The organism is Legionella rubrilucens (assembly GCF_001468125.1).
Classification (GTDB): domain Bacteria; phylum Pseudomonadota; class Gammaproteobacteria; order Legionellales; family Legionellaceae; genus Legionella_C; species Legionella_C rubrilucens.
The window spans coordinates 49125-510497 of record NZ_LNYT01000007.1 but is presented as its reverse complement, the minus strand read 5'-3'; the positions used below and the strand labels follow the sequence as shown (position 1 = coordinate 510497).

Here is a 461373-nt window from a genome sequence, read left to right as displayed (position 1 = left end):
CTGACAATCTCATTGTAGAGAATCTCAACATTATCCTCCTCATTGTAAACCGGAATAACAACTGACAGGTTGATACGATTATCCATTCTTTACTCCAAACTGCCGCATTGAGCGCTCTAATTTATCATTTTCATCCTGCAGGGCAGGCAATAACCAGGATTTCTTTCGAAAGACATAATACAAAAATCCCACTTCCAGCAAGGTCAAATAGCTGGCCACCAGCACATCACTGATGTAATGATGAACCAGGAGGATGCGTGAAAAAGCCACCATAAGGCCGGTTAAAATGAATGCCAGCCAGTGTCTTGGAAACAGAATACTCAAGGCCAGCGCCACACTCATGATGGTTGTGGTATGACCGGAGGGAAACGACATGAAATGCGCATCTATCTGCCAGCCATAAAACCCATACAGGTTTTCATTCAGCCACATTTTAGGCCGCGCGCGTCCCAGCAGCACTTTCAACACACCGCAGACAGAGCTGGCAAAGAGGGTATTGGCCAGCATAAACCAGGCACGAATCTGCCAGACCGGATTAACCTTCACATAACGGAAAAAAACCCCGGCCATGAAAAAAAGAGTCAAATAAACAGCACCCAGACCCGCATGAGTAAACCACACCAGCGGCGGAAACTGCTTGCTTAAATGAGCGAGCCATAAAAAATGGGCTACGGGCTTATCCACATAAAGATAACAAGTCACAACCAACAGCGCATAAAGCAACATCACCCAGGGTTTGGTCATCACTTTAAATAAACGCTCAAATGGCATATTAACCCTCCACTTCGTCTGAATGCCCAACCAATAACAACTCAACCCAGCGGCCTTTGCTGTAGTTATATCCCCGCACAGTTGCCACTCTTTTTACGGTGCCATCGTCAGGCCAGGTTTGATAAGTCCCTGCTTCAACAAGGGCCAGATGGACCTGGTTCCTTTTTAAACGTCTCTGTGCCGTTAAGCTGTCAGAAAAACGCACAAGCCCAGTATTTAAGTTAAACACCAGGCTCGGTTCATCAAAACCGGCAACAATAAGCGGTTTTTCTGAACTAAGCAATTGCCGGGGTATGCTTTTTGCCACAGCATCCGTAATCCAGAGCGGTTTTAATTGCGGCAGCAACTGGGAAAAAATGAGCGGGTAGCTGGTTGCCGCCACCAGGATCAAGGCCACCAGGGTGCGCTGATAATGGCCGCGCCGGGCAAAATACACAGCCAAAACACAGAGGCTAAAACCCATGCTCACTAACAGCCAACTCACCAGCGGCATTGTCAGATTCAGTAATCGGGGAATCATCGCTAGGGCCATGAGCAGGCATCCTGACATCAGTAACCACCCGCCCTGAAGCCATCTGAACCACTTCCCGGGTGCCTCAAACAGCTCCCCCTGTTCAATGGCGAGTGCGGCTAGCAAGGCAATGGCTGGAAAGGTCGGTAACACGTACTGAGGAAGTTTCGTCGGCATCAATTCAAAAAAAACCCAGGTGGGAATAATCCAGCATAACAAAAACCGCACCATGGACTTATGCCGGTGGCGGAATGCGTAATCACCGGCCTGCCACAAAAAAAGCGAGGCAGGCCAAAAGGTCAGCGGCAACAGCGCGAGATGAAACAGCGGCGGTTGCCCATGCGATTCATGCCCGCCCTGCAACTTGGGCAGCAAATCCTTATTGAGCATCTGCATCAGGTAGTTGCTGTGTTCCGCCTGATTCAACATCCACAGCCAGGCTAGGCTTAAAACGCTAAACAGCACCAATCCAGGAATAATTTTAAGCGCCTTTAGCCAGGCGACACCGCGTTCAGTCACACAAAGGGCCGTGACGGTCAACACCCCAACTAAGGGTGTTACCCCTTTGAGCACTAACCCGTATGCCATGGCCAGCCAGAACAGGGCGGGCCAGACAGGTGAAATCCTGCGATGAGCATGCACCCCCTCATAAATAATCCACAACGCTCCCTGCATCAACAAAACCGAGGATAATAACGACGTATCAATCACGGCCATGTGCGCCTCGACTGTCAGCAGCAGGGAGGAAGCCAACAATGCCGCAGCCATCCAGGCGGTACGACGACTGACAAAGCGACTGGCAAAAGCAAACGTCAGTAAGACCGACAACAAAGCCCCTAAAAATGAGGGGAGACGGTAGGGCCAGATGCCTGCATTGTCGCCATGGCCGGTGAGTTTAACGCTGGCGGCCTGTAACCAGTTTATACCGGGCGGTTTTTGAAAACGGGTACGTTCCTGAAAACGGACTTGAAAATAGTTATTGGTTTGCAGCATCTGCCGAGTCGCCTGAGCAAAGTGGGCTTCATCCCTGTCAATCACTGGCAGTTTGGCAATGCCGGGCAGGAAAACAAGCAGCGATAAACCCAACAATAACCAGTAGTATACACTCCGTGGCCAACTCATTCGATTATGACATCCATCAGGCAAAGCCAACATGATATAGGAGCATGTCAAGAAATACTATACTTAAGCAGCAGGAGAGATAGTACTTGAGTACCCTGGCAAGTGCCCGTAAAATCGAGGCCGAATAATGACTCACCGTGAATAACCCTATGCCTGAATTGACTACCATTCAACAAATCGCCGTCTGGATTATTCCTGTGCTGTTTGCCATCACCCTGCATGAAGCCGCTCACGCCCTGGTCGCCGATAAATTAGGGGACAGCACGGCCAGAATGCTTGGGCGGGTCAGCTTTAACCCGCTGCGCCATATTGATTTAATTGGTACCATCCTTATCCCTATTCTGGTGCTGGTTTTAAGCCAGTTTAATTTTGTTTTCGGTTGGGCCAAGCCCGTTCCTATCAATGCCAGCCATTTTCGCCACCCTCGCCGGGACATGGCTTTGGCAACTGCCGCAGGACCCCTTGCCAACTTGCTGATGGCACTATTTTGGGCAGGGTGTTTTAAATTGTCTGCGCTCTTTCATCCGGAATCCATGGTCGGCCTGTTCTTCCTGCTGGTATCCCGGGCCGGCATATTGATTAATCTCCTGCTTGCCTTTTTTAACCTGTTACCCATTCCGCCGCTGGATGGTGGACGTGTGGCCATCAGCCTGCTGCCCTACAAAGCCGCCATTCAGTTACAAAAAATCGAGCCCTACGGTTTTTTTATTTTATTAGCCTTGATGATGCTTGGCGCACTGGGCTGGATTATTAATCCACTCATTCACGCGGCATTAAGTCTCCTAGCCTATGTGTTTCGCCTATGATCCCTATCCTTGCTGACGCCTCGCTGCCTGATTTGCAGAACGTCTTTCCAGCGCCATTTTGCTTAAGTTTCTACCAGAATGCTGAACAAATTCCATCGCTGCTGCCGGGAAAGGCCATTCTTTTATGCCGTTCGACTTTAAAAGTCGATGCCGCGTTGCTGGGTCAACATACCCTTGACTATGTCGCCACGGCCAGCAGCGGTACTGATCATCTCGATGAGGCCTTTCTAGCCAGCCGCGGCATCACCCTGGTCGATGCCAAAGGGTGTAATGCCCCGGCGGTTGCAGATTACGTCATGGCGTCTTTAGCCTGGCTTGAACTGAATCATTCACTGCCTGGCGGACGACAGGCAGGCCTTATCGGTTGCGGTGAAGTGGGTTTGCGGGTAGCCGATCGCCTACAGGCAGTGCAATGGGAGGTCCGTCATTATGATCCGCCCAGGGCAGAAAGGGATCCGGCATTTCGCAGTTGCAGCCTTGATGAATTGGCTGCCTGTGATTTAATTTGCGTGCATGCCAACCTGCATGACGCCCCTCCCTACCCCAGTCGAAACAGCCTTAATGCCGATTTTTTAAGCCAGCTTAAACCGGGTACAGTGATCATCAATGCGTCACGCGGGGGGATTGTCAATGAAGAAGACCTGCTCACCTTCCCTCATCTTCGCTATTGTACGGATGTCTATCTCAATGAACCGGCTGTGAATGCGGCCATTCTCTCAAAAGCGCTGCTCTGCACGCCGCATATCGCAGGCCACAGCATCGAAGCGAAACAACGTGCGGTCACGTTACTGAGCGATAAACTGCATGAATACTATGGTCTAAAACCGCTTCATCACCCCTCTCCGGCCAGGCAGGCGTTGCCCGTCCCGGCTGACCTTGATTCCTGGCCGTCTCTGTTACTGTCGCTTTATAATCCGGCTGTAGAAACCAACGCAATGAAAGAGGCCGGCGATAAGCAACGCGCCTTCCTTACCTTGCGCCAGGCACACACCTTTCGCCATGATTTCAGTACCTGCGGCGGTGCCTTAAGCAATCGGTTCTTAAAGACGCTACTTGGCGCTAATTAAGTCAATAACCCGCGGATGATTTCCTGATCAGAGAAATGGTGGCAGACCTGACCAATCTGCTGGTAAGTCTCATGGCCTTTGCCGGCAACGAGCACGATGTCATCCTTGTCTGCAAGGCTGACTGCTTTGGCGATCGCTTCCTCCCGGCTGACAATTTTATACAGCGAGGGATGAGAGGAAATGCCTTTTTCAATTTCGTGAATGATGGCTTCCGGATTTTCAGTACGGGGGTTGTCGCTGGTAATGATGGCAATGTCAGCGTACTGGCTGGCAATTCGGCCCATCATCGGCCGTTTGGTTTTATCGCGATCACCGCCGCAGCCAAAAACCACCAGCATTTTGCCTTTTTTAACCTTTTCAAGCGTTGCCAACACATTTTCCAGCGCATCAGGGGTATGGGCATAATCCACAATCACGCAGGGTTTCTGCGCCACCACCTCCATGCGGCCGGGAGCCGGTTGCAATTGGGCCATTACCCCAACTACCGCTTCATGGGGATAACCGGCTGCCAGGAGGCTTGAGAAGACGGCCAAGGCGTTATAAATATTAAAAAAGCCCAGCGCGTTAATCTTAAGTTGATACTCTCCCCAGGGGGATAACACGTCAATGCGGGTTCCTGAAAGACTGACATCCCAATTCAGGGCACGGATATCAGCACTTTCATAGATGCCATAGGTCAACAGACGGCAAGGCGGCTGAATGGCGCCGATCATTTGCTGTGCGTAAGCGTCATCTCCATTGACAATGGCCCATTGTAAATTGGATTTTTTAAACAAAGCGGCTTTGGCGGCGGCATAAGCTTCCATGGTGAGGTGGTAATCCAGATGATCGTGGGTCAGATTGCTAAAAATGGCCTGATTAAAATGGATGCAGTCGACTCGCTGTTGGGCTAAGGCATGAGACGAAACCTCCATGCACACCTGCGTTATTTTTCGCTGCTGGTAATGGGCAAACAAGGATTGCAGGGCCAGTGCATCCGGGGTGGTATTGGCCAACGGCTGTAATTGAGACGCCTCACCCTGCCCCAGGGTGCCAATGTAGGCGGCCTTCGTCCCTAACAGGGAATGGGCCTGAGCCAACTGATAAGCAATGGTGGTTTTTCCGTTGGTGCCGGTAATGCCGGTAACATTCATTTTACTGCTGGGATCCGCATAAAATCGGCTGGCAATCGCCGCCAGATGACGGGCCAGTTTGGGAAGCGGCGCGCCGATAAAAGAGGAAGGAGGACAATCGCTCAAAGGCCAGTCGCCCGGTTCATAAACCACCGCGGCTGCGCCGCCTGCCAACGCCTGAGGAATAAATAAACGGCCATCAACGGTTGTACCGGGATAGGCGATGAACAAATCTCCCGGTTGCACTTTACGGCTGTCATTACAAAGGCCGGTAATGTCGCAGTCGTGGCTGACAGTAGTCCAGTGTTTTAAAAGGTCAGACAATTTCATAATCACCTCACGGTGTGGTTTTATCAGGAGGTATGTCTAAAATCCGCAAAGCGCCCGACATGACCTGGGCAAACAACGGCGCCGCAACGGCTGCCCCGTAATAACCGTTACGGGTCGGTTCATGAATCACAACAACAACAACGAGCCTGGGTGAAGACACGGGAGCGATGCCTGCGAAGCTGGCGATGTGGCGGTTGGACTCATACCCGTTTTTACCGGCTACCCGGGCCGTACCGGTTTTACCGGCAACCCGATAACCTGGAATTCGGGCAGCCCTTCCCGTCCCCTCATTGCCCAATACAGCCTCCATCATCGCCAGAACCTGATCGGCTGTTTTCGTGTCCAGTACCTGTTCACCAATTTCAGTCGTGTCATTGTGCAATAAAGTCACTGGATGAAGTTTACCGTGATTGGCGAAAATTAAATAGGCTTTGGCCAACTGCAGCGCAGTCACCGAGATGTTGTAACCAAATCCAAGGGTAGCCAGCACAAAGGGATTGGCATCCTTGACTTTTACCACGGCACCGTCGCTTTCACCCGGATAACCGCTTTCCGTCCGCTGCCCGAAACCGCTGCGTTGTAACAGACCAATCAGTTGTTCCGGCGGGCTTTGCAAAATCATTTTGGTCACGCCGACATTACTGGAGTGCTGCAGCACACCCGTGACATCGAGCACCCCGTAGTTATGCACATCACGCACCGTATGACCGTGAACAATCATCCAGCTTGGGCGGGTATCAATGATGGTTTCTGGCGTGAACTGGCCGCTGCCCAGCGCACTCGCGATACTGAATGGTTTCATTAATGAACCGGGTTCAAAGACATCGGTAATGGCCTTGTTGCGGTAACTTTCGCGCGTGTAGCGGCCGCGTACGTTAGGATTAAACGAGGGTGCATTGGCCGCCGCCAGAATTTCCCCTGTCTGTGAATCAAGCACCACTACCGAACCTGACTTGGCGGCAAATTTCTCCAGGGTATTCTGCAATTCATGATAAGCCAGATACTGGATGCGGCGATCGATGCTTAACACCAAATCGTGACCCGGTCTCGGTTCCTTGATAACACCCAGCTCCTCAATGATATGGCCGGTACGATCTTTTAATACCCTTTTTTTACCCGGAATCCCCATCAGCCAATCCTGATAAGCCAACTCCAGGCCTTCAATGCCCACATCGTCGATGTTGGTAAACCCCAGCAATTGGGCTGTGCTGTCTGTCTCAGGGTAATAACGCTTGAATTCCTGCTGGAAATTCAGACCCGGGATCTTTAACTGTTCAATGTCCTTAGCCAAGGCCGGTTGCAGTTGCCGCTTCAGGTAGAGAAATTCCCTTGATTTCGCCCGTTGAATTTGAGCGAGCAGCCTGTTAGGCGGCATGTCCAGTAATTTGGCCAAGGCAAGCAACTGCTTTTTATCAGGAGAGAATTCTTTGGGGTTGACCCATAAGGATTTAACCGGCGTACTGACTGCCAGAGGCGTCCCCTGACGATCCACGATCATGCCGCGGTAGGCTAGAATATCCACCGTCCTTAAACTTCGGGCATCCCCCTGCCCTTTAAGAAACTGGCGGTGAAGGATAGTTAAGTCCGTTATCCGCCAAAGCAGGGCCGCGAGCAACGCGATAAAAAAAACCGAGACGACAATTAAACGCGCTTTATGCCCTTTGTTAGTCATTGTTGCTGTAATACATAGGTGTCTTTATCGGACGGTAATCTCATTTGCAATTTATCCGTGGCCAACTGTTCTACACGAGCAGGGGTAGCCAGGCTCGCCTGTTCCAGCAGCAATTGCCCCCATTGCAACTGCAATTGGTGGCTTTGTTGCTCCAATTGCTGCAACTGGCTGAAGCTTAATCGATGTTCATTGGTCGTGTAAATAACTGCCAAGGAACTGACCAGGACTGCAAAGAGTAACGACAAGATCAAACACCATTGTTTTGACAGGCGCATTTCCAGTAATTGTCCACTAAATAAGTTGCTTTGATTAATTGCTCTTGCTGCGGCATTCATGCTGTTTTCTCTCCTATTCTAAGGACCGCACTCCGGGCTCTGGCATTTTGTCTTATCTCCGCTTCACCAGGTTTAATCGCTTTACCGATGCGTTTAAAACAACTGCCCATTTCACTTGCTCGTACAGGTACGCCCGGCGGCGGGCGAATACCTTGTTCTTTATCACGCATAAATTGTTTAACGATTCTGTCTTCCAGCGAATGAAAACTGATAATGACCAAACGGCCGCCTACCGTTAATGTCGCCATGACTTTGTTAAGGCAGGCTGCCAGGTCGGTTAGTTCCTGATTGATGTAAATGCGTATGGCCTGAAATACCCGCGTCGCGGGGTGCTTGTGTTTTTCCCACTTGGGATTCGCCTGTTTGACAATTTCAGCCAGAGTCTGGGTGGTGACAATCGGGCTTTGCTCTCTTGCCGCCACAATCGCGCGGGCAATGCGGCCTGAAAAACGCTCTTCGCCGTATTCACGGAATACCCGCACCAGATCTTTTTCATCCGCTTTATTGATGAACTCCGCGGCACTCAGGGCCTGCGTCGAATCCATACGCATATCGAGCGGCCCCTGTTGCATAAAACTGAAGCCCCGCTCGGGTTCATCCAGTTGTGGGGAAGAAACACCCAAATCCAGCAAAATCCCGTCAATTTTGCCGCTCACCCGGGCTTCTTCTGCAAACCGCGGTAAATCGGCAAACGATCCATGAAAAAGCGTAAACCGCGGATCCTGACTGAAATGTTCCCTGGCATAGGCTATCGCTGCGGGATCTTTATCGATGGCAATTAATCGGCCTGCGGGTGAAAGCTGTTGCAGAATAGCGCGCGCATGACCGCCGCGACCGAAGGTGCCGTCGACATAAATGCCGTCAGCCTTGATCGCCAAGCCTTGGATTGCCTCCTGTAACAACACGGATTGATGGGCCATTTTCTGCTTCCGTTATAAAGAAAAATTCTTCATTTCGTCAGGGAGACCGCCCTCGCCGTCACCTTCCTCTTCCAACCATTGCTCGCGTTTACTCTGCCACAACATCTCATTCCACACTTCAAATTTGTTACCCTGCCCAATCATCACCACCTTTTTATCGAGCTGCGCGTAATCACGCAGTAAAGGCGGTAACAGCACCCGGCCATTGCCATCGAGCTCAACATCCGTTGCATGACCAATCAGCAGCCGTTGAATACGGCGTGCTGCGGCATTAAAACTGGGTAAACTTTGTAATTTATCTTCAATAATTTGCCATTGCGCTGCCGGATAAAGCAGTAAACAGGTTTCTTCGGTATCAATGGTGACGACCAAAGCCGATTTGCCATCCGCACTCAGCGCGTCACGATAACGCGTTGGGATGGCAAGGCGACCTTTTCCGTCAACTGTGATGGCATTGATTCCACGAAACATGATTTTCTCTTAGGAGGGGAGGATTAGCTCCCCCACAAATCTCCACTTTTTTATTATTTTATACCACTTTTATACACTATAGAAACACATTTTCCCAATCGTCAACCTTTTTATGCCACTTAAACGGCAAAAAAAGCCCGCCGCATGCGGATGGGATGCGAAGAGGTTTTTATTTGACACTCTTTGATTTAAAAGAATACAACCGAAAGAGACAATCCCCGAGTCAGGCTAAAACAGTACCCGGGGCATGCGAAACGACTCACTGATTCATTAAGGCAGCCAGTCGAATGCCCTGTAACACCAGGTCGGGTGACAACACATCGTAAATGCCCTGCTTATCAAAAAGGGATGCAAAACCGCCGGTCGCAATCACCAAAACCTCCTGATTGGGGAAGGTTTCTTCTTTAATACGATGAATCAGTTCGCGACAGGCGCCCAGAGCGCCATGGAAAATACCCGATTGAATGCTTTCGATGGTGGAACGCCCGACTACCTGTTCGGTTTTAACAATTTCAACCGCCGGGAGCTTGGCGGTATTGTTAGACAAGGCGTCTACAGACAAACGTACCCCCGGAAGGATGGCACCGCCGAGATAAGCCTTCTGCGAGGTGATAACGCAAAACGTTGTCGCTGTGCCAAAATCAATGACGATGCTGTTTTTACCGGGATAGGCATGGGTTGCAGCAATGGCATTGGCAATGCGGTCGGCACCGACTTCCACGGGATTGCGGTATTTAATATTCAAACCGGTTTTTACTCCCGCCTGCAGGAAAAAGGGATCCACCGAGAAGTATTTAACACAGGCTGCGCGCAAGGAGTAGTCGAGCTGGGGAACCACGGAACAAATGGCAATTGAACTGATGGCTTCGGGCGAACACTGATTCTCCCGCAGCACGCTCTTTAAAAAAATGCCCAATTCATCGGAGGTACTGACTTTCGATGTGTGCCTGAAGCGCAGACGAATGTCATCGCCGGCAAAAACACCGCCATAAATATGGGAATTACCCACATCGATGCATAACATCATAGAGAACGCCCTGTTATAAAAATGTGGCGATAGTAAGGCCAGTGCCGGATAAATACAAGAGGACAGTAGAAAAGTCGGTCGATAAGCCGGGTTCTGTCGTGGACAATCATTCATCTGGGACTTGTGTCACCACAAGCCTCAAGCGACCTACCCGAATCCCATGCGGGCCGCATGTGCCGGCTTACGCCGGATGGATTCCTATTTGGTCTTGCTCCGAGTGGGGTTTTCCCTGCCACGCCTGTTGCCAGACGCGCGGTGCGCTCTTACCGCACCATTTCACCCTTACCTCCTGCACAGGCGGGAGGCGGTATATTTTCTGTGGCACTTTCCGTAGATTTTCATCTCCCAGGCGTTACCTGGCACTCTGCCCTATGGAGCCCGGACTTTCCTCCCCTTGCCTTGCAAGGAGCGATTGCCTGACCGACTCTGATAGTAATGGTAGCAAAGTGCCTACAGAAAGACCAGAATTTATTAGCCGCGGGTGCCAATAAATTCGTCGTCGAAATAACGCTTAAGCTTGGTGCGCAACGTACCACGGCTGACGCCTAAAACTCTCGCTGCTTTGGATTGGTTGTAGCGGGTTAACTCCATGACCGTACGGAACAAGGGAGCCTCAACTTCCTCAACAATTAATTGATAAAGGTTGAGATTCATTTCTTTATTACCGACTGCATTGAGATAACGCTTTACTGCGCCAACGACTTGTTGGGTTAATGCTTCATTAACCTGTTCAACTTGTTGCATTACTGCACTCATTATCCTCTCTCCTGATGATGAAATTGATGCTGTTCAGATCGGAAAATGTGACATAAACAGTACATCATGGGCGATATAGTAACAAATACCACAAAGAATGTAAACATTGTTTCATTCATATTCATTTATTAAGGGAAGCTTAAGGAAATTTTGCATTTTTAGCAAGTATTTTCGCTTATTTAGACAAATTTAAATCAATAAAATTAAATATCGACAAATTGAATTGATTTTTTTCTTGCTCTTACGCACGTGGTAAGGAGGTACCTGAGACAAAGCGGTATTGGTCTATGATGGACGCCCCTCTCCCGCCGGGAAAGGGGTTTTCAGGAATCAGTGGGAACTGGCAAAATACGGCCAGGTTACTCTACTGTGAAGCTTTCACCACACCCGCAGGCACCGGTTTGGTTAGGGTTGTTAAAAACAAATTTGGCATTCAAACCCTGTTTGACATAGTCAATGGCCATGCCTTTCAAGTAGGGATAACTGCCTTTATCAATATAGATTTGGTACTGGTCGGTCAACGGCAGGACGATATCGCCGCTTTGAGGCGTCTCGACATAATCAACCACATAGGCAAGACCGGAGCACCCTGTTTTCTTAACGGAAAAACGGATACCGCAGCAATTGGGCTGGCGGCCAAGGTAAGAAAGCACATGATTTTTCGCCGTTTCACTTAAATTAACGCCAGTCTCACTGCTCGCTTCGTATTGAACAACACCACTCATTACGGGTTCTCCTTTACTAATTGTTTCATTTTTTCACAAATCTGCCGGTATCCCTGTTCCACCAGCAGGGCGGTAGGATAAAGTGTTTTGGGTATTTCCAGTTCATTAATCAGTTGCTGGTAACCCAAACGCGGGTGCTCGCTCACCGATGTGCCCGTCATCTGGCGGCAACACCATTCCAATGCCGCGATAAGGTACGGGTTACCGTAGGCTTTAAAACAGCACCGGGTAATTAAACCCTGAGCGTCGCAGGCCGCATACCATTGCAAAAACGCTTTACCACGGATCCCCACCTCGCTTGATACCGTGAAAGGCCGGGTACAATCCAGCGTGCCCACATGCCGCGGCGTAAAAAAACAGGTTTCTACTAAACTATTATACTTCATCATGGCGCTATTTCATGCAGACGGGTTACTTGTTGGCAAATGGTATGAATGGCTTTTTCAATGTCCGCCTCCGTGGTAAAACGGCCCAGGGACAGGCGAATGGAACTGTAAGCGTCTTCATCACTTAAACCCAGGGCTTTAAGCACATAAGACGGTTGATTACTGGCAGATGAACAGGCTGACGCCGTGGACACGGCCAATTCCCGCAAAGCCAGCAATAAGGTTTCGCCTTCGATTCCCTTAAAAGTCAGATTGAGGTTACCGGCAATCCGCTGGTGTTCGTGGCCGTTTAAACGGATACCGGGAAGATGCTTAATGCCCTGCCAAAGCCTCTGGCGCATTGCCAGGAGGCGCGCCTGCTCGGCCACGCGGGTTTGTTCGCCCAAATAAAATGCTTCGGCCATGCCCACGATCTGATGCGTGGCCAGGGTCCCTGAGCGTAACCCCTGTTCATGCCCGCCGCCATAGGATAAAGGTAAAAGCCGCAGGCGCGGTTTATGACGAATATAGAGGGCGCCTATGCCTTTTGGACCATAATTTTTATGGCTGGACAATGACATTAATCCCACGGGCATGTGGTCAAGATCAACCAGCAGTTTACCGACACTCTGCGCTGCATCGACATGGAAAATAATGCCCTTATCCTTCAACAAATCGCCAATGGCCGTGATGTCCTGAATCACGCCGGTTTCATTATTCACATGCATCACCGATACCAGAATGGTTTCCGGCGTCAGGGCCGCCTTTAATCGTTCAAGGGAAAGCAACCCATCTGGCTCAGGCGGCAGGCAGGTGACAGTAAATCCCTCTTTCTTCAGTTGATGAACGCTGTCAAGGACGGCTTTATGTTCGGTACTCATGGTGATGAGGTGCCTTCCTTTATGCTGATAAAAGCGGGCAGCGCCAAGAATGGCGAGATTATTGGCTTCAGTGGCGCCGGAGGTGAAAACAAGGTCTCGAGGCTCTGCATGAATAACCTCGGCAATCTGCGCCCTGGCCGTTTCAACCGCTTCCGCGGCTTCTTTGCCATAGGGATGAGAAATGGACGAGGGATTACCGAAAATGCCGTCAGGACCGAGATACTGAACCATACGCGCCACAACCCTCGGATCAACCGGGGTGGTAGCCATGTAATCAAAATAAATCGGTAACTGTTTCATGACCTTATCCTCTGTCCTTCACGCCCGCCCATCTCAATGCATTCTGAACGTTCGTTAAAATGCCGCGCAGGATATTGACCTCCATGTGTTCCAGTTTCGCACGGTTAAACAGACGCCGGATGCGTTGCTGTAAACGCCGGGGATTGGACGGTTTTAAAAAATCAATCGCCACCATGACCTCGGTCAGATGGGCATAAAACTGCTCGATTTCATCGGCTGTAGCCGGTTTATCCGCCCTTAACGCCACTGCAGCGGCAGGCGACAATAATTTCATCCGCAACTCGTAAGCAATGATCTGCACTGCCTGCGCCAGGTTCAGCGATCCATACTCCGGATTGCTGGGGATATGAATATGATAGTGGCTTTTTAACAATTCATCGTTGGTCAAGCCGGCGTGTTCACGTCCAAAGAGGATAGCGACCTGCGTGTCATCGGATTTTTTACACACCATTTCCGCCGCTTCCGATGGCGTTAAACCCGGCAATGCAATGCCGCGTGGCCGCGCGCTAGTGGCTAAAATGAGCTGGCAACCGCGTAACGCATCATCCAGACTTTCTGTGACCACGCAGTGTTCAAGCACGTCATCCGCCCCCGCCGCCATTTCCCAGGCTTTGAGATCAGGGAAAGACCTGGGCGTTACCAGGTATAAACGGCTCAACCCCATGGTTTTCATGGCTCTTGCCGCTGAACCAATATTGCCCGGATGCGACGTGGCAATCAGTATAATGCGAACAGACTCTAATTTCATAAAGGTCAATGAATTTTGCGAAGTGCGTAACTATAACAGCAATGACTTCTCTCTGTACAAAAAAAATGTGCTAGAATCGCTGACTTTTGTAGAAAAGAGCGAAGCCATGGAACCATTACTTAATATTGCAGTCACCGCCGCCCGTCAGGCCGGTGATATTATTGTACGTCATATTGAACAAATTGACAGAATTAAAGTCACGGCCAAGGACAATGCCGAGTATTTCAGTGAAGTGGACATCAAAGCCGAGCAAGCCATCATTCAGGCTATCCACAAGGCCTACCCCGACCATGGTATTTTAGCGGAAGAAAGCGGCCTTTATAATGATGAATCCGATGTGCAGTGGATCATTGATCCGCTGGATGGAACCAGTAATTTCCTGCACGGTTTCCCTTTCTACTCGGTCTCCATTGCCTGCAAAATTAAAAATCGAATCGAACATGCCGTGGTTTACGATCCCCTCCGGCATGAATGTTTTTCGGCTACCCGCGGCCGCGGCGCCCAGCTCAATGACCGCCGTATCCGCGTTTCCAAACAAACACAACTGCAGCAGGCCCTGCTCGGTACAGGCGTGTCCTTTCGCAACCCGGCCGCAGCACAACGGTATCTGCCAACGTTTGAAGCATTAATGGGTAAATGCGTCGGCATCCGGCGAACCGGCTCTGCGGCGCTTGATTTAGTGTACGTAGCGGCAGGACGGCTTGATGGTTTCTGGCAATTTGGCCTTCGCCCCTGGGATATTGCAGCCGGCGCTCTGATCGTCAAGGAAGCGGGTGGTTTATTGAGTGATGCTCAAGGCGGCGAAGAGTATCTGAAGCAGGGCGATGTTATCGCGGGAACCCCCAAAGTGTTCAAAGCGCTGTTACAAACGCTGATTCCAGTCATGAAACGCTAACCCCACCAGCACTGCTTCATTGCCGGTACGAATTTTGCACAGAAATCGTACCGGGTCTCTGTCAACCTGAAGCTATGAAGCACTTTGCAAGCCACCAAAAAGGATTCAGTTTAATTGAAGTCTTGGTCAGTTCATTTGTTCTGGCACTGGGCTTACTTGGCATTGCGTCGTTGCAGATGAATGCCATCCGCTACAATCAAACCGCGCAATTGCGCTCAATCGCCATTGCCCAGGCAGGCAATATGGTTGATCGCATGATGGCTAATTCAGCCGGCATTCAGTCCGGCGCCTATAATAATGTATCAGGAACTCCCTCGTTACCCAGTTGCACCACCTGCAGCGCCGGGCAGATTGCCCAACGCGACGTGCATATCTGGAATTCAACCAACAGCACATTATTGCCTCAGGGCCAGGGCACCATTACCCGTAACGGCAACCAGTTCACTGTCATTATGCGTTGGGATAATGAGCGCACGGGCGTTAACGGTACCGGTTGCAGCGGCGATGCCGATGTCGATCTGACCTGCCTGATTATGGAAGTGGAATTATGAAGCGCTTGCCATGCCATGGTTTTTCTGTGATTGAATTCATGGTGGCCATTACGCTGGGCACCTTGCTTATTGCCAGCGCCGGTGCGGTTTACCTGAGTAATAAATCCACCTACGTCATGCAGGAAGGCTTGGCTCGTCTGCAGGAAAACGGGCGGTATGCCAATTTTTTACTGGCCCGGGAATTACGCATGGCGGGATTTCAGGGCTGTGCCAATCAAAAGCAGATTGCAGTGACCAATTTGGTCAGAAATGTATCAGCAATGTTGTCTTATGACAAACCTGTGCAAGGTTACGACGGGCTCGCCGCCTCCTTCAGCCCCCTCCTTCCAGCCAATTTAACGGGGAAACCCCTCGCTGGATCAGACATCATTGAAGTACGAATGGCCTCTAATTTTGGCGTGCAATTGCGCGATGACATGAATCAGCCCAACAACCCCATTCTGGTTTATGATCGCTTAGGCATCGCCGCGGGGGATCCGGTGATGATTACCAATTGCTCAGTGGGCGATATCTTTATTGCCGGCGCCAACACCAACGCCACGGCCATTACCCATACCGTCAGCGACAATACCTCCAATGATTTGACCATGGCGTATCCGGCCAATTCACAGGTCATGCGCTTTCTCTACTATGCGTTTTATGTAAAAAACACCGGCCGCGTCAATTCCGTCGGTCAGCCCATTTTGGCGCTAGTGCGCCTGGATATCAATGGCAACGAAGATGAAATCGCTGAGGGCGTGGAACGCATGCGTGTCTCCTATGGCGTCGACACGGATGGCGATAACACCGTGGATACTTACCAGACCGCCACCCAGGTCAATAATGCCAATAACTGGAATAATGTCATCAGCATCCAGATTAATCTTCTCTTTGCCACAACGGAAAATGTCAATGACAAAGTTCAACCCTATACCTTTAACGGTGTAACCACGACGCCTACCGATCGCAAATTACGCCGCCAGTGGGATACATTCATTACCTTAAGGAATCGAGGTTTGCCATCATGAGGAAACAATCTGGTGCGACGCTCGCCGCAACCCTGCTGTTATTACTGGTGATCACCCTTTTAGGCATCACCTCAGTCCAGGTGACCCACCTGCAGGAAAAAATGTCTGCCAACCTGCAGGATAAGGAGCTATCCTTCGTGGCCGCCGAATCGGCCTTAAAGGCGGGGGAGAACTGGGTTTTAAGCCAGGAAAAGGAACCCACGGTGTATGTCACCTGTCAGGCTTATCCCTGCGCCCAGCAGGTATACGAAAACATTAATCTGTCCACCCAGCCGTCAAGCTGGTGGAACAGCCGTTCAGCGCAATACACCCTGAGCCTGGACAATATCGCAACCAATCCGCGTTTCATTATTGAATTTCTCCAATTTGTTCCTGATTCACCCGTCGTTGGTTCATCGGCGGCTAAAAGCACCGGTGTTTTTTATTATCAGGTCACTGCCCGCGGTACAGGGTCTACGAATGATTCAATCAGTGTCCTGCAAACCACTGTGGCAAGGAGATACTGATGAAACGCATAACCGCAGCAGTGGCGTGCCTGACCGGCACTTTAAGCATTACCCCGCTCTTCTCCGGCACCTTGAATCTGTCACAGACCCCGTTGTTCATCACTGACACTGTCGCGCCCATGACCATGCTGATTTTAAGCCGCGACCACAAGCTTTATTTTGAAGCCTACAACGATTTGACTGATCTGGACGACGATGGCCAGATTGAATTGCACTTTAAACCCAGTATTGACTATTACGGTTATTTTGACAGCGCCAAATGCTATGCCTACGATTCAGGACAGCAGTATTTCTATCCGACCGCCATGGCAGTTGATCGCAAATGCCCGGGGAGCTGGAGTGGTAATTTTTTAAATTATTTAACAACATCCCGTCTGGATGCCATACGCAAGGTCTTGTATGGCGGCTACCGTTCCGTCGACTCAACCACCGCCACGGTGTTGCAACGTTCCTACATTCCTCAGGATGGGCACAGTTGGGGAAAAGAATACAAAAGTTTAGCCATTGACGGCTTTAATATCAGCGACTACACCCCGTTTACCGCTCCATCCGGCACCAATTACCATCTTTTTGCCAACACCACCCTGTTAAACACCTCGTCCCCCCTGTTGCGGGTTGCCCTAAACCAACCCTATCGTATTTGGGAATGGGTCAGTATTGAACGACCCGTGGCCGGTTCCCGAGCATTGCATGGTAGCTCAGGGCCGTTGATTACCGGCCTTACGGATTATGTCGTACGCGTTAAAGTCTGCGACAGCGCCATTGGTCTTGAAGACAATTGCCGCAGTTACCCCAATGGCCAGAAAAAACCGATTGGTCTGCTGCAGGAATTTGGCGAAAACAATTCCATGTTGTTTGGTTTATTGACTGGATCATACAAAAACAACCTGGCAGGCGGCGTGCTGCGCAAAAACATCTCGAGTATTACTGATGAAATTGATTTAAACACCGGGCAATTTACGGCGGTGAACGGCATTATTTCTACCATTAACAAATTAACCGTCACCGGTTTTGGCGGTAACTATGAATATTCCTGCGGATTTATCTCAACCCGCAACATCAACAACGGCGAGTGCGAAATGTGGGGAAATCCACTGGGTGAAATGATGTATGAATCCGTGCGTTACCTGGCCGGTAAATCGTCAGCCACCTCCACCTTCAATTATTCCACTGGCACGGATGTGACGCTCGGCCTGCCGAAGCCCTCCTGGGTCAACCCCTACTCGGTTTACCCCTATTGCGCCAAAGCCAATATGCTGGTATTAAGCGACTTGAATCCAACCTATGACAGTGATCAGGTGCCAGGGAGCTACTTTAACTCCTTCAGCGGCGATTTAACCCCCTCCCTCAATGCCGCCTCCCTCGCACAAAGCATTTTTACCGGGGAAGGCTTTTCAAGCCTGCTGGCTTTCATTGGCCAATCCGGCGCCACAGCCGATGGGTCTCCCAAGCCTAAAACCGTCACCAGTTTCGGTAATATCCGTGGTCTTGCCCCATTGGAAGCCAACTCCGAAGGCAGTTATTATCCAGCCAGCGTGGCCTGGTATGCCTGGATTAATGATATCAACAGCGCTCAGGGGGAACAAAATGCCAAATCCTATTTAATCGCGCTGTCCGCCCCCATGCCTGAACTTAAATTTTTTGTGGGGGGCAACCCGATTACCGTGCTGCCTTTCGGGAAATCCGTCGCCGGCTTCAGTATCAATGCAACCCAGGGCCAATACCAGCCTACCAATGAAATTGTCGATTATTATATTGAGTCCTTAACTCCCACACAGGCCGTGCTGAGGGTAAATTTTGCCGACTTGCAGCAGGGCGCTGATTTTGACATGGATGCGATTGTCAAATACACCATCACCGTCAATGCCGACAACACGCTGACCATTGCCTGCGACTCCATCTACGCCGCTGGCGGGATCACCCAGCACATGGGGTATGTCATTTCCGGTACCACGCAGGACGGGGTGTATCTTGAGGTACGGGATGTCGACACAGCCGCTGGCAGTGACGTCAATTACTTTTTGGACACGCCTCCCGGACAGCCGCCGGGCGGTACCTGGAATGATTGGGTGGCATTACCCTTAACCACCACTCGAACCTTTACCCCGAGCTCCACCCCGTCGGCCACTGTACTGAAATCCCCGCTGTGGTATGCGGCCAAATGGGGCGGATTCATTGATTCCAATAATAACAATACCCCGGATGTGAACACGGAATTCGATACCGACAATGACAACGATCCGGATAACTATTTTCTGGTGACCAATGCCAACAGCCTGCGGGCTCAACTGGCCAAGGCTTTTGCCTTAATCTTGGACAGAACAGGTTCCTTCTCATCCGCCGCCTTAAGCAGCGGTTTCTTAGCTTCTGATACCCTGATTTATCAGGCTATTTTCAGAACCAAAGACTGGAGCGGCCAATTGCTGGCCTTTGACATTGATGAAACGAACGGGAATATTCTCTTTACCGGTTCAGGACCGCAAGGCTCCCTCTGGGATGCCTCCCAGAAGCTGAGCCTTCAAAATTTCAGCACAGGGCGTCACATCATCACCTTTAAGCCCTCCAACAACACAGGCATTAAATTCCGTTGGCCTTCAAACCCGGCCTCCCCCACCAATACAGAACTGGACGTATCCCAGGTGACGGCTTTGAATTTAAATCCGGTGACGGCCGTGAGTGACGGGCAAGGCAGCAACCGCTTGAATTTCCTGCGCGGGGATAAATCGCTGGAACAGAAAAACGGCGGAACTTTCCGTAATCGCACCACGCTGCTGGGCGACATCATTAACTCCACCCCGCTGGTGATTAAAGTGCCCAACCAGCAATACCCGGTCACCTGGGCTGGAGGAGCCCCGGAAAACAGCAGTCCTTACGGCATTTTCCGTGAAAACAATTTAAACCGTCGCGCAATAATCTACGTGGGCGCCAACGACGGGATGCTGCATGCGTTTGATGCAGTCACAGGGGTTGAGGTCTTTGCCTATGTCCCCGCCAGCCTTTTTAAAACCTTAAATCAATTGACCAATCCCAATTACGCCCACCGGTATTACGTGGACGGCTCACCGACGGTCATTGACGTCTACATTAACAGTGAGTGGCGTACGGTGCTTGTGGGCACCTTGAATGGCGGCGGCCAGGGTGTTTATGCCCTGGATGTGACAGATCCGACCCAGTTTACTGAAAATGGCGCCCCGGGCATTGTGAAATGGGAATTCAATGATACGGATGACGCCGATTTGGGATTCACCTACAGCCAGGCATCCATCGTCCGAATGGCCAATGGCCAGTGGGCTGCCATTTTTGGCAACGGCTATAACAACACCGCCACCGATGGCAATGCCAGCACCACCGGCAACGCCGTCCTTTATATTGTCGATATCGCGACGGGAACGTTGATTAAAAAACTGGATACCGGTGTGGGCATGAGCGCGGATCCGCTGTCTCTGGGCCGCCCGAACGGCATGTCCAGCCCCACGGTCGTGGACTTAGACGGCAATGCGATTGCCGATACTGTCTATGTCGGCGATTTGTTTGGTAATTTATGGAAAATCAATGTTTCCGCCAGCAACCCCAATCAGTGGGATTTCGCCTACAAACAGGGCAGCACGCCCAAACCCCTGTTTGTGGCCACCGACAGCGGCGGTAAACGGCAACCCATCACGTCCAAGCCCGCCGTTTCCAGACTGAATTTCTCAGCCTCAGGCCTGCAGATTTACATTGGTACCGGCAAATACATTGAACCCAGTGATAAAACCGATACCAGCGTACAAACCATTTATGCGTTAAGGGATGACAATACCTCTGTCATTACCGGACGCGCCCAATTGCGCCAGCAAACCATCATCTATGAACAAAACGGCCTACGTGTCACCAGCAATAATTTATTGGCCAACAATGATCGCGGCTGGTACATGGATTTAGTCTACAATGGCAATGCACGCGGCGAGCGGGTCGTGTCCAACATGCTGTATCTGAGCGGCAAAATCATCTTCTCAACCATCATACCCACCAGCGATCCCTGCGATTTTGGAGGCGAAAGCTGGCTTATGGAACTGGATGCCTTCACGGGAGCGCGGTTGAATTACAATGTGTTTGATATCAACAACGACAATAATTTTGATGTCAATGACTCCGTGACCTACAGCAACGGTGGACAAAACTACACTGTTCCGGTCAGCGGCATGAAGGCTTCCGTGGGTTTGATTGCCACACCGTCTGTATTGAATGCGGGTGATAAAGAATACAAATACCTGCCAGGCACCAGCGGCGGTATTCAAAAAGTTCATGAAAACCCGGGTAAACAAATTTTTGGCCGGCAATCCTGGCGGCAACTGCAATAGGTCATCAGCCTCCCCTGCGGGTCAGGGGAGGCAGGCCTTTACTCCTGAATCCCGCCTTTTAATCCCAGTGCAGCCGGTAATTGATTGGCTACTGCGGCACCAATGTTTTTTGTCATGCGGTCAAACACGCTTTGCTTGTAAGTGTAATCAATAACCTCCTCGCGTTTGATGATGTCACGCAGGAGTTCACCGCTGCTGGCAAAGCCGTCAATGAGTCCTCTTTCTTTCGATTGAGTCCCCGTCCAGAATAAACCTGAAAACGTATCGCCATCAATTTTAAGGCGGCTGCCGCGTCCCTGTTTCACCTTGTCAATGAATTGCTGATGCACCTCATTGAGCATGGTTTGCAGCATTTGCTGCTGCTCAGGCGTGCTTGGAGAAAAGGGATCGAGGAAAGCTTTATTGGTACCGGCGGTTTGCAGACGGCGGGTGATGCCCAGTTTCTGGATGGCGTCGACAAAACCAAACCCATTATAAAGCACCCCGATGGAGCCTACCATGCTGGAAGGATTGGCATAAATCTCATCAGTACCTGCTGCGACATAGTAGGCCGCGGAAGCACAGATATCGACACAGACCGCATAGGTTTTAATGCTGGGGTATTTTTTACGGTAATACTGCAGGGTATTGTACATGTAGTCCGCCTGCACCGGGCTGCCTCCGGGGCTATTGATGCGGACAAGCAAAGCCCGTAACCCCTTGCTTTTGTAGGCGGCAGCCAGGCTTTTGGCAAAATTATCAGCACTGGCTGTGTCGGTATCCGAAATAGTCCCCTCGATATCAACAAGGCCGACATGCGGTTTGTTTTTAGCGGTTCTGTCATCACTGAGGCTTGATGCAGCAAAATAAAAGTAAACAATGAGCAGGGCAATGACTGCCCGCACAATCCATCGCCAGCGGCGTTTACGTCGTTGTTCGCGCAGGTATTCGATCACCAGTTTATTTAACAGGGTTTGCGATTCGAGATTGTCCTGAGTCGGATTATTGTTCATAGTAGCTACTTGATTTTTTGAATTAGAACCTCATTTTACGGTAGGTATCCGTTAATTTAAATAACTCATTTAAGAGAGACTGCACTATGCGTATGGATAAGCTCACCTCCAAATTTCAAATGGCCCTGGCTGATGCCCAATCACTTGCCTTAGGCCGGGACAATGGATTTATTGAACCGGAACACGTCTTAAAAGCCCTGCTCGATCAACAGGGCGGGAGTTGCCGTCCCCTGCTCAGCAAGGCTGGCGTCAACCTGCCCATGCTGAGAAACCTGCTGGATCAGGCTCTCGATAAATTACCCAAAGTCAGCGGCACCGGCGGCGACATCCATATCTCCAATGCGTTAAACCGTCTCTTGAATCTGACAGACAAGCTGTCGCAGCAGCGCAAGGACAATTACATTTCCAGCGAGCTTTTCGTTTTGGCCGCCGTAAGCGAAGAAGGCAATCTGGCCAAATTGCTTAAACAGACAGGCGCGAGCCAACAGGTCATTGAAAAAGCCATTGAGGAAATCCGCGGTGGCGACAAGGTCACGGATCCCAATGCCGAAGAACAGCGTCAGGCGCTGGAAAAATACACCCTTGATCTCACCGAACGCGCCGAACAGGGGAAACTGGATCCGGTCATCGGCCGTGATGATGAAATCCGCCGCACCATCCAGGTTTTGCAGCGCCGGACTAAAAACAACCCCGTACTCATCGGTGAACCCGGTGTAGGAAAAACCGCCATTGTTGAAGGACTGGCACAACGAATAGTCAACGGCGAAGTGCCAGAAGGATTAAAGGACAAACGCCTGCTCTCGCTGGACATGGGGGCTCTCATCGCTGGCGCCAAGTTCCGCGGCGAATTTGAAGAGCGCCTGAAAGGCGTGTTAAATGATTTGGCCAAGCAGGAAGGTCAAATCATCCTGTTTATCGATGAACTGCACACCATGGTCGGCGCCGGCAAAGCCGAAGGCGCCATGGATGCCGGCAACATGCTGAAACCGGCGCTGGCACGCGGTGAATTGCACTGCATCGGCGCCACCACATTGGATGAATACCGTCAATACATCGAAAAAGACGCAGCCCTTGAACGGCGTTTTCAGAAAATTTTAGTCGATGAGCCCAGTGTTGAAGACACCATTGCCATTTTACGCGGTCTCAAAGAACGCTACGAAGTGCACCACGGCGTTGAGATTACCGACCCGGCGATTGTTGCCGCAGCAACCCTCTCGCATCGCTACATCACTGATCGTCAGCTTCCTGACAAGGCCATCGATCTCATTGATGAAGCCGGCAGCCAGATCCGCATGGAAATTGACTCCAAACCGGAAAGCCTGGACAAACTGGACAGACGCCTCATTCAGTTGAAAATTGAATGCGAAGCCTTAAAAAAGGAACACGACGAAGCCTCCAGGAAGCGTTTGCACGATCTCGAAACCACCATCGGCGAACTGGAAAAAAATTACGCGGATCTTGAGGAAATCTGGAAGTCAGAAAAAGCCGCCCTGCAAGGCGCCAACCAAATCAAGGAAGCACTCGAACAAGCCAAAATAGAACTCGATACCGCCCGCCGTGCCGGGGATTTAACCCGCATGTCCGAACTGCAGTACGGCCGTATTCCAGAACTCGAAAAGCAATTGGCCCAGGCGGGGGAAGGACAAAACAGCGAGGAGGCCAAGTTGTTCCGCGACAAAGTCACGGAGGAAGAAATTGCCGAGGTGGTATCAAAATGGACCGGTATCCCTGTGGCCAAAATGCTTGAAGGGGAAAAAGAGAAACTCCTCCACATGGAAGAAGCCCTACACAAACGCGTGATCGGCCAGAATGAAGCGGTCGATGCGGTGGCCAATGCCATTCGCCGCTCCCGTGCCGGTTTAGCCGATCCCAACCGCCCGATTGGTTCATTCCTGTTCTTAGGACCAACCGGTGTGGGTAAAACCGAACTTTGCAAAGCCCTGGCTGCGTTTCTTTTTGACACGGAAGAAGCGATGATTCGCATTGACATGTCCGAATTCATGGAAAAGCATTCCGTCGCGCGGTTAATTGGCGCTCCTCCGGGGTATGTGGGCTACGAAGAAGGCGGCTACCTGACGGAGGCCGTCAGACGCCGGCCCTATTCCGTGGTGCTGCTGGATGAGGTGGAAAAGGCGCACAGTGATGTCTTTAATATCCTGCTGCAGGTGATGGATGACGGCCGCCTGACGGATGGACAGGGGCGAACGGTTGATTTCCGCAACAGCGTCATTGTCATGACGTCCAACTTAGGATCGCATCTGATTCAGGACATGGCGTCCAAACTCAATTACGAGCAGATGAAAACAGCGGTCATGGAAATCGTCGGGCAGCATTTCAGGCCTGAATTCATTAACCGCATCGATGACAGCGTCGTCTTTCATCCGCTTGACAAGGCGCAAATCGCCAACATCGCCGCGATTCAAATCCGCTACCTGCAACACCGGTTAAGCGCCCAGAATATCGGCCTTGACCTCAGCGAAGACGCGCTGAATTATCTGGCGGAAGCCGGTTTTGATCCCGTCTACGGCGCCCGCCCGCTCAAACGCACAATTCAGCAAAAACTGGAAAATCCCTTAGCCCAGTCCATCCTGACCGGCCAATTTACGCCAGGGCATACCATTAACGTGGTGCTTCAGAATGGAAATCTGGCCTTTGAACAGGTGTCTTGATTCCTGCAGGGCTGCGAAGCAGCCCTAAGCCCTAGACTTTCAACACCATACCTTCATCCACTTCATCCACTTCGTCCAACGCTTTGTGGCTGGTCACCACATAGCCTTTTAAAATATCGGCTCTTCCCCAGGCCTTGGCAGTGATTTGCTCCTCAATACCAGGTGTTTTTAAGAAATGCTCCATGTAATCAAAGCCCCATCTCAGGTCTTGTTTCTCAAGCCGATTTGAGGCATCAATCTTGAGTGCCTTAGAGATCGTTTCAGTCAACGCGGTATTCATTTTTTTTGCCAACGGGTTCAGCTCGGCGACGGATAGTTCATTGACCTTTTGCAAAGTGGTCACATACGCGCCAAACAAAACATATTTTTTGTACGTGTTTAATCGGTCTCCGAGCCTGCATTCGAGAGGAGAAATGCTTGAATCTTTAGAATCAAGCTCTTCTTTTTTAATAGTTGACACCATTATTTTTTCCAGCAACACCGCCTCCTGCGGTTTGAGTTTGACCGCGTATTTTTTCCAAAATTCCTGGATCTCTGCTGCACTGAGTTCCTGCTTTTCAGCCATGGCGGCTTTTAATTCTTTAATTAAAGGGGGGAAGAGCAGACGGGTAGGACCATCCAGGCGGGTTAAGACCTCATCGACATTCTGGATGACGTGGAGATACTCTATGCGCCTTAAGATCATCTCGCTGTCAGTTTGACATTCGGCAATGACGTGGCTTAGTTTGCTAAAAAACTCCTTGTCGCTTTTAATGTATGCAAACGTATCAGCAATTTTATCCTGCTTTAAAAACGTCTGATAGGCACTGCAGCACTCAAACACAGTCAATGCATCCAGTGCGTTATCCGTGTTTAATTTAAGCACCTCGGCCAGGGTTTTTTTTAATGCGCAGTTTTCTGAGTCGGACCCCACGGCTGAAAAACCTTGATAGGCCATTTCCAGCCTTAAATAACGATAAATAATGCTGCCTAATAAAATCCCGAAATAGTTGGCCGTCTTTTTTTCTTCCAGGGTTTCCGGCAGCGTCGTTGCCAGTTGGGTGATGCAGGCAATTTGCTCCAGGCGCAGTTGATCGGGTACGGTATTCGTGAAATAAATAGCGGGGTTCGTGAAATACGTGAATGAGAACAATCCCCTGGATTTTTTTTGTTGTTTCTTTTCAACGTTTTGTTCGTATGTTTCTTTCAGGCCCTTAACCACCTGAAGCAGCGCCTGATAGGAACCCGGCTTATACCGTTTGGCAAGATCATTAAACGAGCCAATCAGTTCCCGCGTGGCCTTTTGCAGACTCTCATAATTTGGTATCTCCATACTACCTCCCTTCAATAATTTATATTCTCAGTCCGGACAGGCAATCAGAGACCAGACCAAGACAACCGTGAGTATTTTTTTCTTCTGCGATAGGACCCTGGATCACGATTTTCATATCGTGAGGAAACGCGGTGTAGAGCGTGTGCGGCTCTTCAAACTCCCTCTGTTCATAAACCCAGTCAGAAAATTTATCCAGTTCCTCGTAACAGGCCTTGATGAAGCCGGCGCTGAATTCAGTGAATGATTTGATTTTCAGATGGTCATGCAGCAATTGCAACAGCGTGTTATCGCCCAGGATGGCCAAACCGCTGTAATTTTTCCTGGCCACGTAAATGTACATCCCTGTCAGGATTAATTTCTTATCCTCCTCACTGGCTTTGTAGTGATTGAGACAAATCGCTGTTTTTTGAATCAGCAGGGCATCCGTGTAGGCCTGGGTGCATAAAACAGAAGTAAAAAACATGGAAACATACGAATAACGTTTATCATGGGCCACAACCAGATTTCCAGGCAGCTTCGTCGCTTTCTCCAATAACTCCTTATAGTCTGGCATGGCAATCCTCCACGCTGGCTGTTAAGCGAGCATCGTCATTAAGGATGATAAAAGTCAGTCCGTTATGTTGCCCATCAATCAACCACGCACATCTTGTAAGCCTGTCGGTATTTATTTGCAACTTTTTTGGTATTAGGGTTAACAAAAATACCAGAGTGCAGAGATCTTGTTAATCAGCACTTTCTTTTTTTATAACAACCTGCCAAAGAATTTGCAATAACCTTTGCTTTAAATCATGGATGAGGCGGATAAGAAGCGTTCATCAATGCGGCGAACCAACTGCTGATGAATGTTATCAAAGCCCCGGTTACTCATAATCAACACGGCATCGCCCGGCTGCACGGTATTGACCAGGCTGGCAATGATGCTGTCGGTATCCGGTAGCAATTGATAGGGACAAGTCCAGGTCCTGGCTAAGTCAGCGAGATTAAACTGCTGGGGATTTAAGACAAAGGCGCCATCAACCGGCGCCAGCGCCTTCGCCATGTCTGCCGCATGCACGCCCGAGCGCATGGTATAGGACGCGAATTCCATGACCGCAAAAATCCGTTGATGCCGCTGGCTTTGCTTTAATGCCTCGATGGTTTTGCCGATGGCCGTGGGGTGATGCGCAAAATCATCATAGACGGTGATGCCGTGGCGATTGGATTTGACTTCAAGACGCCGCTTGACCGGCGTAAAGCGGGTCAGGGCTTCGGCTGCAATGCCAGGCTTGACCCCTGCGTGAGTACTGGCGGCGAGTGCTGCCAGGCCGTTTTCAATGTTAAAGCGACCAATTAAAGGCCATTGTACCTCAGCCACGAGCTTGTCCTGATGCCAGACGCGGAAGTGGCTGCCGCTTTCATCCAAAATCTCCGCCCGCCAGGTGGCTGTGCCGTTTAGCGCTAGTTCTTCGAGATTGGAGTAAATGCCTCGGGCAATGACCTCATTTAATGCCTGATCATCCCGGGGTTTAAGGACAGTCCCGCTGGATGGAATCGTTTTTAAGTAGTAGTGAAACTGCTGCTTGATGGCTGCCAAATCCGTGTAAATGTCCGCATGATCAAATTCCAGGTTGTTTAACACGGCAATGTGTGGACGGTAATGCATCAATTTGGGCCGTTTGTCAAAAAAGGCACTGTCGTACTCATCCGCCTCAATCACAAACCATTCCCCCGCCCCAAGCCGCGCGCTGGTGGCAAAATTGGGCGCGACGCCGCCAATTAAAAAGCCCGGATTCAAGCCGGCTTCCTGAAGAATATGGGCAAGCATGGAAGTGGTGGTGGTTTTACCATGAGTCCCCGCCACCGCTAACACGCGGTAACGGTTTAAAATGTTTTGCGCCAGCCACTCGGGTCCCGAGGTGTACTGTTTGCTGTGATTGAGCACGGCTTCGAGTACCGGTACGCCGCGCTTCATGGCATTACCGACAATCACGCAGTCAGCCTTGAGTGCCCTGGCCGTGTCCTCATAGCCCTCAGACCATTCAATTCCTTTCGCTGCGAGCAAGTCACTGACCGGCGGATAACAGTTTGCGTCACAACCACTCACCTGATGTCCGGCTTCCTTAGCCAAAATAGCGAGCGCGCTCATGAAGGTCCCGCCTATTCCCAAAATGTGTAAATGCATGTTGCTCTCACCGTAAGAAACTCATGGTTAAAATGTTGGCCGCCAGTAAACCGAAACTGGCTAAGATGGCGGTCAGATAATCCGAATCCAGGGCTTGTCGGTAAATGTGAGCGGCCACTGAAAATTGCCATAATGTTAACACCAGAACCTTTAAAAGATAAATCATAACCAACAGCCGCATGCCAACCTGTGTCATGTCGGCGTTGGCCAGCAGGGGCGTTAAAAAAACAATGATAAACCCCACCATCAGAATGATGAGATGGCAGACTAAAAGACAGGTCAAGGTTTGCAGGATGCGGTTACTTTTGCCGGTGGCAGCCAGTAACAACGCGGTATAGGCGTAATAAGAGACGACCAACAGGATGGCTGCAAGCATGGTGTCTGATAAAGGAAACTGATTTTTTAAATCCATCAATTCCCATTGCAGGGTGACGATTAAAAAATAAATCAGAATGGTCAGCAGAAGAATAAACAGCGAGTAAGGCGTATTGGCAGGGGTTTCCCTGAAGGTCGTCACACGCCAGTATTTTTTAAAAATGGCAAGCCACATCGATCAATCCCGGGTTAAGTTTTTCTTTGCTTCCAGGTCACTGGTTTTTTTCCTTTCTGAAAATACTGACTTGCTGCACCACCGGTTGTTTCCACGGTCCTGATATTTTATAAGTATAGGCTCTGATTTTTTGCATGCCCTGATTAATGATCTTGCTGGCAACCCAGGTGGCCACACCCGCCACGGGACCGCCGGCAATGGTCGCGACGATGGGCAGGCTCGCGGTAATGTGCGGCGACACCTGCAAGTCCACATCGTAAAGCTGTCTTGCCAGGTCCAGACTGCCTTTCATGCTGGCATAGGCCACCGGGCCGTCAATGTAACTGTCCTGAGTGCTTATCGCCCCGTTCCTGACCTCAAAACTGCCTTTCAGCACGTCAAAGCTGTAGCCGTCATTTTTCAGATCGCTGAAATCCAGCTTTAAACGTCGGGGGATGGTTTGCAGGCTTAGGATGCTTAATAATTTACCCAGCCCCAGTTTTTCTTCCGTCTCAGGGCTTAAGTTGGTAATGCGGCCATGCTTGAAATAAAGCGCCATTGTCCCTTTGATCTTATTTAAGGCAAAATCCGTATACGAACCGGGCCAGGTGCCTCTCAGTTCAATCTGGCCAAACGACGATTCAACCACCGGGCTGATATGCCATCGGGTCAAACTGCCGGCCAGATCATTAATCTGCATGTCCACCTTGATTTGGGTTTGATTGACCTTTGCGTCCTGCTGCCACTGGCCCGTGGCAGTCACTTGATAGGCGGGGGTTTTGATTTTGCAATAATCAAGCACCCAGGCCTTGTGGGCTCTCGTCATTTTTAAGGCCGCTTGCCCGAGATTGAATGCGTCATAACGAAAATCATTGATGCGCAAATCCAGATTGGGCATGTCGCTGACGTTAAGCCTGGATGGTTTGGGCTGCCTGTCGCTGGTTTTATCCCAATACAGGTGACCCAATACCCCGCTTAACAAACGTTCTTTGATTTTGTAACGCAGATTGGCTTTCAACTGTTGTTGTTCAACTTCGATAGACCATTCATTGGCATTTAACCGGGTGGCCTGCACGGCCAGATTGGTGTAATTGCGCTCGGCAATGCGCGCCTGTTTGAAACGCAGGTCAATGAAACTGACCGCGTCGCTAACGCTTTCCTTGCTGCGGGTGGCAGGTAATTTGGCCAGGGTATCCAGCCATTGGCGCAAATCAAACGAGGCCAGCGAGCCGACAATCTGCAAACCCATCTGCTCCTGCCAGCGTGCCGTCGAACTGCCCAGGCGGATTTCCCCTTTTTGCAGATGAAACTGGCCTTTCGGGCCGCTGAACCACAAATCCGCACTGAGCCTAGAATCGTAATTGATGCGAAAACGCAGGGCTTTGTCGGGATTGAAATGGATGTCCACCGTTAATGGCGCTTGACTGTCAGCGGTTTTGTTTAATGGCGGCGGTAAATCGATTTTAAGACCGCTTAAAGAGGATCTAATCTGAAATTGATCAAGGTCCTGTTTATTCTCGGTAATAACTAAAAGCCCCTCCAGCCAGAAATCCCCCCGCATCAATTCAAAAATGGATAAATTCAATTTGTCGCGCAACAGGGCGATGTTGGTTTTGGCTTTAATCCTGACCTCGGTACGGGGGTTAGAGGAGCGTATGGACTGAATCAGTATCGACACAGGATTATTAAGCAGCGACGCCTGCAAACTGCTGTCGAGCACACCTTCATGATCAAATTGCAGGGAACCATTTAACTCGTGCAGTTCAATGTTTTCAAGCGTGTGATTGACTTTTACCTGATTGTTTTTAAAGGTGATGTCGCCTAAGGCGAGGATGTCATCATTTTCAGGATACAAGGCCGCTTCAAGCTGCATATCGAGACTTAAGGGACCGCTCATCCGCAGGCTGTTTAAGGCCGAGAGTTTTTTGCTCAGCGGTGAGGCCAGAACATAGCCTTGTGCCTTGCCGGCACTGGTATCCACTTTCGTGTGCACCAGCAGGGTTTCGCGGTTTAACCCCAGGTTATTAATAATCACATTGGCTTCATTTAACACAATGCCCTGCAGATTGGCATGGACCACATCGGCATTAAAGGTGCGTTGATGGACCTGAACGTAGGCTTCAATGTCTTTCGTCACCGGCCATTTGGGAGCAAAAACCAAATCGACCCCGCTTAAATGACCATTGATTTCAAATTCACCCTCGGCCTTGTCATAGGGAAAATCGGCGCCACGGCCATTGACAGTGACATTGGCAACAAGTTTATCAATGCGCTTCACCTCGTGTTTAAGCCAGGCATCCAGCTTGGGTTTAAGCGATTGGGAGGGAAGATAAAGCAGCCAGCGCTGGGCGTTGCTTGCCGATAACGCCGCCGTTAACGTGACATGGCCTATCTCGTTGGCTGTCACGTCATCAAGAACGCCATTGCCGCTGAACAGCAAATCCGGATGCCTTAAGACGAGTCTATCCAGGCTGATGCGCAGGCCATGACTAAGCTCCTTCCAGTCCAGCACCGTATTGAAGGATAAAAAGGTCACTGGCGGTTTGTCTTTGGGTTTAATGACCGTGTATTCACCGTCAATCTCCACATGGCCTTCATGCGGTTGCCAGCTTAACACCCCTGACAGGTTTTCTACCCCGGGATAAGGACCGAATGCCTCCCAGCCCAAGGTTTTAAATTGCGTCAGCAGGAAGACAGGCGCTTCGTTTTTAACCTGAATGCGGGTATCTTTAAGCAGGCCCTGGGGTTTAACGGCTAACCAGGGTTTAAACGAGTCAGGCCAGGAGACATCCAATGACAACAGGGACTCGATGATTAATTGTTTAACATAGAGTGTCCAGGTGTTGAGCGGCTTTTGATACTCCACGAGGAATTGATTTTGCGGCCAATGGCGATGATTAATTTCAAGACCCACATGATCGCCGCTTAACTGCCATCCATTTCGCGTGAGTTGCCAGGCTAAATTGGCTTTAAAGCGATCCAGGCGGTTATGGCGCTGCGTTTGATTGTCAGTCAAGGCCAAACGGTAGATATCAACCCGCGCCTGGGCATCCTCGATGTGGCCAGCCTTAATATCCGTCCACACCTGCACATCCCCGCGGCCATCCGTCACCGTGTAGCGTTCTGGATTAAAAAAGCCCTGCCATTGCGCGGGCACCACGTTTTTCAATGAGAGGTACACTTGCCCCTCTGTCTTGTCGAGATGGTAGGGATCAAGCGTCAGGTAAGACACCCATTCCAGCGCGGTCGGCACCTGTTGACGAAGGTGCGCCTTGGCCTTGATGCGATACCCCCAACCACTTCGGCCAATGACCAGGTTAATGCCGCGGGCAGGAATAAAGGTGCCGTCTTTTAAATGCACGTCCAAGGACAGGTGTTTAATGATGATTTTCTGTTGCGCCAGAATCCAGGCTAAAACCGGCTGGTAAGAGTCGTCGGTCCAGTGGATGGGCTGTCTGTCCTGGGTGGTTAAGCCATCAATCTGCCATTGGTCCTGCTGTTGCCTTGCCGTCAGCTTCACGTCATTGATGTACAGCACGCCCGGTTGAATCTGCCAATGCCACAGCGAACTGAACAGATTAATGCCCACCAACAATTGCCTAAGTTTGATGGTGTCTCGATGCGCGTCAGTCACGGTGACCTGATTGAGCTTAATCACCGGCTCAAACCAATACCACCCTGTTTCCATCGACTGAATCATCACCGATTCTCCCAGCAGGGCTGACAAATGCTGCTCCACTTCCGATTTGTACTGCGTAGCCCAGGGCGTCAGCGCACGAAACAGACTGGAAAGTAATGCCGCGACAATGATGAAAGCAGCCAGGAAAATCCTTATTCGCTTAAAAAAGTTAACCACCGCGTTTATCAGGGTTGTTCGTCGAGTTTTTACTATACCATTGCTTTTGCGCGTACTCATCACTTTCCTTTTGCTCAAGCCTGGCAAGCTGCTCGCTTCGTTGTAATTTTACCCGTTCAATCAAGCGAATAACGGCGTCTTTTTCTGCTTTAGCCTGTAAAAATTTTTTTTCACATTGGGTGCGAAATTTGGCAAGCTGACTCAATTGCTGGTTCAACTGGATAAGAATGGCGTCTAACTGATTGATAAAATCAATGCGATTGCGCAATCGCCCGAGCGTACACCCACTATCGCCCATACGATGCAATTGCTCCACGTAATCCTGACGGTAACTGACAATCTGGTCATGCTTGCTTTTCCCGGCGGCAAACTGCTCGCGCGCCTGTTTAAGCATCTCACCGGCCTTCTCCATGGCCTTTTCTTTCATGCCAAGGAGCGTATTCAACCGTTGCAGCCGCTCACGGGACACGGCTTAGCGCTCCAGGCTTGCAGCCAAAGCATCCAGTTGCGCCAGGCTTTCTTCGTAATTGACGGCTTCATTCATCCCCTGGGCAATGTAATTGCTGATGGCTTCGCGATAGGCAATGGCCTTATCCAGCTGCTTGTCGGTGCCTTTGGTGTAAGCGCCCAGCAAGACCAAATCCTTGTTTTTTTCATAGATGGACAAATATTTTTTAAGCACTAAGGTTTGACTCATTTGTTTAGGGTCCGCAATGGCCGGCATCACCCGGCTTATCGAAGCCTCCAAATCAATCGCCGGATATTGTCCCGATTCCGCCAGTTCCCGGCTTAATACGATGTGGCCGTCTAAGATGGCGCGAGCGGCATCGGCAATAGGATCCTGTTGATCATCCCCCTCGGTTAATACGGTATAAAAAGCAGTAATCGAGCCGCCCTCCTGAGTGCCATTTCCTGCTCGCTCAACCAGTTGCGGCAATTTGGCAAACACCGAAGGCGGGTAACCTTTGGTGGCCGGGGGCTCGCCAATGGATAAGGCGATTTCCCGCTGCGCCTGGGCAAACCGGGTCAGTGAATCCATCAGCAGCAACACGTGTTTTCCCTGATCACGAAAATATTCGGCAATGCTGGTTGCAACCATAGCGCCATGCAGGCGCATCAATGGGCTTTCGTCGGCCGGCGCCGCGACGACCACGGCGCGCTTTAACCCTTCTTCACCCAGATTGCATTCGATGAATTCTTTCACCTCGCGTCCCCGTTCGCCGATAAGCCCGACGACGACCAGATCCGCCGCGGTAAAACGGGTCATCATACTGAGCAGCACCGATTTACCCACGCCGCTGCCGGCAAACAAGCCAAGCCGCTGACCGCGGCCGACGGTCAGCAGGCCATTAATGGCGCGAATACCGACATCCATGGCTGTGGTGATCGGCGCTCGCTGCAGGGGATTAAACGGGGCGCTGGTCAAAGGATAACTTTCCGCCGCCACCAAGGGCTCACCGCCGTCAATGGGAACACCGGCGCCATTTAAGATTCGCCCCAGCAATTGACCACCCACCTTCACATGGGCAACACGACCGCTTGGGGTAATGAGCATTCCGGGGCCTATTCCCTGGGTTTGGCCAATGGACATCAGGTAGGCGCACTCGCCGTCAAAACCCACAATTTCGGCTTCTACCCGTTCAGTCTCATTTAGTTTTACCCAGCATCGCGCGCCAACCGGGTAATGAAACCCCTTGGCTTCAAGCGTTAAGCCAACAGCCCGGCTCACATGACCGCAATGCCTTAACCCGGAATCCGGGACCTGGCGGAATTTTTTTAAGGCATCCACCAGACGCGATTCGTAAATAACCATTATTCGTCTTCGATAATATCAAGCGTTAAGGAACCCAAATGAGCGCTGAATAAATTCATCAAACGGGTTTTTAAGGTGCCATCCAACTCACTGTATTCATTTCGCAAATAAAAATCGCCGCGCGACAGGGTGGAGTCGCTGACTAACATGGTGATGATGTCGCGGTATTTATGACTTAACTGGCTTTTCAACCATTCAACATCTTCGGTATTCATCACCAGTTGCTGGTCGCGGCGAAGGCTTGGCAGTTCTTTCTTAATCTCTTCAAGCAAAAGCAGGAGTTTTTCTGGCGAGTTGGAAATTTCAATGCCGATGCAGGCTTCGCAAAGCCAGATGATGGTCTTGATGATTTCTTCACTGACATTTTTGTCCACCAGCTGCACCGGATTCTGGATAAACTCAAGCCACTGCTTTAATTCCTCCCGCAACTGATTCATTTCCTCCTGGGCCTGCTGCAATCCCTCCTGATACCCTTTGGCTTTAGCCTCTTCGCGCAGGCGTTCGCATTCAGCGGCCAGGAGAGCCTGTTCATCCACCGCAGGATCTTTAGCCGGTTTTTCATCCTTCTTATACTCCCAGACGCTGAACTCCTTTTTATTGGATTCGTCATACAGGGGTTGAAAATCCTTGTTCATAACGTCTTATCCCAATGATTAAATCATTTCCTCACCGCCCTTGGTGCCCAAGGAAATCTTGCCTTCTTCTGCGAGGCTTCGGGCTATCGCTAGAATATCACGTTGAGCCTTTTCCACGTCGCTGACTTTAACAGGCCCCTGCATTTCCAGGTCTTCACGAAGCAAATCGGCTGCCCGTTTCGACATGTTGGTGAATATTTTCTCCTTCACAGGCTCGGTTGTTCCCTTTAAAGCAAGCATGAGCTGCTCGGTGGTCACATCGCGAAGCAGGGTTTGCACGCTGCGGTTATCCATGTCGACCAAGTTTTCAAAGACGAACATTTTGTCTTTGATCTTGTCGCATAATTCCTGATCCCATTCATTGATCTTTTCAAGCACTTCCGCTTCAACGGTACCGTCTAAAAAGTTAATCACGTCAGCCACGCTCTTAATACCGCCCACCGAAGCGGTTTTAGCTACTTTTTGTCCGCTTAATTGCTTTTCAATGACATGACCTAACTCTGAAATCGCTTCGGGCTTGACGGTATCGATATTGCACATGCGAAGCAGCACTTCCGCGCGTTTCTCAGCAGCGAAATAACTGACCACTTCGGCTGACTGCTCACTGTCTAAGTGAATCAGGATGGTCGCAATAATCTGCGGGTGTTCGTTACGGATAACGTCGGCAATGAGACGGGCGTCCAACCACTTTAAACGGTTAAGACCGCTGTCTTTGTCAGAAACCAGAATACGATCAATAAAGGGGATGGCTTTTTCCTCGCCCAGGGCATTAATCAATACGTTACGCAGGTAGTTTTCGGTATCCACCGTCAGACTGCTTTGTTCCTCGATGGCATTCAAAAACTCGCTGAGCACGTTCTGCATTTTGGCCTTACTGACGTTATTCATGTTGGAAATGGCCATACCCACTTTTTGAACCTGCCGGGGCTCAAGGTACTTCATGACCTCCGAGGCATTTTTTTCCCCCATCCCCAACAACAAAATGGCTGCTCGTTCTATACCGTCCATCTTACTTACCCCCGATCAACCCAGGTTTTTACTACTTGCGCTACCCGTTTGGGCTCTTTGTCCACGACTTGTCGGAGCAGGTGTAACTGCTGGTCATAATCGCTGAGATTGGTCGGCAATCCCTTTCCTTCATAAGACAAGGCGTTCGGCGTTTCCGATGGGCCACGTTCCTCCTCGCGGCGCGAATGGGCTAAAGTTTTGAATAAAGGCCGCAATACGCCAAACACGATGGCTAAGACAAATAAACCACTCAGTACTTGTTTAATAATTGACCAAAAACTGTCTTTTTGCCAGAAACGGGGCTCCGGAAGGCTTTCAATGGGCTCCGGTTTCACAAAATTACTGTTGACCACATTCAAACTGTCCCCCCGTTCGGGATTTAAGCCGATGGCGTCAGCCACTAGCACTTTCACCTGATCCAGTTCGGCTTTTGATAAGGGTTTGACTTCCATTTTCTTGGTCTTTTCATTCATCACCGAACGGTTATCGACCAAGACCGCGACAGTCAGACGCCGGATTGTTCCGGGTTGATTTTTAGTGTGGCTGATGGTCTTATCCAACTCAAAATTCTTGGTACTTTCCTTATGCACCATGTTGGCTTCAATATCCTGATTCGTCATCGCCTGCGAATTGATGTTACGGTTTCTGACTGGCGTTAAGGTGGAATTGGCAGGCGGAGTATTGGACAAGGCACCAGGAACACCACTGGCCGCATTGGGACCTACGTTACGGTTATCCTGGACCAATTGTTCACTGCGAACGGACGGCATCTCCGGGTTATACATTTCCTGCGTTTGCTCATAGGAGGTAAAGTCAATATCAGCCGACACTTTGGCACTGACCCGTCCGTACCCTAAAAGCGGCGTTAAGATGTCCTGAATTTTCTGCGCGTATTGCTGTTCCAGCGTTTGCCGGTAATCAAGAAACCGCTCGGTTTCAGTGAACAGCGTTTGGCCGCCGCCTTCGCTTAATAACTGCCCGTTCTGATCCACCACCGTCACACGACTGGCCGAAAGGCTCGGAATGCTTGAAGCCACCAGGTTAATGATGGAAGCGATGGTCTGTTTTTTAATTTCTACGCCTGAATAAACATCAATAAACACCGAGGCACTGGGCTGACGTGTATCCCTGACGAAGGCTGATTCCCGGGGAATGGCGAGATGAACCCGTGCGGATTTGATGTCGTGAAACTGGCTGATCGTTCGCGCCAGCTCCGCTTCCAGAGCCTGAATGTAGCGCGCGTTCTCCATGAATTGGCTGGTGCTGAATGAATTGTTGCCTGCAAACAATTCGAAACTTCCGCCGCTGCCTCGAGGCAACCCTTCTGCGGCCAGTTTCATGCGGGCAGTCTGAACCTGATTGGTGGGGACGAGAATCATGCCATTGGTTTCATCCACTTTGAAACTGATGGCATTACGCTGCAGCACATCGACCACATCAGCCGAATCACGGTTGCTGAGCTGGCTGTACAACGGCATGTAGCTTGGCTCACGCGACCACAACACCACTCCGAGGCCAATGGCTACGCTGGCAGCCAGCCCAACCAGCAGGCCCAACTGCCTCATGATTGAGAGACTTGCAAATTTTGCGGCCGCTTTGGATGCGCTGTCAGCCAATGCCATGATTAACTCCTGTCCACCTGAATGACCTTACCGTTAAATCGGCATATTCATAATATCCTGGTAGGCCTGCACGAAACGATTGCGCACGCGTAATGCAGCTTCAAAACCCAGGGTGGCCTTTTGGCCTGCAATCATCACCTCGCCAATACTGACATTGGGATCGCCTAATTCAAACCGCGTTTTCAAACCGTCCGATGCCTGTTGCAGGGCATTCACCTCACCCAGAGTCTTTTGAAAAATATCGTTAAACTGTACCTGATCGTTTGCAAATTCCACGCTTTTTCCTTGTGCCTCACTGGCCATGACTTTCATCTGATTCAACAAGGATACGGTATTGATATCGCTCATCATGCTGTCCTCTTAATGATACTTATAAATAACCCTTACCCCAGCTTCTATAATTACGCGCCTTGGCAACAGCCGTCAAATATGATGCAAATTTAAACAACATACCCCTCTTCCCGCATCCTCGCGAGTTTATAACGCAGGGTGCGTTCACTGACGCCGAGGACAGCCGCGACCTGCTGGCGGTTTCCCTGGTGCTCTTTCAAGATCTGCTCAATCAAATCAAATTCATGATTCTGCAGGTTTTTAACCTCTTTTTTTGTGCCTGACGCCGCCGTATCCGGTAATTGCAAATGCTCTGTTTCAATGACATTCTGCGTTTGCAGGACCAACGCCCTTTGCACCACATTATCCAGTTCGCGGGCATTACCCGGCCAGGCGTAGCGAAGCAGGGCCTGTTTGGCCTTGTCGCTTAGTACCGGGGTAACCGGCAGGTTATTCTGGCAATGACGGCGGATTAAGTAATTGGCCAGGGGAATGATGTCATTGGGACGTTCACGCAGCGGCAGCCAATGCAGGGGGAAGACATTCAGGCGGTAGAATAAGTCCTCGCGGAAACGCCCTGCTTTCACCTCATCCAGTAATTGACGGTTACTGGTGGCCAGTACCCGGACATCCAGGCTAATCATCTTGTTAGCGCCGATCCGCTCGACTTCTTTTTCCTGCAATACCCGTAGCAGCTTAGCCTGCAGGCCAAGACTCATTTCGCTGACCTCATCGAGTAACAGCGTACCGCCCTGGGCCTGTTCAAATTTGCCCGGTGTCGACTTGTAGGCACCGGTAAACGAGCCTTTCTCGTAACCAAAGAGGGTGGCTTCCAGCATTTGTTCTGGAATGGCCGCGCAATTGATGGCGATGAACGGGTGCTCGCGGCGGGGGGAATGATCATGGATAAAATGGGCCAGGACTTCTTTGCCTGTACCGCTTTCACCGGTAATCATGACGCCCACATCCGACTGTGCCACCCTTAACGCCATGGACATGAGGGCCTGGCTTTTGGGATCCTGAGCGATCGGCTCGGAATCATCCATGGACAGCGGTTTAATGTAGTGATTGATTTTTTCAGTCAATGTATGGGCGCTGAAGGGCTTCTGCAGATAATCCACTGCCCCCTGGCGCATGGCATGCACTGCATCATCAATCGAGCCATGAGCAGTCATTAAAATGACAGGAACGCCGGGATTACGACGTTGAATTTCAGACAGCAATTGCTGCCCATCCATTTTATCCATGCGAATGTCGCTCAATACGATGGCCGGGTTATGACGTTCCAGCATGGCTAAGGCCTCTCTGCCATCGCGGGCAGCGAGAAAAGAATGACCGGCCAGACTCATCGTCTCACTCAAGGCTTCGCGTAAAACAGGATCATCTTCAACAATTAATACGTCGCTCATGAACAACCCCTCTCTTATGTCATTCCACTAAATGAATTGTCACACAACACCCCTGACCTGGCGTCGAGGCAAGCATAACCTGCCCGCCATGGGCCTTGACCACAGCCTGCACCACCGCCAGCCCCAATCCTGTTCCCTGAGCTTTGGTGGTGAAAAAGGGCGTAAACGCCTGGCGTTTTGACTCTTCGGATAATCCGAGGCCATTGTCTTCGATTTGAATGGTAACCCCCTCCCCCTCTTGCAGTTGAAGGGTAATTTTAAGGGCATCAGCCTCTGCCTGCAGTGAATTATTAATCAGATTCAGCAGCGCCCCAATCAAGGATTCGCTGTGGAGGCGCCATAGGGCCGGCGGCAATCGGTTATTGATTTCCAGTTTAATTTTTTGATTGTCAAGGAGAGTATAAACACGCTCTAAAAAGCGATAACTCCATTGTCTCAGATCCGTTGGGGCTAACACCAGGGCTTCCCCGCGGGCAAACAGCAGCAGGTCGGCAATCTGCTGTTCAATGCTGGCATGGCAATCCTGCAGGCGGGATAACCATTGCAGGCACCGCTCGTCAGTCACCTGTTGCTGCAGATGATCCGTGTAGAGGCGGGCGGAAGCCAGAGGCGTACGGATTTGATGCGCCAATTGAGCCGTCATGCGCCCTATCATCATCAGCCTGTCCTGATTCGCCTTGGCGTCTTCATAGTCACGCGTCGTCGTTAAATCAATGAGCGTCACCAATTGGCCGGGAACACTCTCCAATGAAGAAATCGCTACATTAACCCGGCGCCCATCCACTAAAGACACTTCATGGCCATCGTCCGCCCGCGGCGAAAAAACCCGATTAATCACATCCAGCCACAGCTCGCCGCGCAAATCACCGCCCAGCAGATGGCTGGCCGCCTGATTAAGCCAAACGATCAATCCCTGGGTATTCAGCACTATTAATCCACAGGGGAGGCAGCCAAGGATTTCCTTCTCTGAGAGGGTAAATGGACGTTGGTTCTGTCGGTCAATGACTGTGCTCATGGCATTTCTTTTTATCCGTTTTAATTCGACTTTAGCAAAGATCAGGCCAAATTAAAAATGCCAATGCAATCAATACATTATTTGTTTACAAATCGGTTTTGCCGAATAATTGACGGTTAAAAACACAGGGAAGTCAAATTATTAACTCAATGCCAGAAGCTGTCCGGCTATTTTTTTGTTTTAGAGTCTTCATCCAGGCTGCGCAGAAAAGCCAGCTTTTCGGCTATCCTGATTTCAAGGCCGCGGGGTACCGGCTGGTACCAGCCCGGAGCTTTCATCCCCTGAGGAAAATAGTTTTCACCAGCCGCATAGGCATGAGGTTCGTTATGGGCATAACGGTAATCATGACCATGCCCTATTTTTTTCATCAGCTTGGTCGGCGCGTTGCGTAAATGCAGCGGCACGTCACGCGACTTGTCATTTTTAACAAATTCACGCGCCTGATTAAAGGCGTTGTAACCCGCATTGCTTTTAGCGGCCACGGCCAGATAAATCACGGCCTGCGCCAGGGCCAACTCCCCTTCCGGTGAACCCAGCCGTTCATACGTTTGGGCCGCCTCATTGGCAATCTGCATGGCTTTGGGATCGGCTAAACCAATGTCTTCCCAGGCCATGCGCACAATACGGCGGGAAAGATAGTAAGGATCAACCCCGCCATCCAGCATGCGGGCAAGCCAGTACAGGGCTGCATCCGGATTGGAGCCTCGTACCGATTTGTGCAGAGCAGAAATCTGATCGTAAAAATAATCCCCACCCTTATCAAACCGCCGCTGCGTGGAGGCCAGCACGTTCTGTAAAAAATCGAGCGTGATTTGAGTCTCCTGTTTCGCTTCAGCGGCAGTCCCCACCTGCTCAACCAGATTCAGTAAACGCCGGGCATCGCCATCAGCCAAGGCAATAAGCTGTTCGATTGCTTTTTCATCAAATTGCAAAGGAGGCAATGTTTCCCGTGCCCGATGGAATAATCGGGTTAATTCTTCCTCGCTCAATGATTGAAGAACATAAACCTGCGCCCGTGATAACAGGGCTGAGTTGACTTCAAACGAGGGGTTTTCCGTTGTCGCACCGATAAATGTGATAAGGCCGGATTCGGTAAACGGCAGAAGCGCATCCTGCTGTGATTTATTAAACCGGTGAATTTCATCAATAAACAGGACTGTCTGACGCCCCTGCATCAGAAACGTTTTGGCCTGCTCAACGGCGGCGCGAATGTCCTTTACACCGGAAAACACGGCTGACAGGGCAATCCATTCGCAATCAAACGCCTTGGCGCTGAGCTTGGCCAGCGTGGTTTTACCAACGCCAGGCGGCCCCCAGAGAATCATGGAATGCGGCTTTCCGGTTTCAAAGGCAAGCCGTAAGGGTTTACCCGGGCCTAACAAATGCGCCTGACCAATGACTTCATCCCAGTGCTCAGGGCGCAAACGCTCCGCTAAAGGGGCATGAGGCGGGTCATCAAACAAACTCATTGCTGCACCACATCCACTCCTTTCGGCGGCTTGAACTGGAACAAACGACCAGCCAGTTTAGGATTGGATTTAATATTGGTTAACTTCACCACCGTGTGCTGACCTAACTGATCAAACAACTGAATGCCGATTAACATGTCTTTATTAAACAGAAGTTTCACCTGCTGGAAATTTTCCTTGGGCGATTTGGCATGCAGATCATAAAGCTGATTTTTTCCCTGATTGGATACAGTGACATTGAAATCACGGGTCACGGTATCATCATAACCGCTTAAAAACAAAGCTGCCGTGCCCCCTAATCCTTTCTCCTGTTTTTTAACCGTGACCTGCTCCAGATCCACATCATACACCCAGAGCTTCTGGCTGTCGGCCACCACCAGTTGCTCCATGGGGCTTTTAGTCTCCCAGCGGAAACGCCCCGGGCGCTCCAGCGCCATGGTACCCTGAGAATTGGATACTTCACGTTTCTTGGCCTTAACCACCTGGCTGAAATTAGCCGTCATGCTGCGGATATTGTTTAATTTGACTTGCAATTCTTCAGCCACAGGCTCGCTGTAAGCCGTGCTGAATGCCACCAATAAGATGGACAGGATCAGTTTTTTCATGGTTTATTCCTCGTTAACCGTTGCAACCAGTACATCCCTGTAGCCCCCTTCCAGAGGCCCGACAATGCCGGTGCGCTCCATTTCTTCTATCAGGCGGGCGGCGCGGTTGTAACCGATTTTTAACCGCCGTTGAACAGAAGAAATGCTCGCCTTGCGGGTCTGCAATACAAATTCCACCGCTTGATCATACAAAGGATCAGAGTCTTCGGTATCCTGGTTCTCTTCACCAAAACCACCGCCTCCGCCTTCACCGTCGCCGCTGAGCTGGGTGATTTCATCGATGTATTCCGGCTCACCACGGGCACGCCAGTCATCCGCCACCCGGTGAACCTCCTTGTCATCAACAAAGGCCCCATGCACGCGCAGGGGAGCGCCGCTGCCAGGCGCCAAATAAAGCATGTCGCCATGACCAAGCAACTGTTCAGCACCCTGTTGATCAAGGATAGTACGCGAATCAATTTTTGACGACACCTGGAATGACATGCGCGTGGGGATATTGGATTTGATTAATCCGGTCAGCACATCCACCGAAGGACGCTGGGTGGCCAGGATCAGATGGATTCCCGCCGCACGGGCTTTCTGGGCGATACGGGCAATGAGTTGCTCCACTTTTTTGCCCACTACCATCATCATGTCGGCGAGTTCGTCAATGATCACAACAATATAAGGTAGGGTTTGTAACTCGGGGGCGCTTTCGTCCATTGAAGAGACCGGTTTCCACAGCGGGTCTTTTAATGGTTCGCCCTTGGCCTGGGCTTCGTTGACTTTGGTATTGAAACCGGCAAGGTTACGCACCCCCATCGCCGCCATCAAACGGTAGCGTCGCTCCATCTCGCCCACACACCAGCGCAGGGCGCTTGCCGCCTCTTTCATGTCCGTCACCACCGGGGCCAGTAAATGCGGGATGCCGTCATAAACCGACAGCTCAAGCATTTTGGGATCCACCATGATGAGACGCACCTGATCGGGTGTTGCCTTAAACAGCAGGCTTAAAATCATGGCATTAATGCCCACTGACTTACCTGAACCTGTGGTTCCAGCGACAAGAAGGTGGGGCATTTTGGCTAAATCAACCACCATGGGATGCCCGGCGATATCCACACCCAGGGCCAGAATGAGCGGCGAATTGGCCTGTTGATAAACCTCGGAAGACAGGACTTCGGATAAACGGACAGTCTGGCGGTGCTGATTGGGTAATTCAATACCCACAACTGTTTTTCCGGGAATAACTTCCACGACACGAACACTGGTCACCGACAGCGAGCGCGCGAGATCCTTGACCAGGGAAGACAAGCGGCTGACCTTAATGCCTGCCGCCAGCTGCAATTCAAAACGGGTCACTACTGGCCCGGGGTGAACCGCAACAACATCCGCCTGAATACCAAAATCAAGCAGATGCTGTTCGACATCGCGCGACAGGGTTTCCAGTTGCTCATGCGTGTAACCGCCCAAAGCCTTGCCGGGTTGACCCTTGTCAAGAAGATTAATCGAAGGCAGATTACCCAATACCGGAACAATCGGTTTATGGGCCCGAGGGACCTCCCGCGGCGGTTCTTTTATTTCCCTTTCCACAACCTTCGCCGGGGGCGGTGCGACTTCCAGTGGGGGAAGTGCGGGGACGATTGCCGCAGCCGGCACCGTCAGGGAAGGTCCTTTGAGAACCGGCAGTTCGGCTTTTTCCTTTTTTATAAGCGGCGGCCTGCGCTCACTGGACGGCGCAGCCGGCTCCTGATGCGTTGCAAACTGTGCAAGCCTTGCCTTCACGAGAGCGGCCAGTTGCTGTCCCCATTTAAACAGTTTCTGCGAGAACTGCAGGGTATAAAAACCAATGAATTCGGTCGCGCGCACCCAGGACAACCCCGTCAACCAGGTCACCCCCACCAATAAAATAGCCAACAGCAGCAGGGCTGCGCCCTGGGGGTTAAGCGCGTAGTCAAAACCACCGGCAACAAAATCGCCAAGCCATCCTCCCGCACGGTGGGCAAGTCCTTTAGTCCCGGAGGACTCCAGGCTTAACAGACTGCAGCCGCCTATCATTAAAAACAGGAAACCGCTGGCACGAAGCAGCAGTGCCGGTTTATTCACTGTACGCAAAGCCCTGTGATCCTGAAGAATCACCCAGGCCACATAAGCCACGCACAAAGGCAACAGGTAGGCAAAATAGCCGAACATCCAGTAAAGGGCATCCGCCACATAAGCGCCCACCTGACCGCCTGCGTTATTGACTACATCACTGCGTTTAGTTACATGAAACCAGCTTGGATCGGAAAAGCTGTAGGTATTCAGTGATAATAAAACGAATAATGCACAGGTTAAAACCAGAATGAAACTGCCTTCACTTAATCGTCGTATCAAAAAATTCGGCAGGATTTTTTTCGAGTTATCGACCTTGGTACTTGCGTCTTGTTTTGCCATAGCTATTTTAAAATCAGTTGTTTTGTCATACTATTTTGCATCTTAACATAATTCATGAGGAAGGCAGAGATGATCAGCAGTAACAATCACCATCGCCTTATAATTCTCGGCTCAGGCCCTGCCGGATACACCGCCGCCGTCTATGCCGCGCGCGCCAATCTAAAACCCGTTCTCATCACAGGCATGCAGCCTGGCGGGCAATTGACCACCACCACGGAAGTCGACAACTGGCCCGGCGACATCGAAGGCCTGATGGGTCCCGCGCTGATGGAACGCATGCAGAAACACGCCGAGCGATTTGACACCCGGATTATTTTTGATCACATCACTAAAGCCGAACTTCAGCAAAAACCCTTCGTGCTGCACGGCGACAGCGAAACCTACACCTGTGATGCCCTGATTATCGCCACCGGCGCCTCCGCACGCTACTTAGGTCTTGAATCCGAAAAAGCCTATCAGGGACGCGGCGTTTCTGCCTGCGCCACCTGCGATGGCTTTTTTTACCGCAATAAAACAGTCTGTGTGATTGGCGGCGGTAATACAGCCGTGGAAGAAGCTCTCTATTTATCCAACATTGCAGCCAGTGTGACGCTGATCCATCGTCGTGATACCCTGCGTGCTGAAAAAATTCTCCAGGATAAATTGTTTGAAAAAGCACAAAACGGCAACATCCGTCTGATGTGGCACCATACCCTTGAAGAAGTCGTGGGAGATGCCATGAAGGTTACGGGCGTGCGTCTGCGTCAGTTGCAGACCAATGAAATCACGGAATTACCCATGGACGGCGTCTTTATCGCCATAGGCCATGACCCCAATACCGCCCTGTTTAAAGGACAGCTCGATATGAAGGATGGTTACCTGACTATCCGTTCGGGACTTGAAGGCATGGCCACCGCAACCAATATTCCCGGTGTCTTTGCCTGCGGCGACGTCGCTGATCACGTGTACCGTCAGGCTGTGACTTCGGCGGGGTTTGGCTGCATGGCGGCTCTTGATGCCGAAAAATACCTGGATGATCTGGGAGAATAATTATTGCGCCATTGACCTTCCTCATCGGTGATGATTTTGTTTTCCCCAATCCAAATCAGAGCGATGAGGAAGGCCTTCTTGCCGTAGGCGGAGACCTTGCGCCCCACCATCTTTTACAGGCATACAGTCAAGGGATTTTCCCCTGGTATCAGGCAGGCTCTCCGATTTTATGGTGGTCGCCTCCAGAGCGGTTGCTGCTGCAACCCGATCAATTTAAAGTCTCCCGCAGCCTCAAAAAAGCCCTGCAACGCCCCCATGTTTTCCGCAGGGATAGTCATTTTAGCGAGGTCATTAAGGCCTGCGCCACGTGTGAAGGGCGGGGGGAAAATCACACCTGGATAACGCCGGAAATGCAGGAGGCGTACATTACGCTTCATCATCTGGGCTATGCGCACTCGTTTGAAATCTGGACAGAAGACAACGAATTGTGCGGCGGACTGTATGGATTGAGCCTCGGACGCGCTTTCTTTGGGGAATCCATGTTTCATTATCAACGCGATGCCTCCAAAATGGCGATGTATTATCTCTGCCGGACTTTAGCCGGCTGGCAATTTGATTTTATTGATTGCCAATTGCCTACCCCTCATCTGATGAGTCTTGGTGCAGTGATTGTCGACCGATCCCATTTTTTAAAGCGTTTAAAGGACAGTTTGACTTACCCTACACGGCAGGGATCGTGGTAGCCGCATTGAGTTTATTGCCATATGGGATAATTTAGTGCATCATTTGTGCCTTATTCTCGTTCCATTTTTGTGAGAGCTTATGGCAAAAGAAGATCATATTGAAATGCTGGGTACTGTTATCGATACCTTACCCAATACCATGTTTCGAGTCGAACTGGAAAATGGCCACATTGTGACGGCCCATATTTCCGGTCGTATGCGTAAAAATTACATTCGTATCCTTACCGGCGACAAAGTAAAAGTCGAATTAACCCCTTATGACCTGAGCAAAGGCCGCATTATCTTCCGCGACAAGAATTAGTCTTAACGGTTGTATTCCCTGCCTGAGCCTCTTCATTTCTATTCATTATGCCTGTCCCAGACAGTATCCGGATACCGCGGACAAGCCGCGGTATGCAGAATTGAACGCCCCCCTAAAGTCCTGCTGTGTATAACCGCATTACTCCCCCGCCACCATCATTTGTGAAATTAAAATCGACCCGCAACGGGTAGCAATATTGGGATTGATGTCCGTTCCTACCGCTGCAATATTGAAGAACATGTCTTTTAAATTGCTGGCAATGGTGATTTCCTCCACGGGATGTTGAATTTCACCATCCTTGACCCAGAAACCCGTCGCCCCTCGGGAATAATCCCCTGTTAAGCCATTGACGCCCTGGCCCATCAGTTCCGTGACCAGCAGGCCTGTGCCCATTTGTTTGAGCAACGACTGCAAATCCCCGGCATTGGCATCCACCGTGAGGTTATGTACCCCATCGCTGTTTGCCGTGGTTTTCAAACCCAACCGACGCGCGGAATAACTGCCAAGCACGTATTGACAGACCCGGCCGTCCTCCACCAGCACATTGTTTCGGGTCGGTACCCCTTCACCATCAAAGGCCGAGCTGCCCAAGGCCCTTAACAATCGCGGTTGTTCATACATTGTAAACCCCTGGGGGAATACCTGTTTGCCGATGGAATCCAGTAAAAACGAATTCTTTCGATATAAATTGGAACCGCTTATTGCACCGACGAAACTTGAAATTAAACCGCTGGAGACCCTGGAAGAAAAAATCACCGGCAGTTTCTGTGTTTTGATTTTACGGGCGCCCAGACGCTTCACGGCACGATCCACGGCACTTTCAGCCAGTTCTTCAGGAGATTTTAATTCACTGGCATGACGGGCCGTGGTGTAATCATAATCACGCTGCATGCTCTCCCCTTCCCTGGAAATCAGGGAACAGCTTAAACTGTGGCGCGATCCTCGCATTAAGCCTTCCCCGCCGTACGTGTTGGCATAACCGTAACTGTAAGTGTAGGTGCCGAAATTGACGCCATCGGAGTTGGCAATGCGCCTGTCAAGTGACAGGGCGTGCGTTTCACAGGCCAACGCGAGCTCAATGGCTTCCACTGGCGTAATGACCCAGGGATGGTAGAGATCAAGGTCGGGGTGTTCGTTGGTCATTAGCTCTCTGTCCGCAAGACCAAAACAGGGATCAGCGGCACTGACTCTGGCAATGTCGCAGGCGGCATTGACCATGGCATCCAGGGCTTTCGGGGACGTGTCGGTACTGCTGGCTGACCCCTTGCGATGCCCGAAATAGACGGTCAGGCTTACCCCCTTGTCTTCATTAAAGGAGACCGTTTCAACATCTTTCATGCGCACGTCAACGGAAAAACCGCTGTCATGATTGACTGAAACTGCCGCATCGCTCGCCCCTTTTGCTTTGGCCAGCGCCAGGACTTCCTGCATTAACGCCTTTAAATTCCCGGTTGACTGTTCCTGTACTCTTTTGTTATTTTGCGTTGATATTTCCATTGGCAGTCCCCTTACTGCTGAAGTTTTGTTTCAAGGATACAAGTTTACTATGCTCAAGAAAACCATTGCACCCTTTAAATGGCTGACGCGAGCTTCGAAAACAGCATTTACCCTGCTGATGGTGGTTCTGGTGCTCAATTTTGCCGTGGCGGCCAGCGACTGGCAGGAATTATCTCCCGGTATTGACTACCAGGACATAGGCAGCGGCTACCTCACTCCCTGGTCGCATATTCATGCTTTCCGTATTCATCTGAAAGACAACCGCCTGTCGCTGGTGATGGCACGGGACTTATCGCAGCAGTATGCATCGGTCGATGAATTTGCAGCCTTCAGCAAAGCACTCCTGGCTATTAATGGCGGTTTTTTTGATGACAATTACAATTCCCTGGGGCTTCGCATCAAGGACAAAAAGCAGCTTAACCCGCTTAAGCCAATCAGTTGGTGGGGTGTTTTCTACATTAAAAACAACCACGCCTACTTAGCGAGCGCCCGCCAGTTCTACCCAAGCACCCAGATTGATTTTGCTGTACAAAGCGGTCCGCGCCTTCTGGTCAATGGCAAGATTCCCCCGCTTAAAGCAGGTCGGGCAGAGCGCACAGCCCTGGGGATTACCCAGGATGGGCATGTCATCATCCTGGTCACCGACCATGCCGCCATGTCCACCACGGAGTTGGCGCAACTCATGAAAGCCCCGCCGCTTAACTGCTTGAACGCGCTCAATCTGGATGGCGGAAACTCCACGCAGCTGTATGCCAAGCTGAAAAATTTTCGCCTGAATGTCCATGGCTTTTCCAACGTCAGCGATGCCATCATCGTCAAAGCTAAAAAGTAGATTCCAAAGCGCTTGTTTTCTTAGGACTCTAAGCATCGCTTACGTCTGGATTTTTGCGAATTAACAACAATTTATCCACAGCTTATTCCCTTGCTTTCCACAAGAAAAACACAATATCTTGAGCTAGAATTATAGAATACACACTAGATATTGGGTTGGTTTTACTTTACTATGAACAAAGCGTCAGAGAAAAATAACAAGAAAAATATCTCGGGAGAAACCATGTCAGAACTTCTTGAGCCGGTAAAAGATGTGCCGCCTATCAGTCAGCTGGAATTGACAGCCAATGCCCCTGGGTTGCTTAAAACCATCAAGCGCAACGGCAAAGTGGTTAGTTATGATGAGAACAAGATTAAAGTAGCGATTACCAAAGCCTTTATTGCTGAGGAAGGGGCCAATGCGGCAGCGTCCAACCGCATTCATGAACTGATTGAAGGCATCGCAAGACAGGTCACACAGGCCTTTAAACGCCGTATGCCAAGCGGTGGAACCATCCACATTGAAGACATCCAGGATCAGGTGGAATTAGCCCTGATGCGCAGCAGCCAGTATAAGGTGGCGCGCGCTTATGTCCTCTACCGCGAAGAACATCGCAAAGCCCGTGAAGCCAAACTGCAACAACAGGCTGCTGAGAGCAAGGTGCCTCTCATTACCATGCCGGACGGCGAATTAAGACCGCTGGACATGGATCGGTTGCGCACGATCGTGGAAGAAGCCTGCCGTGACCTTGAAGCCGTCAGTGCCGAACCCGTGATTAAAGATGCCCTGCGTAACCTCTACAATCAGGCCAAGCTTGATGACGTGCACAAAGCGCTGATCATGGCCGCTCGCACTCTGGTGGAAAAAGAACCCAATTACACCTACGTCAGCGCCCGCCTCCTGCTCGACAGTCTGCGCAGCCAGGCATTGAACAAATTAGCCCTGAAGGCGGAAGCGACCTTTGACGAGATGGCAGAACTCTACCCTGCCTATTTTAAAACCTACCTGAATCAGGGTATTGCTCAAGGCATTCTGGATACCAAACTGGCTGAATTTGATTGGGACAAACTGGCGGCTGCCCTTCTGCCTGAACGCGACATGAAGTTCACCTACCTCAGTCTGCAAACCCTTTATGACCGCTATTTTATTCATGAGAAAGGCGTTCGTTATGAATTGCCGCAGGCCTTCTTCATGCGCGTGGCCATGGGTTTAGCCCTGCGTGAAAAAGATCGCGAAGCCAAGGCCATTGAGTTTTACCAATTGCTGTCCTCCTTTGATTACATGGCTTCCACGCCCACACTGTTTAACTCAGGAACAATCAGACCGCAATTATCCAGCTGCTATTTAACCACCATTCCCGACAACCTGGACGGCATTTACAGCGCCATCAAAGACAATGCCCTGTTGTCCAAATTTGCCGGCGGTCTGGGTAATGACTGGACGCCTGTTCGTGCCATGGGTTCGCATATCAAAGGCACCAATGGCAAGTCACAGGGGGTTGTACCCTTCATGAAGGTGGCGGATGTGACTGCGGTTGCTGTTAATCAGGGCGGAAAACGCAAAGGGGCTGTGTGCGGTTACCTGGAATGCTGGCACCGCGATGTTGAGGAATTCCTCGAGTTGCGCAAAAACACCGGCGACGACCGACGCCGTACCCATGACATGAATACCGCCCTGTGGATTCCTGACTTGTTCATGAAACGGGTGAATGAAGACGGCGAGTGGACTTTATTCTCACCGGATGAAGTGCCTGAATTGCATGATCAATACGGTAAAGCCTTCGATGCCCTGTACATCGACTATGAAGAAAAAGCCCGCCAGGGGAAAATCAAAAACGTCAAAACGCTTTCGGCCCAGAAGCTGTGGCGCAAGATGTTGTCCATGCTGTTTGAAACAGGCCATCCCTGGCTCACCTTTAAAGATCCCTGTAACCTGCGTTCACCGCAGCAGCATGCTGGCGTCATTCACAGCTCCAACCTGTGTACCGAGATCACACTCAACACGTCCCAGGAAGAAATTGCCGTCTGTAACTTAGGCAGTATCAACCTGCCTGCTCACATCAGCAATGGGCAGATCGATCGCGCCAAGTTAAAGCGCACCATTACCACCGCGGTTCGCATGCTGGATAACGTCATTGACATTAATTATTATTCAGTGCCTCAGGCTCGCCATTCCAACCTGCAACACCGACCAGTCGGTTTGGGATTAATGGGCTTCCAGGATGCGCTTTACGAGCTGAAAGTGGACTATGCTTCACAACAGGCCGTTGAATTTGCGGATGAGTCCATGGAGTTGATTAGTTATTATGCCATCGAAGCCTCTTCTGATTTAGCCAAAGAACGCGGCAGCTACTCCACTTATGAGGGGTCTTTGTGGAGCAAAGGCATTCTGCCGATTGATTCCATTAATCTGCTGCAGCAGGCCCGTAACCAATACCTTGATCAAGATCGTTCACAACGGCTTGATTGGGAGCCATTACGTGTTAAAGTACGCACCCAGGGCATGCGCAATTCCAATGTCATGGCGATTGCACCGACAGCCACGATTTCCAATATCTGCGGTGTCGCCCAGTCGATTGAGCCGACTTATCAGAACCTGTACGTGAAATCCAACCTGTCCGGTGAATTCACGGTCATCAACCCTTATCTGGTGGCTGATTTGAAAGCGCTGAATCTCTGGGATGAAGTGATGGTCAATGACTTAAAATACTTCAATGGCAGCGTTCAACCCATTAACCGGATCCCGTCTGAGCTGAAAGCCCGCTATGCGACAGCTTTTGAAATTGATCCCCTGTGGTTGGTTGAAGCCGGTTCCCGCCGTCAGAAATGGATTGATCAGGCGCAGTCATTGAATATTTACATGGCCAAGCCTTCCGGTAAGAAGCTGGATGAGTTATATAAGCATGCCTGGAAACGCGGTTTAAAAACCACCTATTATCTACGCAGCTTAGGCGCCAGTAACGCGGAGAAGTCAACGGTTACTGATGGTGCTCTCAATGCCGTATCGGTCGATGAACCCAAAGTGTGTTCGATTCTCGATCCGGATTGTGAAGCCTGCCAATAAATTGAGGAGAACCCAATGTCAGTACTAGAACAACATGTCAGCGCACCCGGTCATACGGGTGCCACAGGTTTGGAATCCCTGGAGATGGGGGCCGGCCGTATTCAGGTTGATGATAAACAAATCATTAACTGCCGGGCTGATTTAAACCAACTGGTTCCCTTTAAGTACAAATGGGCCTGGGATAAATATTTAACTGCCTGTGCTAACCACTGGATGCCTAACGAAATCAACATGAGCGCGGACGTGGCATTATGGCAGGATCCCAATGGCTTGACCGCGGATGAACGCCTGATTGTTTTACGTAATCTGGGCTTCTTCTCCACAGCGGATTCGTTAGTCGCCAACAACCTGGTTCTGGCTGTCTACCGCCATATCACCAACCCGGAATGCCGTCAGTATCTGCTGCGTCAGGCCTTCGAGGAAGCATTGCATACGCACGCTTATCAGTACATCATTGAAAGCCTGCGTCTCGATGAAGCCGCTGTCTTTAACATGTATCGCGAAATTCCTGCGGTAGCCAATAAAGCGGCCTGGGCCCTGCCCTTCACCCAAAGCCTTGGCGATCCCACCTTCCATACAGGCACCCTTGAAGCGGATCAGCGTTTACTGCGTGATTTAATCGCTTTCTATGTGGTTTTTGAAGGAATCTTCTTCTATGTCGGCTTTACTCAGATTTTGTCCATGGGACGCCGCAACAAGATGGTTGGAACCTCTGAGCAGTTCCAATACATTCTGCGCGATGAATCCATGCACATGAATTTCGGTATCGATGTCATCAACCAGATTAAAATTGAAAATCCTCACTTATGGACACCGGCCTTTAAGGAAGAAATCGTCGCGTTGATTAAAGAAGGGGTAACTCTCGAGTATCAATACGCTAAAGACACCATGCCGCATGGAATTCTGGGTATGAATGCCGAGATGTTTGAAGAATACCTGCATTTCATCGCCAACCGCCGTCTCGCGCAAATTGGCCTACCGGAGCAATATCCAGGCGCTGAAAACCCTTTCCCCTGGATGAGTGAAATGATGGACTTGAAAAAAGAGAAAAACTTCTTTGAAACCCGCGTCATTGAATACCAGGCAGGCGGTACTTTAAGCTGGGATGAAGATTAAACCATACGGGCCGCAAGGCCCGTTTTTATTGCCCGATAAAATGGAATAAAGGGTAAAAATAAGTTCAACACACTAATTCTGCCTGCAGACTCCAACTGAGCAAAGCGAGTATAAAAATTAAAAATTGGCCATCTTTTTTTTCAAAGATGAAGAACACAGTGTCATGCATTTGCAAGAATTTACTTGGCAGTCTATTCAACCCGACAAGGGAGGCAAATCACCAAAGACTTATCAATTTATTATTGAATTCAGCATGCATTGCTTTACCCGTGGCTTTAGCCCCGAAGAGAACATTGATAAAAATCTCCTCTATGAGCATTTTAATGAAAAAAGATTATTTGATTTTAAACGGTATGAACTTTGCAAAGACCGGCCCAATATTATAAAAAATATAGATAAGAAAACGTGTTTTCATACAGGAAAAAGTAATTTTTTACCATTGAGTTATTAAATGATGAAAATAGTAATTATGCGATTTACTTTAAAATGAGTAATCTAAAAAGAGTCTGCTGAGATTATTTATAGAAAGTGCTTATGTACGGGACGAAAAACACTTGTCCTCTCAACCTAAGCGAAAAAAGATTTCCTTTTTTGTTATTGCCAATAACGTTTTAACCAATAAGCCGATAATTATTCAGAATAAAAAACCTGAATACTCAGGGCTTAGAATTAACCAGGCTCGCTTTATAACCGCTCTTTGGCAGGTATCGATGGCTCGATGGAGGAGTGCATAGCAAACGCTATCCCGTTCATACACCCAATATTGATCATTTTGGCAAAAAAACAAGGAAAAAGCATTCCTCTGGATGGGAGCAATGAACTTATTTAAACACTACGAATCAACCACTCGGTATGCTTCATGATTTGCTCATCACCTTGGCTTGGCGGATACCTCGGAAGTATAGGCCGTGTCATTCGCTATCTTTGCCAGTGCTTCTTTAAAATCCATGGTGCTGGAAGGCTTACTGTCAAATTCACTGATGGCTTTATCCAGCGCCCCCTGAAGGTTTTTTAAGACCCGTTCGGTGACACTGTACAGTTTGTGGGTATAGCCCTGCTCTTTTAATGCCTTGATTTTAAAATCGATATTCTCCCTCAACGCAATTAAACTCTCTTTGCTGGGGGAATTTAAATCGTTCAAGGCGATTTCCAATCCTTTAAGTACATTGATTTTCCCTTGTAATTTCTCTATCTGCTCTGGCGACAATTTGCCGCTTTTTTGGCCGGCATCCAATTCTTCTTTTAATTTCAAATGACGGTTTCTGACGGCATCCACGGCCACCGTTATTTCGATTTCTGCCGAGGTTTTAATGTGGGGCCTAAGGATGACTTTTTTACTGTAATCCTCAAGACTCAACTGGCTATCCAGAAGGTTTTTCTTATCCCCCTCACTTAATATGCCCTCCTGCTTGTCATAGAGCCATTGTGAACTATTTGCCTGCAGGAATTTCCATTGTTCATAGACCCGCTGGGAAACCAGTAATGCGCCCTGGTCATGAATGGAGGCCGCACGCCATTGTCTGGGATGTTCCGGATCGGGTCTTAAACGAATCAAATCGTCAGGATCAGATATTTCTTTGCGAAACGTTTTAAAATCAAGGTTCGCATAATATTTATCAGCGATGCTTAGTGACCGTCCATCCTCAGCCTGCTGTAAAAACTGCCAATAGTGAAAGACTCGCTGTGAAACCAATTCGACACCCGGTTCACCGGGCTCTGCTTTCTGCCAATGGTCCGAGTCGGGTGGATGTTCTCTTACCAGCATTAAGTCATTGGTAATGGTCATTGAAAGCTTGTCCTTGCTGTGCCGCTTAAACCATGTTTCAGCCTTTTCAGATCCCTTCACGCCAAAGCTGAAACCACCCGCGCCATACGCTTTGGATTCCGATATGCGCCTCTCATTTAAATCCAGATCCAGCTGTTCTTCAAACCCACTGCGCTTCCAGGCCCGTCTATTACCCATAAAATTCACAATTTTCTGGAACATCGAGGGCTCTTCCCCCACGACCCGGCTAAAAAGTTGTTTGGTTCCCGGCAGGGCATCAATTCTTTTCATCAAGTCATGAATCTTGTGAAAAGGAATGCTCCACGAAGAAAAGGTTTCAGGGATAACAAAGCCCAAATCGGATTTCATCACGGCCTCACGCATACTGTCCTTGGCTTTTTCAAGAATGGCGCTTTGTTTGTGTAAATCCTTAATGCCCGAAAATCCTTTATGGTTAGCCGCCTGAATAACCAGTTTGCGTATTTGCGATACTTCACGTGCTTTGCCCCCGTCGATGGCAACGACATCATTGCCGGAATAATCCAGAGGCTTTTCTTTAGGTAAAAAACGTGCTGCCTGCGCCACAGCAGCCTGCGTGGCGACTGTTTTACCGCTGGCTGAAGGGCCAGAAACAATAATAGCCGGTCTTTCGGCCCATTTCTCGCCCGGGTAATGGTCGGTCGAGGCGTGAAAAAGCGCATTGCGGTATTCCCGGCTGTTTAATTCCTCCTCCAGTGCCAGCCGATAAAGTTTAACCCCTTCCTTGCCTAGAAAATCCTGCATGGAGATGGTTGCTGAAGCCGGATCCACTGCGCGTTTGTGTGCATCGCCCTTGTAAGAGGGTTCCTTACCCGCCTCAATGGCCGCGATATGAGCAATCAGTTTTTTACGAAAATACTGGGGATCATGGTACCCCTCATCATTTGGGGGTGCGAGGGGATGGTGGGAATCCGGGGGAACGCCCCGGTATAATTCAGCCTGAGCTTCCTGATTTAGACGCGAACTCACAAAGTGTTGCGTGTCAATGTCAGTGTAATAACCAATTTGTGAATTTAAACGTTGTTGAATAGCCTCTTTGTCTTCATCCAACGACTCACGCAACTTGTCTTTATCAACGGCCAAAATGAAACTCTCTACAACGGCGCCATTGTATAAATATAGACCAGCATGCAATAAAAAGCGGCCAATGGCCGCTTTTCATCTCCTGAATTACGCTAACGGAATAGCCGAATGGTTGGTAAAATCGTATGGATTAAACCAAAAAATTGTAAGATATAAAGAATTAATATAATCAACACCAATACATTAAGCAGGGTTTTAATCGCGCCTGGCATGGGAATGAAGACATTGACGAGCCACATTAATACACCGGCGATAATAATCAGTGCGATTAAATTAAGTAGTTCAGCCATGATAATTTCCTATCAGTGAACACATTGTAAAGTATAGCAAAGATAAGCCCGGGGAGCGTCAGGGTTGATGAATGGCGGAATCTTTTCCTACATGGAGACATCCGAATGGTCGGGCAATTGCGCATTCAACCAGCCAGTCTGAGCTTGCCTGCAGTTTAAAAATAAAACGCAAGGAGACTGTTAATCCGAGCGAGCTTCCTTTTGACTCAGCAAATCCCGGATCTCGATTAAAATGGCCGCTTCCCGACTCAACTTTTCCGGTGCTTCATCCTGTGTTCTCTGCAATAAATTAATAAGCTTAATGACCAAAAAAATAGCAAAGGCGATGAGAGTAAAATCAATCACCGTTTGCAAAAAAGCCCCCCATTTGACCACCGCATCGCCAATCTGGAAGGATTTATTCGCGACATTAATACCCCCCAACAACAAACCAATAAGCGGCATAATGATGCCATCCACCAGCGAAGAAACGATTTTTCCGAAAGCGGCACCAATAACCACAGCAACGGCCAGATCAACCACATTGCCGCGCATGGCGAATTGTTTAAATTCACTGAAAAAACGCATCATAAACTCCCTTTAGTGCATGCACGGCCATTTTACGCCAAAATGGCCGGACAGGTTAAAGAGTGGCTGATTTCTCAGCATCCCCCACCATGTTTTTAATTTCTGCCAGTTTAGCCGTCAAATCATCCGGAACCAGGCCGCCTCCCTGCGCCATGTCGTCACGACCGCCGCCCTTGCCGCACAGGTGCTTGACCAGTAATCCCGCACTGGGCACCTGGCCTATCAGATTTTTGCTAATCCCTGCCACTACATTCATTTTATCCTGATCAATGGCATAAAGCAGGATGACGGCATTGTCCAATTTGGATTTTAATTGATCTAACGTTGTACGTAAGCCCTGGCTGTCGGCATTGTCCAGTTTTTTAACCAGTAAATTCACTTTGCCGATTTTTACTGCTTCTGACAACAGATCGTCACCGGATTTTGCAGCCAATTTTGTTTGCAGGCGGGCCAATTCCTTCTCCTGCTGCCGCGTCTCATTCAACAATTGCGTGAGTTTTTCAACCGCCTGCGGTGTTGTGGTTTTTAATTTCTTAGCCACTTCATCCAGGCTGCCCAACTGACTGTTAATCCAGTTTAAGGCATAACCGCCGGTCATCATTTCAATGCGGCGTACACCGCTGGCAATCCCGTATTCCGCTACGATCTTAAAAAGACCGATATCCCCTGTTCGGATGGCATGCGTCCCCCCACAAAGCTCTTTGGAAAATTCACCCAGAGACAGCACTCGGACTTCGTCACTGTATTTTTCACCAAACAAGGCCACCGCCCCGCTGTTCTTAGCCTTCTCCACATCCATTAATTCAGTCACTACGGGATGATTGGCACGGATTTGTTCATTCACCAGGCATTCAATGTGATGAATCTGCTCTGCCGTTAACGCTTCGTAATGGGAAAAATCAAACCGCGCCCGCTCCGCGTCAACCAATGAACCTTTCTGCTGCACATGGCCACCAACGACCTGCTTTAATGCGGCATGCAATAAATGGGTGGCGGTGTGATTTAAACGAATGGCACCGCGACGAACCGAATCCACTCTGGCTTCGACAGGTTGTCCTACCACAAACCGCCCCTTGAGAACCTCACCGTAATGGACAATCGCCTGACCGACCCGCTGCGTGTCATCCACTTGAAATAACGCATCGGGACTCAGTAACTGACCTTTATCACCCACCTGGCCGCCGCTTTCGGCATAAAACGGTGTGGCGGCCAGCGCAATAGCGCCTTTCATCCCGGCTACCAGCACGTCGGTTGCTTTGCCTTCGCTTAACAAGGCAGTCACCGTGCTGGCCATTGCCTCCACTTCGTATCCGTGAAAGGTGGATGTTTCCTTCAGTGACGGCGATTGAGAATAATCGGTGGTGAACTGGCTCGCTGATTGGGATTGTTCCCGCTGCTGTTGCATGCAGCGATTAAATCCTTCAATGTCCACCGTCAAATCCTGTTCGCGGGCAATGTCCTGAGTCAAATCCAGAGGGAAGCCGTAAGTATCGTAGAGCTTAAAGGCCACCTCCCCATTGATTTCGCGGCCATCCATGGTTTGAATTTGCTCCTTAAGCAAACGCAGCCCCTGCTCAAGCGTCCGGGCAAACTGATTTTCTTCCTGGGCAAGAACGCGTTCAATGGTTTCGCGTTTGTCAATCAATTCGGGGTATGCATCGCCCATCACATCAATTAATGGCACCACCAGACTTGAGAAAAAGGGCGATTGCAACCCCAGTTTATTCCCATGCCGAACCGCGCGACGGATAATGCGTCTTAACACATAACCCCGTCCTTCATTACCAGGCAAAACGCCATCGGCAATCAGGAATGAACAGGCGCGAATGTGATCGGCAATTACTTTCAGTGACGGGTGAGTGGTTTCAGTAGTCGGCGATAATTTTTGTATGGCGCAGATAATATGCTGGAAACTGTCAATTTCGTAATTGGTGTGAACCCCCTGCACCACAGCGGCAATGCGTTCAAGACCCATGCCGGTATCCACCGAAGGCTTCGGCAGAGGATGCAATTGGCCCTGTTTATCGCGGTTGTATTGCATGAAAACCAGATTCCAGATTTCAATGTAGCGATCGCCGTCCGCATCCGGACTGCCTGGCGGACCGCCAGGAATGGATGGTCCATGATCATAAAAAATTTCAGTGCAGGGGCCGCAGGGTCCTGTATCACCCATGGACCAGAAATTATCCTTTTCACCGCATCGCGAAAAGCGCTCCGGCGACACCCCCATTTCCTTTAACCAGATGTCCGCCGCCTCATCGTCGTCTTCAAACACGGTCACCCAGAGTTTTTCCGCGGGAAGCTTTAGCACCCCGGTAAGAAATTCCCAGGCATAGCGAATGGCTTCGCGCTTGAAATAATCCCCAAAACTGAAATTGCCGAGCATTTCAAAAAAGGTATGGTGTCTGGCCGTGTACCCGACATTTTCGAGGTCATTGTGTTTACCTCCGGCCCGTACACACCGTTGTGAACTCACCGCCCGTGTATAAGGACGCGGCTCGAGGCCTAAAAAGGTGTCTTTGAACTGCACCATGCCGGCATTGGTAAATAACAGGGTGGGATCATTACCGGGTACCAGTGAACTTGACGCCACAGCCTGATGACCTCGTTGAGAAAAATACTCAATAAATGCTTTTCTAATGTCTGAACTTTTCATGCTCTCACAACGTTTAAATTATCTTTAAAAACTCGAGCGATCATATCGCCAGGGAATCCACGGTACAGTAAAAATCGCTGCTGCTTTTTAAGCTCAGCTAACGAGGCAGGCCTCTTGGCCTTAAATTTCTTCAGCCAGACTGCCTGAGCATGGTCTGGCCAATTACCCTCTTCCTCTGCCAACACCGCTGCAATGATGTCCTCATTGACCCGCTGCGCTTCCAGTTCCTGGCGAATGCGCAAAGGACCATACCCTTGATTGATTCGGGTGCGGCATAACTGCTCGGCAAAACGGGCATCGCTTTGCAACTGCTGGTGTTGACACACACGAAGCGCTTCTTCTGCTTCTTCCCGGCTGTACGCCTTCTGAATCAACTTGCCAACCAACTCCTGCGCACTGTGCTCCCGCCTGGCCAGCAGACGCAAAGCACAGTCGAACGCCTTAGTCATCGGCCGTCTCAACCTCTTCTTCCACGGCAGCAACCGGCAGTTTCTTCACCAGCAGTTCAGCGCGGATTTGCTGTTCCAGGGTTTTTGCAATGGCAGGATTTTCTTTCAGATAAACGCGAACGTTGTCTTTGCCCTGCCCAATTTTTTCCTGCTTGTAGCTGTACCAGGCACCTGATTTCTCAATCAGGCCCAATTGCGTGCCGAGATTGATGATTTCACTCTCGCGGGAAATCCCTTCATTATAGAGGATATCAAAATCAGTGGTGCGGAAAGGTGGAGCCACTTTATTTTTAACGACCTTAACGCGTGTTTCGCTGCCAAGTACCTCTTCTCCCTTTTTAATGGAGCCGACGCGGCGAATATCAAGGCGCACGGACGAATAGAACTTCAACGCATTACCGCCGGTGGTGGTTTCAGGATTACCGAACATCACCCCGATCTTCATGCGGATCTGGTTGATGAAAATCACCAGGGTATTGGAGCGTTTAATATTGGCTGTCAGTTTACGCAGCGCCTGCGACATCAAACGCGCCTGCAGACCGACATGGGCATCCCCCATTTCGCCTTCAATTTCTGCCTTGGGCGTTAAAGCGGCCACCGAGTCGATGATGATGACGTCCACAGCCGCCGAACGAACCAGCATGTCCGTGATTTCCAGTGCCTGTTCCCCGGTATCGGGTTGAGAAACCAGAAGCTCATCGACATTGACGCCCAGTTTCGCAGCATAACTGGGATCCAGGGCATGTTCCGCATCGACAAACGCGGCGGTACCGCCCATTTTCTGGCACTCGGCAATCACTTGCAGGGTCAGCGTAGTTTTACCGGATGATTCCGGGCCGTAAATTTCAACAATACGCCCTTTCGGCAGACCCCCAATGCCGAGAGCAATATCCAGGCCCAACGAGCCGGTAGAAATCGCCTCGATGTCCCGCTCTGCACTGCTGTCGCCCATGCGCATGACAGAGCCCTTGCCGAACTGGCGCTCAATTTGAGCCAGTGCAGCGCTCAGCGCTTTTTGTTTATTCTCTTCCATAGTTCATCACCTAGTATTCAAAGGGCAAATTATCACACAGATGGCCCCTTGCAGCAAACGTCGCAATTACGCTTAAGGATAGGCTTGATTCAACAAAAAAATCATGCCATGCAGGGCCTCGACACAGGACAGAAAACGAATCTGACTGCGCGAAGACGGCGAGTAGAGGCATGAGCGGGATTGCATCAGGCCATTGCGCTCAGCAAAGGCAAAGCAAACTGTCCCTACCGGCTTGGCTTCGGTACCGCCATCCGGCCCGGCAATGCCGGTGACCGCAAGGGCGACATGGGCATGACTGTGCGCCAAGGCACCGGCCGCCATGGCTTCTGCGGTTTGCAGGCTGACCGCACCGTATTGGGCCAGCAAACCGGCCTCAACACCCAGCAACTCCTGTTTGGCCTCATTACTGTAAGTGACAAACCCCCGATCAAACCAGGACGAACTCCCCGGCAGTTCCGTCAGCAGCGAGGCAATCAGTCCGCCGGTACAGGACTCCGCCGTAGCAATGATTAATTTTTTTTCATGCAGCAAGGTGGTGAGGGATTTCAGCAAAGGCTCTATGACTTCATTCATGTTCTCTATGCCTTAAAAAAAAACCCCGCATGATTGCGGGGTTCTAATCCTTAAATACCATTACTCAGGCTTGGAGGCATCAGTAGCCGCGTTATTGTCAGTCGGAGTCGTGGTGGTTTGGTTGGTGTTTTGATCAGCAGGCGCTGGTGCAGGCGTGGTTGTGGTGGTTTGTTCAACATTGGCAGCGGCATTGTCTTCCGCTTTCTTCTCAGCATTATCACCGCACGCAGTCAGTAAGACAGCCAGAAATGAGGATACAGCCAAAAGGGCTAAACGTTTCATAGTTATTCTCCGTGTTTTTAACATTATTGTTATTCTAGATCACCAACTATAGTCTAACAAAAATTTATCTTAAGTGAAGAAGTTAGCGTTGATTTACCGCAAATATGTTGATTCTGGATTGATTCCTCAACCCGTTAGCAGGTCAATACGGAATTCTTTGCACAGCACGATTTTAAAATAGCCTGATCATTGCCTTGTCCTCAGCATGTATTCACCGAATCAGTAACCTCTGCATGGTTGACCAAATCTGGATCAGTTTTTTGCAATTTTTCCATCAATTAAGCGTTAGTTAATCCTAAAGAATTAAAATGGCCTAAGATGACAAAATTAAAACCAGTCACGCTGTTGTGGAAGGGTATTCTTCAAAGGTAATCCATGCATCCGGTCACTCATCAAGGCAACATTATTCATCACCTTAACCGCTACCTTGACTGGCATAACAAACCCGTACGTATGAACAGACAAGGGATTTGCAATGGCTTGGCCGCTGTGTACGTCAACTATGCGCTGCAGGGGCAAACGGGAAAATTTCAGGCCCTGTTAAATTCCATCGCCAACCTCTCTGCAACGAGCGAATGGAATGAAGAAATCCATCTTTTCGCCAAAAAAGTGGCTAAAAGCTTCATGCCTGAAGAGTATGATAAAACATTAAATCAATTACAAAGCATTACCACCCTTGAGATAGCCGGCAAGCCACTTACGCCGTCTTTTGAATTGGGCATGACCACCAGCGACACGCACTGGATTCAAATTTTAAAAGACATTGCATTGCAAGACGACGAAGCCATGATTATCCGCAGCGTCAATCATGCCGCGTCCCTCAGTAAAAAAGAAGGCCAATACATCCTTTATGACCCCAATTACAGCAAAGGTTTTAAAGTGTTTCAGAGTGAAAAGGACGTCATTCATGAACTGCACTTTAATGTGTTCCGATACACTGGGATGCTGGGCTTGATCACCGATTCATTTGATTTAAGCGAAATGCTGAGCCCCATTGCCGTACCGCTTGAGCTTTATGGTCCTTTAGGCCTGCATGTTCAGGTGATAAGGCATCCTGAACGGAATAACACGCCAAGGTCCTTTCCTGACCTGGGCGAATTATTTAAAAAATACTTCACTACCGACCAGACGGCATTAAGCAGCGCCGGCGACCATGGGATTACCAACCTGTTTTGGGCCATCCTCCTGGACAATAAAGAGGCAGTCAAGGTCCTGTATGACAAAGGATTCAACAATGACAAGCATGTAGTCACCGCCTGTATTGTGGCCGCCTCGATGAATGCCACTCAGGTATTGCCCCTTTTCCTTGCGCAGATAAAAGAAGAGAAAGACATCCGTCGAATGCCTGATATTTTCAAGGAAGCCCTGCGCGAAGGCCGTAAAGAAGCTCTGGAAACTCTTCTGCAGGATGACAATGGCAGTGCCTGTTTCAGTGACATTATCCTCATGCGCGGCAATGCCGCCACTTTTCTTCACCATGCCGCTGCAGGCGGTAATCCTGACATTCTGAAGTTCATGCTTGACGCTTATCAGAATGAAGGCGCGCCTGAGTTAAGTGAAAAAGACATTGCTCAAACCATTCTTGCAGGCAATGCCATCACGGCGGCTCTGGGCAGTAAATCCCCAGCCTGCGTCAATCTTCTTTATCAACAGTTAAAAAAAGTGCCCGGCGGAGTCGATGAACCGCTGTTGTTGACCCATTTACTGCAGGCCGTTCGTTCCAATCAACTGCCTATGGTTCAATTTTTCATTGAGGAAATTTATAAACTCCCCGAGCATCAGGACCTTGTCTTTGAGGCCATTACGTTAACTCCCAGCCGGGTTGCCCAAACCGACATTTCCATCCTGCGGCTTTTACAGGCAAACCGTGTTCATTTTTCAACTGCAGCCCAAGCCATTATTGACAGAAAGGAAAAAGGGGAAGCTTCCGGCTCTCCATCCATTGGTGATTTTTTATTCCATCTTACTGATTTTATTAAAAAAACCCTGTTAAAGCGCGATGAGATTCAGGAATCTATAAGCCATTTTAAAACCATGAAAAACGGGTTATTTAAGATGAAACCGTCCGAAGACCCTCAGGAAATTGAGCTTATGCCTCTAAACCATGACAGTGGAATAAGCCCTTAAAAAAATTCTTCTTTTTACAGGCCGCTCTGAATTAATACACATGACCTCAGGGCTTTTACTGACTTGCTGTAGCGCATTTGTTAAAATCCCACTATTTACCGCTCGGGATTGCCTATGTCAGCTACCCATACCCCCATGATGCAGCAATATTTACGCATTAAGTCTGACTACCCGGACATGCTGCTTTTCTACCGTATGGGTGATTTTTACGAATTGTTTTTTGACGATGCCAGACGCGCCGCCGAGCTTCTGGATCTGACCCTGACCCATCGCGGCCAGTCGGCTGACAAACCCATCCCCATGGCAGGTGTTCCATATCATGCGGTCGAGAATTACCTCGCCCGTTTATTAAAAAAAGGCGAATCGGTTGCCATTTGTGAGCAGATTGGCGACCCGGCGACCAGCAAAGGACCGGTTGAACGTGAAGTAACCCGTATTGTCACCCCCGGAACCATCACCGACGAAGCCTTGCTTGAAGCTCGCCGCGACACGCTGCTTTTAGCCATTTACCAGCAAAAATCCCACTATGGCCTCGCCTGGGTGGACTTAAGCGGAGGACGCTTTCATTTAATGCAGGCAGCAGATGACTCGGCGCTCGAGGCGGCGTTAGGTCATTTGCAACCCGCGGAAATTTTAATTCCTGAACAAAGTCAGTACGGCGGTTTGGGAGATTACCCGGTCAAAACGCGTCCCGCCTGGGAGTTTGATTTACAACAGGCCTACCGTCTACTATGCGAACAATTCGCCGTCAGTCATCTGGAGGGCATCGCAGGCAGAGAATACCTGATAACCTACCCGGCTGCCGGTTGTCTTTTAACCTACCTCCACACCACCCAGCGGCAGGCCCTGCCCCACCTGAAACAATTGACGCTCGAAAGAAACGACGACTACCTGCAGGTCGATGCCGCCACGCAAAAACACCTGGAATTGTTTGAAAACTACCAGGGCGGCCAGGACAACACGTTGCTTGATGTGCTCGATCACACCAGCAATCCCATGGGCAGCCGTTTATTGAAACGCTGGCTGGGCCGGCCCTTAAGCCAGCATGCGCTTATTCAGGAACGGCAGAATGTGGTGAAGGCGTTACTCGATAACCGGCAGGAGGCCGTCTTAAAGCCTCTCCTGCGCCAGCTCGGTGATATTGAACGCATTGCCTCACGCATCGCCTTAAAATCCGCAAGACCGCGCGACCTGACTCAACTGCGCCAGGCGCTTCGCCTGCTGCCGGATCTTCACAGCGCCCTGGCCAATCATTCCTCGCCGCTTGGCGTTAAAATCCGCGATGATCTGACTCCAAAGCCCGCGTTGCTGGCTTTATTAACTCAGGCGCTGGTCGATAATCCCCCCATGCTGATTCGCGATGGCGGCGTCATTGCCACAGGCTTTGATGACGAACTGGATGAACTCCGCCTGCTCAGCGACAATGCCAACAGCCAATTGGCCGAACTGGAACAGCAGGAGAAAGTGCGCTCAGGCCTCTCCTCGTTAAAATTCGGTTACAATCGCGTGCAGGGGTATTACATTGAATTGTCTCGTCTGCAGGCCGAGAAAGCACCCGATTATTACCAACGCAAACAGACTTTAAAGAATGTCGAGCGTTACATCACGCCGGAACTGAAACGCTTCGAAGAAAAAGTCCTGTCCGCCGGGGTGAAAGCCCTGGCTCGCGAGAAATGGTTGTATGAGAACCTGCTTGATGAAATCCTTCAGTACCTGCCGGAATTGACTACTCTCGCGCAAGCGATTGCGCAATTGGATGTCTTAACCAATTTTGCCGAACGCGCCGCCTGCCTCGCCTGGTGCTGCCCCGAAATGACGACAGAGGATGTTCTTGACATTCAGAATGGCCGCCACCCGGTCATTGAGCAGGTCTTGCAGGAACAATTCATCGCCAATGATCTCTGCCTTAAGCCTGAGCAATCCATGTGGCTCATCACCGGCCCAAACATGGGGGGCAAATCAACGTTTATGCGCCAAAACGCCCTGATCGTACTGCTGGCCCACACCGGCAGTTTTGTCCCTGCCAAAAAAGCACGCCTTGGCCGCATTGATAAACTGTTTACCCGCATCGGGGCCAGTGACGATCTGGCTTCAGGCCGTTCAACGTTCATGGTGGAAATGACCGAAACTGCGCGTATCTTAAGGCAGGCGACCGCGCACAGTCTGGTTCTGATTGATGAAATAGGCCGCGGCACCAGCACTTATGATGGTATTGCTCTGGCGTATGCCGCCTGCTCCTATCTGGCCGGGACCATCAAAGCCTACACGCTGTTTTCCACCCATTATTTTGAATTGACCACGCTGCCTGAACACTATCCCGGCATTTGCAATAAACATTTACAGGCCGCATTAAATGCCAATCGCATTGTCTTTCTGTACCGTGTTGAAGAAGGCCCCACCGACCGCAGTTACGGCCTTGAGGTCGCACGCCTGGCCGGCATGCCGGAGGCCGTATTGGACATTGCCAGGGAGCACCTGCAGCAGGCAACGGATGCCACCGCCGCACCGCCTGCCGCCCTGCCGCTTAAGGCCGCTCCCTCGCCAGCCGCGGCTCTGCTGGCCTCGATTAACCCGGATGATTTGTCCGCGCGGGAAGCCCTGGACTTGATTTACACACTGAAAAACCTGGAGGAATCTTCTTTTTCAGTAAGCACGTTGACAGTACCATGAAGAAACTGGTTTGCCTTTTACTTTTCGCTGGCAGCCTTACCCTGCTTTTCGCTGCCAAAGGGCTTGAGCAGGTTCAGATCACAGGCGTCCGCGGCAAAGTGCTGGATAATATTCAGATGCGCCTGCTCGAATACGCAAAATCCAAACCGCTTTTCAGTGAGACCAATGAAAACCTCGAAAAACAAGTGGCCCAGGCCGTTTACGCTTACGGCTATCTGCGTCCGGCCATTCAGGTCAGCCGCACAGCCCGCGGCAAAAACATAGTCATTAACGTTAACCTGGGACCGCCGCTACTTATTACCCGCCTTTCCATTCAAATGCAGGGCGAAGGCGCTGATAATGCTAAAATTAATCGAAAACGTCATCATTTACCGATTCAACAGGGCAAGCCGCTTAACAGCGTAAAATACGAAGAAAGTAAACAGATACTCATTGATGCCGCCGAGCAGGAAGGTTACCTGCATGCCCATTTTCAAAAAGCTGAAATTTTAATCGACGAGGCCAGCTACACCTCCGTCATCACCCTGGTTTTTGATACCGGCCCGCAGTTTTATTTTGGCCAGGTCCGTTTTGAACCGACCTACATTTCACCGGAGTTGTTGCGTCGTTACATTCCTTTTGACTATGGGCAACCCTATTCCACCGAACAATTGCTTGAACTCAGCAACAGCTTAGCCGGAAGCGGTTATTTCAGTCAGGTCAATGCCAGACCGGACATGAATGACAGCCGCACCATCCCGGTCAACGTCTACCTTAAGGCCGCAGCCCGTATCAATTACTCGCTGGGGTTAGGCTTTGGTACCGACACCGGGATTCGCGGGCGTGTGGGTTACCATGTGGTGCCTGTGAACCGCGCCGGCCATAAATTCAATGCCATTGCCTTAGGCTCTTTTAATCAGAATACTCTGCAGGCTCAGTATGTCATCCCGGGTAAAAACCCGCTGACCGATGAATACGACATCACGGGCAACCTGTCCAATCTCGATTATGGCGCAGGCTACAGTAATTCCCTGCTGCTTTCCATGGGCCAACGCCACAATAAGGACCAGTTTCAGCGGGTTCTCACGGTGAATGGCCTGTATGAACGGTTCAATTATGACAATGCGCCGAAACTTGAAAAACTGACCTTTTTCCCCAAAGCCACGCTGGGATGGAAAAACACCTCCAACCAGCTCTTTTCGCCGACCGGTTATCACATCACCTTCAATGCCCTGGGAGCCAGCCGCGCGGTCCTGTCGGAAGTAAGCTTTGCCCAGGCCTCAGTGGATGCCCGTGCGGCGATCACCCTGCCTTTTATCCGTACCCGATTTTATTTTCATACCCTGCAGGGGATCACCGACATCAATGACGTGAATCAATTACCGCTCTCTCTGGCCCTGTTGCTTGGGGGTTCGGACAATTTGAAAGCCTTCACCTTTAACGCCATTGGCCCGGGAAAAATTCTCACCTATGGCGGTTTTGAAATCCAAAAGGAAACGGTGGAACACTGGTATCTCACCGGTTTTTTTGATAGCGGCGACGTGTATGATCCAAGCCCCCGGGTATTGCAAAATGACCTGGGTATTGGTTTGATGTGGGTTTCACCGGTAGGCCCCATTAAAATCGGCATTGCCCAGGCCGTGGACAGCCACTTTAACCGCATCAAAGACAGAAAACTACGCTTTGTTGTCAATATGGGACCGGATTTATGATGCGTTTTCTAAAGAAAATCAGCAAGTCAATCATTTACAGCCTGCTTCTTGCCTTTGTACTGCTGACCAGCATCCTGGTTTTTTTAGCAACGACAACGCCAGGCCTGTACCTGACGGTCAAACTGGCGCACGCTTTTTTACCGGGCCAGCTTCACATTCGTCAAGCCAGCGGTCATTTAAGCGGCAGGCTGACCATTGGTCAATTAACCTATGAAGGCAAGGGCCTGCTTATCGAGGGTCGGGGTGTACAAATCCGCTGCTCGCTCAGGCAATTGCTTTTTCATCACCGTTTGAGTTTTAAGAACCTTCAGGCGAAACAGGTTCTCATTCAACCCGGACCAGCCACTCAGACCGCGTCAGGCGCTTTCGGGATTCCTGAATTTCCTCTGGCGATCATGGCAAAACAGGCGCACATCGACCGTCTGGTCATTGGTAATCCAGACAGCGACTCGGTACTTCAGCAGATACACCTTGAGGCCTTCCTCTCAAATGACCGCTGGCAATTGCGTCGTTTTGACTTTGATTACCAAGGTCATCAATGGCACGTCACGGCCAAGGCGACACCGCGTTTCCCCTACCCGCTCAATGCTCGTATTGAATTAAGCCCGGTCAAGCCGCGGCAGGGACTTAAGGGCTCTCTTGCAATGACAGGGAATCTCACCGCTTACCGCTGGCACGGGCAGTTTCAGGGTTTAAGCGACCTGCAGCTCACCGGTACGCTGAAAAACGGTCAGCAACTGGATACCCGGCTTCGATGGCAATCGCTGCACTGGCCGTTCCCCGGCTTATCACAGCCGCTCACCAGTGCAAACGGGCAACTGCTCATCCGTGGTACACTCCCCGAACTGAACATGCAGGTCGACACCCAATTCACAGCCCCACTACCGTCCCATCTGACCGTAAAAGCCCACACAACCGGTGGCGAACGGCTTGACGCGAAGGGAGTCTTTACTTTCCCTCATCATCAGCTGCAGTTTACCGCAGGCTATGACAAGCAGCGCAGTCCTAAAATCCAGGGCAAGCTGACGGCTCAGTCACTGGCCGAAAGCGCCAATGACCTGCTGATTCAGCACCTTAAAGCCGAAGCATCCTTTAATGGCGATACCGTCAACACATTGGCGGCAACCGGTTGGCTTAGGGCACAATACAATGCCGAACCGCTGAAACTGACAGCCAATTACCAAAACCAGGAGCTGAAAGCAACGCTCCTTCTGGCTAACAATAGCCTAAGCCTCATTGGTACCCCTGCATCCCACTGGCAGGCCAAAGCCACCCTACCCAATCCCGCCCTGCTGCACCCCGCCCTGAAAGACTTGACATCCACCCTGTCGCTGACGGCGGAACTGAACAAGACAGACAGCGGCCGGCTTGTTGTCACGATGGGAGAAGGGCATTACCAGGATCCTGCACTGCAACCGCTCGCGTTTAAAGGCGGTGAGTTACGGGCGGAATTGACTCCGCATGAACTGAAGGCCAAAGGTCAGTTTAAGATTGATGCCAATAAAAATGCGGCGTTCAAACTCACTTTACCGCAATTTCAGTGGGCGCAGCTCTTGACCGGGCAACAGATACTTGACAGTGAATTGACTATCAGCATCAACTCCCTGGCTTTTTTAAACGAAATCAACAGCGCCCTGAGTGAACCGGCCGGCCAGTTGCAGGCTCATTTGCAGGCCCGCGGCCCGTTACATCGACCGATTGTGAAGGGGAAATTGACGTTAAGTCATGGCCGGGTTGCGTTACCGCAATGGGGCATCCATCTCAATCCCATTGATCTGACGATGGAAACCCATGACCAACAATGGGTTATTGAAGGCGCCTTGTTCAGCAATAATCAACCGCTGCATGTCAAAGGCAAGGGGCAGTTTGCACCGCATTTCACAGGCTCGCTTCATTTTAACGGCGACCATGTCCAGGTCCTTAATCTGGATGAATACCAAATGGAATTATCGCCCAAGCTCACTTTTGATTTTAAACCGTCATCCTATGCCTTAAGCGGCGAACTGCTCGTTCCTAAAGCCAGTATCAAACCGCATACCTTCGATAGCAGTGCCAGTTTATCGAGTGATGTGGTCTTCGCCGGACAAAAACAACCCGAGCCTAACCCATTGCATATCGACAGCAACGTGCGTCTGGACATGGGTGAGGACGTGGCAATCGACATTAAGGGCTTAAAGGGTTACCTTGAAGGCAGCCTGCAATTGCGCCAACTGCCTGAAGGCCCGATGCGCGCGACTGGGGAATTGACTGTTCGCGATGGAAAATACCATGCTTATGGCCAGGACTTACTGATTCAACAGGGGCAGCTCATCTACACCGGCAGCCTGATTGACAATCCCGACATGAAAGTGCGCGCTATTCGACAGTTTAACAATGCCAGTGCTTCCTTTGCAGGCTCTAATCGATTATTTGATTTCAATACAGAAAACCTGCAATCCTATGATTTCGGCAGCAAAACCACGGTCGGCATCGAGGTCAGCGGCCATTTAAACCGGCCGAAAACGCAGCTTTTCTCCATTCCCTCCAACCTCTCCCAGGCCGATATTCTGTCCATGCTCCTCCTTGGCAAGCCGGCAAGTCAGGCCAATAAATCAGGAGGACAGCTGCTGCTTGCCGCCATTTCATCCATGAATCTGGACTCCGGCAGCAAAGGAACACAACTTCTTGAACAATTGAAAAATAACCTTGGCTTTGATGTCAATGTGGAAAATAATACGGAATACAATCGTAAAACGAATGAAACAACGGACACGACGTCCTTTGTCGTTGGAAAATCATTATCTAATCGCCTGTACTTAAGCTATAACATGGGCTTTTCGCAAGGAAGCAATAATTTGTTAACCCTTAAATACCTGTTAAATAAATTTTTCAGTATTCAAGTCAGCGCCAGCTTAAGCGGCAGCAGCGGCGTTGATCTACTTTACACTCATCAAAAGGATTCAGAATGACGACCACAGCTTATCATTTACCCTTAAGGCTTAAACGGTTAAGAAAAACGGCGGCAGCGCGTGACATGCTGCAGGAAACCCGCCTGCATCCCAGCCAATTCATTGCCCCGCTGTTTATCAGTGAAACCCTGCCGCAAAAAAAAGAAATAAAAAGCATGCCCGGCCAATTTCAACTGCCCCTGCATGCCCTGACCGAAGAACTCGACAGTTTAAGCGCGCTTGGTCTGCCCGCCGTTCTTCTGTTTGGTCTTCCGGCCCACAAGGATGCTCGAGGCAGTGACTCGCTGAAGGACGACGGCATTATTCAACGCGCCGTTCAAAGCATTAAACAGAGTCATCCCGACATGCTGGTGATCACGGACGTCTGCTTTTGCGAATACACGGATCATGGCCACTGCGGCGTGCTCCATGGTGAGCAGATTGATAATGACGAGACCCTGTATTTACTCGGCCAACAAGCGGTTAGTCACGCCAGAGCAGGTGCGGATTGGGTGGCGCCAAGCAGTATGACCGACGGCATGGTTTTAGCCATTCGCGAAGCATTGGACAATGAAGGCTGCCAGGATACGGCCATTTTGAGTTACGCTGTCAAATACAGTTCGAGTTTTTACGGGCCTTTTCGTGAAGCCGCCGAAGGCGCTCCAAAATTTGGTGACCGTAAAACCTACCAGATGAACCCGGCCAATTCGGCAGAAGCCCTGCGCGAAGCCGCCCTCGATATTGAAGAAGGCGCCGACATGCTGATGGTTAAACCGGCGATGAATTACCTCGATATCATCCACCAGTTAAAGCAGCATTATCCGGAAATACCGCTGTGTGCCTACCAGGTCAGCGGCGAGTATTCCATGCTGAAAATGGCTGCTAAACAGGGGTTAATCCAGGAAGAAGCCGCCATGCTTGAAAGTTTAATGGCCATTAAACGGGCGGGGGCTGATTTGCTGATTTCCTATTTTGCCAAAGATTTTGCCCGATTATTTAACCGCCTATAAAGCTTGAGTCCCACGCAAGCTTCGCCTATAGTGTCATCGGTTGGTTGGCTTTGGACTACTCAATCAACCGATAACTGGTTGTATATTAACAACTTCATCAATTAAGGAGTGAAATGTGAATGCTTTATTAAAAGGTGTAGCGGCAATGACCTTAGGCTTAACCTCCGCAATCGCCTTTGCTGCCCCAAGCCATTTAACGACCGATAACCAAACGAATTATCAATCCAATGCGTTTATCAATGGCACGGTACAATCCCCCTACCCCACACCTAAAAAGACTAAAAAGAGTCTTTTGTGGTCTTTGGTTCAACTCGCTTGCGCACCGTATGTCGATAGCCAGAAGCAATGCGGCGCTTTAATCAAAATGGGTACCGACACATCAAACCCGGTTGAAGTGGGTTGGCTTAAAATGAACATGAGCACAGGGGATATTACGCCGAAAAAGCTCAGCGCCAACGGCTTTACCATTACCGTGGTTAATGCGGGCGAAGTCATCATTACTGAAGACAAAAACTAAGTTATTTCAATTAAAAAAAAGCCACGCATTGCGTGGCTTTTTTATTTAAGTCGAGTTATTTACCGGCTGGAACAGAAGCAGGTTGATCAATCATCCAGACCAACTGTGCGCCCACCAGGTCGGCACGGGCTTTACCTGTGGCATTGACGTTGAAGGTGCTGCCAGGACCCGCTGTGACTGTTTTGTTAATCAGCACATCATCAGCAAACAGATGGGTATAACCCACGTCTACACCGATGTTTGGACGCCACTGATAATGAGCACCGACAGACAAGGCCCAACGATCCGCATCCGGTAAACGAATGGTACGGAAAGCATCTTGCGTTGGTGTCTCGTCATAACCACCACCCACACGAATCATGAAGACATCATTGACGTGGTAGTTTGCACCGACTGCAAAACGCCAGGCATTGTCGTAATTCTCAGTGGATGTGGAATTAACCAGTACTTGTCTTTCCAGCGCCAGAGAGAAGGCTGCTACGTTATTTAACTGAATGGTTCTTATTGTATGCCATCCGGTGTAAACCACAGACGCCAGTAAATCGACTTTGTCATTCAGGTGGTGGAAACCTGAAAGAGTAACCACTTCGGGCAACTCAATCGGATTACTGAAAAGAATGTCGCTGGTGAAGGAGGCATTATGGTTATCCAGGGCGGGGCCAGAAGCCAGACGTCCGGTCAACGTGCTGTAACCATGGAATTCATGATGCATGACAGATTGGTAGTTCAAACCAATGCGCGTGTTGTTGTCATTGAACATGGCCAACGCACCGACGTGGAAACCGGTACCAAATGAATCGCCTTTGTTATAAGAATAAGAATCAAACAGCATGGGGTTTGCGCCGATAAACTGCAGGAACGCCGGTGCACCGATAATGCTGTTGAATTTCACACGGGCATATTGCAGGTCAACCCCGGCGCCTAAAGCAAAATGCTCAGTGATTCTGCCGCCGATTTGTGGAGAAATGTTGGTGGTGATCAACTCCGTGAATGTGGCCGCATAACGCGTGGGGTAAAACGTGCTCCAGTCGGTAGCCAGACCATAAGGAGACGTGACGCTGACGCCAAAAGTTGCGTTTTCACCTAAAGGCAGTGCATAGTGAAAAGAAGGAACGAAAGCGTCAACTTCCCCTTTGATGTCACTGAATGATTGCCTGTAAGTGGACGTTAATCCGGGGGCAATCACCGTAGCAAACGTTGTATTACCGCTTAACTTGGCCCCTGGGAAAACACCAACACCGCCGAAAACAGCCTGTTGGTTGCGAATCAACACAAGCCCCGCAGGGTTATACCAGCCAATCGATGCATCGTAACCTTCGGCAGCAATACCTGCAGCGAAGTTACCTGTTGCCGCTGCGCTGCCTTCTGTGTACAGCGAAAAGCCCGCAGCATGAGCTCCGGTAGCCATTGCACTGAGAATGGCAGCACTAAGAATCGATTTCATGGGTTTTTGCATACCTTTCACTACACACTCCTTACTTTTTTTAAATGCACCCAAATGTTATAAATCAACATGATGATAAATGAATTAACCGTCTTTTCAAATGAAATTAGAGAAAAATTTATCAATAGAATCAGATAGTAGCCATTCAAAGCCCACTGTGAGCACCTTATATACAGATTGATGGTTTGACATCATCAATCGCTCGCTGTTCCCTTGTATTCAACGTCCAGTCCATGTTAACGTGTTCTTTTTTTGTGCGGGTATTTTATGCAACAGCTCATCACCAAATTTGGCGGTACCAGCGTCTCATCCCGGCAAACCTGGGACAATATCGCAAAAATTACCAGGCATCACATTGACCAGGGTGCTCAGCCGGTTATTGTCTGCTCGGCCATGACGCAAATATCCAATAAGCTGGAACAGGCGACCCAGGCCGCGTTGCTGAATCAGCACCAGACCATCTACAGGGATATCTGTAACAGCCACTATGAGCTGGCAAAAGCGCTGGAGATTTCAGATGAATTGCTGGCCGGCGAACTCACGCAGCTGGAACAATTATTGACAGGCGTGGCCCTTCTCCGGGAAGCGCCGGCCAAAACCAAAGCACAGATCATGAGCCTTGGCGAAATCATGATGACGCGTCTGGGTCATGCCTTTCTTAACAACCGGGGTATTCGATGTCAGTGGTTTGATGTGAAAGAAGCGCTGATCTCAACACCGATTGCCGGGGGAGATTCCATCAATTATCTCGCCGCGCGCTGCGACAGCCTCCCTAACCCCGGGCTTAGCCAGCGGCTGCGTGATACGGGCGCGCAAGCCATCATTACCCAGGGCTTTTTTGCAGCCAATGAGCAGGGCGATACTGTCCTGCTCGGCCGTGGCGGCTCCGATACCTCTGCGGCCCTGCTGGCTGCCATTCTCGAAGCGAGCCTGTGTGAAATCTGGACGGATGTGCCCGGCATTTACACGGCCAATCCCCATCAGTTGCCCCATGCCCGCCTGTTGAAACAGTTAAACTACGACGAGGCGCAGGAAATTGCCTCCATGGGCGCCAAAGTGCTGCATCCCAATTGCCTGCCTCCAGTACGCAAGGCCGGCATTCCCATGGTGGTGAAGTACACCCGCATGCCCGAACATTCCGGCACACGCATTTCCAAGGAAAGCGATGATAATGCGCCGCCCATTAAAGCCATTGAGGTCAAGCACAGCATTATTCTCATCTCCATCGACACCCTGAACATGTGGCAGCAGGTGGGTTTCCTGGCTGATGTGTTTACCGCCTTTAAAAAACACGGCTTTTCGGTGGATTTACTGTCCTCCTCTGAATTCAACGTCACCCTGTCTTTAGACAGCAATGCCAAACTGCAGGATCGCCGCACACTCGACGCCTTGATCAATGATTTGAATTGTTTTGGCCGCGCCCGTCTCATTGAACCCTGCAGCGCGGTAAGTCTCGTGGGTCATCACATCCGTACGGTATTGCCGCAGTTAGGCCCGACGCTTGAAGTCTTTGAAGCCAAACAGATTTACCTCATGTCCTTAGCCTCCAATGATTTGAACCTAACCTTTGTGGTGGACGAGTCGCAGGCTGAAAAACTCCGCCAGAAGCTGCATAATCTGCTGATTGAAAGCAATCCGCAGAGTTTTTATTATTCCAAAAGCTGGCATGAGGAATTCGGCGAACCTTCCCTTCGCCCAACCCCCTGGTGGGAAACGGAGCGCGAGCAATTACTGCAAATTGCCCAGACTGATTCCCCCTGTTACGTGTATCATCGTCCGACCTTAGCTTCCAGGGCGGATGAACTAGCGGGGATGCAATCCATTGACACGCTCTTTTATGCGATGAAGGCCAACCCGCATCCTGATGTGCTGCGGACTTTTTACGACAAAGGTTTAGGCTTTGAATGCGTATCCATTAACGAACTTCAGTGTTTAATGGCCTTGTTCCCTGAAATAGACCCCAGGCGTATTCTTTTCACTCCCAATTTTGCCCCCCGCTTCGAATACGAGTTTGCCTTTAAGCTTCAATGCCATGTGACGATAGACAGCCTCTATCCCCTGCAGAACTGGCCTGAGCTTTTTAAGAAGCAATCCGTTATTCTGCGCATTGACCCGGGCAGCGGCGCCGGTCATCATAAATTCGTGTCCACCGCCGGCAACGAATCCAAATTCGGTATTCCGCAAAGCGATATCTCAGCCGCAGTGGAATTGGTCAAAACGCATCAAATCAAGGTGGTGGGTCTGCATTCCCATTCCGGCAGCGGTATTTTAACCACCGAACTCTGGCAGACCACTGCCCTGATGCTGACTGAATTAATCCATCATTTCCCGGACGTGCAAATCATTAACTTAGGCGGCGGCATCGGCATTGCCGACAAACCGGGACAACAGCCCTTTGATCTTGCCGCACTGGACTCCTCGTTACAGGCCGTTAAATCCCGCTTTAACCATTTGTCTTTCTGGCTTGAGCCGGGACGCTTTTTAGTCGCTGACAGCGGCGCTATTCTCGCTAAAGTGACGCAATGCAAGGAAAAAGGCAAAGTGCGTTTTATCGGCATTGAAACCGGCATGAATTCTCTGGTGCGGCCTGCCCTGTACGGTGCTTACCATGAGATTGTCAACTTAAGCCGTCTTCATGAGGAAAAAACAGGGTTTGCCCATGTGGTGGGTCCTATTTGCGAATCGAGTGATACGCTGGGCTATGATCGTCCTTTTCCGCACACCGAGGAAAACGACATTTTACTTATCGCCAATACCGGTGCCTATGGTCATTGCATGAGTTCCAGTTACAATCTGCGCCCTGCCGCCCGTGAAATCATGGTGGGTTGAGTCCCATGCTTAAAGACAGTCGGCAACGCAGTCTGGCGATTGATCCCACGCAGTCATTTATTGTCCAGGCCCCGGCAGGGTCTGGCAAAACTGAAATTCTGACGCAGCGTTTTCTGCGGCTGCTCAGCACAGTGAATGCACCGGAACAGATTCTCGCACTCACCTTCACCCGCAAGGCCGCCAGCGAAATGCGCGAGCGTATTCTGAGAGCGATCCAACAGGTCGCTGACAACATTCCCCCTCAATCACCCCATCAACAGCAGACGTTTGCACTGGCAGGAGCGGCGTTGCAGCACGATGAGACGCTTGGCTGGGAACTCTTAAAACACCCGCAGCGTTTGCGCATCATGACCATTGATGCCCTGTGCCAGAGTATCACGCAGGCCATCCCGCTGCCCGAAAAGCAATTTCCCTATGCCACGATCACAGACCAGCCGCAGCGTTATTACGAACAAGCCGCACGTGCCTGCACAGAGCATGCCCTGGCGGATGAGTCGCTGAACCCATGCCTTACGATTCTCCTGCAGCACCTCGATAACCGTCAGGATCGCTTGTATGAGCTGTTAAGCAGCCTTCTTGAAAAACGCGACCAATGGCTTGAGATCCTCTTCAGCGCCAAAACGCAGGATCGGGCTGTTTATGAACAGGGGTTAGCCTTGATCGAAGCCCATGCCCTGCAGCGATTAATCCGAAGTATTCCTTCTGAACTGGCAGATGAATTATGCCGTCTCTGTCAACAGTTAGCCCAGGCGGAAAACAATCCGCAATCGCCCCGCTACCCGCTTCACGCATGGTACTCCTTTAAGCAAATCGATAGCCATCAGGCCACGGCGCTGGCGAGGGTTTTGTTAAAATCGGACAATCAGTTACGCCAGGGATTTGATCACCACGTCGGTCTGCAAAAAAGCACGGTCAATGCCGCGCTTTACCGTGAGCTTAAAGAAAGAAGCAAAGCCTTGCTTGAGGCCCTGCAGAATTTTCCTGACTTTCGCGAGGCGCTGGTGCGGGTCGCGAACCTTCCGCCGCCGCATTATGATCCGGAGCAATGGGAGGTTCTTCAGGCCTTAATGACCCTGTTGCCGCTTTTGGCCGCTCACCTGCAGCTGCTTTTTAAAGAAGCCAATGCCTGTGACTTTACCGCCATTACCGAGCAGAGTCTGTTGGCCTTGGGCGATGAAGACAATCCCACGGACTTGACCCTGCATCTCGACAACGCAATCAACCATCTGCTGGTGGATGAATTCCAGGATACCTCCATTCAACAATACAGGTTGCTTGAAAAACTCACGCAGGGATGGCAACCGGATGAGGGTAAAACCCTGTTTTTGGTGGGCGACCCCATGCAATCCATTTACCGTTTCAGGCAGGCGGAGGTCGGATTATTCATTAAAGCCAAACATCAGGGCATTGGAGCAATCAAGCTGACTCCACTGGAATTAAGCTGCAATTTCCGCTCGTCAGCCACCCTTGTCGACTGGGTGAACGCCCGTTTTCAATCCATTTTTCCAGCCCTGGATGACATGGAATCCGGCGCGGTATCGTTTCATCCGTCAACGTCTGTTCATGCCGCAGGCGAAGACAGTGCCATCACCGCCTGGCAATGCGCTAACCGCGAGCAGGAAGCAGACAAACTGCTGCAATTGATTGAACACGAGCGCTCAGTCTATCCCGACGCAGACATTGCCATTCTGGTACGTTCCCGCAGCCAGTTAAAAGAAATCGTAAGCCGGCTCGTGTGCAAAAACATTCCTTTCCAGGGCGTGGAGATTCAACAATTAACAGCCTTACCCCATATTCAGGATATCGCCTCGCTGACCCAGGCCCTGCTCTGCCCCGCCGATCGCATCGCCTGGTTAGCCCTGTTGCGAAGCCCCTGGTGCGGCTTGCCCTTAGCCGATTTGTACCATCTGGCTAACCATGACCGCAAAAAATCAATTTACCATGCATTGCAGCATCTTCATGAGTTACCGCAACTCAGTGAGGAAGGATTGCTTCGCGCCCGCTTTGTTGGTCAGGTACTGACGGACGCCCTGGAAACCCGCCACCAGCAGTCATTGGTCGACTGGATTCGCGCGACTGCAAAACGCCTGCATGCCGGGCACATCCTCAATGATAATCAAAGAAAGGATCTTGAACAGTTCTGGTGTCTGCTGGAGAGCCACAGCGAACAGGGGCAACTTGTGGATATGGGCCGCTTTAAAACAGCGATGAAACAATTGTACTCCGAGCAGGCGAGCCCTTCGCGTCTGCAAATCATGACCATCCATAAATCCAAAGGGTTGGAGTTCGACAGCGTCATTCTTCCCGGTCTTGGCAGTAAAGCGGTCAATTCAGATCACCCATTGCTGCGATGGCTCAAGCTGCCAAGCGAACCCGAGAACCTGCTTCTTCTCTCGCCCTTGCGTGCTGCCTATAAAAAAGAATGCCGCTTGTATAATTACCTGGCTTACCTCGATGCGGAAAAAGACGACTACGAATTGCAACGCTTGTTGTACGTCGCCGCTACCCGCGCTAAAAAACGCCTGCATTTGCTGGACAATCAGGAAAACGACAGCCGTAAATCCACATTCAGAGCATTGCTTAAGGCCCAGGCGTTCAATGTTCAGGAGGAAGAATCTCCCCGTGATACAGGCATTAAACCGCCGCCGGCTCTTATCCGCTTACCCCGCCATTATTACGAACAGGCGGCTCTGGAAGACAAAAAGGAACGAAATGAAATTCAATTTCCTGAAACCAGTTCCCATGCAAGACAACTCGGCATTGCCGCACACGAACTGCTGCAATGGGTCTGTACTGCCCATCCGCAAACCATGGACGAACTGCCCTGGGCGTACATGGAAAACCAACTGCTGCTGTCTGGACTAACAACGGTGCAATGCCAGGACGCCCTGGACCGGCTTCGGCAACAGATTCGTCTGGTGTTTGAACAAGACACCATTGCCCACTGGATTTGCAAAGCCCATACCGGGGAAAAAAACGAGTACGAGCTCCTGGCCAGAGAACAGGGCCGCATCCGAACCTACATTCTCGACCGAACCTTTATCGCGGATGGCTATCGCTGGATTATTGATTTTAAGACAGGCAGCGATGACGATCTGGCCCGTGAGACGCACCGCAAACAGGTTAACACGTATGCATCACTCCTCCTGCAGCAGGAAAAACAACCGATTCGTTGCGGCGTTTATTATCTGGCCAGCAGCCACTGGCTCAGTTGGGATTTTCAACCGCAGCCCCTGCCTGCCTGATCGGCTCCTGAACAGTAAACTGCCACGAGTCTGAAAGACGGCGTTGCGACCATTGGTAGATGAGTCCACCAACAGCCAATCCGCCAACGAGCAGACCCACCAGCCAAAGCTCGTATTGCAGTGTCTGTTGGGCGTTCATCTCCGAGGGCGGGATAAAACCAAAGGCAAAAGCCATCAGGCAGCTCACACTTCCTACCCCGATAACCAGAGGCATCACCCAGGGTTTTCGACCCACCCGAAAAGGCCTGGGACGATGCTTATGGCAGTACCTTAAACGCAAAGCGGTCATGAAAATAACGACATAATACAGTAGAGCACATTGTGCCGCGGCGGCGGAAAACAACCAGAAGGCGCTATTCACTGAGGGAAGAAAAACAAAGGCAAAGGATAACACACTGAACAACACCCCCTGCAGGATCAGTAAACGAATGGGCATGTTTTCGCGGTTTGCTTTTTGTAAAAAAGGCGGAAGCGAACCATCCTGAGCCGCCAGCAGCAAACAGCGCGAGCTGGCTAAAAACCAGGTAAAGAAAATACCAAAACTGCCTACAGCAACCGCCAGAATAACGACCGGCTTAAGCCAGATCAAATCAAACGCATTCAAAAAAGCGGTAAAGGCATCGATGACGCCGGAGATCAAACTAATCTTCTTCGCCGGCACCACCATGGCGATGGCGAGTGATGCCGGAATAACCGTCGCCAGAATAATGCCCGCGGAAATCAGCAGGGCGCGCGGAAAATTGGTTTGCGGATCACGCACATCGCCGGCATGCGCTGCGATAATCTCCATCCCCATCAAGCTGTACAGCAGAGTAATGAACAGACGGAGTTTATCGGACAACGCAAGGGAGCCGCCGCCCAAAGACACCCAGTGGATTTCGGACGGGTGGCCGCTCGCCAGCCAACCAATGGCTAAGACTATAAAAAACAGCATGGGAATAATCACGCCGATGGCCGCGCTTAGGGTACTTAAGCGGCTCGATACCGTTAAGCCCTTACTGACCACCAGAATCGCCCCCCAGTGCAGCAACTGGATGGAGACAAAAATATACACGGGATTAACCGCCAGTTCGGCGGAAACAAGATAAGCCAGTGTCGCGCTGATAAATGACAGAATGGCCGGATACCACGACATGGCCATCAACCATTGCATCCAGACAATGAGAAAGGCAGCGCCTTTCCCGAACGCCTCCCTTACCCAGACATAAATCCCGCCGGTCGCAGGCCAGGCGGTGGCCAATTCAGCAGTGACCAGCGCTGATGGGATAAAAAAAGTAAGGGTGGCGAGCAGGTAGAAAATAATTAATTCAGAACCGTATTGCGCATTGGTCGGCAGGTTTTTTAAACTGTCAATGGCCACCACCGTCATCATGACCAGTTTAAAGAGGCTCAACTTGGCCTTGGACTGACTCATTTCTCATACTCTCTGTAGCGAATGGATAAGCAACGAACCTGTATTTTTCAAAGACAGCCAGCCTGCGCACACCGGGTTTCTCCACTCAATGAAAAGGTATCCATAGTTCACTACAATCCGCTTGCCGTCAAGCCGCTTTTTTACGTCTTGAAGTTTGCGAATACCGAAAGGTAAGCTATTATCACCCGTTTTAATCGGTTATTGCTCATTATGAATATTCACGACACGGTCATCAGCACACTTGCGCCCTTAATTGATCCTTTTTCCGGGCAGAGCCTGGAACAACTCGGCTTTGCAGCGGATATTGTCCCTGAGCAGTCCAAATTAAGCATTGCACTGACTGCCGGCTTTCCAACCCTGCCCCTTCAAGACGCCTTGCTGTTGAAAATCAATCAGGAACTGGCCCGGGTTTTTCCTGATACTGTTATCGACACGCATCTTGATACTTTTATTCGCGCACACCGCACCCAATTACCCGGACGGGGGTTACGCGGCGTCAAAAACACCATCGCCATTGCATCCGGTAAAGGAGGAGTGGGTAAATCCACCGTGGCAGTGAATCTCGCTGCCGCCCTGTCCCGTGCCGGCGCACGTGTGGGTATTCTCGATGCCGACATTTATGGTCCCAGCATCCCCATGATGCTGGGTGGACACCATGACGTGGCCATCAAGGACGAACGCTACGTCCCGGTCAGCGCCCACGGTCTTCAGGCCATGTCCATCGGTTACCTGACGGACAGTGAGGAGGCATTAATCTGGCGAGGCCCTATGCTTGCCAAATCCCTGCTGCAGATGCTGGATATCACCGCCTGGGATGAACTGGATTATCTCTTCATTGATTTACCGCCAGGCACCGGCGATATCCAGTTAAGTCTGGTTCAGAAAATTCCCCTCACCGCGGCCATCGTGGTCACCACACCGCAGACGATTGCCACGCTGGATGCGCAAAAAGCGATAAAAATGTTTGAAAAAACCGCCATTGACGTGTTGGGTCTGGTGGAAAACATGTCCCTGCACCGTTGCAGTGCATGCGGCCATCAGGAAGCCATTTTTGGCGAGGGCGGCGCACAGGAATTAAGCGAAAAATTCAATATCCCCCTGTTAGGTCAACTGCCTTTAAACAGCGAGATTCGACACCTTGCCGATGCCGGCTCGCCTATTGCCCTGCAAGCCAGTGAAACGGGTCAATTATTCACCAAAACCGCCATGCAGGCCGCCATCGCTCTGGCCAAAAAACCGCTCAATTACGCTGACAAATTCCCTCCCATTGTGGTTGAGTAATTTCACCCTTTCCGCGAAGGCGGGAAACCATGGTTCGTGCCACAGAGGAAATGGATCCCCCGCCTGCGCGGGGGATGACAGTTGAGGGATCGGGATGGCAGTTGAGAGATCGGGGATGACAATAAGAGACCGTGATGGCAGTCGAGATTAGGAATGGCCATTGAACGGTTGAGGGGGGCAGTTATGCCGGGATGACCCGTGAGAAACAGAGACGCCACCTTAACAGTCCTCAACCCCTGTCTTTCCCGCGAAGGCGGGAAACCATGGTTCGTGCCACAGAGGAATGGATCCCCCGCCTGCGCGGGGGATGACAGTTGAGGGATCGGGATGGCAGTTGAGAGATCGGGGATGACAATAAGACGCCGTGATGGCAGTCGAGATTAGGAATGGCCATTGAAAGGTTGAGGGCAGTTATGCCGGGATGACCCGTGAGAAACAGAGACGCCACCTTAACAGTCCTCAACCCCTGTCTTTCCCGCGAAGGCGGGAAACCATGGTTCGTGCCACAGAGGAATGGATAAAAGGGCAGTGAGGCTTTGACGGGTTCTTTAAGTGTTGACCCAAAATCACCTTTTTTATGGTAAAATAGCCAGTTAAATGAACCCTGAAGTGATGGACAATGACTGAAAATTACACAGCTGAAGCGATTGAAGTTTTAAGTGGTCTTGAACCGGTACAACGCCGTCCGGGAATGTACACGGATACTTCTCGTCCCAATCATCTGGCTCAGGAAGTCATTGATAACAGTGTCGATGAAGTCATTGCCGGCCATGCCACGTCCATTATCGTTACCCTTTTTGAAGACGGCTCCGTCCAGGTTGAAGACAATGGCCGCGGCATGCCGGTGGATTTACATCCGCAGCTGGGATTAAGCGGGGTGGAGGTCATCATGACCCGCCTGCATGCGGGCGGTAAATTTTCTGACAAAAATTACAGCTTTTCCGGTGGCTTGCACGGGGTCGGCGTTTCCGTGGTCAATGCCCTTTCGGAACGGGTCGAAGTTACCATTAAACGCAATGGCATTGTCTATTACATGACGTTTGCCAATGGCGACAAGCAGCAGGAACTCAATGAAATCGGTACCACTAAAAAACGGGACACCGGCACCATTATTCGTTTCTGGCCCAATGCCAACTATTTTGACACCACCCGCATTTCAGTCAAACAGTTAATGCATGTCCTGCGTGCCAAGGCCGTTCTGTGCTCCGGGCTGTCGATGACCTTTATTAATCAGGCCACCAAAGAAGAAACGCACTGGTGTTATGAAAAAGGCCTTACCGATTATTTAACCCAGGCCCTGCCGGCCGAGTATTTCCCTGAGGAACCCTTTACCGGCGAATTCAGCAGCGACGAAGGCACCGTGGATTGGGCCTTGGCCTGGTGTCTGGATACAACCTCTGCCAGCCTGAGTGAAAGTTACGTCAATTTAATTCCCACAGCCCAGGGGGGTACTCATGTCAATGGCCTTCGTTCCGGCCTCTTTGATGCCATGGCTGCCTTTTGCGAACTGCGCAATCTGTTGCCCCGGGGCGTTAAGCTCACAGCAGATGACTTATGGGAACCCTGCCAGTATGTTTTGTCCATCAAAATGAAAGAACCGCAATTTGCCGGACAAACCAAGGAGCGTTTAAGTTCCCGCCAAACCGCCGCCTTTGTCAGCAACGTGGTCCGCGATGCCTTCGCCCTCTGGCTAAACCAGCATCGCAGCCAGGGCGAGCAAATTGCTGCTTTAGCCATTGAGCGCGCTCATAAACGCTTAAAGCAAGCCAAGCAAGTCGCGCGCAAACGCGTCAGTCAGGGCCCTGCCCTGCCTGGGAAACTGGCGGATTGCCTGCAGCAGGATTTAAGCCAGGCCGAATTGTTTTTAGTTGAAGGGGATTCCGCCGGCGGTTCTGCCAAGCAGGCGCGCAACAAAGATTATCAGGCAATTCTGCCCCTGCGCGGCAAGATTCTCAACTCCTGGGAAGTGGAATCCAGTCAGGTCCTGGCCTCTCAGGAAATTCACGATATTTCCGTCGCCATTGGCGTCGATCCCGGCTCCGATGATTTAACCGGCCTTCGTTATGGCAAAATCTGCATTCTTGCCGATGCCGATTCCGACGGCGCCCACATCGCTACCTTAATCTGCGCCCTTTTCCTGCGTCATTTTAAACCTCTGGTGGAAGCAGGGCATGTCTATGTCGCCATGCCGCCACTCTACCGTATTGATCAGGGAAAAACCGTACACTATGCCCTGGATGATGAAGAAAAAGAGAAAATCCTGGCCCATTTGGGTAAAAACAACAAAGGCAAGCCCAATGTCCAACGTTTTAAAGGCTTAGGCGAAATGAATCCCATGCAGCTTCGCGAAACCACCATGGATCCTGACACACGCCGTCTGGTGCAATTAACCCTGGAAGACGAAGAAGCCACCATGTCCTTGATGGACATGATGCTGGCAAAAAAACGCGCCGCCGACCGCAAAACCTGGCTGGAAACCAAGGGCAATCTGGCAGAGGTTTAAGCCCTCTCTAGGCTGTCAGGGCTTTGACAGCTTCGTTGTACAAGTCCTTGTACAAATCCACCGTGGTTTGATCGCGTCGACCGATGCCAAAAAAGCCCCAGGTGGTCACGCGCTTATGTTCTAATTCATCGCGGATAGTGGCCATGCACTGTTTATAAACCTGGAACGATAAATGTAAATTATCCCCGGTGAGAAAGCTTGCTAAAAATTCTTCAATGGCATAGGCCGATTTCGCATAAACCTTCTCCTTGACCTTGATGCCGCCACCATGGCATTGGAAGGCATGGCGGTTAATTTTATTGACCATCCCCTGCAAAGCCACCGTGTAATGATCTGATTTTTTGGCAGTCACAGGAGCCGGAGCAACATCCACCTCTGTCTTCTGCACATTTTGCGGCTTCTGTTGATTAGCATAGCCCGGCAACTGACGTCGAATGTCATGTAGTTAGGAGAATAAAAACACCTCGATAGCTAAGTTTTTTTGAGCAAAATAATGCTGCAACTGCGCTTGATGAGTCGGTGTATCAGTCGCCACCATGGCAATATCCGGCCCCAGACACAAGGGTTTTGATGCGCGGTATTCGTGAAAATGATGACTGAACGGCGTCATTTTTTCATCATTGGCCGCCACCAGAATTATGGGAAACGGCATGGGATAATCACAAGGGGTAAAATGCCGCAATTATACAATAAAATGGACAGTTTGAAAATTGCTTGCTCACAAGGTCGGGTTCTGCTCCTCAGAGATCAACTAAACTTAACATAACCCCTATCCTGGATAACAAGGAAAAAAATGGACACGCTTTTTGGCTGGGAAGGCCTCCTGGATTATGGACTTTATCTTCGCGCGGTGATTATCACCCTTTATGCCATCCTGCTGTTCCGCACCACGTCTTCACGTCTGTACGGGCAGCACTCTGCGCTGGATTTTATTATTTTTATCATCCTTGGCGCCATTCTCGGGGAAGCCATTGTCAATAATATTCCCATGCTCGCCTCCATGATTGCCTGTGCCTTAATTGTCGTCATCCATCGCTTTTTAGCTTTTCTCACGTACAGAAACCACCGCATCGGCAAATACATCAAGGGTGAAAAAATCTGCCTCATTAAAAACGGCCGCTTTGTCCAAAAAAACTTGCGCTGCTGCCGCATCACGCGTAATGACATCGAGCAGGCCCTGCGGCTTCAGCATGGCACCCAGAAACTCGGCGAAATCAAAGAAGCCATTTTAGAACGCGGCGGGCAAATTTCATTCATTCTGAAACATTCGCCCAAAGCGTGAGTGTCAACGCATGACTCGAGTTAAGCCGTGCTGACGCCCTTTCCTGCTTATAATCCAGGAGCATGTCTCGCGGTCTCCGATACGTCCTTTTCTTCATCCGCTGAAAAAATCACATCAGCGAATTCGTCCGCTTCATTGTCTGTTTCCTTTGAATCGCTGGTATTTTCAAAAGGACGCGGTTTGAATGCATCGCTGTTTAATAATTCCATCATTTTACTCATCAGGGATGTGCATTCATTAAGGGAGTTTTGTATATCCTTGATAAAATTCAAAGACAACGGCTCGTCAAAAACAAACAAGGATTTTGCGAACGGATTTGATTTACTGAGTTCCCTGATTTCATCCGACAACTGCTTGCATCGGGCTTGGTCTTTTCTGGCAGCTTTTGTCGGAATCTGGGTTTTTTTAAGCTGCTCAGTTAAAAGCAAGGCTTCATCCTTTTTCTTGATAATCGATAACGTATTCTTAAGCAGGGAAATGACTTCCGTCCTAAATGCCTCATAATTTAACTGACTTAAATCCACCTCATTAATAAATTGTTTAAACCCCTCTTCCCATTGAGAAGCCTGATGTAGACTGGCAGTTAATTGATTCGGTTTTAAGCGCTGTAGAAGAGGCTGGGCAGCAAAATCCAATTGCGCCAGCAAGGAGGTTATGCCTGGGTCTTTTTGAAGCTTAACGATCATTTCATTCTTATACAACGTTTCAAACGCCGATTCATTCGTACGGAGTTTTTTCAAACTCGGCGTTAATTTCATGCTTTGCAACAGTTGGATGTCCTTGGTAAATTTCTCAATAACACCATGGATTAGCATTTTTTCTGTGCTGTCTGCCTTACCGCCATTCAGATAGTTTTCCAGCAGGCTAACCATGGATTTTAAAAAGACCAGTGAGTCGATGGTCTTGTCCCGGTTAGCAAGCAACGATTGCTTAAGCGGATGCGCGTTGCCAATTAAAACAGGCAGGATAACGGGCTTGCCCTGTTCATCCACCTCGAGCAGCGATTGGCCGTTTTGAATCAGGCGTGAAAAACAACCGCTCATGTTTTTATGACTGCTTAAAGCGATGCAGGCCTGCATCGCGGACGAAAAGGTTTGTTTACCGACAGTGATGGTCTGATGACTGACATCCATATCGGCATGAGACACCACAAAATCCAGAAGCGCTTCTTTTTCCAATTGCAGAGCCAGCGCCAGGTAAACGGGCGTTAAGCGGTGGTAAAAAGAGGGCATGTCTTTGGCTAAATCCAACTGTCCCCCGATGACTAAACGTTTAAAGAGTACGTCGCCTTTTGAAAAGACCTTCATCCTTAACTCTTCAAGCGTCTTCAAGCAGGTCCAGTCGACCTGATCACCATGAATGAGATTGAACTCGGCAATACGCTGCAATAGGGCCTCTATTTTTTTAATCTGTTGGGGTATTGCGTCGTTATCATTCAATGCTCGCCAGTGATCCTGGATTGTTGCAAAATCGTCTAAATGGCTTACAGAAGGGGTTTGTTCAGCCTTGCCTGAGTCGTTGCGGCTGTCTTTTGGCAAAAACATCTCAGGATCTTCTGGCGAATCGATCATTTCGTCCACTTCCACGTCGGGGGCTTCCGATTTCATTGTCTGCGAAGACGGCTTTATCGGTTCCTTCAACGCTTTTTTCATGACTTCAAGGAAACGATGCTCTTTCGACAGGGCTTTGCTTTTGACCAACAACAGCAACTGGGTCGATAATTCAAAGGCCGCATCAACAAGGGATTGCGTTTCTTTTGCCTTCATCTGATCATTAAATAAGACTTTCTCCAGCTCAACCATGTGGCTGTCGTATTTTTCACGTAATGCGTTAATGCGCTCATGCTGTTGCTTTTTTAAACCGTTAATGATCGGATTGGTCCATTGCATGGCCAAGGCTGTGAATGATTTTTCCTGTGAAGCGCAATTGACGGGTTCACCGTCAGTATCTGGTAAATACTTTTCCAGAGTCGGATTCCTTGTTAATTGATTATTGCCATCAAAATGAACATGCAAGCAATACTTCACGCCCTTTTCGTCATCAAAATAAGCCGTGTAATGGTATTGGCTCAGATTGGGGTTGTCCTTGCTTTGATTGGCATACACGCTGACGTGATGATCCGTGAGTAACAGAAATCCCTGATCGCGAGCAACTCTGATTTTCTCTTTCGTGGGCAAGGAAACAAGATAATAATCTGTGCTGTTACTGTTCTTTTTTAATACAAATTCTTTCCCGGCATCAGGATTGCTTTGTTTCAGGTAGGTTATAAAATTAAACAGGGTATTTTTGGGCATTTTGGTTTTAAAATTAGAAAATTTGACCAAATATATCTAAAAAAAACCTCAATGGAAAGCTTTAATTCATCTTGATTGATTTAACGCTAAATAATTTCTCAGGGATGAATCGATGACTCAGGCGACTTATTGTCTTCCTGTAGAGCATGTAAACGCTCTTTCATTGACGCAAAGCGTTCACGGAAAGCCTGACGGCTCTTGCCCAGCTCCACGGGTTTAAAGGCCGAAAAGATGGCTTCTATCCGTCGGACAATGGGATTGGAATGCGACAGTCTTGCCAGTGCCGTTTCCGTGGCTGTAACATGATTGGCCATAAATTGTTGTTGATCCGTTTTCAATTCGTAATTATCAACCAGTTCTTTTTGCGCAATCCGCAGTGTTTCAATGTTTTTCTGATCCCCTTTGGATAATTTTTTCCCGGCTTTTTGCTGAATCCGATCAATTTCTTCGGCATAGTAATTATGCAGAATGTGCACATTATTTTTGAAGTTATTTTCAACCAGGGGCTTCATGTGGATTTGATGAATGGTCGTGTTGACCCGCTCCATCTCCCGGCGGTTAAATGTCTGTAGATATTCAGCCAAAGCCGCTTTTTGCTTTCTTACTTCCTCATAATTGTAGGAAGCGAGAGCTTTTTTAATCGCCATCAATGTGTCAGATAATTGTTTATCACTGACAATTTTTTCCGCACTACTGAGGATTTCCTGCAATTTTTTATCATAAAAGCCCTGATTGAAGGTCCCCTTGTTTTTGGTCACGCGTTCAGGATCCAAATCCTTCAATGCATTCACTACATTATCAAGATAGGTCAGTTCCTTAACGACCGCGACAGGATTGCCTTTGGCGATTTCCTGTTTCAGTTCATGAAGCAAGGTATCTGGCTCCACCTTCCCGGGGTAATGATAGCTTTTATCAGACAGCGCCTCGTCCTTTATATACGCCAGATAGTCATAACCGGCAAATACTTTAGCCGTGCTATCGTTGAGTTGGGCACCCCGTTGAAAATTTTCCCGCTTATCCGCTTCTTCATTGAATAGCTCCCCTTCAAGCCGATAAGCAACTCCTATGCCTCTTTCTTTTAAAGTTTGCAGTATGGGTAACGCTTTCTTTTTATAATCAAAGTCACCTTCGGCGGCATTCAGAACCCAGGAACCATCCGTTTTGGCACTCGCATCGATGAGTAGGTGCGCTCTCAAAACCTGAACTAAAACAGCCTCCTGGTTTTGAAAACGGGAAAATAAATCGTCCACTTTCTCCTTCACCTGGTTGAGTTTTTTTTCATATACCGCTTTCTGACTCTCCCGTTGGGGTAAAGCAAAAAAATCATTTTCTATTTTTTTCTTTTCGAGTTGCAGAGTAAAATATTGCCGCAGCAAAGGATGGGTTGTTGGAGCAGCAAGGAGTTCACGCAAAGCGTGTTCATGTTTGGGTTCAGAAGCCAATTGTTCCAGTAAACTGAATCGCTCCAGATCAGCCTGGGGTGACAATGCCATGACTCTCTCCATTGCTCTCAATAATCTGAGTATAGGTTATTCCATGCTGATCTGAATGTTCTTTTGCAGCGTAACATTGTCCAGGACTTCCCGGGCTCTTTTTTCATCCAATGTTCCCTGCCATTTGGCAATGATTAAGGTGGAAATGCTGTTGCCAATGACATTGGTCAGCGCGCGCCCATCGGACATGAAGCGGTCAATCCCGAGGATCAGCACAATTCCGGCCACCGGCACGTGCCCCACAGCCGCCAATGAGCTGGCTAACACGATAAAGCCGCTGCCAGCCACACCAGCGGCCCCCTTGGAACTGACAATCATCACCGCAAGCAGCGACAGTTGCTGCCAGACGCTTAAATCGGTATTGGTAGCCTGGGCAATAAACAGTGCGGCGAGCGTCAGGTAAATGGCCGTTCCATCAAGATTAAACGAATACCCTAGAGGCAGGACCAGACCCACGGTTGATTTTTTGCAGCCCAGTTTTTCCAGTTTTTCGAGAAGATTGGGTAGCACGGTTTCGGACGACGAAGTGCCAAGAACGATCAGCAATTCGGTTTTGATGTAGGCTAAGAGTTTAAACACACTCATCCGGCAATAGAGCTTTAGAATAAGGCCTAAAACACCCACCACAAACACGAGACAGGTCACGTAAAAACAAAGCAGCAGCCCCATCATGTTCAGCAGGGGTTTCAAACCGTATTTTCCGATGGTAAAGGCCATGGCAGCAAACGCGGCGATGGGAGCCAGGTGCATCACCAGATGAATGATTTTAAAAAAAATTCGCGCAAGCACCTGCACGCCGTCCAACACGATGTTTCCCTCTTTACCCACCATGATTAAACCAATGGCAAACAACATCGCTACCAGCAAAACCTGCAGAATTTCCCCATCGACAAAAGCACTGATGAAAGTTTGAGGAATAATGTTTAACAAAAAATCACTTGGGGTGGCCGCCGTCGTCGCTTTACCAAGGTAGGGTTGCGCCGTTTTGATATCCAGCGTGGCCGGATCAATATTCAACCCGGCGCCGGGTTGCACCAAATCACCGACGAGCAACCCCACCACCAGGGCAAAAGCCGTGGTGACAATGAAATACACCAGGGCGGCCCCCCCGACTTTGCCCACAGTCTCTAAGTTATTCATCGCCGCGATGCCTGAGACCAACGATAAAAAAATGATGGGCGCAATCAGCATCTTGATGAGTTTAATGAAGGCATCGGATAAGGGTTTCAGGGAGGAGGCGGCCTCCGGCAGGCAAAAGCCAAGAAGGATGCCGAGAAGAATACCAAGAAGGACCTGCACATATAATGGTTTTATATAGTTCATCAAACTCTCTCAAGTTGATCAAACTGCGGTCTTATAGTCCACTATAGGCGAAGTTACATCCAAGGTAAACCACCGTTTTTGTCCATGGCATTGATTTGCTGGTATGATGGCAGGCATTGCACTCATCAGGAGACTACGCACAATGAATTTAAGGACCCTTGCTTGCAGTTGTTTGTTTGTTTCGCCGCTTTTTGCCGCCCCCCATTTTGTGGAAGAAGCACCGTCAACCCAAAGTCATTATCAGATCGATGGCAAAGCCCTCTGTGAAACCGCCAAGCAGACGCTGGCCTATTTAAACCACGACCCCAGTTACGATCCGCAGGTACTGCATGAAGGACAGGTTTTACCGATTCCCATGTGGCGAATCAAAGCCACCCTGGTTTTTATCTGCAAACATCAAGCTGAACTCAGTGATCCCGAGTTCGTTAAAAAACAGTTTGAATTTGTCCGCTGGCTGCCTGATGTGAAACATGCCCGCCGTTACCGCAGTAAAGCCAAATTACGCGGCATCCCTGACAATCAGATTGTTATGACGGAATATTATGTGCATCTGGCCAAAGCCTCGGCCAAACCGACGCCATTGACCCCTTATGCCATCCACGGACTTCCTGCGGATGAGCAATACCTGACTCTGGAAGAGGCCAATGCCAAACCTAAACTGACTCGCTTTCAATACGGTAAACAAGCCATTCTTGCCGGGGCCTTAAAGGGTAAAAAAGTACCGGTTCTTGCTTATGTCAGCCGTGCCGATCTCGAAGCCGCCCTGCTGCAGGGCACCCTCGTGGCTGATTTTGGTAATGGCAAACCCCGCTATTTTAATGTGCACCGCAATAACAACATCCCCTACGATACGGTTAAAAAACCCGAAGATCAGGAGCGTTACTGGTATTTTAAAGAAGTAGACGGTGTTAAAGGGTACGGTAAAGACGCTGATCACAAGATCACGGTCAATTACGAAGTTACGTTTGCTGCCGATCTGGCGCAATTTGGCCTTGGAAAATTGCTGCTGATTCAATACCACGATAAACGGGGTAATGACATCACCCGCATGGGCATCATGGCCGACACTGGCGGTGCTTTTGCCGATAATCTCTACCAGATTGATTTTTTAACGGGCGCCTACACCGGAAAAGACACCTTTTATCAAGCCAATCACAACCTTCCTGACTATGTGAATGCCTATTTCATGGTACTTAAAAGCAAGGAAAAAACAGAGAAAAAAACCTTAGCCGGCCTGTTTAAGCGGGATTCGGATCACCATTTCAACAATGACACGATGTTTGAGTAATTGTCTGTCCACAGGATGCTTTCATTCTCGGTGACAAAACGCCAGCCGCCCCGGTTCATCAAGGACCGGGCCAACGGTTCGTTGGCCGTCAGCAAGACCCATTCGGAAGGAAATTTCCCTGCTTTCGCATCCCCGGGATAAAGTGCATGCAGCACAATTAAATCAAGTGCGCGGCCTATGCCGTTTAACACCGGTAACAATCTTAAATGACGATTGCTGATATTAACCAGAATAATCCCCTCTTTATTGAGCTTGCGCTGATACAATAAAAAGGCTTCCCGGGTCAGCAGGTGAGTCGGGATTGCATCGGATGAAAAGGCATCAATAATCACTAAATCAGCCTGATGATCCGCTTTTTGCCCAAGGACTCGCCGCCCGTCCCCTTCGCTCAGGGAAATGCGGGGCGGACAATCCCTTAAGTAAGTGAAATAACGGGTATCGTTGGCAATGCCAATCACCTGTGCATCGATATCAATGATATCCACTGCATCACTGGGTCTGAACTGGCAGGTCAACATGCCCGTCCCAAGACCGACTAAAAGGGTCTGTAATGAAGGCTCCCTGGCCTGCAGGACTTTAAGCACCGGCTGCACCGGGGCATAGTAAGCCATCGAACCACTGCTCACGCTTAAGGCTCCCGGAGACTGGAAACCATGAACGGTACTCTGGCTTAACAGTGCATAGACGCCTGACATGAACGTCACCTGCTTCACGCCATAGAAATTACGCTGCAAATCCAAAGCGGGCAACAGTTTAAACCAGGGGCTGAATAGAAAAAGAAACAACACCGCGAGGCTCGCAAACAAATTGATTTTCTCTTTACCATTGACAATAATGACCACCAAAACCCCCATCTCCACCACCCGATTAGCCCGGATCCAGGCATACCAGGGATAGGCGCTTAAAAAATAATTGGCCGTCAAGACGAAAACCAAGACAAAGGGCATCCAGGTAAAACGCCGGCTGACCGCTAATGGAATACAAAGCGTTGCAAAAACAAACGTGATGGGATACTCATAGGCGCCATTGAACAGTCGCGGCGCTAACAGCCCATTAAACAGGCCCGCCAATACGCCGCCCAATGCCAGACAGAAATAAAAACTGGTCAGGCGGTCAGCCGGCGGCCGCAGCCGCACCAGTTCGCCATGACACAAAAGAGCGAACATCATAAAACAGGCTAAATGAAAAGCAATCAACTGCCAGGCGGATAACAGGTTAGCGCCAAAAATAAACCCGACAACTGGAAAAATAATAAACATCAAACTGTTGCGAACCAGCCAATCCTGCGGAATCAAGGGTTTTTTGGCAAACGTCATGACAAACGAGAGCAGGTACAAGGCGAGTGGAATGACCCAGAACAAGGGCGTGGAGGCAATGTCGGTCGAAATGTAAAAAGTCACACCCAGCATCAGGCTGCAGGGAATAAAACTATAGCCTATCCATAAGCCTTTGGTTTGCCAGCCAACCGGCGCCGATTGATGACGGCCAGTCAAGGCAGGTTGACGGTAAGGCAGGCATAAAATGATTGCCAAGAGAAAGCAGTAGCCCCCAAACAAATAATTCCAATAGGCGAATTGCTGTTTCAGGCCAATCCATCGCTCAATGAGCCAGGGGTAGCTTAAAAGAGCCGACAGACTGCCGATGTTACTGGCCACGTATAAAAAATAAGGATCATGCGCCTGTTTGCCGCGGCTTAAGCTGTAGGCAAACTGCAAAAGAGGCGCAGAAGCCGCGACCATCAGCAGGGGCAGGCCCAGTTGGCCAATCAAATCACGCAGAATACCCAGATCAGGCGCATCAGCGGCCTGGGTGGGAATGAGAGTTAACGGCAGAAAAAGCAGGGCTATCGCCACGACACCAGCATGCACAAACCGCCAGTACCTGCCGCAAAAATAACTGAGTACCCAGGCATACCCATAGGCGATCAACAAGAGAAATTGAAAAAAAAGCATGCAGACTGTCCACACGGCTGGCGTGCCGCCATACACGGGAAGCAGCATTTTTGCCACCATGGGTTGGATAGCAAACAGCAAGACAGCGCTTGCAAACAAGCTTAAAGAAAAAAGAATGTGAATCACAACTCATGGCCTGCCTGCGTTCTGCTGATTGGGAAACCAGCAGAACGTCGATTGGTATTATTCTTATCTGGCCGATTAACGCTCCGCAGAAGCGGCCAGCATCCAGTGCGCTTTTTCATGCGCAGCGATTCGATCCCCAAGCAACGTCGCCGTTCCCTCATCATTCTGCTCCTGGGCAAGGGTCAGCGCACGATTCAAGTCTTTCACCAGCGTGCTGTGATCCTGGGCTAACTCAACCACCATCTGGTTGGCATTCAGGCTTGAATCACCGTCCTTGATGCGTTTTAAACTTTCAAATTCTTTAAAGGTTGCCGGCGCCTTGTTGCCGGTTATTAATAATCGCTCCGCGACCTCATCCACAGCCTCCGCCAATTCAGTGTACTGCATTTCAAACAGGCCATGCAGGGATTTGAATTGCGGGCCGCGTACATGCCAGTGGTAATTTTGCGTTTTTAGATACAGGGCGTAGGTATCCGCTAAAATAATCGATAATTCTTTCGCTATACTCATGTTCACACCTCCTCATCGGTTATGCTTTTACCATAGTCGAAAAATAACGATTTTTAAAATCAATCGTTTATATGGAATTGATTGGTTTAAACTATGATTGCCTGAGTGTCACTTATCCTTTTCAAAATAGCACGAATACTTGGTAGAATCGATGAGTTTTTATTGACAGAGAATACCATGGTAAAACCGCTTTTTACTGTTAAGACGCCAGATTCAGGCCGGTTAGACCCTTCTATCCTGGCCCAGGCCCTGTCGGCTCTGGAATCCGGTCAGGTTGTTTTTCTGCCCGACTTTTTTTACAGTTCCAAAGAAGGCCTTGAACAGGATTTGTTATCCGACACCATCCTTGACAGTAAGCATAAAAACGTCAGCTTTAATTTTAAAACCCAGACTTTGGGTGTTTACAATCAGCAGCATGCTAACCCGGACCTGTCGAACAGGCTGACCGCGTTTATGCGCGGCTATGCTCTGTTCGCAAGGGAGCTGATAGAAACCCTGTTTCCCTCCTACAGTTCGCATCTGCTGTGGGGCAGGACGAGTTACCGGCCTGCGGAAATTGAAGGCCGGGTTTACAGTAAACGCAAAGATGATACACGCTTGCACGTGGATTCCTTTTCTGCTTCACCCGTTTACGGGCAGCGTATTTTGCGGGTCTTCTGCAACATCAATCCATCGGGTCTGCCGCGTGTCTGGCACCTGGGTGAACCCTTCCCTGCGGTCATGGCGCGTTTTTCCCAACGCATACCCAATTACAACTACCTGAAAGCGCTGATCCTGAAAGGGGTAAAAACCACCAAAACCCTGCGTTCTGCTTATGATCATTACCAATTGCAATTGCATGATCGCATGAAACGCGATGATCAATACCAGCAAAGTGTAGAAAAAATACGCTTTGATTTTCCAGCCTTAAGCACCTGGGTTGTGTTTACCGATCAGGTGTCTCATGCCGCATTAAGCGGGCAATACCTGCTGGAGCAGACCTTTTATTTACCCGTAGCGGCCATGGCCAAGCCGGAATTGTCACCGCTCAAACAGTGGGAGGCGGAGAAAAAGAGGCCATTGGTGTAAATAAAAAACCCGCCATTCGGCGGGTTTTTTACGGGAACAGGAGCCGATTACATCATGCCCATGCCGCCCATTCCGCCCATGCCGCCCATGTCGCCGGCACCAGCGCTTTCTTCTTTCTTAGGCAGTTCAGCCACCATGCACTCAGTAGTGAGCATCAGGCTGGCAACAGACGCTGCATTTTGCAGTGCTGTACGGGTTACTTTGGTTGGATCAAGAATACCCATCTCAACCATGTCACCGTATTGACCAGTGGCTGCGTTGAAACCAAAGTTGCCTTTGTTTTCTGCTACTTTGTTGACGATAACAGAAGACTCATAACCGGCGTTGGCAACAATTTGTCGCAGAGGTGATTCGATAGCGCGACGCAGGATGTTGATACCCATTTCCTGATCCGCATTATCGCCTTTGAGAGTATCCAGGGCTTTTTGAGCACGGATTAAGGCAACACCACCACCGGCAACAATGCCTTCTTCAACAGCCGCACGGGTTGCATGCAGCGCATCTTCAACGCGAGCTTTCTTCTCTTTCATCTCAACTTCAGTGGCAGCACCGACTTTGATCACAGCAACCCCGCCGGCCAGTTTGGCTACGCGCTCCTGCAGTTTTTCACGATCGTAGTCAGAAGTTGTTTCTTCCATTTGCGCACGGATTTGAGTAATGCGATCGTTGATGTCTTTTTCTTTGCCTTCGCCATCAATGATTGTAGTGGTTTCTTTCGTGACCACAATGCGTTTCGCAGTACCCAGATCGTCTAAAGAAGCGCCTTCAAGGTTCTTGCCCACTTCTTCAGAAATGACCTGACCATTGGTCAGAATAGCAATATCCTGAAGCATGGCTTTACGTCGGTCGCCAAAACCAGGGGCTTTAACCGCACAGACTTTCACAATGCCGCGCATGTTGTTGACAACCAGAGTAGCCAGGGCTTCGCCTTCAACGTCTTCTGCAATGATCAGCAAAGGACGGCCGGATTTGGCAACGCCTTCCAGAACAGACAGCATGTCGCGAATGCTGGAAATTTTCTTGTCAACCAACAGGATGAATGGGTGCTCAAGCTCAGCACTCATGTTTTGCTGGTTGTTGATGAAGTAAGGCGAAATGTAACCGCGGTCAAATTGCATCCCTTCAACCACAGACAGTTCGTTCTCCAGGCTGTTACCGTCTTCGACAGTGATAACGCCTTCTTTACCCACTTTTTCCATGGCTTCCGCAATGATGGAACCGATTGCTTCATCAGAGTTGGCAGAAATAGTACCAACCTGGGCAATGGCTTTGCCGTCTTTGCAGGGCTTGGACATGGATTGCAGTTCTTTCGTGATCGCAATGACCGCTTTGTCGATACCGCGCTTTAAATCCATGGGGTTCATGCCGGCAGCAACGGCTTTGTGGCCTTCAACCAGAATAGCACGAGCCAGTACAGTCGCTGTCGTTGTACCATCCCCTGCAGTATCAGAGGTTTTAGAAGCGACTTCTTTAACCATCTGGGCGCCCATGTTTCTGAAACGGGATTCCAGTTCGATTTCTTTGGCAACGGAAACACCGTCTTTCGTGACAGTGGGGGCGCCAAATGATTTTTCGAGGACCACATTACGGCCGCGAGGACCCATCGTGACCTGTACGGCGTCTGCCAGAGCATTGACACCAGCGAGCATTTCCTGGCGAGCGCTGTCGCCAAAACGTAATTCTTTAGCCATTCTTACTATCTCCTTCGATTCGTTAGATTACTTCTCAATCACACCCATGATGTCGTCTTCACGCATCACAACCAATTCCTGACCTGCTACTTTTACTTCAGTACCAGAATATTTACCAAACAAAACCGTATCACCGACTTTAACAGCCAGGGCACGAACATCACCGTTGTCTAACACTTTTCCAGCACCGACGGCAATGACTTCACCGCGCATGGGTTTTTCAGTGGCGCTGTCTGGAATTAAAATCCCGCCGGCTGAGGTTTTTTCTTCTTCCATACGACGGACAACAACGCGATCGTGTAACGGACGAATTTTCATACTTGTTTTCTCCTGGTTATTTATTCATCACTATCAATAGTCAGAATTCTCTGATTCGGGCATTCAATGCCTGACAATGAATACCGATGTCAGGCATATGGGGACGGTTAATTAAGTTTCAAGGGGTTTTTAAAAAAAAAATTTTGGTTTTCTCATGCGTGGTTCTACAATGCAACTATAGAGAGTAATTAACAGGTATTGCATGAAAAAGTGGGCTTTGTTTCTGGCTCTGGCCTTGGCCTTTTTAAGCGGCCACGCCACCCCTCCCCCAGCCGCCGAGGTGTTTAAGGTGTCAGTTAAAACCGTCGACCCCAATACATTTGCCATCACCTGGCAGATAGAACCCGGTTATTTTCTCTATGCCGATCGCATCAAACTCGATGAAAGCCCGGACAGCAATGTTCATATTGGCACCCTGCGTTTTCCGCAGGCCTTGAGCAAAACCGACAAACAAGGACGCACCTACCGCGTTTACCGCGACAAAATCACACTGCCCATTGCTATTCTCGGCAAGGAAGCCGGTGAATCGCTGCTGACCCTCCATTACCAGGGCTGTGCCGATGACGGGTTCTGTTATCCACCGGAAACACAGGCCATCAAATTAACCATTGATCAACACCTGGCGCTCGTGAGCACCAACCTTGAATCGGACATTACAACGGAAGAGCCGGCGCCCCTGAAGTCGGATGAGACGCAGGGATTGTTTGACAATGCCCATTGGACCATGATCATTTTAAGCTTTTTCAGCTTTGGCTTATTGCTTTCGTTTACCCCCTGCGTATTACCCATGGTGCCGGTTCTTTCAGGGATCATTGTCGGTCACAGCGGCGCCATGACCACCCGTAAAGCATTTCTGTTGTCCTTAAGTTATGTCTTAAGCATGGCTGTAACCTACGCCGCCGTGGGCGCCGTGGTGGCTGTTTTGGGCAGCAATCTGCAGATTGCCATGCAGGCACCGCCCATTATTGTCCTGTTCAGCCTGGTGTTTGTGCTTTTAGCCCTGTCCATGTTTGGATTTTTTGAATTAAAACTGCCAGTCAGCTGGCAAGCCGCTCTGGCTAAGGTCAGCCGCAATCAGAGCAGCGGCCATTACCTGGGAGCGGCCATCATGGGCTGCCTGTCCACCCTGATCTTGTCACCCTGCGTCACCGCCCCTTTGATTGGCGCACTGGGTTATATCGCCCATACCGGCAATGTCACCTTAGGCAGTCTGGCTTTGTTTTCCTTAGGCCTTGGCATGGGAACCCCGTTACTGGTTATCGGCACATCAGCCGGTAAGTGGCTCCCCAAAGCCGGCAACTGGATGAATGCTGTCAAATCCTTTTTTGGCGTGATGCTGCTCGCTGTCGCGATTTATTTACTAAGCCGCATTATCCCCGGTGCTGTCAGTATGAGCCTTTGGGCGGCTCTGCTGGTATTCTGCGGCGTCTTCATCGGCGCCTTTCTTCCGGCAGAAACCAAAACCGCGCAATTCCATAAAGCCCTGGGAATCCTTCTTTTGGTTTACGGCCTGCTGATTTTAATCGGCGCCAGCATGGGTGAAACCAACCCCCTGCAGCCCCTGGCACGCTTTCAAATGACGACAGCCAGCCATGCCGCCGCACCAGTAACCCTGGTTAAAAACATCAATGACGTCGAGCTGGCTGTGAACAAAGCCCGGGGCAAACCGGTCATGATCGATTTCTATGCGGATTGGTGTGCTTCCTGCAAAATCATGGAAAACACCACGTTCAAAGATCCTGAGGTCACCCGTAAGCTCAAACAGTTCATCATTTTAAAAGCCGATGTGACTGCCAACAACCAGGCGGATCAATTGCTAATGAAAAAATTTGGCGTGGTTGCGCCGCCTACCTTTGTCTTTTTCAATCCTCATGGGAGAGAATTAACGAACCTGCAATTGGTCGGCGAACAATCGCCGCAACGTTTTTTACAGCAACTGCAACAGATCACGACGGGCACCCATTAACATTTAGAATTAGACAAATTACCCTCTACAAGCGTATAATTAGCCCACTTTTTTTACAGTTAGCTAACTGTCTATCAGGTTGCCTTGGGAAAAGGCAACCGCCGCGACAGTATTGAGGAATAAGCATGAATCATCGCGTGGGTTTTGTCAGTCTGGGTTGTCCAAAAGCCTTAGTGGACTCTGAGCGTATCATCACCCAACTGCGGGCCCAGGGCTATGATCTGGTTTCCACTTACGAGGATGCCGGCGTTGTGGTCGTCAATACCTGCGGTTTTATCGATGCCGCCGTGACGGAATCGCTGGATACCATTAAGGAAGCCATGGCTGAAAATGGCCGGGTGATTGTAACGGGCTGTCTTGGCGCCAAAGCGGATTTAATTCGTGAAGCCTGCCCGGATGTGCTTCACATCAGCGGCGCCCATGCTTATGAAGACGTCGTGCGTGCCGTTCACCGCCACTTGCCGCCACCCGCGGATCCCTTTACCCAATTGGTGCCTCCGCAAGGCATTAAACTCACCCCGCGTCATTACGCGTATTTAAAAATTTCAGAAGGCTGCAATCAGAAATGCACCTTCTGCATCATCCCGACCATGCGCGGCAAATTGCAAAGCTACCCCATGGCTCAGGTTTTATCCGAAGCCAAACGCCTCAAAGACGCCGGCGTTCAGGAGTTGCTGGTGATTTCTCAGGATACCAGCGCTTATGGCGTGGATACCCGTTACCAGGAAATCGATTGGCAAGGCCAAACGGTGCAGACCCGTTTTTATGATCTGTGCCAGCAATTGGGTGAGCTGGGGTTGTGGGTACGTCTGCATTATGTTTACCCCTACCCCCATGTCGATGACATTATTCCCCTGATGCGTGACGGGCTGATTCTCCCTTACCTCGATATTCCCTTGCAGCATGCCAGCACCCGGGTGTTAAAAGCCATGAAACGCCCGGCCAGCAGTGAAAACACCCTGGCTCGCATTAAAAAATGGCGGGAAATTTGTCCGGACATTACGTTGCGTTCCACGTTCATTGTCGGCTTCCCGGGTGAAACAGAGGACGAATTCGAGGAACTGCTTGCTTTTCTTAACGAGGCACGGCTGGATCGCGTAGGCTGTTTCCAGTACTCTCCCGTTGAAGGTGCAGAGGCCAATCAGTTGCCTAACCCGATACCCGATGAGATTAAGGAAGAGCGCTATCACCGTTTCATGCAGGTTCAGGCGGAAATCAGCCGTGAAAAGCTGGCCGCTAAAATCGGCACTCGCCAGACCGTCCTTATCGACAACATTGAGGACGATCAAATCATTGCGCGCAGCAAAAGTGATGCGCCTGAAATTGACGGTCTTGTTTACCTGCCCTTTGATGAATCCATGAAAGCCGGAAGCCTTGCCGATGTCACCATTGTTGACAGTGATGATTATGATTTGTATGCGGAGTTTAATTAATCCGGGTACTGCAACTGTCCTGCAACCCGTGGAGCCTCTCGCTCCCCTGGTCGTTGTTGTCGAGCGAACCCATCGTTACTGAGGCATAATCGGTTTCGGCTTTCAGCCCTTCTTCCTTTTTCACTGATTGAGCGAACAAGGTTCCAGGGACGCTGCCGGGTTTTACCACCACGGCCGGTATGCTCGGACTGGGCGCTAAAAATTCGCTTTCAAAGGCGAGTTTATCGATGCCTTCAAGAAAAGGACCGGGACCTAACGTTCTCATAATGGTTTTGATTGAATTGTCATTCATTAAATGCAGTTGCGTGGGTTCACCCTGCTGTAAATTCGTCTGAATAGACAACACGGGCCGCAACAGGTTAACGCAGCGAGCCACGTCTTTTTGGGTTTTTAAATCGTGGATACAATGAATAATATTGGAAGGGTAAGCCACAATATCCATACCCTTATAAACATCCCGGATCCGCTGAAACGTGACTTCATGCCCCCAACTTTGTTTAATAATGACCGCTTCAATGACGATTTGCTTAAAACGCACAAGCCCGTATTGCTCAATCAGGCCAAGCAAAAAATCACATAAATTCTCTGAATTGCCATCCATGGAAAACTCATTGGGTCGATTCCTCTGTAACAGGTCCCAAAACCCTTTTACCGCCAGTTCAGGGTTGGTTTCTGCGCTGGCCATAAAATAGGATTTAATTAAATCCCAGCTTTTAGCGACTTGAGGACTTAAGTCAACAATAACGACTTGTGGAGGCGTACTCAGCTGTTCTCCCAAATGGCAGGCAATGGCAACCGCCCCAAAAATGGACGTGCCAACCAATACAAACGGTTTAGTCGCCTGATAAGCGGTTAAATCGGATTTTTTTATTGGATCATTGCCCATAAAGAACGAGAAACAATCCATCAATTCGTCTAGCGGCAACTGCTTCACTGTTGACAAAAGCTGCTCACGGCGTCTGGCTTTATCGAGACTTAATAAATAAGAAATGTGAGATGCGCTCATAATATTCGCTCTTTATACCAACACAAGAGCCATATTATAATCTATTTGTTTAATACCAAACCATCTGTCGCCCTGCAAATGAGTCATGCGTGCCGGTGTTCGAATTTGATTTCTACAAAATCAGGGACTTAATCCCGGCTCAAGGGATAAATTGCAGCGCTGATATCTCGGACCTGGCGCTGATGGTCTGACAAGCCCTTGCTGTCAGCGTGCAGTCCCAGCAATTGATGGTGCAGCCGTTTGTGGTAGGTTTTGTAAGCCTCTTTCAGCCGGTTAAATCGACTGGGGCTTATTTTTTTAGCAATGGCCAGTTGCTGGAGAAGCTGCAGGGTGTTCGTGTAGCGTGCCAGGGAACTTTCTGCGCTGCATAACACTAAAAACTGCACCAGAAACTCCAAATCAATAAGCCCGCCCCTGGCATGTTTAATGTCCCTGCCTTCCTCTTTCGCCAGATTGCGGCTCATCTTTTCGCGCATGGTCTGAACTTCCTCGGCTGTTTTCTGCCACTTACGCGGTAATAACAGGATGTCTTTCTTCAATTGATTAAACAGGTGTCGACTTTTTCTGTTGCCATAGAGAAGACGGCTTCGAACCAGCGCCTGATGTTCCCAGGTCCAGGCCTGTTTGCGTTGATACTCCAGAAAGGCGGTCAAAGGACTGACCAGCAAACCAGCCGAACCCGAGGGTCTAAGACGGGTATCCACGGCATAAAGAATACCGAACTGTGAACGCGTCGTTAACATGTGAATGATTTTTTGCGACAGACGGTTCACCAGTCCTTCCTGTTCAAAGGGAACATCATGAACAAAAACCAAATCCAGATCGGAATTGTAATTCATCTCCATACTGCCCAGTTTACCGTAGGCAATCACATCAAATCGATTGGTAATACCGGCCATTTCAGGGTAACGAAGACTCAACTCGCGACAAGCGTGATTAATCACCTGAATCACAATCACTTCCGCCACATCCGCTAAAAAGCGGCCAGCCTTAACTGCATCCATGCGGCCATCCATTTCCGCACGGGCTGCCAACAGCCATTGTGTTAATTTAAACTGCCGTAACACATCTTCCTGAAGGTCCATTTCACTGACATGGCTTAATTGATTTTGAAGTTGCTGAGCCAATTGATTGCGGCTGGGAGCACGCCAATTGCGCTCCTTATCCAGCAGCACTTCCATTAAGAAAGGATAATTCACTAGCAGGGAGGTAATAAACGGGCTTTCTGCAAACCAGTGCAGCAATTCCTTCAACGCCTGCGGATTTTCAGCAAGCAGTGCAAGGTAAGCGCTGCGGCCTACAATGTTTTCGAGAAGGTGCATGACCTGCAATAGAACCGACTCGGCATCAGGAACCTGGGTCAATTCCTGCAGAAGCAGCACCATAAAACGGTCAAGCCGCATGCGCGCTGCCTGATTGAGACGCCGGCATCGCGGCGCATGGCGAAAGGCATGAATCATCTGGTAACAGCGTTCTGCATTCCGATAACCTAAACTGGATAACAGATTCACCGCCATCGCACGTTCCACATGCCCCTGCCAAAGGCTGGTCAACTGATGGCTTAACAGGCGTTCCCGATCTTCATAGGCATCGGCCTTGCCCATGGCGGTATGAAAAGTGGTACTGACAATCCGTTGAAATTGATGCAGACGATTCAGCAGTTCATTGAAGCTTTCATACTCCATGGCCAGGGCGATTTGATCCTGTTTAACCGGATGCGTCGGCAAGGCATGGGTTTGTTGATCATTCTCGCTTTGCAAGCAATTTTCCAGTCTGCGCAAAAAAAGATAGGCCTCTCGTAAAATACCGGTTCGCGGCAACAATTTGCAGCGCCGCAACGCGTCCAGAGCATTCAGCGCATTGGGTTGACGCAGAGGCGGCAGGCGTCCGCCGCGAATTAACTGGATATTCTGAATCACAAATTCAATCTCGCGTATTCCCCCAAGGCCTCGTTTAATGTCATTCAGTCTGGGGTTCAGTTGAATTTCCCTCTCAATCAAAGCCTTCATGCTGCGCAAGGATTCAATCACGGAAAAATCGACATAGCGGCGATAAACAAAGGGTACAATCAGCCGTTCAAACCAGGCTGGTGGTGCATCTTCAGGCGCACAGATAACGCGCGCTTTAGCCATGGCATAACGCTCCCAATCCCGTCCCTGCTCCTGATAATAGGTTTCAAGCGCCGTCAAGGAACTGACCAATGCCCCGCTTTCACCGTTAGGTCGCAGGCGTAAATCCACACGAAACACGAATCCCTCAGGCGTTGGCTCCTGAAACAACTGCATGAACATCTGCACGATTTTGGTGAAGTACTGCTGATTAGTGATTGATTGCGGGCCCTGGGTCTGCCCGGCCGCTGAGTAAGCAAAAATCAAATCGATGTCGGAAGAATAATTGAGCTCCTGCCCGCCTAACTTGCCCATGGCAATCGTATAAAGACAGACAGGATTGCCTTCCGCATCACAGGGTATGCCAAACCGTTCCACCAGTTCCTGATGACAAAACCGCAAGGTGGTTAAAATGAGAGCATCTGCGCAATGAGACCAACTGGTCATAGTGTTTGTGGTGGTCGCAAGACCTGCGTACTCGCGAAGCAGGAGACGCAGAAAATGCCGGTGGCGGAACTGGCGAAGCTGACGTGAAAAGGAAGCCAGCGTCGCCTGCGTCAGCAATTCATTGGCCAGCCGATGATAGTCCTCGCAGGAAAGCCCATTCACGCCCTCGTCCGTTTTTAATAACTCAGTCAACGTATCCAGTTGATGACAGGCGTAATCGCTAACGACAAGCAATTTGCATACAGCGGCACGCAGAGGGTGATTGAGCGAGGCAAAATGCCGTTCAAATAAAGCCGTTCTGTGGTGCAGCGATTGGGGAATGGCGCATGAAAGCGCACGGTCTGTCTCCACGCTTAATCAGTCTTTTTCATGGGGTCTGGCATGGCGTTCATGTCCATGTAGAAGGGTTCCCACACATGGCCATCAATGTCCTGAAAGGCACAACCGTACATCCACCCCAGGTCCTGTCTGGGACGGTACTCTTTACCGTCAGCCGCGATCGCCTGTTTCATCATGTTGTCCACTGCTTCACGGCTCTCCAGGGACACCGCCACCAGGACTTCCTTGCTCCGTGCTGCATCAGCTATCTCATGGTGGGGCGTAAATCCCTTGAAAAAAGGTTCCGTCAAAAGCATGGCAAAATTATGTTTGCCAATCACCATGCAGGTTGCATTTTCATCACTGAATTGAGGATTGAATTCAAATCCCAGTTGTTTGAAAAAATCAATGGTTTTGGATAAATCCTTAACCGGCAAATTCACAAACATCTCACGTTCCTGCACGCTTTCCATTGCCTCTGCCTCCCGCTTATTTTCTGCATTCAAAAAGGATTGACGCATCCTTTTGACCCGGTTTTTCATTGCGATCGTAGGCTTTCATTATTTTAATTTTTTTAAAGCCAACCTGCCTTAAAATCTCAATCAAAATGGAAGGATTATCATATAGCCTGAGTTTAAATTCTTCGATTTCAGTATGGGTAATGGAATTCATTTCCACCAATTCATAACGTCCAACGGCATGGCAGATGGAATTGTTCAGATTGACAAGATGACTGGCAATGATTGAGTTGCCATCGGGTCGTTCCCAAATGGAGCCGCGCCAGATGCCTAACGGCGGCAGGGAAAAGGAAGTTTCAACCTCAAACAGTAAAATGCCCTTGTCTTCGAGATGCTCATAGAGTGTTTTTAATGACAGTTCAATTTTATCAATGGGCGTGATCAATCCAAAGGAACCCGCGGGAATAAAAATGAGGTTGTATTGAGTCGGACGCGACAAGGTCTCGACAAAATCCATCCACACAAACGGTTCGAGATTTTTAATCTGTGCCTTGGTATTTAACGCGGTCACCATGTGTTCGCTGGCATCAAAACCATGGACATTGAATCCTTCTTCTATGAGAGGCAGTAAAAAACGTCCCGAACCACACATCGGCTCGAGAATAAGCCCTTTCGCTTCTTTCACATAGGAACGGTAAAATTGATAGGCCTTCTCTGGGGGAGAAGGTCGGCTTAAATCATAAAATTGCGTGCAAAGATTCAGGTAAGCTTCACGGTTTGGTTTTAGCATAAATTCCTTGGTATCAGTTGCAGTTCGCTTTGCATGTCAGCGAAAAATAATTATTGTAAAGCAAACAACAATTTACAAAATCTCCCCGGCAAAAATCAAGCCGTAGGGCAGGAAATTTATTCCACCATCCGGCAAGGTGAATGCCGGTAATGCGATGCGATCAGGCGAGCACCTGACGATTTTTTACTCCGTGCAAGCAGAGCCAGATGTTGCTGCAGCCATTTCCGCGCTGTCTTGCTGCGGCGTTTTTTTACATGCGTTTCACATGGTACAGCCCCCAAGATAACGCTATACTGACTACAGGATAAGTCAAAGGAGTTTGAAACAGATGATAGCCCGACTACTACTTGCTTTATTGCTGCTGCTGGCATTGCCTGTGCACTCGGCAGGTCCCCCTTTGGTTGTCGCGGTGGATAATTTTTCTCCGCCCTTTGTCCTTCGCGGAGCCAATTCGCAATTGTACGGTTTTGATATTGCCATGATGGAAAATATTTGTCAGCGGATCAATCGAACCTGCCAATACAAACCCATGCCCTTTAACCGCTTGTTGGATGCCGTGGAAAGCGGGCAGGCCGAAGCCGCCGTGGGTTCCATTATTATTACTTCCGAGCGTTTGACTAAAGTGAATTTTTCCATCCCCTACCTCATCAGTGAATCGCGCTTTCTTGGCCGCACCGAACTGGCGAAAGAACCCTTTCAAATTGCCTTATTCAAAAATCGTAAAATTGGCGTGGAAGGAGGAACGGTATTCCCGGATGTTCTGGCCAGTCTGATCAGCAATCCGCAAATCACCCTCTATGATAATCTCGACGATGTGATTGTCGCCCTTCATGATGGGGACATTGAATTGGCTTTAATGGACGCGCCCACCGCCCTCTACTGGCAAAGCCAATCCTCCGGCACGTTGACGGCCTTAGGTAAACCGTTTGCTTATGGCTTTGGTTTGGGCGTGGCTGTTAACCGCAACAATTCGGTGTTGTTAAATGAAATTAACCGGGCAATAACGGACTATGCCGAGAGCGCGGCTTTCAAAAGTGATTATCAGAAATACATGGCCTTTTTTTAACATGGTTTGAATGTTCGATCGAGGCAGGCAACCATTCCGCTAACAGGATGCCAGAATCAGCATCCTGTTGAAATTAATGCACAGTCTGACCTTGAGTCAAACAGCGCGTAATGACCTGACGGGTTACAAAATCCCCCTGCGTGTCGCCATAAAGGGACTTGAAGTGTTCAGCTAAGGTTAACACCCAGGCAGATAAGCGAAAATTCATTCGTTTCTCTTCCTGATTAACCACCAACTCAAACAATCCTAAGGAATCACTGTTTTGCTCACTGGCATACTGTTCCATGATTTGTTGCGCAATGTGCATGTCCCGGTCGCGTGTGGGCCAATCTTTATTCATATTTACCTCTTGAAACCATTGAACGCAGAAGCATTCGCCCCCTTTCTACACCCTACATGGGGGTTGGCGTGTAAATTACAAGGGCTTGTCCTTTAATTCCGGTCATGGATTACGCGCGAGCAAAGCCTGGGGTTCCTGCCACAGGGTAATGAACAGCACCATGATCATCGGCCCGATAAACAATCCCAGCAAGCCCAAGGTTTCAACCCCGCCAAGGATGCCAAAGAGAACAGCCAGAAAGGGAAGTTCTATCGCACCGCCGATGAGTACCGGTTTAACAAAATGGTCTGCAACAAACATGACAATGGTGCCCCAAACCAGCACAATGATTGCACTGACCATGCTGCCGCTGGCAATCAGGACCAGAGCAACCACGACAAAAACCACAGGGGCTACAAAAGGGATCATCGCCGCCAGTGCGGTAACAAATCCGATGAGCGTGGGCGCCGGGAAATCAACCAGTTCATAACAGATGCCCATTAAAACACCAACCCCCAAACCCACAACGATGGTTCCGTTGACTGTTCCCCTGAGCGCTGACGGCAGGCGGGCTGAAAAACGAAACCAGCGCTCCCCCAGACAGTATTCTCCGATATGGCTAATCTGTTTGTACAATTTGTCCCCGTCACGAAAAAAGAAAAACAGAGTCAGCAGAGTAAAACCCACCTGAAAACCACGATGCGCCAGATTGATACCGATCTGTTTGATGTAATAGCTCGCGGGAGTCAACGACAGGTGCATGTTGGACAACAGGTTTCGGACACTCCCCGGTTTACCGATGTTGTCATTCCAGTAAGCGGTCAATTCACTGCCAATGATGGGAATTTGCTTTAGCATGCCCGGTGCCGCTCCGCCTTCTTTGTTCAGCGTCTGGAGGTAATTGATGAACAATTGCGACTCCTTCACCAGCAGGCTGACTAACCAGCTTAAAGGCAGGATAAACAGCAAGGCCAACAGGGTGGTAAACAACAGGGCAGCCCAGGTATCCTGGGAAGCAAAGAAATGGCGCCATCGCTTGTAAAGCGGGTAGGTGGCAATGGCAATAATCGCTGCCCAGACAATCGACGGGATAAAGCGGTGAATAATAAAGAGCGCCAACAGCACAATACTGATGGTCAAACCAATACTGATTAATTCTTTATGATTATCATTCATGCTTTAAATACCCAAACGAAGGCCTGCATCACCAGCCAGGCTGGAATGGCCGCCAGCGCATCATCGAGCATGACGCCAAACCCGCCTTTAACCCGTTCATCAAAAAACCGGATAGGCCAGGGCTTGATAATATCAAACAGGCGAAATAATAAAAAACCGGCAATAATCCAGTAAGTTCCCACAGGAACCGCGATCATGGTGAGTAAAAATCCAACGACCTCATCCCAGACTATACCGCCAAAGTCCTCAACCCCCAGTTCGTTGGAGACGATGTCGCTGACCCAGACGCCAAGAATAAAAGCCAGGACGGTAAATACCAAATAAAACCCCAGCGACGATGCGGCGATAAGCAGGTAAACGGGGATGGCCGCCAACGTTCCCCAGGTTCCCGGCGCGACGGGCATAAGACCGCTGCCGAAACCAAAGGCGATAAAATAGGCAGGATCCTGCCAGACTTTATTGCCAAGTTCGATTCTATCCATGCGCTTTTCCTTAAAAGTGGCTATAGCCGCGGGGCTGTAATGCCCTGAATTGACCATCCTGTTGCGTGTAGAGCCCCTCACCTTCCTCAATCACGCCAATGGGAAAACAGGTAAGACCCGCCTGCTCAAGTGCCTGGCTGAAATCTGTTTCATTCTCCCTGGGAATGGTGAAACATAATTCATAATCGTCGCCGCCGCCGACAGCAAAATCAATGGCCTTGTCCTGTTGATACTTTACTACCAAAGGATGCACGGGTATAGCATCCAGGTTAAGTAAAGCACGGACACCGCTTTGGACACAGATGTGATTTAAATCCGCACTTAAACCATCGGAAATATCAATGGCCGATGACGCATAGGCTCGTAATAAGGGTGCCAGATCGACGCGGGGTCTGGGGTGCATCAGGAGGCGCATCATCGCCTGCTTATCCTGGCTATCGATGCCGTCATGATGTAAAAAAGCCACTGCCTGCGCGGCAGCGCCAAGCGGGCCGCTGACAAAAATCCGATCGCCAGGCTTAGCCCCCGAGCGTTTTACTGCCTTGCCTTTTTCGACTAACCCATGGATGGTTAAGGTCATGCTGAGCGGCCCGTGCGTGGTATCCCCGCCAATCAGCATGATGTTGTATTGTTTTAATGAGTCATGAAACCCCTGGGAAAAACGCGTCAACCACCGCTCGTCCAGCGACGGCATCGTTAAGGCGAGGCTCATCCAGCAGGGTTCCGCTCCCATGGCCGCCATGTCGCTGACGTTGACCATCACCGCCTTGCAGGCGATATCATAAGCATCCCATTCGCTTAAAAAATGGACCTCTGCAACCAGGGTATCGGTACTGACCAACAACTGGAAATGGTGAGGAATCTCCATGCAGGCCGCATCGTCGCCAATGCCGATTATCACCTCTGGCCGCTGAATGGCTGGCTGTTTAAAATAGACATCAATGAGGGAAAATTCATTCATTGCCAGCGTTAATTTCAATGGCTCTGGCTTGCCGTGCCAGATTATTCAACACACCGTTGACATAACGGTGGCCATCCTGGGAACCAAATTCCCTGGCTAAGGAAATGGCTTCGTCCAGCACAACCTTGTAAGGGATTTCGAGGCAATAAAGCAACTCAAAGGCGCCCAGACGCAAAACCGCCAGTTCAACCGGGTTTAATGTGGTAATTGGCCTGTCTAACAAAGGCTCAATTACGGATTCTATCGCGGTGATTTTTTCAGGAACGCCGTATAAAAGACGACAGAAATAATCGCCGTCCACTTTGTCCATGTTATTCGCCACACGGAATTGTGTTTCTATTTCCGAGAGTTCATGGCCTGACATGGACCATTGATACAACGCCTGCACAGCTAATTTACGGGCACGCCGTTTACCGCTTATTGATTGTTTTTCCACAGCTACCTCATGACGAGTGATCGTCTTTCATTTCATCAATGGTTTGTCTGAAATCACTGACATCTTTAAAACGTTTGTACACGGAAGCAAATCGGACATAAGCAACATGATCAAGACGATACAGTTGTTTCATGACCCATTCACCGACCTGACGGGAGTCGATTTCCCGCTCCCCGCTGCGGCGGATATCCTGCATAATGCTTTCGACCGCCTCGTCCAGCGCATCGACACTGACTGGTCTTTTTTCCAGTGCCCTGAGCATTCCTGAGCGCAGATTATTAATATTGAAGGGTTCACGCCGCCCATCGCGCTTGACAATCAGCGGCATGATTAATTCCGCCGTCTCAAAAGTTGTGAACCGTTCGTGACACTCGAGACACTGACGCCGTCTTCGCACCTGAGCGCCCTCGGCGATCAGGCGCGAATCGATCACTTTGGTTTCTTCTGCCTGGCAAAATGGACAATACATGATTAACGATACACCGGGAATTCATGGCATAAATGAATCACTTTGGATTTCACCAGCGAAATTAAGCTTTCATTTTGAATGTCGTCGAGAATATCACAAATCCATTCCGACAATACTTTGATTTCCCTTTCTTTAAATCCTCGGGTTGTCACCGCCGGTGTGCCCAAACGCAGGCCGCTGGTCACAAACGGCGAACGCGGATCATTGGGGACGGCGTTTTTGTTGACGGTGATGTTGGCATGACCCAATGCGGCATCGGCCTCTTTACCCGTGATGCCTTTGTCAATCAGATTAACAAGCAACAGGTGGTTTTCCGTACCGCCGGACACAATCGGATAACCTCGGCTGGTGAGCACTTCCGCCATGGTTCTGGCATTGACTAAAACCTGTTCCTGATACGCTTTGAATTCAGGCTGCAAGGCTTCGGCGAAGGCAACCGCCTTGGCCGCAATCACATGCATCAGGGGGCCGCCCTGCATACCGGGGAAAACAGACGAATTCAGTTTCTTTTCAATGTCTTCATTGGCGCGGGCCAAAATCATCCCTCCTCGGGGGCCGCGCAGGGTTTTGTGGGTTGTCGTAGTCACCACATCGGCAAAAGGAACAGGCGAGGGGTAAAGACCTGCCGCAATGAGTCCCGCCACGTGGGCAACGTCGGCCATCAGGTAAGCACCCACCTTATCGGCAATGGCTCTGAAACGCGCCCAATCAAGAATCCGTGAATAAGCCGAAAAACCGGCAATGATCATTTTGGGTTTATGGGTCAGCGCGAGCTGTTCCAGCGTATCATAATCAATTAAACCGGTATTGGCATCCAGACCGTAACCGATCGCTTCATAAAGCTTGCCGGAAAAATTGACTTTGGAACCGTGCGTCAGGTGACCGCCATGAGGTAGGGACATGCCTAAAATCACATCACCGGGGTTAAGCAACGCCATCATTACCGCCGCATTGGCTTGAGAACCGGAATGAGGCTGCACGTTAACGTAATCCGCGCCGAACAACTGCCTGGCTCGGGCAATGGCTAAACTTTCCGCCACATCCACCCATTCGCACCCACCATAATAGCGTTTGCCAGGATATCCTTCAGCGTATTTGTTAGTCAGCACAGAGCCTTGCGCTTCAAGGACACGCGGGCTGGCATAATTTTCCGAGGCAATCAGCTCTATGTGATCTTCCTGACGCTGTTTTTCCGCCTGGATGGCCTGCCACAGTTCTTCATCAAATCCTGCGATAGTAAACTGGTTATCAAACATTCGTTGTCCTCAATATTAATGATTAGACTATTATAGCCGGTGTTTTTTAAAGCACCTATGCCTCATTCACTGCATGAGTAATTTCACTCATTTGAGACTGAATTTACGACAAACCCACCACCCTTATTTGACGATGATATCGTTTCGTACATGCCTGACCCCATTCAAGCTGTCAGCAATCTGGCCAGCGCGCAGTTTGGTGCGTTGACTGTCAACAAACCCGCTCAACTGCACTTCATCCTTAAAGGTTTTCACCTGAATGGAAAAGCCTTTGGTTCCCAATTCATCGATCAGGCTGGCCTTGACCTTGGCCGTCAATGCCGAGCTGTCTAAATATTCGCCGGTGCTTTCACTGCCAGGTGTCGAAGAACAGGCGACAATCATTGCTGCAGAGAAAACCAGGATTAGTTGCTTTGCTGTCTTAAACATCCATTCCTCCATTGCTTACAATTACAAAAGAGTACCATACGGCAATGAACTAGTCATGGCCGTAAATAGTATTTACCCGATTGTCATTGGCCGGGGTAACAACGGCCTGATTAGCCTGCCCCTGAGCCGTGTTTGCGGCTTGCGGCTGGTAGCTTCCATACGGATTCCAGGCTCTGCCGCGGGAACTGCGCACACCCCCCTGACTGGGGTGGCCGTGGGTATTGTCCGCCTGATTCTGACTTGGGTGACCGTGCGTATTGCCCCCTTGATTTTCATCCGGGTGGCCATGGGTATTGCCGGCCTGATTCTGGCTGGGATGGCCATGGGTGTTACCGCCTGGCTGTGCCTGACTGGAATGACCATGCACATTGGCAGGTCCTCTCGGACGGTAATTACGCGGCGCTTGTACAATGACGGGATTATTATTGCCATAGTGTCCATGATAACGGCGATAACTGCTTTGATGACCGTGGTAATGGCCAGGGCCCGACTCATACGGAGCCGAATAATACGGTGTCTCCACACGGGCCTGCGGCGGCGGATAGCGATAATCATTCATGTAATAATCATCTTCGATGCCGCATGAGCTCAGCACGGGCAACGCCAGTAACAACCAAAATGAACGCTTCATAAAACCCCCTGCTTTTAAAAAAAAGAAAGGCACGATTGGGTTAATCATGCCTTTCCGATACAACATAAGAACCTCAGCTTACTTGGTACTGACTTCAGCCTTGATTTGGTTCTTGAGATATGGAACTACGCGGATTGTGCTGTTAACTGGTGTGTACCCAGCATAAACAGAATAGCCGCTGAATGTCTTGATATACAGGTTCATCCAGGCATGGCAGTAACCATAATAATACAGACTCACATAGTGAGGCGCATCAAAACGGTAAACGTTGAAACTGTTCATGTAACTGCCATCATCGAACTGACCAAACACGGAAAGATTGTCGTAACTGTCATTGATGATCTCAATTTCACAATAACCGGGAACCATCGCGTTTTTCGCGCCGGCAACGGTTTTTACATCAGCAGGTTTGGCTTGCGGATGGATATGGCGATTTTGAGCAAAGGCAGAAGACAACAAGCCCAAACAACAAACGAACAGCAATGATTTTAACTTCATGGTAACTCCATTCATGGATTGGAGAGCAAATGGTAACAAAGGATTGTATTTAGTCAACAGGTTTTTTAAATGTTCACGACTTATGCCGCACAGTCAGGAATTAACGCATGATAACGGCTTCTGTCTATTGCCATTTTTTTCTGACGGGGGGAGAATTGATCGTTTCCACAGGTAATGCCATGACTTCAATCACAGGCTTAATCAATATCGAGCTTCAGGGGACGCCGCATGAAAAAACGCATGACCATAATGATCACTGCCCTCGTCATTGTTTTCGGAGGCATCGTTGCGTTTAATCTGTTTAAAAATTTCATGATTAAACGCTTTTTCGCCACCTATGAACCCCCTGCAGTCAGTGTATCTTCCGTCACGGCTGTTAAACGCGAATGGCGTCCGACGCTTCCCGCCGTCGGCAATTTCGTGGCGACGAATGGGGTGGAAGTCAACTCGGAAGCCTCAGGCAATGTGGTTAAAATCCATTTTGAATCCGGGCAATACGTCTCGGAAGGCAGCAAGCTCATCGACATTGATGACAGCGTCGACCAGGCAACCCTGAAATTCAACAAGGCGCAGCTGGCTCTGAGACAGCTCAGTTATCAGCGTCAGGTGGATTTAAATAAAAAGGGCGCCGCCCCCGTTTCCAATGTGGATGAAGCGAAGGCCAATCTCGAGCAAAGTGAAGCTGACGTTGAAAAAACCGAGGCGCAAATCCGGCAGAAACACATCACCGCTCCCTTTGCCGGTAAGCTGGGTATCCGCCAGGTGAACTTAGGCCAGTACATTACGCCGGGACAGACCTCGATTGTCACCCTGCAATCCTTAGATCCCCTTTATCTGCAATTCTACCTGCCTGAGCAATACTATAAACGTTTGCACATCAATCAGGGCATTGAGTTTAATGTGGAGGAATTTGAAGGACTGGCGTTCCAGGCCAAAATTACAGCCATCAACGCCAAGGTCGACCCCAACACCCACAACGTGCTGGTTCAGGCGACGTTGCCCAACTGCCCCTCCGAAGCATTAAGCGATTTAAAAAAGACCACGCTGGTAAAAACCTCAAAAGACATTGATACCGGCAAAACCATTGTCACCTGCAGCACAAAAGACAATTTAAAAAACCATATTTCGCATTTTGTCTTCATCCCCGGAATGTTCGCGTCCATTGCGGTTGAACAACCGGCGATCTCGGAGGTTATTGTTCTACCCTCCACCGCCATTTCTTACAGCCTGTATGGCCATTCTGTTTACCTCATTGAGAAAGGCAGCAAAGGCGAGAAGGATGAAAACGGCAAGGATAAACTTTATGTCAAACGGGTGTTCGTCAAGACAGGAGAACAATCCGGTAATTTCACTGTCATTAATTCCGGTGTCAAAGCAGGCGACATCGTCGTCAGTTCCGGTGAGCTTAAGCTGCAGAACGGGACACGCGTGGTCATTAATAACAGCGTCAAGCTCAATGCCGTCAGCAATCCTGACACCATGGGACAATAATACTGGTTTTGTGTGAAGCGGCCTTTGCGCTGGCTTCACACGCATTGCAATCGTCAGCAGGTATATTATGAAATTTACTGATATTTTCATTAAGCGGCCCGTTTTAGCCACTGTCGTAAGTTTGTTAATTTTTCTCTTTGGTCTTAATTCCATCATGACCATGCAAATCCGTCAGTACCCTAAAATGGACAATACGGTGATTACCATCACCACCGCCTACCCCGGCGCGGATGCCAACCTGATTGCCGGATTTATCACCACACCGCTTGAAGCCGCGGTGGCCAGTGCGGAAGGGATTGACTACATGACGTCATCCAGTACGCAAAGCGTGAGTACCATTACCCTGACTATTAAACTCAATTTTGATCCGCAGGTGGCTTTTACCGACGTGATGAGCAAGGTTCAACAAACATTAAACCAGTTGCCGCCTGAGTCACAACAGCCCGTGATTGTCAAAAGCTCAGACACCTCTACCCCGCTGATGTACATCAGCCTTGACAGTACCGCCATGACGCCGCAGCAGATCACTGACTACGCTGTCCGGGTCGTTCAGCCCCAGCTTGAAATCGTGGACGGCGTGGCTAAAGCCGAACTGCTGGGCGGGGCGACTTATTCCATGCGTATATTCCTTGATCCCATCAAAATGGCGGCGTTGAAAATCACACCCGCCGATGTCTCTGCCGTGCTTGCCCGTAACAATTTCTTAACGGCAGCCGGCAGCACCAAGAGCGAGTACGTGGCCATCAACATGACTGCGAAAACGGATTTGAATAACGCCGAGGAATTCAGCCGCCTGATTGTCCGCAACAGCAACAACTCCATTATCCGCCTGCGCGACATCGGCAAAGTCATTTTAGGCTCGCAGGATTACAACACGACCGTAACCTTTAACGGCAAAAAGGCCGTTTTTCTTGCCATCACGCCAACGCCGACCGCTAACCCGTTGACGGTGATCACCGACGTCAGAAAGCTGTTTCCTTCAGTCCAGCGCGAATTCCCGCCGTCCCTGACCGGCACCATTGTGTATGATGCCACCGACTTTATCCGCGCGTCCATTAATGAGGTGATCACCACCATCATTGAAGCGGCATTAATCGTTATTGTGGTTATTTTCCTTTTCTTAGGCTCTGTGCGGTCGGTCATTATTCCTGTGGTGACCATCCCTCTGTCGCTGATTGGGGTCTGTACCCTGATGATGGCGCTGGGCTATTCGATCAATCTGCTGACTCTGCTCGCCTTTGTGCTTGCCATTGGCCTTGTGGTGGATGATGCCATTGTCGTGGTGGAAAATGTCCACCGGCATCTGGAGGAAGGCAAAACACCGTTTCAGGCGGCCCTTATCGGCGCGCGCGAAATTGCCCTGCCGGTTATCGCCATGACCATTACACTGGCGGCAGTGTATGCCCCTATTGGTTTCATGGGCGGACTCACGGGCGCCCTGTTTAAGGAATTCGCCTTTACTTTAGCGTCTGCCGTGATTATTTCGGGAGTTATCGCGCTGACGTTAAGCCCCATGATGTGCTCCAAGATTCTAAGCGCAGAAGCCAACAGCAGCCGCTTTGTCAAATTTCTCGATGACAAATTTGCCAGGCTTAAGGATCGGTATAAGCGAAGTCTTCACAGTTTGCTGAATACCCGGAGCATCATGCTTGTCTTTTCTGCGGTGGTCTTGTTAATGCTTCCTTACCTCTACAGCACGACCCCCACAGAAACAGCGCCGGAAGAAGATCAGGGCTTTTTCTTTGTCATTGCAACAGCGCCCCAGTATGCCACCATCAACTACATCGAAGCCTTTACCGATGAATTTAACAAAATTTATCAAAGTTTCCCGGAAACTGAATACTATTTTGCCATCAATGCCAGCACGCCGATGTCGGGCATGGTGTTAAAACCCTGGGATGAGCGCGAGGGGACCCAGTTTAAAATGAAAGAGCCCTTGCAGAAAAAACTCGACATGGTCACAGGCCTTTCCGCTTTTGCAGTGATACCGCCGCCTTTGCCCGGCGGGGGTTCGGGTACGCCGATTCAATTCGTGATCAAAACAACCAATGATTTCCAGACCCTCTTTGACATTTCTAACCAGCTCATCGAAAAAGCCAGGCAAAGCGGGCTGTTTATTTTCCTCGACAACAGCCTTAAATTTAACCAGCCGGAAGTGGAATTTCAAATTAACCGCTCCAAGGCATCGGATTTAGGCCTCGACATGCAGGCCATCGGAAGCAGCCTCACCAGTGCCTTGTCGGGCAACTACGTCAATTACTTTAACCTGCAGGGCCGAAGCTACGAAGTCATTCCGCAACTTGAGCGCCGTTACCGCCTCACCCCGGAGCAACTCGGCGAGATTTATGTGAGAACCGCCAGTAACGACATGGTACCCCTGTCCACCGTGGTCACTGCCAAAGAGGTCACGCAACCGAATGCGGTCTCCCACTTCCAACAGCTTAATTCTGCCACCATTCAAGGGGTAATGATGCCCGGCGTAACCTTGGGTCAAGGGATTGCCTACCTTCAGCAGCAGGCGGATGAATTATTGCCTCGTGGCTTTACTTATGACTATGGCGGCCAGTCGCGTCAGTTTATTCAGGAAGGGAATGCGCTGATTTTTGCCTTCTTCCTGGCTGTTATCGTGATTTTCTTGGTGCTTGCTGCGCAATACGAGAGTTTCAGGGATCCGCTCATCGTGTTAATCAGCGTGCCCATGTCGATTTGCGGCGCCTTGATTCCTTTAAATCTGGGAGCTGCCTCCATCAACATTTATACCCAGGTAGGGTTAATTACCTTGATTGGCTTAATCAGTAAGCACGGTATTCTTATTGTTGACTTTGCCAATCAACTGCAACGCGAAAAAGGGCTTGATCGAAGGGCCGCGGTGGAAGAAGCCGCCTCCATTCGTCTGCGTCCCATCCTCATGACCACGGCCGCCATGGTGTTTGGGGTCTTTCCTCTCCTTATTGCCACCGGTGCAGGAGCTGTCAGCCGCTTTGATATCGGTTTGGTGATTTCAGCCGGTCTGCTTGTAGGAACCTGCTTTACCTTGTTCGTGGTACCGACCATGTACACCTACATTGCCGCGGATCATCGGCATGACCGGGACAATGAAATGGCCGAAGCAAACGAAGAGGAGCAGGCATCCAGACCGCATTAAAAACCGTTTGCCTGATGAACGCAAAGCGTTCGGGTTAACGTGCTGATGCAGCCAGGTGGAATCAAGGGGGTTCTTTAAGGCGGCCAATGCCGCCTTAAAATCAAAGCAGACTCGCCAGGGCCTTGTCCAGGGTATCTACCAGGTTATCCGCATGTGCGCTGCCAAATACCAACGGCGGTTTTATTTTTAATACATTGTGATGAGGGCCATCACGGCTTAATAACACGCCGAGATCTTTCATTCGGTTTACAAGCTTGCCGGTGAAGTCCCCATCAGGTTCAACCCCGCCCTTTTTTGTCAGTTCCACACCTAAAAAAAGACCCAGGCCACGCACATCGGCAATGCAGTCATACCGGTTTTTAAGACCCAGCAATCGCTGTTTTAAGTAATGGCCGGTTGACCAGGCCTTAGCCTGCAGGCATTCCTCCTCAAGGACATCAAGCACTGAAAGACCAATAGCGCAGGAGACTGGATTACCTCCGAATGTACTGAAATACTCCATCCCTTGACTGAACGAGGCGGCAATCGCTCGCGTGGTGACCACAGCCCCTATCGGATGACCATTGCCCAGGGGTTTGCCCATGGTCACAATATCAGGAACAACGCCCTGTGTTTCAAAGCCCCAGACGTGGGAACCAACCCGCCCTAACCCCACCTGAACTTCATCGGCGATGCACACGCCGCCTGTCGAGCGAATGGCTGTGTAAATGGCGTCGAGATAGCCGGGCGGTAACTCAATCTGTCCGCCGCAACTGAGCAGGGATTCGGCAATGAATACCGTCGGTTCGGTGGGTAGGGAAAACAGAGGATTCACAGGACCGCGTAACGGATCAGGCATCGGCAGAACCGTGACCCAATCCGGTTTCCCCTGCCCTCCTTTCTGCTTGAATTTATAAGGGCTGATGTTGATTAAAGTGGTGGTATTGCCATGATAAGCATGATCAATCACCCAGGTTTTTCGGCTTCGCGTATGGGTATAGGCCAGCCTTAACGCCAGTTCATTGGCCTCACTCCCGGAAGAGACAAAAAAGCAAACGTCAAGCGGCAAAGGCAAGGTGGCCAGCAGGCGTTGTGCGTAGTCCAGCAGATAACGGTGCAGATAGCGCGTATTGGTATTCAATAAAGCCATTTGCTGCTGGCCAGCCTGCACCACCCGGGGATGACAATGGCCCACATGGCATACGTTATTCACACAGTCGAGATAGGGCCGTCCCGTCTCATCATAAAGGTAAGCCCCTTCACCGCGAACAATTTCCAGAGGCTGCTGGTAAGACAGGCCGACATTGTCGGCGATCACTTTCTTACGAAGCGATAAAAGCGATTCTTTATTGGACAAGTGCTTATCCATAAAGCCGCAGGCCTGTCTGAAACACAGCAAGGCCCATTGCGGATCGATGCTCCGCCATTGTTTTAACAGGTGCCAGGCCGGTTGTTCTGAAACAGTCAGGTAGGCGTTGCCGGGGTTTTCTTTTTTGCGCAAAGCTGAATTCACCACGCTGACACAAAGCCGCATGGCAACAAGAGAGTAAAGAACATCCACTTCCCGCTCTTCTAAAGGAAAAACACGGTGATAGCTGCGAATCATCTCCATGGCCGCCGCTAACGCATCCGAGCGATGCATGAGGGTATAAGCCAGGGCAATCGCCAATTCACAGATGGTCGCGGTTTGCAGTAAATCACCAAAGTCAATAAAACCGATCTGATGAGCCTGAACGACGATGTTGTAATCATTTAAATCGCCATGAATGATGCTCTGGCGCAAATCCGGTAAAAGAGGCGCTGTATCCCGCTTAAACTCGGCCAGAAAATCCGAGACAAGGCGGCGGTCATCGGGATGCTCAATCGCCTGCACCTCGTTTTCAATCCACTCAGCCTGCCTTAAATCCCATTTCAATTGCCGGGCGGCCGCCGCATGCCTGAACCCGGCGAGTGCCTGGGTCAAATGCCCGGCCGCCCGCCCCAGCTGATGCACCAGCGCCGTCGAACAGGGTACATTGACCAGCAATTGGCCTTGAACAAACGTGAAGAGTCGAACGTGGCAGGGTTCACCCTGAGACGAAAGCACACGGCCCGTTGCTTCACCCGTTGCCAAAGGCAATAATTGCGGAAACCCAAAGGGCCGGGGAAAACGCTGCAACCACGCCAATGCACTGTTCTGCAATTGAATGATCGCTTCCTGATCTTCCGCTTTGGACACTTTTAGCAGGTACTCGTCCCCTGCCGTGGTCTTGATATGAAAATTACAATCACTCTCACCGGGCAAAGGGATGGCGACGGCATTTAAGCGGTAGTGATCGAGGAGCAGTTGTTGAGCATCAGGGGAAGTAAACATCCTTTTCCTTTTTATCCTTAAAAGGGGGTTACGATACCACTGCCTCCTGAGCATGGGTAGCCTTAAGTCTTCATTTCCCGATGGACTATGTTAAAATCCATGATTTTATCAGTAACAGGCAAAAGCAATGGATAAGACGTATTCCCCCCAGGCGATCGAGCAGGCTTGCTATGAGAAATGGGAAAGCCAGCATTATTTCAAACCCCAGGGAGACGGGAAAAGTTATTGCATCATGTTGCCTCCGCCCAATGTCACCGGCAGTTTGCACATGGGCCATGGCTTTCAACACACGTTGATGGATACCCTGACCCGCTATCAACGCATGCGGGGAGCTAAAACCCTGTGGCAGCCGGGTACGGATCACGCCGGCATTTCCACGCAGTTGGTGGTTGAGCGGCAATTGGAAAGCCAGGGCCTTTCCCGCAAAGACATGACCCGGGAACAGTTTCTTGAAAAAGTCTGGCAATGGAAGGAAGAATCAGGCAGCCAGATTACCCGCCAAATGCGCCGCATCGGCTCCTCCGTGGATTGGACACGCGAACGTTTTACCATGGATGAAGGCTTGTCTGCCGCTGTGCAAAAAGTGTTTATTCAATTGTATGACGAGGGATTGATTTATCGCGGTACCCGCTTGGTCAACTGGGATCCCAAACTGGGCACTGCCGTGTCTGATCTCGAAGTGCTTTCCGAAGAAGAAGATGGATTTTTGTGGCATATCCGCTACCCTGTGGTCAACTCCAACGAATCCTTAGTCGTGGCCACAACACGCCCGGAAACCCTGTTGGGAGATGCTGCCGTGGCCGTTCATCCTGACGATGAACGCTACCGTCACCTCATCGGTCAATCCGTGCATTTACCCCTGTGCGATCGCGAAATTCCTGTCATCGCCGATGACTACGTGGAAAAGGACTTTGGCAGCGGCTGTGTAAAAATCACCCCTGCTCATGATTTTAACGATCATGAAGTCGGCAAGCGCCACGACCTGCCCTTAATTAATATTTTTACCCGCAAAGCCACCATGAATAAAAATGCGCCGGTGGCCTATCAGGGCATGGACCGTTTTGTCGCCCGCGAGCAAATCATCAAGGACTTGCAGGAAGCCGGTTTATTAGTAAAAACAGAACCGCATAAGCTCAAAGTTCCACGCGGTGAAAAATCAGGCGTTATTATTGAACCCCTGCTTACCGATCAATGGTATGTCAAAACCAAACCCCTGGCGGAGCCCGCCATCGATGTCGTGAAACGCGGTGAAATCCGTTTTGTACCTGAGGCCTGGAATAAAACGTACTTCCAGTGGATGGAAAACATTGAAGACTGGTGCATCAGCCGCCAGCTTTGGTGGGGACACCGTATTCCAGCCTGGTATGACAGCCATGGTCATGTGTATGTGGGTTACAGTGAGAATGATGTCCGCTTTAAATACAAAATCGATGAGTCCATGCCCTTGAAACAGGATGAAGATGTCCTTGATACCTGGTTCTCTTCCGCCCTGTGGCCTTTTTCAACCCTGGGCTGGCCGGAACGCACGCCTGAGTTTGAACAATTTTACCCCACTTCGGTCTTAGTCACCGGATTTGACATCATTTTCTTCTGGGTAGCGCGCATGATCATGATGGGCTTAAAGTTCACCGGCAAAGTTCCCTTTAAGGATGTCATCATCACCGGCTTAATTCGCGATAGCGAAGGCAAGAAAATGTCCAAATCCAAGGGTAACGTCCTCGATCCGATTGACATCATCGATGGCATCGATTTGGAAAGTTTAGTCGCCAAGCGCACCTCCAACATGATGCTCCCTTCCCTCTGCGATAAAATCGCCAGGGCAACCCGCAAGGAATTTCCGGAGGGTATCAGCGCTTACGGCACGGATGCGCTGCGCTTCACTTTCTGTTCGCTGGCGTCCACAGGACGTAATGTCCGATTTGATATGGGCCGTGTGGAAGGGTATCGTAATTTCTGCAATAAATTATGGAATGCCGCGCGCTACGTGCTGCTGAATACCGACGAAGATCAGATTGATCTCGGTGACGGCGCGTTTCAGTACAGCCCGGCGGATTTATGGATTTTGTCACGCCTGCAGCGCACCATTGCAGAGACGAATCACTATTATGAAACCTTCCGTTTCGATTTGCTGGCGAATACCCTGTATGAATTTGTCTGGCACGAATACTGCGACTGGTACCTGGAATTATCCAAACCCGTGCTGTATGCAGAACAGGCTTTGGCAGCCATGAAACGCGGCACCCGCCGTACGTTAATTCATGTTCTGGATCAAATCCTTCGTTTGCTGCATCCGATTATGCCTTTTATTACCGAAGAAATATGGCAGCGTACCAGCAAATTAATCAGTCAAAACGGTGAAAATGGCGAAAGCCTGATGCTGAGCGCTTACCCGCAGGTGGTGGAAAGCTACATCAACGACGAACTGGAAGCAGAACTGGACTGGCTTAAAGAAGTCATACAATCGATTCGTACCATCCGCAGTGAAATGTCCATATCACCGGCTAAATTAATTTCACTGCATTTAAAAAATGCCGATGAAAAGGTCAAGAGTCGAATTGAAAAATACACGTCCATTCTTCTGTCTTTAGGCAAACTGACGAACATTCACTTCTTAAGTGATAAGGAACCTGTTCCTGCCTCTGCCTCCGCAGTCGTCGGTAACCTGGAATTACTAATCCCCATGGCTGGGTTAATTGATAAAAACGCGGAATTGTCGCGTCTGCAAAAGGAAATCACCAAGCTGGATAAGGACATTCATCTTGCTGAGAGCAAGCTTAATAATCCTAATTTTGCAGACAAGGCGCCTGCTGACATCATTGCCAGGGAAAAGGAAAAGCTCACCCAGGCAAAAATGGCGAAAGACAAGCTGCTCGCTCATCAAAAGACAATAGAAACCTTATAACAGGATTTTTCGGGTTCACGCCTTGAGAGACATAACCCGGTCAAGGCGTGGCCCCTTAAAAGCGAACAAAGGTAATTCGGCCTCCTCCTTCAAGATAGGCCCGTTTGACCTGGTTAAGGTCATCGGAATGGAGCTGGCTTCGCAATTCACTTAAGAGATCTTCTCTGGTGATGTGCATGCGCTGCAATTCCTTTTCACACAATTGGCCCTGATCAATTAATAAACGCGGTCTTCCCTTAAAGAAACGTTCCAGGTTGGTGGAGTAGCAGGTCACCACTGCAATGAAGCGATGTAAAAAAATGAGCGTGAATAACGCGGTCAATGTGGATAATAAGGGAGGGGAACCATTAATGCCCCGGCTGATAATCCCTCCCAGGATAATGATGAGCAGGTAATCAAACGTGGTGCGCAGACTATACCGCCTATTACCATAACGGATAATGAGAATGCCCGACAGGAATAAAAGGATGGCTCGGCCTATCACATAAATAAACGCAGGATTGGTATTGAGGTTATCCATCAACTGTGCAACTGTCATCCTTAATTCCTTTTCATGAAAAATCATCTTATTTTATAGTGAGAATAGCGAATAATAAAAGCAACCAGTTAACTCATTTTCACCGTCTATTAACCTTTTTGGTAAAATAATTTGCACATTTTTTGGACAAAATTAGCCCTGTGATCTATACTAAAAGTGAAGAATACGCGAGACTTCATGTCTTGGCGAGCTTCACAAAAGCCACCTTGTGTGGCTTTTGTCTTATAAAGAAAGGCTATTTATTCAATCGCTTACCTGAAAGGTTGGCTGTTATTTCGCTAAAAAAATCATCAAAAGAAATAACAGAGAATACAGGAGATAATCATGGATAATTTTTTGGTGCTTATTGCCAATGCCTCGAAAGCAAATTTTTATGCACTGAAATTGCAGAATTCCAACACGACTTTTACATTAAGGGACGTGTTTGTTCACCCGGAAAGTCAGGAAAAACGAAGCGAATTGATTGCTGATCGCTCCGGGCAATATCAAAGCGAGCATGGGGTGGGAGGCGCGTATGAATCCAGAAGCGATCCCAAAAAGGTAGAAAAAAATAAATTTGCTCAGGAATTGGGCCATTACATTAATGAAACCGTTCACCATGGTATCAAACTAATCATTATCGTCCCATCCACGTTTTGGGGAATGCTGGATAAAGTGTTAAATAAAACTGCTTTAAACGCACTCTTTCGCTTGATACAAAAGGATTATACCCAATACAGCGAACAGGAACTTAAAGAGCTTGTCCTTCATTCTGTCAAAACGCCAGCATTATAACAACAAGGAGAAACACATGGATCAGTGTATCGTTTGCGGTAACCATTATCACAATTGCTTTGAGGTTCGCCAAAAAGGCGCCAGTTACCTGTTTGATTCCTTTGAATGTGCCATTCAAAAATTAGCCCCGGTGTGTTCGCATTGTTCCTGTCGCATCATCGGCCATGGCGTGGAAGCAGAAGGTGAGTATTATTGTTGCGCCCACTGTGCGCATGAGAGCGGCGTGACGGAGGCACAGGATCACGTGGTGGAGCACGAAGAATAAGCGTTAATGGTCATTGGTATTGCAAAAGCGTTGCGGGCTGAATGGCGCGGGGTCGAGCAGTAATTCTTCGCCTGTCAGCATCTCTGCCAGCAATCGACCCGTCACAGGGCCTAAGGTCAGGCCATGGTGCCCATGGCCAAACGCGAGCCACAACCCGGCATGACGGGGTGCGGGACCAATGATCGGCAACATATCCGGTGTGCAGGGCCTGCTTCCCATCCAGGGCGATGCTTCCAGCCTGTCTTTAATGGGAAACAGCTGGCGGGCAATGGGTTCTACCGCATTCAGTTGCCGAGGCGTTCTTTGCGCATCAAGGCGGGCAAACTCAGCCCCGGTGGTCAAGCGGATGCCCTGGGTCATGGGAGCGAGCAAATACCCTCGCTCCACATCCAGTACCGGGTGATGAAGAAAGGCCCCCTCTTCCTTACCGTAATGCATGTGGTAGCCTCGTTTGACCGCCAGTGGAAAACGATAGCCTAAACGTGCACAAAGTGTTTGAGACCAGGGACCTAAACAAATGACCACGGAATCAGCCCGGATAATGCCCGCTTCTGCCTGCATCTGCCAACCCTCCGACAGCGAAAACGCATCCCCCAGAAAAAAACGCCCGCCCAATTGTTTAAAATAGGCGGCATAGCCTGACACCAGCGCGCCGGGATCACTGACGGTTTCTGCACCGCCATAGCGCAAGGCACCCTGTAATGACAGGTTGAGGTGCGGTTCAAGACGTTGCAGGGCGGCAGCATCCAGGGCATCGAATTGAACGCCAAATTCGGCCCTGAGGTGTTCACTGAAACGGACTTCATTGTCTTGTCGTTTGGCCGTTCTGAACAGTTTAAGCCAACCGCCGCTTTTTAACGCGTCACGGCAGCCGGCACTGTCAGCCAGGGCGTGATGCTCTCTCACGCTATGCTCAATGAGAGTCGCATAATTCCGGGCAATATCGGCATGGCGGGAAGGCTTGGAATAAAACCAGTACTTCCATAGAAAGGGAGCGAGTTTGACAAGATCCTGCCAATGATAATGCACTTCTGGCGAGCGATTAAAAGCGTATTTGGCAAGCAGCGTCCAATCGCGGGGAAAAGCATAGGGATACACCCCCTCCCGCTGAATTAATCCCGCATTGCCAAACGAGGTTTCACTGCCGGGGCATTTGACATCCACCAGCGCCACCGCGCGTCCCCGCTTTTGCAGATGTGCCGCTACAGAAACCCCAATTATGCCAGCACCAAGAACCAAACAATCAAACTTCATCCGCGTATTGACCACCAAGTCTCCATCTTCAAATTATATACCTGCCTCTGCATCGATTAAACCGCTAGGATTTCTTGCCGCATTTGTTGTTTTCTTAGTGAATTTTGCGGGCAAATTGTTTAAAATACCATCTTTTTAAACCGAGGCCCTTATGCAGAACAAGCAAGAAGAAACAACGGATGGTCTGTCACCCTTCGTTTATGCGCCGGCTGCCTTTTTGACCTTTTCCTTGGCCGCCTACGGTTCCATGCGAAAAGGTAATTACCGTTTTGCGCTTGAATTTTACAAACGCGGTGGCGGCGGCTTCAATCTTTATCAGGGCAAGAAACGCCTGGCGGGAGTGGATTACCATCCGTTCTGGGATAAAAAATCAGGCGAGCTGGTGACCCGTTTACATTATCATCGCGGTGAAGGGGACGAGATTAAAAAACACCGTCCCTTCGATGGCTGGTAAAAGATTACCTGTCCCTGCCAGCGATGTACCTCTGATTTAACTTAATCACTAACGAACTGATGAGGATAAGAATCACGCCAATGAGGATTAAGGTGATAGGCCAGCCCAGGGTATCGGGAAAATGCTTGCCGGTAAAATAACCAATGTATAATAAAGTCGCCAGGGTCGAAATGACCAACAGCGTACGGTTTTTAGCGGCTATGGCCAGAAATATCATGGCGCAGGTCAGCCCCAAATAGAAAATTTCGTAGGGCTGATTTCTGACAATATCGAATGTCACCGTAAAAAAAGCCAGCGAAGCAATAAAAAACAGCAACGATGCAATGGCCTGATACGGCGAGTGATTAATAACCCAGGTAACACAAAGCAGTGAGACACTGAGCAGTAGCCAGGCTGTTCGGTAAGGGACTTCCAGCAAGTCAAAAGCGGCTACGAAAAAGCTCAGGCTGAATAGCACGGTAGTGAATAACAGCACGGTTTTTCTCGTGGCTAAAAAAACCAACCCCTGTTGCAGCATGAAAATCAGGCTGACAATCAACACCCCTTTGGATGGGTTATCAACTTTAGCGTATTCGCTTAGAAAAACGGCCATGCCGATGGGTTGAAGTAAGGCTGCAATCAGGAACAGGGGGGTAGCTGCCCGCTCATAATGGACATAACGCGTGCAGGTTATACCCATGATAAAAAGACATAAACCAACCCCTAAGGTCAGCATGATACGGCTGGGGATACTAATGTCCGCCCACTTCATGGCGATGAAAATACAAATCCCGGCAAAAATTAATATCCCGCCTAAATAACCGAGCATGTTTTTAAGAAGTTGGCTGGATGCTTCTTCCCTTTGCTGAGTGGGGGACGCGTTAAACGCGGCGGCGATCTCATCAGGCGTTAAGTGATGGCGTTTGGCCATCGTTACAATTTCGACCAAGGCCTCATCACGGTTCATGGTATGACCCACCCAATAAATTGCACATAACCTGGGTAATAATACCCGCGGTTATCATTCCCCAGGAGTTTAATGCACTGGCTGCCCTTACGAAGACACGCCTGGTTATTGTAACTGCCTCCCCACAGTAACTGCCCAAATAGACCGCCAGAATTGGAATAGCCGCGATAGGACAATTGATAACCATCCGGTGATTCCAGAGTCGTATCCAGTTTCATCCCTTTTGTTGCTTCAACAGGTTGTTCCACCATGCCCTGCAGGGTTCCTGTGTTGCTGGGGAAAGGAAACGGTAATTCACGCACTTTCTGAGTTTTTGCCTCATACAGGTACAGTTTTTTCCAGCCATAGGCATTGACGTTAGGGCTTTTGGTGTATTGCGCCGTCAGAACCCCCTGTTTAACCACCAGGTTAACGTTGACGGGTGCCGCAACACTGGAGGAATAATCCTGAATGGCGAAAACCATGTCATAACGGGGCGGATTGCTGACAACCACTGGAATCAGGGTTGACAGCATGAAGACAATCATCAGTAAGACTGGCAAGACCAGGCCAATGATTAATAGAAGATTGTGTTTAACCCATTCGCCGCGGTTTGCCATGTCATTATCCTGGCTGTCCTTACCCAAGTTAATATCAGTATACGATCAAATCCCTTATTCTGCTTTTGAATGGTTTTTTCTGACAACCCGATGCTGTATCCACCAGGCTAACAGCAAGCTTGACACCATCCCGAGCACAATGCCATAGCTTTGCCAACCATCACTGACGACACTTAAGGCATCGGGGGTATGGAGTATGGAGAATGGAACTGCTAAAAGCACATCGACTAAAGCAGAACCGGCCACCAACCCACAGGCAATCAGGACGCCCGTTTGTTTGCGCTGACTTCTTTCTTCTCCGACAAAGGCCTTTCTGGTTAATTGCCAGCGTACAAAAAGAGCAATCATTCCGCCCAAGAACAGGGGAAACGACGAAGCAATGGGTAAATACATGCCAATTGCTACGCCCAGAATGGAAATCCGGATAAACCGTTCCAAACGAAACACCCGGTTAATGACAATGAGGGACAAAATAATGGCAGCGCCGACAAACATCATCGTCCAGGGCAGCGTGTTACGAAACACTGCCTCGGTGATCGCGGCCATCAGTGCAGCCGTGGGTGCCGGCAAGGATTGACTGGGATCCATGCCTTCATGAGGCATCACACCGGCAATGCCATACACGTCAAAGAGAATCTGCATCACCGGCGGGATGACCAATGACGAAATCACCACCCCCAATAACAGCATCACCTGTTGCCGCCAGGGCGTCGCGCCAACCAGTTGGCCCACTTTTAAATCCTGGGTATTGTCATTGGCAATGGCTGCAATGCCTGTCACGACCGAACCGATAATGATGGTGATGGCCTCCGCCGCCCGAATTTGTCCATTGGTGAGCGGTAAAGGCAGTGCATGGTTGACAATGGTTAACAGCAACCAGGCTGCAAAAAGCATCCCCGCGATCACCACCGAACTTCCGGGACTCGCCGTCACACCGACCATGCCGGAAAAATAACCGGTAATCACTGAAAACAAAAACCCGATGACCAGGACATAGATGACGGCTGCAAAAACCAGCGTCGGAGCAAAATCACTGTCAAGACCCGCTTCTCCCAGAGGAAAAATAAACTGGAAAAATAAAAACAGCACGGCGGCCATGATGAGGATGCCGATTAAAATATAAGGCATGGGGATATCGCGATCCGTCCGCGGCAACTGCGATTCCGCGTGATTTTTAGCCATGAAGGCACGAAAAGAAATGCGCATGCTTTTCGCCAAAGGCTTAATCAACTTGAGGAAAGTCCAGGTGCCTGCAAACAACATGGCGCCAATACCCATGTAGCGCATCTCGCTGTTCCACAACATGACAGCGGCCTTCTGCGCAGGGTAATGCGCCACGAATTGAGGATAAAACTGACTGGCAATGGGTAAAGCCACCAGCCAGGAGATAATGGCGCCGAGGAAAATACAAATGGCCATTTCATGCCCTACCAGGTAGCCGGCACCAATCATCGTCGCTGAAAAACCGGCGCCGAACCCAAACAGCGACCGCTTGGCGACAAACCAGAAACTCCAGCTGCTGGCAATGATTTTGAACCCGATTTGTAAAAGTTCCAGCAAGCCGCCAATGGCCCCGCCGATAAAAATGTCTTTGATGCCTGAGCGCTCGGCAGATGATTTTAAGACTTCCGCAATGGCGCGGCCTTCAGGAAATCGCAAGACCGGCTCATTGACCAATACCCGGCGAAGAGGAATTGAAAACAGCACACCGAGTATGCCGCCGCAGACGGCAATAAAAAAATTAGTCAGGTAATCAAAACCTTGCCAATACTGGATAATAATCAACGCCGGGATTGTATAAACAATGCCCCCAGCCACGGCCTCGCCGGCCGAAGCAGCCGTTTGTACGGCATTGTTTTCCAGAATAGTGGCATTTTTAAACAGACGTAAAATGCCCATGGAAATAATGGCCGCAGGAATGGATGCCGAGGTTAAAATGCCCAATTTTAATGCAAGATACGCATTCGACATCGCCAGAAGCACCGTTAAGACGATAGCCAGAATGACGCTGCGTAAAGTCAATTCAGCAATTTTTTCATCAGCACGGATATACGGACCATTTGTTGTCATTCATTACCCCACACCGCTTTAATTACATCCGAACGCAGGGCGTCTTGAATGACCGCCCGGGGAATGGTAACTGTTTGTGGTCCATACACATAGGCAGCCACCTGATAGGGATCGAACGCGATTGAAATACCCTTTGAACTGAAATACCAGTTTTTGTAATTCTCTGCTGTCGCTTTGGTGCCTTCTCTTAGCCACTGCTCGTCGTCATTGATGGCCTTCTTTTTAATCGCTTCATAAGAAAAATCAGCCATTTTTTGCAGGGCATTGGTATTGTCTTTAAACAATTCACCGAGGGCCACAGGGTTGCCGTTAATGAAATTGAGGGTTTGCACAGTATTGTTGGGGTGGGCGGCACCACGACGATACGCGGAGACATTGAACAGGACGCTGACAGCCTGTTGGTTTTCAAACATCACTTTATAAGTGATGGTTAATCCATCTTTACCGGGGACATCCGCGGGCAGATTTTGTGCCTCCGGATCTGGTTTGTCGAACGATTGCCTGATGGATTGAATCCGATGTTCAATGGTTTGATTAATCTGGGGATTGGCAAACCCCTGAGGATACTGGATATCAATGACCTGTTTGGCATTTTCATTTTTTATGGTCACTGCTTTCAGTGTCACTGCATGCAGGTGCGGGGAAGCAGCTCCGGCCGTGCCTGCGGCTAACAACGCAATAAGAATATATTTTTTCATGCCTGAAGCTCCTGTGTCGTTGTTGAATGGGTTAGCCACTTTCCCGCAATCATGGTTCGTTGCGGTACAGGGAAACCAAAATGATAACACAAAACGGCGCTGTCATTGACGGACCATTGCACCAGATCCGCCTGCAAGCCGATTTGAATACTGCCAAGCTCATCGGCCAGGCCCAGGGCTCGGGCGGCCTGATACGTCACCCCGGCCAGAGCCTCCTGCACCGTCAGTGAAAAAAACCGGCAGGCCATGCTTAACATGAGCAGCAGCGACGTCGTCGGTGACGAGCCCGGGTTGCAGTCCGTGGCCACTGCCATGCCCACGCCGGCCTGCCGCAGAAGATCCACTGGCGGTGCTTTTTTTTCGGCGAGAAAATAGTAGGCCCCCGGCAGCAAGACCGCCACGGTACCCTGACGCCCCAGAGCCGCCGCACCGTCCTCATCCAGGTATTCCAGATGATCACAGGACAAAGCGCCCATGCTGGCCGCCAGTTGGCTGGCGCCTAGCCGGGACAATTGTTCGGCATGGCATTTAATGGGCAATGACAACTGCTGGGCTTTTAAGTAAATCTGTTCGGTCTGTTGAACCGTAAAGCCGATGGTTTCACAAAACACATCGACGGCGTCCACCAGACCCGACTCCACCGCCGCAGGCAATACCCGATTGATGAGGAAATCCACATACCCCTGAGCATTCCCCTTGTATTCCGCAGGAACAGCATGGGCGCCCAGGAACGTTGTCTTTACCCGCACGCCGGTCAATTCCCCGAGGCGGCGGGCCACCCGTAACATTTTCAGTTCATTGTCCAAATCAAGTCCATAACCGGACTTGATTTCCACCGTGGTTACTCCCTGCTGACGCATGGCCAAAAGACGTGGGAGGGATTGCTCAAGCAATTCCATTTCCGAGACAGCGCGGGTTTGCCTTACCGTTGACACAATCCCGCCGCCGGCCGCCGCAATGTCGGCATAGGTTGCACCCTGCAGACGCTTTTTAAATTCATCGGCACGATTTCCGGCGTAAACCAGATGAGTATGGCAATCGATTAACCCCGGCGTGATCAGTTGCCCGTGGCAATCCTCGACTTGCCTTGCCTTAAGGTAGTGAGCAGGCAACGTGTCTGCCGCACCGCACCAGACGATGCGCCCTTCGGCGATGGCAATGGCCTGGTCCCCCTGCTCGTCACCGGCAGAGTTAATCGTTGTGGCATTCATTAACAGGAGATCGCAGGTCATGGTTATTCCCACTCGGGCACATGGTGCGGCGCAAACAGCCAGGACGGATGATGGGATTTATCATAAATATCCCACTCCTGTGACGCATACGTGGGGGGATTGACTTCAAGCAACAGCCAGGCGAGAAACGCGGCGACTGTTTCCACAGAAACCAGCCGGTTTTGCTGATGCAGGTTTTTAAAGAAGGCCACTTTGTCGCTTTCCATGAATTGCGATTCGCGGATGAGCCGCTGCATGTCGGTGTCAATGATGCCCGGCATAACGCTCGCAAAAGCCGTTTTTTCACACTCAAGCTGCCAGCAGCGCGTTAACATGGAAAGCCCGGCTTTGGAAACGCAGTACGCTGCCCAGCCGCTCACCGGAAAATAAGCCACGCCTGAGCCAATGTGCAAAACCCGTCCGCCCTGAAGTTTATGCAACAAAGCCTGGCTTAGGAAAAGCGGCGCATTGAGGTTAGTCGCCATGGTCTGCTCCCAGGCGGCTTCATCAATGACCGACATCGGCATAATGGGCTCAATGATGCCGGCATTATGGACAAGACCCTCAATCAGCGGCACCTGATTTAAAGCCGCCACGATACGGGCCCGGCCCTCGCGGGTCGACACATCTGCCGTGCAGCCAATGATCAGAGAGGAAAATTGCGCCGTTTCGGAGAGCTGCTGCTCTCGCCGTCCTATCGCCAAAACCGATTTGCCACGACTGGCCAATTCCCAGGCCAGAGCACGACCAATGCCGCTGCTGGCCCCTGTAATGACAAACATGGTCCTCTCCGGGTGTGAGTAAATTGCAGATGATACCAGACCTGGTGTGGCTAAGCACGAACTCCATCGTCTTTAAGGCCGCAATTTAAAAAAAAAACCATACCCGTTATGATGGAAGAAATACGGCGTTTAAGGAGAAAGGATGTTAGCCGGCATTTCCCATTATGTACCTCCCAATCCGTCCCTCTGGCGGGGACGTGACGACAGTTTACCCAACGAACGCTTTTTTCAGCGCGTGACTTGCATTGACCTTCAGTCGCAACCGCTTCCCAGCGGGGGCTCCGGCACGGTAATTGCCGGTTTTGCCAGTGACGAAGGCATCCGCAGGAATCTCGGACGCACGGGAGCCGCCGCCGGTCCACAATCCCTCCGTCAGGAACTGGCTAAACTGGCCTGCCACTTTTCCGCCTCACTCATTGACATCGGCGACATTGCCCCCAACGATGCACTGGAACAGGGACAACAGGAATTGGCGACACTGCTTGATCATTGCCATCAACAGGGTTTCAAAACCTTGGTCTTTGGTGGCGGCCATGAAATAGCCTGGGGACATTACCTTGGATTGAGCCGGCACTATCCCCGACTCGGCATCATTAATTTTGACGCCCATTTTGATTTGCGTTTCCCCCACCAGGGCAGCACCTCAGGCACACCCTTTCAGCAAATGGCCGAATTTTGTCAGCAAAAACAACGTTCATTTGATTATTGCTGTCTTGGTATTCAGTCATCCTCGAATACAGAAAGCTTGTTTAGCCTGGCCAATAAGTATAAAGTTTCCTATCTGACGGCGGCACAGATGAATCAAAACAGTTTCGCCTGGCAAACGGCTTTTCTGGATGATTTTATGCTGAATCACGAAGCGATTTATTTGACCGTTTGTCTTGATGTGTTTGCCGAAAGTTTTGCTCCCGGGGTCAGCGCGCCTCAGGCTCTGGGTTTAACCCCATGGCAGGTTTTACCCCTGTTGAAATACATTACGCAAACTGGCAAAGTGGTAAGTATCGATATAGCCGAATTATCGCCCCCGCTTGATCAGGGACAAAAAACGGCCCGATTGGCCGCAGCACTTGCGGCTCAGCTTCTCGAATTTAATTAATGCAAGGAGTGTTACGAATGAAAAAATCCATGCTGTGTGCAGGATTACTGACTATTTTAGGCGCCTCAGATTACGTGAATGCGGCCGAACCCGCCACCGTAACCACGACTCCGCCCCCGGTTCAGGGTTCCAATACCCCCACGGAAGGGACGACTCAACCCAATACCAACATAACACAACCCACGAGCTCCGGCGTCCCGCAGCCAACCACTCCGGGTGCTACCCAGCCCACCACCTCAGGAACTCAACAGCCGCTGCCCACTCAGGCCACGCAGCCGACTACGTCAGGCACGCCACAACCTACAACTCCTGGTGCTACGCAACCGACCACATCGGGTTACCCGCAATCCACGACTCAGCCGGCGGTCCAGCCTGAGAATCAGAACACGACAACTCAGCCTGTGACAGTGACGCAACCGTCTGCCGCCGTAGCGCCGACTAATCTGGACTGCAATTATAAAATTCCAGCGACGACAACCACCATCGAAGAAGCGCTGGTATCCAAGTGGGCTGAAAACGCGGCTGAACAGGCGTTTGATTTCGATTTCAATACCATTGACACACAGTTGTCAGCACTCAAAAACTGTTTCACTGACCAGGGATGGCAAAGCTTCAATGATGCCCTGCAAAAATCCGGCAACCTCAATGCCATCAGAACAGAAAAACTGACAGTCAGCAGCATGGTGGACGGTACCCCCACAGTCACCGCGATTAAAGACAATCAATGGAAAGTCACACTGCCTTTGCAGGTCGTTTATCAAAATGAGAAAGAGAAGCTCAATCAGCCTCTGACCTTGAGCCTCATCGTGGGCCGTAAAATCACCGGCGACCTTGGCATTATGCAAATGATTGCCATGCCGCGCCAGCCCATGACCAATGCGCCCACCGATACCACGGCAACGGATGCCGCCACCCCGGCGCCTCAGCCTGCTCAAACCACCACCAATCCAAGCCCTAATCAATAAGAGTAATCTCGAAGCGCATTCCGGATGAATGCGCTTCCCTTTTTATGAGATCATTATGCGCTATCCAATCATTACCGTTTGTTGTTTAGCCAGTTTCAGTGCTCATGCCAACGTGTTGCAGTATTTTGCCGGCATCAGCTACAGCAATCCAGCCGAGTTGTTCAAAGTCAAAAAAAATGAGGTCATCTTAGGTGGCAGCGGCTTTTATATCGATGCCCGATTTTCAGGAAGTGTGTTAAATTTTAATACTTTTCAATACGGTAATGGCAGCAGCGACTCCAAACGGGTCAGCCTGCTTCCCTATGGCCGCATTGCCAAGCGTGTGGACAGTAAAATGGTTTTCGCGGTGGATATCACCGAACCTTTCCACTCCAACCTGGTTTGGGGAGCCCGCGACTTTACCCGCTACGCGTCCACAGAAACCTTAATGACCGATGTCGACGTCAGCCCACGCTTCTCCTACAGCATCACGCCCAAACTGTATGCAGGCGGCGGTTTGAATTTCAATTTCCTGAAAAACAATGAAACCAACTGGGCACTGCCCATTAGCCCCACCCAATCAAGCACGCTGATTAACCGCACCGCCGGCTTTGGGGTAGGTTATAACACCGGCCTGTATTACATGATTAACCAGACCAATTTCCTTGGTCTTGCCTATTACGCCTCGATCAAACAAAAAACCAAAGGCGAAAGTCTGCTTAATGGCATGGTCAATCCCAACCTGCAATTTAATTTCCGCATGCCGGCGACGACCATTATTAATTACGTGCACATTTTCAATCCTAAGTGGCTGGTGAGTTTGCAGGCTTTTCGTACGGAATGGAATGCGAATCAGTTTGCGAAGATACGCAATACCGCTGCACCGCCGCCGGTAGGCCCTGACTTCACTTTTGTCATGAAATACGATCCGTCCTGGGCATTTGCTGGCGCTCTGCGTCGTCAGATGTCTGAAAAACTGGGTTTAACGTTCATTGCCATTCAGGATAACGGACCCGAGCAGGATCGCCTGCGGACTATTAACTTTCCGTCCGATACCATTTACTTTGGCGGATTAGCCGCGGATTACCGAATCGGTAAAAATGCGACGGTGGAATTGTTGTATGCCAGGGTCTTTTCCAAAACCCTGTTCAATAATACGGTCAATGTGAACAGCCAACCCATCCCATTTACTACCGGACGGGTCCGCATCCACGCTGACGTGGTGGATTTAAGACTGAAAATTCAGGCTTAATTTACTTTTTTCTCATCTTCATCGGTATACGGCAGAATAGTAACCTGTGTGCCGATAGTCATAAATTGCTCATTTAACCACTTAGCCGCACTGGGGAAGACGCGAACGCAGCCGTGGCTGGAGTTGCCATAGGGAACTTCATACGCCGCATGGACAGTGTAACCCTGGTAGAAGTACATGCAGTAAGGCATTTTTGCCCCGCCCTTGGTGTCCACAGGGTATTCACCGGAACGGCATTCCAGACCGCGCTTGTTGTAAACCCGGAAAGTGCCTGTCACTGTACGGCAAGGCTCACCGACATCTTCACAGAAATCCTGACCACCCGAAGCGGCGCCGGTCATCACACGGTTGCCCTCTTCATCATAAGCAGCCCAGGCATACGCTTTGGGGTCAAAAATAAATTGTTTTTTGCCGGTAGCCGGGGCTTTTAGAGGAAAATAATCACGGCCGCGCTTATCCCTCAAATAATGAATGGTGCGATGCACGTAGCCATTATCATCAGTGATCAAAGTGGACTCATCCATTTCCACGCACCCGGTGAGTGCCACAGAGGCGACAGACAAGCCTGCCCAAAACAACTTATTCATGGTAAACGATTCTCCCGCTTGGAATCAGGCCTGTTTTTTCAGGCCCGGTTAGACTAATTTTTCTTATTACACCTGTCAGGCACTTAAGCGACGGTACTTGATACGGGTGGGTCTGGCAGCCTCATCACCCAGACGTCGTTTTCTGTCCGCTTCGTAGTCGCTGTAATTCCCTTCGAAAAAGACAACCTGGGAATCCCCTTCGAATGCCATCAGGTGAGTGCAGATCCTGTCCAGGAACCAGCGATCGTGAGACACAACGATTGCACAGCCCGGGAAATTTAAAATGGCTTCTTCCAGTGAACGCAGGGTTTCCACATCCAAATCGTTACTGGGTTCGTCAAGCAGGAGCACATTGCCGCCGCTCTTAAGCAGTTTGGCCAAATGCACCCGATTTCGTTCCCCTCCGGAAAGCTGGAACATTTTTTTCTGCTGATCAGAGCCTTTGAAATTAAAACGCCCCACGTAGGCACGCGACGGCATCTGGAAGCTGCCAATCTGCATGATGTCGTGACCATTGGAGATCTCTTCCCAGACTGTCTTGTTATCATCGAGGTGATCACGCATCTGATCGACGTAAGCGAGATTCACCGTCTCACCCACGATGATTTCACCGCTATCGGGGTTTTCTCTACCGGTTAACATTTTTAGGAAGGTGGATTTTCCAGCACCATTGGGACCGATGATGCCTAAAATACCGCCTTTGGGCAGTTTGAAATTCAAATCGTCAATCAACAACCGATCGCCAAACGCTTTACGGACGTGGTTGGCTTCGATAACCAGTTCGCCCAAGCGTTCGCCCGGCGGAATGTACAATTCGTTGGTTTCGTTGCGCTTCTGGAATTCTTTGGAATTCATTTCCTCAAAGCGGGCCAGGCGCGCTTTGTTTTTAGCATGACGGCCTTTGGGTGAGGTACGAACCCATTCCAGCTCGGCTTTGATGGCGCGCTCATGAGCAGCCTGTTGTTTTTCTTCCATAGCCAGACGGGCTTCTTTCTGCTCAAGCCAGGCCGTGTAATTGCCTTTGTAAGGAATGCCTTCGCCTCGGTCGAGCTCAAGAATCCATTCCGCTGCATTATCGAGGAAATAGCGATCGTGGGTGATGGCCACGACTGTGCCTGGGAATTCTTCAAGGTAACGCTCAAGCCAGGCCACGCTTTCCGCGTCGAGGTGGTTGGTCGGCTCATCGAGAAGCAGCATGTCGGGGTTGGATAGCAACAATCGGCAAAGGGCCACGCGGCGGCGCTCTCCTCCCGACAGTTTATCGATGACTGCGTTCCAGTCTGGCAGGCGTAACGCGTCGGCCGCTACATCAAGACGTCGGTCTAAATCCCAGCCGCCGTGCGTTTCAATGTAATTCTGCAAATCGCCTTGTTTAGCCAGCAGATCATTCATTTCGTCATCGCTCATGGGCTCAGCAAAGCGCATGCTGATTTCATCAAACTGACGCAATTTTTCTTTGATCTCGCCCACACCCTCTTCCACGATTTCACGCACGGTTTTGGTTAAATCAAGTTCTGGTTCCTGGGCTAAGTAACCAATTTTGGTGCCGGGTTTTGGCCGTGCCTCGCCATTAAACTGGGTATCCACCCCGGCCATGATGCGCAACAAGGTGGATTTACCAGAGCCGTTTAAGCCAAGGACGCCAATCTTAGCGCCCGGGAAAAAGCTCAAGGAAATGTCCTTGAGAATAATCCGCTGGTTATCAACGACTTTGGTGACCCGATTCATTGTAAAAATATAATCCGACATTCATTCCCCGCTTATTATCAAACGCTGGCCCGCACGTTAAACCAAAAACCTCAATTACTCAAGCCATACACCTGTGAATGGCTTAATTCCAGTCCAGGATGACTTTGCCCGATTGGCCTGACGCCATAATCTGGAACGCATCCTGGTATTGATCCACATGAAAGTGGTGGGTAATCACCGGCGCAATGTTCAAACCGCTTTGCAGCATGGCAATCATTTTGTACCAGGTTTCAAACATTTCACGACCATAAATACCCTTCATCACCAGGCCTTTAAAAATCACCTGATTCCAGTCAATGGGGGTTTCCTGCGGCGGTATACCCAGGATCGCCACGTGCCCGCCATGGTTCATGGCGCGGACCATGTCATTTAAAGCCATGGGATTGCCTGACATTTCAAGGCCGACATCAAACCCTTCCGTCATGCCAAGCTCCTCCATCACATCCTTGATATTCTGGTATTTGACATTGACGGCTCGCGTGGCGCCCATTTTGCGGGCTAACTCCAGACGATGATCATTCACGTCGGTTATTACCACGTGGCGTGCACCAATGTGCCGGGCGATGGCGACAGCCATAATGCCGATGGGGCCCGCCCCCGTGATCAACACGTCTTCGCCCACCATGTCAAACGCCAGGGCGCAATGGGTGGCATTGCCGAACGGATCGAGAATGGCCGCCTGATCCGCCGTGATATTATCCGGTAGAACCAGCACGTTACTGGCAGGCAGGGAAAGGTATTCGGCAAAGCACCCGGGACGATTGACGCCGACGCCCAGAGTATTGCGGCAAAGGTGGCGCTTGCCCGCGCGGCAATTACGGCACATGCCGCAGGTAATGTGGCCTTCACCCGAAACACGCTGCCCCGCTTTCAAGCCCTTCACTTCTGAACCGACTTCAGCAATTACCCCATAAAATTCATGGCCTACAGTCATGGGGACAGGGATGGTGGCCTGTGCCCATTCATCCCAGGAATAAATATGAATATCGGTACCGCAAATGGCTGTTTTTTCAATTTTGATTAACACGTCATTGACGCCGTAGTCCGGCACGGGTACATCTTCCATCCAGATACCGGGTTCTCTTTTTGCCTTTACTAATGATTTCATCGACTTCCACCTAATGCGTTAACAACACTAACTGATTAAATAACCCCTAATTCCTTCCCCACCTTTCCAAACGCTTCGATGGCTTTATCCAGATGGGCGATGTCATGGGCTGCGGACATTTGGGTACGGATTCTTGCTTTGCCTTTCGGCACTACTGGGTAAGAAAAGCCCACGACATAAATGCCTTCCTTAAGCAGGCGTGCAGCCATCTCACCCGCCAAGGCGGCATCGCCCAGCATGACCGGGATAATGGGGTGTTCGCCAGGTACCAGAGTAAAGCCAAGCTGACTCATTCCGTCACGGAAATAGCGGGCGTTACGTTTTAGCTTGTTGGCTAAATCCTGATTGGCCGAGAGCAGTTCCAGTACCTTGATGGACGTATCGGCAATGACTGGCGCCAGGGTATTGGAAAACAGGTACGGTCGTGAGCGCTGGCGCAGCCAGTCAACAATGACCGCATTCGCGCTGGTGTACCCGCCGGACGCGCCGCCCAAGGCTTTTCCGAGCGTACCGGTGACAATGTCGATTCGATCAGCCACACCGCAATATTCCGGCGTGCCGCGCCCAGTGTCGCCCATGAAACCGACGGCATGGGAATCGTCGACCATCACCATGGCATCGTAACGATCCGCCAGCTCACAGATGGCTTGCAGATTGGCAATAATGCCATCCATTGAAAAGACCCCGTCCGTCGCAATCAGGCGGAAACGTGCATTTTTGGCTTCAATCAGTTTGGCTTCCAGATCGCGCATGTCGTTGTTTTCATAGCGGTAGCGCGCAGCCTTGCATAAACGAATGCCATCGATGATGCTGGCATGATTCAAGGCGTCGCTGATGATGGCATCTTCCGGGCCAAGCAGGGTTTCAAACAAGCCGGTATTGGCATCAAAACAGGAAAAATAAAGAATAGTGTCTTCCTTGCCAAGAAAATGGCTGATGGCGTGCTCCAGTTGTTTATGCGGGGTTTGAGTGCCGCAGATAAAACGAACAGAGGCCATGCCGTAGCCGTATTTTTCCAGAGCCTTTTGACCTTCGGCTATCAAGTGCGGATGATTGGCCAACCCCAGGTAATTGTTGGCACATAAATTAATGACTTCTCTGTCTTGTACTTCAACGGCTGCCTGCTGTTGACTGCTGATCACACGTTCTGATTTGTACAAACCTTCTTTTTTAAGCGTATCAAGCTCGGATTGCAGGTATTCAGTAAATTGTTCAAGCACAACACTCTCCCAGGTTTAAAAAATTGAGAAATGATAGCAAATTTTAGACAAATTCACCATGAAATCATGCGGAATTCAGTCTTAAACAACACGGATTCCTGTTAAAACGGTTACCTTAAACCGTCTAACCCAGGCCGTTTAACCGCCTTGTCCAGACATGCCGCATTCTCCAGTCAATTAAAAGGATGTAGCCTTAAGTCTGTAATCTGCCTGTTTCATTTTTATTTTTAATAGTATCAATGAGGATACATTCTGGTCTAATGCTAAAAACTACTTAATAATTCAAATAGACACTTGAACCATCGCACCTTGCCGCAATTCTTGCTAAAATGTCCGCAACGCTTTAACCTAAACAGCTAAGGTAATGGTAAGTACTGATGAGCAGCCAAAACGCACAAATTAATATGGTCAAACAGCAGCTTCGCACGGGCGACGTCCTTGAAGAAGCCATTCTCGATCTTTTTGACATGTTTCCGCGACACGAATTTGTGCCGCCAGCGATGAAAGAATTCGCCTATTCCGATATGCAGATACCACTGGCTCACGGGCAAAAAATGATGACCCCGCTGGAAGAAGGTACCCTGCTGCAGGCACTGGCCCTGGATGGCCACGAAACTGTCCTGGAAGTGGGAACAGGTTCCGGATACTTTACAGCGCTGTTAAGCCGACTTTGCCAGAAGGTTATCAGTGTGGATTATTATGCCGATTTCACTAACGACGCCCGCGCAAAACTCGAAAAATACCATTGCCCTAATGTTGAACTCATCACCGGCGATGGCTGCCGCGGCTGGCTGGATAAAGCCCCATACGACGTTGTCCTGCTGACCGGTGCCGTGGACGCGGTAACCGAAACGCATCGCCTCCAGGTGTTACCCGGCGGGAAACTCTTTGCCATTGTTGGCCGGGCTCCGGTTATGCAGGGTCGCCTGTACACGCTGGATCATCAGGGCAACTGGTCGGATCGGTTATTGTTTGAAACCAATCTTCCGCCATTAATTGACAAATTAAAACCTAAAGAATTTGTTTTCTAGGACGCTGAACGCATGAAGAAAAAATTACTTTTATGCTTTACGTTGGTTACCGGTATCGCTCAATCCGTTCACGCCACGGATTTGATGGATATCTACCAACAAGCTCTGGAGAATGATCCAACCTTTAAAGAAGCATACAGTACATACATGTCCAGCAGCGAGGCCATTCCGCAGGCACGCGCCGCGTTGTATCCTCAGGTCACTGTTGGCGGTACGACGGGCAGAAACGTACAGGATGTGGCCACAGTGACCCGCATTCAGGAAACCTTTAACAGCAATCAATGGACGGTAACGGCCTCCCAGGCGGTATTCAATTATCAGGCCTGGTCTCGTGTGCAACAGGCCAAAGCGTCTGTTAAAGCGGCGCAGGCCACCTTTAATGATGCAGCACAGGACCTGATTGTACGTACGGCCAAAGCCTATTTTGATGTCCTGTTTGCCAAGGACACGCTGAATTTTGCTGAAGCCAAAAAGCGCGCCAACAAACGCCAGCTTGAGCAGGCGGAGCAACGGTTTAAAGTGGGTCTTGATGCCATTACCTCCGTCTATGAAGCCAAAGCCGCTTACGACCAGTCCGTTGCCGAAGTCATTTCGGCACGCAACAACCAGATTAACCAGAACGAGAACCTGCGGAAATTAACCAACCACGTGTATGAATTTTTAGCTCCTCTGCGCGACAGCCGCATTCCCTTGATAAGACCGGAACCTGACAATGTCGATGAATGGGTAGATACCGGCCTCAAACAGAATTACCGGCTCTTTTCTGCCAAATTCGGCCTACAGGCTGCCCATGAAAACATCCGGGTGAATGCAGCAGGCGCCTGGCCTACCCTCGCGATTCAAAGCAATGCAGCCCAAACCCATAATACCGGCGGCTCGACTTCTTTCTTCGTACCGCAACGCCAAACGTCAGCCAATGTCGCCCTGGCATTGAATTTTCCTGTTTTTCAAGGCGGTCTGGTTCAATCGCAAACCCGTCAGGCTCAGTACGATTATCAAACCTCCAGTGAACAACTGGAGCAGACTTACCGTGATGTCGTGGTCAACAGCCGCATTGCCTTTAACACCATTGTCGATGGCATCAGCAAGGTAAAGGCTGACCGCCAGACTGTGATATCTCAACAGAATTCTCTGGAAAGTACCGAAGCCCAATTCCAGGTAGGAACAAGGACCATGGTGGACGTCGTTAACGCCCAACAACGCCTGTTCGAAGCCCAGGAACAATTAGCCCGCGATCAATACAATCTGATCAATGCCATGCTGCAGCTTAAGTACCTGGCCGGAACACTGAATGTGAATGATCTGGAGGAAATCAATTCCTGGCTTTCCACGCCACGGGTTGCCGGTTTCCCGCCGTCGCAATCGGTTCCGGATACCCGCCATTAGTTTATTATTAGGTTGTTAAATGATGTCCACCACCCCTTCTCAAGTTGAAAAAAAATTATTGCATTACACCGGCAAGGCTATTGCTGATTTTAATATGATTCAACGCGGCGATCGCGTGATGGTTTGCCTCTCGGGCGGTAAAGATTCCTTCACCCTGCTGACGTTGCTGCATGCCCTGCGCAAACGCTCGAACAATAAATTCGATGTCTTCGCGTTTACGCTTGATCAGGCCCAGCCCGGCTGGGATGACAGCCGCCTTCGCCAATGGCTCGCTGACAGAAACATTCCGCATGAAATCCTTACCCGCGACACTTACAGCATCGTCAAGGAAAAAATACCTGAAGGAAAAACCTATTGTTCACTGTGTTCGCGTTTAAGACGAGGAATTATCTACCGTTACGCCGAAGAGCATGGTTATACCAAAATTGCTCTCGGCCATCATCGTGATGATTTAATCCGCACCTTGCTGATGTCCATTCTTTACAATGGCGATACACGCTCCATGCCGCCCAAATTATTGAGCGACAATAAAAAACACATCGTTATCCGTCCCCTCTGTTATGTTCAGGAACGCGACATCATTACCTTTGCCAGAGAACAGGCTTACCCCATTATCCCCTGCAACCTGTGCGGCTCCCAGGAAAATTTAATGCGCAAACGGGTAGGCAGACTTATTGATGAGCTGGCTGAAGAGAACCCCAAAGTACCCAGTAATATTCTGCATGCCCTGCAAAGCATCAAGCCCAGCCAGCTGATGGATCAGGATTTATGGCAGTTTAAAACCCTGGAGAAAGAATTAGTCACTGACATCGTCAGGGAAGCAGAGGCTGTTTTTTCGCATGATGAACTCGCGCACGAAGAACAGGTTGAAACAATGCTTTAAGCATGACAATCGTTGCTTTTCCCTGTAACCTGTTGATTGAAGTATTATTCTTTTGTAAAGAAATTTTTCTTTACTGTAAAGTTCTTTAATTATACACTTCGAATTATTTTGGGTTAATTTGACGAGGTTCAAGCATATGACTGAAGCAATGACAAACGGCCTGCGCAAGTTACGCGTGTATAAAAGCAGACATCTCAAGTTTGATTTTGTTGCTGCGATTGTTGTCTTTCTGGTAGCGGTTCCCTTATGTCTGGGGATTGCATTGGCTTCAGGAGCCCCTCTTTTTTCCGGTATTTTAAGCGGCATCATCGGCGGTATTGTCGTCGGCTCTTTAAGCGGCTCGCAGGTGAGCGTCAGCGGACCGGCTGCCGGTATGGCCGCTGTCGTCTTGACGGCTATTTCGCAACTGGGCGATTTTAATACCTTTCTTCTGGCCTTGACCTTAGCCGGGATTTTACAAATCATCGTTGGCGGTCTGCGCGCCGGTCTCGTCGCGGATTATGTGCCCTCCAATGTCGTGCAGGGCTTGTTGTGTGCCATTGGTATTCTGCTCATCATCAAGCAACTGCCCTTAACCTTTACCCACTCCACGGACTTGACTGAGTTGAAGGCACACCTGCTTGAAACCACCGAAGGCTTTAATTTAAATCCGTTTTACGACTTGTCCTATCACATTAATTACGGGGCCTGTCTTATTTCCTTAATTTCCTTTGCCATTCTGATTTTTTTCGATAAGACAAAACTTAAGTTACTGCAAAATGTACCCGCACCGATTATTGTCGTGGCCGCCGGTATTCTCATTAATGAATTGTTCAATCTCACCCAGTCATCCTTGGTGCAGGATAACCCGCACCTGGTTAACATCCCTCATACTAACGGCTACACGAACCTCTTCAGCCAGTTTACTTTTCCTGACTGGACGGCATGGAAAAACCCCAAAGTCTATCTGTATGCCTTTGTCATCGCCACCGTCGCGTCTCTGGAAAGTCTTTTGAACGTCAAAGCCGGGGAAAGGCTGGATAAAAAACACCGTTATTGTTCCAAGGATCAGGAATTGATTGCCCAGGGCGCCGGAAATTTAGTCGCAGGCCTTGTGGGCGGCATCCCGGTGACTTCCGTTATTGTCCGAACATCGGTTAACATTCAAGCGGGCGCCCGCTCGAAATTGTCCACCATTTTTCACGGCTTTTTCCTTCTTTTTGCTGTCGTGTTAATCCCGGAATTACTCAACAAAATACCCTTGTCGTCGCTGGCCGTAATTCTGATTTTTACCGGTTATAAATTAACCAAACCAGCCATCTATCGTCAGATATATGCTCAGGGAATGGACCGATTCATACCGTTTATTGCCACCGTGTTCAGTATTGTGGTGTTCAACCTGCTGGCCGGTATCATGATCGGGCTGGCAGTGAGTCTTTATTACATTCTCAAATCCAACAGCCAGGCACGCCTTGACATCGTTAAGGAATTTTACCCCAATGGCGTCACCAGCCGTCTTATACTGCCCCAGCAGATAAGCTTCCTGAACAAAGCCTCGCTGATTGCCGAATTAGGCTCCATTCCACGCAATTCACAATTGATTATTGATGCCCGTCATTCCACCTACATCGACAAGGAAATCATCGAGCTCATCAAGGAATTTCAACAGGAACAGGCTCCTTTAAAGCAAATCTCCCTGAATTTGACCGGCTTTAAAGATCATTACGACATTCATAATTACATTGATTTTATTAATGTCACCACCTATGACGTGCAAAGCAACCTTTCTCCGGCCGAAGTTCTGGTGGTGTTGCGGGAAGGAAATCAGCGTTTCTTAAGCGATACCCGCATTCATCGGACCACTAAGATTGATATCCAATACACAGCCAAGACCCAGCATCCCATTGCCGTCGTTCTTGGGTGCATTGATTCACGCGTTCCGGTGGAAACCATTTTTGACATGAGCTTTGGCGACTTGTTCTGTATTCGCATTGCCGGCAATGTCATTAATAATGATATTTTAGCCAGCATGGAATACGCCTGTAATGTTGTGGGTGCAAAACTCATTGTCGTACTGGGCCATACCCGCTGCGGCGCAATTCAGTCCGCCTGCGATGGTGTTAAAAAAGGCCATATCACTGAATTACTCGATAAAATCAAACCCGCTGTGGAGGCAGAATCGGTTACCCGCGAACAGCGAAATGGACAGAACGGTGAATTTGTGAGGCACGTGACGGCGTTAAACATTGCCAATACCCTGCAACAGGTCTACACCCGCAGCGACATCCTGCACAGCATGATTGATGAAAACAGCATCGCTCTGATTGGCGCTGTGTATGATGTGGAAAGCGGTCGGGTACAATTTGACGATTTTGGTACTGAATTATTGCAGCTCAGCCACAAGTCAGGTCCCGTTCTTGGCGAAAAAATCAAAAAACTGCTTGACGATGCGGAGACGGTCCATGCTAGAGAAACGCAGGAACATCACGAGTCATCGCCTCAACCCACGACTTAATCTTGGGATTAAGAAAGCGTCCGGGATGATAAAAAAGAAAAACCGGGATAACGGGCAGCCTCTGCTCAGGCAATACCTCAAGCAACTGCCCGTCTGCCAACTGTTGAGCCACCTGATAATGATGCAAAAACGCAAGACCCATCCCGCTCACTGCTAAAGCCGCCATGGTGGCCGCGTCATTCACGTACACGGCCGGTTCAAAAACCACGGTTTCGCCGCCCGGAAAAGTCCAACTGCCATTCGGCGTCCTCATTTTATGGGTAATAAAACGATGTGGCTTTAAATCCTCAATCCGCTTCGGATAGCCGTATCGCTGTAAGTAATCCGGTGAAGCGCACAACACATAACGTGTGGTGGTGATTTTTTTCTGCACCGCATTGGAGGCGACCGCGGTTGACATGCCAAACACCACGTCCAGGCCTTCCTGAAGCAAATGCGGTACTTCTTCCGCAATCTGCAGATCAAGACGCACGTTGGGGTATTGCTGACTGAACGACGGCATACGGGGTAAAATAATGCGCTCGGCAAAATAGCGCGAACTCATGACCCGCAGTAATCCCTCTGGCTGTGATTTGAATCCGGCAATCAGGCTATTGGATTGCTCAAACGCCAGAAGAACAGCCTGCACCTCAGCATAATACGCTTCCCCGATGACTGTTAAGGCCACTTTACGCGTGGTGCGCTCAAACAGGGTCACACCCAGGGTGTCTTCGAGCGAGGTAATCTGTTTACTGACTGCCGCAGGCGAAATACCCAGCGCCTTGGCCGCCGCATGAAAGCTTCGGTAATCGGCCACCTTGCAAAAAGTCTGCATTAGCAGTAGGGTGTTCATTCATTTTCTCCGTGGCTAGGGTTATTGCCTGTGGGAGTATATAATGACCGTTTTTAAATTAATCGTCATCAGGAGTTGCTATGCGTGTGTCGCAATGGTTTTTAAACACCCTAAGGGAAACCCCGAACGATGCAGAAATTGTCTCTCATCAATTAATGCTTAGAGCCGGCCTCATCCGCAAACTGGGATCAGGACTCTATACCTGGATGCCGCTTGGTTTAAAAGTCATGCGCAAGGTTGAACAGATTGTGCGCGAAGAAATGAATCGCAGCAAGGCCATGGAAGTATTGATGCCAGCCGTTCAACCGGCTGAGCTCTGGCAGGAAACCGGTCGATGGGATACTTTTGGCGGCCTGCTGTTAACCATGACAGACAGCAATGGCCGGGATTATTGCTATGGCCCGACACACGAAGAGGTCATCACGGACATCATGCGTAACGAGTTGCGCTCTTACAAGCAGTTACCGGTTAACTTTTACCAGATTCAAACCAAATTCCGCGATGAAATCAGGCCGCGATTCGGGGTGATGCGCGCGCGTGAATTCATCATGAAGGATGCCTATTCATTCCACCTGACGCAGGAATCCTTGCAACAGACTTATGATGACATGTATTTTGCCTATTGCCGAATTTTTGACCGGCTTGGTTTGAAATACCGTGCTGTAGAAGCCGACACCGGCGCCATTGGCGGCTCCGCGTCGCATGAATTCCAGGTGCTTGCGGATTCCGGTGAAGATTTAATTTTCTACAGTGATCAAAGCGACTATGCAGCCAATGTCGAACAAGCGACCAGTTTAACACCCGAACCTGTACGCCATACGCACACAGAAGCCCTACGCCTGGTGGATACCGTGGGCAAAAAGACCATCGAAGACGTGGCAGCCCTGCTTGCCATTCAACCGGAGGAAATGGTAAAAACCTTAATTGTTGAAGGCCATGACCATCCCCTGGTGGCTCTGGTGTTACGGGGCGATGATGAGTTGAATGAAATCAAGGCGGCCAAGCACCCCCTGGTTAAATCGCCGCTTCGCTTTGCTGATGATGAAACCATTAAAAAACAATTAAAAGCCCCGGTTGGATCCTTAGGACCGGTTAATCTTGCCATCCCAGTCATTGTCGATCATCACGCGTTTGCACTCCCCTCGTTTGCCTGTGGTGCGAATCATGCGGACAAGCATTACCTCAATGCCTCCTGGGCGCGTGATGCGGCGTCAGTCGAAACGTTTGATTTGCGCAACGTCAAGGAAGGTGATTTAAGCCCCGATGGTAAAGGCCGCCTGCGTGCCTGCCGCGGCATTGAAGTGGGTCATGTGTTCCAGTTGGGTGACAAATACGCGAAAGCGATGAAAGCGGCCGTATTGAATGAAGAAGGGCAATTACAGACCATGATCATGGGCTGTTACGGGCTTGGCGTATCCCGTGTGGTCGCCGCTGCCATCGAACAACACCATGATGAACGCGGCATCATTTGGCCGCCCTCCATGGCTCCTTTCCAACTGGTCCTTATCCCAGTCAATGCCAACCGCTCCGAACTGGTTCGTGAAACCACAGAAAAATTATACGAGGATCTTAAGGCAAAAGGCGTTGATGTCTTACTGGATGACCGCAACGAGCGGCCCGGCGTTTTGTTCGCCGACAGCGACTTAATTGGCATTCCGCACCGTTTGGTCATCAGTGAACGCCACCTGCAGGACGAATCGGTAGAATACAAGGCCCGTAACAGCGAGACCATTTCCACCATTAAATTGCAGGATTTGCCCGCCTTCATTTCTCAACTAATCAATCACTGATTGCCTGCCGTACCGGTTTATCCGGTACGGCCTGATGTGTTATTTTCATTTTTTGGGGCTTATTTTACACTATCGATTCATCCTGCGGTTTAAATTTCATATACTTAACTCATGGTGTTAATCGCTTAAGAGCAATCATGCCTCCCCGCCTACATCCGCTTTTCCCAACGCTTGATGAAGTACAGAACCATCCGGACCTGGCTTACTCTGATCATTTACCCATTGTGACCCAGGTTCCATTGGGTAAGAACAAAAAACCGTTGGTCATGATATCACTTAATATTCTTGGGACTTCAGCGTGTTCGGGTATTCATGCAACAAACTCTAACGAAGATACAGCCAAACGTCATCAGCGGATTATTACCGGTTTAGCAAACGGGATAAAAAAACACCAGGCGGAGGTGCTATTCCTGCAGGAGGCCGGTGAGTCAGTGATCGAGGATTTACGCGCAGCACTTGGAGACGACTGGGAGATCAAAGCCGAGTTTAACACCGGGCTGGTTACCTGCTACTCCAAAAAACGTTTTGAAGAACAGTCAACCCGATTGGATCGCAAAGCAAGAATACGCTCAGTGACGGTTAAAGATAAGGATAACAAAGGGTTAACCATTGATTTCCACAATACCTGGGGCATTTACAGTGCTTTTCCTGACGGGCACGAAAAACTTTATGGAGCGCTGTTAACCAATACAGCCAGTGAGGTATCCATTATTCTCGGCGACACCAACTCCCGTCTGGCCCCTCTTGATGATACCCCCCGTAATATCATGACCGGTGTCATACCCAACGAACTGAATCAACATTATGGTCTGCCGCCCGATGCTCAGAGTGGGGACCATCCAGACGGCGGATTCTATCGCGATGCCACCGGTATTCATCAATTAGAAACCCAGGGACTTGATTTTAAATCAGGCAATGCTGTTGTCGATTCCCGCTCGGTAAAAGAAATCAACCCCCATCTTGAATTCCGCATGATCATGTGCCTGGACGATAGCTACAAAGTAAGCAGGGAAATTAATGATGAAACGATCTTTGACTATGAACAGGGTTTACGCAAGCAATTAAAAAAACCAGACATTTTAGTCCGCATGGCCGCTGACACCTTCAATCACAAAGCCATTGCCATTCGTTTTCCTCAATACACTGTCGGTCAGCAATCCTTGCCTTCGAAAGATTTTACCTTTATTAAGACCCAGTTGCCGGACTGTCAATTCCAAACCATCGACGAGCAAGGGAGGCGTTTTGATTGCGTCTTTGTACCACTCGCTGAGGCCAATACACTGCACGCAGCAATAGAGGCCATTCCTCCCCAGACACAAATCCAAAAAGTGGAGGTGCTTCAAGCCATAAGCCGACGGATTGCTGAACTGGGTCAGTGGCATCAGCACATCCTGCTCGATCCCTCGGCCAAGATTGAAAGCTTAAACGCCCTGCATGCCAAAATTAAAGAGGCAGACCTCACTTCTCTGGATGACATTCGAGGCATTATTGAGCAATGGGAAAAAGAAGAGTCCACGTTGGAAATCAATGGAAAAAAAGTAAACAATGGTGCATTGATGAGCATGCATCGCAATCGTTTTTTCAAGATTCATCACACGGATACCAGCACCAAAAGCGCCGATTTATTGCAACGCATTAAGAAATAACAAATTGTGAACGAGTATCGATAATGCGATCAAGCGTTCAACAGTCAGCAACACTTAAATCTGCAATACACTGGCTAACAGTTGCCGGGTATACGCCTGCTGCGGGTGCTTAAAGATCGCGTCGCAGGATCCTTCTTCCACGCATCGCCCCTTGCGCATGACCATGACGTCATCGGCCATATAGGACACCACGGCCATGTTATGGGTAATAAACAAATAGGCCATGCCCAACTCCTGCTGCAACTCCTTGAGCAGATTTAAAATCTGAGCCTGGACTGAAACATCCAGCGCACTGGTGGGCTCATCACAGATCACAATGTCAGGTTCAGTGGCTAACGCACGGGCGATGCAGATGCGTTGCCGCTGGCCGCCTGAAAACTGATGAGGGTAACGATCCAGACTCTTTTGCGGCAAATTAACCCGCTCCAGTAGCCAACGCTGCCTCTCTGCAATTCGTTTAGCCGCCATTCCCTGAGCCTGCATGCCCTCCGCAATGATTTCCCCAACCGTCATGCGCGGGTTCATGGATGAAAACGGATCCTGAAAGACTATCTGCACTTTTTTACGGTAATCGCGTAATGCCTTGCCCCGCAGCGCGCGGATATCCTGATCACGGTATACTATTTCGCCTGAGGTAATCGGCAACAGCCGCAGCAAAGCACGGCTCGCCGTTGTTTTACCGCAACCGGATTCGCCGACCAGGGCCAGGGTTTTACCGCGGCGCAAGGTCAGCGACAGATTATCCACGGCATGAAGCACCTGACCTTTATGAAAAAGGCGCTTGCCCAGAATGAAGTCCACACGCAGGTTTTCAGCACGAAGAATGACCTCGTCCGCCACCGCCTGTTTTTCCCAGCGTTGCTGCACTTCCTGAAGCGGCGGCGGCTCACGGTGCTCAGGATACAGATGGCAACGCACCAATCGCTGATCCACGTCCTGCAGGGCAGGCTCAATAACATCACAAGGGGCAAAACGATGGGCGCAACGCGGGTGGAAACGGCAGCCGGGCGGCATGGCATCAAGGCTCGGTACGCTTCCCGCTATCGTCTGCAAACGATGACCGCGCTTATTAAATTCGGGTAAAGAAGCAAACAACTGCTGCGAATAAGGGTGTTTAATCTGGCTAAAAAACTCATCCACCGTGGCTTGCTCAACCAATTGACCCGCATACATCACACTCACACGATCCGCCACGGCCTTCACCACGCTTAAATCATGCGTGATGAGCAGCATGCTCATCTGATGTTCCTGTTGAAGTTTTTTAAGCAACTGCAGGATCTGTGCCTGGATAGTGACATCCAGCGCGGTAGTCGGTTCGTCAGCAATCAGGATTTCAGGATGATTAGCCAGCGCCATGGCAATGACAACCCTTTGCTTTTGGCCGCCTGACAATTGATGAGGGTATTGGTTTAGGCGTAACTCGGGTTCTGGAATTTCGACTTCTTTCAACAGGGACACCATGCGCTTTTGCAAGGACGCGTGGTTAAATTTTTTATCGCTTTGCCGCAGGGCTTCAGCCAACTGCTCCCCTATTTTCAGTACGGGATTTAATGCCGTCATCGGTTCCTGAAAAATAATCGCCAATCGCCGTCCCCGTAACTGCCGCATCATGGATTCCGGAAGCCTTAGCAAATCCTCTCCCTGCACCTGCACCTCACTGTCCTGACCATACACCCCATAAGGCGGCAACAGGCGCATAAGCGCCAGGGACGTTAAGGATTTACCGCAACCTGACTCGCCAAGCAGAGCCATGGTCTCGCCGGGAATTAAATTAAAACTGATGTCATCGACAGCGGTAATGGTCGTTTCAGCCGTCTCAAAGCCAACACGAAGATGTTTAATTTCAGCAGGTTGCGACATAGAAAATCAGCAAAGAAAGGAAGCTTCCACTCTAGCAAGAGAATGCGTCAGACAGCAACAAGTCTTTTGAAAAATCACGAACGTTCCGACGGCAGGATAACGGCCATCCTGTCATGAATCACCTCAGCCATCGCCTTAAGGCAACGCCGTTTGGCGCTACTGCCGCGCCAGAATAACGCAACGCGGCGAGAAGCATTGGGATTGGCGAAAGGCAGAATTTTTAATTCACTCTCGGCAATACCCCGCACCGCCAACGCGGGCATGAGGGTGACGCCTCGACCTGCCTGAACCATGAGCCGCAGGGTTTCAAGGCTTGTTGCGGTAAAATCAACCGTGGTTTCTGCTTTAACGGTCTGGCAAATCGACATGGCCTGGTCACGCAGGCAATGCCCTTCTTCGAGAAGCATGATAGGCTGCCCGGCCAACTGCTCAAGTTGGACAGGCTGTCCGGCGGGTAAGGGATAATCGGGGGAACAGGCAAAATAAAAAGGCTCTTCGTAAAGCAATTGATGCTCGAAATCCCCCGCCACTGGCAAAGCCATGATTGCGGCATCGAGCGTCCCTTCCTGCAGGCGTTGCACTAAATGATGCGTTTTATCCTCAATCAACCAGATTTTTAATTGCGGGAAACGGTCTTGAATACCCGGCATAACAAGCGGCAAGAGGTAAGGCGCCACCGTAGGAATAGCCCCCAGATGCAATTCACCGGCGAAGGGATCGCGCGCTGCATTAGCCATCTCTTTCATTTCGACAACCTGCGAAAGAATAGCCTTAGCCCGTCCGAGCAGCAAACGGCCAGAATCGGTGAGCATCACACGCTTGTTATCGCGCTCAAACAACTGCACGCCCAGCTCTTCCTCCAGTTTTTTAATCTGCATGCTTAACGTCGGCTGACTGACGAAACATTGCCTTGCGGCTTCGCCGAAATGCTCTGTTTTGGCTAAAACCACAAAATACTGCAGATCACGTAAATTCATATTTCCTCGTAAACATTGCTCGATGCCAGGTTAGGGGGTATATTCAGCACTTTTTAATCTGAATTGAGATTAATGTCTTCTCTTAGTATACCGCTTTCCCTGTCGACCCGGCGCATTTTAATCTGGCTGGTAGGGGTTTCCTTTGTATTGTTTCAATTTTTTCTGCAATTGTCATCGGGCGTCATCATCGGTGCCATCATGGTGGAAATGAAGCTCTCAGCACTGATGGCCGGTGTCTTAAGCAGTTCGTTTTACTATGTTTACACCAGCCTGCAGATCCCGGTCGGTATTCTTTTTGACAGGGCTAACCCTCGTTTCCTTTTAACGGTCAATGCCCTGCTCTGCAGCGCCGGCTGCTTTCTTTTTGCTCATAGCGAACAAATAGGGGCACTGGTTTTGAGCCGCCTGATGATTGGCGCCGGTTCTTCTTTTGCTTTTGTCGGGCTTTCCCATTTACTGCGCGAGCATTTTCCAATCCGGCAATTTGCCTTCATGATTGGCCTTTCAGAAACCTTAGGCTTTCTAATAACCATGCTCGGTATGATATGTCTTGGGGGACTCATTGCGCATTGGGGCTGGCGTTTTTTTGTTAACTGCGCAGGTATTGGCGGGGTATTCATTGCATTCTGCTGCTGGCAGCTTATTCCTGCGAAACCCCAACAAGCCCTCAGATTATCGCAACTGAAACCGCTGCTTTTCATTCTTAAATCACCCAAAGCCTGGTTTAATGGCTTGTTTGTAGGGTTAAGCTTCACTGTCATCACTGTTTTTGGGGCGTTGTGGGCGATTCCGTTTTTACAAATCAAATTGAATTTAACCCTTAAGGAAGCCAGTCTCATCGATGCCTTTGTGTTTCTTGGCGCCGCGGTGAGTTGCCCGCTTTTCGGCTACCTGGCCAGTTATTTTCATCGCCGAACCCCACTCATGTTATTTTCCTGTCTGTCAACCGCCGTCTTTTTACTCATGGCCCTGTTCATGCCCATTCAGTCTTCAGTGAGCATGGCATGGCTGATGTTTTTGATTGGCGTCTGCTGCGGCGCCTACATGTTGTCCTATTCCATTGCCAATGAGCTGGCTCCACAGGACACGCTATCCACCTGCACGGGCTTCACCAATACCCTGGCCATGTTAACCGCGCCATTACTGCAACCGCTGGTAGGCTACTTTCTTGATTATCTCCGCGGCAGCCGCGAGGCATACACCCTGGCTGATTATCAATGGGCCTTGGTCATTGTACCCTGCGGCTTAATCATTGCCGCAGGACTTGCCTTGTTATTACCGGATAAAAACGAAGTCTAAGTCGTTTTTTGAGAAGGCGAGGCAGGCGTTTGCCCGATGTCCTGCAGGCTGATAGCACAAAAACCAGGTTTTACCCCTTTCACCAGACCGGCGACCAATTGGTGACGGGTATTGAGTTGCTCCAGCATGTCCTTAAGCGTTAAAGTCAGCTTCGGTGAGGGAATATGAATAACCCATAAACCGCTTTTGTCTTTTTTGACCGTCACAAATTGCGACACCGGCACGGCAGTGCCTTCTTCATTTCGAAAACCAGCCACGGCACCGCGCAGGGCATCGGCTTCTTTAAGATTTACCGCGTAAAACCCACCGCCGTCATTGAATTCACACAGTACGGCGGTCATGGGATGGCCAAGTGTTTGCGGTTTGCTGACCCACACCTGCCTGAACCAGGCTTTTTTCGCTGTGACGAACTGCTCCTGATTGTTTTCCCCGGTTTGTAAATGACCGTTTAAACGACCTGTCTGATTAATCAGCAATTCGATGCCATTGCGGATATCCTGTTGTCTGGAATAATTAGTGCCGGAAAGCCCCAGCATGTCCACTTTGAAATTAAACCCTCTGTCTTTTCCCTTGACCCCGAAAATCCAGCTGTTATTGATGGCGTTAAAGCGCAGAAAAGCCTTGCCCACCCGCCATTGGCTGCTCTCAGGATCATCAATTAAGCTGTCGCTTTGCTCATGGAGGACCAGTTCACCGGTTTGCGCATCGACTAAAATCGCCTGGGCCTGGAATTGCAGGTCGTTACGTTGCAACTCAAAATAGTAATTGTAGCGCTCGCCGCTTTCATTGGTCACGGCGCCGGAGAATACCCAGTCAGCCTGCTTGGCGCTTAAGGAAAGAATATTGGCTACCGGCGTTTCCGACTCCACGGCCTCCCCCGGCCTGGGTGCGGCTGTCTTGTCGCTTGGGAACGCAGCGGTCATGAATAACCCAAGAAGCAGGAATCCATAAAATTTAACGTGTCTCATGAGGAAATTAACCCTTTTAATTGTTCTTGTGACCACAAGGCTTGCCAGAATAAATCAGGTAAGGTGGCTTCAACCGGCAAGACATACCAGCCTTCCTTTGCGAAGGAATGGCATTTCACCGCATCCTTTTCAGTCATAATGACCGATGATTCGGGGAATTGTAGCTCATTTGCTGTAAAAAAGTGATGATCGGGGAAAGAATATTGCTGAAAAATCAAGCCCATTTGTTGCAGAGTCGAAAAGAAGCGCTGCGGGTTGCCAATGGCGGCCATGGCGGCAATGGGTGGAGTGAGATCCTCTTTTTTAACAGGCCGCCTGGAAATCAGATGAGTTAATGAGCCAGGCGTCAGCGTCATAGGGTAGGCGTCGGGCCAACGTCCCTGATTAACGACCACAAGCTGGGTTTTCTTGAGTCGGCCTGGCGGCTCACGCAAAGGCCCTGCCGGCAGACACCAGCCGTTGCCCAGACCGCGCTGGCCATCGATGACCGCAATTTCAACGGCGCGCCCCATGGCATAATGCTGCAACCCGTCATCGCTGACAATCACCTGCGGGTGATGGTGTTGCAGCAGGTAACGAACGGCTTCAATCCGTTTCGGGGCAATCACAACAGGACACCCGGTTTTTTGTCGGATGAGCAGGGGCTCATCCCCTACCTCTGCCGCCGTGCTGTCGAGTGTCACCTCATGAGGAAAAACAGTCAGGCGGGCACCGTAACCGCGGCTGACAATGCCGACTTTGATGCCTTTGTCCTGCAATTGCCGGGCTATGGCAATCACTAATGGGGTTTTACCTACGCCCCCGATGGAAAGATTACCCACGACGATGACAGGAACCTGAAATCGCTGCTGACGGAACCGTTGCAAAAAAAAGCGGCGACAGGCACACACAGCCTGATAGAGCCAGGCGAAAGGAATCAGTAACCAGTAGGCTCTGTGGCCTCCATACCACAGTTTTTCAAGCATTGCCGGCATTAAGTCACCCTGTCTTCATGCGCATGGTGCAATGTCTGCGCACGATAGAGTTGCGCATAATGGCCATTGCGTTCAAGCAGTTCCTGATGGGTCCCCTGCTCCACAATACGGCCTTTATCCAATACCACAATTTTGTGCGCACGCTGAATGGTGGACAGACGATGGGCAATGACCAGCGTGGTGCGGTTTTTCATGACATGCTCCAGTGCGGACTGAATCGCCTGCTCCGACTGGCTGTCGAGCGCGGAGGTGGCCTCATCAAGAATGAGAATGGGCGCGTTTTTTAAAATGGCCCGGGCAATGGCCAGACGCTGACGCTGTCCACCTGAAAGCAGGAAGCCATTTTCGCCCACCCGCGTATCATATCCCTCCGGCAGACGCTGGATGAATTCATCGGCAAAAGCCAGTCTGGCAGCCGCCACAATGTCATCACGACTCACATCAAAACGGCCGTAGGCAATGTTATTGGCCAGGGTGTCGTTGAATAAGGTCACATGCTGGCTGACCAAGGCCATCTGCTCGCGCAGGCTGCTCAGCTTCAACTGATGGATGGGTTCGCCATCCAGGCAGATCTGCCCCTCAGTTACTTCGTAAAAACGAGGCAGGAGGCTCGCCAACGTGGTTTTACCGCTGCCGGAATGACCCACCAGCGCCACAGTCTGGCCGGCTGGGATAAGGAGATTGATGTTATTGAGAATCACCTGCCCCTGGCGATAGGCAAAACCCACCTTCTCAAACCGTATTTCACCCTGTGCCCTTGCCGTCAATACCCTGCCTTGCTCCGTCTCAACCGGACTGTCTAACATGGCAAAGACACTTTCAGCACCGGCGAGTCCCTTTTGAATGGTGGCATTGAGCGTGGTCAGGGTTTTCATCGGCTTGATTAACTGCAGCATGGCCGCGATGATCGCCACAAACGAGCCCGCTGAAATAGGAATCACCGTCGCCAGATGAATGGCTGTGTACAGGATGGCAGTAATACCAATCGCCAGCACAAACTGCACGCCGGACACATTGATGGCCTTGCTGACGGCCACTTTCATGTCATTAACCCGCGAGGCTTCGGTGGCACGGTTGAATTTGGTCGTTTCATACTCTTCACCGCCAAAAATACGCACCACCCGATACCCCTCAATCGCCTCACTGGCAATTTCAGTCACTTCCCCCATGGATTTCTGCACTTTGTGGCTGATACGCCTGACCCGCTTGTTGGTGTAATTGACAATCAGTCCCACGAAAGGCACGGTGAGCAGGAACATCAGGGAAAACTGCCAGCAGATAACCATCATCACCGTTAAAAGCCCGACGACTAAAAAAGCGTTTTGAATAAAATCAGTGAGCGCATCGGCACTGACCTGCGCCACCTGCTCCACGTTGTAGAGGATTTTGGATAGAAGCTGACCGGACGTGGCTTCGTCGTAATAATCAGCCGGCAAACGGATAATATGAGCAAACACCCGCTGCCTTAAGACCTGCACAACGGATCGGGATACCCAGGTCATGCAATAGCTGCCAAGCGAACTGACCACGGCCCGTGATAAAACCCCCAGCAGAACGAGTAAAGGGATTTGCCGAACAAAAGCCATATCCACATTGATGAAACTTTTGTCAAGAAAAGGGCGCATGAGGTAGGTGAAGGTGGCATCGATACCTGAGTATAAAATATTGGCAATAATCCCCAGCGCCAACACCATCCAGTAAGGTTTAACATAAGTCAGGAGGCGGCGGTACAAGGCTTTGGAGCTGACAGGCGCTTGATTATTCATGAAGATGAGTTGTTTTTGACCTTAAAAAAGCCAAATTGTACCCTTAAACCCGAGCCTGCGCCAAGTATTCCACGGTTTTATCGCCATTAACGTCTTTTTTTCAAGCGGTTATGGATATCCGTTGCCGCAATGGCTCCTTGTCCCTCCGCCACCACCAGTTGATTTAAACCGGCCGTAATATCCCCCGCTGCATACAAGCCCGGGACGGAGGTTTGCTGGTGCCGATTGACCAGCAGATCCCCCTTGTCTTCCCGCGCACCGAGATCAATGGCCAGTTTATTCTGCTGAATGGTACCCAAGGCCGCATAGAGGGTGTCGATATGGAGGGTTTGTTCCGCTTGAATCTCAATGAAACGATGCTTGAAATCAAAATGAATGTCAGGTTGAAACAGCAGGCGAATACCCGCCTGCTTCATGCGCCGTTTGTCGTAGTCTGTCAACACCACGTTCCTTTGCGCCAACACCAGGACATCGGCCGAGTAATGCCTCACAAACAAGGCTTCATTTAACCCTTTTCTATCCTGAACAATCACACCAATGCGCTTGTTTTTGACTTCATAAGCATCACAAACCGGGCAATAGCGCAATAATCCTTGCGCAATGGCTTTTTCCGCATGCGGTAAATCAGGGCTGATATCGATAACGCCCGTCGCTAAAAGGATCATCCTGGCGGAATAACAGGCACTGTCTGTCAAGACCTCAAATAGGCCTCCCTTCTTTTTTAGTTGCCTCACTTTCTCGGCTGTGATCGTGGTTTCATAGCAAGCCAGTTGCGCTTTTAATAACTCGAGTAACCTGACGCCCGCGACCCCCTCTACAAACGCCGGGTAATTATGGGAAACCGGAATCAGGGCCGCCCGGCTTTCGCCGCTGTCAAAAATTTTAAAATGACGACGAAAGCGGGCTAAATAGAGTGCTGCCGTTAAACCGGCTGGCCCGCCGCCAATGATTACGCAATCATAACAATCCCTGTTTTGTTTCAAGATGGCTATCCTTGTTCCTGTGTATGAGTATAGCCCAGAAGGCTCCATCGCCCGTCCTGAGGCTACACAGAAACAAGCCTCACGGGTGTATTGCCTGGTCCCTGCCGATGGTCAGCGTGTCCAGGTCAAAGTAGCATCCGGCAACCAGAAGATGGACTTTGAGATTGGTGATATAGCCCAAGTCCCTTTCCCGGCAGGCCTGACTATCATCAAGATCACGGGCATCAATCAACACCACCGTCCCTTCGCCATGACAGTAAGCTTTGCCGTCATCTAAAAGCAGCGCGGTGTTTTCTTCAAGCCCTATCCCGAGGTCATCGGCATGGCCGCTCACTGCATGCGCCAGGCGTGCAAAACGTCCCCGCTGAATGAAATGGGTATCAATGATGCACCCATTGATGAGCGCCAGGCCGTCGGTTATTTTCAGGTATTAATCCACCTGGGCCTCGGAATTACTGCCCTCGTTAATCATTTTTTTGGGCAGCATCATCGCGCCGGCACTGGTCCCCATGACGAGGAATTCGCTCCTGTTTTCATAACTGTTTTTAACTTCATCCATCAAGGATGAATCCTGCAAAGTTTCAATGATTTCCGCTTGATTTCCACCCGAAAAAAACACAGTATCTGCCGCTTTTATCCGTTCAATATTTTCATGATTTCCAGTATCATCCCTGTTTTCAATAATCATAAAATCAGCTTTTAAATCAGGGACATTTTTAAAAATAGCCTGGTATTTTTCTATGGTTTCATCAAAATCCTTTCCGCCCGTAATAATAAATTCAAGATGATTGGGTCTGTTCCGACAAACAACCTCTGTCAGTAGATAGTAATTATCAGACTCGAGAATCCCAGGCTTTTTTTCTTCCTTTGCCTCTGCCCCACCCAGAATTAAAATTCGTCCATTTTCCTTCATGATCATCCTTAATATTTTTTATAACAAGTTAAAAATAATAATAAAAAAAATTAAATATAAAAATAATTTTTATTTTTAAATAATAACGTTGCTATATTTAATTTAATGAATTAAATTTTTCTATAATAAATTAGTCAAACAAGGAGCGTTTATGACTATTAATTTCATTGATTTTCTTGCTGAGCCGGGATGCCCCCTCGACAAACAATCGTTTACCTGGAAAGAGTTAGCCGGGAGAACCATCAGCAAACTGGATGATGATGCCTTTACCCGTGTGCGTGTCATTTTAATGAATGGCATTGAGAGCGACACATTAAGGCTTAAGCATTTTCTGGCCCGTTGCAAAAAAGAGTTGCAGTTGCCCCTGGCCAAAATTCGCCGTGTCGAACAACATCAGGCCACCCAAATCAACTGGCTGCTGTCCGCCGACCATTCCCCGCTGGAAACCACTATTGCCTATGAGCAGGTGGCGATTGAAGTCACCGCTGCTGTAGCTCAGAACGAGCCGGATCCCTATCAGGCCCAGACTTATCGCTTTGGATTGCTCGAAGATTTCGATCACCTCTATCGCTATGCAGCCATGCTTGATCGTCTGGAAGGCAAGGACGCCAATAATATTCTGCAAGGATATACCGACATTGTTCCCGGCCGACCAACCTCGGTTCATCATCGCGCCCCCCGCAGCGATTTGCGCAATCACTATGACAAAAACCAGGCGGAACTCATCACCAAAATTCATGCGGCGATGATTACCGGAGCGGAATACCAGACGCATGATTATTACATGAACATAGGTCCTTTGTTTGCCGATCCTCTGGCCCGGCAACTCTATGCTGAAATTGCCTCCGTGGAAGAGCAGCACGTGACCCAATATGAGTCATTGATGGACCCATCCGAAAGCCTGATTGAACGCTGGATAGTCCATGAAGCGGTGGAAATCTACAATTACTTAAGCTGTGTTCAGCAGGAAACCAATCCCTTTGTCAAAGCCATCTGGCAACGCTTTCTTGATTATGAAATTGGCCATCTGCAGATGGCCTGCGAATGCTTTAAAAAATATGAGAACCGCGATCCTGAGGAAATTCTGCAAGGCAAAATCCCTGAAATGATTCCGTTTAAGAGCCAGCGCCCCTTTGTTCGCAAAGTGCTTGAAGAAGAAATCGATCCTCGCACGGATGGGGTCAATTATGTTCCCAAAGACAAGGAAGACGACGAGTCCTTACTCTACCGCGACCAGATGAATTCAGAAGGGATTCCGGCTGAAATTGTTTCTGCTGGATACCAATGGCAACCGGGTACCGAACTCAACCGCATTTAAAAGGATTTCATCATGAATAAAAACGAACCCATGCACAACGTCACCGGCGGGCAATTGATACCGCAGGACATTGAGGCGATGCTTGAAGCCACCGAACGTTTTCCTGCTGACGTTCCCGGAGATGAGCAAAAACTTGCCTTTGAGCGCAGTAAAATGGTTAAGGAAGTGGACCCCATCGGTACCATACCGCCTATGACGGAAGCGCAAAAGGATGAATTAAAAACAGCCTCCGCCACCAAAGACATGACGTTATTGATTGACAAGCTCGGGGAGCGCCTTGCCTTTGAACGATCCGGCGTCCGCCTGTATGAAGCCGCCATTGCCAAGGCCAAAGGGTTTAATCTGCCGTCGGCATTTCTCAATCGTCTGGAACACATTCGCGAAGAAGAAGCTGAGCACATGGCCATCGTCAAAACGGTGATGGATCAATTAGGCGCCGATGCAACCGCAATCACCCCCTGTGCCGATGTTACGAGCGTCGCGGGCATGGGTCTCATTCAGGTGATGACTGATCCGCGCACCGATGCCGCACAATTGCTGAATACCTTGCTCATTGCCGAATTAACGGATAATGCTGGATGGGAACTGCTGATTGAATTGGCCATGAAGCAAGGACAGGACGTGGTTGCTGAATGTTTTCGAATACCGCTCAAACAGGAGCAGGAACACCTGCTGATGATTAAAAACCTGTTAAAAGAAACCCTTAAGCTCGATACGGAACAGGCGAGCTGTTATTACCTCGGCGAAGACGAACGCGGCTGGGTTATTAAAAAGGACGGCGCGAGTCGTGCAATACGGCACTTTGATAGCAAGGAAGAAGCCGTTACCGTTGCCTTGAAAATGAGTGAAAATGCCAAAGCCAGGCTGGTTATCCGTCATTAGAGTCAGGAGTGTATTAACAAACCATCGGGGCTGATTCAGCCCCGTTTGGTTTTAATGTTGCGCTTTTCTTCAGCCGCTTTGTCACGTTTCGGATCCTCCATTTCACTGCCGGCGAGCCGGCTTTTTGGTTTGTCATCGGTTTTGCCCTTGCGATCGACGGCATAAGGCTGAGGACTGATGGTATGGCGGGTCATGGAAACCTCCTTTTGCTTTTTTTTGCTTCTTCTTTAAGTGTAGCAGTCCCCTCTAGGCATTCAGGGCGGACACCAGACGGCTGACTAAACCTGGCCCCTGATAAATCAAACCGGTGTAGACCTGCAGCAACGAAGCGCCCGCTGCCAGCTTTTCCCGGGCGATTTCACCGCTGTCGATGCCGCCAACACCAATCAGACAAACGTCTTTGCCAGCCACTTCGTTTAAAAGGCGTAAACAGGCCGTCGCACGCGAAGCCAGGGGGCGCCCGCTTAAGCCGCCGGCTTCCTGGCCATGGGGTAAGGAAGCCACTGCCTCCCGCTCCGATGTCGTATTGGTCGCGATGATGCCATTAATTCCCTGACTGACCACCACATCAGCCATCTGTTTCAAAGCGTCGTCGCTTTCATCCGGGGACACTTTAACCAACAGCGGAACAGTACGCTGGTATTGATCTTCCAGACGCTTGCGTTCGTCGGTCAACTGCATCAGTAAATCAATAAAAAAATCGCCGTGCTGCAGCAAGCGCAAATCGGGGGTATTGGGGGATGAGATATTAATCGTCACATAGGAGGCCTGCTTAAACACTTTTTGCAGACAGTAGCGGTAATCCTGCGCGGCGTGCGTTAGCGGAGTGTCCTTATTTTTACCAATATTAATGCCGAGAATGCCCTTGTAACGTGCCCGGGCCACATGCTCGACCAAGGCATCCACCCCCTGGTTATTAAACCCCATGCGGTTAATGATGGCATTGGCCTCGGGCAGGCGAAAAAGACGGGGCTTCGGGTTACCCGGTTGCGGCTTGGGCGTTACCGTCCCCAACTCAATAAAGGAAAAACCCAGTTTAGCCAGTGCATCGAGGTGTTCGCCATTTTTATCAAACCCCGCCGCCAGGCCAATGGGGTGAGGAAAATCAAGACCCAAGGCCTTTACGGGCCTGAGTTTTGGCTTTTCAAAACAGGCCGAAGGCAGCCAGCGCAGGGCATGCAGGGCCAGCGCATGCGCACGCTCGGTGTCCAGTTTAAACAACAGTGGACGAAGCAGAGAATACATTTAATCAAACTCCAGACATTCAATCGAAGGCAAAACGAGGTAATATAATACCCCCTTTAAGACCACGCCAGAAACCCTGGCTTAAAAACAGGATACCCATGATTACGATTGATCCCACCCAACTCAATGCTGCTGGTAAAAAATTGCTTTTTGATTTAATGACTCAGGCTGAGGATACTGAAATCGCCGCAGGCAAACACGTGTTGTCTTATGGGGAAAACACCGAGGAGATTTTTTTGGTGCACCCGCTGCTCATTACTGAAAAAACCGCCACCTGCATTCATGCGGAAGTTTTGGATGCACCGTTTGAAAAAGGCAGTTATGGGTTAGTCATGTTAAGTCTCGGCAAGATTAAGAGCGAAAATGACATGTCGTTTAAGGAACGGGCGCATGAAAAGCAACAAGTCATTAAACGCATCGCCTTAAACCAGATGCCCGAAAAGCGAATTCATAAAGAAGCGCTGCGCACGCAGCTTGGGGATGAGTCTTTACGGTGTAAAGAACCGGTATTCAGTAAGGCATTTGGATTCCTGCGCATGCGAAAGGCAGGTGACATGGACTTGTTTAAACTGCAACGGCATCTTATAAAGAGAAAAATTGAATTAAGCCTGCTTCAATACCTGGAAATTTCACTCGCGATTGTCAAGGCTGTGGATGAACTCCACGAGAAGGGCCGTATTCATCGCGATCTGAAACCAGAAAATGTCATGATTTCTCTCTCGCCCCTGACCGTCAAATTAATTGATTTTGCCTTCTCCTGTCCCAACAGTAAAACCAAGGGTAAAACCATAAAAGGCACCCTTCCCTTTCTACCGCCAGAGGCGTTCTTTAAGATAAAAATCAGTGTGGCAGGCGATATTTTTTCACTGGGCATGACCCTGGCCGATTTTTGGGGCGACAGTTCCATGGACCACATCAATGAAAGAGAGGCCGACAGTTTTGAAGAATACTACAGACACCGCAAGCAACAAAGGCTTGAACTGTTTACCGGAATGACCATGCCGTCAGAGATTGCTGAACCATTAAACCAACTGCTGCATGGCATGATCCGCTTTAATCCAGACGAGAGGACACCCCTTAAATCCGTCATGAGCACCCTGACGAATCTCATTGAACTGGAAAAACAATACCAGGCGCAATTGTCAGACAGTGAGGGCGATGTGCAGGAGGAGGGCGATGAAGACAAAACCCCGGGGCCTGAATTATCTGCGCGAGTCGGTTAAACAGGGCATTCCTGTGCCCAGACGCGAAGCATGGCATTGCCGCTGGGTTGCAGGTGATAATTGACGCTGCGGACCTCCACGCCAAAGTTGTGCTGCTGCAGTTCAAGCAGCACCGGACCGAGCAGCGTCGAGGGCTGGCCGTGGCGATCAATTAAGGGAAAAATACGCACTTCTTTGGCGACTCGCGCCAGTTCCTGAATGGCCTGGACATGAAACGCAACATCCTGATTGTCCAGTTCGGCAAAAAGATAATGCGAACTTAAGGCATAGTCAAAGGTGAAATCGTCAAAAGGGAGCCGGATTTCTGTGATGCCGATGTAGCGTTTTTCTTCTTTGCCTCGCAAGTAATCCGCAAAAAACGCAGACAGGCCGCTTCGTCTTTTTTCAACCAGTTCTTCGAGATTGTTTTCATAACGGCTGAAATCAAATTTTTCTTTTTCCTCTGTCACCTTGTTAAGCATGTCGGCAAAAATCAACGTCACTTTGGAATTAAGCGTATCCATGTCCAGGCTGAAAAGGGGATCGCAGCTGACGCATTGTTTGGCTTTCCCTGTCAATTCGGCGTTGATGGCGCTGGGACCACAGCCAAATTCAAGGATTTTCCCTGAAAGATCCGTGTCAGTTAAATCAAACATTTCCTTGTATTCATCGACATGATGGCCCCAGATTACCAGCTTGTTCATAACTCCTGCCCCTTAATGCACAATGCCTGCTAAAAATGAAGTTGCAACTTGAATTTGATTGGGTATAGTCTAGCCTATTTGTTTAAGTAACAGGAAGTCAACTATGCATACTGGATTACACCACGCCCTTGGCGAGACTTATGATCTGTTACGCGACAGCGTTTATCAGTTCGCGCAACATGAAATCGCCCCCATTGCCGCGCAGATTGACGCGGAAAACACCTTCCCCAATCACCTCTGGCGAAAACTGGGCGAGATGGGCCTGTTAGGCATCACGGTCAGTGAGGAATACGGCGGAGCCAACATGGGTTATCTGGCCCACGCCATTGCCATGGAAGAAATTTCCCGCGCCTCAGCCTCCGTCGGCTTAAGTTACGGCGCGCATTCCAACCTCTGCGTCAACCAGATTTATCTGAACGGCAACCGCGAGCAAAAACGCCACTATTTGCCTAAACTTATAAGTGGAGAGTTTATCGGTGCGTTGGCCATGAGTGAGTCCAACTCCGGTTCTGATGTCGTCAGCATGCAGTTGCACGCCCAGCCCCAAGGTGATCATTTTATTCTCAATGGCACTAAGATGTGGATTACCAATGGCCCGGATGCCGATGTTCTGGTGGTTTATGCCAAAACAGACAGGCAGGCCGGCAGCAAAGGCATTACCGCCTTTCTGATTGAGAAAGGCATGAAGGGATTCAAAACGGCGCAAAAACTCGATAAATTGGGAATGCGGGGTTCCAACACCTGCGAACTGGTTTTTGAAGATTGCCGGGTACCGGCTGAGAATATTCTTGGCGAACTGAACAAGGGCGCCAAAGTGCTGATGAGCGGTCTTGACTATGAGCGTACCATTCTGGCGGCCGGACCCGTAGGCATCATGCAGGCCTGTCTGGATGTGGTCATCCCCTACGTTCATGAACGTAAACAATTTGGCCAGCCGATTGGCGAATTCCAGTTTATTCAGGGTAAACTGGCTGATATGTATACCGAATTAAGCGCCTCGCGATCCTACCTTTATGCCGTAGCAAAGGCTTGTGATCAGGGGTTAGTCAACCGCATCGATGCCGCCGGCGTGATTCTTTATACTGCCGAGAAGGCCACACAAATGGCACTGCAGGCTATTCAAACTCTGGGCGGGAATGGCTATATTAATGAATACCCCACGGGGCGTTTGTTGCGGGATGCCAAATTGTACGAAATTGGCGCAGGTACCTCCGAGATACGGCGCATGCTAATTGGCCGTGAACTATTTAAAGAAACTTCATAAGGAAAAGGAAAATGAGTATGGATCAGAATGATATCGTCATCGTTGCTGCCAAACGCACCCCCATGGGTAACATGCTGGGCGCTCTGTCAGCATTGACAGCACCGGAATTAGGGGCCATTGCTCATCGTGCAGCACTCGAACAGGCTGGCATTTCTCCCTCTGACATCGATGAAGTCATTACCGGCTGCGTATTACAGGCAGGCATCGGGCAAGCGCCTGGACGCCAGGCCGCCATTGGCGCCGGCATTCCTGATTCCACAGGGGCAACCACCATTAATAAAATGTGCGGCTCTGGCATGAAAGCCGTGATGCTGGGTCATGATTTAATCAAAGCCGGCTCGGCCAATATTGTGCTGGCCAGCGGCATGGAAAGCATGAGCAATGCGCCCTACCTGCTTGAAAAAGCCCGCTCCGGCTACCGTCTTGGCCATGGTCAGCTTAAAGATCACATGTTCCTCGATGGTCTGGAAGATGCCTATCAGCGCGGCCAGTTAATGGGTTGTTTTGCCGAGCAGACGGCTGAACATTTTGGTTTTACCCGGGCTCAGCAGGATGACTACGCGTCCCGTTCATTGACGCGTGCCCTGCAGGCGCAACAGGACAATGGTTTTGCTGACGAAATCGCACCCGTCACCATCACTGATCGTAAAGGGGAAATCACCGTATCCAAAGATGAAAGCCCCGACGCCGGCAAATTGAACAAGATTGCCACGCTGCGCCCTGCATTTAAAGCCGACGGCACAGTGACTGCGGCCAACTCCAGTTCCATCTCCGATGGCGCAGCAAGCCTTATTCTCATGACCGCTGAACAGGCCAAAAAGCGCGGCGTGAAGCCCCTGGCCAGAATCGTTGCCCACGCAACCCATGCCCAGGCGCCAGAGTGGTTTACAACGGCTCCTGTGGATGCGATTCGTAAAGTCATGAACAAAGCCGGCTGGACTAAAAATGAAGTTGACCTTTTTGAAATCAACGAAGCCTTTGCGATAGTTGCCATGGCGGCCATTACCCAGCTTGAACTGGATGACAATAAAGTCAATATCCATGGCGGCGCCTGTGCTTTAGGCCACCCCATCGGCGCATCCGGCACACGCATTTTAGTCACGCTCATCCATGCGCTGAAACAACGCCAGAAGACCCGCGGCATTGCCGCTCTCTGCATTGGCGGCGGGGAAGCAACGGCCATGGCCATTGAACTGGTTTAGCCGCTGTCCTAATCCACTGGACGATGCCCGCATCGGTTGACGGTTGCGGGCATCGTCAACATAAAAATAACAAAGGATGTACATGCTTCGTCAAAGTCTTATTTATCTTGCTTTAAGCATTCTGGTCATTGTCTTTGCCAAATACGCCCATCTGCTGATTGTGTATATCGACATGTTTTATGCCTACGTGAATTTCAAGCTCGCCGCGGTGTTTAGTCACACCGGCATCGGTTTATTGATTCGCAAGGTGATTCTGCTGACCTTAATCCCTATCCTTTTAGCCTCAGTCCCTGCGCTCATCTATCGTCCGATTCGAGGCAAACCCATGCCTTATCTGCTTGAGTTGACCTGGTGTCTCTGGTTAATTATTGTACTTAGCAACATACTGATTCATTAAGGATTATCATGGCAAAAATTGTCAGTCAGCTTAATACGGCAAGTACTGAATTTAAACAAAACGCGGCCGCTATGGAGGCCCTGGTTTTACAGTTACGCGGCCTTGTTGAACAAATCGCCCGGGGCGGCGATGACAATGCGCGGGCAAGGCATTTAAAACACGGCAAGCTGTTACCGCGTGAGAGACTGCAGCAATTGCTGGACCCCGGCAGCCCATTCCTGGAGTTATCGCAGCTTGCAGCCTATCAGGTTTATGACGACGTAGTCCCCGCGGCCGGCATCATTACCGGCATTGGACGAATCAATGGCATAGAATGCATCATTGTGGTCAATGATGCCACCGTGAAAGGCGGCACCTATTATCCGCTGACGGTTAAAAAACATCTAAGGGCCCAGGACATCGCGCGCACCAACCACCTGCCCTGTGTTTATCTGGTGGATTCCGGCGGTGCCTTTTTACCGCGGCAGGATGAAGTATTTCCTGATCGCGATCATTTTGGCCGCATTTTTTATAATCAGGCCACGTTGTCTGCCGAAAACATCCCGCAGATTGCCGTGGTCATGGGCTCCTGTACCGCAGGCGGCGCTTACGTCCCGGCCATGGCCGATGAATCCATCATGGTCCGCAATCAGGCCACCATTTTTTTAGGCGGTCCGCCGCTGGTCAAAGCGGCGACCGGTGAAGTGATCAGCGCCGAAGAATTGGGCGGTGCCGATGTCCATTGCCGTCAATCCGGTGTGGCTGATCATTACGCTGAAAACGATGCTCATGCCCTGTTTCTGGCGCGTCAGGCCATTGCCTTTCTGAATCGCAAAAAGCCTGATCAGTTAACCCGCATTGACAGCCGCGAACCCCTGTATGCTGCCCACGAACTCAATGGCATCGTCCCTGTGGACCCTCGCAAACCTTTTGATATCCGCGAAATCATTGCCCGTCTCGTTGATGCCTCAGAATTCGATGAATTCAAGGCTTTGTACGGCACCACCCTGATTTGCGGTTTTGCTCATCTGTTTGGTTACCCTATCGGCATTGTGGCCAACAATGGCATCTTATTCGGTGAAAGCGCTTTAAAAGGCGCCCACTTTATCGAACTTTGTACTCAGCGCGGCATTCCCCTGCTGTTTTTACAGAACATCACCGGCTTTATGGTCGGCAGCAAATACGAAGCCGGCGGCATCGCCAAACACGGCGCCAAAATGGTGACTGCCGTTGCCAATGCCAATGTGCCTAAATTCACTGTCATTGTCGGCGGCAGTTTTGGCGCGGGCAACTACGCCATGTGCGGACGCGCCTACGAGCCGCGGTTTTTATGGAGCTGGCCCAATGCCCGCATTTCAGTCATGGGCGGCGAGCAGGCCGCCAATGTGCTGGCGCAGGTGAATCGCGACAAGTACACCAAACAAGGCACCCACTGGTCAGAGGAGGCTGAAGAGGCCTTTAAAGCCGAACTTCGCGCCCAGTATGAAACGCAGGGTAATCCCTATTATGCCAGCGCCCGTTTATGGGATGATGGGGTCATCGCGCCTGAAGACACTCGGACGGTGTTGGGCTTAAGTCTGTCTGCGGCCTTGAATGCCCCCATTTCACCGACGCGCTTTGGCGTATTTCGTATGTAAGGATAAAACCATGAGCCACCTGTTGCATGAATGGCACGACCGCGTGTCGGTAATCACGTTAAACCGGGTCGAGAAATACAATGCGTTTGATGACACGCTGCTTCACGATTTGCAAAAAACATTGGATGAGGCCATTGCCAACCCTGACGTCAGGGCCATTATTTTAAAGGCCAACGGCAAGCATTTTTCAGCCGGCGCCGATGCTCACTGGATGCAGAAAATGGCCCATTACACCGAAGAGGAAAACGTCAAGGATGCCCTGGTGCTTGCCCGGGTGATGAATACCCTCTACACAAGCAGCAAACCCACCATCGCCATGGTCCAGGGATCTGCTTTTGGCGGCGGTGCCGGGTTAGTGGCTGCCTGTGATATTGCTATCGCCGCCCAATCCGCGCGCTTTTGCTTTTCCGAGGTTAAGCTTGGTCTGATACCCGCCGTCATCAGCCCTTACGTCGTCAACGCCGTGGGCGCACGCGTCGCCAAATGGTTGTTCATGAGTGCTGAAATGATTGATGCCGAGCGCGCCAAACAGCTTAATCTGGTCCATCATTGTATTAATGAGGATCAATTATGGGATTATACCCTGACTTATGCCCAAAAGATGACAACGCTGGCCCCGCAGGCTGTCTCGGAATGCAAAACACTGATTGACTGCGTTGACGGCAAACCCATCGATGAGGCATTAATCGAAAAAACAGCCGCGATCATTGCAAAAAAACGGGTCTCTGCGGAAGGCCAGCGTGGACTTCACGCTTTCCTTAACAAAGAAACCCCCAACTGGAATTAAGGATTTTCATGTTTAACAGAATTCTTATCGCTAACCGCGGCGAAATTGCCTGCCGGGTAATTCGAACCGCTAAAAAAATGGGCATTGAAACCATTGCCGTTTATTCGCTTGCCGATCAAAACAGCCCGTTTGTGCACCTCGCCGATAAGGCCTATTGTGTAGGTGAAGCCAGCGCCAAAAGCAGTTATTTAAATATCGACGCCATAATGGAAGCGGCCAAAGCCTCAGGCGCCGAAGCCATTCATCCCGGTTACGGTTTTCTGTCAGAAAATCCCCACTTTGCCCGTGCCTGTGAACAGGCCGGTATTGTGTTCATTGGCCCGAGTGTTTCAGCCATGGAAGCCATGGCATCGAAACAGGTGGCCAAACAGTTATTGGAAAAAACATCCGTGCCGCTGACGCCGGGCTATCACGGCAGCGAGCAAAGTGATGCGCATCTGCTGAACGAGGCCCGACGCATTGGCTTTCCGGTATTGCTCAAAGCCGCAAGCGGCGGCGGCGGCAAAGGCATGCGTGCCGTGCATCAGGACACTGATTTTCTTCAGGCGCTGGCCGGCGCCCGCCGCGAAGCCATGGCCAGTTTTGCCGACGACACCATGATCATTGAAAAACTGGTATTAAACCCGCGTCACGTGGAAGTGCAGGTGATGGCCGACAATCATGGAGGGGTCGTCCATCTTTTTGAGCGCGATTGTTCCATTCAAAGGCGTCATCAAAAAATCATTGAAGAAGCCCCGGCTCCTCGTTTAAATGACGATTTGCGTCAACGGCTGGCTGCAGCAGCCTGTGAGGTAGCGCGCTCCATTGATTATCGCGGCGCAGGCACCGTTGAATTCCTGGTGGATGGCGACAGTGATTTTTATTTTATGGAAATGAATACCCGCCTGCAGGTGGAACATCCGGTGACCGAGAAGATCACCGGCTTTGATCTGGTGGAATGGCAGATTAAAATAGCCGCCAATGCACCGCTTCCAGCGACTCAGGACACCATCCGTTACTCGGGTCATGCGGTGGAATGCCGCATTTATGCAGAAGATCCGCACCAGGGTTTTATTCCCTCCATCGGCGAGATTCATTTTCTAAAAGAGCCTGAGGGGGACAACATCCGTATCGACAGCGGCGTGACCTGCGGGTCGAGCATTACCATGTATTATGACCCCATGATTGCCAAATTAATTACCTGGGGGAACACGCGGGACGAAGCCATTCAACACATGCAGCGGGCATTGAGCCATTATGCCATTGGCGGCGTTAAAACCAACATTCCCTTTCTGCAGGCCATTGTTGCCAACGAAGCGTTCCTTGCTGCCCACTTAAGTACGGACTTTCTGCAGCAGCAGACCCTTGATCTGACGGCGCCGGATAAAAAACAGGCTTTGTTCATGGCTGCCGCCTATGACTATCTGCAACTGCACCGCCATCAGGATCCCTTACTGCGGCAGAGTTTTGCCTGGCAGCCGCATTTACGCAGCCACTGGTACTGCCGCTACGTCACAGGAGGGCAGTCCTATTGTCTTAAAATCGAAGCCGTTAATGAAATGCAGTTTCAGGTGACCCTGGAAAACGAACCGACCCTGACGTTAACCGCACGCCTTGAGGGTGATTGGTTAACTCTGGATGACGGCAAACAACAGCAATCAGCCTGGATTAATCACGTTCAGGGTAAATTGCATTGCTACATCAGCGGCGGCCCGGTGATTGTCAGTCCCTACCATTGGGACGATTTAGGCCAACAGGCGGGACCTAAGGGGCAACTGACGGCACCCATGCCCGCAACGGTAGTTGCCATTCTTAAAAACAAGGGTGACAAGGTGAAAGAAGGCGAGCGCCTGATTGTGCTTGAAGCCATGAAAATGGAGCACACCATTCATGCACCCAAAAATGGTACCCTGGCGGAATTGTACTATGAAGTCGGTTCCCAGGTGCAGGAAGGCGCACAGTTACTGGCACTACAGGATTAATCAGGCATTTACAGGCCGGTTCGCTTCACTCAAAATGAAATGAACCGAGTTCATCATGTCTACAAACCGGAATCAGCATGAACTACCCGAAAGAAGTGACCCTCGTTGAGGTAGGTCCACGCGATGGACTGCAGAATGAAATCACCTTTGTGTCGACACGAAAAAAAATTGAATTGATTAACCAGCTCAGTCAAAGCGGCTTAAAACGGATTGAAGCCACCAGTTTTGTCTCGCCCAAAGCCATTCCCCAACTGTCTGACAATCTTGAAGTTTATGCCGGCATCGATAAACCTGCGGGCGTGCAATTTTCCGCGCTGGTTCCCAATACCCGGGGGCTGCAGCGTGCGATCGAGGCGGGAGTAACCGAAATTGCTGTCTTTACCGCCGCCAGCGAGGAATTTAACCGCCGAAACATCAACTGCTCCATTGCAGAAAGCCTCGCGCGCATTGCCGAGATAATCCCCTTAGCCCAGGCCCATCAAATCAAAATCCGCGGCTATGTGTCCTGCGTTGTGGGCTGCCCTTATGAAGGAGCCATTGCTCCTGAAAAGGTACTGGAGGTCACAAGGGAGTTGGCGCATCTCGGCATTTATGAAATCAGTTTGGGCGATACCATTGGTGTGGCAACCCCCAGACAAACCACTCGGCTGCTTGAGGAAATTCTAAAACACCTGCCGACGAATCAAATCGCCATGCATTTCCATGATACCTACGGTCAGGCCATTGCCAACATCCATGCCTCTCTGCAATGCGGCATTACCTGTTTTGACAGTTCCGTCGCAGGCCTCGGCGGCTGCCCTTATGCCCGTGGCGCCAGCGGCAATGTGGCGACAGAAGATGTGCTTTACCTGATGCACGGACTTGGCATTGATACCGGCGTGGACATTTACAAAATCGTCCATGCCGGCGACATGATTTGCAAAGCCATGTCAAGAAAAAATCAGTCCAAGGTTGCCAATGCCCTTTTAGCCAATCCCTGTTAAAAACTACACAAACGACAAAACAGCGTCTATAGTCAGGCTTATCGTCAAAGTGAACGACCTGAAGGCAAAAAACGCCGACTGGTTATTCAATAAACTTTTTTTTTATTCTAATATACCCCGCTTGGACGATGAAACACGACACAACGAAAACGACCGGCGCCCGCTTGACACTCCACGCCGCCCTTCTTTGACCTATCTATCGGTGAGACATGATGACGAGTAACACATTGACAATTGGTTTGGTACAGGAAAAATGGTATAAAAATCCAGATGAACACCGCGACCGTCTTGCTTCGGGGATAGTCACTGCCGCCAAAAAAGGCGCCGAACTGGTTTGTCTGCAGGAATTAACCCTGTCGCCCTATTTCTGTACCCGCAGCGACGTGGATGGCAAGCCGTACATGGAAGACATTCACACAGGCCCCACGGCGCAGTTTGTCAGCGAGATGGCCAAAACAGCCGGGGTTTGCATTACCGCCTCACTGTTTGAACAAGCCGGTTATAACACCGCGGTGGCCTATAATGAGCAGGGCAAGCTAATCGCGGTCACCCGCAAACAACACATCCCCAGTGGTGAAAAATACCATGAAGATTATTATTTCAAACCGGGTGATTCCGACTACCCGGTTCATACCATTGCCGGACATCGTTTCGGTTTGCCTACCTGCTACGATCAATGGTTTCCAGAATTATCAAGAATTTACGGCTTAAAAGGGGCAGAGGTCCTGGTTTACCCTACTGCCATCGGCGGCGAACCCACAGCCCCGGGATTTGACAGCCAGCCGATGTGGCAAAAAGTCATGGTGGCTCAAGGAATCATGGCCAATACCTTCATGGTGGCTGTGAACCGCATCGGCTGTGAAGATGATTTGGAATTTTATGGCAGTAGTTTCATCAGTAATCCGATGGGCGACATTTTGGTTCAGGCCCCTCGCAATGAACCCGCCGTACTGGTTGCCGAACTCGATTTCAGTCAGCGCGACCTGTGGGGCCGTCTGTTTCCTTTCCCCAATCAACGTGAACCGAACACTTACCATGCGCTGGCTAAACCCCGCGGCTTTTTCAAAGGAGAATTAACCTGATGACACACCAAACCTCAACGGACAGCAATTTTTATAATATTTCACATTGGGGTGAAGGTTATTTCACAGTCAATCAGCAGGGTAACATCGAAATCAGCAAACACCCGGAGGAAACCGGCGTTGAACTGAAAGCGATTGTGAATGCAGCTAACCGAGCCGGGCTGCAGTTGCCGCTGCTGATTCGCTTTACAGACATTCTCCACGATCGCGTGGCAAAAATTTATGAAGCATTCACACAGGCCATTGACGAAATTGATTACCAGGGACGCTACACCCTGGTTTATCCCATTAAGGTCAATCAGGAATGTTGTGTCGTCAAGGAACTGCTTAAAGCCCCCGATCATCAGGTCGGGCTTGAGGCTGGCAGCAAGCCTGAGCTGGTGGCTGTCATCGGCCTGCTAGGCGAAACGCCGTCCACGATCATCTGCAACGGCTACAAAGACGCCTGCTACATCCGTACCGCCTTAATTGCCCAACAGATGGGCCATCAGGTTTTTATCGTCATTGAAAAACAATCTGAACTGGAAACCATTCTGAAAGAATCCGCCAAAATGGGCATTCGCCCAAGGATCGGCCTCCGCATCCGCCTGGTGACCAAAGGCGCCGGCAAATGGGAAAACACAGGTGGAGCAAAATCGAAGTTCGGTTTGAATGCGGAACAGGTCTTAACCATTGTCAATCAATTAAAAGACCGCGGTTACCTCGATTGCCTGCAATTAATGCATTGCCATCTCGGCTCACAGATTGCCAACATCCTCGATATCCGTCAGTGCATGCTGGAGGTGGCGCGTTATTATGTTGAATTGCGGCGAATGGGCGCCTCCATCGAAACCGTCGACGTGGGCGGCGGACTGAGTGTGGATTACGAAGGCACGCGCTCAAGCACCGGCTGCTCAATGAATTACAGTCTCAAGGAATACGCAACTAACATCCTCTTAGCCATGCGTCATCTTTGCGAAGAGAGCGGCATGCCGGAACCTCACATCATTTCGGAATCAGGACGCGCGCTGACCGCACACCATGCCACGCTGGTCACCAACATCACCGACGTGGAACAGATTAAGCGGAAACCGACGCTGCCGCGCATTGCTCCCGATGACTCTCATGTCATCCACGACATCTGGAATACTTACCTCTCCATTGCCGACAGCACGCCAAGCGAAGTGTTTAACTACGCCTCCCATTCGCTGGATGAGGCACACTCGATGTTCAAACACGGGGTCATGACGCTTGAGGAAAAGGCGAAAATCGAAGAACTGTTCACTGCCATCTGTCTTGAAATTCAACAACAACCGCTCGATGAGAATACCCCGGCCGACAGCGAATTGCTGGAAATGATTAATGAACGATTGGCGGCAAAAATCTTCTGCAACCTGTCCTTCTTTCAATCGATGCCGGATGCCTGGGCCATAGGACAGATCTTCCCGGTGACGCCGATCTCGCATCTGAATGAAGAACCGAGCATGCACAGCATTCTGCAGGATTTAACCTGTGACTCTGACGGCACCTTAAAGCAATACACCGGGCGCGACTGGATTTATACTACCCTGATGCTTCCGCCTTATGATCCCAATAATCCCTACGCCATTGCCTTTTTTTTAGTGGGTGCCTATCAGGAAATTTTAGGAAATCTTCATAATCTTTTCGGCGATACCAATTCACTGGACGTTAAACTAAACGGCAATGGTCAATTTGAAATCAAAGATTTAGTCAGCGGCGACACCGTGACCAACGTGCTTAATTACGCGCATTTTGACACCAAAAAACTGCTGTTGTCTTATGAAAAACAATTACTGAATACCGATCTGCCTGATGAGACAATTCAATTGTATTTGAATGAATTACGCAGTATTTTTACCCAGCAAACGTATCTCGATGGCAATAAAAACAAAGGATAATTATGTCGACTCCAAAACATGATGGTTTCATGATGCCGCCTGAATGGTATCCTCATGCCGGTTGCTGGATGGCCTGGCCCTGTCACCTTCAAACCTGGGAAACGATAGGCCTTGAACGCGCCCGTCACGCCTATGCCAGAGTCGCCAATGCCATTGCCGCCTTTGAACCCCTGACGATGATTGTCAACCCTGGTGATGAAGCCGGGGCAAAGGCCCTTTGCGATAAAAAAATAAGATTGATGTCCTTACCCATCAATGACTCCTGGACCCGGGATACCGGACCGACCTTCCTGCTGGATGGCAATAAGCAATTGGCCGGTGTGGACTGGATTCACAATGCCTGGGGCGGCAATTACGACGAGTATGCCCTGGATAACCGCATTGCCGGCGCCATCATCAACGCAACAACGGCCCGTTCATTTAAAGCCCCCTTCGTCATGGAAGGCGGCTCGTTTCATGTCGATGGCGAAGGGACCGTGCTGACCACCCGTGAGTGCCTGCTCAACACCAACCGCAATCCGCATCTGACTGAACAGGAAATCGAATCGTACCTCCATGAATACCTCGGTACCCAAAAAGCCATTTGGCTCAACAAGGGCCTTGTGGGTGATGAGACCGATGGTCATGTGGATGAGATCGCCTGTTTTATTGCGCCTGGAAAAGTACTGTGTCTGATTACTCACGACCGCAATGATGAAAATTACCACATCCTGCATGACAATCTGGAAACGCTAAAAACAGCGGTTGACGCACAAGGACGCCGCCTGGATGTCTACACCGTGGAACAACCCCCGGCCACCTGGATGAACGGTGAGCGCCTGACCTTGTCCTACATCAATTTTTATTTAGCGAATGGCGGCATTGTCATGCCGGCGTTTGGCCATGAAAAGCAGGATAAGGCAGCCTTTCGACTTTTTAGCGAACTTTTCCCCAACCATCGTATCAGCCAGATTGACGCACTCGATGTTTTTGCCGGCGGCGGTGGAATCCATTGCATTACCCAGCAACAACCACGCAGCCAATAATTTGGTTGAGAGGCCGGGAGTATCGTACCATGTTACTTCTGGCCTTGAGGACTTTACGAAAGGAAATCGAACATGAGCAGCATCGTCTGGCAGCCTAAACACCCTGAATCAAGCCGCCTGTGGCATTTCATGCGCTATGCCGAAAAAAAGCATCAACAGCCCTTTAGCGATTACCAGGCGCTTCACCACTGGTCCATCACTGAACCGGCCTTGTTCTGGCCAACGCTGTGTGATTTTTTGGGGCTTGCGTTTGATACGCCGGCCACAGAAACAGTGAATGACTACGACCAATTCCTCGATGCCCGCTGGTTTGAAGGCGCAACCTTTAATTTTGCGCAAAAATTGCTGCAACGCCGCGACGATCATCCTGCCTTAGTCAGCCTGAATGAACAGGGGGAACGGCAAGTCATCAGTTATCGGCAGCTTGATGAAGCCGTCGCCCAATGTGCCGCCGGCTTACGACAAGCCGGCATCAAAACCGGGGACCGGGTCGCTGCCATCATGCCCAATGTGCCCATGACAATCATAGCCATGCTGGCTTCGGCCTCTTTAGGGGCCATCTGGTCGTCCTGCTCGCCTGATTTTGGCGCCCAGGCAGCCATCGATCGCTTAGGTCAGGTGGAGCCCCGTGTGTTATTCATCAGCGACGGCCATCAGTACATGGGCAAACAACATGACGCCTCTGATAAAATCAAAGCCGTCTGTGACGCCATCCCTTCGCTGCAACAGGTTATCCTCTGCCCTGTTATCGGCAACCAGCCTGTCATTGAAACAACGGTTCCGATGGTGAACTGGGATGATTTTTTAGTGGAAAGCCAAGGCTGTGATTTTGTTTCCCTGCCCTTTGCCCATCCCTTGTATATTCTTTTTTCATCCGGCACAACCGGCAAACCCAAATGCATCGTCCATGGCGCAGGCGGAACGTTGTTGCAACACATGAAAGAATTGGCCCTGCATTGCAATCTCGATGAAAGCAGCAACCTGTGTTTTTACACCACCTGCGGCTGGATGATGTGGAACTGGATGGTGTCGGTACTGGCGCTTGGCGCTACCCTGACTTTGTATGAAGGCGCGCCTTCCTACCCCAGCCCCTACCGTCTGTTTGAACTGATTTCGCAGGAAAAGATCACCGCCTTTGGTACCAGCGCCAAGTTTTTATCCGCGGTGGAAAAAGCAGATGCCCGGCCCAATCAACACCTGCAATTTCCCTCCCTGCAAATGATTTTGTCGACCGGCTCTCCCCTGCTGCCAAAAAATTATGATTTCGTGTATGAGTACATCAAAGCAGACGTACAACTTTGCTCCATTTCCGGCGGCACTGACATTGTCTCCTGCTTTGCTCTGGGCAATCCGCTGTTACCCGTTCATCGTGGGGAATTGCAATGCATTGGCTTAGGCATGGCGGTCGAAGTATTCAACGAAGACGGGAAAGCCGTGACGAGCGAGCGCGGTGAATTGGTCTGCACCAGACCATTCCCCTCCATGCCGATTTATTTTTGGAATGACGAAGACAAAAAAGCCTATCGGCATGCCTATTTTGAGCGTTTTGACAACGTCTGGGCGCACGGTGACTTCGCTGAAATAACCCTGCACCGCGGGTTGATCATTTATGGACGCTCCGATGCCGTATTAAATCCCGGCGGTGTTCGCATTGGTACCGCAGAAATTTACCGTCAGGTCGAGCGCATCCCCGAAGTTGTCGACAGCATTGTCATTGGCCAGAACTGGGAAGATGATGTGCGCGTCGTCCTCTTCGTCAAATTAAGGGAAGGTCTGACGCTGGATGAAGCACTGCAGGCTAAAATCAGACAAACCATTCGCCACCATGCTTCTCCTCGCCATGTGCCGGCGGTGATTCTTCAAGTCCCTGATATACCGAGAACCATGAGCGGTAAAATTGTCGAAGTGGCGGTCAGGCAAGTGGTGCATGGTCAGACCATTAATAACCTGCAGTCATTGGCCAATCCCGAAGCCTTAAGCTATTTTAAAAACCGGCCTGAGCTGAGTTAATCAGCTCAGGGGTCTTCCAATGCCTGCACTTCAATACAAAGGAAAAACCGTGGTTAGCCAGTGAGAAAATCACTGACGCCATCTGTTAACACGTATTAAATCCAGCGGTGATGGAGAATTTTTTAAATCCGACTTTTTGTATTTAATATTTCCTTAATGTCTTTTCTTTATCATCTGAATACCTTAGGTAACCTGGTATTTCTTTATGGCTAACGTTTATAACGCCCCAAAACCTCGATACAGTGGTTGGACATGGGCTAAGTTTATTGCTGCCCGTTTTCTGTTTCCTCCTGTTCTTTTGTGGGACGCATTAAAATATGGAATGAACAAGGCTCTGGGTGAACGGGTTAGTGAAATAGTACTGCCGGCTCAAACAGAGGATTTTAAGCATTTAGCGGTTACGGATGAGAATGTTAGTAAACATAACTACAGTAATAATGACATTAAGCTAACCTGTGAAAAGCATACAGTCATTACGCATGATTACGCCCAGTTAGATACGTTTGAAATAAAGCATAGTGCCCAGAAAGACACTGCTCCTCAATACCAGAAGTACATTGTCAATCTCGTAGGAAATGGGATGTGCTATGAAGAAATCATTGGCGAAATGCAGGAAGATGCCCAGGCGCTTCAAGCGAATGTCGTCGGCTTTAATCTTCGAGGTGTGGGACAAAGCCAAGGCAAGCCCAAGTCAAAAGACGATTTGATCACCGATGGCATTGCCCAGGTCCAACGGCTGTTGGACCTAGGTGTCTCACCCCAAAACATTACCCTGAAAGGCCATTCACTGGGTGCAGGAATAGCCTCTTTGGTCGCACAACATTTTCATCAACTGGGGCAACCCATCAACGTGTTCAATAGCCGTTCTTTCTCTTCCATCACTAATTTTGTCGTAGGGAAACTCCGTTTAAAGCGGGATGCAAGCGGGCGCGAAGAAAATGGTCATACCGAGACCACGGGTATGAAGGTAGCGGGATGGCTTGCTAAACCTTTCATTAAATTTGGCGTTGCTTTGGTTAAATGGGAAATGGATGCGGGGAGTGCGTTCAAAAGCATCCCTGAAGCGTACAAAGACTATATCGTTGTGAGAACGCGAAAAGGACAACGGGATAAAAGTATCGATGACAAGGTGATTCCTCATTACGCATCCATCCATAAAGAGTTGAGTGCTGAACGGCGCAAGAAAAAAGCCGAGATTGATAAAGAAATTGAAAACCTCGATAACCTTATTGAGACAAGTGATCCACTCGCCAAGGGTAAGTTAATGCGTGCACGAGAAGCCTTGGTTGAAGCCAGAGAACGAATAAAAAGCGATAGGAAAATGGAGACTGCCCCACATAGAAATGGTCATAATGTAGAATGGGATGCTTTGACAAATCGCTCAGGTAAAACGGCAGAGACTTTCTTTAGAGAGTTTGTTGAACGCACGACAAAAGATCATGCTGTAAAGAGTATATCACTTCAACATTAAGCGATGGCCAGCATCCCCACCGTACGAGCGGGGATGCTGTTTGATAAGCTCGGCTGGCCGCTGGCTTACTTTGCAAACACTTTAAATCCCTTGCCCAGCTCACAGCGCATTTGAAATTCCCGGATTTTGCTGTAGTCGGCAGCACGCAGCAGCGTGATTTTGACCGTGGCAGTACCGCTGGCTTGGAGTTCAAATTTACTGTAACCAAACACAGCTTCGCCCGGTAAAGAGGGATCATTTAAAGTAAAATGCCGATCCGAGGCGGTCACTTTGCTGCCATTCACCAGCATGACGGCATTCGGCGTGATGGCCGTAGTGATGTCGGCTGAAGGAATATCCGATTCGCAGGCATTTAATGCTGTCACAAAGCTCAAGGCTTTACCCTCCTTCACCGCCTCGGCCACTTCCGCAAAGGAAGACAAATCCGAAGCCTCGGCTGATAAGGCCAATAAGGCGGCGGCTAATCCTGTTGCTGTTCTCATTCAGTCATTCTCCCTATCACTTGAAAGGGTCCTAGACTGCCAAAAAGCCGTAGTACTGTCAAACATTGAAAGACGAATGATGCTCCAGACCATGGGCGTCCCCGTCAAAGGGTTCAGGCGGCACAGGCTGGGTATTCATTTCGGAAGAGGCGCGTCGTTCAGATACTTTTAATTCGTTTAACAAATCCCTGATCATGGCTTTTTCAATCGTTGGCAATTCATTTAACAACGGAATGACCTCCGCTATTCCCAGCCTGTTTTCAGGGTAGGGATTTAACAGGCCTGCAATGATTTTACGCATCTGCAACGGGACATTGTTATTCACAAAGAGATTTTGCAGTTCCTGTCTGATGCGCTGATGAAGCACGTCAAGAAAGGATGATAAATCATTTGGAAAATGCAGTTCCCCACCCCAATAAATGACATTGCCCGGGTAAGCGGACCTAAGCACATAATCCAGCGTTTGAGAGCCCTCCAGGAAAGCGGACAACAGCATTCCCAAACGCCAGGCGTCGATGGAGCGGCTGGCATTTAAATGGCCGAGATCGGTGTCCTTCTGGAATAGTTCCGGTGCAAGTGGTTTCGATAATACCGAACTTTTATAACAATCCTGAAATCCATAATGGATAGCACAACCAAAATCCGTTAATAGTACCTCTGCCTCGCGGGTCAACAACACATTTTTAAGCTGGACGTCACGATGATAAATACCGCGTTTGTGCAGAGCCGATAAGGTGCTTGTTAACTCCCTGGCAATGTAAATCAGCAGCAGGTTACTCATTTTCAAATGGAGATTCTGATGAGGTGTCAAGCGGATTTCTGACTGACATCCTCGCTCTATCCAGGCATCTTCAGCATGGGGATTAACAGGTAGCGACGTTGGGCGCGACTCACTGAGTAATTTGATCAGATTCTCAGGCAATTCATATTCTGTGATTAAATCAACGTCAGGCGATGTTCTATTAAAGCCGACGACGGCGGTCTTTGACGATGTTACCGGATTGGCCTGGTAATCGCAGTTTAGCAGTTCAATCTGCAGGCTATGGGGTAAAGGACAACCCGCGCGTCCTGGCTTGTAGAGGCATTCCGTGAGCTCTTCAGCATCACCCAAATCGGCAAGCGGCATGATGCTGACAATCACCTCGTGCCCAGCCTTGTCATTCACGAGAAAAGTCTCCACGGGAAAAATAATTCCATCAATCCCCTGCAGCTGTTCAATTAAATGACTCTCAAGCTCGGCAATTTCCCTGATATTGAATTTGGACTGAGGACCGCCATAGCCCTTTTTCATTTTTTTAATGACAAGATACGTACCGTCTTCGGCCCGAACCAAACGAACCCGGCCAAATGATCCGCGCCCCAACTCCACCTTTCCCGTTTTTTCCAACCCCGTTTGCTGATGGAGCTGCCGTGCTTCTTCTGCATCCAGGGTACCCATGAACTCATAACGTCTGCCGGCTGGCGAAATAAAGCAGGTGTGACGTAGATCTTCATGCTTCCTTTTATCCAGACGCTCACCCCGCTTAAGCGCGGGGCAGGGCGTAAAAAATGTTCCTTTTTTCATTAAGCTTAACCATAAAGACTGCCTCGATGGATCACCACTTGGCAAGTTAGAAACCATTGTGATCAAGTTGTATCACTGTATTGGATGGATTTAAAGAGCCGCAGGGAATAAAATTCCTGAGTGGGTTTAAGTTTGCTTGCTTTCTTAAGAAGCATTTCTGCCTCCGTAGCCATACTGCCTTTAAAAAGGATGAGTTTACTTTTTTGAAAATGTTCAGCGGGGCTCTGAACATTTTTAATTAATTGGATAAAATTTTATCCTATTTTCTACATGACTATACTTGCTTTCCTGCATCGCACGTCAAGATTACTGTTTTATTAAGCATCGTGGGTTAAGAGAGGATTATTTAGAGTGACTTGTGAGGATAAATTTCCCAATTTATTTTCAGCAACTGTGGAATCATTCCTGCAGGATTTTTCTGCGTGCATTTGAATTTCTTCCGTTGCTTTACACTGGTTGCAGTAATCAATGCGTTTTCAAGTCTATAAAAGATGATTTTGAATCACAAGCATTACTGGGCGAGAATCATTGTCTCTGCCCATTATACAATGCTCCCATTAACAAATCTGAGCCTGCTGGAGTATTTGAATAATCTGATTTTTTGACAATGTTCTTTTGAGTGACTCTTCCATCTTATTTTTCATCTTAAGAAAATAACCTTCTACTGTTCGATGAGAAATATTCACTTCTTTCGCGATTTGTTTGGAGGTGTAGCCTTTAACCAACAACGAGGCGCATAAACCTTGCTTTCGGGTTAGATAAAGATCCTGAGATTCATTGAATAGAAAATAACGCTCCACTTTGGTTTCTTCAAGAAATTGTCCCCGCGCTTTGTCGGAAAGACTGAGGTAATTGATTTTATTGGGACTGATGGATTGCTGCTCAGGTAGTATTATTCGATTTTTAGACGCTTCGTCGATCAGTGGTTTGGCCTTATCATTAAAGTAATGAATGAATCGTTGTAACAGGTCAATGTTGGCAATATAAAAATTATTCATTCCATACTGAGCAGGTGTAGAAGCAAAGATATAGATGTAAGTGGCCTTGGCGGTTTTAGACACAAAACTTATGCCGTTATCAATATTAAAATCTCTACCCTGGAAATAAGCAGGATCTTTCTTGTCCAACTCCGTCCACAAATAAAAACCTTTAGGTAAAAGATGCTCTATGTCAACAATGCAGGCGGATTGAAATAAGGCATTTTCATAGAAATGCTTAATCCAGGGTGCATGACTCGCCAGCAATTCACGAGAACAATCGTCATTGTAAACCTTAATGTAATTAAAATACGATACACCTAACAATTTAAGGGCTGGACTACAAATCTCCTGTACATTATGTGCACTCTGCAATGCATGATGCCGCTCTAAATTGATCCCCTTCATATATCTTCCTATTTTACAGATTAAGTCATTTGGCAAGCACTATAAGATCTAACGTCTATACAGGATGTGCCACTATAGAAGCTTTACCTTACTTTTATTATCCCTCACGTACTCCTGCAGTCTTAGTAACTTGTTAAGACATCTGACCCGCGGAGTAGGGTATTGGCCATTTCCAATAAGGTTCTGAAATTGAACGTGTACTGAATTCTATATAACTAATGTCTCCATATTCTGGAGAATAAAATTCAAAGTTCGCTCAATTACATAAAAGTAAATCAATATTAAATTTTTTTTACTTTGAAGTAAACTTTTAATTAATATTTTGTCTTTTACGGAGTAAAAAGTTAGACTAAAAGTATTTGATTGTGCTATTTTTGCTCTAATGGATGATAAAATAGTAAATAAATATTACGTTAAGTCGATAATACTTTTCAGATTGAGTCTCTTATGCAAGAATAAGTAGTTTAAAAGCCTTAACTACTTATATGACTAATACCCTAAAGGATAAAACTAAATCCTCACAGTCAAATTTTTTATCTAAAAATTTATCTAAACTCTTAGATTCACACCAAGTCTCAGAATATGACTTAGCAAAAAATTTAAATATCCCTTATAACACTATCAATAGAATCATTAATGGAACCACAACTGATCCAAGGCTTTCTACACTTCAACAAATTGCTGATTTTTTTGGGGTGAACCTCGATTTTCTAGTTGGTACAAACGAACAAAGCAAGAATATCTCTATCCCACTTATGTCTTGGGATTTTGTTTCGAAACCAAATTTCACTGCAGCTTTCGATAAAATCACATGGGAAAAATGGGTTCCGATAGGTAACTTGCTTGAGAATATTCATCCAGGTGATCTCATATTCGCTCTTGAAAGTACCAAGTCAATGCATGCAAGATTCCCAGTAGGTACTTTATTTGTTCTACAAACGCACTTACTACCTATTGATGGAGACTTGGTTTTAATTAAATTCAAGACAGATAATTCAATCTCGTTACGAGAACTAACGATAGACTCGCCCAATTGGTTACTTAATCCAATCGTAGCTGGTTCTCAAGTTCTTACATTTAATCACATGGAACACGAAATTATTGCTATAGTCATTCTAACACTCACTCAAACAAGAACAATTTAATTAAATTTACAAATGGTTTCTTGTTTGGATTCAAAGAACTTTTGCAGGCTTGTTTCGGTCATAAATGTGCTTTTCCTCGGGCCTAAAAAGTGAATGATTCCACCTATAGTCATATCCTCTACAGCTTCAATTTGTTGATATAAAAGATTTATTTGATCATCAGCAGGCTCCAGGGGATTAAAAGAAAACCCGCCGGTTGGCATAAACCATATTGTGTGACCTAAACTCATGTATTTTTCAATGCGTTTCTTAATAGAGCTGATCCTTGAGGGCTCCAAATTATAATCCCATTCAATAATTATTACATCTTTAGGAATTAATTGACCAACAATATCAAATGAATTTTCATACAACCATGGTATCGTGAAAGTTGCTTGCTGGCATTGAGGAAGTTCTTTTGAGATTAGTGAATGAAGTTCGCTTTGAAACTCTAGATAACTTTTGATAAAAAACTCTCTATGATTTTCTATATTATTGGGATTTAACGACTCTTTGTATCTAATAAAGTATTTATCCTTACACTGAGTACAACCACAAGGATATGCAGATTCAGGTGGGTGCAATGCAATTCCGTCAATAATATCTCCAAAGGTATGGATTACTTCTGCTAATATATCCTTGGCATAAGCACGGGAAATTTCTTTATTATGACATAAAACACCATACCCAACTTGAGCTGCTCCTTCCTTTTTTGTCATTTTCCCTTTTCGTATATGAGCAGGAAAAGGAACCAGGGTATCTTCAATCGATAAATCATTTAGCAATACTTCAATTTTTGATGACTCATTTAATTCAGCAAATTTTCCTGCATGTCCTGTTGTAGTTAATACAGCAATTATTTTTAAACCTTTCCCTTTAGCATATAGCAGTAATTCACTTAAAAACTCGCTGTTGCAGTTTAAATGGGAAGTATCAACTAATTCCGGGTGAGATTTGCTTCTATAAGGTAAAGTATGGCCGTTGAGATAAATCAGTAAGGTATTAGAGTCTAATTCTATGATTTCATCTATAAATTTTTTCCAATCATCTAAATTCCATTCCGATACCCATTCTTTTGTTTTATAGGTAGAAGGATGGTAATCACCATTCCCAAAGAAAATATAATAACCCGTTCTCATTATAAGACCTATTTTACTAACTTAAGATAACAAATTTGTTTGGGTTTAAAATTTTTCAAATTTAATTCGGGGGTACCGGATAAATAACCAATGTAAAGGGCTTGTGAGCTTGAAAATTTCCCCAGCATCAATTTATTTCTATAGATTTCCATTGGAAACTTCAAAAACTCAATAGCGTTTTTTGTATCTTCAATTATTATTTTTTTATCTCTAGTAATTCCCAAAATATTCAACTCACCCGACTTAAACATTAAGACAAAATTCTTTTTTTCTTTGTTCTCACTTAACAAGAAAACATTGTCACCTCCGTGAATTTGAGCATAATAATATCCGATGCTAGCAGCATCATCCGGATTTAATTTATCAATAATTTCTTTATTATAAAATGCATGAAAAAGAGATATTTCTATAATCCCTCTGGTACCTTTATAATATAAGATCGCCTTGTTTCTATCCATATCAATTTCTTCAAGTACATACATAAAGCCTTTGGCATTCCAAGCCAATAAAAGGAGATTTTTTAATAGCCTAATTGGCCTTTTAAATTCTAATATTGTTTTATACGAGCTTCTTTTATGTGTTAAATTATAAACTATTACTGATGCCGGCCAAATTGCTACAAATGAAATTATTGTTTTTATAATAAAGCAACAGCCAATCATATATATAAGATTATCCAGACTTAGTTTGCTATAATTCGCTATAACCATAGAAATGCTGGTGACTAAAAATTCTCCTGCTGTCGAAGCAAGAAAACTTCTCACTGCAAAATATTTCCCCCCTGAAAATTCACTGAATTTACTTAATAAAACAATGTTTATTTTTGAGCCAATCCAAATACTTATAGAGCTAGCAAGAGCAAAATTTAAATAGGGACTAAAGACCGAAGCATATAATTCTTTGTTTTGGAGAAAATAAGGTGCGGGAGTATGGATAACAAGATATGCATAGACAGCAAAAATAAATTGGCAAACTATGCCATAACGAACTAGTTTTCTTGCCAAATCACTACCATAAATTTCAGTGATTATGTCACTGATAATGAATGAAACAGGGAAAATAAATATTCCCCCAGACTGGGTAAAAGAACCCAAACTTATATACCTGTACCCTACTGCTAAATTGGCCAAAAGAGAAGTAACGTAGAGCACTGATAATAAACTGATGGCTGTATCTGGTCTTTCCTTAAATTTTATTTTTTTCATCAACAGTCTCAAGGGTGAATTAAATAATCTCATTAGATATCAATTAGTTATCTAATTGAATATTAAATTTTAACTCACTTCACTAATAATTAATCATTTTTCTTAATACAGAAATGAAAAGCAGGGCTCTGAAGAAGTCTTCAAAACAATTTACCCACTGCCACTCCTGATATTGAGAGTTGTTATCACATGTTACTGGTATCCACCATAAGCCAAGAACTCCAATATCGAGTTTGTTAAATCCGGAATAACAATAAACAACCAATGTGACAAATATGTTTGCTGTAAACTCAGCCAACAGCACTAAATTAATGGTAAATCATTACAAGACCTTATTTAGGGGAGCTAATGATTGACCTAATTATTCCACTCACCAACAAAATCGCCTGCACGTTATAATGTATTAGCCAAGAGAAATAAAGTGGGTTCTTTTAATATTTTGCCTCCTCCCCCAACTCATGGTATCATCGCGAATCGCGCCGATTTGAATAACTCAGCTTGCGGGCGCTCAAAAGTTAAGGTAGAACTTCAATTTTTGTAAACACGGCTAAAGCGGGCTTCAGTATACCCTCCTTAGCATCCCCCGCTGCGCTACTTCGTTAGGTTATGTACATGATTGAATTAGTTGGATTAAATAAATCCTATGCGGACACCATCGCGCTCCGTGATATTAATCTTTTTATCCAGGAAGGCGAAATTTTTGGCATTATTGGCCGAAGCGGGGCTGGGAAATCGACCCTGTTGCGAACCATTAATTTACTGGAGCGGCCCGATCAGGGTGAAGTCATCATCGACAATCAAACGCTGACTAACCTCAACAATGCCCAGTTACGTCAGGCGCGCCATAAAATGGCGATGATTTTTCAGCATTTCAATCTTCTGCAGTCCAAAAACGTCTATGACAATATTGCCCTGCCCATGCGTGTTCAAGGCATGGATGAAGAGCAAATCCGAAATAAAATAGATGAATTGCTGCCTTTAGTGGAATTGCAGGACAAAAAAGAGGCTTATCCCTCTCAATTAAGCGGCGGACAAAAGCAGCGGGTGGCCATTGCCAGAGCCTTAAGCTGCTCCCCCAAAATCCTGTTATGCGATGAAGCCACCTCTGCGCTGGATCCGGAAACCACCGACGCCATTCTCGAATTATTAAAAAAAATCAACAAACTTTATGGCATCACCATCGTCCTTATCACCCATGAAATGGAGGTAGTTAAACGCATCTGTCATCGCCTTGCGGTCATGGAAGGAGGCCAAATCATTGAGATGACGGCCTTGAATGAGGTTTTCAATAATCCCTTAAGCCAGGCGAGAAAAATGCTTTACGCCCAGTTAAGCCCGCCATTGCCTGCCTGCTTAACCAGCCATTTAAGCGCAGTAGAAAGCGACAAGCCGGTTATCCGTTTATTCTTTCATGGTGAGAGCGCCACGGTGCCTTTCATCAGTAAAACCAGCCGCGAGCTGCACATCGACATTAATATTCTGCTGGCCAATATTGATCGCTTCGACGCCGTCACCTGCGGCGTTCTGATTGTTGAATTGCATGCCAATCAAACCCTGCTTCAGCAGTTTATCCAGCGATGCAATGATGCCAATTTAACCGTGGAGATTCTAGGTTATGTCACTGACACTATTTTATGATTTACTGCAAGCCAGTCTGGAAACCCTCTATATGGTGACCATCAGCACCCTGCTGGCTTTTGCCTTGGGCCTTCCCCTGGGGACCCTGCTGTTCAGCAGCAGCAAAATCAAACCGCACCCCCTGCTTCATAAAAGCATCAGTGGTTTGATTAATATGAGCCGTTCCATTCCATTTATTATTTTACTCGTGGCCTTAATTCCGTTCACCCGGTTACTGGTAGGCACCTCCATCGGCATTAACGCCGCCATCGTGCCCCTGACACTGGGTGCGACGCCTTTTTTTGCCAGACTGGTTGAAAACGTGTATCAGAATCTGCCTGCTGGCCTTATCGAAACCGGTTTTTCCATGGGGGCAACAACCTGGCAAATGATTCGTCACATTCTGATTCCCGAAGCCTTGCCTGCCTTAATTCAGGCCATTACGGTGACTGCCATTGCCCTGGTCAATTATTCCGCCATGGCCGGCACGGTCGGCGGCGGCGGTTTGGGTGATTTGGCCATACGTTATGGTTATCAACGATTTAATGTGGGAATTATGTTGGCGACTGTCGTCATTCTGATTATGATTGTGCAACTGTTGCAAATGGGCGGTGATAAACTGGCCCGCCATCTCTCGCATCGATAGGTTTTAAAGTATTTTAGGGAGTTAACGTCATGCGTTTATTGAGTATTCTGATTCTGGCCGTGGGTTTAGCCGCCTGCAACAAACCCTCGCCCAATACATTAACCATCGGCACCATTGCCGGGCCGGAAACCGATCTGGTCGACGTGGCCAAAGAGCAGGCGCTTAAGGATTATGGTCTGACCATTAAAATTGTAGAATTTAATGATTATAACCTGCCTAATGAGGCGCTTCAGGATGGCAGTCTCGATGCCAATGTGTACCAGCATTTACCTTACCTGCAGGCCGCCATCAAAGCGCATGGTTATAACCTGGAAGCAATAGGCAAAACCTTTGTTTATCCTACGGGCATTTATTCGTCCAAATACAAATCATTGAAAAAGCTGCCCGAGAATGCCATTATCGCCATTCCCAACGACCCCAGCAACGAAGCCCGTGCGTTAATTCTCCTGCAAAAAGCCAAGCTGATTACACTGAAACATACCTCCACGGCAACCACCGATGACATCGCTTCAAATCCAAAGCACCTGCAAATCAAAGAACTGGATGCCGCGCAGTTGCCTCGCGTCCTGAGTGATGTTGATGCGGCCGTCATCAATACCAATTTTGCAGTACCCGCCGGCTTAAGCCCGTCCCGTGATGCCCTCTTTCTGGAAAGCAAGGATTCTCCCTACGCCAACCTGATTGTCATCCGCCGTGACAGCGATAAACGAAGCCAGCTGGAGCAATTTGTTAAAGCCATGAACTCCAATGCAGTCAAGGAAAAAGCCAAAGAATTGTTTGGCGATGCGGCGATTCCAGCCTGGGATGAAAAAAATTAATCATCAGTTAAGCTTTAACTGATATAATTTTCATATGGATTAAAATGCGGAAGAGATTATGCCATTGCCGACCTTTGTTCCTTTTGGAAAATTACGTAATTACCTGAATGCTGAAAAAGAGCTTGTTAAGCATTTTGGGCCGCGCGCCGAAGAAGTCTATTTTGAAATGTACAGCGACAGCGTCAACTTCAATGCCGGATTAACCGGCGTTGGCGCTTTTGATGAATTCTCCCAATCCAGAATGCAAAAAGTCACGGATTTTGGCAAACTCAAGCTACCCAACGGTTCCACGCTGGATGAAAAACTAAATACCGCAACACCCGAAGTGACTGCGGTTAAAACTCAACTCGAAGACGCACTGAAAGCCGACCAGAACCTGTCCGATGCCATCAAGGCATTTAACCGCAGGGCCAAAGCACTGAATGCCATTGTCACGGATAATCTTCCAAAGAATCTGGCAAAAAACAATGCCCAGTCCGACAGTTTTAACCCCGAGGCAGTGGGTTCTGAATTACATAAGCTGCAAAGTGAAGCGACCAAGGCCATTAAAGCGCAGCATCAATTGGAATTGAACAAGCTTGAAGCCCTTTTTAAGGACCCTACCTTTGTCAATAACTTAAAAACAAGCCTGGGCGTAACCGATGTCGACCTTCCTCAAGTTCAGAAAGAGATGACTGACGCCCTTAAAAAACGCCAGGGCGAGGATCTCGATAAATTTGAAAAAGCGGTCAAGGGGGATATGGACAAGCTCTATAAAGCCTCTCAGGACGAGTATTTCCGTATTTCTTTTTTAGCCGATCTGTACCGCAACAAGCAAAACAAGGCCGCCATTGACGCCTTGGCAGAAAAAAACCGCAAAACCCAGGAAAACACCGCCATTCACGTTGGTATTGATGCCAATAAGGGCCTGGCAACGTTTAAAAACGTCCGTGTGGAAGACTTAAAAGGCTTTTTAAGTTATACCGGCCGTCAAGTTAACATTGAAGAACAAAAAGGCAAAGACAACAAGTCGGAAACCGTCCTGACAATGACCTTACCCAAGTGGGGATTGACTTATTACTACGGTTCCGAGGACAAAGTGTTGGGCGACATGACTACCATTGCCGCGGCCGTACGAGCCTGCGGTCACGATTCCATTGTCATGGATGTCAATTATAAATCCTATCAAACCAACAGCAAGGGCGAACCGGACACTAAACATGTGATGGATCTCGCCCGCAAAGCTTACGAAGGCGCGCTCAAAGCCGGTTTTCCGCCGGATAAAATCACCATCAATGTCAATGGCGAAGCCAAAAAAGCGGAGGAATTGTTCGCTGATTATCCTAACCGCTTGAAGATGATGCAGGATAAAGCCGTGACTGACAATCAACGCCGTGAAGAGTACGTTAAACGCGCATCCGGTCCGGAAGCAACACGGGATTTCAAAGATAGAATCAATAAAATTGCCGAAGCGCAGGAAAGAGCAGAAGCCCAGCAGCAACAACAGCAACAACAACAGCAGCAGCAACTCCCCGCGCCCTGATCCGACGGGTATTGACTAAAAAATTCCACTGTTCCTCGCAGTGGAATTCTGTTACTTTGTTCCTGATGCCTTACTCGTCATAAATGGATTTAGGTTGTCTTCTGTATCCAGTCTCTGGATTACCTCCCATAGACAATCACACTCAGCAATGGAGAATGCAATGAGTTCACAAACTTTTGATGATTTTGAGACCGAGGTTGATGATTTCAGCGACAATCCTGATGCCATTCTTATTGAAAGCAGTCCCAGTACCAAATTGGAAAGACGCCGCCGCATTGAAGAATTGGCCGAGGAAAAACGCCTGCGTGAAGAATTAGCCGAGTACAATTACGTTTGACAGTACGGCCTCCTCTCCGGGAGAGGGAGTATTCCACTGCGAATACCTCGCCCGGCAACTGACTACCACGCACCAGCTTATCCCAAGCTTGGGTTATGGCAAATAAATATCAAACCGTACCGTTTTACCTTCAATGCTCCGAGAAGGCTTAACTAACGGCTCCGCATGCTGCGGCCACTTGACTACCACCCGCTGCCTGACTCTGCGTTTTGCCAGAGTTAGTAGAGCCAACGCGTCTTTATCTTCGCCAATGAGTTGCTGCAAAATCTGCATGTCTTTTTTAACCAGCGCCGATTTATCTCGCGGCGGATGCATGGGATCCATGTAGATCAGGTCAGGGTATTCAGCTTCCGTCAATTCATTCAGGTACTCCAGCGCATCCTGATGCTGAACCTGCAAATGCAACACCGCTTTAGAACGCGGATCACGACGCTGCAGGGCATCTGCCAGCAACGCGGCCATCACGGCATTACGCTCCAGCATGTGCACATCGGCGCCAAAGCTGGCCAATATGGCCGCGTCACGCCCCCATCCTGCGGTCACATCAAGCAGGCGCATGCCCGCAACCGGTTTACAGGCTTTCACCAATCCCTGCTGCTTACCGGCATCCCGCCGTCTCTGCCAAAACCTGCTGCTGAAATCCGCATACTGGGGTTTAAAGCCCTGAATGTGCAACTCCAATCGCTCAGGAGTGAGCACCAACCGGTTGGGGGATTGATTATCAAGGGGTAAATGCAAGGACGCCGCCAACGCCTGCGCCTGCGCAAACAGGGCATCTTCCGCATAGCCTATGGCGATGTCATGCATGGGATTGAGCAAGGAATTCATCGACAAAAGCCGCCAGCGAAAGGTAAACAGGAACCTCCGGGTATTGCATTAACAAGGCCCGGTCTGTCATGGGTGACAGGACCATGATGGGTGTGGCACCCACCGCTTGCGCTGCCTGAATATCCGACACCCGATCACCGACAAACAACAAATTTTCTGGCGTGCATTGGAAATGATCGGCCAGTTTCAGCAGCATACCCGGTTGGGGCTTGCGGCAGTCACAGCCGGAATCAGGCAGGTGGATGCAGTATTCAATCGCCATAATATCCCCGCCGGCTTCACGAACTGCCGCCAGCATTTTAGCGTGGATAGCCAGTAACTCCTCTTCGCTGTAGTAGCCGCGTGACACACCCGATTGATTGGTAGCTACACCAATCTGGTACCCTGCCCGTGTTAAACGGGCAATGGCCTTGAGGCTTTCAGGGATAGGAATAAACTCATTCACCGACTTGATGTAGTGCAGGGAATCCTGATTAATGATGCCATCCCTGTCCAAAATGATGCATTTCTTCATCCGTTACTACTGCCAGGCAATTGCAACAGTGAAATATCGGCAACGCCTTGCAACGCCGTTTGCAGTTGTTTTAACAGAAGAAGGCGATTCATGCGGATTTGCTCATCATCAACCATCACCATAACCTGATCAAAAAAAGCATCCACCGGTTCCCGCAAGCGAGCGAGCTGATTAAGGATAGCACGGTAATCACCCTGCTGATACAGGGGTTGAATGTGGTCTTCAATGTGACTTAAATGAGTATAAAGCGCCTGCTCAGCGCCCTCTTCCAATAATGAGACAACCAGCGCCGTGCCAACTGTCATGGGTTCGGCCTGTTGCAGAATGTTATTCACCCGCTTGCAGGCGGCACTCAACACGGACGCTTCCGGTCGGGTGACAAAATCGGCCAGGGCCGACACGCGGCGATCAAAATCATACAACCAGTCATCCTGACGTGCTCTCACCGCCTGCACCAAATCGACAGAAATACCCTTGCCTTGATAGAACGATTGCAGACGCTCAAGGATAAAGCCTTTGATTTCATTGAGGCTTTCTTCCTGCTGGTTAATCACGTCCCTGTACGCAGCCTTGCTTTGGCTGATTAATGCCTGCAAAGAAACGCGTGCCTCAGTGGACAGCAACAGGCGAACGACAGCCAGTGCATGGCGGCGTAATTTAAATGGATCCTTGACGCCAGACGGCTTCTGCCCGATGGCAAAAATACCCACCAGCGTGTCCAGACGATCAGCAAGCGATAAGGCCAGCCCCAGGGGTGTAACCGGCAAGGCATCCCCAGAAAAACGCGGCAGGTATTGTTCGTTTAAAGCCACAGCCACGTCACGATCTTCGCCATCATGCAAAGCGTAATAATACCCCATCAATCCCTGCAATTCCGGAAATTCACCGACCATGCCCGTCATTAAATCACATTTACTGAGTTCGGCCGCTCGATTCGCCTGGGCTTCTTTTAACTCCAATGGAGTAATGAGATTTTTTAGCAGCGACTGGATACGGTCAGCTTTGTCAGCCAGCGTACCCAGGCGCGCCTGGAAAACGACCTTCTCCGTGGCCGCCCTGTGCTGACTTAAGGCCTGCTTTTTATCCTGTTCGAAAAAGAATGCCGCATCGCTTAAACGGGCACGCATGACTTTTTCGTTACCGGCTATCACTTGCGAAGGGTTACTGCTGTTGATATTGGCTACCGCAATGAAGTGCGGCAACAGTTTCCCCTGATTGTCTGCCAGAGCAAAACATTTCTGATGCGATTGCATGGATGCAATCAATGCTTCCGGCGGCACCTGTAAAAATTCAGGAGCAAAGCTCGCCAACAGGGGGGTTGGCCATTCGACAATGGCGGCCACCTCATCCAGCAGTGAATCCGACATGATGGCCTTAGCCTGGTGTTTAGTCGCCAGCGCCTCGACGTCGTCCCTGATCTGCTGACGCCGTTTGTCAGGGTCGACAATGACCCGCGCTTTAGTCAGTGCGTCTTCGTAGTCTTCTGGCTTCGTTAAATGAATGGCTTCAGGGTGATGAAAACGGTGACCGTAAGTCGTTTTTCCCGCCGCCACGCCCAAGATGGTGCAAGGAATCACCTCTTCACCCCAAAGCATGACTATCCAATGGACTGGCCGTGCAAATTCCACCTCGCCATCCCCCCAGCGCATGGGTTTGGCGATGGGCAGTGCGGCAACGGCCTGGTTTATCAATTCAGGCAACAGGTCCTTGGTTTTAGCCCCTTTGGCTACTGTGTCATGCACCAACCATTCACCCTTGTCGGTTTTAAGGACAGTCAATGCACTGACGTCCACCCCACAGGACTTAGCGAAGCCCAACAAGGCTTTGGTCGGTTGTCCCTGATTGTCGTAGGCCGCATTGAGCGCCGGCCCGCGGCGTGATAACTGTTGTTCAGGCTGCTCTTCAGGCAATTGGGTAATGAGCAGGGCCAGACGTCTGGGGCTTGCAAAGGGACGGATCACTCGATACGTCAGCTGCGCTTTATCAAAAGCAGCCTTCACGTTGTCAGCCAGCGCAGAGGCCAGATTTTTAACCGCAGCAAAGGGTAATTCTTCACACCCTATTTCAAATAAAAAATCATTCAACTTCATGTGACACCTTCAGCATGGGGAAACCCAGGGTTTCGCGCGCCTGATAATAAGCCTGGGCTACCGCTCTCGAAAGTTGCCTCACCCGTAAAATATAACGTTGCCTTTCCGTCACCGAAATGGCACGCCGCGCATCGAGAAGATTGAAGGCGTGCGACGCTTTCATTACCATTTCATAGGCTGGCAGCGGTAAATTCAAGGCAATCAGTTTTTCGGCTTCCTGTTCATAATAATCAAATTGTTGAAACAGCGCGTCCACGTTGGCATGCTCAAAATTGAACGCCGACATTTCCACTTCATTCTGATGAAACACGTCACCGTAGGTAATGAGCCCCTGTGCCGTATGCGCCCAGGGCAAATCAAAGAGATTATCGACTCCCAACACGTACATGGCCAAACGCTCAAGGCCATAAGTCAACTCACCGGTCACAGGTTTGCAGGGCAGACCTCCTACCTGCTGAAAATAGGTAAACTGCGACACTTCCATGCCGTTTTGCCAGACTTCCCAACCGAGACCCCAGGCCCCAAGCGTTGGCGATTCCCAGTTGTCTTCGACAAAGCGGATATCATCAGCCAGAGGATCAACCCCGAGCGCCCGCAGGGAATCAAGGTATTTGTCCTGAATATCCAGCGGCGATGGTTTTAAAATCACTTGAAACTGGTAGTAATGCTGTACTCGATTTGGATTTTCGCCATAGCGCCCATCCGCAGGCCGCCGCGACGGTTGCACATAGGCCGCAAACCAGGGTTCAGGTCCAATCGCCCGAAGAAAGGTCGCGGGATGAAAGGTTCCGGCACCGACTTCCATGTCCAGGGGTTGCAAAATTACGCAGCCTCTTGCTGCCCAGAATTGCTGCAACGTCAGAATAATATCCTGGAAAGTACTGGGTTTTGTCATAGTGTTCTCAACTAACTGATTGGCATCCTGAAATTCCGATGACACTGAGTGGACTAAGGAATTTCCGGCAGACTGTCAGGCAATCTGCCGGTAAAAAGCATTAACTGGAAGAGGCCTTTTTAATCAGATCCTTAAGCGCCTGTTCGCTGGCAGCACCCGGGATAAACGCCGGCGTGGTTCCGGTTTTGAATTGACCTGCAGGGGTTGAAGCAATGATAAACGCAGGCGTACCCATGAGTCGCAGTTTTTCAGCCAGCTCACGGTTTGCACTCAAGGCGTCCTTGACAGCCTGGCTGTCCATGTCCGCTTTAAATTTGGTCATGTTCAAACCGACGGATTTCGCAGTGTCCATAATGATTTTCTCATTCAGACGGCCTTCCTGCTTGAGCAGCGCTTCATGCATGGGTTGGTATTTGCCCTGCAAAGCGGCGGCCAGTGCTGCGCGTGAAGCCATGTCCGAACTGCTACCGAAAATGGGGAATTCCTTGAACACCACGCGCAGGTTGCTGTCTTTCTTAATCAGGTCGGCAACAATGGGCGCCATTTTTTTACAGTGAATGCACTGGTAATCAAAAAACTCAACCAGAGTCACATTCCCTTTTGGATTACCTAAAACCGTCATTTTATCGCTGAATAACTGCGAGGCATTTTCAAGGATAGCGGCCTGAGCCTGTTGCTGCATGCTGGCCTGTTGTTTTTCCTGTAAGGCTTTAGACGCTTCCAGCAACACTTCGGGATTATTGACCAAATAATCATGCACCACTTTTTCGATGGCTTTTTTCTGGTCATCTGACATGGTGTTATCAGCGGCCATTACAACGGGTGATGCGACTGCAGCCAGGAGTGCACCGGCAGTCATTAGACTTTTAAGCTTCACGTAATTCCCCTTAATTGATGTAATAAACTCAAAACCCAAGCGACGTCATTTATTTTTCGCCACACGAACCGTAGCACCGGATGGCCTGAAATTCAAGCCCAGAGATGCCATCCGTGTATCATTCTTCTTTACAGGACCTTTTAAAAAGAACAATTTTCAGCAATGGTTAAATTGGCATAGGCTAATACCAGCCATTTCACGCCATGATCGGCAAATTTAATCTGCACGCGTGTGTGCGCGCCGCTGCCCTCCACAGAGACCACAACCCCTTGACCGAATTTCGCATGCGAGACATTCTGTCCGAGCTTCAATCCCGCATCACTGGCCGCCACCGCCGCAACCGAAGACGACCTTGGCGATGCCGAGGGCGCAGACTGATAATGAGCCTTCACCCTGACTTCATCCAGCAATTCAGCGGGCAGTTCGCGTAGAAAGCGGGATGGGCGGTGGTATTCTTCCCGTCCATACTGACGCCTGACTTCCGCATAGGAAAGCAGGAGTTTCTCCATCGCGCGTGTCATCCCGACATAACACAGGCGGCGCTCCTCTTCCAGACGGTCGGGCTCTTCGATGGATTGTTTGCCGGGAAATACACCCTCTTCCATGCCCGCTAAAAACACCATGGGAAATTCCAGTCCCTTGGCAGCATGCAGGGTCATTAAGTGCACATAACGCTCATGTTCTGCCGCCTGCATTTCGCCGGCCTCCAGTGAGGCATGGGCCAGGAAAGCAACCAGCAAAGGGAATTCCTCATCGACATCCTGTTCATAACGGAACTGTTTGGCGGCGTTGATCAATTCCTGCAGGTTATCGAGACGCGATTCTGATTTATCGCCTTTGATCTTGGAGAAGTGGGCGTATAGACCGCTGCCGTTAATCACTTCGGAAATCTGCTCATCCAGTTCCAGGTATTGCGTTTTAGTCTGCAATCCACGGATGAGATGCGTGAATTTTTCCAGGGCGGAGGCGGCCCGCTGCGGCAATGCGCCCTGAGCCAGCAATTCGCCCGCTGCCTGCCAGAGAGATCCCTGACGGTTCCTGGCCAACTGGCGCAACTCATCCAGCGTCTTTTCACCAATACCCCGCGTGGGGAAATTCACCACGCGTTCAAAGGCGGTATCGTCATCCGGATTTGCCAGTAAACGCAGGTAAGCCAGGGTGTCTTTAATCTCTGCCCGCTCAAAAAAGCGCACGCCGCCATAAATGCGGTAAGCAATTCCGGCTCTTAATAAGGCTTCCTCAATGACTCGCGACTGGGCATTGGAGCGATAGAGAATGGCAATCTCGTCCGCACTGCGCCCATCGTGAATGGCCATCTGAATGCGCTCGCTGATAAACCGGGCTTCATCCAGTTCGTTAAATGCTGCATAGACGATGATTTTTTCGCCGGCACTGCCGTCCGTCCATAATTCCTTGCCCATACGAGACTGGTTATTGCTAATCAGCGCATTGGCAGCATCGAGAATAGTGGCGGTTGAGCGGTAATTCTGTTCCAGACGTACAACCAGCGTGTTATTAAAGTCCCGTGGAAATTGCTGAATATTTCCAACTTTGGCGCCCCGCCAGCCGTAAATCGATTGATCATCATCCCCCACGGCCATGACGGACGCGCCCTGCCCGGCCAGCAGGCGGATCCAGGCGTATTGAATGGTGTTGGTATCCTGAAATTCATCCACCAGAATGGCGCCGAAACGGTGTTGGTAGTGTTGCAGAATGTCCGGGTTGTCGCGCAGAAGCTCATGCGTGCGCAGCAGTAACTCGGCAAAATCCACCACGCCGGCCGTCTGACAGGCCTGCTCATAGGCCTGATAAATCTGGATTAAGGTACGTGTAGGTCCAAAGGATTGCGCATGGATGTGCTGCGGGCGCAGCCCCTCATCTTTTTTGCCGTTGATGAATGCCTGGGCCTGCTTGACAGGCCATTGATCGTCATCGAGATTCAGCGCCGCGATGACTCGCTTAATCACACGCGCCTGGTCTTCACTGTCAAGAATATGAAACTCAGCCGGCAAATGGGCATCCTGATGATGACGACGCAAAATCCGATGACACAGACCATGGAAAGTTCCCACCCAGAATCCGGCCAGAGACACCGGCAGCAGATGGCTTAAACGTGCCTTCATTTCGCCAGCCGCTTTGTTGGTAAAGGTAACTGCCAGGATGGAATGAGGGGAGAAATGATGTTCCTGAATAAGCCAGGCGATGCGGCTGACCAGAACCCGCGTTTTACCGCTCCCGGCACCGGCGAGTACCAGAGTATTACCCAAAGGCGCAACAACCGCCTGTCGTTGTCTGTCATTCAGCCCTTTCAGTAAAGCATCCACGGTCATTGATTTCACTTCCAACAAAAGAAAGGCGTTATTATGTTAAATTTAGCAGTCAAACACCAGCTTGGGTGGCGAACGGGCCAATGACAAATAAATTCCCGGCCAATCTTTGCCAAGTGGCGCAGGTGAGGTATAAGATTAATAAAAATAGCCGAGTCGTCTATGCATACTTTATATCCAGCAATACAACCCTACAAACGGCATGAACTGGCCGTCAATCCCCGTCATACCCTGTACCTTGAGGAAACCGGCAATCCCGAAGGGTTGCCCGTGATTGTACTTCATCCCGGTCCAGGAGCAGGAGGAAGCGCTTACCTGCGCCGTTTTTTTGATCCGCAGGTTTATCGGATCATCCTTTTTGACCAGCGCGGTTGCGGCCGTTCCGCGCCGCATTCCGAGATCAGGGAGAACACCACTCAGGATCTGCTGGATGACATCGATACAATCCGCACCCATTTAGGCATTAACCGGTTTATGCTTTTCGGCGGCGGCTGGGGCTCTCTGTTGGCACTGCTTTATGCCGAGCTCTATCCTCAACAAATCGGCGGTTTACTGCTTCACCGTATTTTTTTAGGCCGCCCCCAGGACGTGGCCTGGTTTTATCAACAGGGGGCCAGTCTGGTTTACCCGGATTACTGGCAGGAATTCATAAGCATAGTGCCCGCGGACAGGCGCTTAGAAATTCCCCAGTATTATGCGGAATGCCTCCAGGGCAATAATGAACTGGCCCGCATGAGCGCGGCTAAAAACTGGGCCCTGTGGCAAGCGCGCTGCAGCAGTCTGCAGCCGCATTTAAGCGTCATTGATCAATACAGCGAACCGCATTTTGCCCTCGCCCTGGCTACACTGGAGTCACACTACATCGTCAACCACTATTTTATTGAAGAAAATCAGGTGCTAAACAATGCCCATAAAATCCGCCATGTCCCCACCTATCTCGTTCATGGCCGTTACGACATGGTTTGCCCATTGGCCGGTGCCTGGGATTTACATCGGGCGTTGCCCACGTCCAATTTGAGCATCGTCAGGGATGCGGGGCATTCCGATCGCGAGGCGGGCATCATTGACGCGCTGGTTTGTGCCACCAAAGAAATGGCCCGTCAGGGGTCTGATGCATGCTGACTGTCATTCAACGCGTGAAGGAAGCCCGGGTGGATGTCAACAACGCCACCATCGGCGCCATCAATCACGGCCTGTTAATCCTGTGTGGTTTTGAAGTCACCGACAGTCTGGCCACCTTATCGGCGATGCTTGAGAAATGCCTTAACTACCGCCTGTTCAGCGACGAACAGGGCAAAATGAATTTAAACCTTCGCCAGGTGGAAGGCGGCCTGCTGCTGGTACCGCAATTCACGCTGGTCGCCGACACCCGTAAGGGATTGCGGCCCAGTTTTTCCAAAGCCGCGCCCCCCTCGCAGGGGCAAATGCTCTTTGAAGAGCTGCTCATTCTTGCCAGACAACATTATTCCCTGATCGCCAGCGGCCAGTTTGGAGCAGACATGCAGGTTCATCTGTGCAACGACGGGCCTGTTACCTTTGTGATGCAATTTTAATTTTGAGGTAGTCTGCACCCCGATTCTGGTGTAACATCAGATTTACTCCCTCAAAAAAACCGTTAAATTATGCGTTTAATTGCGAGTCTAACCACACTGGCAAGTGCTTTACTGCTGTCAGGCTGCTTTTATAAAGGTCCCAATCCAGATGACCCTTATGAATCGCTCAACCGCAAAATTTATCGTTTTAATAATGCCTTTGATGCCACCATTTTAAAACCGCCGGCCCGACTTTATAAGGCCGTCCTGCCCGATCCGGTCAGAGCCAGCATCAATAATGCCTACAATAACATCAATATGATTCCTACGGTGGCCAATGACGTGCTGCAATGGGAGTGGCGTTATGCGATTAAAGACACCTGGCGTTTTGTCATCAACTCCACGTTTGGTATTGGCGGGTTATTTGATGTGGCTGACAAACGCTTTGGTCTGCCACCCCGCAGTAATGATCTGGGGTTAACTTTCGCGAAGTGGGGCGATAAAAAATCACCATTCATCATGATTCCGTTGATGGGGCCAAGCACGATTCGCGATGGCATGGGCATGTTGTTTGAATACACCGTAATAACCCCCTACCCCTACATCGGCAATGACGCGGTGATTTATGGTTTAATTGGTCTGCGTTATGTTGATTTACGCTCCCAACTCTTTGAAACCGAACGTCTGATGAGCGAAGCGCTTGATCCTTACGCTTTCCTGCGCGATGCCTACCTGCAGCATCGTCATTACCGCATTACCGGCCAACAGGGAGCAGCTCTGGCTGCAAACGGCGATGACAGCAATGACGGCAGTGATTACGTGGATGATGACGAAGGCGGCGACGACAATCTGGGTGCTGATTACGTGGATGAAGACGAGGCTTAAGGCATTATGGCGTTGCATGTTGTTCTGTACCAACCGGAAATTCCCCCCAATACTGGGAACATTATCCGGCTTTGCGCCAATTCCGGCGCCCAATTGCATTTGATTCACCCCTTAGGCTTTACTCTGGATGACAAGCGCATGCGGCGTGCCGGCCTTGACTATCACGAGTGGGCTCAGGTGATTCATTATGCCAATGACACTGAATTCATGGAAAAAAATCAGCATCGACGTATTTTTGCCTGCTCCACCAAAGGCACAGCCGGTTATCACGAGATTCACTATCAGCACGACGACATGCTGCTTTTTGGTCCTGAAACCCGGGGACTTCCCGAGCAGGTACGTGAACGATATACCGTTATCCGCATTCCCATGCAACCGAACAGCCGCAGTTTGAATTTGTCCAATTCGGTCGCCATTATCCTCTTTGAAGCCTTAAGACAACTCAACTTCAGCTAAGTTTAGAAAACACCAATTGTTTTATTTTTGTACAATTATTCTTGACACACTTCTGACGCCATCTACACTTTAATAGCCTGAAACAGGTTCTAGTTGAAGGGGTATAGCGCATGAATACAGTCATTCACCCTACTGCGATTGTCGATGAAAAAGCCATCCTGGGTCAGCATGTCACGATTGGACCCTACTGCATCATTGGTCCGGAGGTGACCTTAGGCGATTATGTTCACATTGATTCCCACGTGGTCATTAAAGGCCATACGCAAATTGGCAGCCACACCTGCGTGCATCCCTTCGCCTGCTTAGGCGATGTGCCACAAGTAAACAATTATACAGAGGAAAATTCCTTGTTGATTATCGGTGAGCATAATTACATCGGCCAGTATGTCTCCATGAATGGCGGTACCTCCAAAGACCAGGGCGTGACACGCATTGGTGATCACAACATGTTCATGGCTTCTTCGCATGTCGCCCATGATTGCCAGATAGGCAATCATGTCACGCTGGTCAATGCCGCCTTGCTGGCAGGACACGTCCATGTCGATGATTACGCGGTCCTTGGTGGCGGCTCCGTGGTTTCACAGCATGTTCACATCGGTAAGGCCGCCATGATTTCCGGTGCCTCGTCCATTGCCAATGATCTCATTCCTTATGGGTATGCGGAAGGTTTTCGCGCCGCGCTCGACTCCATTAACATCATCGGCATGAAACGTTTGGGAATCGACAAAAGCGAAATTCACGCGATGCTGTATTTTTTCAAAACCGTGTTTTTCCGAAAACACGACAACCATGAGTCATTCCTTGATCGTCTGGAACGATACAAAACAGAGGACGCGATGCATTGGGACAGCATCATGGACGTTCTCCGTTTCATCGAGCATCGTTCTAAAAAATCACTGTGCATGCCTTCCGGTTCCGCGCATTAGTCTAAGAACCTTTGTTAAGAACAAGGCCTGTCTCAAGCAGGCCTTGCGTTAATTCAGTTTCTGTTTGATCTCAGCTAAACAACGCAGGTAATCGCCGGTGATGTCTTCTGATGTTTCCGCCATGATTTCGCGGGCGCAGGTGGGACTGGTCACATTGATTTCGGTTAAATAATCACCAATCACATCAATACCCACAAAATAAAGTCCCTTGGCTTTAAGCATGGGGGAAATCTGTTCACATAACCAGCGATCCCTCGCCGTAATCGGCACCACTTCACCGCGGGCGCCGGCCGCAAGATTACCCCGCAGCTCGCCCTTGGCAGGAATACGGGCCAACGCATAAGCCGCCGGTTCCCCATTAATCAACAAAATGCGTTTATCGCCGCTGGTGACAATGTCAGGAATGTATTGTTGTGCCATGATCATGGTGCTTTGCGAATGGGTTAACACTTCAAGGATAACCGATAGATTTTTCCCTTGTTTATCGACATGAAAGATGGAATTGCCTCCCATGCCTTCCAGGGGTTTGTAGATGACATCCTGGTGTTGCTCCCAAAACTGGCGAAGCGTGGCTATGTCGCGGCTAACCAAGGTCGGCGGACAACATTGCGGAAAATGGAGGGTGAAAAATTTCTCATTGGCGTCACGCAGGCTTTGAGGTTTATTCGCCACAAGGACACCGGTTTTTTCGGCCAGTTCCAGAGCATACGTGGCATAGATGTACTCCATGTCAAACGGGGGATCCTTTCGCATCAGAATCACATCAAACTCAGCAAGCGGCTTTTCTCCGAGCGGGGTAACTATGGCCCAATCCGGTTTGGTGTCGTCATCGGCCACTTGAATGGATGAGACCCGCGCAAAGGCCTGCCCTTCACGGCAAATCAAATCCTTAAGCGTAAAATAAACACAAGACCAGCCCAATTGCTGGGCACTGCGTATCATGCCGACTGTTGTGTCTTTATAGGGCTTTAATAAATGGGGCGCATCCATGACAACAGCCAGCTTCATTATTCACCTCCCACGGCAGCGATTTCCCGGGCTGCAGCCAGTGCCGCCAGACGGGCAATGACGCCGTAGGCATAAAAACGGTTGGGGCACTCCACGGGATCCAGATCATCCCTTGGCATATTACAGGCCTGCGCGAAGGCCAGAGGTTCAAAATGCATGCCGGGCGCATTTAAATTTTCATCACTGCCCCGCCCCTGATGCACGCGATAAAATCCACCGACCACAAAGGGGCCAATCATGTACACTACCGGTTCAGCGACTGCCCCATCCGGCATGACTTCAAAACTGTAAACTCCCTCCTGAATGATGACTCGCTCGACTTTCTGGCTGCCTTTGCTCGCAGCCATTTTTGTGCGTTGCTTGCGATTTAATTGCCGCAATTGTTCCGCATCATGCACCATCATCACGCTCATGCCGTAAGTGCCATTATCCGCTTTGACTGCCACGAATGGTTTTTCTTCAATCCCATAGGTGGTGTATTTATCCTGAATAACTTTCAGCAATTGCTCCGTCTCATTGGCCAGATTATCAACCCCTTCCTGCGCCATAAAATCAATGCGGTCCACCGCTTTGAAATAGGGATTAATAAACCAGGGATCAAGATTCACCAGGTGTGAAAACTCCTGCGCGACTTCTTCAAAAAACATGAAATGGCTTGATTTAAGGCGACTGGACCAGCCTAATTTGGCCGTAGGAACGATGCGCTGCTCCAGGCCCTTTAAACTGTCCGGCACACCGGTGGACAAATCATTATTCAACACCAGCAAGCAGGGATTGAAATCACGCAGTCCAAGACGATTGTTATCGCGGATAATCGGTTCGATTAACAACTTAACTCCATTGTCCGTTACAATTTCCTGCGGGGCAGTCACTTCCGGATCCAGGCTGCCGATACGGACAACAAAGCCGGATTTCACCAGAATATCGCGCAACACGCTTAAGCTTTGCATGTAAAAACGATTGCGCGTGTGGTTTTCAGGCAGCAATAAAATTTGCCGGCATCCGGGCTGATAATCCACCAGGGTGGCCTGAGCAGCCTGAATACAAAGCGGCAGAAAATCGCGGTTTAAATTATTAAATCCAGCCGGGAATAAATTGGTATCCACCGGAGCCAGTTTAAAACCGGCATGGCGCAAATCCACCGAGGAAGTAAGCGATGGCGGCGTGAGTTGCCACTGCTGGCGAAACCAGGATTCGATGGTCGCCACCTGGTTTAAAATGACTTTCTCAACATGGTACAGGGGGCCGCAATGGGCGGTGGTTAAATGAGGCACTGGGACATCGTGTGGGTGCATACTTTCTTCCTCAATCATGATGTGGGGGTAGACGATAGTAACGTATGTAGGCGGCAGAATGAAGAATGGTCAGCCCCCGCCAAAAATGGCATAATGGTACTCTTTGGCCATTGGCAGGCTTGTCAAAACACCTGAACAAGGCTTGTTGACTATAGCTTTTTACGCCTGGCAACGCAAATGACTGCCGCCAACCGGCTTGACAGACTCATTAGAATAAAGGATTCAATGAAATCATTTAATTCGCTGAAAGCCCTGATGCTGCTCATTTTACTGGGATTCATCTGGGGCTCAGGCTACAGCCTCGCGCGCTATGCCATGACCCATGATGTCCCGCCCTTAGGCTATTCATTCTGGCAGGCGCTGGGACCCGCGATCATTCTGACGTTAAGCGGCCTGTTCACCAAAAACAACCCGTTGTGGCAAGGACAGCATTGGCCCTATTTTTTTGTCTGCGGTCTTTCAGGCATTGCCATTCCCAATACCAACATGTATTTTATCGCCAGCCATCTGCCGGCAGGGCTGCTCGCCGTCTTAGTCAACACGGTTCCGCTGCTGGTCTATCCCCTGGCGCTGATCACCCGACAGGAGCGTTTTGACACCTGGCGGATTCTTGCCCTGCTGATGGGTGTGGCCGGCATTGTGATGATCATCGCGCCTGGCAGCCATGGCCTGATGTCCGGCTGGACACTGCTGGCTTTAATCAGTCCTTTAGGCTTTGCCCTCTGCTCCATTTACATCGGGGTTAAACAACCCGCCGAGCTTAATGCCATCCAGGCAGCCAGCGGCATGTTGCTGGCTGCCTCCCTGCTGTTGACGCCTTTAGTTATTCAACAGCAGGCGTTTTATTCTCTGACTCCACCGTTTACGACGACGAAGCAAGTGATTATTCTTGAAATTCTGCTTTCCAGCGCCGGCTATTTTATTTTCTTTAAACTCATTCGCCTCGCGGGCCCCGTCTTTTATAGTTTAACCGGCGGCGTCGTAGCCCTGACCGGGCTCTTCTGGGGCTTCGTCATCTTCGCGGAGGTACCGAATGACGTGCAGCAACTGGCCTTGCTCTGTGTCATCGCGGCTATTTTTCTGCTGTCGTGGCGGCAATCAAAACAAACCCGGGAGGTGCGGCATGTTGAATGAATGGGTACAGCAATACAGCAATCAGATAGAGACCCTTCAATACCTGTTGTTGATTATTAATGCCTTGCTGCATCTATTCTTTGCCGGAGCCGTGGCACGTGATGCAGGCAATCTTTATAAGCTCGGGCAGCGCACGGCGCTGGTTTCAGCCGGAACCTGGGCTTTTGCGACGTTATTGGGCGGGGTAGTGACTGCCGCCATCTACTGGTTCATTCACCACTCCACCTTGACAAGACCAACACTCAACTACAACAGGGAAATGCCATGACCGACAATCCGATTAAAACCATCAGCAGCCATGAATTGAAAAAGCGCTGGGACAATAACTCTTCGCTGTGCGTCATCGATGTCCGGGAACTGGATGAATGGCAGGAAGTCCACATTCCTGGCGCGCACCACATTCCAAAAGACGAGATTGCCAGCCGCATCAAAGACGTAGCGCCCGATCTTGGTTCCCCGGTTTATCTGCATTGCAAAGGCGGCGTGCGTTCATTAACGGCGGCCCAAACGCTCAAAGATTTAGGCTACAAGGAGCTTTATTCGCTGGATGGCGGGATCATGGATTGGATGAAAGCGGGATACCCGGTTGACAGATAAAAAAACACCCCTCTGCGGAGGGGTGTCCTGGGGGCATCAGCCGTTGCTTGGTTGTGGAGACACAACCTCTGTTTCTTCAGCCTTACCGTCTTTTTTCTCTGCTTTGGTGTTTGCCCCCCAAATTAAAGAAGACAGACCAGTTCTTACTGATTGCATCATACTCGGGTGTTTTTCTCTCTCAGCTCTTTTCAGTTCGTCAGCCTCTGCCTGGAGTTCTTTTTCTGTTTTTGTATGGGCTGAGCTAAATACAGTCTGACTATAACGCTCTTTCAATGAGACCATGTGAGTATGGTATTTATTCACGTCAAGGCCATCTACTTTAAAAGCATGCTCTTTGCGCACCTTCTCACCAACTTTTTCATAAACGACGCTATTAAAGAACTGCCACGCAGCTAAAACCATGGAATCCGCAGCGGCTACATCCAGCAGGTTTTCAGTCTGGCCTTTTTCAAGTGTATCGCCTTTCTCTGTTTCACCAATCATGCTTTTTAAAAGACGGCTTAAATAACCTGATTGTTCCCTGGCCTCTTTAATTTCTTCTCGGAGGATATGTACAAAGCCAGTTATCACTTTGGCTCGACGCGCTACGTCCATCTTTTCATTTTTATCAATTTCGGAAAAGACATTTTCGATCACTTCCAATTGAATTTGGCGATGCTTACGGGCCGAGGGCAAATGATGTATATCGGTGGCTTCATGGCGAGCACAGTAAAGACGTTTCGTTTCTGTCCAGGCCTCTTTCAATTCCGAGTATGATTTGTATTGAAAACCCATCTTCTTTCTCCTTAAACTCCATTAATAGGTTCCGGTGTCAAGATCGCACCGAAAAGTTAGTGTATACGAATTAAACCAATTCGTCATGGCTTTTCTTTAAACGGCTTAATCAATTTACAACCTGCTGATATAATGGAAAATCCTCCTTTAGTTTATATTTTTTAAAATCACAATGAGCAAATATTGGACTAAATTTACATCCAGGAAAAGCCCATTCAATTGGTCTCCTTTCTTTCGTTTGAAGTAATAAAACCTCTTTACCCCTCAGCCAATCTCCTTTAGGATGCTGCAAGCTTTATTGCAGAAAGGATTGACCATGAAGAAACTCATTGCCGCCCTGTTGTTGCTTCCCCTGCCCCTGATTGCGGCCCCCAAACCGCCCCGGCTGATTGTTCAGTTGGTTGTTGATCAATTACGGGGTGATTTATTGCACCAGTACAGCAAGGATTTTGGCGACGGCGGTTTTCATTATTTACTGACGCACAGCCTAGACTACCAGAACGCCCACCACCCGCACGCCCACACCGTCACCTGCGTGGGGCATGCGACCATTGCCACCGGGGCTTACCCTACTCTGCACGGTGTGGTGGCCAATGACTGGTTTGATCCGGCACTTAAAAAAAGCGTTTACTGCATGGAAGACCCGGAAAGCCGCATTTTACCAACGCCGCATACCACCAAAACCGTTGACGGGCGCTCGCCCCGCAACCTGTTGGCGTCAACCTTAAGCGACGAGCTGGTTTTATCACAAAAGGGGCGTGCCTTCGGCGTCTCGTTCAAAGATCGCGCCGCCATCACCCTGGCGGGACACGCGGGTAAAGCCTTTTGGTTTGACAAGGAAAACGGCGGCTTTGTCACCAGTCAGCATTATTATTCAGCCTATCCGGGCTGGGTGGCCGATTGGAACAGCCGTTATCAACCCAAACAACAGATATGGACCTTAAGCAAACGCATTGAGCAATACCATTATGCCAAGGCCCCCGGGCTGACTCACCGTTTCCCTGCGTATGGTTACCACTTTCCGCATGACTTGGGCCAACCGGACTCTGAAACCTACTACAAATTCCTGTCCATGAGTCCGTATGCGGATGAGTTGACCGCCGATTTCGCCATGCAACTCTTAAAAAAGGAAAAACTGGGAACCCGCCGTGATCAAGTCGATTATCTAGGCATCAGCTTTTCCGCAGTCGACGCAGTAGGCCATCAATTCGGCCCCAACAGCCTCGAATCGGAAGACAATTTACTGCGCTTGAATCAAACGCTGGGCCATTTGCTTAAGGCCATTGATGAGCAGGTCGGTCTTGAAAACACGCTGATTGTTTTAACTGCCGATCATGGCGTCAGCGACTCCCCCGCTTTCTTAGCCAGTCACCAGATGAAGGAAAACCAGCGTCTTGACGTGCCAGCCGTCAAGCAACAGATAACCCAGGCACTGATTAAACACTTCCAATTACCGGCTGCCACGCTGCTTCAAGTCGATGGACCCTATGTGTACCTTGATCATCAACTCATCCATGATCATGAGCTCAGCGTCAATACCGTCAGCACCTACCTCGCTGAATTGCTGCGTCAGCGTCGGGATATTTTCCAGGCTTACCCTCTGCCTCTGCGCGGTACGGAATACGACTGGTTAAGCGCTAAAGTGGATAAAATGGCTTTCCCCGGACGGGCAGGGGATTTGTATCTGGTTCCGCCGCCCTATCAGGCCATGGAAAATAATGCGGAAGCCCGCGTGGATCATGGTTCGCCCTGGAATTATGACAGTTATGTGCCCCTGCTGTTTGTCAATCCGGGATTTAAGCCCCAGCGTCTGACCCGTCCGGTAGAAACCATTGACATAGCGCCCACGCTGGCTGCCTTGCTGCTCATCAAAGCACCTTCGGCCACCATTGGACACCGCCTGGAAGAAGTGACCAAAGCCTATGAAAATGATGCTTGAAAGCGGTGAAAACTGAACTAACCTGAAAGATAAATGCTGTTGGGGAGAATACAATGAATAACGTTAAAACATTTATTTTACTGGCAGCCTTAACCGCTCTGTTAATGATCATTGGGCGATTGCTTGGGGGGCAGGTTGGCATGATGATAGCCCTGGTTCTGGCGATTGTCATGAATATGGGTGCCTACTGGTATTCCGATAAAATTGTGCTGCGCATGTACAATGCACAGCCCCTCGATCCATCCCATCCGGTGTACACCATCGTGTCGCAACTGGCAAAAAAAGCGCAGATACCCATGCCCCGGGTCTATCTCATCAATAATCCAACGCCCAACGCCTTCGCCACAGGCCGTAATCCTGAACATGCCAGCATTGCCGTCACCAGCGGCATTTTAATGCGAATGACCCCGGAGGAATTAACCGGCGTTCTCGCCCATGAGATGGCTCACGTGGTACATCGGGATACGCTCATCAGCGCCATTGCCGCAACACTGGCCGGTGCCATTGGCAGTATTGCCAACATGTTCATGTGGACTTCCGTTGCCAACCACAGCAGTGACAATGAAAACACACACCCCGTGGTCGGATTGCTGATGATGATTCTGGCCCCATTGGCGGCCGGATTGATTCAAATGGCCGTGTCACGTTCGCGGGAGTACGAAGCCGATGCGTTTGGCGCACAACTTACTGGCCATCCTTTATGGCTTGCCAGCGCCTTAGCCAAATTAGAAACTGCCAGCCAACAGGAAGAGTTTACTGAAGCCGATGCGCATCCCAACACAGCGCACCTGTTTATTGTCAACCCGCTAAGTGGTCAGAAAATAGCCGAATTATTTTCTACCCACCCCATTACAGCCGAGCGAATCAAACGTTTACAGGCCATGGCGGCAGGTAATTAACAAGATGCCTTGCGTTATGCCGGCATTCTAAGGATAATTTGCTATTTTTAGATGAGACGGGTAAAGCATGGGACAGTTCAAAACCTTTATTATTCATCATTGGGCCATGGTGACAGCCTTGATTGTCGTCCTGATTATGATCTTTGTTAATGAACTGAAGGCACAGCGTAGCCGCGGCAAAGAACTGACTCCGCAGGCAGCCATTAAATTAATTAACGATGACAATGCCGTAGTCATCGATCTGCGCGATGCCGAAAATTACCGTAAAGGCCACATCATTGACTCCATTCGCGCCAGCCAGGACGATTTTGAGCAGAATAAAATGGACAAGTACAAAGACAAACCCGTTATCCTGGTTTGTGGACGCGGTTTGCAATCGGCGGCCCTGGCTGCTAAATTGCGTACACAAGGATTTGTCAATCCGGTAGTGCTGGCTGGCGGCATCAGTGCCTGGCAGGCTGCCGACTTACCTCTGGTAAAAGGAAAATAACCGATGACCTCCATTGTCATTTACAGCACGGGCTATTGCCCCTACTGTTCCCGCGCCAAGCAGCTGCTGGACAGCAAAGGCGTACGCTATGACGAAATTCGCGTTGACGAGAATCCTGCGCTTCGCGACGAAATGATTCACAAAAGCGGACGTCGCACCGTGCCGCAGATTTTTATCAATGGCCAGCATGTCGGTGGCTGTGATGATTTGTATGCCCTTGAACAACAGGGGCGTTTGGATAAACTTTTAAAAGGCTGACAACTATGACTGAACAGGCAAATCAACCGCAACACGCTGAAGCGCAATTTATGATTCAGCGCATCTACATGAAAGATTCGTCTTTCGAGACTCCCAACACGCCGGCTGTTTTTCAACAAAAATGGGAACCTGAGCTGACGCTCGATTTAAATACAGCAAGCAGCCAGCTTGAAAGCAACATTTATGAAGTGGTTTTGACCGTCACCGCGACAGTCAAAAATCAAAATGCCGTGGCTTTTCTGGCTGAAGTCAAGCAAGCCGGTATTTTTACTATTGAAGGCGCGCCCAAAGAGCAACTGGATCATCTGCTTGGCAGCTTCTGCCCCAACATCCTGTTCCCTTATGCACGCGAAACCATTACTGCTCAAGTGATTCGCGGCAGTTTTCCGCAGCTCGTGTTGGCGCCCATCAATTTTGATGCACTGTACATGCAGCAATTACAGGAAAAACAAAACGCAGGCCAATCTCAGACCGAGTCTGCACACTAATCATGACTGAAAAAACGATTGCCATTCTGGGAGCCGGCTCCTGGGGAACTGCAGTAGCCATCCATTTAGCCCGGCATGGCAATCGTGTTCTGCTTTGGGGACAAAACAGTCAATACATGGCCCAAATGCAGAGCGACCGCTGCAATTCGCGCTACCTTCCTGATATCGTATTTCCCACTGCATTAGAAGCCACCTCCGATTTAGCGGCTTGTCAACAGCGCGCGGATGAAGTGATTATTGCCGTTCCTTCGCATGCGTTTGCCACGTTGCTGGCTAAATTGCAGGCCCCCACTCAGGGCATTACCTGGTTAACGAAAGGCATTGATCCGGCGAGTAATCGCTTGCTCTCTGAGTTAGTCGCAGAACACTGGGGGGAAAACTACCCTCTTGCCATCCTTTCAGGCCCTTCGTTTGCCAGGGAACTGGCTCAGGGATTACCCACTGCGGTGACGCTCGCAGGCAACCATGGCGAGTATCAAAAAAGCTTGCAACAAGCCCTGCACCATGACAATCTGCGCGTTTATCTCGGCAATGACATCGTTGGCGTGCAGCTTTGTGGTGCGGTAAAAAATGTTCTGGCCATCGCCTGCGGCATCAGTGATGGTTTGGGGTTTGGTGCCAATGCTAAAGCGGCATTGATTACCCGTGGTTTAGCGGAAATGCGGCGTTTGGGATTAGCGCTTGGTGCGCGTGAAGAGACTTTTATGGGGCTTGCCGGCGTGGGTGATCTGGTATTGACCTGTACAGACAATCAATCCCGTAACCGACGCTTTGGTCTGTATCTTGGCGAGGGCATGGATCTTGCCACAGCCGAGGCCACGATTGGCCAGGTGGTGGAAGGCAGGCACAATGCGGCTCAGGTCTGCAAATTAGCTAACGATCATCAAGTCGATATGCCCATTTGCATTCAGATTAATGCCCTTCTGCAATCGAAAATACCCCCTCACCAGGCGGTTACCAACCTCATGAGCCGACGCGTGGGAGAGGAGTGACAATCAAGTCTTGGAGCGGGTGATGGGAATCGAACCCACGCCGTCAGCTTGGGAAGCTGAAGTTCTACCATTGAACTACACCCGCATAAGGTAGGCCTCTAATGTATAGCAATCCAACTTTATTTTAAATGCTTTCTTTTTATTTTTAATCAATTGCTTGATGGCAATTGGATGGCTAATCCCATAACAATAATTTATATCTATCTTTATTATAAATTTAATCGATTTTAATTATCGAATTGTTGTTTTTATAATCACTCTGTTCTTATTTGAATTTGGGTTGATTATGCAAACGAAAGCTGAAGTAATACAAAGCGAATTTAACAAGCGAGGAATCTTGCTGAAAGAGTCAGTGACTGAGGCGAAATCCCACGTCTTTCAAGAAGGCATAACCAATCAGTTTTTAACGGTGAACGATTTAAGCGGCAAGCGTTATTTAATTCGTATTAACGGTAAACTATGGCCTCCCTTTACTCGCGAAGGTGAACACCATAACCTTGAGCAATTACACAAAAAAGGATTTGATACCGCGTTGGTAGCCAACAAACCTCAGGAGGGATTTCAAATCTGCGATTTACAGGATGAGGCGACGAGTTTTACCCAAATCCATGCAAAAGGCCATCGATTAAGCGCAATCCAGGCTGTAGCAAAAACAATACAGCAGTATCATCAACTGGCGCATTTTGAAAGCCATTATTCTTTTCAACAAACCTTAGGCAGCGCCAGCCGGCGCTTAAGAAACAGTGGAAACATTGAAATGATCGCAATCTATCGGGTCGTTGTCAGTATTTTTTCGTTGATAACTCAAGATAACAATGAGTTTGTCGCCTCCCATAACGATCTGCTGCCCTCCAGCATTTATTTCAATGGTAAGAAGATAGTCATCGTTGATTGGGAATATTCCGGCAAAAATCATCGCAGCTACGATCTGGCTTTGTTTTCCCTAAAATCCTTTCTCTCCCCTTTTGAAGAAGCCCAATTGATAAAAAGTTATGATCCTGAGAACGATAACCGCATGGAATACTGGTTACCTCTCATGAAAGCGGGAGTTAATTTCCTGTTGCTTCTCTGGCAGCTCAATTCCAGTCGCGATGAAGGGGTTCACAATGCCTTGCTCTTGTTTAAAAGCCTGCAAAGCAACCTGCAGGAGGCTTTGATGCAGCAATCCGCCAAATCATTGTTTACCGAAAAACGCTGTCTTTTTTTTAAGCCGGAACGTAAAGAAGCAAAAAAACACGCGTTAACAAACGGCAATCAGGAAAATACCGGCTTGGACAATGACGGATTGGTTTCTTTGGCCAGTTCGTTATAAAATTCCTTGGGGAGGAGGTTTTCTAACGATGCAGCATCCCATGGCTCTTTACGATAAGGATTAACATGCCATTTTATTTTCCCAAGACGGTTAACATAAAATGCACCGAGAATTTCTTCCGAGTAAACAGTGCCGACGATGTTGACCTCTTTCTTATTGCCTGACAATTCAGCCGAGCTGTGTTTCTCTCTTAATTTAAATGTGGCTTCCAGATCAATGGCTGTCTTTCCTTTAAAATCGATGACGTAAATAAACGATTCAGCCCAAACGGGCTTGGTAGCCAGGATCACTTCATTACGGGTAACAATGGTTGGCAACGCATAATTTTTTGCGACCTGAAAGGATTTGGTAGTGGATACACCAATGGACCCATTCATATCCTGAATGTAATCCTCGAGATACTCCGATTGAGTGCTTTCTGTTATTCCGTATTGAAAGCAATGGGCGGTAGACTCTGCCGAACCCCTGAATAAAATTCCCTGATAATAGACAATTGGATTTGGATCAAAGGATTTCCATTCTTTTTCCCAATCCTCCGGAGACTCTACTTTATAGAGTTCATCCAGCAGGTAATGATTGAATGAATAGTTATTACATTTATTCTTCTTATCCATAAAGTGAAGCTTGATAATGCCTTTGGCTGCCTCATCATCCGCTTCGGCTAATTTTTTTTGTAATTCCTGCACTGCCGGATAAACGGTTTGACTGTGTCGAAAGAATCCCAAAAAATCGCTTTGATAAATACGCTTTTCATTTGATTGAAACGAATAATGGGTACGTTTGGTTTGGTTGAGGTAATTGGATAATGCGCTTTTAAAAGGAATTAAGTACTTATTTGGCATGAGATCGACTGGTAATAAACTTTAATGGATGACAAAAGCCAGAATCGAATTCAATCCATAATTTCTGCTGGACCTGCGTTATAATATCAAATTTTGAGTGTAAGAAACAGACGTGATAAACACGCTTAACATGAGCAACTAATTTTTAATCGATTGGTGCCCAGGGCCGGAGTCGAACCGGCACGGGATTTAACTCCCGAGGGATTTTAAGTCCCTTGCGTCTACCTGTTTCGCCACCTGGGCATTTTTGGAGGCTGAGGCCGGAATCGAACCGGCGTACACGGCTTTGCAGGCCGCTGCATAACCACTCTGCCACACAGCCAGTGTTTCGCAGAAAAAAAAAGCGACGTTGGGTCGCTTTAATTTGGAGCGGGAAACGAGACTCGAACTCGCGACCCCAACCTTGGCAAGGTTGTGCTCTACCAACTGAGCTATTCCCGCATCTCTTGAGGTGGCATTCTACCTCAAATTCACTTCCTGTCAACTCATTCAATTAACTTTTTTTGTGAGTTCAGGCCAGGCAATGGACAAATAAATTACCATTGACCAAATCGTTAAAATTGCAGCCACATACAGGAGTACAAAACCTAAAACCCCCCACCAGGATTGGGCAGGATAAAAAGCGATCAGCAACACCAGGGCGACCATTTGCACGGTGGTTTTTATCTTGCCGATGTAGCTGACGGTCACACTGGCACGGCGTCCAATTTCAGCCATCCATTCGCGCAGGGCAGAAATGACGATTTCGCGCCCCACAATGACGATGGCAGGCAAGGTAATGTAATCAATGTCCCTGGCCCCGACCAACAGCAATAACGAACTGGCCACCAGTAATTTATCCGCAACGGGATCCAAAAAAGCCCCGAAAGGCGACATTTGTTTTAATCGTCTTGCCAGATAACCATCCAGCCAGTCGGTAAAACTGGCTAAAGCGAAGATAGCCGCTGCTAAGCCGTGAGCCACTGGGGATGGCAGGTAAAACGTCACAATAAAAACCGGGATTAATACGATTCGGGCCAGGGTAAGAAGATTAGGCAGGCTGGTTAACGTGGTCATAACTCGCTTTTCCTTGGAAACTCCGGTAAGTGGATAAAATCGGCGAATAATTGAAAGTCGTCGAAAACACAAAGCGCTCCCGCACCTTCCAGCACCTCGCGTTGCTGGTGATAAAAATCAACCCCCACCGCATCCATGCCAATGCTTTTCGCCATTTCTATATCCGTGACTGAATCCCCAACCATGATCGCGTCTTTCGGCGTCAGGGCGAATTCATCTAAAATTTCTTCAAGCATCTGCGGGCAGGGTTTGGGCGGCACCTGACCCGCTGAGCGAGTCACTTTAATCAGGGCATCAAGCCCGGAAAGCTGTAAAGCCCGCTGCAGGGACTGTTGGCCTTTATTGGTGGCAATCGCCACGTCCAAACCCGCCGCTGTGAGCCGCTCAACGATTGATTTCGCCCCGGGAATTAAATAAACATCCGCATGCCGCGAGACTAAGGATTGCTGAACCGCCTGCAGCAATTGTTGATGCTGCTGCAGCGTCAGATGAGGAAAAACAATTTTCATGGCCTTCACCAAACCCAATTCCACGGATTGGCGAGCCAGTTGTTCATCCAGTTCCCCAAAATTTAAACGGCGCGCTTCAACGGCCACATTGTTTAAAATTTGTCCGAGTGTATCACCTAAGGTTCCTTCCCAATCGAAAACTACCAAGCGGTATCGCTTACTCATGAGATAAAAAGCTCCTTGAGCGTAAATTTTTCAACGTGTTGGCAAAGCGTTCATCAAGAGTGGCTTCAAACACGTGCTTAATGCCATTTAGGTTAAATTGAATTGCCCGCGCATGCAAATAGAGCCGGCCTTGATCCAATTCTACATCGCCTGGACTGATGACTTCACCATATTTTTCATCCCCGACGATGGGATGGCCAAGATGCGCGCTATGGACACGGATTTGATGGGTTCGTCCCGTTTTTGGCGACGCCTCCACCCAACAGGCGCAGGTGTAATTTTCAAGGAGTCTGAACTGCGTTTCGGAGGCTTTGCCTTCTTCATTGACCGTCACCATCCGCTCGCCGGATTTAAGCCTGTTCTTTTCAAGCGAGGCTTCGACAACCTGAATTTTTTTACCCGACCAGGGATGCGCCAGCAAAGCCCAATAGGTTTTGGTCACCTCCCTGGCTTCGAGCAAGGCCTGGATTGCACGTAAAACACTGCGTTTTTTAGCCAGCAGCAGGCAGCCGGAGGTTTCGCGATCCAGACGGTGAACCAGTTCCAGATAGGCTAAATCAGGGCGCATTTTGCGCAAAGCCTCAATCACACCCAGGCTTAAGCCGCTGCCGCCATGCACGGCAATCCCTGCTGGTTTATTAATAACCAACAGGCGCTCGTCTTCAAAAATCACGCTGTCTTTCAGGCGTTGTTCCAGCTTTAACCCGACAAAAACCGGTTTATCCTGCGCCGTACGAACTGGCGGAATGCGCACCACGTCACCCGCGGCGAGACGGGTTGACACCTGCGCTCTTTTTTTATTGACCCGGACCTCCCCGCCGCGGATAATGCGGTAGATATGGCTTTTTGGCACGCCTTTGAGCACACGCATCAGGTAGTTATCAAGACGCTGCCCTGCTTCCTCAGCCTGGATTTCGGTGTATTTTACATCACTCATTCTGCTTAAACCTATTTGCTGTAGCCGATTTTTTTGCTATCATTAAAGACTGCGGGGAATAATTTTTCCGCGACCGAATTATAACGCATAAACGAATAAAAATATTCAGCAGCCGATGGTATCAACGCGGCTGTTTTAGGATTCACGAGTTTTTGTTGTTGAATTCTATAATTAAAACGCGCTTCCCTCAGGCTAAGACAGAAGGAAGTAACCCAATACAGAGCCAAATTGAAGACAAACTCACTCAGATACCCGCGCATGCCAGACATGCCTGACATTAGACATTACTTACCATGCAATCAAACCGCTAGGGCTCACGACTGTACAGAACAGCACGTGATGCCTCTGTTTTTTGCAGAATCAGTCCTGTCTGATGATACCCATCAGCTTGCACCGTACTACCGAGTCGGTCGTATGCACGCGGTCTGTCCTTCGTATTGGGATGCTTAAAGAACTGGTTTGTGATGTAAGTAAGGCGACAGAGCAGTAAGGTTTTCACTTGAACATTACTGTATTATTTGTTCCATGACCCTGTTATGGGCAAGCCTGTCATGTGACGTCGTCGACTGTCGCACAAACCTGAGGCCTTTGAACTGTCTTAACGTGTTTGGGTTGCGCCCTGATTGGGGTAACCGATGGAAAAAATGTTAATCAATGCAACTCAGGCCGAAGAGGTACGGGTTGCTCTGGTGAAAGACAATCATCTCTATGATCTGGATATTGATTGTCCTTCGGAAATTAAGAAAAAAGGCAATATTTACAAAGCCGTGGTCACGCGGCGCGAACCCAGCCTTGATGCGGTATTTGTTGAATACGGCGCCAAGCGTCAGGGTTTCCTTCCCTTAAAAGAAATTGCGCCGGAATACTTAAGCAAAAATTTAAACGACTACAACGACGACAACAAACCGCCGATTACTTCGCTGATTCGCGAAGGGCAGGAGCTTCTCATTCAGGTGGACAAGGAAGAACGCGGTAATAAAGGCGCCGCCCTGACAACGTTCATTACCTTGGCCGGTTGCTATTTAGTCCTGATGCCGAACAACCCCAATTCCGGCGGTATTTCACGCCGCATTGAAGGGGATGATCGCGATGAGTTGAAAGAAACCTTAAACGCCCTGCAGCTTCCCGATGACATGGGACTCATCATTCGCACGGCCGGCGTCGGTAAAAATCTCGATGAGCTTCAAAGCGACCTGGACATGCTGTGCAATCAGTGGCAGGCGATTCGTCAGGCGTACACGACGCAACTCGCCCCCTGCCTGATTCATCAGGAGGGCGATGTCATTATCCGCTCCATTCGCGATAATCTGCGCAAGTCCATTGGCGAAATCATCATTGATGATCAAATTTCATACGTCAAGGCCAAGCAATACATTGAGCAGGTAAAGCCTGATTTTCTGCCTAACCTGAAACTGTACAACAGCACCGTACCGCTGTTTAATTTTTATCAGATTGAAAGTCAAATCGAAACCGCTTACCAACGCGAAGTGATGCTGCCTTCCGGTGGTGCCCTGGTTATCGACAGAACCGAAGCGCTTGTGTCCATTGACGTGAACTCAGCCAAAGCCACCAGTGGTTCCGATATTGAGACCACGGCGTTGAATACCAACCTCGAAGCCGCGGATGAGATTGCAAGACAACTTCGTCTGCGCGATTTGGGCGGCCTGGTCGTCATTGATTTTATTGACATGAGTTCCAGTAAAAATCAGCGCGACGTTGAAAACCGTTTAAAAGAAGCCTTAAAGGCGGATCGAGCCCGCATTCAGGTGGGACGCATTTCCCGCTTCGGCCTTCTGGAAATGTCACGTCAACGTTTAAGATTGTCATTAGGTGAAACAGCACAGGAAGTTTGTCCACGCTGTGAAGGCCGCGGCACCGTCCGTAACATTCAGTCTCATGGGTTGTCCCTTGTCCGTCTTATTGAAGAAGAAGCCTTAAAAGAAAAAACTGCTGAAGTTCAGGTGCAACTGCCTGTCGAAATGGCCACCTTCATCATTAACGAGAAACGCGATTTTTTACTGAACATTGAAAAACGTCATGGTGTTCAGGTTTTAATCATCGCCAACCCCTACATGCAGACGCCGCAATATGAAATTACACGACTGAAAGAAGACAATGTCGGTAAAAACAAAAAGCCAAGCTATAGCTTGATTCAACCGCCGGAACTGACATTAGTCCGCACTGATCAGGACAATGTTAAAGTGGATGAACCGGCCGTGAAATCATTCACCTCACACAAAGTCACCAAGGCGAATCAAAACGGGTTCATCAAACGTTTGTGGAAGAGTTTGTTTGGTGGAGAAGAAGTCGCTCCAGCCACCACCAGTCATCGTACTGAAAAACAACCTCATAGCGGTCAGCCCCGCCATCAACACACCCTGCATAGCGGAGAACGCCGAAGCCACAATCAAAGCAATCGCCGTCGACGCCCTGCGGGCAACACGCAACGAAATGCGCAGCCGCAACAGCAGCAGCAACGCAAAAAAAACCCAAGCGGCGGTCATCAAAATCAAAACGGACGGGTCCTGCCCATCAAGCAGGAATCTGCAAAAAAAAAAGAAGCAGTTAACCGAGAGTCAACAGACAATTGATTAAGGCTTCTGGCCATGGCGACCGCCATGGCCAGTTCTTCCTGCCGCGGCTAAACCGCGGCAGTTCAGTCAACGTGCCCTGCAAGGGGACTATTTCACGCGTCCTGTTAATCCGTACAATTTTATTCTCGTGGACTTGAGGCTTTTAGCCGTTTCAACCCGCTACGCTCAAGCTGTCCCGTGCCCACAACCTGAATGCCCGCCTGCGTGAACTTTCTCTTGTCTTACCCGCGAAGGCCGGTAACCATTCGGATCACGGATGGTGGATACCTGCAACTGCAAGCCAGGTTGCAAAAGACCCTGCCACTGAATGGATGCCCGCCTGCGCGGGCAGAACAGGGAGTGGATGAGATTCATTTTTCGGGCAGGACCCCTTACCTAAAGCCTGTAAGGCAGATTAAGGGCTTCCCTGCTTAACCCAAGACACATCCTCGTCTCAACATCTATTCATCAAACGGCCTGCTCTTTTAATGTTCCCTTAAGACTCAAGGAGTACTCTAGGCTAACCCTAATTGGAGATTAATAATCATGGTTAAACCTGTTGCATTTCTTGATGTGGATCATACCCTTAGTTTTACTGATCCAAACAGTGATGACGGCGGCACAATTTATAATGAGGGCCTTATCAAGGCGTTATTGAAAAAAGGCATTAAAGACGTCTATTTATTCACTGACATGACGTTCAGCCCTCATTCTATCCGTGATCGGAGAGAATTAGTTCAACTCCTTCAAAAGAAAGGCTTTACTGTCCATGGTGTATTAACTCCTTGCGATATCATGTGGTCGCAATTAACCGGCGATCAAGCAGTACAGATCAATAAAGCCCTGCTGCAAAGAAAACTGTCAAAATATTCTGGTGCGCCTTTTGAGAAGGTCATCACGGATGAACCATTCACTATTGAATATCCTTTCGTAACCGAATTGAGGCACTATTCTCCTCAAAAGAATCAACCCGGATGCAGCTACGACGAGGCCAACAAGGTGTTTGATCCCAATGCTCCCTCACTCCCTGCTCATCTCGAAACCAGAAGCACCATGACCAAGGTTTTTAGCGATTTTCTGGCCGAAAAGACGGGTTATGTTGATTTGAGCAAGGAGCCCGGACATCAGCAAGGCCACACCAAATCACTGATGCTCGATTTCTTTCTGCATCACAAGCCGGACTGGATCAGCAGCATTTTAGTTGTCGATGATAACATCAATGTCATCCAGGGGATCGGCACGTACAAGGAAACAAGAAATCCTAAGCTGCCCATTGGCACATTACAGATTGAACAGATGGAATCAGAAGAGGTTTATGGAGCGGCTATCGATGAGCATCTAAAAACAGATCCTCATTTTGGCGTTTACTACAAACTGCAACAATTAATCGATGACCACATCAAACACTTGAATTCAAGCTGGTTTAACCCTTTCTTAAGCAGTCCACAAGCTAAAATTGAAGCATTGGAGCTATTAAAAGAGGAGCTCCTCAACGCGTTCAGCACAACAGAGGAAGTGGCTATTCCAACGCTGATCGACAACTGGCAAAATGCAATAAAATTTAAAAGCGTGTCGACCAACGCCTCTGTGCCGATCTCCACAGTCATTAGCCAGCACCGCAATCTTTTCTTCACTGAGCACCGCGACAAACTCACGTCAACCCAGTTGTTTATTGAACAGCTAAAAGTACAATTCAAACCTCAAAACGGCAAAGAAGAAGTTTTGATAGTTAATCCTTTGCATTCGATTAATTAATCTTGTTACCTGTCCCGGGCATCAATAAGCCCAGGGCAGGTTTCTTAATTTGAATCCTCCAATCCCGTTGCAATCGGCGTGACGCCAATATTGGGATTAATACCGCAGTCATCCAGAAGTTTCAGCAGGTTATTGCCGCGACGGGTTAAGCGTTTGATGCAATAGGTTTCGAGATAACTTTGCAATATATAATAATACTCCGGTAGATTGAGGATGGTTAATATTTTTTCAGCGCGGACAATGTGATGGGCCTGGCTGTGATCACAGGACTGAAAAAGCACGGCGCCCAACATCGCGGCAAAGCTGGCTTTGCGAACAGGATCGGCAAGGTAAAAGCGATGAACGCATTCATCAAGCGCTCGGTCTTTGTCCCACTCGACCCAGGTATCATAAAGACTCATGGCTTCTTCGTCATCCAGGCGCCCGTTTAGAGCCATTTTCTGCAGGGCGTAACCAACAGCAACGACGGATTGAACATTGGCCCACGAGCAGTTGCCGCTGATTTGTGAGCTAATGGGCATTTGTGCCACCGGCACCAATCCCAGTTGCTGATTGATGGTCTGATGAAAATACCTGCGACTCTGTTTGCGGTAGAGAAATTCCCTAAGGAATGCCAGATTAAAGGCGTCTGGCCGGGTGATGCGGTAAATATTGACACTGCCCTCTTTCAGGCTGTTCTCACCCCGATCAATTTTAGCCCACCATTGGTCATAACGAATAAAGGCCATGGCATGCCCCCGGCTTGCAGCGGGTAGAATTAGCAGGGGGACCTGCCTTAAGCGGTCAATCTGACGAAGCTGCTCTTCCTGCAGGTGAGGATGATGCTGAAATTTAAGCAATTCTGCCGCAGTGCCCAAAGCATCCATGATTTCATGTAAAAAAGGAAAATGTTCCCGTAAATGGCGGGTAGAATAGCTGCTGGTAAAACGACGCAACGAATCTTTAATGACTGCAACAGTAAACTCAAGGATAAAGCCTTCGTAATCAAGTTCAATAAACTCGCCTTTGGCATTGACAATGTCGACATCGCCCTTTAATTCATAACGATGGCCAAGCAGCTTGCCGTGAATGAAATCGAGGGCAAAATCCAGTTTGGCGCCGTATTGGTACAGTAAATGTTTTAACGTGTCCTGACCACGAAGAACAGGATAAACCAGCACCGAAAGCCCGGAGTGGGTATAGGCATTGGGATCAGCCTGATGTTCAAGCAGCAGCCGGGCCAGTTCGATATCCTGGTTATCAACAGCCCAGTGAAGGGGTGTCCGGCCAGTCACATCCGATTTATTGACATTCACACCCCGGTTGATTAACTGCTCGGCAATAGCAGGCTGACGAGTAATGGCGCATTCAATCAAGGGCGTGAAACCGTACTCATCGATGTCATCGAGTGATTCGCCCAATCGCAGGTAATGCTCAAAATCAGGCATACGGCAACTGATAATGTCATTGGCGATGGTCATGGATTAAGGTCCCTGTGGTTTGGGTGCGGTCGTGAATTTGGGCATATTCCCCAAGCGCAACTGTTTCTCCATTTCCTGCTCTCGCCGTTCATTGTCAAATTCGCGGCGGGCTTCAGTATTGAGCGGCGGTTCCGGATTCAAATTCGGATCAATCCCATCAAAACGCTGGGCATCCAGCCAGGGATGTTGTTGTATGGAATTTTGCAATTCCCCTTCCGGCGCGTTGGAGGGCTGTTCATCCGGATGCTCACGCGCATGGACTCTGGCCAGTTGGCGATGCCCTTCCTGCTCCATCAAACGGCGTTTACGTTCCATGCTGCCGGTTTCATCGGCAAGATAGGACCCTGAACGCTTGACCTCCGGTAACTCACTGTACGTAAACGCATCATGATGAACGATATTGCCATGGCGGGTCACCACCACCACATCAACAATACCGCGTCCAGAGGGAGTGAGGGCCGTTACCGTGGTTGGATTGACCAATTTAAAACGCATGGCGGCCTTGCCGCCAAAGGTTACCCCGATGGCAGCGCTTAAATTGGGACCGGTAATCGTGACTTCCGTACCGCCAGCCAACGTACCCAGGTCAGGAGATACGGTAATCCCGGCCGCCATACGGCCAGTGAAGGCGTTAGGGATTTTGGGTTTAGTACTCATACTACACAGTATAAATTATAAATACTCACGTTGCAGTATTTCAGCAATCTGTACAGCATTGGTAGCCGCTCCTTTGCGGATGTTGTCAGCGACGACCCATAAATTCAAGCCGCAGGGATCCGTAATGTCTTCCCGTATGCGTCCCACAAACACCTCATCCTTTCCGATAGCATGGGTAAAGGGCGTCGGGTAAAGCAACTTGGCGGGATCATCCACCACTTTGACCCCAGGCGCTTTGGCCAACAGTTTGCGTGCTTCGGTTGCGCTCAGCGGTTTTTTTAATTCAAGATGAATGGCTTCGGAATGCCCATAGAGAACCGGAACCCTGACCGTGGTGGGGTTCACCAGAATGCTGTCATCTTCCATGATTTTTTTGGTTTCCCAAACCATTTTCATTTCTTCACGGGTGTAGCCGTTTTCGAGAAATTCATCAATGTGCGGCAGGACATTAAAGGCAATCTGGTGTGGATAAACCAGGGCATCCACCGGACGGCCATTCAATAACTCGCCGGTTTGGCGGATTAGCTCACTGATTGCTTTTTTGCCTGTACCGGAAACCGCCTGATACGTGACGACATTGATGCGCTTGATTCCCACGGCATCCTGTAGCGGTTTCAATGCCACAACCATCTGAATGGTTGAACAATTGGGATTGGCGATAATGCCGCGCTGGGTGTATTCGCTGATGCGATGAGCATTGACTTCCGGAACCACCAGCGGGATATCCTGGTCGTAACGGAAACAGGAGGTGTTGTCGACGACAACGCAGCCTGCAGCGGCAGCGATGGGCGCATACTGTTTAGACACCGAACCGCCAGCTGAGAATAAACCAATGTCCACCCCTGAAAAATCAAAATCAGCGAGATTCAGCACCTCCAGTTCACGGTTATTAAATTGCACCGTTTTTCCTGCTGAACGCTCACTGGCAAGGGGATACAACTTATCCACGGGAAAATCACGTTCCTGAAGCACCGTCAGGAATGTTTCACCCACAGCGCCTGTTGCCCCCACGATTGCCACATTCAGCCGTCTGCTCATAATAACCTCTTTCATTGTTTTGTTGTCTTCAAATCTTGGGGAAAGTTCATCGCCGCGTCAAGGTTTCATAAAATGCCTTGATTAGCGATTCTGCGCTTTATGACGCAAATAATGATCCATGATAACTAATGCCATCATCGCTTCTGCAATTGGAACGGCACGAATGCCCACACAGGGATCATGGCGGCCTTTAGTAACGACAGTGACTTCTTCCCCCGCTGTAGTTAATGTTTTACCCGGTTTAATAATGCTCGAGGTTGGTTTCAGGGCCAGGCTGACCTCGAGGTTCTGCCCGGTGGAGATACCGCCTAAAATCCCGCCGGCATGGTTGCTCAAAAAACCGGTTTTATCCATTTCATCGCGATGCTCACTACCCTTTTGAGTAACCACGGCAAATCCCGAACCAATTTCAACCCCTTTCACTGCATTAATCGACATCATGGCGGCGGCGAGCGTCGCATCGAGTTTATCAAAAACCGGATCACCCAGACCCACCGGCATGTTTCTAGCCATGACATGCACACGGGCGCCAATGGAATCCCCTTCCCGCCGTAATTGATCAATGGTATGGGCCAGCGCATCAAGCTGATGCGCGTTCGGGCAAAAAAAAGCATTGCGATCGATTTCTTTTTCATCGACAAAATCGAGGATCAACTCACCCATCTGCTGCAGGTAACCGATGATTTCAATCCCCGCCTCCTGCTTTAAATACAAACGGGCAATAGCGCCTGCCGCCACGCGCGCCGCGGTTTCCCGCGCGGAAGAACGCCCGCCGCCACGGTGGTCGCGATGGCCGTACTTGTGGTGGTAAGTGTAATCAGCATGACCCGGACGAAAGACATGCTTTATTTCTTCATAGTCACTGCTGCGCTGATCCTGGTTGCGAATCAGCAAGGCAATGGGCGTGCCGGTGGTCACTCCTTCAAATACACCGGACAGAATCTCCACGGCATCAGCCTCGCGCCGTTGCGTAGTGTATCTGGATTGGCCGGGTTTTCGTTTATCCAGAAAAGGCTGCAGGGCCTCTTCACTTAAGGCAAGACCGGGAGGGCAGCCATCGACGATACAACCTAACGCCTTACCGTGGCTTTCGCCAAACGTCGTCACTCGAAACAGGCGGCCAAAGGTATTTCCGCTCATGATTGCTTTCCTTTATTTGCCAAAATAGCGCTTAAGCTGGGTCTGAGTCAGCAGGAAAACCCCCTGGCCGCCATTCTCAAATTCAAGCCAGGTGAATTCCAGATCAGGAAAGGCGTCACAGAGCGCTTCCTCGCTGTTACCCACTTCAACGACCAAAATGCCATGGTCGGTCAGGTAATGATGGGCATTGGCCAGTATTTTTTCAACCAGAGCCAGGCCATTGTTAGCCGCTTCGAGCGCCATCACGGGTTCATGGCGGTATTCCTGCGGCAAGGTCTGCATTTCCTCCTCACCCACATAGGGAGGATTGGACACAATGATGTCGTAGCGGACGGCGGGCACGTTTTCCCAACAATCGGATTGAATGAGGCAGAGCGATTCATGAAGCGCATGACTATCCTGATTGATGGCAGCCACTGCCAGTGCGTCTTCGGACAAGTCCACTGCATCGACTTCCGCTTCGGGAAAAGCATAGCAACAGGCAATCGCAATGCAGCCGCTGCCGGTGCATAAATCGAGGATGCGATGTACCTTGGAACTGTCAATCCAGGGAGAAAATTGGTGATTGATTAATTCAGCAATGGGCGAACGCGGAATAAGCACCCGCTCGTCCACATAAAAAGGCAAATCGCAAAACGTCATGTGCTGAATTAAATAAGGCACCGGGACGCGATCGATAATTCGGCGTGTCAATAGCTCGGTCAACTGCGTTTTTTCTGATTGAGTTAATCGTGCCAGCCAGAATTGGCTATCGAAATCAGGCGGCAGTTGCAAGCCGCCAAGCACCAGGGCAACCATTTCATCCCAGGCGTTGTCGGTGCCATGGCCATAATACAGATCGTGCGCATTCGCCTGGGTGACGCCAAAGCGAATGAAATCAAGAATCGTCACCAACTCGGAAGTGTCTGGTAAAGTCAGAGCAGTCATAGGTACCTTATGGTTAATTAATTGCGCAGAATTATCCTAAATTGTGCGTCAATTAAACCATATTCTGTTAGTGCCCGTCGAGAAAAAGCACACGCCACGGCCTGTGGCAGTATAACCAGCGACTAAGGCCAGCTGTTTACCTGAAACCGTTTAACGAACGCTCTCTTACAATGAGGGGGTTATGCTCACTTCTTCCAATTCCATGGTATCCGGCAAGCGTCGTTTTGTTGGATCCTGATGCCATAAGGATTGAATGACCGTGGCTACTTTGACAGGACAGGATTCGGGAATACCATAACGCGCAGCCTTATTCACTCTGTTTTCAACCAATTCAGTCAAGTCGTTTTCCGGGGCTTCCTTGCGGGCGGCCAATTCCCAAAAGGTAATACCGAATGCAAAATAATCGCCGGCCCGCGTCACTTTCAACGAATGAGTGAGGGGCTTCTCCTGCCCTTCGACCCGGTTTTCCTTTAAGGATTCTTTTTGTAAAAACTCCAACAATTCAGGGGCACAGTAACTCGGCGATCCCACCTGTTCGACCTGACTGCCAATGGCTTTCGTTAAGCCAAAGTCACAGAACTTCGGTTCAAACGTTGACATTAACAGAATGTTTTGAGGTTTAATATCCCAATGGGCATACCCGGCGTTATGTAGGAATTGCATGCCTTTAATGCATTGCACAACGATGGGATAGCTTATTTTCCAATAGGCTTCCCATGACGTCACAGGAATCTGTTTATGATTTTTAAAAAACGCGTCGAGATTACCTTTCGGAGCATATTCCATAGCCAGGTAGACCTGTTTTTTCAGGGTTAGTTTTCCCACTAAATCAATGATGTAATTTCCTGCCAGCGGGGTTTTATTTTTCTGTCGGGTGAGTTCTTTTAAAACCTGCACCTCATTGACGACGCTTTCATCATCGATTTTCTTAATGGCTATCCAACGATTAGCCTCGGTGTGTTGTATTTTGTAGACAACAGAAAAGGCGCCCATACCAATTTTGGTCTTGGTTTCCGGTTTATACTCTGTACTGCAGTCAATCAGCTCATCTTCACCGTCTGTTTTTTCTGACTTGTCAGCCGGCATTTGATTGGTCTCTTTCCCTTTATTGCCGCCTGACACTTCGATGGGAGCGCTGGCCTCGTTCTCCTTTGAAAAAGCATGAATTGCTTCATTTAAGTTCTGTTGAGTATTGGGCATAAAGACTCCAAAATAAGACAGACCTGGTATGGCCAAGGGATCGTATTTGATCGAAATTACAACTTATGAATTTTATAATAAACACATTAACGAATTATTAAACACAGATGATGCTCTCTCGGTAGCGGACTCGCATCGATGTTTAAGTCCAGCCTCATCGGCTGATTTTGAATGGGCTGCCGCGGGCAAAGCCGCGGCGTATCGAGATTGAAACAATAGCGTCGGTTAAGTTATTTGGGAGACAAGTCTTTTTGTTCATCAAGACCAGTTGGTATATGCCGCTTGGCAGGATCCTGATACCATAAAGACTGGATGATGGTGGAAACCTTCACCGGGCAATTTTCGGGCAAGTCATAACGCTCACCCTTAACCACTCGATTTTGGTATAATTGTTCCATGTCGCCTTCATACACTTCGTCGCGAGCGGCCAATTCCCAGAAAGTCAGGCTCAAGGCAAAGTAATCGGCACTGGCTTCCACTTTCAAGTCACCGACGACTGACGCTTTTGCCCCTCTGCTTTGCTGACTTCGTCTGTGCAATTCGACAATTTCGGGGGCACAGTAAAGTGGCGACCCAACGGCCTCTGCTGGATTGCCCAATTTTCCCGCCAGACCAAAGTCACAGAATTTCGGTTCGTACGTTGCTGTTAACAGGATATTCGGCGGTTTGATGTCCCGATGAGCTATGCCCATACTGTGAATAAAATCCAGCCCTTTGAGGCAATGAAGCATGATTGGATAAGCGATTTTCCAATAAGCACCCCAGTTTTTCTTGGGAATCGCTTTAAAATTACTAAGAAACCCTTCCAGATCACCTTGCGGCATGTATTCCATTACCAGGTAAAATTTACCCTCAAGCCCAATACGGTCCAGAAAATCGACGGTATACTTTCCTTCAAGCGCTGTTGCTTTCTTTTTATGAGTGAGCGTCTTTAAGATTTTTGCATCATTTTCGACGGTTTTATCCTCATCAAATTCTTTGATGGCTGCCCACTTGCTGGTTTTGGCGTTCTGTATTTTATACACTAAAGAATAGGCACCGGAGCCAATTTTTACCTTGGTTTTTGGGTCATACCCCTCATCAGTTACTATCAGCTCAATGTCGACTTCTTTTTTTTCAGGTTTGCCATACGATAATGCGGTGGCTTGGTCATCTTCAGGCGATTCAAAATAAGGGGGCAGGCTTTCTGACTCAGTCCTTACACTCCCATGGGTTTGACTCCTGTTAATGAGTTCAAAATAGGGCAGGTCTTGCGATACATCGCTCTTTTTTGAAGAGGATAGGTTTAGCTCAACCACAGTAAAGGGATTAGTATTAGGCATAAAGACTCCAAAGAGATCGGATGGAGCAATTATACAACGCCATGTTTAAATTTAAAACAGGTCTTGCCTTTCCCATCCCCTGCGTGATGTTGTGAGTCTGATTGAGTATAATTAAAATAGATTTTTATGGGGGTTTTAGTAATGGCGGATGATGGGGTATCTGATCAAGACAAAGCATTGTTTCGTCAGGCTATGCAGTCGGTTAAGCCGCTAAAAAAGGGTAAGGCCAAGTCTGTGAGTGAAGTCATTGTACCCCAACATCATACCGCACCACCCAAACGGACGCGGCGTGAAATGCCGCCTCCCTCAGCGATTAGCCTGTCCAGCTATTATACCAACGAAGTATTGGCACACACGACCTTGTCATACACAAGCCATGGCATTCCGGCCAAACGATTCAGGGAATTAAAAACAGGTGCCATCCATTGGCAAGCCAAACTGGATTTACATGGCTTAACTACGGAAGATGCCCGCGAAACACTCCTTGCCTTTATCTTAAGACAGTATGAAGCAGGGCATCGTTCCATTCTGATTATTCATGGCAAAGGCGGTGTGCATGGTGAAGCACCCGTGTTAAAAAAACTGGTTAATCATTGGCTCAAACAGATTCCCACCGTGCTGGCTTTCCATAGTGCCAGACCTAAAGATGGCGGCACGGGAGCCTTGTATGTTTTATTAAAGAGGCAACGTCATGATTAATGCATAAAATGAATACAATTTCCGGTTTTTGCATACGTTTTCGATTGAATTTATCGTCATAAACGCTTACCATTTGCACAAATTTAAGTATGAAACGATCATGAGTAAAAAAGCGATTATCATCGGGATTTCAGGTCCATCCGCCTCAGGCAAAAGTCTTTTGGCCAATACTATTGTGAATGAACTCGGTTCTGAACAAGTGGTTGTGATTTCAGAAGATGCCTACTACAAAGACAACAGCCATCTTCCTTTAGCCGAAAGGGAAAAAATCAACTACGACCACCCGAATGCCTTTGATCATGCGCTGCTGTGCCAGCATTTAAAGAGCCTGCAGGATGGCGCGTCGGTAGAGATTCCCATTTACTCCCATTCCAAACACATCCGCTTGCCTGAAACCCGCAAGGTAGGCCAGCATGCCATCATTGTACTGGAAGGGATTTTATTGTTCAGCGACAAGGCCCTGCGTGAAATCATGGACATCCGGATTTTCATGTCAACGCCCCTGGATGTCTGTTTGACCCGCCGTTTAAAACGGGATGTGGTTGAACGGCATCGTTCATTTGAATCCGTGGTCCATCAGTATGAGACCACCGTGAGGCCCATGTACCTGCAATTTATCGAGCCTTCAAGCCGTTATGCAGATATTATTGTTCCTCGCGGCGGTGAAAACCGTATTGCTATCGACATGATTCAAGCCAAGATGCGCGAACTGCTTGCGACTCATAAAAAAGATTAGAGGAGTGTATGATGGGATTTTTAAATGGAAAAAAGGCTCTGATTGTTGGCCTTGCCAGTAACCGTTCGATTGCTTACGGCATTGCCAAAGCCTTCCATGAGCAAGGCGCACAATTGGCCTTTACCTATCAAAATGAAAAATTACGGGAGCGGGTCGAAACCATGGCGGCCGAATTCGGTTCCAGCCTGACATTCCCCTGCGATGTGGCCAGCGATCAGGACATCCAGGCGGTTTTTGAGCAATTGGGGAACCAATGGGATAAGCTCGACATCGTGATTCATTCCGTGGCCTTTGCCCCAGCTGATCAAATCAGCGGCGATTTTGTCGAATCCGTAAACCGTGAGGGGTTCCGCATTGCCCATGACATCAGCGCTTACAGCCTGGTGGCCCTGGCCAAAGCCGCTCTTCCCATCATGACTGACACCGGCTCGATTTTAACACTCAGTTATTACGGCGCAGAAAAAGCCGTGCCCAACTACAATGTCATGGGCATTGCCAAAGCCAGTCTTGAAGCGTCCGTGCGCTATCTCGCAGCAAGCCTTGGCCCCAAAGGCATCCGTGTCAATGCTATCTCAGCAGGCCCCATTAAAACACTGGCGGCCGCAGGCATTAAGGATTTCCGAAAAATGCAGGCCGCCTATGCCAATACTACGCCGATGCGCCGCAATGTCACTGCGGAAGAAGTGGGTAATACCGCCGCTTTCCTCTGCTCTGATTTAGCCTCAGGCATTACCGCCGAAGTCATCCATGTGGATGCAGGGTATCATGCCGTTTCCATGTCGGATTTAACCGAGTAACCCGCTTTAATTGATGCGATGCTGGGTCTTAACCCAGCACGCGCTGCTTGTTTCACTTCATTGCTCCCATTTCTGTCAATCCATTTCATTTTTACTGGCTTTATATGTAGGGCATTGATTGAAAGAATGAGGCGCAGCCAGATGCTAAACCGATTGGGATAAACACGGAAATTGGTTGCCGTATGGGTGCTGTGAGGGCTGGTCCACACGCAATGGACAGCCCCAGAGATTTGATGACTAGCCGAAATTAGGCGCAGTAGGCGCATAGACCGGTTGAGTTGGCTCGTAAGGTGGCGGTGAATCAGAATAGGATGCCATGTTGGATGGATGGCCATGATGATGTTGCACGTAAGCATCAGGCTGTGACGGAGGCACCACGTTCAGTTGCGGGTAAAGATTGCCCGTCTGATAAACATAATCCTGCGTCTGTGCATTGTAATAATAGGCAGGTATAAACACCTGGGGACGGCGTAAATTGAACGTCATGTCATCGACTTTGATTTCCTCTAGTTCGCCTCGTCTTAACTGACGAACCTGGGCTAAAATCGCTTGCTTTTCCCCGCCGCGGGTCGTAAACCAGCGAGTTAATAACGCAGGAACCCCTTCCTCACCCATTTTTCCGCGAAGGGCTGTAATGGCACATTTGACCGCAATAGGGTCAAGTCCTACGTCCAGCAAGTCGTTCATTTCTGAATCCGTTAATTGAAAACGGCAGGCATCCATGGGATCAATTGCATCGTTGTTTTTCAAAAGGTACTTTTGTAATTTGTTTGTCGCAAAACAACCCAGGGCACCTAAAGCCAGTGACAGGCAGACGGTAGTAAAAACAACCAGCCCCACGGGATTACTGATTCCAGCCGCCAGAACCAACGCCGACAAAGGCGATGCAACCACCATGGTACCCAACAAGGCGCCAGCGGTAGTGAAAGCAGCCATGCTTGACAAGGTGATAAACGCCTGTAACCAACCTTCATTCCAGACAAAGCGCTCTAAGCTATTCAGGGTCTGACTTAACATGTAATAAAGCGCGATACAGGCCAACACTGCAGCAATAAGCACAAGAACCAGCAGAATCAAAAAGGCTAAGCCTTCGCCATTGATGCTATCATTGCTGCCATGACCATGATGATGAGAGCCCCACCATCCGCCATGGTGATGGTGTGCGTGAAGGCTACTGAAATAAAGGTTAAGCATGGCCCAATCAAAAAGGGCATCGTGTCGGCAATAGGGATCGGTATTGATGAAAATGAGCTGTTGTCTCTTTTTAAGCTTGTTTTTAATATTTTCTTCACGCCGAAATTGCTGTAACTGGGCAAAATTATTTCTGTACAATGGCGTGGAAGCGATAAAAGCGTTAAACACAGCCCAGGCCCTGCCTTGCCCTTCAACATCAAGACCATAGAATGCAGAACCATCATTAGCCAATTCGCCATAAACTTTAAAATAAAGAGTCCAGTAAATTTGTTCAGGTGCTAATGCCGGGATTTGCTCAAAGAGCTTCTTATAATCCGCCGCCAAACCTAAATACATCTGGGACAGCATGTTATCAGAAAAATTTTTTGCCATACGCCTACTCCCTAAACAACCTTATACCATTTACTGATGTCTCTCGATTTTGGCTTTAGCGATAATGCTATTGACGTACAGATCGTAATCCATAACGCCATAGCTCGATTCAATCTGCTGAGCCAGGCTTGCCTGTTGCTCTTTATCCAGCGAAGAATAACGGCCATCATTAATTTTTTTAAGCTGAACAATCACGTAATCGCCATTGACCAGACTACGACCTTCGCGGCTGTTGACACGCGGCAGGCTGAAGGCAAGATCATTGATCATGGCATCGGCTTTATCGGTATCGCGTGTGGCCTGTTCTACTTCATGCCAGGTCAATTTTTTCTCGTCGATGATTTTTTCCTGCTTGCCCTTGTCCGACTTGGTAGAGAGCAAATCAAGACCTAACTGTTTTGCTTCTTTGCGCGCCTGCAGCAGAGTTAGTTTTTTAACAATGGTTTCTTTCACCTGTTCCAGGGTTTTTTTGGAAGCCGGGATGTGTTTATTTACCCGAAGAACAATGACGCTGTCATTGTCCAATTGTACCGGTTCGCTGTTATTACCCAACTCCAGTACATCGTGGCTGAATGCCGTATTGACAATCTGCTTGTTGCGAGTAATGTCACTTTGACCACCCTGGCGGGTAAACGGTTCCGTTTGCTCAATTTTCAGTTTCAATTCATCGGCTGCCGGCGACAGGGAATCGGGGGTCTGATAGCTTAGATCCGTCAACTGCTCCAACACCTGAGCATAATTAGCCTGTGCAAGTTCAGCGGAAAGCTGTTCAGAAATTTCTTTCTTCACGTCAGTCAATGGCTTAAGCTTGGCCGGTTTATAGGCGATGAGTTTAAAGAGTTCATAACCATGAGCTGTTTTAAACGGTGCAGAAATCTGCCCGGGCTGGGTCAGGCCGGACAGCGCCTTATCAAATTCCGTGCTTCCAGCCACAATCCAGGGCAAGACGCCGTCGTTTGCCGCAGACAATTTATCCGCTGACATGGTTTTTACCCATTGAGAAAATTGCATGGGATTGTTTTCAAGCGCCTGATAGGCCTCATCCGCCTTTTGTTTAATCTGCTTCTCAGTTTCCACACTGGCATCATCCGGTATCGCGAACAGGATGTGAGCTACCTGCCATTGAGCGGGTGTCAGGAAATTGCTTTGATTGTCCTCATAGTAACGCTGAATGTCACTGTCAGTGACTTGAATGTTTTTACGGATGTCCTGCATGGACAGGCGAATGTAATCGAGGCTGACTTTTTCCGGTTCAATGAATTGCTGCTGATGTTTTTTATAGTAGGCAGCCACCTGCGAATCATCAATTTTAATATGATCAGTGAATAACGAGGTGGGAATTTCAAGGTAATTGTAATCGCGAGTCTGCATGTACAGTTTGACAAAGCGTTTAATTTCTTCCGGTAAAGCAAAGGCACTGCCCATAAAGGCAAACCGTTGCTGATTCAGCAGCATGCCCTGTCGCACTTCCTTCTGAAAAGACTCTGGCGTAAACATGGCACCACTTAGAGCCTGCTGATAACGCTCAGTAGAAAAATGGCCATCCTGTTGAAACTGGGGAATGCTGACGATGGCGGCATTAGCCTGCTCGGGACTCACCTCAAAGCCTGCCCCTTTTGCCGCTTGCACGGTAATCTGATTGACAATCATGTTTTCCAGTACTTCCTTACGCAAAGCCACTTCACTGGCGGTTGTCATTTGCGAAGGATCGCGCTGCTGGCGGGCGCGTCGATAACTGATTTCAAAGGATTGCTTGCTGATGGGTTCACCATTAACGGTCACTTCAGAATCTGAGGCCTGATGAGACTGCATATAATAGTCGACTCCGAATAAAGTGAAGGTTACCGCAATCAGAATAATCACTACCCAGGCTACCACGCCCTGTATGCGTTCATTTAACTTTTGCAACATATTCGAAGTTCCATATTTTAATGTAAATACGCAAGAAATTCAGATTAACTTGGTTGATAAAAAAAACGCGCCATACGGCGCGTTAATCTGGCGGAGTGGACGGGGCTCGAACCCGCGACCCCCGGCGTGACAGGCCGGTATTCTGACCAACTGAACTACCACTCCAATTCTTGGTGGGTGCTGCAGGGATCGAACCTGCGACCCTCGCCTTGTAAGGGCGATGCTCTCCCAGCTGAGCTAAGCACCCAAAAAACTTACGCTTCCTGTACTGCTTCCTTCAGATTCTTTCCAGACTTGAATCTTGCAACTCGTGAAGCAGGGATCTGAATGGTTTTGCCAGTTTGTGGATTTCTTCCTGTACGAGCAGAACGATTACCAACTGTAAATGAACCGAATCCTGGTAACACAACATCGTGGCCGTTTCTTAAAGCATCAGTCACAGTCGCAATAAAAGTATCGATTACACGACTGGTATCTGCTTTAGTAACACCAGCACTACTAGCAATTGCTTCTACCAATTCACTCTTCTTCATCTTTTCCCCTATCCAGTTATTCATCCATAAGTTGAGTCGATTAACTGCATCTTCTCGGTTTAAGCGTCCACATCCTTGAACTGCCCGCCAGTGGCGGGCAACGGAATGAAATATACCCCTTATTAGTGTGCGTGTAAATCCTTATTTTTATTTTTTTTTGAACTTTTTGTTGTCACAACCGGATTTACCTCTGAAATGGGGGCATCAACCCTGGGGCTGCGCTGTAAAGCGATGTCTAAAACTTGCTCGATGGTCTTCACCGGGTGGATAGTCAGCTTTCGCAGCACATTGTCAGGGATCTCTTCCAGATCCTTGGAGTTCTCCTCAGGAATAATGACATGCTTGATACCACCGCGATGAGCAGCCAGGAGCTTTTCCTTTAGCCCGCCAATGGGCAAAACCTGCCCTCGCAGGGTAATTTCACCGGTCATCGCCACATCAGCCCTTACAGGAATCTGCGTGAGCGTCGATACCAGTGCCGTACACATGCCAATGCCCGCACTGGGGCCGTCTTTAGGCGTTGCCCCCTCCGGCACGTGCACGTGGAAATCATTCTTGTCATAGAAATCGTCTGCCAGACCAAAAGTTTTGGCACGGCTTCTAACCACCGTCATGGCGGCGTGGATGGATTCCTGCATGACCTCGCCCAATTGGCCGGTATGAATGGTTTTGCCCTTACCCGGTATCATGGAGGCTTCGATGGTTAATAGTTCACCGCCGACACTCGTCCAGGCAAGTCCTGTCACCTGACCAATCTGATCAAACTGTTCAGCCAGTCCGTAACGGAATTTTTTAACACCCAGGTATTTTTCAATGTTGGCCCGGGAAATGGTGATTTTTCTGGTTTTCTTGCTTGATAAAATTTCCTTCACTACCTTACGGCAGATGCTGGCAATATCACGCTCCAGATTCCGCACCCCAGCCTCACGGGTATAATGGCGGATAATTTCCCTGACGGCGCTCTCGCCGATATTGATCTCATCGGATTTAAGACCATTGAGCGTAACCTGCTTGGGAATTAAATAAGTCAGCGCAATATTGACCTTTTCATCCTCGGTGTAACCCGCCAGGCGGATGACTTCCATCCGGTCAAGCAGCGGTGCGGGAATTTCCAGAGAGTTGGCTGTGGCGATGAACATGACATCGCTTAAGTCATAATCCACTTCAAGGTAGTGATCGCTGAAAGTATGGTTTTGCTCAGGATCAAGCACCTCCAGCAGAGCGGAAGCCGGATCACCTCGGAAATCCATGGCCATTTTATCGACCTCATCCAGCATGATCAGCGGGTTTTTCACCCCGGCTTTACACAATTTCTGAATGATTTTACCGGGCATGGAGCCAATGTAAGTACGGCGATGACCGCGTATTTCGGCCTCATCGCGCACACCGCCCAAGGCAATACGGATAAACGTACGCCCCGTGGCATTGGCAATGGACTGTCCGAGAGAGGTTTTACCTACCCCCGGTGGTCCAACCAGGCACAAAATGGGACCTTTGAGGCGTTTTACACGCTTCTGGACCGCCAGGTATTCGATAATCCGTTCTTTGACTTTCTCAAGTCCATAGTGTTCTTTATCCAGCAGTTTCTCGGCTTTCTTCAAATCAAATTGAATTTTATTCTTGCGCTTCCAGGGTACGCTAAGCATCCAGTCTAAATAATTACGAATGACGGTGGCTTCAGCCGACATGGGCGACATCATTTTGAGTTTCTGCAACTCAGCCATTGCTTTGGTTTTGGCTTCCTTAGGCATACCGGCTTTATTGATTGAGTTTTCAAGCTGCTCAATCTCATTGCCTTCTTCACCCAGTTCCCCAAGTTCTTTTTGGATGGCTTTGATTTGCTCGTTTAAGTAATATTCGCGCTGGCTTTTTTCCATTTGCCGTTTCACGCGCCCGCGCACGCGTTTTTCGACATGCAGTAAATCAATTTCACCTTCAATGGCAGCCATTAAGCGCTCAAGGCGAGTACCGACATCGACAATTTCCAGCAATTCCTGTTTATCATCGACTTTGATGCTCAAATGCGCGGCAATGGTATCCGCGAGTCGGCCTGGCTCTTCAATGCCGACTAAGGAGCTTAAAACTTCGGGGGGAATTTTTTTGTTAAGCTTGATGTATTGCTCAAACTGAGACATCAGCGAACGCATGATGATTTCAATTTCCTGCTCTTTGTGACTCTCATTGACTTCGTGCATGGGCTCAAGACTGGCTTCAAGGTAACCATGTTCCTGATTGTAAGACACCACTTTGGCGCGTACTTCGCCTTCAACCAGCACTTTGACTGTGCCATCAGGCAATTTTAATAATTGCAGAACGCTCGATACGGTGCCGACGCTAAACACATCCTCCGGCGTTGGATCGTCATTGGATGATTTGCGTTGCGCGACTAAAAAAATCTGTTTATTGTCCACCATTGCCGCTTCAAGGGCCTTGATGGATTTTTCCCTTCCCACAAAAAGCGGAATAACCATATGAGGGTATACCACGACATCACGAAGCGGCAGTACAGGTAATGGCGACACCAATTCGCTTTCATTCGATATGAATTTATTTTCACTAGACATAATAAGCCCTTCTTCAGACGATTATCCCAAGTATCATTACCAATTTATATCAAAACAGCTTAGACGCATATAAGATTGGGACACTTGCCATTGATTTTTAACAAATCAATGGCAATCTAACGACAAGGTGTAAAAAATCAGCTCTTAACCGCCAGCGGCAGATTGCTTGCTCTCGTCACCTTCGAAGATGAGGATAGGTTTACCAGTATTGTTGACAACATTCTCATCAATCACCACTTTCTTAATCCCATCCAGGGAAGGTAGATCATACATGGTATCTAAAAGAATATTTTCAAGGATGGCGCGCAGACCGCGAGCGCCTATTTTTCGCTCCAGTGCCTTTTTGGCAATTTGATGCAACGCTTCATCGCGGAACTCCAGTTCCACGTCTTCCATTTTGAATAAAGCATGGAATTGTTTTGTCAGCGCATTTTTCGGCCGGGTCAGGATGTCAATCAAGGCTTCTTCATCCAGCTCGTGCAGGGTGGTGACCACCGGAAGACGGCCTACAAACTCAGGAATCAAGCCGTATTTTACCAAATCCTCGGACTCTAAGGATTCCAGAATTTTTTCATTGATTTTGCTGTCTTTCTGGTTTTTAAGCTGGGCGGCAAAACCAATGCCGGATTTGTCACTGCGCTCACGGATCACTTTTTCAAGGCCGGCGAAAGCGCCGCCGCAAATGAACAGAATATTGGAGGTGTCGACCTGCAAAAACTCCTGCTGCGGGTGTTTACGACCGCCTTGAGGGGGAACAGAAGCCACCGTGCCTTCGATTAGTTTCAACAACGCCTGCTGTACCCCTTCGCCGGAGACATCGCGCGTAATCGACGGGTTGTCGGATTTTCGTGAAATTTTATCGATTTCATCGATGTAGACAATGCCCTGCTGGGCCTTTTCCACATCGTAGTCGCATTTTTGCAGCAGTTTCTGAATGATATTTTCGACGTCTTCCCCCACATAACCGGCTTCGGTCAGGGTCGTGGCGTCCGCCATGGTAAATGGCACATTCAGCAAACGGGCCAGTGTTTGAGCCAGGAGGGTTTTCCCGCTTCCTGTCGGGCCAATCAGCAGAATATTACTCTTGCCAAGCTCGATACCGTCCTCGGTTTTATGCTGCAGGCGCTTGTAATGATTGTACACGGCGACTGACAGGACTTTCTTGGCATGAGGTTGACCAATAACATACTCATCCAGGAATTGTGAAATCTCACGGGGCGTCGGTAAATGGGATTCTGATTCTTCCGCCACATCCTGTGTTTCTTCACGAATAATATCGTTACATAATTCCACGCACTCGTCACAAACGAATACGGAAGGGCCAGCGATTAACTTCTTGACTTCATGCTGACTTTTTCCGCAGAATGAACAATAAAGAATTTTATCCCCATCGCTGTTACCAGTTTTACTCATTGATAAACCCCTTTCTTACTTTATGCCATTATCTTTGGCAATCTAGTAAAATTTTAGACAATTGAAAAAATAAAGGCAATGCGGCTACGAAAACTTAACAGTTGCCTGTCTTTTTCGCAGCCGTCTGATTACACTTCGCTCGCAAGCGCATTACGATCGTAGAGGACCTTGTCAATTAACCCGTATTCCATCGCCTGGGTCGCACTCATAAAGTTATCCCTTTCGGTATCCCGCATGATTTGGTCAGGCGTCTTTTTGGTGTGTTTACCCATGATATTGTTCAATCGCTCTCTGACAGCCAGCGTTTCACGTGCGTGAATTTCAATGTCTGTGGCCTGGCCGCGGTAACCGCCTAAAGGCTGGTGAATCATCACGCGGGCATTGGGCAGGCAGAACCGCTTGCCGTCGGCACCGGCGCAAAGCAGCAGAGCGGCGGCAGAGGCAGCCTGGCCGATGCACAGGGTGCTGACATCGGGTTTAATGAACTGCATGGTGTCATAAATGGCCAAACCAGCAGTCACCACCCCGCCAGGGGAGTTAATGTACAAGGAAATGTCCTTATCCGGATTTTCTGATTCAAGGAACAGAAGCTGAGCTACAACCAGATTGGCCATGTGGTCTTCGACTTCACCCAGCAAAAAGATAATGCGCTCTTTTAATAATCTGGAGTAAATGTCATAGGAACGCTCCCCTCGCGAGGTTTGCTCAATCACCATCGGCACTAAGCCGCTGGCATTCCTGATTACATCGTCTGAATAGCCCGGCATCCTTACTCTCCTTTCTTCTCAGTATCCTTTTTGGGATTCATGACGTCGTCGTAAGACAGCTGTTTCTTAACCATTTTTGCATTTTCACTGATCTTTTCGGCAACGACTTCTTCCATGACCAGGGCTTCGACTTCGCCCAGACGTTCTTTGCTGGCTTTGTACCAGTTACGCAATTCGTCCGGATTTTCATAAGCACTGGCGAACTTATCAATCATAGCATCCACACGCTCTTTTTCAGTAGTGAGTTCATGCTTTTTGACGTATTCCGAGAATAAAAGTCCCAGATGAACACGGCGCTTGGCCTGCTCTTCGAACAGCGCACGCGGAAAATCAGGGATTTTCTCATTGTCATGGTGTTCGTGGCCGAATAAGCGATGATACATTTCATGCTTTAAGTGCGCAATTTCATTGTCAATTAACGCCACAGGCAAATCAAACGGATTGGCAGACAATAATTTATCGAAGATTTTTTCACGGTTCATGGCGCTGACACGACGCTCGAGTTCACGGGTCATGTTGTCCTTAATGTCTTTTTTGAGCGCGTCAATGCCGCCTTCCTTAATATTGAATTTCTCCGCGAAGGCATCATTCAGCTCAGGTAATTGACCTTCAAAGACCTTGTGCAGCGTGATTTTGAAGGTGGCTTCTTTTCCGGCCAACTCGTTGTGACCGTAATCGGCAGGGAAAGACACCTTGATGTCGGCAGGCTTACCTGGTTTCATCCCCACAATGCCGTCTTCAAATCCGGGGATCATGGAGCCGGATCCAAGAACTAATTCATAGTCTTTTGCACTGCCGCCTTCAAAGGGCTCATCACCCAGAAAACCTTCGAAATCAATAACCACTTTGTCGCCTTTTGCCGCCGCGCGCGACACTTCCTGCCATTCTTTATTCTGTTCGCGCAGTTTTTCCAGCATGTTGTCAACATCGGCGTCTTTAACTTGCGCTTCGATGGCTTCGATTTCATCCTGGTTCAATTCAGTGATGTCAATGACCGGGAATACTTCAAACGTCGCGGTATAGCGAAAATCCTTGCCCGCTTCGAGCTGCTCGGGTTCGACCATGGGCTGGCCTGCCGGCACCAATTCATTCTTTTGCAGGGCTTCATACAGGGTGGATTGAACCATTTCGCGGGCGACTTCTTCACGGACACTGTCAGAGAAGCGATTCTTCACCACATTCATGGGCACTTTACCGGGGCGAAAGCCAGCGACTTTGGCTTTACGGGCAAGCTCGCGCAGACGTTGGCCTACCTCTTCTTCAACTCGTTCGGTAGGTACCGAAACCGTTACTTTGCGTTCCAAACCGTTTAAGGTTTCAACAGAAACTTGCATCTAGTCACCTCTTGATGAATTTACATGAATATGGTGCGAAAGGAGAGACTCGAACTCTCACGGGTTACCCCACTGGAACCTAAATCCAGCGCGTCTACCAGTTCCGCCACTTTCGCAAAACAGGGTGGAATTATCGAACAGTACGTGAGTCTTGTAAAGACTCTCTGTGAATCTCGACATGAATTGTATTTGGCTTGATTTAAATGGGGTGAACGATGGGACTCGAACCCACGACAACCGGGATCACAACCCGGGGCTCTACCAACTGAGCTACGCTCACCATAACGACATATTCTTGAATCTGCACTAGGCTGGCACGCCCGGCAGGATTCGAACCTGCTACCCTCGGCTTAGAAGGCCGATGCTCTATCCAGATGAGCTACGGGCGCATTAAATGGTCGGGGTGGAGGGATTCGAACCCCCGACATCCTGCTCCCAAAGCAGGCGCGCTACCAGACTGCGCTACACCCCGTAACCCGTCCTAGGACAGAGCGCAGATAATACTAGCAGCCAGACGCAAAATCAATAACCTGGGCATTTATTTTATCATGCCTGGTCGAATAAAGCCCTTTCTATTTTAAATGCCTGATTCTACCGTTTGCGAAGCCCCTGATTTCTCAGTAGCATAAGCTTAAAAACGACGTGTGATGACTATGAAAACCCCGCTGCTGCCACTGTTTGACAATCTGGATCACCTGCATAAAAACCATGAGCATGTCGTGCTTCCCAATGCCGAGGTTCAACCTGATTTTTATTACACGCTGCAGTTTTTAAAAAGCTACACCGGCAGTCAGGGCACCTTTAACAGTTATCGACGTGAAGCGGAGCGTTTGCTGCAATGGACCTGGCATGTCCGTAAAACGACGCTTAAACAATTGAAACGCGAGGACATCGACCAGTTCATCCGTTTCTGCCAGAATCCGCCCGAGAGCTGGATTAGCCTCAAAAAAGTCCCCCGTTACCTCGAAAAAGAAGGCTTAAGGCAGCCTAATCCTGAATGGCGTCCGTTTGTGGTTACCGTCAGTAAGGCCGCGTTTAAACAGGGTCATCGCCCCACCCTTGCACAGTTTACCCTCTCCCAGGGCGCTATTCAGGAAATTTTTGCCATTTTAAGTACTCTGTTTAATTTTTTGATTGCGGAAGAGTATTTAATCGCAAATCCCGTGGCGCTCATCCGCCAGAAGAGCAAGTACATCCGCAAACGCCAGCAAAACGCCCCTATCCGCCGTTTAAGCTTAATCCAGTGGGAAGCCGTGCTTCGAGCCGCCGAAAAACTAGCCAATGAGCATCCAGAAAAGCATGAGCGGACTTTTTTTATCTTAAGCCTGCTTTTTGGTCTGTACCTGCGTATTTCGGAGTTGGCTGCCAGCGATCGCTGGATTCCCACCATGAATGATTTTGCCAGGGATAACCACGGCAACTGGTGGTTTACAACCGTCGGTAAAGGCAATAAAGAGCGCCAGATTGCCGTCAGCGATGCCATGCTGCAAAGCCTGTCGCGATGGCGTCGTTTTTTAGGTTTATCGGCCCTGCCCTCCCCGGCCGACAATTCGCCGCTGATTCCCAAATTGCGCGGCAATGGCCCAATGAGCGACACCGCCCCCTTACGCCGTCTGGTGCAGCACTGCTTTGATTTGGCCGCCCTGGATTTACAGGCCCGCAATCAAATGGAAGAGGCAGAACATCTGGCTTCAGCGACTGTCCACTGGTTAAGGCACACCGGGATTTCAGAAGACGTGAAGATTCGCCCGCGTGAACACGTGCGGGACGATGCCGGACACAGTTCCAGCGCCACGACCGATCGCTACATTGATGTTGAAAAACTGGCGCGCCACCGCTCAGCGCGAGGCAAACAGATTGAACCCACTGAAAACGGTTAAGGGCAGGCGTCGACGAGTTCGATGGATTCTGTTTGAAGCGCTTCGCCTAAAAAAATCTCCCCGACCTGTTGGAATCGGGCCACCGAATCGGTAACTAAGTAACGGATGTGACGGCCATTGCCCTGAGTCTGCAAGCCCGCCTCGCTGAGCACCTGCTTTAAACGCTTAGCCGTGGCTTCCGCCGAGTCAACAATGGTAACTGTTTCCGGTAGGAGACGGCACAGCAGCGGTTTAAACACGGGAAAATGCGTACAGCCTAACAGCAGGGTATCCTGCACATTAAAATCAGCAAGGTAATGGCGCAGGGCTTCTTTGGCCACCGCATTATCGACCATGCCTTCTTCAGCCAAGGCCACTAAGACACTGCAGGCTCTTGCGGTAATGACGGCTTCAGGCAACTGCTCGTTGATTAAACGTTGATAGGCTTTGGAAGCGATGGTGGTTTCAGTGGCTAAAACCGCCACCTGCTGATTTTTAGTCGCGGCAATCACCGCACTGGCGCCGGGCTGCACCACGCCAAGCACCGGAATATCCGGTAGCATGACTTGCAGATGAGGCAACGCCGCGGTGGTCGCGGTGTTACAGGCAATCACCAAGGCCTTAATGCGCCGTTCAACCAGCACCTTGGCCATCTGCGATGCGTACTGCTGCACCGTATCAGGACTTTTCGTCCCATAGGGCAGCCTCGCCGTATCCCCGAGATAAATGAACGATTCCTGCGGCAGCGTGCTTTTTAGGGCACGCAAAACCGTGAGACCGCCCATCCCTGAATCAAACACCCCGATTGGTAGGTTATTATTCTTCATGGTGTCCTGTGTTTAGGTTTACCCGAGCGTAGGACCTCGGTTGGCATTCAAATCACGCTCGAGATTGTCCAACGCCTCTTTCCCTTCCGTTTTAAATTGCTGCAGCATGCTGGCAATTTTTTTGGTGACGTCTTTGGTCGTGCTCTTTTCCGCTTCTTTGGATTCGGTGAAGGTTTTTATCAAGCCCACCATTTGTTTAATGGCTGGATGCGCCATGTACGTATTGTAGAGCGCATCGCTTTTAAGTCCAAACACTTTACCCAGTTCACTGTCAGGATCAAACGCGGTGGAGGCCACTTTAATCGCATCCTGGCTGAACTTCATCTTGGGGTTGTTTTTACCCAACACCATCAGGGCCGTCCATAAATGCCTTAATTCCTCGGGATTGGAGCCGGTAATGACGAGAGGTCTGTCTTTGGTTGGCGCATGATCCACGTGAGCCAGGATTTGCGAGGCCATGCCCATGGCGCATTTAATTTGATTCTCGGGGTCTTTAGGGAATTTAGACACCGTAATGGTCGCCTTGGGATTAACCTCGGTTTTCTTCTTAACCGTTTTGGGCTCCAGATGGCCGGCATGGACTTCTTCAATAAAGGTCCCGGTATCGGCCACTGTCCGGGTTTGCCCTCTGCCGTAGGCTTCTTGTCTGGTGCCGGAAAGAACGTATTCACGGCACATGCCCGGTTCAAGTTTTTTAACGGTGTAGGTTCTTGGCGCCTCGGTGGAGACCGCTGTACGGTCTGGCGCTGCCTGCTGTCCGGGACCGGGTTGATAGCCCTGAGCAAAATGCTGCTCTTTCTCATCCACCGGAAAGTCATTGTATCTCATGTCGGAGGTGGCGAAGATCACATTGGTGCCGTGCTTGCAATCCTCCAGATGCTGAATTAATCCCTTGCGGGCTAATTCATTCGTAGCCGAAGGATCACCGTTCAACGCCAGACTGGCCTTTTCATAAAGGTTGATGCCCGCTTTAATCAACGCCAATTCCTCTTTTAATTGCGCACGGAACTTTTCAATATCCCTTTTTTGCTGGCGTTCAGCCGGCTGATTCAGGGTTGAGGTATCCGGCAGGGAATTGAGCTTGTCTTCATAAATCTTTTGCTGTCTTCGGAACTCTTCAAGAATAATGTCACAATCGCGGGCAAAGGTTTTAAACTTGGGATGTAACTCATTATACGCCTGACGTGCCGCCACTTCGAATTCGGGGCTTAACCATTGCATTTCAGTTAAACTACCCAGGTGCTTAATCTCCTGCAGGTAATCGTCGTCAATGTCGGTTATCGATTTCAGTTTGGTTTTTAATGCCTGGATCTCGGTCTGCTCAGTCTCCTTGGTGCCGCCTGGGGCGCTGTAGTTCCCCCTATCCAACCAGGCCTGCTGTTTCTTAACCTGTTTGTAGGCGTCAAACATCTCAGGGGTGATTTGTTGTTGCCAGCCTGTATTTCCCAAATTGTTATTTATCGTGTTATTTCCGGGTATACCGGTAATGACATTATTAAGCGAGGCTGCATTTTCAAAAAAATCCCTAAAATTTTGAATCTCATTTTGGTCGAAAGGCTGCGCCTTACTTAAACGCAGGGCAATTTCAATCGCGGCTTTTTCTTTAATGTCCGCTGCAGTCGCGTTAAGCATATGGGATATAACGCCATGCCTTGCCACCAGGTGACCATTACGCGTATGCTGAGTTGCCATGGCTTGCCGGATGGCATCATCCGCGATATTAAGCCCCTGTGCATTCAGCCCAAACGCCTCATTAAACGCCGCTTTATCCTGAGGGTTAAACGTCATTCTTAGTGTGCCGACCAAGTTCCTATAGACATTATTATTCGCATCAAAGATGTTATTTTGAGTCAACAACGTTCGATTGAGCGCATTAATCTGCGCGTCATCGACAGCCAGAGGCGGTTTAATGCTGGCTAAAATCTTTGCCAATTCGGGGTTAAACAATTTACTTAATTTGGATAAGCGCTGATTTTCGGCAATCAAATCACCGGCGCTGCTGTTCGTCGTCCCCACTACCCGGCGAATTTCATCGATGCTTTGCGCTTTCATCAAGGCGCCGAGCACCTCCGGTTTGGCTAAAATGGCCTTTTGCTTATCCAGGCTTAACTGAGAAATGAATGCCTGCAGGTGAGGATGTGCTTCGGCAGGGAAAGCGGAATGAGCATTGATATGCCCAGTGGCTGCACGTGCGGCGGCTTTTTTCTGTAAATCGGCAGCGAGGCTGTCATCCATCCAATCCAGATTGGCGGTAATCCCCATGTTAGCGAGTTTGATTTTAACATCATTGGTGTCTCTGGCTTGAATTAGATCATTTAAATGAGCTATTGGGGCGTGCCCTGGACTAGCAAGAGGGTATTTATCAAGCACTATCTCAATAAGTTGTTTGCGGAAATTATTTTGATCGGACGGAGACAAGGATTGTAGCCAAGTTTGTATATTGCCCGGATTACCATCGTGACTGAGGGTATTAATATAGGAAATAACTGCATTAAAATGAACCTGGTTACCCATATCCGCTTCTTTAGCGGCTCTGGCCAGTGACTCCGCTTTGGCAAGACCTCGCAAGCCATTGATAAAAGCAGGGCTAGCATTTCCGTGTATTAAATCGTCTGCCTCCGCATTACCAACACCCATTAATTGATTGATTTTTAATGCATCTTGTAATTCATTTACTTGCCGCTGTGCTATACCAATGGCATTCAGTTCTCTGTTACTTAATTTTTTAACATTTGCTCTCAGCAGGCTAATCAACGCCTCTTCACGACTTTTTGTCACATTATCCGGGTTATTGAAATAGTCATCAAGGGCCTGCCCCATCAGAGGAGGTTCTGTGGCAGACATTAAATATTGTTTGTACTGAGTGGCAAAATTGGCCCGAGCAACCAGCCTTTTTAAATGCTCCGTTGAGGCCGAAGGGAGATGGGCGCGGACATGGGCGGCCCCCAGGATAGAGCGCAGCAGGGCAGGCTCAACCAGGGCTTCTCGAGCGTTAAGATTACCAGGACCAGAAAAACCCAAGGCCGGGTATCTGTCAAGGACGGAACGCAGGCTTCCGATGTCGCGTACATCGGCCAAGGCCTTTAAAGCCTTGACATCGCCACACGCCGCAATATTCAATTTTAAAGCCTGAAGCGCGGCAATCTGACGTAATTCTTTGGCATTGGCCTCCGTTACGGCATGAGTCACATAACGTCCATTTGCATCAAACAGAGGGGTGATGGCACCCTGTAATGTCCCAACCGGTGGGTTTGCTGCGGCAGCGGCTATGCGGATAAGATCATTTGCATCGTCATGAACAGCCAAGGCTTCCTTAAGGTATCTCGCCCCTAAAACCCCTTTTGCCCAGTTGGCATCCTCATCCTGCTGGTTAAATTTATCGTGGTATACACCGTTAAATACACCTTGAGGAAATGGGTTAAAAGTCGCTGTCTGCTGATCCAGCGCATTAAACGCGTTAGCGATAGGATTAAAGTCAGCCCTGAAGTGATGCTGAACTCTGAGTTCAAAGGCTTTTCTTAAAGCCACTTTTTCAAATGGACCATTCGCCAGAAGATTACCCGTCAAGGCATTCCTAACATTCGCATCCGCTATGCCCAAATGTTGGGCAGCGGTACGGAAATTACCATCGTGATTACGGGCAGCCAATAAATTTTCAAGCTGTGCCAAGGTTTGCACAGTACCCGGTGCCGCTTTAATTTTCTGAATTAACAACGCCCGTTTCGCCGCCGCCTTAATAGCATCAGCGGCATTGTCAGTGATGTGGTTGGGGTTATTGGGTTGAAACCCGCCATGCCATTGGGTAGTATCCCCCACGAGTGCATTCAATGGCGCAGTAGCTAACTGTTGCCGCACAGCTTGTTGATTATTGGCCGTAATAATGGCATTGAGTGCCGCCTCATTTGCCTCCATCAATGCCAGTTGGGCCCGCTTTTGGGCGGCGAGTTGATAAAGATCGATGAATCGCTGACCTGCAGTATTGTCAGTTGCATCAAAGTTAACATTCCCAACATCATTTGCAGGAAAGTCACCATTTACCAATGCACCATTGCTAATCGCAATCCATACATTCTTATGTGCAAAAAGAGCGGCCCTCAAGGCATTGGCATCCGTATGATCGGTCCTCAATATCGCATCAAGGGCGGCTTTATACCCAGGATTATTCGCTAAATGAGGATTATCGTTAAGATCAGTGAGAAGCGCTGCAAGCTGTTGATTCTTTGCCATGAAAAATACTCCGGGTATCCAATCACTTTATTGTAAACCTAATTCCTTAAGTTTACCTTAACCAAATCGGGCGAACTCATTAAATCATTTGGAATTGCCGCCAATTTATTCTATGTTAATTAGTATAGCAAGCGAATGGATAACATCGGATGTTAAGACCGCTCGTCTGTCTCTTTCTCTTAGTTCCGGCCTTAGGCTTTGCCTGCGGCGCGACCAAAACCGTGGTGGATGTCAAACCGGCGGGCCTGCCGCAATACATTTGCTTTGACGGCCGCACGCTCACCTGCGCCCGCACGGGCTACATCTGGCAGGCTAAACGCGGTTGCTTCTTCAGTCACGTGCCCTGCGAAGACTATCAGGCCAATTTTTATGGCTTTTACCCGCGCGGCAAGCAGATCGCTCGAGCCTATTACAAATGCCGCAAGGGCTATCCCTGGCGTTTGGGTGAGATGCAAACGCATTGAGGTAGCTGAAGGGGGTTAAACAGCCGGCAGCTCCATCACCAAGGCGAAAGCTGCGACTATCCATATGACTGTGCTCAACAGGTAGGGGCGCTTGAAACGTTCATAGGTTTTTTTCACTGACCACAAATCAATCAATACCACCGGAATGATCGTCAGGGCAAACAGTAAAAGAATCTGTGCAACCAGCCAATCCGCGGTATCAAAAGGCAGAATAGCCTGAATTCCCTCAGTCAACACATAGAGAACCGCTTTTAATTTCAACAGCGCCCACAAAACCCAGAGTTCGTAATAAGCTGCCAAAAAAGAAGCGAGCGCAATCGGAAGGAACAGCTTCATGCCCGGGATTTTGAAAAATTTTTTAATGGCCTCGCTGAATTCCTGGGAAAAAAACACGACGATGGCCGAACACAGTACAACCAATGCTATGGTTAATAACATGCCGTTATCCTTTTTCTTCCAGTGCTTCCCAACGCGCATAAAGCGTAGCCAACTCGGCTTCGTCTTTGGCGAGTTCCTGTGTGAACTGACTGATGGCCTGCGCATCCCGTTGATAAAAATCAGGATTAGCCATAACCAATTGCAATTCGTTTATCTTTTCTTCCAACTGTTCGATTTTTTGCGGCAATTGTGCCAACTCCCTTTGCTCATTAAAACTCAGTTTAACCGAACTGGCCGTGCGTTTAATAGTCTTTGCCGGGGTGCTGGTTTCGCGCTGCTGCTTTTTCTGACGGCGATAATCCTCATACCCACCCACGTACTCGTTAAATACCCCTTCGCCTTCATGGACCAGCACACTGGTCACCACCTGATTGATGAATGCCCTGTCATGGCTGATTAATAGCAAGGTACCCGGGTAATCCACCAGCAGGGTTTCGATGAGTTCCAGCGTTTCAATGTCCAAATCGTTGGTCGGCTCGTCCATGACCAGTAGATTCACCGGTTTGGCGAACAATTTAGCCAGCAGCAGGCGGTTGCGTTCGCCCCCAGACAACGTGGAAACCTGTTGATTGAACCGCTCCGGCGGAAATAAAAATTCACGCAGGTAGGTGGCCACGTGTTTTTGCTTGCCGTTGATGGTGACGTAATCCGCCCCGTCGCCGACGTTGGCCATCACGGTTTCATTTTCATTGAGCTGGCGGCGCAATTGGTCAAAATAGGCGACCTCCAGGAATGTACCCTGCCGAACCGTGCCGCTGTCAGGCTGCAATTCGCCGAGCAACGTGCGGATCAGCGTGGTTTTACCGCAGCCGTTAGGGCCGATAATGCCCACCTTGTCGCCACGGGTCAGCAGCAGAGAAAAATTCTTAAGCAGTGTTTTATCGCCCAGAGTTAAGTTGACCTGGTTTGCCTCGATCACTAAAAAACCCGAACGGGCGACATCAAGCGCCACGGATTGCACTTTACCCAGTTGGGCACGCCTGGCCTTGTACTCCTCGCGCATGGCCTTGAGCGCCCTCACCCGCCCTTCATTACGCGTCCGTCGGGCCTTAATGCCGGTGCGAATCCAGGCTTCTTCTTCGCTGAGACGCTTGTCGAAAAGTTCATTGTGTTTTTCTTCCGTCAGGCGCATGGCTTCGCGTCGATCAAGGTAAGTTTCGTAATCGCAGTCATGGGTATACAGGTTGCCGCGGTCGACTTCGACAATGCGGCTCGCCACCTGGCCTAAAAATTCACGGTCGTGGGTTACCACCAGTAAACTGCCCTGATACGATTTAAGGTAAGATTCCAGCCATTCAATGGCGTTGACGTCAAGGTGGTTGGTCGGTTCATCGAGCAGGAGCAAATCCGGTGCGGCAATCAGCGCGGCAGCGAGCAGGGCGCGGCGTTTCATTCCGCCAGAGAGCTTGTCCATGCGTGCATTGGCATCAATGCCGATGCGGGTGGCCATCATTTCAACCCGGGGCAGAATATCCCAGGCATGCAGGTTGTCCATGCGCAACTGACATTGGGCGAGACGCGTCAGATCATTGCCTTGCGACAGGCGATGAAATTCATCAAGGACCTCGCCGACTTCGCCAAGCCCCTTCACTAGAAAATGATAAACGGATTCGTTTTCATGAACAGGGACCTCCTGCGTCAATCCCGCCACACGCAGCCCACTCAAGCGGTTAACCTGGCCTTTGTCCGGTTGCAACTGGCCCTGCAGCAAGCGAAGCAGGGTGGATTTGCCGGCGCCATTGCGGCCCACCAGCGCGATGCGATCCTGGGCCTGAATCTGCCAGTCCACCTCGTTAAGCAATGAATTGCCGGCGACGTTTAAACTGACCCCGTGAAGCGAGAGTATACTCATAAAAAACCTGTTGACCTGAGTGTGTAAAACCTATTTTTCGATGATCAATTGCCTGTCTTTCTGCGATAAATTAAAAAGCGACAGCACATTCATTCCCAACAGCACCATCTCGTCCTGTTCATCGGGTAAAATGACCGCTTTGATGTCTTTTAATTCAAAAGGACCAAAAGATAACCGATCCAGCCGCGTTAACAGGCCCGTGACTTCGCCGCTGGCGGTATTGAGCGTAATGGGATAACGCCCTTGAAGGTGAAGCTCGTCGGCCACCGTTTTAGGAATGGCCACGAGACTGGCACCCGTATCCACCATAAACTCGACGGCCTTGTCATTAATGAACCCTTTGACGCGGTAATGACCCTGCCGGTCGCTTTTAATGGTCAATGTACCCCGGTCAATCTCATAGCGGGCAGGATCATGCTGGTCGTGAACATAAAAAAAAGTAAACAGCAGGCCGAATAAAATCAGCCAGGCAATAATGAACATCTTACGCCCCGTGCGGGCGTATGAATCGTCTTCCACGCCAGTGACTCACTTATTTCCGGGGTAAAACCAAAATGCCGTCCATTTCGACCTGAGCACCCCGCGGCAGCGCAGCCACACCAATGGCCGCCCGGGCCGGGAACGGTTCGGCGAAATAACGGGTCATTGCTTCGTTGACCAATGGAAAATGGTTCAAATCCGTCAGGTACACGTTCAGTTTGACCACATTGGCCAAGGTGCCGCCGGCGGCTTCGCACACGGCGGTTAAATTGTCAAGAACCTGATTAATCTGCAGCCTGATTTCGTCACTGCAAAGCTGCATGGTTTTAGGATCGAGCGGAATTTGCCCGGATAAATACACGGTATCGCCGCAACGAACCGCCTGACTGTACGTTCCAATCGCTGCTGGAGCTACTTCGCTGTGAATCGCTTGCATGAATTATTCCCCCTGTTTCTTACGGTAAAGGCGCATGACCACTTTATTGGCCCGCAGGCGCCGCATGACTCTGGCTAAATGGGTTCGGTCGCGGACACTGATGGAAAACGTGACCGCATTATGCCGGCCATCCCGTGGGTCGACATTAATATTGCCAATATTGGATTCCGCTTCTGCAATGGCCGTGGCCAAGGCCGCGAGTACACCGCGCTGGTTAGCTACATCCACCGTGATATCTACCCAGTACTCGCCCTGCACCTGCTCATCCCAGCGCAAGGAAATGAATTGCTCAGGATGGCTTCGGACATGATTGACCTGCGGACAATCACTGGCATGAACAATGATACCCCGACCCTGCTGGAAACGTCCAACAATACTGTCGCCGGGAATGGGTTGGCAGCAATCGGCAAAATGAATTACCATCCCCTCGGTGCCCTTAATGGCTAAAGGCCCGCCCTGGGTTGTTTTTTCAAGGTCCGGGCTTTCCTGGGTGATAACCAAGCGTTTGGCAATGACCATGGGCATTTGATTGCCGATCCCCACCGCGTAATACAGCTCATCGGCTGATTTGTAATTGAGATCCTGCAATAAAGCCTGAATGGATTCAGGCGGTACCTTGGATAATTCACTGCCCAGTTCGTTTAATGCCTGATCGAGCAATCGTTTACCCAGAACAATGGATTCTGCATGCTGCTGGCTTTTCAGAAAATGGCGGATATTGCTGCGCGCCTTGCCGGTCACGACAAAGTTTAACCAGGCCGGGTTGGGATGGGCGCCCGGGGCGGTGATGATTTCCACCGTTTGTCCATTGGACAGCGGAATGCTCAACGGCACCAGGCGGCGGTTAACTTTGGCAGCCACGCAACTGTTACCCACACCGGAATGAACGGTATAGGCAAAATCAACCGGTGTTGCCCCTTTGGGTAATTCCATGATATGGCCTTTAGGCGTAAAGACGTAAATTTCATCAGGAAACAGGTCAATTTTGACGTTTTCAATGAATTCAAGGGAATTACCCGTGCTGCGCTGCATCTCCAGCAAACGCTGTACCCATTCCCGAGCCCTTAACTGGGCTTCGTTGATTTCAAGTCCTGAGGATTTGTAAATCCAGTGTGCCGCAACCCCGTTTTCAGCCACTTTGTCCATGTCGCGTGTACGAATCTGCACTTCCAGGGGAACGCCATAGGGGCCAAAAAGAGTCGTATGCAGGGATTGGTAACCGTTGGCCTTGGGAATGCCGATGTAATCTTTAAACCGTTGGGGCACGGGTTTGTAAGTGCGGTGCAAGGCGCCGAGCACCCGATAGCAGGAGTCAATGTCTTCGGTAATCACCCGGAAAGCAAATACATCCGTGATTTCAGTAAACGACGCTTTTTTCTGTTTCATCTTACGGTAAATGCTGTACAAGTGCTTCTGCCGGCCAAACACATGCTCATAAGGAATATTCAAATCCTGCAGGGCTTTCTGCAAATCGTTTTCAATGCGCTGGGTCAATTCGCGGCGGTTACCGCGTGATTTTTCCACCGCAGACTTGATGGCACGGTAGCGCATGGGATACAACGCCTGAAAACCCAGATCTTCAAGGCCGGTATACAGCGCATGCATCCCCAGACGGTTGGCAATCGGGGCATAGATTTCCAGGGTTTCAATGGCGATGCGGCGGCGTTTCAAGCGCGGCATGGCGCCCAAGGTGTGCATGTTATGGAAACGGTCGGCCAGTTTGACGATGATGACACGGATATCCTTCACCATGGCAAGCACCATTTTACGGAAGTTTTCCGCCTGAGCCTCCGCCCGGGATTCAAATTTGATCTTGGTTAATTTGGTCACGCCATCCACCAGGGCAGTGACGTCTTCCCCGAATTGCTGGGTTAAATCGTCTTTGCTGATGGATGTGTCTTCAACGACGTCATGCAGCAGCGTGGCCATGATGGTCTGGTAATCAAGACGCATTCGGGCAAGAATAAGGGCTGCAGCAACCGGGTGGGTAATGTAAGGCTCGCCAGAACGACGCATTTGGCCCTGGTGTGCTTTTTCAGCCACCAGATAGGCTTGATGGCATTTTTCTATGTAGGGTTGCTCAAGATAGCATTTAAGCTCTTCATCCAGCTCCTTAAAGTAGCTCACGCCTCACTCCCCTCGCTTTGATGACGGCTATTATTAGGCGAGCCGCAGCTCCCTGGTTATAATTCAAGCGATATTGCCAACACATCGAAAGCCTTAAACCAATTTTATTATTAAAAATTGTACTCTATTTATAAGTATCGACATCAATGCCCGAATCATCAAGACAATAAGCCATCTTGATGATAATTCCTGACTTGGGATGATTAAGTAAGTCCCAGGGTTCGCGAAGACACGAAACCGGATACAGGGCAGAAATCAGCTTATTAATCTTTTTCTAAAATCTCAGGCGTGATTAATCCGGCAGCGATTTCTCTTAAGGCAACCACCGTGGGTTTGTCATTTTCCCAATCCACCATTGGCTGCTCGCCGCGGACTGCGATTTGGCGTGCACGTTTTGTAGCCACCATGACCAATTCAAAACGATTTGCTACGTGCTCTAAACAATCTTCTACCGTTACACGTGCCATACAAACTCCCCTCCAGAATTGAAACGGCAATCCCTTGATTCAGGGTATTGCCTACTTTTTAGCTAAAACATTCTATTTTACTGCTATGAGAGCAGGAAAGAAAGTAATTTTCCTACTTTAGCCGACTGACGTTGTAACGTCAGACGATTGGCTTTAACAATGGCCTTGAGATCCGAGGCCGCCTTTTCGAATTCATCATTGACAATCAGGTAGTCAAACTCTGAGAAATGACTTAATTCATCCTGAGCTCTGTGCATGCGATCCGCAATGACGTCTTCCTTGTCCTGTTTTCTTTCCTGCAGACGCTGTTTTAACACATCTAAGGACGGCGGAACCACGAAAATGCTGATGGCCTGCGGGAAAATGCGGCGGATTTGCTGCGCCCCCTGCCAGTCGATATCAAGGACCACATCGATGCCGGCGCTCAAACGAGCATTGATTTGCGCCACCGATGTCCCGTAATAATGGTTAAAAACCTGTGCGTGCTCAACGAAATCATTGTCATTGACCATCTCGAGGAAACGTTTTTCATCCACAAAGAAATAATCCACGCCTTCTTTTTCACCCGGGCGTATGGCACGTGTCGTATGAGAGATGGATACTTCGATGTCATCCAGGGCGCCAATCAGGTGTTTGACTAGACTGGTTTTGCCGCCACCGGAAGGAGCAGCGACGATGAAAATATTTCCAAGCAATAAATTGGCCATTTTATTTACTCTATGTTTTGAATTTGCTCTCGCATTTGTTCGATCAACACTTTCATTTCAATCGCACACTGGGTTAAAGCAATGGAATCCGATTTCGAACCCAGCGTATTGGCTTCACGATTTAATTCCTGCATTAGAAAATCAAGCCGTCGACCCGAAGCTTCAGTATTACTCAATACGCGCACAACTTCCAGCAGATGCGTCGTCAAGCGGTCAAGTTCTTCGCTGACATCCATGCGCGTCAGCATAAGGGCAATTTCCTGCTCGACACGGGCGTGATCAACATCAAGCTGCAAGGCATGCAACCGGGTTAATAATTTGTCGCGTGCATCATCCAGCGACACGCTGACAGCCATCCGGGCCTTATTGACTTCATCCTGCATTTTTTTAACCCGCAACTGCAGGTAATGCTCTAAGGCGTCTCCCTCAGTCATTCGGGCGCTGGTGAGCGCCGTGACCGCCTGCTGAAATAATTGTTTGACCTGACTGGCCAGATTCTCTGCATCCGGTTGAGCCACTTGCACGACGCCAGGCCAATTCAACAGCGATGACAGGGTTAAATCATTGGCTAAGTGCTTTTCAGCCGCCAGTTTACCGCCCACGGCCAGCAGCGAGTCCAGCAAGGACTGATTTATGGTTATGGACTGGGCCTGCCTGTCACTTTCCGTCAATTTCAGTTGGCATTCGAATTTACCGCGGCTGCACTGCTCGCGCAGCAGATGGCGCAGGTCATTTTCCAGGAAACGAAAAATCTCAGGCAGCCTGAACGAAATTTCCTGGTAACGATGATTCACCGAACGAATTTCCCAACACAGGGTTGTCGCCTCGACCTGAGCCTGAGCTCGTGCAAAGGCAGTCATGCTTTGAGTCATAAAGAACCCGGATTGACTAAGGTGGGGCGACTATAAACGAAATTTGTACAAATGCAAGCCCAGGTGCATGATTGCCTGGAAAAGAGTATACTTGCACATTTTTAGCGAGGATCAACCATGCGCCCCAGTAATCGCGAAGTCAATCAGTTACGCCCCATCAAAATTACCCGCCACTACACTCAGCATGCCGAAGGCTCTGTGCTGGTGGAATTTGGCCAAACCCGCGTACTGTGCACCGCATCCGTCGTCGAGGGCGTGCCCCGTTTTTTAAAAGGTAAAAATCAGGGCTGGATTACTGCCGAATACGGCATGCTGCCCCGCGCAACCCACAGCCGTACCGAACGTGAAGCCAGCAAAGGCCGTCAGGGCGGACGCACCCTGGAAATTCAACGCCTGATTGGCCGCTCATTAAGGGCCTGTATGGATTTAAAGGTACTTGGCGAAAATACCCTGACCATCGACTGTGACGTGATCCAGGCCGACGGCGGCACGCGCACAGCCGCGATTACGGGGGCCTGTGTTGCCATGAAAGACGCTGTCGACTGGATGGTTGCCCGTGAGAAACTGCGCAAAATGCCCGCCTTCCATTACATCGCGGCCGTCTCCGTGGGTGTCTACCGCGGCCAGGCCGTGCTCGATCTGGATTACGCTGAAGACGTGCTGGCAGAAACCGACATGAACGTGGTCATGAATGAAGCCGGTGAATTCATTGAAGTGCAAGGCACCGCCGAAGATAAAAGTTTCTCCCGCCAACAACTCAACGACATGCTGTCTCTGGCCGAAGGCGGGATTTCGCAATTAATTCAGCTTCAAAAGGAAGCCGGTCTTAAAGCCTGACAATCAGGCGCATCCCGAGCCCGGGGTCTTTATTTAATAACAGCCCTCTCTCCATCCCTCTCCCGCCTGCGAGAGAGGGGACACTATTGCGGGCCAGCAAAACTAGAATAAGGTTTTATTAATCGCCACGTCCCGCGCGGTGTGTTTGGCAATCAGGTTATCATGGACAAGCTGAGTCAAATGCTGATCGAGCGTCTGCATGCCCTTGGCCTGCCCTGTCTGGATGGAAGAATACATCTGCGCCACCTTGTCTTCGCGAATCAGGTTGCGGATGGCTGAATTGCAAATCATGATTTCCAGCGCCGCCACCCGGCCTCCCCCCACTTTTTTCAACAGGCTTTGCGCCACCACGGCCATTAGCGACTCAGATAACATCGAGCGAATCATGGATTTTTCTTCGCCAGGGAAGACGTCAATGATCCGGTTGATGGTTTTGGTGGCCGAGTTGGTGTGCAGGGTGCCAAAAACCAGATGTCCGGTTTCTGCCGCAGTCATGGCCAGACGAATGGTTTCCAAATCCCGCAACTCCCCCACCAGGATGATGTCGGGGTCTTCACGCAGGGCTGAACGCAGGGCCGCATTGAAACTGTGGGTATCGCGGTGCACTTCCCGCTGGTTGACCAGGCATTTCTTGCTGTTGTGAACGAATTCAATGGGATCCTCAACCGTCAGGATGTGCTCGTAGCGGCTGGAATTGATGTAATCGATGACCGCCGCGAGCGTGGTACTCTTCCCCGAGCCAGTCGGTCCTGTAACCAACACCAGCCCTTTGGGGTAACTGGCCATTTCGGCAAAGACCGGCGGCAACCCCAAATCTTCCATGCTTAAAATTTTGGAAGGAATGGTCCTGAATACCGCACCGGCACCGCGTGACTGGGTAAACGCGTTCACCCTGAAACGAGCAAGGTTGAGAATTTCAAATGAAAAGTCGGTTTCAAGGTGCTCCTCGAATTCCTTGCGCTGCTTGTCATTCATGATGTCATAAATGATTTTAATGACATCTTTATGCTCCAGAGCCGGCACGTTAATCCGTCGCAAATCGCCGTCGACGCGAATCATCGGGGGCAATCCTGCTGATAAATGCAGATCCGAGGAATTATTTTTAACTGAAAACGCTAACAACTCGGCAATGTCCATATCAATCCCTGTCATCACGTTGCTGAATCCTACTATTTCATAGAGTAGCTCACTAACCGCCGTCGGGCAATGATTGTAGGGATAAAGCCTCTTTGATATCGTTAGCATTTTAAATGAATGCAGCTCTTGACGACACCATGACGATTGCCGAACGCCTACACCTTATTCAGCAGCAGGTCGCTGACACAGCCAGGGTCTATCAACGCGACCCGCGGGAGATTTGTATACTGGCGGTCAGCAAGGGACAGCCCGCCAGTGCAATCCAGGAAGCCTTTGCAGCCGGCGTGAGCGACATCGGCGAAAATTACTGGCAGGAAGCCCGCGAGAAACTCAATGCCCTTAAGCATCTGCCGCTGACCTGGCATTACATTGGCCCCCTGCAAAGCAATAAAGCGAAGGACATCGCCAGCCATTTTGACTGGGTTCACAGCGTTGAGAGAGAAAAAATCGCCTGCCTTCTGTCGCAGGCGCGGCCACTCGATAGGCCGCCGCTCAATGTCTGCATCCAGATTAATCTCGACAGAGAAGACAGCAAATCCGGCATTGAGCCTGCGAAAGCTGCTGGCTTGATTGAACGCATACATCACTTGCCGAGCCTGCGTGTCCGTGGATTTATGGCCATTCCCCGACCACTGGCCGCTGAAGAGGAACAGTATGCCAGCTTCCAGCGGCTCGCCACCTTGCTTCAGGAAACCAATCAACGCCTGCACTTGCAGATGGATACCTTATCGATGGGCATGAGTGATGATTTAAAAGCCGCCATACGTGCCGGCAGTACTTTAGTCCGCATTGGCCGGGCCATTTTTGGCGAACGCCCCAAAACAGGAAAGAATGAATGAACATTGCTTTTATTGGCTACGGGAACATGGCACGGGCTTTAATTCAGGGTTTTGAAAAAGACAAAACCCTGATGATCCGGGCCGCCTCTCCCTCGCTTGAACCCGGTCAAATCGGTTCACTGTCATGCTACCGCGACAACAAGGCTGCAATAGCCGGCACAGATATCCTGTTTCTGACGGTGAAACCGGCCAAAATGGCCGACGTGCTCCGCGAAATTGGCCCTTCCATTCCGCCAAAGGCGGTCGTTATTTCCGTGGCAGCGGGCGTCAGTCTTTCGTTTATCCAATCGTTTTGCAACAAAGAACAGGCCATCATCCGCTGCATGCCCAATTTACCGCATGCCGTGAGGCTTGGGGCGACACCGCTGGCAGCGAATGAAGCCTTAACCGACGAACAAAAACAGCAGGTCGCTACGCTTTTTCAGAGTGCAGGAATTTATACCTGGGTTAATGAAACGCAGCTTAATGCCTTTACGGCAGTCTCAGGCAGCGGACCGGCCTATGTCTTTTTATTGATTGAAGCCCTGGTTGCTGCGGCCACCAAACTTGGGATAGAGGAGGCGCAGGCGACTGATTTTGTCTCTCAAACCGTTCAGGGCGCCGCCGTCCTGCTTAAAGAAAGCGGGCTGTCGGCAAAGGCGCTGCGAGAAAAAGTCACCTCGCCTGCCGGCACCACGGCGGCTGCCCTTGATGTCCTGCAGGCAAAAGGATTTGTCCCGTTGATTGATTCAGCCGTCACTGCGGCATTTAATCGCGCAAACGCATTGGGTTCTATTGACACTGCCTGAAAAAAGCCAAAAAATGAACGCCATTTTCAAGCAGGGCTTTTTTAGGCATTCGCCCTGCCTTAACGTTATCCCCTTTGAGGAGATTGTATGACAGGCCTTGTAACCGTAGGGTATTACCTTGTCAGTCTGTTTTTTTCATTAATCCTGTTACTGTTATGGGCACGTATTTTTTTACGCTATTTCCGCATCAGCGCCCTGCATCCCATAAGCCAGGGAATCAACGGATTGCTCAATCCAATCATCGGCCCGGTGGAGCGTCTGGTCTACAGAAAGCAGCCAGCCCCCAAACGCTATGACTGGATTACACTGCTGTTTGTCATTGCCGTGGAATTGATTAAATTCTTTTTGATTGGCCTCATTGTGTACGGCGCCATCATGCCCTTTTCTTACCTGCTTCTTTTCACCGCAGCCGATCTTATCGTTCAGCCGCTTAATCTTTTGTTCTTTATGGTTCTTATCCGGGCGCTCATGAGCTGGATCAACCCGCAATGGCATCATCCGGCAGGGGAAGTGCTGGCCGTGATGACCAATCCTTTACTGGCATTGGGACGGAAAATTATCCCGGATATTTCCGGTTTTGATTTCTCACCCATCATCATCATGATTATGATTAAGGTCATTACCCTGTTTATCAGCGCATCCATGCCTTTACCGATTCTTTAGGAAAAGGCAGCCTCCTTTTTTAATGGGGAGCAGCTATACTTGAAGCAAAGAATACGCTTTCTGAGGGCTGCCATGAAACCTGCACTAACGACCATTGGATTGCTGCTCTTTTCATTCCAGGGATTTGCCGCTCAATCCATTTATTGCCCTCAGAAAGCCGGCTACATCAATGTCGGCATGACCGAGGATCAAGTGAGGGCTGCCTGTGGCGAACCGTTAAGCAAACAGGAATCCAATAATCCCATCATGCAGAAAGTGCAGGTTCAGCAATTGTTTTTTAACAATCAGGGTTCCAGCACCGCCTTTTATGGCGTCTGGTCATTGCCCGTCGGAACAAACAGCGGCGCCCAATTGCAGGTCGATGTGGTCGACAATAAAGTGTACAGTGTGAAATTAAACGGCTCCGACACCAATGCGTTTTCCATCTGCGGCGGGACCAGTATTCAGGTCGGCGATCCCGTGGGAAGGGTCTATGGTTCCTGCGGCAATCCCTCGTTAGTCAACAATACCTACATCAATCAACCCGTTGCCACAGCCCAAAAACCGCAGATATGGATTTATCAGCCCGGCCAATATCAACCGCCCATTACCTTGACATTTGTCGACGGCAAATTACAATCCATCGATTAAATTTTATCGGGATAGTATGAATGGCTGAAAGTATTGATGAAATAACCATTGCCTTTGCTGATGACGGCATGGAAACCACGAAAGAACTGGGCAAGGAGATTCTTTCCAAAGGAGCGTGGACCACCATTTTGTTTCGTTACCAGGATTGGGACAATACCCAAAAGGCTTATGGTCCGGTAAAATATTCCATTCGCCGCTATCAGAAACGCAACAATCAGTATTGGATGAAGTCCAAATTCAATATTTCAAGCAATGAACAGGCGCGAAAAATCATTGACACACTCAATCAATGGCTTGCCGAAGACGACAGCACCAAAGCCTAAGTCTCACCGGGTTGCGGCAGAGGCCGCAACCGACTCAAAATAACCTCTTATCCAGACACAAGGCCAGCAGCCGTCCAATTTTGAATAATAATGCAAATTGCTTTATAATTTTTCTCCATCTAATCCTCGGTGCCTGGCATGAAATTTCGTTTCACACTTCTCTTCTTCTGCTTCATGGCCCTGGCAGGTGCCGGTTATTTCTATTTTCACCCGATAAAAGCCAAACAGCCGGCGGTCACACGGGCTAAACCCATTACCGTGGAAGTCTCCCGCGTTAAAGAAAAGGTGTTTGCTGAAGAGTTTGAAACCCTGGGTTCCCTAGCCAGTGTCGACAACATCGACATCAGTTCTGAACTGGCCGGACAGATTACCGCCATTCACTTCAAACCGGGCACGGAGGTTAAAAAGGGGACGCTGCTCATCCAGCTCGATGACACTGTTCTTAAAAGCGAACTGGCGACTGCAAAAGCCAATCTTGAACTGAGCGAAACCAATTACAAACGGACAACGGAGCTCGCTAAACGCGGCCTGACCTCCGAACAGGCTCAGGATCAGGTTCTCGCTGACTTGAAAGACAAGCAAAACCGCGTCAAGGTGAAAGAGGCGCAATTGGCAAAACTCCGTTTGAAAGCACCCTTTTCAGGTACCCTGGGCTCCAGAAAAGTCAGCGTCGGCCAGTATGTGAATGTAGGACAACCCCTCGTTCGCCTCATTGCCAATCAACAGCTGCGTATTGAATACAGCCTCCCCGAACGGTTTTTAACCCGTTTGAAACTGGGACAACAGGTGCGGGTTTTTTCTGAAGCCTTCCCTAAACACAGCTTTAAGGGAGTCGTTAACTACATTGCACCGGCCATTGACAAAGAAACCCGTACGATTGCCGTTGAAGCTTTAATTGACAACGACAGGCAGCTCCTGTCAGCCGGCCTCTTTGTCCGCGTCAGCCATCAGTTAGGTCAGGAGAAAAAACGGCTTTTTGTACCGGAAGAAAGCCTTATCCCCACCATCAACGGTCAACGCGTTTTTGTCCTGCGTGAAGGCCGTGCAGTCGCCCTACGCGTGCAAACGGGCGCTCACTATAAAGCGCTCACCGAAATTAACAGCGGTTTAAACCCTGATGATGTCGTCATTATTCGCGGACAACACAAGCTTAAAGAAGGGAGCCGCGTGGTCGCTGTTGCCCATGGTGCCCCGTGACTTTTCCCGAGCGCTGCATCAGGCGCCCTGTCTTCACCATCGTCCTGACTTTGTTGCTGGTCATCACCGGTTTATTGCATTTTAATCAATTGCCGGTACGCCATTTGCCCAACATTGATAAACCCGTGGTAACGATCATGACCACGTTTGATGGAGCGAGTCCGGATCTGATTGAAAAGGAAATCACCATTCCTGTCGAGAATATTCTCACCAGTGTGCCTGGGGTGGATCTGATTCGCTCAACCAGCCTGCTCAGCAAAAGCCGCGTCAATGTTGAATTTCAATTGGGTGTCGATATTAATGAAGCAGTGAATGAAATACGAAATAAAATGTCAGCACTTCAGCCCCGCCTTCCCCTGGGCAGTGAAGCGCCAACAGTCAGCAAAAACGATGATGATGCCAACCCGGTGGTGGTCATTGCTTTTCACGATCCCAATAAAAACGCACTGGAATTGACCGATTACATCACCCGCAATATTAAACCGCAATTGCAGGAAATTCAGGGAGTCGGTGAGGTGATTTATCACGGCGCGCGTGATTACGCGGTAAAAATCGCGCTGGATCCAGTCAAAATGGCCGCCCGGGGCATTACCGTGGCGGACATTAAAAAAACGCTGACCCAGCAGAACATCGATGTGCCAAGCGGACAAATCAAAAGCAAAAATCGCTATTACACGGTGGTCACCCATGCTCGAATTCAAAACGTTAAACATTTTGCTGATCTGGTGATTGCCAAACGCAACAACCAACTGATTCGTCTGGGCGAAGTGGCTATCGTTAAGGTAGGCAGTGAAAATGAAGATAACCTGCTGCGAGTTAATGGTAAACCCGCCGTGGGCTTAGCCATTCTCGCTCAGTCCACCGCCAACCCGGTCGACGTGGCGAAAGCCATTAATCAGGAGCTTAAGCGCCTGCGTCCAACCTTACCGGTCGGATTTCAAGCCGAGGTTATTTTTGATTCCACCCATTTCATTAAGGAATCAATCCGTCAGGTGTATAAAACCTTCATCGAGGCCGCTCTTTTTGTCGGCTTTGTCGTGTTTTTATTTCTAGGCTCCCTAAGGGCTTCGCTCATTCCCATCATTACCATTCCCATCTGCCTCATCTGCACCTTCTGGCCCATGTATTGGCTGGGGTTTGAATTAAATTCACTGACCTTGCTGGCAATGGTTCTGGCCATTGGCCTGGTCGTCGATGATGCCATTGTCATTCTCGAAAACTGCCACCGCCACATGGAGGCTGGGCTGACGGTGATGCAGGCCGCCATTCAGGGCAGCAATGAAATCCGGTTTGCCGTCATCGCCATGACCCTGACCCTTGGCGCTGTTTATGCCCCCATGGGGTTTGTTTCCGGTTTCACCGGGAAATTATTTTTACAATTCGGCTTCACCCTGGCCTTGACCGTGATTTATTCAGGCATCATTGCCTTAAGTCTCTCTCCCATGATGTGCTCAAGGTTAATGAAGAAAGAGGATTCCGCCTACCAGAAGTGGCTGGATAAACAATTCACCCGCCTCGGCAATGCTTATCGGCGCAACCTGAAAAACACCTTGCAAAAACCCGTTATTCTGGTTTTATCATTGCTGGTTTTGGCAGGCGCAGGGACTTTGTCTTATCAAACGCTTGGCGCTGAAATTGCTCCGGTTGAAGATCAGGCTTATATTATCGGGCCCGTCAGTTCGCCAACCAATTCCAGCACCTCGTATACCGATTATTACACCCGCGAGCTGGAAGCCGTTTACGAATCCATTCCCGAAAAAGTGGCTTACATGGTCTCCATTAAACCCGCTTCAGCCTTTACCCTTCTGAAATTGGCCCCCTGGAGTCAACGTTCACGCTCGCAAAAGGAAATCAGTCAGGATTTAAGCGACAAAATGCAGAAAATTCCCGGCATTAATGTCTTTCCTGTCAGCCCTAATCCCTTAGGCCATCGCAGCGGCGGCAACAGTCAGTTCAGTCTGGCTTTAGTCAGCAACACCTCGTATTTACGACTCAATGAAGTCAGTGCGGGTTTGGTCAAGCGCTTGTCCCATGATCCCCTGTTGCGCCATGTCAAAAATAATCTGGCTTTGGACAGCGAACAGGTGGACATCACCATTAATCGCCAGTTGGCCGCTGACCTGGAAGTGAATCTTGCTGACATCGCCGAATTGCTTTCGACCATGCTTGGCGGTAACAACCCGGTTAATTTTAATTACGATGGTCAGGCTTATAAAGTGATTCTGCAATTGCAGCAGGCACAGCGCAGTGACATTGCCATCCTGAATAAACTCTATGTGCAGAGCGGGCGTGGCCGCATGATTCCTTTGTCGACCCTGGTTGAGGTCAACAACAGCATCGGTCCTGACAGCCTGCCGCATTTAAACCGACAGCGCTCTGCCATCATCACCGCCGAACTGGCGCCCAATGCCCGTGTAAGCACGGTTGTCTCAACGGTGGAACATCTGCTTAAAGAGTACCTCCCTGAGGATATTCAATACCACTTTACCGGAGCCATTAAAGATTATCTTGAATCATCAGGAAGCAGTTTGTCGGCCTTTTTGCTGGCGCTTTTATTCATTTACCTGGTGTTGGCTGCCCAATTTGAAAGTTTTACCGATCCTTTAATCGTTTTATTGAGCGTTCCACTGTCACTGGCGGGTGCGGCACTGGTTCTTTTCCTTTGCGGTGAAAGTCTGTCGATTTACACCAACATCGGCATGGTGACCTTGATAGGCCTTGTCACCAAACATGGCATCATGATCACTGAATTTGCCAATCAACAACTGCAACAGGGCCGGGATAAATTAACCGCCGTATTAACCAGTTCCGAGGCCCGTTTACGTCCTATTCTGATGACCACCATGGCCATGCTGCTCGGCGCATTGCCTCTGGCGTTAGCTTTTGGCGCTGGCGCTGAAAGCCGACGTCAACTGGGTATTGTCATTCTGGGCGGCATGAGCGTGGGTACGTTTTTCTCGCTGTATGTCGTTCCCTTTGCCTACTGTCTGCTGTCACAACGCCAACCGGCGGAGACTGCAGGCGCGGTGAAAGTACATCATCAACCGATTATTAAAGAAACTGAAGCCGCAAAATATAAAGCCTAGTGCACACCCATGGATGCCCGCCTTACGCGGGCATGACAGGGTATCGGATAGCTCAGGCGATTAGAAAAGTTCAGTGCCCTGCTCATGGATGCCCGCCTTACGCGGGCATGACAGGGTATTTGGATAGCTCAGGTGGTAAGAAAAGTTCAGTGCCTGCTCATGGATGCCCGCCATACGCGGGCATGACAGGGTATTTGGATAGCTCAGGTGGTAAGAAAAGTTCAGTGCCTTGGCTCATGGATGCCCGCCTTACGCGGGCATGACAGGGTGTTCGGATGGCTCAGGTGGTAAGAAAAGTTCAGTGCCTTGGCTCATGGATGCCCGCCTTGCGCGGGCATGACAGGGTATTTGGATAGCTCAGGTGGTAAGAAAGGTTCAGTGCCTTGGCTCATGGATGCCCGCCTTGCGCGGGCATGACAGGGTATTCGGGATGAGCATCTGTATTTAGAAATAGCAACCCACACCGTCGAAACCAATGACCTCGCAGCGTTTGAAGGATGATTTATCCAACTGATAACGGGTTTTACCATACACAGCCACAATCTGTTCGCCATTCTGCTCTACTCTGGGCAATTGGTAATTACCTTCGTCCTGGCAGGAAGCTTCCAGTTGTTGCCAGTGAGCTTTTGCGGTGGTTAACGTTTTTTGTTGAGCCTGCAAAGCACCTCCGGCACAGGAAACCAATCCGAGGTTTTGTCCAGCGGGGGCTGTAAAGACCACATCGTAATTGGCTAATGCGGCTTTTATGGCCTGATGAGCATCCAGGATACCGTGGCCGCAAGGCTTTTTGCCGATGCAGGATTTGTTGGCATCGCGGCTTTCGCCAAAGGCATGGGTGGTGGTAAAGAGAAGCTGTTCGACCTGCTCGGGAGTAATGTCGCTGTTTTTAACTGCGTAAATCAACGCAGCAATACCCGCTGCATGCGGAGAAGCCATGCTGGTGCCTTGATAGAAATCAAATCCCGAACCCTGATAGCCGCCGCCAGGATTCACCGTTGACAGAATGGAGCCCGTCTTGCCGTAACGTGCGTCCCCGCCCGGCGCTGCATAAGTGATGCTCGGTCCGTAATTGGAATAATAGGCACGCAAGCCTTCAGGTCCTGTTGAGGCAACCTTCATGGTGTGATTACACACCGCCGGCGCACTGTAATGCTCCCAACGGTTGTTATTGCCTGCGGCTGCCGCAACTACAGCCCCTTGTTTGCGGGCGAAAGCCAGGGCTTCCTGTAGGGCTTCATCGCAGTGATCGATCTCTTTGCCAGGTTCCTCATCCACACCAAAGCTCATATTCAATACTTTGGCAGGGTAAGGATTATGCGGTACGCCAGGCACATCGCCGCCAACTGACCAATAGATGGCATTCACCACCTGGCTTTCATAATACATGCCGCTGGCATCCGGTATTTTCACCGGTAGTACTTTGAGATGAACGCCTATGCCGTTCATCACCTCACCGTAACCGGCTATTGTCCCTGCGACATGCGTACCATGGTAAGAATTCCTTTCATCACGTACATCACGGTTGTTGCCGGCAAAATTCCATCCCCACACCTCACCATCCTCGTCTTTGGTGAGGTTATCCACCAGGCTGGGATTTAAAGCCACCCCGGTATCTAAAACAGCAACGACCACGGGGAAGTGCGCCTCGCCCGTTGTATAGGCCCAGGCACCGTCGCGTTTACCGGCGGCAGATTCCAGCATGACCCCGGCGGGCGCTGAAAACTCATCCCATTGCAACTCATGGGATAATAGGATGTCGTCGCTGTCAGCCGGTTGGTTCATCGGTTTAAAATGGCCCACCCGGTCTTTGACGGCATATTGGATCTCGGGATTGTGGCGAAGCGTTGCCAATACCCAATCCGTTGCATCACCCTGGGAGTTGGCCTGTTTTAGTTCGGTTGCCGGGATGGACAGTACATAAGCGCCATTCGCCATGGGCGTTAAGGTTTTTACAGGCGCATGCAATTGCTGGGTTAACTGCTTTTGCAGGCTACTTAACACCATGGGGTGCTTGTATTTAATAATGACCCGCACATCATGGGCTTCGGGTGAAGCACATGCCCCGTGAGCCAAAGCCAGCAGGGTGCATCCAATAAGTCTTGTTTGATATCGCATTTGTCCATCTCCTTGCGTCAATAAGCCGCTGAGTGTACAGAAGTTTGTTTTTGACAACAAGAGCATTAATTACGTGGTATTCGGTTAAGCAACAGGTCTTTCTTCAGGCAGGAAGCACTCCCTTTGGCATCGCCAAAGGGAGTAAGAAACGAATTAATAACGATAATGATCCGGCTTATACGGCCCATTCACAGCGACACCAATATAATCGGCCTGCTCACGGGTCAATTGCGTTAATTTAGCGCCAATGCGGTCCAAATGCAGACGAGCGACCTTTTCATCCAGGTGTTTGGGTAACACGTACACCTGATGCTCGTAGTGGTCACTGTGCTGAAATAATTCAATTTGAGCTAAAACCTGATTGGTGAAGGACGTGGACATGACAAAACTGGGGTGTCCGGTCGCACAACCCAGGTTAACCAAACGACCTTCCGCCAGAATAATCAGACGCTTGCCGTCTGGAAATATAACATGGTCCACCTGCGGTTTTATATTCTCCCAGCGGTATTGGCGCAGGCTTTGTATGTCAATTTCTGAATCAAAATGGCCAATATTACAAACAATGGCCTGATTGCGCATCCGTAACAGATGGTCATGGGTCACCACATGGTAATTGCCTGTGGCACTGACAACAATATCGACTTCGTGAGCCACATCATCCAGGGTAACCACTCGATAGCCTTCCATGGCTGCCTGCAGTGCGCAGATCGGATCAATTTCACTGATATAGACGGTTGCCCCCTGGCCTCTCAAGGCTTGCGCACACCCCTTGCCCACATCGCCATAACCCAGGACAATCGCCACTTTACCGGCAATCATGACATCCGTGGCGCGCTTTAATCCATCCAGCAGGGATTCTCGGCACCCGTAAAGATTATCGAATTTTGACTTGGTTACTGCATTATTGACATTGATGGCCGGGATTTTGAGCTGATGTTGTTTAGCCATTTCATACAGACGGGCCACGCCAGTTGTGGTTTCCTCAGAAACGCCTCGCACGTTCTTTAACAGTTCGGGGTATTTTTCGTGCATCACCTGAGTCAAATCGCCGCCGTCATCCAGCAGGAGGTTCGGTTCCCAGCCATCAGGCCCGCGGATGGTTTGCTCCACGCACCACCAGTATTCTTCTTCCGTTTCTCCCTTCCAGGCAAATACCTGAACGCCGCTCGCCGCAATTGCCGCAGCCGCCTGATCCTGGGTGGAAAAGATATTACAGGAAGACCAACGCACCTCTGCGCCCAGGGCAATCAGGGTTTCGATTAACACGGCGGTCTGAATAGTCATGTGCAGGCAGCCGGCAATCCTTGCCCCCTTCAGGGGTTGAGTTTTGGCAAATTCCTGACGTAAGGCCATCAAGCCTGGCATTTCAGTTTCAGCAATGGCTATTTCTTTGCGGCCCCAGGCGGCTAAGGAAATATCAGCCACTTTAAAATCCTGACCGACACGAGGCGTACTCAATGCATCGATGTGTTTCATGTGATTATCCTTTCTCACGACTAAAAAGCCTGTTGCCAAGGCAACAGGCCGTTGCTTAATTACAGTGCTCTTTTAAGGGCATCGACTTTGTCCAGACGCTCCCAGGGAAGATCATTGCGGCCATAGTGACCATACGCGGCTGTCTGCCGATAAATGGGGCGCAGCAAATCGTGATGATCAATAATCCCCTGCGGCGTTAAATCGAAGTGCGTATTGATCAAATCAATGATGGTGTCATTGGATAAACGTCCGGTATTGTAGGTGTCGATGCTGATGGACGTGGGCTCCGCCACGCCGATTGCATAAGAAACCTGAATTTCGCATTTGTCAGCAATGCCGGCAGCCACCAGGTTTTTAGCCACGTGACGAGCAGCATAAGCAGCAGAACGATCTACTTTGGACGGGTCCTTACCAGAGAAACATCCGCCGCCATGGCGTGCCATGCCGCCATAGGTATCCACAATAATTTTTCGTCCGGTCAAACCACAATCCCCTAATGGTCCGCCGATTACAAAACGGCCTGTGGGATTAATAAAATAGCGGGTTGACGGCGTTAACCATTCAGCCGGTAAAATCGGCTTGATGATTTCTTCACGGACGGCTTCGCATAATTCCTTGTGACTGATATCGGGAGCATGCTGGGTAGAGAACACGATGGTATCGATGGCCACCGGTTTGCCCTGCTCATAGCGCATGGTCAACTGGCATTTGGCATCAGGACGCAACCAGGGTAATTTCCTTTCTTTCCGCATCTGCGCCTGCTTTGCCATCAGGCGATGGGAGTAGGCGATAGGAGCCGGCATAAACACATCGGTTTCACGGCTGGCATAACCGAACATCAGCCCCTGATCACCGGCGCCGAGTATTTTGGTTTCCTGATTGTCCACACCCTGAGCGATGTCGGGAGACTGTTTACCGATCGCGCACAACACGGCACAGGACGCCCAATCAAAACCCATCTCCGAACTGTTGTAACCGATGTCGCGAATAACGCCTCGGGTGATTTCTTCCACATCGACCCAGGCGGTGGTAGTAATTTCCCCGCCGACTAACACCATACCGGTCTTTACCAGGGTTTCGCACGCCACACGGGCTTTGGGATCTTTGGCTAAAATGGCATCTAAAATCGCATCGGAAATCTGATCCGCAATCTTATCCGGATGGCCTTCTGAAACGGATTCCGAAGTAAAAACGTGAAAATTACTCACTACCTGTTCTCCCTAAATTGGTTTTATGATTTGAATCCATCATAGTGACAAATTCATCGAAAATGATTTCAATTTCATGCGGGCCTGGACTTGCTTCCGGATGCCCCTGAAAAGCCAGAGCGGGTTTGGTCTTGTGTCGGATACCCTGTAAGCTGTTATCAAACAGTGAGCGGTGCGTGATTTCAAGGCAATCCGGTAAACTGGCTTCCTCCACTGCAAAGCCATGGTTCTGACTGGTGATGAATACCCGGCGGGGTGACCGTGTTTCAATCACGGGATGATTGGCGCCATGGTGACCAAATTTCATTTTTACTGTTTTAGCCCCAGCGGCTAAGGCCAGGATTTGAAAACCCAGGCAAATGCCGAAGAGGGGAATGTCTCTTTCTAAAAATTCACGCGTGGCAGCAATGGCATAATCACAGGCAAACGGATCGCCTGGACCGTTGGATAAAAAGATACCGTCAGGATTTAAAGCCAGGGCCTCTTTGGCCGAGGTAGTCGCGGGCACGAGGGTGATATGGCAGCCTTTCTCATGCAGAATACGCAGAATATTGTATTTCACGCCAAAATCATAAGCGACAACATGAAAATGCGAAGGCCTGGATTTTTGTCCCCATTCGCCGCGGCCGTCATGCCAGCGTTCGATGGTCTGGCGTGAGACTTCACAGGCGAGATCCAGACCGTCCAGACCGCCGAACTGCTGCGCCTTGTGAATAGCCGCTTCTTCATCATCCTGCGTACTGATACAGGCCCCGATTGCCCCTTTTTCCCGCAGCAGGATAGTCAATTGACGGGTATCTATTCCGGCGATGGCCACAACCCCTTGTTTTTTGAGCCACTCCGGCAGGGATTGGGATGCACGGTAATTGCTCGGAATCAGGGAACAATGGCGCATGACAAGACCTGCCGCCCAGATTCTTGAAGACTCCATGTCCTCTTCATTACAACCGGTATTCCCCACATGCGCCGTCGTCAGCGTGATAATCTGCCTGGCATAGGAGGGATCGGTTAGCATTTCCTGATAGCCAGTCATCGACGTATTGAAAACCAGTTCACCGACGCAATCCCCGTGTGCACCCACGGAAACCCCTCGGAATACTGTTCCATCGGCTAGCGCTAAAATTGCTGGTTTATTAAACATGGAGATACTCTTCACTAAAGGCTCTTTGGCTCTGTGCCCTTTCGGGTTGAAACGGCTCAGAGCAGACAGTCGCTGGCAGTAAAATTAACGGATTGTAACGTACTCGTGTTAAAATTTCATGTCTTCGAAGAATTTTTTTACACCGTCGAACCACGAGCTTAAACGCGGCGAATGGGTTTTTTTACTGCTGTCTAAAGATTCCTGCAATTGAGTTAACAACTCCTTCTGTTCGCGGGATAAGTTCACCGGCGTTTCCACCACCACCCGGCAAAGCAAATCGCCAACGCCCTGACCTCTTACGGATTTAATTCCCTTACCCCTTAAACGAAATACTTTGCCGGTTTGTGTCTCGGCAGGGATCTTAAGGGTAACCCGTCCTTCCAGGGTAGGCACTTCGATAGAGCCGCCCAGTGCCGCTGTGACAAAGCTTATCGGTACTTCACAATGCAGATCGCTGTCGCTGCGTTCAAAAATGGGATGCGCCTTGACGCCGATTTGCACATACAAGTCTCCGCTGCCGCCGCCATGAATACCGGCTTCCCCTTCGCCGCTCAAACGGACTCTGTCGCCATTGTCAACGCCGGCCGGGATTTTCACCGTGAGTTTTTTACTTTCGCGTACGCGGCCCTGACCATGGCAGTTGCCGCAGGGATCCGTAATCACCCGACCTTCGCCATGACAACCGGGGCAGGTTTGTTGAATGGAAAAGAAACCCTGCTGGATACGCACCTGCCCCACCCCGCCGCAGGTTTCGCAATTTTTAGGGCTGGAGCCGGGCTTTGCTCCCGAACCATGACAGACCCCACAGGCCGCATGACGGGGTACGGTAATTTCGACCTGCTTGCCTGCTGCTGCTTCTTCCAGGGTCAGTTGCAGATTGTATTGCAGATCTGCACCTCGCTGACCGCGTGATTGGCGCCCCGGCCCGCGTCCGCCAGAGAAGATGTTTTCGAAAATGTCTTCAAACACATCGCCAAACCCGCCAAAACCTCCAAATCCGCCGCGCATGGATGGATCAACGCCGGCATGACCAAACTGATCATAGGCCGCTCGTTTCTGCGGATCAGACAGTACTGCGTAGGCTTTTTGAATTTCCTTGAATTTTTCTTCAGACTCTTTGTCATTGGAATTACGATCAGGGTGGTATTTCATGGCCAGCTTGCGATAGGCCTTTTTGATTTCGTTTTCATCGGCATGACGGCCCACGCCGAGAAGTTCGTAGTAATCCTGTTGTTCCATGACTGCTCACATCAATAATAACGCTATACCTTTAAACCTATAGCACAATAATAGTAAAAGAGTGCTCAGGCACTCTCCCCTTAATCATTACTTATGCAGCGCCTTGCAGGCTTTAGCAGACATCTCTCAATGTTCCGCTAAAGCCGCCGGTACGCTGTCTGTTACTTCTTGTCGTCCTGAACCTCTTCAAATTCAGCATCGACAACCCCTTCATCGGCTTTGGCAGAAGACGCTTCTTCCGTGTGAGTCTCAGCACCGGCTGGCGCGCCTTGCGCCTGACCTTCCGCGGCTTTCTTGGCATAAATGCGCTCGGCCATTTTCGCAGAAGCATCGGTCAGCACTTTCAATTTGTCTTCGATGTGAGCCTTGTCATTGCCTTTGACCGCCTCTTTCAATTCGGAAATGGCTGTTTCAATACCTCGTTTCTCGTCATCAGACAGCTCTGTGGCCAGATCTTTTAAGGATTTTTCACTGCTGTGAATCAAGCTGTCCGCATGGTTTCGGACGTCGGCCAGTTCTTTGAATTTTTTGTCTTCGTCGGCATGCGCCTGAGCATCTTTCACCATCGCTTCGACTTCGGCTTCACTTAAACCGCTTGAAGCTTTAATAACGATGGATTGTGCCTTACCGGTGGCCTTGTCTTTAGCCGACACATTAAGAATACCGTTCGCGTCAATATCGAAGGTCACTTCAATTTGCGGCACACCACGTGGTGCAGGCGGAATGTCATTTAAGTCAAAGCGGCCCAATGATTTGTTCGCTGAAGCCTGTTCACGCTCCCCTTGCAGGACATGAACCGTCACCGCCGTCTGATTATCATCTGCGGTGGAGAAGACCTGGTTAGCCTTGGTGGGAATGGTTGTATTCTTTTCAATCAGCTTGGTCATGACGCCGCCCAAGGTTTCAATACCCAGCGACAGCGGCGTAACGTCAAGCAGCAGAATGTCCTTGACATCACCGGACAGAACGGCAGCCTGAATCGCGGCACCGACGGCCACCGCTTCATCAGGGTTAACGTCTTTGCGCGGCTCTTTGCCGAAAAAGTCCTGCACTGTTTTTTGCACCAGCGGCATACGGGTTTGACCGCCGACGAGAATGACTTCGTTGATTTGGGAAACCGACAGCCCGGCATCTTTCAATGCAGTTTTGCAGGGTTCAATTGTACGCTCCACCAGTTTCTCAACCAGAGATTCCAGTTTGGCGCGGGTTAATTTAATGTTGAGGTGCTTGGGTCCTGATGCATCGGCCGTAATGTAGGGCAGGTTAACATCAGTCTGCTGTGCGGAAGACAATTCGATTTTTGCTTTTTCAGCCGCTTCTTTAAGGCGTTGCAGAGCCAGCGGATCATTATGCAGGTCAATGCCGGTGTCCTTTTTGAACTCAGCCGCCAGGTATTCGATTAAGGCAAGGTCAAAGTCCTCACCACCGAGGAAGGTATCCCCATTCGTGGACAAGACTTCAAACTGGTGCTCGCCATCGACTTCAGCAATTTCAATGATGGAAATATCAAACGTACCGCCGCCTAAGTCATAAACCGCAATGACGGAGTCACCGCGTTTCTTGTCCATCCCATAAGCCAATGCAGCCGCGGTGGGTTCGTTGATAATACGTTTCACTTCAAGGCCGGCGATACGGCCAGCATCTTTCGTGGCCTGACGCTGGGAATCATTGAAATAAGCCGGAACAGTAATAACCGCTTCCCTGACTTCTTCGCCGAGGTAATCTTCTGCGGTTTTCTTCATTTTGCGCAACACTTCCGCAGAAATCTGCGGCGGCGCCTTGTCCTGGTTTTTAACACGTACCCAGGCATCGCCATTGTCGGCTTTGATGATTTGGTAGGGAACCATTTTAATGTCTTTCTGAACCACTGGATCATCAAAACGGCGTCCAATCAAACGTTTGACGGCAAACAGGGTATTTTTAGGATTGGTAACTGCCTGGCGTTTAGCGGCCTGACCAACCAGCGTTTCATTGTCATCCGTGTAAGCAACAATAGAAGGGGTGGTGCGGTGACCTTCGCTGTTTTCGATCACACGGGTATTGTTGCCTTCCATGATCGCCACACAGGAGTTGGTCGTACCTAAGTCAATTCCGATAATTTTTGCCATTTTATTCTTGCTCCACTAGTAATGTATTCGTCTTGTCTCTGATATGGGGTGAAATTTAACAATTTCAAGCGTCTTTATACATTTTCATCAATCGGCCTCGGTTTTGCGACAATGACCCGGGCCGGGCGAATGATGCGATCGTTGAGTTTGTAACCCTTCTGGAATACCGCAACAATTGAATTGGGGGCGACTCCCGGCACATCCTGCATGGACATGGCTTCATGTTCCTGCGGATTAAAGGGTTCACCCTGTGGGTCCAGTTGCCTGACATCATGTTTATCCAGCACATCCAGAAAGAGCTTCATTGTTAATTGGAGGCCTTCGTACATGGCGGCATTGGCGTCTTTGTCCGCCAGTTGCAAGGCCTGCTCCAGGCTGTCCAATATGGGCAGCAGGGAAGCAATCAGTTTTTCCTGGCCATACCGATGGGCATTTGCAACATCGCGCTCCGCCCGGCGGCGGACATTATCCAGCTCAGCTATCGCCCGGACTGATTTTTCCCAATTTTCATGGGCCTGCTTTTCTGCCAACAGCAATTTTTCTTCAAGACCGCCAATGCTGGGTTGTTCCAGAGCCCCTTCAACATGCTCTCCGGAATCCTCATCGTCTTTCAGATCCTCATCGTCTTCAAACAGGTCGTCATTGTTTAATGCGTCACTTTCTTCTTTAATTTTTTGCCAGTTTTTTGTTTTATTTTCGCTCATCAGCCACTCCTCGCGTCAATCAGACGCTATAAATTGGGGGCGACGATAGAAAATTCAAGTGTTCCTGTGCAATAATAATTAAAAAGAAGCTGCGGTTTAAAACAGAGAATTATTTACCGTATCTTGCACAATCTGTTCATTCACCGCATACTTGGATTTTTGCCTAGTCATAAGGTTTACTATGAGTTCTTGGTCTCCTGTTTCCTGGCAGCAGTTTTCATACCAGCAGGCCGCCACTTACCCGGATGAAATTCAGTTGTCACGGGTGGTGGAGCAGTTAAGTCAAATGCCGCCTTTAGTTACCAGCGGCGAAATAAAAAGGTTGAAACTGGCCATTGCACGCGCCGGCCGGGGTCAGGCGTTTATTTTGCAGGGCGGTGACTGTGCTGAATCGTTTAACGATTGCCGATCGCAGGTCATCAGCAATAAATTAAAAATTTTATTGCAGATGAGCCTTGTGCTGCTCCATGGTATGCGTAAACCCATTATCCGTGTCGGCCGTATTGCCGGACAATACGCAAAGCCCCGTTCGTCCGATTTTGAAACCGTCGACGGCGTGACGCTACCCAGTTACCGCGGCGATCTGGTCAACTCCCCCGAGTTCAACGCCCATTCCCGCATCCCCAACCCCAAGCTGTTGCTTAAGGGTTACAGCTGTGCTGCCATGACTCTGAATTACATCCGCGCCCTGCTCAATGGCGGCTTTGCCGATTTGCATCATCCGCAGCGCTGGGATTTAAGTTTTGTCGAGCATTCGCCTCAGGCGGAAGAATACAATGCCATCGTCCGCTCGATTGCGGATTCACTTGATTTTCTAGAAAGCATTGATGGATTACGCAACAGCAGCCTCAGTAAGGTTGATTTTTATACTTCGCATGAAGCCCTGCACCTTCATTATGAGCAGGCGCTGACACGCAAACCGCAGGATGGCCTGTGGTATAACCTGTCCACGCACCTGCCCTGGATTGGGATGCGAACGGCACAACTGGACAGCGCTCATGTCGAATTCATTCGCGGCATTCAAAACCCGATTGGCATTAAAATCGGACCATCTGCCACCAAAGACTGGCTTCAGGAGTTGTTGCAAAAACTCAACCCTGAACGTGAAGAAGGCCGTTTGCTGCTGATTACCCGCTTGGGCGCCAATCAAATTGAACAGCGGCTCCCTTCCCTGATTGCTGCTGTGCAGGAAAGCGGCTCCCCTGTAACCTGGTCCTGCGATCCCATGCATGGCAACACAGAAACCACTACCGACGGCATTAAAACGCGCCGATTCGACAATATTCTTTCTGAATTGCAGCAGGCGGTCACTATTCATCAGAAAATGAACAGCTATCTGGGCGGCGTTCATTTTGAATTAACCGGCGACAATGTCACCGAATGCATCGGCGGTGCACGGGGTTTAAGCGAGGACGACTTGAAACATGCTTACCGCAGTCTGGTGGATCCACGTCTGAATTATGAACAATCTCTTGAGATGGCTATTCAATTGAGTCGTCAGTTCCAATCTTACTGAACTGCTGGTGAAGGTGGGCAGGGATGCGCTCCTCCAGCCAGTAAACAGGCCGACCAAAGCTACCGCTGATAAAGCCGACATGGCCGCCACGCTTGCTGAGTTCCAGGGTAATCTGGTCTGACAAATCGTTTTCCTCAGGAATTACGTCTGGCGTCATAAAGGGATCGTCCAAGGCATGAATAATCAGGGTAGGCGTGGCTATTTTACACAGGTAAGCATGGCAGCTGGCTTGACGATAATAGGCATGCACATGAGCGAAACCATGCAAAGGCGCCGTCACTTTTTCATCAAAAGTCCAGAAACAACGCCACTGATTGACATTGACCAGGGCATCAGGAAGATCCGGACTCAGCACCTCCCTCTTGCGCATGAACACGTTTCTTAAGCTACGCAGTAAATACGATTGATAGATACGGGAAAAACCCTGTCCAATTTTGTCAGCCACCAGGCGCAACTGAAAGGGAACGGAAACGGCCACTGCCGCATGAATCCATGTCTGCGAACCGCGCTCACCCAGCCATTTCAATAACACATTACCGCCTAATGAAACTCCGACAACCGCCTTTAATGTGTCGGGTTCACGTTGGGCCAGTAAACGCAGTAAATAATCCAAATCACCGGTATCGCCGGAATGATAAGCACGCGGCAAGCGATTGGGTTCGTGACTGGCGCCGCGAAAATGCATGAGCATCGCCCGCCAGCCATTCTCGTTAAACACCCGCATCAACCCTGCCGCATAGATGGATTGCACACTGCCCCCGAGACCATGCAGCAAAATCACCAGAGGGGCATCATCGGCAAGGCCATTGACGGCCCAGGCGAGATCAATGAAATCACCGTCAGGCAACTCAATCCGCTCCATGCAATCCACCGGTGCGGTCAGATGACGCATGATCGTGGGATAAAGCGTTTGACCATGCGCATTCATTAACCACCAGGCCGGTTTAAATTCGCTTTCGATTATCATACATCCTCCTGATGATACGGGGGACTGTATTCATGGACCGCATCAATCATGGCCGCAACGCTTTCAGGCGTTACATCCGGAGTGATGCCATGTCCGAGATTAAAGACATGACCGTTACCCTTACCGAATGAAGCCAGTACTTTTCCGACCTCTTCACGGATAACGGTTTCATTGGCCAGTAAAACGGCCGGGTCAAGGTTGCCCTGCAAAGCCACCTGATGGCCCACCCGCACTCTGGCGCGCTGCAAATCACAGGTCCAATCCAGACCTAAGGCATCGCATCCTGTCATGGCCATGTCCTCCAACCATTGCCCCCCCCCTTTGGTAAAGAGAATGATGGGAATGTGTGGGAAAGCCTGCTTAATTTCCCTGACAATTTTTTCCATGGGGTGAAGGGAAAATTGCTTGTAATTGGCTGTGCTCAAAAGACCGCCCCAGGTATCAAACAGCATGACGGCATCAACGCCCGCACGAATCTGTTCTTGAAGATAAGCCGTTACCGCAAGTGCCAGCTTATCCAGTAAGGACTCGGCCGCTAAAGGCTGATTGTAAAGTAATTTCAGCATTTGTCGGTAATCCCGGCTTCCTTTCCCTTCAACCATGTAACAGGCCAATGTCCAGGGACTTCCGGAAAAACCAATCAGCGGTAAATGCGCAGGCATTGCCCCACGAATCAAACGCACGGCCTCCATTACATAGTTTAGCTCATCGACAATGGAGAGATGGGGTAAAGCCTCTATGTCGCTGGTGGTCCGCAACGGCTCATGGAAGCCCGGGCCCTCCCCCTCGGCAAAATAAAGCCCTAAACCCATGGCATCCGGGATAGTCAGGATATCGGAAAACAAAATGGCCGCATCCAGCGCATAACGGCGCAGGGGCTGCAACGTGACCTCACAGGCCAGTTGCGGGTTTTTACACAAACTTAAAAAATTACCCGCTTCCTCACGCACCTTGCGGTATTCAGGAAGATAGCGTCCCGCCTGACGCATTAACCACACGGGTGTTCGCGGAACAGCCTCACGTTTTAGAGCGCGTAAAAACAGGGATTGGCGGCGATCAGTCATGGTATTCTCAGTCGGATAAAAAAGTCATCTTATCATTTTATCCTTTTTCAGACATAGAATCTGCCAAAAGGAGGCCGCAATGATTTCAAATTTGAATAGAAACAACTCATTAATCAGCTTCTTAAGATAGAAGCCTGGAATACCTTCGTGGTCAAACAGACGGGTGTGGATGGCAAAAGGAGCTGGGCTGCCGATTGATGTCTCGCCCGCGCAGGCGGGCATCATCAGGTACGCTTACGCCCCCTCTAAGCCTCATGCCGAGACCCGATCGCCCAGTGTAACTGCCGTTCGGGCATGGGCTTCTTTTGCGAAACACGATAACGCGGTCCCGTGTTTAAGGATATCTTAATTTTTATCAGGTACTCTATAACAAGCAGTAATCTCATGAGTGATTGATGGAAACGAACGAGCATAAATCAGCAGGCGATCAGATTCGCATACAAACATTTAATAATCCCTATCTTCAAGGCAGTAAAAATTTATCGACTGACGAAGAACATATCCTTAAAGTACAAATGATGCGCAAGGTGGATGGGATTCCCATGCCCCTTGATTTGCAATTAAGCGCGGGGGATATTGTGGCTTTGGCCGGAGATTATTACACCAAAGCCGGGTGGGGTTTACAGTTAAAAACCCCGGAGGGGACTGATAATCACGCAGTTATCACCGATCCGGTTTCCAATCAGGAATACCAGGCTTTCCGTGCCGCCTATGAAGATTTGGCCTCTCCAGAGGTTAAGAAATCGAATGTGGAGCGCATTTATGCCATTGAAAAGAGCTTTCTGCCCAGTGTCCTGCAACAGGCTGTTTATGCCCTGGTTATACCGGGGTATGGCAACAAATTAGAGAATAACGAAGCGCACTTCTCCCCCTGGTCTCTCAGGGCCTACATTGTCGGCCATCGCTCCGCTTTGCGCATGGCGCAACTGGCCTACCAATGCCGGCAATTAGCGGAGGGACAGATTACTGAAGAGCAACTGCACAGCAAGTTAGCAGAAAATCTTCGTAACATACGCAAAAATAAAAGCAAATACGGTTTTGCAGAAAAATCAGATCTAGAAATTGTTGTGGAACTGGGTCAGCGTTACCACGCCATGGCCGTTGCCCGTGATCTCTTTGCCATGCATTTTTATTCCGATCACTTTGCCGCAGGCCATTTAAGCCGCATGGGCAAGTTGCGTACGCTGCTCCCTGAGCGATTCAAAACGCTATCGCTGGGCAGTATCCTGGTTAATAACATGCACAATGAAGACAATGCGGACAGTATTACCGCCACCAACCCCTTTACGCCGGTGCTTGAAGGGAAGGATAAACAGGGCGAAGAGCCGTTTGCCATGCTGCACGAAGACAATAAAGTGTATGGCGATGGCACCTATTTTGAACGCAGTAACGACGAAAACAGTAACATGCTGATCAATGGCATGGATAATTCCCTGGGTGATATTGCCAGACTGCTTCACGATGGTACGATGCGGGAGCAGGATAATTATGGCGGCTTAACCTTTTTACCCGAAATCGATTCAGGCAAACCTCAACCCCAACCGTTATTCATCGCCAAAGGGGATGACATTTATTACCGCAAAAATCCCTGGATCATTAAGCAATTAAATCCCGCTGATTATGAAAAAACACTCAATGATCCAGCGTCTCAGGAGGATTATGCCAAATTAACGCCCCTCAAAGCCTTCTTTTTGGTTTTACGCCTTCGCGTGGGCGGGCTGATTTACTCCACTCAAACCATCGCAGCCAACACAGAGGTCCCTAAACCTGTTTCTCTTCAGGCAACCCAGCCAGACACCCAGGCAGCAGAAAAAGAAAAACGCTCCCCCCCTGTTCGATCCGATAAAGTATCCTGGCAGAAGTACGCCGGCGGTGAAGTAAACAATCTTCTTGCGACCCATGGCTTTTTAAGGTCCAAAGACAAGCCAGCCGCTAGGTTACAGGAATTCGAGCCGGAAAATACACTCGGTGCTGATCAATCAGTGCAGCACCTGATTTTAAACAGTTAATGTGATTTCTTCCTTCGGCTCCTTTTTACAAGGGGCCGCTCCATTCCCGATGTGCATCGTGATAAATCGCAAACGCCGCATCAACGACCCTTCTTCATTGAAAAAGGGGTGCTTTCTTGCCTCCGTTTCAAGCGTCATCATGACGCTATGGATATTCTCACCCTGAACCAGGGCATCAACCGCTACTTTAACCAGGGGATGATGGTGGCGTTGCGTATGGGCGGTAAAAAACCGCACCAAGGCGGGGTAGGTCGAATCCATTTTACTGTAATCAATCAGTATCTTGAGCGCATTTTGTTTGGGCGTCGTTTCCTGTAATGACCAAAGGTGGGTGTAATCGCCTTTAAAGGTCAGTTTAATTTTCGCAACCCCCATCTCAAGAAGGAGTTGCCTGATTGCGGAAGTAAATCCAAAAAGGCGAGGATTTTGTAAATACCGGTATAGCTTTTGTTCACTCAATCGCAGGTAATCCAATTCCTGTTTTTCCAGAAAAGCCTGTATTTCGTCGGTTTCAACGCGCGCCATGCTGGCAAGAACCATGTAGATGGCGATGAAGCTGTCCGCTGCCTCTCGGGTGAGAAGTGATTTTTTGCCATCGATTACCTCCCGCGTAACCGGGCAACAGATTTCATTGTACTTGCGACTACCCATTGATTTTTTGTAGTCCTTGCACTTTTTAAAATAGCTCACTTGCTGAAAATGCAGGTTTTCAACATAGGAAGTGATGGGAATAAAATCAGACAAAGAGTCTTGGGTAAAACAGGCGGCGAACTTATCAAAATAAGCCTGTTCTTTCGCGGAAAAAGTTTCGCGAATGGAACCAAATAAAGTCTTGTCTTTTAATTGCGGATCAATCTCACGATAAAAGTTCCATTTTTTCACAAACGATTTGCAAAGGGTAAAAATCGCCTGATAATCTAATTTTTCCTCAATTAACAAAGCCAAAAAAAGGTTGTATTGATGCTCAAGCGGGATCAATCCAGTGGCCCGGTTCAAGGACAATGCGATACCGCTAGGGTCTTTCGCGTACTGTTGAACATAGTCCAGATGCTGTTGCTGGTAGTCGAGCATGCTTTTTAAGGATTGGGCGGACATGATTCTCAACCAGTCCTTAGCCACATAATGAACGATGACCGGATCATCAGGAATTTCGAATGTATCAATCGTGTCGATCAGGCGGCTGACCATATTCCGGATTTTTTCAATCCATAGGGTTTCTGATAAATTAACTGTTTTAAAATAAGTAAGCTTAAACGTCATGCTGCTCTCCCTGCTTCACAAAATCGCCAATTTTAATCCAAACTGACTTGAAAATCCACACTCACAACATCTTGCTGCCACCCTGCCCGACTGCTATGCTAGTTCATTTAAAGGATACGGCATGGACAGTCTGCAAATTAAGGGCTTAAGCATTGCAACCCGCATTGGCATTCATGAATGGGAACAACGCATCGCCCAGCGTATATTGATTGATATCCACATTCCGGCAGATTTCAGCCATTGCGAGGAGGATATTAACAAAACCATTGACTACGATAAATTATGTCAACGGGTCACACGTCATGTGGAGTCACAATCCTTTAAACTCATCGAAACCGTAGCCGACTCCGTGGCTAACCTGCTGAAAACGGAGTTTCCTGTCCAACAGGTGACTGTCAGCGTCAGTAAACCCCATGCAGTCAAAAATGCCGCCGATATCCTTGTTAATGTAAGCCGGTAAAGGCCAACTGGTTTTGATTTTCAACACTCAGATCATGATTTTCCACCACCGGCAAAGGCTCTGTATCATAATCAACACCCTGATAATTTAAATTAGCTTCCGGTTTAAACGGTAAACTCGACTGGCATTGCGTGTATGAACAGGGACCAAAATCCGCCTTGTTCATGTCCTTTGGCGTAGCATCGGATTGTTGCAGCTTGAAGCGGTAGGCATTGCCCAGAATCAACAACGTCTGAACAATCATCAAAGCGACACCCACAGCCGGGTTGAGGGTAATGCCCAAAGCCACCAAAAGGCCGCCGGTTAAAATCACTGCACTGCCGCCATATTATACGCTAAGCTGAAACCCAGGTTCTGCTTGATATTACTGACCGCCTGGCGGGCAATCGCCAGACCATGGGCTATGGGAAGCAAGGCGCCTTTCTGGATGATGGCGCCCGCATTCTGGGAGGCCATTCGATGGCCGGAGCGTGACTGCACTGCAAAACCCACATCACTGCAAGCCAGCGGCAAACCGTCATTCCCGCCATCACCGACCATAGCCACCCTGTATTTTTTCTTTTTCAGGAATTGAATAAAGGCGGCTTTTTCCTCACCGCCCACACAACCGGCCTGAATATTCTGTTCAGGGATACCCAGGCGCTCCGCATAACGACGCGCCGTCTCAAAGGAAGCACCGGTGTTAATAAAGAGGGTCTTTCCAGCTGCCTTTAACGTATCGATGGTTAACCTGGCATCGGAGCGCAGGGGATCGGTAAGCACAAAATACCCCAATACTTTTTTCCTGTTGGCTAAAAACACCAGGCTGTCGCCTGCCTGCAACGGAATCTTCTGCAACCAATCCGGCGCGAATTTAACCCCTTCCTGCTCCATCAATTCCTGATTGCCAATCAGGTATTCCGTGCCAGCGATTTCCCCCGTGAGCCCGGCATGGTAAGAATCATCCACCTGCTTAACGAGATGATGTTGGATCTTTTCACCGTATTTTTCCTGGGCGTCATCACAGATTGCTCTGGCAAACGCATGGGGGGAATGCTTTTCCAATGCCGCAGAAAGTGAATACAAGTCAGCAGTCGTGATCTCGTCATCCAGCAACCCCGTGCGCGTCACTTTAGGTTCCCCCAGCGTCAAGGTGCCATTTAAATCAAGGACTACCGCATCAATCTCTGCAGCCGCCTGCAGGGCTTTACCGCTTTTAAACTGCACGCCATGATCCGCCGCCTTGCGATTGCCGATCATCAACGCCAAAGGGACAACCAACCCCAACGTACAAGGGCAGGCCGACACAAGCACAGTTACCGCACATTGAATAGCGAGCGCTGGGGGGAAAAAAAGGGCAATGATAAAGCCCGATAAAAGGGCAAGACCAATCACGGCAGGGATAAAATACTGCAAAATCTTAGTCGCCATCTCTTCAATGGGTGCTTTTTCCATGTAGGCTTTAGCAATCCGCTCATCCAGACAGGCCAGATAAGACTCCCTTTTTACCGCTTTTACCTGCAGAACCAGTGGCGACGCATTCAAGGGCAGCCGCATGCCCGATAACAAATGCTCCCCTTTCCTCAGACGGCGCGGCATAATCGCACCACTGATGATGTTGTCATCAATCCAATTGTCATCGGATAAACAAAGACCATCCAGTGGAATGATCTCGCCGGGTTGAATCCTGATGATGTCACCCACCGCAACCTGTGACAGTTCGACGCTCTCGTCATTGCCTTCTCTTAAAACATGGACACGTTGCGGCAAATCCGATTGATACGTGCGATCAAGGCCTAATTTGTCTTTGATGGATTCCTCAATGGCAAGGCCAATGTGACGAAAGCCGAAAATCAGCAGCCCGGCTTCGAACATCATGGGCAGCCAGGGTACAAAAAAAGAAGCGATGGATACACCGATAATGGTCAGTGTACTGATGGCAAAGAGGGTGTCCATGGTTAACGTGCGAGCCTTAACCAATTTCATCCCGGCCTGGTAGTAAGACGAGGCGCCAAGAATCAGGGTCAATAACACGGAGGAAGCGCCCAAAGCAATCATTACCGCCAGAGGCAGTCCGCCAGTCACCATGCAGGCAATCATTAAGGCGATGCCGCCAACAGTGCCTATGCCGCCCCATAACCAGTGCGATTTCAACAGACGCTTGTAGAGGGGTAAGGAAGGCGGCGGCAACAGGTCAGGGGTTTCTTCGGCTTGAGAAACCGGATCGGGTTTAGCTGGTTTCGACAGGATGTCTTGCGGGGTCTTTTCGCTAATCAGGGGTTGTGGCTCGCGCTCGCGCTCTACTGAAATGCCGGTGATGTCATACACCTCGAGCACGTTAATTAACTCTTTTTGAGTGGTGCTGTCTTCCTGCTCCTGCAGAGCCGTCACAAATCCTCGTTTTGTTCCTAAATCCACTCCCCAGGAAAGGAGTTTTAATCGTTCTTTCTCGCCTTCCAATAACCCATTGACAGAACTCACACAAGCGCCGCAGGTAATACCAGGCAACGAAAAATGATAGGTTACAATCATGTTAACCTCGGAATATTGTTATTGTTATCTTCAATCCAGACCTTTCATGGCCTAGACGTTGAATTTCCGAATGATTCCCTTGATGCGTTCCGTGCGCGCGACATCGGTCTGGGCTTTTTCAGCTTCTGAACGGGAATGAAAAGGACCGATAATCACCCTGAACCAATTGGTTCTATTTTGAACAATCGTAGTAATGGAAACATCGAATCCTTTCAATACCAATAACGCTTTGAGGCGTTCAGCATCCTGACGTCGATTAAACGCCGCCACCTGCACCAGATAGGATTCATGAGCCTGCGGCGTTGGCGCAGCAGGTCTGGCATCCAGTATGGGTTTGCTTTCCACAACAGCGACGGCTGGCTGACCGGCATGAACGGCAGCCTGACCAACGGATTGACCGGCAACCGCCGGGGGTGTTGCAGGGGTTGGCATGGGTTTTGGCGGGGCAGAAGCAGTCGTGGCGGCGTGATTAGTAACCGGTGCGCTGTTGTCCTTGGACAACAAGGTATAAAATTCAAATTTGGGCTTGGGTCGCTCGTCGTGTTTAACAACCGCTGGCGCTGGAGCAGCCGCCTTTTCCTGTTCTGCCAGGACATTTTTGTTGATCCAGTTGGATAAACTGGTCACGTCAAACACCGTAGCCGCCAGATAACCGCTTAAAAAAGAAGCAATAATCCACAGGAATTGACGGGGAGCACTGCTTTTGTGTCTCGAATTGTTTCCTTTTCTACCATAATCCCTTGCCATCACATGCTCTCAGGGCTTGAGACACCCAACAAATGTAAACCATTACGCAACACCTGACGGACCGCCTTTAATAAACAAAGCCGTGCAGCGCGTTGCACCTCGTCTTCGCATAATAATTGCACCGCATTGTAATAACTGTGCAGGTTATTGGCAAGTTCGCGCAGGTAGTAAGCCACCTGATGCGGCTCACAACTGCCGGCAGCGGTCCTGATGACCTCGGGATAACGGCTAATCATCGTCATCAACGCCTGCTCATGCGTTTCCTTCAGGCGATTGACATGACTTAAGCCCATGGCTTCATCCCAACTTAAACCGCGTTCACGCAACTGCCGTAACACGCTGCTGATGCGGGCATGCGCGTATTGAATGTAATACACCGGATTGTCGCTGGATTGCGACTTGGCTAAATCCAAATCAAAATCCATGTGTTGTTCCGGTTTGCGCATGACATAGAAAAAGCGCGCCGCGTCATTGCCCACTTCCTCACGCAATTCACGCAGGGTAACAAAGGAACCGCTGCGGGTCGACATCTGCACCCGTTCACCGCCGCGATAAAGAATGGCAAACTGCACCAGCAGGACATTCAGGGCGTCCTCATCATGGCCTAAGGCATTCACAGCCGCCCGGACGCGGGTCACGTAGCCGTGATGATCCGCACCAAAGATATCAATAACACGATCAAAACCACGATCGTATTTATTCCAATGGTATGCCACGTCGGAAGCAAAATAGGTGGTTTGACCATTGGCCCGGATGAGCACTCTGTCCTTTTCATCACCAAAAGCCGTGGCCTTAAACCACAGAGCCCCATCCTGCAGGTAGGTGTGACCGCCTGCTTTCAATGCCTCAATGCCCTTACTGATGGCGCCGTCATCGAGCAGGGATTGCTCGGAGAACCAGCAGTCAAAACGAACCCCGAATTCAGCCAGATCACTTTTAATGTCGCACAAGACCGAATTTAAGGCCAATTGATGGAAATGCTTAAACCCTTCCTCACCGATTAATTCACGTGCGCGTTCGATGATGGCATCAATGTAAATTTCTTTGTCGCCGCCCTCGGGCTCATCCGGAGGGAGCCCCTGGCTCACCTGAGGCCACGCCTGGCGATAGGTCATACCATAATCACCCAGCGCCTGCTCGGCAATTTCATTGACATACTCCCCGCGGTAACCATTCGCAGGAAAGACAATGGTTTCGCCGGCAAGACTTAAATAACGCAACCACACACTGACCGCAAGAATATTCATCTGGCGCCCGGCGTCATTGACATAGTATTCACGGCTGACGTCGTATCCGGCGACAGTCAGAAGGTTAGCCAGTGTGGCGCCAAACGCTGCACCCCGGCCATGGCCCACATGCAAAGGTCCCGTGGGATTGGCTGACACAAATTCAATCAGGACTTTTTTACCCTGCCCTAAATCACTGGAGCCGTACGCTTCACCCTGCTTAAGAATCTCGCCAATCACCTGAGATAAAGCATCGCTTTTCAGGAAGAAGTTGATAAAGCCGGGACCTGCAATGTCAACCCGCTCAAGGGCAGGGTCTTTGGGCAGGTGAGCAATGATTAACTCGGCCAGTTGCCGGGGTGATTGGCGGCAGGGTTTCGCCAGCATCATTGCCAGATTGGTCGCAAAATCACCATGAGCGGCGTCTTTGGTGCGCTCAATCCTGATTTCCACGTCCACGTCAGCCGGAATAACCGCTGCGTTTTTCAATGTTGCGATGGCCGATGCCAGCCAATTTTCCACGGTCTCTTTCATTGCACTCAATTCTTTCGTCAAAAAGCAGCTATTATGCGCTTTTTCCTAACAGTTGCAAAGCCCAATCCACAGAAACGCAAGGGCTTCAGACTGTACAAACTGTGATAGGATAAGCAATTCGGAATTTGGAGAAAACGGATGGTTAAAACCACAGCCTATGAATACCACCACATGGGTATTCCCACCACCCTCCCTCGCCCGGGGGAACGGTACAGCGAGCGTTTTAAAATGTACACAAGCGGCGGCGAAGACAGTGAATACCGTATCCAATACTATCGCTTTGAACCGGGCTGCCCCCTGCATCCTCTCATTCAGACGAAGCCCCATGTGGCGTTTAAAGTCCCTGATTTAAACAAGGCGATTAAAGGACGATACGTGATTCTGGAGCCCTATGAACCCATTCCGGGATTTAAAGTGGCCATGATCGACGAATGCGGCGTCCCCATTGAATTCATTGAAACCACATTAAGCGAGGAACAGATTTGGTATGGGGATCACAGCGAGGCTTTTATTTATACCCGCGAAAGCACTTAATCTACTGAAATGCAATAACCCGGCTGTCTGAAGGCAGCAGCTCCTGAAACGGTTTTTCCTGCTCATTGATTGCGTCAATGACGTCATCCATTTCAGCAAGCAGTGTTTCTTTATTGCGTTGCTTTTCCCGAGCGATTAATTTATCAGAGTCTTCCTGCGCTTTGGTACTGAAGAAACCGATGGCCGCTGCAGCCGCACCCAGCTCGACCCCCGCTGCAAGACCAATGCCTCCTATCACCAGGCCTTCCGCCAGAGTCATGCCGGCAATCGCTGCAGGTATTGCGCCAAATCCACCGCCCCACCATGTGAGCGCCGCCCCGACAGCAAAGCCTATCACCAGTCCAAGCAGGGCGCCAATGCAACCCGCGATGCACACGCGCAGACCGATACTCAGACGCTTAGCCGACAAATCCTCATCCAGTCGACAGGCAAATAGACTTATTTCCTCACGAGACAGTCCCGGTTTTGAATGAAGGCAGCGGGCTAAGTCTGTAAAATGATCCAAGACAATCGGAAAAGCCGTATCCGCGAGGTTACAGGATGGATGGGCAAATAACTCCCCTTCTATTTTCGCATGCAGCGCTGAAAAACGCTCGATAACCGAAGGGTTCACTTCGCCGTCACGCCTCAATTGCTGAATGGCTTCAGCCAATTGTGATAGCTGCCTGTAGGGCGCGGAACTGGAATAATGACGCTTAAGCCATTGTTTTTTAAACTGCTCGTGACTTTGTCTTTCCCGCTCCAGCCAGACAGCCCGCCGATACAGACTTTGCATGGCCGCAGGGAAATGCTCAATCAATTGGGTTATTTCGTCATCGCCGCCATCAGGAAAATAAAAAGACCAGTCGATCGCCATCGCACGCGCGCTTCTCTTATTACCCTTGGTGTGTTGGCGATAATCCGCCTGAATGGCCGCAAGTTCAGCCGGGTAGTTGTCCTTTAATCGCTTAAGACAATCCCCTATTTGCTCAGCAGACAACCTTTTCGTTCGCAACTCAAGGATAGCGGGGTGAAGGGAAAAATCATTATCGGCCGCGTGAGGGTACTCTATCAGCAGGCGTTTGACATCAGGATAGAGGGTTAACAACTCTTGTTCGGAACCCAGTTGCTTGTGTATATCCTTTTGAAAAAACTGGATACAGGCAGCCAGACGTTCGCTTTGAAGAATAGTCTGAAAGGGTTTTGGCCTTGGCCAGAGGGTTTGTTTTAATGTTTTAAAATCATTGGCCAATTGACGTCTGGCCTTTGAGTACTCACTCACGAATGATGCGTGCTCACTTTGTGCCACGGACTGGGTATTTACGTTCAGGTGGTAAATCGCGAGGGCAGATGGCGTTAGTTTTAAAGTGGTCAGAGGGTAGGGTGGCAGCACCGGAATTGCTTCTTGAAAGAGTTCGCCATGCCGCTCATTTAAATCCCCTGCGGCACTCCTGCTCACTGAAAACGGGGTGGGTAGTTCGTCAGGGCCTGAAATAGGATACGTGCCGGGAATGAAACGAGCCTGCAAAGGGACGCCGGCTTGATGGAGCGCAGACCAGAGTTCCAGTACCAGACGCTCATAGGTCAGATTAGAAAACGCTTTATCCTGGTTCGGCAGGCTTAAGACAATTTCTTTACCACGATGAAGCCCTTCCAGCGCGCGGCCATGCAGCGCCTCGCCATTCGGCCCCCCGGGTTTTTCCTCAAACACAAAGACACGGGCGTCAACGCGGTATTTTCTGGTTATTTTTTCAAGAATGGCAGAAATCACTTCGCGCTTGTCGTTATCACTACCGGGAGTTAACGCCAGGGGAGCCACCGCAACATTTAATTGCCAACCTTCCGTTTTTTGCGTCTCATCCATGAGCATACTGAGTGAGATGTAAGGCATGGGATGTCTTTTAAAAAAAAATGATTTTAGCGTGGCTTTATTAAGGATTTATTAAGAATTAACTTTTCCTTTCGCGGCAAAAGGTGCAAAAAAATCTGGCTATCCGCCGCGACAGTGCAATTGATAGCGGTTGACATTTCCTCCTGAACATTATCCTATTAGTCAATACCTCTGGTGTAATGCCCATCGACGTAAGGAATACTCATGGCCTTGAAACGAACATTATCGCTGACCCTGGTTTCTTTTTATGGTTTGGGAACGATTCTTGGTGCCGGGATTTATGCCTTAATTGGCGAAGTCGCCAAAGAGGCAGGGAATTTTACTCAGTTTCCTTTATTATCGCCTCCATTCTCGCGTTGTTCACCGCTTTTTCTTACGCTGAATTAAGCGCCCGTTTTCCCCAAAGCGCGGGATCGGCGCTTTATGTGCGGCAGGCATTTAAAAAAGCCTGGTTGTCCGGTTTGGTCGGATGGCTGGTTGTATTAACCGGCGTCACTTCTGCGGCCACCATCGCCCTGGGATTCGCCAGTTATTTTGTTCTGTTGCTGCCGGCGCCTCCCCTCCTCAGCGTCACCGTGCTGGTGCTGTTGCTGGGGGCACTGACCCTGTGGGGCATTCGCGAGTCAGCCACGGTGATCATGGTGATGACCCTGATTGAAATTGGCGGCTTGCTGCTGATTATTTTTTACGGCCGTCACGCCTTTGCAGCACTGGGAAACAGCCATTGGACATGGCCGTCCTCCATGCAGGGTATTCTCATTGGCGCGTTCATTGCGTTTTATGCCTACATTGGCTTTGAAGACATGGTCAATACCTCTGAGGAAACCATTAACCCTGAAAAAAACTTACCCAGGGGTATTTTTATTGCTTTGGGCGGGGCTATGCTTTTGTATCTGCTGGTGGCAATTGTGGTCATCATTACGTTACCAACCGAGCTGTTGACGAGAAGTAATATGCCGCTGATTGAGATTATTACTTATCAGGGCCATTCTCCCCTGCTTTTTACCTTAATTGCCCTCATTGCCATTATGAATGGGATTCTTGTACAAATCATCATGGCATCACGGCTTATTTATGGTATGGCCAAACAGGATAATGCACCGGCTGTTTTCGCACACGTGTATGAAAAAACGCATACCCCGGTCTATGCGACGGTTTTAGTCGTGGCGATGATTCTGTTGTTTGCCTATGTCTTGCCCATCGCCACGCTCGCTAAATTAACCAGCACCATTATCCTGTGCGTCTTCATGCTGGTTCATGCCTCCCTGATTAGGATTAAGCTCGGCAACCGGCAAAAACCGTCTTCTTTTTCAGTCCCGATAGGGATACCAATCCTGGCTATCCTGTTAACGTTGGGTTTTCTGGGCATGCAATGGTGGATAGCCCGTTAACTCTGAAGAATAGTACGGCTTACCGAAAAAAAAGATAATCACCTAACAGATTGCATTTAACTTTTGCTTAATGTTCATTATTTATAATGAATGAAACAGGCAAATTTGGATGTATGATGACTGCTTCATTTAAAAGGAAGATTCAAACGCTACTTGCCACCGCATTATTCCCCAGTACTCACAAAGATTGGTACAAAGAGAAAGGGTATGGCAAGGGCAAGTTGACTCCGTTTGAGGATTTCCTTACTAACCAACGTGAGAATTCCAAGGCCCCTTATCATGACGTGTTTCAGGGCTTGACGATTCAAAGAAATTGGGTTGACTGTATTGATTACAGAAAAAACCATTGCAAGCTGGACTCAATCCGCTTTGTACCGGAAAACCCCAAGGTAAAATCCGGTGAGGGACGGCATATTGTCAATTTTTTCGGCCGCCTGGAATATTACGAGTGTAATTTCAGAGACATGGCCCTACAGGCTCATGCCACAGGTGCCAGCATCCATGCCTTTAATCCCCCCGGAATGAATTCAAGTACAGGCCATGTGGTGGAGTTCAAGGATTTGGTTAATGCCGGCATCGCCCAGGTCAATGCGCTTTTAAGAGAAGGAATTCATCCAGACAACATTATACTGCAGGGCAACTGCATGGGTGCGGCTGTTGCTGAGGAAGTGAATGCTCATTTCGAAAAACACCTGCACATCCAATTACGACGAATTAACAGCAACTCCTTTAAATCGATGAGCGCGCTGGTTACATACCTGTACCCTCCGTTATCCCTGCTAAAGGACACGGTTAAAAAATTACTGGAATACACCGGCTGGCAAACCAAACCGGATAAATTATTTCTTACCACTAGCCCCTATAAAGTCTACATGAGCCGCGTGAACGATCAGACTATCCGGCCCAAGGCCAGAATGGGTACCAAGGTTCATAAACTCGCGAAGCAGAAGGAAGAAAGCGCCGCTCCTGAGTATGGTGATTATGAACCGCACCGACAATGGCTTGATGAACATGCCATCATGGCCCTGGATACCGAAAAATTCGGCAATGATGGGCATGTCAATCCACATGAACTGGATTTATATAAATTAAAATCAGTCATCGCATCAGACAATGTGACGGCTTATGATTTTGTTAATCGGTACATTGAATCTTCAAATCAATACATCGAAAGCCATCCTCAAACGGTTGAGAGCAGCCGGTTAACAACCGGGGCCCCTTATTTGCACGAAGCGGCTACTGCCGTATTTCCGGAGCATAATAAACTTCAACAAAACATCATGAGTGCTTTAGATGAATTTTTAGCGGTGGCCACGTTGCCTGAATACCGTCAGCATTTAATAGAAGAACAGCCCAATGAGAGGATTGAAGTCATCAGTGAACCGCATTGAGGTTTGACCGACTCAACCTGCTTCCATCCCCCCCTTCCCAGAGGGAGGGGAAGCACCTCAAGATACCGTTAAGCCAGTTTGGCGTAGGCTTTCTGAATATACCCATCCTGGGACAGCATGACAGCCAGAGGCCTTGTGGTTTCAAAATGAGCAAAAATAATCATCATCATCACCGTAATGGGCACGGAGAGAAACATGCCGAGAATGCCCCAGATGGCGCCCCAGAGCGCTAAGGCAAAGAGGATAACCAAAGGACTTAAGTTCAGCGATTTACTCAAAAACCGGGGTTCAACAAGATTACCGATGATGAATTGAATGGTGACTATTCCTGATGTAATGATAACGAACGGCAGCCAGCTGTCGAATTGAATGAGGGCCAGGAGTGCCGGAAAGGCTGTCGCGATGATGGCGCCAATGTTGGGGATGAAATTAAGGAAAAAAATAAGCAAAGCCCAGAACTCAGCAAAATCAAGCCCCACCAGCTTCATAATAACCCAACTGGCAACGGCGGTGATAATACTGAGCAGGGTTTTTAATCCCAGATAAGTTTGCGTGTCTTTCACAATGTGGGAAATAATATTATTTACCAGCTCGCGATGGTTATTCTGCGACAGGATAGCAGCCAGTTTTTGATTAAAATAATGCTGTTCGACAAATAAAAACGCGATATAAAGGGCAATCAGTACGGCTGAGCCCATCAGGGTACTGAAAACACCGTAAACATTCACTAAAAAACCCTGCACACTGATCCCTTTAATGAACGCATCCAGATTGGCCATCATTTTGACATTGAACTGCTGATCAATTCTTCTAAAGATATTCTGCAGGTTGTCCTGGTAGCGCGACGAGGCTTCGATCACATCGTTAACATTATTGGTAATAATATCGATGAGGATCTTGCCGAGCAGCACCACCACCAGAATGGATAAAATCCGGCTTAGCCAGCCCGGGCAGCGGCCGCGCCAGGGGCGTGCATTCTGAATAAAATTATTGACCGTATTCAGCAGATGCCAGATAAAAATGGCAATCACCAACGGAATAAGGAGACTGCGCCCGACAATAAGCAGGTAGCCAACAATCCAGACTGAAACAAGTATGGCAGCAAACGTAATTGCGCGGTTCATCGCTTGAGCTCCTCACCAAAAAAGCTACACTCCCTGGGTCCATTCCTGTTATGATTTGTCCTTATGATGACGAATCAAAGTTTGCTCGCACAATCCTGCCAAACCCTAGCCGGCATAGGGCCTGCCCTGGCCGCCAAACTGGCGCGCTGCGGTATCCATACCGTCGCCGATTTGCTTTTTCATTTGCCTTTTCGTTATCAGGATAGAACGCGTATTACGCCAATTCAGGATGTGCGCGTCAATGATTACTGTGTCATAGCCGGGCGAGTTTGTAAAACAGAAATCAAATACGGCAAAAAAATGATGCTGTATTGTTATGTTGAAGATAAAACCGGCTTGTTGCGTCTGCGTTTTTTTCATTTCAATAAACAACAGGTGAAAGCCTTGAATGAAAGCCCATGGCTTCGCGCCTTTGGTGAGATTCGCGTGTTTGGCAATCAATATGAAATGATTCACCCGGAGTACCAACTGCTTAAAAGCGAGGATGACTTTACTGTTGAGGAGCATTTAACGCCCATTTATCCTGCCACCCAGGGTTTAAGTCAATCGCGTCTGCGTCAATTGGCCGAGACCGCACTGCTGGCCTGTGAGGACGAATTAAAAGCGCTGGAGTGGATGTCGGATGACGAGTTAGCCCGCTATCAGCTTCCCCCTTTTGATAAGGCCATGCCCCTGCTGCACTGCCCCCCGCCGGACATTTCGCTTGAAACGCTGCAGGACGGGTCGCATCCCGCATTGAAGCGTCTGATTTTTGATGAACTCCTGGCCCAACGCGTCAGCATGCAGTTTGCGAGACTTCATCGCAGCACCCTGACCGCTCCGGTCATTACCGCAGGCGAGGGACGGGTGCAGCAGTTCCTCAACACATTACCGTTTACCCTGACCCAGGCGCAATGGCGGGTCATGGGCGAAATTCAAACCGATTTAAGACAACCGCGCCCCATGCTTCGTTTGGTTCAGGGCGATGTCGGCTCGGGTAAGACCATTGTCGCGGCCCTGGCAGCGCTTGCTGCCATCGATGCCGGTTATCAAGTGGCTTTTATGGCACCGACGGAGCTTTTAAGTGAACAGCACGCCAATACGCTGCGCACCTGGTTTGCGCCCCTGGACATTGCCTGCGTGCAGTTAACCGGAAGTATGAAAAGCAGCCAGCGCCGCGAGGCCCTGGCCCAACTGGCGCAGCATCAATGCGGTATTGTCATTGGCACTCACGCGCTCTTTCAAGAGGAAGTGGCCTTTGCCCGCTTAGGCTTGGTGATCATTGACGAGCAGCATCGCTTTGGGGTGGAGCAACGGTTGTTATTGCAGCAAAAAGGGCAACAGCAAAACCTTATTCCTCATCAACTGTTGATGACAGCCACGCCCATACCAAGAACATTGGCCATGACTCAGTTCGCTCACCTTGATTTGTCGGTCATTGATGAACTGCCCCCGGGACGTACTCCGGTGACGACGGCAGTCATTAGTCAGGATAAGCGCGAGGCTGTGATTGCTCGGCTGGCGTCCGCTATTGCCGAAGGCCGTCAGGCTTACTGGGTATGCACGCTGATTGAAGAATCGGAAAAATTACAATGCATGGCTGCCACAGAAACCGCGAAGATTCTTCAGGAACAATTACCTGGCGTGCGCGTGGGTCTGGTCCATGGCCGCATGAAACCGGTTGAAAAAGAAGCCACCATGGCGGCATTTAAACAGGGCGAACTTGACCTGCTGGTTGCCACCACCGTCATTGAAGTGGGGGTTGATGTCCCGAATGCCAGCTTGATGATCATTGAAAATGCAGAGCGTCTCGGATTGTCGCAACTGCATCAATTACGCGGCCGCGTGGGACGCGGCAGCACCCAGTCGCATTGTCTGCTGCTTTATCAATCACCGCTTTCAACAACGGGTTCGGAACGTTTACGGATTATGCGGGCATCCACGGATGGCTTTCTCATCGCGGAAAAAGATCTGGAATTGCGTGGCGGCGGCGAGATATTAGGCGCTCGCCAAGCCGGTTATCAGGTGTTTAAACTGGCTAATCTCTGCCGCGATAAAATCATGTTGCCCCTGATCGCTGAGGCCGCTAAAGAATTGGTCGCTCAATCTCCCCAAACAGCACGAACCGTGGCTCGCCGCTGGTTGGGTGAGTTTGAACAGTTTTTGCAGGGATAAGTCTCAGGGTGCAAAGCGTTGTGCTTCAACGTGTTCTTCCACATAAGGCGGATGCGTGCTTTTAGGTGTTTTTTCCTTGCCATAAATACGCTTTAAGTTTCGGTTATCGTTTTTCTCGCCATCCATAGTGATCTTGTACGCCGGCATTTCATAAATATGCAAGGTACAACTAATGCCTTCGCCCAATGCTTTTCGACGTTTCAGTTGATGGACAAAGCGGTCACTTAATTCATCGTGATTGGTATGAAAACGAAAGCGATCACTGCGCCCTGTCAGCCTGGCTGTTTTCTTACCGCTCGGCTCATAATATTTTTCAGACACCTCGTTGAGAACTGTCACCGTGCCCCGATAACGATGATCATGGATGGTCGTTTTCTGGCGCGGCGCAAGCGCAAACAGCCAGATGGAAAAAGGATTATCACGATCTGGATGATCGTAAAGCATGTACCGGCCAATGCCATGTGCATCCAGGACCTCGGGTTGAGCGGGCATATAAATAGAATGCTCAAATTTCAATTCTCCCTCCTGCAACAGCTTGGGAAGGTGTTCGGAAACGGCCTCATAAGTCACCGTTTCAAGGGTTGTGATTGCCTTCTTAAGGGCATCGACGTTCAGTTGATGAATCATATCAATATCCGATTTCATGTCTCTCCTTGGTATTTATTAACAGGCGTTGGCCTGAGCGGTGCAAATCATACCGTAATTCCAGTCTTCTAAAAAATTTTAAAAAAAAGCGAGTCAAGACTGTTTTTTCATTTTTTCTTTGTTTAATATAGCTGATGCTATGCCCCACCTGAATACAAATCCCTGTGGATAACTCTACTGCCTCTTTTTACAACGTTCTAGGTTACTCTTTGACTATTGCCCCCGTGGTTCAGACTGGGCAAGGCGTTCAGGCTTTTTTTGACTCCAGACACCCATTATTTTTATCCACAAAATCTGTGGATAATCCTGTGTACAGGATGTCGAAGACCTTGATAATCAACTGCATTGAGCGAATGCTTAAGATAGTATCAATCAGAATCTCCGTTTGCAGCAGAAGGAAGCATGATGCTCAACTATGACCGTTACTGGCAGGCTAAACGGGTAACGCTGATTGGCGCATTAATCAATGCCCTGCTTGGCATAATCAAGCTGGTTGGCGGCGCACTTTTTCACTCGCATGCCTTAACGGCGGACGGGATTCATTCCCTGTCCGATTTAATCACCGACATAATGGTGCTTTTTGCCTCCAAATACGGCAGTCTTGGGGCTGATACGACCCATCCCTATGGCCATCAACGAATTGAGACAGCGGCAACACTCTTATTAGCCCTGCTTCTGGTTCTTGCTGGCGCCGGCATTGCCTGGGACGCTTTCAATGAGTTGATGTATCCCGATAAAGCCATTCCGGGAAAGATTGCCTTAGTCATCGCGCTGTTCTCCATTGTTGCCAATGAATTACTTTTTCACTACACCCGTCATATTGGCAAATTGATTGAATCGCCCCTGATTATCGCCAATGCCTGGCATCATCGTTCCGATGCGGCCTCATCGGTTGTCGTGGCGCTGGGCTTAATTGGCAGTCTCTGGGGATTGACCTACCTCGATGCTGTGGCGGCGATTATCGTAGGCCTTATGATCATTAAAATGGGCATCGCCTATGGCTGGAACAGCGTCAAGGAGCTGGTTGACACTGCAGTCGATACGGAAATGCTCGCTAAAATTGAAAAGAATATTCAGCAGGTGAATGGGGTTAAAAAAATCCACCAGCTACGCAGCCGCCTGATGGGGGGTGACATATTCATTGACGTACATGTACTGGTTGACCCTTTTATTTCCGTATCCGAAGGCCATTATATTGCCCAGCACGTGCATCATGCCTTAATGAAACAATTACCCCGCGTAAAGGATGTCACCGTGCACATTGATCCGGAGGACGATGAAGTCTCCTGCCCCTCCTTGCATCTGCGTAACCGCCGGCAACTGGAAAACGAACTCCTTAAACCCTGGCAAAAAGCGTATCCGGGCATTAAAGAATGGACGCTTCATTATTTGGACGGCCGCCTGATCATTGACTTGATGGCCGATAAACCGGCTATTGACCAATCCGCGCTTTCAGACACCCTGCGAGCCGCATTGACCAGCCATCCCGAAATAAAAGAAATCAGAGTATTGCGCTATCACGAGGTCATTGCCTATGAATCGGCCTGAAATTGTCATTCTTGACGCGAAACCTTTAATTAACGATGGGTTGAATTTTAACCAGTTACTCCCGCTTGGCAATCTGACTGTGTATGACACAACCGCAGAGGATGAAATGATTGAACGCGCCCGGGATGCAACGATGATCATCACCAACAAAGTCAGGCTGAATGACTGGCATTTCGAACGCCTGCCGCACCTGCGTTATATCGGTGAAACCGCAACCGGAGTCGATAACATTGATGTGGCCGCGGCCAAAAAACGCGGCATTGTCGTCACCAATGTTCCCGATTACAGTACTGACAGCGTGGCACAACATGTCATGGCGCTACTGCTCGCCTATACCAATCGCGTCGAAATGCACGCGCAATCCGTCGCCCGTGGGGAATGGCAGCAACAACCTTATTTTGCCTACTGGCTTCAACCGGTTACCGAATTGGCGGGAATGACACTGGGTACCCTGGGCTTTGGCAAGGTAGCTCAACGCCTTGCCCAGATGGCTCAGGCCTTTGGTATGCAGGTTATCGCCCATAAACCCTCCCCCTTTACTGATGACACCGTCCGTTGGGTAAGTTTTGACGACCTGCTTCATCAAAGCGACGTCTTAAGCCTGCATTGCCCCTTAACGGCGACAACACGCCATGTCATTAACCACGAGTCCTTGCGCAAAATGAAAACCGGCAGCCTGCTTATCAATACCGGCCGCGGCGGCTTAATCGATGAACAGGCTCTGGCGTTTGCCCTGAAGCAGAATCATTTAGCAGCGGCCTGCCTTGATGTGTTGACCCGGGAGCCACCGGAAGCCAACAATCCACTGACGGAACTTCCCAATTGCCTGATTACGCCCCACATCGCCTGGGCGAGCCTTGCAGCAAGAAAACGCTTGCTAAATACTGTCTGTGAAAATATTATTCATTTCCTTAATCAAAAACCCGTCAATGTGGTTTAAGTCCAGTAGAGGAATGGTATTACAATGGATGCAGGCACTACGTTAAAGCTGATTTTTGCTCTGATAATCTTTGTCGTTATTCTGCTGGCCGGATGGCTTCCCTTCAAACGGAAAAGTCAGGAGGATCACATTGATTTTCCCATTGGCGAGACCCTGGCCACCGGTATTTTTCTGGGAGCCGCGTTAATGCACATGCTGCCGGAAGCCAATTTACTGTTCCATACCATGGGTTATGATTACCCCTTCGCCTACATCATTGCCGGCCTTGTGTTTCTGTTTTTTCTGTGGTTTGAACATCTGGGCAAAGAATTGTATCAACACCATCACAGCAATCACCCCGCGTTTGCTATTCTGGCCTGGGCCATGTTATCCATTCATTCCCTCATGCTGGGTGCCGCTTTAGGATTAAATCACAATAATTCTTTCGTGATTATGCTGTTTTTGGCTATCATTACCCATAAATGGGCAGAGAGTTTCGCCATTGCCGTGCAATTGAATAAAAGCTCGCTGGCATTTAACAAAAGTCTGTTATTCTTTTTAAGTTTTAGTTTAATGACGCCTGTGGGTATTTTTTTTGGCTGGTACTTTGGCCATGGGGTTGAAACCAACTCCCTGATTGATCCCATACTGATTGCCGCCTCGGCCGGCACGTTTCTCTATCTGGGTACTCTGCATGGCCTTGAAAAATGCGTTATGGTGGAGCGATGCTGCAATTTACGCGATTTCAGCTTCGTAATTATTGGATTTTTACTCATGGCTTCGGTGGCTGCCTATGTCTGAATTGCTGACACAACAACCTTTAATCCTGGCATCGTCTTCAATGTCCCGGCAACAATTGCTTCAATCGCTTGGATTGCAATTTGCTGTTATTCCATCGCATTGCAACGAAGAGCAAATCAAAAAGTTATCCTCGCAGTCGTCGCATAGCGAACTGGCAGCGACGCTGGCTGCCAGCAAAGCCCTCATGGTCAGCGAAGATCATCCAGAACATTTTGTCATTGGCGCCGATCAGCTTTGCGTCCTTAAGGACAAATCGTTTGACAAGCCGGAGAATCATGAGACGGCTGTCACGCAATTGCGCCGGTTAAGAGGCAAAACGCACCAACAAATTTCTGCCTGTTGCCTTGCCAAAGAAGGACAAATTGTCTGGGCGGCTCAGGATATTGCCTTTTTGACCATGCGCAACTTAAGTGATCGTACCATCGAAGCGTACCTGCTTTCAGACCAACCCTATCAAAGCTGCGGAGCGTATCATTACGAAGGCCTGGGTAAATGGTTATTCAGTGACGTCAGAGGCAGCGACAGCACCATCATGGGTTTGCCTCTTCAACCCTTGATAGAGGCCTTGCTGCAGCACCGCATTATTACTTTCTAAGCCTTAAGCGTTAAACGGTACACTTCTTGCAGTCTGAAGCTATACTTTACAATCATGGACGTTGGGAGCAGCTCAATGGCGCAAAAGCATAGCAAAAAAAATCACTCACCCCATCATAAAAGTGCGCTTTGCCTGATTAACCAACCTGAAAAAACCACAGGCAGCAAGCAGACCTATGAACGAATCGCCTGTGTATTTCAGGGAGGCGGTGCCTTGGGCGCTTATCAGGTCGGCGCCTTCAAAGCAATTCATGAGCGAGGTTACTGCCCCAATTTCCTTGCCGGTGTTTCCATTGGCGCCATTAACAGTGCCATCATTGCCGGAAATGCCAAAGAACAGCAGGTGGGCAAATTAATGGAATTCTGGGAAACCATCGTACCGCAATTATGGTTTGACGGGCTGGTTAATTTTCAGGATGTGGAATACATCCATCACATGTACAATCAAATGGGAGCCTGGCATTCCGTTTTCCATGGCTTGGAAGGATTTTTTACACCCCGCTTATTTCCGCCCCATTTTCTCTCCAAAGACACACCCGACTATCTCAGCTACTACGACACCACCCCGTTGCAGACCACTCTGGAAAAGGTCATTGATTTTGATCGCATCAATGATAAGAAAGTGACCCTCTGTCTTGGCGCGGTCAACATCACCTCGGGTGAAATGGAATTTTTCAACAACCAGAAGATGGAAATCACTCCAGCGCACGTCATGGCCAGCGGCGCTCTGCCGCCGGGTTTTCCTGCCATTAAAATTGGCGAAGATTATTTTTGGGACGGCGGTATTTATGCCAACACGCCGTTAGTTACGGTCCTTGATGCGTTGCCCGAACAGGATACCCTCTGCTTTGTCGTGGATTGTTTCAGTCTCAAAGGGCGTCTGCCGCAAACCATGGATCAGCTTGAAGAACGGCAGAAAGACATCCGTTACGCCAGCCACTCACGCCGTTTAACCAACGTGTACACCAGCCGGCAGAATTTACAGGCGGCCATTGAATACCTGGGCCGTAAACTGCCCGAATCGGTCAAACAGGATCCTGAAGTGAAAAAAATTTTAGACTTGGGGCACAGCAAACGCTTCAGTGTGGTGCATATCATTTACAGCGGCACCCCTTATTCACACTCATTTAAGGATTATAATTTCTCGCGCGCGGCCATTGATTTCCGTTTAAGGACCGGTTATCACAATGCCATCGATGTTCTGAATAATCCAGAATGGGAAAACAAATCGAACAAGACCTTAGCCTGTTCGATCTATGGGGTAACACCCGACTATTTCGATCAACATTAACCGGACACGTTTGAGCGATTACAACTGCGCCAGGACTTCCTGAAGGTGTTTCACAGCAATGACCTCCATGGACAGGGGCTGTTTTGGCGCGTTAGCCAACGGAATGATGGCGCGCTTAAACCCATGCTTCGACGCTTCACGCAAACGTTCCTGCCCGCTTTGTACCGGCCTTATCTCACCGGCTAAACCCACTTCGCCGAAAACGATGGTTTCACGGTCAACCGCTCTGTTGCGTAAACTGGAGACCACAGCCGCCAGTAAGGCCAAATCACTGCCGGTTTCGGTCACTTTTACTCCGCCGACGACATTAATAAACACGTCCTGATCAAAAGTCGCCACACCGCCATGACGGTGCAGCACGGCCAGCAGAATGGCCAGACGGTTGTGTTCAAGGCCGGCGGTGATGCGTTTGGCCTGTTGGCCATGCGCCTCATCCACCAGCGCCTGAACCTCCACCAGCATGGGACGCGATCCCTCCCAGGTAACCATCACCGCACTGCCCGGCGTTGTTTCCGGTTGACGGGATAAGAAAATGGCTGAGGGGTTGGCTACTTCTTTCAATCCGCGATCAGTCATGGCAAAAATACCCAGCTCATTGACGGCGCCAAAGCGGTTTTTAATGGCGCGTATCACACGGAAACGGCTATCGCTCTGCCCTTCAAAATAAAGCACGGTATCGACCATGTGCTCCAGAACCCGAGGCCCGGCCAAGGCCCCCTCTTTCGTCACATGCCCAACCAGAAAAACAGCGGTATTCGTCATTTTGGCAAAACGCACCAATTGCGCGGCTGATTCGCGCACCTGACTTACCCCCCCGGGTGCGGAAGTAATGGAGTCAGTGAAGATGGTCTGCACGGAATCCACCACCAGAATGCGAGGCGTTTCCTTTCTTGCATGGTCGATGATGGTTTCCACCTGGGTCTCCGCCAGAAGTCGTAAACCGGCCAGCGGCAATTGCAGACGCCGTGCCCGCATGGCGACCTGCTGCAGGGATTCCTCGCCGGTAACATAAAGGACCTTGTGCTCCTGCGACAAATTGGCCAACGTCTGAATAAGCAGGGTGGATTTGCCAATTCCCGGATCGCCGCCGATTAACACCACTGAACCATCCACCAATCCACCGCCTAACACGCGATTCAATTCCGACAGACCGCAATCCATACGGACTTCGGTATGCAGCACCACCTCCTCCACTGCCGTGACAGCGGAACGCTGATTGGCATAATGACCCAGCCTGCTGGTGCGCCCGCCTGAGGCAAGGCTTTCTTCCGTGACCCCATTCCAGACACCGCACTGGGCGCATTGTCCGGCCCATTGCGAGAACACCGCTCCGCAGTGATTGCATACATATCGGGTTTTTGTTTTCATTGCGTTTAAAGAAACCTGAACGTGTTAAATTTTTTGTATTCTTTCTCAAGTGGTGTAAATTAGCAAATCAGGTCATCGGGAAAAATAACCATGAGCAAGACAAGTTTTGAATGGGCTGTCGTTGGCGCCGGGCCTGCCGGCATTGCCGCAGTGGGCAAATTGCTGGATCACGGCATTAAGCCGGCCAGTATTTTATGGTTGGACCCCCAGTTTAACGTGGGTGATCTTGGGCAATTGTGGTCCAATGTGTCCAGCAATACCAGCGTTAAACGGTTTATTGATTTTTTAAACGATGCCGCCTCCTTTCGCTACAATGATGCGCCTGACTTTCGCTTGAATCAATTGCCTCCGGAGTCGACCTGTACCCTGAAATACATTGTTGAGCCTCTGCAATGGATTAGCGATCACCTGCGCCGCGATGTGCACAGCGTCAAAACCACCATCCATACCATGGCCTTAACCCGACGAACCTGGTCCCTGGACAACGGCAAGGATTCCTTTAAAGCAAACAATGTGATTCTCGCCACGGGCGCTGTGCCCTCAAGTCTTAACCATGCGGGCGTCGATGTCATGCCCTTTGAGACAGCCATTGACAAACCCAAACTCTCCGACGCGGTGAACAGGGAACACACTTATGGCGTCTTCGGCTCATCGCACTCAGCCATTATTGTCGTGCGCCATCTGGTGGAACTGGGGGTTAAAAAAATCATTAACTTTTACCGATCCCCCTGCCGCTATGCCGTGGAAATGGGTGACTGGATTCTTTTTGATAACACCGGTCTTAAAGGCGAAACTGCGGCCTGGGCCCGGGAAAACATTGACGGCACCCTGCCTGCCAACTTAGTCCGCTACAACACCAGCGAACCCAACATTGCCCGCTACCTGCCCGAATGCCATCAGGTGATTTATGCCGTTGGCTTTTCACGGCGAAAAAATTTAGTCATCGGCGATTACGAGCAGGCGCCTTACAATCCCCATGTCGGCATCATTGGTCCCGGCCTGTTCGGTTTGGGCATCGCGTTTCCCGAGCACAAGGCGGATCCTTACGGCAGCGTGGAATCACAGGTTGGCCTATGGAAATTCATGGTGTATTTAAACAAGGTATTGCCCGCCTGGTTTAAGTACCCGGCTTAATCGCAACGCGTCTACAGTTCAATGCCCTGTTATAAAAAAGTTTCCTTGCGACCTGCTTCGGGAACGGGGCTGTGAGTCCAGGGATTCTCACAGAACCCGTTGAAACTTTAAACTAAAAAGCTATACTCCCTCTTTTATCGAGAAGGTTTGCCCATGACCCAACCAGTTCAGTTTGAACAATCAATCAGCGAGCTGGAAGCCATCGTCCAGCAGCTTGAAAAAGGGGAATTGTCCCTGGAAGACTCGCTTAAGCAATTTGAAAAAGGCATTGCTTTGGCCCGTCAATGCCAGGAAGTATTGACTCAGGCTGAGCAGAAAATTGAAATGCTGACCAGCCACCATTTAATTTCTGTCGATGATCCTTCCGATGATCAATAAAATCCTGGAACGCCACGCCCATCGGCATGATGACTACTTAAAACAGTTACTGGCCGGCTATGATATCGCGGCCCCGCGCCTGAAAGAAGCCATTACCTATGCTCTGTTTCCCGGCGGAAAACGTTTACGGCCGGTATTGGTTTATCTCATTGGTCAACTGTTGAAAATCGACCTCGACTGCCTGGACATCCTGGCCGCCGCGATTGAGTTGACGCACGCCTATTCCCTGATTCATGATGATTTACCGGCCATGGATGACGACGACATGCGCCGCGGCAAACCCAGTTGCCACAAAGCCTTTGACGAGGCGACCGCGATATTGGCAGGCGATGGCCTGCAGGGCATGGCGGTTGAAATTCTTTTGAATAAACTGCCGGCTTACCTGACCGCCGCGCAAGTGATTGCCGTGGCAAATGCACTGACGAAAGCCAGTGGCGTCTCAGGCATGGTCAGCGGCCAATGCCTCGATTTAAGCGAGTTAAGCCAGCGTGGGATCGATGAGGAACGCCTGCGTTTTATCCATTCACTCAAAACCGGCCAACTGATTCTTGCCTGCGCCACCATGCCTCTTGCCGCTGCAAAAGATGTCAAACCGGACGCTGCTCAAGCCATTCGTGAGTTCGCAACCCATCTGGGTCTCGTTTTTCAAATGCAGGATGATTACCTGGACCAGTACGCGGAAAAAACCCACGGTAAGGGACGGGCTTCCGATTTGGAAAACGAGAAAATGACCTTTGCTGCGCTGCACAGCCAAGCCGAATTGCAATCGTTGATTAAACACCATTATTCCCTGGCATTCGCCTCCCTTGAGCCATTTGGCGACCAGGCGGATGAATTGAGGCGGCTAACCGAATCGCTTGAGCAACGTCGGTAGCCCTGGTTCTATACCCAGACATCCTGATAACAGGTATACTCTTTTCTTTACCCGAATAAGGAACTTTCATGCTGCATCAACCCGGGATCACCTTCTCTGCCGCTGCTGATAATGCTCAACAGGATGGCCGGTTGCGGCAGGCACAATTAAAAATGCTCGAGATGCTTAAAATCGTCGATAGCATTTGCCGGCAGCATGAACTGGATTACTGGCTGGAGGGGGGAACGCTGCTGGGTGCGGTGCGTCATCAGGGTTTTATTCCCTGGGATGACGACATGGACATTTCCATGCCCCGCCAAAGCTATGAAAAATTCCTTCGCTTGGCGCCCGCCCTGCTTCCTGAGCACCTGTGGCTGCAAACAGCACAAACAGATCCGGGTTATTATAATCTTGCCGTTCCTTTAAAGATTCGCGATAAAGACAGCCGTTTCATTGAATGGCATGAACAAGGGAATGAACCCTACCAACAGGGGATCTTCATCGATGTGTTTGTCTATGATCACATGCCCGCCAATCCGGTTAAAAGAAAACTTTACAAATGGCTTGCCAAAAAAACAGTGCGCCTAAGCCGCCATAAATACTGTCCCTTGCCCCTGGGAGGGCATGCACGCCTTTATGAACTGCTCGGCCAGTTTATCCCCAAACACTGGCTCGATTCGCTGCTTGAAGGAATTATCCGCCGAGCCAATGCCAGCAGGAGCCCTTATTCAGGCTATGGCTTTGATTGCGTGAACAGCAATCTGCTGCCGCTAACGGCCATCTACCCCTTAAAACGGGCACGCTTTGAATCCGCCGAGTTCAACATTATTAATCAGGCGGAAGCCATACTGACTCAACTCTACGGCGACTACCTGACGCTGCCGCCAATACATGAGCAAATAATGAAGCATTGTCGGGAACTGATTCCCTACCTTGATCGCCAAAAAGACGTAATGGAGTAATAAGAATGAATATCAAACTGGTGATTTTTGATTTGGATGGCGTGCTGGTTGATTCCCGCGAGCATCACTTTGTCGCCTTAAATCGCGCTTTGGCTGAAGTGGATGAGCGTTATGTCATCAGTAAAAAAGATCACCTGCAATTGTTTGACGGCTTAAGTACGCAGCGCAAATTGGAATTATTGAGCGAGCAACGCGGGCTTGATGTCAGCTTTCATCAATCCATCTGGCATAAAAAACAAGCCCTCACGTTTCAGGTCATTGATGAAATGCTTGAACCTGATCCGCAAATCACAGCCTTGTTCCAGCGGCTTAAGGCGGATGGCTTAAAAATTTATGTCTGCTCCAATTCCATCCGTGAAACCATCAAACTGGTCCTGCTGAAAATGGGGCTTATGCAATACGTTGATTATTTCATTTCCAATCAGGATGTGCTGTCCGCCAAACCCCATCCGGAAATGTATTGGCTTGCGATGATGAAGGAAAAAGTACTGCCCAAGGAAACGTTGATTGTTGAAGATTCCTACGTGGGCCGTACCGCCGCTTTGTCGTCCGGCGCTAACCTTTGCGCGGTGAAAAGTCCAGCGGAAGTGTGCATCACTAAAATTTATCAGGACATGCAACGCCGCGTGCAATCCGCCAAATGGCATGACGACAGCCTGAATGTGGTCATTCCCATGTCCGGTGCCGGCAGCCGTTTTGTCAATGCCGGCTTTACGTTTCCAAAGCCGCTTATCAGCATTGGCGATAAACCGATGATTCAGTTGGCTGTCGAAAATCTCAATGTTCAGGCGAATTTTATCTTTATTGTCAGGCGCGACCATTATGAGACCTATCATCTGGAGTCATTGCTTAAAATCATTGCGCCTGGCTGCCGCATCCTTATCACCGACGGCATTACGGAGGGGGCCTGCTGCAGTACTCTACTGGCTGCCGACTGCATTGACAATGACGCGCCGTTGTTGATTGCCAATTCGGATCAATACGTGGAATGGGAAAGCGGCGCCTTCTTCCATGCCATGAACGCACCGCATGTCGATGGGGGTATACTCACGTTTGAAAGCACCCACCCGAAGTGGAGCTATATCCGAGTGGATGAATTGGGCAATGTCACCCAGCTGCGGGAAAAGGAAGTCATTTCCAATCAGGCCACGGTCGGCATTTATTATTGGACCCGCGGCAAAGACTATGTTCGCCATGCCCGTCAGATGATCGCGAAGAACATCCGCGTCAATAATGAATTTTATGTGGCGCCGGTGTATAACGAAGGCATCACAGAAGGCATGAAATTTAAAGCCTATGCAGTGGACGCCATGTGGGGATTAGGGACGCCGGAAGATTTACAACACTTCCTGCTCCATCATCCCGGTATCGGCAAGGATTCCCGTTCGATTTCATCATTGCCTGCCCCTGCGGCGGCAATACCCGTTTAGAGAGAGATATGACGTTTATCCATTCCGCTAAATTAATCAGCCTCGCCTATTCGCTGGGGCTTTTCGTATTTGGTTATTTCCTGGCAAAAAAGGTGAGTCATTTTGTTGCCATTCCCATTGCTCAACGCTTTTCGCGCCATCACGCGCAACTGGTTCGACGCGCTACATTTTACCTCATCTTTATTATGTTCTTTGTCACTGGCCTGCAGCACCTTGGCTTTAATCTCAGTGTCCTGCTGGGTGCAGCCGGTGTTTTCACGGTGGCCGTGAGTTTTGCTTCGCAAACTGCCGCATCCAATTTAATCAGTGGTATTTTTCTGCTGTTTGAAAGACCCTTTAAAGTCGGCGACACCATCGAAGTGAAAACCATTCGCGGAACGGTGGAGTCCATTGACCTGCTTTCATCCAAATTACGCACGTCTGACAATACGCTGGTTCGTATTCCTAACGAATCGATGATGAAATCGGAAATCTTTAACCTCAGTTATTTTATGACTCGTCGTATCGACGTGCTGTTGGGTGTAAGCTATCAGTGCAACATTGAACAGGTCAAGCAACTGCTTAAAGGCGTAGCTGAAACCTGCGAAAGTGTGCTGAAAGAGCCTGAACCCATGGTCATTATTGACAATTTTGCCGATTACGCCGTGCAGTTAAAATTGATGGTCTGGGCTCAAAACGGCGATTTGCAAACCATAAAAAACAGCCTGCAGGAAAAAATCAAACGCGTTTTTGATGAACAGGGCATTGAAATGCCTGTGCAACAGGTTACCATCCACCAGGTTGAAGTCGAAAAGGAGTAAGCTCAATGACCGCAGCACTGCTAGCCACTGGCGATGAAATTGTCATCGGGGATACGCTCAACACCAATGGTCAGCAAATTGCTCATGCCCTGCATGCGGAAGGCCTGGCATTGGGTCTGCACATGACCTGCGGCGACGATGAAACGCAGATTTATCAATCCTTAAGTTACCTCGCCAGTCAACATGATATTATTTTAATCACGGGCGGCCTTGGCCCTACATCAGACGATCGTACCCGCTATGCCCTTGCCCGCCTGATGGGAGTCGGTTTAGAAAAATTCCCTGAAGCGCTGGAACACATTCAGAAACGGCTGCGCCACAGTGCCTTAAGTTTAAGCACCGGCAATCAGCAACAGGCCCTTTTTCCTCCCGGGGCTACCTTGCTGCCTAACCCCAATGGCACAGCCATGGGCTGCTATTGTTATTGGCAAAACAAATTACTGATTCTGCTTCCTGGCCCGCCCCGGGAATGCCTGCCCATGTTCAACCAGCATGTGCTGCCTCTTTTGCAAACCTCAGCCCATACGGATAAAACCCTGTTAAAATGGCGCGTTTTTGGTGTGGCAGAGAGTCAAATTGCCCAACAGATTGATGAGGCTGTCCAGGCGCTTGATTGTGAAACAGGCTACCGCCTTGAAACCCCTTATGTGGAATGCAAAGTCCGATGCCGCGAATCACTGGTTGAAAAGGTCAGGGACATCATTGAACCCATTGTCGCACCGCACACCATTGCCACCACCGAAAAAAAAGCATCAGAAGCCTTATGCGATCTTATCATTGCCAGGAACGTACACCTTTCCATTCAGGATGACGCGACCGGTGGTGTTTTGCAACGCCTGTTGCAGCAGCCTGAGAATTACCCGTTGCTGGCATTCAACAGCCAGACACCGCAACCGCTGCACTTTCACATCACCGGCTTAGAGGAATACTGGCACCAGCAGGACACAGGTACCACCACAGAAGTCAGAATTGCCTACACCTCAGCAAAAAGGCAGGGACAGGAATGCCGGGAATTGCCCTATCGCAGTCCGCTAGTCGTCCACATCGCCGCGGAGTGGTTGAGTTTCCGCCTCTTTCATCTCATCAATGAGTTGCATGAGGTCGTAACATAGCTGCCTGGTGCCGTCGCCTTTAATGGCTGAAACAGTGTACACCTTGCCCTTCCAATTCAGGCCTTTAACCACGTGGTCTATGGCCTGCTGCCTTGTTTCATCATCAGGGAGCATGTCCATTTTATTTAAAACCAGCCAACGGGGTTTATGCACCAGTTCTGGATCGTATTCTGCCAGTTCATTAATAATCGCTTTAGCAGAAACGACTGGATCACTGCCATCCAGCGGCGCAATATCCACCATATGAAGTAAAATGCAGGTGCGGGATAAATGCTTTAAGAAGCGATGCCCAAGGCCCGCCCCTTCCGCCGCGCCTTCAATCAGGCCTGGAATATCCGCCATGACAAAACTTTTGTGGGAAGAAACATCCACCACGCCAAGGCCCGGATGCAGGGTGGTAAAGGGATAATCCGCCACCTTGGGCTTGGCGCTGGATACGGCGCGAATCAAGGTGGATTTGCCGGCATTGGGAAGACCCAGGAGACCCACATCGGCGAGAACCCGTAACTCCAGACGTAAGTGACGTGCTTCACCCGGTGTGCCCTGGGTTGTTTGTCTTGGCGCACGATTCACACTGCTTTTAAAGCGGGTATTCCCCAAGCCATGGAAACCGCCCTGGGCTATCAACAAACGATCGCCCGCCTGTTTAATATCGCCGATTAATTCCTGCGTATCGATATCAAAGACCATGGTGCCGACCGGAACCTTAATGATCAAATCATCCCCTTTTTTACCGGTACAGTTACCTCCCATACCCGGTTGGCCATTCTGAGCCTTGTAGTGACGCTGATAGCGAAAATCCACCAGGGTATTTAAATCAGAGGTCGCTTCAAGAAACACACTGCCGCCGTCACCGCCGTCACCGCCGTCAGGACCGCCTTTGGGAACGAATTTTTCGCGCCTGAAACTTAAGCAACCATGGCCGCCATTTCCTGCTTCTACTTTAATGATTGCCTCGTCGACAAATTTCATGGTGACATCATCTCTTAAACGAAAAAAGCCCCTTACAGCGGGGCTTAAAACACGACTTCAGTAATCAGACCAACCGAGTGGTCTGGAATACCGAGCTGTGCAGGATTAATTTTCTACCGCAATAATTTTAACAAATTTGCGGTTTTTGGCGCCACGAACAATGAATTCAACGCGTCCACCAACTAGAGCGTACAAGGTATGGTCACGACCACAACCTACGCCTTCACCGGCGTGGAAACGAGTACCGCGTTGACGTACCAGAATTTCACCCGCATTGACGAGCTGCCCGCCATAACGCTTGACACCAAGGTACTTAGGATTCGAGTCGCGGCCGTTGCGTGTACTACCGCCTGCTTTTTTATGAGCCATTAGTTTCCCCTCTTACTTGCTAATCGCAGTAATTTTGACCTGCGTATAATATTGTCGATGACCCATTTGTTTCATGTGGTGCTTACGACGACGAAACTTGATAATCTTAACTTTCTTGTGACGACCGTGATCGAGCACTTCCGCTTTAACAACGGCCTTTTTCACCAGTGGCGCGCCATAAGTAAACTTATCGCCGTCTGCAAGCATTAACACGTCAGCGAAGCTTATCTCACTGCCTACATCACCAGGCAGCATTTCCAGCTTAAGAATGTCACCCTCTTTGACGCGGTATTGCTTACCGCCGGTCTTGATTACCGCATACATAACTATATCTCCACTGGCCTCTTTGGCTTTCACAAGTTCAACAAAGTTGCATATTCTATGAAATTAACGCTGCGACTTCAAGTTGATTTTAAATTATTGTATACTACGCCACCCCATCCTGTACTTTCAGGATTTACCCTGGTCGCGGGTTAAACGGGGAATTTACTTTAATTTGGAGTTTTATATGTCATCTATCGTTCTGGAAGCACAAGCAAGAGTCGACATGGGGAAAGGTGCGAGCCGCCGCCTGCGTCGACTGGAAAATAAAGTGCCGGGTATTCTGTATGGCGGCGATAAAAAGCCTCAAGCCATTCATTTATTGCACAATAAAGTCGTTAAAGCCCTGGAAAGCGAAAGCATTTATTCCAGCGTGTTTGATCTCGTTGTCGATGGCAAGGTTGAGCATGTCATTTTAAAAGACCTGCAGCGCCACCCCTATAAGCCTGTTATCATGCACATGGACCTGCAACGCGTTTCGGCAAAAGACGTGCTGGTTAAAAACGTTCCCCTCCACTTCATTCATGAAGACACCTGCAGAGGCGTAAAAGCCGGCGGTATCATCAACCACAGCATGACTCAGCTTGAAATCCGCTGCAAAGTGAAAGATCTGCCTGAGTTCATCGAAGTGGACATGACCGATGTCGGTCTGGATGATGTGGTGCATCTGGCTGATTTAAAGCTGCCCAAAGGGGTTCAGCTGACGGTCGATTTAAAAGACGGCAGCCATAACCTGCCTGTTGTCAGCGTTCATGCCCCCCGAGGCGGCGCGACTGAAGAAACTTCCGCTGAAGGCGAGGAAGGCGCGGAATAATCGTACGAAACCTTTTTCCGGGGACGCTTGTCCCCGGAGACTTGAATGATTTTTGCGACACGTTTGACAATCTCAACGCATGGCCGTTGATGCGGTTTGCAGACATGACGGTTTATCAATCTCTTAAAGACTTCCATGACCATAAAATTAATTATTGGTTTGCGTAATCCAGGCTCCGCCTATGAATATACCCGGCACAATGCCGGTGCCTGGTTTGTCGACGCGCTGGCTCATCGCCATAATGCGTCGTTTAAATCAGAAAAAAAACTTCATTGCGAACTGGCACAGGTGGAAATCGGTGAGCATCCCTGTAAGCTGGCCTTGCCTTTGACATTTATGAATCACAGCGGTTTGCCTGCGCGTGAAATCAGCCAGTTTTACCGCATTGCACCCCAGGAAATTCTGGTGGTGCACGATGAATTGGACCTGCCTGCGGGGCGCAGCAAGTTAAAAACCGGCGGAGGGCCAGGGGGCCATAATGGCTTGCGCGATATGATTGCTCAGCTCGGCACCGGTGATTTTCATCGTTTGCGCATTGGCATAGGGCATCCCGGTCATAAGGACATGGTTCTTAACTACGTGTTAGGTAAACCAAGCCCTAAAGACAGGCAATTGATTTTTGATGCAATTGAACAGGCCGTGGCCGTCATCCCTGCTATTATGCAGGGCCATTTTGGCGCCGCCATGAATTTATTACACCGCTAGTAATGCTGTTTTTTTTTTGAATTTGACAGGTTAGGAGTTGTCCCATGGGATTTAAATGTGGAATTGTTGGTTTACCGAATGTCGGCAAATCAACCTTGTTTAATGCGCTGACCAAAGCGGGCATCGAAGCGGCCAATTACCCTTTCTGTACCATTGAGCCGAATGTGGGTATCGTTACCGTTCCTGATCCCCGCCTTGACGCCTTAAGCGACATTGTTAAGCCGCAACAGACAGTTCCTGCCACCATGCAGTTTGTTGACATCGCCGGACTGGTCAAGGGGGCTTCCAGCGGTGAAGGCTTAGGCAACCAGTTTCTAGCCAACATCCGCGAAACCGATGCCATTGCCCATGTCGTACGCTGTTTCGAAAACACAGATGTGGTTCATGTGGAAGGCCGGGTTGACCCTTTAAGTGATATCGAAGTCATTAATACCGAGTTGGCGCTGGCCGACATGGATACCGTTGACAAGGCATTAATTAAAGTTGTGAAGAACAGTAAAAGCGGCAATAAGGAAGCCCTGTTTGAAAAGCAGGTTCTCGAAAAGGCCAAAGCGCAACTGGATGCCGGTTTACCGGTAAGAACCCTGTCCCTGACAGAAGAAGAATGGCCGGTGCTTCGCCGTTTTTTCCTGCTGACGGCCAAACCGGTACTCTACATTGCCAACGTCAATGACGACGGTTATGAAAACAATCCCCTGCTGGACAAGGTCAAACAACTGGCTGCCGAAGAAAAAGCCAGTGTTGTTGCCCTGTGTGCGGCGACGGAAGCCGAACTGGTGGAACTGGACGATGCGGATCGTGAGGAATTCATGGCGGACTTAGGTCTAAACGAGCCGGGACTTCATCGCGTCATTCGCGCCGGTTATGATTTACTGGGTCTGCAAACCTATTTTACCGCTGGCGTGAAGGAAGTCCGAGCCTGGACTGTTCGTAAAGGCGCCACGGCTCCTCAGGCGGCCGGCGTGATTCATACGGACTTTGAGAAAGGCTTTATCCGTGCGGAAGTCATTGCCTATGACGCCTTCATTGCCCATCGCGGCGAACAGGGCGCAAAAGAGGCAGGCAAACTGCGGTTGGAAGGCAAGGATTACATTGTCGCTGACGGCGACGTCATGCATTTTCGTTTCAATGTATAAACACGTTAACCCCTGGCGTCAGGGGTTAATAGCCATAGGACGTCAGATTGCAGTTGTTTTGCGAATCCAGTGCAACCTTGAGCGACAGTCCCTTGTCGATGTAGAGAAAGGCATGGGCGAAATCATGCAGTTCCATTTCAAATGTGCAATGCTCTGTGCTGCTTATCCTAAACTCGACAGTACCGGTTTCTGAGTTTTTCCATTCCCGCGCGGCCCGCCCGCCGGCTGCAAATAATTTAAAAAACCAGGAGCGGTTTTCAGCGTATGGATTTCTTAAAATAACGAATTTTCGATGGCTTAACTCGCTTTCGCGTACACCAACAACAGAATAGGTGTGCTCGATGATAATGCCGCAAGGGGGATTGGCTCCAGGACTGGCCACCACCGGGCTCTCATTGTCCAAAGCCTGCTTTAATTCATCATACAGTCTCAACTCATCCTGACTGTAGCCCATTTTACGGGGTAAAATGCACCAGTCGGCCAGCCAGCTTTCTACGGCTCTGATGGCTTCCATCGGCGAGTCAATGGACCGTCGTTTTTCTTTTTCAATAAAATCAAGCAGCGTTTCGTGATAAAGAATACTTTCTTTTGCAAGCAACTGCCGCCATTTATCCTGATTGCGGGCGACCCAAGCCCACCAAGCCTTCAGGAGGGTTTTATCCTTATGAAATACCTGATTGACCACATTGCCGACGCTGGTTTGGGCATCGTAGGGGCGCAACAGAAACATCAGGGTGTAAATGTCACAGCCTGAGCATCCGTCTATCGAGGACTGGTACAGTTCAGCAAGCGGCTTTCGTGACTGAACGGTGGTCGCTATCGCCATCGACGTATCCCCCAGAAGCGCCCTCAGCACCTGGCGGCTGTCGCCGCTGCTTAATACCTTGTAATTTCCACCGTTAAAGGCCACATAGGCTTTTTCCCAAAACCTGACCCAGGCGGGCCCGCTGCTCAATAAGCCCGGAGAATGGGGTAAGGATTTTTCAATCACCACCCATTCCGGTTTTTCATTTCGAAAAAAGAGCACATGGATTTGTCCGTCCCTCTCAATCATTCGCTGCCGTATCCATTCCTCGCCGTGAGGCAGCGCCAGAATAGCATTCAGAACCGACAGAAAATAACAATCGCCGGTGCGTCCTCCCTGCGCGACATCAGACAGCTTTAATTTTTCAGGGTAAAGGGAGCCTTCATAAGGGGTATGGGTGATGGAAAAAAACGTGGATTCGCTAACTGGATTATTCACAGGGGAAGCCTGACCGTACAGTTTACTGTCGAGAGGCATTTGCTTGCACCGATATTGACCATTAGCTCAGTATAAAAGGTTTTCAATCCGTTTTACAACCAATCAAACACACGTTGCTTTCAATAATTCGGGCATGCAACTCGCTAATAACCAGTTCCCCTTCCAACTGGGCGTTAATCATCTCTGTGGACGTGATGTAGCTGAGTCCAACAGCCAGGCCGCGATTATTATTGTTCTTTGCCAGTTGATTCACAAACAGCTTGATGCGATCGACTAAGATGGTACAGCCTTCGTCATCCGCCATGGGCAGAAAGAACAGCATCGTCCCTTCAATTCGGGAGGACAGATCGCTTTCACGGAATATTTTTCTTAAGTTGGTGAACAATTCGCCCAACAGTTTTTCGGTATTCACTACCCCCTGCTCCTCGAGCAACTGATCGGCATTGGTAATCTGCATGGTCATGACGCTGAAATACAGGGAGGGGTAACGTTCAGCCAGCTTCGCCTGCCAGGCTACAATGGCCATGAATGCCGCATAGTCAATGACTTTAAAGAAATGATTAAAATTACGGTAAATGCCTTTCTCAATGCCGCGTATCAGGTACTCTCCACGCCGCGTGAGGGTGTATTCATACAGACGTCGGGAAGCCAGTTCACGGCTTGAGGAGGTGCGATGGCAAACCAGGCACACCAGATTGACCTCCGGTTCGGCAAAATAGTGTCCGCAATCATTGCACAACTTGTCTTCAAGCGGTTTGTCGTAATCGACACCCAGGGTGCGCAGGCGGGTGTTGCAGCGGCTGCAGACCAGGCGCTCCTGCCTTAAAAATTCAGGCACAGGCCCTATTTTGCCGCAGGTGTAGCAATGCACAAATTTCTGAGGCTTGATATTAATGGAATGGCAGCTTGGGCAGGTATGCTTGATGTTGAGTAAGCCTGAATCGCAGGCATTGCAGGTCTGAATTTCATCCAGTAATGCACCCGGTGCCAGCAGATCCGGCATCACCAGATCCTGCAAAAAACGCCAGGCATCAAAATCCGCGCCTTTATTAAACAACAGAGTCAACAGGGGGTAATCAAAGATATGCGTCGATTGATGATTGACATACCCTTTAAGCTTAAAATCCGGGCGAGAAAACAAATACACCAGCAAAATAATCTCATCGCTTTCCGTGTCTAAATTGGCTTCGGTGATGAGGGCCAGACGCTGGTATATGCCCTCCGCCTTCTGAATCACCTGTTCATCAAAGGGGCCATCGAAGAGTTCACTAAGCTCCTGCCCGGGAATGCCATTATAAAAAATGGGTAAAAAGCGGTATTGCGGCATGGCGCGCAACTGTGCCAACTCAGGTAAAAAGGGTTGTCCCGCCGATTTGGAAATCACGAGGGCATAAACGTCCTGTTTAGGTAGTTCGTGAATGGAATCAACGCGTTTAAAGTCAACTGGAAGCGAGAAATCAGGGATATTCTGGCCAATGACCCAAATGATTTTTTGTGGTTTCATTAACGAAATACTCCAAACATCGGAAGGTGTGTCGTTACATCAATTGTAGACTAATTATCCATATTGTGTTATTTATAATCTATAATTGATTATAAAATGCCGCAATCATGCGTACGTGAAAAGGAAAGGCATGGGGTTATTCGATCTATTGCATACCTGGTTGAAGAAGGATGTTGATGGACTTATCAATCATCGCAGACAATTCCGCCTTATCCGCACGGTTGAGATGGAACTCATTATTCTGGGTTCGCTGATCATTTACGTTTACGCCGTCTGCAAACTCTGGATGATTGTGATTTTAATCAGCATCATCGATGTGATTGGTATTCTTAACCTTTGGCTTTTGTACCGCACCCAGAATATTCTGCTTTGCGGACACATTTTGACAGCCAATGTGCTGGTGGCTTCGGCGGTAGCCAATTATCTCATCGGCGGCGTGGGCAGCTCCTATCTCATCTGGCTTAATATTGTCCCTATTCTGGCTGCCATTACCCTAAGCTGGTCGGGACTGGTGGTTTATTCCACCCTGACGCTGGCAGTGGTGGTCTTCTTTTTCTTTATCGAGCCTGTGCCTCTTTACATTGTGCCAGCCACCGAAGTCTTTGTTTTAAATTCAATTAATTATCTTTTTTCATTGTTGATTGTCATCACCGTGTTATTCAACATGCTTAAGGAAAATGCTTACTACGAACAGCTCCTTTATGAAAAAAACTTTATGCTGCAGGCTGACAAGGAAAAATTCCATTACCTTGCCCGTTATGACACGCTGACTAACCTGCCCAACCGGTCCTACTTTCAATCAACGCTGCAAAATTACATTGAAACCATGCCGCCGCATCACTATTTAACGGTTTTTTTCATGGATTTGGATGGGTTTAAAGGAGTCAATGACCGTAACGGCCATGAGACGGGCGATGCGCTGCTGCTTTTGACCGCCAAACGCCTGCAAGCTTGTTTCCGTGAAAACGATTTTATTGCCCGTCTGGGTGGTGACGAATTCATCGCCATCGTCATTCATCACATGGAAGATAAAACGCCCAAAACGATTGCCCAGAGGATTTTACAGGAGTTCAGCACCCCTTTTCAGATCAATGGCCACGATGTTCGATGCACCATCAGCATTGGTCTTGCAACCTTCCCGATGGATTCCCACAATTCGGATCAATTAGTCGCCAGAGCCGACTCGGCCATGTATGAAGCAAAGAAAGCAGGCGGCAATGCTTTTCGTATCACCCATTCCATAAAAAAGTCGGCCTGTAAAGACGCTTAACTCCTGTCTATTCCCCGTTCTGTGATTTTTTATAGCGGTGAATGTCCCATTTACCTTGACAATGATCCTGACGCGCCTTAGCATTCTCGCAGCACATGCTTGAGGACACAGAATGACGGTAAACCGTTTACGAGCCCTGGTTAATGACGATTTTAATGCGGTCAATGATCTGATTATTGATAAAATCCAATCCCAGATTGGGTTAATCGATGATTTGTCGACGCACATCGTTCAAAGCGGCGGCAAACGTTTACGTCCTCTGCTGGTACTGTTAGCAAGCCATGCCTGCGGTTATCAGGGGCGGGAGCACATTACCCTGGCGGCCATGATTGAGTTTTTCCATACGGCAACCCTGTTGCATGACGATGTGGTGGATGAATCGACCCTTCGCCGCGGACGGGAAACAGCCAATGAAATCTGGGGCAGTAAAGCCAGTATTCTAGTCGGTGATTATCTGTTTACCCAATCCGTGCAACTCATGGTGAGCGTGAACAGTTGGCCGGTTATCCGGCTTTTAGCCGACACCTCGCACAAGATCAGCTGCGGTGAGGTCAAACAATTGGTTAACCGTCACAATGCTGCCATTTCCATTGAGGATTACCTCGATGTGATTCGCGGCAAAACCGCCCTGCTGTTCGCGGCAGCCGCCGCCATTGGCGCGCTGTTGAGCGGTGCTGGTGATACCATTGAAAAAAGTCTGTATGCCTATGGTCTTCATCTTGGCAATGCCTTTCAACTCATTGATGACGCCCTGGATTACTGTTCAGACGCCAACACGATTGGCAAGAACATTGGCGATGATTTGGCGGATGGCAAAGCCACCATGCCTTTGATTCACGCTTTAAAGCAAGGGACGCCAGCACAAAAGCAGCTCATCGAAAAGAGCCTGCGCGAGGGCAGCCTCAGTAATCTCGACGGTATTCTAGAGGCCATTAAAGCCACCAAGGCCATCGAATACACTCAGCAATACGCCGCGCAGGAAATCGATCAGGCACTGAGTGCACTGCATATTCTGCCTAATTCAATTTATAAAGAGGCTTTAACGGATTTGGCGCTGTTTGCCATTCAACGTCAACATTAATCGGAGTGTAGCTCAGACTGGTAGAGCACTGCCTTCGGGAGGCAGGGGTCGCAGGTTCAATTCCTGTCACTCCGACCATTCACTCAATCGGGTTCGGGTTATTGATAACCTCCCTGAACTCTATTCTTCATTCACTCAAAAGAACTTTTGTATCGTATTGCCGATGAGCAAATCAATTTCACTTTGTTCCTGCTTACCCTCATGAACCGAGTCAACACCAAGGCAGCGCAGGCAATCTTTGAAGAGCAAGGACGGGTTTTTAATGAGAATCTGCTGCTGCTCCTCTATTTTGTCCAGCGAGGTAAGGATGCTTTTTATGCCCTCTTCCAGCAATTTGAAATGGGCGCCAATGGAGGGATTGGCTTTCAATAAATGCAGTATATTATTGGCGGCCTGCCTCATGTCAGCTGCACTGATATCCGGCCGCAGCAACACGTCCAGATCCTTGTTTAACGGCTCCAGCCGTTTTTTGTCTTCATCGTTGGTCAGACCGGCAAGCCATAACCGCTTACCCTGTCTATTTTTATCGAGTTTCTTCTGCTCATTCGCAATAATGGCTTTCACATCAGTCAATTGATGAACAACGCTTAAATCGGCAACGGCGGCGCTGTAATCCTGGAGAAGTGCATTGATGGCGTCAAACCCTTTTTTCTGATAATCAGTTGGATTGGTTTCATACAGTTTTTTAAGCAGTTTAATCGTCGTTTCTAAAAATTCATTCTGTTTTGCAAGATCAAGAAGCGGATTTCTTTCAACGTCTTCAATTGCCGCCATCAATTGGCCCAACAGGACTTTCTGCTGCTGGGTATAGGCCCTTGAATACAGATAGGAAGCAAAAAAACCGTAGGGTTCGTGCAGTTCTTTAGCCAGGTAGTCTTTAAGCGCATTTTTAATGTCATTAAGACGCGTGGAATGATTCAACTGCGTGCTTTGCGAATGAATGCACATGACGTAAATATGGGTGGTTTTATGCACAGAATCCACCTCAATATCAATGGGGATCATGGCAATGTCATCCGGCATTCTTGATAAAAACTCCGCTTCGTTAGGGTGGGCTGACACATTGGCCACCGCATAAAAATCAGCCAGCTGTTCGGGATTTTGAACATGCAAAACGATCCCTTCATCGGTCGCAAAACCCACCGCGCTGTTTAATTGAGACGACATGCTGACGTTCTTTTTGGAGACAATGTCGGCAATATTAATGTCAATCAGTTGAGCGGGGGGTAAAGAAGCCAACTCCCCCCGGGCCTGCAATTCCTTCACCCGTAAGAATTTGTTAATAAAATTCGGCAACCCAAAGCTTTGTCCACGGTAAAGTACCTCTGGTGTTTTCTGAACCTCGAATTGCCGTTTCATCACCCCGGCCTTGTGAATAGCCATATTCAGTAAAAAAGCCATTTTCCTTTCGTCGTCTGTCGTCGACTTCGGGTTATTGTAACCAGAGACAATGGCATTCAGCTTCTTATAGAAAGGGCTCTCGACAGAATACATCCTAAGCAATACGTCTTCAAAATTGGGCTCTTTTCCTTGTTTAGTGAGCGCTTTTTTACACCCGTTGTACAAGTCAGACAGAACAATCGTCTCGCCGCCGTATTCCATTTTAAAATCGGACTTTTTGAGTATCTCTTCAATAGCGACGAGAAAATGATCATCCAGCTTCTGAACCACGACGGTCAGATGCCCGCGTCTGGTCATGTTTTCAATTGAATCAATGGGGATGGCCGGGAGCAGCGATTTTTGTTTGGCCGGTTGACTAAGGACAACAATCAGTTTTTCTACCGTCTGTTTGATAGCCAGTTCTTCTTCAGCAAATTGTTGGGGGGGCAAGGTGTATTGGGTGGCAATTAATGTCTCTAATGCCTGGCGTATCGCGTTTTTGGATGCAGACATTTTAAGTCCCGGCCACCAAGTGGCGGCAAATAATGATCATTGAGTTAAATTATAACACAATGAGTTTCTACTTTTCTCAAATTAACCATTTATTTACTATTGACTTACAATCACTGGCAAAAAAATGACCACCATGGCATCTCTGATGGTCTAAGTGGATTTTGATTCACTCGCCACGTGTAAATACCCATGCACCAGGCTGGTTTAACCTGCCTGGTGCAACCCATGGAACACACGCTCAATCATCCCCGCTGCAGTGACAGCGCTCCCCTACCCATCTCGGCCCAATCTGATTGAGCCTTTACTGGCATGGGTAGCTGGATTAAGCATTCCAGGTTGTCGGTTAAATATTTTAGCGGCTTGGGTACGCTGGCTGCGTGGCGTTCCAATAACCCCTTAAGCTTAAGTAACTCGATAGAACCTGGCGCCCAGGAGGCGGTCAGATCGCCTGCGTTACGGTTAATCAACGGCACCATGGCCTTTTTCAGCGCATGGTTTTCTGGTAACCGATCAAAGAGGATTTCTGCATGACGACGGGTTTGTTCATTCAGAATGTCATTTAAGAAAATCTTCGATTCCATTGCCACGTCCGTGTCAGCGATCATATCCCCTGCAACCTTCAAAAACATTTGTACGGTAATATCATAAAGGCGGCTGTATCCTTTTTTGTTATGCTTCGTTCCCTTATCGCTCTTCAGAATCTCCCGCTGTGTTTTCCAGATTGTTTTAAGGCTTTCCTCATAAAATGCTTCCTTGGTATGAACATCATCCGAGTTTAAGTTTAGAAACAAGTCACGGGCCTGGTTTTGGCGGATGGTGTTGGTCCACCAGAAACCGGCATATTTGGCCTGTTGACTCGCAAAATAAGCTTTCTGCCGTTGGATAAAGGCATCCGCCTGATGGGGAGGCAGTGCCTTATCTCCTGAAGCGAATGGCGCTTTAGAGACCTGAACCAATTCTCGGGTAAAATGAATTAACTGACTAAAGCATGCCGTTAATTGCCCCCGACCTTGTTTGTCATTCCCCAGTTTCTCAGGAACATGAGACACCACCTGTTGAGATAAATAGGCATACTCTTTATGGCACTGCTTTGAAAACTTCTCGCCCAAGTCCAAAAGGCCATGGTGAAGATACTGCATGATCTGCCGGCGTTCCTGCCGCTTTTCACAATCGATGCTGCCAAAATAAAAGTGCCATTGTTGATTCTGATTAAGACGTTTTGCTTCACAAACCACGTTCAGCGCTTCACTGAGCTGACTCTTGTTGCGGATTGTTTTGGTTTTGAAATAGGCATTCGTCAGGGCCTTCATAATAGGCAAGTCTTTTTTTCCATCCGCATCGAGGCCTTTGTTTTTATTGGCATTGACCACGTCAAGAAAATCCCTGTAGAACTCATTGACCTGTTTATCCATTGTGGAATGCAGGTAACCCTCCATTAACTTCATTGCAGGGTAATGCTGGTCAAAAAGCTTAAGCTGATTCATCAGTATTAGCGACTCGTCCATTAATGCACGATCGTGGTTTTTTTGCCAAAGTCCCCATAAAGCGGTCATTTCTTCCGTGGTCAATTCGCTGGAGGCGTCAACCATGCATTCCGCAAACTCACCAAACGCTTTGGTTTGTTTCAAGTCGAGAGAAAAGAATTGATGCTCATACTGCTTCTGCAGAAAAGCAAATTTTTCCTTATGGGTTTTTACTTTTTCGAGATTGCCAAGAATAGTCAAATAACAGTTAAACAGAACCAATGACATGCCCTCATCCTGGGTAAAGCGTCCTGCCAACTGCAAGAGCTCCTTAAGAGGCACATCGGATTCTTTAATGGCATTGAATAAATCCTTCGCTCTGGCAGCCGGTATCTGGTTAAAACAATTCATCCATTGCAGAAAGGCTCCAGCATCACGTGGAGTGGCTGAGAGAGTAGACGATTCAATGATGTTTCGTCTGCGTAAGAATTCATGGAATTGTTCCCCGGCCTCATGCATTTCCTTGAGTACGGCCTGACAATCATCGGATTGATAACGACCCGGTCTGAACTTAAGCCGCTTGTTGATGTATTCAAGCGACAGATAGGAAGGCAAAGTGACCAACGGCTCAAGGATTTCTTTATTAAAAGCCTTCGTTTCTTCAAAACCAGCGAGATACCCAAGGAATTCCTCACAGTCTTTTTCACGAAGCGGGAGCCGCTGCGACAGGAAGTACCATAACCTGCCTTGCGATTTCTCGCTGAAGTGGCTCAAAACATCCGCTTTGGGCAAATAACCGTAATCCGTCTCGGATAGCAGGATGGATACAAGGGGTCTTAACAACGTCGGATTTTTCATCAGCGCGTTGGCATTGTCATCCAGATACGACAGAAGCGCTTTGATCCTGATTTTGGATTTTTCAGCCTCGTCCTCACCCCTGAGTCCTCGCTCGTGATTAGCCTTAATCAAATCAAGCAGATACCCTAAATCATTCTGATTGGTATGAACGCTCAGCAAACGAGTCACGTTGGGTTTGGACGCAAAGACATCGGCTATTTCAGGAAGCCCCGTAAAGGTCTTCCAGAAATCATTTCGGATCGCTTTACAGAAGTGGCGAATGAACGTCCTGGAAGCCTCATTCTCACTCACGTAAGCGGTGGCGGCAATTTTCATCACCAGTGTCAGCAAGGCACTGTTATTTGTAATGTCGTCACCGTCCACATAGACAGGATATCTCTTATTAATAAAGTCTTGAGAGAAAAAGGTTGTTAGGGCATCAAAAAGCGACGCATCCTGCTTATCATCAGGCTGTTGCCTCAGCAGTTTAATGACATTGGACCAAGCGTCACAGGACACACTGAAAGCCGCTTTATGCTGCTTGACACAGGCCGTTAACTGGGTGAACAGCGAGATTCGTCTTGCCTCACTCGCCTCCGATGTGCTTAAGGCGTTTAATTCCTGATAGAACCGGTCCATTCGTTCATGTTGTGGACCATACACCGCCTGAGTGACGTTGTTTCTTGCAACGGAGGAAAAAATGGATTGAAAATAATAGTGTTCGGTCTGTTGTATCCAGGCCTGGTAAAAGGTTACCACGCTGGCCATGTCACTTTTTTGCTTTTTAGGAACATGGCGGTAGCCCGGTTTAAAAGGAATCAAAGCGCCCTGTACACCGTCAAGAACCGGGACAGGAGCACGGCTGACCCCGCTCTGACTGCTTTCTGGACTGGCCTTTTCTTCAAGTTTTTGCAGCGTTCGCTCACATTCCGACCGTAACTCAGCCAGCGAGTTAAGAACACGAATGATGTCTTCGCCGATCGCTTTATCTTCTACTGATTTAGTCGACCCTGACAGCCTGTCCGGATGCCATTCAAGAGCTAACTGCTGCAACTGTTTCTTTAACTTCAGCAAGTTGGGCTTATCTTCCAGACGAAGCGTTCCCGTTTCAAATTTTTTCTGCCATAAGCCTGACTGTTTTTCAAGGTATTTAAGTACCCCACGGCTGCCTTCCGCCATGTCGGCTGTCTTTCCAGCCAAGGGCAGCAGACTCATGGTATTTAACTGCGGGCAAAACACGCAGAGTTTTTGCCATAGAGCATCGGCCTGTTTAAAAAATTCCGAATAGATTTCTTCATTATCCCCCTGTTTACCAGCCAGCCGGCTATTCCAGGCGTCTTCAATCTGTTTGCGATGCTCAAGCCAGGCCTTCATTAAACGTGCATGAAGCGCGTTGTCCTTATTTCGAATGGCCTCATGCATAACATCCATCACCTCACCGGATAAGGTGGCGATGAGGTATTCTTTACGACGCAGGAATTTTTCCCGCTCCCGCTTAAGCTCGAGGTTTAACTGCACAACCGAGCGGGTAATGATGTATTTTTCCTGTAAGTCTGCTTGCTTAAGCCAATCCCATTTGGTCGAGCCGTTATGCTTATGCTTTTCTAATCGATTGTCGACATGCTCTTTCTGTTCTTTGATTAGGACACCCAAACGGTTTCTATGAGGCGAATCAAGATAGGCTTCGTATTCACGCTGGATTTTCGAGTAATCAATCACATCAATACAGAGTCCCTTAGCACCGTTTCGGCCCTGACGTCCACGCTCCTGCTTCTCAATATCGGGATCGGCAGGATAGCTTCGGATAACCACTAGCCCTTTTTCCGATTGCGGCTTAATGTCCGTCCCGCGTCCAAGACGGGAACTGTTGGTTATCGCGCCGTTTAAGCCGGCACCGGGCAGGATGTCGCTTTCCTGTTTGCCGCTGTCGTTGGTGTCTACCAGGAATTGACTCAGATTAAGGCCCTTTTTTCCCAACGAACGGTGAATGTTTTTACTTAAGTGTTTAACCGCCGGGTCATCCTGGCAGGCATGCAGGATGGGCTGATCTTTGTAATCCACCATAAGCCCAGCAATGGTCTCGACCTGTTCATTCTCAGAGGAGCAGAAGATCATCGGCGCATAAGTCGTGCGTATTTCCTCATGCGTCGGCAATTTGGTCACGTGTTCAATACCGTATTCTTCACGGTAATAATGAAGCGCAGCTTTATTGCCCGCAGTCCCGGTACAACCTTCCAGTTTGCTGTAATATTTCTTCAGGAGATAAGGGGCATTTTGTGACAAAGCAATTTTTGTTTCCGGTTCAACAAAGAAATCAGGCATTTCACCGCGGCGAATGGCTTCTTTATTTAAGCGGATATGTAAAAACTGGTGAACCAGATCACTGTAGGTAGAACCTTGTCGGACTTGATTACTGATAACCACTTTAGCCGTTGTGGTGTTAATCACCACCCCATCGGCTACCGTTCGGCTATCCGGTCTTATGCAGAATTCAGTCCCTTCCTTCAGATTGGCGGCAATGTGCGCGGCGGTTAGTAACTGCTTAAGCTGTCTGTCGCGTTTGTTTAACGCCACAGGGTCTTTGCTCAGGGCGGGGACCAGGTAAGTTTCAAAAAAATGGGATTGTTTTGGACTCCAGGTTGCTTTTCTTTCCTTGATGTAATTGCACAACGATTCCAAATGTTTTTTACGAGAAACAGCGACAATACCGCTTTCTCCCAATGAATCAAAGTTTTTCCGATTGTCGAGATACCAGTCATAGGTGGCGCGATACACCCACTCATCCATGTTGTAAATGGGATCGCTTTCAGCCTTATCGGAATAGTTAAATTGCGTCTGTTCGAATCGTAAAATGTAATCCGCCTCATCCAGCCAGGCCGCGCGGCGCTCGGGGTTCAGATCGATGGCGTGCTGGCCTTTCCAGATATGGCCTGACTGGAACAGGCTGAAATTGCCAATGGTGGCGTAATTGATAGCGCCTATGCCTGGTCCAGAGCGGGTTTGATAGACCCCGGCATCCGAATTTTCGGTGATGTAAGCATGTCGAATCCCCATGGCATCCAGTACGGGAGCAAATTCATCATGATCGCGTTTTGACAGACTGTCTTTTGAACTGAACACATCAACGACATAACCATTAAGCGCCAGGTAGGCGGACCGCATGACGGTAATGATGCTTTTACCTTGACCGGTACGTACCTGATGAAGCAGGCTCTCATCATTGTAGAGGGCGGCGTACAAAAGGGACAGCATCTGGGTATGATTGGCCCACTTGCCCGACTTGCGAAGAAGAATTTCCCGCATGCAGGCCAGCACCCGCGCAGAAGCCTGGTGCTTTTCAATGGGCGTAGTGGCGCCTTGAAGCTGAGCTAAAGCCCGATAAAGGGTATCGGTTAATTGATTAGCCTTCAACTCATGCAGTGAAGCCACCTGGCTGAAGTTATTGGTGTAATACAACAGATTAATTAATTCTTTCTGTTGCGCGTCTTCAAAATAAGCTTGCCCTTTTCGCTTGAATCCAGCCAAAACCCGCATTAAGCCCTTTCTGTCCTCGTCACTGAGGCTGTAATGGCGCTTAGACTGCCCCTTGTCGTCCAAACCCTGCTCGACCGTTTCAAAACGGTGGATGAGTTTTTCAGCAGAATTGAATTGCGGTTCCGCCAGAAGCTTTGCTAGCATGGCCAGAGACGGACGAGGATCAGAACCGTAATACTGGGCAAGCTGACTTAATTGCTGTTCCGATAAATGATCCAGCTTGTCTTTCACCTCAGCGACCAATGATTTCTCTTTGTCCCAATCATTTAATGCCTGAAGCAGTATGAGCTTGACGTACATCTGTTTGGGTGTGTAGGCACCGAAGAATGTTCGAACACTTTCTGGCTTCATGCCTTTATGAACAACCAAATCAATCAGTTTAACCTGCGTCTCCTGCCATAAACCCTTGAGTTCTCCCTCCAGTTGGTCAGCCGAATGCGTAACATTCTGGAATAATTCGGAACGGTAATCGATTAAATGGGATTTCTGGCATTGGTTTAGAAAACCCGTTATTGCCGTTAACCACTCGTGGCTGGCTTTGGCTTTATGCAGCGCGCCCAGGGTCTGCTGAGCATACTCAACGAATTTTTTATCAGCATTGTCGAGAAGCAATCGCACAAGAACGGGTTTATATTGATTGGGCAAAGGCTCACGCACCATGACTCGGGTGCGGTTTTGCAGAATACTTCTGGTTTCGTCTGCGACCTTTAATTTATGGAAATCATTATTGATTAAACTTAAGTCCTTAGCCAGTGCATCATCCAGAATGACGGATAATAAATTAACCGGATAGTGGTGCTCCAGGGCTGTGTCATCCACCAGGCTCTCAAGCCAACCAGTGAGTTGTGGAAGAGAATAATGCTTCTTCTCCTTGCCCGGTTTTGCAATTAAGGTACCCAAGACCTGCCCTATCTCGTTAAAGTAGGTTTTGTTATCCAGCCGGATGATTAATTTAAGGAAACTTTCTATTTGTTTCTCTACCTCAGTCCCTGCTTTTACTGCCGCATAATCCTGAAGGAAACGCCTGGCCAATGTCAGGTTCTGACTTTTAAAACCGGGTTTTAAATAGCTGTCAAGGTAGACCAGGGCATCCTCGATTTCTTTGGCTTCCAATACTCTGAACGGAGCATCCTGGAACGTAATGGCGCACTGCTTTTTCAACAGGGAAGACACCACCTTGAGTCGCGTTTCTGCCGGGTTTAACGACTCGGCGATAGCCTCAAAGCATTGCTGCAACTCATCCCGGTCTGGCCAATACGTATTTTGATCGAAATCAATGGACTGAAGCTGCTTTTCAAACAGTCCAAGTTCCCTGACCGCCTCTTTGGATTTCACTGAGGCGATTTTGTAAGCCCCTTGTGCAGGATCCTGCCAGGAAGACAATTTGAGCTTTTCAGTAACCAGCCAGGGATAGGTCGTGAACAGCGGGCAAAGGGGTTTATCGAGACCTTCTGTGCAAATAACATCAACCAATTGTTTAAAGAGAGGTTTTTGACCGTCAAATTGGGCCAGACAATGCAACGCACGCCCCGAAGCATTAATCAAATCCAGACGGTTGCCTTTAAAATCGCGATGCAGAGGACCAATTATGGAGGAAAACACCAGGATATCCTGATAACGCATCCGCCAGGTTCCAGGCAACAATTCCTTATCAAGGGATACTGCTTCGTTCATCCATTCCAGCAAATCGGGAGGGGTAGACAGCAACTCCGTGAGTATCGCTCTAAGCTTCACCGCATCCATCGCCTCAAGATGATCCACACCCACACTAAGGCCGGCCATGAAAAGCCGTACTGCCGGGCCGTACTCCCCTGTCAGTTTCGCATCGAGAAGTCCCTTCAGCACCGACAATTGCTTTTGGCTTAACTGCATTTTTTTACTGGCAAAACGCAGGGCCTGCAGGGTGGGGTATTGCAGTTGGAATTTGGGATCCCACTCCACCGGATACCCTTTCTCCCTGTCTTCCCTTGCTGAATAAAATTCGCTAAAGGCCATTCCATCATCCCAGTAAGGAAAATGCTGATAGCGGGAGGCATAGTAAAAACCATTATGACGCCAGTCGATTTGATCAAGGTGGGTTAACGTCAGTTGCTGGATATGAGCGCTGTCAAATTGCTTGCGCTGCTCTCTTAACACGCTATACAAGCGATCAAGAAAGACATTGGCATTAAAATTTTCTGTGGTTTCAAGCAAGCGACTAAGGCTTTGTTCATCAAAAGCGAGGTTTCTCTCTTCCACGTATTTCAGCACTTTATGGAAGGCATACCATAAATCGGCGTAACGCAGATGACCGACCGCCTGGCCATGGGCATCCACCAGTTTCCACCAGAGTGCCTGATGGCGGGGAAACGTTTTAAGTGTGGCGATGCTTAAGGCAATCGCGTCCACTTCAGATTGTTCAAGGTATTCAGACCAGTTTTCTGACATATCCAGAAAACGCTTTTTCCATATTCTGAAACCCTCGTCCCCAAAATTCTGAAGAATCTGATCAGCGATAAAGAGAAAATGTTCGCTTCCGTTGCTCGCATGGGCATTAACAACATCGTAATGTTCAAAAACCTGTCCGAATGCACGTAGATTTTTCTCTGTTAAAACCGTTGCGCTTTTTGCGTCAAACAAAGCTTTTTTAAGTGCTTTTGACAACTTCACTTTGGAAGAGTTCGCCCACTGACCAAGGTAAGCCAGGCAAAGGTCATAGTCTTCAGGCTTTGAAAATTCGCCAGTAATATCAAAATGTTGCAGTATCACTGTGGCGGCTTTTAAATTGGAGTTATCGACCAATTTCGCCGCATTGTTACGGCGAACCGCGTCATTATCTTCCGAGGCCAGGTATTGCCAGAACGTTTGCTTTGCGGTTTTCTCCTGACTAAACGGAGTAAACTGGCGGTAATCGCCTTTAGATACCTCGGCGGGTCTTGGCGTATACAGTGACACAGTAAACGGATTACGTGATTCGCGTTTTTTAAGTTGTGCTGCCCTCAATTCTCTTCTTTCACGTAATTCGTCAAAACAGAGAATAAGCCCTTTATTTTTAGAGTATTGCAGGAAAAATCCGGCCGGCAAATTCTCTTTGGCAATCCCCATGCGGAATTGCGGCGCGTGAGCCATGATTTTTTTCATGGCGTCGGGATGAATTTTTTCAATCACCTGCGGCGCGTCGACTTGACTCCCCACCCACAGAGAAAACAACTGGCTTAAGTCAGCTCGTTTCCAGCCTGAACGGTCCTTAATCTGGCCAGTCAAATTATGCCATGAATCCCGGCCTTTTTCGTCAATGTTGTCACGGGTAATTAATTGGCTTTCATCACCGTGAAACTGCATGATCTGCTGTTCTTGTTCCTGCTCCTGCTCGACTGTCTGCTGCAGTTTATCTTCTTGCGCCAGTTTGAATTCCTGTCCCAATTCCTGCTGTAACTGCTGCTGAATGCCAGGCGTTTGCGCCGTCAACGGGTAAATCACGTCGTCGCCATCAAAAGGCTGGTGTTCCTGTTCCAGTTTCCTGTTAAGAATCAGTTCGGGAGTCAGCTTGTTGGCAGCACTGAGGTAAATACTTTGGGTATTTTGCTCAAGTTTCGCATGCCGTACCCGGCGCTGATTATTCAAAATGGTGTTTTGTAACTCACGGTAGCTGGCTTTTAATTTTTGTTGCCGAGGTTGGGAGTAAGCTTCCTGATCCCAGACAGGGATAGTCAATTGCACTCTTAGATCGGTGGAATGAGCCTTATCTGCCAACTCATTAATCAATGAAGCGCTTGCATCTGAAAAATTGCGCAGGTTGTAAAGTTTCACCTCGGACAATTCCTGCGGGAAGCGTTTTTTACGCTCATTCAAAACCGTAATTAACCCGATCAAGGCCTGTTCGGTTCTTTTATCCAGCTTATCAGGCAAAATAAACGACAAACGTTTAAACAGGGGGGTATGTCCCGCGCTGTTGGGATGGTAATTTTGAATCTTTTCAGCTAAATAAGCGATGTACTCGTGCGGCTCATCGGTGAGACTGCCATTTAAATCGAAGGTACAGGACAAGTTGGGGGAAGGATACAGCTCGTCCTGATTACCAGAATAGGCTTTGAGCACGTTAAATAATTCATTCAATCCTTCTTTGCCCATTTGAGCTATCTGGGCAAAAGACCAAAGCATGGAAGAAGCCGCCTTACGGCCATCATGATCACAATGCCCCAGAAGCCAGCCTTTGTTAAATTGTACGGCTGAATCGATAAAATCCAAATCCATGGCATCGCCGTGCTGTTGGAAGAAAGCTACCATTGCGTTCCCAGCCTCTTTCCAGAGCCTTTTACGGGCAGGGATGGACATTTCTTCAGCCTTCATGACGCGCGGCTTCTCCTCGGCGAGAAAACGATTACGCGCTGCACAGTGCATGGGGAAACTGAAATGGGCTTTATTTAACGGGTCGATGTTCTCAGGCTTTACCGTGCGAAGATGGCAATCAAAATCAAAGAGGTTTTGGTTCGTTTCATCTAATTTGATGGACGGCATAATGAGTCGGGAAGGGGCATAATGATACACCGCATTCAAAGCTTCAGTTAGCCGTCTTTGAGGCAGGTAGAATGAACCCGGTTTAACCGTCAGGGTAGTCAGATCCTCTGAAAAGCGCAATTCCTCTTTATCAAAACCATCCAGCATGGCAGCCGCTTCAATCGTGTCCAGGGCGTTTTCCTGGCCGAGAAGATAAACCGGTGTCTTTTTTGAGTTCATCGGATTGAGTTCAGGCCAGGATAACTCACTGAAGGGTTTTCGATTTCTGGCCGCTCGTTTCAACGACTCCGTCACGTTGCTTTGGTTTCCGCCAACACCGTTCATGCAGTGTTCCAACATGCTTTGATGCAATAACGGCAACGGGACTTTATCCCTGAAAGCAGCTAAAGGTTGCTGGCTGTTCTGCACGCTCCAGGGAACAATTCGTCCAAATAACACCGCATGCCATTGGGTGATTTCAGCGATGTTGTCAACATCATTGAGCAGGCGATTGTGCTGATAGTCTATCTCTTCAAAGCTGAGGCCTTTTAAGCCAGCAATGGCTGCCAGTGATTTTTTTTGAGCCTCTTTGCAATGCGGAGGCAGGTAAGCCACCCACCCGCTATTGGTTTTCTTTATCAAAACCCAGATTGGAGACTTCTCGTGATTGATATTGACCAGAATGTTATTCAGCAGTGCCCATTGGGCGGGCTTTAACAGCTCCAGTTCATCCTGGTGCAAAGGGGCGTTGGGGGTAATCGCAAGGTCATTGTCGTGCATAGCCTGCATGGACAACGGCTGCAGGTTATATAAAAGTCGAAAGACATCAATTCGACTTGGCGGAGTATTGAGCCGCTCCATGCCAAAGCTGTGGTATTTATTAAGATTAAAATGAGAGGGATACTCGTCTCTGAAATGGATGACATACAGGGAGCGCACGTCAGAATAGGGGTAATTTTCAACGTAGTTATCCAGCCACTCCTCCGAAAAGGGCGACCATTCGAAATCCTTGCTTTCAATGCGACTCACGTCGGCCGAAAACCAGCGGGACAGCTTGCCGGATGCCAGGGTGTCTAAAAGACGCTTCTCAAGGTAGCTGTATAAAAATTGATAAGGGATAGTCCTTGTATCGGTTCCATGGGTATTAAGCCAGGCGTGCCGTCTGAAAAGTTTTTTTTCTGCCTCTTCAGGATGCAACGCGTCGATGGCCTCGGTGAAAAGCTGGTGTAATCCATCCTCCCAGATTGAGCGGGTAAACTCTTTTTCATAATCGCTTTTTATTTCCTCCTTAACCGTGTACTCGCTTACTCTGAAGTCATTGTAATAACGGAGATAAATAAAGTATCCATGCTTCTCAATGACGCCTGTATCAGCCTTTGCTGCCAGCTTCAGGCTGTTCCCCGAACTGGCCTCACGACTTAACAGGTCTTTTTCACGTCGAATAACTTCGTTTCGCGCCTTTTGTGTGATTTCATCGTCCTTTCCATTCAGCCATTTCAATGACAATTGTTTTTGAATTTCAATGAGAAGACTTTTTTTGACAAGATTCACCAGCATAAACACCCCTTGCGCGCCCTGGCCATAAAAGACCTAAGAGATCAAATAAAAACACTCGGAGCATTATAAAGAGGATTTATTAAGGTTTACTTAGCGAGAAGAAACTGAAAATTGAATTTCCACGACCTTGGAGGTTCTTATTCTATAACGAATGTTCCTGCAGCCAAGCCGACGCTCTCTTACACCGGTAGGCGCTGGATACCCATTTACTGGATAGAACAAACCGTGGCAGCGTCTTTCGATTTTTCCTCATTCCAGGCGTGAGACGGTTTAAATACGGTATTGGCAAGCAGCGGCGATTTGTTGTCTGAAGTGGAAGTATGGGTATTCATCGGTGGAGGACTGGAACCATACGATGCAGCAGAGGCCATGATGCCGCCGTCAATCAAGAAAGGGGCACCTGTAACATAGGATGATTCGTCAGACGCGAGGAACACCGCCATGTGGGCTACTTCTTCTGCCTTTCCCATGCGCCGCAGGGGGATAGACTGGCTGTATTCGCTAATGCGTTGTTGACGATGCTCGTCGTGACCGAATTCCAAATCCCACATATCCGTTAAAATCGCAGCCGGTACAATTTCATTGCAACGAATTTTGTATCCCTTTTTTGCACAGTGCAGAGCCAGGGTTTTGGTGAAATTATCGCTGGCCCCTTTGCTGGCACCATAGGCAATATTGGAAGGAACCCCTACCCGGCCGGAACGTGAACCGAGATTAATAATCGAGGCATTGTCACTTTGTTTAAGCAAAGGCAGCATGGCCTTACACCCTAAAAACAGGGCATCCAGATTCACCGCCAGAACGGCGTGCCAGTCCTTGAGCGAAATGCTTTCGATGTCTTGCGGGGTTTTACTGCCAGGCGCTGTATCAATGCCGGCATTATTCACCAGAATGTCTAGCGTCTGGTAGTGCTTTTTAATGTAAGCCTGGGCCTGTTGCCAATCGTCTTCCAGAGTGACATCAAGGCAGAGATAGTCTGCAGCGCCAATGGTTTTCGCTTTCTCAAGACCCTGTTCCCGTGGAAGCCTGCCTGTGATAATCACCTGAGCGCCCTCCCTGCTGAACGCTTCCGCGATGGCTAAGCCAATGGATTTGGTCGCGCCGGTCACCAAGGCCGTTTTACCCTGCAATCGTCCCATGATTTAAGTGCTCCTATCTCCACCGCGTCGGGCTGTGGGTTCGTTAATTCAGAGTAATCAGCGATACATCGCCCATGTAAGGCTTTAAAGCGTCTGGAATGCGGATATTACCGTCTTTGTCCTGATAGTTTTCCATGATGGCAACCAGCGTGCGCCCGACGGCAAGTCCTGAACCATTGAGCGTATGAACCCATTCGGTTTCCTGAGTATCCGGGTGGCGATAGCGTGCTTTCATGCGGCGCGCCTGAAAAGAGGTCATGTTTGAGCAGGAAGAAATTTCCCGGTAGGTGTTTTGACTCGGCAACCAGACCTCCAAATCGTAAGTCTTGGCGGAACCTGCACCCATATCCCCCGTACACAAAGCCATGACACGATAAGGCAGGCGCAAACGTTGCAGGATGGTTTCAGCATGGCGCGTCAGTGTTTCCAGGGCCTCAAACGAATGCTCCGGCTGGGTAATCCAGACCAGTTCCACTTTCTCAAACTGATGCTGACGTATCATTCCCTTGGTGTCCTTGCCATAAGATCCGGCTTCGCTGCGAAAACAGGGCGAGTGGCAAACATGACGCAGAGGCAGGGCCTCATGGGCAATGATGGTATCCCGAACCGTATTGGTTACCGGGATCTCCGCCGTGGAGGTGAGGTAATAATTGCCTTCGCCTTCTAATTTAAACAAATCATTTTCAAATTTCGGCAATTGACCGGTTCCGAGCAAACTGTCGGCATTGACAATGTAGGGAACGTAAATTTCTTCGTAGCCATGCTCAAGGGTATGGATATCAAGCATGAATTGGATTAAGGCACGATGCAGTTTGGCAATCTGGTTTTTCATCACAACAAAACGGCTGCCCGTTATCTTAACCGCGAGCGCAAAATCCATTTGTCCCAGGGTCTCGCCCAATTCATCATGGGATTTCACAGTAAAATCAAACGCAGGAATCTCACCCCAGCGGCGGATTTCCACATTCCCGGTCTCATCCTGACCAATGGGGGCGGAGTCGTGCGGTAAATTAGGCAAGGATAAAGCAATCTGTTCAATCTGTCGGAGAATGGTTTCCAGTTCCTGCTTTTTTTGCTCCAGTTCGCTGCCTAACTGATTGACTTCGGCACGCATGGCCTCAATGTTTTCCCCACGTGCGACTGCAGCGCCTATCTCTTTCGAACGTTTGTTACGCTCATTCTGCAATGACTGGGTTGCCACCTGCAAGGCTTTGCGCTGTTCTTCCAGTTGCCTATACGCTTCAGCGTCGAATTTGAAACCGCGTCTCGCCAGTTGTTCAGCTACGGCAAACGGATCGTCACGTAACAGTTGGGGATCTAACATAATTTTTTTCCATTACCTATTGTCTAGCTCACACCCATTTCCGCAGTCCAGGACAAAATACGATTGCCTTCCACCAGCGTACTGAAGTGGTTAAGAATATCATCGGCTTTTGCCGGCTCCTCCACAAACTCAATCACGATGGGCAGATCGAAATGAATATCCAGCAATCTTGCTTCACGCAGCTTGCCTGAACTGCCAAAGCCCTTCACGCCGCGAAACATGGTCGCACCCATGACTTTTTGATCATGAAGGTAATCGTAAATCTGCTTAAGATGAGGTGAATCTTCACTTAAATAAAAACGCACTACTTTGACTTGCATCAGACCATCCCTCCTATCCATCGACCGACCATTATCCCTACAAAAGCCATCCCCAGAGCGCAGAGGTTATTCAGCGCAATGTTAAGCAAGGCGGCCACGTGTTCCCCTCCTTCAAACAATACCCAGGTTTCCCAGGAATAACTTGAAAACGTAGTGAAACCACCTAAGAAACCAACCACCAGAAACAAACGCCAGTAATCAGTGACGGCAAAACGTTCCAAAAGCAGGATCATAATTAATCCCGCCAGAAAGGATCCAAGCCAGTTAACGAACCAGGTTCCTACCGGGTAATGACTGCCAAAAAATTTTGCCATCAGTGCCGCAGAGCCAAAGCGAGAAACAGCGCCCAAGGCCCCGCCGCAAGCCACAGTTCCAATTGCAGCCCACATAATTCGTTCCTTATCTAACAATGCCTCGAGTGGATTGATTCAACGCATCAATCATGGGAATGACTTCCGGACAATCCTGTTGCATCATTTCCAGTTCGGCGACGGCCTGCTGTACAGTCAGTCCCTTACGGAAAATTATTTTATAGGCACGGCGTAAATGATCAATAGCCGAAGACGAAAAACCACGACGCCTTAACCCCACGGTATTGATGCCGCAGGCGGATGTGGTATGCCCCGCAATCATGACGTAAGGCAGCACGTCTTTGGTTACATACGTAGCCCTGGCTATAAAGGCATAGGCGCCAATCAGACAGAATTGATGAACGGCGGCGTAAGGGCCAATAATCGCATAATCATTGACAATCACGTGCCCTGAAAGCGCCGCATGATTCACCATGATGGTGTGATTACCTACCATGCAATCATGACCGATATGCGAATACGCCATCAGAAAATTATTATTGCCGATGCGGGTTACCCCGCCGCCTTTTACTGTGCCGCGGCTTATCATGCAGTATTCACGGATGACATTGTTATCGCCAATCTCAAGACGAGTTGCCTCCCCTTGATAAGTGACATCCTGAGGTTCGTCGCCAACTGAAGCGAATTGAAAAATTTTATTGTTCTTTCCTATCCGGGTTGGGCCCTCAATCACGACATAAGGTCCGATCCAGGTTCCTTCACCAATTTCTACGTCAGCACCAATCACGCTGCCAGGCCCTATCGATACCCCTTCTGCTATTTTGGCCGAGGGGTGAATCATTGCGCGTTCATCTATCACTTTTTAACTTCCTTCGATGCACTCATTAAATCGGCGGAGCAGGCCAATGTGTCGCCAACAAAGGCTTCGCCATGCATACGCCAAAAATCACGTTTTTGCCCTACTAATTTCACTTCAAGCCTAAGCTGATCGCCCGGTGTCACAACATGCTTGAATTTCGCATTGTCAATTCCGGCAAAATAATACAGAAACTCATGTCCCTCTTTGGGGGTTCTTGATAAATTGGATAAAATAGCGCTGGCTTGAGCTAAAGCCTCCAGCATCAGGACGCCAGGCATGATCGGATTGCCAGGAAAATGCCCCATAAAGAACGGTTCGTTAATGGTGACATTTTTTGTCGCAACCAGGTAATCCAGTGTTTTGTAGTCAAGCACTCTGTCCACCAGAATAAACGGATACCGGTGAGGCAAAAGCTCCAGAATTCTTATAATGTCAATTGGTTCATTCATGCATCATCTCACTCAATTCTATTCCTAACGACGATCATTAATTAGCCGAATCAATCAATGATCGCAGGATTCCTTTTCTTAGCCAACTCAACTCATGGAGTCGTCCTGCCCCTTTTTTTCCAATTTCGCCAATCGCGCCACGTAATCGTCCAGGCGTCGAAAACGAGCCGCATTGCGTCGCCAGCGTTGATGTTCGCTGACCAGGGTACCGGAAGAATACACACCGGCCCTTTGCAGGCTTTTGCTGACGGTGGACATTCCGGTAATAACCACTTCGTTGGCAAGATGAACATTTGCCGCAATGCAGCTTGCCCCGCCAATCACACAATGGCCGCCGATGCGTACAAACGCCCCGATAACCGCGCAGCCAGCAATGGCTGTGTGAGCGCCAATAGTAACATCATGCGCAATATGTACCAAATTATCGATACAAACATTTTCACCAATGCAGGTGTCACTCAAGGAGCCGCGGGCGATGACGGTGTTCGCGCCAATCAGGACTCGATCGCCGATTACTGTGCCGCCGAGGGCATGGCTTGTGTGCCAATACCCTTTATCCTTGAGATTGTTAAAGGGGTTAGCGCCAATCACCACACCGCTGCCGACATAGGTTTGCGCACCGATGACCGTTCCGGCTCCGATGACTGCACCGGGTTCAATGATTGTCTGCGCCCCAATAAACACATCCTTTTCGATCACACAATGGGCACCGACACAAACACCGGGGGCTATCACCACACGCTCACCAATCATGGCGTGCGCATCAATGAAAACGTGCTGAGGCAGCTCCGCCGTGGGTGAAATAATAGCAGATTGATGAATGCCTTGTCTTTTAATTGGCGCAATTTTAAACAAATTGGCCACTAAATGTATTGATTCCCAGGGATTAGGTACGGAAATGCAACTGAAAGGAAAGTCTCTAACCTGCTGTGGTGCGAGAAGCACAGCCCCCGCCCGGGTTTTTGATAATAAATCGAACTGAGCGGTATTGTCGAAACAGGCTATTTGATTTTTTTGAGCCCTCACTAATGAAGAAACCCCTTGAATCAGCAACGCTGCATCACCGTGCAGATTGCCGCTCAAGAGGTCAGCCAATTCCCTGAGGGTATATGCTGTAGTCACGAAATCAATCGATGTTTTTCATGACACTGGCAGTAATATCCAACTTGTTGTCGCTGAAGGGTGCAGCATCTTTCTGAAGAATCAGATCGTATTTTTCAGTTTCAGCCACTTTGGTGATGGCTTTACGGATTTTACCGTACAACTCTTCCATGGCTTCATTATGAGCGGTGCTCAATTCCTGCTGGTACTGTTGGCCTTGACGTTCGAAATTCTGTTGTGCAGCAACAATTTTTTTCTCAAGCTCTTTCTTCTGAGCCTGGCTCATCACGGTGCTTTCACGCTTGAATTTTTCCATGTCTTTTTTAAGGCTTTCTTCCATGGCCACTAATTTATCACGGCGAGGTTTGAATTCCTTCTCCAGTTTTTGCTGGATCGCTTTCATCTGGGATGAGGTTTGCATGATTTTCTGCAAATCAACAACACCAATTTTTGACCAATCGGCAAAGGCATTAGCAGCACCCAAGCTGAAAACCAACGCCATTAAAAACCCGCTAACACACTTCATGATTTATCTCCTGGTTGAAAGGCTATGATGCTAGCATAATTCAAAGGCGGTTGCGACAATTGTGCAACGCAAATGGCAAGAATTATCGGGGTTTTATATCCGTCTTGCCATCAACCCCTCAATGAGGCCAGCATTCGTTTTTAGAAACCGGAGGATAATGTAAACTGGAAGACCTGTTCATCATCACCCGGTTGTTTATTCAAGGGTTTCGCCACACTGAAGGCCAGAGGGCCAAACGGTGAGCGCCATTCCAGTGAAACACCCGCCGAATAACGCAGAGGGCCAGCATCGGAACCCGCCAGGTTTGCAGGCGTTCCGCGGACAAACACATTACCCGCATCAACAAAGACGGAAGTACGTACATTGTCCCGGCTTAACGGGTACGGGAAAATCAAGGAGGCAGTGCCATTGACCAGGAAGTTGGCACCAATGGCATTTCCGGTATTGTCCTGGGGACCGAGTGAGTAACTGCTGTAACCCCGGACCTGCCCAGGCTGCGCGATACCCCCGGCATAATAGTTTTCAAAGAAGGGCAAACCTTGATTATCGAACTGGTTACCGTAGCCCACATTACCCAGTACTGAAAAGATAAACCCTTTAAACAGCGGCTGGTACAAGTGCGCCATGTAACTGGTTTTGTAATAAGACAGTGACGATGATGTCGCCGGTAAGGCCACCATGGCCGTCGCCTGTTGGTTCATACCACTGGTTGGGAATGGCAGCTGATCGTAACTGTTTCTGTTCCACCCTGCCGATAAACGGATTTCCTGGAAGTGACGCCCATGAATGTCGACGAAATTCTGAATCTGCTGGACGAAACCGACGGATTTAATATTCAGATCCTGATAACCATAACCAAACTGCAGGCTGCTTTTCTCGCTGAGCAGCACGTTGTAATTAATATCCCCGCCCCAACGATCAGACGAGTAGGCACTGACATCGAGTTTTTGCGGATCAACCACCTGATAATACAAATTAAAGCCGCGTCCTATACCGGTTTTGGTATAAAACGGGTTGTAATAATTAAGCGAATAATCCTGACCCCAGTAGCTCGCATTAAAACCAATGCCCATGGAACGGCCAGTCCCCATGAAGTTATGCTGATTAAAGGCTGTATTGAACGTGGGTCCGTTGGTGCCATAACCGATCGAGGCTGTGGCTTCGGCAGAGGGGGCCTCTTCGACGTTCACATCCAGATCAACCTGATTATTGGCACCCGGCACAGGGGTAGTCTTGACGTTAATGTCTTTTAAATACCCCAATAAACGCAACTGGCGTTCGGATTCTTTAATGTTATGCAGCGAGAGCAGCGATCCCTCATCCTGACGGATGACGTTGCGTAACACATAATCGGCCGTCTTGGTATTGCCATGGAAATTAATGCGGCGCACATACACATGCCGGCCGGGTTCGACCACAAAGGTAATGAACACGGTTTTGTTTTCTTCATCCAGGCGCGGCTCGGCATTGATCGCCGGGAAGCCGTACCCCACATCCCCTAAAGCAAGACCAATGGCGGAAATGCTTTCCGTCACTTTCTTACGGGAAAACACATCCCCTTTCTTCACCTGAATCAATGAATCGATTTTTTCTTTGGGCAATACGGTTTTACCCATTACAGCATAGCCCGCAAAGCGGTACTGCGGCCCTTCTTCAATATGGATATTGATAAAAACATCTTTTTTATCCGGCGACAACATCACCTGCGAGGACACCACATTGAATTTCAAATACCCGCGATCCAGGTAAAAGGAGCGCAGGGACTCAAGCGAGGCATCCATTGCTGTTTTGGAATACTGATCTTTTTTAGTGAAATAGGTGAAGATGCCGCTGGTGGACAACGACAATTCCGGCATGAGTTCATTGCTTGAAAAATCATGGTTGCCGATGAACTTAATCTCTTTAATACGCGCCACACGGCCTTCTGACACATTAATGGCGATGGCCACCCGGTTTTCGGTGAGCGCTGTCACCTTGGTCTCAATGCGGGCGTTGTATTTCCCGCGTGCGTTGTAAGCCTGCTTCAGCTCTTTTTCAAGGCGCTCAAGGGCGGAACGCTGGAAAACGCGCCCCTTGGCCAGTCCCATTTGTTTCAGTAATTCTTTTAATTTGTCGGAAGGGATTTCCTTGTTGCCTGTCAGGTTGATGGAGCCAATGGTTGCCCGTTCAATGACGTTGACAATCAAGGTGTTTCCCTGGCGCTCAAGCGAAACCGACTGAAAAAAACCGGTATCATACAGAGCACGGATAATTTGCCCGGTGCTCGCGGCGCTGACTTCTTCACCCACCTGCACAGGTAAATAATTAAGCACTGTTCCCACACTGACGCGCTGAAGGCCGGTGACTTTGATGTCGCGAACAATAAACCCATTCGCGGCGTTAACGGCTGCTGTCCAGGTAAGAAGCGATGAACAGCATACACCCAGGAAAATTTTTTTACTGACTTTATTCATTATTATTTTACGTCCAGCACTACAACTAAAACGAATGCCGGGTTTCAAACCGGCGGGAATAATTCAAAATTTGCAATCCTTTTATAGGAACTGACAAGCGCTGTCAAGCAAACAATGGATCAAGTTAAATCCTGTTTCTGTTCCTTTCCTGAGACACAAAAAACCGGCTGATGGAAGAGTAAGCCAGAATCAAGGGCTTATCTCCGTCAACTGGTTAATCGCGAAATATCATTGGTTAATGCCAGAACCGTCAATGCAATGAGGAAGGCCAATCCAACATACAATCCGGCGGCTCGTATCCCTTCAGATAATGGGCGGCGGATAATGATTTCGATGAAATAATACAGCAGATGACCGCCATCCAACATAGGAATCGGTAATAAATTAAGTACCCCAAGGCTGATGCTGACCAAAGCCAGGAAAGACAAATAATAGGCAATACCGCTACGCGCCGATTCACCTGCACCCTGGGCGATTCCTACAGGGCCGCTGATGGTTTTTAAAGCCAGCTTGCCTGTGACAAATCGGCCAATCAGGGAAAACGTCGTAGCCGTTAAATCCACCGTCTGACGCAAAGCCGTGCCAAGGGCCGCAATTGGACCTTCCCGCTGCACACGCAGCCATTCTTTGGGCCAATCCACTTTTTTCGAACGAATACCGATGTAGCCTTCCTGACTGCCGTTAACGTCTTTACTGCCCGTACGAAGCACCACGGTGTCACTTTTGCCGTCACGGAGAATGCCAAGCCTCAGCACCCGATCCGGGTTCTTTTTGACAATCTCCACCAGATCAAGCCAATCAGACAGCGGTTTGCCGTCGACGGTCTGAATGGTATCGTTTAAGGTCAGACCTGCTTTTTCGGCTGGTGAGTCCTCCATCACCTCCCCCACAACCGGCGGAATGGTGGGGATGAAAGGGGTAATACCCAGACTGGCAAGCGGATCCGGTTTTTGCGCATCGAGTTGCCATTCGCTCAAGGGTAGCAGTACGGTCTTAGGTTTGCCGCCAGCCATAGGCTTCACGGTCATGGACACAGTTTCATCGCTGCCCACCAGAGGCAGGAGCAGGTACTGGAAATCACGCCAGCTCCGAACAGGCTCATCATTCAGCCGAATGATTTCCTGTTGGGCGCTGAGTCCCGCCTTGTGGGCGAGGCTACCCGGCTTGACGGCTTCGATCATGGGGGCCAGTGAATAAATACCGATAACCAGGACAAGCCAGAGGGCGAGAAAGGCAAAAATCAGATTAAACAGAGGGCCGGCGGCGACAATGGCAATCCTTGCCCAGACTGGTTTATTATTAAAGGCGAGGTGACGTTCTTCTGCCGGCACCTCCCCCTCGCCTTCATCCAGCATCTTGACATAACCACCCAAAGGCAGCAAAGACCAGGCGTACTCCGTCCCTTGCCTGTCGTGCCAGCGAAACAGCACTTTACCGAAACCAAATGAGAAACGAAGCACTTTAACGCCGCATAAACGGGCGACTATAAAATGCCCGAACTCATGCACTGTCACTAAAAGCAACAGCGCTAAAACAAAAAAAACTAATGTATAAGCCATTTGAGTGTCCCCGAAACCAGGTATTCAAGCCCAAAATAAAAAGCAGGAGCAGCAGCGATAAGACTATCCAGACGATCGAGTACCCCGCCATGGCCCGGGATTAGGTGCCCTGTGTCTTTAACATGCTGGCGTCGCTTCAGGATGCTGATGAACAAATCGCCTAAAAGCGCGATAAAAAACACCAGGACGTTAATGAGAACCCACATTAACGGCGCATGGGGTTGAAAATACCAATAGCCTGAAACGGCAACCACGGAGGCCAACACAGCGCCGCCGGCTAACCCTTCCAGGGTTTTCCCCGGACTGACCACCGGAATAAGCTTGTGTTTTCCCCACTGTTTCCCTGCAAGATAAGCGCCGATATCGGCAGCCCATACAAAAAACAATAGATAAAAAATCAGTTCTTTGCCACCCTCAAGCTCATAAATACTCAGCAGACTTTGACCAAAAAGAGGCAACAGGGCAAAACACAGGCTGGTGACCACCGGTCGATTTCCCCAGACACGTTGCGATGAAGGAAACAACAGGACGGCAAAAATCAATAAAAACCAAAGGGCTAATCCAGCGATAAGCCAATACCCGATAACCAGGTGAATTAATAAGGCGCAAACCAATAACCCTGCAAGAATCAACAACCTGACAGGAATATGCACAACAGGGATAAGCGGCAACCACTCCAGACCGCAGGCCATGACCAGCAGAAAAACCGCTGCAGCAAACACCCAGAAGTTGGAATAATGAATAGCGGCCAGTACGGCGGGAACTAAAATCAGGGTGGTTATTAATCGCTGCTTAAACATACTCTTTCTCGCTTACCTGTTGTGACGTTTTTCCGTAACGGCGCTCACGCTGTTTAAAACTGAGCAAGGCCTCTTCAAATTCCACCGCAGTAAAATCAGGCCAAAGGGTGTCAGTAAAATACAATTCCGTGTAGGCTAACTGCCATAGAAAGAAGTTGCTGATACGCCGCTCCCCGCTGGTTCGGATAAAAAAATCAGGCTCCGGCAAATCGTGGGTACACAACTGCTGATTGAGCGTGGTTTCATTGATTTCATCGAGGCGAAGCCTGCCGGTACTCACCTGCTCAGCTATTTTTTTAGCCGCCTGGGTTATCTCCCATTTGCCCCCGTAATTTAAGACCAGATTTAAAATCAGACCCTGGTTATCTTTGGTTAAGTGTTCAGCAATCTCCATTTCAGCACAAATGGCCGGCGGCAGGCCTTGCCGGTTACCGGTAAAACGCAGGCAGATGGCTTTTTGGTGTAACTCCTGGACTTCATGGCGAAGTGTGGTCAGGAAGAGCTGCATTAGAAACTCCACCTCGCGCTCGGGACGCGACCAGTTTTCACTGCTGAAGGCAAACAGGCTCAAAACAGGGATTTGATGCTCCAGGCAGGATCGGATGACTGTTTTAACTGTAGCAATTCCTGCTTTATGACCTTCAAAACGAAGCATGCCTCGACTTTCAGCCCAGCGCCCATTACCGTCCATCACAATGGCGATATGCTGCGGTAATTTACTCTTCAAACCATTTCTTCCTACGACTTCGATGAGGCGATAGTCTAACCGCTTTGAACAAAAATTTTAAGTACTGTCTGAAGGAAGTCGCGGATTGACCCGCCTCGGTGCCATGAACTAAGGTAAAGCATTATCCCAAAGCCAAACGGACACCATGAATTCATTGCATTGCGACACCGCCATCCTTGGCGCCGGTGCGGCCGGTTTAAGTCTTGCCGCGGGCTTAAGCCAGTTGGGCTTGAATGTCATTCTCATTGAAAAAGGCCTCATGGGCGGCGACTGTCTGAATTATGGCTGCGTTCCCTCCAAAGCCTTAATCGCCTGCGCCAAAAATTTCTGGCATGCGCGCCATAGCCAGGCACTGGGGCTTATTCATTTTTCAAGTCCACGTGAGCAACTGGACTTTCATCAGGTGATGCAGCATGTCCGTGACACCATTGACACCTTAGCCGTGCATGATTCCGTGGAACGTTTTGAATCCTTGGGCGTAAAAGTCATTCAGGCTGAGGCTCGCTTTATGGATAAAAACACCATTCAAGCGGGTGATTATGCAATTAAAGCCCGACACATCGTCATCGCCACGGGCTCTTCGCCAGCCATACCGCCCATACCCGGCCTCAGCGATGTTCCCTATTTAACCAATGAAACGATTTTCAGCCTAACTCAACTCCCCAGGCATCTATTGGTTATCGGCGGCGGCCCCATTGGTTGTGAATTGGCACAAGCTTTTGCCATGCTGGGCAGCCACGTGTCATTGCTGGAAAGCGATGTCCTGTTAAATCGCGAGGATCAGGATTGCACTGCCATTGTCCGTATGTCCATGCAAGGAACCGGCGTACACCTGTATGAGGGAGTTGAGATCAACCACATTAAGGGTGATCCAGACGGCATCCGTCTTGTGGCGAAACATCATGAAAAAAGCCTTGAGCTTTCAGGCAGCCACTTGTTGGTGGCTGCGGGCAGACAAGTCAGGGTGGATGATTTGGGGCTTGACGCCGCGGGGATCCGCTGCCACAGCCAACGCATTGAAGTCGATAAAAAACTTCGTACCAGCAACCGGCGTGTTTTTGCAATCGGCGACGCGGCCGGCGGCCTTCAGTTTACCCATGTGGCCAATGATCATGCAGGCATTGTTTTAAAACAGATTGCTTTTAAATTGCCAGCCAAACGACAGGAAAAAGCAATTCCCCGCGTCACTTACACCCACCCTGAACTCGCCCAGGTCGGTATGAGTGAACGGGAGGCGTTGCAACACCCCAAACAATACCACATCCTTCAATTGGATTTTAAAGCCAATGACCGCGCGCATACCGAGGGAAATACCCTGGGCCTGCTTAAAGTCATTGTTACCAGGAAAGGCAGGATTTTAGGGGCCAGCCTGTGCGCTGATAATGCAGGCGAGCTGATTTTCCCCTGGATAGTCGCTGTCCGGGAAGGCCGATCTTTACGCCTGTTTACCGACACCATCACTCCCTACCCTACCCGCAATGAACTCAGTAAGCGCTTAGCCAGCCAATTCTACGCGCCTAAACTGTTTTCACCCTGGGTTAAGAAAATTGTCCGGTTTTTGTCGTGGTTTTAGACCCATCGCCCTAAAACCGGGCAAAACAGGATTGCCGCCTGACCAGCAAACCATTGCACTGTTCAAAATTAAATCGATTAGAATTTAACCCAATGCCAGCAGCCAATCCCGCCATTGACTCTCTGAAGCAATTAATCAGGGAAAACCTGGCGAAGCATTGGCCGCTTTAAAAATAAACCCCATTTAAAAAAAGAGACTTATCCACCCTGCTCACTGACGGCGATATTCTAACCGGACAGTCTCGTCAATCGCTCAGGTAAATGTAATAATAGGAATCGGTGTTTCAAACCCAATCAACTGCCTTACGGAGCTACAATGCAACCTCGGAAACCAATCGTCCTGATGATTCTTGACGGCTGGGGCTATCAAAACGACAAGGCCCACAATGCTATCGCTGCAGCCAACACGCCGCAATGGGATGAATGGTGGCATACCCGCCCCCATGTTCTGCTTGAGGCCTCCGGGCATGAGGTAGGGCTTCCTGACCAGCAAATGGGCAATTCCGAAGTGGGGCATATGCACATCGGCGCGGGACGAGTCATTTATCAGGATTACACCCGCATCAACGAAGCCATTGCCAGCGGGGAATTTGCCAATAACCCCCTTTTTATTGACGTCATTAACGACATGAAAGCACAAAACAAGGCGCTGCATGTCATGGGATTGTTATCGCCCGGCGGCGTGCACAGTCATGAGCAACATCTGTTTGCCTTCCTGCGCCTGTGTCACGAGCAGCAGTTCAATCGGGTTTACCTGCATCTGTTCCTGGACGGCCGCGACACGCCGCCGCAAAGCGCGCTGCAAAGCCTGGCCGCCTTAAATGCCGAGCTTGAACAGGCCCCGTCAGCCACCATCGCCTCGCTCTGCGGGCGCTACTTTGCTATGGACCGGGATAAACGCTGGGAACGCGTTGCCCCGGTGTACCGTATGCTTACGGAGGGCAAAAGCAGTTACCGTTTCTCCACTGCCGAAAGTGCGATCCGGAGCTTTTATGATGAAAAGAAAACCGATGAGTTCATACCGCCTACCGTCATTGGTGAAGGCCGTGCCATTGAATCGGGCGATTCCATTTTCTTTTTTAATTTCCGGGCTGACCGGGCCCGGCAATTGACGCAGGCGTTTATTGATGAGGATTTTGATGGTTTTATTCGTCAGGAACAGCCGGTTTTAACGCATTTTGTCACCATGACCCGTTACGCCAAGCATTTTTTAACGGAGACGGCCTTCCCTCCCCTCAGCTTGCGTAACACCCTTGGGGAAGTGTTATCCCGTCAGGGATTGACTCAGCTTCGCATTGCCGAAACGGAAAAATACGCCCATGTGACTTTCTTTTTTAATGGCGGCAATGAGCAGGTGTTTGCCAACGAGGATCGCATTCTCATCCCCTCCCCGCCTGTCGCCACGTACGATTTGGTGCCGGAGATGAGCGCACCGGAATTAACCCGCACGCTCATCGATGCCATTAAAAGCGATGCCTACGATGTCATCATCTGCAATTATGCCAATGCCGACATGGTCGGCCATACCGGCGACTTCCAGGCCACCGTTCGCGCCATTGAATGCCTGGATCAATGCATGCACAATGTGTGGCAGATTCTTGCCGAGGTGGGCGGCGCCCTGTTAATCACCGCCGATCATGGCAACGCAGAATGCATGTTTGACAAGACAACCAATCAGGCTCACACGGCGCATACCAGTGAGCCAGTGCCCTTTTTATACGTGGGCGCGGATTGGCATTTTAAACAAACCAAGGGCAGTCTGATTGACGTGGCGCCCACAATCCTGGCCCTTCTCGGCATTGACAAACCAGCCGACATGACAGGCCACGCACTTCTGGTGGAAGATGATGTCAATTCGCATTAACTCAACAGGCAGCCGCCTTGCCATTGCCTTACTGGCTTTATTGCCTGTCTTTACAAGCACGGCGGAAAATGCGCGCGTAACCCAAACCAAAACCCGGCTGAAGCAGCTTGACAATCAAATCAATAAGCTTAAACAAACCTTAGCCACTGCCCACGATAAACGAGGGACATTAACCCGGGAACTGGAAGGCACCGAAAAACAAATCGGTGAAAACGTCAGGCACCTTCGCAGCATCCAGAATAACATGGCCAGTAAACAACAGCGCATCCATGCCCTGCAAACGCATGTCAATGAACTGAATAAGCAGTTGGCCGCCCAACAACAGCTTCTGGCTCAACATGTTCGCACACGATACAAAATGGGAGAATATCAGCCTCTTAAATGGCTTTTAAACCAGGATGATCCTTACACCGTCAGCCGCTTGTTGACCTTTTATCAGTACCTGGTTCATTCGCGTCAAACCATGATTGATGAAATCGCCTCCACCAAGAAAAACCTGACCATCAATCAGGATAATTTAAAAACTGAACTGGCTGAACAAGAATCGCTTCAACATAAACTGCATGCTCATCAGCAACAACTTGAGCAGAATAAACGCTATCATACGGAAGTAATCCGCACCATCAACCAGGACATTCAAAGCAAACAACACACGCTCACTGAATACCAGCGCAACAAGGACAATCTCTCACGCCTGCTGAAAACCTTAGCCACAGAAAGCATTGCCCGTCCCAAACAACCGTTTACGGTCATGCGGCATAAATTGCCGAGGCCGGTACAGGTTGCCCGCAATGCGGTGCAGCGTCTCAATCAGGGAGTGACATTTTTTGCCGGCGAAGGGACACCGGTCCATGCCGTCTATCCCGGCAAAATCGTTTTCAGCGATTGGCTCAACGGCTATGGCCTGCTCATGATTATTGACCACGGCCAGGGCTTTATGACCCTTTACGCGCATAACCAATCCCTGTTTAAACACAAGGGTACTTACGTCATGCAGGGAGAGACCATTGCCGCCGTTGGCCATAGCGGCGGACTAAAGCAAAACGGACTATACTTCGAGGTAAGGCAACGTGGTAAAGCTGTTCCTCCGCTTGATTGGCTCTCTTAACTTGCCCTCTGGCATCTATATTGCTTGCTTCATACAAAGCGGGAAGAGGTGGGCGCCCGCCGCGCCTCACAACTGTCCAAGGAGAATACAATGCGTGGCAACCTGTTATCTGGTGCATTACTTACATTAGTCACAACAGCTTTTCTGCCTTTACCTGGATTCGCCGCTACGGAGGAAGAACCGAACAAGCGAATTCCACTGGAAGATGTGCAACGTTTTTCCAATGCCATTGGCCAAATCAAAAAATATTATGTGAAACCGGTCGATGACAAAGAATTATTTGATAATGCCATCCGCGGGATGTTGAGCGGTCTTGATCCCCATTCCACTTACCTGGATGAAGATTCCTTCAAGGAATTGCAGACATCAACCAGCGGGGAATTTGGCGGTCTTGGAATTGAAGTCACCATGGAAGACGGCATTGTCAAAGTGGTTACCCCCCTGGTGGACACCCCGGCATTTAAAGCCGGCATCAAGGCAGGAGACTACATCATTAAACTGGGCGCCAAATCCGTGCAGGGCATCAGCCTTCAGGATGCGGTGAACATGATGCGCGGCAAGGAAGGAACGACCATTGATTTGACCATTCTCCGCAAAGGCGTGAACAAACCGCTCACTTTCTCCTTGATTCGTGAAAAAATTCTCATCAAGAGCGTGAAAAGCAAATTGCTGGATGACAGTTATGGCTATGTGCGTTTAACCCAATTTCAGGCCATGACTGCTCAGGACATGGAAAAAGCCATTGCCCAGTTAAAACAGCAATCCGGCGGTAAACTCAAAGGCTTGATCCTTGACTTGCGCAACAACCCTGGCGGTTTACTGGATTCAGCGATTCAGGTCTCCGATGCGTTCATTGATAATGACAAGAAAGGCAGCGAAGAAATGATTGTCTACACGCAAGGCAGGCTGCCCGGCTCCAAATTCACGGCCCTCGCCAATCCCGGCGATATTCTGCAAAATGCGCCGCTGATTGTACTCATCAATAATGGTTCAGCCTCTGCTTCAGAAATTGTGGCCGGAGCATTAAAGGACAACAAGCGCGCCATCATTGTCGGAACAAGAAGCTTTGGTAAGGGATCCGTGCAAACGGTGTTGCCTCTGGACGAAAAGCGGGCCATTAAATTAACCACCGCCCTCTATTACACGCCATCCGGGGTGTCTATCCAGGCGAAAGGCATTACCCCCGACATTATCATTGAAGAAATTGCTGTGCCCAAATCCAGTAAAGCCAAGGATTTAACCAGCTTTAGCGAAGCGGAACTGAATGGGCATCTGCTGAATCAAAATAATAATTCCAGTGAAAAAGTCGATAATTCCCACAAGGATGATCAAACCCTGTTGTATGAAGATTATCAACTGTACGCGGCATTAACGATTCTTAAAGGGTTGGCTGTCGCTAAAAATTAATCCTTAAAACAGGTCCACTCGTCGAACTGCTGGGACTCTTATCAAGAGCATGCACTGCGGGACGACGAGGAAACCTAATTAAATCGAAACAAGATGCAGGTTTTGTTGTTCTTCTTCTTTCAAATCAGCCTGGCATTGCGCATCAACATGCCGACAGACAATCAAATCAATACGTCTTGACAGTGACCCTTTGGGGTTAACCAGTTCAATGCTCTTTAATCGATTGATTAAGGAATCCATATCCTGAATCACCCCATTGTCGATGTCTTCAACAACCTGATTGATTTCGGCCGTATGATGCCGGGCCCAATGAAAAGTAAACGCTCGACCAAGCCCTGAATTGCTCTTGGTGTAATCGTTCAGCAGATTTCTGGCGGCAGCCAGTGTATCGTCTTTATCCAGCTCATAATAAGAAGCCGGGTAACTTTGAGGGATTAAATGTTTAAGATGCTGGTATTCCTGTGCAATCGTCTGTTTTTCCTGGGCCAGGAATGCGAAGCGTGCCAAAAAGGCTGAGCGCCTTTATCGTCATCAAAATCATCGGCTACATTCCCCATAATATCAAACCAATTATTACGCGTGTTGTTAATTTGCTGTGCTGATTCTTTTGTAAAAGGCATGATAAAACCCTGGCTATCTAGACAACAAAATTACAACCCAAAGCACCATTTTTAAACAAACCCGATCTTGGCTCTCCTCTTCCGCCAACAATCCTCATGCCCTTACGCAAGAACTGCGGTAAACTACCCTTACCATCACGCCACAGGAAAACCATGGGCAATTTCATTCAGGGCATGCTGTATTTCATTGCGGGCTTCAAACGGCTATCGACCCCAGGTTTGCGGCGCTTTGTTATCCTGCCGATTCTGTTTAACGTCCTCTTGTTTGCGGGTTTGTTTTATCTTCTTTATCATTATCTTCTTCCCTATGCCGACTACTACCTGGACAAACTGCCTTCCTGGTTGAGTTTTTTAAGCACTGTGTTTTTTATCCTGGTCGTGGTGAGCTATTTTTTGCTGTTTTTGATGCTGTTTACCGCCCTTTGCAACGTGATTGCAGCACCCTTTAATGGCTTATTGGCCGAAAAAGCACAAACGCATTTTCTCCAAAGCGAGCTCCCTTCTCAGCCTTTTATGGTTATGGCCTGGCGCAGCATCAAACGGCAGGGGCAGTTTCTACGTTATTTCCTGCCCCGCTTTCTGTTAACCGCGGCGCTTTTTTTCGTGCCTTTTATCCAGCCTGTTTATCCGTTCATCTGGTTTACCTTCAATGCGTGGATGCTCAGCATGCAGTATCAGGATTTTGTCATGGATAATAATCTATTCACCTTTAACGCCATGAAGCAGCGTTTACAGCACAATCGCATGAAATCGCTGGGCTTTGGCTTGATGATCAATGTCTTTAATTTCATTCCTTTATTGAATGTACTGACCATGCCCTCGGCCGTGATAGGGGGTGTGTTACTGTATGGTGAAGAGCAGGCGAATCTGCACAAACGCTTAAATAAAAAACCCGCTTGACGCGGGTTTTAGCGGATTATTTACTTTGTGGTTTCGAAACCTGCTCCTCTGATTCTTCTTCCGTCGGTGAAGGAGAACCTGATCGCTTCCTGTCAACAAAGAAAGGCGGAGTGGATTTTGAACGATAAAGCCCCTTGGGGTTTTCAGACGATTCAATTGTGCCAGGCTCTGAACCCGTGGACACCAAAGGCGCGCCATCGGCCCAGGCCCCCGTGGTGATTCTTGACTCCTGAGATTCTGAGGATTGCAGAGCAACCGATTCAGTCTCCTCTTCCATTTTACCCAGGTTCACGACAGCATAATTTAAAAACACTTCGTCGTTTTGAGCGTTCTGGTAACCCAGTGATTCTTTGCCCACCAGACGGGTGAATTGGCATTGATTCTCATCCAGACCTAATCGGGCGGCGATTAAGGAACGTGCAATCGCCCCAAGCCCCTCTTTATTTTGGATAGTTGACTCGATCGTGTCTTCTTTTCCTTCCAGTGTAAATCGGATGATTAATTTCATTTAAGTCTCTTCACAAGTAAATTTTACAATTATACTATCAGATTAATTTTTTATCAATCAGGATATTTTTGAAACCAAATACACCCTTATTTGCTTTTAAATTACACACAATGTCGCCGTTGTGTTAATATTTAAGTAAGGTTTTTATGCTATTTTGTAACTAACTTATATTAATTCAGTTGGTCAAGCCATGTTTTTTGATACGCCTGATACAGAAATTCGCACGCACCGTTTAATTTCACGAATCGTGCAATTGCAACAGGCCATTGCTCAGGGTGAAATATCGCCCGAGGAACTGGCAAAAATTGCCCGCTTGTCTCCAGCAAAGCTGGAAGAAAAAACTCGCGATTTAAAAAATCTGGATTTATCCAACCCCATCGATAATGCAATTAAAAAATTATTCGATATTTTGAGGAAAGCCAATCCGGGTGTTGTAAACCCTGACGCGAAACTGATTGAGGGTTTAAAACGCTTTGACGCCGAACATGCCGATTATTTGCCTTTAATCCCCCTGGCCGTCGACAATGATCAAACCTTAGCCATTCATCTGTCGGATTTTGCCATTTTTTATGATGTGTTCATCCGGCACGTGAACAGCAACAAAATATCAGGCGATTTAGAAGACACTTACAATCTGACCCTCGATACGCTGGCTGCGAGAACCGATTGGCTTCGATGGAAAAGCGAGCGTCCGCTTCGCATGAACTTCAATCCGGAACGCGCCGATTACCCCGGTCTTTTTGAAAAATTCCTTGCCGGCAGGTTAAGAAAGGATGAATGGCTGACGGATGTTGATATTCAGCGTCAGTTAAAGATTTTAGGTATTCCCAATTGCCATATTATCCCCTTTACCGAAGACGATCTCGGCTTGGCGCTTCATTTTGCCAGAGAACAGCATCAGCACGATGATCCTCCAACCCCTTATGCCATTCCTTTGATTGTTAACCTCGGAGAAGACGGTCATAGCCGCATCGATTCCCGCGGCAACCATTGGGCTCGCATCCTCGTGCAGGTCGACCCTACCGACAAGCCTGTCAAAATCAGTGTGAAATACACCGATGAACTGCAATTGCATGAGGCCTCCAAGAAAAAAATCGCCGCCACCTTAAAAAATGCCCTGAAATACCATAACCAGATTGGCAGCTATACCAGCAAAGACGCGGTAAAATTTTATACCGCCTTCCCTGACTGCACAGACCCTGAGATTACCGTGACCGGCACCCAGGAGCAACGTGACGGATTTACCTGTGGTTACCGCGCATTAAGAGGAATCACTCAGGATCTCATCGATGCAGGCGTCATTCAAAATGATGGGATCTATCAGGAATTCACCCAGTGCAAGGATGCCTCAAGCCTTCGTGACTTCGTCTACCGCTCCTTGCTGGGCCAACAGGTCATCAGTCAGGAAATCAGAACTGCATTAAGCTCTCTGGTTTCGGAAAGTGATTTCGAGAAACAGTATCCTGAACAGGTTGACAGTGATGAATACAAGGTCAAACCGGCTTTGGTGGAAGGCCAGTTGCTGGCCTTTAGCCTGGCCAGGGACAGAAGTCCGGGCGCCAAAGGAAAATTAAACAGCGGACAGCTTGAAGCCTTAGTGGCTTTGAATGCGGCTAAAGTCAAACTTGAAGAGTTGCCCGCAATGAAAGCCATTGCCCAGGCGAGCGACGCCCTTACGCTTAATTTAGAAGAAATCTTAAACGATCAGGAGAATACTGAGCTAGCCCTTGAAGTCCTTTTTAATGCCATTGGCAAAAACACAGCGCTTAAACAAATCACATTGACCGGTACTGCGAAACTGAACCAGCAGTTGATTAAGGACAATATTGATCAGTTAGCGTTGGGCATTGAACTGATTGCAGAGGATCCGGCGTTAAGCGATTATTTAAGGCTGATAAACACCCGCAATGCCTTATTGTCTCATTTTAAAATAAAACCCAACGCACAAACGCCTCCCTGGGATGCCTTGTTTGAAGCGATGTTATTTCAAATTCCGGATAAACCCACCCAGGGACGGTTTGAATGGTTTGTGGGGTCGCTGTCTTCAGCCGATAAAAATGCTCTTCAACTCGGTGCCACCGGGTTTGCGAAGCTGCTGCAGTACATTGCCAACAATCAAAACCGTTTTGAAGACGGGGTTTTCGATTACCACACCTTCAGCATGCGGGACGCCCAGGCGTTAGGGTATGTGATTACTGATCTCGACATGCTGACAACCTTGCGGGATTATTTACAATCGGCAAATCCTTTTCTCCCGTTCAGGCAATTCAGTTTCGCCATTACGGATCTGGGCAAAATTGACCAAAAGACGCTGATTGATGTCGTGCGCGATATCCTCAGCCACATGCCGCCTGAAGGCATTAAACGATTAGAAATCGTCAGTTCCTCACTGGCCCCATTAAAAGAAGAAACCATTCAGGCCTTAATTGATGTAATCAGTGCAGGCCCTTATGCCACCGTCGTTACTTTTTCTGCACCGGACAGGGCGTCATTAAAAATCGCAGGCCCATTGGAAGCACTTGAAAATGCCGGCTTGAAAAACCAGAAAAAAGGCCTGTCTGCCAGAGAACATGAAAAAACGACTGCTCGAGCAGCAGTAATACCCAAGGTCACCTTAGGCAAAATCGGTAAAGCCATTTTTCAGGGTGATTTAGGCTCGCTCGCGACTGAAATTCAGGTGCAACAGCAGCAGCAACAGCAGGTTCAGCAACAGGTGCAAACGTCCTTGGATGACAGCGGTCTGCCAGAAGAAGACGAAGTGGAAGAGGAATTATTCAACCTCTACACCGGGACTGACGAGTTACTGACCCGTGACACCATCAATAAACTGGACGCGTTCATCAAAGCCCGTCATCCCAAACTCAGTCCCGAACAATGCTGGGACATGATTACCGGCGAAGAGGCAGGACTGTTTAAATACGGCATTAAAAAAATCAGTGTATCGGCCGCGAGAATGCTGATTGAACACCTGCAGGATGTGCAATACGGTTTACACCCTGATAATCTGCCGCGCGGGTTTGAACTGCAAAGCGATGCAGATGGTAACGTCGTGCTGGCGTATTCCGCCTTTGATGCCGCAATCAATCCCAATGAATCGCCATTAACCATCCAGTTTTCAAAACCGCTTTTGCCCGGTGACCTGGCAGGAAATGCCTTGCAATTCATTACCCATGAGCAGGCCAAAAATGTATACGATGCGGTGATTGCCAAACTGAAAGCGCCGCGCCCTTCGCTCGAAGACTGCATTAGCCATTTTTTCTATCTCAAAGACGACGCGGTTAAACTGTCCGTTCAACAGCGTATGACCATTCTGCAGGCTTTTATTTCCGCACAGGACCCTGAGGCCGCCGGTAAGATGCAGGCGCTCATGCAAAGCGTGTTCGGCAACACACTCACCGAAAACAACATCAAGGCGCTCAGTGAAGTGTTTTTTGACAAGGGTTCTGCCGGCGTTCTTCAGTTACTGATCACCTTTCAGGAACTTAAAGCCATCAAGGGTGATGCATTTTTTACCAGTTTCAAGGCCTGCTTTATTGATTCATCGCAAAACCTCAATGAGCTGCTTCAGGAAAACAGTTTAGCCGCCATCCAGAAATTAATGGCCTTTTCCACAGCTCAGGCTACCTGGTGGCTCGCCTTAACGGAACAGCATACCAGCAATATTGGTTATTCTCCCGACCCAAAACAGACAGACGAAGACGATGGGTTTACCCACGTGAAGCAGGAACGCCATCCCGGCACCCGCTGGGCCAATCTGGCAGAGTTGGCTGAGGGATTTTCCTACTTTTGCGGCCAGTTGGAAGAGGTCAGCCCCGGCCTTCATTTAACCGAATACTGCCCGTTCTTAACCGGTGTGGCCGACATGCGGGTCGCATTGGACAGATTACTGACGGTGATTCTCACCAACGCCCATGATATCAATGAGCAGTTTTATGAGTCATTACCCGGTCTATCCCTGGATGGCCTCGGGCCTTTTTATGCCTCACGCTACGAAGGTTATAAACTGGTCACTCCGTCCATGATGTTAAACCTGGGCAGTTTTTCCGGGAGCGCGAAATCAGACGTTCGTTTTTCGGAAAACGGTTTTGTTTATCGCTGTGATAAAGCCAATATTGGCGGCAATTTCGTCGATAGGGCTGTGGGTGAGGATAGCAATAAACAACTCGCTATTTTTTTACGTTACATCGCGACCTTTAACCACCGTGCCCCAGTCAAACAGTATCGCGAAGCTTTTGCGTTGATTGATGACAATATTCAAAACAATAATTATTTCAATGGTAAAGAATCGCTTTTATTACTCATTGCCGTATTTGGCACGGGTAAACGCGGTAAACACTTTCAAATCGCCGATATTGAAGGCTTGGTCGATTGGATAAACCTGTACAAAGACACCTCCAAAGATAAAAACCAAACCCAGTTGATGAACATTCGCGTGATGGTGAATGCCTGGCGTGCGATGCGCAGGTCTCCGATAAGGCCAACCCTTGCAGAGATCGTGACCATTTCCAAACAAGCCCAAAAGATGGAGCAACCGGCTCAGGTCATCACCATGATCCAGGAATTGGTAGAAGCGTATGACGAGGATGCGCAGGAATACCTTGAAACACTGACCCTCCTGTGTCTAAACCCGCAGGCAATAAAGCTCTCTGTTTTTCAAGAGGTCATGCGCGAACTGGAAGGCCTTAGCATCACGGGATTGAGAAAAATTGCCGACGCAAAGGCTCAGGCTCTCACCGATCATCGTAAACTGCGTATAGGTACGACTCGACTGATTGCTGTCTGTACAAGAGAAGGCATCAATGGAGAAAACGCCGGGGAGAAAATCAGAGAACTTTATGAAGCGGTTACCCAATGCCTGAATACACACGGTGAGCAGACAACCCATAACCTTCTGGAACTGTTGGGCCATATTGATGTGAAATCGAAAGCGCTGCCGAGCCTCGATCAACTCATTACCATTGTCAGGGATGTCGCGGCGAAGGAAAAACCGGAATACAGCGCGCTTGAACAAACCATCAAGGACGCTTTGCCCAAAGACTGCACCATTCAATTGGAGCAAGTGATTGCTTCGCCCGTGGAAAGCGGCGGAAATTTACAAACGATCATCACCAAATACATGAGCGAGATCATTAAAGAGCTCGCGAGTTTCAAGGGGCCTATCGAGGCTGAACTGGGTGATGGTTTCTTTAAAATGCTGGCCACCCCCGAAGGCCCTCACGCCTTAATCAAAGGCCTTAAAAAAATTGGTCAATTTTCAGGTTTTTTAGGCGATGTTGTCAAAGGAAAAATCACCGGCGTCATGACCAATGTCTACAACACCGTCATCAATGACGGCATAGCCAATGTCGGTATTCGAGACGAGGCAACGCGTGCGCGCCTTGCCAAAATCATCAATAACAAAATGAATCATCCGATTAAAAAGGCGGCATTTGACGACTTTGTCGGCATTTACGCCAACGAATTGGATGGTTTAAGCAATTTGCTCGGCGATTTTCAGCGTATTCAAAAAACCTGGCCTTCAGACTTGAGAGCCGTCATTGCCGCTTTCGATGAAAGCCCATCGCTAAAAGAGTACCCGCTTAAGCACCTTGCCAAAATTACGGGTGCGCTGGTCTCGGGTTTTAATCCCAATGATCCCTTCCCAACTCCTTTACTGAGTCAATTCCTGGCGTTTAAGTCTCCTTCGGAGACCATACTGACTGGGTTAAATACTATCCTTGACACCGTGTTTGATCCTGAAAAGCAGGACTGGAGCGACCGGGAGAGACGTGCAGTCTGCGAACTGGCGATTGCTTATTGCCATAGCAAACCAGAAAACGTCCATAATTATTTGAATAAAGTTCTTGCTCTTCGTGGCGACAACAGCGAGTTATTCATCCAGAAGCTGCATATTCTCGGCACTAACCAGGATACCGAGTTATGGAAAATTATCCAGGGTTTTAGCCTCGTTGAAAACATGAAGAATCCGGCTTTGATACAGGCCGTTTTCTCCTTTTTTACCGGGAACAATGCCGCTGACTTCTCAGCCTTTATCGAAGCAGCCAACGAGCCGGATCAGGCTAAAATGGCCCTTATCATGACTATTGCTTTGCGGGCTGCACAAAAAGAGCTGGACGGACAAGGTTCAAAATATAATCAGAAACTCCTTGTGGATGCGGTAAACCAGTTAAAACAGGTCGACCCAGAAACCCTCAAGCAATTGGCTGCTCTTTACAGTACCCCCACTTACCCCAAACTCTCCGAACTGGCTCAGATTACCTTAGCCGAAACGGTGGATTTAGATGCACTTAAGAAAAAATATGACCTGGATCCGTTTGGTAAGCGCGACGATAAAAAAACCCTGGATGAACACTTTGATGCCAGTGAACTGACCAATTACCTCAACAACCTGCAGGACATGAATTATGGCCGCCCGATGTTGTTGACCCAGCGTCAGGAGTTGCAGAGCTGGTTTTTGTACATCAACGGCATTGGCAAAGACTTCGGTATCCCAATCATTGAAAATGGCAAAACCACCAATAATCTTAAAGCCGTCAAGGACATGTCTCATAAAGAGATTCATGACCTTCTGGATTATTATAAAAATCGCTTAAAAGAAGGCAGCGGGGCGACTGAGAATCAGCGTCTTAAAGCCAGACTGGAAATCATCGCCCTGTTGCGTGAAGTGATGTATCGCGCCACAGGCAACATGCCAAGACCAACCCAAATCATGTATCTGCTGCTCTCCATGCAGACCGGTGAGAATCTGGTTGGGGAAATTAAAACCGGTGAAGGGAAATCAATGACCGCTGCCTTAGCGGCTGCATTGGCTAACCTTGAAGGCAAAACCGTTGATATCTGTACAGCGAACAGCTTCCTGGCCTCCGAGGGGTTGGAGGAAAACCACGCCTTCTTTGATTACCTGGAGATGCGGGTAAAACTGATCACGGCTAAATCCGGATTTGATGATTACCAACCCAATGCTATCCATTACTCCAGCATGTCCGATGTGGCGCTCTATCGCTCCAAAATGCAGCTGGAAGGTAAAGTCTTCCCCGACAATTGCACTTTGATTGCCGATGAAGTGGATTTTTCAACTTTAGACGACAGTACCCGCTATCGTTACGCCACGTCGCTCGATGCCAGCAGCGATCCCTATAAAAGCCCCTATACCTGGATTTATGAGGCTTTAATTAATTTTACCGACGCACAGACCATACCCAGAAGTGATGCGGACCTTCAAGCACTGGCCAGAGTCTGGCTCAGAAATGCGGCCAAATCCAAAGAAGAAAAGCAGCAGTTGAAAAAACTTGAAGAGCAACCTGAACTCTACCAGAAACGCTTGGAAGGCTGGTTGGTTGCTGCTGGAAAAACAAAACACCTAATCGATGAGGAAGAAACCAAATTCCGGGTCGTTACCTTAGCGCATCCGAAATTCGGTCAGGTATCCAAAGCCTGTATTCTGACTGGTGGACGGCCTAATATCGATGCGGAATTCAGCAATGGCATTCAGCAGTTTCTGCATGTCCGCCTGCAGCAAAAATACCGTAACGAAATCGACAATGGTAAGCCCAATTTTCTGGTTGAGCCTGAAAAAACCTACGTGACTTCGCTAAACAGCCGATTGTTAATGAACACCTATCAACGGATCCTGGGCATGACAGGAACGGCGGGGTCGAAGAAAGAAATTATTGAACAACACGCCAAATACGGCTTTCGCTTTGCCGGGATTCCGAAATTTACCAAATCCAACCTGCGGTATTTAGATCCCCTGCTAACCCAGGCTAAATACCTTGATAATCCAGAAGCGGAAGACAACGAGCACATTCAACTCATCGTCAAAGACGTTTTGCGGTATATTCGCAGTCAGCCCGATGGGTTATGCGGTCCTATATTAATACAGTGCCCTGATAAAACGCAGGGCGAGAAAATTTATAAGGCGCTGCATGACGCCATTGAAGCCGCTCCTCATAAATACAAACATAAACTAAACCCAGATTTCCTGCAGCGTTTTTACAGCAGTGAAAAACCCACGCCCAAGGAACGGAACGACGAAGAAAAGCAATTTAAAGATAAAGCAGGGCTGGATGGCGTCATTACCATTTCCTCGGTTTTTGATCGCGGCACAGACATTAAACCGACTCACGCCAATGGCCTCTATGCCATCCAAACCTATGTTGACACTGCTCCGCATTCTACCGAGGATTTAGAACGATCGTTACAGCAAAAATCAGGACGGCCCGCACGTAAAGGGCAACCGGGTTTTACTCGCATGATTCTTCGCCGCAGTGAATTTAAAGAGGCTTATGCTGATGCGCCGAAAAAACTGCGTAACCTTAAAGCAACAATCCAGGAAGTGGAGAAAGCGATTGCGCTGTTAAATACTATCCGCAATAAGCCGCGTTCAGAAGACCGGGATTTGCGGGAATCGTTTGATGGCATTAAGGATCTCATTTATCAGGAGTTCTTTGATTTCATCACCCAGATTCATGCCACCAAAGCGTCAAAAGCCAGCAAAAAGGCGATTATCAACCAATTACTGGGTCAATGGAATCTGCTCCTTGGTAACATCGATAACTATTGGGAAGAGTTGGAACACGACCCGGCTCTGCAAGGGAAAAATACCGCGAAAATTACCCGCCTTGCCGAATTTGCTGTTAAAGAATGGAATGAGTATGCTAAAAAAGACGGCATGATTAGAGCTCATTTGCTCAAATGGGCAGCACATAACAAAATGACTATCGATCTGCCCGAAGAAAGAACGCTTGATGACATCGACCTGATCGATCACATCACAACTCGAAATGCACCTCTGGGCACGCATTACGTGAAGCGAAGCCAGCTTTACAGACCCGTGGTTTCCGTTTCACCAGCAGCAGTCTATGCCGATATGATGGACATAGAGGCGGAATCCAGCATGGAATTGCAGGCTGTGGCTGATGATGCAAGACAGCAGGCAGTCCGTGCCGTCATTGCAGGACAAATGGAATGGCTCCGTACCCCGGCGCATCAACAGCAATTGGCCAGCAAATTCGCTCTTGATCCGTCGACTCCCTTAGAAGCACAAGTTCAGACGATCATGGCGGCGATGCTTTATCTCCGGTATAAAGCCTATCGTTCAGGCAACGCGGTAGCTTATGCCAAGTTCAATCAGGCATGCGAGGCTTTTATTGATCAGATAAACTGGAGCAGGGCAGACAAATACATTAATGCCGTCGCCTATGCCCAGCAGGAACATTTTACCATTTTGACCTCCCATCGCGGCAAACATGAAAAACAGAAATCCCTGTATCTGCCCATGATGATGGCAGAAAACCGCCGCCTGCTATCCAAATCCACGGCGACATGGAAAAAAGACTCCTTCGCGTCCTGGTGGGCTGAGTCTCCTTCCAATATGCGCAGTCAAGCCATAGAATGGATGACCTCTTACCGTGATCATTGGTGGAAACGCGGCTGGGTAAGCGATGATCGCAAAGACATTGTCTCAGCGCTTCTCATCCAGTTGAATAACAAGTCGTTAAGCGCTGCCGAGATTTTGCAGGCTATTCACGCAGCAAAATCACAATTGCTCAGCGATGACATTAAGCACAAACGCCATTTAGGCAGCGGTTCAAACGGGCGTTTGTATAACTATTTAAATGAGCTTGAAGTCAGGATTCACGCTGCCATGCCGCCTGAAGAAATTGACGCCAATAGGAAAACCGAGTTTGACGAAATTGTTGATGTATTTAAAGCCTACGTTCACGATGAGCGTCTCCCAGCTCAAAGCAAAGAAAAAGTTAGAAAATTAAACGAATTTATAGAAGTCTACAAGAACGCTGACCTGTCCGATAAACAGAACAGCATCATCATCTATAAGACGCTTCTTGATTTATTCGAATACATTGCATCGCTCCCTGATGAGAATGAGGATTTACAGGCTTTGCAGGAGTATTGCCGCTATGCCAGAAATCGGCTGGTTTATTATTTTTCCCAGGGGGAAGAATCCAGCACATTAAACAAGCCGCGATCGATTGAGGTTTATCAGGCCTTGACTCAGGCTGGTACCGTCTTTTTCTATAATCAAACGGATAGTGAAAAGCCGCCAAAACTCAATCTGCCGCCTAAGCACTTTAAGTACTCGAATCAGACGATCGAGTTTGTTTCGAAGGATCCCGATGTAATCAATACAGGAATGCATTACTCGTTCTTCACTCAGGTAAACCAGGCTTCAACGTACAGGGAGTTACTGGCTTACCTTGAGCGATTCATCGTGGAAAAATCAGTGCAGGACACGCGTATTCAATTTAAAAAAATAGAACTCGGCGAGAGCAACCTTTTTAATCCCGGATTTAAATTGACGGTCCATGCGCTGATTGGCGATAAGCCAGTTGAGGTCGACTTCAATCTGGATATGAAAACCGGCGCCATGTATGCGCCCATTGAAACACTTTATGAACTGGATGAATCACAGGACGCTGAAAAGGAATTGCAGGAATTGACGAGGCAAACGGAAGCCATCCAGTCGCGATGGACACAGCAAAAGTCAGAAGGCGTCGTGCTGCTTACTGAAATCCAGGAAGCTCTGGATAAACTAAAACCTTCTGTGAAAGAGAGAGTCGAACAAGAGTATAAGGTCGCTCGTGCTGAAGCGAATTTGCAGAGTGAACAGCGCCCCGATCCGAATACGTATTTTAGCGAAAAACTGCGCGAAATTAAAAAAGACGAGCAGCATTCACCGCATAAAATAGAACATAAGTCCTAATTATTGTAAAATTTTTAAATTTGGAGTCATCAATGGAGAACGGAACACTTACAGAAAAACGGCTTTTGCTTGACGCATTGATAAAAAACGTTAACTCAACGCGCGAAAAAGCCATTGCTCAATCTATCCTCATCAGGAAGGCCATTGCCAATTCGGAAAAAGAAAAAGTAAAAAACCCGGAGAAAAAAACAGAGATTGAAAATCAGTTGAGAAAATACGATGAGTTGCTTAAACAGCTTCTGACTGTCATTGATGAAATTAATACCTACTCCCCCGAATACCAACTCTCCCTGAACCAGCTTCAAGAAGCTGAACAGGCAAACCCTGAGGTGCCAGCGGTTCGATGAGTCCTGCGGCCCCTCCTCCAGCTCAATTGCCATGGAGCGCATTTGACGAAAGAGGGGCTCAATCACAGGCACATAGCTATCCTGCCTTTCCTATGAGATAATGGCCCTTTTTAGCCCTTTTTAACCTGTTATGTTCTCTGTACGCCATGTATTACTGTCTTTTCTGGTTTATCAATCCGCCTGTTTTGCTCATGTCAATCAGTATGTTGATACGATAAAAAATGATCCCAATGCCCTGTATGCCTTTTTCAAAGCCATGCCCAAGGGCGGCGAGTTGCATTACCACCTCGCTGGCGGCGCTTACCCTGAAGCGATGCTGGCCGTGGCCGCTAAACACGAGTATTGTCTTGATACCACGACCTTTGCCATCAGTAAAACCACGGAAGCCTGCCGGGGGATTCCTGCCAGGGAATTAAGACAGCATCCAGAAATCTATGCCAACACGGTGCGTGCCTGGTCGATGAAGGATTTTATTCCAGGCACTGAATCCGGCCATGATCATTTTTTTGCCTCGTTCATGAAATTTATTCCGCTCGTGGCCAATCACGATGCCGAATTATTGAGCGAAGTGATGTTGCGGGCAGCCGATCAGCATGAACACTACATGGAGATCATGATTTTACCCGACAATGGGGCCTCCATCGCGTTCGCCGATCCGTCGTTTACCTTAACCCGGATGGAGGCGATGAAAAAGAAGCTCCTGGGTAACCCGGGGTTTATCGACACCATCAATAAAACAGTCAACAAATCCGATCATCTGCTTAACGAGGCGCAATCCTTTCTTAACTGCGGGCAGAAGCTTAAACAGCCGGTTTGCGGTTTAACCGTCCGGTTTCAATATTATGTGTTAAGAGAACAAACCCTGGATAAAGTATTTGCCCAGGCCCTGCATGGGTTTGAGGCCGCATCGCGTTCCAAATCACTGGTTGCTGTTAATCTGGTGCAACCGGAAGACGGTTATTTGTCGTTAAGGGATTACCGTGAGCAGATGAAAATTTTTGAATTTCTGCATCAGAACTACCCCGAAGTACCCATTGCCCTCCATGCCGGCGAATTAGCGCCGCAAGACGTCGTCCCGGCCGATACCCGTTTTCACATTCGCGACGCCATGTTAGTCGGCAATGCCAGCCGTATCGGCCATGGCGTCGACATCGCCCATGAGGACAATCCTGAAGAGATCATGCGCCTTTTAAAAGAAAAAAACATGGCCGTGGAAATTAATTTAATCAGTAATAAAGCCATTCTTGCCATTGCCGGCAAACAACACCCGCTTAATTACTACTTAAAACACCAGGTGCCTGTCGTCCTCTCCACTGACGATGAAGGCATTTTACGTACGGATTTAACCGCGCAGTACGTGGAAGCCGTATTACACCATCAACTGGATTACCCCGCGCTTAAACAGATTAACCGCAATGCCCTGACCTTCAGTTTCCTACCGGGAGAAAGCCTGTGGAGCAAGAGTCAGCCCGGTGTCAGCGTGCCGCAATGCAAGGATTTAAACAGCGCGTCATGCCTGAAATTCATTCAAGGCAGCAAGAAGGCACAATTGCAGCGTCAACTGGAGTTGCAACTGGCAGCATTTGAAAAGCGGTATGATCAGTAAAAAAGCAGGATTGGGCAACCCAAGGGAAGCCCAACCCTCCGTCTGTCAGGCAGAAAAGGGATCTTCAAAAATAATCGTGGAATCACGCTCCGGTCCAGTGGACAACATGGCAATGGGTATACCCAATAATGATTCAATACGTCTCATGTAAGCAATGGCATTAGCCGGTAATTGCTCAATGGAGGTGGCGTCCGCAGTCGATTCCTGCCAGCCCGGGAACTCTTCATAGACGGGCTCTAAACCCGCAAAATCATCGGCGGACTGCGGGGGACGAGTCAAGAGCTTGCCTTCACGATCACGATAAGCCACCGCAATCTTTAAGACATCAAGGCCATCAAGCACATCCAGCTTGGTTAAGCATAACCCGGTGATGCTGTTCAGTTCGATGGAACGGCGAAGCAAAACCGCATCAAACCAGCCGCAGCGGCGAGGACGGCCGGTAACCGCACCAAATTCATTGCCGCGCGAGGCCAACTGTTTGCCCACATCGTCATGCAGTTCCGTCGGAAAAGGCCCGCCCCCTACACGGGTGGTGTAGGCTTTGGTGATTCCCAGAACATAATCCAGGTAGCGGGGGCCGAAACCCGCGCCATTGACCACGCTGCCCACGCAGGTATTGGACGAGGTCACGAAAGGGTAGGTACCGTGGTCAATATCGAGATAAACCCCTTGCGCACCTTCAAACAAAATCGAGTCACCCTGCTCACGGTGCTCGTGCAGACAGGTGGTGACATCACACACCATGTCTTTTAATTCTTGAGCCCAACGCGCCGCCTCATCCAACAACGGCTGCAGCGCCACTTCCGGCTGGTTATAATAATTTTTCAACACAAAATTATGGTATTGCAGCAATTCGTTCAGTTTGGCTTCAAACCGTTGCGGATGAAACAAATCACTGACTTTAATGGCACGGCGGGCTATCTTGTCTTCGTAAGCCGGACCAATCCCGCGGCCTGTCGTACCAATGGCCGTGCTTCCCTTGTGCATTTCACGCGCTTTATCCAGAGCAATATGGCAAGGCAGAATCAGAGGACAGGCCTGACTGATGTGCAGACGCGTTCTGACATCAATGCCCTTGCCTTCCAGTTCTCTAATCTCAGTCAGCAACGCATCAGGTGCCAGCACGACACCATTACCAATGTAACATTGCACATGCGGACGCAGCATGCCTGAGGGAATGAGGCGCAAAACCGTTTTTTCACCTTTAATTTTTAGTGTATGACCCGCATTGTGGCCGCCCTGGTAGCGGACGACAACATTCACATCATGAGTCAACAGGTCAACGATCTTCCCTTTTCCTTCATCACCCCATTGCGTTCCTACGACTACAACATTCTTACCCATAATAGACTCTTACTCTGCAAATTGATGAACAACAGTGAGAAGCGTGACTCCCACCAACATGCTGATAAACCCGGCAATACGCAACACGACATCCTCTTTCTCGACAATTTTACATAATAACCGCTTCCACCGCTCAGGGGAGCTAAATGGCATTATACCTTCCAGCACAAACATCAAGGCCAATGCGGAGAGAAAACTGACGATCACAACCACCGACTCCAATAAAAAAGGGTTAAGCATGCTTAACCCGATTTCAGCAAAATTTAACATTATATCAGTTTTTCTTAATTTCTCCATTACCTTTTAACATGGGATGTTTAAAGTAAGTGAAAAAAGCACTGCTTTGATCAAGAACCAGCAGATCGCGTTTGGTATTGAAACTGTTCTCATAGGCTTTCAAACTGCGGTAAAAGGCAAAAAAGTCGCTGTTTTGCTGAAATGCTTTCGCATAGATGGCAGCTGCCTCTGCCTGACCTTTCGCCCGGATTTCCTGGCCCTCGCTTTGGGCTGTAGCCAGCAGTACGGTAACCTCTGCATCCGCATTGGCTTTAATGGCCTCGGCTGCCGCATTACCATCCGCACGATGACGATTGGCTATTTTCTGCATGTCGGCCCGCATGGACTGATACACCGAATTACTGGTGGTGGGCGGCAGTTCAATGCCTTTAATCCGCACGTCAACCACAACGACCCCTAACTGGGAAGCCTGTTGCTGAGCTTTGGTGCGCAATACTTCCATGACATCATCGCGGCTGCCCGAAACGACATCGGCAATAAAACGCTTGCCAAATTCCGCACGGATAAAGGTATTGAGCTGTTGTTCAAGCAGGGTCTCCGCCTTGAACTCGTTGCCGCCGGTGGCCTTGTAATAGCGCGCCAGATTATCAATACGCCATTTGACAAAATAATCGACAATAACGTCTTTCTTTTCTTTGGTCACAATCCGGGACGATTTAATATCGAGCGTCTGCAAACGCGTATCAAAAATCCGCACACTTTCGATAAACGGTGTTTTCACATGCAGCCCCGGTCCCAATATTTTGACCTGACCGCTTTTCCCTTCCTCAACTAACCGCCCCAATCGCAGCAGCAGGCCGTGCTCGCCCTGAGTAATGGTAAATACACTGGCGAGAAACAGGATGAGTACAAAAAAGCCTAAAATTCCTACCGTCGTTTTCATTGCATTCATTATCCTTTTCTCCCCTGGCGATAAAGCTGGCGTTTGGTCTGACGGCCGGCAACCAGGCTGTCTTCCTCACTGTCGCCTGCATTGGCGGCCATGGATTTGCCTTTTATGGGGATGGGCTGAGAACCAATACTGGTACCCAGTTTATCCAGAGGCAGGTACAAAAGATTGCCCGCTTTGCTGTCCACAATCACTTTGGTGCTTTGACTTAAAACACGCTGCATGGTTTCGAGATACATGCGCTCCGACGTCACAATCGGTGCCTGGGTATATTGCGGCAGCAGTGCTAAAAATTCAGCGACTTCGCCCTTGGCCCGCAATACAGCCTGTTCTGCATCGGCCTTTGCCTCTGCAAGAATTCGCTTGGCATTTCCTTCCGCAATGGGTACAACACGTGCCTGATAAGCCAAGGCCTGTCCCTGGAAGCGTTTCTCGTCCTCCCTCGCCTTAATGGCATCATCAAACGCATCCTGTACGCTTTCCGGAGCACGGGCAGGCTGAGGCGATACGTTGACAATCACAATGCCCGTGTTGTATTTCTTCAGGGTTTTAACCAGAACGTCCTGAACATCCGTACCCCAGGCTTCCCGCCCTTCCGTAATGATCTGATTCAAGGTTGTCTTACCCACCACCTGACGCAGTGCACTTGACGTGGTTTGCTGCAGGCTTTCCTGAGGGTCAGCCACATTAAACAGATAATCCTCCAGGTCGCCAATGCGGTATTGCACGACCAATGACACGGACACCAGGTTTTCATCCTTAGTCAGCATCTGAGCGGAATAGGAATAGTGCGAGATCCTTTCCACGTTGTGGACGATTTTTGTGGAGATAATGCGCGGTATCCAGTGCGGCCCCGGCCCCACGGTTTCGACGTATTTACCGAAGCGAAGAATCACAGCCTGTTCTGCCGGATCCACAATAAAGATTCCTGACAAGGCCCAGAGAATAAACAGAATGAGTGCGACCATGCCAACCAGAAGACCGCCATTGCCCTGTTTAGGCGCCGCACCACCCCCTTCCTGACCCGAGCCGCCAAACAATGCTTTTTTAAGGCGTTCCTGAAAACGCTTCAATGCCTCATCCAAGTCAGGGGGCTGGTCTTTTCCACCCCATGGATCCTTGCCTTTTTCCGGCTCATTCCACCCCATTGGTTACTCTCCGCCTTGTATAAAAATAGAATTCTAGGGTTTATAGACTATGAAGGCAAGCAATGAAATGGGAATGAAAAGATTAAGTTACTTTATGGGATGAATTCACCAGTGGTGAACGGCTGGTTCTGAAGGCGTCTTAAAATTATAGCGATTGCACCATGCCGCGGGTAAGCGGCGGCATGGCATGCAGGGCTTCTGGCTAAACCACCAGAGTATCGTGGTCTACATGAACCGGGTTGACCGCACTGTCCATCTGTTTAATGATGAGGGCAGTCCGGCTATTGGGATTGGCGTATGCGTAATCGCACAATTGCTGCCAGGACGTCACTTCACCCTGGGAAATTTTGGTCAACATGCCGCTCCAGCGGTTGAAAAAAGTGGCCTCTTTAATGTTCTTTAAATAGAGCTGGACGAATTCAGCAAACCGCTTCTCGTCGGGCCGCAATTGAAGTTCCCCTTTTTCAGGAATATCCTGAGCCAGGCTTTCGACCTGCCCTGCCAAATCATCATAGCCGCCAGTTAAATTTTTAACCGAACGTCCCAGGGAATGGGTATCGTAAATAACCCGATGCAGCGCATGATTCTTGTTATGAATGGTTCGCAGAATCGACGGCTTCAGTTCCGGATTTTTTCCGGCGTAATCCAAAATGTCATTCAGCAATTGGCGACGGTGTGTATGCAGCAACTGGCAGTATGTTTCCGTACGCGGCATGTCGGCCCCACGGCACAATAACATGGCAATACCACGAATCGCTTCGTGTGTTTTTTCATTTTTTGCCAGGGAATCGCATAATAAATCGATTGGCCTGAATCTCATCGTGTCTTCATAATTCAGTTGCGCGGGCTTATTGGCTACCTCAAGAACCGCTTCCAGAGCACTGACGTTGACTTCCCGGGCAGCAATGGAAAGGGTCGGTCTTTTTCGGCTGCCAAAAGGATTGTCCACGCTGGCACCCGCACGAAGCAATTCCTTAACGCCCTCGCCAAAATCCCGAAAAGCCGCGAGATGAAGTGGTTGCATTTCGCGCGCCGTGGCTTCATCCAGCTGAATGTTATCCGCCTGATCGATTAAGGGTTTGTACTTCAGAACCTGGCGAACGCACTCAATCGAGCCGGTTTCAATCGCCCTTGACAGAATGGTTCGCCCGTCTCTGTCCCGACCATTAATAAAATGCGAATCAGGCTGTTCATCCTTCTCAATCAATAACTCGATTTCTTTTTCCTTTTGCGAAACCTTAGGTTGTTTTTGCAGTTTGCTCTTAGCTTCGAGCAGAATTGGCAGCAAATCGAGTTTTTTTTCTTTAAGAACCAGGTGAACCGGTTGGTTCAACGTGGTGTTAGCCCCGTGTTGAAGGAGGAATTGCACGTGTTCCGTTAAATCATTGTCTTCACGATCATGCTGCTGGATGACATAACTCAGAAAATCAACCATTTTTCCATGATGCCAGAATGTCTTCTGTAAAAGAGCCTCGTCTTCGCCCAGCTGCTCTTCAATGTATCGAGTGAATGCGCCGAAACCCTGTGCCAGCGCATTGTCTAAAGCTGAAAAATCCATACCACATCCTTATAAACGTCCAAAGGGATGGGCCTCATCCACCGATGGACGATTAAATCCCTTTAGAATCTTGTCACATGACTTTGCTACTGACCTTAATGCGCCAATAGCAACTCCGCGGGCAGAAAGTCTAACTTCCTGCCATAGTGTTAACCATTTTTAATTTGCTTGGCAATATCCTGATTAAAATTTTCAACCAGCAAGGTTAAAAGACGCACAGCCTGGTGGTAATCGCGTTTATCAAACACGCCGGCATGCTGATGAGCATAGCGGACAGGAATACCAATATTAATCGCCGGAACCCCTTTTCCGGACATCTGTAATTTTGAACCGTCCTCTCCATAACCCATTTCCACTTCCAATTGCACTGGAATATGGTTTTTTGCAGCAATGTCCCTCACCCAGTTGACCAGCGCCTGGTTGGGAATCATGGAGCGGTCATAGACAAAAACCGAGGGGCCTTTGCCAAGAAAAATGGTGTTTTTTCTTTCGGCGATTAATGAAGGGTAGTCATCCGCAATACCCACCTCCACATTAATCACAACATCCGGTTTAGTCGCCTGATAGACGGTTGAGGCGCCGCGCATGCCCACCTCTTCCTGCACGGTAGCAGCGGCAAACAACTGGTAGGCCGGTTTGCTGTTTTTGACGGTTTGAAGCACTTCGCTGATGGCTGCAAGGCCGATGCGATCATCCAGGGCCTTGGCCAGAAAGCGGGTATCGCTCAGCGCCGTGAATTCACTGACTGGCGTGACCGCCAGACCGGGACGAATACCCAGACGCTTCATTGCATCTTCTTTATTTTCAGCCCCCACATCCAGGAACAGGAAAGTCATGTCCGGCGAGCCCAGCATTTTTTTATCCCCCAGAAGATGCGGAGAATCCATACCCGAATAGCCGGTAATGGGGTGTTTGTCGCCTGCTATATGCCAGCGCTGGGCATAAATAACGGCAGTGGCAATGCCGCCTACCGGGACTATTTTTACAAAACCATCGTCAGTGATCGACTCGACCATGAAGCCGGTTTCATCCATGTGCGACATTAACAACAGCCGGGGGGCCGATGGACTGGCCGTATGACCAATGAGATTGCCCATGCCATCGATTTCAAGCTGGGGCAAGGCCGTGCCCCATTGCGCCTTCAGCAGTTCGCGGATGGGTTTTTCGTAGCCGGACACGGCGGGGGTATTGGTTAGTTTTGCCAGTAAAGGCAGTGGGGTGGCAGCATGAAGCGCAGTCAAACCTGAAACCAGCAACAGGCCAAGCAGGCCGGATTTTAACAGTCCCTTGTTCATGGTATTCTCCTTATTTTTTTAGATAGATTAAGTCCCAGACGCCATGGCCGAGGCGTTGTCCGCGCTGTTCAAACTTGGTGAGCGGGCGTGTCTCAGGCCGCGGCGAAAAGCCTCCTTCTGCCTGCTGATTTGCCAGTGCCGGTTCGTTATCAAGAACCGCCAGCATGTGGTCAGCATAATCCTGCCAGTCGGTGGCGCAATGCAGAAAACCGCCTTTTTTCAGCTTGCCGGCTAACAGGCTGACTAACTCCGGCTGAATCAGACGGCGTTTGTGATGTCTTTTTTTAGGCCAGGGATCAGGAAAGAATACCTGGATTCCAGCCAGGGAGGCGTCCGCGATCCGTGTTTTAAAGATTTCGACGGCATCCAGAGCCACCAGACGGACATTAGTTAACCCCTGCTCATGCAAATCCGCTGCAAGGCTGCCGAGACCTGCGCGATGCACTTCAATGCCTACAAAATTAATTTCCGGATGGCGAAGCGCCATGGTCAGCAGAGAAGCCCCCATGCCAAAACCAATTTCAACCACCGTCTCAGCCTCGCGGTTGAAGAGGGTCTGCCAATCCCACATTCCGCCGTCAAAAGGTAATTCGTAGGCAGGCAGCCATTGTTCAAGCCCCTGTTGTTGACGGTTGCTGGTGCGTCCTGCCCGAAGAACGAAACTTTTGATGGTTCTTTTCATTTATATAGCCGCATCAATAACAATGGCGGTGATTATACCTGTAACTTGCCAATTTGCGATCGATCATTAAAATGTCCGTTTAATTTTGGCTGAAATTAATAGAAATCTTGCAAGAAGCTTCATTTTTTGGTATAAAACCGCTCTTGTATTTCGCACCCGGTAATTTTAAATGAATGCCAGGAATTAATGGCTTACCCCTGTTAATTCTGCTGCACCGAAATTTTGGAGTAACAACATGTCTAGAGTATGTCAGGTCACTGGCAAGCGGCCGACCACGGGCAACAATGTGTCGCATGCTAACAATAAAACCAAAAGACGCTTTCTGCCCAACATTCAGGAACACCGCTTCTGGGTTGAAGGCGAAAACCGTTTCGTTACATTAAAGGTAAGCACCAAAGGTATCCGTATTATTGACAAGCTGGGTATCCGTGCCGTTCTGGACAAATTACGCGCCAAAGGCGAGAAAGTGTAAGAGGATTAAATCATGGCCGCTGTGACCATCAAAATTAAATTAAAATCGACTGAGAGCAGTCATTACTACACCACGACCAAAAATCCTCGTAATCATCCTGAAAAATTGGAGTTACGGAAATACGATCCCGTATTGCGTAAGTACGCCCTCTATAAAGAAACCAAAGTGAAATAAAGAACTGGCCTCTGTGAGGCCTTTTTTTTTGCGCTGTAAATCCAGGGATTAAGGAACAGGAGATTTGCAATGGAGGCATACCTTCACAGTGCACAGGCTTTAAAATCCACACTTCAGCTCCAATACAACCAACTTTTGACAAGCAATCATGCCAATAACCATGAGCGCATGAAAAAATTGCGCGCTGTTCAGGCAGGCTGGATTCTTCTTGCTGCTGTCGAGGAGCTGCATTACTTTTATGAAGGCGGCGAGACCGAGCCTCATTTGACAAGAATCCTCACTGCCACGGAAACTGTCTTGCAAAACCCTTGTGTCACCACCCTTTCGATCTTATCCCAACACCTGGAACAATTGAAACAGTGCATGGAAGGGACTAAAAAGGCTTACACTTTTTTTGCTCGAATCGACATTGCGGCCGATGCCGTGTCGGCTACAGTTTCCCTCGTGGGGATAAGTTACGGTATTGCCATCCTGTTGGGATTTTCAGGGCTGGCCTTAGGACCCTTTGGCGCCCTGGCTTTGGGAATAGGCGTCTTCTTTCTCAGCGGCCTGCTGGCTTCCTGTGCCATGGAGGACATGACCGTCAATACCCGGTTTTGCAAGAATGCGCAATTGCGTGAAATGAACGCCAGCCTCGAGACTCTGGAGAAGGAATTTTTACCTTCTCTGCCCGCTTCCAATTCACCGTCTGTCGCTGAACCTGTTGGTTACCCGCTGCTTCAGCTTCAATGACTCAAGCCTTAAGCCGGGGCGGAAGAAACGCGCCCCGAAACCTTACTGCGACTTACCCCTTAAATCGATGTCCCACACGTCCACGACGCGGCCATTGTCAACAAGGTAAAATTGATCAAACAGATTGATGGTTGGATCACAATGCGGTATAACCAGTTCGAGTACCTCGCCATTCACAGGCAATGGCGTGCTGCCAAGTGCAGTAATTTTCCCCTGCTCATCGCCAAACCCTCCCCAATCGTACTCCAATCCTTCATGGCTTATTATTTTAGGTTTGTGGTACGCATTCGTGTAAATGGCTTTGGTGCCCGCGTCGACGGTGACGTGCTCCTGGCGGTTGGAACTGATCACGGTTGTCAACAAGGTCATTGCCGGTTGAAAAACAGGGGGCAGCGCATTACCCTGTGACTCAATCAGGCTGTATTCAACATCCATCACAACATAGGAACCAGGCTGAATTTCGGTAATTTCTGTGGCCTCCACATCGATATCATAGGTTCCTGTGCCTGAGCCCGTTAAAATGCGGCAGGGTAAATCCTGGCTTCTGAATGCCTTTCGAATATCGCTGGCCTTTTGCATCACCTGCAGGGATTTGGTTTTACGCTCCTCGTAGGATGAAATGTGCTGCAAATGCCCCGCGTAGCATTGAATACCCATCAGATTGAGCCAGGGGTATTGGCTGAGTTTCAATGCAAAATTAACGGCGTAATCCGGCCTTACACCCGTTCGGCCAAGCCCTGAATCGACATCCACCAGCACATTGATTGGGGTGTTAATCCCCTCGCCTGCTGCATTTAAATCAGCCAGATTCTGTTCATTGTCAACCACCACCAGAATATCCGGGTTTTTTTGCAGGCAAGCCGCCAGGCGCGCTATTTTACCTGCGGTAACGACAGGCGAGGTAATTAAAATATTCTTAAGTCCCTGATTCACCAGAACTTCTGCCTCTGAAACTTTCGCCACACTCAAGCCAATGGCACCATACTCGACCTGCAATTTAGCCAGACGAGAACACTTATGCGTTTTAACATGAGGGCGTACATGGATGGCGTGCCGTAGAGCATGTTGCTGCATTTCCTCAAGATTATGAAGCAGCGTGCTTTTTTCAATAACGAGACATGGCGTGTCCAATTCCTGTTTTAACATGAGTACTATCCTGAACTGACAAATCAGAAAGGATAACAAGAATGCAGGCGAGATGCATGCTTTCGTCGCTAAAATGAATTATAAATCAGGCTCTTGAATACGATGCCTGGAAGGCTCTGTTTCGGGGGAATGCCAGGGATCCCTGTCGGGGAGTGTACCAGGATCGGGTTGTTGCGGTTTTCTTGGTTTTTTATCGTTTGGCCTATGATCCGGGTATTCTTCCGAAGCCGGCGGATCTTCAATTTCAGGCTTTATCGCATCCAGACTCCTGGGGGATAATCCATGGACGTTGTTTTTTGAATTGGTTGACATGGCGACCTCCTTGTATCCATACCGAAGATAAACGTAAAAAATGAGTATAAAAAAGCGGGGTTTTTGCTTTAAAACCCCGCAAATTTTAATCTATTTGTCATCATTTCTGCGGGAGTTTTTCCCTCCTTTTCTCCCCGCTTCGCTCAGGCTTTCATGGCCTCTTGTTTCAGCTGCTTTTTTATGATCAGCGGCTTGACCGCCTTTACGACCCGCCTCACTCAAGCTTTCGTGACCTCTTGTTTCAGCTGCCTTTTTTCCGCCTTCACTTGTTCCAGCCATAACAATCTCCTTTTTTATAGTTAGAATTGAATGTCGATTTTTATAAATAAATTAAATAAACACTCCTATTTATTTTTAAGGAAAAAATTAAAAAATGTCAAAGCAAAAACCGTATTATTTTAACTAACGTTTTATATGTTTTATTTGGTTTTTTTTATTTAAAGACAGAATAAAAAATAACAAGATGTGTACAACTTAAGGCCACTTCCTTTAAAAAGAAAGCATTAATCAATGCCTTGCGCCAAAGCAGCCGCAATTTACTCTATTGCCCTACTGGATAATCCTTCTGAATCAGTTAAACTTATACTAAAAGCGATGTTACAAAGAGGATTTGCATGAAACCATCGTTGCAGCTCAGTATTTCGCAACAATTAACCCTTACGCCCCAGCTTCAGCAGGCAATCCGTTTGCTTCAATTGTCTACCGTTGACTTGCAACAGGAAATCCAGCAAATCGTAGAATCTAACCCCATGCTTGAAGCCACGCCCCATGAGGAAAAAGAAGAACCGAGTCCTGAACAAAGCAAATCCCAGGATGAATTCATGGATTTTCAATGGTCGCAGCTTTATTCAAACACCAATAAACGAGCGAGCTTCGACGAACCTGATTTTAATTATGACAATTTGTACTGCACCACAACCAACCTGCAGGATCACCTGCGCTGGCAGCTTGACTTAACCCCCATGAGTGATGTGGACAGGGTTATTGCCACAGCCATCATTGACGCAGTCGATGATGATGGTTTCCTGACCGTACCGGTTGATGAACTTCATGCCAGCCTTAACAGTGAGCATTGCCCTATCGAAATTGAGGAAGTCATTGCGGTCAAACACCGTATTCAACAATTCGATCCAGTCGGCTGTGCAGCCAATAGCCTGGCGGAGACGCTGCTGGTTCAGCTTCAGCAATTGGAAGAAGACGCGGAGGTGGCTTTAGCCAAGCGCATTCTGCGCAATGACATTGAATTATTGGGCCAGCATAATTATCGACAATTGATGAAGAATTATCAGGTGAATGAATCAACCCTGGATAAGGTCCTGCAGATTATCCAAGGCTTGAATCCCAAACCCGGCAGTCTCATTAATCAGGCCACAACCGAATACATTATTCCCGATATCACCGTCAAGAAAATCGACGGTGTCTGGCAGGCCTTTTTAAATAACAACACCCTGCCCCGCTTAAGCATCAACAACCATTATGCTGCATTAATTCAGCGTGCGGACAACAGCGCCGACAACCAGTTTTTGAAAAACAATCTCCAGGAAGCCCGCTGGTTCTTAAAAAGCGTGCAAAGCCGTCAGGAAACACTGCTGAAAGTTGCCAGTTGCATCGTCAAATACCAGCAGGATTTTCTTGAACATGGCGATGAAGCCATGAAACCGCTCATTTTAAATGATGTGGCTCAGGCACTGGACATGCACGAATCAACGATTTCAAGGGTCACCACCCAAAAATTCATGCACACACCCCGCGGTGTTTTTGAATTAAAATATTTCTTTTCAAGCCATGTGGCCACGGCCAATGGGGGTGAATGCTCGTCCACCGCCATTCGCGCCGTCATTAAAAAACTCATTGCGGCAGAAAACCGTAAAAAACCATTGAGCGACAGTAAAATTGCCCAACTAATAGGCGAGCAGGGCATTCACGTGGCACGCCGTACTGTGGCAAAATACCGGGAGGCTATGGGTATTGCTCCCTCAAACGAGCGCAAAACCATTCGTAGTTAAGTGTTAATCAATTGAAGGAGAATGTTATGCAAATCAACTTCACTGGCCACCATGTTGAAGTGACGCCTGCCTTGAGGGCTTTTACGCAGGATAAATTTGATAAACTGGAGCGTCATTTCGATAAAATCACCGCCATCAATGTGATTTTTGATGTAGAAAAACTCCGTCAAATTGCTGAGGCCTCTGTTCTGATTGCCAAAGGCAAGCTGCATGCCCGGGCAGAATCCGAAGACATGTATACTGCCATCGATGAATTGGTCGATAAGCTCGACAGACAATTAATTGATCACAAAGAAAGAATCCGCGATCACCGCGAGTAACTCTGACTGCAAGCCATGCCAGGTGCATGGCTTGTTCCGCCATCCTTTTCTCGATGTTTATCATTACTCAGCCGGTCTAATTCAACGGCTGCATTGTCAACCATGGCCCAAAAGGGGTAAAATAGTGCAACTTTTACCCACAATCAGCATTTATGCAGCTTTTTCAATTGCTTAATGAACACCGTGTCCTAATCGATACCTGTTCACACAGTAAAACAGCGGTATTGGCTAAAATCAGCCAGCTATTCAGCGACGATTTCCCTCAATTGAATGCCAAGGATTTATTTGAAGCCTATTGGCATCGAGAGAGTCTGGGCAGCACCACCCTGGGCCATGGTCTTTTGATTCCCCATGTTCGATCCTCTTTCATCGACGCTCCTGCCGCCTGCTTTATCCGCCTGCAACGGCCTGTGGATTTCGGCGCCGAAGACAAACAGCCAGTGGATCTGGTGATTGGCCTCCTCGGACCCGAACAACACCCAGAGAAGCATTTGAAAGTGCTTGCAGCCATCGTCAAACAGGTCAGCTCCGAGGCATTTCGCGACCAATGCCGCAGCGCATCCTCGTCGGATGAACTGATCCAGGTTCTGAAGCAATTGCACGCCGGAAGTTAATTTTAAAGATTATGCGCTGCGGCATTGAGACAAACCCCCGTGCATGTTACATTGATGGCGCTATGATTAAAACGACCGTGACTATCATCAATAAGTTGGGCCTTCACGCCAGAGCCTCTGCAAAATTCGTGTCGACTGCATCGAAATTTCAGAGTCACATTGACGTAACCAAAGGTTCACAAACCATCAACGGCAAAAGCATTATGGGTGTCATGATGCTTGCCGCCAGTAAAGGCACGGAGCTTACCCTTCAAATGGAAGGCCCCGACGAAGAGCACATGGAGCAGGCTCTGGTGGAATTGATTAATAACCGTTTTGGCGAACCGGAATAATCCTAATCTCCGCGCTGGCGAATGCGGTAAAGGGTGACTAAGGTTTTCAGCGGTCCTGACAAGGCATACAGGACAAACCCGGTAAATAATACCACTGACGGATTAGCCGCAATGGCGACAAATAAAATGATCATTAATAACAGGTAAAGAAAAGGAACCTTGCCTTTAAAATCCACCTCTTTAAAGCTGTAATAACGAATATTACTCACCATCAGCACCGCTGTGGACACAGCAATCAATGCCGTGACAATGGCAATGAACAGATTGTGTAATTGATTCTGATAGCAAAACCATGTCAACGAAGACACAATGGCAGCGGCCGGCGGGCAGGCTAAACCCTGGAAATAACGCTTGTCAGCAACCCCAACCTGGGTATTAAAACGGGCTAAGCGCAAGGCCACAGCCGCGGTATAAAGAAACGCCACCAGCCAGCCTATTTTCCCCAGGGCATGCAGGCTGAAACTGTAAAGCAGCAGCGACGGGGCCACGCCAAACGTAACCATGTCCGACAAACTGTCGTATTGCGCGCCAAATTCGCTTTGAGTATTGGTCAGTCGGGCAATGCGGCCATCCAGGCCATCCGCCAGCATACCGATAAAGATAGCAATGACGGCCGGCTCATAGTGTGCTTTTAAAGACGCAACGATGGAATAAAAGGCGGCAAACAGGCTTGCGGTAGTAAATAAATTGGGCAACAAATAAATGCCAGAATGACTTTCTTTCTGCTTCACAACGCGAACTCTCAGCAAATAAAAACCCTACCATGCTAGCATAATACAAGGCCTTAGAGCTATGGCTTCGTTGTTTGTAATTGATGATGCTATACTAGGCATACTGTTCTTTAATTGCCTGAGACATGACTGACAAATCCACCGATAAAAAAATCGTTATCGAAGGAATAACCGACCAGGGGAAGCCTTTCAGACCCAGCGACTGGGCGGAACGCATGAGCGGTGCGATGGCCAGCTTCAAAAACAGCCGCATTCAGTATTCCCCGCTGCTGCAGCCCAGTGTCAATACCGAAGGCTATAAATGCGTGCTTCTTGATCCTAAACTCAAAGAGACCAGTCCCCAGATTTATCATGCCATTTTGGAATTTGCCCGAGAGAATAACCTTAAAATCTGCAATGAAGAAGAAACCGACCGCTAATAGCCCTGCGACGCTTTAAAGCTCAAAGTGACATTAATCATTTTTTCAAGCAAGGTGTTGGCTGTGGCCAGCGTCATCTGGAAATTCATCGCCAGAATGCCCGCAAACAGAAAAGCCAGACCCTTGGGCCCATGCTGAACACCGGGTTCACTGGCACTGACTAACAGGGTACAGCCGCGAACGAACCAGATGAGTCCGGCCGTCTGGATGACGACCGTCATGGAGCTGGTGATGTCATAAGGATTGTAGTTGGCATAACTGAAGCTCCCGCCCATGCCAAACGTGGTGTTGGATAAGGTCTGGACCGCTGAGGGCAAAAACAGCAACGCCGCGCCGCCTAAAAAATAAGCCAGGGGAATAAACATTTTTTCATGACTGCCGCCACTGGCGCGCGCATCGCCGATGCGGCGAAGTTTGGCAATGGCCACGAAAAAAAAAGTGAGGCCGATAAGGTACGCCAACCCGGATATTAAATGCTGGACTGGAAAAAGTGAACGGCTGACATTGCCGATCATTACGATTAAATCATTCTGATCCATAGGTTAATTATATACCTAAATAATTAAGGGACACTTGCAATGCGTAATTTTTCCCCTATATTAGTGTCTTTCTTATCGAACTGTTGAACACCATGCAAGCGAATACCTTTCCGGTTACATTGGAAGAAGCGTTTATGATTTCCCCCAATGTAAAGCATTTTATTTTCCGCGCCAACCTGTCCCCCGCATTTGATTATCTAGCTGGACAATTTATAACCATACACTTTGAGCATGAAGGAAAAATGCTGAAGCGAAGTTACAGTATCGCCAATGTTCCCACGCAAAACAACCGTATCGAATTTGCCGCCGGTTATGTCGAAGGCGGTCCAGGCACACAGCTTCTCTTTAACTTAGCCCCCGGTGATACGATTAATATCAACGGCCCCTTTGGCCGCCTTATCCTCAAAGAGGATACTCCCAAACGGCTCATTCTGGCAGCCACCAGTACCGGGATTACCCCTTACCGGGCGATGATTGACGAGTTAAAGAACCGCCTGCGTAAACTGCCTGAATTAAAAGTCGTCATTCTGCAGGGAGTACAGCGGCGGGAAGATCTTTTGTATACTGACGAGTTCCTCATGCTCGCCCAGGAATTTCCCCAGGTGACATTCAGGGCTCATTTAAGCCGGGAAAACCAGGAAAACCTCCTGCCCCACGAACATAAAGGCTATGTACAGCTTGCTTTCCCTGAGTTAAATCTCAACCCTGAGGAGGATCTGGTGTATCTGTGCGGGAATCCCGGCATGATCGATGACGCCTTCAATGACCTCAAGGAAAGAGGATTCGCCATGCAACAAATTATTCGTGAGAAATACATTTCCCGCTAAAATCACGATCAGAGTAATCCACGCTGCTCGCATAAAAGCAGCAATGACAATAAAATAAAACCGTTTTAATGACGAGGAGAGGCTACAATGTTTTACGATGAATTATCCGCCATCATGGACCACCTTCTTCAGGATGGAAAAGGTATTTTAGCCGCTGATGAAAGCAATGGCACCATAGGCAAACGCTTTGAAAGTATCGGCGTTGAAAACACCGAAGACAACCGCCGTGATTACCGCCTGTTACTGGCCAATACCGCAGGCCTTGAGCAATACATCAATGGCGTTATCCTTTTTGAGGAAACCTTCCAGCATAAAGACGAGCATGGCACCCCCATTGCCCAACTGTTTGCCAACAACGGCATTATGCCCGGCATTAAAGTGGACAAAGGCCTGGTTGATTTAGCCAATACTGACAATGAAAAAATTACTCAGGGTTTAGACGGCCTGAAAGACCGCCTGGTCTATTACAAAGAACTGGGTGCAAAATTTGCCAAATGGCGCAATGTGTACTCCATCAGCGAATACACACCCAGCCTGACTGCGATTAAAGCCGGCGCTGAAGTGTTGGCCCGTTATGCGGCCGTTTGCCAGTCGGTAGGCATTGTGCCAATTGTTGAGCCGGAATTGTTAATGGATGGCAACCACGACATCGACCACTGTGCTGAAGCCTATGAAATGGTGCTGCATGAACTGTTCCATTCGCTGTTTGTTCATCAGGTTGATCTGGAGCAAATCGTATTAAAGCCCAGCATGGTCACCTCTGGAAAAGAAGCAGTTCCCTTCAGTTCGCCGGAAGAAGTCGCCGATTACACCATCAATGTATTCCGCAGCAACGTTCCCGCGGCTGTTCCAACCATCAATTTCCTTTCTGGCGGCCAGACACCGCAACAGGCCACGGTTAATTTAAATGCCATTAACAGCACCGGTTACCAACCCTGGACGCTGAGTTTTTCTTACGGCCGTGCGCTGCAGGAAGATTGCCTTAAAATCTGGGGCGGCAAGGCAGAAAATGTCGAAGCAGCCCAGGCAGCCCTGCTGAAACGCGCCCGCTTAAACAGCGCCGCCTGTTTCGGTGAATACCGCCCGGATATGGAATAAGGATTTGTCGGGCCTTTTGGCCCGACTTCTTGACTACTTCGCTTTAAATAATCTCAAATCGGGCAAACAAGGGCACATGATCGGAGAGCATGCGCCAGGGCTTCCCCTGCAAACACTGCACTTCCATCACTTCCATACCACGAAAATAAATTCTGTCGATGCACAAAGCGGGCTTAATCGCCGGAAATGAACGGGCATGCCGCCCTTCAGTACGATAAAAGGCTTCATGGATGCCTAGTTCCTCGGCCAGCGGTTTGGATAGATGCCGGCGCCAGTCATTGAAATCCCCCGCCATCAGCAAGGGTTCATTTTCTGGAATGACATCCGCAATCCGTTGCATCAAGGCTTCGCATTGCGATGCCCGCTCGGCTTTAAATAAGCCAAGATGCACACAGAGCAAATGCACCGTCTTCAACGGTGCGCCTTCAAGCTGGATTTGTCCGTGCAGGATGCTGCGCGAGGCGCGGTTCATTGTGGACAGATTGATGTTTTCAAAAGCCGTAAAGGGGTATTTACTGATGATGGCATTGCCATGATGACCGGACTGATAAACCGCATTTTTTGCATAGAGGTAGTGGGGCCAGATTTTCTCGGCCATGTATTCAAACTGGGGTGCCTCCGGCCATTCATTAATGCGTTTTTCCCGGCGCCGATGCAAGCCTTGAACTTCCTGAAGAAAAACAAAATCCGGATTAAGCTCCGCCAAAGCGTCCCGCATTTCGGGTAACAAAAAGCGCAGACGGCCCACACCAAATCCTTTATGGATATTGTAGGTAATAATGGACAGAGTCGATTTTGTCTCCTGCATCGGAATACACCTCCAGAGGGCCTACTTAGAGCATATCACCAAAAAAACGCCTTGTATGCTCAACCAATGATCAATCTTCATGGTTTGCCTTCGCTTGTTGTGTGTTTAATTTTAATATAAATCTTGCGGTTAAACGAATAACCATGATGAACTAGGGGTTTAACCTGCTACCTGACCTGATATGAAAGCAACCCATGGCAAAATCAAGATTCCGGGCTTCACCCTCGCCTATAAACAGTGGGGAAGCCCTGACAGTCCAGCCATTCTGGCACTGCATGGCTGGTTGGATAATGCCGGGAGTTTTAATTTGCTGGCCCCAATCCTAGCCCACGATTTTCGTTTAATCGCCGTTGATTTACCCGGTCACGGCTTGTCGTCGCATCTACCCGCCGGGTGCCATTATCATTTTTTTGATGGTATTTTTACTCTGGTCAATCTGATAAACGCCCTTCATCTCGATACCGTTCACTTACTCGGACACTCCATGGGGGCCTGCCTTGCAAGCCTTGTGGCCGGGGTAATACCAGAGCGGATCCGTTCCATGGCCCTGATTGAAGCGATTGGGCCTTTTTCCAGCCCAGAAGCCCGTTGTTGTGAACAATTGACCCATTATGCCCATCATTTAAACGATAAAAGCAAAGAGGAACGGCCATACCCTTCATTAGAAGCGGCCGCCCATGCTCGGGCGAAACGCGGCTATTTATCCTTGGAACATGCAGCCATTCTTTGTGAGCGCGGTGTACGCAAACAGGGCGACTCTTATTACTGGCGACATGATCGGCGCCTGATTGCACCCACCCCCCTGCGCCTGACCGAAGGACAGATTCTTTCCTGTCTTAAAAAAATAACGGCCAGGAGCTGTCTCATTCTGGCTGAACAGGGATTCAATTTTGACGAAAAGGATATCGAGGGACGTGTCAAAGCGGTGAATACCCTCGAAGTCATCCGTATGGGTGGAGGGCATCATTTGCACATGGAAAAACCAGATACTGTCGGACAGTATCTGGTTGAGTTCTTCACAACAGCTTAATTTTTGGGATGAGTGTTCAGCAGGCAGGAGTCGGCATGGATAGCGACATCAGCCAATGATTTCTTGACATCATCAACGGAATAGCCAAGATCGATGGCTGCATTCAATACACCGCATCCGCCTTCTTCAAAATTGACATACGGTGTCCAGTAATCCATGTTGGCTTTCACCATGACGTCAAAGGCTTTGCGTGCATCCCAGCCTGGCATGTTGGCCAGCAGGTAATACAGGTGGTTGTATACGCCGCTGGAGTAATGCACGTCCAGACCACTGCGGTATTCATCCGCTGTGTCAATGGACATGCCGTCACGGCTTGGTTTGTCCATGTAACGAAGGGCATCCCAACCGCTGTCTTCTTTCATGATTTCAGGACCAATCTGCCAGCTGTTGTGGCCAGTAGAATAGTATTCTGCTGCCTGGGCCGCCATGTCGGAGAAGGCTTCGTTCATGCCGCCGGATTGACCGTAATATTCCAGATCAGAATGTTGCTCGGTGAAGCCGTGGCTGATTTCATGACCGCCAACGCCTAAGGAGACCAAAGGATACATCATGGACTCACCGTCACCGAAGGTCATTTGCTTACCATCCCAGTAAGCGTTTTCATAGCCGCTGCCATAGTGGACTCGCATGACGAGCTGCATGGGCGTACCGTCTTTTTTCACCAAGGCTTCAACACCATACCAATCATGGTACATGTGCTTGATGACGTAACCGGCATACAGCGCATCGTTGGTGGGAGAGTAAGCGCCATTATCGCGATCATAGCCATCGGCCTTGTAACCCGTCCAGAACGTATCCTGAGTGTCATCCCCTGTACAACTGAAGCGCATGGGCTTGTTATTGGAATAGTACTGATGGTCCATGTCAACGACTTTAACATCGGTGTTTTCCATGTAGCACATTTCAACATCCGCATCACGGGTCAGCTCCAGATAAGGGTAACTGCCGGCGCCAAACTCGTACTCGCCGATTTTATGGTTGCCGCCGAAACCCCGTCCCTTGGCCGCGGTACGAGCGGTCTTGACATCGTTCCACTGGACAAACGGTTTGAAGGTTTTCGCATCCACGATGGCAGTGGGACGCTCGGGGATTTTGTCGTCATGACGAACGAAAACGCTGACTTTGTAAGCCCAGTGCGCGTTGTGTTGATTGTCAACGTACACCATGGGAATGACTTGCTGTTCGCTGACGTCTTTGCCCTGGTAGGCTTCAGCAAAGTGTTGCAGAGCCGCTTGACCGCCGCTGACGAAATCAGCCGCGGGTTGGCCCAACTCGCTTTGCAGGTTGGTGTAAACCACGCCATTCATGTTGACATCAGCCTGACTGGCCAGCAACCCTTTGGCCGTTTTGCCGCTGTGCAGGATGGCATAACCGCCATGCACCATGAAACCGGCATAGTGCTGTTGCATTCTGATGTGAGAAACATGATTTCTATCAGTATGTTCTTTTAAGAATTGCAGAGAATCCTTAGAAACCGCTGAAGCTTGTTTTGCGCCAGGCAGAGCCAGGTGAAATTGTTGTTGCAAGCTTTTCAGTGAGGTTTGATTAAGATTGACAGCTTGAGAAGCCTGGACTGATCCACTCATAACGAGCGCAGCCGCAAGCGGTGTTAAGTATAATTTATGCATTAATCATAACTCCTTTAAGATTAATAAATATGAGGCAATCCAGTTGCAGCATGCGCCCATGTCGATCATCCCGCCGTACAACGAACATCCCCTGTTGTCCGGCATGGTCCTTTTAAAATTTAATATTCGCTTTTCGAGCAGCCTGTTTTTTTGAATTCGACTATTACTAAAAATTCGACATTAAACCTTAATTGGTATCGGTCAAGCTAACATAAATTTTTTATTTTTAAAATCTTCAATTTTTAATCAGGTATTTCCTACTTACTCCCGCCTGGCCGCCCGGCAAGACCACAGCCAGGTTTTTTTTTATGCTAACGGTAAAAACTTTTTCCATGTTTTTTTGTAGTCCCTGCCCGGGTTGTGCTACTATGCCGCCACCAGAGAGGAAACTGGGCCTAGGCCAATTGAAGTGAGATATGAGCACGATTACACGCGATATTGAGGCAGCCGTTACACGCCTTCGTCAGGGCGACATTGTGGCGGTTCCAACCGAAACCGTTTACGGACTGGCAGGCCGTGCTGAAAACGAACAGGCCATACGCCGGATATTTGCCTTGAAAAACCGTCCGCTCAATCATCCGTTGATCATGCATGTGGCAGAGCATTGGGATTTGTCCACCTGGGTTACCCATCTGCCTGACTATGCCAAAAAGCTGATTGACCATTTCTGGCCCGGTCCCTTAACGCTGGTCTTACCCAGTCACCCGGACAACGTTCACCCGCTGGTGAATGGCGGCCAGACTACGCTCGCCATCCGTTGCCCCAGACATCCGGTTATTCAGGAGGTACTCACCCGGCTCGGTGCACCGTTAGTCGCCCCTTCCGCCAATCCATTCGGCAAAATCAGTCCTACAACCGCACAGCATGTGCAGCAAAGCTTTCCTGATGCGCCATTACTCATTTTAGACGGCGGCCGCTGCGAGGTGGGGATTGAATCCACCATCGTGGCAGCAACTGATCCTCACGGTTACCAGATTTTACGCCACGGCATGGTGGATGAAGCCATGCTGGCGGCTTTGCTGCCTGGACAGGAATTGAAAGAACTCAGCACGCTTCGCGCTCCGGGACGGCTTGAACACCATTATCAACCGCAAAAACCCTTGTATTGCTTTGAGGATTTGAACGCCATGGAAACGTTCCTGAGGGAGCATAATGGACAGGTGTATGTGCTTTCATTTCAGAAAAACACCCGCTTTGCAGGGGAAGCCGGCTATCAGCTTCCTGCCGATCCGGCGATTCTGGCCTACGAACTGTATTTCCAGCTTCGTCAAGCCGATGAGGCGCGGGAACCCCTTCTTGCCATGGAACTTCCACCGAACACGCCAGCCTGGCAAGGAGTGCGCGAACGGGTTCTTAAAGCAGGAAGAAAAGATGCCCTTTAAGTGTGCTGTTGGAGTTCCATTAAGGTATCCGCCGGCGTAACCCTGTCGCCTTTGGCACACCAGACAGCCGCCACCGTACCGGCAAACGGCGCCTGAATTTCGGTTTCCATTTTCATGGCTTCCAGGACAAACAGGGCTTGGCCGGCTTTCACCTTGTCGCCTACGGCCACCTGAATACTGACAATGGTGCCCGGCATTGCCACTTTGATGTCGCCGGGTCCGGTTGTCTTTTTAGTGGCGGCCGGCTCTTTTTTTTCCCTGTCGTCGTGTTGAATAATCACTTCCTCCGGTACGCCGTCGACCCAGAGAAAGCAGGATTGCTGCCCGCGTGCCGGGGTACCGTAACCAGCCACTTTCACATGGTAGTTTTCGCCATGAAGAATGATGTCAAATTCGGACAATTCGTTGTTGTGAGAGGCATCGGCACTGAGCAGGGGCTCTGGCGTCAAGGCATTGTCCTGCCTCTCCTTAAGGAATTGGCGGCCAATTTCCGGAAACATGGCAAAGGATAAAACATCTTCTTCAGACAGGGCCAACTCGCCAATTTCCCTGCGCAATCTACCGAGTTCATTCGGTATCAAATCCGCCGGGCGCACATCAATGATTTCTGTCTGGCCAATGGCCTTTTTCAATACGCGGGGATTGATTTTACCGGGGGCGGCCCCGTACTTGCCCTGGCAATACAACTTCACCTCATTGGTGATGGTCTTGTACCGTTCGCCGGTCAACACATTCATAACCGCCTGAGTGCCGACGATCTGGGAAGTGGGCGTCACCAGCGGCGGGTAACCCAGATCTTTGCGTACCCGGGGGATTTCCTGATGAACTTCGGCCATCTTGTCCAATGCCTGTTGCTCTTTCAACTGACTGTAGAGGTTGGAAATCATGCCACCCGGCACCTGATAAAGCTGGACCCGGGGATCAATATCACGCGCCTCACTCTCAAATTGCTGGTATTTTTTGCGAACGTCGTGGAAATAGTCGCCAATTTCCAATAATAAGTTTAAATCAAGGCCTGTATCAAATTCCGTACCCGCCAAAGCGGCCACCAGGGGTTCTGCGGCTGGATGCGAGGCACCTCCGGAAAAGGAAGAAATCGCAGTGTCAATGTGCTGACAGCCTGCTAAAACAGCCTGATAATGGCAGATCGCGGCCAAGCCCGAGGTGGCGTGGGTGTGCAGGTGCACAGGCAATCCGGTCGCTTCAGCCAGGGCCGTGAATAATTCAACGGTAGCGTCCGGGGTTAATAACCCGGCCATGTCCTTGATGGCCAGACTGTCACAGCCCAAATCGGCCAGGGCCATGCCCATATCCACAAAATTGGCCAGCGTATGCACCGGACTTGTGGTATAACAAATGGCTCCCTGGGCATGCTTTTTATGCATTTTGACACAGGCGATGGGCACACGCAGGTTGCGGACATCATTCAACGCATCGAAAACGCGGAAGACGTCCACGCCATTATTGGCTGCAAGGCCAATAAATGCTTCCACCACGTCATCGGCATAATGGCGATAGCCCAGCAGATTCTGGCCGCGCAGCAACATGGACAGACGGGTATTCGGTAATGCCTTGCGCAGCAGGCGCAGACGCTGCCAGGGATCTTCTTTTAAAAAACGCAGACAGGCATCAAACGTCGCGCCGCCCCAGACTTCCATCGCCCAGAAGCCGACCTCATCCATTTTTCTGCAAACAGGCAGCATGTCTTCAGTACGCAGGCGCGTGGCAATTAGGCACTGGTGAGCGTCACGCAGCGTCACATCGGTAATATGGGTGGTGGCCATACAACATTCCCTCGTTAATCACATCGCTTTATCAACCATAGCATAGAGAAAACCTGGACAGAAGTTTGGCCTGGAAATTCACCGGCTTCTCTGTTCATGGACTAAAAAACTGGAAGAGAACATGCCGACATCGTGCCGATATTATCTTAAATATAGACATTATTGCAAAGATCAGGCAGAATCCCTGATCTTTTTATCCATCCGGGTGTATATGAAAAAAATTCTTGTGCTGCACGGACCCAATTTAAATCGTCTCGGTTCACGCGAGCCCTCCATCTATGGAGTCGCTACCTTGTCCGAACTGGATGAGTCATTGGAAAACCAGGCTCAGGCAGCCAATATTCATTTAACCTGCAGGCAAACCAATGCGGAAGGTCAGTTTATCGACCTCATTCACAAAGCCGCCGAGGATGGAATTGATTACCTGATTGTCAATGCGGCAGCCTTTACCCACACAAGCATTGCCATTCGCGATGCCTTGAGTTCCGTGCCTATCCCATTCATAGAAGTGCACATCAGCAATATCTATGCGAGGGAATCGTTCAGACACCATTCCTATCTGTCGGACATTGCCCGGGGTGTCATCAGCGGGCTGGGGACAAAGGGGTATAATCTGGCGCTTGAAGCAATCATTGAAGAATGGTCTTAATTAATTAGAGAGTTATCCATGGATATCCGTAAAATCAAAAAATTAATTGAATTACTCGACGAAACCGGTATTTCAGAAATTGAGATTAAAGAAGGCGAAGAATCCGTTCGCTTAAGCCGCCACAGCCATGTGGTCGAAGCCGCTCAACCGGTGCGTTACGCACCGCAGCCAGCCCCTGTGCAGGCTCCTGCCGCGACGGCAGCGCCACAGGCTCAGGCACCAGCGGAATCGGAATCTGCCGCAGTGAACGGCCACAAGGTTCGTTCACCCATGGTCGGTACCCTGTACACCTCCCCTTCACCCGATGCCCAGCCTTTTGTCAAAGTCGGTCAAAAAGTCAAAGCCGGTGATACCCTGTGCATCATCGAAGCCATGAAAATGTTTAATGAAATTGAAGCGGACAAGGCGGGTACCATTGCAGCGATTCTCGCCGGCAACGGCGATCCGATTGAATACGATCAACCCCTGTTTGTTATTGAATAAGGGGTGAGTGATGCTCAGTAAAATTGTAATCGCCAACCGCGGTGAAATTGCGCTTCGTATTCTGCGGGCCTGTAAGGAATTGGGGATTCAGACCGTCGCCGTGCATTCCGATGTCGACAAGGATTTACTGCACGTGCGCCTGGCCGACGAGACCGTTTGCATCGGTCCTGCCAGTTCGCAGAAAAGCTATCTGAATATTCCAGCCATTATTTCCGCAGCGGAAATCACCGATGCTGTCGCCATTCATCCCGGCTATGGCTTTCTTTCTGAAAATGCCGATTTTGCCGACATTGTTGAGCAAAGCGGCTTTCGCTTCATCGGCCCGCGCGGCGATACCATCCGCTTAATGGGCGATAAAGTATCCGCCATTGCCGCCATGAAAAAAGCCGGGGTTCCCTGCGTTCCCGGTTCCGATGGCCCGTTGGGGGATAATGATGAACACAATCTGGAACTGGGCCGTAAAATTGGCTATCCGGTTATCATTAAGGCGGCCGGAGGCGGCGGTGGCCGCGGCATGCGTGTGGTTCACAGCGAATCCAATCTGCTGAATGCCATTGCCTTAACCCGCAGTGAAGCAAAAGCGGCCTTTAATAACCCCGTGGTTTACATGGAAAAATTCCTGGAAAACCCACGCCACGTTGAATTTCAGGTACTGGGCGACGGCAAGGGCAACGCCGTTTATCTGGGTGAACGCGACTGCTCCATGCAACGACGCCACCAAAAAGTCGTGGAAGAAGCGCCAGCGCCCGGCATTACGCCGGAATTACGCCGCGAAATCGGCGAATGCGTGGTCAAGGCCTGCCGTGATCTGGAATACCGCGGTGCGGGCACCTTTGAATTTTTATACCAGGACGGCTGTTTCTATTTCATCGAAATGAATACCCGTATCCAGGTCGAGCATCCGGTAACGGAAATGATCACTGGCATTGATTTGATTAAAGAACAGATCAAAATTGCAAGCGATCTGCCTTTTACCCTGAGGCAGGAAGACATCCAGTTGCGCGGCCATGCCGTGGAATGCCGCATTAATGCGGAAGATCCAAAAAACTTCATGCCCAGTCCCGGCACCATTCGCCTGCTGCATCAACCCGGCGGACCCGGCATACGCTTTGACTCGCACCTTTACAGCAGTTACACCGTACCGCCCAATTACGATTCCATGATTGGTAAATTAATCAGCTACGGTGAGACGCGGGAAGTCGCCTTTGCCAGAATGCGCAATGCCCTGGATGAAATCATCATTGAAGGAATTAAAACCAACATTGAGTTGCACCAGAGGATCATGCGCGACAAGGCCTTCATTGAAGGCGGAACCAATATCCATTACCTTGAAAAAATGCTGAAGGAATAAGGTTGTGTGGTATCAATTGCACATTGAAGTCTGTCGGCCTGACGAAGCCGAAACCCTAAGCGATGCGCTGGAGGGTTTCGGCGCGCTGTCCGTTACCTTGACTGACAGGCATGACAGCCCTGTACTCGAGCCCGAACCAGGCACCACACCGCTCTGGCCGGACATCGTTATCCAGGCGCTGTATACGGAAGAAGAGTCTGCTGGGCAGGCAATCCGAACCCTGTCCCCCAACTACCCGCACCTGCGCTTCACCCTTGACACCCTGCCTGAAAAGGACTGGGAACGGGTATGGATGGATGATTTCAAGCCGCAGCGGTTTGGCGAGCGTCTCTGGATTTGCCCTTCGTGGATTGAACCGCCGCAACCGGATGCGGTTAATCTGATTCTGGATCCCGGCCTTGCCTTCGGCACCGGGACCCATCCGACCACCTCGCTTTGCTTAAGCTGGCTCGATGCAGCTGATTTAACCCGGAAATCGGTGATTGATTACGGCTGCGGCTCAGGCATTCTGGCCTTGGCGGCCCTGAAACTGGGTGCCGCATCCGTTCAAGCCGTCGACATTGATGAACAGGCACTCATCGCGACCCGAAACAATGCCGACACCAATCAAATGGCCTCCTCGTCCCTGGTTATCGGTTTTCCGGACTCCTTAAAGCCCGGGGCGGATCTGCTCATTGCCAATATTCTGCTTGCGCCATTGATGACCTTACGCGATCGCTTTAAAGCGCTGCTCACGCCGGGAGGGCAATTGGTCGTTTCAGGTCTTCTTTCAGACCAGACGCCGCAATTGCTCCAACACTATGACGATGACTTTGTCCACGAAGGCAGTCATACGCTGGATGGATGGTCTTTATTGATTTTTAAACGCCGTTGATTTTCTGGAGGATGCCGTGACTGAATTGCCTTTTACTCCCCGTCGGGCGTTGTTAAGCGTGTCTGACAAACGAGGCCTCGTTGAACTGGGGCAGCATTTAATCCAGCATGGCATCGAAATCATCGCGACAGGTAATACCGCCGCCTCCTTAAGGGCTGCAGGCATTGCTGTCACGGAGGTCAGTGAACGCACCGGTTTCCCGGAAATCATGGACGGCCGTGTCAAAACCCTGCACCCCGCCATTCACGCCGCTATACTGGCGCGGGGCGGACAGGATCGCGCCGTTCTGGAGGCGCAGGGCATTACCCCCATTGATCTGGTGATCGTTAATCTGTACCCCTTTGAACAGACCGTCAGTCAAGCGTATTGCACTTTTGATGATGCCATCGCCAACATCGACATTGGCGGCCCAACCATGATTCGTGCCGCGGCCAAAAATCATGAACATGTCGCCGTTATCGTGTCGCCTGAAGAGTATCCCGCGCTTGAACAGTATCTCCGCCTTAAAAAAATGCCTGCCGAGTGGCGCCTGACACTGGCTAAAAAGGCCTTTGCCCATACTGCCGCCTATGACGCAGCCATCAGTAATTATCTGAACAGTCTGGATGATGCGAAAAAAACAGCGCCCTTCCCTGCGGTTTTCAGTACCCAGTTTCAGTCATGTTACGATTTGCGCTACGGTGAAAACCCGCATCAGCAGGCCGCGTTTTATGCCAGCAGGCAATCTGCCGGCGATTCGTTGGCAAACGCGAGGCTCCTGCAGGGCAAACCCCTGTCTTACAACAATCTTCTTGATGCGGATGCGGCCTTGGATTGCGTCAAGGCCCTGGATAGAAAGACCCCCGCCTGCGTGATTGTCAAGCACGGCAACCCCTGTGGCATCGCGGCCCGAGACACGCTCATCAAGGCCTATCAGCGCGCGTTTGAAACCGATCCGACCTCAAGTTTTGGCGGCATTCTGGCCTTTAATCACCCGGTGGATGAAGAAACGGCCCAGCGGATTCTTGACAACCAATTCGCCGAGGTTCTCATCGCTCCGGCATTCAGTGAACAGGCAGCGAATGTTCTGTTGGCCAAACCCAATGTCAGGGTACTCGCGACCGGCCAATTCAGCGATCATCCTGAACCTGAATTCAGCCTGCGTTCGATCAGTGGGGGCCTGCTCGTGCAAGACAGTGACCAACGCCTTATCAATCCGGACGACTTGAAGGTCGTAACCCATCGACAACCGACGCCTGAGGAGCTGAAGGATTTACTGTTTGCCTGGCAAGCAGTGAAATACGTGAAATCCAATGCCATTGTTTTTGCCAAAGAGCAGGCCACCATCGGCATTGGCGCCGGTCAAACCAGCCGGGTGATGAGTACGCGCATTGCTGCCTGGCAAGCGGAACAGGCGGGTTTTTCCGTTCAGGGAGCGGTTATGGCGTCAGATGCCTTCATTCCTTTTGCCGACAACATCGAGATTGCGGCCAAAGCCGGCATTTCCGCTATTATTCAGCCCGGTGGTTCGCTGCGTGATCCACAGGTGATCGAGGCCGCCAACGCGGCCAATCTGGTGATGATTTTCACCGGCATCCGCCATTTCAGGCATTAATCTCTTATTCAATGCGTTAAATTCAATCTCGACGCGGCAATTAAAAAATTGCTGCGTCTTTCTTTTTTTTTTGTTATTAATGGATAGGACAAAACCCTAATTAAATGGAGATTAAGATGGGCTTTACACTACCTAAACACCTGAAAGACTTACTGAAGCAACTCAATAACCTGGCTGACAATTACAAAGAAAACCGCAAACGAAAAGACGAAGAACGCTACTTTAGCCTGTTTCGGGCGTCTACCAAAAACCCGGAAAGAGAGCAGGATGCGGTCTTTATCGAGAATCTGGCCAGCTGGGTAGAAGCCAATAAACTGTCTTATGACACACTCGATCTCCGCTATGAGAATGCGGATTATGCTCAATTTGTTGTTCCTTTCTTAAAAAGAGCCTTGTCCGGTATGTTGATGATCGAATTGATTAAAATTTATGGCCCTCATGGTGAAAAATCAACAAACAGTGCTTTGGGCGAACTTTTATTGGAGCAATTCGGTATCAAAAAATTCAAGGAAGCCCCCCAGGACAAAATCATCGAGTGCATCGAAGAGTTAGAGAGGCTTATTGATGTGATTAATGAAACGACAACAGCCGATTGGATTAACACCAATTACCGCGACATCAAACTGTCCATTGCTACGGCACTTAAGGGCTATGAAGCCGAAAGAAAGCTTGAGCTCAGCTAAATAACCCTTCGCTCTCTTCGTTGACCACGAGGAGAGCGCCATTTGTTCTAATTATTGCTTAATTGCTTTATTTTTTACTATTGTTATACTTTGCTGCTTTTATTAGGGGCAATTTGTATGACAAATAATGAATTTGAGCAATTAATTTTGCAATTTGACACGTTTTGGAACGATAACATCGTCACGGCATACGTTCAGATCAAAACCCACCTGCTGCAGGGGCGGCTGAATGATACCTCCAATCGTTTATTCAATTGCATTCAGCATTATTCCAACGTGATTACCCTGTTTGTCGAGGAAGTGGAAGCCACGTTTGCCAAACACACACTGACAAAGAAGCAGCAAATCGACCTTCAGGACTACCTCAACGAATGCCGCCAAACACGCACCACAGACACTCTGGAGCTTAAACAGATTGAATCAGCTCTGCGAAAAGGACAATTGCTGCCGCTTCCAACGTTTGAGGAGCAAAGCCTGAGTGGGCAGATTTTTCCTGACAAGCCTTTTTACCTCGAGGTGAATTTCGACGAAAACGACAACAAAACCCCCAGCTTTTCAGCTTAACGAACCCCTGCTCAGGGATGAGTAGTCTGCGGCTTTTGTTCATCACGATCCCTGCCCAAACAATGCAAAATTTTTTTACAATTTCATTGCGGTTTAGGCATTCATCAACTAAACATTAACATAAGTGCATCAAGAGCAGATCAATGGATAACATTAAGTTCAGCCTCGAAAACAATGCTCGTCTATTGAAAAGCAAAGTTAGCGGGTACGCCATTCTGGGACTTTGCATTTCTGTTCTTGCGATTTTATCAGCCACTCTCGCGGTTTCCTACCAGATGACAGGGGCGATTTCCCTCGAAGGCATTATCCTTGCACAAAAAAGCAACGTTGCGTTAATTATCCTGGACTTAACCCCCCTGGTGTTTATGTTCTGGGGGCAATCCCTCAGTTCGGTGATGTCCTATACCGCCGGTGCAATGGTGGTGGATCAAACCAACGAGTTGCGTATGCAGACTTCTGAACTCGCCTTAAGGGCACAGCACGAATCAAGCCACGACTCCCTGACCGATTTGCCAAACCGCGTGCTTTTTGTCGACAGACTGAATCAGGCCTTAAGCGCCATGCGTGGCCGCGAAGGCAAACTGGCAGTTATCCTGATTAATATCAATAATTTTAAAGAATTGAATGCCGGCTTCGGCAGTTACAATGCCGACAGGCTGCTTAAACAATTTTCTCAACGGCTCAAATGCACCACGGATGAACCCATGACCTTAGCCCGTCTGGGCGGCGATGAATTTGCCATACTTCACCCTCACATCGAAACCGAAAAACACATTTATGCCATCGTTAAGAAACTACAGAAAGCCCTGGCGATTAACTTTGTATTGGACAGTGTGGCCATCGATGTCACCGCCACAGTCGGCGTGACGTTTTATCCTGATCATGGCAAGGACGAAGACACCCTGATGCAACGCGCCAATATTGCCATTTATCACGCAAAACAAAACAACAAGGAATTTGTGGTTTACGAATCGTTCATGGAACGGGAATGCCCCAACAAGCTGATTCTGATGAGCGAGTTGAAAAAAGCCATCGAAAGCGAACAATTATTGATCTATTTTCAACCCAAGGTCGAACTCGCCACCGGCAAAATTAAAGGCTGCGAAGCCCTGCTGCGTTGGCTGCATCCCACGTTCGGGATGATGAATGCCGAAAAGTTTATTCCGGTGGCAGAGCGCACTGGTCTGATTAAATCGTTAAGCCACTATGTTTTAAAGCAGGCTATCGACAGCGCCAGCAAATGGCGGAAGAATGGCGTGGACATCGAGTTATCGATTAATCTGTCCGCCATTGACGTCATCGATATCGAACTGCCTTACACACTGGAGAGCCTGCTCAGTATTTATGAATTCCCTGCCAACCTCCTGAAAGTGGAGTTGATTGAAAGCTTTTATTTAACCGACAGAAACCGTGCCATCGAAGTCATTAACCGCCTGGCATCCCTGGGTATTAAAATATCCATTGATGATTTCGGCACTGGGTATTCGTCCTTCATTTACCTGACGGAACTGCCCATCAACGAAGTAAAAATCGACAAATCGTTCATTTTAAGCCTCAATGAAGACAATAAAAAACGCAGTATCGTCGATGCCATGATTAAGCTTGCCGGCGCCTTGAACCTCAACGTGGTCGCGGAAGGCATTGAAACGCTGCAGCACTATACCATCCTTAAAACCATGGGTTGCAAGTACGGCCAGGGGTTTTACTTCAGTGAAGCCGTGGATGCCGACACGCTGCAATCCATTGTCAAATCAGAAGCATTCCTGCCGCAGAAACCGGGAGAGGTGTTAGGTGCGGCTAAAATCCATGCGCTTTCCAATTAATCCCCCCATTAACCCTGATTGATTTCATTCGCAAATCCTCGCTAAAATTCAGGCACTTTTAACCCAAGGATGCCTATGAACCGCCTGATTCGCTTTTTCACTCTCTTGTTGACCCTGTTAACCCCCTTTGCCGCATCGGCCACTCCGGATGTTCTACCTGACCCAATCCAACTCGCCATTGTAAAAAAGGAGACAGCGGGTGACCATCAAAACGTATTTTTTAAGCTCGTCAACGAAAAAACGGGAAAACCCGTGTTATTAAGCGACTTAAAAACGGTCCACACACGCCGCATCCATTTACTCATCATTGACCAAAGCCTTGACGATTACAGTCATGTACACAGCCGCCCGACTAAAGAACCAGGCATTTATCAGTTCCGTTGGCAACCTCAAAACAACAAGGGCAATTACAATGTCTGGGCCGACATTACCCTAAAGCAAGGCAATCAGCATGCCTACCTGCTCGCTCCTCTCATGAGAAACAGCACTAAACCGGCAGTTATTAACCGAAAGCCTGTTGCAGAGTCCACGGTGGAGGGTTTCCACTTCGCCCTGTCGTTTGATCCGCCGCAAGTGCGTGCCGGTCAGGCTGCCATGGGAAAAATGGTGGTCACCGACAACCAGGGCAAGCCCGTGACCTCGCTTGAACCCGTGATGGGCGCATTTGCCCATCTGGTGGGCTTTGATGATGATTTCAAAACTGTGATTCATATTCACCCTATGGGCAAAGAACCTGCCAACCCGGGCGATCGCGGCGGGCCTGCGCTTGAGTTTCATCTTGAAGCGGAGAAAGCGGGATTTATCAAATTGTTCGCCCAGGTGAAAATTAACGGGCGCGAATTGTATGTGCCTTTTGGCATCAGGGTAGACTAAGGGCGGGCTGGATTAGCCCCGCCCCGGATGAACAGCCGTTAATCCAGTAATCCCAACTCGATGACGGCATCACGTTCCTGACGCAGCTCGTCCAGTGTGGCATTGAATTTACCCTGGCTGAATTCATTCATCGGCAAGCCTTCGATGACTTCCAGACGGCCGTTGGTGCGGCGGCAGGGGTAGGAGAAGATCAAGCCTTTATCGACACCGTACTCGCCGTTGGAGCTTAAGCACATGGAGAATGATTCGTTGGCCGGCGTGTCATTCAGCAGGTTGTTCACCCCGTGAATGACGGCATTGGCTGCCGAAGCGGCAGAAGACAGGCCGCGTGCTTTTAAAATGGCCGCGCCGCGTTGCTGAACCGTGCTCACAAAGGTTTCTTTTAACCAGGTTTCATCATTGATGACGCTGGCTGCCGACTTGCCATTGATTTTGGCATTGTAAAAATCAGGGTACTGGGTGGAGGAATGATTGCCCCAGATGGTCATTTCAGTTATCGCGGTAATGTCGACACCTGCTTTTTTAGCCAATTGCGTGCGGGCGCGGAGCTCATCCAGCGTGGTCATGGCAAAGAATCGTTCCGCTGGAACGTCTTTCGCGCTGTTTTTGGCAATCAGGCAATTGGTGTTACAGGGATTACCTACAACAAAAACACGGACATCATCGGCCGCATTGTTATTAATGGCCAGCCCCTGCTGAGTAAAAATACCGCCGTTAATTTTCAATAAATCAGAGCGCTCCATTCCTTGTTTGCGCGGTACGGAACCCACTAACAGAGCCCAGTTCACCCCGTTCATGGCCTTATTCAGATCCGATGTGCAGACAATGCCGTCCAGCAGAGGAAATGCACAGTCGTCCAGTTCCATGGCGACCCCTTCCAGCGCGGGTAACGCCTGCTCCAGTTCCAGTAACTGCAGTTTGACTTTGGTATTGGGGCCAAACATTTGCCCGGAAGCAATGCGAAACAGTAACGCATAACCAATCTGGCCGGCAGCGCCTGTGACAGCAACGGTAACTTTATTCATTATTTTTTTTCCTCATTTAACCATTTTTTAACCAATAAAAGCGCGGCAATGCTCCGTGCTTCAGAAAAATCGGGCCTCAATAACAAGTCATCGCTGGCGCTTAACGGCCACTCGATGACATCCAGCGGTTCCGGCTCGTCTCCTTTCAGTCGGGAAGGATACAAGCCTCTGGCTAAAATCAAATCAATGCGGGCGCCAAAATAGCCGGGTGCCAGCGTCATTGATCGGATCCAATCCACTTGCCTGGCTGCAAAGCCTGCCTCTTCCTGCAGTTCGCGGTTTGCAGCGTCGGTTACTGATTCGCCCTGCTCAATCAATCCCTTGGGAAAAGCCAGTTCGTAGCCATCGATACCGGCGGCGTATTCACGAACGAGAAGTATAGACTCACTGGCCGTCAATGCAACCACCAGCACCGCCCCATGTCCGTGGCTGCGGATACGCTCATAGATGCGTTGGGCGCCATTGGAAAAATGCAAATGCAATTGCTCAACCGTGAACAGATTGGATTTCGCAATGACCGTTTTTTTCTTACAAACCGGTTTTTCCCGCATTTCCTCTACCTTAAGGGCCGTTCCAATGAGCATCACGTTTTGTGACAAAACCGTAATCATGATACTATTGCCCATTCCAACAAGCCAGCCTGATTTTGTTTCATGTTACCCACGTCGCTGTATATTCACGTTCCATGGTGTATCCGCAAATGCCCGTATTGTGATTTTAATTCACATAAAAGCCCGGACAGCCTGCCCGAAGAGGACTACGTTCGTGCCTTGATCGACGATTTAAAGGCCGACATCGCAAGGCATCAACGCACCCTGCTGCAAAGCATTTTCATCGGCGGCGGTACCCCCAGCCTGTTGTCCGGCCAGGCCTACGATCGCCTGCTCACAGAAGTCAATCAATTACTCGACTTCAGCCCGGACATTGAGATTACCCTGGAAGCCAATCCGGGCACGGTGGAACAGCAGCGTTTCAAGGCGTATCGACAGGCTGGGATTAACCGGCTGTCGCTCGGCATCCAAAGTTTCAATCCCACCCACCTCAAACGATTAGGGCGTATTCACGATGACGCTCAGGCTCACCGTGCCATTGACAGCGCAAGGGCGGCGGGTTTTGACAACATGAATCTGGACATCATGCACAGCCTGCCTGAGCAAACCCTTCAGGAAGGGCTTGACGATTTACGCACGGCCATAAGTCATCAGCCGCAGCACATTTCCTGGTATCAACTGACGCTGGAACCCAACACGGTCTTTTACAAGCAACAGCCGCCTCTTCCCAGCGATGAATTCACGGCCGATCTGGAAGACCAGGGCTTTGCGATGTTGGCTGAGCACGGGTTTAAACGTTATGAAATTTCCGCATTCAGCCAGCCCGGGAAGGCATCGCGCCATAATTTGAATTACTGGCTTTTCGGCGACTATTTTGGCATCGGCGCCGGCGCGCATGGCAAGCTCACCTCGGCGGATCATCAGGTGCTTCGCACGCGAAAATACCGTCAGCCCAAAGACTACCTGAACCCAGACCATGCCTTTTTGGCGGCTGGCGAACGAATCGATGAAGCCTCGTTGCTGTTTGAATTCATGCTCAATGCCACCCGCCTTGAGCAAAAAATACCGAGGAGCTTATTTAAAGAAAGAACCGGCCTGTCTGACGAAGGCCTGACGGCCAGATTACAGCAGGCCGCGGAGAAGGGGTTAATCGACCTGCAGAAGAACGATTGGCAGGTGACTGAACGAGGACGGCGTTATACCAATAATCTGCAGGCGTTGTTTCTTCCAGAAGACTAAGCTGCTGTTTTTTCAACCCTTCACAATTGCCTGGCTTTCGCTGATAATGAGTCTTTCCTCAGCCAGGAGGTTACATGCTCAGTTTCTTTTTATTCCTGTTTGTCGTTATTGTTGCCTATTTGTGCGGCTCGCTCTGCTCGGCAGTGATTGTGAGCCGCCTGTTTTCGCTGCCTGATCCCCGCGTGGAAGGCTCCAAAAACCCGGGCGCCACCAATGTGTTGCGATTATCAGGTAAAAAATACGCCATCATCGTGTTAATTGGCGACATGTTAAAAGGCGTACTCCCCGTGTTACTCGCCCGTCTGCTCGATGCAGGCCCCGTGACCATGGGATTTGCTGCCTTTGCAGCTGTCATGGGCCACATGTACCCTGTGTTTTTCCAGTTTCGCGGCGGCAAGGGCGTAGCGACTGCCTTGGGCGCTCTGCTGAGCTTAAACCTCATCCTTGGGGCATTGGTGATTGTAACCTGGCTTGCCATCGCCCATTACACCCGCTACTCCTCGCTGGCATCCATCGTTGCCATCATCTTAGCCCCCTTGTATGCCGCCATGACCATGGGCAACATTGAAATCATCCCGCCACTTTTCTTTATTACTATTTTTGTTCTTTACCAGCATCGCGATAACATCACCCGCCTCATTGACGGGGAAGAACCCAAAATACGTTTCAAGGACAAGGAGCATCCCACCGTCACCGAAGAGATTTTATCGCCGCCCCAGGGCCGCGTGATTACTGAGGAAGACATTGAAGGGGAAGTCACCGCGGTTGAACTCATCGATGAGCAGGAGAAGCCCGCGTCAAACGTCAGTCAGGAAGCGGCAGAGAAACGCGCCGCCAGTCCTAAAAAAACGACCCGCGTCAGCAAGGCGAAAAAGCCGGCCAAAGCGGCAACAACGGAAACCAAAAGTGCTAACCCGCGACGCAAGAGCCCAGCCAGGGACACCAAAAAATCCTAAATTGACTCGCTTGTCAGCGGCCAGCGTGCTTTGACTTCAATCGCCTGGCTGCTGTCTTGCTGATTGTTCCCGGCATGCAGAAAACCGGCAAAAGCCACCATCGCCCCGTTGTCGGTACAGTATTCAGGCCTCGGAAAATACACCGTCCCCTCAACAGCCTGCATTAAAACCTGAAGGGCAGCGCGCAGCGCCCGGTTTGCTCCGACACCACCTGCCACCACCAGACGGCTGGCTGCGGTTTTTTCGACCGCCCGTCGGCATTTGATGACCAGTGTGTCAATCACCGCGTTTTGAAAGGCATAGGTAATCCCGCGTCGGGCGGAATCGTCTTTGGCACTGTTCTGCCAGCAGGTGAGGGCATGGGTTTTAAGGCCGCTGAAACTGAAATCGAGCCCGGGCCTGTCCGTCATGGGCCGCGGAAAAGGTGCGAAAAGCGTTTGTTCGGCGGCAGAGGCCTGATCGGCCAAAGCGGCCAATTGCGCCCCGCCCGGATAAGGCAGGCCCATGAGCTTGGCGGTTTTGTCGAAGGCTTCGCCGACGGCATCATCCAGCGTATCGCCCAGAAGGCAATAGTCTCCCAATGCCCGCGCCTCAATCAATTGGGTATGGCCGCCTGAAACCAGCAGCGCTAAAAAAGGAAACTGCAAGTCGGGGCTGTCGAGCATGGCCGCTAAAAGATGGGCTTCGAGATGATGGATGGCCAAGGCCGGGCGATTTAAACTGAAGGCTAAACTTTTAGCAAAACAGGCGCCGGTTAACAGAGCCCCGATTAAACCGGGTCCGGCGGTGTAAGCCACGACATCAATGGCAGCCGCATCGACCTGTGCCTGACGCAACACGCTCTCCGTCAATGGAATTAAATGATTCACATGATCGCGGGAAGCCAGTTCCGGCACGACCCCGCCGTATTGCTGGTGAAGCGCAATCTGGGAGTGCAGGGCCTGGGCAATCAGTCCGCGCTCGCCATCGTACAGGGCGACGCCTGTTTCATCACAGGATGATTCTATTCCCAGAACTAGCATTGACACCTCGACCAATCAACCAATAAAGCGTGCAGTATAGCCAAAAGCCTTGCTGCCTGCCAAAAAACAACTATTATACCCAAACTTTGACAAAATAAGTTCAATAAACTTGACGAACACCACAACTGGCACTAGAATTGCCAACCTATTGTTTTTAATTATACCAGAGGACTAATTAATGCCTACCGTTCGTGTGAAAGAAGGCGAAAATCCTGAATACGCACTGCGTCGTTTCAAGCGCTCCTGTGAAAAAGCAGGAATTTTAACCGAATTACGTCGTCGTGAATTTTACGAAAAGCCCACGGCTGAGCGTAAACGCAAACAAGCAGCTGCTGTCAAACGTCACCTGAAAAAAATTTCGCGTGATACCAGTTCTCGTCGTAGTCTCAAACACAGACGTAAGTAATGATGAGCATTAAAGACCGCATAAGTAATGATTTAAAAGACGCGATGCGTGCCAGGGATAAAATGAAACTGGATGCGCTTCGCCTGATTACTGCTGCTGTCAAGCAAGTGGAAGTTGACGAACGCATTACTGTCGATGATGAACGCATGCTGGTTATTCTTGATAAAATGGCCAAGCAGCGCAAAGAATCCATCGCCCAGTTCAACACCGCCGGACGTCATGATTTGGTCGCCCAGGAGCAGTTCGAACTGGATCTCATCAGTCAGTATTTACCGGAACCCCTCTCGGAAGACGAAGTCAATCAGCTGATTTCACAGGCCATTGTCGAAGTGAATGCTGAAAAGATGAGTGACATGGGCAAGGTAATGGCCCATTTGAAGCCCCAATTGCAGGGCCGTGCCGACATGAGTAAAGTCAGCGCCTTAATCAAGACCAAATTAAGCTAACCCTTTGACATGACTGGCTTAATACCACAGCCATTCATTGATGAACTGCTAAGCCGCACGGATCTGGTCGAGCTTATTGATGGCTATGTGCCTCTGAAAAAACGAGGCAATAGCTACCTTGCCTGTTGCCCGTTTCATAACGAAAAAACCCCCTCCTTCAATGTCGTCGCCAAGAAGCAGTTTTATCATTGCTTTGGCTGCGGGGCCAGCGGCAATTCCATCAGTTTCGTCATGAATTACTTAAACCAGAACTTCATTGAAGCAGTTGAAACCCTGGCGGCACGGGTGGGCATGCAGGTTCCACGTGACAATCACGGCGAAAAAACAAAGCAATCGCTGAGTCTTTACCAACTGTTAGCCAAAGTCAGCCAGCATTATCAGCATCACCTGAAAAACACCCCGGAAGCGATCAGTTACCTGCGGCAACGGGGGCTGACGGGTGAAATTGCCAAAAAATACCAGCTTGGGTTTGCTCAGGCCGGCTGGCATGCTCTTGAACAGCAATTCAAGGCCCAGCGCAGCGATCTCATCACAACCGGGATGTTAATCAAAAAAGACGACGGCAGTACCTATGATCGTTACCGCCAGCGCATCATGTTCCCCATCCATGATCGCAACGGCCGCATCATCGGCTTCGGCGGGAGGGCCATTGAGGCGGAACAGAAGCCAAAATACTTGAATTCGCCTGAAACCATTATTTTTCAAAAAAACCGTGAATTGTATGGTTTGCATCAGGTTCTGCAAAACAATCCGCCCCCTGACACCATTCTCATCGTCGAAGGGTACATGGATGTGATTGTTCTGGCCCAGCATGGCATTGACAATGCCGTCGCTGCTCTGGGTACTGCCACCAGCACCTACCATATCCAATTGTTGAGCAAGCATGCCCGCCAGCTTATTTTCTGCTTTGACGGCGATGAAGCCGGCCGCCAGGCCGCCTGGCGGGCCCTGGAAAATACGCTGTCGCAACTCAATTCAGGGCTTGATGCCAGCTTTATCTTTCTTCCGGAGGGGCATGATCCGGATAGTCTGGTGCGCGAGGAAGGCAGCGACCAATTTAAAGCCCGGCTTAAGCAGGCTTTGCCCTTAAGCCAGTTTTTCTTTGATACCTTAATCAAAGGCATTGATTTACGGCGCAGTGCAGGCAAAAGCCAGTTGATTCAGAAAGTGAAACCGTACCTGCAGACCATGACGGATGGGCCTTACAAGCAAATCCTCATTGATGAGCTGGCTCGTTTGACCCACATTGAAAATCATCGCCTGATGCACATGCTTGAAGACAAGAAGGAGCAGGCGCCGCTGAGTCAAAAAACCATCACCCGCTCCCCTATTCGCTTGGCCATTGCCCTGCTGGTGCAAAATCCCGAGATTTACCAACAGGCCAAAGCCCACATGCCGTCGATGGTACTGGATGGGGAAGGACAGGGCATTCTGCAGCAGTTGCTGAACCAGGTGGCCGCATCGCCGTCGATGAATACCGCTTCATTGATTGAGCTCTGGCGGGGGACTGATTTTTTTGATTCGTTAAACCGGCTGGCGGGATGGGATCATCAGGTACCGCAGGAAGCCCTCTCACGCGAATTTATTGATATACTACAATTTTTACATAAGCAAAATTTCGAAAATAAAATTGCCCAATACATTGCAAAATCACGAAAAGAGGGCTTAACTGTTTCTGAAAAGCTAGTGTTGCAAACCATGTTAAAAGAACGCCATCAGCCAGTGCGTGATAAAAAATAACACATGATTGACTAGCCTAATTATGATGGCGGGTTTATAATCTTAAACCTTTTTTGCAGATCTTAAATCAAGCATATAAGTAGACCTATGAACGATCAAGAACAACAGCGCTCGCAAATTACCAGAGTGATCAGCTTGGGTAAGGAGCAGAATTACCTGACCTATGCCCAGATTAACGACTTGTTACCCAACATTGTCGATACCGAACACTTTGATGTCATCATCAGCATGCTGGAAGGGATGAATATCAAGGTCTTTGAACTGCCTCCCAGTGAGGACGAGCTTGCGCTGCTTGGTAATACCGAAGAAGCACCGGAAGACGTGGAAGAAGCCGCTGCCGTTCTTGCCTCGGTCGATCAGGAAACGGGACGCACAACCGACCCTGTCCGCATGTACATGCGCGAAATGGGAACGGTCGAACTGTTGACCCGTGAAGGTGAAATCCGCATTGCCAAGCGCATTGAAGAAGGCATTTATCAGGTTCTTAAATCCTTAGCTCATTACCCAGAAACCGTGCAACTGGTTCTTGAAGATTATGATCGTGTCCAGGTTGAAGAAATGCGCTTGAGCGAAATCATCAGCGGTTTCGCCGATCTGGAAGAAGAAGCGCCGGCCTCAAGCATTGGCTCGATGCTCGATGAATCGCAACAGGATGCCCTGCTTGAAGAAGCCGTGGATGTGGATCTTGACGAAGAGAGCGAAGACGGCGAAAGCGGTCTTGGCGAAGCCGATGACGGCCCCAATCCGGAACAGGCGAAGATCTATTTTGATGATTTACGCGTCTGCTATGACGCCGCCATGGACAGCCTGCGTTCCAAGGGCCGCACCAATGCCAAAACCCTTGAGCGTCTGGAAGCCATGTCCGATTCCTTCCTGAAGCTGAAATTGACTTCGCGTCAGGTGGATAAGTTAACACGCCATTTCCGTCAATTGCGCAATCACATCCGTGAATTTGAACGCACGATCATGCGCCTTTGCATCGAGAAAGCACGCATTCCCCGCAAACTGTTTATTGATACCTTCCCGGGTCAGGAAACGGACATGAACTGGCTGGATGATTTAATCAGCAAGCAGGGCAAAAAACTCGATATGAGCCGTATCGATGAAAATGCGGAAGAAATTAAGCGTCTGCAAGCAAAACTGGCCTCGTTTGAAGAAGAATACGGTCTTAGTATCAGTGAAATCAAAGACATTAATAAAAAGATGTCCATCGGCGAAGCCAAAGCCCGCCGCGCCAAGAAGGAAATGGTCGAAGCCAACCTGCGTCTGGTGATTTCCATTGCCAAGAAGTACACCAACCGCGGTTTGCAATTCCTGGATTTAATTCAGGAAGGGAACATCGGTTTGATGAAAGCCGTGGATAAGTTTGAATACCGCCGCGGTTACAAGTTCTCGACGTATGCCACCTGGTGGATTCGTCAGGCCATTACCCGCTCGATTGCCGACCAGGCGCGCACCATCCGTATTCCGGTGCACATGATTGAGACCATCAACAAATTAAACCGCATTTCCCGTCAGATTTTGCAGGAAACCGGCCGCGAAGCCACGCCGGAGGAATTGGCGGTCAAAATGGACTTGAGCGAAGACAAGGTGAGAAAGGTTCTCAAAATTGCCAAAGAACCCATCTCCATGGAAACGCCGGTGGGCGACGATGAAGATTCGCATTTAGGCGATTTCATCGAAGACAACAACATTGTCTCCCCGCTCGAAAAAGCCACCGCCGACGGGTTACGCGAAGCCACACTGGAAATTTTGGAAACCTTGACCCCGCGTGAAGCCAAGGTTTTGCGCATGCGTTTCGGCATTGAGATGAACACGGACCACACGCTGGAAGAAGTCGGCAAACAATTCGACGTCACCCGCGAGCGCATCCGCCAGATCGAAGCAAAAGCCCTACGCAAGCTCCGCCACCCTTCCCGCTCGGAAAAACTCCGAAGCTTCTTAGAGGGCGACGACGCTTAACCCTCCCGCCCCCCCCCCAAACGCGCGGGGGCAACCGCGTTAAAGTGAAATTGTTCTAGCGTATTTTCAACGAAGCGTTTACAATTTCCACTCCCCCGCGGGCCCATAGCTCAGTTGGTTAGAGCAGCGGACTCATAATCCGTTGGTCCTAGGTTCAAGTCCTAGTGGGCCCACCAATTTAAGCCAGTAAAATCAATAAGTTACACTTGATACCTTAGTCACCTCAAAAGTCCTTGCGTGACTTTTGCGTGACCTACATTTAAAACCCTATAAAGCAACTACCTTTGAAGCCTGTTTATTTGCAGGCATTCTCAAATTTGGATTACGCAACAAAGTCAGCACTACCCCGCTTTTTTGTTTCTCACACACTTTATTCGCAGCACCATACAGATTTTGTAATTCTGCTGATGAATAATGCGTCGTAATCCGCCCTGAGCGATGACCAAGCAAATCCTGCCTGTCTTCAAAACTTACACCAGCTGCACGTAATCTCCGACCAAAAGTATGCTTGAGATCGTGAACACGCACCTGTTGAAGATTGGCTTTAATTCTTGCTTGACGCCATCCGGTTGATAAAATCCGAGCTAAAGGCTTCCCTCTAAAACTAAACACATGAGTAGGATGCTTGCCTCTCTCTTCTTCTACAACTGAACGAGCTGTATCATTACAAACAACTAATCGCTCTTCACCATTTTTTACCAACTCAGCAGGGATGATGAACACCATAATATGGGATAACTCTGGAATCTTTATTTCCCAATCCCAACGCAACTCACATATTTCCTGATCTCTACACCCAGTATTCACAGCAAATAATGCCATTTTTTCCAGATGAGAAGGTAGCTCATTAAAAAGCCGGTGTTGCTCATCCCAATTCAATGGATAAGGTTTACGCAGATCATGCTCCGGTAACAATTTAATTTTTGGAGCATTAATGATCCACGTTAAGCCATATTCATCCATCCATTCACTGGCAGCAAGATTGAGTATTCGCCTTACCACTTGTAAACCATGGTTTATAGTTCGAGTACTCACACCATCTTTCCTCCTACCTTCTACAAAAGGCTGAAGAGCTCCCATATGAATCGATTCGAGCGGCATATCTCCAATGTATTTCACTAACTCACGTAATCTTCCTGCATCATCATGAAGACTACGTTTGTGCTGATTCTCCATCAGAAATTTTGTTGCTGCTTCCATAAAACTTCTTTTAGGCCTGACACCATAAACAGTCGCCTGCCTTATTTCTTCAAGACGCCTTGCAAGATATTTTTCGGCCTCTTCGAGGTCGCTAGTACCAGTGCTTTCGCAAAGTCGGCGTCCGAAGACCTTCTTGTCAATGACCCAGAACTCCCCACGCTTTTGAAGCCCTGGCGTTCGTTTTCGTCCCATCTATCCATACTCCTGTTGATTGCTGCGGGACGACCACTACATTGCTTATAATCGTCTACCCAGGCGTCTAAATCAAGTCGATCGAATGCTACCCCTTGAGTACCAATAGGGATTTCAATTAAATTAGGTCTCACTGCCTCATTAAAACGATGACGATCCATACCTAGATAGGATGGAGCATCTCGCAGTCGAATGAGTCTAGGCAATACGTTTGAAATACTCATTTCACTCACCAAAAACACAAAAAGAAATTACCAACAAATCATATAACACGATTTGTTTTATTTATTACATCAAATTGTGTTTAAAAGATCAATAGCTATAGTAGAATTGAATAATCCCAATGAAGATTATAAAAAGTTGACAGGATGATGATAGGTTCATTTGTTAGATTTTTTGAGACAAACCCTTCTATCTAGGAAAGGAGGGTTTGATATCTGATAATAGATTACATTAGATTATTAAATAATATGGTTATAATTGATTTATATTGTCATGCTCAATACATCTGTGGGATGAGAGTACAATTTACCCTCACAAACCACTTTTGCACCATGCTTTTCATATAAGCGATTTAAACTAGGTTTTAGTGTATCTAGCAAAATCAAATCCGAGCCTGCCATAGCTGTTAACCGTTTTGCTTCTTCAATAATTTGCTTACCAAATCCTAAGCCACGGTATTCTTTATCAACATAAACGTACATAAGCTCACGTGAACTAGGAAGCTCATGCTCTAGTAAAGCAAACATCGCAACAGGCTGCCCTGCGTAAGTTCCAATATACACATCGTGGCTCAATGCATGCATCACGCCTTCCCGATATTCAACGCCTTTATTACGTATATATCCCCATTCATCTTCAGCCCATTTGGCTGCAAGGGGAAGATATTCCATGCAATCACTTAATCGTATAAAAGTAAGCTTGTGTTTTGCTAAAGCAGAACTAAATAACAACATCTTAAGTACCTCATTTTTAATAGGCTAAAGTAGATTCCAAACATATCAATCTTCTTCGACCTCGTTCACAAACCATTATGGAGGCTAACCCTATGATTGCTCCAAACATGTAATACCAAGCAGGTGAAATAAAATTACTTGTTGTATTCACTAGCCACATCATCACTATAGGAGTTGTACCACCAAACACTGAAATGCCTATATTGAAAGCGACTCCAAACCCACTATAACGATATTGATGAGGAAATAGAGTAACCATGTATGCGTTGAGTGGCGCATAAGTAATGGCAATCAAAATAGACATGAAAACCAATCCCATTGCAACCAAAACAACATTCCCAGTGGCAAGTAGGAAAAAAATGGGAATACTTAAAAGTAACATAGCAACCATACCCAATCGAATTACTTTTAACAACCCTACTCTGTCTGCTAACAAAGCAATAAATGGTTCAAGTGTGGCATCAACTGCTAAAGCTATGGTGATAATTAATGTAGCTAAACCAAGTGAAATATGAAAATAGCTATGTAGGTATGTGGCTGTATATACATAGGTTCCAAAAGTCATGATACTGACTAACCATGCTATCCCTATAATACCAACTACTGCCAAAGGTGTCTCTTTTAGCGCAGCTAGAAATGGCAGGTGTCGTTTATCATGTTGAACAATATTTTCATATTCAGGTGTTTCAGCAACATGGGTTCGTAAATAAAAAATCAAAATGCCAGCAATCAAAGCCAATCCAAAACCAATTCGCCATCCCCAGTCTGGCATAAATGAGGCCGTAAAGAATGAAGCAGCTAAGCCTGCTAGTATCAAACCAGTGCTGTAAGCCGAACTGGTTAAACAACCATACAATGCTTTTTTCTCAGTCTTAGCATGCTCAACAAGAAAAATAGCGGATCCAGTAAATTCGCTACTTGCGACAAAACCTTGAATTATCCTCAACAATGTAATAAGAAGAGGCGCTGTAATTCCAATATATTGGTAAGAAGGAACAATACTGATCATAGCTGTAGGGATCGCCATTGCTAAAATACTAAGAGTTAAAGCACGCTTCCTGCCGAACTGATCACCAATATAGCCAAAAAAAAGTGAACCTATTGGCGCTAATAAATAACCAACAGCGAATACACCAAAAGCACTTAAAAGCGAAGCAAATTGATTGTCGTTAGGAAAATAAGTCGCTGCAATAATTGGCGCGAAATACCCAAACAGCGCAAAATCATACCATTGTAATGTGGTGCCAGAAACTCCAGCAAATAATGCTTTACTCGAAGAGGATATGTTCATCAGCAACTCCTATGCTAATCAAGTTATTAATACCCATTTGGTCACATTTAAAAATTTGCCAGTCTAATAAAGCGACCCCACCAATTTTTTTATAAAAATGCCTGGCTTCTCGATTATTTCGAGATACCCACCACTCTATTCTTGAACAGTTATGCGCGGCTGCTTTACATGCAACATACTTGAATAAAGCACCCCCAATTCCTTGACGCCGATATGGAGGAGAAACATATAGATTCTCAATATAAATCCCCTGCGTTACATTGACACAAATGTTATTTTGAGTGTAATTGAACATCACCAAACCACAAATTTTTTCTTCCACCAAAGCTACACCAATGAAATGGTTAGGCTCATTACAGAAAAGAAGCTTACCAAGTTGTGATTCAGTTATTTTAATTTTATCCAGAATGTTCTCATATTTTGCCAGCTCCAGAATTATTGTATAAATTTGACTCAAATACTCAGATTTTGCTTGAATTATTGCCACCATAGGATATCTTAATAACGGTTGTAAATAATGTGATCATAACTATGAAGGATATAGTACTCATTCCCGGAGCATTGGCAACCCCTAAGCTTTGGTATCAGCAAGAGATATTTTTTCAGAGAAGCAGGCGACTTCATTATGTTGATGTGCTCAATAGCGATTCTATTGTGGAAATGGCTCATCGCTTTACCTCAATCGCCCCTAAAAAATTTACTTTAATTGGTTTTTCGATGGGGGGCTATGTTGCCCTCGAGTTATATCGTCATATTCCCAATAAAATTGAAAAACTCATCCTAATTAATTCCGCTGCAAAATTAGTGTCAGAAAAGGGACAATTAGAACGCGAGCGTTCTCTTGATTTAATGAACAAAGGGAAGTTTGATTTCTTAATCAAGCTTATCTTTAAAAACTCAATTTATGATAAAGAAAAGCACAACGTTCTATTACCCTTGGCCCAAGAAATGGCTAAGGAAGTGGGAGTTGAAAATTATAAAAATCAATTGAATGCGATTCTCAATAAGCCAGATCATTCATCATTATTATCATCAATTGAATGCCCAACACTATTGATTGCGAGCAAGCAAGATAACGTTATGCCTATTGAACGATCGGAGCATATGGCAAAAAACATCAAGCGTTCGGAATTAATTTATATTGAGGAATGTGGTCATATGGCCATGTTAGAACAACCAGACAAAATTAACCAAATATTGACTGATTGGTTGTAAGTAGTATCGATGTTAGGGATGTATCAATGCATAGCGTCAATGAAGATGGAACTATTTGTGTTAACTTAAATGACTACAATGAACTGTCAGACTCCATTCGATTCCGTGCAAAAATTGATTACCTAATTGAAAAGCTTCACTGCCCAAAAGAAATTCCTAATTTTTCTATTTCAATGTTTTTTCATGGTGGTCAACGATATTATATTTCTAATCTTTACCTATGGGCGATCCCTTATCGAACCGAAGGTTTGTATCGTGGAGACGTTGATCATGATCGCATTCTTTATAATGGGAAAGAATTTTTTATTCAGCGAGATATAAAATATGATGCGATGCAAATTCCTATTATTCAAATACTGGAATCACGTTATAGTCTAAGTACCACTTTTGCTATGGTGAGGCAATGTGAAGAATGTGATTTTATTATCGAGGCCTACCACTCTGAAAAAGTAGAGGATCCGAAAAAACTCTACTATCAAGTACGCGATAATTTTGAACAGTTTATATGCCTTTTTTTTGATGCAATGCTACCAGAAATAGTAACAGCCATACCCAACCAAAAATGGTTAGCTATATTCAACGATAGTGAGTTCAGAAAAAATGTCATCACGCGCAAAGCAGTCAAAAAACCACTGGCACAGCTCACTCCAAGAGAGTTACAATGCTTAAGCTTAATTTCCAAAGGAATGACGATTAAAAAAATATCCGAATACCTTCATCTATCAAGCGAAACAGTGAATACCCATGCCAAATCTATCCGAACTAAAATGAGCTGCGTTAATATTACCGAAGCGGTATCAAAAGCATTTCGTTTAGGGCTATTATCTTAAAATACCCAAATTTGGGGATAGGATATTTTGCCGAACATTTTATACTCCACCATGTTGTCATAATATTTACACGGAGTTGTAACATGGGATGTATTATAGAATTTAACCACGGCCTTCGATTTGATTTTATTCAAAATAAATGTCAACAAAAACTATGGATTGACGTTTTATTGCGATCTAGTAAAGCTAATATTGAGCATTTAGCACATATCCTTGATTTACCAATTGAAACGGTAATCAAGGTACATCAAGGAAACCTTTATCTTGAGGAAGAATCCGCCGAACGTTTGGGACAATTATTCCTGGTAACATTTGGGACTTAAGAAGCATATTGGGGCTATTATAACAGCTCTTTAAGAACGTGCAGGTGCTCAGCTTTGTCGTGAGTCCCAAAAATGAATAATAATGAATTATGCTATTAAAGATTGGGCATGTAAAAATTTTATGACAAAATAGTAAAAGTACATGAGCAAGAATAAGGATAGGAATCCCATGAACGATAACATGCCATTTAAAATAAAAAAAATAGTCCTTCTTAAAATTATTTTTGCGGCAATTTTTTCCTGCACAACACTCAATGCCTATGCTGGCATGCAATCCTATCACCTCCAATACCATAAGAATTCCAAAATAAACAATGTTTCCTTATCCAATACTGAAGTATTAATAGAGTTCCACCGTGGTGGCAATTCACTGGGAAGACTCCTGACAAAAACGAATGAGACTCAAGACATCACCATCGACAACACTTATGGGAAAAATTTGGTTATTCACGTGCTATTCATCGAGAAAGAGGGAAAAAGAATACGATGTTGGGGAGTATCTGCTGCTAAAACAAATACCATTGAGATTCAATGTGATAAAGTGATTTCATTGAAAAAAACAAAGGGAAACACTGGAGAGTCCACTGATTCAATCCATTAAATCACTAAGATCTCTCTGGTTAACAAATATTGACAAAAAGAACAGCGTGGCATGACACTATGTAACCCACTTGATTATAAGGAAATAAACAAAAATGACTAATAAAATTCGTGGTAAAGTCAAATGGTTTAATAAAGACAAGGGTTTTGGTTTTATTGAAAGCAGTGGCAAAGACTACTTTGTCCACTTTAGTTCAATTCAAAGTGACGGCTTTAAAACACTTCCTGATGGGGCAACTGTTCTTTTTAAAATGGGAAAAGGACAGAAAGGACCTCAGGCCGAGGAAGTAGAAGTTATCTAATAAATGACCACTATTAGATCTAGGCAAAACCGTTCTGATGACAATAACACTTATTTTTTTACTGTATGAAACCATCAAGGAGGAAAGAAGTGAATCAACGAGTTGCTTTAGTCACAGGGGGCACTGGTGGTATTGGTACTGCCATATGCCAGGAAATGCAAAAGTTAGATTATCAAGTCATTGCCTGTTATTTTAAACAGGGCAATCATGATTTGGCGAAAGAATGGCAGAAAAAACAGGCCATGCAAGGCTTTGATATCGACATTGTCTACGCCGATATTTCTTCCTTCAATGATTGTGAGAAAGTGACCGAATTGGTCATCGAAAAATACGGCAAAATCGATATTCTAGTGAATAATGCCGGTGTTACAAACGATGCCACTTTGAAAAAGATGACTCAAGAACAATGGCAGAATGTCATCCATGCCAATTTAAATAGTGTCTTTAATATGACGAAAACCGTGTTATCCAACATGTTGGACAATAGTTATGGACGTATCATCACCATTTCTTCTGTCAATGGACGCAAAGGTCAATTCGGCCAGTGTAATTACGCCGCCACAAAATCTGCATTATACGGTTTTACTAAAAGTCTGGCACAAGAAGTCGCAAAGAAAGGCATTACAGTGAATACCGTCTCCCCTGGCTATATTAATACCGAGATGCTCGCTTCTCTGAAGGATGACATTTTAGAAGCGATTGTTGCTCAAATTCCTGTGGGACGATTAGGCAAACCCCAGGAAATTGCTCGTGTTGTTGCTTTCCTTGCAGAAGAGCAAAGTGGTTTTATTACCGGCGCCAATTTTGATATTAATGGTGGACAATACATGTAATTCACGCAAAAGTCCATTGAGCACTTTTATTTTAAGCCTTGATATTGATAGCCGCCATCCACCTAGAGGATTTGCTAAGTAAATGGATGCGGCTTTATCTGTTTCCTTGTTTAAGAAGAGCGTTCTATTTCTGCAGCACATAAGTTCCTGGTGCCTTTGGCAGTAACGGATTCAGGACAGGTGATGCAATGCGTTTTTTAGTGTTTTTCTGGACCAACCACTCATGCCATTCCTGCCACCAGGAGCCCTCCCGCTTCTCTGCCATCGCAAGCCAGCTCTCAGGATTTAAGTAAGCCTCGCCTTGTTTATGCTCATGAACACGATAAGAACGTCCTGAGTGGCCAGGCTCACTGATGATGCCCGCATTATGCCCACCGCCAGTGAGAACAAAGGTCACATCCCCTTCTGTCATAAGATGGATTTTATAGACGGATTGCCAAGGGGCTACATGGTCTTTTTCAGTGCTCACAGCAAAAACAGGCAATTCGATGTTCTCAGCGGCCACCGGCTTTCCTTCCACGGTATAACGCCCTTCGGCAAAATCATTCCTTAAGAAGAGTTTTTCAAGGTATTCACTGTGCATTTTGTAAGGCATCCGTGTGGCATCCGCATTCCAAGCGGTTAAATCAATCATCCCACGCCGCATTCCATGCATGTAATCTTGAACCATTTTGGACCAAATTAAGTCATAAGCACGTAACATCTGAAAAGAACCGGCCATTTGCTTGGTATCCAGATACCCTTGCTCCCTCATCATACTTTTAAGAAAATCCACTTGACTTTCTGTCACAAAGAGCATTAATTCCCCAGCCTCAGTAAAATCCCCTTGAGCTGCTAAGAGTGTCAAGCTGTTTAAACGTTCGTCCTTGTCTCTTACCATCGCGGATGCGGTAATCATGGCCAAGGTGCCCCCTAAACAATACCCCATCAAATTGATTTTAGTTTCTGGCAAAAGGGTCGACACCGCATCAAATGCAGCCATAGCTCCTTGCCGATAATAATCATCCATCCCCAAATCCTGGTCCTCTTTGTCAGGATTGCGCCAAGAAATGATAAATACGGTGTGCCCCTGACTTACGAACCACTTCACCAAGGAGTTATGTGGTGATAAATCGAGAATATAATATTTCATAATCCAGGCTGGTAAGATGAGTATCGGCTCTTTATAGACTGTTTTCGTTTGGGCCTCATACTGAATGAGCTCAATTAAATGATTTTGAAAGACCACCCGCCCTGGGGTAATAGCCACTTGTTTCCCTGGGATAAAATGTTCAGAACCTGTAGGTGGTGCACCGGTTAGCTTTTCTAGCCAATCTTCGAATGCGATTTGGCTGCCTTGGATGAGATTAAGTCCCCCAGTGCGCCTGGCTTCATGGAATAAATCAGGATTAGACCAAACAAAATTGGAAGGGGATAGGGCATCAAGGGATTGGCGTGCCCAGAATGAAACAGTACGTTCCACCTGGTTGGGCAATCCTGGTACGTCCGTTGTGGCGCGTCGCCACCAATCCTCCATCTGCAAAAATCCTTCAGCGAATAAACGCCAAGGCATGGGCTGCCAACTGTCTTTTTTAAAACGTACGTCTTTACCATCCGCAGCACGTTCAACACAAACGATATTATTAATGCAATCCTTGGCATGAAAAACCGGATAAAAAGCAAGTTCCCACAAAACCCCAGGGGATTGGGCCAATTGCCAAAGCCAGGTGGAATAAGAAGAGCCGATGGCAGCAGGACTTATTCCTGCCGTCCATTTAGCCAGGTTGGCTTGCACTAATCGAGTGAAAAACGGAAAGAAGCTATCGGAAGTACTCATATCAGCCGGTGCACAACAAGAGAAATCCACCCCTTCTTGCAATTCTTGGTCCTGAGTGAGTATCCTTTCCTTAGGACAACATTGTTTTTCTGATCTCTTCATGGCCACGACATCCCTGGCATTATGCCCTATAATCAACAAGATATAATACAGCATAGCACAAGAATGAACCCATCAGTTCCGATTAAAGAGTCTCTCTTCAGAAATAGACAGGCTAAATAGTCACCCCTTACTATCTTTTGGCCGAACAGCACTTCTGTGTTTTTCAAGAAATGTTATCTCATTGATTTTGGCCAATAAAGTGGGCTTGTTAACTTACTTTATCCATTTTGGCTAAATTGCTTTTTTGTAGCCCAATTGGATTATTACTTGATAGTAATGAAACAACGCAAAACTACAGTGTGGTAATGGTTAACACTCAGTATTTCTAAACGGTGCTATATTATATAAATGATTTATAAAATGAGGGGTTTGTTTTTATATTGATTCAGCTACCACTTTATTCCATTGCAAGGAGCATTGATATGCCAAAGCAGAGACTTATTAAAGCAGTTATTGGGATAATGAGCGCGATACTTTTATTGGTCTCTTGTGCCCCATCAACAACGACGAATAATTCACACCGTGTTTCTCATACTTATGAAGGACACAACGTGGGAGGAATAGGTTGGCATTAACATGAGCAAGTATGTTTTTTTGCTTTTTATACCCTGTTCATGTAGTGCTATAGTAGGATGCTCAGCCCAAACAATTCATTGAAAAAATAATAAGGAGATTTCATTATGTTAAAACGGAATGTATTCATTTTATTGGCCGCTTGCAGTTTGGTTGCCATGCCACTCTTTGCAGAAGACATGTCTTCTGGTTCTCAAATGAATAATATGGGAATGCAAAGCTCTAATCAGCAGTCAACCCAACTGCAAGACGAAATGAAACAAATGCAAGAAGCACTAAAACAAATGCAACAGATGCATGATAAGCTTATGAATGCAAAAACAACGGAAGAAAAGAAATCGTTGATGCAAACACAAATGCCCATGATGGAAGAAGGCATGCACACCATGCAAAAAGGCATGAAGATGATGCAAAGTATGCACGATGATACAGCAAAACAACCCGAGATGATGGATCAACGTATGAAAATGATGCAAATGATGACGCAAATGATGCAGATGATGATGGATAGGCAAATGATGGGATGTCCCATGATGAAAAACCAATAACTCCTCTATAAGAGAGGCCTATCCTAGGGTAATTGACTCAAATCACCTGGGCTCTTATGAGATGTCTAAGAGCCCTATTATGCCAGTAGCCCATTAAGATTGGCCTATTCAGAGCCTACCTATTTCATTGAACTCTATAAAGGGATGGTTTGGTGTATCATCATATAACCCAGTGACATGGGTGTGCAGATTGATGAGACCTCCTACATAGCTTTTGTTTTTTAGATTTGAGGCGAGCTTTTATTAATTAGCATTTTGCTCTCTGTTTTCAAACTCTGTTATATTAAAATTCCATAAAGTGATGTAAAAATAGAGAGAATAGGACGACACCTAATTCATGGGTCATGAATACAATTGGAAAATGATGGACATAAACACGGCTGTTGCTCAAAGTCATGGAACTCCCATCGGCAGGATAATCGAAATCAATGGCCCTGTTGTCAGGATACATTGTGATGTTCTACCTCCTTTGCATCAATCTCTTAAAACTCACACGGACAGTGATGAATACATTTTGGAAGTGTGTCAGCATCTTGATGAGCATCATGTGAGAGCCATCACGCTTCACCGCGCCTCAGGATTGCAAAGAGGATTAGTAGTCTATGATCAAGGCACTTCATTACAAATTCCCGTTTCAAAAAAGTGCTTGGGCCGCCTTCTAAATATTTTTGGTGAGCCTTTAGACGGTGCCCCGCCATTAGAAACCCATGAATATCGTGATGTTCTAGCCAACTCCGCGCCACTTGAAATGACGAGCACTCAAGAAACCATTCTTGAGACTGGAATTAAAGTCATTGATTTACTTTGTCCTTTCGTCAGAGGGTGTAAAACAGGATTGTTTGGTGGTGCAGGCGTTGGAAAAACCGTACTGCTGATGGAATTGATGCATTCCATTATTCAATTACATCAAGGAACTTCCGTCTTTGCTGGCGTTGGGGAGCGCATTCGGGAAGGACATGAATTATGGCATGAGATGCAATCGGCTGGAGTCATGGATAAAACCCTCATGGTATTTGGTCAAATGGATGAATCGCCTGGAGTGCGCTTTCGCACCGGGTTATCGGCATTAACTTATGCGGAATATTTGCGTGATACGCTGGGCCATGAGGTTCTTTTTCTTGTGGATAATATTTATCGTTTTGTGCAAGCCGGCAGTGAAATTTCGGGGTTACTCGGCAGAATGCCGGCCAGTGTCGGTTATCAACCCACCTTAATGACTGAGATAGCGGAACTTGAAGAGCGCATGACGTCGACTGCCAAAGGCGCAGTGACTTCGGTGCAAGCGGTTTATGTTCCGGCGGATGATATGAGCGATCCGGCTGTAACTGGGATTATTACACATTTGGATTCCATCATCGTACTCTCTCGCTCACAAGCAGGCAAAGGCATTTATCCTGCCGTGGATCCCTTAGCTTCCAAGAGTCAATTTATGGATAAAATCCTATTGGGCGAGCGACACTATTCCATTGCACAAGGCGTACGAGAACACCTGGAACGTTATCAAGAATTAGAAGACATGATTTCCATGATGGGGATTGAAGAGCTTTCTCCTAAAGACCGTGCTATTGTGTTAAGAGCACGCAAACTGCAACGCTATCTTAGCCAACCCTTTCATGTCACCAAGCTTCAAACAGGAATGGAAGGGAAATCGGTTTCATTAGAACACACATTAACCGATTGCGAATCGTTCCTAAGAGGCGATTACGATGAGTTTTCAGAAGAAGAGTGTTACATGATAGGTGCCATGAATAAAGGGAGATAACGACGGACATGGAGCTTTTTACTATCCATCTTAAGAGTGCCACACAATATGAAAAAATCGATAAGATCATCAGTTTTGTGGGTGAAGATGCTTCTGGACAATTTGGGATTTTAGCACATCATGACCGAATGATGACGTGCTTAAAATTCGGCTTGGCCTGGTTTCGTTATGAGAATCAAGAGACGGAATACTTAGCCTTACCGGGTGCCGTGGTTTATTTCATTGACAATCAATTGCATATCGCGACAAGACATTATGTGCGCCATAAAGAGTACCAAGCCATACAAATGCTCCTAGAGGAAGAATTGCATTGGGAAGAAGACAATCTATCGCGTACTAAAGAAAGCGTGCATCGTTTGGATGAAGGCATGTTAAAGCGTTTATGGGAGTTAAACCGGCAGAACAGCTATGGAATTTAAAAATTCGAAAAAGGAACTGAAACAACAAGTGAAACGAAATGTTCGCAAAATCAATGAAGCCAAAAAGGGAAAATCGACTTTATTAGCCCAAACGGTGTACTTGGGTACTTTAGGCTTTGTTTTTGTTTTACCCATCATTGCTGGAGCCTATCTCGGGCTTTGGCTCGATGAAAAAATAAAAGGGTATTCCATGAGTTGGACCATCAATTTAATCCTCCTCGGTGTGATTATTGGTGCCATTAACGTGTATCTTTTAATTAAGGATTAACCGTGGAAGAAGGATTTTTAGCGTATTTTGCCTTTTCAATCGGTGGATTACCCATCACACAAAGCGTCTTGACGACGTGGTTCATTATGATGGCTTTATTCCTTTTGGCATGGAGTTCCACGCGCAAGTGCACTCTCCTACAACCAAGCACGTACCAAGTCATTTGGGAGGGTGTTTTGAGCACCATGCACGATGCGATGAACGAAGTATTGCCCGAGCACGTTGAGCTGATATTTCCTTTTGTAGCCACCTTGTGGATTTTTATCCTTGTTTCCAATTTAATCGGTGTTATTCCAGGATTTTATTCACCAACGGCGGATTTATCAGTGACGGCATCCCTTGCGATGATGACTTTTTTATCGGTACACTGGTTTGGAATTCGTGCCGAGGGGTGGCGGAACTATTTGAAACATTATCTTAAGCCAACTCCTTTTTTATTGCCTTTTCATTTAATCAGCGAAATATCTCGAACCTTAGCATTAGCCGTTCGATTGTTTGGTAATATCATGAGCTTGCAATTAACCGCCCTGATTGTCCTTATGATTGCCGGATTTTTAGTCCCTATTCCAATACTCATTTTACATATTATTGAAGCCATCATCCAGGCGTATATTTTTGGCATGCTGGCTTTAATTTACATTGCTGGGGGCATTCAAGCCCATGAGCTTAAAAGCCAAGGAGAATCGTTATGAATGACATGAGTTGGTTTAGTTTAGCATCAACCGTTATTGCAGCTATAGCCATTGCCATAGGAACCATAGGGCCGGCTCTGGCCATGGGGCGTGCTATTAGTCACGCCTTAGATGCTTTGGCAAGACAACCTGAAGCCGAAAAGTCCATCACCAGAACCTTATTTATTGGTTTAGCCATGATCGAATCGTTAGCCATTTATTGTCTGGTGATTGTTTTGATTATCCTCTTTAGAAATCCATTATTGTCTTATTTTGTAACGCAACAGGGATAAAGCCAATGGAACTCTCTTGGACCACCTTTTCATTAGAACTCATTAATTTTCTTATTCTCATTTGGATTTTGAAACGCTTTCTTTATGCGCCCATACAAAAAACCCTATTAGAACGAAAAAAAAGAGTGCAGGAACAATTAGAGGCTGCGGAAACACGGCACAAAGAAGCAACGCAATTGCAAACAACCTACGAACATCGTCTTAGCGATTGGCAACAAAAGAAAGCGACCCTGCAAAACGAGTGGCATGAAGCGATGGAACAATGGAAATCGGAAGAAAAGCTCCATTTTGAACAACAATTACATCAAGAAAAAGAACAGATTTTTTCCCATGAAAAGCAAAAAGCCTCAGCCATCATTGAAAACAATGCCAAGGAAGCGTTTCTATTGGCTGGGAAATTTGCTGAAAAAGTGTTAATCCCTTTTGCGGATGCCCATCTTGAAGAGAAAATCATTGAAAAAACCATCGTGGATCTGAATTATGTTCCGACAGAACAATGGCAATGGCTCAATACTGTGCCTGAAAAAGAGACCGTTGCGATACAAACGGCCTACCCCATCAAAGAACATCAGAAACAAGGGCTCTTGCAAGTCATTGAACAGTTGGTGCCTAAAAAACGTACCGTCTCTTTTACGGAAAATCCAAAGCTTCTCGCGGGATTAACCCTGCAAATTGGCCCCATGTGCTTGCAAGCCAACCTTCGTGATGAATTAAAATTCTTTACAGAGACAAAAAATGAACTGGCCTAACCTCCCTTCTTTTCTTGAGAAACAACGACAACGCCTTGAGCGCTATCAATTTCAAATCAAGCTATCCGAACAGGGGCAGGTGGTTTCTGTTGGAGATGGTATTATTTGGATTAAGGGCTTACCACGGGCGGCTATCGATGAAATTCTTATTTCAGAGGATGAGTGCTGTATCGCGATGGTGTTCCACCTCACCGAAGAGCTGGTTGGCGCTGTGATGCTGGTACAAACCCAAAAGTTAAAGGCAGGCACCCCTATTTTCCCTCTGAAACGCGTATTGAGTATTCCTGTAGGCGATAAACTGCTTGGGCGGGTGATTGATCCTTTAGGCCATCCATTAGATGGCGGTGAGATTCCTTCCTATGAGGAGCAAGGATTACTGGATAGGTTGTCCCCACCTATTCTTCACCGCGACTTTGTGAATCGGCCATTGTACACAGGAAATAAGATGATTGATAATTTAATTCCCATTGGAAAAGGACAAAGGGAGTTACTTATCGGGGATAATGGGCTTGGTAAAAGTGCTTTGGCCATTGACATTGTGATGAATCAAAAAGATAAAAAAGTCTATTGTGTCTATGTGTTGATTGGCCAAAAGCGTTCCACAGTGAGCTCTACCATACAATTATTAAAAGAAGCCAAGGCATTGGACTATACGACGGTTGTGGTAGCCCAAGCGACGGCCTTACCAGGATTACTTTATCTGGCCCCTTTTGCAGGGTGCGCCATTGCAGAGCACTGGATGAAAAAGGGCTTAGATACCCTGGTAGTCTATGATGATTTGAGTGCTCATGCCAATAGTTATCGTGAACTGTCCCTTTTACTGCGTAGACCTCCTGGACGAGAAGCGTTTCCCGCTGACATTTTTTATCTGCATTCCCGTTTATTAGAGCGCTCCACCTGTCTTTCCCCGGCCATGGGCGGCGGCAGTATGACGGCGTTGCCTATTATCGAAACCAAAGAAGGGGAAATGGCCACTTATATTCCTACGAATCTCATCTCAATCACCGATGGGCAAATCTTTTTTGATGAATCCTTATTCTCTTCTGGATTTCTTCCAGCCATTGATATCACCAAATCGGTCTCCCGAGTCGGTGGTAAAGCACAGCATCCGCAAATTAAAAAAGAAGCCGGTCGAATGAAACTCGATTACCTGCAATTTCTTGATTTGGAACTGTTCACTCGCTTTGGGGCGAAACTGGATGCCAAAATGCAACAGCAGATTCAAAAAGGGCGAATTTTAAGAGAAATTCTGAAACAAGAACGGTTTTCACCACTACCCATTGAATTTCAACTCGCATGGCTTATTGCTTACAATGAGGGTTTCTTTGACGAATTGAATTTAGAAGACATCCCCAAAATCCTCAAAAAAATAGAGGAAGAAATAAAACAGAGCAATTGGTCATTGGGAAGACCACGAGAACAATGGGAAAAAGCGATAAAAGAATGGCTAATGGCATAAACTGACCCATTATCCATTCCAAAGTAATGAGTCTCATTGATCACTTGGAAGGTTTTATGACGAAGCGAATGAAACTAAAAGAACATCTTCATACTTTAGACGAAATTAGCCACATCATGACGGCCATGAAAAATCTCTCTTTAATTGAACTAGGCAAAATCACCCAATGTCTTGTCCTACAGGACCACGTCATTAAAACCATTCGTGAAGTGAGCCATGATTTTTTAAGTTTCTATCCCCTGCCCCCAATGAATCAACAAGGAAATCACCCCTTAGTTTCTATTCTTATTGGCTCAGAGCGAGGCTTTTGTGGCTCTTTTAATGATCATGTGCTTCATCAGTTAGAAGCGCACAAAGAGCACCATTCTGAATTGGAACCTGCACTCATTCTTGTAGGGCATAAACTGACATTAAAAATGGCTAATGATTCTCGTGTCATGGCAACAATCGATGGACCCAATGCCATTGAAGAAATCCCAGCCGTGATTTCAAACGTGTTAACCACGTTAGAAAAAGCCTTATTGCAAAGAAATAAGACATGGCATTCTTGGCAATGGGCTATTCTCTTCAATGAGGAAGAGCACAATCAAATTCAAGTAAAAACCTGGCAGCCCTTTAAAGAATTGGATACAAATCCTGTGCCTCCTTTTTCGGTGCCACCCGTTTTAAATGTACCCAAAAACCAGTTTTTTGCTGATCTGGTGGAGCATTATTTACTGGCCATGTGTTATGCGATTTTTTATCAATCGTTTTTTGCGGAGAATCATCAACGACTTGTTCATTTAAACCAGGCATTAGATCGCTTAGAAAATAAAAAAAATTCATTAACGAATCGCCTTAATTTCCTGCGCCAAGAAGAAATTACTGAAGAAATTCAGAATATTTTACTTAGCGTAGAAGCGATTGTTGGTCATTCTCTCACTTAAAAATACCAGGTAACCCCTCACATCGCCTCTTTATGAGGTCGTTTTCTTATGGAGGCTACAGACGACTATTAGTTTCAACTGCCCTGGTTTCGATTCCCCACGGCATAAGGCCTTGTATTTTTCCTGTCCCGAAATGGCGATGAGTTCAAGAGCGATTTGATCTTTATCATCATAACCTAAGATAAACTGTTGTTTTTCATCCGTGACCACTGAGAAATGTCCTCTGGGATATCCATAATAGTAGATTTTGATGATTAATGTGGCTTTTTTAAGCGGGATATTTTTTATAGGAGAGATCTTTGAGTACTCCACCGAAAAAACACCATTTCGATATTGGGCTAACGAAACCATCGTCAATAAACTCAAGACCACACTCCCTAATAGAACCATCCACTTCCTCGCCATTGGGAGTTCCTCCATTCTGGCGTCATCCTGTTCACTGCTGTGTCTGAATTGGCGCTTAACCAATTGCTCCCAATAAGGTTATCAAAGCGAGCTTTCCCTTCACTTTTTTAAGATTCACATAGGACATCTCTTAAAAAAGCTTCTATTATAGAATAGACGGAAACCGCAAAAAAGAGCAAATAACGTACTGATTTGGCTCAGTTTCTAATCCATGGAATGAATTATTCCATGAATTCATAATCATACCCTTTTGAGTTATTGGAAATTTGTTACAGAATATGGGATAAACTATTATGAGACGCGAAAGCAAATCATCTCAGCTTAAAATACAGGAGGGTCTTTTAGTGAATAAGAAAGACTTTCGTGCGGACTGCTCCACTTAAAACCATGTCATGAATCGACAGTTTAAGTGCGCTTTGGAGGGAAAGGATGCGGTTTCAATACATTAAAAAATTTATCCACCTTCGATGGGTTCAAACCTTCTCCATTTCGTTCCTGTTGACGGTGGCTTCTGTCTCCTTTACACAAACCACAACGGAAGAACATGCCGCACATCACCAAGGAGGCGAAAAAGAGAAAGAAGGCGAGGGAATGAGTGGCATGATGAAAAACATAGGGACTCCCTCTAAGGACCTTTACCCCTCTTTAATGAATTTACCCACATTATCCACCGAAAAACGCCTTGCAATTCAACAAATGGCCCATCAACGCATCACATCCGGCATTGCGCTCATGAAAGGTGGGCTTAACGAGCTTTTGTTGGCATCCAGCAAGAACGACTACGTTAAAATGCAGGAAGCCTTAGAGAAATTACGGGAAGGGATTGCTCAATATGAGAGTGCACTGGCCGCACTTCGCGCCCTTTCTGAAGGAAAAAATCCTCGCGACATCGCATTGCAGTGGTTTAAACGTGAAATGAATCTTCTTCCAAGTAGTCCACAAGCCAGGAATGTCTTAGGGGGGCCTTTTTTTCATTTAACGATTATCGCCCTATTTGGTCTGTTTTTTTTGGTCATGATTTGGATGTATTTTTTCAAAATGAGAAGAGCTGCTGCTTTGCTCGATCGCTTAACGAAACAAAATGCGGCTGCTCCTTTGGATGACTCACCCCAATCTTCAAAAGCAGCTGAACCAACCCCTTCCTTGTCCGTAGAGCCCATTAAGCCCTCTCAAGTTTCTAAGTTGCCATCAGAGACTGCTCCAACTACCCCTCCTACCTGTCCCGCCCATAAATGTCCCGTTCCCCAATTTCCAGTCATGCGATCGCTCACCGAACCGGAAGAGAAATGGGAAGGAACACTTCGTGTTTGCCGTATCTTTCAAGAAGCACCAGAAATCAAAACGTATCATTTGGCCTCACTCCATGAGGTGGCGTTGCCATTTACCTATTATCCTGGCCAGTTCATTACGCTCACCGCAGTGATCAATGGTAAAACGGTAAGACGCAGTTACACCATGGCGTCCACCCCAACCCAATTGCATTATTGTGCCATTACGGTTAAGCGCGAAGAGCACGGTTTGTTTTCCCGTTATTTGCATGACGAAATTAAGGAAGGGGATGTACTGGATGTGATGGGACCTAATGGTAAATTTACTTTTACTGGGGAAGAGGCAAAGAGCATCGTATTGATTTGTGGCGGGGTTGGTATTACCCCGATGATGAGCATCATCCGCTATCTCACCGACATTGGATGGCACAATGACATTTATTTGCTGTACTGTTGTCGCACGACGAGTGAGTTTCTCTTTCGTGAAGAATTAGAGCAACTTCAAGAAAGATACTTAAATCTCCATGTGTATGCGTCGATGCTGCGCTCAGAGGGAGCCGTTTGGATGGGGTTACAAGGCCTATTCACCAAGAATATCATCAGCCATCTTGTCCCTGATATTGCCTCTCATCGTATCCATGTTTGTGGTCCTCCTGCGATGATGGATGCCATCCTTGCTATCTTAAAAGAACTTAACGTGCCCACAGATTTGATTCTAACGGAAGCGTTTGGACCAGAAAAGAAACCAGAAATAGCCCAAGAAGACTTCGTCAAAGCCGATACCCGTGCGATGGTTTCTTTTCGGAAATCTGAAAAAATGGTTCCGATTTTGCCAGACCGCACCCTTCTTGAAATCGCTGAAGCCAATGGGATTGCTATTGATTATGCGTGTCGAACCGGGCAATGTGGGTTATGTAAAGTGACATTGCTGTCAGGAGAGGTGACCATGGCCTGTGAAGATGCTCTTTCCAAGGAAGACAAACAACAGGGGCTTATCTTAGCCTGTCAGGCCAAAGCGACAAAAAATATTGAGGTGGATGCTTAATGAATGCGCAAGGACGTCTGATGGTTTTGGGCTTAGTGCTGTTACTGCTTATCACGTGGCTGGGCTTTGCAGTCCATACCTCTTATCGTTTTGCCGGGAGTTTTTGGGGTGGTTTTTTTGGCGTGAGTGGCTCAATATTGATGCTCATTCCACTACTCTACCTCTTTATTAAGCGCATTTCTTTTTTGAAAAATTGGGTAACACGGTACGTGTCCATGAATACCCTGTTGTCGTGGCATATTTACACCGGCATTATCGGCTCTATTTTAGTCTTGATTCATACAGGACATAAATTTAATAGCGCTTTAGGTATTGCTTTGACTGCTATGACGATCATTGTCACGCTCAGTGGTTTTATTGGCCGTTATCTCATGGGCTTTATGACTCAGGAAATCGATGAAAAAAAGACCATCTTGACGGGATTACAAAAGCAATACCAAATTGTGGCTCAAGAATTACAAGCAAGCGCACCCTCCAAGCAAAACATCGGGAAATTACACCTAATGACCGCTCGCTTTCTTTCCTGGTTGCTTGAAGACACCGCATTGGATGGTCAGTTAATCAAGTCGGCAGAGGTACGCGCTTTGTGCTTGGCGGATGCCATCTCTGAGCTGGAATACGCCATTCGTTTTCACGAGCACTTCAAGCGCCTGTTTCAAAAATGGTTAACGTGTCACATTATTACCGCACTGGTATTGTATGTTCTGCTGGGTTTGCACGTGTGGTCTGGAATTTATTTTGGATTAAGGTGGTTTCAATGAAGCTTCGCTGGGCTACACTCGCCGCCCTTACCGTGATAGCGGCACTATCTTTTGTGGCCTATTACCTATCTTATCATGGAGATGAGGTGAGCAGTTTGACGAACGTGGCCGAGTGGCAAAGAATGGCAAGCCCTGGAGAACTTTCCAAGGCCCACTCGTTTTTAAGCCACAACTGCACTGCGTGTCATACCCCAGTCAAAGGAGTTGAGGCCGTGAACTGTATCGCCTGCCATGCCAACAACGAATCTCTGTTAAAACGCCAGCCGACCTCATTTCATGCCAACGTAGGCAATTGTGTCGCGTGCCATAGAGAGCACCAGGGCAGAACAGCACGCATCACTCAGATGGATCACAATGCTTTGGTTTCATTAGGATTGCAGCAACTTAAAGCCTTTTCAAATGCAAATGATGAGGAAGAGCAGTTGATTATTAATCAGGTTACGCTCTTTTTAGAGCAGAATGAATCCAATAGGTCCACATTACGAGTCAACCCCCAGTTATCACCTCAAGAACAGACTTTACGCTGTGCCTCGTGTCATCAAAACAAGGACAAGCACTTTAAGTTATTTGGCGACGATTGTTCTGCTTGTCATGAAACGGCTCATTGGAGCCTCTCTGAATTTAGGCACCCATCCCCGAGCTCCATGGATTGTGCTCAATGCCACCAAGCGCCACCCAGTCATTATATGGAGCATTTTAATATGATTTCAAAAAAAGTGGCTCATGAGCATGAAGCCCGTGTAGATCAATGTTTCCTTTGTCACCAAACCACTTTGTGGACTGATATTAAAGGAGTTGGGTTTTATAAGCATCATTGAGGGAGGGTTTAGCCCTATTAGTGCCTTTATTCTATTTTTGTTCTTAAGCTCACCTCTACTCTATGGCATTGTTTATTCAAAATTCACTACTCTTTTTGTATCCAGTTTTGTGCCATAAATTTGTTATGCACTGACTGGGCTATTGATTGGATGGCTGATTCTGACTCGACGTTTGATGTGGCATCGTCATGTGCATACTCGCAGGCGTTTGAATATATCCCTTATACCAGTATACAGTGGCATAATAACCACTACAAATCATTCCTAAAATCGCAAAGAGAATGATGAGCCAACCAAAAACTTTTGCCAGCGAAATACCGAGACCCTCGTTGCGTGAAGCCCAGACGACCAAAATAATACCAAGCGCTATAGCAACCAAAGATAACATCTGAGCGGTATGGAATATAAAGGCTTCACCTTGTATCATTGGCATCTGGAAATAACCGGCATACCAGTACTTAATACTGTAATAAGTACTGCATAATTCCCCTAAAACCCCAATAATGACGATGAGCCAACCAAATACTTTGCTTAATCCCGTACTGTTCCCTTCATTACGTAATGCCCAAACTACCAACATGATCCCAAGTGCTATTGCGATAAGGCCGAGCATTTCGGCACTGTGAAACATAAACATCATGGCGCATCTCCTTTAATCTTATTTTGCTTACTCAAATGAGGTATAAATCCAGGAGTCCTTGCGGCGTAGCGTTGATACTCCTCACCAAATTCGGCCAAGACTTCTTTTTCTTCTCTACGCGCGAGACGAACATACATATAAACCAGTATAGGAAACATGATTAAGGTCAGAATGGTTGGCCATTGCAATAAAAAACCAATCATCACCAGAATAAATCCATCGTATTGCGGATGACGAATTTTGGCATACAGCCCACTGGTTGCAAGTTGATGCTTCTTTTGAGCGCGATAAAGAGTACCCCAGGCGGATGCAATCATCCAAAGACCGCCGATAATGAAGACAAAACTTAAAATATGAAAGACATCAAAATGAGGATCACCTTTCAAGCCAAGCAGGGTATGGAGTAAATGGCCACTGTCATGACCGTATAAATCCATTCCAGGATAATATTTAGAAAGCCATCCTGACAATAAATAAATAGTTAAAGGAAAACCATACATTTCAGTAAAATAGGCAACCACAAAAGCAGAGAAAGCCCCAAAGGCACGCCAGTCTCGTTTTGTCTTAAACGTGGTAGTACAACTGTAAGCAAACAAAATGAAAATCGCCGAATTGACAATGACCAATAACCACAAACCATAAGCATACGAAGTATGTTCCATGTCGATTAATCCTTATTCTCAGAAGAATCATTGTCCTTACTATCCGATTTATGGTGATGCTCCTCTCCATGCCCTCCATGTCCTCTATGCATAAACAGATGCATTAGTGGACAGAGTAAGACTAACAGTAAAAAAGGCGAAGCCCCAAGAAAACTCGCAATGTGAGCACCATGCTCTACAATCAAGAAATAGCCAATAATCCCAATAATGAGGATGGCCACCATGCCAGAAGGAGAACTCCAAAAGCGCATCTCTTTTTGTTGTTTTGGTGGCTGTGGGTGATGCTTAGGTTCAGGCGACATGATGTGCCCTCCTTTGCTCATTAATTCTTATTAGTATAGTCCATCCTGATAAAAGATTGCGCCAGTAAAGTATCACCTCATAAATTGTTCAAATATTGAACCAAGGTGCTCTCTTGTCTATACTGAAAATGATAAGTATTGGATTTATAGTAGTTTAGAATAGCGCAATCACATTCTTTACAAGGAGCGGCAATATGTGGACTTTAAAGACGTTGAAGCGGTTTGTTGCTGTAGCCGCTTTGATAGGCTCAACTGCTGTAGCTGCTGCCTTTGATACCTCAGTCAAAAATGATTCCCAATTAGGTTCTATGATATTGGCTGCCAGTGTCCATCATCCACCTCATTGGACACCTCATGGTGGACATGGTAAGTGGCATTGGGATGGACATAGATGGCATTGGATTCAATACCACTACAAGTGGCATCATAACTGGCATCAAAATTGGCACCAACAAAACTGGCATCACGGTGGACAAGGTGGACACGGCTGGCAAGGTGGACATGGCAGCGGACATTAAGAGGATGGGAACTCATTCTCTTGATGCGTGAGTAATATATTTGTGCCAAATATACTCAGTCAGGTAAATCAGTAACCGTCATAAAGACGTGAGGAAGGACCTTCTATTCTTTGGGGAGAGTAAGCCTAATATCCCAATCAACACTAATAATAGGAGAATGAGTCCCAGTAAGAAGAGACATGAAATTCAAGCAGGACAACTCTCTTTATAGGCTTAGGCCTAAATTTGAAAAATATCCGCGAGTTCCTTGGGCCGTAACCGCTTTATCGTATCGACTCAAGGCATGAATGTAAGCCGCTTGCCGCATATCTGTTTGATATTGTTCCATCATCTGCCAAATATTCTTGAATTCACGGGATATGATAGTCTGTAATTCTTCTTGAACTTTTTCCATAGTCCAATAATAACCTGATTTATTTTGCACCCACTCAAAATAGCTTACGATTACCCCACCCGTATTGGCTAATATATCGGGTACAATTAATAGTCCCTTTTTCTGCAATAGTGCATCGGCCTCTAAGGTTATTGGACCATTTGCAATTTCAACGATTATGGGAGCCTTAATTCTTGCTGCATTTTCTTGGGTAATTTGATTTTGTGCAGCAGCTGGGATCAGTAAGTCGACATCGAGTTCCAATAATTCTTCATTCGTGATTCTGGCTTCCTTCGCAAGGTCACAAACAGACTTTTTGCAATAGATAGACTGCACTTCTTTAGAGTTATTTTTTATTTCAATCATGCGAGGTATATCGATGCCTTTGGTATTATAAATTCCTCCTTTCGAATCACTTATCGCAACAATTTTATAGCCATTGTCATAAAGCAGCTTAGCGATACTTTGTCCCGCATTACCAAATCCTTGAACAGCAACTCGTAGCTCAGAAGACTGCCATTTTTTCTTTTTTTCAAGAATTTTAATGCAATAGTAGGCACCTAGACCGGTCGCACCCTCACGTCCAAAGCTCCCTCCTAAAGGAATAGGCTTACCTGTGATTACCGCTGGACTATTTTGCCGAACAATGGTGGCATACTCATCCATCATCCAGCCCATGATCATCTCATTGGTATACATATCAGGAGCAGGAATGTCTTTGTCTGGCCCAATAAAATCCGCGATTAACTCAATATAGCTTCGGCTTAATCGCTCCAATTCCATGCGGGATAACTGTTTTGGATCAACAATTACCCCACCTTTTGCGCCACCAAAGGGGATGTCAACGACAGCGCATTTTATTGTCATCCATAATGCAAGAGTTTTCATCTCGTCTAAATCCAATTTTGGATGAAACCGTATGCCCCCTTTCATAGGACCACGGTTGTCATTATGATGGACTCGATAAGCTGGAAAAATTTTTAATTCACCATTATCCATCCGAACCGGGAGAGATACTTCCAGACAGGATTTAGGGTGTTTCAGTTTCTCTAAAGCTTCAGGATCAATACGACAAAATGAAGCAGCCTTATCAAGCCGTGAAAGAGCATCTAAGTACATACATTCCTCCAATTAGTGCATTCACGAGGTTTCTTCTGAACAAACCACGAGTACTAACTATTTGTTATTTGGCCTACTCTGAACTCAAAATAATTTCAAACCCATGAACAAGAACGTGGGCTTAAACAGATGCTTTTATCTAGTGCACTAGGGCTCCAGTATCTAGGTATCAGCAACTCACGTGACTGTTTAAAAAAGAACAGCAACTCCTAACGTGATTGTATCTTGAGTGGTAGCCTCTCCCTGACTTCGAAGAATCCTCTTAAGAGCACCGTATTCTTCATCATGTTCGTACTCTGTAAAAATATTAAGCCCTGGCTTAATACGATAATAAGGCCTAAGGATATAACGCATTTGGTTTAAGCCATTGCCAATCTCATTTTTGACTACAGTATGAGTAGCCAAAATGCTGCGAATTCCTGTGAGGAAGAAGAAGTTATTGGTCAGCTGGTTAGCCCGAGCCAACTGAATGTCAAACTTCACGCTGCCATCACGGTAATAGGTTCTAATGTTGGTATCAATGTAATAAGGCATCACCCCTTCAATACCAATACCAGGTTGCCAATAAGGGCCTCCTGGGCGATAAAAATAATTGACCCCACCTTTAACAGCCCAAAACTGACTAATCAAATGCCAATAAAACACATCGATGTCCGCATTTTCAACAGATCCTTTATAAATTTCCGCATCCTCAGTATACAACTGGAGCTTATTGTAATCTGGGCCGTAGAGGCCTCTAAAAGACATTTCCTGAGCATTATGAAAAGGATCTTCACCCAGCTCGATATAGCTTGAGCGGTAGAAGCCTTGATGATGCCCTGCGGGGTGTTTGATGAGAGAAGCATCCAGTGGCATGACTTCGTCTTCTCTTACAATGGGTCGATTGATGTAGGCTTGCTGAACAGCGTAATGCTCTGGCTTTCGAGTGCCGTTGGCAATCTCGATGATGGTGGTGTATTGAAATACGCGCGCCATTCCCGCCGTCATGTGCAGAAGATGGTGGCAATGGAAAAACCACTGACCGCTGGCTTCAGTATCAAAATCGGCAACGGCAGTAGCCCCTGGAGGGACTTCAATGGTATGCAATAACGGATCGTAAGATCCATGACCATTGCGTAAAATAAACCAATGTCCATGAATATGCATGGGGTGACGCATCATCGAATTGTTGGTAAAAATAATCCGATAACGCTTTCCTGGCTCAATCAGAATCGGCTTGGCCTTGTATTCCGGTAAGCCATTAATAAACCAGATATAACGGTCCATGTAACCAAACAATTCCATTTTAATAATCCCATCGACTGGTATATTCGGGTTGTTGGTTTTCACTGCTCCTTTTAACTCTTGATATTTGGTTCCTAGGGTGCTGGCTTTTGCTGAATCAGCCGGCTCTATCTTATCGCCTATGATGGTCGGCTCAATGGGCATCTTCATGTTCATGGAATCATTCATCGACATGCCCTGTTCCATAGGCCCATCAGACTTCATGTTCTTATTCATAGACATATCATTAGCAGAGTTAGACGTCTTACTCTGGCTCATTGCGCTATGATTCATGTCCGGCATAGCCATGCTCTTGTTCATTGCGGTCGATGAGGAGTCAGATTTCATTTGAGCAGAGTTAGACGTCTTATTCTGGTCCATTGCGCTATGATTCATGCCCAGCATGTCCATGCTCTTATTCATTGAGGTCGAAGAGGAGTCAGATTTCATTTGAGCAGGGTTAGACGTCTTACTCTGACTCATTGCGCCATGATTCATGCCCGACATGTCCATGCTCTTGTTCATCGAGGCCGATGAGGATTTGGACTTCATTGATGAGGTGTGAGCGGAATGATTGGATGCATTGTCCATTTTCTTTTGGGCAGTCATAGAGGACATGGAGTGATTGGCGCTTTGCGAACTCATTGCCTTGGAGTGCGAAGGCATGGTCATGGAGGGTTTCATTGCCGTTGATGATGTTTTTTTGTTCATCAAAGCGTGTGGTTGATTTCCACCCATTCCCCCGCCATTCATAGACTGCATCATATTGGCCATCATTTCTCTTGTCACAGGAAGTGGTTCAGGGAAAGGAGTCACTTGCTGATAGTTGACGACTTGATTAGGATGGGTCACTAAGGCCCCATAGGCTTTACCCAGCGTGTCAATCGACTCGGCATAAATAATGTAAGGCTTGTTTTTTTGAATTTTCACCAGGATATCATAGGTTTCACCCGGTGCAATCCAAAAATCCTCAATGGGATAAGGGTCCACATCATTTCCCTGAATGTGCACCATGTCCACTTTAGCATCAGGGATTTTGACCCGATAAATGGTGCTTGCACCTGCGCCAATGAAGCGTAGCCGCACCGTATCCCCTACCTTCACAGGCGCGGTCCAAGGATGTGATTTAGGATGACCATTTAATAAATACGCATCATACGCCACATCACTTAAGTCATAGATGCTCATACGCATTTGTTGCATCATTTTATAATCGGCGATTAATTTTTTACGCTCTTCGGGTGACGCTTTACGGTAATCATGAAGAAATTTCATGAGTGAGGGTTGTAGGGGAAATCGAGGACCGTAATAGTCGCCGTCTTTTTTTAAATTCGCAAGCACTTGTTCCGCAGGGGTGTTGCTCCAATCGGATAACACCACCACATAATCTTTGGTGTAGTGATAGCTTGGAGGATTGGGTGGATCAATAATAAAAGTCCCATACAAACCTTCTTGTTCTTGAACCTTGGCATGGGCGTGGTACCAATAGGTCCCCCTTTGGTACAGTTTAAAGCGATAATGGAACACCCCTCCAGGAGGAATTGGTTTTTGACTCACCTCATCCACCCCGTCCATTTGCCAAGGGACTAAAAGACCATGCCAATGAATGGACGTTCCCTCATCCAAATGGTTGTACACGTTGATGGTGACATCATCCCCTTCTTTAAAATGCAAAGTCGGTGCTGGAATTTGCCCATTAACAGCAATGGCGCGTCTTAGTTTGCCTGCAAAATTCACCGTTTTATAAGCGACTACCAAATTAACCGTACGCTTTGCTCCACCTGTCATAGTGAGCGGTTTCACTGTTCTGACAGATTGTTTTTTAGCGATAGGTTGTTCCATTTTGTATTGTGCAGGTTTCGATTGAGACGGTGTAGTCTTGGGAGAAGGTAACGGTTGTGTTGAAGCACCATGTTGCTCATGCTGGGCAAACAAAGCAGAAGAACTGAGCAGTAAAAAGGAAAAAATAAAGCAATAGTTCCTTATTGAACGACGCAAGTCCTTTTGTACCATGTTTGTATCCTTCCATAAAAATCGTATTAATGCGGCGATACCGTCTGTTCTGCTTTGACAGGTAGAACACCATACCCATACCGATAGACTAATTCCGCCCCATACCAAGCCGTCGTGAGCAACAGCACTTGCACAAGGAACAACGCCATTAAGAAAATCAGCGTCGTTTTTTGGTGTTTAATATAACGCCAAACCACCCAGAAAGCCATAAGTAAAATAGTGCTCATCGTAATTAATGCCCAGTTGCGGTGAATCACTTTTACGGCATGCACCATAGCCCCATGTTTCACCGTATAAAAGGCATAAAACCCAGCGGACACAGTGGTCACCGTGCTTAATGCGGCTAACCATAAACACCAACGAGCTACTATGTCCAATTCGACAATCAAGGGCCTGGTGTTCCAATGAGTGTAAGAAGCTAGGTAGATTAGGGCATAAAGAATCACCGAAACAGTAAATAAGGCCACGGTAAAATGGACAAAAATGGGGTGCCAATTGGGGATAATTTCTATCATGGTCGATGCGTTCCTTATTCCAGTTTAGGGAACCAACATCCCATTCCCTCGTTTCTTCTTATAAATAAATAGCCAAATGGCTATTCGATTAATCCCTTTTAATTTCTATTTTTGTCAATTGAATCGTTATCCATTATGCTAAATTTCAGAGATGGAAATAGCAACAATACACCCTGTTGTTTTTTAGTCGTTGGCAAGGACAAGAACAATCATTTTAAAGGAATGGTTATGAACGCTAAGGATTGTTTTGCAGAGAATGAATACGAAGATAAAACTAGAGAAACCACCCCTCTTTTTGATGAGAAAGAGGGTCATGAAGCCAGGGATTTAGAAAATGAAACGGACCTTGACGAGTAGTTTGATGCCATACGTTCCATGAATTAACTTCCTCGCCTGTTAATCGGGATCCTTATAGAGCGCTTCAAACCAATTTGCCATGACATCATTACGCATGATTCGGGAAGATTCCAACGAATCCCTCATCATCTGCGCAAAATCATGCTCTATTTTTTTAAAACAATTGTTCTCTGTGACCATGCGACGATTGGCTTGAACGGGTGGGCCTAATCGTTCGATTGCTTTCATCAGCGGATTTACTTTTTCAGAAAACACATAGCGACTTAAGCGCATGGGATGAGTTTTCTCAAGCCACCAGGATAAGAACGGATTACTTAAGCCTTGTACCAAAGATTGCGTTGTTTTTTGGTAAATCGAATCATTGGCTTCGGAGGTTTGGCGAACCTTGTCAAACGGCTCTGTGGAGCTCGTTGTGCAAAGCTCTGTGAGTTCACGCTCTTCAAAACGCACATGATATTGTTCTTTACTGCAATCGGGATCGCCCGTTGGATTAATAATCATCATTTCATAAAGCCCCGGCGGCAATTGCTCAATGGCGTCACTATGCTCTAAAATGGCGCGATGGTGCAAACGAATGACTTTGGCTGAAACAAAAATCCCTAAATGCCCAACGGAGGGGTGAAGAAGATAAACCACTCGCTGTTTGGCTTTCTTCAATGCGTGTGTCGTAGGATAAATCGTCCTTATCCAATGCAAAGCCTGCCTCGGTGGGGTAATTTGATCGCCTTGGGATGCAAAAAGAACCATGGGACTTCGAATGCGTTTCAAATCGTAAACGCAACCTTTATGAATTGGCATTTCACCACGCTCCAATTGATTGCCAATAAAAAGTTGAGTCACTGTCGCCATTATCTCTTCTTGGCTAAATTGGTAAAAACCATTCCACCAGCGTTCAAACTCTAAAAATCGCTCACGTTCTGCATCGATTTCATCAAATAAACCGTAATACTTATCCCAAATGGCCGTGGTGGGATTGAGTAACTCAAAATTAGAGACCAACCAGGCCCCATCCAATATCCCTTCTTTTAAATCCGATAGAAAGCGGGCACTCCAGGCACCACCCAAGAGCCCACCCAATAATTGCATGGGATTGGCTTCTTCTTCACTGTTAGACCAATAAGAAACCGGAGAACCATTCATGACCGTCAAACCAACCGATCCCACACAATCAGAAGCCAATAAGGCCAGCATCCAACCGGCTTGGCAATTGCCATAAAGAATGGGGGCTTTGCCTTCATGCCAGGCTTGGACTTGTTCAACAAAATGGCGCAAAGTCATCAATACATCGGCGAGCGTTTGGTGAGGCACAGGATTAGGATAAAAAATAACAAAATACACCGGATGACCACTATGCAGGGCAATGCCCACTTCAGAGTCCCGTTTAAACCCACCAATCCCTGGCCCATGGCCAGATCTGGGATCCACAATAATAACTGGATGAGCATGAGGATCAAAACATTCCTCAAAACACACATCGCCGACTTCAAGAATCTTAGCCAACGCATAATTCGTTTTGGGTTCCAATGAGTTCCCATCCAAAACGAATTCGTATTTAAAATGAAGCAGTGGTGGCAACCCTTGTTGTTCGTGCTCCATCATGTTATTGGCACGTTCACGTAACGTATCGCAAAACAAAATAGAACGCTGCCAAAAATCCAGTTGATAAGAAAAAAAATCATGCCCCATTTGATAAGGCGAGTCGATGTCTTGCTTGTCCATGTGTCACCACCATCCTGAATCATCCACATCTTATCTATTGTGGACTAGGAATAAGATTTTTACAAAAAATGTTTTCTCCATCGGATGACCGATATTATCAAGATACCTTGGAGACAACGACTGCTCAAGGAAGTAATTAAAGGGAATTAACTAATACAAAAATCAAGTCTTAACCGTTTGTTGTTGGGCAGTAGATAATCTATTATGGTACTCAATCATTTGATAAAGAAGAATCTCATGAATAAGATAAATTTTCTATTGTATTTATTAACCATGCTCGCCATATCCTTTGTCACCATGGGTTATGGAACCACTGAAGCCACAGACACTACAAACCAAACGAAACACATGTATCGCGGCTCCTCGATTACTCGTGAAGAGTTAGCCCAAGTTGCGGATTTATCCTCGGCACGGGATCAAAAAGGAAACCCCGTGACCTTAGAAGAAGAAAGCTACTCGATTGGCTCTTTTACAAAAGGCACGGTGACTATCGTTCCCAAAAGCGGGAAAGCAGACGAAGTCATCACCTTGGATTTAAAACCTAATTAATGCATAAAAATCTGACCTTGCTCAAATAAGAGCTGAAAATCCACTAGTCGCTTTGTACGTCATGATGTCAGTGCCTCTGATATTTACGTCTGCAGCCTCCTTACTTAAGGCGACAGTAATCGACAATAAACCACAAATAACACCCTACACCATGACTCATTCCTTGATTAATTAGGGGCATCTGAAGGATACAAAGCACGCAGCTGCGTCAACACTTTTTGTAATTTTTGCCAGTTGACTTCAGTCCCTTTTTTATCATTGGCATCGCCTGATTTATCAAGACGAGTGGCCAATTGACTGACGTAGCTTAGATTTTGCTGCAGTGTTTTTTTCTGTTCTGCTGACAAATTCGTGCTTAACGCAGGTAATGCATTGACTAAATCACGAATGGCAAACGCATGTTGGTGTATGGACGTTAAATCATCACCACGGAGCACTTGATTCATCGATGCCGCATGCTTATCTATTGCCTCCCAAAGGGCTGGAATCGTTTTGGGAATGGATTTCGTTGGCTCTTCAGTAGAATCAGCCATTGCTTGAGAATACCCAAACACCAGCAAAACACTGGCGATAAGCCCCAACCAAAAATGGCTTTGTTGTTTCAAAGTCGTGTGTTTCATTTTTTTTCTCCTTGCTCTGTTTTATCCTTTTGTCTTCGCTTTTCTCGCCATGCTTCCATGGCATTATAGACTGTAGGTACCACTAACATATTGAGTACCGTAGAAGTCAATAATCCACCCAAAAGCACCTGTGCCAACGGGCGCTCCAATTCCTTACCTGCAGGCGAACCCCACAACAAGGGAATTAAGCCCAGGGCCGCTGTGGCAGCAGTCATTAATACCGGCACCAAGCGATCCATAGTGCCATTAATAACCACTTGTTCCCGAGTTTTTCCCTGCAATCGCAGTTGGTTGTAATGACTCACTAAGATGATTCCATTTCTCGCAGCAATTCCAAACAGCGTAATAAACCCAATCATGGCCGCTACACTCATCTCACCACTTACCACAAACAGAGAAATGACCCCGCCAATGAGTGCCAGAGGCAAATTAAACATCACCAATAACGCTTCTCTAAACGTGCCAAAGGCTTTATGCAGCAAAATCAACATAATAAAAATCACCAAGCCACCAAAGACCAAAATCACTCGAGAGGCTTGTTGCTGACTTTCAAATTGGCCGCCGTATTGAATAAAATAACCGGTAGGGAGTTTGATTTTTTCCTGTACTTCGTGTTGCACTTCGGCAATCACGCTGCCTAAATCGCGTCCCTGCACATTGAAAGAAATCACTAACAACCGCTGCACGTTCTCACGATTAATGGCAAAAGGTTGCGGTTCCAATGCAATCTCTGCCACAGCTCGCAATGGGATTTGTGCATTGCTGTCTTCTCCTATGCCATGAGCATCGATCAACATGTTTTGAATGTCCTTGACGCTGTCACGTCCTGGTTTATCCATGCGCAGATACAAATCAAACGTGCGTTGCCCCTCTAAAACACTGGAGACACTCACTCCATTCAAAAGCACCTGTATGTCTTCCGAAATCTGTCCCACATTGACCCCATAGCGCGCGGCTTTTTCACGATCAAGTTGAATCACCAATTGGGGTACTTTAATCTGCTGCTCCTTATTCACATCCACCACCCCGGGTACTGATTGTAACAAAGCCTCCATCGATTGCCCTAATTCATTGAGGGTGGATAAATTATCCCCAAAAATCTTAACGGCCACTTGAGCTCTTACCCCAGAAAGCACTTCATCCATACGATGAGCAATAAACTGTCCCACATTAAACACAGCACCTGGAATATTGGCCAAATCGGATCGAATTCGACGCAGCAATTCATCAGGCCTCATGGACTTGTCTTTATCAAAGTTAAGACGCACATCAAATTCACTGATGTTGGGGGGCAGGGCGTCTTCATCCAATTCACTGCGACCTGCCCGCTGTGCAATAGAAATCACTTGCGGATAGCGAAGTAATGCTTTTTGCACTTGTTGTCCTAAACGCATGGATTCATCCAGTGAGGTTCCCGGCAAGGTACTCATCACGACAATAAAGTTGCCCTCATGAAACTCCGGTAAAAAGGAAGTACCAAAAAAAGGAAGTAAGGCCAGGGCAAAGACAAAAGCCGATAAAGCAAACGCAAGAACCGTTTTGCAGTGTGAGATAGACCATTGAAGTGCCGTTAAAAAATGTTTCTTAAGCCACAGGACAAAGCGAGTTTCGCGCTCTGCCTCATGGTTACTTTCCTGTTCTACCGCATAATGCCGTTCCTTTTGCGACAAAGCATGCAAGCTCACTTCGGCATCGTGTTGTTTTTCTTGACGACGTACTAACAACAGATAGCATAAGGCGGGTACCATGGTGATGGAGACCACTAGAGAACCTAATACCGAGGCAATATAAGCAATCGCTAAAGGACTAAAAATGTTCTTGGCAATACCTGACAAAAAGAAAATAGGTAAAAAGACCAGACTAATGATGATTGTGGCATAAACCACGGAACTTCGAATTTCCAAAACCGCATCAAAAACCACTTGCATGGTGGGTAAAGGATGGGCTTCCTGACGATTAATGCGTAAACGATGCACGACGTTTTCAACGGTAATGATGCCGTCATCGACCACCTCACCAATGGCAATCGCCATACCGCCTAAAGTCATGGAATTAATACCAATACCAAAATAATGAAGAACTAAAATACCGACCACGAACGAAACCGGCATGGACAAAAAGGTAATCAATGAAGCACGCCAGTTCATCAAAAACACAAAAAGAATGGCGATAACAATCACAGCGCCTTCAAGAAGTGCGCGAGTTAAATTGTGAATGGCGGATTCAATAAAATTGGCTTGGCGAAAGACATTAGTCCTTAAGGTCACATCGTGAGGTAAGGACTTTTTAATTTCAAAAAGTGCTTTTTCGACGTTCTCTGTGGTCGTGACCGTATCGGCTCCATAGGCTTTAGAAATAGTCCCAATCACCGCATGTTCTGCATTATAAGACGCATCACCCCGCTTAATTTCACCGCCAAAAGCAACGTTTGCCACATTATTAATGGTAATAGGCACGCCATTACGAACCACAATCAGTGTTTTTTTGATGTCATCCAGTGTCTTAATCCGTCCAACAGTACTCACTACGAACTCGGTTCCTGCCTGATGGACAAAAGCACCAGGCACATTTTGATTCGCAGAAGTCAGTGCTTGTCGCACATCTTCCACTGTAATTCGGTAGGCTAACATGCGCTCAGGAATGAGGCGTACCTGGTATTGCTTGACTTCCCCACCAAGGGATACCACAGAAGCCACACCACCTAATGCTAAAATCCGGGGACGAATCGTCCAATCCGAAATGGTGCGCAGCGTTTCAGGGCTTGCCGTGCGACTCATCAACGCATATTTCACGAGCCACCCCACAGCCGACGTAACCGGTAACATGATGGGTGACTCAACACCAGGAGGAAGGCGATTCACTACTTGTTGAATGCGTTCATTCACCAACTGGCGATTACGATAAATGTCGCTCTGGTCGTCAAACACCACCGTAATGGTGGAAAGCCCCACGGACGTTTTAGAGCGCACACTGACAACGCCTGGCGTGCCATTAATCGCACTTTCCAAAGGATAGGTAATTAAGGTTTCCACATCTTGGGTCGCCATGCCAGGCGCTTGGGTTTGTACCACCACTTGGGGTGGTGCAAATTCAGGAAACACATCCACCGGCATTTGTTTTAGGGTATAACCACCCAGCAAGCAAAAAATAATCGTTAACGCCAAAATCAAAGGGCGATTATGTAAAGACCAGGCGATGAGGTGAGTAAACATTTAATGAGACTCCTCTTGGCCTGATTTCGGCTTACTGCCTCCACTGAGCCACAGAGTATAAATCTCGCGATTGCCTTGAGTGACAACGAGGTCGCCAGGGACTAGGCCGTCTGTAATTTCGGTGTAGTCATCATCCACAGCACCTACTTTAACAGCGACGCGATCATAAATATCCCCATTTTGCACAAAAATAAATTGCTCGCCATCCGCCTGCAACACGGCCGCATTGGGTACGGTAAGCGCTGCCTCATTACGCGCTAAAATCACATTGGCGCGTACAAACATCCCGGGCTTAAGGAGCCCATCCTCATTGTCCAAAGTAATTCTCACATTGACGGTACGAGTTAATGCGTCGAGATTGGGCTCAATTAAAGTCACTTGTCCTGCAAATACCTTCTTGGGGTAACTTAAGGCATGAATATTCACTTCTTGCCCTACTTTAACGTTACCTAAATCTTCTTCATACACTTGGGCTATGACTAATAATTTATCGCGATTGCTGATGTGAAAAAGAACGGTGTTCGGCTCAACGGCTTGGCCTAAATTAATGTTACGCGCATCAATGATGCCTGCAATTGGGGCCGTGACCGCAACACTCGGCGGGGGATTACCCACTAATCTTGATTGCACTGTGGCTAAGCGTTGTCCTGCCTTGACGCTATCCCCTAAATTCACATCAATGGCGGTCACACTCCCACTAATCCGAATGCTGACATCCGCTTGCGCATCAGGTAACAATTGAACTTGGCCATTCAAACCCAGCAATTGCGCCATAGGACGATTGGTTGCTTCCACCACCTTGATGTCCAGCATTTTAGTTTGTGCTGGTGTTAAATGAACTGGGCCTTTGGCTCCTCCCTCGCTCACTTCAATTTCTTCTCCATGGGCAAAGCACCCTTGAATAGGAACGAGTAGACTAAGAAACAGACTAATTAATGCCATCCTTCTCATTCGCTGCCGCACCATCATTTGCTATCCTCATTCCTTTGATACGCTAAATAAGGGCAAAACCCATTGGTTTTACCAGGACCAATAGCCGTACATAAAGCCACATACACTTGCAAATACTTTTCTAAAGTATTGAGATAGGTCGTTTGCAAATCATTTTGTTGTTTTTGTACTTGCAATACATTCAAAAAAGAAATTTGTCCACTCTCATAAGAATCACGCGCCAGTTTGACGTTCTCAACCGCTAATTTAAGGGAGACCTGTTGCGTTTCTTTAAGACTCTTTTGCAGAGCTTTTAATTGCCCATAGTTACTGGTTACTTCCGTCTCAATACTTAAATTCAAAGCACGTAATGCCAGCAGGGCCTGAGTCCCGGTGTGACTGGCTTCTAAAATTCGCCCCTGATTACGGTTTAAAAGAGGAAGAGGCACAGAAAGCGTGACACCCAAAGTGCGATCGGCGGGTTGAGGAGGGCCTTCTTCCACCACAATTTTATCTTGTTGCACACCAAGCCCTACCGTCCAATCAGCAAAACGCTCCGCTTTGGCCAAACGGCGATCGGCATTGGCGCGGTGAATCGATAACACAATAGAGTGGCGGTCCGGGCGATTTTTAAGCGCCAACGCTTTTAAGAAGGGTAATTTCAGGAGCGTTCTCTCAGCGATGAAATCCATCTTTAGCGATAAGGGTGAATTGGCTTCCCGCCCCATCAATTGATTCAGTAGGGCATATTGACTGATACTAAAACTATGCAAAAGATGTTTTTCTTGCCCAATCCGCAGATACTCAATGCGTGCTGCATTCTCATCCAGCTTTGAAATTTCAGCCGCGTGATAACGGTTGTGGATAACATCGACCAGCTCGTGGTTTATCCGTACTAAGTAATTCACCTGGTGCATGCGACGCTCGGTAATCACAGCAGCATAAAACGCATTCGCCACTTTGCTACTTAATTGACGCTCTGCTTCCCTAATTTCTGCCATGGCTTTCAACACATCCAAGTGCGCCACGGTCTTTTGTTTCGCAATACGCCCAGAAATAGGAAATGCTTGGCTAAAACCAGCACTGCGTGAATATTCCCCTTCATCATTAAATAAGCGATCGTCGTTATTGGAGAGGTTAAGGCTTGGGTTAGGCCAAAGGCCTGCTTGGAGCAAACGAGCCTTGGCAATAGTCACATTATAACGCGCCGCTTTTAAATCCTTGTTGTTCGCTAAAGCAATTTGGGTTATTTCTTGAAGAGTCAATGCCTTCCCTGCTGTGGCCAAAGAGGCATACAACAACAGAAGGATTATCCCATAAAAAAAGCGCCAGGCAGGATGATGTTCCATAAACAATCGCTCAAGAAGTCACTCTATTGCCTTATCTTACAGCGATAAGCCCGGCCGACCATCCAATGGTCCGCTACGAAATCATTTTTGGGCTTGCCTTCATAAGTTTGCTGGTGTTGAGTCACCAAAACCGTATTGGCACCTAGGAGAGCCGCTTTGTTTTTTAGTATATTAAGCTCATCCTGAATCAAATGCTCATGCGATTGATACGATTGGCTCATGCCATTGCGATCATAAGCTTTGACTTCCCCTAAAAAAGTACAGCCTTTTGAGGGCCTGCCGGATTGGAGAAGGGTCACTTTTTCTCCTTCAGGGGTTAGTTTGGCATTATAAGAACAGCCAACAAGAAGTGCAGGCACCAAAAGTAGGTGAGCGTGTTTCATTAGAAAATGGGTCATGAATCAATACCTTCTTTTTATTATTTTATTTCTTAGTATCTCCCACCCAATGCCATTAAACAAGAGTTGTGAATTATTTGATGAGGTAGCGCAAAAACAGAAAGGTAACCTATTAGAACTTAATGCACTGCTGCAGTAAGACGACAGTTTTGTGCGTTTTCATTTTTTATTCGGTAACTTGATGAATACCCAAATCAATCGTATTGTTCGTTGTCGCAAGCATCGGACTATAGACGCAAACGGAACCATTGATTTTTCTTTGCTTGGCCGCATAACACGCCAAATCCGCTTCTTTAATCACGGCATTCACTGAAGCCGAGTGAGAATTCATCTGAGTAATGCCAATGGAGCAGCCTAGATTAAGCTTCGATAAAATCCCTTTTTTGAACGATTGTTTGGTCACGGTGATAAGATTCTCAGCAATCTTTTTCGCCTCATCCACGGAGATGTGTTCCATCACGGCAATAAACTCATCCCCGCCATATCGAGCCACTACATCATCCTTTCGCAATCGCTGCCTTAAGAGTTGTCCAAATGCGGTCAACGTGTTATCTCCCACATCATGGCCATAACGATCGTTAACCGCCTTAAATTTATCCATATCAATAAAAAGGACAATAACCCATCCATCATTGCTCTTAATGTGTTGAAACCGTGTGTTCAAAATATCAAAAAGAGTCTCTCTGTTATGGCAACCAGTCAACGAATCGTATTTGGTATGATGCCTTAATGTTTCATAGCGGTTTTTAAAATCATCCATCACTTCCATCTTTTGAATGGTCTTCGTCATAAGGCGACAAGACAAATAAACATAGGTGGCCCCTAATAAAAACACACTGCCATAAAAATAATTAAGGCAGTGGGGATCAACCAAGAGACCGTAAAAAATACTGGCCGAATAACTTAGAATAAAAGCGCCAATAAAAGCAAGATAAGCAAGCCACTGCCCACGATAATGGTTCGTTTGTTGCAATACGCGTTTAATTAAATAGGCACCACTGATGAGAAAGACAATACCAACCACGATCATAACCACTGGGAACACCATGATTTTGCCTTAAAAACAACTGACTGCTTCTTATCAGTATAGATCGATTTTGTTTTTTTTCTATGCGCAACAATTTTTTTTCATCTTTTTTCATAGTGTTATCCGTCGCAACTTAAGCGCATTAACAATGACGGAAACAGAAGACAGTGCCATCGCTGCTGCTGCAATAATAGGACTTAAGAGTAAGCCAGTGAGTGGGTACAAGACTCCAGCCGCCAAGGGCACACCCAGTACATTATAAATAAAGGCGAAGAACAGATTTTGACGGATGTTGCTCATGGTATGTTCTGACAAACGACGCGCTTTAGCGATACCACGCAAATCCCCATGCAACAAGGTAATACCAGCACTTTCGATTGCCACATCAGTACCCGTTCCCATGGCAATACCAATGTCTGCTTTTGCCAACGCCGGGGCATCATTCACGCCATCTCCTGCCATGGCAACAGTAAGGCCTTTGTCTTTTAATTCACCCACGATGCGGCTTTTGTCTTCAGGCATGATTTCAGCCACTACCTTTTTAATGCCTAAGGTACTCGCTACCGCTTCAGCAGTTTTCTTGCTATCTCCGGTGAGCATAACAATTTCGATACCGCGTTGTTGCAACTCGCGTAGTGTTTCAGGAGTAGTCGACTTAATGGGATCTTCCACCACCAAAAGAGCGACCATTTTACCATCCACTGCCATGAACATGACTGATGCACCCTTGCTACGAAGTACATCCGCTTGTTCAAGAAGAGAAGCATTGTCACTTCCATGCTCCTGCATTAATTTCACGTTACCAATGGCAATACGATGACCATTGACCTTTCCTATTACTCCCTTTCCAGTAGGTGCTTCAAAATCTTCAACTGAGCCCAAGGACAACTGTTTTTCTTTCGCAGCCGTTACAATGGCATTGGCAAGAGGATGCTCGCTTTGGTGCTCAAGAGTAGCTGCAAACCCTAAAATAAGCGCTTCATCAAACGCATCATCAGTCACAATGCGAGTCAATTTAGGACGCCCCTCCGTTAGGGTACCCGTTTTATCAACCACTAAGGTATTGACCTGTTCCATGCGCTCCAAGCTTTCGGCATTTTTAATTAAAACTCCATTTTGGGCTCCTTTTCCAACCCCTACCATGATGGACATGGGTGTTGCCAAACCAAGAGCACAAGGACAAGCAATAATAAGTACGGATACGGCGGCAATTAAACCATAACTCAATGACGGTTGTGGACCTAGAACAGCCCATAGAATAAAAGACACTACGGCAACCAAAATCACTGCAGGAACAAACCATCCAGAAACGGTATCTGCTAATCGCTGAATAGGAGCACGGCTTCTTTGGGCAACACTCACCATTTGGACAATACGAGCAAGCATGGTATCACTGCCCACATGCAACGCGCTCATCACAAAACTACCCCTCTGGTTTATAGTGGCTCCAATGACTTTGGCCCCTGCTTCTTTAGTAACCGGAATGGGTTCGCCTGTCACCATAGACTCATCGACAAAACTGCGCCCTTCCAATACTTCACCGTCCACGGGTATTTTTTCACCAGGACGAACACGCAATGTATCCCCAACATGAACCTTGTCAAGCGATACTTCTTCTTCACTGCCATCCTCTTTAATACGATGAGCACGTTCAGGAGCCAATTTCAACAAAGCACGGATGGCACTACCCGTTTGCTCTCGTGCTTTGAGTTCCAGCACTTGTCCTAATAAGACTAAAGTCGTAATCACTGCTGCCGCTTCAAAATAAACAGCAACCACCCCTTCTTGATTTCGAAACGCATGGGGAAATACACCTGGCCAAAGAACAGCCACAACACTGTAAATCCACGCCACACTAATACCCATAGCAATCAAGGTAAACATGTTTAATTGACGTGTTTTTAGAGAGTGCCAACCGCGCTTAAAAAATGGCCAACCGCCCCATAACACCACGGGTGTTGCAAGCAGCAATTGCATCCAACTGGACACATCGCCAGAAATAAAATGCTTCAACCCATGTCCACCCATCTCCAAGATCACGACAGGACCAGTCAAAATCAATGCAACCCAAAATCGACGTCTCATATCAAGATACTCAGGGCTCGCCGCTTCTGCTGTTATTGTTTCGGGTTCTAATGCCATACCACAAAGGGGGCAATGACCAGGGGCAGATTGGCGAATTTCTGGATGCATAGGACACGTATAAACGATTAGACCTTCCGTTTTGGAGGAATCCTGCTGAGGCTTGTGTGCCTTATGTTCTTGATGACAACCAGTATGCTCTTCACCAGAATGTATCTGTTTTTGATGAGGGTCTTGCTTCATCGGTCACCTCTTTATATTGTTTTCACTGATTACCCTGTCTACCCAGCACTAAAGCCTCTGGAGACCCACTAAAAACCAATGGTCTTAATGCCCAGCTCCGCCGCCATGACCACCATGTCCGCCTGCGCTGTGTCCTCCATAGCCGTCAGCCTCTTGTGAACTATGTTTCACCGCACCATCACAAGAGCTCAAAAAGGAAGTCGCAAAAACCAGCCCAATAAACACCATCATGATCCTGATTACTTTAAAAAATGACATGTGATACTCCTTCTCTATTAAAACTGTTCCAACTTATTTTTTATAAGTCTTTACCAACTTATATTGTGCTAAATCCGTCGCAATCAAATCACTGACATCAATCGCATTGGTGATATGACGGATGGTATTACACGTAATGACTTGCACCCCTGCCATTCCTGATAATAGGGAGTATGCGTCTTGTGCAAACAGCGCATGCACCCCAATACAAACAATGGACTTAACTCCTGCTTGGTGTAAATGCTTCACCGTCTCTATCATAGTTCTGGCGGTGGAGATGATGTCATCCACCAATACGGGGGTTGACGATTCAAGCTTAAGTAGATTGGGTACCGAAATAGCCACCTCTTTATCGCCATGACGAACTTTCTCCAAAATCACATAAGGAAAAGGACCTTGTTCTGCAATACTAGAAACCCACTGCTCGCTTTCCACATCAGGGCCAATAATCAAGGGCTTTGGAACATGCTGTTTAATCCATGCGGCAATAGGGGTTGTGGCATGTAAGACAAAGGTAGGAATGGAGTAGATTTCATCTAAAGAATGGTAGCGATGCAAGTGAGGATCAATTGTCATCAACCAATCCAATGAGGTGGATAACATCTCGGCAAAATAACGCGAGGTAATTCCCTCACCTGGATGAAAACGCTTGTCTTGGCGTAGATAGGGAAGATAAGGAGCAATCAAGCCGATTTTTTTAGCGCCCAATTCTTTAGCTGTTTTGGCAAAAAACAGCAAAGGCAGTATTTTTTCATCAGGCTGGTTTAAACTATCCACTATCATGAGATTGCGATGTTTAACCTCCGAATTAATTTTTAAGTACCACTCCGTGTCTGGAAAACGATGGAACGTCACATCACCCATGTCCACGTGCAGTGTCTCTTGTAATCGTCTCGCTATGTCTGAGGAGTCAAATAATGAAAATAATAATGGCTTCAAGAGTGTTCTCCTAAAACAATGACATCGTGTTTGTCGCGCAAAACATCACAGGCGTAGTTTAGCGCCCCTGAAGACTCCGCATGAATGGTAAACAAAGGCTCGCCTTGTTCAACTTGTGCACCCATATGAACATGCAAATCCACTCCTGCTGATTGAGACTTAGGCGCACCAGCAAGCTTGGCTATTTTGGCAAGCTTTCGATTATCGATAAGAGCTATCTGCCCTCTTTTGGGAGCCACAACAGGATGAGTAAAGCGTGCCGTTTTCAATTCCTTCATCCCCCCTTGCGCCTCGCAAATGGCCTGAAATTTCTTAAACGCTTGCCCACTGTCCAGTACTTGTTGCGCTACGGATTGGCCTAAGCCCTCTGGAACTTTGGATGACAATTCAAGAAGAGCACCCGCTACCCTCAAGGCTCTTTCACGTAAATCATTTGGGGCATCAGGCAACCCTTGCAACACGGCAAGAACATCACGCGCTTCCAACGACGGACCAATGCCGTTTCCCACCGGTTGCGACCCATCAGTCAATATCGTATGGACCACAAGCCCTAACTGTTGTCCTACGTCCTCAAGCAAGTGTTTCAGAAGTAACGCCATAGGCTTATCCCTGACTTTGGCAGTAGGTCCTACCGGGATATCAATGAGCGCATGCGTGGCGCCCGTTGCAATTTTTTTAGAAAGAATCGAGGCGACTAATTGTCCTTCGCTATCCAAATCCAAGGCTCGTTCCACACGAATCAGCACATCATCGGCTGGGCTTAAACTCACAGCACCACCCCACACAATGCAGCCGTTTTCTTTTTCAACTACGTGACGCATGGCCTTTGGGCTTAAATGGACTGGCGCTAAAGTTTCCATCGTATCGGCGGTTCCTGCAGGAGAGGTAATCGCGCGGGAGGACGTTTTGGGGATGATTAACCCAAAAGCCGCGACGATAGGCACCACAATCAGGGTCGTGCGATTTCCAGGCAATCCGCCCACGCAATGCTTGTCCATCACAAGCGGCGAAGACCAGGATAAGCGATCACCACTGTCTATCATGACTTGCGTGAGTCTCATGATTTCATTTTTTGTGAGATGTCCTGCGCTACTTGCCGCTAAAAAAGCAGCAATTTGCACATCAGACAGTCGACCACTTAACACATCATCCACAATCCCTTTGAGTTGCTCATAAGACAGTTCATTGCCATAAATCTTGGTATGCACGAAGCTTAATGATTCCAACGGTTTAGGATGAGAGAGTTGAATTTCATCGCCTTCTTTAGCCTTTAAAGAATCCCAAGCATAATTGGACAAACTGGCCTCACCTGGCTTTAAAAGCTCTGAAGTCACGACATTGAGGGTGGCCATAATAGAGCGGCTACCTAAGCTCACTTGAATACGTGTTTGTACTTCAAACCCTTCCGAATGACAAACATGACAATCCTCTCGCATGTAAATAATGGCTTCATGATAGGTTTTAATCCCTAAATACTTTAAACAAAGCACATGACCCGTCTCATGACTCACGACAAATCCTCCGTTTGCAGATAAGAAGGAATGGTGCATGAAAAACCAAATTGTTGCTCAATCTTTTCTTTTAATGCTTGAGCAGAGTGGTGCTCACCATGAGTGATAAAGATTTTTTTAGGCGGTCGAATAAAGTGCTTCAGCCAGCCTAACAGTTCTTGATAATCCGCATGAGCCGACGTACTGCTCATGACCACGACCTTGGCGCGTATAGGAACAAAACCTCCATGAATTTTGACTTCCTTCTCCCCATTGACAATCCTGGCTCCACGCGTACCCCCCGCCTGAAAACCAGTAAACAACAAGGTGCTTTTAGAGTCCGGGGCAAACGCTTTCAAATGATGCACAATGCGACCTCCTTGAGCCATGCCACTGGCAGAGAGGATGATTTGCGGCATTTTATGGCGGTCAATCTCCTTGGATTCCTCAGGCGTATGAACATAGGTGGCCGCCTGACATAACCCGCGACATTGTTCCTCAGTTAAATGATGATCGTCTTTATAAGTACACAACAAATGAGTAGCATCAATCGCCATAGGACTGTCTAAAACCACTGGAATGTCTTTGGGAATTTCCCCTGTTCGTTTCAGTTCATAAATAAAATAAAGAATACTTTGCGCACGTCCCACTGCAAAAGCAGGAATCACAACTGAGCCGCCTCGGTTGATGGTTTCATTAATCACTTGGCCAAGTTGGGGTAAGGGATCGGTGACCCCATGCAATCGGTCTCCGTATGTGGATTCCATCACCAGATAATCCACTTCTTGAATGATGGTGGGGGCTTTCATGACGGGATCGTAAGGACGGCCTAGGTCTCCGGTAAATAAAATCGAGCCCTTCTTGGTTTTTATTTTTACCATGGCGGCACCTACGATGTGACCGGCACGATGAAACTCAAAATTCAATTCACTGAATAATTGGTGTGGTGTATCAAAATCAATCGTCTCAAAATAATTTAAGGCCTCTCTTGCCTCTTTTTCAGTATAAAGAGGAAGAGCTGGCTTATGCTTGGAAAACCCATATTGATTGGCCAGTCGGGCTTCTTCCTCCTGCAAATGTCCACTATCTGGCAATAAAATAGCGCATAATGCCTTGGTGCCCGGTGTAGCATAAATTTTGCCTTGAAATCCCTTTTTGATGAGCAAGGGCAGATAGCCCGTGTGGTCAATGTGTGCATGAGTGAGAATGACCGCATCAATATCACGTGGGTTAATAGGCAAGGGATCCCAATTGCGTAAGCGCAATTCTTTATAACCTTGAAAAAGACCGCAATCAATAAGGATTTTTTTAGAATCCACCGTCAAAAGATATTTTGAACCAGTCACCGTCTGGGTTGCCCCTAAAAAAGTTAATTTCATTGTGCCTCCGTTAGACTTCCTTGGTTTTCAAATCCACCTGATTCCGCCACATCACATACACCACGGGAATCACAATTAAGGTCAGCAAGAGCGCTGAAAAAACGCCACCCACCATAGGTTTCATGACGTCAGCCCCAATCCCTGTAGCCCACATCACAGAGAGCAGCCCCAAGATATTGGCAAGACCCGCCATGACCATAGGTCGAATACGCGATACCGCACATTCTCGCACCATTTGAATCAAATCCGGCAACGTATTGAGTAATCCCTTTTCTTTTTGCGCAGTGTAATCGGAATCGAGGTAGGCAAACATCACGGCACTGGTTTCGGCCGCAACGCCTGCGAGCGCAATCATCCCTGCCCAGACCGCAATGCTCATGTTATAACCTAATACATAAAGCAACAGAAAGCCGCGGTAGGGATTCTCCCGTGAGTGGTGCCTCATTGATCTTAAGTGCGGACAATTCAAAAAGACGAGCGTCTGCGACAATTAAATCGCCGCTTTCAAAAAGAATAATATCACCGGGGACGGCATCAGATGCAACAATTATTTTAGCATGACCATCGCGCAATACGGTGGCTTTGGGTGCTGCCATTTGTTGTAGGGCAAGCATGGCACGATCAGCGCGGTATTCTAATACGAATCCAATGATGGCATTTAAAATGACAATAGCCAAAATGGCAATGGCATCCGCTTTTTCATCCAACAAAAAAGACACAACAACAGCACCTAAAAGCACCCAGGTGACCACACTTCCAAATTGCTGCAAAAAAATGAGGAAAGGAAACGTTTTTTTCTGTTGACTCAGCAGGTTGGATCCTACTTCTTTTAACCGCTGCTCCGCTTCTTTCTCAGATAGTCCTAAAGATAAGTCAGTTTCAAACAACAATGCCATATCTGCAGGTGATTTTTCGTGCCATTGTTCTGCCATGACAGCCATCCTTTGCATTCACCATCCATTATGATTTGGTGCGCATCATTTTATCTCAATTTTTAGTGCCCAAATAGTTCTTATTTAATAGAGTGAGCGCTCATGCACCCCTTTAGGATTGAGTAAAAGATTTTAGTGTTAGCGACCACCACCGCCACCATGACCAACATGGCCTTGAGCAACATGCTCTTCCAAACTTTTAGTGTACTTACTGCTAGTGCCGCTGCTCATGCACGCAGTAAGGATTAAACAACATGCCAAAACCATCCAATGACTTTGTTTCATGATGATTTCCATCCTTGATTTTAAAGGGAAATAATTACAATATAGACTCTTTGGTATGGATAAGTCAAAACAAAGTGTTCTATGCTTTGACAGACAGTTAGCTAGGAATAACCTTTGAGAAACTCAATTAAAATACCTTGAGATATCCTCAATCAAAACTCTTAAAAACATTTAGTGTACAAAAGAAAAATTTTTCCCTTTTATTGAATTAATTGAATGATAGCTAGAGTATGACCTCGAATTAATGTACTGTTTGCTTCTTATAAATAACTAGCAAATTTCTGCCAGACCGATTAAACTTGCTTGATTAATATGCTCCCAAAATTGTTCCCACCGACCTTTGGTTGATATCAACGCTCTTAAATGCAGAACCATCGAAATACCCTGATTTTTCCACTTCATTCCTGATTGGCAGAGGCGCTGTTTAATAAGAGTCTTGCAAGCTGCTTCGGTAGCCCCCGAGCCAATGGGCAAATTGTTCATTTGATAAAAGTTATAATCCATTCGTTGCCTTTGATTTTTAAAATAGGTAATTGCACTTTTTAGTTTGTCAACAAGCCTCTGTTTTTGTCTATTGGGTAGCATATTGCTCATTTCACTAAGCAATTGGGAGGCTGCATTAAGCTCATGTTTTAATCGGTGACAGGCTAACTCGAGCCAAAGTTTCCGCAGTGAAGTATCGATTGGGTGCATGGCATGAGAAGCTGCTGCAAGATATTCGGTTGCATGAAAAAAATCGAGAACCTGGTATTGGGTATGGCGCTCTAAAAAATCCCAATTCACTCGTGCACCATCAGCAATACCCACATAGGTTGCATTAGGGTATTGTAATTTAATGCGGTACACCTCTCGCTCAAGACGTTCCAAAAAGTTCGCCTTGCCATATTCTGGAGCTGCCCCTAAATAAATAGTATGCAACCGTTCTCCAGTCTTATTGTATAAGGTAATTGTTCCTGTCATGGCTTCTCGCCAACCTTCATTGACCATGAGCACACAAGTGCCATCAAGACTCACAGATACCGTGGTAACCTCATCTAGTTTGGGCGTTTCATACATCCAGTCTGCTTCCATAGCTTGAGCGATTGAGCCCACCACATTCACAATATTTTGTAGAAAAGAACGGGCTACTGGACGACCATGATTGGTTTTAAAATCGTCCATGACTTCTTGTGCACTGAGTTGTGCGTATTTGCTAGAAACTTGCTTGGCAAATCGTGGCGTTGAACTGATAATAGTTCGTGCTCGTTCATCTAAAGGACAGTAGGTTTTTCCTCCAGATGAGGTTTGATAAACGTAACGCTCCAAATGGACAGCACCATAAGGTGTTTCATAACATTTTCGGACTTTCCCTTTGCTTGTCATCCGAACATTACCTATTTGAACAGGTGCCCCAGTTGTATCAAACCGCTTTAATGCCTCTGCTGTTGCAAGACGTCCCATTTCATTGACTGCGGATTGAATGGCCTCCTCCATATTCAGCATGGAACCATCAAGTTTAACCCGTACTTGCAACACTAATTCATCACCATTTACAGCAATCACTTCAGCTATATCAATTACTACAAATCCGTTTTAAAATGGCGATGATATAACACTTGGTTTGGCAGTCAAGTGAGAGTGCTCGTTATTGGCTGTTTCATGTAATAAAAACAGATGAATGGATTCCTGGATTAAGCAAGGATAGAAAGTATGAAACGCTGGGATTTGACTTCAATGCTGGATATAGGCCGGAAACTGTTTGCCAAGATCCATAAACAAAAACATCAAGCCCACCATAACCATGACATTCATTTTTTAGCGCGAGAATTAGATGATTGGTTAGTTGAGTTCATGCCCTTATCGATGGTAGTCATACACCACGATTTCTTAAGCGTTGTTATTTTCCAGACGAAATGATTGACCAACTCCATCTTTCTGACCGTATTCTGCAACATGTTTTGCTGCACCAGTTAAAGCCCACATTTCCTTTTGTCATGAACCCTAATTGTTATCACCTTCATGGTCCAAGCGGGGTAAAGTATGCAACAGAGCAAGTGAAAAAAGTTCTGGAAGAGAAGAAGCCAAAGTACCTTATTCGCGCGGATATTAAGTCGCATTACCATGATCCTAAACTGAATTTGATGTTGGAACGCATTATAGTCAATCCAATTGAAACACCAAGAGGTTATAAGAATCCAGTACAGGCATTGCGTTACGCGGCCCTTTATCCCAATTTTTTAGTGCACTTTATCTCAAGCCGTTAGATGACGCATTCAATGAAATGGATGTGGCTTACTTTCGGTATCAGGATGATATCCTATCCTATGCCAAACCCAGCGCAGTCTCAATCGATGTAAGCAGCGTCTCATGCAGGTGTTGCAGGAAAGGCGTCTGCGCTTGTCCGGTAAAAAAACGCGTATCGGCTCCATCGATAGGGGCTTTCATTTTTTAGGCATCCAATATCCAAAGACGCAGCCTTT

Annotated in this window: 399 protein-coding genes, 12 tRNA genes, 1 other RNA gene and 2 pseudogenes (1 of these 414 cut by a window edge); 183 read left to right on the top strand and 231 right to left on the bottom strand. The window is 48.6% G+C overall.

The features are described from left to right. The 3 genes in view from Lrub_RS05905 to Lrub_RS05895 are tightly spaced (at most 1 nt apart) and all read right to left on the bottom strand, a layout consistent with a single transcriptional unit that may run on beyond the window. Nucleotides 1–86, bottom strand: the start of a protein-coding gene (locus Lrub_RS05905) for a glycosyltransferase family 2 protein (RefSeq protein WP_058531244.1). Its footprint begins 634 nt before the window's first position; 86 of the gene's 720 nt are visible here — the first part of the coding sequence; the start codon lies at nucleotides 84–86; its stop codon lies beyond the left edge, outside the window. Next, the gene (locus tag Lrub_RS05900) at nucleotides 79–771 is read right to left on the bottom strand and encodes a phosphatase PAP2 family protein (RefSeq protein WP_058531243.1); all 693 of its coding nucleotides are present in this window, start codon (nucleotides 769–771) and stop codon (nucleotides 79–81) included. Before Lrub_RS05900 ends, Lrub_RS05905 begins: the two co-directional genes overlap by 8 nt. A 1-nt stretch (nucleotide 772) precedes the next feature. Beyond that, nucleotides 773–2404 carry an ArnT family glycosyltransferase gene (locus Lrub_RS05895; RefSeq protein ID WP_162263125.1) on the bottom strand — a complete coding sequence of 544 codons (1632 nt, stop codon included), beginning with the start codon at nucleotides 2402–2404 and terminating at the stop codon, nucleotides 773–775. Between the two features lie 149 nt (nucleotides 2405–2553). On the opposite strand from Lrub_RS05895, the gene Lrub_RS05890 reads away from it, so the two are divergent. After that, nucleotides 2554–3210, top strand: coding sequence for a site-2 protease family protein (locus tag Lrub_RS05890; RefSeq protein WP_058531241.1), 657 nt, complete (start codon nucleotides 2554–2556; stop codon nucleotides 3208–3210). Beyond that, entirely contained in the window at nucleotides 3210–4277 is a 1068-nt protein-coding gene (locus Lrub_RS05885) for a 4-phosphoerythronate dehydrogenase (RefSeq protein WP_058531563.1), read from the top strand. Before Lrub_RS05890 ends, Lrub_RS05885 begins: the two co-directional genes overlap by 1 nt. Here the strand turns inward: Lrub_RS05885 and Lrub_RS05880 are convergent. From Lrub_RS05880 to Lrub_RS05830, 12 genes are all read right to left on the bottom strand, one after another. Continuing rightward, on the bottom strand, nucleotides 4274–5719 hold the full coding sequence (locus Lrub_RS05880) for a UDP-N-acetylmuramoyl-L-alanyl-D-glutamate--2,6-diaminopimelate ligase (protein WP_058531240.1): 1446 nt from the start codon (nucleotides 5717–5719) through the stop codon (nucleotides 4274–4276). The genes Lrub_RS05885 and Lrub_RS05880 overlap by 4 nt on opposite strands. A gap of 7 nt (nucleotides 5720–5726) precedes the next feature. Continuing rightward, the gene (locus Lrub_RS05875; protein ID WP_058531239.1) at nucleotides 5727–7391 is read right to left on the bottom strand and encodes a peptidoglycan D,D-transpeptidase FtsI family protein; all 1665 of its coding nucleotides are present in this window, start codon (nucleotides 7389–7391) and stop codon (nucleotides 5727–5729) included. Then, complete coding sequence (gene ftsL / locus Lrub_RS05870; RefSeq protein ID WP_058531238.1) at nucleotides 7388–7726, bottom strand: cell division protein FtsL; 339 nt, start codon at nucleotides 7724–7726, stop codon at nucleotides 7388–7390. The genes Lrub_RS05875 and ftsL overlap by 4 nt, the downstream gene beginning before the upstream one ends. Continuing rightward, nucleotides 7723–8646, bottom strand: coding sequence for a 16S rRNA (cytosine(1402)-N(4))-methyltransferase RsmH (rsmH, locus tag Lrub_RS05865; RefSeq protein WP_058531237.1), 924 nt, complete (start codon nucleotides 8644–8646; stop codon nucleotides 7723–7725). Before rsmH ends, ftsL begins: the two co-directional genes overlap by 4 nt. Nucleotides 8647–8658: 12 nt before the next feature. Continuing rightward, on the bottom strand, nucleotides 8659–9117 hold the full coding sequence (gene mraZ / locus Lrub_RS05860) for a division/cell wall cluster transcriptional repressor MraZ (protein ID WP_058531236.1): 459 nt from the start codon (nucleotides 9115–9117) through the stop codon (nucleotides 8659–8661). Between the two features lie 259 nt (nucleotides 9118–9376). Then, on the bottom strand, nucleotides 9377–10144 hold the full coding sequence (locus tag Lrub_RS05855) for a type III pantothenate kinase (RefSeq protein ID WP_058531235.1): 768 nt from the start codon (nucleotides 10142–10144) through the stop codon (nucleotides 9377–9379). A gap of 66 nt (nucleotides 10145–10210) precedes the next feature. Then, nucleotides 10211–10572, bottom strand: an RNA gene (rnpB, locus tag Lrub_RS07475) — RNase P RNA component class A. A 43-nt stretch (nucleotides 10573–10615) separates the two neighbouring features. Beyond that, nucleotides 10616–10900 (bottom strand): helix-turn-helix domain-containing protein, encoded by a 285-nt coding sequence (locus Lrub_RS05850; RefSeq protein ID WP_058531234.1) that lies wholly within the window; start codon nucleotides 10898–10900, stop codon nucleotides 10616–10618. Nucleotides 10901–11259: 359 nt separating this feature from the next. Continuing rightward, on the bottom strand, nucleotides 11260–11625 hold the full coding sequence (locus Lrub_RS05845) for a HesB/IscA family protein (RefSeq protein ID WP_058531233.1): 366 nt from the start codon (nucleotides 11623–11625) through the stop codon (nucleotides 11260–11262). Beyond that, on the bottom strand, nucleotides 11625–12014 hold the full coding sequence (locus Lrub_RS05840; protein ID WP_058531232.1) for a hypothetical protein: 390 nt from the start codon (nucleotides 12012–12014) through the stop codon (nucleotides 11625–11627). Before Lrub_RS05840 ends, Lrub_RS05845 begins: the two co-directional genes overlap by 1 nt. After that, complete coding sequence (locus Lrub_RS05835; protein WP_058531231.1) at nucleotides 12011–13171, bottom strand: IscS subfamily cysteine desulfurase; 1161 nt, start codon at nucleotides 13169–13171, stop codon at nucleotides 12011–12013. Before Lrub_RS05835 ends, Lrub_RS05840 begins: the two co-directional genes overlap by 4 nt. A gap of 4 nt (nucleotides 13172–13175) precedes the next feature. Next, nucleotides 13176–13919 (bottom strand): RNA methyltransferase, encoded by a 744-nt coding sequence (locus Lrub_RS05830; RefSeq protein ID WP_058531230.1) that lies wholly within the window; start codon nucleotides 13917–13919, stop codon nucleotides 13176–13178. Between the two features lie 106 nt (nucleotides 13920–14025). Between Lrub_RS05830 and Lrub_RS05825 the strand changes: the two genes are divergently transcribed. The 5 genes from Lrub_RS05825 (at nucleotide 14026) to Lrub_RS05805 (ending at nucleotide 21218) form a co-directional block, all read left to right on the top strand. After that, nucleotides 14026–14814, top strand: coding sequence for an inositol monophosphatase family protein (locus Lrub_RS05825; protein ID WP_058531562.1), 789 nt, complete (start codon nucleotides 14026–14028; stop codon nucleotides 14812–14814). Nucleotides 14815–14888: 74 nt separating this feature from the next. Beyond that, nucleotides 14889–15365 carry a type IV pilus modification protein PilV gene (gene pilV, locus Lrub_RS05820; protein ID WP_058531229.1) on the top strand — a complete coding sequence of 159 codons (477 nt, stop codon included), beginning with the start codon at nucleotides 14889–14891 and terminating at the stop codon, nucleotides 15363–15365. Then, nucleotides 15362–16372: a PilW family protein gene (locus Lrub_RS05815; RefSeq protein WP_058531228.1), complete on the top strand. Its 1011-nt coding sequence runs from the start codon at nucleotides 15362–15364 to the stop codon at nucleotides 16370–16372. The genes pilV and Lrub_RS05815 overlap by 4 nt, the downstream gene beginning before the upstream one ends. Then, entirely contained in the window at nucleotides 16369–16878 is a 510-nt protein-coding gene (locus Lrub_RS05810; RefSeq protein WP_058531227.1) for a pilus assembly PilX family protein, read from the top strand. Before Lrub_RS05815 ends, Lrub_RS05810 begins: the two co-directional genes overlap by 4 nt. Further along, on the top strand, nucleotides 16878–21218 hold the full coding sequence (locus Lrub_RS05805; RefSeq protein ID WP_058531226.1) for a pilus assembly protein: 4341 nt from the start codon (nucleotides 16878–16880) through the stop codon (nucleotides 21216–21218). Before Lrub_RS05810 ends, Lrub_RS05805 begins: the two co-directional genes overlap by 1 nt. 38 nt (nucleotides 21219–21256) lie before the next feature. Here Lrub_RS05805 and Lrub_RS05800 read toward each other — a convergent pair whose 3' ends face one another. After that, a complete protein-coding gene (locus tag Lrub_RS05800; RefSeq protein WP_058531225.1) occupies nucleotides 21257–22210 on the bottom strand; it encodes a S49 family peptidase in 954 nt (317 codons plus the stop codon). Between the two features lie 86 nt (nucleotides 22211–22296). On the opposite strand from Lrub_RS05800, the gene clpB reads away from it, so the two are divergent. Then, on the top strand, nucleotides 22297–24879 hold the full coding sequence (gene clpB / locus Lrub_RS05795) for an ATP-dependent chaperone ClpB (protein WP_058531224.1): 2583 nt from the start codon (nucleotides 22297–22299) through the stop codon (nucleotides 24877–24879). Between the two features lie 31 nt (nucleotides 24880–24910). Here clpB and Lrub_RS05790 read toward each other — a convergent pair whose 3' ends face one another. The 16 genes from Lrub_RS05790 to Lrub_RS05715 form a co-directional block, all read right to left on the bottom strand. After that, on the bottom strand, nucleotides 24911–26191 hold the full coding sequence (locus Lrub_RS05790) for a hypothetical protein (RefSeq protein WP_058531223.1): 1281 nt from the start codon (nucleotides 26189–26191) through the stop codon (nucleotides 24911–24913). A gap of 19 nt (nucleotides 26192–26210) precedes the next feature. After that, the gene (locus tag Lrub_RS05785) at nucleotides 26211–26744 is read right to left on the bottom strand and encodes a hypothetical protein (RefSeq protein ID WP_058531222.1); all 534 of its coding nucleotides are present in this window, start codon (nucleotides 26742–26744) and stop codon (nucleotides 26211–26213) included. A 228-nt stretch (nucleotides 26745–26972) separates the two neighbouring features. Then, nucleotides 26973–28352, bottom strand: a complete 1380-nt coding sequence (gene mpl, locus Lrub_RS05780) for a UDP-N-acetylmuramate:L-alanyl-gamma-D-glutamyl-meso-diaminopimelate ligase (RefSeq protein ID WP_058531221.1) — start codon at nucleotides 28350–28352, stop codon at nucleotides 26973–26975. Nucleotides 28353–28359: 7 nt separating this feature from the next. After that, nucleotides 28360–28902: a hypothetical protein gene (locus Lrub_RS05775; RefSeq protein ID WP_058531220.1), complete on the bottom strand. Its 543-nt coding sequence runs from the start codon at nucleotides 28900–28902 to the stop codon at nucleotides 28360–28362. Nucleotides 28903–28939: 37 nt separating this feature from the next. Further along, on the bottom strand, nucleotides 28940–32797 hold the full coding sequence (locus tag Lrub_RS05770; protein ID WP_065235719.1) for a YhdP family protein: 3858 nt from the start codon (nucleotides 32795–32797) through the stop codon (nucleotides 28940–28942). Next, nucleotides 32730–33206 (bottom strand): flagellar export protein FliJ, encoded by a 477-nt coding sequence (gene fliJ, locus Lrub_RS05765; protein WP_237760757.1) that lies wholly within the window; start codon nucleotides 33204–33206, stop codon nucleotides 32730–32732. The genes Lrub_RS05770 and fliJ overlap by 68 nt, the downstream gene beginning before the upstream one ends. A gap of 3 nt (nucleotides 33207–33209) precedes the next feature. Next, a complete protein-coding gene (gene fliI, locus Lrub_RS05760; protein ID WP_058531218.1) occupies nucleotides 33210–34550 on the bottom strand; it encodes a flagellar protein export ATPase FliI in 1341 nt (446 codons plus the stop codon). Then, nucleotides 34550–35185: a FliH/SctL family protein gene (locus Lrub_RS05755; protein ID WP_058531217.1), complete on the bottom strand. Its 636-nt coding sequence runs from the start codon at nucleotides 35183–35185 to the stop codon at nucleotides 34550–34552. Before Lrub_RS05755 ends, fliI begins: the two co-directional genes overlap by 1 nt. Before the next feature lie 18 nt (nucleotides 35186–35203). Beyond that, nucleotides 35204–36193, bottom strand: a complete 990-nt coding sequence (gene fliG / locus Lrub_RS05750) for a flagellar motor switch protein FliG (protein WP_058531216.1) — start codon at nucleotides 36191–36193, stop codon at nucleotides 35204–35206. A gap of 5 nt (nucleotides 36194–36198) precedes the next feature. After that, nucleotides 36199–37815, bottom strand: a complete 1617-nt coding sequence (fliF, locus tag Lrub_RS05745) for a flagellar basal-body MS-ring/collar protein FliF (protein ID WP_058531215.1) — start codon at nucleotides 37813–37815, stop codon at nucleotides 36199–36201. Nucleotides 37816–37848: 33 nt separating this feature from the next. Then, complete coding sequence (gene fliE / locus Lrub_RS05740) at nucleotides 37849–38163, bottom strand: flagellar hook-basal body complex protein FliE (protein WP_058531214.1); 315 nt, start codon at nucleotides 38161–38163, stop codon at nucleotides 37849–37851. A 92-nt stretch (nucleotides 38164–38255) separates the two neighbouring features. Continuing rightward, nucleotides 38256–39554 carry a sigma-54-dependent transcriptional regulator gene (locus Lrub_RS05735; protein WP_058531213.1) on the bottom strand — a complete coding sequence of 433 codons (1299 nt, stop codon included), beginning with the start codon at nucleotides 39552–39554 and terminating at the stop codon, nucleotides 38256–38258. Nucleotides 39555–39573: 19 nt separating this feature from the next. Next, nucleotides 39574–40569 carry a sensor histidine kinase gene (locus tag Lrub_RS05730; protein ID WP_058531212.1) on the bottom strand — a complete coding sequence of 332 codons (996 nt, stop codon included), beginning with the start codon at nucleotides 40567–40569 and terminating at the stop codon, nucleotides 39574–39576. A gap of 167 nt (nucleotides 40570–40736) precedes the next feature. After that, a complete protein-coding gene (locus Lrub_RS05725; RefSeq protein WP_058531211.1) occupies nucleotides 40737–42038 on the bottom strand; it encodes a replication-associated recombination protein A in 1302 nt (433 codons plus the stop codon). Next, nucleotides 42035–42643 carry an outer membrane lipoprotein periplasmic chaperone LolA gene (lolA, locus tag Lrub_RS05720; RefSeq protein ID WP_058531210.1) on the bottom strand — a complete coding sequence of 203 codons (609 nt, stop codon included), beginning with the start codon at nucleotides 42641–42643 and terminating at the stop codon, nucleotides 42035–42037. The genes Lrub_RS05725 and lolA overlap by 4 nt, the downstream gene beginning before the upstream one ends. 3 nt (nucleotides 42644–42646) lie before the next feature. Continuing rightward, nucleotides 42647–45058: a DNA translocase FtsK gene (locus Lrub_RS05715; protein ID WP_058531209.1), complete on the bottom strand. Its 2412-nt coding sequence runs from the start codon at nucleotides 45056–45058 to the stop codon at nucleotides 42647–42649. A gap of 72 nt (nucleotides 45059–45130) precedes the next feature. Between Lrub_RS05715 and trxB the strand changes: the two genes are divergently transcribed. The 3 genes from trxB (at nucleotide 45131) to infA (ending at nucleotide 47071) form a co-directional block, all read left to right on the top strand. Next, nucleotides 45131–46087 (top strand): thioredoxin-disulfide reductase, encoded by a 957-nt coding sequence (gene trxB / locus Lrub_RS05710; protein WP_058531560.1) that lies wholly within the window; start codon nucleotides 45131–45133, stop codon nucleotides 46085–46087. Nucleotides 46088–46098: 11 nt separating this feature from the next. Beyond that, the gene (aat, locus tag Lrub_RS05705) at nucleotides 46099–46770 is read left to right on the top strand and encodes a leucyl/phenylalanyl-tRNA--protein transferase (protein WP_058531208.1); all 672 of its coding nucleotides are present in this window, start codon (nucleotides 46099–46101) and stop codon (nucleotides 46768–46770) included. Nucleotides 46771–46849: 79 nt separating this feature from the next. After that, nucleotides 46850–47071, top strand: a complete 222-nt coding sequence (infA, locus tag Lrub_RS05700; protein ID WP_058527262.1) for a translation initiation factor IF-1 — start codon at nucleotides 46850–46852, stop codon at nucleotides 47069–47071. A gap of 138 nt (nucleotides 47072–47209) precedes the next feature. On the opposite strand, the gene pmbA is transcribed toward infA, so the two are convergent. Beyond that, nucleotides 47210–48568 carry a metalloprotease PmbA gene (gene pmbA / locus Lrub_RS05695; protein WP_058531207.1) on the bottom strand — a complete coding sequence of 453 codons (1359 nt, stop codon included), beginning with the start codon at nucleotides 48566–48568 and terminating at the stop codon, nucleotides 47210–47212. A gap of 118 nt (nucleotides 48569–48686) precedes the next feature. Between pmbA and Lrub_RS05690 the strand changes: the two genes are divergently transcribed. From Lrub_RS05690 to Lrub_RS05675, 4 genes are all read left to right on the top strand, one after another. Further along, entirely contained in the window at nucleotides 48687–49400 is a 714-nt protein-coding gene (locus Lrub_RS05690) for a phosphodiester glycosidase family protein (protein WP_065235731.1), read from the top strand. Between the two features lie 222 nt (nucleotides 49401–49622). Next, on the top strand, nucleotides 49623–52442 hold the full coding sequence (locus tag Lrub_RS05685) for a ribonucleoside-diphosphate reductase subunit alpha (RefSeq protein ID WP_058531559.1): 2820 nt from the start codon (nucleotides 49623–49625) through the stop codon (nucleotides 52440–52442). Between the two features lie 15 nt (nucleotides 52443–52457). Further along, nucleotides 52458–53558, top strand: coding sequence for a ribonucleotide-diphosphate reductase subunit beta (locus tag Lrub_RS05680; protein ID WP_058531205.1), 1101 nt, complete (start codon nucleotides 52458–52460; stop codon nucleotides 53556–53558). A 124-nt stretch (nucleotides 53559–53682) separates the two neighbouring features. Then, nucleotides 53683–54009: a hypothetical protein gene (locus Lrub_RS05675; protein WP_058531204.1), complete on the top strand. Its 327-nt coding sequence runs from the start codon at nucleotides 53683–53685 to the stop codon at nucleotides 54007–54009. Nucleotides 54010–54429: 420 nt separating this feature from the next. Here the strand turns inward: Lrub_RS05675 and Lrub_RS05670 are convergent, their stop codons facing one another. The 8 genes from Lrub_RS05670 to Lrub_RS05635 all read right to left on the bottom strand — a co-directional run bounded on the left by Lrub_RS05670 (nucleotide 54430) and on the right by Lrub_RS05635 (nucleotide 62295). Then, a complete protein-coding gene (locus tag Lrub_RS05670) occupies nucleotides 54430–56445 on the bottom strand; it encodes a hypothetical protein (RefSeq protein WP_133134012.1) in 2016 nt (671 codons plus the stop codon). 92 nt (nucleotides 56446–56537) lie between these two features. After that, on the bottom strand, nucleotides 56538–56735 hold the full coding sequence (locus Lrub_RS05665) for a Thivi_2564 family membrane protein (protein ID WP_058531202.1): 198 nt from the start codon (nucleotides 56733–56735) through the stop codon (nucleotides 56538–56540). Between the two features lie 180 nt (nucleotides 56736–56915). Next, nucleotides 56916–57302 (bottom strand): large-conductance mechanosensitive channel protein MscL, encoded by a 387-nt coding sequence (mscL, locus tag Lrub_RS05660; RefSeq protein ID WP_058531201.1) that lies wholly within the window; start codon nucleotides 57300–57302, stop codon nucleotides 56916–56918. 55 nt (nucleotides 57303–57357) lie between these two features. Next, complete coding sequence (gene alaS / locus Lrub_RS05655) at nucleotides 57358–59958, bottom strand: alanine--tRNA ligase (RefSeq protein WP_058531200.1); 2601 nt, start codon at nucleotides 59956–59958, stop codon at nucleotides 57358–57360. Further along, nucleotides 59955–60407, bottom strand: a complete 453-nt coding sequence (recX, locus tag Lrub_RS05650; RefSeq protein WP_058531199.1) for a recombination regulator RecX — start codon at nucleotides 60405–60407, stop codon at nucleotides 59955–59957. The genes alaS and recX overlap by 4 nt, the downstream gene beginning before the upstream one ends. Then, complete coding sequence (recA, locus tag Lrub_RS05645) at nucleotides 60400–61440, bottom strand: recombinase RecA (protein ID WP_058531198.1); 1041 nt, start codon at nucleotides 61438–61440, stop codon at nucleotides 60400–60402. Before recA ends, recX begins: the two co-directional genes overlap by 8 nt. Nucleotides 61441–61512: 72 nt before the next feature. Beyond that, nucleotides 61513–62013, bottom strand: coding sequence for a CinA family protein (locus Lrub_RS05640; protein ID WP_058531197.1), 501 nt, complete (start codon nucleotides 62011–62013; stop codon nucleotides 61513–61515). A 60-nt stretch (nucleotides 62014–62073) separates the two neighbouring features. Beyond that, on the bottom strand, nucleotides 62074–62295 hold the full coding sequence (locus Lrub_RS05635) for a hypothetical protein (protein ID WP_058531196.1): 222 nt from the start codon (nucleotides 62293–62295) through the stop codon (nucleotides 62074–62076). A gap of 375 nt (nucleotides 62296–62670) precedes the next feature. Here Lrub_RS05635 and Lrub_RS05630 point away from each other — a divergent pair, with 375 nt between their 5' ends. The 6 genes from Lrub_RS05630 to Lrub_RS05605 all read left to right on the top strand — a co-directional run bounded on the left by Lrub_RS05630 (nucleotide 62671) and on the right by Lrub_RS05605 (nucleotide 73237). Further along, nucleotides 62671–64422 (top strand): YopT-type cysteine protease domain-containing protein, encoded by a 1752-nt coding sequence (locus tag Lrub_RS05630; RefSeq protein ID WP_058531195.1) that lies wholly within the window; start codon nucleotides 62671–62673, stop codon nucleotides 64420–64422. A gap of 114 nt (nucleotides 64423–64536) precedes the next feature. Next, nucleotides 64537–67092: a DNA mismatch repair protein MutS gene (gene mutS, locus Lrub_RS05625; protein ID WP_058531194.1), complete on the top strand. Its 2556-nt coding sequence runs from the start codon at nucleotides 64537–64539 to the stop codon at nucleotides 67090–67092. After that, complete coding sequence (locus Lrub_RS05620) at nucleotides 67089–68783, top strand: autotransporter assembly complex protein TamA (protein ID WP_058531193.1); 1695 nt, start codon at nucleotides 67089–67091, stop codon at nucleotides 68781–68783. The genes mutS and Lrub_RS05620 overlap by 4 nt, the downstream gene beginning before the upstream one ends. Next, nucleotides 68780–71731, top strand: a complete 2952-nt coding sequence (locus Lrub_RS05615; RefSeq protein ID WP_082651451.1) for a translocation/assembly module TamB domain-containing protein — start codon at nucleotides 68780–68782, stop codon at nucleotides 71729–71731. Before Lrub_RS05620 ends, Lrub_RS05615 begins: the two co-directional genes overlap by 4 nt. Next, entirely contained in the window at nucleotides 71728–72720 is a 993-nt protein-coding gene (gene hemB / locus Lrub_RS05610) for a porphobilinogen synthase (RefSeq protein ID WP_058531191.1), read from the top strand. Before Lrub_RS05615 ends, hemB begins: the two co-directional genes overlap by 4 nt. 115 nt (nucleotides 72721–72835) lie before the next feature. Further along, nucleotides 72836–73237, top strand: a complete 402-nt coding sequence (locus Lrub_RS05605; RefSeq protein WP_058531190.1) for a hypothetical protein — start codon at nucleotides 72836–72838, stop codon at nucleotides 73235–73237. Between the two features lie 55 nt (nucleotides 73238–73292). On the opposite strand, the gene Lrub_RS05600 is transcribed toward Lrub_RS05605, so the two are convergent. Beyond that, nucleotides 73293–74702, bottom strand: coding sequence for an OmpP1/FadL family transporter (locus tag Lrub_RS05600; RefSeq protein WP_058531189.1), 1410 nt, complete (start codon nucleotides 74700–74702; stop codon nucleotides 73293–73295). Nucleotides 74703–74948: 246 nt separating this feature from the next. On the opposite strand from Lrub_RS05600, the gene Lrub_RS05595 reads away from it, so the two are divergent. Continuing rightward, nucleotides 74949–77510, top strand: a complete 2562-nt coding sequence (locus tag Lrub_RS05595; protein ID WP_058531188.1) for a bifunctional aspartate kinase/diaminopimelate decarboxylase — start codon at nucleotides 74949–74951, stop codon at nucleotides 77508–77510. Nucleotides 77511–77515: 5 nt separating this feature from the next. Then, nucleotides 77516–80755: a UvrD-helicase domain-containing protein gene (locus Lrub_RS05590; protein WP_058531187.1), complete on the top strand. Its 3240-nt coding sequence runs from the start codon at nucleotides 77516–77518 to the stop codon at nucleotides 80753–80755. Here the strand turns inward: Lrub_RS05590 and Lrub_RS05585 are convergent. Beyond that, nucleotides 80718–82169 (bottom strand): amino acid permease, encoded by a 1452-nt coding sequence (locus tag Lrub_RS05585; RefSeq protein ID WP_058531186.1) that lies wholly within the window; start codon nucleotides 82167–82169, stop codon nucleotides 80718–80720. The genes Lrub_RS05590 and Lrub_RS05585 overlap by 38 nt on opposite strands. Nucleotides 82170–82379: 210 nt before the next feature. Here Lrub_RS05585 and apbC point away from each other — a divergent pair, with 210 nt between their 5' ends. Together apbC and parE are read left to right on the top strand one after the other, a co-directional pair. Beyond that, complete coding sequence (gene apbC / locus Lrub_RS05580; RefSeq protein WP_058531185.1) at nucleotides 82380–83450, top strand: iron-sulfur cluster carrier protein ApbC; 1071 nt, start codon at nucleotides 82380–82382, stop codon at nucleotides 83448–83450. Between the two features lie 619 nt (nucleotides 83451–84069). After that, entirely contained in the window at nucleotides 84070–85953 is a 1884-nt protein-coding gene (parE, locus tag Lrub_RS05575) for a DNA topoisomerase IV subunit B (protein ID WP_058531184.1), read from the top strand. 7 nt (nucleotides 85954–85960) lie between these two features. On the opposite strand, the gene Lrub_RS05570 is transcribed toward parE, so the two are convergent. Together Lrub_RS05570 and Lrub_RS05565 are read right to left on the bottom strand one after the other, a co-directional pair. Continuing rightward, a complete protein-coding gene (locus Lrub_RS05570) occupies nucleotides 85961–86377 on the bottom strand; it encodes a hypothetical protein (protein WP_058531183.1) in 417 nt (138 codons plus the stop codon). Between the two features lie 21 nt (nucleotides 86378–86398). Then, complete coding sequence (locus Lrub_RS05565) at nucleotides 86399–86605, bottom strand: hypothetical protein (RefSeq protein ID WP_058531182.1); 207 nt, start codon at nucleotides 86603–86605, stop codon at nucleotides 86399–86401. A 141-nt stretch (nucleotides 86606–86746) separates the two neighbouring features. Here Lrub_RS05565 and Lrub_RS05560 point away from each other — a divergent pair, with 141 nt between their 5' ends. Then, on the top strand, nucleotides 86747–87235 hold the full coding sequence (locus Lrub_RS05560; protein WP_058531181.1) for a DUF421 domain-containing protein: 489 nt from the start codon (nucleotides 86747–86749) through the stop codon (nucleotides 87233–87235). Between the two features lie 47 nt (nucleotides 87236–87282). Here Lrub_RS05560 and Lrub_RS05555 read toward each other — a convergent pair whose 3' ends face one another. The 3 genes from Lrub_RS05555 to dctA all read right to left on the bottom strand — a co-directional run bounded on the left by Lrub_RS05555 (nucleotide 87283) and on the right by dctA (nucleotide 92345). After that, entirely contained in the window at nucleotides 87283–89529 is a 2247-nt protein-coding gene (locus Lrub_RS05555) for a hypothetical protein (protein WP_133134011.1), read from the bottom strand. Nucleotides 89530–89627: 98 nt separating this feature from the next. Continuing rightward, nucleotides 89628–91022, bottom strand: a complete 1395-nt coding sequence (locus Lrub_RS05550) for a hypothetical protein (protein WP_058531179.1) — start codon at nucleotides 91020–91022, stop codon at nucleotides 89628–89630. 36 nt (nucleotides 91023–91058) lie between these two features. Next, nucleotides 91059–92345: a C4-dicarboxylate transporter DctA gene (dctA, locus tag Lrub_RS05545; RefSeq protein ID WP_058531178.1), complete on the bottom strand. Its 1287-nt coding sequence runs from the start codon at nucleotides 92343–92345 to the stop codon at nucleotides 91059–91061. A gap of 142 nt (nucleotides 92346–92487) precedes the next feature. Here dctA and Lrub_RS05540 point away from each other — a divergent pair, with 142 nt between their 5' ends. After that, nucleotides 92488–93633 carry a hypothetical protein gene (locus Lrub_RS05540; protein ID WP_065235718.1) on the top strand — a complete coding sequence of 382 codons (1146 nt, stop codon included), beginning with the start codon at nucleotides 92488–92490 and terminating at the stop codon, nucleotides 93631–93633. On the opposite strand, the gene Lrub_RS05535 is transcribed toward Lrub_RS05540, so the two are convergent. Both Lrub_RS05535 and Lrub_RS05530 read right to left on the bottom strand, forming a co-directional pair. After that, entirely contained in the window at nucleotides 93600–95711 is a 2112-nt protein-coding gene (locus tag Lrub_RS05535) for a spermidine synthase (RefSeq protein ID WP_058531177.1), read from the bottom strand. The two genes, Lrub_RS05540 and Lrub_RS05535, sit on opposite strands and share 34 nt — an antisense overlap. A 75-nt stretch (nucleotides 95712–95786) precedes the next feature. Further along, nucleotides 95787–96221 carry a Dps family protein gene (locus Lrub_RS05530; protein ID WP_058531176.1) on the bottom strand — a complete coding sequence of 145 codons (435 nt, stop codon included), beginning with the start codon at nucleotides 96219–96221 and terminating at the stop codon, nucleotides 95787–95789. A 177-nt stretch (nucleotides 96222–96398) separates the two neighbouring features. Here Lrub_RS05530 and Lrub_RS05525 point away from each other — a divergent pair, with 177 nt between their 5' ends. Then, nucleotides 96399–97289 carry a Kdo hydroxylase KdoO gene (locus Lrub_RS05525; protein ID WP_082651450.1) on the top strand — a complete coding sequence of 297 codons (891 nt, stop codon included), beginning with the start codon at nucleotides 96399–96401 and terminating at the stop codon, nucleotides 97287–97289. 47 nt (nucleotides 97290–97336) lie between these two features. Here Lrub_RS05525 and groL read toward each other — a convergent pair whose 3' ends face one another. Together groL and groES are read right to left on the bottom strand one after the other, a co-directional pair. Beyond that, the gene (gene groL, locus Lrub_RS05520) at nucleotides 97337–98980 is read right to left on the bottom strand and encodes a chaperonin GroEL (protein WP_058531175.1); all 1644 of its coding nucleotides are present in this window, start codon (nucleotides 98978–98980) and stop codon (nucleotides 97337–97339) included. Between the two features lie 27 nt (nucleotides 98981–99007). Continuing rightward, the gene (gene groES / locus Lrub_RS05515; protein WP_058525296.1) at nucleotides 99008–99298 is read right to left on the bottom strand and encodes a co-chaperone GroES; all 291 of its coding nucleotides are present in this window, start codon (nucleotides 99296–99298) and stop codon (nucleotides 99008–99010) included. A gap of 202 nt (nucleotides 99299–99500) precedes the next feature. Here groES and dsbD point away from each other — a divergent pair, with 202 nt between their 5' ends. Next, a complete protein-coding gene (gene dsbD, locus Lrub_RS05510; RefSeq protein ID WP_058531174.1) occupies nucleotides 99501–101264 on the top strand; it encodes a protein-disulfide reductase DsbD in 1764 nt (587 codons plus the stop codon). Between the two features lie 125 nt (nucleotides 101265–101389). Beyond that, nucleotides 101390–102697, top strand: coding sequence for a 30S ribosomal protein S12 methylthiotransferase RimO (rimO, locus tag Lrub_RS05505; protein WP_058531173.1), 1308 nt, complete (start codon nucleotides 101390–101392; stop codon nucleotides 102695–102697). On the opposite strand, the gene Lrub_RS05500 is transcribed toward rimO, so the two are convergent. From Lrub_RS05500 to Lrub_RS05485, 4 genes are all read right to left on the bottom strand, one after another. Next, on the bottom strand, nucleotides 102690–103703 hold the full coding sequence (locus Lrub_RS05500; protein ID WP_058531172.1) for a hypothetical protein: 1014 nt from the start codon (nucleotides 103701–103703) through the stop codon (nucleotides 102690–102692). The genes rimO and Lrub_RS05500 overlap by 8 nt on opposite strands. A gap of 128 nt (nucleotides 103704–103831) precedes the next feature. After that, nucleotides 103832–106609: a bifunctional [glutamate--ammonia ligase]-adenylyl-L-tyrosine phosphorylase/[glutamate--ammonia-ligase] adenylyltransferase gene (gene glnE / locus Lrub_RS05495; RefSeq protein WP_082651449.1), complete on the bottom strand. Its 2778-nt coding sequence runs from the start codon at nucleotides 106607–106609 to the stop codon at nucleotides 103832–103834. 2 nt (nucleotides 106610–106611) lie between these two features. Continuing rightward, nucleotides 106612–107049 (bottom strand): VOC family protein, encoded by a 438-nt coding sequence (locus Lrub_RS05490; protein WP_058531556.1) that lies wholly within the window; start codon nucleotides 107047–107049, stop codon nucleotides 106612–106614. A 16-nt stretch (nucleotides 107050–107065) separates the two neighbouring features. After that, nucleotides 107066–107824, bottom strand: a complete 759-nt coding sequence (locus Lrub_RS05485) for a class I SAM-dependent methyltransferase (RefSeq protein WP_058531171.1) — start codon at nucleotides 107822–107824, stop codon at nucleotides 107066–107068. Nucleotides 107825–108152: 328 nt separating this feature from the next. Here Lrub_RS05485 and Lrub_RS05480 point away from each other — a divergent pair, with 328 nt between their 5' ends. Beyond that, complete coding sequence (locus Lrub_RS05480; protein ID WP_058531170.1) at nucleotides 108153–108890, top strand: transporter substrate-binding domain-containing protein; 738 nt, start codon at nucleotides 108153–108155, stop codon at nucleotides 108888–108890. Nucleotides 108891–108963: 73 nt separating this feature from the next. Here the strand turns inward: Lrub_RS05480 and Lrub_RS05475 are convergent, their stop codons facing one another. The 10 genes from Lrub_RS05475 to Lrub_RS05430 all read right to left on the bottom strand — a co-directional run bounded on the left by Lrub_RS05475 (nucleotide 108964) and on the right by Lrub_RS05430 (nucleotide 115547). Continuing rightward, complete coding sequence (locus Lrub_RS05475; RefSeq protein WP_058531169.1) at nucleotides 108964–109230, bottom strand: hypothetical protein; 267 nt, start codon at nucleotides 109228–109230, stop codon at nucleotides 108964–108966. A 102-nt stretch (nucleotides 109231–109332) separates the two neighbouring features. Continuing rightward, the gene (locus Lrub_RS05470) at nucleotides 109333–110385 is read right to left on the bottom strand and encodes an AI-2E family transporter (RefSeq protein WP_058531168.1); all 1053 of its coding nucleotides are present in this window, start codon (nucleotides 110383–110385) and stop codon (nucleotides 109333–109335) included. After that, a complete protein-coding gene (locus Lrub_RS05465) occupies nucleotides 110382–110867 on the bottom strand; it encodes a phosphatidylglycerophosphatase A family protein (protein WP_058531167.1) in 486 nt (161 codons plus the stop codon). The genes Lrub_RS05470 and Lrub_RS05465 overlap by 4 nt, the downstream gene beginning before the upstream one ends. Nucleotides 110868–110877: 10 nt before the next feature. Next, nucleotides 110878–111828 carry a thiamine-phosphate kinase gene (gene thiL, locus Lrub_RS05460; protein ID WP_058531166.1) on the bottom strand — a complete coding sequence of 317 codons (951 nt, stop codon included), beginning with the start codon at nucleotides 111826–111828 and terminating at the stop codon, nucleotides 110878–110880. Beyond that, entirely contained in the window at nucleotides 111821–112264 is a 444-nt protein-coding gene (gene nusB / locus Lrub_RS05455) for a transcription antitermination factor NusB (RefSeq protein WP_058531165.1), read from the bottom strand. The genes thiL and nusB overlap by 8 nt, the downstream gene beginning before the upstream one ends. Before the next feature lie 7 nt (nucleotides 112265–112271). Beyond that, the gene (gene nrdR / locus Lrub_RS05450) at nucleotides 112272–112733 is read right to left on the bottom strand and encodes a transcriptional regulator NrdR (RefSeq protein WP_058531164.1); all 462 of its coding nucleotides are present in this window, start codon (nucleotides 112731–112733) and stop codon (nucleotides 112272–112274) included. A 2-nt stretch (nucleotides 112734–112735) separates the two neighbouring features. Further along, nucleotides 112736–113989, bottom strand: coding sequence for a serine hydroxymethyltransferase (glyA, locus tag Lrub_RS05445; protein ID WP_058531163.1), 1254 nt, complete (start codon nucleotides 113987–113989; stop codon nucleotides 112736–112738). Between the two features lie 123 nt (nucleotides 113990–114112). After that, a complete protein-coding gene (locus tag Lrub_RS05440) occupies nucleotides 114113–114418 on the bottom strand; it encodes a BON domain-containing protein (RefSeq protein WP_058531162.1) in 306 nt (101 codons plus the stop codon). Between the two features lie 49 nt (nucleotides 114419–114467). Next, complete coding sequence (locus Lrub_RS05435; protein ID WP_133134010.1) at nucleotides 114468–115049, bottom strand: hypothetical protein; 582 nt, start codon at nucleotides 115047–115049, stop codon at nucleotides 114468–114470. Nucleotides 115050–115127: 78 nt separating this feature from the next. Beyond that, the gene (locus Lrub_RS05430) at nucleotides 115128–115547 is read right to left on the bottom strand and encodes a hypothetical protein (RefSeq protein WP_058531160.1); all 420 of its coding nucleotides are present in this window, start codon (nucleotides 115545–115547) and stop codon (nucleotides 115128–115130) included. A gap of 228 nt (nucleotides 115548–115775) precedes the next feature. On the opposite strand from Lrub_RS05430, the gene Lrub_RS05425 reads away from it, so the two are divergent. Then, nucleotides 115776–117038 (top strand): efflux RND transporter periplasmic adaptor subunit, encoded by a 1263-nt coding sequence (locus Lrub_RS05425; RefSeq protein ID WP_058531159.1) that lies wholly within the window; start codon nucleotides 115776–115778, stop codon nucleotides 117036–117038. Nucleotides 117039–117105: 67 nt separating this feature from the next. After that, nucleotides 117106–120183 carry an efflux RND transporter permease subunit gene (locus Lrub_RS05420; RefSeq protein ID WP_058531158.1) on the top strand — a complete coding sequence of 1026 codons (3078 nt, stop codon included), beginning with the start codon at nucleotides 117106–117108 and terminating at the stop codon, nucleotides 120181–120183. Between the two features lie 100 nt (nucleotides 120184–120283). Here the strand turns inward: Lrub_RS05420 and Lrub_RS05415 are convergent, their stop codons facing one another. Continuing rightward, nucleotides 120284–122515, bottom strand: coding sequence for an aminotransferase class III-fold pyridoxal phosphate-dependent enzyme (locus tag Lrub_RS05415; protein WP_058531157.1), 2232 nt, complete (start codon nucleotides 122513–122515; stop codon nucleotides 120284–120286). 127 nt (nucleotides 122516–122642) lie between these two features. On the opposite strand from Lrub_RS05415, the gene Lrub_RS05410 reads away from it, so the two are divergent. After that, nucleotides 122643–125417: a valine--tRNA ligase gene (locus Lrub_RS05410; protein WP_058531156.1), complete on the top strand. Its 2775-nt coding sequence runs from the start codon at nucleotides 122643–122645 to the stop codon at nucleotides 125415–125417. Between the two features lie 55 nt (nucleotides 125418–125472). Here Lrub_RS05410 and Lrub_RS05405 read toward each other — a convergent pair whose 3' ends face one another. Further along, entirely contained in the window at nucleotides 125473–125955 is a 483-nt protein-coding gene (locus Lrub_RS05405; RefSeq protein ID WP_058531155.1) for a DUF421 domain-containing protein, read from the bottom strand. Between the two features lie 140 nt (nucleotides 125956–126095). Here Lrub_RS05405 and Lrub_RS15070 point away from each other — a divergent pair, with 140 nt between their 5' ends. From Lrub_RS15070 to Lrub_RS05395, 3 genes are read left to right on the top strand one after another with little or no spacing between them, the layout of a single operon-like run. Further along, entirely contained in the window at nucleotides 126096–126287 is a 192-nt protein-coding gene (locus Lrub_RS15070; RefSeq protein WP_237760756.1) for a hypothetical protein, read from the top strand. Further along, on the top strand, nucleotides 126280–126729 hold the full coding sequence (locus tag Lrub_RS05400; RefSeq protein WP_058531154.1) for a host attachment protein: 450 nt from the start codon (nucleotides 126280–126282) through the stop codon (nucleotides 126727–126729). The genes Lrub_RS15070 and Lrub_RS05400 overlap by 8 nt, the downstream gene beginning before the upstream one ends. 16 nt (nucleotides 126730–126745) lie before the next feature. Continuing rightward, nucleotides 126746–126994 carry a hypothetical protein gene (locus Lrub_RS05395; protein WP_058531153.1) on the top strand — a complete coding sequence of 83 codons (249 nt, stop codon included), beginning with the start codon at nucleotides 126746–126748 and terminating at the stop codon, nucleotides 126992–126994. Nucleotides 126995–126997: 3 nt separating this feature from the next. On the opposite strand, the gene Lrub_RS05390 is transcribed toward Lrub_RS05395, so the two are convergent. Continuing rightward, nucleotides 126998–128248 carry an NAD(P)/FAD-dependent oxidoreductase gene (locus Lrub_RS05390; RefSeq protein WP_058531152.1) on the bottom strand — a complete coding sequence of 417 codons (1251 nt, stop codon included), beginning with the start codon at nucleotides 128246–128248 and terminating at the stop codon, nucleotides 126998–127000. 151 nt (nucleotides 128249–128399) lie between these two features. Between Lrub_RS05390 and Lrub_RS05385 the strand changes: the two genes are divergently transcribed. Next, a complete protein-coding gene (locus Lrub_RS05385) occupies nucleotides 128400–128702 on the top strand; it encodes a hypothetical protein (RefSeq protein WP_058531151.1) in 303 nt (100 codons plus the stop codon). A gap of 4 nt (nucleotides 128703–128706) precedes the next feature. On the opposite strand, the gene Lrub_RS05380 is transcribed toward Lrub_RS05385, so the two are convergent. The 6 genes from Lrub_RS05380 to Lrub_RS05355 are packed head-to-tail and all read right to left on the bottom strand — an operon-like array spanning nucleotide 128707 to nucleotide 135008. Then, nucleotides 128707–129648 carry a DUF2157 domain-containing protein gene (locus tag Lrub_RS05380; protein WP_058531150.1) on the bottom strand — a complete coding sequence of 314 codons (942 nt, stop codon included), beginning with the start codon at nucleotides 129646–129648 and terminating at the stop codon, nucleotides 128707–128709. Continuing rightward, nucleotides 129645–130274, bottom strand: coding sequence for a hypothetical protein (locus Lrub_RS05375; protein ID WP_237760755.1), 630 nt, complete (start codon nucleotides 130272–130274; stop codon nucleotides 129645–129647). The genes Lrub_RS05380 and Lrub_RS05375 overlap by 4 nt, the downstream gene beginning before the upstream one ends. A 27-nt stretch (nucleotides 130275–130301) precedes the next feature. Beyond that, nucleotides 130302–132317, bottom strand: a complete 2016-nt coding sequence (locus Lrub_RS05370; RefSeq protein WP_058531148.1) for an OPT family oligopeptide transporter — start codon at nucleotides 132315–132317, stop codon at nucleotides 130302–130304. Beyond that, nucleotides 132314–133015, bottom strand: a complete 702-nt coding sequence (locus tag Lrub_RS05365; RefSeq protein WP_058531147.1) for a DUF3298 and DUF4163 domain-containing protein — start codon at nucleotides 133013–133015, stop codon at nucleotides 132314–132316. The genes Lrub_RS05370 and Lrub_RS05365 overlap by 4 nt, the downstream gene beginning before the upstream one ends. Continuing rightward, nucleotides 133012–134247 (bottom strand): imidazolonepropionase, encoded by a 1236-nt coding sequence (hutI, locus tag Lrub_RS05360; RefSeq protein ID WP_058531146.1) that lies wholly within the window; start codon nucleotides 134245–134247, stop codon nucleotides 133012–133014. Before hutI ends, Lrub_RS05365 begins: the two co-directional genes overlap by 4 nt. Before the next feature lie 2 nt (nucleotides 134248–134249). Next, nucleotides 134250–135008 (bottom strand): SDR family NAD(P)-dependent oxidoreductase, encoded by a 759-nt coding sequence (locus Lrub_RS05355; protein WP_058531145.1) that lies wholly within the window; start codon nucleotides 135006–135008, stop codon nucleotides 134250–134252. Nucleotides 135009–135150: 142 nt separating this feature from the next. Between Lrub_RS05355 and hutG the strand changes: the two genes are divergently transcribed. Genes hutG through Lrub_RS05340 form a run of 3 tightly spaced genes read left to right on the top strand, consistent with a single transcriptional unit; the run spans nucleotide 135151 to nucleotide 138300 of the window. Beyond that, nucleotides 135151–136104, top strand: a complete 954-nt coding sequence (hutG, locus tag Lrub_RS05350) for a formimidoylglutamase (protein ID WP_058531144.1) — start codon at nucleotides 135151–135153, stop codon at nucleotides 136102–136104. 17 nt (nucleotides 136105–136121) lie between these two features. Beyond that, nucleotides 136122–137069 carry a DotI/IcmL family type IV secretion protein gene (locus tag Lrub_RS05345; RefSeq protein ID WP_058531143.1) on the top strand — a complete coding sequence of 316 codons (948 nt, stop codon included), beginning with the start codon at nucleotides 136122–136124 and terminating at the stop codon, nucleotides 137067–137069. Nucleotides 137070–137124: 55 nt separating this feature from the next. Further along, nucleotides 137125–138300: an OmpP1/FadL family transporter gene (locus Lrub_RS05340; protein WP_058531142.1), complete on the top strand. Its 1176-nt coding sequence runs from the start codon at nucleotides 137125–137127 to the stop codon at nucleotides 138298–138300. On the opposite strand, the gene Lrub_RS05335 is transcribed toward Lrub_RS05340, so the two are convergent. The 4 genes from Lrub_RS05335 to Lrub_RS05320 all read right to left on the bottom strand — a co-directional run bounded on the left by Lrub_RS05335 (nucleotide 138297) and on the right by Lrub_RS05320 (nucleotide 142964). Then, nucleotides 138297–138887 (bottom strand): L,D-transpeptidase, encoded by a 591-nt coding sequence (locus tag Lrub_RS05335; RefSeq protein WP_058531141.1) that lies wholly within the window; start codon nucleotides 138885–138887, stop codon nucleotides 138297–138299. The two genes, Lrub_RS05340 and Lrub_RS05335, sit on opposite strands and share 4 nt — an antisense overlap. A 75-nt stretch (nucleotides 138888–138962) precedes the next feature. Next, nucleotides 138963–140636: an energy-dependent translational throttle protein EttA gene (gene ettA / locus Lrub_RS05330; RefSeq protein WP_058531140.1), complete on the bottom strand. Its 1674-nt coding sequence runs from the start codon at nucleotides 140634–140636 to the stop codon at nucleotides 138963–138965. A gap of 82 nt (nucleotides 140637–140718) precedes the next feature. Beyond that, nucleotides 140719–141744, bottom strand: a complete 1026-nt coding sequence (gene tdh, locus Lrub_RS05325; RefSeq protein ID WP_058531139.1) for an L-threonine 3-dehydrogenase — start codon at nucleotides 141742–141744, stop codon at nucleotides 140719–140721. 35 nt (nucleotides 141745–141779) lie between these two features. Beyond that, complete coding sequence (locus tag Lrub_RS05320; RefSeq protein WP_058531138.1) at nucleotides 141780–142964, bottom strand: glycine C-acetyltransferase; 1185 nt, start codon at nucleotides 142962–142964, stop codon at nucleotides 141780–141782. A gap of 377 nt (nucleotides 142965–143341) precedes the next feature. Here Lrub_RS05320 and Lrub_RS05315 point away from each other — a divergent pair, with 377 nt between their 5' ends. The 4 genes from Lrub_RS05315 (at nucleotide 143342) to Lrub_RS05300 (ending at nucleotide 148758) form a co-directional block, all read left to right on the top strand. Further along, entirely contained in the window at nucleotides 143342–143995 is a 654-nt protein-coding gene (locus tag Lrub_RS05315; RefSeq protein WP_058531137.1) for a protein-L-isoaspartate O-methyltransferase family protein, read from the top strand. Nucleotides 143996–144007: 12 nt separating this feature from the next. Continuing rightward, nucleotides 144008–145381 carry a TolC family outer membrane protein gene (locus Lrub_RS05310; protein ID WP_058531136.1) on the top strand — a complete coding sequence of 458 codons (1374 nt, stop codon included), beginning with the start codon at nucleotides 144008–144010 and terminating at the stop codon, nucleotides 145379–145381. Nucleotides 145382–145403: 22 nt separating this feature from the next. After that, nucleotides 145404–146264 (top strand): tRNA 2-thiocytidine(32) synthetase TtcA, encoded by an 861-nt coding sequence (ttcA, locus tag Lrub_RS05305; protein ID WP_065235728.1) that lies wholly within the window; start codon nucleotides 145404–145406, stop codon nucleotides 146262–146264. 148 nt (nucleotides 146265–146412) lie between these two features. Then, entirely contained in the window at nucleotides 146413–148758 is a 2346-nt protein-coding gene (locus Lrub_RS05300; protein WP_237760754.1) for a bifunctional SulP family inorganic anion transporter/carbonic anhydrase, read from the top strand. Here the strand turns inward: Lrub_RS05300 and Lrub_RS05295 are convergent. Further along, the gene (locus Lrub_RS05295; RefSeq protein WP_065235717.1) at nucleotides 148709–149590 is read right to left on the bottom strand and encodes a LysR family transcriptional regulator; all 882 of its coding nucleotides are present in this window, start codon (nucleotides 149588–149590) and stop codon (nucleotides 148709–148711) included. The two genes, Lrub_RS05300 and Lrub_RS05295, sit on opposite strands and share 50 nt — an antisense overlap. Before the next feature lie 80 nt (nucleotides 149591–149670). On the opposite strand from Lrub_RS05295, the gene Lrub_RS05290 reads away from it, so the two are divergent. Both Lrub_RS05290 and Lrub_RS05285 read left to right on the top strand, forming a co-directional pair. Next, a complete protein-coding gene (locus Lrub_RS05290; protein ID WP_058531132.1) occupies nucleotides 149671–151380 on the top strand; it encodes a proline--tRNA ligase in 1710 nt (569 codons plus the stop codon). A gap of 137 nt (nucleotides 151381–151517) precedes the next feature. Next, on the top strand, nucleotides 151518–153026 hold the full coding sequence (locus Lrub_RS05285) for an endonuclease/exonuclease/phosphatase family protein (RefSeq protein ID WP_058531131.1): 1509 nt from the start codon (nucleotides 151518–151520) through the stop codon (nucleotides 153024–153026). A gap of 54 nt (nucleotides 153027–153080) precedes the next feature. On the opposite strand, the gene Lrub_RS05280 is transcribed toward Lrub_RS05285, so the two are convergent. Together Lrub_RS05280 and Lrub_RS05275 are read right to left on the bottom strand one after the other, a co-directional pair. Next, nucleotides 153081–154886 (bottom strand): ABC transporter ATP-binding protein, encoded by a 1806-nt coding sequence (locus tag Lrub_RS05280; RefSeq protein ID WP_058531130.1) that lies wholly within the window; start codon nucleotides 154884–154886, stop codon nucleotides 153081–153083. A 74-nt stretch (nucleotides 154887–154960) separates the two neighbouring features. Then, a complete protein-coding gene (locus Lrub_RS05275) occupies nucleotides 154961–155863 on the bottom strand; it encodes a LysR substrate-binding domain-containing protein (RefSeq protein WP_058531129.1) in 903 nt (300 codons plus the stop codon). Between the two features lie 72 nt (nucleotides 155864–155935). Here Lrub_RS05275 and Lrub_RS05270 point away from each other — a divergent pair, with 72 nt between their 5' ends. Further along, nucleotides 155936–157162 (top strand): MFS transporter, encoded by a 1227-nt coding sequence (locus tag Lrub_RS05270; protein ID WP_082651446.1) that lies wholly within the window; start codon nucleotides 155936–155938, stop codon nucleotides 157160–157162. Here the strand turns inward: Lrub_RS05270 and Lrub_RS05265 are convergent. The 6 genes from Lrub_RS05265 to Lrub_RS05240 all read right to left on the bottom strand — a co-directional run bounded on the left by Lrub_RS05265 (nucleotide 157159) and on the right by Lrub_RS05240 (nucleotide 162766). Further along, complete coding sequence (locus Lrub_RS05265) at nucleotides 157159–158130, bottom strand: hypothetical protein (protein ID WP_058531128.1); 972 nt, start codon at nucleotides 158128–158130, stop codon at nucleotides 157159–157161. The two genes, Lrub_RS05270 and Lrub_RS05265, sit on opposite strands and share 4 nt — an antisense overlap. Continuing rightward, entirely contained in the window at nucleotides 158127–159104 is a 978-nt protein-coding gene (gene lpxK / locus Lrub_RS05260) for a tetraacyldisaccharide 4'-kinase (RefSeq protein WP_058531127.1), read from the bottom strand. The genes Lrub_RS05265 and lpxK overlap by 4 nt, the downstream gene beginning before the upstream one ends. Further along, a complete protein-coding gene (gene msbA / locus Lrub_RS05255; RefSeq protein ID WP_058531126.1) occupies nucleotides 159104–160870 on the bottom strand; it encodes a lipid A export permease/ATP-binding protein MsbA in 1767 nt (588 codons plus the stop codon). The genes lpxK and msbA overlap by 1 nt, the downstream gene beginning before the upstream one ends. An 86-nt stretch (nucleotides 160871–160956) precedes the next feature. Next, a complete protein-coding gene (locus tag Lrub_RS05250; protein ID WP_058531125.1) occupies nucleotides 160957–161853 on the bottom strand; it encodes an NAD(P)/FAD-dependent oxidoreductase in 897 nt (298 codons plus the stop codon). A gap of 79 nt (nucleotides 161854–161932) precedes the next feature. Next, on the bottom strand, nucleotides 161933–162187 hold the full coding sequence (locus Lrub_RS05245; RefSeq protein ID WP_058531124.1) for a hypothetical protein: 255 nt from the start codon (nucleotides 162185–162187) through the stop codon (nucleotides 161933–161935). 96 nt (nucleotides 162188–162283) lie between these two features. Continuing rightward, a complete protein-coding gene (locus Lrub_RS05240) occupies nucleotides 162284–162766 on the bottom strand; it encodes a Type 1 glutamine amidotransferase-like domain-containing protein (RefSeq protein ID WP_058531123.1) in 483 nt (160 codons plus the stop codon). A 151-nt stretch (nucleotides 162767–162917) separates the two neighbouring features. On the opposite strand from Lrub_RS05240, the gene Lrub_RS05235 reads away from it, so the two are divergent. Both Lrub_RS05235 and Lrub_RS05230 read left to right on the top strand, forming a co-directional pair. Further along, nucleotides 162918–164084 (top strand): hypothetical protein, encoded by a 1167-nt coding sequence (locus Lrub_RS05235; protein WP_058531122.1) that lies wholly within the window; start codon nucleotides 162918–162920, stop codon nucleotides 164082–164084. Between the two features lie 12 nt (nucleotides 164085–164096). Then, the gene (locus Lrub_RS05230) at nucleotides 164097–164966 is read left to right on the top strand and encodes a DUF2188 domain-containing protein (protein WP_065235715.1); all 870 of its coding nucleotides are present in this window, start codon (nucleotides 164097–164099) and stop codon (nucleotides 164964–164966) included. A 35-nt stretch (nucleotides 164967–165001) separates the two neighbouring features. Here Lrub_RS05230 and Lrub_RS14720 read toward each other — a convergent pair whose 3' ends face one another. Both Lrub_RS14720 and Lrub_RS05225 read right to left on the bottom strand, forming a co-directional pair. Continuing rightward, entirely contained in the window at nucleotides 165002–165160 is a 159-nt protein-coding gene (locus Lrub_RS14720; protein ID WP_156413027.1) for a hypothetical protein, read from the bottom strand. A 52-nt stretch (nucleotides 165161–165212) separates the two neighbouring features. Beyond that, nucleotides 165213–166211 (bottom strand): quinone-dependent dihydroorotate dehydrogenase, encoded by a 999-nt coding sequence (locus tag Lrub_RS05225; RefSeq protein ID WP_058531121.1) that lies wholly within the window; start codon nucleotides 166209–166211, stop codon nucleotides 165213–165215. 98 nt (nucleotides 166212–166309) lie between these two features. Here Lrub_RS05225 and Lrub_RS05220 point away from each other — a divergent pair, with 98 nt between their 5' ends. After that, complete coding sequence (locus Lrub_RS05220) at nucleotides 166310–167434, top strand: protein kinase domain-containing protein (protein WP_058531120.1); 1125 nt, start codon at nucleotides 166310–166312, stop codon at nucleotides 167432–167434. Here the strand turns inward: Lrub_RS05220 and Lrub_RS05215 are convergent. After that, nucleotides 167431–168117 carry a hypothetical protein gene (locus Lrub_RS05215; protein ID WP_058531119.1) on the bottom strand — a complete coding sequence of 229 codons (687 nt, stop codon included), beginning with the start codon at nucleotides 168115–168117 and terminating at the stop codon, nucleotides 167431–167433. The genes Lrub_RS05220 and Lrub_RS05215 overlap by 4 nt on opposite strands. A 103-nt stretch (nucleotides 168118–168220) precedes the next feature. On the opposite strand from Lrub_RS05215, the gene Lrub_RS05210 reads away from it, so the two are divergent. The 12 genes from Lrub_RS05210 to Lrub_RS05155 all read left to right on the top strand — a co-directional run bounded on the left by Lrub_RS05210 (nucleotide 168221) and on the right by Lrub_RS05155 (nucleotide 183813). Beyond that, nucleotides 168221–169381: an isovaleryl-CoA dehydrogenase gene (locus Lrub_RS05210; RefSeq protein ID WP_058531118.1), complete on the top strand. Its 1161-nt coding sequence runs from the start codon at nucleotides 168221–168223 to the stop codon at nucleotides 169379–169381. A gap of 17 nt (nucleotides 169382–169398) precedes the next feature. Next, entirely contained in the window at nucleotides 169399–170583 is a 1185-nt protein-coding gene (locus Lrub_RS05205) for a thiolase family protein (protein ID WP_058531117.1), read from the top strand. A gap of 82 nt (nucleotides 170584–170665) precedes the next feature. Next, nucleotides 170666–170980, top strand: a complete 315-nt coding sequence (locus tag Lrub_RS05200) for a hypothetical protein (RefSeq protein ID WP_058531116.1) — start codon at nucleotides 170666–170668, stop codon at nucleotides 170978–170980. 8 nt (nucleotides 170981–170988) lie between these two features. Next, nucleotides 170989–172596, top strand: coding sequence for a carboxyl transferase domain-containing protein (locus Lrub_RS05195; RefSeq protein ID WP_058531115.1), 1608 nt, complete (start codon nucleotides 170989–170991; stop codon nucleotides 172594–172596). Between the two features lie 10 nt (nucleotides 172597–172606). Continuing rightward, nucleotides 172607–173383 (top strand): enoyl-CoA hydratase-related protein, encoded by a 777-nt coding sequence (locus tag Lrub_RS05190; RefSeq protein ID WP_058531114.1) that lies wholly within the window; start codon nucleotides 172607–172609, stop codon nucleotides 173381–173383. An 8-nt stretch (nucleotides 173384–173391) separates the two neighbouring features. Continuing rightward, nucleotides 173392–175344 (top strand): acetyl-CoA carboxylase biotin carboxylase subunit, encoded by a 1953-nt coding sequence (locus Lrub_RS05185; RefSeq protein ID WP_058531113.1) that lies wholly within the window; start codon nucleotides 173392–173394, stop codon nucleotides 175342–175344. Between the two features lie 77 nt (nucleotides 175345–175421). After that, nucleotides 175422–176327, top strand: coding sequence for a hydroxymethylglutaryl-CoA lyase (locus Lrub_RS05180; protein WP_058531112.1), 906 nt, complete (start codon nucleotides 175422–175424; stop codon nucleotides 176325–176327). A gap of 212 nt (nucleotides 176328–176539) precedes the next feature. Then, a complete protein-coding gene (locus Lrub_RS05175) occupies nucleotides 176540–177409 on the top strand; it encodes a carbon-nitrogen hydrolase (protein WP_058531554.1) in 870 nt (289 codons plus the stop codon). After that, nucleotides 177409–179307: a biosynthetic arginine decarboxylase gene (gene speA / locus Lrub_RS05170; protein ID WP_058531111.1), complete on the top strand. Its 1899-nt coding sequence runs from the start codon at nucleotides 177409–177411 to the stop codon at nucleotides 179305–179307. The genes Lrub_RS05175 and speA overlap by 1 nt, the downstream gene beginning before the upstream one ends. Nucleotides 179308–179309: 2 nt before the next feature. Then, nucleotides 179310–180332 carry an agmatine deiminase family protein gene (locus Lrub_RS05165; RefSeq protein ID WP_058531110.1) on the top strand — a complete coding sequence of 341 codons (1023 nt, stop codon included), beginning with the start codon at nucleotides 179310–179312 and terminating at the stop codon, nucleotides 180330–180332. A 72-nt stretch (nucleotides 180333–180404) separates the two neighbouring features. Further along, complete coding sequence (locus Lrub_RS05160) at nucleotides 180405–182342, top strand: acetoacetate--CoA ligase (protein WP_058531109.1); 1938 nt, start codon at nucleotides 180405–180407, stop codon at nucleotides 182340–182342. A gap of 205 nt (nucleotides 182343–182547) precedes the next feature. Next, complete coding sequence (locus Lrub_RS05155) at nucleotides 182548–183813, top strand: alpha/beta fold hydrolase (protein WP_058531108.1); 1266 nt, start codon at nucleotides 182548–182550, stop codon at nucleotides 183811–183813. Between the two features lie 65 nt (nucleotides 183814–183878). Here the strand turns inward: Lrub_RS05155 and Lrub_RS05150 are convergent, their stop codons facing one another. From Lrub_RS05150 to Lrub_RS05140, 3 genes are all read right to left on the bottom strand, one after another. Beyond that, nucleotides 183879–184295, bottom strand: a complete 417-nt coding sequence (locus Lrub_RS05150) for a VirK family protein (protein WP_058531107.1) — start codon at nucleotides 184293–184295, stop codon at nucleotides 183879–183881. Nucleotides 184296–184353: 58 nt separating this feature from the next. Then, nucleotides 184354–185859, bottom strand: a complete 1506-nt coding sequence (locus tag Lrub_RS05145) for a protein kinase domain-containing protein (RefSeq protein ID WP_058531106.1) — start codon at nucleotides 185857–185859, stop codon at nucleotides 184354–184356. A gap of 557 nt (nucleotides 185860–186416) precedes the next feature. Next, nucleotides 186417–187244: a LuxR C-terminal-related transcriptional regulator gene (locus Lrub_RS05140; RefSeq protein ID WP_058531105.1), complete on the bottom strand. Its 828-nt coding sequence runs from the start codon at nucleotides 187242–187244 to the stop codon at nucleotides 186417–186419. A gap of 485 nt (nucleotides 187245–187729) precedes the next feature. On the opposite strand from Lrub_RS05140, the gene Lrub_RS05135 reads away from it, so the two are divergent. Further along, nucleotides 187730–188389 (top strand): helix-turn-helix domain-containing protein, encoded by a 660-nt coding sequence (locus Lrub_RS05135; protein ID WP_058531104.1) that lies wholly within the window; start codon nucleotides 187730–187732, stop codon nucleotides 188387–188389. Here Lrub_RS05135 and Lrub_RS05130 read toward each other — a convergent pair. Together Lrub_RS05130 and Lrub_RS05125 are read right to left on the bottom strand one after the other, a co-directional pair. After that, nucleotides 188386–189507 (bottom strand): hypothetical protein, encoded by a 1122-nt coding sequence (locus Lrub_RS05130; protein WP_058531103.1) that lies wholly within the window; start codon nucleotides 189505–189507, stop codon nucleotides 188386–188388. The two genes, Lrub_RS05135 and Lrub_RS05130, sit on opposite strands and share 4 nt — an antisense overlap. Nucleotides 189508–189515: 8 nt before the next feature. Beyond that, nucleotides 189516–190712, bottom strand: a complete 1197-nt coding sequence (locus tag Lrub_RS05125) for a queuosine precursor transporter (RefSeq protein WP_058531102.1) — start codon at nucleotides 190710–190712, stop codon at nucleotides 189516–189518. Between the two features lie 612 nt (nucleotides 190713–191324). Here Lrub_RS05125 and Lrub_RS05120 point away from each other — a divergent pair. The 5 genes from Lrub_RS05120 to Lrub_RS14945 all read left to right on the top strand — a co-directional run bounded on the left by Lrub_RS05120 (nucleotide 191325) and on the right by Lrub_RS14945 (nucleotide 195652). Then, nucleotides 191325–192350, top strand: a complete 1026-nt coding sequence (locus Lrub_RS05120; RefSeq protein ID WP_058531101.1) for a methionine ABC transporter ATP-binding protein — start codon at nucleotides 191325–191327, stop codon at nucleotides 192348–192350. Beyond that, a complete protein-coding gene (locus tag Lrub_RS05115; RefSeq protein WP_058531100.1) occupies nucleotides 192328–192975 on the top strand; it encodes a methionine ABC transporter permease in 648 nt (215 codons plus the stop codon). Before Lrub_RS05120 ends, Lrub_RS05115 begins: the two co-directional genes overlap by 23 nt. A gap of 29 nt (nucleotides 192976–193004) precedes the next feature. Next, nucleotides 193005–193793: a MetQ/NlpA family ABC transporter substrate-binding protein gene (locus Lrub_RS05110; protein ID WP_065235714.1), complete on the top strand. Its 789-nt coding sequence runs from the start codon at nucleotides 193005–193007 to the stop codon at nucleotides 193791–193793. Between the two features lie 58 nt (nucleotides 193794–193851). Then, on the top strand, nucleotides 193852–195315 hold the full coding sequence (locus Lrub_RS05105; protein WP_058531099.1) for a hypothetical protein: 1464 nt from the start codon (nucleotides 193852–193854) through the stop codon (nucleotides 195313–195315). A 160-nt stretch (nucleotides 195316–195475) separates the two neighbouring features. Further along, nucleotides 195476–195652, top strand: a complete 177-nt coding sequence (locus Lrub_RS14945) for a PA3496 family putative envelope integrity protein (RefSeq protein ID WP_164480554.1) — start codon at nucleotides 195476–195478, stop codon at nucleotides 195650–195652. 93 nt (nucleotides 195653–195745) lie between these two features. Here the strand turns inward: Lrub_RS14945 and Lrub_RS05100 are convergent, their stop codons facing one another. The 6 genes from Lrub_RS05100 to uvrD form a co-directional block, all read right to left on the bottom strand. Further along, nucleotides 195746–196480, bottom strand: a complete 735-nt coding sequence (locus Lrub_RS05100) for a class I SAM-dependent methyltransferase (protein ID WP_420324341.1) — start codon at nucleotides 196478–196480, stop codon at nucleotides 195746–195748. Beyond that, on the bottom strand, nucleotides 196452–196994 hold the full coding sequence (gmhB, locus tag Lrub_RS05095) for a D-glycero-beta-D-manno-heptose 1,7-bisphosphate 7-phosphatase (RefSeq protein ID WP_058531098.1): 543 nt from the start codon (nucleotides 196992–196994) through the stop codon (nucleotides 196452–196454). Before gmhB ends, Lrub_RS05100 begins: the two co-directional genes overlap by 29 nt. After that, nucleotides 196991–199084: a glycine--tRNA ligase subunit beta gene (gene glyS / locus Lrub_RS05090; RefSeq protein WP_058531097.1), complete on the bottom strand. Its 2094-nt coding sequence runs from the start codon at nucleotides 199082–199084 to the stop codon at nucleotides 196991–196993. Before glyS ends, gmhB begins: the two co-directional genes overlap by 4 nt. After that, on the bottom strand, nucleotides 199071–199979 hold the full coding sequence (glyQ, locus tag Lrub_RS05085; protein ID WP_058531096.1) for a glycine--tRNA ligase subunit alpha: 909 nt from the start codon (nucleotides 199977–199979) through the stop codon (nucleotides 199071–199073). The genes glyS and glyQ overlap by 14 nt, the downstream gene beginning before the upstream one ends. Nucleotides 199980–200079: 100 nt before the next feature. After that, nucleotides 200080–200856, bottom strand: a complete 777-nt coding sequence (locus Lrub_RS05080) for a DsbA family protein (protein ID WP_058531095.1) — start codon at nucleotides 200854–200856, stop codon at nucleotides 200080–200082. A 140-nt stretch (nucleotides 200857–200996) separates the two neighbouring features. Further along, on the bottom strand, nucleotides 200997–203186 hold the full coding sequence (gene uvrD, locus Lrub_RS05075; protein ID WP_058531094.1) for a DNA helicase II: 2190 nt from the start codon (nucleotides 203184–203186) through the stop codon (nucleotides 200997–200999). Between the two features lie 159 nt (nucleotides 203187–203345). On the opposite strand from uvrD, the gene pip reads away from it, so the two are divergent. From pip to lpxA (Lrub_RS05050), 5 genes are all read left to right on the top strand, one after another. Beyond that, nucleotides 203346–204305 (top strand): prolyl aminopeptidase, encoded by a 960-nt coding sequence (gene pip, locus Lrub_RS05070; protein WP_058531093.1) that lies wholly within the window; start codon nucleotides 203346–203348, stop codon nucleotides 204303–204305. Next, on the top strand, nucleotides 204299–204736 hold the full coding sequence (gene dtd / locus Lrub_RS05065; protein WP_058531092.1) for a D-aminoacyl-tRNA deacylase: 438 nt from the start codon (nucleotides 204299–204301) through the stop codon (nucleotides 204734–204736). The genes pip and dtd overlap by 7 nt, the downstream gene beginning before the upstream one ends. Nucleotides 204737–204805: 69 nt before the next feature. Continuing rightward, nucleotides 204806–205600, top strand: coding sequence for an MlaA family lipoprotein (locus Lrub_RS05060; RefSeq protein WP_058531091.1), 795 nt, complete (start codon nucleotides 204806–204808; stop codon nucleotides 205598–205600). Nucleotides 205601–205606: 6 nt separating this feature from the next. Then, nucleotides 205607–206056: a tRNA (uridine(34)/cytosine(34)/5-carboxymethylaminomethyluridine(34)-2'-O)-methyltransferase TrmL gene (gene trmL, locus Lrub_RS05055; protein ID WP_058531090.1), complete on the top strand. Its 450-nt coding sequence runs from the start codon at nucleotides 205607–205609 to the stop codon at nucleotides 206054–206056. Between the two features lie 110 nt (nucleotides 206057–206166). After that, nucleotides 206167–206982 (top strand): acyl-ACP--UDP-N-acetylglucosamine O-acyltransferase, encoded by an 816-nt coding sequence (lpxA, locus tag Lrub_RS05050; protein ID WP_058531089.1) that lies wholly within the window; start codon nucleotides 206167–206169, stop codon nucleotides 206980–206982. A 48-nt stretch (nucleotides 206983–207030) separates the two neighbouring features. Here lpxA (Lrub_RS05050) and gshB read toward each other — a convergent pair whose 3' ends face one another. Together gshB and gshA are read right to left on the bottom strand one after the other, a co-directional pair. Next, nucleotides 207031–207990, bottom strand: coding sequence for a glutathione synthase (gene gshB / locus Lrub_RS05045; protein WP_058531088.1), 960 nt, complete (start codon nucleotides 207988–207990; stop codon nucleotides 207031–207033). Continuing rightward, nucleotides 207990–209285 carry a glutamate--cysteine ligase gene (gene gshA / locus Lrub_RS05040; protein WP_058531087.1) on the bottom strand — a complete coding sequence of 432 codons (1296 nt, stop codon included), beginning with the start codon at nucleotides 209283–209285 and terminating at the stop codon, nucleotides 207990–207992. The genes gshB and gshA overlap by 1 nt, the downstream gene beginning before the upstream one ends. A 225-nt stretch (nucleotides 209286–209510) precedes the next feature. Here gshA and Lrub_RS05035 point away from each other — a divergent pair, with 225 nt between their 5' ends. The 3 genes from Lrub_RS05035 to Lrub_RS05025 are packed head-to-tail and all read left to right on the top strand — an operon-like array spanning nucleotide 209511 to nucleotide 211016. After that, nucleotides 209511–210419: a DMT family transporter gene (locus Lrub_RS05035; RefSeq protein WP_058531086.1), complete on the top strand. Its 909-nt coding sequence runs from the start codon at nucleotides 209511–209513 to the stop codon at nucleotides 210417–210419. Continuing rightward, a complete protein-coding gene (locus Lrub_RS05030; RefSeq protein WP_058531085.1) occupies nucleotides 210409–210687 on the top strand; it encodes a hypothetical protein in 279 nt (92 codons plus the stop codon). Before Lrub_RS05035 ends, Lrub_RS05030 begins: the two co-directional genes overlap by 11 nt. Next, nucleotides 210684–211016, top strand: a complete 333-nt coding sequence (locus Lrub_RS05025) for a rhodanese-like domain-containing protein (protein WP_058531084.1) — start codon at nucleotides 210684–210686, stop codon at nucleotides 211014–211016. Before Lrub_RS05030 ends, Lrub_RS05025 begins: the two co-directional genes overlap by 4 nt. A 36-nt stretch (nucleotides 211017–211052) precedes the next feature. On the opposite strand, the gene Lrub_RS05020 is transcribed toward Lrub_RS05025, so the two are convergent. Next, nucleotides 211053–211790: a hypothetical protein gene (locus tag Lrub_RS05020; protein WP_058531083.1), complete on the bottom strand. Its 738-nt coding sequence runs from the start codon at nucleotides 211788–211790 to the stop codon at nucleotides 211053–211055. 316 nt (nucleotides 211791–212106) lie between these two features. Here Lrub_RS05020 and Lrub_RS05015 point away from each other — a divergent pair, with 316 nt between their 5' ends. The 6 genes from Lrub_RS05015 to Lrub_RS04990 all read left to right on the top strand — a co-directional run bounded on the left by Lrub_RS05015 (nucleotide 212107) and on the right by Lrub_RS04990 (nucleotide 216856). Then, nucleotides 212107–213729: an alkaline phosphatase family protein gene (locus tag Lrub_RS05015; RefSeq protein ID WP_058531082.1), complete on the top strand. Its 1623-nt coding sequence runs from the start codon at nucleotides 212107–212109 to the stop codon at nucleotides 213727–213729. Nucleotides 213730–213782: 53 nt separating this feature from the next. Then, nucleotides 213783–214628, top strand: a complete 846-nt coding sequence (gene htpX, locus Lrub_RS05010) for a zinc metalloprotease HtpX (protein ID WP_058531081.1) — start codon at nucleotides 213783–213785, stop codon at nucleotides 214626–214628. Between the two features lie 67 nt (nucleotides 214629–214695). Next, complete coding sequence (locus tag Lrub_RS05005; protein ID WP_058531080.1) at nucleotides 214696–215118, top strand: rhodanese-like domain-containing protein; 423 nt, start codon at nucleotides 214696–214698, stop codon at nucleotides 215116–215118. 3 nt (nucleotides 215119–215121) lie between these two features. Then, nucleotides 215122–215376 (top strand): glutaredoxin 3, encoded by a 255-nt coding sequence (gene grxC / locus Lrub_RS05000; protein WP_058531079.1) that lies wholly within the window; start codon nucleotides 215122–215124, stop codon nucleotides 215374–215376. 5 nt (nucleotides 215377–215381) lie between these two features. Further along, complete coding sequence (gene secB, locus Lrub_RS04995; RefSeq protein ID WP_058531078.1) at nucleotides 215382–215864, top strand: protein-export chaperone SecB; 483 nt, start codon at nucleotides 215382–215384, stop codon at nucleotides 215862–215864. A 2-nt stretch (nucleotides 215865–215866) separates the two neighbouring features. Further along, nucleotides 215867–216856: an NAD(P)H-dependent glycerol-3-phosphate dehydrogenase gene (locus tag Lrub_RS04990; RefSeq protein WP_058531077.1), complete on the top strand. Its 990-nt coding sequence runs from the start codon at nucleotides 215867–215869 to the stop codon at nucleotides 216854–216856. 11 nt (nucleotides 216857–216867) lie between these two features. Here the strand turns inward: Lrub_RS04990 and Lrub_RS04985 are convergent. Continuing rightward, nucleotides 216868–216941, bottom strand: a tRNA-Gly gene (locus Lrub_RS04985). A 201-nt stretch (nucleotides 216942–217142) separates the two neighbouring features. On the opposite strand from Lrub_RS04985, the gene Lrub_RS04980 reads away from it, so the two are divergent. Further along, the gene (locus Lrub_RS04980; RefSeq protein WP_058531076.1) at nucleotides 217143–218168 is read left to right on the top strand and encodes a phosphotransferase; all 1026 of its coding nucleotides are present in this window, start codon (nucleotides 217143–217145) and stop codon (nucleotides 218166–218168) included. Here the strand turns inward: Lrub_RS04980 and Lrub_RS04975 are convergent. The 8 genes from Lrub_RS04975 to Lrub_RS04940 all read right to left on the bottom strand — a co-directional run bounded on the left by Lrub_RS04975 (nucleotide 218111) and on the right by Lrub_RS04940 (nucleotide 221946). Beyond that, nucleotides 218111–219010, bottom strand: coding sequence for a hypothetical protein (locus Lrub_RS04975; RefSeq protein WP_058531075.1), 900 nt, complete (start codon nucleotides 219008–219010; stop codon nucleotides 218111–218113). The two genes, Lrub_RS04980 and Lrub_RS04975, sit on opposite strands and share 58 nt — an antisense overlap. 154 nt (nucleotides 219011–219164) lie before the next feature. After that, nucleotides 219165–219253, bottom strand: a tRNA-Leu gene (locus Lrub_RS04970). 5 nt (nucleotides 219254–219258) lie between these two features. Next, nucleotides 219259–219332: transfer RNA gene (locus Lrub_RS04965), tRNA-Cys, on the bottom strand. Nucleotides 219333–219375: 43 nt separating this feature from the next. Then, nucleotides 219376–219451 (bottom strand) — tRNA-Gly (locus Lrub_RS04960). Nucleotides 219452–219499: 48 nt separating this feature from the next. Continuing rightward, nucleotides 219500–220066, bottom strand: coding sequence for a CDP-diacylglycerol--glycerol-3-phosphate 3-phosphatidyltransferase (pgsA, locus tag Lrub_RS04955; RefSeq protein WP_058531074.1), 567 nt, complete (start codon nucleotides 220064–220066; stop codon nucleotides 219500–219502). After that, nucleotides 220063–220740, bottom strand: coding sequence for an HAD family hydrolase (locus tag Lrub_RS04950; protein WP_058531073.1), 678 nt, complete (start codon nucleotides 220738–220740; stop codon nucleotides 220063–220065). Before Lrub_RS04950 ends, pgsA begins: the two co-directional genes overlap by 4 nt. Continuing rightward, nucleotides 220733–221677 (bottom strand): RluA family pseudouridine synthase, encoded by a 945-nt coding sequence (locus Lrub_RS04945; protein ID WP_058531072.1) that lies wholly within the window; start codon nucleotides 221675–221677, stop codon nucleotides 220733–220735. The genes Lrub_RS04950 and Lrub_RS04945 overlap by 8 nt, the downstream gene beginning before the upstream one ends. A gap of 11 nt (nucleotides 221678–221688) precedes the next feature. Next, nucleotides 221689–221946 (bottom strand): hypothetical protein, encoded by a 258-nt coding sequence (locus tag Lrub_RS04940; protein ID WP_133134009.1) that lies wholly within the window; start codon nucleotides 221944–221946, stop codon nucleotides 221689–221691. Between the two features lie 366 nt (nucleotides 221947–222312). Here Lrub_RS04940 and Lrub_RS04935 point away from each other — a divergent pair, with 366 nt between their 5' ends. After that, a complete protein-coding gene (locus Lrub_RS04935) occupies nucleotides 222313–224268 on the top strand; it encodes an Rne/Rng family ribonuclease (RefSeq protein ID WP_058531070.1) in 1956 nt (651 codons plus the stop codon). A 168-nt stretch (nucleotides 224269–224436) separates the two neighbouring features. Here the strand turns inward: Lrub_RS04935 and Lrub_RS14905 are convergent, their stop codons facing one another. Then, the gene (locus Lrub_RS14905; RefSeq protein WP_133134008.1) at nucleotides 224437–224625 is read right to left on the bottom strand and encodes a hypothetical protein; all 189 of its coding nucleotides are present in this window, start codon (nucleotides 224623–224625) and stop codon (nucleotides 224437–224439) included. Nucleotides 224626–224796: 171 nt separating this feature from the next. On the opposite strand from Lrub_RS14905, the gene Lrub_RS04930 reads away from it, so the two are divergent. After that, nucleotides 224797–226005: a hypothetical protein gene (locus Lrub_RS04930; RefSeq protein WP_058531069.1), complete on the top strand. Its 1209-nt coding sequence runs from the start codon at nucleotides 224797–224799 to the stop codon at nucleotides 226003–226005. Between the two features lie 44 nt (nucleotides 226006–226049). On the opposite strand, the gene ankH is transcribed toward Lrub_RS04930, so the two are convergent. From ankH to Lrub_RS04890, 7 genes are all read right to left on the bottom strand, one after another. Further along, nucleotides 226050–227465, bottom strand: a complete 1416-nt coding sequence (gene ankH / locus Lrub_RS04925; protein ID WP_058531068.1) for a Dot/Icm T4SS effector AnkH/LegA3 — start codon at nucleotides 227463–227465, stop codon at nucleotides 226050–226052. A 3-nt stretch (nucleotides 227466–227468) separates the two neighbouring features. After that, nucleotides 227469–228122 carry an IPT/TIG domain-containing protein gene (locus Lrub_RS14535; RefSeq protein WP_082651442.1) on the bottom strand — a complete coding sequence of 218 codons (654 nt, stop codon included), beginning with the start codon at nucleotides 228120–228122 and terminating at the stop codon, nucleotides 227469–227471. A 15-nt stretch (nucleotides 228123–228137) separates the two neighbouring features. After that, on the bottom strand, nucleotides 228138–229160 hold the full coding sequence (locus Lrub_RS04915) for an aspartate-semialdehyde dehydrogenase (RefSeq protein WP_058531067.1): 1023 nt from the start codon (nucleotides 229158–229160) through the stop codon (nucleotides 228138–228140). Between the two features lie 81 nt (nucleotides 229161–229241). After that, nucleotides 229242–230300 (bottom strand): chorismate synthase, encoded by a 1059-nt coding sequence (aroC, locus tag Lrub_RS04910; RefSeq protein WP_058531066.1) that lies wholly within the window; start codon nucleotides 230298–230300, stop codon nucleotides 229242–229244. A 12-nt stretch (nucleotides 230301–230312) separates the two neighbouring features. After that, complete coding sequence (prmB, locus tag Lrub_RS04905) at nucleotides 230313–231227, bottom strand: 50S ribosomal protein L3 N(5)-glutamine methyltransferase (RefSeq protein ID WP_058531065.1); 915 nt, start codon at nucleotides 231225–231227, stop codon at nucleotides 230313–230315. A gap of 165 nt (nucleotides 231228–231392) precedes the next feature. Next, entirely contained in the window at nucleotides 231393–232427 is a 1035-nt protein-coding gene (locus Lrub_RS04900) for a protein kinase domain-containing protein (RefSeq protein WP_058531064.1), read from the bottom strand. A gap of 230 nt (nucleotides 232428–232657) precedes the next feature. Then, on the bottom strand, nucleotides 232658–233749 hold the full coding sequence (locus Lrub_RS04890) for a protein kinase domain-containing protein (RefSeq protein ID WP_058531062.1): 1092 nt from the start codon (nucleotides 233747–233749) through the stop codon (nucleotides 232658–232660). A 126-nt stretch (nucleotides 233750–233875) separates the two neighbouring features. Here Lrub_RS04890 and Lrub_RS04885 point away from each other — a divergent pair, with 126 nt between their 5' ends. The 3 genes from Lrub_RS04885 (at nucleotide 233876) to Lrub_RS04875 (ending at nucleotide 235981) form a co-directional block, all read left to right on the top strand. After that, on the top strand, nucleotides 233876–234448 hold the full coding sequence (locus tag Lrub_RS04885; RefSeq protein ID WP_337589122.1) for a Smr/MutS family protein: 573 nt from the start codon (nucleotides 233876–233878) through the stop codon (nucleotides 234446–234448). Nucleotides 234449–234548: 100 nt separating this feature from the next. Further along, nucleotides 234549–235184, top strand: coding sequence for a uridine kinase (gene udk / locus Lrub_RS04880; protein WP_058531551.1), 636 nt, complete (start codon nucleotides 234549–234551; stop codon nucleotides 235182–235184). A gap of 11 nt (nucleotides 235185–235195) precedes the next feature. Next, entirely contained in the window at nucleotides 235196–235981 is a 786-nt protein-coding gene (locus tag Lrub_RS04875) for an enoyl-ACP reductase FabI (RefSeq protein WP_058531060.1), read from the top strand. A gap of 237 nt (nucleotides 235982–236218) precedes the next feature. Here the strand turns inward: Lrub_RS04875 and Lrub_RS04870 are convergent, their stop codons facing one another. The 13 genes from Lrub_RS04870 to Lrub_RS04810 all read right to left on the bottom strand — a co-directional run bounded on the left by Lrub_RS04870 (nucleotide 236219) and on the right by Lrub_RS04810 (nucleotide 246541). Next, on the bottom strand, nucleotides 236219–237547 hold the full coding sequence (locus Lrub_RS04870; RefSeq protein ID WP_058531059.1) for a hypothetical protein: 1329 nt from the start codon (nucleotides 237545–237547) through the stop codon (nucleotides 236219–236221). A 30-nt stretch (nucleotides 237548–237577) separates the two neighbouring features. After that, nucleotides 237578–239458 (bottom strand): SurA N-terminal domain-containing protein, encoded by a 1881-nt coding sequence (locus tag Lrub_RS04865; RefSeq protein ID WP_058531058.1) that lies wholly within the window; start codon nucleotides 239456–239458, stop codon nucleotides 237578–237580. Between the two features lie 88 nt (nucleotides 239459–239546). Next, nucleotides 239547–239623: transfer RNA gene (locus tag Lrub_RS04860), tRNA-Asp, on the bottom strand. Nucleotides 239624–239629: 6 nt separating this feature from the next. Then, nucleotides 239630–239705 (bottom strand) — tRNA-Val (locus tag Lrub_RS04855). Nucleotides 239706–239712: 7 nt separating this feature from the next. Next, nucleotides 239713–239991 carry an HU family DNA-binding protein gene (locus tag Lrub_RS04850; RefSeq protein ID WP_058531550.1) on the bottom strand — a complete coding sequence of 93 codons (279 nt, stop codon included), beginning with the start codon at nucleotides 239989–239991 and terminating at the stop codon, nucleotides 239713–239715. Nucleotides 239992–240113: 122 nt separating this feature from the next. Then, nucleotides 240114–242555, bottom strand: coding sequence for an endopeptidase La (lon, locus tag Lrub_RS04845; RefSeq protein WP_058531057.1), 2442 nt, complete (start codon nucleotides 242553–242555; stop codon nucleotides 240114–240116). Between the two features lie 144 nt (nucleotides 242556–242699). Beyond that, nucleotides 242700–243968, bottom strand: a complete 1269-nt coding sequence (gene clpX, locus Lrub_RS04840; RefSeq protein WP_058531056.1) for an ATP-dependent Clp protease ATP-binding subunit ClpX — start codon at nucleotides 243966–243968, stop codon at nucleotides 242700–242702. Nucleotides 243969–244096: 128 nt separating this feature from the next. Continuing rightward, entirely contained in the window at nucleotides 244097–244735 is a 639-nt protein-coding gene (clpP, locus tag Lrub_RS04835) for an ATP-dependent Clp endopeptidase proteolytic subunit ClpP (RefSeq protein WP_058531055.1), read from the bottom strand. Nucleotides 244736–244737: 2 nt separating this feature from the next. Continuing rightward, nucleotides 244738–246069 (bottom strand): trigger factor, encoded by a 1332-nt coding sequence (gene tig / locus Lrub_RS04830; RefSeq protein ID WP_058531054.1) that lies wholly within the window; start codon nucleotides 246067–246069, stop codon nucleotides 244738–244740. Nucleotides 246070–246100: 31 nt separating this feature from the next. Then, nucleotides 246101–246185 (bottom strand) — tRNA-Leu (locus Lrub_RS04825). A gap of 88 nt (nucleotides 246186–246273) precedes the next feature. Continuing rightward, a tRNA-His gene (locus Lrub_RS04820) sits at nucleotides 246274–246349 on the bottom strand. Nucleotides 246350–246381: 32 nt separating this feature from the next. Then, nucleotides 246382–246458 (bottom strand) — tRNA-Arg (locus Lrub_RS04815). Between the two features lie 6 nt (nucleotides 246459–246464). Then, nucleotides 246465–246541 (bottom strand) — tRNA-Pro (locus tag Lrub_RS04810). 175 nt (nucleotides 246542–246716) lie between these two features. Here Lrub_RS04810 and Lrub_RS04805 point away from each other — a divergent pair. Then, the gene (locus Lrub_RS04805; RefSeq protein WP_133134006.1) at nucleotides 246717–247949 is read left to right on the top strand and encodes a tyrosine-type recombinase/integrase; all 1233 of its coding nucleotides are present in this window, start codon (nucleotides 246717–246719) and stop codon (nucleotides 247947–247949) included. Here the strand turns inward: Lrub_RS04805 and murI are convergent. Both murI and Lrub_RS04795 read right to left on the bottom strand, forming a co-directional pair. Further along, nucleotides 247946–248755: a glutamate racemase gene (gene murI, locus Lrub_RS04800; protein ID WP_058531052.1), complete on the bottom strand. Its 810-nt coding sequence runs from the start codon at nucleotides 248753–248755 to the stop codon at nucleotides 247946–247948. The two genes, Lrub_RS04805 and murI, sit on opposite strands and share 4 nt — an antisense overlap. A gap of 18 nt (nucleotides 248756–248773) precedes the next feature. After that, the gene (locus Lrub_RS04795; RefSeq protein WP_058531051.1) at nucleotides 248774–252982 is read right to left on the bottom strand and encodes a hypothetical protein; all 4209 of its coding nucleotides are present in this window, start codon (nucleotides 252980–252982) and stop codon (nucleotides 248774–248776) included. A gap of 149 nt (nucleotides 252983–253131) precedes the next feature. On the opposite strand from Lrub_RS04795, the gene Lrub_RS04790 reads away from it, so the two are divergent. Further along, nucleotides 253132–253446 carry a hypothetical protein gene (locus Lrub_RS04790; RefSeq protein WP_058531050.1) on the top strand — a complete coding sequence of 105 codons (315 nt, stop codon included), beginning with the start codon at nucleotides 253132–253134 and terminating at the stop codon, nucleotides 253444–253446. 15 nt (nucleotides 253447–253461) lie between these two features. Here the strand turns inward: Lrub_RS04790 and Lrub_RS04785 are convergent, their stop codons facing one another. The 8 genes from Lrub_RS04785 to Lrub_RS04750 form a co-directional block, all read right to left on the bottom strand. Further along, entirely contained in the window at nucleotides 253462–253884 is a 423-nt protein-coding gene (locus Lrub_RS04785; protein ID WP_058531049.1) for a hypothetical protein, read from the bottom strand. A gap of 4 nt (nucleotides 253885–253888) precedes the next feature. Beyond that, on the bottom strand, nucleotides 253889–255736 hold the full coding sequence (locus Lrub_RS04780; protein ID WP_058531048.1) for an ATP-binding cassette domain-containing protein: 1848 nt from the start codon (nucleotides 255734–255736) through the stop codon (nucleotides 253889–253891). 30 nt (nucleotides 255737–255766) lie between these two features. Next, complete coding sequence (locus tag Lrub_RS04775; protein ID WP_058531047.1) at nucleotides 255767–256255, bottom strand: retropepsin-like aspartic protease family protein; 489 nt, start codon at nucleotides 256253–256255, stop codon at nucleotides 255767–255769. A 13-nt stretch (nucleotides 256256–256268) separates the two neighbouring features. Beyond that, a complete protein-coding gene (locus Lrub_RS04770; RefSeq protein ID WP_058531046.1) occupies nucleotides 256269–256652 on the bottom strand; it encodes a RidA family protein in 384 nt (127 codons plus the stop codon). 3 nt (nucleotides 256653–256655) lie between these two features. Beyond that, nucleotides 256656–258779, bottom strand: a complete 2124-nt coding sequence (spoT, locus tag Lrub_RS04765; protein ID WP_058531045.1) for a bifunctional GTP diphosphokinase/guanosine-3',5'-bis pyrophosphate 3'-pyrophosphohydrolase — start codon at nucleotides 258777–258779, stop codon at nucleotides 256656–256658. 263 nt (nucleotides 258780–259042) lie between these two features. Beyond that, entirely contained in the window at nucleotides 259043–259246 is a 204-nt protein-coding gene (gene rpoZ / locus Lrub_RS04760) for a DNA-directed RNA polymerase subunit omega (protein ID WP_058531044.1), read from the bottom strand. An 83-nt stretch (nucleotides 259247–259329) separates the two neighbouring features. Further along, nucleotides 259330–259953 (bottom strand): guanylate kinase, encoded by a 624-nt coding sequence (gene gmk, locus Lrub_RS04755; RefSeq protein ID WP_058531043.1) that lies wholly within the window; start codon nucleotides 259951–259953, stop codon nucleotides 259330–259332. Nucleotides 259954–259958: 5 nt separating this feature from the next. Beyond that, on the bottom strand, nucleotides 259959–260825 hold the full coding sequence (locus Lrub_RS04750; protein ID WP_058531042.1) for a YicC/YloC family endoribonuclease: 867 nt from the start codon (nucleotides 260823–260825) through the stop codon (nucleotides 259959–259961). Between the two features lie 117 nt (nucleotides 260826–260942). Here Lrub_RS04750 and rph point away from each other — a divergent pair, with 117 nt between their 5' ends. Beyond that, nucleotides 260943–261662, top strand: a complete 720-nt coding sequence (rph, locus tag Lrub_RS04745) for a ribonuclease PH (protein ID WP_058531041.1) — start codon at nucleotides 260943–260945, stop codon at nucleotides 261660–261662. A gap of 102 nt (nucleotides 261663–261764) precedes the next feature. Here the strand turns inward: rph and Lrub_RS04740 are convergent, their stop codons facing one another. Continuing rightward, nucleotides 261765–262799: a type IV pilus twitching motility protein PilT gene (locus Lrub_RS04740; protein ID WP_058531040.1), complete on the bottom strand. Its 1035-nt coding sequence runs from the start codon at nucleotides 262797–262799 to the stop codon at nucleotides 261765–261767. A gap of 137 nt (nucleotides 262800–262936) precedes the next feature. Between Lrub_RS04740 and Lrub_RS04735 the strand changes: the two genes are divergently transcribed. From Lrub_RS04735 to Lrub_RS04705, 7 genes are all read left to right on the top strand, one after another. Continuing rightward, nucleotides 262937–263638 (top strand): YggS family pyridoxal phosphate-dependent enzyme, encoded by a 702-nt coding sequence (locus Lrub_RS04735; protein WP_058531549.1) that lies wholly within the window; start codon nucleotides 262937–262939, stop codon nucleotides 263636–263638. Then, nucleotides 263635–264426, top strand: a complete 792-nt coding sequence (proC, locus tag Lrub_RS04730) for a pyrroline-5-carboxylate reductase (RefSeq protein ID WP_058531039.1) — start codon at nucleotides 263635–263637, stop codon at nucleotides 264424–264426. Before Lrub_RS04735 ends, proC begins: the two co-directional genes overlap by 4 nt. Nucleotides 264427–264513: 87 nt before the next feature. Further along, nucleotides 264514–265089, top strand: a complete 576-nt coding sequence (locus Lrub_RS04725) for a YggT family protein (RefSeq protein WP_058531038.1) — start codon at nucleotides 264514–264516, stop codon at nucleotides 265087–265089. A gap of 72 nt (nucleotides 265090–265161) precedes the next feature. After that, the gene (locus tag Lrub_RS04720) at nucleotides 265162–265719 is read left to right on the top strand and encodes a DUF2845 domain-containing protein (RefSeq protein WP_058531037.1); all 558 of its coding nucleotides are present in this window, start codon (nucleotides 265162–265164) and stop codon (nucleotides 265717–265719) included. Nucleotides 265720–265739: 20 nt separating this feature from the next. Next, complete coding sequence (locus Lrub_RS04715; protein ID WP_058531036.1) at nucleotides 265740–266042, top strand: hypothetical protein; 303 nt, start codon at nucleotides 265740–265742, stop codon at nucleotides 266040–266042. A gap of 138 nt (nucleotides 266043–266180) precedes the next feature. Beyond that, nucleotides 266181–267239 (top strand): efflux RND transporter periplasmic adaptor subunit, encoded by a 1059-nt coding sequence (locus Lrub_RS04710; RefSeq protein ID WP_133134005.1) that lies wholly within the window; start codon nucleotides 266181–266183, stop codon nucleotides 267237–267239. Further along, nucleotides 267236–270325, top strand: a complete 3090-nt coding sequence (locus Lrub_RS04705; protein ID WP_058531034.1) for an efflux RND transporter permease subunit — start codon at nucleotides 267236–267238, stop codon at nucleotides 270323–270325. Before Lrub_RS04710 ends, Lrub_RS04705 begins: the two co-directional genes overlap by 4 nt. A gap of 444 nt (nucleotides 270326–270769) precedes the next feature. On the opposite strand, the gene Lrub_RS04700 is transcribed toward Lrub_RS04705, so the two are convergent. The 7 genes from Lrub_RS04700 to grpE all read right to left on the bottom strand — a co-directional run bounded on the left by Lrub_RS04700 (nucleotide 270770) and on the right by grpE (nucleotide 280316). After that, nucleotides 270770–272440 carry a S8 family serine peptidase gene (locus Lrub_RS04700; protein WP_058531033.1) on the bottom strand — a complete coding sequence of 557 codons (1671 nt, stop codon included), beginning with the start codon at nucleotides 272438–272440 and terminating at the stop codon, nucleotides 270770–270772. Nucleotides 272441–272593: 153 nt separating this feature from the next. Beyond that, a complete protein-coding gene (gene ahcY, locus Lrub_RS04695) occupies nucleotides 272594–273916 on the bottom strand; it encodes an adenosylhomocysteinase (RefSeq protein ID WP_058531032.1) in 1323 nt (440 codons plus the stop codon). A gap of 59 nt (nucleotides 273917–273975) precedes the next feature. Continuing rightward, nucleotides 273976–275124 carry a methionine adenosyltransferase gene (gene metK, locus Lrub_RS04690; RefSeq protein ID WP_058531031.1) on the bottom strand — a complete coding sequence of 383 codons (1149 nt, stop codon included), beginning with the start codon at nucleotides 275122–275124 and terminating at the stop codon, nucleotides 273976–273978. Next, the gene (carA, locus tag Lrub_RS04685; protein WP_058531030.1) at nucleotides 275117–276265 is read right to left on the bottom strand and encodes a glutamine-hydrolyzing carbamoyl-phosphate synthase small subunit; all 1149 of its coding nucleotides are present in this window, start codon (nucleotides 276263–276265) and stop codon (nucleotides 275117–275119) included. The genes metK and carA overlap by 8 nt, the downstream gene beginning before the upstream one ends. Before the next feature lie 108 nt (nucleotides 276266–276373). Then, nucleotides 276374–277504, bottom strand: coding sequence for a molecular chaperone DnaJ (gene dnaJ / locus Lrub_RS04680; protein ID WP_058531029.1), 1131 nt, complete (start codon nucleotides 277502–277504; stop codon nucleotides 276374–276376). 161 nt (nucleotides 277505–277665) lie between these two features. Next, nucleotides 277666–279612, bottom strand: a complete 1947-nt coding sequence (dnaK, locus tag Lrub_RS04675; protein ID WP_058531028.1) for a molecular chaperone DnaK — start codon at nucleotides 279610–279612, stop codon at nucleotides 277666–277668. Nucleotides 279613–279686: 74 nt separating this feature from the next. Beyond that, on the bottom strand, nucleotides 279687–280316 hold the full coding sequence (grpE, locus tag Lrub_RS04670; protein WP_058531027.1) for a nucleotide exchange factor GrpE: 630 nt from the start codon (nucleotides 280314–280316) through the stop codon (nucleotides 279687–279689). 181 nt (nucleotides 280317–280497) lie between these two features. Here grpE and Lrub_RS04665 point away from each other — a divergent pair, with 181 nt between their 5' ends. Next, on the top strand, nucleotides 280498–281832 hold the full coding sequence (locus tag Lrub_RS04665) for a class II 3-deoxy-7-phosphoheptulonate synthase (protein WP_058531026.1): 1335 nt from the start codon (nucleotides 280498–280500) through the stop codon (nucleotides 281830–281832). Here the strand turns inward: Lrub_RS04665 and Lrub_RS04660 are convergent. Beyond that, nucleotides 281798–282799, bottom strand: a complete 1002-nt coding sequence (locus tag Lrub_RS04660) for a hydrolase (RefSeq protein WP_058531025.1) — start codon at nucleotides 282797–282799, stop codon at nucleotides 281798–281800. The two genes, Lrub_RS04665 and Lrub_RS04660, sit on opposite strands and share 35 nt — an antisense overlap. After that, nucleotides 282796–283863 (bottom strand): uroporphyrinogen decarboxylase, encoded by a 1068-nt coding sequence (gene hemE / locus Lrub_RS04655; protein ID WP_058531024.1) that lies wholly within the window; start codon nucleotides 283861–283863, stop codon nucleotides 282796–282798. The genes Lrub_RS04660 and hemE overlap by 4 nt, the downstream gene beginning before the upstream one ends. A 395-nt stretch (nucleotides 283864–284258) precedes the next feature. Between hemE and Lrub_RS04645 the strand changes: the two genes are divergently transcribed. Further along, nucleotides 284259–285872 carry a hypothetical protein gene (locus tag Lrub_RS04645; protein ID WP_058531022.1) on the top strand — a complete coding sequence of 538 codons (1614 nt, stop codon included), beginning with the start codon at nucleotides 284259–284261 and terminating at the stop codon, nucleotides 285870–285872. On the opposite strand, the gene Lrub_RS04640 is transcribed toward Lrub_RS04645, so the two are convergent. Beyond that, on the bottom strand, nucleotides 285861–287132 hold the full coding sequence (locus Lrub_RS04640; protein ID WP_058531021.1) for a DUF5617 domain-containing protein: 1272 nt from the start codon (nucleotides 287130–287132) through the stop codon (nucleotides 285861–285863). The two genes, Lrub_RS04645 and Lrub_RS04640, sit on opposite strands and share 12 nt — an antisense overlap. A 121-nt stretch (nucleotides 287133–287253) precedes the next feature. Here Lrub_RS04640 and folB point away from each other — a divergent pair, with 121 nt between their 5' ends. Continuing rightward, nucleotides 287254–287592, top strand: a complete 339-nt coding sequence (gene folB / locus Lrub_RS04635; protein ID WP_058531020.1) for a dihydroneopterin aldolase — start codon at nucleotides 287254–287256, stop codon at nucleotides 287590–287592. Here folB and Lrub_RS04630 read toward each other — a convergent pair. Genes Lrub_RS04630 through argS form a run of 4 tightly spaced genes read right to left on the bottom strand, consistent with a single transcriptional unit; the run spans nucleotide 287576 to nucleotide 292610 of the window. After that, nucleotides 287576–287905, bottom strand: a complete 330-nt coding sequence (locus tag Lrub_RS04630) for a hypothetical protein (RefSeq protein ID WP_058531019.1) — start codon at nucleotides 287903–287905, stop codon at nucleotides 287576–287578. The genes folB and Lrub_RS04630 overlap by 17 nt on opposite strands. Further along, entirely contained in the window at nucleotides 287902–290103 is a 2202-nt protein-coding gene (locus tag Lrub_RS04625) for a heavy metal translocating P-type ATPase (RefSeq protein WP_058531018.1), read from the bottom strand. Before Lrub_RS04625 ends, Lrub_RS04630 begins: the two co-directional genes overlap by 4 nt. 51 nt (nucleotides 290104–290154) lie before the next feature. Continuing rightward, the gene (locus tag Lrub_RS04620) at nucleotides 290155–290850 is read right to left on the bottom strand and encodes an SPOR domain-containing protein (protein ID WP_058531017.1); all 696 of its coding nucleotides are present in this window, start codon (nucleotides 290848–290850) and stop codon (nucleotides 290155–290157) included. Continuing rightward, the gene (argS, locus tag Lrub_RS04615) at nucleotides 290850–292610 is read right to left on the bottom strand and encodes an arginine--tRNA ligase (protein WP_058531016.1); all 1761 of its coding nucleotides are present in this window, start codon (nucleotides 292608–292610) and stop codon (nucleotides 290850–290852) included. The genes Lrub_RS04620 and argS overlap by 1 nt, the downstream gene beginning before the upstream one ends. 138 nt (nucleotides 292611–292748) lie before the next feature. On the opposite strand from argS, the gene Lrub_RS04610 reads away from it, so the two are divergent. Next, on the top strand, nucleotides 292749–293144 hold the full coding sequence (locus tag Lrub_RS04610) for a VOC family protein (protein WP_058531015.1): 396 nt from the start codon (nucleotides 292749–292751) through the stop codon (nucleotides 293142–293144). 1 nt (nucleotide 293145) lies between these two features. Here the strand turns inward: Lrub_RS04610 and Lrub_RS04605 are convergent, their stop codons facing one another. Then, a complete protein-coding gene (locus Lrub_RS04605; protein ID WP_058531014.1) occupies nucleotides 293146–295014 on the bottom strand; it encodes a hypothetical protein in 1869 nt (622 codons plus the stop codon). 204 nt (nucleotides 295015–295218) lie between these two features. On the opposite strand from Lrub_RS04605, the gene Lrub_RS15065 reads away from it, so the two are divergent. The 3 genes from Lrub_RS15065 to sdbB all read left to right on the top strand — a co-directional run bounded on the left by Lrub_RS15065 (nucleotide 295219) and on the right by sdbB (nucleotide 297796). Further along, on the top strand, nucleotides 295219–295401 hold the full coding sequence (locus tag Lrub_RS15065; protein WP_237760753.1) for a hypothetical protein: 183 nt from the start codon (nucleotides 295219–295221) through the stop codon (nucleotides 295399–295401). Continuing rightward, complete coding sequence (locus Lrub_RS04600) at nucleotides 295371–296405, top strand: APC family permease (RefSeq protein ID WP_237760752.1); 1035 nt, start codon at nucleotides 295371–295373, stop codon at nucleotides 296403–296405. The genes Lrub_RS15065 and Lrub_RS04600 overlap by 31 nt, the downstream gene beginning before the upstream one ends. Before the next feature lie 113 nt (nucleotides 296406–296518). After that, nucleotides 296519–297796 (top strand): Dot/Icm T4SS effector alpha/beta hydrolase, encoded by a 1278-nt coding sequence (sdbB, locus tag Lrub_RS04595; RefSeq protein ID WP_058531013.1) that lies wholly within the window; start codon nucleotides 296519–296521, stop codon nucleotides 297794–297796. Nucleotides 297797–297864: 68 nt separating this feature from the next. Here sdbB and Lrub_RS04590 read toward each other — a convergent pair whose 3' ends face one another. Continuing rightward, nucleotides 297865–298920 carry an AI-2E family transporter gene (locus tag Lrub_RS04590; protein ID WP_058531012.1) on the bottom strand — a complete coding sequence of 352 codons (1056 nt, stop codon included), beginning with the start codon at nucleotides 298918–298920 and terminating at the stop codon, nucleotides 297865–297867. Between the two features lie 81 nt (nucleotides 298921–299001). Here Lrub_RS04590 and recG point away from each other — a divergent pair, with 81 nt between their 5' ends. Next, nucleotides 299002–301074 (top strand): ATP-dependent DNA helicase RecG, encoded by a 2073-nt coding sequence (gene recG / locus Lrub_RS04585; protein WP_058531548.1) that lies wholly within the window; start codon nucleotides 299002–299004, stop codon nucleotides 301072–301074. A 3-nt stretch (nucleotides 301075–301077) separates the two neighbouring features. Here recG and Lrub_RS04580 read toward each other — a convergent pair whose 3' ends face one another. Continuing rightward, on the bottom strand, nucleotides 301078–301719 hold the full coding sequence (locus tag Lrub_RS04580) for a cupin domain-containing protein (protein WP_058531011.1): 642 nt from the start codon (nucleotides 301717–301719) through the stop codon (nucleotides 301078–301080). Between the two features lie 405 nt (nucleotides 301720–302124). Here Lrub_RS04580 and Lrub_RS04575 point away from each other — a divergent pair, with 405 nt between their 5' ends. The 5 genes from Lrub_RS04575 to Lrub_RS04555 all read left to right on the top strand — a co-directional run bounded on the left by Lrub_RS04575 (nucleotide 302125) and on the right by Lrub_RS04555 (nucleotide 306872). Beyond that, nucleotides 302125–303267 carry a cation diffusion facilitator family transporter gene (locus tag Lrub_RS04575; RefSeq protein ID WP_058531010.1) on the top strand — a complete coding sequence of 381 codons (1143 nt, stop codon included), beginning with the start codon at nucleotides 302125–302127 and terminating at the stop codon, nucleotides 303265–303267. Continuing rightward, entirely contained in the window at nucleotides 303254–304207 is a 954-nt protein-coding gene (locus Lrub_RS04570; RefSeq protein WP_058531009.1) for a D-2-hydroxyacid dehydrogenase, read from the top strand. Before Lrub_RS04575 ends, Lrub_RS04570 begins: the two co-directional genes overlap by 14 nt. A 24-nt stretch (nucleotides 304208–304231) precedes the next feature. Further along, nucleotides 304232–304987, top strand: a complete 756-nt coding sequence (locus tag Lrub_RS04565) for a ZIP family metal transporter (RefSeq protein ID WP_058531008.1) — start codon at nucleotides 304232–304234, stop codon at nucleotides 304985–304987. Continuing rightward, a complete protein-coding gene (locus tag Lrub_RS04560; RefSeq protein WP_058531007.1) occupies nucleotides 304980–305582 on the top strand; it encodes a Maf family protein in 603 nt (200 codons plus the stop codon). The genes Lrub_RS04565 and Lrub_RS04560 overlap by 8 nt, the downstream gene beginning before the upstream one ends. Nucleotides 305583–305657: 75 nt before the next feature. Beyond that, complete coding sequence (locus Lrub_RS04555) at nucleotides 305658–306872, top strand: patatin-like phospholipase family protein (protein WP_058531006.1); 1215 nt, start codon at nucleotides 305658–305660, stop codon at nucleotides 306870–306872. Nucleotides 306873–306890: 18 nt separating this feature from the next. Here the strand turns inward: Lrub_RS04555 and radA are convergent, their stop codons facing one another. Beyond that, nucleotides 306891–308240, bottom strand: a complete 1350-nt coding sequence (gene radA / locus Lrub_RS04550; protein ID WP_058531005.1) for a DNA repair protein RadA — start codon at nucleotides 308238–308240, stop codon at nucleotides 306891–306893. A 90-nt stretch (nucleotides 308241–308330) separates the two neighbouring features. On the opposite strand from radA, the gene Lrub_RS04545 reads away from it, so the two are divergent. From Lrub_RS04545 to Lrub_RS04515, 7 genes are all read left to right on the top strand, one after another. Further along, the gene (locus tag Lrub_RS04545; RefSeq protein WP_058531004.1) at nucleotides 308331–309374 is read left to right on the top strand and encodes an FAD-dependent oxidoreductase; all 1044 of its coding nucleotides are present in this window, start codon (nucleotides 308331–308333) and stop codon (nucleotides 309372–309374) included. A gap of 153 nt (nucleotides 309375–309527) precedes the next feature. Beyond that, nucleotides 309528–309752 (top strand): exodeoxyribonuclease VII small subunit, encoded by a 225-nt coding sequence (locus Lrub_RS04540; RefSeq protein WP_058531003.1) that lies wholly within the window; start codon nucleotides 309528–309530, stop codon nucleotides 309750–309752. Continuing rightward, nucleotides 309742–310626, top strand: a complete 885-nt coding sequence (locus tag Lrub_RS04535) for a polyprenyl synthetase family protein (protein WP_133134003.1) — start codon at nucleotides 309742–309744, stop codon at nucleotides 310624–310626. Before Lrub_RS04540 ends, Lrub_RS04535 begins: the two co-directional genes overlap by 11 nt. 68 nt (nucleotides 310627–310694) lie before the next feature. Continuing rightward, nucleotides 310695–311567, top strand: a complete 873-nt coding sequence (locus tag Lrub_RS04530; protein WP_058531002.1) for a LicD family protein — start codon at nucleotides 310695–310697, stop codon at nucleotides 311565–311567. A 5-nt stretch (nucleotides 311568–311572) separates the two neighbouring features. Beyond that, complete coding sequence (locus Lrub_RS14530) at nucleotides 311573–312997, top strand: HAD-IA family hydrolase (RefSeq protein ID WP_082651440.1); 1425 nt, start codon at nucleotides 311573–311575, stop codon at nucleotides 312995–312997. An 8-nt stretch (nucleotides 312998–313005) separates the two neighbouring features. Next, on the top strand, nucleotides 313006–313797 hold the full coding sequence (locus Lrub_RS04520) for a mechanosensitive ion channel family protein (RefSeq protein ID WP_058531001.1): 792 nt from the start codon (nucleotides 313006–313008) through the stop codon (nucleotides 313795–313797). A gap of 5 nt (nucleotides 313798–313802) precedes the next feature. Next, nucleotides 313803–314909, top strand: a complete 1107-nt coding sequence (locus tag Lrub_RS04515) for a competence/damage-inducible protein A (protein WP_058531000.1) — start codon at nucleotides 313803–313805, stop codon at nucleotides 314907–314909. Here Lrub_RS04515 and cgtA read toward each other — a convergent pair. The 3 genes from cgtA to rplU all read right to left on the bottom strand — a co-directional run bounded on the left by cgtA (nucleotide 314829) and on the right by rplU (nucleotide 316574). Next, a complete protein-coding gene (cgtA, locus tag Lrub_RS04510) occupies nucleotides 314829–315881 on the bottom strand; it encodes an Obg family GTPase CgtA (protein WP_058530999.1) in 1053 nt (350 codons plus the stop codon). The genes Lrub_RS04515 and cgtA overlap by 81 nt on opposite strands. Before the next feature lie 105 nt (nucleotides 315882–315986). Beyond that, nucleotides 315987–316250, bottom strand: a complete 264-nt coding sequence (gene rpmA, locus Lrub_RS04505) for a 50S ribosomal protein L27 (RefSeq protein ID WP_058530998.1) — start codon at nucleotides 316248–316250, stop codon at nucleotides 315987–315989. A gap of 12 nt (nucleotides 316251–316262) precedes the next feature. Then, nucleotides 316263–316574 carry a 50S ribosomal protein L21 gene (gene rplU, locus Lrub_RS04500; protein WP_058526811.1) on the bottom strand — a complete coding sequence of 104 codons (312 nt, stop codon included), beginning with the start codon at nucleotides 316572–316574 and terminating at the stop codon, nucleotides 316263–316265. A gap of 184 nt (nucleotides 316575–316758) precedes the next feature. On the opposite strand from rplU, the gene Lrub_RS04495 reads away from it, so the two are divergent. From Lrub_RS04495 to ychF, 3 genes are all read left to right on the top strand, one after another. Further along, the gene (locus Lrub_RS04495; RefSeq protein ID WP_058530997.1) at nucleotides 316759–317385 is read left to right on the top strand and encodes a 50S ribosomal protein L25/general stress protein Ctc; all 627 of its coding nucleotides are present in this window, start codon (nucleotides 316759–316761) and stop codon (nucleotides 317383–317385) included. A 135-nt stretch (nucleotides 317386–317520) separates the two neighbouring features. Continuing rightward, the gene (gene pth / locus Lrub_RS04490) at nucleotides 317521–318090 is read left to right on the top strand and encodes an aminoacyl-tRNA hydrolase (RefSeq protein ID WP_058530996.1); all 570 of its coding nucleotides are present in this window, start codon (nucleotides 317521–317523) and stop codon (nucleotides 318088–318090) included. A 44-nt stretch (nucleotides 318091–318134) separates the two neighbouring features. Beyond that, nucleotides 318135–319226: a redox-regulated ATPase YchF gene (gene ychF, locus Lrub_RS04485; RefSeq protein WP_058530995.1), complete on the top strand. Its 1092-nt coding sequence runs from the start codon at nucleotides 318135–318137 to the stop codon at nucleotides 319224–319226. Nucleotides 319227–319251: 25 nt separating this feature from the next. Here the strand turns inward: ychF and Lrub_RS04480 are convergent, their stop codons facing one another. Together Lrub_RS04480 and Lrub_RS04475 are read right to left on the bottom strand one after the other, a co-directional pair. Then, complete coding sequence (locus Lrub_RS04480; protein WP_058530994.1) at nucleotides 319252–320508, bottom strand: C2 family cysteine protease; 1257 nt, start codon at nucleotides 320506–320508, stop codon at nucleotides 319252–319254. A 43-nt stretch (nucleotides 320509–320551) separates the two neighbouring features. Then, complete coding sequence (locus tag Lrub_RS04475) at nucleotides 320552–321973, bottom strand: TackOD1 domain-containing metal-binding protein (protein WP_058530993.1); 1422 nt, start codon at nucleotides 321971–321973, stop codon at nucleotides 320552–320554. A gap of 115 nt (nucleotides 321974–322088) precedes the next feature. Here Lrub_RS04475 and Lrub_RS15060 point away from each other — a divergent pair, with 115 nt between their 5' ends. From Lrub_RS15060 to Lrub_RS04460, 3 genes are all read left to right on the top strand, one after another. Beyond that, nucleotides 322089–323243 (top strand): GGDEF domain-containing protein, encoded by a 1155-nt coding sequence (locus tag Lrub_RS15060; RefSeq protein ID WP_237760751.1) that lies wholly within the window; start codon nucleotides 322089–322091, stop codon nucleotides 323241–323243. Between the two features lie 112 nt (nucleotides 323244–323355). Further along, on the top strand, nucleotides 323356–324324 hold the full coding sequence (locus tag Lrub_RS04465; protein WP_058530992.1) for a polyprenyl synthetase family protein: 969 nt from the start codon (nucleotides 323356–323358) through the stop codon (nucleotides 324322–324324). 1 nt (nucleotide 324325) lies between these two features. Further along, nucleotides 324326–324402 (top strand) — tRNA-Pro (locus tag Lrub_RS04460). Nucleotides 324403–324459: 57 nt separating this feature from the next. Here the strand turns inward: Lrub_RS04460 and Lrub_RS04455 are convergent. The 14 genes from Lrub_RS04455 to Lrub_RS04390 form a co-directional block, all read right to left on the bottom strand. Beyond that, nucleotides 324460–326217 (bottom strand): hypothetical protein, encoded by a 1758-nt coding sequence (locus Lrub_RS04455; RefSeq protein ID WP_058530991.1) that lies wholly within the window; start codon nucleotides 326215–326217, stop codon nucleotides 324460–324462. A gap of 242 nt (nucleotides 326218–326459) precedes the next feature. Next, on the bottom strand, nucleotides 326460–338084 hold the full coding sequence (locus Lrub_RS04450; protein WP_058530990.1) for a hypothetical protein: 11625 nt from the start codon (nucleotides 338082–338084) through the stop codon (nucleotides 326460–326462). Nucleotides 338085–338290: 206 nt separating this feature from the next. Beyond that, a complete protein-coding gene (locus Lrub_RS04445) occupies nucleotides 338291–339223 on the bottom strand; it encodes an SDR family NAD(P)-dependent oxidoreductase (RefSeq protein WP_065235712.1) in 933 nt (310 codons plus the stop codon). Between the two features lie 43 nt (nucleotides 339224–339266). Continuing rightward, a complete protein-coding gene (gene serS / locus Lrub_RS04440; protein ID WP_058530989.1) occupies nucleotides 339267–340547 on the bottom strand; it encodes a serine--tRNA ligase in 1281 nt (426 codons plus the stop codon). 23 nt (nucleotides 340548–340570) lie between these two features. Further along, nucleotides 340571–340867 carry a DUF190 domain-containing protein gene (locus tag Lrub_RS04435; RefSeq protein WP_058530988.1) on the bottom strand — a complete coding sequence of 99 codons (297 nt, stop codon included), beginning with the start codon at nucleotides 340865–340867 and terminating at the stop codon, nucleotides 340571–340573. Beyond that, on the bottom strand, nucleotides 340867–341256 hold the full coding sequence (gene crcB / locus Lrub_RS04430; RefSeq protein WP_058530987.1) for a fluoride efflux transporter CrcB: 390 nt from the start codon (nucleotides 341254–341256) through the stop codon (nucleotides 340867–340869). The genes Lrub_RS04435 and crcB overlap by 1 nt, the downstream gene beginning before the upstream one ends. Nucleotides 341257–341266: 10 nt before the next feature. Next, nucleotides 341267–342037: an acyl-ACP--UDP-N-acetylglucosamine O-acyltransferase gene (gene lpxA / locus Lrub_RS04425; RefSeq protein WP_058530986.1), complete on the bottom strand. Its 771-nt coding sequence runs from the start codon at nucleotides 342035–342037 to the stop codon at nucleotides 341267–341269. Next, a complete protein-coding gene (gene fabZ / locus Lrub_RS04420) occupies nucleotides 342034–342486 on the bottom strand; it encodes a 3-hydroxyacyl-ACP dehydratase FabZ (RefSeq protein WP_058530985.1) in 453 nt (150 codons plus the stop codon). The genes lpxA (Lrub_RS04425) and fabZ overlap by 4 nt, the downstream gene beginning before the upstream one ends. Before the next feature lie 87 nt (nucleotides 342487–342573). Further along, nucleotides 342574–343608, bottom strand: a complete 1035-nt coding sequence (lpxD, locus tag Lrub_RS04415) for a UDP-3-O-(3-hydroxymyristoyl)glucosamine N-acyltransferase (protein ID WP_058530984.1) — start codon at nucleotides 343606–343608, stop codon at nucleotides 342574–342576. Nucleotides 343609–343612: 4 nt separating this feature from the next. Then, a complete protein-coding gene (locus Lrub_RS04410) occupies nucleotides 343613–344113 on the bottom strand; it encodes an OmpH/Skp family outer membrane protein (protein WP_058530983.1) in 501 nt (166 codons plus the stop codon). Between the two features lie 140 nt (nucleotides 344114–344253). Beyond that, on the bottom strand, nucleotides 344254–346566 hold the full coding sequence (gene bamA / locus Lrub_RS04405; RefSeq protein WP_058530982.1) for an outer membrane protein assembly factor BamA: 2313 nt from the start codon (nucleotides 346564–346566) through the stop codon (nucleotides 344254–344256). A gap of 206 nt (nucleotides 346567–346772) precedes the next feature. Continuing rightward, nucleotides 346773–348125: an RIP metalloprotease RseP gene (gene rseP, locus Lrub_RS04400; RefSeq protein WP_058530981.1), complete on the bottom strand. Its 1353-nt coding sequence runs from the start codon at nucleotides 348123–348125 to the stop codon at nucleotides 346773–346775. After that, on the bottom strand, nucleotides 348110–348925 hold the full coding sequence (locus Lrub_RS04395; RefSeq protein WP_058530980.1) for a phosphatidate cytidylyltransferase: 816 nt from the start codon (nucleotides 348923–348925) through the stop codon (nucleotides 348110–348112). Before Lrub_RS04395 ends, rseP begins: the two co-directional genes overlap by 16 nt. Then, entirely contained in the window at nucleotides 348918–349652 is a 735-nt protein-coding gene (locus Lrub_RS04390; protein WP_058530979.1) for an isoprenyl transferase, read from the bottom strand. The genes Lrub_RS04395 and Lrub_RS04390 overlap by 8 nt, the downstream gene beginning before the upstream one ends. Before the next feature lie 145 nt (nucleotides 349653–349797). On the opposite strand from Lrub_RS04390, the gene Lrub_RS04385 reads away from it, so the two are divergent. From Lrub_RS04385 to Lrub_RS04370, 4 genes are all read left to right on the top strand, one after another. Continuing rightward, nucleotides 349798–351225, top strand: coding sequence for a dihydrolipoyl dehydrogenase family protein (locus Lrub_RS04385; RefSeq protein ID WP_058530978.1), 1428 nt, complete (start codon nucleotides 349798–349800; stop codon nucleotides 351223–351225). Nucleotides 351226–351540: 315 nt separating this feature from the next. Next, a complete protein-coding gene (gpmI, locus tag Lrub_RS04380) occupies nucleotides 351541–353088 on the top strand; it encodes a 2,3-bisphosphoglycerate-independent phosphoglycerate mutase (RefSeq protein ID WP_058530977.1) in 1548 nt (515 codons plus the stop codon). Then, nucleotides 353069–354196 (top strand): murein hydrolase activator EnvC family protein, encoded by a 1128-nt coding sequence (locus Lrub_RS04375; RefSeq protein ID WP_058530976.1) that lies wholly within the window; start codon nucleotides 353069–353071, stop codon nucleotides 354194–354196. Before gpmI ends, Lrub_RS04375 begins: the two co-directional genes overlap by 20 nt. A 90-nt stretch (nucleotides 354197–354286) precedes the next feature. After that, entirely contained in the window at nucleotides 354287–355603 is a 1317-nt protein-coding gene (locus Lrub_RS04370) for a S41 family peptidase (protein ID WP_058530975.1), read from the top strand. Between the two features lie 78 nt (nucleotides 355604–355681). Here the strand turns inward: Lrub_RS04370 and Lrub_RS04365 are convergent, their stop codons facing one another. Further along, the gene (locus Lrub_RS04365; protein WP_058530974.1) at nucleotides 355682–356110 is read right to left on the bottom strand and encodes a DUF5617 domain-containing protein; all 429 of its coding nucleotides are present in this window, start codon (nucleotides 356108–356110) and stop codon (nucleotides 355682–355684) included. A 266-nt stretch (nucleotides 356111–356376) separates the two neighbouring features. Between Lrub_RS04365 and cysZ the strand changes: the two genes are divergently transcribed. Then, nucleotides 356377–357123 carry a sulfate transporter CysZ gene (gene cysZ / locus Lrub_RS04360; protein ID WP_058530973.1) on the top strand — a complete coding sequence of 249 codons (747 nt, stop codon included), beginning with the start codon at nucleotides 356377–356379 and terminating at the stop codon, nucleotides 357121–357123. Nucleotides 357124–357139: 16 nt separating this feature from the next. On the opposite strand, the gene Lrub_RS04355 is transcribed toward cysZ, so the two are convergent. Next, nucleotides 357140–357631 (bottom strand): hypothetical protein, encoded by a 492-nt coding sequence (locus Lrub_RS04355; RefSeq protein ID WP_058530972.1) that lies wholly within the window; start codon nucleotides 357629–357631, stop codon nucleotides 357140–357142. 190 nt (nucleotides 357632–357821) lie between these two features. Between Lrub_RS04355 and Lrub_RS04350 the strand changes: the two genes are divergently transcribed. From Lrub_RS04350 to Lrub_RS04340, 3 genes are all read left to right on the top strand, one after another. Further along, the gene (locus tag Lrub_RS04350; RefSeq protein WP_058530971.1) at nucleotides 357822–368354 is read left to right on the top strand and encodes a hypothetical protein; all 10533 of its coding nucleotides are present in this window, start codon (nucleotides 357822–357824) and stop codon (nucleotides 368352–368354) included. Nucleotides 368355–368386: 32 nt separating this feature from the next. After that, nucleotides 368387–368701: a hypothetical protein gene (locus tag Lrub_RS04345; protein ID WP_058530970.1), complete on the top strand. Its 315-nt coding sequence runs from the start codon at nucleotides 368387–368389 to the stop codon at nucleotides 368699–368701. 130 nt (nucleotides 368702–368831) lie between these two features. Then, nucleotides 368832–370307 carry an adenosine deaminase family protein gene (locus Lrub_RS04340; protein WP_058530969.1) on the top strand — a complete coding sequence of 492 codons (1476 nt, stop codon included), beginning with the start codon at nucleotides 368832–368834 and terminating at the stop codon, nucleotides 370305–370307. A 45-nt stretch (nucleotides 370308–370352) separates the two neighbouring features. On the opposite strand, the gene Lrub_RS04335 is transcribed toward Lrub_RS04340, so the two are convergent. The 7 genes from Lrub_RS04335 to trmB form a co-directional block, all read right to left on the bottom strand. Continuing rightward, a complete protein-coding gene (locus Lrub_RS04335) occupies nucleotides 370353–371651 on the bottom strand; it encodes an adenylosuccinate synthase (RefSeq protein WP_058530968.1) in 1299 nt (432 codons plus the stop codon). 9 nt (nucleotides 371652–371660) lie between these two features. After that, nucleotides 371661–371891, bottom strand: a complete 231-nt coding sequence (locus tag Lrub_RS04330; protein WP_065235725.1) for a DUF2065 domain-containing protein — start codon at nucleotides 371889–371891, stop codon at nucleotides 371661–371663. A gap of 34 nt (nucleotides 371892–371925) precedes the next feature. After that, entirely contained in the window at nucleotides 371926–372840 is a 915-nt protein-coding gene (gene hflC / locus Lrub_RS04325; RefSeq protein ID WP_133134002.1) for a protease modulator HflC, read from the bottom strand. Next, complete coding sequence (hflK, locus tag Lrub_RS04320) at nucleotides 372840–373985, bottom strand: FtsH protease activity modulator HflK (RefSeq protein ID WP_058530967.1); 1146 nt, start codon at nucleotides 373983–373985, stop codon at nucleotides 372840–372842. The genes hflC and hflK overlap by 1 nt, the downstream gene beginning before the upstream one ends. A gap of 202 nt (nucleotides 373986–374187) precedes the next feature. After that, entirely contained in the window at nucleotides 374188–375543 is a 1356-nt protein-coding gene (locus Lrub_RS04315) for an ankyrin repeat domain-containing protein (RefSeq protein ID WP_058530966.1), read from the bottom strand. Between the two features lie 149 nt (nucleotides 375544–375692). Continuing rightward, nucleotides 375693–376838, bottom strand: coding sequence for a M42 family metallopeptidase (locus Lrub_RS04310; RefSeq protein WP_082651438.1), 1146 nt, complete (start codon nucleotides 376836–376838; stop codon nucleotides 375693–375695). 10 nt (nucleotides 376839–376848) lie between these two features. Beyond that, nucleotides 376849–377520 (bottom strand): tRNA (guanosine(46)-N7)-methyltransferase TrmB, encoded by a 672-nt coding sequence (gene trmB, locus Lrub_RS04305; RefSeq protein WP_058530965.1) that lies wholly within the window; start codon nucleotides 377518–377520, stop codon nucleotides 376849–376851. 235 nt (nucleotides 377521–377755) lie between these two features. On the opposite strand from trmB, the gene rpmB reads away from it, so the two are divergent. The 3 genes from rpmB to Lrub_RS04290 all read left to right on the top strand — a co-directional run bounded on the left by rpmB (nucleotide 377756) and on the right by Lrub_RS04290 (nucleotide 378898). After that, a complete protein-coding gene (gene rpmB / locus Lrub_RS04300) occupies nucleotides 377756–377992 on the top strand; it encodes a 50S ribosomal protein L28 (RefSeq protein WP_058530964.1) in 237 nt (78 codons plus the stop codon). Between the two features lie 12 nt (nucleotides 377993–378004). Then, nucleotides 378005–378166: a 50S ribosomal protein L33 gene (rpmG, locus tag Lrub_RS04295; RefSeq protein ID WP_058530963.1), complete on the top strand. Its 162-nt coding sequence runs from the start codon at nucleotides 378005–378007 to the stop codon at nucleotides 378164–378166. A gap of 69 nt (nucleotides 378167–378235) precedes the next feature. After that, complete coding sequence (locus tag Lrub_RS04290; RefSeq protein ID WP_058530962.1) at nucleotides 378236–378898, top strand: hypothetical protein; 663 nt, start codon at nucleotides 378236–378238, stop codon at nucleotides 378896–378898. Between the two features lie 42 nt (nucleotides 378899–378940). Here Lrub_RS04290 and Lrub_RS04285 read toward each other — a convergent pair whose 3' ends face one another. From Lrub_RS04285 to Lrub_RS04275, 3 genes are all read right to left on the bottom strand, one after another. Continuing rightward, nucleotides 378941–380044 (bottom strand): DSD1 family PLP-dependent enzyme, encoded by a 1104-nt coding sequence (locus Lrub_RS04285; protein WP_058530961.1) that lies wholly within the window; start codon nucleotides 380042–380044, stop codon nucleotides 378941–378943. Between the two features lie 78 nt (nucleotides 380045–380122). Then, nucleotides 380123–380356 (bottom strand): hypothetical protein, encoded by a 234-nt coding sequence (locus Lrub_RS04280; RefSeq protein ID WP_058530960.1) that lies wholly within the window; start codon nucleotides 380354–380356, stop codon nucleotides 380123–380125. Between the two features lie 90 nt (nucleotides 380357–380446). Further along, entirely contained in the window at nucleotides 380447–380635 is a 189-nt protein-coding gene (locus Lrub_RS04275; protein WP_058530959.1) for a hypothetical protein, read from the bottom strand. 335 nt (nucleotides 380636–380970) lie between these two features. Here Lrub_RS04275 and Lrub_RS04270 point away from each other — a divergent pair, with 335 nt between their 5' ends. From Lrub_RS04270 to Lrub_RS04255, 4 genes are all read left to right on the top strand, one after another. Then, nucleotides 380971–382362 (top strand): RNA polymerase factor sigma-54, encoded by a 1392-nt coding sequence (locus tag Lrub_RS04270; RefSeq protein ID WP_058530958.1) that lies wholly within the window; start codon nucleotides 380971–380973, stop codon nucleotides 382360–382362. 26 nt (nucleotides 382363–382388) lie between these two features. Further along, nucleotides 382389–382682, top strand: coding sequence for a ribosome hibernation-promoting factor, HPF/YfiA family (gene hpf / locus Lrub_RS04265; RefSeq protein ID WP_058530957.1), 294 nt, complete (start codon nucleotides 382389–382391; stop codon nucleotides 382680–382682). 152 nt (nucleotides 382683–382834) lie between these two features. Further along, the gene (locus tag Lrub_RS04260) at nucleotides 382835–383296 is read left to right on the top strand and encodes a PTS sugar transporter subunit IIA (protein WP_058530956.1); all 462 of its coding nucleotides are present in this window, start codon (nucleotides 382835–382837) and stop codon (nucleotides 383294–383296) included. A gap of 62 nt (nucleotides 383297–383358) precedes the next feature. Further along, the gene (locus Lrub_RS04255) at nucleotides 383359–383628 is read left to right on the top strand and encodes an HPr family phosphocarrier protein (protein ID WP_058531542.1); all 270 of its coding nucleotides are present in this window, start codon (nucleotides 383359–383361) and stop codon (nucleotides 383626–383628) included. A gap of 2 nt (nucleotides 383629–383630) precedes the next feature. Here the strand turns inward: Lrub_RS04255 and pssA are convergent, their stop codons facing one another. Beyond that, nucleotides 383631–384359: a CDP-diacylglycerol--serine O-phosphatidyltransferase gene (pssA, locus tag Lrub_RS04250; protein WP_058530955.1), complete on the bottom strand. Its 729-nt coding sequence runs from the start codon at nucleotides 384357–384359 to the stop codon at nucleotides 383631–383633. Between the two features lie 125 nt (nucleotides 384360–384484). Here pssA and Lrub_RS04245 point away from each other — a divergent pair, with 125 nt between their 5' ends. Next, nucleotides 384485–384778, top strand: a complete 294-nt coding sequence (locus Lrub_RS04245; RefSeq protein ID WP_058530954.1) for a DUF3579 domain-containing protein — start codon at nucleotides 384485–384487, stop codon at nucleotides 384776–384778. Here Lrub_RS04245 and Lrub_RS04240 read toward each other — a convergent pair. Then, nucleotides 384775–385317, bottom strand: coding sequence for a hypothetical protein (locus tag Lrub_RS04240; protein ID WP_058530953.1), 543 nt, complete (start codon nucleotides 385315–385317; stop codon nucleotides 384775–384777). The two genes, Lrub_RS04245 and Lrub_RS04240, sit on opposite strands and share 4 nt — an antisense overlap. A gap of 92 nt (nucleotides 385318–385409) precedes the next feature. Between Lrub_RS04240 and Lrub_RS04235 the strand changes: the two genes are divergently transcribed. Then, complete coding sequence (locus Lrub_RS04235) at nucleotides 385410–386144, top strand: ferredoxin--NADP reductase (RefSeq protein ID WP_058530952.1); 735 nt, start codon at nucleotides 385410–385412, stop codon at nucleotides 386142–386144. An 87-nt stretch (nucleotides 386145–386231) separates the two neighbouring features. Further along, nucleotides 386232–387242, top strand: coding sequence for a class I fructose-bisphosphate aldolase (locus Lrub_RS04230; RefSeq protein ID WP_058530951.1), 1011 nt, complete (start codon nucleotides 386232–386234; stop codon nucleotides 387240–387242). 43 nt (nucleotides 387243–387285) lie between these two features. On the opposite strand, the gene Lrub_RS04225 is transcribed toward Lrub_RS04230, so the two are convergent. Further along, nucleotides 387286–388050, bottom strand: a complete 765-nt coding sequence (locus Lrub_RS04225; RefSeq protein WP_058530950.1) for an endonuclease/exonuclease/phosphatase family protein — start codon at nucleotides 388048–388050, stop codon at nucleotides 387286–387288. A gap of 181 nt (nucleotides 388051–388231) precedes the next feature. Between Lrub_RS04225 and Lrub_RS04220 the strand changes: the two genes are divergently transcribed. Next, the gene (locus Lrub_RS04220) at nucleotides 388232–389080 is read left to right on the top strand and encodes an alpha/beta fold hydrolase (protein WP_058530949.1); all 849 of its coding nucleotides are present in this window, start codon (nucleotides 388232–388234) and stop codon (nucleotides 389078–389080) included. On the opposite strand, the gene proA is transcribed toward Lrub_RS04220, so the two are convergent. After that, a complete protein-coding gene (gene proA, locus Lrub_RS04215; RefSeq protein WP_058530948.1) occupies nucleotides 389077–390708 on the bottom strand; it encodes a zinc metalloprotease ProA in 1632 nt (543 codons plus the stop codon). The genes Lrub_RS04220 and proA overlap by 4 nt on opposite strands. Nucleotides 390709–391124: 416 nt before the next feature. Between proA and Lrub_RS04210 the strand changes: the two genes are divergently transcribed. Then, the gene (locus Lrub_RS04210; protein ID WP_058530947.1) at nucleotides 391125–392090 is read left to right on the top strand and encodes an L-threonylcarbamoyladenylate synthase; all 966 of its coding nucleotides are present in this window, start codon (nucleotides 391125–391127) and stop codon (nucleotides 392088–392090) included. On the opposite strand, the gene oadA is transcribed toward Lrub_RS04210, so the two are convergent. Continuing rightward, entirely contained in the window at nucleotides 392087–393874 is a 1788-nt protein-coding gene (oadA, locus tag Lrub_RS04205) for a sodium-extruding oxaloacetate decarboxylase subunit alpha (RefSeq protein WP_058530946.1), read from the bottom strand. The two genes, Lrub_RS04210 and oadA, sit on opposite strands and share 4 nt — an antisense overlap. A gap of 211 nt (nucleotides 393875–394085) precedes the next feature. Here oadA and aroQ point away from each other — a divergent pair, with 211 nt between their 5' ends. The 9 genes from aroQ (at nucleotide 394086) to Lrub_RS04160 (ending at nucleotide 402768) form a co-directional block, all read left to right on the top strand. Then, nucleotides 394086–394523 carry a type II 3-dehydroquinate dehydratase gene (aroQ, locus tag Lrub_RS04200; RefSeq protein WP_058530945.1) on the top strand — a complete coding sequence of 146 codons (438 nt, stop codon included), beginning with the start codon at nucleotides 394086–394088 and terminating at the stop codon, nucleotides 394521–394523. 18 nt (nucleotides 394524–394541) lie between these two features. Then, complete coding sequence (accB, locus tag Lrub_RS04195; protein ID WP_058530944.1) at nucleotides 394542–395006, top strand: acetyl-CoA carboxylase biotin carboxyl carrier protein; 465 nt, start codon at nucleotides 394542–394544, stop codon at nucleotides 395004–395006. Nucleotides 395007–395016: 10 nt separating this feature from the next. Beyond that, nucleotides 395017–396357 carry an acetyl-CoA carboxylase biotin carboxylase subunit gene (accC, locus tag Lrub_RS04190; protein WP_058530943.1) on the top strand — a complete coding sequence of 447 codons (1341 nt, stop codon included), beginning with the start codon at nucleotides 395017–395019 and terminating at the stop codon, nucleotides 396355–396357. Between the two features lie 4 nt (nucleotides 396358–396361). After that, nucleotides 396362–397231, top strand: a complete 870-nt coding sequence (prmA, locus tag Lrub_RS04185; protein ID WP_058530942.1) for a 50S ribosomal protein L11 methyltransferase — start codon at nucleotides 396362–396364, stop codon at nucleotides 397229–397231. Between the two features lie 16 nt (nucleotides 397232–397247). Further along, entirely contained in the window at nucleotides 397248–398825 is a 1578-nt protein-coding gene (purH, locus tag Lrub_RS04180) for a bifunctional phosphoribosylaminoimidazolecarboxamide formyltransferase/IMP cyclohydrolase (protein WP_058530941.1), read from the top strand. Between the two features lie 116 nt (nucleotides 398826–398941). Next, a complete protein-coding gene (locus tag Lrub_RS04175) occupies nucleotides 398942–399508 on the top strand; it encodes a hypothetical protein (RefSeq protein ID WP_058530940.1) in 567 nt (188 codons plus the stop codon). Between the two features lie 117 nt (nucleotides 399509–399625). Continuing rightward, nucleotides 399626–400072 (top strand): hypothetical protein, encoded by a 447-nt coding sequence (locus Lrub_RS04170; protein WP_058530939.1) that lies wholly within the window; start codon nucleotides 399626–399628, stop codon nucleotides 400070–400072. A 143-nt stretch (nucleotides 400073–400215) separates the two neighbouring features. Beyond that, nucleotides 400216–401895 carry a putative bifunctional diguanylate cyclase/phosphodiesterase gene (locus Lrub_RS04165; RefSeq protein WP_058530938.1) on the top strand — a complete coding sequence of 560 codons (1680 nt, stop codon included), beginning with the start codon at nucleotides 400216–400218 and terminating at the stop codon, nucleotides 401893–401895. Between the two features lie 75 nt (nucleotides 401896–401970). Beyond that, the gene (locus Lrub_RS04160) at nucleotides 401971–402768 is read left to right on the top strand and encodes a hypothetical protein (RefSeq protein WP_058530937.1); all 798 of its coding nucleotides are present in this window, start codon (nucleotides 401971–401973) and stop codon (nucleotides 402766–402768) included. 38 nt (nucleotides 402769–402806) lie between these two features. Here the strand turns inward: Lrub_RS04160 and Lrub_RS04155 are convergent, their stop codons facing one another. Continuing rightward, nucleotides 402807–403796, bottom strand: coding sequence for a malate dehydrogenase (locus tag Lrub_RS04155; RefSeq protein ID WP_058530936.1), 990 nt, complete (start codon nucleotides 403794–403796; stop codon nucleotides 402807–402809). Beyond that, nucleotides 403793–404419, bottom strand: coding sequence for an ADP compounds hydrolase NudE (gene nudE / locus Lrub_RS04150; RefSeq protein WP_420324340.1), 627 nt, complete (start codon nucleotides 404417–404419; stop codon nucleotides 403793–403795). The genes Lrub_RS04155 and nudE overlap by 4 nt, the downstream gene beginning before the upstream one ends. Before the next feature lie 27 nt (nucleotides 404420–404446). Between nudE and hemW the strand changes: the two genes are divergently transcribed. Together hemW and plsY are read left to right on the top strand one after the other, a co-directional pair. Next, nucleotides 404447–405583, top strand: a complete 1137-nt coding sequence (gene hemW, locus Lrub_RS04145; protein WP_058530935.1) for a radical SAM family heme chaperone HemW — start codon at nucleotides 404447–404449, stop codon at nucleotides 405581–405583. A 74-nt stretch (nucleotides 405584–405657) separates the two neighbouring features. Continuing rightward, nucleotides 405658–406539 carry a glycerol-3-phosphate 1-O-acyltransferase PlsY gene (gene plsY, locus Lrub_RS04140; protein WP_058530934.1) on the top strand — a complete coding sequence of 294 codons (882 nt, stop codon included), beginning with the start codon at nucleotides 405658–405660 and terminating at the stop codon, nucleotides 406537–406539. Here the strand turns inward: plsY and tsaD are convergent. Then, a complete protein-coding gene (gene tsaD, locus Lrub_RS04135; protein WP_058530933.1) occupies nucleotides 406536–407561 on the bottom strand; it encodes a tRNA (adenosine(37)-N6)-threonylcarbamoyltransferase complex transferase subunit TsaD in 1026 nt (341 codons plus the stop codon). The two genes, plsY and tsaD, sit on opposite strands and share 4 nt — an antisense overlap. A gap of 178 nt (nucleotides 407562–407739) precedes the next feature. On the opposite strand from tsaD, the gene rpsU reads away from it, so the two are divergent. The 5 genes from rpsU (at nucleotide 407740) to Lrub_RS04110 (ending at nucleotide 412291) form a co-directional block, all read left to right on the top strand. After that, entirely contained in the window at nucleotides 407740–407967 is a 228-nt protein-coding gene (gene rpsU, locus Lrub_RS04130; RefSeq protein ID WP_058496738.1) for a 30S ribosomal protein S21, read from the top strand. A 2-nt stretch (nucleotides 407968–407969) separates the two neighbouring features. Continuing rightward, nucleotides 407970–408413, top strand: a complete 444-nt coding sequence (locus tag Lrub_RS04125) for a GatB/YqeY domain-containing protein (protein WP_058531540.1) — start codon at nucleotides 407970–407972, stop codon at nucleotides 408411–408413. Between the two features lie 9 nt (nucleotides 408414–408422). Beyond that, nucleotides 408423–410153 (top strand): DNA primase, encoded by a 1731-nt coding sequence (gene dnaG, locus Lrub_RS04120; protein WP_058530932.1) that lies wholly within the window; start codon nucleotides 408423–408425, stop codon nucleotides 410151–410153. A gap of 87 nt (nucleotides 410154–410240) precedes the next feature. Further along, nucleotides 410241–412115 carry an RNA polymerase sigma factor RpoD gene (gene rpoD / locus Lrub_RS04115; protein WP_058530931.1) on the top strand — a complete coding sequence of 625 codons (1875 nt, stop codon included), beginning with the start codon at nucleotides 410241–410243 and terminating at the stop codon, nucleotides 412113–412115. 99 nt (nucleotides 412116–412214) lie between these two features. Then, nucleotides 412215–412291, top strand: a tRNA-Ile gene (locus tag Lrub_RS04110). Between the two features lie 91 nt (nucleotides 412292–412382). Here Lrub_RS04110 and Lrub_RS04105 read toward each other — a convergent pair. The 4 genes from Lrub_RS04105 to Lrub_RS04090 form a co-directional block, all read right to left on the bottom strand. Further along, nucleotides 412383–413507: a tyrosine-type recombinase/integrase gene (locus tag Lrub_RS04105; protein ID WP_181387881.1), complete on the bottom strand. Its 1125-nt coding sequence runs from the start codon at nucleotides 413505–413507 to the stop codon at nucleotides 412383–412385. A gap of 485 nt (nucleotides 413508–413992) precedes the next feature. Then, entirely contained in the window at nucleotides 413993–414463 is a 471-nt protein-coding gene (locus tag Lrub_RS04100; protein WP_058530930.1) for a GNAT family N-acetyltransferase, read from the bottom strand. A 16-nt stretch (nucleotides 414464–414479) separates the two neighbouring features. Beyond that, nucleotides 414480–415754 (bottom strand): MFS transporter, encoded by a 1275-nt coding sequence (locus Lrub_RS04095; protein ID WP_058530929.1) that lies wholly within the window; start codon nucleotides 415752–415754, stop codon nucleotides 414480–414482. After that, complete coding sequence (locus Lrub_RS04090) at nucleotides 415732–416244, bottom strand: GNAT family N-acetyltransferase (protein ID WP_058530928.1); 513 nt, start codon at nucleotides 416242–416244, stop codon at nucleotides 415732–415734. The genes Lrub_RS04095 and Lrub_RS04090 overlap by 23 nt, the downstream gene beginning before the upstream one ends. A 41-nt stretch (nucleotides 416245–416285) precedes the next feature. Between Lrub_RS04090 and Lrub_RS04085 the strand changes: the two genes are divergently transcribed. From Lrub_RS04085 to phbB, 6 genes are all read left to right on the top strand, one after another. Continuing rightward, nucleotides 416286–416969 (top strand): alpha/beta fold hydrolase, encoded by a 684-nt coding sequence (locus Lrub_RS04085; protein WP_058530927.1) that lies wholly within the window; start codon nucleotides 416286–416288, stop codon nucleotides 416967–416969. Nucleotides 416970–416995: 26 nt separating this feature from the next. Next, nucleotides 416996–417799 carry a helix-turn-helix transcriptional regulator gene (locus tag Lrub_RS04080; protein WP_058530926.1) on the top strand — a complete coding sequence of 268 codons (804 nt, stop codon included), beginning with the start codon at nucleotides 416996–416998 and terminating at the stop codon, nucleotides 417797–417799. A gap of 83 nt (nucleotides 417800–417882) precedes the next feature. Then, nucleotides 417883–418122, top strand: coding sequence for a hypothetical protein (locus tag Lrub_RS04075; protein ID WP_058530925.1), 240 nt, complete (start codon nucleotides 417883–417885; stop codon nucleotides 418120–418122). A gap of 169 nt (nucleotides 418123–418291) precedes the next feature. Then, nucleotides 418292–418723 (top strand): hypothetical protein, encoded by a 432-nt coding sequence (locus tag Lrub_RS04070; protein ID WP_058530924.1) that lies wholly within the window; start codon nucleotides 418292–418294, stop codon nucleotides 418721–418723. A gap of 94 nt (nucleotides 418724–418817) precedes the next feature. Then, on the top strand, nucleotides 418818–419024 hold the full coding sequence (locus tag Lrub_RS04065) for a cold-shock protein (RefSeq protein WP_058530923.1): 207 nt from the start codon (nucleotides 418818–418820) through the stop codon (nucleotides 419022–419024). Nucleotides 419025–419113: 89 nt separating this feature from the next. Continuing rightward, nucleotides 419114–419857: an acetoacetyl-CoA reductase gene (phbB, locus tag Lrub_RS04060; RefSeq protein ID WP_058530922.1), complete on the top strand. Its 744-nt coding sequence runs from the start codon at nucleotides 419114–419116 to the stop codon at nucleotides 419855–419857. A 124-nt stretch (nucleotides 419858–419981) separates the two neighbouring features. Here the strand turns inward: phbB and Lrub_RS04055 are convergent, their stop codons facing one another. Then, nucleotides 419982–421775 (bottom strand): PHA/PHB synthase family protein, encoded by a 1794-nt coding sequence (locus tag Lrub_RS04055; protein ID WP_058531538.1) that lies wholly within the window; start codon nucleotides 421773–421775, stop codon nucleotides 419982–419984. A gap of 680 nt (nucleotides 421776–422455) precedes the next feature. On the opposite strand from Lrub_RS04055, the gene Lrub_RS04050 reads away from it, so the two are divergent. The 9 genes from Lrub_RS04050 to Lrub_RS04010 all read left to right on the top strand — a co-directional run bounded on the left by Lrub_RS04050 (nucleotide 422456) and on the right by Lrub_RS04010 (nucleotide 429443). Then, nucleotides 422456–422896, top strand: a complete 441-nt coding sequence (locus Lrub_RS04050) for a type IV secretion protein Dot (protein WP_027265825.1) — start codon at nucleotides 422456–422458, stop codon at nucleotides 422894–422896. A 337-nt stretch (nucleotides 422897–423233) separates the two neighbouring features. Beyond that, complete coding sequence (gene atpD, locus Lrub_RS04045) at nucleotides 423234–424658, top strand: F0F1 ATP synthase subunit beta (protein WP_058530921.1); 1425 nt, start codon at nucleotides 423234–423236, stop codon at nucleotides 424656–424658. Between the two features lie 8 nt (nucleotides 424659–424666). Then, nucleotides 424667–425077, top strand: a complete 411-nt coding sequence (locus tag Lrub_RS04040) for a F0F1 ATP synthase subunit delta/epsilon (protein ID WP_058530920.1) — start codon at nucleotides 424667–424669, stop codon at nucleotides 425075–425077. Beyond that, nucleotides 425067–425345, top strand: a complete 279-nt coding sequence (locus tag Lrub_RS04035; RefSeq protein WP_058530919.1) for an AtpZ/AtpI family protein — start codon at nucleotides 425067–425069, stop codon at nucleotides 425343–425345. Before Lrub_RS04040 ends, Lrub_RS04035 begins: the two co-directional genes overlap by 11 nt. A gap of 2 nt (nucleotides 425346–425347) precedes the next feature. Beyond that, entirely contained in the window at nucleotides 425348–426037 is a 690-nt protein-coding gene (locus tag Lrub_RS04030; RefSeq protein WP_082651436.1) for a F0F1 ATP synthase subunit A, read from the top strand. Continuing rightward, nucleotides 426034–426309, top strand: coding sequence for a F0F1 ATP synthase subunit C (locus Lrub_RS04025; RefSeq protein WP_019235654.1), 276 nt, complete (start codon nucleotides 426034–426036; stop codon nucleotides 426307–426309). Before Lrub_RS04030 ends, Lrub_RS04025 begins: the two co-directional genes overlap by 4 nt. A 5-nt stretch (nucleotides 426310–426314) precedes the next feature. Next, nucleotides 426315–427058 (top strand): F0F1 ATP synthase subunit delta, encoded by a 744-nt coding sequence (locus tag Lrub_RS04020; protein ID WP_058530918.1) that lies wholly within the window; start codon nucleotides 426315–426317, stop codon nucleotides 427056–427058. Then, a complete protein-coding gene (locus tag Lrub_RS04015; protein ID WP_058530917.1) occupies nucleotides 427045–428517 on the top strand; it encodes a F0F1 ATP synthase subunit alpha in 1473 nt (490 codons plus the stop codon). The genes Lrub_RS04020 and Lrub_RS04015 overlap by 14 nt, the downstream gene beginning before the upstream one ends. Nucleotides 428518–428573: 56 nt before the next feature. Beyond that, the gene (locus Lrub_RS04010; protein ID WP_058531536.1) at nucleotides 428574–429443 is read left to right on the top strand and encodes a F0F1 ATP synthase subunit gamma; all 870 of its coding nucleotides are present in this window, start codon (nucleotides 428574–428576) and stop codon (nucleotides 429441–429443) included. A gap of 30 nt (nucleotides 429444–429473) precedes the next feature. Here the strand turns inward: Lrub_RS04010 and Lrub_RS04005 are convergent, their stop codons facing one another. Continuing rightward, nucleotides 429474–429815 (bottom strand): hypothetical protein, encoded by a 342-nt coding sequence (locus tag Lrub_RS04005; protein WP_237760766.1) that lies wholly within the window; start codon nucleotides 429813–429815, stop codon nucleotides 429474–429476. A 462-nt stretch (nucleotides 429816–430277) separates the two neighbouring features. Here Lrub_RS04005 and Lrub_RS04000 point away from each other — a divergent pair, with 462 nt between their 5' ends. Genes Lrub_RS04000 through Lrub_RS03990 form a run of 3 tightly spaced genes read left to right on the top strand, consistent with a single transcriptional unit; the run spans nucleotide 430278 to nucleotide 433740 of the window. Next, nucleotides 430278–432161 carry a 2Fe-2S iron-sulfur cluster-binding protein gene (locus Lrub_RS04000; protein ID WP_058530916.1) on the top strand — a complete coding sequence of 628 codons (1884 nt, stop codon included), beginning with the start codon at nucleotides 430278–430280 and terminating at the stop codon, nucleotides 432159–432161. Next, entirely contained in the window at nucleotides 432161–432922 is a 762-nt protein-coding gene (locus Lrub_RS03995) for a hypothetical protein (protein ID WP_058530915.1), read from the top strand. Before Lrub_RS04000 ends, Lrub_RS03995 begins: the two co-directional genes overlap by 1 nt. Next, nucleotides 432919–433740 (top strand): cytochrome c3 family protein, encoded by an 822-nt coding sequence (locus tag Lrub_RS03990; RefSeq protein WP_058530914.1) that lies wholly within the window; start codon nucleotides 432919–432921, stop codon nucleotides 433738–433740. Before Lrub_RS03995 ends, Lrub_RS03990 begins: the two co-directional genes overlap by 4 nt. Before the next feature lie 139 nt (nucleotides 433741–433879). Here Lrub_RS03990 and Lrub_RS03985 read toward each other — a convergent pair whose 3' ends face one another. From Lrub_RS03985 to Lrub_RS03955, 7 genes are all read right to left on the bottom strand, one after another. Further along, entirely contained in the window at nucleotides 433880–434380 is a 501-nt protein-coding gene (locus tag Lrub_RS03985) for a hypothetical protein (protein WP_058530913.1), read from the bottom strand. Further along, a complete protein-coding gene (locus tag Lrub_RS03980; protein WP_058530912.1) occupies nucleotides 434377–435042 on the bottom strand; it encodes a methyltransferase family protein in 666 nt (221 codons plus the stop codon). The genes Lrub_RS03985 and Lrub_RS03980 overlap by 4 nt, the downstream gene beginning before the upstream one ends. 5 nt (nucleotides 435043–435047) lie before the next feature. Next, nucleotides 435048–435344, bottom strand: a complete 297-nt coding sequence (locus tag Lrub_RS03975; RefSeq protein ID WP_058530911.1) for a DUF2933 domain-containing protein — start codon at nucleotides 435342–435344, stop codon at nucleotides 435048–435050. A 306-nt stretch (nucleotides 435345–435650) separates the two neighbouring features. Next, nucleotides 435651–435878 (bottom strand): hypothetical protein, encoded by a 228-nt coding sequence (locus Lrub_RS14900; RefSeq protein ID WP_162263124.1) that lies wholly within the window; start codon nucleotides 435876–435878, stop codon nucleotides 435651–435653. A gap of 189 nt (nucleotides 435879–436067) precedes the next feature. Next, nucleotides 436068–437354 carry a Glu/Leu/Phe/Val family dehydrogenase gene (locus Lrub_RS03965; protein ID WP_058530909.1) on the bottom strand — a complete coding sequence of 429 codons (1287 nt, stop codon included), beginning with the start codon at nucleotides 437352–437354 and terminating at the stop codon, nucleotides 436068–436070. Between the two features lie 189 nt (nucleotides 437355–437543). Continuing rightward, a complete protein-coding gene (locus tag Lrub_RS03960) occupies nucleotides 437544–440630 on the bottom strand; it encodes a multicopper oxidase domain-containing protein (RefSeq protein ID WP_058530908.1) in 3087 nt (1028 codons plus the stop codon). A 26-nt stretch (nucleotides 440631–440656) separates the two neighbouring features. Further along, the gene (locus tag Lrub_RS03955; protein ID WP_058530907.1) at nucleotides 440657–441145 is read right to left on the bottom strand and encodes a DUF2231 domain-containing protein; all 489 of its coding nucleotides are present in this window, start codon (nucleotides 441143–441145) and stop codon (nucleotides 440657–440659) included. A 228-nt stretch (nucleotides 441146–441373) separates the two neighbouring features. Between Lrub_RS03955 and Lrub_RS15175 the strand changes: the two genes are divergently transcribed. Next, the gene (locus Lrub_RS15175; RefSeq protein ID WP_258230568.1) at nucleotides 441374–441502 is read left to right on the top strand and encodes a hypothetical protein; all 129 of its coding nucleotides are present in this window, start codon (nucleotides 441374–441376) and stop codon (nucleotides 441500–441502) included. A gap of 39 nt (nucleotides 441503–441541) precedes the next feature. Here the strand turns inward: Lrub_RS15175 and Lrub_RS03950 are convergent, their stop codons facing one another. After that, nucleotides 441542–443221 (bottom strand): DUF3141 domain-containing protein, encoded by a 1680-nt coding sequence (locus tag Lrub_RS03950; protein ID WP_058530906.1) that lies wholly within the window; start codon nucleotides 443219–443221, stop codon nucleotides 441542–441544. A gap of 237 nt (nucleotides 443222–443458) precedes the next feature. On the opposite strand from Lrub_RS03950, the gene Lrub_RS03945 reads away from it, so the two are divergent. After that, entirely contained in the window at nucleotides 443459–443770 is a 312-nt protein-coding gene (locus tag Lrub_RS03945) for a hypothetical protein (protein WP_058530905.1), read from the top strand. A 167-nt stretch (nucleotides 443771–443937) separates the two neighbouring features. Here the strand turns inward: Lrub_RS03945 and Lrub_RS03940 are convergent, their stop codons facing one another. The 14 genes and pseudogenes from Lrub_RS03940 to Lrub_RS03880 all read right to left on the bottom strand — a co-directional run bounded on the left by Lrub_RS03940 (nucleotide 443938) and on the right by Lrub_RS03880 (nucleotide 460465). Beyond that, nucleotides 443938–444390 (bottom strand): hypothetical protein, encoded by a 453-nt coding sequence (locus Lrub_RS03940; protein ID WP_058530904.1) that lies wholly within the window; start codon nucleotides 444388–444390, stop codon nucleotides 443938–443940. Continuing rightward, nucleotides 444387–447602: an efflux RND transporter permease subunit gene (locus Lrub_RS03935; protein ID WP_058530903.1), complete on the bottom strand. Its 3216-nt coding sequence runs from the start codon at nucleotides 447600–447602 to the stop codon at nucleotides 444387–444389. The genes Lrub_RS03940 and Lrub_RS03935 overlap by 4 nt, the downstream gene beginning before the upstream one ends. Further along, on the bottom strand, nucleotides 447603–448571 hold the full coding sequence (locus tag Lrub_RS03930) for an efflux RND transporter periplasmic adaptor subunit (RefSeq protein ID WP_058530902.1): 969 nt from the start codon (nucleotides 448569–448571) through the stop codon (nucleotides 447603–447605). After that, nucleotides 448568–449881, bottom strand: a complete 1314-nt coding sequence (locus tag Lrub_RS03925; protein ID WP_058530901.1) for a TolC family protein — start codon at nucleotides 449879–449881, stop codon at nucleotides 448568–448570. Before Lrub_RS03925 ends, Lrub_RS03930 begins: the two co-directional genes overlap by 4 nt. Nucleotides 449882–449904: 23 nt before the next feature. Continuing rightward, nucleotides 449905–450279 (bottom strand): DUF4156 domain-containing protein, encoded by a 375-nt coding sequence (locus Lrub_RS03920; RefSeq protein WP_058530900.1) that lies wholly within the window; start codon nucleotides 450277–450279, stop codon nucleotides 449905–449907. A gap of 166 nt (nucleotides 450280–450445) precedes the next feature. Beyond that, a complete protein-coding gene (locus Lrub_RS03915; protein WP_058530899.1) occupies nucleotides 450446–451327 on the bottom strand; it encodes a GGDEF domain-containing protein in 882 nt (293 codons plus the stop codon). A 90-nt stretch (nucleotides 451328–451417) separates the two neighbouring features. Next, on the bottom strand, nucleotides 451418–453631 hold the full coding sequence (locus tag Lrub_RS03910; RefSeq protein WP_058530898.1) for a copper-transporting P-type ATPase: 2214 nt from the start codon (nucleotides 453629–453631) through the stop codon (nucleotides 451418–451420). Nucleotides 453632–453715: 84 nt separating this feature from the next. Next, nucleotides 453716–453889 (bottom strand): hypothetical protein, encoded by a 174-nt coding sequence (locus tag Lrub_RS14940; protein ID WP_164480553.1) that lies wholly within the window; start codon nucleotides 453887–453889, stop codon nucleotides 453716–453718. Nucleotides 453890–453922: 33 nt separating this feature from the next. Further along, a complete protein-coding gene (locus Lrub_RS03905; protein ID WP_058530897.1) occupies nucleotides 453923–454828 on the bottom strand; it encodes a ribose-phosphate pyrophosphokinase in 906 nt (301 codons plus the stop codon). Next, nucleotides 454825–456378 (bottom strand): thymidine phosphorylase family protein, encoded by a 1554-nt coding sequence (locus Lrub_RS03900; RefSeq protein ID WP_108292921.1) that lies wholly within the window; start codon nucleotides 456376–456378, stop codon nucleotides 454825–454827. The genes Lrub_RS03905 and Lrub_RS03900 overlap by 4 nt, the downstream gene beginning before the upstream one ends. Then, on the bottom strand, nucleotides 456336–457697 hold the full coding sequence (locus Lrub_RS03895; RefSeq protein ID WP_058530895.1) for an MBL fold metallo-hydrolase RNA specificity domain-containing protein: 1362 nt from the start codon (nucleotides 457695–457697) through the stop codon (nucleotides 456336–456338). Before Lrub_RS03895 ends, Lrub_RS03900 begins: the two co-directional genes overlap by 43 nt. 10 nt (nucleotides 457698–457707) lie before the next feature. After that, a pseudogene (locus tag Lrub_RS03890) lies at nucleotides 457708–458115 on the bottom strand (efflux RND transporter permease subunit); the annotation flags it as partial. Beyond that, nucleotides 458111–458629: pseudogene (locus tag Lrub_RS03885) on the bottom strand (cation-transporting P-type ATPase); the annotation flags it as partial. The pseudogenes Lrub_RS03885 and Lrub_RS03890, both read right to left, overlap by 5 nt. A gap of 555 nt (nucleotides 458630–459184) precedes the next feature. Beyond that, nucleotides 459185–460465: an ISKra4 family transposase gene (locus Lrub_RS03880; RefSeq protein WP_058530892.1), complete on the bottom strand. Its 1281-nt coding sequence runs from the start codon at nucleotides 460463–460465 to the stop codon at nucleotides 459185–459187. A 138-nt stretch (nucleotides 460466–460603) separates the two neighbouring features. Here Lrub_RS03880 and Lrub_RS15055 point away from each other — a divergent pair, with 138 nt between their 5' ends. After that, on the top strand, nucleotides 460604–460810 hold the full coding sequence (locus tag Lrub_RS15055) for a hypothetical protein (protein ID WP_237760749.1): 207 nt from the start codon (nucleotides 460604–460606) through the stop codon (nucleotides 460808–460810). Beyond that, nucleotides 460807–461157 (top strand): hypothetical protein, encoded by a 351-nt coding sequence (locus Lrub_RS15050; RefSeq protein WP_237760748.1) that lies wholly within the window; start codon nucleotides 460807–460809, stop codon nucleotides 461155–461157. Before Lrub_RS15055 ends, Lrub_RS15050 begins: the two co-directional genes overlap by 4 nt. The last annotated feature ends 216 nt before the right edge of the window (nucleotides 461158–461373 follow it).

Excerpts from the sequence above, each read along its gene's own strand:
- Lrub_RS05900 (WP_058531243.1), bottom strand. The coding sequence starts at position 771 with ATGCCATTTGAGCGTTTATTTAAAGTGATGACCAAACCCTGGGTGATG.
- Lrub_RS05895 (WP_162263125.1), bottom strand. The coding sequence starts at position 2,404 with ATGAGTTGGCCACGGAGTGTATACTACTGGTTATTGTTGGGTTTATCG.
- Lrub_RS05890 (WP_058531241.1), top strand. The coding sequence starts at position 2,554 with ATGCCTGAATTGACTACCATTCAACAAATCGCCGTCTGGATTATTCCT.
- Lrub_RS05880 (WP_058531240.1), bottom strand. The coding sequence starts at position 5,719 with ATGAAATTGTCTGACCTTTTAAAACACTGGACTACTGTCAGCCACGAC.
- Lrub_RS05875 (WP_058531239.1), bottom strand. The coding sequence starts at position 7,391 with ATGACTAACAAAGGGCATAAAGCGCGTTTAATTGTCGTCTCGGTTTTT.
- ftsL (WP_058531238.1), bottom strand. The coding sequence starts at position 7,726 with ATGAATGCCGCAGCAAGAGCAATTAATCAAAGCAACTTATTTAGTGGA.
- rsmH (WP_058531237.1), bottom strand. The coding sequence starts at position 8,646 with ATGGCCCATCAATCCGTGTTGTTACAGGAGGCAATCCAAGGCTTGGCG.
- mraZ (WP_058531236.1), bottom strand. The coding sequence starts at position 9,117 with ATGTTTCGTGGAATCAATGCCATCACAGTTGACGGAAAAGGTCGCCTT.
- Lrub_RS05855 (WP_058531235.1), bottom strand. The coding sequence starts at position 10,144 with ATGATGTTATGCATCGATGTGGGTAATTCCCATATTTATGGCGGTGTT.
- Lrub_RS05850 (WP_058531234.1), bottom strand. The coding sequence starts at position 10,900 with ATGAGTGCAGTAATGCAACAAGTTGAACAGGTTAATGAAGCATTAACC.
- Lrub_RS05845 (WP_058531233.1), bottom strand. The coding sequence starts at position 11,625 with ATGAGTGGTGTTGTTCAATACGAAGCGAGCAGTGAGACTGGCGTTAAT.
- Lrub_RS05840 (WP_058531232.1), bottom strand. The coding sequence starts at position 12,014 with ATGATGAAGTATAATAGTTTAGTAGAAACCTGTTTTTTTACGCCGCGG.
- Lrub_RS05835 (WP_058531231.1), bottom strand. The coding sequence starts at position 13,171 with ATGAAACAGTTACCGATTTATTTTGATTACATGGCTACCACCCCGGTT.
- Lrub_RS05830 (WP_058531230.1), bottom strand. The coding sequence starts at position 13,919 with ATGAAATTAGAGTCTGTTCGCATTATACTGATTGCCACGTCGCATCCG.
- Lrub_RS05825 (WP_058531562.1), top strand. The coding sequence starts at position 14,026 with ATGGAACCATTACTTAATATTGCAGTCACCGCCGCCCGTCAGGCCGGT.
- pilV (WP_058531229.1), top strand. The coding sequence starts at position 14,889 with ATGAAGCACTTTGCAAGCCACCAAAAAGGATTCAGTTTAATTGAAGTC.
- Lrub_RS05815 (WP_058531228.1), top strand. The coding sequence starts at position 15,362 with ATGAAGCGCTTGCCATGCCATGGTTTTTCTGTGATTGAATTCATGGTG.
- Lrub_RS05810 (WP_058531227.1), top strand. The coding sequence starts at position 16,369 with ATGAGGAAACAATCTGGTGCGACGCTCGCCGCAACCCTGCTGTTATTA.
- Lrub_RS05805 (WP_058531226.1), top strand. The coding sequence starts at position 16,878 with ATGAAACGCATAACCGCAGCAGTGGCGTGCCTGACCGGCACTTTAAGC.
- Lrub_RS05800 (WP_058531225.1), bottom strand. The coding sequence starts at position 22,210 with ATGAACAATAATCCGACTCAGGACAATCTCGAATCGCAAACCCTGTTA.
- clpB (WP_058531224.1), top strand. The coding sequence starts at position 22,297 with ATGCGTATGGATAAGCTCACCTCCAAATTTCAAATGGCCCTGGCTGAT.
- Lrub_RS05790 (WP_058531223.1), bottom strand. The coding sequence starts at position 26,191 with ATGGAGATACCAAATTATGAGAGTCTGCAAAAGGCCACGCGGGAACTG.
- Lrub_RS05785 (WP_058531222.1), bottom strand. The coding sequence starts at position 26,744 with ATGCCAGACTATAAGGAGTTATTGGAGAAAGCGACGAAGCTGCCTGGA.
- mpl (WP_058531221.1), bottom strand. The coding sequence starts at position 28,352 with ATGCATTTACACATTTTGGGAATAGGCGGGACCTTCATGAGCGCGCTC.
- Lrub_RS05775 (WP_058531220.1), bottom strand. The coding sequence starts at position 28,902 with ATGTGGCTTGCCATTTTTAAAAAATACTGGCGTGTGACGACCTTCAGG.
- Lrub_RS05770 (WP_065235719.1), bottom strand. The coding sequence starts at position 32,797 with ATGAGTACGCGCAAAAGCAATGGTATAGTAAAAACTCGACGAACAACC.
- fliI (WP_058531218.1), bottom strand. The coding sequence starts at position 34,550 with ATGGTTATTTACGAATCGCGTCTGGTGGATGCCTTAAAAAAATTCCGC.
- Lrub_RS05755 (WP_058531217.1), bottom strand. The coding sequence starts at position 35,185 with ATGAACAAGGATTTTCAACCCCTGTATGACGAATCCAATAAAAAGGAG.
- fliG (WP_058531216.1), bottom strand. The coding sequence starts at position 36,193 with ATGGACGGTATAGAACGAGCAGCCATTTTGTTGTTGGGGATGGGGGAA.
- fliF (WP_058531215.1), bottom strand. The coding sequence starts at position 37,815 with ATGGCATTGGCTGACAGCGCATCCAAAGCGGCCGCAAAATTTGCAAGT.
- fliE (WP_058531214.1), bottom strand. The coding sequence starts at position 38,163 with ATGAGCGATATCAATACCGTATCCTTGTTGAATCAGATGAAAGTCATG.
- Lrub_RS05735 (WP_058531213.1), bottom strand. The coding sequence starts at position 39,554 with ATGAGCGACGTATTAATTGTTGAAGATGATCCTGTTTTACGCGAAGCC.
- Lrub_RS05730 (WP_058531212.1), bottom strand. The coding sequence starts at position 40,569 with ATGAGCACAGTCATTGACCGACAGAACCAACGTCCATTTACCCTCTCA.
- Lrub_RS05725 (WP_058531211.1), bottom strand. The coding sequence starts at position 42,038 with ATGAGTTTGTTTGATGACCCGCCTCATGCCCCTTTAGCGGAGCGTTTG.
- lolA (WP_058531210.1), bottom strand. The coding sequence starts at position 42,643 with ATGAAAAAACTGATCCTGTCCATCTTATTGGTGGCATTCAGCACGGCT.
- Lrub_RS05715 (WP_058531209.1), bottom strand. The coding sequence starts at position 45,058 with ATGGCAAAACAAGACGCAAGTACCAAGGTCGATAACTCGAAAAAAATC.
- infA (WP_058527262.1), top strand. The coding sequence starts at position 46,850 with ATGGCAAAAGAAGATCATATTGAAATGCTGGGTACTGTTATCGATACC.
- pmbA (WP_058531207.1), bottom strand. The coding sequence starts at position 48,568 with ATGGAAATATCAACGCAAAATAACAAAAGAGTACAGGAACAGTCAACC.
- Lrub_RS05690 (WP_065235731.1), top strand. The coding sequence starts at position 48,687 with ATGGTGGTTCTGGTGCTCAATTTTGCCGTGGCGGCCAGCGACTGGCAG.
- Lrub_RS05685 (WP_058531559.1), top strand. The coding sequence starts at position 49,623 with ATGTCAGAACTTCTTGAGCCGGTAAAAGATGTGCCGCCTATCAGTCAG.
- Lrub_RS05680 (WP_058531205.1), top strand. The coding sequence starts at position 52,458 with ATGTCAGTACTAGAACAACATGTCAGCGCACCCGGTCATACGGGTGCC.
- Lrub_RS05665 (WP_058531202.1), bottom strand. The coding sequence starts at position 56,735 with ATGGCTGAACTACTTAATTTAATCGCACTGATTATTATCGCCGGTGTA.
- mscL (WP_058531201.1), bottom strand. The coding sequence starts at position 57,302 with ATGCGTTTTTTCAGTGAATTTAAACAATTCGCCATGCGCGGCAATGTG.
- alaS (WP_058531200.1), bottom strand. The coding sequence starts at position 59,958 with ATGAAAAGTTCAGACATTAGAAAAGCATTTATTGAGTATTTTTCTCAA.
- recX (WP_058531199.1), bottom strand. The coding sequence starts at position 60,407 with ATGACTAAGGCGTTCGACTGTGCTTTGCGTCTGCTGGCCAGGCGGGAG.
- recA (WP_058531198.1), bottom strand. The coding sequence starts at position 61,440 with ATGGAAGAGAATAAACAAAAAGCGCTGAGCGCTGCACTGGCTCAAATT.
- Lrub_RS05640 (WP_058531197.1), bottom strand. The coding sequence starts at position 62,013 with ATGAATGAAGTCATAGAGCCTTTGCTGAAATCCCTCACCACCTTGCTG.
- Lrub_RS05635 (WP_058531196.1), bottom strand. The coding sequence starts at position 62,295 with ATGAAACGTTTAGCCCTTTTGGCTGTATCCTCATTTCTGGCTGTCTTA.
- Lrub_RS05630 (WP_058531195.1), top strand. The coding sequence starts at position 62,671 with ATGCATCCGGTCACTCATCAAGGCAACATTATTCATCACCTTAACCGC.
- mutS (WP_058531194.1), top strand. The coding sequence starts at position 64,537 with ATGTCAGCTACCCATACCCCCATGATGCAGCAATATTTACGCATTAAG.
- Lrub_RS05620 (WP_058531193.1), top strand. The coding sequence starts at position 67,089 with ATGAAGAAACTGGTTTGCCTTTTACTTTTCGCTGGCAGCCTTACCCTG.
- Lrub_RS05615 (WP_082651451.1), top strand. The coding sequence starts at position 68,780 with ATGATGCGTTTTCTAAAGAAAATCAGCAAGTCAATCATTTACAGCCTG.
- hemB (WP_058531191.1), top strand. The coding sequence starts at position 71,728 with ATGACGACCACAGCTTATCATTTACCCTTAAGGCTTAAACGGTTAAGA.
- Lrub_RS05595 (WP_058531188.1), top strand. The coding sequence starts at position 74,949 with ATGCAACAGCTCATCACCAAATTTGGCGGTACCAGCGTCTCATCCCGG.
- Lrub_RS05590 (WP_058531187.1), top strand. The coding sequence starts at position 77,516 with ATGCTTAAAGACAGTCGGCAACGCAGTCTGGCGATTGATCCCACGCAG.
- Lrub_RS05585 (WP_058531186.1), bottom strand. The coding sequence starts at position 82,169 with ATGAGTCAGTCCAAGGCCAAGTTGAGCCTCTTTAAACTGGTCATGATG.
- apbC (WP_058531185.1), top strand. The coding sequence starts at position 82,380 with ATGAATATTCACGACACGGTCATCAGCACACTTGCGCCCTTAATTGAT.
- parE (WP_058531184.1), top strand. The coding sequence starts at position 84,070 with ATGACTGAAAATTACACAGCTGAAGCGATTGAAGTTTTAAGTGGTCTT.
- Lrub_RS05565 (WP_058531182.1), bottom strand. The coding sequence starts at position 86,605 with ATGCCGTTTCCCATAATTCTGGTGGCGGCCAATGATGAAAAAATGACG.
- Lrub_RS05560 (WP_058531181.1), top strand. The coding sequence starts at position 86,747 with ATGGACACGCTTTTTGGCTGGGAAGGCCTCCTGGATTATGGACTTTAT.
- Lrub_RS05555 (WP_133134011.1), bottom strand. The coding sequence starts at position 89,529 with ATGCCCAAAAATACCCTGTTTAATTTTATAACCTACCTGAAACAAAGC.
- Lrub_RS05550 (WP_058531179.1), bottom strand. The coding sequence starts at position 91,022 with ATGGCATTGTCACCCCAGGCTGATCTGGAGCGATTCAGTTTACTGGAA.
- dctA (WP_058531178.1), bottom strand. The coding sequence starts at position 92,345 with ATGAACTATATAAAACCATTATATGTGCAGGTCCTTCTTGGTATTCTT.
- Lrub_RS05540 (WP_065235718.1), top strand. The coding sequence starts at position 92,488 with ATGAATTTAAGGACCCTTGCTTGCAGTTGTTTGTTTGTTTCGCCGCTT.
- Lrub_RS05530 (WP_058531176.1), bottom strand. The coding sequence starts at position 96,221 with ATGAGTATAGCGAAAGAATTATCGATTATTTTAGCGGATACCTACGCC.
- Lrub_RS05525 (WP_082651450.1), top strand. The coding sequence starts at position 96,399 with ATGGTAAAACCGCTTTTTACTGTTAAGACGCCAGATTCAGGCCGGTTA.
- groL (WP_058531175.1), bottom strand. The coding sequence starts at position 98,980 with ATGGCTAAAGAATTACGTTTTGGCGACAGCGCTCGCCAGGAAATGCTC.
- groES (WP_058525296.1), bottom strand. The coding sequence starts at position 99,298 with ATGAAAATTCGTCCGTTACACGATCGCGTTGTTGTCCGTCGTATGGAA.
- dsbD (WP_058531174.1), top strand. The coding sequence starts at position 99,501 with ATGAAAAAGTGGGCTTTGTTTCTGGCTCTGGCCTTGGCCTTTTTAAGC.
- rimO (WP_058531173.1), top strand. The coding sequence starts at position 101,390 with ATGAATCATCGCGTGGGTTTTGTCAGTCTGGGTTGTCCAAAAGCCTTA.
- Lrub_RS05500 (WP_058531172.1), bottom strand. The coding sequence starts at position 103,703 with ATGAGCGCATCTCACATTTCTTATTTATTAAGTCTCGATAAAGCCAGA.
- Lrub_RS05490 (WP_058531556.1), bottom strand. The coding sequence starts at position 107,049 with ATGGAAAGCGTGCAGGAACGTGAGATGTTTGTGAATTTGCCGGTTAAG.
- Lrub_RS05485 (WP_058531171.1), bottom strand. The coding sequence starts at position 107,824 with ATGCTAAAACCAAACCGTGAAGCTTACCTGAATCTTTGCACGCAATTT.
- Lrub_RS05480 (WP_058531170.1), top strand. The coding sequence starts at position 108,153 with ATGATAGCCCGACTACTACTTGCTTTATTGCTGCTGCTGGCATTGCCT.
- Lrub_RS05475 (WP_058531169.1), bottom strand. The coding sequence starts at position 109,230 with ATGAATAAAGATTGGCCCACACGCGACCGGGACATGCACATTGCGCAA.
- Lrub_RS05470 (WP_058531168.1), bottom strand. The coding sequence starts at position 110,385 with ATGAATGATAATCATAAAGAATTAATCAGTATTGGTTTGACCATCAGT.
- Lrub_RS05465 (WP_058531167.1), bottom strand. The coding sequence starts at position 110,867 with ATGGATAGAATCGAACTTGGCAATAAAGTCTGGCAGGATCCTGCCTAT.
- thiL (WP_058531166.1), bottom strand. The coding sequence starts at position 111,828 with ATGAATGAATTTTCCCTCATTGATGTCTATTTTAAACAGCCAGCCATT.
- nrdR (WP_058531164.1), bottom strand. The coding sequence starts at position 112,733 with ATGTATTGTCCATTTTGCCAGGCAGAAGAAACCAAAGTGATCGATTCG.
- glyA (WP_058531163.1), bottom strand. The coding sequence starts at position 113,989 with ATGTTTGATAACCAGTTTACTATCGCAGGATTTGATGAAGAACTGTGG.
- Lrub_RS05440 (WP_058531162.1), bottom strand. The coding sequence starts at position 114,418 with ATGTTTAAGACAGCAAAGCAACTAATCCTGGTTTTCTCTGCAGCAATG.
- Lrub_RS05435 (WP_133134010.1), bottom strand. The coding sequence starts at position 115,049 with ATGAAGCGTTCATTTTGGTTGTTACTGGCGTTGCCCGTGCTGAGCTCA.
- Lrub_RS05430 (WP_058531160.1), bottom strand. The coding sequence starts at position 115,547 with ATGAAGTTAAAATCATTGCTGTTCGTTTGTTGTTTGGGCTTGTTGTCT.
- Lrub_RS05425 (WP_058531159.1), top strand. The coding sequence starts at position 115,776 with ATGAAAAAACGCATGACCATAATGATCACTGCCCTCGTCATTGTTTTC.
- Lrub_RS05420 (WP_058531158.1), top strand. The coding sequence starts at position 117,106 with ATGAAATTTACTGATATTTTCATTAAGCGGCCCGTTTTAGCCACTGTC.
- Lrub_RS05415 (WP_058531157.1), bottom strand. The coding sequence starts at position 122,515 with ATGTTTACTTCCCCTGATGCTCAACAACTGCTCCTCGATCACTACCGC.
- Lrub_RS05410 (WP_058531156.1), top strand. The coding sequence starts at position 122,643 with ATGGATAAGACGTATTCCCCCCAGGCGATCGAGCAGGCTTGCTATGAG.
- Lrub_RS05405 (WP_058531155.1), bottom strand. The coding sequence starts at position 125,955 with ATGACAGTTGCACAGTTGATGGATAACCTCAATACCAATCCTGCGTTT.
- Lrub_RS05400 (WP_058531154.1), top strand. The coding sequence starts at position 126,280 with ATGGATAATTTTTTGGTGCTTATTGCCAATGCCTCGAAAGCAAATTTT.
- Lrub_RS05395 (WP_058531153.1), top strand. The coding sequence starts at position 126,746 with ATGGATCAGTGTATCGTTTGCGGTAACCATTATCACAATTGCTTTGAG.
- Lrub_RS05390 (WP_058531152.1), bottom strand. The coding sequence starts at position 128,248 with ATGAAGTTTGATTGTTTGGTTCTTGGTGCTGGCATAATTGGGGTTTCT.
- Lrub_RS05385 (WP_058531151.1), top strand. The coding sequence starts at position 128,400 with ATGCAGAACAAGCAAGAAGAAACAACGGATGGTCTGTCACCCTTCGTT.
- Lrub_RS05380 (WP_058531150.1), bottom strand. The coding sequence starts at position 129,648 with ATGAACCGTGATGAGGCCTTGGTCGAAATTGTAACGATGGCCAAACGC.
- Lrub_RS05370 (WP_058531148.1), bottom strand. The coding sequence starts at position 132,317 with ATGACAACAAATGGTCCGTATATCCGTGCTGATGAAAAAATTGCTGAA.
- Lrub_RS05365 (WP_058531147.1), bottom strand. The coding sequence starts at position 133,015 with ATGAAAAAATATATTCTTATTGCGTTGTTAGCCGCAGGCACGGCCGGA.
- hutI (WP_058531146.1), bottom strand. The coding sequence starts at position 134,247 with ATGACCTGCGATCTCCTGTTAATGAATGCCACAACGATTAACTCTGCC.
- Lrub_RS05355 (WP_058531145.1), bottom strand. The coding sequence starts at position 135,008 with ATGTTTGTCATTACAGGGGCCAGCAGCGGCATTGGTCGTGCTCTGGCC.
- hutG (WP_058531144.1), top strand. The coding sequence starts at position 135,151 with ATGTTAGCCGGCATTTCCCATTATGTACCTCCCAATCCGTCCCTCTGG.
- Lrub_RS05345 (WP_058531143.1), top strand. The coding sequence starts at position 136,122 with ATGAAAAAATCCATGCTGTGTGCAGGATTACTGACTATTTTAGGCGCC.
- Lrub_RS05340 (WP_058531142.1), top strand. The coding sequence starts at position 137,125 with ATGCGCTATCCAATCATTACCGTTTGTTGTTTAGCCAGTTTCAGTGCT.
- Lrub_RS05335 (WP_058531141.1), bottom strand. The coding sequence starts at position 138,887 with ATGAATAAGTTGTTTTGGGCAGGCTTGTCTGTCGCCTCTGTGGCACTC.
- ettA (WP_058531140.1), bottom strand. The coding sequence starts at position 140,636 with ATGTCGGATTATATTTTTACAATGAATCGGGTCACCAAAGTCGTTGAT.
- tdh (WP_058531139.1), bottom strand. The coding sequence starts at position 141,744 with ATGAAATCATTAGTAAAGGCAAAAAGAGAACCCGGTATCTGGATGGAA.
- Lrub_RS05315 (WP_058531137.1), top strand. The coding sequence starts at position 143,342 with ATGAGCAGCCAAAACGCACAAATTAATATGGTCAAACAGCAGCTTCGC.
- Lrub_RS05310 (WP_058531136.1), top strand. The coding sequence starts at position 144,008 with ATGAAGAAAAAATTACTTTTATGCTTTACGTTGGTTACCGGTATCGCT.
- ttcA (WP_065235728.1), top strand. The coding sequence starts at position 145,404 with ATGTCCACCACCCCTTCTCAAGTTGAAAAAAAATTATTGCATTACACC.
- Lrub_RS05300 (WP_237760754.1), top strand. The coding sequence starts at position 146,413 with ATGACAAACGGCCTGCGCAAGTTACGCGTGTATAAAAGCAGACATCTC.
- Lrub_RS05295 (WP_065235717.1), bottom strand. The coding sequence starts at position 149,590 with ATGAACACCCTACTGCTAATGCAGACTTTTTGCAAGGTGGCCGATTAC.
- Lrub_RS05290 (WP_058531132.1), top strand. The coding sequence starts at position 149,671 with ATGCGTGTGTCGCAATGGTTTTTAAACACCCTAAGGGAAACCCCGAAC.
- Lrub_RS05285 (WP_058531131.1), top strand. The coding sequence starts at position 151,518 with ATGCCTCCCCGCCTACATCCGCTTTTCCCAACGCTTGATGAAGTACAG.
- Lrub_RS05280 (WP_058531130.1), bottom strand. The coding sequence starts at position 154,886 with ATGTCGCAACCTGCTGAAATTAAACATCTTCGTGTTGGCTTTGAGACG.
- Lrub_RS05275 (WP_058531129.1), bottom strand. The coding sequence starts at position 155,863 with ATGAATTTACGTGATCTGCAGTATTTTGTGGTTTTAGCCAAAACAGAG.
- Lrub_RS05270 (WP_082651446.1), top strand. The coding sequence starts at position 155,936 with ATGTCTTCTCTTAGTATACCGCTTTCCCTGTCGACCCGGCGCATTTTA.
- Lrub_RS05265 (WP_058531128.1), bottom strand. The coding sequence starts at position 158,130 with ATGAGACACGTTAAATTTTATGGATTCCTGCTTCTTGGGTTATTCATG.
- lpxK (WP_058531127.1), bottom strand. The coding sequence starts at position 159,104 with ATGCCGGCAATGCTTGAAAAACTGTGGTATGGAGGCCACAGAGCCTAC.
- msbA (WP_058531126.1), bottom strand. The coding sequence starts at position 160,870 with ATGAATAATCAAGCGCCTGTCAGCTCCAAAGCCTTGTACCGCCGCCTC.
- Lrub_RS05240 (WP_058531123.1), bottom strand. The coding sequence starts at position 162,766 with ATGAAGGAAAATGGACGAATTTTAATTCTGGGTGGGGCAGAGGCAAAG.
- Lrub_RS05235 (WP_058531122.1), top strand. The coding sequence starts at position 162,918 with ATGACTATTAATTTCATTGATTTTCTTGCTGAGCCGGGATGCCCCCTC.
- Lrub_RS05230 (WP_065235715.1), top strand. The coding sequence starts at position 164,097 with ATGAATAAAAACGAACCCATGCACAACGTCACCGGCGGGCAATTGATA.
- Lrub_RS14720 (WP_156413027.1), bottom strand. The coding sequence starts at position 165,160 with ATGACCCGCCATACCATCAGTCCTCAGCCTTATGCCGTCGATCGCAAG.
- Lrub_RS05225 (WP_058531121.1), bottom strand. The coding sequence starts at position 166,211 with ATGTATTCTCTGCTTCGTCCACTGTTGTTTAAACTGGACACCGAGCGT.
- Lrub_RS05220 (WP_058531120.1), top strand. The coding sequence starts at position 166,310 with ATGATTACGATTGATCCCACCCAACTCAATGCTGCTGGTAAAAAATTG.
- Lrub_RS05215 (WP_058531119.1), bottom strand. The coding sequence starts at position 168,117 with ATGAACAAGCTGGTAATCTGGGGCCATCATGTCGATGAATACAAGGAA.
- Lrub_RS05210 (WP_058531118.1), top strand. The coding sequence starts at position 168,221 with ATGCATACTGGATTACACCACGCCCTTGGCGAGACTTATGATCTGTTA.
- Lrub_RS05205 (WP_058531117.1), top strand. The coding sequence starts at position 169,399 with ATGGATCAGAATGATATCGTCATCGTTGCTGCCAAACGCACCCCCATG.
- Lrub_RS05200 (WP_058531116.1), top strand. The coding sequence starts at position 170,666 with ATGCTTCGTCAAAGTCTTATTTATCTTGCTTTAAGCATTCTGGTCATT.
- Lrub_RS05195 (WP_058531115.1), top strand. The coding sequence starts at position 170,989 with ATGGCAAAAATTGTCAGTCAGCTTAATACGGCAAGTACTGAATTTAAA.
- Lrub_RS05190 (WP_058531114.1), top strand. The coding sequence starts at position 172,607 with ATGAGCCACCTGTTGCATGAATGGCACGACCGCGTGTCGGTAATCACG.
- Lrub_RS05185 (WP_058531113.1), top strand. The coding sequence starts at position 173,392 with ATGTTTAACAGAATTCTTATCGCTAACCGCGGCGAAATTGCCTGCCGG.
- Lrub_RS05180 (WP_058531112.1), top strand. The coding sequence starts at position 175,422 with ATGAACTACCCGAAAGAAGTGACCCTCGTTGAGGTAGGTCCACGCGAT.
- Lrub_RS05175 (WP_058531554.1), top strand. The coding sequence starts at position 176,540 with ATGACGAGTAACACATTGACAATTGGTTTGGTACAGGAAAAATGGTAT.
- speA (WP_058531111.1), top strand. The coding sequence starts at position 177,409 with ATGACACACCAAACCTCAACGGACAGCAATTTTTATAATATTTCACAT.
- Lrub_RS05165 (WP_058531110.1), top strand. The coding sequence starts at position 179,310 with ATGTCGACTCCAAAACATGATGGTTTCATGATGCCGCCTGAATGGTAT.
- Lrub_RS05160 (WP_058531109.1), top strand. The coding sequence starts at position 180,405 with ATGAGCAGCATCGTCTGGCAGCCTAAACACCCTGAATCAAGCCGCCTG.
- Lrub_RS05155 (WP_058531108.1), top strand. The coding sequence starts at position 182,548 with ATGGCTAACGTTTATAACGCCCCAAAACCTCGATACAGTGGTTGGACA.
- Lrub_RS05150 (WP_058531107.1), bottom strand. The coding sequence starts at position 184,295 with ATGAGAACAGCAACAGGATTAGCCGCCGCCTTATTGGCCTTATCAGCC.
- Lrub_RS05145 (WP_058531106.1), bottom strand. The coding sequence starts at position 185,859 with ATGAAAAAAGGAACATTTTTTACGCCCTGCCCCGCGCTTAAGCGGGGT.
- Lrub_RS05140 (WP_058531105.1), bottom strand. The coding sequence starts at position 187,244 with ATGAAGGGGATCAATTTAGAGCGGCATCATGCATTGCAGAGTGCACAT.
- Lrub_RS05135 (WP_058531104.1), top strand. The coding sequence starts at position 187,730 with ATGACTAATACCCTAAAGGATAAAACTAAATCCTCACAGTCAAATTTT.
- Lrub_RS05130 (WP_058531103.1), bottom strand. The coding sequence starts at position 189,507 with ATGAGAACGGGTTATTATATTTTCTTTGGGAATGGTGATTACCATCCT.
- Lrub_RS05125 (WP_058531102.1), bottom strand. The coding sequence starts at position 190,712 with ATGAAAAAAATAAAATTTAAGGAAAGACCAGATACAGCCATCAGTTTA.
- Lrub_RS05120 (WP_058531101.1), top strand. The coding sequence starts at position 191,325 with ATGATTGAATTAGTTGGATTAAATAAATCCTATGCGGACACCATCGCG.
- Lrub_RS05115 (WP_058531100.1), top strand. The coding sequence starts at position 192,328 with ATGTCACTGACACTATTTTATGATTTACTGCAAGCCAGTCTGGAAACC.
- Lrub_RS05110 (WP_065235714.1), top strand. The coding sequence starts at position 193,005 with ATGCGTTTATTGAGTATTCTGATTCTGGCCGTGGGTTTAGCCGCCTGC.
- Lrub_RS05105 (WP_058531099.1), top strand. The coding sequence starts at position 193,852 with ATGCCATTGCCGACCTTTGTTCCTTTTGGAAAATTACGTAATTACCTG.
- Lrub_RS14945 (WP_164480554.1), top strand. The coding sequence starts at position 195,476 with ATGAGTTCACAAACTTTTGATGATTTTGAGACCGAGGTTGATGATTTC.
- Lrub_RS05100 (WP_420324341.1), bottom strand. The coding sequence starts at position 196,480 with ATGAATTCCTTGCTCAATCCCATGCATGACATCGCCATAGGCTATGCG.
- gmhB (WP_058531098.1), bottom strand. The coding sequence starts at position 196,994 with ATGAAGAAATGCATCATTTTGGACAGGGATGGCATCATTAATCAGGAT.
- glyS (WP_058531097.1), bottom strand. The coding sequence starts at position 199,084 with ATGAAGTTGAATGATTTTTTATTTGAAATAGGGTGTGAAGAATTACCC.
- glyQ (WP_058531096.1), bottom strand. The coding sequence starts at position 199,979 with ATGACAAAACCCAGTACTTTCCAGGATATTATTCTGACGTTGCAGCAA.
- uvrD (WP_058531094.1), bottom strand. The coding sequence starts at position 203,186 with ATGACCGTGGATGCTTTACTGAAAGGGCTGAATGACAGACAACGACAG.
- pip (WP_058531093.1), top strand. The coding sequence starts at position 203,346 with ATGCATACTTTATATCCAGCAATACAACCCTACAAACGGCATGAACTG.
- dtd (WP_058531092.1), top strand. The coding sequence starts at position 204,299 with ATGCTGACTGTCATTCAACGCGTGAAGGAAGCCCGGGTGGATGTCAAC.
- Lrub_RS05060 (WP_058531091.1), top strand. The coding sequence starts at position 204,806 with ATGCGTTTAATTGCGAGTCTAACCACACTGGCAAGTGCTTTACTGCTG.
- trmL (WP_058531090.1), top strand. The coding sequence starts at position 205,607 with ATGGCGTTGCATGTTGTTCTGTACCAACCGGAAATTCCCCCCAATACT.
- lpxA (WP_058531089.1), top strand. The coding sequence starts at position 206,167 with ATGAATACAGTCATTCACCCTACTGCGATTGTCGATGAAAAAGCCATC.
- gshB (WP_058531088.1), bottom strand. The coding sequence starts at position 207,990 with ATGAAGCTGGCTGTTGTCATGGATGCGCCCCATTTATTAAAGCCCTAT.
- gshA (WP_058531087.1), bottom strand. The coding sequence starts at position 209,285 with ATGCACCCACACGATGTCCCAGTGCCTCATTTAACCACCGCCCATTGC.
- Lrub_RS05035 (WP_058531086.1), top strand. The coding sequence starts at position 209,511 with ATGAAATCATTTAATTCGCTGAAAGCCCTGATGCTGCTCATTTTACTG.
- Lrub_RS05030 (WP_058531085.1), top strand. The coding sequence starts at position 210,409 with ATGTTGAATGAATGGGTACAGCAATACAGCAATCAGATAGAGACCCTT.
- Lrub_RS05025 (WP_058531084.1), top strand. The coding sequence starts at position 210,684 with ATGACCGACAATCCGATTAAAACCATCAGCAGCCATGAATTGAAAAAG.
- Lrub_RS05020 (WP_058531083.1), bottom strand. The coding sequence starts at position 211,790 with ATGGGTTTTCAATACAAATCATACTCGGAATTGAAAGAGGCCTGGACA.
- Lrub_RS05015 (WP_058531082.1), top strand. The coding sequence starts at position 212,107 with ATGAAGAAACTCATTGCCGCCCTGTTGTTGCTTCCCCTGCCCCTGATT.
- htpX (WP_058531081.1), top strand. The coding sequence starts at position 213,783 with ATGAATAACGTTAAAACATTTATTTTACTGGCAGCCTTAACCGCTCTG.
- Lrub_RS05005 (WP_058531080.1), top strand. The coding sequence starts at position 214,696 with ATGGGACAGTTCAAAACCTTTATTATTCATCATTGGGCCATGGTGACA.
- grxC (WP_058531079.1), top strand. The coding sequence starts at position 215,122 with ATGACCTCCATTGTCATTTACAGCACGGGCTATTGCCCCTACTGTTCC.
- secB (WP_058531078.1), top strand. The coding sequence starts at position 215,382 with ATGACTGAACAGGCAAATCAACCGCAACACGCTGAAGCGCAATTTATG.
- Lrub_RS04990 (WP_058531077.1), top strand. The coding sequence starts at position 215,867 with ATGACTGAAAAAACGATTGCCATTCTGGGAGCCGGCTCCTGGGGAACT.
- Lrub_RS04980 (WP_058531076.1), top strand. The coding sequence starts at position 217,143 with ATGCAAACGAAAGCTGAAGTAATACAAAGCGAATTTAACAAGCGAGGA.
- Lrub_RS04975 (WP_058531075.1), bottom strand. The coding sequence starts at position 219,010 with ATGCCAAATAAGTACTTAATTCCTTTTAAAAGCGCATTATCCAATTAC.
- pgsA (WP_058531074.1), bottom strand. The coding sequence starts at position 220,066 with ATGACCACGTTAACCAGCCTGCCTAATCTTCTTACCCTGGCCCGAATC.
- Lrub_RS04950 (WP_058531073.1), bottom strand. The coding sequence starts at position 220,740 with ATGAGTAAGCGATACCGCTTGGTAGTTTTCGATTGGGAAGGAACCTTA.
- Lrub_RS04945 (WP_058531072.1), bottom strand. The coding sequence starts at position 221,677 with ATGAGTGATGTAAAATACACCGAAATCCAGGCTGAGGAAGCAGGGCAG.
- Lrub_RS04940 (WP_133134009.1), bottom strand. The coding sequence starts at position 221,946 with ATGTCTGGCATGCGCGGGTATCTGAGTGAGTTTGTCTTCAATTTGGCT.
- Lrub_RS04935 (WP_058531070.1), top strand. The coding sequence starts at position 222,313 with ATGGAAAAAATGTTAATCAATGCAACTCAGGCCGAAGAGGTACGGGTT.
- Lrub_RS14905 (WP_133134008.1), bottom strand. The coding sequence starts at position 224,625 with ATGAATCTCATCCACTCCCTGTTCTGCCCGCGCAGGCGGGCATCCATT.
- Lrub_RS04930 (WP_058531069.1), top strand. The coding sequence starts at position 224,797 with ATGGTTAAACCTGTTGCATTTCTTGATGTGGATCATACCCTTAGTTTT.
- ankH (WP_058531068.1), bottom strand. The coding sequence starts at position 227,465 with ATGACCATCGCCAATGACATTATCAGTTGCCGTATGCCTGATTTTGAG.
- Lrub_RS14535 (WP_082651442.1), bottom strand. The coding sequence starts at position 228,122 with ATGAGTACTAAACCCAAAATCCCTAACGCCTTCACTGGCCGTATGGCG.
- Lrub_RS04915 (WP_058531067.1), bottom strand. The coding sequence starts at position 229,160 with ATGAGCAGACGGCTGAATGTGGCAATCGTGGGGGCAACAGGCGCTGTG.
- aroC (WP_058531066.1), bottom strand. The coding sequence starts at position 230,300 with ATGAGCGGAAATACCTTTGGCCGCCTGTTTCGAGTGACGACGTTTGGC.
- prmB (WP_058531065.1), bottom strand. The coding sequence starts at position 231,227 with ATGACTGCTCTGACTTTACCAGACACTTCCGAGTTGGTGACGATTCTT.
- Lrub_RS04900 (WP_058531064.1), bottom strand. The coding sequence starts at position 232,427 with ATGCCCAATACTCAACAGAACTTAAATGAAGCAATTCATGCTTTTTCA.
- Lrub_RS04890 (WP_058531062.1), bottom strand. The coding sequence starts at position 233,749 with ATGCCTAATACTAATCCCTTTACTGTGGTTGAGCTAAACCTATCCTCT.
- Lrub_RS04885 (WP_337589122.1), top strand. The coding sequence starts at position 233,876 with ATGGGGGTTTTAGTAATGGCGGATGATGGGGTATCTGATCAAGACAAA.
- udk (WP_058531551.1), top strand. The coding sequence starts at position 234,549 with ATGAGTAAAAAAGCGATTATCATCGGGATTTCAGGTCCATCCGCCTCA.
- Lrub_RS04875 (WP_058531060.1), top strand. The coding sequence starts at position 235,196 with ATGGGATTTTTAAATGGAAAAAAGGCTCTGATTGTTGGCCTTGCCAGT.
- Lrub_RS04870 (WP_058531059.1), bottom strand. The coding sequence starts at position 237,547 with ATGGCAAAAAATTTTTCTGATAACATGCTGTCCCAGATGTATTTAGGT.
- Lrub_RS04865 (WP_058531058.1), bottom strand. The coding sequence starts at position 239,458 with ATGTTGCAAAAGTTAAATGAACGCATACAGGGCGTGGTAGCCTGGGTA.
- Lrub_RS04850 (WP_058531550.1), bottom strand. The coding sequence starts at position 239,991 with ATGAAGAAGAGTGAATTGGTAGAAGCAATTGCTAGTAGTGCTGGTGTT.
- lon (WP_058531057.1), bottom strand. The coding sequence starts at position 242,555 with ATGTCTAGTGAAAATAAATTCATATCGAATGAAAGCGAATTGGTGTCG.
- clpX (WP_058531056.1), bottom strand. The coding sequence starts at position 243,968 with ATGAGTAAAACTGGTAACAGCGATGGGGATAAAATTCTTTATTGTTCA.
- clpP (WP_058531055.1), bottom strand. The coding sequence starts at position 244,735 with ATGCCGGGCTATTCAGACGATGTAATCAGGAATGCCAGCGGCTTAGTG.
- tig (WP_058531054.1), bottom strand. The coding sequence starts at position 246,069 with ATGCAAGTTTCTGTTGAAACCTTAAACGGTTTGGAACGCAAAGTAACG.
- Lrub_RS04805 (WP_133134006.1), top strand. The coding sequence starts at position 246,717 with ATGACTATGAAAACCCCGCTGCTGCCACTGTTTGACAATCTGGATCAC.
- murI (WP_058531052.1), bottom strand. The coding sequence starts at position 248,755 with ATGAAGAATAATAACCTACCAATCGGGGTGTTTGATTCAGGGATGGGC.
- Lrub_RS04795 (WP_058531051.1), bottom strand. The coding sequence starts at position 252,982 with ATGGCAAAGAATCAACAGCTTGCAGCGCTTCTCACTGATCTTAACGAT.
- Lrub_RS04790 (WP_058531050.1), top strand. The coding sequence starts at position 253,132 with ATGTTAAGACCGCTCGTCTGTCTCTTTCTCTTAGTTCCGGCCTTAGGC.
- Lrub_RS04785 (WP_058531049.1), bottom strand. The coding sequence starts at position 253,884 with ATGTTATTAACCATAGCATTGGTTGTACTGTGTTCGGCCATCGTCGTG.
- Lrub_RS04780 (WP_058531048.1), bottom strand. The coding sequence starts at position 255,736 with ATGAGTATACTCTCGCTTCACGGGGTCAGTTTAAACGTCGCCGGCAAT.
- Lrub_RS04770 (WP_058531046.1), bottom strand. The coding sequence starts at position 256,652 with ATGCAAGCGATTCACAGCGAAGTAGCTCCAGCAGCGATTGGAACGTAC.
- rpoZ (WP_058531044.1), bottom strand. The coding sequence starts at position 259,246 with ATGGCACGTGTAACGGTAGAAGATTGTTTAGAGCACGTAGCAAATCGT.
- gmk (WP_058531043.1), bottom strand. The coding sequence starts at position 259,953 with ATGGCCAATTTATTGCTTGGAAATATTTTCATCGTCGCTGCTCCTTCC.
- Lrub_RS04750 (WP_058531042.1), bottom strand. The coding sequence starts at position 260,825 with ATGACTCAAAGCATGACTGCCTTTGCACGAGCTCAGGCTCAGGTCGAG.
- rph (WP_058531041.1), top strand. The coding sequence starts at position 260,943 with ATGCGCCCCAGTAATCGCGAAGTCAATCAGTTACGCCCCATCAAAATT.
- Lrub_RS04740 (WP_058531040.1), bottom strand. The coding sequence starts at position 262,799 with ATGGACATTGCCGAGTTGTTAGCGTTTTCAGTTAAAAATAATTCCTCG.
- Lrub_RS04735 (WP_058531549.1), top strand. The coding sequence starts at position 262,937 with ATGACGATTGCCGAACGCCTACACCTTATTCAGCAGCAGGTCGCTGAC.
- proC (WP_058531039.1), top strand. The coding sequence starts at position 263,635 with ATGAACATTGCTTTTATTGGCTACGGGAACATGGCACGGGCTTTAATT.
- Lrub_RS04725 (WP_058531038.1), top strand. The coding sequence starts at position 264,514 with ATGACAGGCCTTGTAACCGTAGGGTATTACCTTGTCAGTCTGTTTTTT.
- Lrub_RS04720 (WP_058531037.1), top strand. The coding sequence starts at position 265,162 with ATGAAACCTGCACTAACGACCATTGGATTGCTGCTCTTTTCATTCCAG.
- Lrub_RS04715 (WP_058531036.1), top strand. The coding sequence starts at position 265,740 with ATGGCTGAAAGTATTGATGAAATAACCATTGCCTTTGCTGATGACGGC.
- Lrub_RS04710 (WP_133134005.1), top strand. The coding sequence starts at position 266,181 with ATGAAATTTCGTTTCACACTTCTCTTCTTCTGCTTCATGGCCCTGGCA.
- Lrub_RS04700 (WP_058531033.1), bottom strand. The coding sequence starts at position 272,440 with ATGCGATATCAAACAAGACTTATTGGATGCACCCTGCTGGCTTTGGCT.
- ahcY (WP_058531032.1), bottom strand. The coding sequence starts at position 273,916 with ATGAAACACATCGATGCATTGAGTACGCCTCGTGTCGGTCAGGATTTT.
- carA (WP_058531030.1), bottom strand. The coding sequence starts at position 276,265 with ATGTTTAATAAACCAGCAATTTTAGCGCTAGCCGATGGAACAGTATTC.
- dnaJ (WP_058531029.1), bottom strand. The coding sequence starts at position 277,504 with ATGGAACAACAGGATTACTACGAACTTCTCGGCGTGGGCCGTCATGCC.
- dnaK (WP_058531028.1), bottom strand. The coding sequence starts at position 279,612 with ATGGCAAAAATTATCGGAATTGACTTAGGTACGACCAACTCCTGTGTG.
- grpE (WP_058531027.1), bottom strand. The coding sequence starts at position 280,316 with ATGAGCGAAAATAAAACAAAAAACTGGCAAAAAATTAAAGAAGAAAGT.
- Lrub_RS04665 (WP_058531026.1), top strand. The coding sequence starts at position 280,498 with ATGAGTTCTTGGTCTCCTGTTTCCTGGCAGCAGTTTTCATACCAGCAG.
- Lrub_RS04660 (WP_058531025.1), bottom strand. The coding sequence starts at position 282,799 with ATGATAATCGAAAGCGAATTTAAACCGGCCTGGTGGTTAATGAATGCG.
- hemE (WP_058531024.1), bottom strand. The coding sequence starts at position 283,863 with ATGACTGATCGCCGCCAATCCCTGTTTTTACGCGCTCTAAAACGTGAG.
- Lrub_RS04645 (WP_058531022.1), top strand. The coding sequence starts at position 284,259 with ATGGAAACGAACGAGCATAAATCAGCAGGCGATCAGATTCGCATACAA.
- Lrub_RS04640 (WP_058531021.1), bottom strand. The coding sequence starts at position 287,132 with ATGACGTTTAAGCTTACTTATTTTAAAACAGTTAATTTATCAGAAACC.
- folB (WP_058531020.1), top strand. The coding sequence starts at position 287,254 with ATGGACAGTCTGCAAATTAAGGGCTTAAGCATTGCAACCCGCATTGGC.
- Lrub_RS04625 (WP_058531018.1), bottom strand. The coding sequence starts at position 290,103 with ATGATTGTAACCTATCATTTTTCGTTGCCTGGTATTACCTGCGGCGCT.
- Lrub_RS04620 (WP_058531017.1), bottom strand. The coding sequence starts at position 290,850 with ATGGCAAGGGATTATGGTAGAAAAGGAAACAATTCGAGACACAAAAGC.
- argS (WP_058531016.1), bottom strand. The coding sequence starts at position 292,610 with ATGAAAGAGACCGTGGAAAATTGGCTGGCATCGGCCATCGCAACATTG.
- Lrub_RS04610 (WP_058531015.1), top strand. The coding sequence starts at position 292,749 with ATGGTTAAAACCACAGCCTATGAATACCACCACATGGGTATTCCCACC.
- Lrub_RS04605 (WP_058531014.1), bottom strand. The coding sequence starts at position 295,014 with ATGCCTTACATCTCACTCAGTATGCTCATGGATGAGACGCAAAAAACG.
- Lrub_RS15065 (WP_237760753.1), top strand. The coding sequence starts at position 295,219 with ATGGCCTTGAAACGAACATTATCGCTGACCCTGGTTTCTTTTTATGGT.
- sdbB (WP_058531013.1), top strand. The coding sequence starts at position 296,519 with ATGATGACTGCTTCATTTAAAAGGAAGATTCAAACGCTACTTGCCACC.
- Lrub_RS04590 (WP_058531012.1), bottom strand. The coding sequence starts at position 298,920 with ATGAACCGCGCAATTACGTTTGCTGCCATACTTGTTTCAGTCTGGATT.
- Lrub_RS04580 (WP_058531011.1), bottom strand. The coding sequence starts at position 301,719 with ATGAAATCGGATATTGATATGATTCATCAACTGAACGTCGATGCCCTT.
- Lrub_RS04575 (WP_058531010.1), top strand. The coding sequence starts at position 302,125 with ATGCTCAACTATGACCGTTACTGGCAGGCTAAACGGGTAACGCTGATT.
- Lrub_RS04570 (WP_058531009.1), top strand. The coding sequence starts at position 303,254 with ATGAATCGGCCTGAAATTGTCATTCTTGACGCGAAACCTTTAATTAAC.
- Lrub_RS04565 (WP_058531008.1), top strand. The coding sequence starts at position 304,232 with ATGGATGCAGGCACTACGTTAAAGCTGATTTTTGCTCTGATAATCTTT.
- Lrub_RS04560 (WP_058531007.1), top strand. The coding sequence starts at position 304,980 with ATGTCTGAATTGCTGACACAACAACCTTTAATCCTGGCATCGTCTTCA.
- Lrub_RS04555 (WP_058531006.1), top strand. The coding sequence starts at position 305,658 with ATGGCGCAAAAGCATAGCAAAAAAAATCACTCACCCCATCATAAAAGT.
- radA (WP_058531005.1), bottom strand. The coding sequence starts at position 308,240 with ATGAAAACAAAAACCCGATATGTATGCAATCACTGCGGAGCGGTGTTC.
- Lrub_RS04545 (WP_058531004.1), top strand. The coding sequence starts at position 308,331 with ATGAGCAAGACAAGTTTTGAATGGGCTGTCGTTGGCGCCGGGCCTGCC.
- Lrub_RS04540 (WP_058531003.1), top strand. The coding sequence starts at position 309,528 with ATGACCCAACCAGTTCAGTTTGAACAATCAATCAGCGAGCTGGAAGCC.
- Lrub_RS04535 (WP_133134003.1), top strand. The coding sequence starts at position 309,742 with ATGATCAATAAAATCCTGGAACGCCACGCCCATCGGCATGATGACTAC.
- Lrub_RS04530 (WP_058531002.1), top strand. The coding sequence starts at position 310,695 with ATGCTGCATCAACCCGGGATCACCTTCTCTGCCGCTGCTGATAATGCT.
- Lrub_RS14530 (WP_082651440.1), top strand. The coding sequence starts at position 311,573 with ATGAATATCAAACTGGTGATTTTTGATTTGGATGGCGTGCTGGTTGAT.
- Lrub_RS04520 (WP_058531001.1), top strand. The coding sequence starts at position 313,006 with ATGACGTTTATCCATTCCGCTAAATTAATCAGCCTCGCCTATTCGCTG.
- Lrub_RS04515 (WP_058531000.1), top strand. The coding sequence starts at position 313,803 with ATGACCGCAGCACTGCTAGCCACTGGCGATGAAATTGTCATCGGGGAT.
- cgtA (WP_058530999.1), bottom strand. The coding sequence starts at position 315,881 with ATGAAATTTGTCGACGAGGCAATCATTAAAGTAGAAGCAGGAAATGGC.
- rpmA (WP_058530998.1), bottom strand. The coding sequence starts at position 316,250 with ATGGCTCATAAAAAAGCAGGCGGTAGTACACGCAACGGCCGCGACTCG.
- rplU (WP_058526811.1), bottom strand. The coding sequence starts at position 316,574 with ATGTATGCGGTAATCAAGACCGGCGGTAAGCAATACCGCGTCAAAGAG.
- Lrub_RS04495 (WP_058530997.1), top strand. The coding sequence starts at position 316,759 with ATGTCATCTATCGTTCTGGAAGCACAAGCAAGAGTCGACATGGGGAAA.
- pth (WP_058530996.1), top strand. The coding sequence starts at position 317,521 with ATGACCATAAAATTAATTATTGGTTTGCGTAATCCAGGCTCCGCCTAT.
- ychF (WP_058530995.1), top strand. The coding sequence starts at position 318,135 with ATGGGATTTAAATGTGGAATTGTTGGTTTACCGAATGTCGGCAAATCA.
- Lrub_RS04480 (WP_058530994.1), bottom strand. The coding sequence starts at position 320,508 with ATGCCTCTCGACAGTAAACTGTACGGTCAGGCTTCCCCTGTGAATAAT.
- Lrub_RS04475 (WP_058530993.1), bottom strand. The coding sequence starts at position 321,973 with ATGAAACCACAAAAAATCATTTGGGTCATTGGCCAGAATATCCCTGAT.
- Lrub_RS04465 (WP_058530992.1), top strand. The coding sequence starts at position 323,356 with ATGACGGTAAACCGTTTACGAGCCCTGGTTAATGACGATTTTAATGCG.
- Lrub_RS04455 (WP_058530991.1), bottom strand. The coding sequence starts at position 326,217 with ATGTCTGCATCCAAAAACGCGATACGCCAGGCATTAGAGACATTAATT.
- Lrub_RS04450 (WP_058530990.1), bottom strand. The coding sequence starts at position 338,084 with ATGCTGGTGAATCTTGTCAAAAAAAGTCTTCTCATTGAAATTCAAAAA.
- Lrub_RS04445 (WP_065235712.1), bottom strand. The coding sequence starts at position 339,223 with ATGGGACGATTGCAGGGTAAAACGGCCTTGGTGACCGGCGCGACCAAA.
- serS (WP_058530989.1), bottom strand. The coding sequence starts at position 340,547 with ATGTTAGATCCCCAACTGTTACGTGACGATCCGTTTGCCGTAGCTGAA.
- Lrub_RS04435 (WP_058530988.1), bottom strand. The coding sequence starts at position 340,867 with ATGCAAGTCAAAGTAGTGCGTTTTTATTTAAGTGAAGATTCACCTCAT.
- crcB (WP_058530987.1), bottom strand. The coding sequence starts at position 341,256 with ATGTGGGCTGCAATTGGAACTGTGGCTTGCGGCGGGGCCTTGGGCGCT.
- fabZ (WP_058530985.1), bottom strand. The coding sequence starts at position 342,486 with ATGAATGAACCAATTGACATTATAAGAATTCTGGAGCTTTTGCCTCAC.
- Lrub_RS04410 (WP_058530983.1), bottom strand. The coding sequence starts at position 344,113 with ATGAAGTGTGTTAGCGGGTTTTTAATGGCGTTGGTTTTCAGCTTGGGT.
- bamA (WP_058530982.1), bottom strand. The coding sequence starts at position 346,566 with ATGAATAAAGTCAGTAAAAAAATTTTCCTGGGTGTATGCTGTTCATCG.
- rseP (WP_058530981.1), bottom strand. The coding sequence starts at position 348,125 with ATGGCTTATACATTAGTTTTTTTTGTTTTAGCGCTGTTGCTTTTAGTG.
- Lrub_RS04395 (WP_058530980.1), bottom strand. The coding sequence starts at position 348,925 with ATGTTTAAGCAGCGATTAATAACCACCCTGATTTTAGTTCCCGCCGTA.
- Lrub_RS04385 (WP_058530978.1), top strand. The coding sequence starts at position 349,798 with ATGAATTCATTGCATTGCGACACCGCCATCCTTGGCGCCGGTGCGGCC.
- gpmI (WP_058530977.1), top strand. The coding sequence starts at position 351,541 with ATGCAACCTCGGAAACCAATCGTCCTGATGATTCTTGACGGCTGGGGC.
- Lrub_RS04375 (WP_058530976.1), top strand. The coding sequence starts at position 353,069 with ATGATGTCAATTCGCATTAACTCAACAGGCAGCCGCCTTGCCATTGCC.
- Lrub_RS04370 (WP_058530975.1), top strand. The coding sequence starts at position 354,287 with ATGCGTGGCAACCTGTTATCTGGTGCATTACTTACATTAGTCACAACA.
- cysZ (WP_058530973.1), top strand. The coding sequence starts at position 356,377 with ATGGGCAATTTCATTCAGGGCATGCTGTATTTCATTGCGGGCTTCAAA.
- Lrub_RS04355 (WP_058530972.1), bottom strand. The coding sequence starts at position 357,631 with ATGAAATTAATCATCCGATTTACACTGGAAGGAAAAGAAGACACGATC.
- Lrub_RS04350 (WP_058530971.1), top strand. The coding sequence starts at position 357,822 with ATGTTTTTTGATACGCCTGATACAGAAATTCGCACGCACCGTTTAATT.
- Lrub_RS04345 (WP_058530970.1), top strand. The coding sequence starts at position 368,387 with ATGGAGAACGGAACACTTACAGAAAAACGGCTTTTGCTTGACGCATTG.
- Lrub_RS04340 (WP_058530969.1), top strand. The coding sequence starts at position 368,832 with ATGTTCTCTGTACGCCATGTATTACTGTCTTTTCTGGTTTATCAATCC.
- Lrub_RS04335 (WP_058530968.1), bottom strand. The coding sequence starts at position 371,651 with ATGGGTAAGAATGTTGTAGTCGTAGGAACGCAATGGGGTGATGAAGGA.
- Lrub_RS04330 (WP_065235725.1), bottom strand. The coding sequence starts at position 371,891 with ATGCTTAACCCTTTTTTATTGGAGTCGGTGGTTGTGATCGTCAGTTTT.
- hflC (WP_133134002.1), bottom strand. The coding sequence starts at position 372,840 with ATGAATGCAATGAAAACGACGGTAGGAATTTTAGGCTTTTTTGTACTC.
- hflK (WP_058530967.1), bottom strand. The coding sequence starts at position 373,985 with ATGGGGTGGAATGAGCCGGAAAAAGGCAAGGATCCATGGGGTGGAAAA.
- Lrub_RS04315 (WP_058530966.1), bottom strand. The coding sequence starts at position 375,543 with ATGGATTTTTCAGCTTTAGACAATGCGCTGGCACAGGGTTTCGGCGCA.
- Lrub_RS04310 (WP_082651438.1), bottom strand. The coding sequence starts at position 376,838 with ATGAACAAGGGACTGTTAAAATCCGGCCTGCTTGGCCTGTTGCTGGTT.
- trmB (WP_058530965.1), bottom strand. The coding sequence starts at position 377,520 with ATGAAAAGAACCATCAAAAGTTTCGTTCTTCGGGCAGGACGCACCAGC.
- rpmB (WP_058530964.1), top strand. The coding sequence starts at position 377,756 with ATGTCTAGAGTATGTCAGGTCACTGGCAAGCGGCCGACCACGGGCAAC.
- rpmG (WP_058530963.1), top strand. The coding sequence starts at position 378,005 with ATGGCCGCTGTGACCATCAAAATTAAATTAAAATCGACTGAGAGCAGT.
- Lrub_RS04290 (WP_058530962.1), top strand. The coding sequence starts at position 378,236 with ATGGAGGCATACCTTCACAGTGCACAGGCTTTAAAATCCACACTTCAG.
- Lrub_RS04285 (WP_058530961.1), bottom strand. The coding sequence starts at position 380,044 with ATGTTAAAACAGGAATTGGACACGCCATGTCTCGTTATTGAAAAAAGC.
- Lrub_RS04280 (WP_058530960.1), bottom strand. The coding sequence starts at position 380,356 with ATGTCAACCAATTCAAAAAACAACGTCCATGGATTATCCCCCAGGAGT.
- Lrub_RS04275 (WP_058530959.1), bottom strand. The coding sequence starts at position 380,635 with ATGGCTGGAACAAGTGAAGGCGGAAAAAAGGCAGCTGAAACAAGAGGT.
- Lrub_RS04270 (WP_058530958.1), top strand. The coding sequence starts at position 380,971 with ATGAAACCATCGTTGCAGCTCAGTATTTCGCAACAATTAACCCTTACG.
- hpf (WP_058530957.1), top strand. The coding sequence starts at position 382,389 with ATGCAAATCAACTTCACTGGCCACCATGTTGAAGTGACGCCTGCCTTG.
- Lrub_RS04260 (WP_058530956.1), top strand. The coding sequence starts at position 382,835 with ATGCAGCTTTTTCAATTGCTTAATGAACACCGTGTCCTAATCGATACC.
- Lrub_RS04255 (WP_058531542.1), top strand. The coding sequence starts at position 383,359 with ATGATTAAAACGACCGTGACTATCATCAATAAGTTGGGCCTTCACGCC.
- Lrub_RS04245 (WP_058530954.1), top strand. The coding sequence starts at position 384,485 with ATGACTGACAAATCCACCGATAAAAAAATCGTTATCGAAGGAATAACC.
- Lrub_RS04240 (WP_058530953.1), bottom strand. The coding sequence starts at position 385,317 with ATGGATCAGAATGATTTAATCGTAATGATCGGCAATGTCAGCCGTTCA.
- Lrub_RS04235 (WP_058530952.1), top strand. The coding sequence starts at position 385,410 with ATGCAAGCGAATACCTTTCCGGTTACATTGGAAGAAGCGTTTATGATT.
- Lrub_RS04230 (WP_058530951.1), top strand. The coding sequence starts at position 386,232 with ATGTTTTACGATGAATTATCCGCCATCATGGACCACCTTCTTCAGGAT.
- Lrub_RS04225 (WP_058530950.1), bottom strand. The coding sequence starts at position 388,050 with ATGCAGGAGACAAAATCGACTCTGTCCATTATTACCTACAATATCCAT.
- Lrub_RS04220 (WP_058530949.1), top strand. The coding sequence starts at position 388,232 with ATGAAAGCAACCCATGGCAAAATCAAGATTCCGGGCTTCACCCTCGCC.
- proA (WP_058530948.1), bottom strand. The coding sequence starts at position 390,708 with ATGCATAAATTATACTTAACACCGCTTGCGGCTGCGCTCGTTATGAGT.
- Lrub_RS04210 (WP_058530947.1), top strand. The coding sequence starts at position 391,125 with ATGAGCACGATTACACGCGATATTGAGGCAGCCGTTACACGCCTTCGT.
- oadA (WP_058530946.1), bottom strand. The coding sequence starts at position 393,874 with ATGGCCACCACCCATATTACCGATGTGACGCTGCGTGACGCTCACCAG.
- aroQ (WP_058530945.1), top strand. The coding sequence starts at position 394,086 with ATGAAAAAAATTCTTGTGCTGCACGGACCCAATTTAAATCGTCTCGGT.
- accB (WP_058530944.1), top strand. The coding sequence starts at position 394,542 with ATGGATATCCGTAAAATCAAAAAATTAATTGAATTACTCGACGAAACC.
- accC (WP_058530943.1), top strand. The coding sequence starts at position 395,017 with ATGCTCAGTAAAATTGTAATCGCCAACCGCGGTGAAATTGCGCTTCGT.
- Lrub_RS04175 (WP_058530940.1), top strand. The coding sequence starts at position 398,942 with ATGGGCTTTACACTACCTAAACACCTGAAAGACTTACTGAAGCAACTC.
- Lrub_RS04170 (WP_058530939.1), top strand. The coding sequence starts at position 399,626 with ATGACAAATAATGAATTTGAGCAATTAATTTTGCAATTTGACACGTTT.
- Lrub_RS04165 (WP_058530938.1), top strand. The coding sequence starts at position 400,216 with ATGGATAACATTAAGTTCAGCCTCGAAAACAATGCTCGTCTATTGAAA.
- Lrub_RS04160 (WP_058530937.1), top strand. The coding sequence starts at position 401,971 with ATGAACCGCCTGATTCGCTTTTTCACTCTCTTGTTGACCCTGTTAACC.
- nudE (WP_420324340.1), bottom strand. The coding sequence starts at position 404,419 with ATGGGCAATAGTATCATGATTACGGTTTTGTCACAAAACGTGATGCTC.
- hemW (WP_058530935.1), top strand. The coding sequence starts at position 404,447 with ATGTTACCCACGTCGCTGTATATTCACGTTCCATGGTGTATCCGCAAA.
- plsY (WP_058530934.1), top strand. The coding sequence starts at position 405,658 with ATGCTCAGTTTCTTTTTATTCCTGTTTGTCGTTATTGTTGCCTATTTG.
- tsaD (WP_058530933.1), bottom strand. The coding sequence starts at position 407,561 with ATGCTAGTTCTGGGAATAGAATCATCCTGTGATGAAACAGGCGTCGCC.
- rpsU (WP_058496738.1), top strand. The coding sequence starts at position 407,740 with ATGCCTACCGTTCGTGTGAAAGAAGGCGAAAATCCTGAATACGCACTG.
- Lrub_RS04125 (WP_058531540.1), top strand. The coding sequence starts at position 407,970 with ATGAGCATTAAAGACCGCATAAGTAATGATTTAAAAGACGCGATGCGT.
- dnaG (WP_058530932.1), top strand. The coding sequence starts at position 408,423 with ATGACTGGCTTAATACCACAGCCATTCATTGATGAACTGCTAAGCCGC.
- rpoD (WP_058530931.1), top strand. The coding sequence starts at position 410,241 with ATGAACGATCAAGAACAACAGCGCTCGCAAATTACCAGAGTGATCAGC.
- Lrub_RS04105 (WP_181387881.1), bottom strand. The coding sequence starts at position 413,507 with ATGGGACGAAAACGAACGCCAGGGCTTCAAAAGCGTGGGGAGTTCTGG.
- Lrub_RS04100 (WP_058530930.1), bottom strand. The coding sequence starts at position 414,463 with ATGTTGTTATTTAGTTCTGCTTTAGCAAAACACAAGCTTACTTTTATA.
- Lrub_RS04095 (WP_058530929.1), bottom strand. The coding sequence starts at position 415,754 with ATGAACATATCCTCTTCGAGTAAAGCATTATTTGCTGGAGTTTCTGGC.
- Lrub_RS04090 (WP_058530928.1), bottom strand. The coding sequence starts at position 416,244 with ATGGTGGCAATAATTCAAGCAAAATCTGAGTATTTGAGTCAAATTTAT.
- Lrub_RS04085 (WP_058530927.1), top strand. The coding sequence starts at position 416,286 with ATGAAGGATATAGTACTCATTCCCGGAGCATTGGCAACCCCTAAGCTT.
- Lrub_RS04080 (WP_058530926.1), top strand. The coding sequence starts at position 416,996 with ATGCATAGCGTCAATGAAGATGGAACTATTTGTGTTAACTTAAATGAC.
- Lrub_RS04075 (WP_058530925.1), top strand. The coding sequence starts at position 417,883 with ATGGGATGTATTATAGAATTTAACCACGGCCTTCGATTTGATTTTATT.
- Lrub_RS04070 (WP_058530924.1), top strand. The coding sequence starts at position 418,292 with ATGAACGATAACATGCCATTTAAAATAAAAAAAATAGTCCTTCTTAAA.
- Lrub_RS04065 (WP_058530923.1), top strand. The coding sequence starts at position 418,818 with ATGACTAATAAAATTCGTGGTAAAGTCAAATGGTTTAATAAAGACAAG.
- Lrub_RS04055 (WP_058531538.1), bottom strand. The coding sequence starts at position 421,775 with ATGAAGAGATCAGAAAAACAATGTTGTCCTAAGGAAAGGATACTCACT.
- Lrub_RS04050 (WP_027265825.1), top strand. The coding sequence starts at position 422,456 with ATGTTAAAACGGAATGTATTCATTTTATTGGCCGCTTGCAGTTTGGTT.
- atpD (WP_058530921.1), top strand. The coding sequence starts at position 423,234 with ATGGGTCATGAATACAATTGGAAAATGATGGACATAAACACGGCTGTT.
- Lrub_RS04040 (WP_058530920.1), top strand. The coding sequence starts at position 424,667 with ATGGAGCTTTTTACTATCCATCTTAAGAGTGCCACACAATATGAAAAA.
- Lrub_RS04035 (WP_058530919.1), top strand. The coding sequence starts at position 425,067 with ATGGAATTTAAAAATTCGAAAAAGGAACTGAAACAACAAGTGAAACGA.
- Lrub_RS04025 (WP_019235654.1), top strand. The coding sequence starts at position 426,034 with ATGAATGACATGAGTTGGTTTAGTTTAGCATCAACCGTTATTGCAGCT.
- Lrub_RS04020 (WP_058530918.1), top strand. The coding sequence starts at position 426,315 with ATGGAACTCTCTTGGACCACCTTTTCATTAGAACTCATTAATTTTCTT.
- Lrub_RS04015 (WP_058530917.1), top strand. The coding sequence starts at position 427,045 with ATGAACTGGCCTAACCTCCCTTCTTTTCTTGAGAAACAACGACAACGC.
- Lrub_RS04010 (WP_058531536.1), top strand. The coding sequence starts at position 428,574 with ATGACGAAGCGAATGAAACTAAAAGAACATCTTCATACTTTAGACGAA.
- Lrub_RS04000 (WP_058530916.1), top strand. The coding sequence starts at position 430,278 with ATGCGGTTTCAATACATTAAAAAATTTATCCACCTTCGATGGGTTCAA.
- Lrub_RS03995 (WP_058530915.1), top strand. The coding sequence starts at position 432,161 with ATGAATGCGCAAGGACGTCTGATGGTTTTGGGCTTAGTGCTGTTACTG.
- Lrub_RS03990 (WP_058530914.1), top strand. The coding sequence starts at position 432,919 with ATGAAGCTTCGCTGGGCTACACTCGCCGCCCTTACCGTGATAGCGGCA.
- Lrub_RS03985 (WP_058530913.1), bottom strand. The coding sequence starts at position 434,380 with ATGATGTTTATGTTTCACAGTGCCGAAATGCTCGGCCTTATCGCAATA.
- Lrub_RS03980 (WP_058530912.1), bottom strand. The coding sequence starts at position 435,042 with ATGGAACATACTTCGTATGCTTATGGTTTGTGGTTATTGGTCATTGTC.
- Lrub_RS03975 (WP_058530911.1), bottom strand. The coding sequence starts at position 435,344 with ATGTCGCCTGAACCTAAGCATCACCCACAGCCACCAAAACAACAAAAA.
- Lrub_RS14900 (WP_162263124.1), bottom strand. The coding sequence starts at position 435,878 with ATGAGTTCCCATCCTCTTAATGTCCGCTGCCATGTCCACCTTGCCAGC.
- Lrub_RS03965 (WP_058530909.1), bottom strand. The coding sequence starts at position 437,354 with ATGTACTTAGATGCTCTTTCACGGCTTGATAAGGCTGCTTCATTTTGT.
- Lrub_RS03960 (WP_058530908.1), bottom strand. The coding sequence starts at position 440,630 with ATGGTACAAAAGGACTTGCGTCGTTCAATAAGGAACTATTGCTTTATT.
- Lrub_RS03955 (WP_058530907.1), bottom strand. The coding sequence starts at position 441,145 with ATGATAGAAATTATCCCCAATTGGCACCCCATTTTTGTCCATTTTACC.
- Lrub_RS15175 (WP_258230568.1), top strand. The coding sequence starts at position 441,374 with ATGAACGCTAAGGATTGTTTTGCAGAGAATGAATACGAAGATAAAACT.
- Lrub_RS03950 (WP_058530906.1), bottom strand. The coding sequence starts at position 443,221 with ATGGACAAGCAAGACATCGACTCGCCTTATCAAATGGGGCATGATTTT.
- Lrub_RS03945 (WP_058530905.1), top strand. The coding sequence starts at position 443,459 with ATGAATAAGATAAATTTTCTATTGTATTTATTAACCATGCTCGCCATA.
- Lrub_RS03940 (WP_058530904.1), bottom strand. The coding sequence starts at position 444,390 with ATGAAACACACGACTTTGAAACAACAAAGCCATTTTTGGTTGGGGCTT.
- Lrub_RS03935 (WP_058530903.1), bottom strand. The coding sequence starts at position 447,602 with ATGTTTACTCACCTCATCGCCTGGTCTTTACATAATCGCCCTTTGATT.
- Lrub_RS03930 (WP_058530902.1), bottom strand. The coding sequence starts at position 448,571 with ATGATGGTGCGGCAGCGAATGAGAAGGATGGCATTAATTAGTCTGTTT.
- Lrub_RS03925 (WP_058530901.1), bottom strand. The coding sequence starts at position 449,881 with ATGGAACATCATCCTGCCTGGCGCTTTTTTTATGGGATAATCCTTCTG.
- Lrub_RS03920 (WP_058530900.1), bottom strand. The coding sequence starts at position 450,279 with ATGACCCATTTTCTAATGAAACACGCTCACCTACTTTTGGTGCCTGCA.
- Lrub_RS03915 (WP_058530899.1), bottom strand. The coding sequence starts at position 451,327 with ATGGTGTTCCCAGTGGTTATGATCGTGGTTGGTATTGTCTTTCTCATC.
- Lrub_RS03910 (WP_058530898.1), bottom strand. The coding sequence starts at position 453,631 with ATGAAGCAAGACCCTCATCAAAAACAGATACATTCTGGTGAAGAGCAT.
- Lrub_RS14940 (WP_164480553.1), bottom strand. The coding sequence starts at position 453,889 with ATGTCATTTTTTAAAGTAATCAGGATCATGATGGTGTTTATTGGGCTG.
- Lrub_RS03900 (WP_108292921.1), bottom strand. The coding sequence starts at position 456,378 with ATGCACCATTCCTTCTTATCTGCAAACGGAGGATTTGTCGTGAGTCAT.
- Lrub_RS03895 (WP_058530895.1), bottom strand. The coding sequence starts at position 457,697 with ATGAAATTAACTTTTTTAGGGGCAACCCAGACGGTGACTGGTTCAAAA.
- Lrub_RS15055 (WP_237760749.1), top strand. The coding sequence starts at position 460,604 with ATGAAACGCTGGGATTTGACTTCAATGCTGGATATAGGCCGGAAACTG.
- Lrub_RS15050 (WP_237760748.1), top strand. The coding sequence starts at position 460,807 with ATGATTGACCAACTCCATCTTTCTGACCGTATTCTGCAACATGTTTTG.